443 protein-coding genes, 4 tRNA genes and 1 pseudogene (2 of these 448 running past the window's edge) are annotated in these 450,894 nt (G+C 68.4%); 227 read left to right on the plus strand and 221 right to left on the minus strand.

Annotated features, from left to right (window positions below):
• A protein-coding gene (gene cls, locus HDC34_RS00265) for a cardiolipin synthase (RefSeq protein ID WP_179557031.1) crosses the window boundary here: on the plus strand, positions 1–28 show its end. It extends 1,487 nt beyond the left edge of the window; only the last 28 of its 1,515 coding nucleotides appear in the window; its start codon lies beyond the left edge, outside the window; it ends in the stop codon at positions 26–28.
• A gap of 272 nt (positions 29–300) precedes the next feature.
• Here cls (HDC34_RS00265) and HDC34_RS00270 read toward each other — a convergent pair whose 3' ends face one another.
• From HDC34_RS00270 to HDC34_RS00280, 3 genes are all read right to left on the minus strand, one after another.
• Entirely contained in the window at positions 301–1,665 is a 1,365-nt protein-coding gene (locus tag HDC34_RS00270; protein ID WP_179555400.1) for an FAD-dependent oxidoreductase, read from the minus strand.
• Positions 1,666–1,752: 87 nt separating this feature from the next.
• Positions 1,753–2,850 (minus strand): polyprenyl synthetase family protein, encoded by a 1,098-nt coding sequence (locus HDC34_RS00275; RefSeq protein ID WP_179555401.1) that lies wholly within the window; start codon positions 2,848–2,850, stop codon positions 1,753–1,755.
• Between the two features lie 101 nt (positions 2,851–2,951).
• On the minus strand, positions 2,952–3,680 hold the full coding sequence (locus tag HDC34_RS00280; RefSeq protein WP_104310978.1) for a class I SAM-dependent methyltransferase: 729 nt from the start codon (positions 3,678–3,680) through the stop codon (positions 2,952–2,954).
• A 93-nt stretch (positions 3,681–3,773) separates the two neighbouring features.
• Between HDC34_RS00280 and HDC34_RS00285 the strand changes: the two genes are divergently transcribed.
• Both HDC34_RS00285 and HDC34_RS00290 read left to right on the plus strand, forming a co-directional pair.
• Positions 3,774–5,084: an isochorismate synthase MenF gene (locus HDC34_RS00285; RefSeq protein ID WP_179555402.1), complete on the plus strand. Its 1,311-nt coding sequence runs from the start codon at positions 3,774–3,776 to the stop codon at positions 5,082–5,084.
• Between the two features lie 86 nt (positions 5,085–5,170).
• Positions 5,171–5,626 carry an ASCH domain-containing protein gene (locus HDC34_RS00290; RefSeq protein ID WP_179557032.1) on the plus strand — a complete coding sequence of 152 codons (456 nt, stop codon included), beginning with the start codon at positions 5,171–5,173 and terminating at the stop codon, positions 5,624–5,626.
• Positions 5,627–5,651: 25 nt separating this feature from the next.
• Here HDC34_RS00290 and HDC34_RS00295 read toward each other — a convergent pair whose 3' ends face one another.
• A complete protein-coding gene (locus tag HDC34_RS00295; protein WP_179555403.1) occupies positions 5,652–6,503 on the minus strand; it encodes a PPK2 family polyphosphate kinase in 852 nt (283 codons plus the stop codon).
• A gap of 95 nt (positions 6,504–6,598) precedes the next feature.
• Here HDC34_RS00295 and HDC34_RS00300 point away from each other — a divergent pair, with 95 nt between their 5' ends.
• Positions 6,599–6,808 (plus strand): Rv0909 family putative TA system antitoxin, encoded by a 210-nt coding sequence (locus HDC34_RS00300; protein WP_179555404.1) that lies wholly within the window; start codon positions 6,599–6,601, stop codon positions 6,806–6,808.
• Between the two features lie 60 nt (positions 6,809–6,868).
• Here the strand turns inward: HDC34_RS00300 and HDC34_RS00305 are convergent, their stop codons facing one another.
• Positions 6,869–7,363 carry an acyl-CoA thioesterase gene (locus tag HDC34_RS00305; protein WP_374100757.1) on the minus strand — a complete coding sequence of 165 codons (495 nt, stop codon included), beginning with the start codon at positions 7,361–7,363 and terminating at the stop codon, positions 6,869–6,871.
• A gap of 122 nt (positions 7,364–7,485) precedes the next feature.
• Between HDC34_RS00305 and HDC34_RS00310 the strand changes: the two genes are divergently transcribed.
• On the plus strand, positions 7,486–8,091 hold the full coding sequence (locus HDC34_RS00310; RefSeq protein ID WP_179555405.1) for an LppP/LprE family lipoprotein: 606 nt from the start codon (positions 7,486–7,488) through the stop codon (positions 8,089–8,091).
• Between the two features lie 39 nt (positions 8,092–8,130).
• Here HDC34_RS00310 and menD read toward each other — a convergent pair whose 3' ends face one another.
• Together menD and HDC34_RS00320 are read right to left on the minus strand one after the other, a co-directional pair.
• On the minus strand, positions 8,131–9,924 hold the full coding sequence (gene menD / locus HDC34_RS00315; protein WP_308807200.1) for a 2-succinyl-5-enolpyruvyl-6-hydroxy-3-cyclohexene-1-carboxylic-acid synthase: 1,794 nt from the start codon (positions 9,922–9,924) through the stop codon (positions 8,131–8,133).
• A gap of 73 nt (positions 9,925–9,997) precedes the next feature.
• Complete coding sequence (locus HDC34_RS00320) at positions 9,998–10,567, minus strand: PLDc N-terminal domain-containing protein (protein WP_179555406.1); 570 nt, start codon at positions 10,565–10,567, stop codon at positions 9,998–10,000.
• 96 nt (positions 10,568–10,663) lie between these two features.
• On the opposite strand from HDC34_RS00320, the gene HDC34_RS00325 reads away from it, so the two are divergent.
• Complete coding sequence (locus HDC34_RS00325; RefSeq protein WP_179555407.1) at positions 10,664–11,050, plus strand: DUF4229 domain-containing protein; 387 nt, start codon at positions 10,664–10,666, stop codon at positions 11,048–11,050.
• On the opposite strand, the gene HDC34_RS00330 is transcribed toward HDC34_RS00325, so the two are convergent.
• Positions 11,047–12,024, minus strand: coding sequence for a 1,4-dihydroxy-2-naphthoate polyprenyltransferase (locus HDC34_RS00330; RefSeq protein WP_179555408.1), 978 nt, complete (start codon positions 12,022–12,024; stop codon positions 11,047–11,049). The two genes, HDC34_RS00325 and HDC34_RS00330, sit on opposite strands and share 4 nt — an antisense overlap.
• A 159-nt stretch (positions 12,025–12,183) precedes the next feature.
• Here HDC34_RS00330 and HDC34_RS00335 point away from each other — a divergent pair, with 159 nt between their 5' ends.
• Entirely contained in the window at positions 12,184–13,422 is a 1,239-nt protein-coding gene (locus tag HDC34_RS00335; RefSeq protein ID WP_179555409.1) for an SGNH/GDSL hydrolase family protein, read from the plus strand.
• Between the two features lie 149 nt (positions 13,423–13,571).
• On the opposite strand, the gene HDC34_RS00340 is transcribed toward HDC34_RS00335, so the two are convergent.
• From HDC34_RS00340 to HDC34_RS00350, 3 genes are all read right to left on the minus strand, one after another.
• Entirely contained in the window at positions 13,572–14,930 is a 1,359-nt protein-coding gene (locus HDC34_RS00340; RefSeq protein WP_179555410.1) for an AMP-binding protein, read from the minus strand.
• Between the two features lie 40 nt (positions 14,931–14,970).
• Positions 14,971–15,882 carry a 1,4-dihydroxy-2-naphthoyl-CoA synthase gene (locus tag HDC34_RS00345; protein ID WP_151423960.1) on the minus strand — a complete coding sequence of 304 codons (912 nt, stop codon included), beginning with the start codon at positions 15,880–15,882 and terminating at the stop codon, positions 14,971–14,973.
• A 72-nt stretch (positions 15,883–15,954) separates the two neighbouring features.
• Entirely contained in the window at positions 15,955–16,491 is a 537-nt protein-coding gene (locus tag HDC34_RS00350) for a hypothetical protein (protein WP_179555411.1), read from the minus strand.
• Positions 16,492–16,665: 174 nt separating this feature from the next.
• Here HDC34_RS00350 and HDC34_RS00355 point away from each other — a divergent pair, with 174 nt between their 5' ends.
• A complete protein-coding gene (locus tag HDC34_RS00355) occupies positions 16,666–17,664 on the plus strand; it encodes an o-succinylbenzoate synthase (RefSeq protein WP_179555412.1) in 999 nt (332 codons plus the stop codon).
• Between the two features lie 23 nt (positions 17,665–17,687).
• Here the strand turns inward: HDC34_RS00355 and ccsB are convergent, their stop codons facing one another.
• Genes ccsB through HDC34_RS00380 form a run of 5 tightly spaced genes read right to left on the minus strand, consistent with a single transcriptional unit; the run spans position 17,688 to position 22,791 of the window.
• Positions 17,688–18,782 carry a c-type cytochrome biogenesis protein CcsB gene (gene ccsB, locus HDC34_RS00360; protein ID WP_104310885.1) on the minus strand — a complete coding sequence of 365 codons (1,095 nt, stop codon included), beginning with the start codon at positions 18,780–18,782 and terminating at the stop codon, positions 17,688–17,690.
• Positions 18,779–20,590: a cytochrome c biogenesis protein ResB gene (locus HDC34_RS00365; RefSeq protein ID WP_179555413.1), complete on the minus strand. Its 1,812-nt coding sequence runs from the start codon at positions 20,588–20,590 to the stop codon at positions 18,779–18,781. Before HDC34_RS00365 ends, ccsB begins: the two co-directional genes overlap by 4 nt.
• On the minus strand, positions 20,574–21,458 hold the full coding sequence (locus HDC34_RS00370) for a cytochrome c biogenesis CcdA family protein (protein WP_374757232.1): 885 nt from the start codon (positions 21,456–21,458) through the stop codon (positions 20,574–20,576). Before HDC34_RS00370 ends, HDC34_RS00365 begins: the two co-directional genes overlap by 17 nt.
• A gap of 53 nt (positions 21,459–21,511) precedes the next feature.
• The gene (locus HDC34_RS00375) at positions 21,512–22,147 is read right to left on the minus strand and encodes a TlpA disulfide reductase family protein (protein ID WP_258067938.1); all 636 of its coding nucleotides are present in this window, start codon (positions 22,145–22,147) and stop codon (positions 21,512–21,514) included.
• Positions 22,144–22,791: a histidine phosphatase family protein gene (locus HDC34_RS00380; RefSeq protein ID WP_179555414.1), complete on the minus strand. Its 648-nt coding sequence runs from the start codon at positions 22,789–22,791 to the stop codon at positions 22,144–22,146. The genes HDC34_RS00375 and HDC34_RS00380 overlap by 4 nt, the downstream gene beginning before the upstream one ends.
• 117 nt (positions 22,792–22,908) lie before the next feature.
• Between HDC34_RS00380 and aspS the strand changes: the two genes are divergently transcribed.
• The gene (aspS, locus tag HDC34_RS00385) at positions 22,909–24,219 is read left to right on the plus strand and encodes an aspartate--tRNA(Asn) ligase (RefSeq protein ID WP_104310882.1); all 1,311 of its coding nucleotides are present in this window, start codon (positions 22,909–22,911) and stop codon (positions 24,217–24,219) included.
• A gap of 81 nt (positions 24,220–24,300) precedes the next feature.
• Here the strand turns inward: aspS and HDC34_RS00390 are convergent, their stop codons facing one another.
• From HDC34_RS00390 to HDC34_RS00420, 8 genes are all read right to left on the minus strand, one after another.
• The gene (locus tag HDC34_RS00390; RefSeq protein ID WP_179555415.1) at positions 24,301–24,690 is read right to left on the minus strand and encodes a DUF4913 domain-containing protein; all 390 of its coding nucleotides are present in this window, start codon (positions 24,688–24,690) and stop codon (positions 24,301–24,303) included.
• A complete protein-coding gene (locus tag HDC34_RS00395; RefSeq protein WP_257023038.1) occupies positions 24,687–25,973 on the minus strand; it encodes a type IV secretory system conjugative DNA transfer family protein in 1,287 nt (428 codons plus the stop codon). The genes HDC34_RS00390 and HDC34_RS00395 overlap by 4 nt, the downstream gene beginning before the upstream one ends.
• Positions 25,974–26,085: 112 nt before the next feature.
• Complete coding sequence (locus HDC34_RS17565; protein ID WP_257023039.1) at positions 26,086–26,445, minus strand: hypothetical protein; 360 nt, start codon at positions 26,443–26,445, stop codon at positions 26,086–26,088.
• Positions 26,442–28,004 carry an ATP/GTP-binding protein gene (locus tag HDC34_RS00400; RefSeq protein WP_179555416.1) on the minus strand — a complete coding sequence of 521 codons (1,563 nt, stop codon included), beginning with the start codon at positions 28,002–28,004 and terminating at the stop codon, positions 26,442–26,444. The genes HDC34_RS17565 and HDC34_RS00400 overlap by 4 nt, the downstream gene beginning before the upstream one ends.
• On the minus strand, positions 28,001–29,494 hold the full coding sequence (locus HDC34_RS00405; protein WP_179557035.1) for an SCO6880 family protein: 1,494 nt from the start codon (positions 29,492–29,494) through the stop codon (positions 28,001–28,003). The genes HDC34_RS00400 and HDC34_RS00405 overlap by 4 nt, the downstream gene beginning before the upstream one ends.
• 4 nt (positions 29,495–29,498) lie before the next feature.
• The gene (locus HDC34_RS00410; RefSeq protein ID WP_179555417.1) at positions 29,499–31,076 is read right to left on the minus strand and encodes a hypothetical protein; all 1,578 of its coding nucleotides are present in this window, start codon (positions 31,074–31,076) and stop codon (positions 29,499–29,501) included.
• Positions 31,076–31,903, minus strand: coding sequence for a hypothetical protein (locus HDC34_RS00415; RefSeq protein WP_179555418.1), 828 nt, complete (start codon positions 31,901–31,903; stop codon positions 31,076–31,078). Before HDC34_RS00415 ends, HDC34_RS00410 begins: the two co-directional genes overlap by 1 nt.
• Positions 31,904–31,922: 19 nt before the next feature.
• A complete protein-coding gene (locus HDC34_RS00420; RefSeq protein ID WP_368845302.1) occupies positions 31,923–32,306 on the minus strand; it encodes a TrbC/VirB2 family protein in 384 nt (127 codons plus the stop codon).
• Positions 32,307–32,527: 221 nt separating this feature from the next.
• Between HDC34_RS00420 and HDC34_RS00425 the strand changes: the two genes are divergently transcribed.
• Genes HDC34_RS00425 through HDC34_RS00435 form a run of 3 tightly spaced genes read left to right on the plus strand, consistent with a single transcriptional unit; the run spans position 32,528 to position 35,306 of the window.
• Positions 32,528–33,043 (plus strand): hypothetical protein, encoded by a 516-nt coding sequence (locus HDC34_RS00425; protein ID WP_179555419.1) that lies wholly within the window; start codon positions 32,528–32,530, stop codon positions 33,041–33,043.
• Positions 33,040–34,239: a M23 family metallopeptidase gene (locus HDC34_RS00430; protein WP_179555420.1), complete on the plus strand. Its 1,200-nt coding sequence runs from the start codon at positions 33,040–33,042 to the stop codon at positions 34,237–34,239. Before HDC34_RS00425 ends, HDC34_RS00430 begins: the two co-directional genes overlap by 4 nt.
• Positions 34,239–35,306, plus strand: coding sequence for an FHA domain-containing protein (locus HDC34_RS00435; RefSeq protein WP_179555421.1), 1,068 nt, complete (start codon positions 34,239–34,241; stop codon positions 35,304–35,306). Before HDC34_RS00430 ends, HDC34_RS00435 begins: the two co-directional genes overlap by 1 nt.
• 36 nt (positions 35,307–35,342) lie before the next feature.
• On the opposite strand, the gene HDC34_RS00440 is transcribed toward HDC34_RS00435, so the two are convergent.
• The 3 genes from HDC34_RS00440 to HDC34_RS00450 form a co-directional block, all read right to left on the minus strand.
• On the minus strand, positions 35,343–35,693 hold the full coding sequence (locus tag HDC34_RS00440) for a glutaredoxin family protein (RefSeq protein WP_308807202.1): 351 nt from the start codon (positions 35,691–35,693) through the stop codon (positions 35,343–35,345).
• Positions 35,694–35,764: 71 nt separating this feature from the next.
• Positions 35,765–35,863, minus strand: coding sequence for a 30S ribosomal protein bS22 (locus tag HDC34_RS00445; protein WP_082775156.1), 99 nt, complete (start codon positions 35,861–35,863; stop codon positions 35,765–35,767).
• A gap of 125 nt (positions 35,864–35,988) precedes the next feature.
• Complete coding sequence (locus HDC34_RS00450) at positions 35,989–36,201, minus strand: helix-turn-helix domain-containing protein (protein WP_104254521.1); 213 nt, start codon at positions 36,199–36,201, stop codon at positions 35,989–35,991.
• 211 nt (positions 36,202–36,412) lie between these two features.
• Between HDC34_RS00450 and HDC34_RS00455 the strand changes: the two genes are divergently transcribed.
• Both HDC34_RS00455 and HDC34_RS00460 read left to right on the plus strand, forming a co-directional pair.
• Positions 36,413–37,870 carry a TrkH family potassium uptake protein gene (locus HDC34_RS00455; protein ID WP_104310872.1) on the plus strand — a complete coding sequence of 486 codons (1,458 nt, stop codon included), beginning with the start codon at positions 36,413–36,415 and terminating at the stop codon, positions 37,868–37,870.
• On the plus strand, positions 37,863–38,531 hold the full coding sequence (locus HDC34_RS00460) for a TrkA family potassium uptake protein (protein WP_068478414.1): 669 nt from the start codon (positions 37,863–37,865) through the stop codon (positions 38,529–38,531). The genes HDC34_RS00455 and HDC34_RS00460 overlap by 8 nt, the downstream gene beginning before the upstream one ends.
• Here the strand turns inward: HDC34_RS00460 and HDC34_RS00465 are convergent.
• Positions 38,524–39,543, minus strand: a complete 1,020-nt coding sequence (locus HDC34_RS00465) for an Lrp/AsnC family transcriptional regulator (protein WP_179555422.1) — start codon at positions 39,541–39,543, stop codon at positions 38,524–38,526. The two genes, HDC34_RS00460 and HDC34_RS00465, sit on opposite strands and share 8 nt — an antisense overlap.
• Positions 39,544–39,652: 109 nt before the next feature.
• On the opposite strand from HDC34_RS00465, the gene HDC34_RS00470 reads away from it, so the two are divergent.
• Together HDC34_RS00470 and HDC34_RS00475 are read left to right on the plus strand one after the other, a co-directional pair.
• Complete coding sequence (locus tag HDC34_RS00470; protein WP_179555423.1) at positions 39,653–41,227, plus strand: AbgT family transporter; 1,575 nt, start codon at positions 39,653–39,655, stop codon at positions 41,225–41,227.
• 55 nt (positions 41,228–41,282) lie between these two features.
• Positions 41,283–42,482, plus strand: a complete 1,200-nt coding sequence (locus HDC34_RS00475) for a M20 family metallopeptidase (protein WP_179555424.1) — start codon at positions 41,283–41,285, stop codon at positions 42,480–42,482.
• Between the two features lie 81 nt (positions 42,483–42,563).
• Here HDC34_RS00475 and HDC34_RS00480 read toward each other — a convergent pair whose 3' ends face one another.
• The 3 genes from HDC34_RS00480 to proC form a co-directional block, all read right to left on the minus strand.
• Positions 42,564–43,793, minus strand: a complete 1,230-nt coding sequence (locus HDC34_RS00480) for a CPBP family intramembrane glutamic endopeptidase (protein ID WP_179555425.1) — start codon at positions 43,791–43,793, stop codon at positions 42,564–42,566.
• A gap of 90 nt (positions 43,794–43,883) precedes the next feature.
• A complete protein-coding gene (locus HDC34_RS00485; protein WP_179555426.1) occupies positions 43,884–45,437 on the minus strand; it encodes a DnaJ domain-containing protein in 1,554 nt (517 codons plus the stop codon).
• A 90-nt stretch (positions 45,438–45,527) separates the two neighbouring features.
• The gene (gene proC / locus HDC34_RS00490) at positions 45,528–46,367 is read right to left on the minus strand and encodes a pyrroline-5-carboxylate reductase (RefSeq protein ID WP_179555427.1); all 840 of its coding nucleotides are present in this window, start codon (positions 46,365–46,367) and stop codon (positions 45,528–45,530) included.
• A 114-nt stretch (positions 46,368–46,481) separates the two neighbouring features.
• Between proC and HDC34_RS00495 the strand changes: the two genes are divergently transcribed.
• On the plus strand, positions 46,482–46,781 hold the full coding sequence (locus HDC34_RS00495) for a hypothetical protein (protein WP_146079215.1): 300 nt from the start codon (positions 46,482–46,484) through the stop codon (positions 46,779–46,781).
• 18 nt (positions 46,782–46,799) lie between these two features.
• On the opposite strand, the gene HDC34_RS00500 is transcribed toward HDC34_RS00495, so the two are convergent.
• Positions 46,800–47,270 carry a nucleoside deaminase gene (locus HDC34_RS00500; RefSeq protein ID WP_371029797.1) on the minus strand — a complete coding sequence of 157 codons (471 nt, stop codon included), beginning with the start codon at positions 47,268–47,270 and terminating at the stop codon, positions 46,800–46,802.
• A gap of 73 nt (positions 47,271–47,343) precedes the next feature.
• Between HDC34_RS00500 and upp the strand changes: the two genes are divergently transcribed.
• The 4 genes from upp to HDC34_RS00520 all read left to right on the plus strand — a co-directional run bounded on the left by upp (position 47,344) and on the right by HDC34_RS00520 (position 49,978).
• On the plus strand, positions 47,344–47,979 hold the full coding sequence (gene upp / locus HDC34_RS00505) for a uracil phosphoribosyltransferase (protein ID WP_179555428.1): 636 nt from the start codon (positions 47,344–47,346) through the stop codon (positions 47,977–47,979).
• A 379-nt stretch (positions 47,980–48,358) separates the two neighbouring features.
• Positions 48,359–49,054, plus strand: coding sequence for a winged helix-turn-helix domain-containing protein (locus tag HDC34_RS00510; protein WP_104310863.1), 696 nt, complete (start codon positions 48,359–48,361; stop codon positions 49,052–49,054).
• 143 nt (positions 49,055–49,197) lie between these two features.
• Positions 49,198–49,662: a MarR family winged helix-turn-helix transcriptional regulator gene (locus tag HDC34_RS00515; protein WP_179555429.1), complete on the plus strand. Its 465-nt coding sequence runs from the start codon at positions 49,198–49,200 to the stop codon at positions 49,660–49,662.
• Entirely contained in the window at positions 49,646–49,978 is a 333-nt protein-coding gene (locus HDC34_RS00520; RefSeq protein WP_179555430.1) for a helix-turn-helix transcriptional regulator, read from the plus strand. The genes HDC34_RS00515 and HDC34_RS00520 overlap by 17 nt, the downstream gene beginning before the upstream one ends.
• Positions 49,979–50,131: 153 nt before the next feature.
• Here the strand turns inward: HDC34_RS00520 and HDC34_RS00525 are convergent, their stop codons facing one another.
• From HDC34_RS00525 to HDC34_RS00540, 4 genes are read right to left on the minus strand one after another with little or no spacing between them, the layout of a single operon-like run.
• Positions 50,132–51,247 (minus strand): bifunctional 2-methylcitrate synthase/citrate synthase, encoded by a 1,116-nt coding sequence (locus tag HDC34_RS00525; RefSeq protein WP_179555431.1) that lies wholly within the window; start codon positions 51,245–51,247, stop codon positions 50,132–50,134.
• Positions 51,244–52,158 carry a methylisocitrate lyase gene (prpB, locus tag HDC34_RS00530; protein ID WP_179555432.1) on the minus strand — a complete coding sequence of 305 codons (915 nt, stop codon included), beginning with the start codon at positions 52,156–52,158 and terminating at the stop codon, positions 51,244–51,246. Before prpB ends, HDC34_RS00525 begins: the two co-directional genes overlap by 4 nt.
• Positions 52,158–53,693, minus strand: a complete 1,536-nt coding sequence (locus tag HDC34_RS00535; protein WP_179555433.1) for an MmgE/PrpD family protein — start codon at positions 53,691–53,693, stop codon at positions 52,158–52,160. Before HDC34_RS00535 ends, prpB begins: the two co-directional genes overlap by 1 nt.
• Positions 53,690–54,400, minus strand: a complete 711-nt coding sequence (locus HDC34_RS00540; protein WP_179555434.1) for a GntR family transcriptional regulator — start codon at positions 54,398–54,400, stop codon at positions 53,690–53,692. The genes HDC34_RS00535 and HDC34_RS00540 overlap by 4 nt, the downstream gene beginning before the upstream one ends.
• A 174-nt stretch (positions 54,401–54,574) precedes the next feature.
• On the opposite strand from HDC34_RS00540, the gene HDC34_RS00545 reads away from it, so the two are divergent.
• Positions 54,575–55,660, plus strand: coding sequence for an AI-2E family transporter (locus tag HDC34_RS00545; RefSeq protein WP_104310856.1), 1,086 nt, complete (start codon positions 54,575–54,577; stop codon positions 55,658–55,660).
• A gap of 108 nt (positions 55,661–55,768) precedes the next feature.
• Entirely contained in the window at positions 55,769–56,983 is a 1,215-nt protein-coding gene (locus HDC34_RS00550) for an MFS transporter (RefSeq protein WP_179555435.1), read from the plus strand.
• Between the two features lie 95 nt (positions 56,984–57,078).
• On the opposite strand, the gene HDC34_RS00555 is transcribed toward HDC34_RS00550, so the two are convergent.
• Positions 57,079–58,008: an AraC family transcriptional regulator gene (locus tag HDC34_RS00555; RefSeq protein ID WP_179555436.1), complete on the minus strand. Its 930-nt coding sequence runs from the start codon at positions 58,006–58,008 to the stop codon at positions 57,079–57,081.
• A gap of 91 nt (positions 58,009–58,099) precedes the next feature.
• Positions 58,100–58,477 (minus strand): ankyrin repeat domain-containing protein, encoded by a 378-nt coding sequence (locus HDC34_RS00560; RefSeq protein WP_179555437.1) that lies wholly within the window; start codon positions 58,475–58,477, stop codon positions 58,100–58,102.
• Between the two features lie 178 nt (positions 58,478–58,655).
• Between HDC34_RS00560 and HDC34_RS17570 the strand changes: the two genes are divergently transcribed.
• Positions 58,656–59,021, plus strand: coding sequence for an META domain-containing protein (locus HDC34_RS17570; RefSeq protein WP_308807205.1), 366 nt, complete (start codon positions 58,656–58,658; stop codon positions 59,019–59,021).
• 144 nt (positions 59,022–59,165) lie between these two features.
• Positions 59,166–60,146 (plus strand): beta-ketoacyl-ACP synthase III, encoded by a 981-nt coding sequence (locus HDC34_RS00570; protein ID WP_104310969.1) that lies wholly within the window; start codon positions 59,166–59,168, stop codon positions 60,144–60,146.
• Between the two features lie 409 nt (positions 60,147–60,555).
• Here HDC34_RS00570 and HDC34_RS00575 read toward each other — a convergent pair whose 3' ends face one another.
• From HDC34_RS00575 to chvE, 4 genes are all read right to left on the minus strand, one after another.
• Entirely contained in the window at positions 60,556–61,707 is a 1,152-nt protein-coding gene (locus HDC34_RS00575) for an ROK family protein (RefSeq protein ID WP_179555439.1), read from the minus strand.
• 128 nt (positions 61,708–61,835) lie between these two features.
• Complete coding sequence (mmsB, locus tag HDC34_RS00580; RefSeq protein ID WP_104310968.1) at positions 61,836–62,990, minus strand: multiple monosaccharide ABC transporter permease; 1,155 nt, start codon at positions 62,988–62,990, stop codon at positions 61,836–61,838.
• A gap of 50 nt (positions 62,991–63,040) precedes the next feature.
• Positions 63,041–64,582, minus strand: a complete 1,542-nt coding sequence (mmsA, locus tag HDC34_RS00585) for a multiple monosaccharide ABC transporter ATP-binding protein (RefSeq protein WP_104310851.1) — start codon at positions 64,580–64,582, stop codon at positions 63,041–63,043.
• A gap of 137 nt (positions 64,583–64,719) precedes the next feature.
• Positions 64,720–65,841, minus strand: coding sequence for a multiple monosaccharide ABC transporter substrate-binding protein (chvE, locus tag HDC34_RS00590; RefSeq protein ID WP_104310850.1), 1,122 nt, complete (start codon positions 65,839–65,841; stop codon positions 64,720–64,722).
• A 221-nt stretch (positions 65,842–66,062) separates the two neighbouring features.
• Here chvE and xylA point away from each other — a divergent pair, with 221 nt between their 5' ends.
• Entirely contained in the window at positions 66,063–67,256 is a 1,194-nt protein-coding gene (xylA, locus tag HDC34_RS00595; protein WP_151423927.1) for a xylose isomerase, read from the plus strand.
• A 135-nt stretch (positions 67,257–67,391) separates the two neighbouring features.
• Positions 67,392–68,831: a xylulokinase gene (locus HDC34_RS00600; protein ID WP_179555440.1), complete on the plus strand. Its 1,440-nt coding sequence runs from the start codon at positions 67,392–67,394 to the stop codon at positions 68,829–68,831.
• A gap of 61 nt (positions 68,832–68,892) precedes the next feature.
• Here HDC34_RS00600 and HDC34_RS00605 read toward each other — a convergent pair whose 3' ends face one another.
• Both HDC34_RS00605 and HDC34_RS00610 read right to left on the minus strand, forming a co-directional pair.
• On the minus strand, positions 68,893–69,306 hold the full coding sequence (locus HDC34_RS00605) for an Hsp20/alpha crystallin family protein (RefSeq protein ID WP_104254489.1): 414 nt from the start codon (positions 69,304–69,306) through the stop codon (positions 68,893–68,895).
• A gap of 161 nt (positions 69,307–69,467) precedes the next feature.
• On the minus strand, positions 69,468–70,400 hold the full coding sequence (locus HDC34_RS00610; protein ID WP_104310842.1) for a DNA-3-methyladenine glycosylase: 933 nt from the start codon (positions 70,398–70,400) through the stop codon (positions 69,468–69,470).
• Between the two features lie 79 nt (positions 70,401–70,479).
• On the opposite strand from HDC34_RS00610, the gene HDC34_RS00615 reads away from it, so the two are divergent.
• The 5 genes from HDC34_RS00615 (at position 70,480) to HDC34_RS00635 (ending at position 75,928) form a co-directional block, all read left to right on the plus strand.
• Positions 70,480–71,400: a rhodanese-related sulfurtransferase gene (locus HDC34_RS00615; RefSeq protein WP_179555441.1), complete on the plus strand. Its 921-nt coding sequence runs from the start codon at positions 70,480–70,482 to the stop codon at positions 71,398–71,400.
• A 454-nt stretch (positions 71,401–71,854) separates the two neighbouring features.
• A complete protein-coding gene (locus HDC34_RS00620; protein ID WP_104310840.1) occupies positions 71,855–73,129 on the plus strand; it encodes a branched-chain amino acid ABC transporter permease in 1,275 nt (424 codons plus the stop codon).
• Positions 73,130–73,138: 9 nt separating this feature from the next.
• Positions 73,139–74,119 (plus strand): branched-chain amino acid ABC transporter permease, encoded by a 981-nt coding sequence (locus tag HDC34_RS00625; protein WP_179555442.1) that lies wholly within the window; start codon positions 73,139–73,141, stop codon positions 74,117–74,119.
• 22 nt (positions 74,120–74,141) lie between these two features.
• Positions 74,142–75,125, plus strand: a complete 984-nt coding sequence (locus HDC34_RS00630; protein WP_307852828.1) for an ABC transporter ATP-binding protein — start codon at positions 74,142–74,144, stop codon at positions 75,123–75,125.
• Entirely contained in the window at positions 75,122–75,928 is an 807-nt protein-coding gene (locus HDC34_RS00635) for an ABC transporter ATP-binding protein (protein ID WP_104310839.1), read from the plus strand. Before HDC34_RS00630 ends, HDC34_RS00635 begins: the two co-directional genes overlap by 4 nt.
• Before the next feature lie 498 nt (positions 75,929–76,426).
• Here HDC34_RS00635 and HDC34_RS00640 read toward each other — a convergent pair whose 3' ends face one another.
• Together HDC34_RS00640 and HDC34_RS00645 are read right to left on the minus strand one after the other, a co-directional pair.
• On the minus strand, positions 76,427–77,779 hold the full coding sequence (locus HDC34_RS00640) for an ABC transporter substrate-binding protein (protein ID WP_104310838.1): 1,353 nt from the start codon (positions 77,777–77,779) through the stop codon (positions 76,427–76,429).
• A gap of 110 nt (positions 77,780–77,889) precedes the next feature.
• A complete protein-coding gene (locus HDC34_RS00645) occupies positions 77,890–78,363 on the minus strand; it encodes a GNAT family N-acetyltransferase (RefSeq protein ID WP_179555444.1) in 474 nt (157 codons plus the stop codon).
• Positions 78,364–78,417: 54 nt separating this feature from the next.
• Here HDC34_RS00645 and HDC34_RS00650 point away from each other — a divergent pair, with 54 nt between their 5' ends.
• Positions 78,418–79,437 carry an MDR family oxidoreductase gene (locus HDC34_RS00650; RefSeq protein WP_104310836.1) on the plus strand — a complete coding sequence of 340 codons (1,020 nt, stop codon included), beginning with the start codon at positions 78,418–78,420 and terminating at the stop codon, positions 79,435–79,437.
• Positions 79,438–79,478: 41 nt separating this feature from the next.
• On the opposite strand, the gene HDC34_RS00655 is transcribed toward HDC34_RS00650, so the two are convergent.
• A complete protein-coding gene (locus HDC34_RS00655; protein ID WP_104310835.1) occupies positions 79,479–79,826 on the minus strand; it encodes a helix-turn-helix domain-containing protein in 348 nt (115 codons plus the stop codon).
• A gap of 78 nt (positions 79,827–79,904) precedes the next feature.
• Here HDC34_RS00655 and HDC34_RS00660 point away from each other — a divergent pair, with 78 nt between their 5' ends.
• Positions 79,905–80,564, plus strand: coding sequence for an FMN-dependent NADH-azoreductase (locus tag HDC34_RS00660; RefSeq protein WP_104310834.1), 660 nt, complete (start codon positions 79,905–79,907; stop codon positions 80,562–80,564).
• 152 nt (positions 80,565–80,716) lie between these two features.
• Here the strand turns inward: HDC34_RS00660 and HDC34_RS00665 are convergent, their stop codons facing one another.
• From HDC34_RS00665 to hemE, 12 genes are all read right to left on the minus strand, one after another.
• A complete protein-coding gene (locus HDC34_RS00665; RefSeq protein WP_104254478.1) occupies positions 80,717–81,355 on the minus strand; it encodes a DedA family protein in 639 nt (212 codons plus the stop codon).
• A 6-nt stretch (positions 81,356–81,361) separates the two neighbouring features.
• Positions 81,362–82,714: a glutamate-1-semialdehyde 2,1-aminomutase gene (gene hemL / locus HDC34_RS00670; RefSeq protein ID WP_179555445.1), complete on the minus strand. Its 1,353-nt coding sequence runs from the start codon at positions 82,712–82,714 to the stop codon at positions 81,362–81,364.
• The gene (hemB, locus tag HDC34_RS00675; protein ID WP_104310832.1) at positions 82,711–83,736 is read right to left on the minus strand and encodes a porphobilinogen synthase; all 1,026 of its coding nucleotides are present in this window, start codon (positions 83,734–83,736) and stop codon (positions 82,711–82,713) included. The genes hemL and hemB overlap by 4 nt, the downstream gene beginning before the upstream one ends.
• Before the next feature lie 97 nt (positions 83,737–83,833).
• Positions 83,834–84,745: a uroporphyrinogen-III synthase gene (locus HDC34_RS00680; protein ID WP_104310831.1), complete on the minus strand. Its 912-nt coding sequence runs from the start codon at positions 84,743–84,745 to the stop codon at positions 83,834–83,836.
• Positions 84,746–84,759: 14 nt separating this feature from the next.
• On the minus strand, positions 84,760–85,683 hold the full coding sequence (hemC, locus tag HDC34_RS00685; protein WP_308807208.1) for a hydroxymethylbilane synthase: 924 nt from the start codon (positions 85,681–85,683) through the stop codon (positions 84,760–84,762).
• Positions 85,680–86,966: a ferrochelatase gene (locus HDC34_RS00690; RefSeq protein WP_179555446.1), complete on the minus strand. Its 1,287-nt coding sequence runs from the start codon at positions 86,964–86,966 to the stop codon at positions 85,680–85,682. Before HDC34_RS00690 ends, hemC begins: the two co-directional genes overlap by 4 nt.
• Complete coding sequence (hemQ, locus tag HDC34_RS00695) at positions 86,963–87,766, minus strand: hydrogen peroxide-dependent heme synthase (RefSeq protein ID WP_104310829.1); 804 nt, start codon at positions 87,764–87,766, stop codon at positions 86,963–86,965. The genes HDC34_RS00690 and hemQ overlap by 4 nt, the downstream gene beginning before the upstream one ends.
• A gap of 61 nt (positions 87,767–87,827) precedes the next feature.
• On the minus strand, positions 87,828–88,124 hold the full coding sequence (locus HDC34_RS00700; protein ID WP_104254473.1) for a DUF3618 domain-containing protein: 297 nt from the start codon (positions 88,122–88,124) through the stop codon (positions 87,828–87,830).
• Positions 88,117–88,578 carry a phage holin family protein gene (locus tag HDC34_RS00705; RefSeq protein WP_104310828.1) on the minus strand — a complete coding sequence of 154 codons (462 nt, stop codon included), beginning with the start codon at positions 88,576–88,578 and terminating at the stop codon, positions 88,117–88,119. The genes HDC34_RS00700 and HDC34_RS00705 overlap by 8 nt, the downstream gene beginning before the upstream one ends.
• Positions 88,579–88,608: 30 nt before the next feature.
• Positions 88,609–88,932 (minus strand): hypothetical protein, encoded by a 324-nt coding sequence (locus tag HDC34_RS00710; RefSeq protein WP_104310827.1) that lies wholly within the window; start codon positions 88,930–88,932, stop codon positions 88,609–88,611.
• A gap of 97 nt (positions 88,933–89,029) precedes the next feature.
• On the minus strand, positions 89,030–90,460 hold the full coding sequence (locus HDC34_RS00715) for an NAD(P)/FAD-dependent oxidoreductase (protein ID WP_179555447.1): 1,431 nt from the start codon (positions 90,458–90,460) through the stop codon (positions 89,030–89,032).
• Complete coding sequence (gene hemE, locus HDC34_RS00720) at positions 90,457–91,590, minus strand: uroporphyrinogen decarboxylase (RefSeq protein WP_179555448.1); 1,134 nt, start codon at positions 91,588–91,590, stop codon at positions 90,457–90,459. Before hemE ends, HDC34_RS00715 begins: the two co-directional genes overlap by 4 nt.
• A 141-nt stretch (positions 91,591–91,731) precedes the next feature.
• Here hemE and HDC34_RS00725 point away from each other — a divergent pair, with 141 nt between their 5' ends.
• A complete protein-coding gene (locus tag HDC34_RS00725) occupies positions 91,732–93,069 on the plus strand; it encodes a glutamyl-tRNA reductase (protein WP_179555449.1) in 1,338 nt (445 codons plus the stop codon).
• Between the two features lie 402 nt (positions 93,070–93,471).
• A complete protein-coding gene (locus HDC34_RS00730) occupies positions 93,472–93,972 on the plus strand; it encodes a hypothetical protein (RefSeq protein WP_179555450.1) in 501 nt (166 codons plus the stop codon).
• A gap of 103 nt (positions 93,973–94,075) precedes the next feature.
• Here the strand turns inward: HDC34_RS00730 and HDC34_RS00735 are convergent, their stop codons facing one another.
• On the minus strand, positions 94,076–96,088 hold the full coding sequence (locus tag HDC34_RS00735; protein WP_179555451.1) for a M13 family metallopeptidase: 2,013 nt from the start codon (positions 96,086–96,088) through the stop codon (positions 94,076–94,078).
• Between the two features lie 100 nt (positions 96,089–96,188).
• Here HDC34_RS00735 and HDC34_RS00740 point away from each other — a divergent pair, with 100 nt between their 5' ends.
• Together HDC34_RS00740 and HDC34_RS00745 are read left to right on the plus strand one after the other, a co-directional pair.
• Complete coding sequence (locus tag HDC34_RS00740; protein WP_307852813.1) at positions 96,189–97,550, plus strand: MATE family efflux transporter; 1,362 nt, start codon at positions 96,189–96,191, stop codon at positions 97,548–97,550.
• A gap of 63 nt (positions 97,551–97,613) precedes the next feature.
• Positions 97,614–98,246, plus strand: coding sequence for a LysE family translocator (locus tag HDC34_RS00745; protein WP_104310821.1), 633 nt, complete (start codon positions 97,614–97,616; stop codon positions 98,244–98,246).
• Here the strand turns inward: HDC34_RS00745 and HDC34_RS00750 are convergent.
• Positions 98,243–99,385 (minus strand): hypothetical protein, encoded by a 1,143-nt coding sequence (locus HDC34_RS00750; protein ID WP_179555453.1) that lies wholly within the window; start codon positions 99,383–99,385, stop codon positions 98,243–98,245. The genes HDC34_RS00745 and HDC34_RS00750 overlap by 4 nt on opposite strands.
• A gap of 106 nt (positions 99,386–99,491) precedes the next feature.
• On the opposite strand from HDC34_RS00750, the gene nucS reads away from it, so the two are divergent.
• The 4 genes from nucS (at position 99,492) to HDC34_RS00770 (ending at position 102,770) form a co-directional block, all read left to right on the plus strand.
• Positions 99,492–100,187 (plus strand): endonuclease NucS, encoded by a 696-nt coding sequence (nucS, locus tag HDC34_RS00755; RefSeq protein ID WP_179555454.1) that lies wholly within the window; start codon positions 99,492–99,494, stop codon positions 100,185–100,187.
• 69 nt (positions 100,188–100,256) lie between these two features.
• On the plus strand, positions 100,257–101,024 hold the full coding sequence (locus HDC34_RS00760) for an HAD hydrolase-like protein (RefSeq protein ID WP_257023041.1): 768 nt from the start codon (positions 100,257–100,259) through the stop codon (positions 101,022–101,024).
• 49 nt (positions 101,025–101,073) lie between these two features.
• Complete coding sequence (locus tag HDC34_RS00765; protein ID WP_179555455.1) at positions 101,074–101,556, plus strand: DUF3224 domain-containing protein; 483 nt, start codon at positions 101,074–101,076, stop codon at positions 101,554–101,556.
• A gap of 17 nt (positions 101,557–101,573) precedes the next feature.
• Positions 101,574–102,770 (plus strand): ATP-binding protein, encoded by a 1,197-nt coding sequence (locus tag HDC34_RS00770; RefSeq protein WP_211891225.1) that lies wholly within the window; start codon positions 101,574–101,576, stop codon positions 102,768–102,770.
• Between the two features lie 29 nt (positions 102,771–102,799).
• On the opposite strand, the gene HDC34_RS00775 is transcribed toward HDC34_RS00770, so the two are convergent.
• From HDC34_RS00775 to HDC34_RS00790, 4 genes are all read right to left on the minus strand, one after another.
• Positions 102,800–103,498 (minus strand): GNAT family N-acetyltransferase, encoded by a 699-nt coding sequence (locus HDC34_RS00775; protein ID WP_179555456.1) that lies wholly within the window; start codon positions 103,496–103,498, stop codon positions 102,800–102,802.
• Between the two features lie 111 nt (positions 103,499–103,609).
• Positions 103,610–104,074, minus strand: a complete 465-nt coding sequence (locus tag HDC34_RS00780; RefSeq protein ID WP_179555457.1) for a peroxiredoxin — start codon at positions 104,072–104,074, stop codon at positions 103,610–103,612.
• Between the two features lie 148 nt (positions 104,075–104,222).
• Positions 104,223–105,161, minus strand: a complete 939-nt coding sequence (locus tag HDC34_RS00785; RefSeq protein ID WP_249312284.1) for a CoA ester lyase — start codon at positions 105,159–105,161, stop codon at positions 104,223–104,225.
• Between the two features lie 70 nt (positions 105,162–105,231).
• Complete coding sequence (locus HDC34_RS00790; RefSeq protein ID WP_179555458.1) at positions 105,232–105,876, minus strand: hypothetical protein; 645 nt, start codon at positions 105,874–105,876, stop codon at positions 105,232–105,234.
• 94 nt (positions 105,877–105,970) lie between these two features.
• Here HDC34_RS00790 and HDC34_RS00795 point away from each other — a divergent pair, with 94 nt between their 5' ends.
• Positions 105,971–106,900, plus strand: a complete 930-nt coding sequence (locus HDC34_RS00795; RefSeq protein WP_104310813.1) for an N-acetylglucosamine kinase — start codon at positions 105,971–105,973, stop codon at positions 106,898–106,900.
• Between the two features lie 30 nt (positions 106,901–106,930).
• On the opposite strand, the gene HDC34_RS00800 is transcribed toward HDC34_RS00795, so the two are convergent.
• Entirely contained in the window at positions 106,931–107,851 is a 921-nt protein-coding gene (locus HDC34_RS00800) for an aldose 1-epimerase family protein (protein ID WP_179555459.1), read from the minus strand.
• Between the two features lie 99 nt (positions 107,852–107,950).
• Here HDC34_RS00800 and HDC34_RS00805 point away from each other — a divergent pair, with 99 nt between their 5' ends.
• The gene (locus HDC34_RS00805) at positions 107,951–109,228 is read left to right on the plus strand and encodes an alpha-amylase family glycosyl hydrolase (RefSeq protein ID WP_179555460.1); all 1,278 of its coding nucleotides are present in this window, start codon (positions 107,951–107,953) and stop codon (positions 109,226–109,228) included.
• Positions 109,229–109,402: 174 nt separating this feature from the next.
• Here the strand turns inward: HDC34_RS00805 and HDC34_RS00810 are convergent, their stop codons facing one another.
• Both HDC34_RS00810 and HDC34_RS00815 read right to left on the minus strand, forming a co-directional pair.
• Entirely contained in the window at positions 109,403–110,884 is a 1,482-nt protein-coding gene (locus HDC34_RS00810) for an MFS transporter (RefSeq protein WP_257023042.1), read from the minus strand.
• Positions 110,885–111,117: 233 nt separating this feature from the next.
• Positions 111,118–111,202: transfer RNA gene (locus tag HDC34_RS00815), tRNA-Leu, on the minus strand.
• Between the two features lie 234 nt (positions 111,203–111,436).
• Between HDC34_RS00815 and HDC34_RS00820 the strand changes: the two genes are divergently transcribed.
• The 7 genes from HDC34_RS00820 to pknB all read left to right on the plus strand — a co-directional run bounded on the left by HDC34_RS00820 (position 111,437) and on the right by pknB (position 120,578).
• A complete protein-coding gene (locus HDC34_RS00820; RefSeq protein WP_179555461.1) occupies positions 111,437–112,147 on the plus strand; it encodes a DUF3662 and FHA domain-containing protein in 711 nt (236 codons plus the stop codon).
• A complete protein-coding gene (locus tag HDC34_RS00825; RefSeq protein ID WP_179555462.1) occupies positions 112,144–112,722 on the plus strand; it encodes an FHA domain-containing protein in 579 nt (192 codons plus the stop codon). The genes HDC34_RS00820 and HDC34_RS00825 overlap by 4 nt, the downstream gene beginning before the upstream one ends.
• Before the next feature lie 2 nt (positions 112,723–112,724).
• Positions 112,725–113,975 (plus strand): Stp1/IreP family PP2C-type Ser/Thr phosphatase, encoded by a 1,251-nt coding sequence (locus tag HDC34_RS00830; RefSeq protein WP_179555463.1) that lies wholly within the window; start codon positions 112,725–112,727, stop codon positions 113,973–113,975.
• On the plus strand, positions 113,959–115,368 hold the full coding sequence (locus HDC34_RS00835; protein WP_179555464.1) for an FtsW/RodA/SpoVE family cell cycle protein: 1,410 nt from the start codon (positions 113,959–113,961) through the stop codon (positions 115,366–115,368). The genes HDC34_RS00830 and HDC34_RS00835 overlap by 17 nt, the downstream gene beginning before the upstream one ends.
• Entirely contained in the window at positions 115,365–116,825 is a 1,461-nt protein-coding gene (locus tag HDC34_RS00840; protein WP_179555465.1) for a penicillin-binding protein 2, read from the plus strand. The genes HDC34_RS00835 and HDC34_RS00840 overlap by 4 nt, the downstream gene beginning before the upstream one ends.
• Positions 116,822–118,618, plus strand: a complete 1,797-nt coding sequence (locus HDC34_RS00845) for a serine/threonine protein kinase (RefSeq protein ID WP_179555466.1) — start codon at positions 116,822–116,824, stop codon at positions 118,616–118,618. The genes HDC34_RS00840 and HDC34_RS00845 overlap by 4 nt, the downstream gene beginning before the upstream one ends.
• Positions 118,619–118,805: 187 nt before the next feature.
• Positions 118,806–120,578, plus strand: coding sequence for a Stk1 family PASTA domain-containing Ser/Thr kinase (gene pknB, locus HDC34_RS00850; RefSeq protein WP_179557042.1), 1,773 nt, complete (start codon positions 118,806–118,808; stop codon positions 120,576–120,578).
• A gap of 66 nt (positions 120,579–120,644) precedes the next feature.
• On the opposite strand, the gene HDC34_RS00855 is transcribed toward pknB, so the two are convergent.
• Positions 120,645–120,836, minus strand: a complete 192-nt coding sequence (locus HDC34_RS00855; RefSeq protein WP_179555467.1) for a hypothetical protein — start codon at positions 120,834–120,836, stop codon at positions 120,645–120,647.
• Positions 120,836–121,732 (minus strand): class E sortase, encoded by an 897-nt coding sequence (locus HDC34_RS00860; protein WP_179555468.1) that lies wholly within the window; start codon positions 121,730–121,732, stop codon positions 120,836–120,838. The genes HDC34_RS00855 and HDC34_RS00860 overlap by 1 nt, the downstream gene beginning before the upstream one ends.
• Before the next feature lie 151 nt (positions 121,733–121,883).
• Here HDC34_RS00860 and HDC34_RS00865 point away from each other — a divergent pair.
• A pseudogene (locus HDC34_RS00865) lies at positions 121,884–122,117 on the plus strand (cell division protein CrgA); the annotation flags it as partial.
• A 163-nt stretch (positions 122,118–122,280) separates the two neighbouring features.
• On the opposite strand, the gene HDC34_RS00870 reads toward HDC34_RS00865, so the two are convergent.
• Positions 122,281–123,024, minus strand: coding sequence for a rhomboid family intramembrane serine protease (locus HDC34_RS00870; protein WP_258067918.1), 744 nt, complete (start codon positions 123,022–123,024; stop codon positions 122,281–122,283).
• A gap of 153 nt (positions 123,025–123,177) precedes the next feature.
• A complete protein-coding gene (locus HDC34_RS00875; RefSeq protein WP_179555470.1) occupies positions 123,178–123,717 on the minus strand; it encodes a peptidylprolyl isomerase in 540 nt (179 codons plus the stop codon).
• Positions 123,718–123,848: 131 nt separating this feature from the next.
• Between HDC34_RS00875 and HDC34_RS00880 the strand changes: the two genes are divergently transcribed.
• Positions 123,849–124,454 (plus strand): hypothetical protein, encoded by a 606-nt coding sequence (locus tag HDC34_RS00880; protein ID WP_104254443.1) that lies wholly within the window; start codon positions 123,849–123,851, stop codon positions 124,452–124,454.
• A 33-nt stretch (positions 124,455–124,487) separates the two neighbouring features.
• Here HDC34_RS00880 and HDC34_RS00885 read toward each other — a convergent pair whose 3' ends face one another.
• Entirely contained in the window at positions 124,488–125,357 is an 870-nt protein-coding gene (locus HDC34_RS00885; protein ID WP_104310801.1) for a LysR family transcriptional regulator, read from the minus strand.
• A 68-nt stretch (positions 125,358–125,425) separates the two neighbouring features.
• Between HDC34_RS00885 and HDC34_RS00890 the strand changes: the two genes are divergently transcribed.
• Positions 125,426–126,349, plus strand: a complete 924-nt coding sequence (locus HDC34_RS00890) for a DMT family transporter (protein WP_179555471.1) — start codon at positions 125,426–125,428, stop codon at positions 126,347–126,349.
• On the opposite strand, the gene HDC34_RS00895 is transcribed toward HDC34_RS00890, so the two are convergent.
• The 5 genes from HDC34_RS00895 to HDC34_RS00915 all read right to left on the minus strand — a co-directional run bounded on the left by HDC34_RS00895 (position 126,343) and on the right by HDC34_RS00915 (position 130,758).
• Complete coding sequence (locus HDC34_RS00895) at positions 126,343–126,801, minus strand: NUDIX hydrolase (protein ID WP_179555472.1); 459 nt, start codon at positions 126,799–126,801, stop codon at positions 126,343–126,345. The genes HDC34_RS00890 and HDC34_RS00895 overlap by 7 nt on opposite strands.
• A gap of 153 nt (positions 126,802–126,954) precedes the next feature.
• Positions 126,955–127,614, minus strand: coding sequence for a methionine ABC transporter permease (locus HDC34_RS00900; protein ID WP_179555473.1), 660 nt, complete (start codon positions 127,612–127,614; stop codon positions 126,955–126,957).
• Positions 127,611–128,663 (minus strand): methionine ABC transporter ATP-binding protein, encoded by a 1,053-nt coding sequence (locus HDC34_RS00905; protein ID WP_179555474.1) that lies wholly within the window; start codon positions 128,661–128,663, stop codon positions 127,611–127,613. The genes HDC34_RS00900 and HDC34_RS00905 overlap by 4 nt, the downstream gene beginning before the upstream one ends.
• Before the next feature lie 149 nt (positions 128,664–128,812).
• The gene (locus HDC34_RS00910) at positions 128,813–129,688 is read right to left on the minus strand and encodes a MetQ/NlpA family ABC transporter substrate-binding protein (RefSeq protein WP_179555475.1); all 876 of its coding nucleotides are present in this window, start codon (positions 129,686–129,688) and stop codon (positions 128,813–128,815) included.
• Between the two features lie 176 nt (positions 129,689–129,864).
• Positions 129,865–130,758 carry a LuxR C-terminal-related transcriptional regulator gene (locus HDC34_RS00915; RefSeq protein ID WP_179555476.1) on the minus strand — a complete coding sequence of 298 codons (894 nt, stop codon included), beginning with the start codon at positions 130,756–130,758 and terminating at the stop codon, positions 129,865–129,867.
• Between the two features lie 182 nt (positions 130,759–130,940).
• Between HDC34_RS00915 and HDC34_RS00920 the strand changes: the two genes are divergently transcribed.
• The 4 genes from HDC34_RS00920 to HDC34_RS00935 all read left to right on the plus strand — a co-directional run bounded on the left by HDC34_RS00920 (position 130,941) and on the right by HDC34_RS00935 (position 134,404).
• Positions 130,941–131,285 (plus strand): DUF485 domain-containing protein, encoded by a 345-nt coding sequence (locus HDC34_RS00920; RefSeq protein ID WP_179555477.1) that lies wholly within the window; start codon positions 130,941–130,943, stop codon positions 131,283–131,285.
• Complete coding sequence (locus HDC34_RS00925; RefSeq protein ID WP_179555478.1) at positions 131,282–132,913, plus strand: cation acetate symporter; 1,632 nt, start codon at positions 131,282–131,284, stop codon at positions 132,911–132,913. The genes HDC34_RS00920 and HDC34_RS00925 overlap by 4 nt, the downstream gene beginning before the upstream one ends.
• A 174-nt stretch (positions 132,914–133,087) precedes the next feature.
• On the plus strand, positions 133,088–133,933 hold the full coding sequence (locus HDC34_RS00930) for an NAD(P)-dependent oxidoreductase (protein WP_257023043.1): 846 nt from the start codon (positions 133,088–133,090) through the stop codon (positions 133,931–133,933).
• Positions 133,934–134,050: 117 nt separating this feature from the next.
• Positions 134,051–134,404 carry a UBP-type zinc finger domain-containing protein gene (locus HDC34_RS00935; protein WP_179555479.1) on the plus strand — a complete coding sequence of 118 codons (354 nt, stop codon included), beginning with the start codon at positions 134,051–134,053 and terminating at the stop codon, positions 134,402–134,404.
• A 191-nt stretch (positions 134,405–134,595) separates the two neighbouring features.
• Here HDC34_RS00935 and HDC34_RS00940 read toward each other — a convergent pair.
• The 9 genes from HDC34_RS00940 to dnaA all read right to left on the minus strand — a co-directional run bounded on the left by HDC34_RS00940 (position 134,596) and on the right by dnaA (position 145,102).
• Positions 134,596–134,668 (minus strand) — tRNA-Ala (locus HDC34_RS00940).
• 40 nt (positions 134,669–134,708) lie between these two features.
• Positions 134,709–134,782 (minus strand) — tRNA-Ile (locus tag HDC34_RS00945).
• A 54-nt stretch (positions 134,783–134,836) separates the two neighbouring features.
• Positions 134,837–135,244, minus strand: coding sequence for a DUF3566 domain-containing protein (locus HDC34_RS00950; RefSeq protein WP_104254434.1), 408 nt, complete (start codon positions 135,242–135,244; stop codon positions 134,837–134,839).
• Between the two features lie 11 nt (positions 135,245–135,255).
• Positions 135,256–137,922, minus strand: coding sequence for a DNA gyrase subunit A (gene gyrA / locus HDC34_RS00955; RefSeq protein WP_179555480.1), 2,667 nt, complete (start codon positions 137,920–137,922; stop codon positions 135,256–135,258).
• A 17-nt stretch (positions 137,923–137,939) separates the two neighbouring features.
• Positions 137,940–140,144, minus strand: a complete 2,205-nt coding sequence (gyrB, locus tag HDC34_RS00960) for a DNA topoisomerase (ATP-hydrolyzing) subunit B (RefSeq protein ID WP_179555481.1) — start codon at positions 140,142–140,144, stop codon at positions 137,940–137,942.
• Positions 140,145–140,309: 165 nt separating this feature from the next.
• Entirely contained in the window at positions 140,310–140,798 is a 489-nt protein-coding gene (locus tag HDC34_RS00965) for a DUF721 domain-containing protein (protein ID WP_179555482.1), read from the minus strand.
• Positions 140,791–141,972, minus strand: a complete 1,182-nt coding sequence (recF, locus tag HDC34_RS00970) for a DNA replication/repair protein RecF (protein ID WP_104310791.1) — start codon at positions 141,970–141,972, stop codon at positions 140,791–140,793. The genes HDC34_RS00965 and recF overlap by 8 nt, the downstream gene beginning before the upstream one ends.
• 3 nt (positions 141,973–141,975) lie before the next feature.
• A complete protein-coding gene (dnaN, locus tag HDC34_RS00975) occupies positions 141,976–143,115 on the minus strand; it encodes a DNA polymerase III subunit beta (protein ID WP_179555483.1) in 1,140 nt (379 codons plus the stop codon).
• A 478-nt stretch (positions 143,116–143,593) separates the two neighbouring features.
• Positions 143,594–145,102, minus strand: a complete 1,509-nt coding sequence (dnaA, locus tag HDC34_RS00980) for a chromosomal replication initiator protein DnaA (protein WP_104310789.1) — start codon at positions 145,100–145,102, stop codon at positions 143,594–143,596.
• A 378-nt stretch (positions 145,103–145,480) separates the two neighbouring features.
• Here dnaA and rpmH point away from each other — a divergent pair, with 378 nt between their 5' ends.
• From rpmH to HDC34_RS01020, 8 genes are all read left to right on the plus strand, one after another.
• Positions 145,481–145,618 carry a 50S ribosomal protein L34 gene (gene rpmH / locus HDC34_RS00985; RefSeq protein WP_068484134.1) on the plus strand — a complete coding sequence of 46 codons (138 nt, stop codon included), beginning with the start codon at positions 145,481–145,483 and terminating at the stop codon, positions 145,616–145,618.
• Complete coding sequence (rnpA, locus tag HDC34_RS00990) at positions 145,557–146,012, plus strand: ribonuclease P protein component (RefSeq protein WP_258067908.1); 456 nt, start codon at positions 145,557–145,559, stop codon at positions 146,010–146,012. The genes rpmH and rnpA overlap by 62 nt, the downstream gene beginning before the upstream one ends.
• 41 nt (positions 146,013–146,053) lie before the next feature.
• Positions 146,054–146,320, plus strand: a complete 267-nt coding sequence (gene yidD / locus HDC34_RS00995; protein WP_374757233.1) for a membrane protein insertion efficiency factor YidD — start codon at positions 146,054–146,056, stop codon at positions 146,318–146,320.
• A gap of 21 nt (positions 146,321–146,341) precedes the next feature.
• Entirely contained in the window at positions 146,342–147,352 is a 1,011-nt protein-coding gene (yidC, locus tag HDC34_RS01000) for a membrane protein insertase YidC (protein WP_179555485.1), read from the plus strand.
• A 39-nt stretch (positions 147,353–147,391) separates the two neighbouring features.
• The gene (locus HDC34_RS01005; RefSeq protein ID WP_104310785.1) at positions 147,392–147,901 is read left to right on the plus strand and encodes a R3H domain-containing nucleic acid-binding protein; all 510 of its coding nucleotides are present in this window, start codon (positions 147,392–147,394) and stop codon (positions 147,899–147,901) included.
• Positions 147,902–148,179: 278 nt separating this feature from the next.
• The gene (gene rsmG / locus HDC34_RS01010) at positions 148,180–148,818 is read left to right on the plus strand and encodes a 16S rRNA (guanine(527)-N(7))-methyltransferase RsmG (RefSeq protein ID WP_179555486.1); all 639 of its coding nucleotides are present in this window, start codon (positions 148,180–148,182) and stop codon (positions 148,816–148,818) included.
• 6,286 nt (positions 148,819–155,104) lie between these two features.
• Positions 155,105–156,028, plus strand: a complete 924-nt coding sequence (locus tag HDC34_RS01015) for a ParA family protein (RefSeq protein WP_179555487.1) — start codon at positions 155,105–155,107, stop codon at positions 156,026–156,028.
• A gap of 488 nt (positions 156,029–156,516) precedes the next feature.
• On the plus strand, positions 156,517–157,482 hold the full coding sequence (locus HDC34_RS01020; protein WP_179557044.1) for a ParB/RepB/Spo0J family partition protein: 966 nt from the start codon (positions 156,517–156,519) through the stop codon (positions 157,480–157,482).
• 103 nt (positions 157,483–157,585) lie between these two features.
• On the opposite strand, the gene HDC34_RS01025 is transcribed toward HDC34_RS01020, so the two are convergent.
• The 7 genes from HDC34_RS01025 to HDC34_RS01055 form a co-directional block, all read right to left on the minus strand.
• Positions 157,586–158,548: a D-alanine--D-alanine ligase gene (locus HDC34_RS01025; protein WP_179555488.1), complete on the minus strand. Its 963-nt coding sequence runs from the start codon at positions 158,546–158,548 to the stop codon at positions 157,586–157,588.
• A 35-nt stretch (positions 158,549–158,583) separates the two neighbouring features.
• Entirely contained in the window at positions 158,584–159,906 is a 1,323-nt protein-coding gene (locus tag HDC34_RS01030) for a PLP-dependent aminotransferase family protein (protein WP_179555489.1), read from the minus strand.
• A 104-nt stretch (positions 159,907–160,010) separates the two neighbouring features.
• Entirely contained in the window at positions 160,011–160,496 is a 486-nt protein-coding gene (gene ybaK, locus HDC34_RS01035; RefSeq protein WP_179555490.1) for a Cys-tRNA(Pro) deacylase, read from the minus strand.
• Positions 160,497–160,520: 24 nt separating this feature from the next.
• Positions 160,521–160,844 carry a thioredoxin gene (gene trxA, locus HDC34_RS01040; protein ID WP_104244011.1) on the minus strand — a complete coding sequence of 108 codons (324 nt, stop codon included), beginning with the start codon at positions 160,842–160,844 and terminating at the stop codon, positions 160,521–160,523.
• Positions 160,845–160,935: 91 nt separating this feature from the next.
• Positions 160,936–161,928, minus strand: a complete 993-nt coding sequence (gene trxB / locus HDC34_RS01045) for a thioredoxin-disulfide reductase (RefSeq protein ID WP_179555491.1) — start codon at positions 161,926–161,928, stop codon at positions 160,936–160,938.
• A gap of 71 nt (positions 161,929–161,999) precedes the next feature.
• Positions 162,000–164,087, minus strand: a complete 2,088-nt coding sequence (gene murJ / locus HDC34_RS01050) for a murein biosynthesis integral membrane protein MurJ (protein WP_218854850.1) — start codon at positions 164,085–164,087, stop codon at positions 162,000–162,002.
• Positions 164,088–164,089: 2 nt separating this feature from the next.
• Entirely contained in the window at positions 164,090–166,513 is a 2,424-nt protein-coding gene (locus HDC34_RS01055) for a DUF6049 family protein (RefSeq protein WP_179555492.1), read from the minus strand.
• Between the two features lie 92 nt (positions 166,514–166,605).
• On the opposite strand from HDC34_RS01055, the gene HDC34_RS01060 reads away from it, so the two are divergent.
• Positions 166,606–168,036, plus strand: a complete 1,431-nt coding sequence (locus HDC34_RS01060) for a CCA tRNA nucleotidyltransferase (protein WP_179555493.1) — start codon at positions 166,606–166,608, stop codon at positions 168,034–168,036.
• 102 nt (positions 168,037–168,138) lie between these two features.
• Here HDC34_RS01060 and HDC34_RS01065 read toward each other — a convergent pair whose 3' ends face one another.
• Positions 168,139–169,554 carry a hypothetical protein gene (locus tag HDC34_RS01065; RefSeq protein WP_179555494.1) on the minus strand — a complete coding sequence of 472 codons (1,416 nt, stop codon included), beginning with the start codon at positions 169,552–169,554 and terminating at the stop codon, positions 168,139–168,141.
• Positions 169,555–169,781: 227 nt separating this feature from the next.
• Here HDC34_RS01065 and rpsF point away from each other — a divergent pair, with 227 nt between their 5' ends.
• From rpsF to nhaA, 10 genes are all read left to right on the plus strand, one after another.
• Positions 169,782–170,171 (plus strand): 30S ribosomal protein S6, encoded by a 390-nt coding sequence (gene rpsF / locus HDC34_RS01070; RefSeq protein WP_104244003.1) that lies wholly within the window; start codon positions 169,782–169,784, stop codon positions 170,169–170,171.
• Positions 170,172–170,173: 2 nt separating this feature from the next.
• Positions 170,174–170,767 (plus strand): single-stranded DNA-binding protein, encoded by a 594-nt coding sequence (locus HDC34_RS01075; protein ID WP_104254414.1) that lies wholly within the window; start codon positions 170,174–170,176, stop codon positions 170,765–170,767.
• A gap of 38 nt (positions 170,768–170,805) precedes the next feature.
• Positions 170,806–171,066: a 30S ribosomal protein S18 gene (rpsR, locus tag HDC34_RS01080; RefSeq protein ID WP_068482210.1), complete on the plus strand. Its 261-nt coding sequence runs from the start codon at positions 170,806–170,808 to the stop codon at positions 171,064–171,066.
• A gap of 12 nt (positions 171,067–171,078) precedes the next feature.
• Positions 171,079–171,531 (plus strand): 50S ribosomal protein L9, encoded by a 453-nt coding sequence (gene rplI, locus HDC34_RS01085; RefSeq protein ID WP_104254413.1) that lies wholly within the window; start codon positions 171,079–171,081, stop codon positions 171,529–171,531.
• 179 nt (positions 171,532–171,710) lie between these two features.
• On the plus strand, positions 171,711–173,279 hold the full coding sequence (mptB, locus tag HDC34_RS01090; protein ID WP_104310775.1) for a polyprenol phosphomannose-dependent alpha 1,6 mannosyltransferase MptB: 1,569 nt from the start codon (positions 171,711–171,713) through the stop codon (positions 173,277–173,279).
• A 358-nt stretch (positions 173,280–173,637) separates the two neighbouring features.
• On the plus strand, positions 173,638–175,023 hold the full coding sequence (gene dnaB / locus HDC34_RS01095; protein ID WP_104254411.1) for a replicative DNA helicase: 1,386 nt from the start codon (positions 173,638–173,640) through the stop codon (positions 175,021–175,023).
• A 126-nt stretch (positions 175,024–175,149) separates the two neighbouring features.
• Positions 175,150–175,374: a hypothetical protein gene (locus HDC34_RS01100; RefSeq protein WP_179555495.1), complete on the plus strand. Its 225-nt coding sequence runs from the start codon at positions 175,150–175,152 to the stop codon at positions 175,372–175,374.
• 71 nt (positions 175,375–175,445) lie between these two features.
• Positions 175,446–175,925 carry a cupin domain-containing protein gene (locus tag HDC34_RS01105; protein WP_104310773.1) on the plus strand — a complete coding sequence of 160 codons (480 nt, stop codon included), beginning with the start codon at positions 175,446–175,448 and terminating at the stop codon, positions 175,923–175,925.
• A gap of 34 nt (positions 175,926–175,959) precedes the next feature.
• Entirely contained in the window at positions 175,960–176,688 is a 729-nt protein-coding gene (locus HDC34_RS01110; protein ID WP_179555496.1) for a S9 family peptidase, read from the plus strand.
• Positions 176,689–176,823: 135 nt separating this feature from the next.
• Entirely contained in the window at positions 176,824–178,665 is a 1,842-nt protein-coding gene (gene nhaA, locus HDC34_RS01115) for a Na+/H+ antiporter NhaA (RefSeq protein WP_218854853.1), read from the plus strand.
• An 80-nt stretch (positions 178,666–178,745) separates the two neighbouring features.
• Here nhaA and HDC34_RS01120 read toward each other — a convergent pair whose 3' ends face one another.
• Positions 178,746–180,452, minus strand: coding sequence for an FAD-dependent oxidoreductase (locus HDC34_RS01120; RefSeq protein ID WP_179555497.1), 1,707 nt, complete (start codon positions 180,450–180,452; stop codon positions 178,746–178,748).
• Between the two features lie 85 nt (positions 180,453–180,537).
• On the opposite strand from HDC34_RS01120, the gene HDC34_RS01125 reads away from it, so the two are divergent.
• Positions 180,538–181,164 carry a YdeI/OmpD-associated family protein gene (locus HDC34_RS01125; RefSeq protein ID WP_104310769.1) on the plus strand — a complete coding sequence of 209 codons (627 nt, stop codon included), beginning with the start codon at positions 180,538–180,540 and terminating at the stop codon, positions 181,162–181,164.
• 20 nt (positions 181,165–181,184) lie between these two features.
• On the opposite strand, the gene HDC34_RS01130 is transcribed toward HDC34_RS01125, so the two are convergent.
• Together HDC34_RS01130 and HDC34_RS01135 are read right to left on the minus strand one after the other, a co-directional pair.
• Entirely contained in the window at positions 181,185–182,855 is a 1,671-nt protein-coding gene (locus HDC34_RS01130; RefSeq protein WP_179557045.1) for an AarF/ABC1/UbiB kinase family protein, read from the minus strand.
• Positions 182,856–183,034: 179 nt separating this feature from the next.
• The gene (locus tag HDC34_RS01135; protein ID WP_249312289.1) at positions 183,035–183,571 is read right to left on the minus strand and encodes a PadR family transcriptional regulator; all 537 of its coding nucleotides are present in this window, start codon (positions 183,569–183,571) and stop codon (positions 183,035–183,037) included.
• A 187-nt stretch (positions 183,572–183,758) separates the two neighbouring features.
• On the opposite strand from HDC34_RS01135, the gene HDC34_RS01140 reads away from it, so the two are divergent.
• Genes HDC34_RS01140 through HDC34_RS01165 form a run of 6 tightly spaced genes read left to right on the plus strand, consistent with a single transcriptional unit; the run spans position 183,759 to position 186,720 of the window.
• Entirely contained in the window at positions 183,759–184,127 is a 369-nt protein-coding gene (locus tag HDC34_RS01140) for a PadR family transcriptional regulator (RefSeq protein WP_104254615.1), read from the plus strand.
• 1 nt (position 184,128) lies between these two features.
• Positions 184,129–184,491, plus strand: coding sequence for a DUF1048 domain-containing protein (locus tag HDC34_RS01145; protein WP_179555498.1), 363 nt, complete (start codon positions 184,129–184,131; stop codon positions 184,489–184,491).
• A 2-nt stretch (positions 184,492–184,493) separates the two neighbouring features.
• Positions 184,494–185,273: an ABC transporter ATP-binding protein gene (locus HDC34_RS01150; RefSeq protein ID WP_179555499.1), complete on the plus strand. Its 780-nt coding sequence runs from the start codon at positions 184,494–184,496 to the stop codon at positions 185,271–185,273.
• Positions 185,270–186,031, plus strand: coding sequence for an ABC transporter permease (locus HDC34_RS01155; RefSeq protein ID WP_179555500.1), 762 nt, complete (start codon positions 185,270–185,272; stop codon positions 186,029–186,031). The genes HDC34_RS01150 and HDC34_RS01155 overlap by 4 nt, the downstream gene beginning before the upstream one ends.
• Positions 186,032–186,085: 54 nt before the next feature.
• Positions 186,086–186,313: an Arc family DNA-binding protein gene (locus HDC34_RS01160; RefSeq protein ID WP_104310765.1), complete on the plus strand. Its 228-nt coding sequence runs from the start codon at positions 186,086–186,088 to the stop codon at positions 186,311–186,313.
• Positions 186,310–186,720 carry a type II toxin-antitoxin system VapC family toxin gene (locus HDC34_RS01165; protein ID WP_179555501.1) on the plus strand — a complete coding sequence of 137 codons (411 nt, stop codon included), beginning with the start codon at positions 186,310–186,312 and terminating at the stop codon, positions 186,718–186,720. Before HDC34_RS01160 ends, HDC34_RS01165 begins: the two co-directional genes overlap by 4 nt.
• A 196-nt stretch (positions 186,721–186,916) precedes the next feature.
• Here HDC34_RS01165 and HDC34_RS01170 read toward each other — a convergent pair whose 3' ends face one another.
• Genes HDC34_RS01170 through HDC34_RS01190 form a run of 5 tightly spaced genes read right to left on the minus strand, consistent with a single transcriptional unit; the run spans position 186,917 to position 189,123 of the window.
• Positions 186,917–187,522 (minus strand): hypothetical protein, encoded by a 606-nt coding sequence (locus HDC34_RS01170; protein ID WP_179555502.1) that lies wholly within the window; start codon positions 187,520–187,522, stop codon positions 186,917–186,919.
• Positions 187,519–188,100: a DUF6286 domain-containing protein gene (locus tag HDC34_RS01175; RefSeq protein ID WP_179555503.1), complete on the minus strand. Its 582-nt coding sequence runs from the start codon at positions 188,098–188,100 to the stop codon at positions 187,519–187,521. The genes HDC34_RS01170 and HDC34_RS01175 overlap by 4 nt, the downstream gene beginning before the upstream one ends.
• Positions 188,097–188,477 carry a hypothetical protein gene (locus HDC34_RS01180; protein WP_179555504.1) on the minus strand — a complete coding sequence of 127 codons (381 nt, stop codon included), beginning with the start codon at positions 188,475–188,477 and terminating at the stop codon, positions 188,097–188,099. The genes HDC34_RS01175 and HDC34_RS01180 overlap by 4 nt, the downstream gene beginning before the upstream one ends.
• A complete protein-coding gene (locus tag HDC34_RS01185) occupies positions 188,474–188,674 on the minus strand; it encodes a DUF2273 domain-containing protein (protein ID WP_104310760.1) in 201 nt (66 codons plus the stop codon). The genes HDC34_RS01180 and HDC34_RS01185 overlap by 4 nt, the downstream gene beginning before the upstream one ends.
• Positions 188,671–189,123 carry an Asp23/Gls24 family envelope stress response protein gene (locus HDC34_RS01190; protein ID WP_179555505.1) on the minus strand — a complete coding sequence of 151 codons (453 nt, stop codon included), beginning with the start codon at positions 189,121–189,123 and terminating at the stop codon, positions 188,671–188,673. Before HDC34_RS01190 ends, HDC34_RS01185 begins: the two co-directional genes overlap by 4 nt.
• On the opposite strand from HDC34_RS01190, the gene HDC34_RS01195 reads away from it, so the two are divergent.
• The 4 genes from HDC34_RS01195 to HDC34_RS01210 all read left to right on the plus strand — a co-directional run bounded on the left by HDC34_RS01195 (position 189,113) and on the right by HDC34_RS01210 (position 191,961).
• Entirely contained in the window at positions 189,113–189,421 is a 309-nt protein-coding gene (locus HDC34_RS01195; RefSeq protein WP_179555506.1) for a hypothetical protein, read from the plus strand. The genes HDC34_RS01190 and HDC34_RS01195 overlap by 11 nt on opposite strands.
• A gap of 211 nt (positions 189,422–189,632) precedes the next feature.
• The gene (locus HDC34_RS18115; protein ID WP_179555507.1) at positions 189,633–190,610 is read left to right on the plus strand and encodes an AraC family transcriptional regulator; all 978 of its coding nucleotides are present in this window, start codon (positions 189,633–189,635) and stop codon (positions 190,608–190,610) included.
• A 91-nt stretch (positions 190,611–190,701) separates the two neighbouring features.
• The gene (locus HDC34_RS01205) at positions 190,702–190,896 is read left to right on the plus strand and encodes a hypothetical protein (RefSeq protein ID WP_179555508.1); all 195 of its coding nucleotides are present in this window, start codon (positions 190,702–190,704) and stop codon (positions 190,894–190,896) included.
• Positions 190,897–191,148: 252 nt separating this feature from the next.
• Positions 191,149–191,961 (plus strand): tyrosine-protein phosphatase, encoded by an 813-nt coding sequence (locus HDC34_RS01210; protein ID WP_179555509.1) that lies wholly within the window; start codon positions 191,149–191,151, stop codon positions 191,959–191,961.
• Here the strand turns inward: HDC34_RS01210 and HDC34_RS01215 are convergent.
• On the minus strand, positions 191,902–192,897 hold the full coding sequence (locus HDC34_RS01215; RefSeq protein ID WP_218854855.1) for a DMT family transporter: 996 nt from the start codon (positions 192,895–192,897) through the stop codon (positions 191,902–191,904). The genes HDC34_RS01210 and HDC34_RS01215 overlap by 60 nt on opposite strands.
• 125 nt (positions 192,898–193,022) lie before the next feature.
• On the opposite strand from HDC34_RS01215, the gene HDC34_RS01220 reads away from it, so the two are divergent.
• The gene (locus tag HDC34_RS01220) at positions 193,023–193,919 is read left to right on the plus strand and encodes a LysR substrate-binding domain-containing protein (protein WP_179555510.1); all 897 of its coding nucleotides are present in this window, start codon (positions 193,023–193,025) and stop codon (positions 193,917–193,919) included.
• Positions 193,920–194,079: 160 nt separating this feature from the next.
• Here the strand turns inward: HDC34_RS01220 and HDC34_RS01225 are convergent, their stop codons facing one another.
• Positions 194,080–194,724 (minus strand): response regulator transcription factor, encoded by a 645-nt coding sequence (locus HDC34_RS01225; protein WP_179555511.1) that lies wholly within the window; start codon positions 194,722–194,724, stop codon positions 194,080–194,082.
• Entirely contained in the window at positions 194,721–195,923 is a 1,203-nt protein-coding gene (locus HDC34_RS01230) for a histidine kinase (protein ID WP_179555512.1), read from the minus strand. The genes HDC34_RS01225 and HDC34_RS01230 overlap by 4 nt, the downstream gene beginning before the upstream one ends.
• Positions 195,924–196,056: 133 nt before the next feature.
• Here HDC34_RS01230 and HDC34_RS01235 point away from each other — a divergent pair, with 133 nt between their 5' ends.
• Positions 196,057–196,848 carry an ABC transporter ATP-binding protein gene (locus HDC34_RS01235; RefSeq protein ID WP_179555513.1) on the plus strand — a complete coding sequence of 264 codons (792 nt, stop codon included), beginning with the start codon at positions 196,057–196,059 and terminating at the stop codon, positions 196,846–196,848.
• Complete coding sequence (locus HDC34_RS01240; RefSeq protein ID WP_179555514.1) at positions 196,845–198,968, plus strand: FtsX-like permease family protein; 2,124 nt, start codon at positions 196,845–196,847, stop codon at positions 198,966–198,968. Before HDC34_RS01235 ends, HDC34_RS01240 begins: the two co-directional genes overlap by 4 nt.
• Before the next feature lie 292 nt (positions 198,969–199,260).
• Here HDC34_RS01240 and HDC34_RS01245 read toward each other — a convergent pair whose 3' ends face one another.
• Both HDC34_RS01245 and HDC34_RS01250 read right to left on the minus strand, forming a co-directional pair.
• Positions 199,261–199,863, minus strand: a complete 603-nt coding sequence (locus HDC34_RS01245) for a response regulator transcription factor (RefSeq protein WP_104310750.1) — start codon at positions 199,861–199,863, stop codon at positions 199,261–199,263.
• Positions 199,860–201,134: a sensor histidine kinase gene (locus HDC34_RS01250; RefSeq protein ID WP_179555515.1), complete on the minus strand. Its 1,275-nt coding sequence runs from the start codon at positions 201,132–201,134 to the stop codon at positions 199,860–199,862. The genes HDC34_RS01245 and HDC34_RS01250 overlap by 4 nt, the downstream gene beginning before the upstream one ends.
• 181 nt (positions 201,135–201,315) lie before the next feature.
• On the opposite strand from HDC34_RS01250, the gene HDC34_RS01255 reads away from it, so the two are divergent.
• Entirely contained in the window at positions 201,316–201,810 is a 495-nt protein-coding gene (locus HDC34_RS01255; protein WP_104254364.1) for a small multidrug efflux protein, read from the plus strand.
• A gap of 46 nt (positions 201,811–201,856) precedes the next feature.
• Here HDC34_RS01255 and HDC34_RS01260 read toward each other — a convergent pair whose 3' ends face one another.
• Positions 201,857–202,609, minus strand: coding sequence for an SUMF1/EgtB/PvdO family nonheme iron enzyme (locus HDC34_RS01260; protein ID WP_179555516.1), 753 nt, complete (start codon positions 202,607–202,609; stop codon positions 201,857–201,859).
• Between the two features lie 73 nt (positions 202,610–202,682).
• On the opposite strand from HDC34_RS01260, the gene HDC34_RS01265 reads away from it, so the two are divergent.
• The 5 genes from HDC34_RS01265 to HDC34_RS01290 all read left to right on the plus strand — a co-directional run bounded on the left by HDC34_RS01265 (position 202,683) and on the right by HDC34_RS01290 (position 208,128).
• Complete coding sequence (locus tag HDC34_RS01265; protein ID WP_179555517.1) at positions 202,683–203,543, plus strand: alpha/beta fold hydrolase; 861 nt, start codon at positions 202,683–202,685, stop codon at positions 203,541–203,543.
• A 592-nt stretch (positions 203,544–204,135) separates the two neighbouring features.
• The gene (locus HDC34_RS01275) at positions 204,136–204,930 is read left to right on the plus strand and encodes a hypothetical protein (RefSeq protein WP_179555519.1); all 795 of its coding nucleotides are present in this window, start codon (positions 204,136–204,138) and stop codon (positions 204,928–204,930) included.
• 98 nt (positions 204,931–205,028) lie between these two features.
• Positions 205,029–206,135 (plus strand): serine hydrolase, encoded by a 1,107-nt coding sequence (locus tag HDC34_RS01280; protein WP_179555520.1) that lies wholly within the window; start codon positions 205,029–205,031, stop codon positions 206,133–206,135.
• A 68-nt stretch (positions 206,136–206,203) separates the two neighbouring features.
• Positions 206,204–207,472 carry a sensor histidine kinase gene (locus tag HDC34_RS01285; RefSeq protein WP_179555521.1) on the plus strand — a complete coding sequence of 423 codons (1,269 nt, stop codon included), beginning with the start codon at positions 206,204–206,206 and terminating at the stop codon, positions 207,470–207,472.
• Positions 207,469–208,128: a response regulator transcription factor gene (locus HDC34_RS01290; protein ID WP_179555522.1), complete on the plus strand. Its 660-nt coding sequence runs from the start codon at positions 207,469–207,471 to the stop codon at positions 208,126–208,128. The genes HDC34_RS01285 and HDC34_RS01290 overlap by 4 nt, the downstream gene beginning before the upstream one ends.
• Positions 208,129–208,182: 54 nt before the next feature.
• Here HDC34_RS01290 and HDC34_RS01295 read toward each other — a convergent pair whose 3' ends face one another.
• Entirely contained in the window at positions 208,183–209,430 is a 1,248-nt protein-coding gene (locus HDC34_RS01295; RefSeq protein WP_179555523.1) for an alpha-hydroxy acid oxidase, read from the minus strand.
• A 69-nt stretch (positions 209,431–209,499) separates the two neighbouring features.
• Positions 209,500–210,867 (minus strand): GntP family permease, encoded by a 1,368-nt coding sequence (locus HDC34_RS01300; RefSeq protein WP_179555524.1) that lies wholly within the window; start codon positions 210,865–210,867, stop codon positions 209,500–209,502.
• Positions 210,868–211,023: 156 nt separating this feature from the next.
• Between HDC34_RS01300 and HDC34_RS01305 the strand changes: the two genes are divergently transcribed.
• The 6 genes from HDC34_RS01305 to HDC34_RS01330 all read left to right on the plus strand — a co-directional run bounded on the left by HDC34_RS01305 (position 211,024) and on the right by HDC34_RS01330 (position 215,691).
• Complete coding sequence (locus tag HDC34_RS01305) at positions 211,024–211,884, plus strand: enoyl-CoA hydratase/isomerase family protein (RefSeq protein ID WP_179555525.1); 861 nt, start codon at positions 211,024–211,026, stop codon at positions 211,882–211,884.
• Positions 211,884–213,068, plus strand: coding sequence for a CaiB/BaiF CoA-transferase family protein (locus HDC34_RS01310; protein ID WP_179555526.1), 1,185 nt, complete (start codon positions 211,884–211,886; stop codon positions 213,066–213,068). Before HDC34_RS01305 ends, HDC34_RS01310 begins: the two co-directional genes overlap by 1 nt.
• Positions 213,065–213,589, plus strand: coding sequence for a gamma carbonic anhydrase family protein (locus tag HDC34_RS01315; RefSeq protein ID WP_179555527.1), 525 nt, complete (start codon positions 213,065–213,067; stop codon positions 213,587–213,589). Before HDC34_RS01310 ends, HDC34_RS01315 begins: the two co-directional genes overlap by 4 nt.
• 117 nt (positions 213,590–213,706) lie before the next feature.
• Entirely contained in the window at positions 213,707–214,405 is a 699-nt protein-coding gene (locus HDC34_RS01320; protein WP_179555528.1) for a GntR family transcriptional regulator, read from the plus strand.
• 124 nt (positions 214,406–214,529) lie between these two features.
• The gene (locus tag HDC34_RS01325) at positions 214,530–215,183 is read left to right on the plus strand and encodes a hypothetical protein (protein WP_179555529.1); all 654 of its coding nucleotides are present in this window, start codon (positions 214,530–214,532) and stop codon (positions 215,181–215,183) included.
• Between the two features lie 7 nt (positions 215,184–215,190).
• Positions 215,191–215,691 (plus strand): hypothetical protein, encoded by a 501-nt coding sequence (locus HDC34_RS01330; RefSeq protein WP_179555530.1) that lies wholly within the window; start codon positions 215,191–215,193, stop codon positions 215,689–215,691.
• Between the two features lie 37 nt (positions 215,692–215,728).
• Here HDC34_RS01330 and purB read toward each other — a convergent pair whose 3' ends face one another.
• Both purB and HDC34_RS01340 read right to left on the minus strand, forming a co-directional pair.
• Positions 215,729–217,111, minus strand: a complete 1,383-nt coding sequence (gene purB / locus HDC34_RS01335) for an adenylosuccinate lyase (RefSeq protein WP_179555531.1) — start codon at positions 217,109–217,111, stop codon at positions 215,729–215,731.
• Positions 217,108–217,662 carry a low molecular weight protein-tyrosine-phosphatase gene (locus tag HDC34_RS01340; protein ID WP_306455441.1) on the minus strand — a complete coding sequence of 185 codons (555 nt, stop codon included), beginning with the start codon at positions 217,660–217,662 and terminating at the stop codon, positions 217,108–217,110. Before HDC34_RS01340 ends, purB begins: the two co-directional genes overlap by 4 nt.
• A gap of 198 nt (positions 217,663–217,860) precedes the next feature.
• Here HDC34_RS01340 and HDC34_RS01345 point away from each other — a divergent pair, with 198 nt between their 5' ends.
• Both HDC34_RS01345 and HDC34_RS01350 read left to right on the plus strand, forming a co-directional pair.
• Complete coding sequence (locus tag HDC34_RS01345; protein WP_179555533.1) at positions 217,861–218,214, plus strand: hypothetical protein; 354 nt, start codon at positions 217,861–217,863, stop codon at positions 218,212–218,214.
• The gene (locus HDC34_RS01350) at positions 218,211–219,656 is read left to right on the plus strand and encodes a hypothetical protein (RefSeq protein WP_179555534.1); all 1,446 of its coding nucleotides are present in this window, start codon (positions 218,211–218,213) and stop codon (positions 219,654–219,656) included. Before HDC34_RS01345 ends, HDC34_RS01350 begins: the two co-directional genes overlap by 4 nt.
• A gap of 9 nt (positions 219,657–219,665) precedes the next feature.
• Here HDC34_RS01350 and HDC34_RS01355 read toward each other — a convergent pair whose 3' ends face one another.
• Positions 219,666–220,085, minus strand: coding sequence for a phage holin family protein (locus HDC34_RS01355; protein WP_179555535.1), 420 nt, complete (start codon positions 220,083–220,085; stop codon positions 219,666–219,668).
• A 189-nt stretch (positions 220,086–220,274) separates the two neighbouring features.
• Between HDC34_RS01355 and HDC34_RS01360 the strand changes: the two genes are divergently transcribed.
• The 8 genes from HDC34_RS01360 (at position 220,275) to HDC34_RS01395 (ending at position 228,257) form a co-directional block, all read left to right on the plus strand.
• Entirely contained in the window at positions 220,275–221,405 is a 1,131-nt protein-coding gene (locus HDC34_RS01360; protein ID WP_104313376.1) for a thiamine pyrophosphate-dependent dehydrogenase E1 component subunit alpha, read from the plus strand.
• Positions 221,406–221,467: 62 nt separating this feature from the next.
• Entirely contained in the window at positions 221,468–222,433 is a 966-nt protein-coding gene (locus HDC34_RS01365; RefSeq protein ID WP_104313497.1) for an alpha-ketoacid dehydrogenase subunit beta, read from the plus strand.
• Between the two features lie 55 nt (positions 222,434–222,488).
• Positions 222,489–223,922: a dihydrolipoamide acetyltransferase family protein gene (locus HDC34_RS01370; protein ID WP_179555536.1), complete on the plus strand. Its 1,434-nt coding sequence runs from the start codon at positions 222,489–222,491 to the stop codon at positions 223,920–223,922.
• Between the two features lie 173 nt (positions 223,923–224,095).
• The gene (locus HDC34_RS01375; protein WP_218854856.1) at positions 224,096–225,214 is read left to right on the plus strand and encodes a metal ABC transporter substrate-binding protein; all 1,119 of its coding nucleotides are present in this window, start codon (positions 224,096–224,098) and stop codon (positions 225,212–225,214) included.
• Positions 225,211–226,020 carry a metal ABC transporter ATP-binding protein gene (locus HDC34_RS01380; RefSeq protein WP_104313370.1) on the plus strand — a complete coding sequence of 270 codons (810 nt, stop codon included), beginning with the start codon at positions 225,211–225,213 and terminating at the stop codon, positions 226,018–226,020. Before HDC34_RS01375 ends, HDC34_RS01380 begins: the two co-directional genes overlap by 4 nt.
• Positions 226,017–226,958: a metal ABC transporter permease gene (locus HDC34_RS01385; RefSeq protein ID WP_179555537.1), complete on the plus strand. Its 942-nt coding sequence runs from the start codon at positions 226,017–226,019 to the stop codon at positions 226,956–226,958. Before HDC34_RS01380 ends, HDC34_RS01385 begins: the two co-directional genes overlap by 4 nt.
• A 2-nt stretch (positions 226,959–226,960) precedes the next feature.
• Positions 226,961–227,797 (plus strand): metal ABC transporter permease, encoded by an 837-nt coding sequence (locus HDC34_RS01390; RefSeq protein WP_179555538.1) that lies wholly within the window; start codon positions 226,961–226,963, stop codon positions 227,795–227,797.
• Position 227,798: 1 nt separating this feature from the next.
• Complete coding sequence (locus HDC34_RS01395) at positions 227,799–228,257, plus strand: Fur family transcriptional regulator (protein ID WP_179555539.1); 459 nt, start codon at positions 227,799–227,801, stop codon at positions 228,255–228,257.
• A 54-nt stretch (positions 228,258–228,311) separates the two neighbouring features.
• Here the strand turns inward: HDC34_RS01395 and HDC34_RS01400 are convergent, their stop codons facing one another.
• The gene (locus HDC34_RS01400) at positions 228,312–229,292 is read right to left on the minus strand and encodes an aldo/keto reductase (protein ID WP_179555540.1); all 981 of its coding nucleotides are present in this window, start codon (positions 229,290–229,292) and stop codon (positions 228,312–228,314) included.
• A gap of 153 nt (positions 229,293–229,445) precedes the next feature.
• Between HDC34_RS01400 and HDC34_RS01405 the strand changes: the two genes are divergently transcribed.
• Positions 229,446–229,706 carry a hypothetical protein gene (locus HDC34_RS01405; protein WP_179555541.1) on the plus strand — a complete coding sequence of 87 codons (261 nt, stop codon included), beginning with the start codon at positions 229,446–229,448 and terminating at the stop codon, positions 229,704–229,706.
• Positions 229,707–229,819: 113 nt separating this feature from the next.
• Here the strand turns inward: HDC34_RS01405 and HDC34_RS01410 are convergent, their stop codons facing one another.
• A complete protein-coding gene (locus HDC34_RS01410) occupies positions 229,820–230,704 on the minus strand; it encodes a nitrilase-related carbon-nitrogen hydrolase (protein ID WP_179555542.1) in 885 nt (294 codons plus the stop codon).
• A gap of 104 nt (positions 230,705–230,808) precedes the next feature.
• On the opposite strand from HDC34_RS01410, the gene HDC34_RS01415 reads away from it, so the two are divergent.
• The 5 genes from HDC34_RS01415 to HDC34_RS01435 are packed head-to-tail and all read left to right on the plus strand — an operon-like array spanning position 230,809 to position 235,104.
• Positions 230,809–230,982 carry a hypothetical protein gene (locus tag HDC34_RS01415; RefSeq protein WP_179555543.1) on the plus strand — a complete coding sequence of 58 codons (174 nt, stop codon included), beginning with the start codon at positions 230,809–230,811 and terminating at the stop codon, positions 230,980–230,982.
• On the plus strand, positions 230,979–232,481 hold the full coding sequence (locus HDC34_RS01420; protein ID WP_179555544.1) for a cytosine permease: 1,503 nt from the start codon (positions 230,979–230,981) through the stop codon (positions 232,479–232,481). Before HDC34_RS01415 ends, HDC34_RS01420 begins: the two co-directional genes overlap by 4 nt.
• 2 nt (positions 232,482–232,483) lie before the next feature.
• The gene (locus HDC34_RS01425; RefSeq protein WP_179555545.1) at positions 232,484–233,575 is read left to right on the plus strand and encodes an alcohol dehydrogenase catalytic domain-containing protein; all 1,092 of its coding nucleotides are present in this window, start codon (positions 232,484–232,486) and stop codon (positions 233,573–233,575) included.
• Positions 233,576–233,624: 49 nt separating this feature from the next.
• Entirely contained in the window at positions 233,625–234,278 is a 654-nt protein-coding gene (locus HDC34_RS01430; RefSeq protein WP_104313353.1) for a TetR/AcrR family transcriptional regulator C-terminal domain-containing protein, read from the plus strand.
• Positions 234,271–235,104 (plus strand): SDR family NAD(P)-dependent oxidoreductase, encoded by an 834-nt coding sequence (locus HDC34_RS01435; protein ID WP_179555546.1) that lies wholly within the window; start codon positions 234,271–234,273, stop codon positions 235,102–235,104. The genes HDC34_RS01430 and HDC34_RS01435 overlap by 8 nt, the downstream gene beginning before the upstream one ends.
• A 12-nt stretch (positions 235,105–235,116) precedes the next feature.
• On the opposite strand, the gene murQ is transcribed toward HDC34_RS01435, so the two are convergent.
• The gene (gene murQ, locus HDC34_RS01440) at positions 235,117–236,037 is read right to left on the minus strand and encodes an N-acetylmuramic acid 6-phosphate etherase (RefSeq protein ID WP_179555547.1); all 921 of its coding nucleotides are present in this window, start codon (positions 236,035–236,037) and stop codon (positions 235,117–235,119) included.
• A gap of 136 nt (positions 236,038–236,173) precedes the next feature.
• On the opposite strand from murQ, the gene HDC34_RS01445 reads away from it, so the two are divergent.
• Both HDC34_RS01445 and HDC34_RS01450 read left to right on the plus strand, forming a co-directional pair.
• The gene (locus HDC34_RS01445; protein ID WP_104313348.1) at positions 236,174–237,055 is read left to right on the plus strand and encodes a MurR/RpiR family transcriptional regulator; all 882 of its coding nucleotides are present in this window, start codon (positions 236,174–236,176) and stop codon (positions 237,053–237,055) included.
• A gap of 174 nt (positions 237,056–237,229) precedes the next feature.
• Positions 237,230–239,212 carry a glucose PTS transporter subunit IIA gene (locus HDC34_RS01450; protein WP_179555548.1) on the plus strand — a complete coding sequence of 661 codons (1,983 nt, stop codon included), beginning with the start codon at positions 237,230–237,232 and terminating at the stop codon, positions 239,210–239,212.
• A 19-nt stretch (positions 239,213–239,231) separates the two neighbouring features.
• Here HDC34_RS01450 and HDC34_RS01455 read toward each other — a convergent pair whose 3' ends face one another.
• The 5 genes from HDC34_RS01455 to HDC34_RS01475 are packed head-to-tail and all read right to left on the minus strand — an operon-like array spanning position 239,232 to position 242,146.
• Entirely contained in the window at positions 239,232–239,555 is a 324-nt protein-coding gene (locus HDC34_RS01455; RefSeq protein WP_179555549.1) for a multidrug efflux SMR transporter, read from the minus strand.
• On the minus strand, positions 239,555–239,941 hold the full coding sequence (locus HDC34_RS01460) for a multidrug efflux SMR transporter (protein ID WP_179555550.1): 387 nt from the start codon (positions 239,939–239,941) through the stop codon (positions 239,555–239,557). The genes HDC34_RS01455 and HDC34_RS01460 overlap by 1 nt, the downstream gene beginning before the upstream one ends.
• A gap of 58 nt (positions 239,942–239,999) precedes the next feature.
• Complete coding sequence (locus tag HDC34_RS01465; RefSeq protein WP_179555551.1) at positions 240,000–240,695, minus strand: alpha/beta fold hydrolase; 696 nt, start codon at positions 240,693–240,695, stop codon at positions 240,000–240,002.
• Between the two features lie 53 nt (positions 240,696–240,748).
• On the minus strand, positions 240,749–241,210 hold the full coding sequence (locus HDC34_RS01470; protein ID WP_179555552.1) for a hypothetical protein: 462 nt from the start codon (positions 241,208–241,210) through the stop codon (positions 240,749–240,751).
• A 39-nt stretch (positions 241,211–241,249) separates the two neighbouring features.
• Entirely contained in the window at positions 241,250–242,146 is an 897-nt protein-coding gene (locus HDC34_RS01475) for a helix-turn-helix transcriptional regulator (RefSeq protein ID WP_179555553.1), read from the minus strand.
• Positions 242,147–242,248: 102 nt separating this feature from the next.
• On the opposite strand from HDC34_RS01475, the gene HDC34_RS01480 reads away from it, so the two are divergent.
• Together HDC34_RS01480 and HDC34_RS01485 are read left to right on the plus strand one after the other, a co-directional pair.
• Positions 242,249–243,226 carry an aldo/keto reductase gene (locus tag HDC34_RS01480; RefSeq protein WP_179555554.1) on the plus strand — a complete coding sequence of 326 codons (978 nt, stop codon included), beginning with the start codon at positions 242,249–242,251 and terminating at the stop codon, positions 243,224–243,226.
• Positions 243,227–243,325: 99 nt separating this feature from the next.
• Positions 243,326–244,366 carry a S41 family peptidase gene (locus HDC34_RS01485; protein WP_179555555.1) on the plus strand — a complete coding sequence of 347 codons (1,041 nt, stop codon included), beginning with the start codon at positions 243,326–243,328 and terminating at the stop codon, positions 244,364–244,366.
• 201 nt (positions 244,367–244,567) lie between these two features.
• Here the strand turns inward: HDC34_RS01485 and HDC34_RS01490 are convergent, their stop codons facing one another.
• The 4 genes from HDC34_RS01490 to HDC34_RS01505 all read right to left on the minus strand — a co-directional run bounded on the left by HDC34_RS01490 (position 244,568) and on the right by HDC34_RS01505 (position 247,705).
• Positions 244,568–244,915, minus strand: coding sequence for a DUF2834 domain-containing protein (locus HDC34_RS01490; protein WP_179555556.1), 348 nt, complete (start codon positions 244,913–244,915; stop codon positions 244,568–244,570).
• Positions 244,916–245,029: 114 nt separating this feature from the next.
• Positions 245,030–246,022: a transketolase family protein gene (locus HDC34_RS01495; protein ID WP_179555557.1), complete on the minus strand. Its 993-nt coding sequence runs from the start codon at positions 246,020–246,022 to the stop codon at positions 245,030–245,032.
• Complete coding sequence (locus HDC34_RS01500; RefSeq protein WP_374757234.1) at positions 246,019–246,843, minus strand: transketolase; 825 nt, start codon at positions 246,841–246,843, stop codon at positions 246,019–246,021. Before HDC34_RS01500 ends, HDC34_RS01495 begins: the two co-directional genes overlap by 4 nt.
• A 91-nt stretch (positions 246,844–246,934) precedes the next feature.
• Positions 246,935–247,705: an SDR family NAD(P)-dependent oxidoreductase gene (locus HDC34_RS01505; protein ID WP_257023051.1), complete on the minus strand. Its 771-nt coding sequence runs from the start codon at positions 247,703–247,705 to the stop codon at positions 246,935–246,937.
• A gap of 154 nt (positions 247,706–247,859) precedes the next feature.
• Here HDC34_RS01505 and HDC34_RS01510 point away from each other — a divergent pair, with 154 nt between their 5' ends.
• Positions 247,860–249,191 carry an MFS transporter gene (locus HDC34_RS01510; RefSeq protein ID WP_179555559.1) on the plus strand — a complete coding sequence of 444 codons (1,332 nt, stop codon included), beginning with the start codon at positions 247,860–247,862 and terminating at the stop codon, positions 249,189–249,191.
• A gap of 71 nt (positions 249,192–249,262) precedes the next feature.
• Entirely contained in the window at positions 249,263–249,919 is a 657-nt protein-coding gene (locus tag HDC34_RS01515; RefSeq protein ID WP_179555560.1) for a GntR family transcriptional regulator, read from the plus strand.
• Positions 249,920–250,050: 131 nt separating this feature from the next.
• Here the strand turns inward: HDC34_RS01515 and HDC34_RS01520 are convergent, their stop codons facing one another.
• Positions 250,051–251,547 (minus strand): dicarboxylate/amino acid:cation symporter, encoded by a 1,497-nt coding sequence (locus HDC34_RS01520; RefSeq protein WP_179555561.1) that lies wholly within the window; start codon positions 251,545–251,547, stop codon positions 250,051–250,053.
• A 280-nt stretch (positions 251,548–251,827) separates the two neighbouring features.
• Here HDC34_RS01520 and HDC34_RS01525 point away from each other — a divergent pair, with 280 nt between their 5' ends.
• A complete protein-coding gene (locus tag HDC34_RS01525; RefSeq protein ID WP_179555562.1) occupies positions 251,828–253,438 on the plus strand; it encodes a DHA2 family efflux MFS transporter permease subunit in 1,611 nt (536 codons plus the stop codon).
• On the opposite strand, the gene trmB is transcribed toward HDC34_RS01525, so the two are convergent.
• Positions 253,416–254,156, minus strand: a complete 741-nt coding sequence (gene trmB, locus HDC34_RS01530) for a tRNA (guanosine(46)-N7)-methyltransferase TrmB (RefSeq protein ID WP_104313312.1) — start codon at positions 254,154–254,156, stop codon at positions 253,416–253,418. The genes HDC34_RS01525 and trmB overlap by 23 nt on opposite strands.
• Before the next feature lie 128 nt (positions 254,157–254,284).
• Between trmB and HDC34_RS01535 the strand changes: the two genes are divergently transcribed.
• Complete coding sequence (locus HDC34_RS01535; protein ID WP_179555563.1) at positions 254,285–254,668, plus strand: hypothetical protein; 384 nt, start codon at positions 254,285–254,287, stop codon at positions 254,666–254,668.
• On the opposite strand, the gene HDC34_RS01540 is transcribed toward HDC34_RS01535, so the two are convergent.
• From HDC34_RS01540 to HDC34_RS01555, 4 genes are read right to left on the minus strand one after another with little or no spacing between them, the layout of a single operon-like run.
• Positions 254,665–255,150 carry a MarR family winged helix-turn-helix transcriptional regulator gene (locus tag HDC34_RS01540; RefSeq protein WP_258068343.1) on the minus strand — a complete coding sequence of 162 codons (486 nt, stop codon included), beginning with the start codon at positions 255,148–255,150 and terminating at the stop codon, positions 254,665–254,667. The genes HDC34_RS01535 and HDC34_RS01540 overlap by 4 nt on opposite strands.
• 59 nt (positions 255,151–255,209) lie before the next feature.
• Positions 255,210–255,932, minus strand: a complete 723-nt coding sequence (locus HDC34_RS01545; RefSeq protein WP_257023052.1) for a response regulator transcription factor — start codon at positions 255,930–255,932, stop codon at positions 255,210–255,212.
• On the minus strand, positions 255,926–257,242 hold the full coding sequence (locus tag HDC34_RS01550; protein WP_179555564.1) for a sensor histidine kinase: 1,317 nt from the start codon (positions 257,240–257,242) through the stop codon (positions 255,926–255,928). The genes HDC34_RS01545 and HDC34_RS01550 overlap by 7 nt, the downstream gene beginning before the upstream one ends.
• 56 nt (positions 257,243–257,298) lie before the next feature.
• Entirely contained in the window at positions 257,299–257,526 is a 228-nt protein-coding gene (locus HDC34_RS01555) for a hypothetical protein (protein ID WP_179555565.1), read from the minus strand.
• A gap of 274 nt (positions 257,527–257,800) precedes the next feature.
• On the opposite strand from HDC34_RS01555, the gene HDC34_RS01560 reads away from it, so the two are divergent.
• On the plus strand, positions 257,801–258,109 hold the full coding sequence (locus HDC34_RS01560) for a hypothetical protein (protein WP_179555566.1): 309 nt from the start codon (positions 257,801–257,803) through the stop codon (positions 258,107–258,109).
• A 49-nt stretch (positions 258,110–258,158) separates the two neighbouring features.
• Here the strand turns inward: HDC34_RS01560 and HDC34_RS01565 are convergent, their stop codons facing one another.
• Positions 258,159–259,625: a YdiU family protein gene (locus HDC34_RS01565; protein WP_179555567.1), complete on the minus strand. Its 1,467-nt coding sequence runs from the start codon at positions 259,623–259,625 to the stop codon at positions 258,159–258,161.
• Positions 259,626–259,867: 242 nt separating this feature from the next.
• On the opposite strand from HDC34_RS01565, the gene HDC34_RS01570 reads away from it, so the two are divergent.
• On the plus strand, positions 259,868–260,053 hold the full coding sequence (locus tag HDC34_RS01570; protein WP_179555568.1) for an MbtH family NRPS accessory protein: 186 nt from the start codon (positions 259,868–259,870) through the stop codon (positions 260,051–260,053).
• A 7-nt stretch (positions 260,054–260,060) separates the two neighbouring features.
• Here HDC34_RS01570 and HDC34_RS01575 read toward each other — a convergent pair whose 3' ends face one another.
• A complete protein-coding gene (locus HDC34_RS01575) occupies positions 260,061–260,804 on the minus strand; it encodes a hypothetical protein (protein WP_179555569.1) in 744 nt (247 codons plus the stop codon).
• 156 nt (positions 260,805–260,960) lie between these two features.
• Here HDC34_RS01575 and HDC34_RS01580 point away from each other — a divergent pair, with 156 nt between their 5' ends.
• Positions 260,961–261,293, plus strand: coding sequence for a hypothetical protein (locus tag HDC34_RS01580; RefSeq protein WP_104313302.1), 333 nt, complete (start codon positions 260,961–260,963; stop codon positions 261,291–261,293).
• 52 nt (positions 261,294–261,345) lie between these two features.
• On the opposite strand, the gene HDC34_RS01585 is transcribed toward HDC34_RS01580, so the two are convergent.
• Genes HDC34_RS01585 through HDC34_RS01605 form a run of 5 tightly spaced genes read right to left on the minus strand, consistent with a single transcriptional unit; the run spans position 261,346 to position 265,015 of the window.
• A complete protein-coding gene (locus HDC34_RS01585; RefSeq protein WP_179555570.1) occupies positions 261,346–262,419 on the minus strand; it encodes an SIS domain-containing protein in 1,074 nt (357 codons plus the stop codon).
• 44 nt (positions 262,420–262,463) lie between these two features.
• Entirely contained in the window at positions 262,464–263,348 is an 885-nt protein-coding gene (locus HDC34_RS01590) for a PTS system mannose/fructose/sorbose family transporter subunit IID (RefSeq protein ID WP_179555571.1), read from the minus strand.
• Complete coding sequence (locus HDC34_RS01595; protein WP_104313297.1) at positions 263,338–264,120, minus strand: PTS sugar transporter subunit IIC; 783 nt, start codon at positions 264,118–264,120, stop codon at positions 263,338–263,340. The genes HDC34_RS01590 and HDC34_RS01595 overlap by 11 nt, the downstream gene beginning before the upstream one ends.
• The gene (locus tag HDC34_RS01600) at positions 264,117–264,599 is read right to left on the minus strand and encodes a PTS sugar transporter subunit IIB (protein ID WP_104313295.1); all 483 of its coding nucleotides are present in this window, start codon (positions 264,597–264,599) and stop codon (positions 264,117–264,119) included. Before HDC34_RS01600 ends, HDC34_RS01595 begins: the two co-directional genes overlap by 4 nt.
• The gene (locus HDC34_RS01605; RefSeq protein ID WP_179555572.1) at positions 264,599–265,015 is read right to left on the minus strand and encodes a PTS sugar transporter subunit IIA; all 417 of its coding nucleotides are present in this window, start codon (positions 265,013–265,015) and stop codon (positions 264,599–264,601) included. Before HDC34_RS01605 ends, HDC34_RS01600 begins: the two co-directional genes overlap by 1 nt.
• A 140-nt stretch (positions 265,016–265,155) precedes the next feature.
• Here HDC34_RS01605 and HDC34_RS01610 point away from each other — a divergent pair, with 140 nt between their 5' ends.
• Positions 265,156–265,944: a GntR family transcriptional regulator gene (locus HDC34_RS01610; RefSeq protein WP_179555573.1), complete on the plus strand. Its 789-nt coding sequence runs from the start codon at positions 265,156–265,158 to the stop codon at positions 265,942–265,944.
• A 112-nt stretch (positions 265,945–266,056) separates the two neighbouring features.
• Positions 266,057–266,785: a DUF554 domain-containing protein gene (locus HDC34_RS01615; RefSeq protein WP_104313290.1), complete on the plus strand. Its 729-nt coding sequence runs from the start codon at positions 266,057–266,059 to the stop codon at positions 266,783–266,785.
• 175 nt (positions 266,786–266,960) lie between these two features.
• Here HDC34_RS01615 and HDC34_RS01620 read toward each other — a convergent pair whose 3' ends face one another.
• Entirely contained in the window at positions 266,961–268,304 is a 1,344-nt protein-coding gene (locus HDC34_RS01620; protein WP_179555574.1) for a carboxylesterase family protein, read from the minus strand.
• 195 nt (positions 268,305–268,499) lie between these two features.
• Here HDC34_RS01620 and rpmB point away from each other — a divergent pair, with 195 nt between their 5' ends.
• The 13 genes from rpmB to rbsK all read left to right on the plus strand — a co-directional run bounded on the left by rpmB (position 268,500) and on the right by rbsK (position 279,626).
• Complete coding sequence (gene rpmB / locus HDC34_RS01625) at positions 268,500–268,736, plus strand: 50S ribosomal protein L28 (protein WP_068483927.1); 237 nt, start codon at positions 268,500–268,502, stop codon at positions 268,734–268,736.
• On the plus strand, positions 268,736–268,906 hold the full coding sequence (gene rpmG / locus HDC34_RS01630) for a 50S ribosomal protein L33 (RefSeq protein WP_068483925.1): 171 nt from the start codon (positions 268,736–268,738) through the stop codon (positions 268,904–268,906). The genes rpmB and rpmG overlap by 1 nt, the downstream gene beginning before the upstream one ends.
• Positions 268,907–268,908: 2 nt before the next feature.
• Positions 268,909–269,214, plus strand: coding sequence for a 30S ribosomal protein S14 (rpsN, locus tag HDC34_RS01635; protein WP_104313288.1), 306 nt, complete (start codon positions 268,909–268,911; stop codon positions 269,212–269,214).
• 141 nt (positions 269,215–269,355) lie between these two features.
• On the plus strand, positions 269,356–269,979 hold the full coding sequence (locus HDC34_RS01640) for a DUF2975 domain-containing protein (RefSeq protein ID WP_104313286.1): 624 nt from the start codon (positions 269,356–269,358) through the stop codon (positions 269,977–269,979).
• Entirely contained in the window at positions 269,979–270,215 is a 237-nt protein-coding gene (locus HDC34_RS01645) for a helix-turn-helix transcriptional regulator (RefSeq protein WP_104254297.1), read from the plus strand. Before HDC34_RS01640 ends, HDC34_RS01645 begins: the two co-directional genes overlap by 1 nt.
• A 61-nt stretch (positions 270,216–270,276) precedes the next feature.
• Positions 270,277–271,995, plus strand: a complete 1,719-nt coding sequence (locus tag HDC34_RS01650) for an AMP-binding protein (protein WP_179555575.1) — start codon at positions 270,277–270,279, stop codon at positions 271,993–271,995.
• A 268-nt stretch (positions 271,996–272,263) separates the two neighbouring features.
• Complete coding sequence (locus HDC34_RS01655) at positions 272,264–272,551, plus strand: HU family DNA-binding protein (protein WP_068483913.1); 288 nt, start codon at positions 272,264–272,266, stop codon at positions 272,549–272,551.
• 129 nt (positions 272,552–272,680) lie between these two features.
• The gene (locus HDC34_RS01660) at positions 272,681–274,855 is read left to right on the plus strand and encodes a bifunctional copper resistance protein CopD/cytochrome c oxidase assembly protein (RefSeq protein ID WP_257023053.1); all 2,175 of its coding nucleotides are present in this window, start codon (positions 272,681–272,683) and stop codon (positions 274,853–274,855) included.
• Positions 274,852–276,141, plus strand: coding sequence for an ATP-dependent RecD-like DNA helicase (locus HDC34_RS01665; RefSeq protein WP_104313281.1), 1,290 nt, complete (start codon positions 274,852–274,854; stop codon positions 276,139–276,141). Before HDC34_RS01660 ends, HDC34_RS01665 begins: the two co-directional genes overlap by 4 nt.
• Before the next feature lie 163 nt (positions 276,142–276,304).
• Positions 276,305–276,862, plus strand: a complete 558-nt coding sequence (locus tag HDC34_RS01670; protein ID WP_068483909.1) for a YceI family protein — start codon at positions 276,305–276,307, stop codon at positions 276,860–276,862.
• A gap of 222 nt (positions 276,863–277,084) precedes the next feature.
• Positions 277,085–278,179, plus strand: a complete 1,095-nt coding sequence (locus HDC34_RS01675; RefSeq protein WP_179555576.1) for a VanZ family protein — start codon at positions 277,085–277,087, stop codon at positions 278,177–278,179.
• A gap of 110 nt (positions 278,180–278,289) precedes the next feature.
• Positions 278,290–278,700, plus strand: coding sequence for a DUF6157 family protein (locus HDC34_RS01680; protein ID WP_179555577.1), 411 nt, complete (start codon positions 278,290–278,292; stop codon positions 278,698–278,700).
• Positions 278,697–279,626 carry a ribokinase gene (gene rbsK / locus HDC34_RS01685; protein ID WP_179555578.1) on the plus strand — a complete coding sequence of 310 codons (930 nt, stop codon included), beginning with the start codon at positions 278,697–278,699 and terminating at the stop codon, positions 279,624–279,626. The genes HDC34_RS01680 and rbsK overlap by 4 nt, the downstream gene beginning before the upstream one ends.
• Before the next feature lie 290 nt (positions 279,627–279,916).
• Here the strand turns inward: rbsK and HDC34_RS01690 are convergent, their stop codons facing one another.
• The 3 genes from HDC34_RS01690 to HDC34_RS01700 all read right to left on the minus strand — a co-directional run bounded on the left by HDC34_RS01690 (position 279,917) and on the right by HDC34_RS01700 (position 283,503).
• Positions 279,917–281,155 carry a saccharopine dehydrogenase family protein gene (locus HDC34_RS01690; protein WP_179557051.1) on the minus strand — a complete coding sequence of 413 codons (1,239 nt, stop codon included), beginning with the start codon at positions 281,153–281,155 and terminating at the stop codon, positions 279,917–279,919.
• Positions 281,156–281,281: 126 nt separating this feature from the next.
• Positions 281,282–282,805 carry an APC family permease gene (locus HDC34_RS01695; RefSeq protein WP_179555579.1) on the minus strand — a complete coding sequence of 508 codons (1,524 nt, stop codon included), beginning with the start codon at positions 282,803–282,805 and terminating at the stop codon, positions 281,282–281,284.
• A 155-nt stretch (positions 282,806–282,960) separates the two neighbouring features.
• The gene (locus HDC34_RS01700) at positions 282,961–283,503 is read right to left on the minus strand and encodes a TetR/AcrR family transcriptional regulator (RefSeq protein ID WP_179555580.1); all 543 of its coding nucleotides are present in this window, start codon (positions 283,501–283,503) and stop codon (positions 282,961–282,963) included.
• Positions 283,504–283,555: 52 nt separating this feature from the next.
• On the opposite strand from HDC34_RS01700, the gene HDC34_RS01705 reads away from it, so the two are divergent.
• Positions 283,556–284,731: an FAD-dependent oxidoreductase gene (locus HDC34_RS01705; protein WP_179555581.1), complete on the plus strand. Its 1,176-nt coding sequence runs from the start codon at positions 283,556–283,558 to the stop codon at positions 284,729–284,731.
• Positions 284,732–285,122: 391 nt separating this feature from the next.
• Here the strand turns inward: HDC34_RS01705 and HDC34_RS01710 are convergent, their stop codons facing one another.
• The gene (locus HDC34_RS01710) at positions 285,123–285,980 is read right to left on the minus strand and encodes an SDR family oxidoreductase (protein ID WP_179555582.1); all 858 of its coding nucleotides are present in this window, start codon (positions 285,978–285,980) and stop codon (positions 285,123–285,125) included.
• A 257-nt stretch (positions 285,981–286,237) separates the two neighbouring features.
• Here HDC34_RS01710 and fdhA point away from each other — a divergent pair, with 257 nt between their 5' ends.
• From fdhA to HDC34_RS01725, 3 genes are all read left to right on the plus strand, one after another.
• Positions 286,238–287,452: a formaldehyde dehydrogenase, glutathione-independent gene (gene fdhA / locus HDC34_RS01715; protein ID WP_104313265.1), complete on the plus strand. Its 1,215-nt coding sequence runs from the start codon at positions 286,238–286,240 to the stop codon at positions 287,450–287,452.
• Positions 287,453–287,649: 197 nt separating this feature from the next.
• Entirely contained in the window at positions 287,650–288,471 is an 822-nt protein-coding gene (locus HDC34_RS01720) for an alpha/beta fold hydrolase (protein ID WP_179555583.1), read from the plus strand.
• On the plus strand, positions 288,468–288,746 hold the full coding sequence (locus HDC34_RS01725; protein WP_179555584.1) for a DUF3253 domain-containing protein: 279 nt from the start codon (positions 288,468–288,470) through the stop codon (positions 288,744–288,746). The genes HDC34_RS01720 and HDC34_RS01725 overlap by 4 nt, the downstream gene beginning before the upstream one ends.
• An 86-nt stretch (positions 288,747–288,832) precedes the next feature.
• Here the strand turns inward: HDC34_RS01725 and HDC34_RS01730 are convergent, their stop codons facing one another.
• A complete protein-coding gene (locus tag HDC34_RS01730; RefSeq protein ID WP_179555585.1) occupies positions 288,833–289,462 on the minus strand; it encodes a hypothetical protein in 630 nt (209 codons plus the stop codon).
• A gap of 249 nt (positions 289,463–289,711) precedes the next feature.
• Positions 289,712–291,985 carry an FdhF/YdeP family oxidoreductase gene (locus HDC34_RS01735; RefSeq protein WP_104313479.1) on the minus strand — a complete coding sequence of 758 codons (2,274 nt, stop codon included), beginning with the start codon at positions 291,983–291,985 and terminating at the stop codon, positions 289,712–289,714.
• A 187-nt stretch (positions 291,986–292,172) separates the two neighbouring features.
• Between HDC34_RS01735 and HDC34_RS01740 the strand changes: the two genes are divergently transcribed.
• Positions 292,173–292,619 carry a MarR family winged helix-turn-helix transcriptional regulator gene (locus tag HDC34_RS01740; RefSeq protein ID WP_179555586.1) on the plus strand — a complete coding sequence of 149 codons (447 nt, stop codon included), beginning with the start codon at positions 292,173–292,175 and terminating at the stop codon, positions 292,617–292,619.
• Positions 292,620–292,721: 102 nt separating this feature from the next.
• On the plus strand, positions 292,722–294,194 hold the full coding sequence (locus HDC34_RS01745) for an MATE family efflux transporter (protein ID WP_179555587.1): 1,473 nt from the start codon (positions 292,722–292,724) through the stop codon (positions 294,192–294,194).
• An 85-nt stretch (positions 294,195–294,279) separates the two neighbouring features.
• On the opposite strand, the gene HDC34_RS01750 is transcribed toward HDC34_RS01745, so the two are convergent.
• A complete protein-coding gene (locus HDC34_RS01750) occupies positions 294,280–296,418 on the minus strand; it encodes a heavy metal translocating P-type ATPase (RefSeq protein WP_179555588.1) in 2,139 nt (712 codons plus the stop codon).
• 132 nt (positions 296,419–296,550) lie between these two features.
• Between HDC34_RS01750 and HDC34_RS01755 the strand changes: the two genes are divergently transcribed.
• From HDC34_RS01755 to HDC34_RS01780, 6 genes are all read left to right on the plus strand, one after another.
• Positions 296,551–297,411, plus strand: a complete 861-nt coding sequence (locus tag HDC34_RS01755; RefSeq protein ID WP_179555589.1) for a MerR family DNA-binding transcriptional regulator — start codon at positions 296,551–296,553, stop codon at positions 297,409–297,411.
• A gap of 438 nt (positions 297,412–297,849) precedes the next feature.
• Entirely contained in the window at positions 297,850–298,557 is a 708-nt protein-coding gene (locus HDC34_RS01760) for a FadR/GntR family transcriptional regulator (protein ID WP_179555590.1), read from the plus strand.
• Positions 298,558–298,662: 105 nt separating this feature from the next.
• A complete protein-coding gene (locus HDC34_RS01765) occupies positions 298,663–300,153 on the plus strand; it encodes a four-carbon acid sugar kinase family protein (RefSeq protein ID WP_374757235.1) in 1,491 nt (496 codons plus the stop codon).
• Positions 300,154–300,216: 63 nt separating this feature from the next.
• The gene (locus tag HDC34_RS01770; protein WP_179555592.1) at positions 300,217–301,116 is read left to right on the plus strand and encodes an NAD(P)-dependent oxidoreductase; all 900 of its coding nucleotides are present in this window, start codon (positions 300,217–300,219) and stop codon (positions 301,114–301,116) included.
• Positions 301,117–301,206: 90 nt separating this feature from the next.
• Complete coding sequence (locus HDC34_RS01775) at positions 301,207–302,685, plus strand: GntP family transporter (protein WP_179555593.1); 1,479 nt, start codon at positions 301,207–301,209, stop codon at positions 302,683–302,685.
• Positions 302,686–302,913: 228 nt separating this feature from the next.
• Entirely contained in the window at positions 302,914–303,459 is a 546-nt protein-coding gene (locus HDC34_RS01780) for a CPBP family intramembrane glutamic endopeptidase (protein ID WP_179555594.1), read from the plus strand.
• Between the two features lie 16 nt (positions 303,460–303,475).
• On the opposite strand, the gene HDC34_RS01785 is transcribed toward HDC34_RS01780, so the two are convergent.
• The 3 genes from HDC34_RS01785 to HDC34_RS01795 all read right to left on the minus strand — a co-directional run bounded on the left by HDC34_RS01785 (position 303,476) and on the right by HDC34_RS01795 (position 306,077).
• Positions 303,476–303,676, minus strand: coding sequence for a hypothetical protein (locus HDC34_RS01785; RefSeq protein ID WP_179555595.1), 201 nt, complete (start codon positions 303,674–303,676; stop codon positions 303,476–303,478).
• A 310-nt stretch (positions 303,677–303,986) separates the two neighbouring features.
• Positions 303,987–305,183, minus strand: coding sequence for an MFS transporter (locus HDC34_RS01790; protein WP_179555596.1), 1,197 nt, complete (start codon positions 305,181–305,183; stop codon positions 303,987–303,989).
• A gap of 174 nt (positions 305,184–305,357) precedes the next feature.
• Positions 305,358–306,077 carry a VTT domain-containing protein gene (locus HDC34_RS01795; protein ID WP_308807226.1) on the minus strand — a complete coding sequence of 240 codons (720 nt, stop codon included), beginning with the start codon at positions 306,075–306,077 and terminating at the stop codon, positions 305,358–305,360.
• Between the two features lie 247 nt (positions 306,078–306,324).
• Between HDC34_RS01795 and HDC34_RS01800 the strand changes: the two genes are divergently transcribed.
• Positions 306,325–308,766, plus strand: coding sequence for a LuxR family transcriptional regulator (locus HDC34_RS01800; protein ID WP_179555598.1), 2,442 nt, complete (start codon positions 306,325–306,327; stop codon positions 308,764–308,766).
• Here the strand turns inward: HDC34_RS01800 and HDC34_RS01805 are convergent.
• The gene (locus HDC34_RS01805; protein ID WP_179555599.1) at positions 308,747–310,084 is read right to left on the minus strand and encodes a glycosyltransferase; all 1,338 of its coding nucleotides are present in this window, start codon (positions 310,082–310,084) and stop codon (positions 308,747–308,749) included. The genes HDC34_RS01800 and HDC34_RS01805 overlap by 20 nt on opposite strands.
• 301 nt (positions 310,085–310,385) lie before the next feature.
• Between HDC34_RS01805 and HDC34_RS01810 the strand changes: the two genes are divergently transcribed.
• From HDC34_RS01810 to HDC34_RS01840, 7 genes are all read left to right on the plus strand, one after another.
• Positions 310,386–311,798 carry a nucleotide sugar dehydrogenase gene (locus tag HDC34_RS01810; RefSeq protein ID WP_179555600.1) on the plus strand — a complete coding sequence of 471 codons (1,413 nt, stop codon included), beginning with the start codon at positions 310,386–310,388 and terminating at the stop codon, positions 311,796–311,798.
• Positions 311,799–311,842: 44 nt separating this feature from the next.
• Positions 311,843–312,862: an NAD(P)-dependent oxidoreductase gene (locus HDC34_RS01815; protein ID WP_179555601.1), complete on the plus strand. Its 1,020-nt coding sequence runs from the start codon at positions 311,843–311,845 to the stop codon at positions 312,860–312,862.
• On the plus strand, positions 312,862–314,688 hold the full coding sequence (gene glmS, locus HDC34_RS01820) for a glutamine--fructose-6-phosphate transaminase (isomerizing) (protein WP_179555602.1): 1,827 nt from the start codon (positions 312,862–312,864) through the stop codon (positions 314,686–314,688). Before HDC34_RS01815 ends, glmS begins: the two co-directional genes overlap by 1 nt.
• Before the next feature lie 5 nt (positions 314,689–314,693).
• Positions 314,694–316,163, plus strand: coding sequence for a polysaccharide deacetylase family protein (locus HDC34_RS01825; protein WP_179555603.1), 1,470 nt, complete (start codon positions 314,694–314,696; stop codon positions 316,161–316,163).
• A complete protein-coding gene (locus HDC34_RS01830) occupies positions 316,160–316,921 on the plus strand; it encodes a hypothetical protein (RefSeq protein WP_179555604.1) in 762 nt (253 codons plus the stop codon). Before HDC34_RS01825 ends, HDC34_RS01830 begins: the two co-directional genes overlap by 4 nt.
• Positions 316,922–317,174: 253 nt before the next feature.
• Complete coding sequence (locus tag HDC34_RS01835; protein ID WP_179555605.1) at positions 317,175–318,764, plus strand: HNH endonuclease signature motif containing protein; 1,590 nt, start codon at positions 317,175–317,177, stop codon at positions 318,762–318,764.
• 4 nt (positions 318,765–318,768) lie between these two features.
• On the plus strand, positions 318,769–319,446 hold the full coding sequence (locus tag HDC34_RS01840) for a hypothetical protein (RefSeq protein ID WP_179555606.1): 678 nt from the start codon (positions 318,769–318,771) through the stop codon (positions 319,444–319,446).
• Between the two features lie 44 nt (positions 319,447–319,490).
• On the opposite strand, the gene HDC34_RS01845 is transcribed toward HDC34_RS01840, so the two are convergent.
• A complete protein-coding gene (locus HDC34_RS01845; RefSeq protein ID WP_179555607.1) occupies positions 319,491–321,242 on the minus strand; it encodes an MDR family MFS transporter in 1,752 nt (583 codons plus the stop codon).
• A gap of 60 nt (positions 321,243–321,302) precedes the next feature.
• Positions 321,303–321,926 carry a helix-turn-helix domain-containing protein gene (locus tag HDC34_RS01850; protein ID WP_308807228.1) on the minus strand — a complete coding sequence of 208 codons (624 nt, stop codon included), beginning with the start codon at positions 321,924–321,926 and terminating at the stop codon, positions 321,303–321,305.
• Positions 321,927–322,040: 114 nt separating this feature from the next.
• Here HDC34_RS01850 and cls (HDC34_RS01855) point away from each other — a divergent pair, with 114 nt between their 5' ends.
• The 3 genes from cls (HDC34_RS01855) (at position 322,041) to HDC34_RS01865 (ending at position 324,896) form a co-directional block, all read left to right on the plus strand.
• Complete coding sequence (gene cls, locus HDC34_RS01855; protein ID WP_104313227.1) at positions 322,041–323,519, plus strand: cardiolipin synthase; 1,479 nt, start codon at positions 322,041–322,043, stop codon at positions 323,517–323,519.
• 125 nt (positions 323,520–323,644) lie between these two features.
• On the plus strand, positions 323,645–324,526 hold the full coding sequence (locus HDC34_RS01860) for a VOC family protein (RefSeq protein ID WP_306455444.1): 882 nt from the start codon (positions 323,645–323,647) through the stop codon (positions 324,524–324,526).
• A gap of 133 nt (positions 324,527–324,659) precedes the next feature.
• A complete protein-coding gene (locus HDC34_RS01865; RefSeq protein ID WP_104254270.1) occupies positions 324,660–324,896 on the plus strand; it encodes a DUF3072 domain-containing protein in 237 nt (78 codons plus the stop codon).
• Positions 324,897–324,972: 76 nt separating this feature from the next.
• Here HDC34_RS01865 and HDC34_RS01870 read toward each other — a convergent pair.
• Both HDC34_RS01870 and HDC34_RS01875 read right to left on the minus strand, forming a co-directional pair.
• Positions 324,973–325,046, minus strand: a tRNA-Gly gene (locus HDC34_RS01870).
• An 80-nt stretch (positions 325,047–325,126) separates the two neighbouring features.
• Entirely contained in the window at positions 325,127–325,300 is a 174-nt protein-coding gene (locus HDC34_RS01875) for a hypothetical protein (protein ID WP_167516542.1), read from the minus strand.
• A gap of 47 nt (positions 325,301–325,347) precedes the next feature.
• On the opposite strand from HDC34_RS01875, the gene dcd reads away from it, so the two are divergent.
• The 5 genes from dcd (at position 325,348) to HDC34_RS01900 (ending at position 329,385) form a co-directional block, all read left to right on the plus strand.
• The gene (dcd, locus tag HDC34_RS01880; protein WP_104254259.1) at positions 325,348–325,953 is read left to right on the plus strand and encodes a dCTP deaminase; all 606 of its coding nucleotides are present in this window, start codon (positions 325,348–325,350) and stop codon (positions 325,951–325,953) included.
• A 140-nt stretch (positions 325,954–326,093) separates the two neighbouring features.
• Entirely contained in the window at positions 326,094–327,212 is a 1,119-nt protein-coding gene (locus tag HDC34_RS01885) for a VIT1/CCC1 transporter family protein (protein WP_179555608.1), read from the plus strand.
• Between the two features lie 5 nt (positions 327,213–327,217).
• Entirely contained in the window at positions 327,218–327,799 is a 582-nt protein-coding gene (locus HDC34_RS01890) for an NUDIX domain-containing protein (protein ID WP_179555609.1), read from the plus strand.
• A 174-nt stretch (positions 327,800–327,973) separates the two neighbouring features.
• Complete coding sequence (locus HDC34_RS01895) at positions 327,974–329,008, plus strand: hypothetical protein (RefSeq protein WP_179555610.1); 1,035 nt, start codon at positions 327,974–327,976, stop codon at positions 329,006–329,008.
• Positions 329,009–329,034: 26 nt separating this feature from the next.
• Complete coding sequence (locus HDC34_RS01900; protein WP_179555611.1) at positions 329,035–329,385, plus strand: GntR family transcriptional regulator; 351 nt, start codon at positions 329,035–329,037, stop codon at positions 329,383–329,385.
• 10 nt (positions 329,386–329,395) lie between these two features.
• On the opposite strand, the gene HDC34_RS01905 is transcribed toward HDC34_RS01900, so the two are convergent.
• The 3 genes from HDC34_RS01905 to HDC34_RS01915 are packed head-to-tail and all read right to left on the minus strand — an operon-like array spanning position 329,396 to position 332,432.
• Positions 329,396–330,394, minus strand: coding sequence for a DUF4333 domain-containing protein (locus HDC34_RS01905; RefSeq protein WP_179555612.1), 999 nt, complete (start codon positions 330,392–330,394; stop codon positions 329,396–329,398).
• Between the two features lie 50 nt (positions 330,395–330,444).
• Positions 330,445–331,350, minus strand: coding sequence for a hypothetical protein (locus HDC34_RS01910; protein ID WP_179555613.1), 906 nt, complete (start codon positions 331,348–331,350; stop codon positions 330,445–330,447).
• Positions 331,350–332,432 (minus strand): serine protease, encoded by a 1,083-nt coding sequence (locus HDC34_RS01915; RefSeq protein WP_179555614.1) that lies wholly within the window; start codon positions 332,430–332,432, stop codon positions 331,350–331,352. Before HDC34_RS01915 ends, HDC34_RS01910 begins: the two co-directional genes overlap by 1 nt.
• A gap of 166 nt (positions 332,433–332,598) precedes the next feature.
• Here HDC34_RS01915 and HDC34_RS01920 point away from each other — a divergent pair, with 166 nt between their 5' ends.
• Both HDC34_RS01920 and HDC34_RS01925 read left to right on the plus strand, forming a co-directional pair.
• Positions 332,599–333,687, plus strand: coding sequence for an LLM class flavin-dependent oxidoreductase (locus tag HDC34_RS01920; protein ID WP_179555615.1), 1,089 nt, complete (start codon positions 332,599–332,601; stop codon positions 333,685–333,687).
• A gap of 3 nt (positions 333,688–333,690) precedes the next feature.
• Positions 333,691–335,358, plus strand: coding sequence for a methyltransferase (locus HDC34_RS01925; RefSeq protein ID WP_179555616.1), 1,668 nt, complete (start codon positions 333,691–333,693; stop codon positions 335,356–335,358).
• A gap of 38 nt (positions 335,359–335,396) precedes the next feature.
• Here the strand turns inward: HDC34_RS01925 and HDC34_RS01930 are convergent, their stop codons facing one another.
• Positions 335,397–336,341: a 2-hydroxyacid dehydrogenase gene (locus HDC34_RS01930; protein ID WP_308807230.1), complete on the minus strand. Its 945-nt coding sequence runs from the start codon at positions 336,339–336,341 to the stop codon at positions 335,397–335,399.
• Positions 336,342–336,475: 134 nt separating this feature from the next.
• Here HDC34_RS01930 and HDC34_RS01935 point away from each other — a divergent pair, with 134 nt between their 5' ends.
• The 3 genes from HDC34_RS01935 to HDC34_RS01945 are packed head-to-tail and all read left to right on the plus strand — an operon-like array spanning position 336,476 to position 340,172.
• Positions 336,476–337,924, plus strand: a complete 1,449-nt coding sequence (locus tag HDC34_RS01935; protein WP_179555617.1) for a GntP family permease — start codon at positions 336,476–336,478, stop codon at positions 337,922–337,924.
• 41 nt (positions 337,925–337,965) lie between these two features.
• Positions 337,966–339,237: a CaiB/BaiF CoA-transferase family protein gene (locus HDC34_RS01940; protein ID WP_179555618.1), complete on the plus strand. Its 1,272-nt coding sequence runs from the start codon at positions 337,966–337,968 to the stop codon at positions 339,235–339,237.
• The gene (locus HDC34_RS01945) at positions 339,234–340,172 is read left to right on the plus strand and encodes a hydroxymethylglutaryl-CoA lyase (RefSeq protein ID WP_179555619.1); all 939 of its coding nucleotides are present in this window, start codon (positions 339,234–339,236) and stop codon (positions 340,170–340,172) included. Before HDC34_RS01940 ends, HDC34_RS01945 begins: the two co-directional genes overlap by 4 nt.
• Positions 340,173–340,196: 24 nt before the next feature.
• Here HDC34_RS01945 and HDC34_RS01950 read toward each other — a convergent pair whose 3' ends face one another.
• The 12 genes from HDC34_RS01950 to HDC34_RS02005 form a co-directional block, all read right to left on the minus strand.
• The gene (locus HDC34_RS01950) at positions 340,197–341,003 is read right to left on the minus strand and encodes an IclR family transcriptional regulator (RefSeq protein ID WP_179555620.1); all 807 of its coding nucleotides are present in this window, start codon (positions 341,001–341,003) and stop codon (positions 340,197–340,199) included.
• A 9-nt stretch (positions 341,004–341,012) separates the two neighbouring features.
• A complete protein-coding gene (locus HDC34_RS01955) occupies positions 341,013–341,513 on the minus strand; it encodes a hypothetical protein (RefSeq protein WP_257023055.1) in 501 nt (166 codons plus the stop codon).
• A gap of 201 nt (positions 341,514–341,714) precedes the next feature.
• Positions 341,715–342,725 (minus strand): CPBP family intramembrane glutamic endopeptidase, encoded by a 1,011-nt coding sequence (locus HDC34_RS01960; RefSeq protein WP_308807231.1) that lies wholly within the window; start codon positions 342,723–342,725, stop codon positions 341,715–341,717.
• A gap of 147 nt (positions 342,726–342,872) precedes the next feature.
• Positions 342,873–343,916 carry a hemolysin family protein gene (locus HDC34_RS01965; protein ID WP_179555622.1) on the minus strand — a complete coding sequence of 348 codons (1,044 nt, stop codon included), beginning with the start codon at positions 343,914–343,916 and terminating at the stop codon, positions 342,873–342,875.
• A complete protein-coding gene (locus HDC34_RS01970) occupies positions 343,909–345,288 on the minus strand; it encodes a hemolysin family protein (protein WP_179555623.1) in 1,380 nt (459 codons plus the stop codon). The genes HDC34_RS01965 and HDC34_RS01970 overlap by 8 nt, the downstream gene beginning before the upstream one ends.
• Positions 345,289–345,433: 145 nt before the next feature.
• Positions 345,434–346,495, minus strand: a complete 1,062-nt coding sequence (locus HDC34_RS01975) for an aldo/keto reductase (protein WP_179555624.1) — start codon at positions 346,493–346,495, stop codon at positions 345,434–345,436.
• Positions 346,496–346,573: 78 nt separating this feature from the next.
• Entirely contained in the window at positions 346,574–347,134 is a 561-nt protein-coding gene (locus HDC34_RS01980) for a histidine phosphatase family protein (protein WP_179555625.1), read from the minus strand.
• Positions 347,131–348,270, minus strand: a complete 1,140-nt coding sequence (locus HDC34_RS01985) for an ABC transporter ATP-binding protein (protein WP_151423752.1) — start codon at positions 348,268–348,270, stop codon at positions 347,131–347,133. The genes HDC34_RS01980 and HDC34_RS01985 overlap by 4 nt, the downstream gene beginning before the upstream one ends.
• The gene (locus HDC34_RS01990) at positions 348,267–350,045 is read right to left on the minus strand and encodes an iron ABC transporter permease (RefSeq protein ID WP_208851840.1); all 1,779 of its coding nucleotides are present in this window, start codon (positions 350,043–350,045) and stop codon (positions 348,267–348,269) included. The genes HDC34_RS01985 and HDC34_RS01990 overlap by 4 nt, the downstream gene beginning before the upstream one ends.
• Complete coding sequence (locus HDC34_RS01995) at positions 350,042–351,208, minus strand: ABC transporter substrate-binding protein (protein ID WP_179555626.1); 1,167 nt, start codon at positions 351,206–351,208, stop codon at positions 350,042–350,044. Before HDC34_RS01995 ends, HDC34_RS01990 begins: the two co-directional genes overlap by 4 nt.
• A gap of 110 nt (positions 351,209–351,318) precedes the next feature.
• Positions 351,319–352,149: a MurR/RpiR family transcriptional regulator gene (locus HDC34_RS02000; RefSeq protein WP_179555627.1), complete on the minus strand. Its 831-nt coding sequence runs from the start codon at positions 352,147–352,149 to the stop codon at positions 351,319–351,321.
• A gap of 122 nt (positions 352,150–352,271) precedes the next feature.
• Positions 352,272–353,726 carry an MFS transporter gene (locus HDC34_RS02005; protein WP_179555628.1) on the minus strand — a complete coding sequence of 485 codons (1,455 nt, stop codon included), beginning with the start codon at positions 353,724–353,726 and terminating at the stop codon, positions 352,272–352,274.
• A 172-nt stretch (positions 353,727–353,898) separates the two neighbouring features.
• On the opposite strand from HDC34_RS02005, the gene HDC34_RS02010 reads away from it, so the two are divergent.
• Positions 353,899–354,762, plus strand: coding sequence for a hypothetical protein (locus HDC34_RS02010; protein ID WP_179555629.1), 864 nt, complete (start codon positions 353,899–353,901; stop codon positions 354,760–354,762).
• 130 nt (positions 354,763–354,892) lie between these two features.
• On the opposite strand, the gene HDC34_RS02015 is transcribed toward HDC34_RS02010, so the two are convergent.
• Positions 354,893–356,518, minus strand: coding sequence for an ABC transporter substrate-binding protein (locus tag HDC34_RS02015; protein ID WP_179555630.1), 1,626 nt, complete (start codon positions 356,516–356,518; stop codon positions 354,893–354,895).
• 363 nt (positions 356,519–356,881) lie between these two features.
• Between HDC34_RS02015 and dnaK the strand changes: the two genes are divergently transcribed.
• The 5 genes from dnaK (at position 356,882) to HDC34_RS02040 (ending at position 361,656) form a co-directional block, all read left to right on the plus strand.
• Positions 356,882–358,747, plus strand: a complete 1,866-nt coding sequence (gene dnaK, locus HDC34_RS02020; protein ID WP_104313183.1) for a molecular chaperone DnaK — start codon at positions 356,882–356,884, stop codon at positions 358,745–358,747.
• A 2-nt stretch (positions 358,748–358,749) separates the two neighbouring features.
• On the plus strand, positions 358,750–359,460 hold the full coding sequence (locus HDC34_RS02025; RefSeq protein ID WP_179555631.1) for a nucleotide exchange factor GrpE: 711 nt from the start codon (positions 358,750–358,752) through the stop codon (positions 359,458–359,460).
• A 114-nt stretch (positions 359,461–359,574) separates the two neighbouring features.
• Positions 359,575–360,585 (plus strand): DnaJ C-terminal domain-containing protein, encoded by a 1,011-nt coding sequence (locus HDC34_RS02030; protein WP_104254235.1) that lies wholly within the window; start codon positions 359,575–359,577, stop codon positions 360,583–360,585.
• Between the two features lie 8 nt (positions 360,586–360,593).
• Positions 360,594–361,106 carry a heat shock protein transcriptional repressor HspR gene (locus tag HDC34_RS02035; RefSeq protein WP_179555632.1) on the plus strand — a complete coding sequence of 171 codons (513 nt, stop codon included), beginning with the start codon at positions 360,594–360,596 and terminating at the stop codon, positions 361,104–361,106.
• Positions 361,107–361,125: 19 nt separating this feature from the next.
• Positions 361,126–361,656, plus strand: coding sequence for a hypothetical protein (locus HDC34_RS02040; protein WP_179555633.1), 531 nt, complete (start codon positions 361,126–361,128; stop codon positions 361,654–361,656).
• A gap of 279 nt (positions 361,657–361,935) precedes the next feature.
• On the opposite strand, the gene HDC34_RS02045 is transcribed toward HDC34_RS02040, so the two are convergent.
• The 3 genes from HDC34_RS02045 to HDC34_RS02055 form a co-directional block, all read right to left on the minus strand.
• Positions 361,936–362,706 carry an SDR family NAD(P)-dependent oxidoreductase gene (locus tag HDC34_RS02045; protein ID WP_179555634.1) on the minus strand — a complete coding sequence of 257 codons (771 nt, stop codon included), beginning with the start codon at positions 362,704–362,706 and terminating at the stop codon, positions 361,936–361,938.
• 380 nt (positions 362,707–363,086) lie between these two features.
• Positions 363,087–363,932, minus strand: coding sequence for a helix-turn-helix transcriptional regulator (locus tag HDC34_RS02050; RefSeq protein ID WP_179555635.1), 846 nt, complete (start codon positions 363,930–363,932; stop codon positions 363,087–363,089).
• Between the two features lie 9 nt (positions 363,933–363,941).
• A complete protein-coding gene (locus HDC34_RS02055; RefSeq protein WP_179555636.1) occupies positions 363,942–364,877 on the minus strand; it encodes an SDR family oxidoreductase in 936 nt (311 codons plus the stop codon).
• A gap of 213 nt (positions 364,878–365,090) precedes the next feature.
• Here HDC34_RS02055 and HDC34_RS02060 point away from each other — a divergent pair, with 213 nt between their 5' ends.
• Positions 365,091–365,483: a hypothetical protein gene (locus tag HDC34_RS02060; protein ID WP_179555637.1), complete on the plus strand. Its 393-nt coding sequence runs from the start codon at positions 365,091–365,093 to the stop codon at positions 365,481–365,483.
• A gap of 410 nt (positions 365,484–365,893) precedes the next feature.
• Positions 365,894–366,187 carry a hypothetical protein gene (locus HDC34_RS02065; protein ID WP_179555638.1) on the plus strand — a complete coding sequence of 98 codons (294 nt, stop codon included), beginning with the start codon at positions 365,894–365,896 and terminating at the stop codon, positions 366,185–366,187.
• 40 nt (positions 366,188–366,227) lie between these two features.
• Here the strand turns inward: HDC34_RS02065 and HDC34_RS02070 are convergent, their stop codons facing one another.
• On the minus strand, positions 366,228–366,686 hold the full coding sequence (locus tag HDC34_RS02070) for a helix-turn-helix domain-containing protein (RefSeq protein ID WP_179555639.1): 459 nt from the start codon (positions 366,684–366,686) through the stop codon (positions 366,228–366,230).
• Between the two features lie 207 nt (positions 366,687–366,893).
• Here HDC34_RS02070 and HDC34_RS02075 point away from each other — a divergent pair, with 207 nt between their 5' ends.
• From HDC34_RS02075 to HDC34_RS02085, 3 genes are all read left to right on the plus strand, one after another.
• Positions 366,894–368,120 carry an MFS transporter gene (locus HDC34_RS02075; RefSeq protein ID WP_218854861.1) on the plus strand — a complete coding sequence of 409 codons (1,227 nt, stop codon included), beginning with the start codon at positions 366,894–366,896 and terminating at the stop codon, positions 368,118–368,120.
• A 136-nt stretch (positions 368,121–368,256) separates the two neighbouring features.
• Positions 368,257–369,252: an NADP-dependent oxidoreductase gene (locus HDC34_RS02080; protein WP_179555640.1), complete on the plus strand. Its 996-nt coding sequence runs from the start codon at positions 368,257–368,259 to the stop codon at positions 369,250–369,252.
• 46 nt (positions 369,253–369,298) lie between these two features.
• The gene (locus HDC34_RS02085; RefSeq protein ID WP_179555641.1) at positions 369,299–370,162 is read left to right on the plus strand and encodes an alpha/beta fold hydrolase; all 864 of its coding nucleotides are present in this window, start codon (positions 369,299–369,301) and stop codon (positions 370,160–370,162) included.
• A 90-nt stretch (positions 370,163–370,252) separates the two neighbouring features.
• Here HDC34_RS02085 and HDC34_RS02090 read toward each other — a convergent pair whose 3' ends face one another.
• A complete protein-coding gene (locus tag HDC34_RS02090) occupies positions 370,253–370,966 on the minus strand; it encodes an SDR family oxidoreductase (protein WP_179555642.1) in 714 nt (237 codons plus the stop codon).
• Between the two features lie 152 nt (positions 370,967–371,118).
• Here HDC34_RS02090 and HDC34_RS02095 point away from each other — a divergent pair, with 152 nt between their 5' ends.
• Complete coding sequence (locus tag HDC34_RS02095) at positions 371,119–371,721, plus strand: TetR/AcrR family transcriptional regulator (RefSeq protein ID WP_179555643.1); 603 nt, start codon at positions 371,119–371,121, stop codon at positions 371,719–371,721.
• Between the two features lie 76 nt (positions 371,722–371,797).
• Here HDC34_RS02095 and HDC34_RS02100 read toward each other — a convergent pair whose 3' ends face one another.
• Both HDC34_RS02100 and HDC34_RS02105 read right to left on the minus strand, forming a co-directional pair.
• A complete protein-coding gene (locus HDC34_RS02100; RefSeq protein WP_179555644.1) occupies positions 371,798–374,035 on the minus strand; it encodes a beta-glucosidase in 2,238 nt (745 codons plus the stop codon).
• Positions 374,036–374,082: 47 nt separating this feature from the next.
• Positions 374,083–375,522, minus strand: a complete 1,440-nt coding sequence (locus HDC34_RS02105) for an XRE family transcriptional regulator (RefSeq protein WP_179555645.1) — start codon at positions 375,520–375,522, stop codon at positions 374,083–374,085.
• Positions 375,523–375,646: 124 nt separating this feature from the next.
• Between HDC34_RS02105 and ppsA the strand changes: the two genes are divergently transcribed.
• Entirely contained in the window at positions 375,647–378,082 is a 2,436-nt protein-coding gene (gene ppsA, locus HDC34_RS02110) for a phosphoenolpyruvate synthase (RefSeq protein WP_179555646.1), read from the plus strand.
• Between the two features lie 101 nt (positions 378,083–378,183).
• Here the strand turns inward: ppsA and HDC34_RS02115 are convergent, their stop codons facing one another.
• Positions 378,184–378,891 (minus strand): NADPH-dependent F420 reductase, encoded by a 708-nt coding sequence (locus HDC34_RS02115; protein WP_257023056.1) that lies wholly within the window; start codon positions 378,889–378,891, stop codon positions 378,184–378,186.
• Entirely contained in the window at positions 378,888–379,502 is a 615-nt protein-coding gene (locus HDC34_RS02120; RefSeq protein ID WP_179555648.1) for a TetR/AcrR family transcriptional regulator, read from the minus strand. Before HDC34_RS02120 ends, HDC34_RS02115 begins: the two co-directional genes overlap by 4 nt.
• 113 nt (positions 379,503–379,615) lie before the next feature.
• Here HDC34_RS02120 and HDC34_RS02125 point away from each other — a divergent pair, with 113 nt between their 5' ends.
• On the plus strand, positions 379,616–380,947 hold the full coding sequence (locus tag HDC34_RS02125; protein ID WP_179555649.1) for an NtaA/DmoA family FMN-dependent monooxygenase: 1,332 nt from the start codon (positions 379,616–379,618) through the stop codon (positions 380,945–380,947).
• 88 nt (positions 380,948–381,035) lie between these two features.
• The gene (locus HDC34_RS02130) at positions 381,036–381,509 is read left to right on the plus strand and encodes a CinA family protein (RefSeq protein WP_308807232.1); all 474 of its coding nucleotides are present in this window, start codon (positions 381,036–381,038) and stop codon (positions 381,507–381,509) included.
• Here HDC34_RS02130 and HDC34_RS02135 read toward each other — a convergent pair.
• Positions 381,506–382,672 carry a mandelate racemase/muconate lactonizing enzyme family protein gene (locus HDC34_RS02135; protein ID WP_179555650.1) on the minus strand — a complete coding sequence of 389 codons (1,167 nt, stop codon included), beginning with the start codon at positions 382,670–382,672 and terminating at the stop codon, positions 381,506–381,508. The genes HDC34_RS02130 and HDC34_RS02135 overlap by 4 nt on opposite strands.
• A 105-nt stretch (positions 382,673–382,777) precedes the next feature.
• On the opposite strand from HDC34_RS02135, the gene HDC34_RS02140 reads away from it, so the two are divergent.
• Positions 382,778–383,452 (plus strand): GntR family transcriptional regulator, encoded by a 675-nt coding sequence (locus tag HDC34_RS02140; protein ID WP_308807233.1) that lies wholly within the window; start codon positions 382,778–382,780, stop codon positions 383,450–383,452.
• Between the two features lie 92 nt (positions 383,453–383,544).
• Here the strand turns inward: HDC34_RS02140 and HDC34_RS02145 are convergent, their stop codons facing one another.
• The 7 genes from HDC34_RS02145 to HDC34_RS02175 all read right to left on the minus strand — a co-directional run bounded on the left by HDC34_RS02145 (position 383,545) and on the right by HDC34_RS02175 (position 386,731).
• Positions 383,545–383,718, minus strand: a complete 174-nt coding sequence (locus HDC34_RS02145) for a CsbD family protein (protein WP_104254193.1) — start codon at positions 383,716–383,718, stop codon at positions 383,545–383,547.
• A gap of 74 nt (positions 383,719–383,792) precedes the next feature.
• Complete coding sequence (locus HDC34_RS02150) at positions 383,793–384,398, minus strand: hypothetical protein (RefSeq protein ID WP_179555651.1); 606 nt, start codon at positions 384,396–384,398, stop codon at positions 383,793–383,795.
• Positions 384,395–384,976, minus strand: coding sequence for a DUF6286 domain-containing protein (locus tag HDC34_RS02155; RefSeq protein ID WP_179555652.1), 582 nt, complete (start codon positions 384,974–384,976; stop codon positions 384,395–384,397). The genes HDC34_RS02150 and HDC34_RS02155 overlap by 4 nt, the downstream gene beginning before the upstream one ends.
• The gene (locus tag HDC34_RS02160) at positions 384,973–385,353 is read right to left on the minus strand and encodes a hypothetical protein (RefSeq protein ID WP_179555653.1); all 381 of its coding nucleotides are present in this window, start codon (positions 385,351–385,353) and stop codon (positions 384,973–384,975) included. Before HDC34_RS02160 ends, HDC34_RS02155 begins: the two co-directional genes overlap by 4 nt.
• Positions 385,350–385,550 carry a DUF2273 domain-containing protein gene (locus tag HDC34_RS02165; RefSeq protein ID WP_104285408.1) on the minus strand — a complete coding sequence of 67 codons (201 nt, stop codon included), beginning with the start codon at positions 385,548–385,550 and terminating at the stop codon, positions 385,350–385,352. Before HDC34_RS02165 ends, HDC34_RS02160 begins: the two co-directional genes overlap by 4 nt.
• Positions 385,547–386,014, minus strand: a complete 468-nt coding sequence (locus HDC34_RS02170) for an Asp23/Gls24 family envelope stress response protein (RefSeq protein WP_104313127.1) — start codon at positions 386,012–386,014, stop codon at positions 385,547–385,549. Before HDC34_RS02170 ends, HDC34_RS02165 begins: the two co-directional genes overlap by 4 nt.
• 114 nt (positions 386,015–386,128) lie before the next feature.
• Positions 386,129–386,731, minus strand: a complete 603-nt coding sequence (locus HDC34_RS02175) for an alpha/beta hydrolase (protein WP_179555654.1) — start codon at positions 386,729–386,731, stop codon at positions 386,129–386,131.
• Between the two features lie 130 nt (positions 386,732–386,861).
• Here HDC34_RS02175 and HDC34_RS02180 point away from each other — a divergent pair, with 130 nt between their 5' ends.
• Positions 386,862–387,161 (plus strand): hypothetical protein, encoded by a 300-nt coding sequence (locus tag HDC34_RS02180; protein WP_179555655.1) that lies wholly within the window; start codon positions 386,862–386,864, stop codon positions 387,159–387,161.
• Between the two features lie 59 nt (positions 387,162–387,220).
• Here the strand turns inward: HDC34_RS02180 and glgX are convergent, their stop codons facing one another.
• Positions 387,221–389,266 (minus strand): glycogen debranching protein GlgX, encoded by a 2,046-nt coding sequence (glgX, locus tag HDC34_RS02185; RefSeq protein WP_257023057.1) that lies wholly within the window; start codon positions 389,264–389,266, stop codon positions 387,221–387,223.
• Between the two features lie 193 nt (positions 389,267–389,459).
• Between glgX and HDC34_RS02190 the strand changes: the two genes are divergently transcribed.
• Positions 389,460–389,762, plus strand: coding sequence for a DUF427 domain-containing protein (locus tag HDC34_RS02190; RefSeq protein WP_179555656.1), 303 nt, complete (start codon positions 389,460–389,462; stop codon positions 389,760–389,762).
• On the opposite strand, the gene HDC34_RS02195 is transcribed toward HDC34_RS02190, so the two are convergent.
• From HDC34_RS02195 to HDC34_RS02210, 4 genes are all read right to left on the minus strand, one after another.
• Positions 389,723–390,436 (minus strand): GNAT family N-acetyltransferase, encoded by a 714-nt coding sequence (locus tag HDC34_RS02195; protein WP_306455445.1) that lies wholly within the window; start codon positions 390,434–390,436, stop codon positions 389,723–389,725. The genes HDC34_RS02190 and HDC34_RS02195 overlap by 40 nt on opposite strands.
• Positions 390,426–391,667 carry an MFS transporter gene (locus tag HDC34_RS02200; RefSeq protein ID WP_179555658.1) on the minus strand — a complete coding sequence of 414 codons (1,242 nt, stop codon included), beginning with the start codon at positions 391,665–391,667 and terminating at the stop codon, positions 390,426–390,428. The genes HDC34_RS02195 and HDC34_RS02200 overlap by 11 nt, the downstream gene beginning before the upstream one ends.
• Complete coding sequence (locus HDC34_RS02205; protein WP_179555659.1) at positions 391,664–392,014, minus strand: cyclophilin-like fold protein; 351 nt, start codon at positions 392,012–392,014, stop codon at positions 391,664–391,666. Before HDC34_RS02205 ends, HDC34_RS02200 begins: the two co-directional genes overlap by 4 nt.
• Before the next feature lie 211 nt (positions 392,015–392,225).
• Positions 392,226–392,888: an SDR family oxidoreductase gene (locus HDC34_RS02210; protein WP_179555660.1), complete on the minus strand. Its 663-nt coding sequence runs from the start codon at positions 392,886–392,888 to the stop codon at positions 392,226–392,228.
• A gap of 140 nt (positions 392,889–393,028) precedes the next feature.
• On the opposite strand from HDC34_RS02210, the gene HDC34_RS02215 reads away from it, so the two are divergent.
• Entirely contained in the window at positions 393,029–393,931 is a 903-nt protein-coding gene (locus HDC34_RS02215; protein WP_179555661.1) for a helix-turn-helix transcriptional regulator, read from the plus strand.
• Positions 393,932–394,069: 138 nt separating this feature from the next.
• On the opposite strand, the gene HDC34_RS02220 is transcribed toward HDC34_RS02215, so the two are convergent.
• Positions 394,070–394,603 (minus strand): hypothetical protein, encoded by a 534-nt coding sequence (locus HDC34_RS02220; RefSeq protein ID WP_179555662.1) that lies wholly within the window; start codon positions 394,601–394,603, stop codon positions 394,070–394,072.
• A gap of 81 nt (positions 394,604–394,684) precedes the next feature.
• Positions 394,685–395,614 (minus strand): haloacid dehalogenase-like hydrolase, encoded by a 930-nt coding sequence (locus HDC34_RS02225; RefSeq protein ID WP_179555663.1) that lies wholly within the window; start codon positions 395,612–395,614, stop codon positions 394,685–394,687.
• Positions 395,615–395,766: 152 nt separating this feature from the next.
• Here HDC34_RS02225 and HDC34_RS02230 point away from each other — a divergent pair, with 152 nt between their 5' ends.
• From HDC34_RS02230 to nagB, 3 genes are all read left to right on the plus strand, one after another.
• Entirely contained in the window at positions 395,767–396,483 is a 717-nt protein-coding gene (locus tag HDC34_RS02230; RefSeq protein WP_179555664.1) for a GntR family transcriptional regulator, read from the plus strand.
• A gap of 94 nt (positions 396,484–396,577) precedes the next feature.
• On the plus strand, positions 396,578–398,503 hold the full coding sequence (nagE, locus tag HDC34_RS02235; RefSeq protein ID WP_179555665.1) for an N-acetylglucosamine-specific PTS transporter subunit IIBC: 1,926 nt from the start codon (positions 396,578–396,580) through the stop codon (positions 398,501–398,503).
• Positions 398,504–398,691: 188 nt separating this feature from the next.
• Positions 398,692–399,474 carry a glucosamine-6-phosphate deaminase gene (gene nagB, locus HDC34_RS02240; RefSeq protein WP_179555666.1) on the plus strand — a complete coding sequence of 261 codons (783 nt, stop codon included), beginning with the start codon at positions 398,692–398,694 and terminating at the stop codon, positions 399,472–399,474.
• Between the two features lie 278 nt (positions 399,475–399,752).
• Here nagB and nagA read toward each other — a convergent pair whose 3' ends face one another.
• From nagA to HDC34_RS02255, 3 genes are all read right to left on the minus strand, one after another.
• Positions 399,753–400,880, minus strand: coding sequence for an N-acetylglucosamine-6-phosphate deacetylase (gene nagA / locus HDC34_RS02245; RefSeq protein WP_179555667.1), 1,128 nt, complete (start codon positions 400,878–400,880; stop codon positions 399,753–399,755).
• A 243-nt stretch (positions 400,881–401,123) separates the two neighbouring features.
• Positions 401,124–401,828 carry a response regulator transcription factor gene (locus HDC34_RS02250; RefSeq protein ID WP_179557059.1) on the minus strand — a complete coding sequence of 235 codons (705 nt, stop codon included), beginning with the start codon at positions 401,826–401,828 and terminating at the stop codon, positions 401,124–401,126.
• Positions 401,829–401,857: 29 nt separating this feature from the next.
• Positions 401,858–403,339 carry a sensor histidine kinase gene (locus HDC34_RS02255; RefSeq protein ID WP_179555668.1) on the minus strand — a complete coding sequence of 494 codons (1,482 nt, stop codon included), beginning with the start codon at positions 403,337–403,339 and terminating at the stop codon, positions 401,858–401,860.
• 222 nt (positions 403,340–403,561) lie between these two features.
• Here HDC34_RS02255 and HDC34_RS02260 point away from each other — a divergent pair, with 222 nt between their 5' ends.
• Positions 403,562–403,933: a nuclear transport factor 2 family protein gene (locus HDC34_RS02260; protein ID WP_179555669.1), complete on the plus strand. Its 372-nt coding sequence runs from the start codon at positions 403,562–403,564 to the stop codon at positions 403,931–403,933.
• A 23-nt stretch (positions 403,934–403,956) separates the two neighbouring features.
• On the opposite strand, the gene HDC34_RS02265 is transcribed toward HDC34_RS02260, so the two are convergent.
• The gene (locus HDC34_RS02265) at positions 403,957–404,853 is read right to left on the minus strand and encodes a MurR/RpiR family transcriptional regulator (protein WP_179555670.1); all 897 of its coding nucleotides are present in this window, start codon (positions 404,851–404,853) and stop codon (positions 403,957–403,959) included.
• A gap of 171 nt (positions 404,854–405,024) precedes the next feature.
• On the opposite strand from HDC34_RS02265, the gene HDC34_RS02270 reads away from it, so the two are divergent.
• Genes HDC34_RS02270 through HDC34_RS02280 form a run of 3 tightly spaced genes read left to right on the plus strand, consistent with a single transcriptional unit; the run spans position 405,025 to position 408,145 of the window.
• Entirely contained in the window at positions 405,025–406,425 is a 1,401-nt protein-coding gene (locus tag HDC34_RS02270; RefSeq protein WP_179555671.1) for an MFS transporter, read from the plus strand.
• Positions 406,422–406,940 (plus strand): hypothetical protein, encoded by a 519-nt coding sequence (locus tag HDC34_RS02275; protein ID WP_179555672.1) that lies wholly within the window; start codon positions 406,422–406,424, stop codon positions 406,938–406,940. Before HDC34_RS02270 ends, HDC34_RS02275 begins: the two co-directional genes overlap by 4 nt.
• A complete protein-coding gene (locus HDC34_RS02280; protein ID WP_179555673.1) occupies positions 406,937–408,145 on the plus strand; it encodes an amidohydrolase family protein in 1,209 nt (402 codons plus the stop codon). Before HDC34_RS02275 ends, HDC34_RS02280 begins: the two co-directional genes overlap by 4 nt.
• A 145-nt stretch (positions 408,146–408,290) precedes the next feature.
• Here HDC34_RS02280 and pdxY read toward each other — a convergent pair whose 3' ends face one another.
• Complete coding sequence (gene pdxY / locus HDC34_RS02285; protein ID WP_104313092.1) at positions 408,291–409,142, minus strand: pyridoxal kinase PdxY; 852 nt, start codon at positions 409,140–409,142, stop codon at positions 408,291–408,293.
• Between the two features lie 198 nt (positions 409,143–409,340).
• Between pdxY and HDC34_RS02290 the strand changes: the two genes are divergently transcribed.
• On the plus strand, positions 409,341–410,948 hold the full coding sequence (locus HDC34_RS02290; protein WP_179555674.1) for a serine hydrolase: 1,608 nt from the start codon (positions 409,341–409,343) through the stop codon (positions 410,946–410,948).
• A gap of 83 nt (positions 410,949–411,031) precedes the next feature.
• On the opposite strand, the gene HDC34_RS18005 is transcribed toward HDC34_RS02290, so the two are convergent.
• Positions 411,032–411,817, minus strand: a complete 786-nt coding sequence (locus HDC34_RS18005) for an HNH endonuclease family protein (protein WP_179555675.1) — start codon at positions 411,815–411,817, stop codon at positions 411,032–411,034.
• A gap of 180 nt (positions 411,818–411,997) precedes the next feature.
• On the opposite strand from HDC34_RS18005, the gene HDC34_RS02300 reads away from it, so the two are divergent.
• The 3 genes from HDC34_RS02300 to HDC34_RS02310 all read left to right on the plus strand — a co-directional run bounded on the left by HDC34_RS02300 (position 411,998) and on the right by HDC34_RS02310 (position 414,052).
• Complete coding sequence (locus tag HDC34_RS02300; RefSeq protein WP_179555676.1) at positions 411,998–412,642, plus strand: stage II sporulation protein M; 645 nt, start codon at positions 411,998–412,000, stop codon at positions 412,640–412,642.
• 93 nt (positions 412,643–412,735) lie between these two features.
• On the plus strand, positions 412,736–413,476 hold the full coding sequence (locus HDC34_RS02305) for an SDR family oxidoreductase (protein WP_179555677.1): 741 nt from the start codon (positions 412,736–412,738) through the stop codon (positions 413,474–413,476).
• 12 nt (positions 413,477–413,488) lie between these two features.
• Positions 413,489–414,052 (plus strand): hypothetical protein, encoded by a 564-nt coding sequence (locus tag HDC34_RS02310; RefSeq protein ID WP_179555678.1) that lies wholly within the window; start codon positions 413,489–413,491, stop codon positions 414,050–414,052.
• Positions 414,053–414,208: 156 nt separating this feature from the next.
• Here the strand turns inward: HDC34_RS02310 and ectB are convergent, their stop codons facing one another.
• Positions 414,209–415,534: a diaminobutyrate--2-oxoglutarate transaminase gene (ectB, locus tag HDC34_RS02315; protein ID WP_179555679.1), complete on the minus strand. Its 1,326-nt coding sequence runs from the start codon at positions 415,532–415,534 to the stop codon at positions 414,209–414,211.
• Positions 415,535–415,737: 203 nt separating this feature from the next.
• Between ectB and HDC34_RS02320 the strand changes: the two genes are divergently transcribed.
• Positions 415,738–416,070 (plus strand): nuclear transport factor 2 family protein, encoded by a 333-nt coding sequence (locus tag HDC34_RS02320; protein WP_104313078.1) that lies wholly within the window; start codon positions 415,738–415,740, stop codon positions 416,068–416,070.
• A 77-nt stretch (positions 416,071–416,147) separates the two neighbouring features.
• Here HDC34_RS02320 and HDC34_RS02325 read toward each other — a convergent pair whose 3' ends face one another.
• Positions 416,148–417,137 carry a hypothetical protein gene (locus HDC34_RS02325; protein ID WP_179555680.1) on the minus strand — a complete coding sequence of 330 codons (990 nt, stop codon included), beginning with the start codon at positions 417,135–417,137 and terminating at the stop codon, positions 416,148–416,150.
• Between the two features lie 169 nt (positions 417,138–417,306).
• Positions 417,307–417,963, minus strand: coding sequence for a DUF937 domain-containing protein (locus HDC34_RS02330; RefSeq protein WP_179555681.1), 657 nt, complete (start codon positions 417,961–417,963; stop codon positions 417,307–417,309).
• A gap of 217 nt (positions 417,964–418,180) precedes the next feature.
• Here HDC34_RS02330 and HDC34_RS02335 point away from each other — a divergent pair, with 217 nt between their 5' ends.
• From HDC34_RS02335 to HDC34_RS02345, 3 genes are all read left to right on the plus strand, one after another.
• The gene (locus tag HDC34_RS02335) at positions 418,181–419,614 is read left to right on the plus strand and encodes an FAD-binding oxidoreductase (RefSeq protein WP_179555682.1); all 1,434 of its coding nucleotides are present in this window, start codon (positions 418,181–418,183) and stop codon (positions 419,612–419,614) included.
• Positions 419,611–420,033 (plus strand): cupin domain-containing protein, encoded by a 423-nt coding sequence (locus HDC34_RS02340; RefSeq protein ID WP_258068327.1) that lies wholly within the window; start codon positions 419,611–419,613, stop codon positions 420,031–420,033. Before HDC34_RS02335 ends, HDC34_RS02340 begins: the two co-directional genes overlap by 4 nt.
• 462 nt (positions 420,034–420,495) lie before the next feature.
• A complete protein-coding gene (locus HDC34_RS02345) occupies positions 420,496–421,329 on the plus strand; it encodes a hypothetical protein (RefSeq protein WP_179555683.1) in 834 nt (277 codons plus the stop codon).
• Positions 421,330–421,520: 191 nt separating this feature from the next.
• Here HDC34_RS02345 and HDC34_RS02350 read toward each other — a convergent pair whose 3' ends face one another.
• The 7 genes from HDC34_RS02350 to HDC34_RS02380 all read right to left on the minus strand — a co-directional run bounded on the left by HDC34_RS02350 (position 421,521) and on the right by HDC34_RS02380 (position 427,805).
• Positions 421,521–422,585: a hypothetical protein gene (locus HDC34_RS02350; protein WP_179555684.1), complete on the minus strand. Its 1,065-nt coding sequence runs from the start codon at positions 422,583–422,585 to the stop codon at positions 421,521–421,523.
• A 52-nt stretch (positions 422,586–422,637) separates the two neighbouring features.
• Positions 422,638–422,985, minus strand: a complete 348-nt coding sequence (locus tag HDC34_RS02355) for a hypothetical protein (protein WP_179555685.1) — start codon at positions 422,983–422,985, stop codon at positions 422,638–422,640.
• On the minus strand, positions 422,982–424,169 hold the full coding sequence (locus tag HDC34_RS02360) for an ATP/GTP-binding protein (RefSeq protein WP_179555686.1): 1,188 nt from the start codon (positions 424,167–424,169) through the stop codon (positions 422,982–422,984). The genes HDC34_RS02355 and HDC34_RS02360 overlap by 4 nt, the downstream gene beginning before the upstream one ends.
• Positions 424,170–424,236: 67 nt before the next feature.
• Positions 424,237–425,667 (minus strand): DUF2130 domain-containing protein, encoded by a 1,431-nt coding sequence (locus HDC34_RS02365; protein WP_179555687.1) that lies wholly within the window; start codon positions 425,665–425,667, stop codon positions 424,237–424,239.
• A gap of 208 nt (positions 425,668–425,875) precedes the next feature.
• Positions 425,876–426,148, minus strand: a complete 273-nt coding sequence (locus tag HDC34_RS02370) for a DUF1905 domain-containing protein (protein ID WP_179555688.1) — start codon at positions 426,146–426,148, stop codon at positions 425,876–425,878.
• 23 nt (positions 426,149–426,171) lie between these two features.
• Entirely contained in the window at positions 426,172–426,771 is a 600-nt protein-coding gene (locus HDC34_RS02375) for an NAD(P)H-dependent oxidoreductase (RefSeq protein WP_179555689.1), read from the minus strand.
• Positions 426,772–426,806: 35 nt separating this feature from the next.
• A complete protein-coding gene (locus HDC34_RS02380) occupies positions 426,807–427,805 on the minus strand; it encodes a YafY family protein (RefSeq protein ID WP_179555690.1) in 999 nt (332 codons plus the stop codon).
• A 108-nt stretch (positions 427,806–427,913) separates the two neighbouring features.
• Between HDC34_RS02380 and HDC34_RS02385 the strand changes: the two genes are divergently transcribed.
• The gene (locus HDC34_RS02385) at positions 427,914–428,375 is read left to right on the plus strand and encodes a VOC family protein (protein ID WP_179555691.1); all 462 of its coding nucleotides are present in this window, start codon (positions 427,914–427,916) and stop codon (positions 428,373–428,375) included.
• 18 nt (positions 428,376–428,393) lie between these two features.
• On the opposite strand, the gene HDC34_RS02390 is transcribed toward HDC34_RS02385, so the two are convergent.
• The 3 genes from HDC34_RS02390 to HDC34_RS02400 form a co-directional block, all read right to left on the minus strand.
• Entirely contained in the window at positions 428,394–429,059 is a 666-nt protein-coding gene (locus HDC34_RS02390) for a hypothetical protein (RefSeq protein WP_179555692.1), read from the minus strand.
• A 137-nt stretch (positions 429,060–429,196) separates the two neighbouring features.
• Positions 429,197–429,862, minus strand: a complete 666-nt coding sequence (locus tag HDC34_RS02395; protein WP_179555693.1) for a VOC family protein — start codon at positions 429,860–429,862, stop codon at positions 429,197–429,199.
• Positions 429,859–431,349 (minus strand): MFS transporter, encoded by a 1,491-nt coding sequence (locus HDC34_RS02400; protein ID WP_179555694.1) that lies wholly within the window; start codon positions 431,347–431,349, stop codon positions 429,859–429,861. The genes HDC34_RS02395 and HDC34_RS02400 overlap by 4 nt, the downstream gene beginning before the upstream one ends.
• Positions 431,350–431,491: 142 nt before the next feature.
• Between HDC34_RS02400 and HDC34_RS02405 the strand changes: the two genes are divergently transcribed.
• Positions 431,492–432,499 carry a YafY family protein gene (locus HDC34_RS02405; protein WP_179555695.1) on the plus strand — a complete coding sequence of 336 codons (1,008 nt, stop codon included), beginning with the start codon at positions 431,492–431,494 and terminating at the stop codon, positions 432,497–432,499.
• Here the strand turns inward: HDC34_RS02405 and HDC34_RS02410 are convergent.
• Entirely contained in the window at positions 432,483–432,878 is a 396-nt protein-coding gene (locus HDC34_RS02410; RefSeq protein ID WP_179555696.1) for a hypothetical protein, read from the minus strand. The genes HDC34_RS02405 and HDC34_RS02410 overlap by 17 nt on opposite strands.
• Before the next feature lie 614 nt (positions 432,879–433,492).
• Between HDC34_RS02410 and HDC34_RS02415 the strand changes: the two genes are divergently transcribed.
• On the plus strand, positions 433,493–433,885 hold the full coding sequence (locus HDC34_RS02415) for a GreA/GreB family elongation factor (protein ID WP_258068326.1): 393 nt from the start codon (positions 433,493–433,495) through the stop codon (positions 433,883–433,885).
• 21 nt (positions 433,886–433,906) lie between these two features.
• Here the strand turns inward: HDC34_RS02415 and HDC34_RS02420 are convergent, their stop codons facing one another.
• Positions 433,907–434,794: an NAD(P)-dependent oxidoreductase gene (locus HDC34_RS02420; protein WP_179555697.1), complete on the minus strand. Its 888-nt coding sequence runs from the start codon at positions 434,792–434,794 to the stop codon at positions 433,907–433,909.
• A 97-nt stretch (positions 434,795–434,891) separates the two neighbouring features.
• Here HDC34_RS02420 and HDC34_RS02425 point away from each other — a divergent pair, with 97 nt between their 5' ends.
• The 7 genes from HDC34_RS02425 (at position 434,892) to HDC34_RS02455 (ending at position 441,630) form a co-directional block, all read left to right on the plus strand.
• On the plus strand, positions 434,892–435,950 hold the full coding sequence (locus HDC34_RS02425; protein ID WP_179555698.1) for a D-2-hydroxyacid dehydrogenase: 1,059 nt from the start codon (positions 434,892–434,894) through the stop codon (positions 435,948–435,950).
• A 64-nt stretch (positions 435,951–436,014) separates the two neighbouring features.
• Positions 436,015–436,827, plus strand: coding sequence for an IclR family transcriptional regulator (locus HDC34_RS02430; RefSeq protein WP_258066237.1), 813 nt, complete (start codon positions 436,015–436,017; stop codon positions 436,825–436,827).
• A gap of 140 nt (positions 436,828–436,967) precedes the next feature.
• Positions 436,968–438,398, plus strand: coding sequence for an MFS transporter (locus HDC34_RS02435; protein ID WP_258068323.1), 1,431 nt, complete (start codon positions 436,968–436,970; stop codon positions 438,396–438,398).
• Positions 438,395–439,192, plus strand: a complete 798-nt coding sequence (locus tag HDC34_RS02440; protein ID WP_104313055.1) for an SDR family oxidoreductase — start codon at positions 438,395–438,397, stop codon at positions 439,190–439,192. The genes HDC34_RS02435 and HDC34_RS02440 overlap by 4 nt, the downstream gene beginning before the upstream one ends.
• Positions 439,192–439,929 carry a fumarylacetoacetate hydrolase family protein gene (locus tag HDC34_RS02445; protein ID WP_179555699.1) on the plus strand — a complete coding sequence of 246 codons (738 nt, stop codon included), beginning with the start codon at positions 439,192–439,194 and terminating at the stop codon, positions 439,927–439,929. The genes HDC34_RS02440 and HDC34_RS02445 overlap by 1 nt, the downstream gene beginning before the upstream one ends.
• Before the next feature lie 34 nt (positions 439,930–439,963).
• A complete protein-coding gene (locus HDC34_RS02450; RefSeq protein WP_308807238.1) occupies positions 439,964–441,040 on the plus strand; it encodes an L-idonate 5-dehydrogenase in 1,077 nt (358 codons plus the stop codon).
• Positions 441,037–441,630, plus strand: a complete 594-nt coding sequence (locus HDC34_RS02455) for a gluconokinase (protein ID WP_308807239.1) — start codon at positions 441,037–441,039, stop codon at positions 441,628–441,630. The genes HDC34_RS02450 and HDC34_RS02455 overlap by 4 nt, the downstream gene beginning before the upstream one ends.
• Here the strand turns inward: HDC34_RS02455 and HDC34_RS02460 are convergent.
• The gene (locus HDC34_RS02460; protein WP_179555701.1) at positions 441,627–442,514 is read right to left on the minus strand and encodes a LysR family transcriptional regulator; all 888 of its coding nucleotides are present in this window, start codon (positions 442,512–442,514) and stop codon (positions 441,627–441,629) included. The genes HDC34_RS02455 and HDC34_RS02460 overlap by 4 nt on opposite strands.
• Positions 442,515–442,584: 70 nt before the next feature.
• Between HDC34_RS02460 and HDC34_RS02465 the strand changes: the two genes are divergently transcribed.
• The 4 genes from HDC34_RS02465 to HDC34_RS02480 all read left to right on the plus strand — a co-directional run bounded on the left by HDC34_RS02465 (position 442,585) and on the right by HDC34_RS02480 (position 446,371).
• Positions 442,585–443,556 (plus strand): DMT family transporter, encoded by a 972-nt coding sequence (locus tag HDC34_RS02465; RefSeq protein ID WP_179555702.1) that lies wholly within the window; start codon positions 442,585–442,587, stop codon positions 443,554–443,556.
• A 103-nt stretch (positions 443,557–443,659) separates the two neighbouring features.
• Entirely contained in the window at positions 443,660–444,826 is a 1,167-nt protein-coding gene (locus HDC34_RS02470) for an LLM class flavin-dependent oxidoreductase (RefSeq protein WP_104244763.1), read from the plus strand.
• Positions 444,827–444,932: 106 nt separating this feature from the next.
• Positions 444,933–445,610 carry a CE1759 family FMN reductase gene (locus HDC34_RS02475; RefSeq protein WP_179555703.1) on the plus strand — a complete coding sequence of 226 codons (678 nt, stop codon included), beginning with the start codon at positions 444,933–444,935 and terminating at the stop codon, positions 445,608–445,610.
• A gap of 194 nt (positions 445,611–445,804) precedes the next feature.
• Positions 445,805–446,371: a hypothetical protein gene (locus HDC34_RS02480; protein WP_179555704.1), complete on the plus strand. Its 567-nt coding sequence runs from the start codon at positions 445,805–445,807 to the stop codon at positions 446,369–446,371.
• A 67-nt stretch (positions 446,372–446,438) separates the two neighbouring features.
• Here HDC34_RS02480 and HDC34_RS02485 read toward each other — a convergent pair whose 3' ends face one another.
• On the minus strand, positions 446,439–447,758 hold the full coding sequence (locus tag HDC34_RS02485) for an aspartate aminotransferase family protein (RefSeq protein WP_179555705.1): 1,320 nt from the start codon (positions 447,756–447,758) through the stop codon (positions 446,439–446,441).
• A gap of 108 nt (positions 447,759–447,866) precedes the next feature.
• On the opposite strand from HDC34_RS02485, the gene HDC34_RS02490 reads away from it, so the two are divergent.
• Positions 447,867–449,525, plus strand: coding sequence for a PucR family transcriptional regulator ligand-binding domain-containing protein (locus HDC34_RS02490; RefSeq protein WP_179555706.1), 1,659 nt, complete (start codon positions 447,867–447,869; stop codon positions 449,523–449,525).
• 85 nt (positions 449,526–449,610) lie between these two features.
• Here the strand turns inward: HDC34_RS02490 and HDC34_RS02495 are convergent, their stop codons facing one another.
• Together HDC34_RS02495 and HDC34_RS02500 are read right to left on the minus strand one after the other, a co-directional pair.
• Entirely contained in the window at positions 449,611–450,090 is a 480-nt protein-coding gene (locus HDC34_RS02495; RefSeq protein WP_179555707.1) for a hypothetical protein, read from the minus strand.
• Between the two features lie 289 nt (positions 450,091–450,379).
• Positions 450,380–450,894, minus strand: the 3' portion of a protein-coding gene (locus tag HDC34_RS02500; protein ID WP_179555708.1) for a CoA-acylating methylmalonate-semialdehyde dehydrogenase. It continues 1,006 nt past the right edge of the window; 515 of the gene's 1,521 nt are visible here — the last part of the coding sequence; its start codon lies beyond the right edge, outside the window — the gene reads right to left on this strand; the stop codon is at positions 450,380–450,382.

The following is a 450,894-nucleotide window of genomic DNA, read 5'->3' on the forward strand; positions in this document are numbered from 1 at the left end:
CGCCCGCCTCACCAGCGTCATCCAGTAGCGGCGCCCCATTGCGCCAACTGCGCTGATCTTGCCGAACGGTTCCCGGAACCGCCCCGGCAAAGAATCTCCAGCCGACGGCGAGCTCCCCCAGTGTCGCGCCGCGGTCAGAACGACCATTGCGACGCGGCTCAGCCGCCGGCTGAAGTGTTGACTCGGACCGGTTCAGGCCCGAAATCTCTTCCGCTCTCTGTGCGTACTCCGAGCGTACGAGGTGAACGAGCGTTCCGCGATGGGCAGAACTCCCCACTTCTTGAACGGCGACCAAAACCCCTATTCGCCCCGGGAAATCCTCGTCATCTCGTCTCGATCCACAACCTTGATCCGCTCACGGCCATTCGCCTCGCCGAGGGCAAGCTCGTGCGCATCGAGACGACGCCACCCAGCGAGGTCGGTGAAGCGCACCCCGCGCGATTCGAGCAGCTCGACGACGGAGGCCTCGCTCGCATCGGCGGGAGTCCACCAATTGACCTGATCCGCGACGAGGTGCGTCACCGTCTCAAGTGCGTCCGACTTCGTGTGCCCGATCAGGCCGATGGGGCCGCGCTTGATCCACCCCGTCGCGTACATGCCGTTGACCTGCTGGTTGTCGTCGTCCCACACCTGCCCCTCATGGTTCGGGATGACGCCGTGATGCTCGTCGAACGGCACGCCGGGGAGCGGCGAGCCGAAGTAGCCGATGGCCCGGTAGACGGCCTGCACCGGGTACTCGACGAACTCGCCGGTCCCGCGCACGCCGCCCTCGGCGTCCGGCTCCGTGCGCTCGATCCGCAGCGCCCGGACGCGCTCGCCGTCTGGCCCGTCCTCCGTGAGCACCGCATCCGGCTTCGAGTAGAAGTGCAGGTGCAGGCGGCGCGAGGCGGTGAGCTCCCGCTCCCCGCGCCACTTGCCCATGATGCGCCCGATGACCATGAGCTGCTTGTTCGTCTTCGCGAGCTCGGCGGCCGCCGGGTCGCGGTCGAAGTCGTCCTCGTACACGATGACGTCCACGTCGGGCACCTCGCCGAGCTCACGCAGCTCGAGGGGTGTGAACTTCACCTGCGCGGGCCCGCGTCGTCCGAAGACGTGCACGTCGGTGACGGGGCTCGTTTCAAGGCCCTCGACCACGTTCTGCGGCACCTCGGTGGACATGAGGTCCTTCGGGTGCTTCGCGAGCATGCGCGCGACATCGAGCGCCACGTTGCCGTTGCCGATGACGGCGACCTCGCGAGCGTCGAGCGGCCACGTCCGGGGCACGTCGGGGTGCCCGTCGTACCAGTTCACGAAGTCCGCGGCCCCGTAGCTTCCCTGTGCCTCGATGCCTGGGATGTCGAGGGAGGCGTCGCGGATGGCTCCCGTCGAGAAGATCACCGCGTGGTAGTGCTGCTTGAGGTCCTCGAGCGTGATGTCCTTGCCGAACTCCACTCCGCCGAACACCCGCATGACCCCGGATTCGAGCACTTCGCGCAGGGCGTTGATGATGCCCTTGATGCGCGGGTGGTCAGGGGCGACCCCGTACCGCACGAGCCCGTACGGCGCTGGCAGCTTGTCGAAGAGGTCGATGGACAGGTCGAACTGGCGCTCCATCTTCTGCAGGATGTCGGCCGCGTAGATGCCGGCTGGTCCTGCGCCGACGATGGCAAGGCGGAGCGTGGTCACATGTCCTCCAGGACGGGTCGAGGTGGAGGCTCGCGAGGTGTCGTCCTCCGGAAGGGGTCAGGGGTGAGCCGTCTCGGGACGTCTCGGTCAGCGATCGCGGCTGACGACCTCCGCGGCGAAGCGCTCGAGCGCGTTCTTCGCCGGGCCGGCTTTCAGCGGCCGCAGGGCTTCGACGGCGAGCGTCACCCAGTTCTGGGCTTCGTCGATCGTGAGCTGCGTCACGCGGTGCTCGCGGAGTTCGGTGATGATGCTCGAGATCTCCTCCTCGCTCGCGCGAGCCTCCTCCGGTTGCTCGTTGACGCCGGCGACGCGGGTGCGGATGCGCTCCAGCAGGTCGCGGCTCGCTTCGTCGGTCGCCGCCTGGCGTTCCAGCAGCAGCACAGGGAGGGTCTCGACACCCGCGCGCAGGTCGGTGCCCGCGAGCTTGCCCGTCGTGTCCGGGTTCTGCTGCAGGTCGATGACATCATCGGCGAGCTGGAAGGCGACGCCGACTCGCTCGCCGTATTCGGCAAGCGCCGCGACGACCGGCTCTGGTGCGTTCGACACGATCGCGCCGAACTGAGCGGCGGCGGAGATGAGGGAGCCCGTCTTGTCGGCGAGGACACCCACGTAGTGGTCGATGCGGTCGGTGCCGGCCGACGGCCCGGTCGTCTCACGCATCTGCCCGAGCACGAGCCGCTCGAAGATCGAAGCCTGCAGCCGGACGGCGCGAAGGCCCAGCTCGGAGAAGAGCAGGCTCGAACGGGCGAAGAGCAGGTCGCCGGCGAGGATCGCGATGGAGTTGCCCCACTGGAGGTGCGCGGCGGCGACGCCTCGACGCAGCTCGGCCTCATCCATGACGTCGTCGTGGTAGAGCGATGCGAGGTGCGTGAGCTCGACCGCGGCAGCTGCCGTGATGACATCGTCGGAGCCCGGCGTCTCGCCGAACTGCGACGAGAGCACCGTGAGCATGGGGCGCAGGCGCTTCCCGCCGGCGTTGAGGAGGTAGCGGGCGGTGACGTCGGCGATCTCGTCGGCGTACTGCACCTCGGCGCGGAGGCGGGCCTCGACCGCGGCCAATCCAGCGTCGAGCCGCTCTCGCAGCACGTCGGACTTCGGACCGTCGAAGAGGTCGTCGGTTCCGCCCGGCACCACGGTGCTTCGCGCCTTGCGGCGCTGTTCGGTCTTGGGGAGCTCCACGCTCATGTCTCCTGGTGGTTCAGGTGTTCCGTCCGAAGGAGATCTCCGCACGAACTGGGTTGGGGTGCAGGTGGCGCTGAGCCGGTGCCTGCTGGCTTCCGTCTCCCCTAGCTGGGGGCGCTGCCGGTCTCGGCGAGCGGGACGAATGCCTTGTGCAGCGCGACGACACCGGCCGAGAGGTTGCGATACTTGACCCGTTCGAAGCCCGCCTCCCGCAGCCAGGATGCCAGCTCACGCTGCGCGGGCCACGCGATGATCGACTCGTTCAGGTACGTGTATGCCTCGGGGTCGCTGCTCACGAGCTTCACGATGCTCGGCATCGCGAGCTGCATGTAGGCGCGGTAGCCCGTGCGGATGATGGCCTGCGGCGGCGTCGAGAACTCGGCGATGACGAGGCGTCCGCCCGGCTTCGTGACACGCAGCATCTCCCGCAGTGCGACCTTCGGCTCCTGCACGTTGCGCAGGCCGAAGCTCACCGTCGACGCGTCGAACGTGTTGTCGTCGAAGGGGAGCTTGGTCGCGTCACCCTGCACGAACTCGATGCGTGGGTTGGCACCGTGGATGCGCTTGCCCTCCTCGATCATGCCGGCGGAGAAGTCGAGGGCGGTGACCTTGGCACCAGCGTCGGCGAGGACCTTGCTGACCGTGCCGGTGCCTGCGGCGACATCGAGGATCTTCTCACCCGGCTGCGGGGCGATCGCGTGGCGGGTCTGCACACGCCAGCGCGGCGCGTTGCCCATGCTCAGGATGTCGTTCGTCTCGTCGTATTTCTTGGAAACACGGTCGAACATCGACGACACTTGCTCGGGTCGCTTGTTCAAGTCGGCTTTGGTCACCGGATCATCCTACGTTGCGGCGCAGGCTTCGCCCTGGCCGCGTTCAGGCGGACTCCCGGGGCCGCCCTTCGCGCCGGGTCTAGGCTTGCGGTCGTGCCAGCTGTCAACGCTCCCCGCTTGCGCGCGCGGACCATCGAGGTGCCGCATTCCGGCGATCTCCTCCGCTTCGCCTCTCCGACCTCCCCCCTCGTGTGGCTTCGGCAGGGCGACGGCATCGTCGCTTCGGGACGTGCCTGGCGGGGCGAATTCACCGGCGAGACGCGCATCCCAGACTCCGCCGAGGCCTGGCGGCAGGTTGTCGAGGCGGCCGACATCGACGACACCGCCAACACCACCGGCTCCGGCCTCGTCGCCTTCGGGGCGTTCGCGTTCGCGGCCGAGTCCGGGGCGCGCAGCGTGCTCGAGGTGCCAGAGCTCATCGTCGGTCGCCGCGGCGCGGTCTCCTTCGTGACCGCCATCACCGCGGACGGATCCGACCCGAAGCCACTCCTGCCCGAGGCTCAGCCGTTCGGCGAGACGGACGCAACGGCGCTCCTCGAGGACGGCCTCATGTCGTCCGACGAGCACCGCCGCGCGATCGACCGGGCACTGGACCTCATCCACACGGGCCACCTCTCGAAGGTCGTCCTGGCACGCGAACAGCACGGCAGGCTCCCAGCTGGCGCCGACCGCCGCCGCCTGCTCGCGCGCCTCGCGTCCGCGTATCCCGAGTGCTGGACCTACGCCGTCGACGGCCTCACCGGCACCAGCCCCGAGACGCTCGTCCGGGTCCTCGAGCGCCAGGTCTCGGCTCGTGTGCTCGCCGGCACTGCACCGCGCGGTGCCGACGAGGAAGCGGATGCACGCGCAGAGGCGCGGCTCCGCCACAGCGAGAAGAACCTCGCCGAGCACCGCTACGCCGTCGAGAGCGCGCTCGCGTCCCTCGAGACGCTCGACACGCACGACGACCCCGGCACGGGTCTCACGAGCAGCCGCGTCCCCTTCACGCTCAAGCTGCCGAACCTCTGGCACCTGGCGAGCGACATCCGCGGCACCCTCCCGACCGGTGTGACGGTGCTGGATCTTGTGGACGCCCTCCACCCGACGGCGGCGGTCGGCGGCACCCCCACCCCGGCTGCCCTCGACGCGATCCTGGCTCTGGAGCCGTTCGACCGGCAGCGCTACGCCGGCCCCGTCGGCTGGGTCGGCGCTGGCGGCGACGGCGAGTGGGCAGTCGCACTCCGCGGTGCGGAGATCGACGCGAGCGGATCGATCACGGCATACGCGGGCGGCGGCATCGTGGCCTCCTCGGACGCATCGGACGAGTACCGCGAGACGCAGCTGAAGTTCCGCCCCATCGTGGAGGCGCTGCGCGGCGAGGCGGAGGACGAGTCGCGGCCTCGCGGCGCGGAGATGATGCGGTGACGGACGCGACCAGCAGCGCCAGCACCAGCAACCGGGCGCTCGGACGCACCGAGCTCCCGAGCGTCGACCGTGCGGCCGCCGCCGTGATGTGGGACGAGTACCGCGCCGCCAACCAGAGCGCCGCCGCGTCGGCGTCCGACTACACGGTCGAGTACTTCGGGGACAGCGTCGAGCTCGCCGACGAGCTGCTCGCGCTCGTGACCCACGGCCCGAAGCGCGCGACCGCAGGACTCGTCGAGGAGTTCGCTGAGGAGAGCGAGCCGCTCCCCCGCATCGGTTCGCACTGGATCGCCTGCGATGGCCGCGGCGCGCCAGTCGCCGTGATCCGCAGCACAGAGCTGCGCATCGGCACGTTCGACAGCGTCGACGCCGCCTTCGCCTACGACGAGGGTGAAGACGACCGCAGCCTCGACAGCTGGCGCCGCGAGCACCTCCGCTATTGGGAGCGCACGCGCGCCGCCGCCGGCCGGGAGTTCACCCCGGAGCACGAGATCATCCTCGAACGATTCAGCGTCGTCTGGCCGCCCGAGCTCGCCGACTGAGCGAGCCCCGCCGGCTGAGCGGGTGTCAGGCGCTCTCCGCCAGGCGCCGCTTCTCGGTCTCGACGTCGAAGTCCGCGGCAGGCCACTGCAGGTCGAAACCGCGCAGCGCATCCAGCAGCAGCCCCTTCACGACAAGCCGCGAGAACCACTTCCTGTTCGCCGGAACGCAGTACCACGGGGACGTCTCCGTCGATGTGCGTCGCAGCGCGATCTCGTAGGCATCCTGGTACTGGTCCCAGAGGAGGCGCTCATCGACGTCACCGGGGTTGTACTTCCAGTGCTTGTCCGGACGCTCGAGCCGTTCCGCGAGCCGAGCGCCCTGCTCGTCCTTCGAGATGTGCAGCATCACCTTGATGAGCTTCGTCCCGGATGCGGCGAGCTCGTCCTCGAAGTCGACGATCGCCCCGTAGCGCCGCTCGATCTCCTCCGGCGGTGCGAATGAGCGCACGCGCTGGATGAGGACGTCCTCGTAGTGCGATCGGTCGAACACGCCGATCTTGCCTGCCGAGGGCAGCTGCTTGCGGATGCGGACGAGGAAGTCCTGCTCACGCTCTTCAGGCGTCGGCGCCTTGAACGACGCGATCTGCACGCCCTGCGGATCGACCCCGCCGATGACGTGACGCACGATTCCACCTTTGCCGGACGTGTCCATCCCCTGCAGGAGGAGGAGCACGGAAGGTGCCGCCCGGCCGGCCCGCGCGTTCGCGAACATGCGCTCCTGCAGCTCGGCGATCTCCTCGTCGTGCTCGGTGAAGAGGGCGGCCGCGTCTGCCTTCCTGCCAGTGAAACCAGGTGTCGAGTCGGGGTCGACCGAGCCCAGATCGAAGTCGGGGGCAACGCGCAGCACTGCGGCATCTTCGGTGGTGAAGTGAGGCATGAGACCAGGCTAACGCCACCGCCTGGCACTAGGCTTTGGCACCGCGACGGCTTCCACGACGGAGCGGGAGCGGCGCTCGAGCGAGGGAGAACCACATGGGCATCGAAGACATCACCGGCAAGGCGCAGGAGTTCCTGAAGGACCCGCGCGTCACCGAAGCGCTGAAGAGCGAGCGGGCGGAGGACGTGAGCGACAAGATACTCGACGGCGTCGCGGATGCGGCCCAGAAGGCCACCGGTGACAAGTTCACCGATCAGATCAAGGGCGCCCGAGACGCGGCCGACAAGCAGGTCGGCAACCAGTAGCGCCGCGGCTCAGCTGCACGAGGAGGGCGCTCGGGAGACCGGGTGCCCTCCTGCGCATGATCAGCGTCGCTCCTCGCCCGCCGTCGGGACCGCGATGGTGCCGGTCTTCGGGTGCGTCGTCGGCATCCGGTCGCGGGCGTAGGTAATGGTCGAGTAGCCGTGCGGCTCGGGGGTGCCCTCGTCGCCGAGGCTCACGAAGACGATCTTCTCGATGGAGAGGATCGTGCGGCGCGTGATCATGTTGCGCACGACCGCTCTCATCGTCATGGAGGTACGCCCGAAGTGGGTCGCGACGAGGCCCATCTCGATGAGGTCGCCCTGCTCGGCCGACGCCTCGAAGTTGATCTCCGAGATGTACTTCGTCACGCACCGGTAGTTGCCGAGCTGGATGATCGCGTAGATCGCGGCCTCTTCGTCGATCCAGCGCAGCAGGCTGCCGCCGAAGAGCGTGCCGTTGGCGTTGAGGTCTTCGGGGCGCACCCACTTCCTCGTGTGGAAGTTCATGGCACCGTCCGCAGCCGCGGGTGCCTCTGGGGTCGTGGATGAGGGGGCCATCGTTCCTCCGGGAATCGTCGCTGGACATGCCAGATCAGCATATGTCCTGACATAAGCACTCCCTGGATCCGTCAAGCCTCGCTCATTAGCCTTCGGGAATGTCGACTGAGGAGGGCTCCACCATGCGAATCCCACGATCAGCACGAATCCCCGCCGCCATCGCGTTCCTCGCCGCCGCATCCCTCGGCATCAGCGGGTGCGCGGCGACCGCCACGCCACAGACCGCTGAGACGACACCAGCCGCCACGGTCACCGTGACCGCGACGACGACACCCGCCCCCGAGAGCGAGCCGAGCGAAGCACCCGCGCCGGAGACCGCCTGCACGGACTCGACACAGGCCGCGGCCCTCGAGACCGCACTGCCTCAGGTGGAGGCATACCCGGACTTCCCCGACCTGCCGTGGGTCGCGGCCGAACCCGACCGCGAGACCTGGGATGCGTGCGCGCCCCTCTCGTACGTGGTCGTCACGCTCGAGGGCGGCACCGCGTCCACCCCGCACCACATCCTGCTCTTCCACAGCGGTGCGTACGTCGGCACGGCGACGGCCGATGCCTACGGCTTCTTGCCCGAGATCGGGCAGCTCTCCGACACCCTCATCACCGTCACCTACCGCTACCCGCTGCCCGGCGAGCCGAACGCTGCCCCGACGGGCGAGGCGGTCGCCACCTTCGCGTGGGATGCGGCGACGCAATCCGTCGTGATGGACGGCGATCTTCCGCCCGCCTAGACCGCGGTGGCGCGGCCTGCTGCGCGCCTGCCTCGGGCCTCAGCCTCTAGACAGGGGAACCTCGATCAGGATGCGCTCGTGCTCGCGCGAGACAAGCGCGCCCTGGAGGTCCGCGCGCGTCTCCGCTCGGCAGTAGCTCCAACCGTACGCGGTCGCCAGCGCCTCGAGGTCGACCCTGGTGGGCGTGTAGAGCACCCGCGTGTGCGCCTCCGCGGCTGCGGTCCGAGCCACCTCGAGGTCGTCGAAGATGGTGCCCCCGCCGTCGTTGCCGACGATGAGCTGCACGCGTGGGGCCCACTCGCCCCCCTGCCCGATCAGCAAGGAGGACGCGTCGTGCAGCAGCGTGAGGTCGCCGATCAGCGCCCGCGTCACGCCGCCCTGAGCTGACACCGGACCGCCGAGCTGGCTGCCGACGGCGACTCCGAGCGTCGTCGCGATCGTGCCGTCGATACCCGCGAGACCGCGGTTGGCGTGGACCCTGATGGGCTTGCCCGCCACCTGGGCGTCGAGCGAGCGGATGAGCGTCGACGCTCCGAGCACCAGGCGGTCGTGCGGCCACGTCGCGCTCCACACCGCCTCCGCGAGCATCCGCCGGTCGACCTTGGTGCGAGCGACCGCCAGTTCCTGCTTCGCGAAGCGGCCCCGCACCGCGGTGTCACTGGAACGAGACGCCTCGATGTCGGGTGCGGGAGTCTGCTCGGCATCCGCCTCCATCAGCTCTCGACTCGCGAGCACCCACTCGCGGAGCCACGCGCGAGATTCGGTTCTGGCATGCGCGTCGGCGGTCGACACCGGATGCGCGCGCACGGCGTCGACGTGCGCCGCGACCGCGTGCCCCGGGTTGTACGGCTCGCCGCCGGTCGGCCCGACAACCACCGCATGGACGTCGTCGCGTGCGATGAGCTGGGGAATCTCGCGACTGAGCGTCGGATGGCCGAAGACCAGGACCCGCTCGATGGCGTCGCGGAGGTCTGGGCGCGGGGAGGTCGCGCCGAGGAGCTGACGGTAGGCGAGTACGAGGTTACGGCCGTAGCGAGAACCGCTCGTGGCCTCGGCGATGAGGGGCCAGCCACCGTCGTGCGCCACCTTCTCCGCTTCAGGGCCGGCAGCGGCGCCTGCGATGACGAGCGTGCGGGGCCATTCCGCCGCCTCGATGTCGAGCGTCTCGGCTCCGGAGGCGGGTGGCTCGTCCTGCCCTGGTGCAGCCCGACCCTGGTCCGCCGCGACTCGGTCGGCGGGGGCGAGAGTTGCCACCCCTGCGGCCCACGCGTCCAGTTCAGGAACGGCGACGCTCAGCGGGTCGCGGAAGGCGAGGTTCAGGTGCAGCGGCCCACGCGTCGCGGCCGCCCGCATCGCGAGGCGCTCGGCGAGCGATGCCTCATCGGCGGCCCCGACCGGCGCTTGCACGGCATCGTGCGGGACGTTGGGGCCGAAGATGCCCGGCTGCGTCGTGGCCTGGTTCGCGCCGATTCCGAGGAGCTCCTCCGGGCGGTCCGCAGTGACGGCGACCAGCGGCACGGTGGCATGGAACGCCTCGAGCATTGCCGGGAGCAGGTTGGCGACCGCTGTCCCTGACGTCGTGATGACGGGGACCGCTCGCCCGGTCTCGGCGGCGAGGCCAAGCGCGAAGAAGCCGGCGGAGCGCTCATCGATGCGGACGTGCAGCCGAACCGCGCCGACGCGCTCCAGCTCGGCCGCGACCAGCGACAGCGCCTGCGAGCGAGACCCAGGGCAGACGACGAGATCGGTGACCCCGCGCTGGACGAGCTGGGCCAGGAAGTCGAGGCTGAAGTCCGTCGCCGGGTTTCCGGTGCGGGGCAGCGAAGCGGCCACCGGCGTTGAGGCGGCCGACGCATCGCCCCCTGCGGGGTGCTGCGAGTGGGGAGGTTCGGATTCGGCGTGCCGATCAGGCACGGGACGACCCGTCACCCTGAGTCCAGTCGTCCTTGTGCTCGATGGGTTCTCCATCATGGCCGGCGTCGCCGGCGTCACCCTTGCGCGGCTTCTTGCCGCCGAGCTCCGGCTTGGCGGGCTTCTCGGTCTTATCCGCCTTCGAGGCCCGCTCACCCTTCACGGGCTCGTCTGCCGCATCCTCCAGCGCCGTCGCAGCGCCACCTTCGGTCACGGGGCCCTTCGGCGCAACGGCCGGGAACTCCACGTCATCGAGGGCCTTGAGCTCTTCCTCCAGCTTCCGGATGCGTTCCTCGCTGTCGGACTCGATGCCGATGGACTTCAGGAACGTCTCGTCGTCGTCCGGCGTCGTCTGCACGGGCTTGACGGCGGTCGCGTTGCCGCGGACCTTGCCGAAGAACAGCCACAGGAGCGGGCCGACCACGGGGACCAGCAAGACGACGACGACCCAGACGGGTTTCGGCAGCGCACGAGTGCGCTTTGCGTCCGTCATCGCGCAATCGACCACGGCGAAGATGGTCACCGCGACGACGATGACTGCGGCAGTAATGAGGAGGCGAGACATGGTCCCCCGAGGATACGCGACTTGCCTCCACCCGACCTGGTGGTGCCTGTGCCCTGGGCGAACCTGGGATCACCCGGTCGCTCGTAGAATTGCGGGATGAACTCGAAGCGCGCCTGGCTCGTCTACTCCGTCATCAGACTGCTCGCGTTCGCGGTGCCATTCGCCGTCGTCATGCTGGCCCTGCCCGCCTGGCAGTGGAACTGGCTGGCCGGTGCCCTCATCGGTGCCGTCATCAGCGCGTGCATCTCCGTCATCTTCCTGCGCGGCACACGCCAGCAGATGGGCGACGATCTGCAGCGCCTCACCGAGCGCAAGGATGCGCGCACAGCCGACGACAAGGACGAGGACGCGGCCTTGGACTCCACCGCTGAGACCGAAGCGGCCGAACCAGGCAAGGCCACCTCCGAGACCGAGCCTGCCGAGGCCGACCCCGGTGAAGAGCCGACGCCCGACTCTTCGCCGCAGCGCTCACCGAGCAGCTAGCGCACGTACCCGCTGAAGACGATGCCGAAGCCGAGCAGCAGCGCGTAGGCGAGCGTCGCGAAGCTCGTCAGCATGAGCGCGAGGATCAGCTCTTTGGGCTTGCGGGCAGTCGATGCGATGAGGACTGCGGGAGCGGCGAGCAGCAGCGCGAAGAATGTGAAGATCGCGTTGCGGTACGCGATGGCGAAGAGGATGGCCAGCACGAACGGCGCCAGCGTGAAGACGCCGAAGAGCCAGCGCGAGACGACGGGGCCGACGAGCACGGCGAGCGTTCGCTTGCCGGCGAGGCGGTCCTGCTCGATGTCACGGATGTTGTTGACCATGAGCACGGCGCAGGCGAAGAGGCCGATCGCGGTGGCCATGATCCACACGTTCGTGGAGACGCTGCCGATCTGCACGAACGTCGTGCCGGCGGTCGCGACGAGGCCGAAGAACACGAAGACGAACACCTCGCCGAGCCCCGCGTATCCGTACGGACGCTTGCCACCCGTATAGAACCAGGCCGCCAGGATCGCGGCCGCGCCGACGGCCAGCAGCCACCACTGTCCGGAAGTGACGACCAGGAAGAGACCGGCGAGGGCGCCGAGGCCGAAGAAGATGAACGCGACGAGTCGCACGCGCTTCGGGTCGACGAGGCCCGAACCGGTCAGACGGGCGGGGCCGACGCGATAGGCGTCGGTACCGCGGATGCCGTCGGAGTAGTCGTTCGCGTAGTTCACGCCGATCTGCAGGCAGAGGGCGACCGCGAGACAGGCGAGCGCGCGCACCCAGTGGTACTCGCCGAGCGGCCCGTCGACGATCGCGCCAGCCGTGCCGAGCAGCACCGGTGCGATGGCGAGCGGGAGCGTGCGCAACCGGGCACCGGAGATCCAGGCGCGCGCATCCAGCTTGCGCACCTCGCCGGCTTTCGGCCGGGGCCGCTGCGTCGGGTTCGCTTGCTGCTTCCGCTGTCTCTGCTTCTGTTTCTGCGCCACGGAGCGATTCTAGAGGGCCGCGCGGGGCCCGCATCCCTGCGACGACGGTTCGCGGCCCCCAGAAGCGAGCTCGCCATCCCGTTCCCGGCCAGCGTCACGGTGGCACTATGAGACCATCACCTCCCATCCCCCGCACGACGTCCGCTCCACAGGAGATCCATGACTTCCCGATCACGCGTTCGCGCAGCGGCCGTCTGCCTCGCGGCCGCAGGTATCGCCCTCCTCGTGGCCCCCGGGGCCCTCGCGGCGCCCCTCGGCGATCCGACGGTGAACGGAGGCACGCAGGGACGTGAGTACATCGCCTTGGGCGACTCGTACTCGGCCGGCTTCGGGCTCGTGCCGTTCAGCGAGGAGCCCGCCGCCGGCTGCTTCCAGGCGCTCGCGAACTACCCGCACCGCATCGCCGACTCGCTCGGCCTGACCCTCGACGACCGCACGTGCAGCGGCGCCGTCACCGCCGACATCCGCGATGTCGAGCAGGTCACCGGGGCTGGGGCGAGCGCACCAGTGCAGTCGGCGAGCCTGTCCGCCACGACCGAGATCGTCACCCTGTCAATCGGCGGCAACGACCTGCAGTTCTCGGACATCGCCGCCTCGTGCATCGCAGCGAGCTCCCTCGGGCCCCTCGTCGCCGATCAGACCACGCCCAACTGCCGTTCGAAGTACGTCGTCAGCGGAGGAGGCGTCGAAGTCGACACCTTGAAGGACCGCATCGACTCGCTGGTCGCCCCTGCTCTGGCGTCGACGTTCGCCCTCATCACCGAGAAGGCACCCAACGCCGAGATCGTCGTCGTCGGGTACCCCGCCATCACCCCGGACCCCACGAACACGCCGGTCGGCGGCTGCTTCTCCCCAGCCTTCACCTCGGCGGGCTACCCGGAGAACTCCTTCCCGTTCACCGACGTCGACACCGCATACCTGCATGAGACGGAAGTGCGCCTCGACGCGGCCATACAGACGGCGGCCGAGGCCATCGGCGCCACCTTCATCTCCACCCTCGAGGCGACGGCCGCCCACTCCGCCTGCACGACCACGGACCCGTACATGAACGGCATCACGCTGGAACCCGGCGAGGGAACGCCGACCACACCCGGCGCATCCCTCAAGCTCGGCGCACTCCATCCCAACGAGGCCGGCGTCGCCTACCTCGCGGAGGCCGTCGGGGCGGAGCTGCGGGCGATCTTCGAGCCCGGCACGCCCGAGGCGACCGCGCCGACTCCCGCGGCCAGTGCGACCGCCACCGCCCAGCCGACGGCCCCGGCACCGGCCGCGCCGACCGCGCCACTGGTCATCGTCGGCGTGCTGGTCCTGCTCGGAGCCGGAATCGGCACGACGATCTTCGTCCGCCGACGCTCGGCTGCCGCCAACCGCACACACAAGCACGCCCCCGAGGCCTGACTCCGCAGAGCGCAGGGCCGTCGTTCGCCGCGACCTGGGCTGATCGGTCCCCCTCAGGTTCGACGTCCGGCCGCTGTGCAGCACCATCATGGTGCAGCCCATGGTGCAGCCCATGGTGCAGCCGCCCACGGCCGACATCGGCGACAGGCTCAGGCCTCGTCGGCACCTCCGTGGGCGAGCCGCGCGACCAGGTCCTCCAGCGATCGACGGTCCGGCTTCCCACTGGGCAGGAGCGGGATGCTGCGCGCGACCACAAGGAGCGCCGGACGAGCCGCACGGCCGGCGGCCGCCGTCGCCTCGCGGATGGAGCGCCAGCGCTCGTCGGCTGCGAGCTCACGCGCATCCAGCAACGTGGCCGCGACGCCGGGCTGGGACGTGTCGGGCGCCCACGCGGACGTCTCCACCACCAGCGCGGGCACCTGCCCCCACTGCTCGGACGGCGCGGCGACGACAACGGCCCCCTCCAGGCCGGGCAGGCGGCGCACGATGCCCTCGACCCGGTCGAGCAGCACCTTCTCGCCACCGGAGACGATGACGTTGTCGAGTCGACCCGTCACCACGAGTCGTTCGCGGCCCGTGGCCTCGTCGATCTCGAAGCGGCCGCCGTCGCTCGTGCGGTACCAGCGCACCCCGTCGTCCTCGACGAACGCCTCCGCGGTCCGGCGCGGGTCACCGAGGTAGCCGGCGCAGAGCACGGGGCCCGCCAGCTGCACCTCGCCGTCGCGGATGCGCACCTTGACTCCGTCGAGCGGCTCCCCGTTGTAGAGGCTGCCGCCGCTCGTCTCGCTCGAGCCGTAGCTCGTCGCGAGGTTCCAACCGAGCTCCTCCGCCCGCGACCGGAGGGCTGGTGGCAGCGCCTGCCCTCCGACGAGGATCGCGTCGAAGCGCGCGACGGCGCCCGCGATCGAACCAGCGCCCAGCTCGGCTTCGGCGGCGTCGAGCAGCCGCACGAGCTGTGCCGGGACGAGCGACACGTAGCGCCGCTCGGCGGTCAGCTCACCCGCCGCGCGCGCGAAGCCCTCGGCGGTGAAATGCTCATCGCCCAGCACAACAGGCTCGGTTCCAGCGATGATCGACCGCATGAGCACCTGGGCGCCCGCGACGTAGGAGGCCGGCAGCGTCAGCAGCCACTGTCGCGTGGGATCGGCTGGCTGACCGGGGGCACCGAAGAGTTCGTCGAACCTGGCGTACGTGGCCGCCGCGGACGCGCGCAGTGCGCTCTCCGCGAGCATGACCCGTTTCGGCTCGGCCGTCGAGCCGCTCGTCTCGATGACAAGCACCACGTCGCCCGGGACGCGCTGGAGGACATCGTGATCGGGACGGTCGGCGTCCAGCCTGGGCGTCGCTACCGAGGCGTGTGAGGACTGCGACGGGCCTGCCGTCGGCAGGACGGCCGGACCCCCGCCATCCAGGGCCCGCTCGAGCGCCGCGGTGACGGCGGCCGGGTCGCGCGCATCCACCCGAACAAGCCGCCGCAGGCCTGCGCCGCCCGATGGTGCGGCCGTCATCGCGAGGACCCCACCGCCGAACCGCGCCGGCCGGCGGGCGCTAGAACTGCCACGGGAACGGCGACCAGTCAGGCTCGCGCTTCTCGAGGAACGAGTCGCGACCCTCGACGGCCTCATCGGTTCCGTAGGCGAGGCGAGTCGCCTCGCCGGCGAACACCTGCTGGCCCACGAGGCCGTCATCGACCGCGTTGAACGCGAACTTCAGCATGCGGATCGCCGTGGGCGACTTCGTCAGGATCGTCTCCGCCATGCGCACAGCCTCGACCTCGAGCTCCGCGTGCGGCACCACCCGGTTCACGGTGCCCATCTCCATGGCCCGATCCGCCGAGTACTCCTCCGCGAGGAAGAACACCTCGCGCGCGAACTTCTGCCCGACCTGCTTCGCGAAGTACGCGGAGCCGTAGCCGGCGTCGAACGACCCGACGTCCGCATCCGTCTGCTTGAACTTCGCGTGCTCGCGCGACGCGATCGACAGGTCGCACACCACATGCAGGGAGTGCCCGCCGCCGGCCGCCCACCCCGGGACGACCGCGATGACAACCTTCGGCATGAAGCGGATGAGGCGCTGCACCTCGAGGATGTGCAGGCGCCCGTTGCGGGCCGCGTCGATCGTGTCGCGCGTCTCACCGTCGGCGTACTTGTACCCGTCGCGACCGCGGATGCGCTGGTCGCCACCCGAGCAGAACGCCCAGCCGCCGTCCTTCGGGCTCGGCCCGTTGCCGGTCAGCAGCACCACGCCGACGCGTGGGTTCATGCGCGCGTCATCGAGCGCCCGCGCCAGCTCGTCGACCGTCTGCGGCCTGAACGCGTTGCGGACCTCAGGCCGGTTGAAGGCGACACGGGCGATGCGCCCCGTGACATCCAGGTGATACGTGAGGTCGGTGAGCTCCTCGAAGCCCGGGACGGTGCGCCAGCGCTCGGCGTCGAAGAGTTCGGAGACGAAGGCAGTCATGCCCCAACGCTAACCGACTCGCGGCCGCGACCAGACGAGGTGCCCACGGGGAACGCCCCGTTCCGTCAGGAACTACCAGAGAGGCGGCGCAACAGGCAGCGTGCCGCCGTTCGCGATGAGCTGGACGAGCGTGTTGCCGACCAGCCAGGCGGGCGGCGCACCGAACGGCAAGCCGAGGATGAGCGCGAAGATCGCAGCCCCCCTCGCGCTGTTGAAGATGATGCCCCAGAGCGCCAGGGCGATCGTCAGGAATCCGGCGATTCCCGCCGTGAGCATCCACATCTCGATCTCGAACTTGCGGTCGATGCCGAACAGGTTCGACGCGTAGAAGAACACGAACACGTCCGCGAGCACCGTGATGAGCACACCGAGCAGCGCCCAGTGCCCTGCCGACCAACGGCGCGGGTTGAACGCGATCTCGTACCAGGTGCGCTGGACGAGCGTGCCATGCCGGTGCTGGGGCTTGTCGTATCCAGGCTTGCCGACGACCGACACAGAGCGCGCGGGCTGCCGTACCACCGGCGCCGGGCCGAGGAGGCCGTCGTCGAAGTCCTCGTCAGCCGGCGGAGGGCTGAAGCGAGGTGCGGGGCTGGAGAGATTCGTAGACATAAGGGTTTCGCGTCCGGTGTGACGGATCGATGCCTCAGCCTAGCGCGATCCGGACGGATCGCACCCAGCTCGGCAGCTTGTTCCCGTCCGGCGCGACAGCGGCACGAGCCAGCAGCTGCGGCTCGGACCAGTGACCGCCGCGCCAGCCGTCGAGAAGCGCGAGAGAATGAGCCCATGCAGCTGCCCGACCTGGACGAGCTCCTCGCTCGCACGCACATCGTGACGCTCCCCCTGGTGACGCGTTTCCGGGGCGTGGATGCGCGGGAGGCCGCCATCATCCGTGGCACCCAAGCCTGGAGCGAGTTCTCGCCGTTCCTCGAGTACGAAGACGCGGAGGCCGCGAACTGGCTGCGCGCGGCCCTCGAGTTCGGCTTCGACGCTTCCTTACCCCGGCGCTCTGACGGGGAGGTGTGGGTCAACGCGACCGTGCCCGCCGTCGAGACGTCGAAGCTCGACAGCGTGCTCGCGCGCTTCGACGGCTGCCGCACGGCGAAGATCAAAGTCGCGGAGCGCGGGCAGGTGCTCGCCGACGACGTCGCCAGGGTGCGAGGGGTACGCGAGCGACTGGGCGCCGACGCACGGCTGCGCATCGACGCGAACGGCGGCTGGTCGGTCGACGAGGCGGTCCGAGCGCTCCGCTCGCTCTCGCGCTTCGACCTCGAATACACGGAGCAGCCCTGCTCGACCGCCGTGGAGCTCGTGCAGCTTCGGGGGCGCCTCGCTGGCGAGGGAATCGCCGTGCCGATCGCCGCCGACGAGTCCATCCGCAAGGCCGAGGACCCGCTCGAGGTCGCGCGTCTCGGTGCGGCCGACGTCATCGTCGTGAAGATGCAGCCCCTGGGAGGCGTTCGCCGCGCCGCCGAGATCGTACGCGCGACGGGGCTCCCGGCCACGGTGTCGAGTGCCCTCGACTCGTCCGTCGGCATCGCGATGGGCGCACAGCTCGTCGCGGCCCTCCCCGAGCCGAGGCACGATGCCGGTCTCGGCACGGCGTCGCTCCTTGCGGACGACGTCGTGGCGGAACCACTCCGCCCACGCGCCGGGCGCATCCCGCTTGCCCCGGTGACGATCGACGAAGCAGCGCTCGACCGCCTCGCGTCCCCGGCCCCACGTCAGGACTGGTGGCGCGCCCGAATCCGGCGCTGCCACGCGCTGCTCGCCGCTTCGGCCTGACCTCGGCCTGAGGTCTCGCAGGCCTACAGGCCCGAGTAGGCGTGCAGCCCCTTGAAGAAGACGTTGACGACACCGAAGTTGAACATGACCGTGGCGAACCCGGCGATGGCCAGCCACGCCGAGGGTGAACCGCGCCAGCCGCGCGTCGCGCGGGCGTGGATGTAGCCGGCGTAGACCACCCAGATGATGAAGGTCCACACCTCTTTGGTGTCCCAGCCCCAGTAGCGACCCCAGGCGCGTTCCGCCCAGACCGCACCAGCCATGAGGGTGAAGGTCCAGAGGATGAAGCCGACGATGTTGATGCGGTAGGCGAGGTTCTCGAGGCGCACCGCATCCGGCAGCGCCGAGAGGAGCTTGAGCCGCGACGGGAGACCGGCGCGCACGCGGGCGACGCGACGCGTCTGCAGGAGCTGCGCGACGCTCAGGCCGGCACCGATGGCGAGGCACCCGGTCGCGAGGGAGGCGACGAACACGTGGATGACGAGCCACACCGACTGGAGTGCGGGTGCGAGCGGCACGACGTCGACGTAGAAGCCGAGCGTGGCGATGCCGAGCGTGATGACGGTGAAGCCAGTGATGAAGGTGCCGAGGAAGCGCACGTCCGCCCAGAAGCGGGCGAGCAGGAAGACGAGCACGATGAGCAGCGTCGAGGTCATCGAGTACTCGAACATGTTCGACCAGGGCACACGGTCGGCGGCGATGCCGCGGAGGACCGTGGCCGCGAGGTGCACGAGGAAGGCCGCGACCGTGAGCCACATGGCGATCCGAAGCGACGGGGTCGCCCTCGTGTCGCGCCAGGCATCACCCGATTCGGTGCGAGTGGATGCGAGCGAGACGGAGCTCGAGGGGTCCTCCGTCGTGTAGCTGGCCGGTTCCGCCATCTCTCGCTCGCGCGCTGCTGTGTCGTACGTGCTCGCGCCCGCCGAACCGGCGGCCGCGCCGACGAGTGCGTTGCGACGCGCGGCGGTCGCTCCGACGGCGGACTGCCGCTCGGTGCGTTCGGCGGCCCGCGCGCTGCGTCCCGCCAGATCGAGGGAGAACGCGATGAACGCGACCGCGTAGACCGCCATGGCGATGTAGAGGAGCAGGTTCGACCAGCTGGACAGCGTTTCGATCATGGAGCTTCCTGAGTGGGAGAAGAGGCGAGCGCCGCGCCTTGGTTGCCGGCGCCGGGTTCTGAGCTTTGGGTGGGCTCGGTTCGTTGAGAGCCCGAAGAGTCGCGGGCCGGCGACGCGGGTTCGGCTAAGCCTACGATTTTTCTCGTGTGCAGGTCGAGGAGATCGTTGACGGCCGCTGCCAGCTGCGGGTCGTCGCCGCGGGCGAGGCCCGCGTACTCGACGAGCACGGTGCCGTCGGCGCGCGTGGTGGCCTTCACCCACATGCGGCGCCGTGGCACGAGCAGTGACGTGAAGAGCCCGCCGATGATGAGCACCGCGAAGATGAGGACCGGGATCTGCGTCGGGTCGTCGTGCACGTCGAACGAGGCGTAGCGGGGAACCTCGCCGAGTTCGATGGTGCCGAGACCGTTCGGGAGCTCGGCCGTCTCCCCGGGGCGCAGCTCGATGGGCTTGACCTCGAGATCGCGTGCGGCGATCGGTGTGAGCGTGTCGGTGTCGAGCGTGTAGACGGACCTCGGCACCCCCTCGTCGAGGCCGAGGTCGCCCGAGTAGACGTTGAGCGTCAGCATCGGGTCGCGAAGGTCGGGGTGGTTGGAGGTGAGGGCACCCGACTCGAGCTCCACCGCCGACGGGTAGAAGAAGCCGAGCATGCCGATCTGCTCGTCGAGTCCATCCGGAACCTTCACGACGCCCATGGAGGTGAGGAAGGAGTCCTGCGGAAGGAACGGCACGAAGTCGGAGAACACGGCGTTGCCGTCTGGGTCTCGCACGGTGATCTCCGGGGCGTACCCGTTGCCGAGGAGGTAGCTGTCGGTGCCCGCGAAGCGAAGGGGGTCGTTGACGCGGACGGTCTCGCTTCTGGCTTCGCCGCCCGGTGTGTTGACGGTCACGTTCGCCGCGTAGTCGGTGGCCTGCCCGATGGCGTTCTGGTTCTCTTCCTCGTACGTGATGTCGAAGGAGTCGAGGCGCATGGAGAACGGCGCGAGCGCGTCCGGGGTGAAGAAGCGGCCAGGGTTGAACGACGAGTAGCTGACGAGCCCGTTCACGAAGGTCTGGCCTTCGACGAGCACCCGCTGCCCTGACCAGGTGTAGCCGCCGCCGATGCCGACCGCGACGATGATGCCGACCATGGCGGAGTGGAACACCAGGTTGCCGGTCTCGCGCATGTACCCGCGCTCCGCGGAGACCGAGACCCCGCGCCTGCCGTCGTCGAAGATGACCGTGCGGTACCTCTTGTCGCGCAGCACCTTGGCGGCTTCGTCGATGACGGCACCGCGCTTCGGGTCGAGGGAGGCGTCGAGCACCTGCGTCGAGTAGGCGTCGAGCCGCGAGAGGCGCGCCGGGGTCTTCGGGGGCTTCGAGCGCAGCGCGTCCCAGTGGTGCTTGATGCGCGGGATGATGCAGCCGATGAGCGAGACGAACAGCAGCAGGTAGATGGCGGTGAACCACGGCGAGCTGTAGACGTCGAACATGCCGATGTCGTCGAGGAACGGAGCGATCTCGGGGTACGTGTCCTGGTAGACGATGACGCCGTTCGGGTCGCTCGAGCGCTGCGGCACGAGCGAGCCAGGTACGGCCGCGATCGCGAGGAGCAGAAGCAGCAGGAGCGCGGTGCGCATGCTCGTGAGCTGACGCCAGGCGGTGCGCAGCCAAGCGACGAGGGCGGACGCACGGCCGGGCTTCTTGACGCCGCCCGGCCTGTTGGACGTCGTCGCGCCCGCGGCTCCGGATGCGGTCTTCTTCGGCTGCCGATCGCGGGCTTCGAAGCCGTCCTTGCCCGCGTCGAAATGATCAGAGGGGCGCGACATAACCGGGGAGCATCGCGGCGAACGCGAACATGATCTGCTGCCAGACGCCGATGAGCATCAGGAATCCAAGGACGATGAGGAGGCCTCCGCCAATCAGGTTGATGGTTCGGATGTGCTTGCGGAGCCAGTTGACTCCCGTGGTCACGCGGCCGAGCCCGAGTGCGATGAGGACGAACGGCAGGCCGAGCCCGACGCAGTAGAAGAACGCGAGCAGGGCGCCCCTGGACGGGGAGGCCGTCTGCGCCCCGAGGGCCATGATCGCGGCGAGCGTCGGGCCGAGGCACGGGGTCCACCCGATGCCGAAGACCACGCCGAGCAGCGGTGCACCCAGCAACCCGGATGGGGCGAACTTCAGGCGCGCGGTGCGCTGCATGAACGACACCTGGCCGATGAAGACGACACCCATGAGGATGACGATCGCGCCGAGCACCCGCATGACTGCGCCCTGGTACTGGATCAGCCAGATGCCGATCTGCCCGAACGCTGCGCCGGAGAGCACGTAGATGACGGAGAACCCGAGCACGAACAGGGTCGCGCCGAACGCGACCCGGCCTCGACCGGTGGTGAGGCGGGTGACGAGGGAGGGCTTCGCGGGCGCGGTCGACGCTGCGGTGGAGCCTGTGCTCGAGCCACCACCCACGGCTGCTGCAGCAGCTGCCGCGCCTCCTCCGCTGCCCCCTGTGGCCACTGCTCCGATCGGGGTGCGCGAGGTGGTCTTGGCTGGCGCATCCTGAGCGACAGCCCCGACGAGCCCGAGGTACCCGGGGACGACCGGGAGCACGCACGGAGACGCGAAGGAGATGAGGCCCGCGAGGAGGGCGAGGGGGATCGCGAGGAGCAGCTGCCCGCTCACGATGGTCTCGCCGATCGCGTTGCCGGGTGCGATGGCGGTCAGTGCGGATGCTGCGAAGAGGGCAGTGGTCACTTGCTGCTCTCGGCGAGGGTGTCGGTGATCATCGAGCCGAGGATCGACGGGTCGATGGGGCCTCGGATGACCGACGCCACGCGGCCCTCGGCGTCGAGCACGAGCGTCGACGGAATGGCCTGAGGTGGCACGTTGTCCGCGAAGGCGAGGCGGACGCTGGCGTCGTCGACGTCGAGGATCGACGGGTAGGTGATGCCCTGCGTCTCGGCGAACGCCTTGGCCGTCGCGGCCTGGTCGTAGATGTTCACGCCGACGAACTCGACGCCGTCGCCTTCGTGCTCTTCCCACAGCGCCTGCAGATCGGGCGCTTCGAGGCGGCACGGTGGGCACGCCGCGTACCAGAAGTTCACAACGGTGACCGACCCTGCGAGGTCCTCGCTCGACAGCTCGTCGCCGAACTCGGTGATGCCACCGAATTCGATCGGCGCCTGGCGCTCTTCCGCTGGGAAGATCTCGTAGCTGCCGTCGCTCGCCACGGTGCCTGCTCCAGCGTCGCGTGCCTGATCGGCGAGGTCTTCGCTCGGGGCGCACGCGGCCAGCAGGAGCATCGTCGCAACACCCAACGAGGCGAACGCGACGCGGAGGGGTCGGGCAGAGCGCGACATCTTCACGCTCTCTGAGCGGATGGTCACACGGCTCCCTCATCGGTGGCGGCGCTGAGTTCCTGCGCCGCCGGTTCGCGGTAGTCGGCTTCCACGAAGCCGGTTGCGGGGTGGTACTCCAGCGTCGTGATGCTCGAGAGCGAGCACCGCCGGTGCTTCGGGTTGTGCGGGAGCGGCTCTTTCGAGAGCGCTCGGTGCACCATCCAGATCGGCAGCTGGTGAGAGACCACGATAACATCGCCGCCGTCAGCGAGCTCTGCGCCGTCGAGCACCGCCTGGCGCATGCGGGCGACGATGGACTTGTACGCCTCACCCCAGCTGGGACGCAGCGGGTTGACGAGCTTCGGCCACGATCCTGGGCGACGCAGCGCGCCGTACTTGCCCGTCATTCGCCTGCCCTCGAACGCGTTCGTGGGTTCGATGACCCGCTCGTCGATGACCGGTTCGAGCCCGAACAGCTCGGCGATGGGCGCCGCAGACTCGCGGGTCCTCTGCAGCGGAGAGACGACGAGTCGGGTCGCCGGTACGGCACGGGCGTGCAGGTCTTCTGCGGTCACGCGCGCCATGCGGGCGCCGAGCTCCGAGAGCCCGAAGCCTGGGAGCCGCCCGTAGAGGAGCCCGTTGGGGTTTTCGACCTCGCCGTGGCGGACGAGGTGGATTCGCTGTGCCGCCATGCAATCCAGTCTACGAACCGCCACCGACACTCAGGCACAGGATGCGCATCCGCGACCCAAGCCGTGCCTTGTTCTCTTCCCGCTCGCACGCACGTGCGCCTCGGGTACCCTTGACCGGTGACTGATCGCGCCCTCATCTCCTCCCTTTCCACGCTCGAAGACGGCCCCGTGCTTGTGCAGGGGTGGGTCGATACGGTTCGAGACCAGAAGAAGGTGCAGTTCGTCGTCCTCCGTGACGAGAGCGGCGCCGTGCAGCTCGTGAACCCGCGTGCCGAGGGCCGTGAGGCGATCTCCGACACGATCTCCGCGCTCGCGCAGGGCAGCTTCATCTCCGTGCGCGGCCAGAAGAAGGCCGACGAGCGCGTGAAGCTCGGCGGGCTCGAGGTCAAGGTCGACGAGATCGTCGTCGAGACCGCCGCGCTCCCCGAGACGCCCATCGCCGAGGACACGTCGATCGACAAGCGCCTCGACTGGCGCTTCCTCGACCTGCGCATCCCGCGCAACGCCCTCATCTTCCGCATCCAGACGACGTTCGCGCACGCGTTCCGCACGTACTGGGTGGAGAACGGCTACGTCGAGCTCTTCACGCCGAAACTCATGGCGTCGGCGTCCGAGTCGAAGGCGGAGCTCTTCAAGGTCGACTACTTCGAGACGAGCGCGTACCTCGCGCAGAGCCCTCAGTTCTTCAAGCAGATGGCGATGAGCTCGGGCCTCGGGAAGATCTTCGAGATCGGGCCCGTGTTCCGGGCCGACCCGTCGTTCACGTCGCGCCACGCGACCGAGTTCACCGGCATCGACGCCGAGGTGAGCTGGATCGAGTCGCACGAGGACGTCATGCAGATGCAGGAGCAGCTCATGGTTGCTGGCCTGCAGGCGGTCAAGGATGCGCACGGCGAGGAGATCAAGGCGCTCTTCGACGTCGACATCGTCGTGCCGTCGCTGCCGTTCCCGCGTATCCCGCTGCTCGAGGCTCGCGAGATCGTCGAGGCGCGTGGCCACAAGCTGGAGCGCAACGACCTCGACCTCGACCCCGAGGGTGAGCGTCAGATCGCGGCGCACGTGCAGGAGACGTTCGGGCACGAGTTCGTGTTCCTCACGGACTACCCGGCATCGATCCGCCCGTTCTACCACATGCGCCACGAGGGCGACGAGTCGCTCACGAAGAGCTACGACCTCATCTGGAACGGCGTCGAGATCTCGACGGGCGCCCAGCGCGAGCACCGTGTGGACGTGCTCGAGGAGCAGGCGAAGCAGAAGGGCATGGAGGTCGACGAGCTCGGCTTCTACCTCGACTTCTTCCGCTACGGAGCACCGCCCCACGGCGGGTTCGGCATGGGCTTCGCGCGCATTCTGATGCTGATGCTGCACCAGACGACGCTGCGCGAGGTCACGTACCTGTTCCGCGGCCCGAACCGCCTGCAGCCGTAGGTCTCATCGCGCTGCGCGCAACCAGGCAGCGACCTCAGAGCCGTCCGCGATCTCTCGCGGGCGGCTCTGCTGCGTCCGACGTCAGCCGCACTGCGTCACCTCGTGGCCTGGCGGGGGTGGTGCGCAGGGCAGGTCGTCACCGCGACGGTTGGTGCTGTCGCGCACGTCGGGGCTCGACTCGAAGGGGCCATCGGGGCTGAAGAGCACGCCGAGGTGGTAGTCGGCATGGTCCCGGAACCAGAGGCAGGCGCCGCCTGGCGAGTCCTTCAGCTCTTCCCACGCCTCCCAGAGCCCCCCGAGACGGAGCACCGCCTCGGGTGAGTCCCACCAGCGGGCCGACCAGACTCGCGTGCGCCCGTCCACTCGGCGGGCGCACGCTCGGCTCACGAACTGGCGCACGAAGTCGTCGAGGCACGCGAACTGGCTGGCGGACGCGCTCCCACCGCCTGGGTGCGTCTCATCGTCGCTCATCGCCGCTCCCCCGCGCGCACTGGTGCGTCCAGAGCTGGGGCGGGATCCTCACCGGGGCCGTGTTGCGCGATCGAGGCGCGGATACGGGTCGCGTGCGGGCCCTGCATCCACGATCTGGTCTTGATGAGGGTCGGGCGCGCGCCGGATGCGAGGACGAGTGCACGCCCGCGCGGGAGCGCGGCGAGCTCGGAGACGTCGAGGATGCGTTCGCGGTGGAGCTGCCTCGAGACGGTGCGGTGGCCTCGGCCGTAGCTCAGCGAGGAGAGTTCTCTGTCGTGGTCTCCGACGAGTTTGGACAGCTCCTCGAGGAAGGCCGCCTCGCTGACGCCCCCGCCGTAGACCTTGACGTTCGCGGCGGACCAGAGCTTTCGCATGCCTCCCTCGCCCCAGACTTCGACGCCCTGCGACCAGGACTGGAGGATGGTGATGAGCACGATGCCGCGCGAGCCGTAGTGGCTGTACAGGTCGGGGAGGGTGCGCCACCGGCAGACGTTCGCGGCTTCGTCGAGCACGCCGAGCAGCGGCCTGGTGAGTCGACCGGCCGGTGAAACCGCGGCGAGTTCTTCCGCTGCCTCCGCCACGGCGACGGTGAGGGCCGTGACGAGCGGGCCCGTGCTCCCCTGCCCCTCGCGGGAGAGCGAGTAGAGGGTGTCGGTGCCACGCACGAACTGGTGAGGGTCGAACCGCGGTCGGCCGTCAGAACCGGTCCCCGGCGTGATCCAGGAGGCGACGGCCCTGCCGGTCAGGCACGAGGCCATCTGCTGGGCCGTGCCGTAGATGCCGCCGCGCTGCCGCTCGGGTGCGCTGATGACCCCTTCGAGCTGGTCGGCGATGAGCCGAAAGCCGTTGTCCTGCAGGATGCCGATGGCTTCGTCGTCGCCGGGTCGCGTCACCCACCGGTACACCTCGGTGATGGGCTTGCCCGCGAGCGCGCCAGCGAGCAGGAGCGCCGCGAGGAGGTCCTTCGCGGCGGGGTCGAAGAAGGCGTCGGCCCTGGAGCCGGGCTCCCTCGACCCGCTGGCGAAGTGGTCGGCGAGCTTGCCTGCCTGCACCTCGTCGGTGACGTAGCTCAGCGGGTCCCACCACCATCGGGCGACCTCACCCGCGACGGACTGCGGGTCGAAGACCCACACTCGGCCCGTGGCAGCGCGCACTCCGCGGGTCGCGTCGACGACGTCGCGTTTGTTGGAGGTGACGATGACCGCACCTGGTGCCTCGACGATGGCTGGGATGGCGAAGGCGGTCGATTTCCCGGTGCGCGGGCCACTGATGTTGATCTGCATGTCCTCCCATCCTGCGTACACCGGAGCCGGACCCGGGATGCTCGTGCCGAGGCGGACGCCGATCGGGCCGTCGACACCGAGGCGCCGGCTGCTGGCCGTGGCTCCGCGAGCGCTATATGGCAGCGATCTCCTTCCCCCGGCCGAGCAGGGCCGCGGCGCGGTCGAGTCGGCGAGCGCCGGATCGCCGGCGGCTGAGGAGCGTCGCCGCGGTGCCCGCGAGCAGGAGTCCGAGGCTCATCACGACGGCGAGCCCGGTCGCGGTCTCCGTCCAGTGGATGCGGCCTCGCAGCACCTCGAAGAACAGGGCGAAGAGGTTGTCCGGCAGGGCGGACCCCGTGACATCGACCGCGTTGGCGGCGCGCACGCAGACGTTGGTGCCGCCGACGGCGACGACGACCGTGCCGAGCGCGACCCACAGCACGACGGCCTCGGTCGCCAGTCCGCCCGGCCCGCGCTTCCGCGGCGCGCTCACGATCTCGCTCGATCCGGCTCGTGCCCGCGGTCGATCCCCGGAGCGTCGCCGGTCGCCCGGCTCGCCTCGTGCCAGAGCTTGTTCGTGTCGTTGATGCTCGCCTCCGCGGCGGTGAGCTGCACGTCGACCGGGATGCCTGGCCGGCCGCCGACCTTGACGAGGAACTTGCCTCGTCCCGGCGGTTCGGCCTCCCGGCCGCTGGTCGGGTCCCAGGCGGGTGGGTCCTGCCAGCCGATGAGCAGCTCCTGCTCGGCCTGCGACAGCGGTACCGCGGAGGTGAGGCGCGGCATCTCGGCCCCGGGCAGGCCGCCGCAGATGACCATGCCGGCGCGTTCCACGAACCCCTTCGCCTTCATCCGCTCTGATTCGGTGGGCAGGGCGAGGAGGTCGCTCATGGTGTGCGAGATCATGGCCATCCCGACCCCTCGCTGCCGGTTGAGGCGGGTGAGCGCGTCGACGCGGTCGACCATGCCCTTCCCTGCACGGAGCGCTCGCCAGAGCTCATCGAGGATGACGAAGTAGTGCCTGCGGGGTTCGAGCCCCGCATCCGCGAGCACGTTGGCGACGTTGACGGTGCCGAACCCCGCTGACCAGCAGGCGAGGAGCGCCGCCGCCTGCAGGTCGACGTCGGAGTCGTCGATCGAGGAGACGTCGTACACGACGGGCGCATCGCGTCGCATCGGGTTGGTGGTCTGCCGCGAGAAGGTCTCGCCGAGCCTGCCGCCACCGACGAGTCCGATGAGCGACGCCTCGAGGTCTTCCGTGATCGCCTTGTACCGGCTGTCGTCTCCTCGGTCGAGCGCGACCGCGCGCACCTCCGGTGGCCCTGCCTGGACGACTTCGAGGAGGTCGCCGAGCACGGGCACCCCGTCGTGGTGCTCGTCGAGCCATTTGAGGGCCCGGTCGATGATCGTCTCCTCGCGGTCGCTCGGCGGCTGGAGCCGCATGATCGTGAGGAGAGCGGCGACCATCGTGTGCCGGCGACCGTGGGCGTCGGCGAGCACCTGGCTGGCCTCGGCCTCGAAGCCGTTGGCCCTGAGCCGCTTCGCGGCCGCCGTCGCCTCGCCGGGGTCGAGCACGTTGAGGTAGCCACGTCCGCGTCCGAGCGAGATGACCTGGCCGCCGAGGGCCGTGATCATGTCGACGTGGTCGGGCTTCAGGTCGCCGAGCACGAGCGGCATCACGCCGTAGCCGGCGAGACCCGTTGCCATGCGCCGCACCAACGACGACTTGCCGAGGCCTGGTTTGCCGAGGATGAACGCGGACGGGTTGCTGATGAGCTTGGCTCGTTGGAACCACGAGATGGGGTCGCAGCAGAGGGTGGCCCCGGTCTGCGTGTGGCGGCCGAGGGGCACCCCGATCATCGGGGTGCCCGTCCCGACCGCGAACGGCCAGAGCCCGCAGACCTGGACGGTCGTGCCGCGCCATTCATCCGGGGCCTGGACGTAGGTGGATGCGCCGCTGCCGGCGCCGCTCCAGCCTCGCGCGCCCGGGCGCGCTTGGGTTCTCTGGCGCGCCTGCGCGGGTCGCTTCGCCGTCTTCTGGTGTGATCGCTTCATAGTTTCTCTCGCAGTTCGCTTGGCACTCGCAGGTGCTTGCTGAGGACGAGGCCGAGCGGCAGCGCCGCGGCGAAGGCCGAGTCCTGGGATCCGTAGACGGGTCGGAGGCGGAGGCGTGCGGTCGCGGCGAGGTTGTCGATGGCCGCTCGCGCGTCGAGCTCGTGCTCCGCGTCGAGCACCGTCGCCGTGACGAGTGCCCCGAAGTTCACGAGGCCTGCTCCGGAGGCCTCCTCGCTGGCGGTCGCCGCCGCCGCCCGCACGGCGAGCGTGTCGCGGGCGGCGGGCTTTGAACTCGACGTCTGCCTGAACTGGGCGGCGCTGAGGTCGGCCTCGACGAGGGCGGCAGCGCGGGCCGCGTCGATGGGCCGGTAGAGCAGCGTCACCCGTTTGCGGGCGATGTCGCGGTGCGGCGCGAGCAGCCGGGCGAGCACGCTCGACTGCACGCTGCCCCTCGGCGCCACGGTCATCGCCCAGGTCGTCGAGTAGGCGGAGTCGTGGCGGTAGCCACCCCAGCTTGCTCGGGCTGCCGCCGGGCCCACGTCGCTCCAGCTGAGCTGCGGGGTCTCGCCGGCGGCGTGCGCTTCGTCGATGAGCACGGCGACGGCGGGATCGTAGGCGACCCGAACGATCTCGCAGACCTCCTGCGCCGTGAGCGGTTGCACGGCGCCGGCGCCGGTCGCCTGCAGTCCCGCGCTGAGGCCGGGGAGGCGGGCCGCGAGCTCTCGCGCCATCTCCTCGGGGGCCCGCCGCCGCCCTCCGGCTCTCAGCGACCCTTGGAAGGTGAGCGCGACGAATGCCTTCACGGTGGATGAGCCCTCCGGGTAGTCTGCGACGGTCTCCTCGAGCACGGCGCGCGCGAAGGCTGGCGCGTTCGGGTCGATGTTCATGGCGACCTCGCGCCGCAGGCGCGTGCCGGAGTCCGGCGCGGTCTCGATGGTCACCGAGGCCGCCTCGATCCCTTGCTCGTCACCGAGGCTCGAGAGCCAGTGGCCCCACTCGGCAACCCACGAGTCGATCTGCTCCTGATCGACGAGCGCCGCGCCATCCGGTTCCGTGCCGAACACGACCGTGTAGCTGCCGGCTGCCGGCGTGAGGAGCAGGGCGAACCGGCGTCCGTGCGAGTCGCTGTGCTCGCTCAGCCTCGTCGGCGCCGCGATGCCGGGCAGCTGGAAGGTCGCCCACGGCACGCGGCCGATCGGGCCGGACCGGTAGCTCGCCTCGCCCCTCGCCCGTGCGAGTGCCCACCCGGAGCGGGCCCCGACGCGTGAGAGGGCGTTCTTGCCGTGCGCGTCTCGCACGACGAGCAGCAGCAGGCACACGCCGATCACCGTCGCCACGATCAGCGCCGCGACGATGCCGGAGATCATGACGGCGACGACCACGAGCACCAACCCGCCCAGGAGGAGCGCCGTGCCCACGGAGCCGAGCCCGAGGAGGCCTGCGGAGGTCGGCTTCCGCCAGTTCCCGTACGTGCGCACCTGTCGTGCCATCGAGCTATCGACCACCGCTCGGCTCCTCTCCTGTGGCGCGCTCCGCGACTGTGATCGCGGCGTCCGTGCCGTATTCGATCGCCTTCTTCACGGGCTGGACGGCCGTGAGCGCCGCCGCAGCGTATGGACCACCCGCGGCCTTGCCGACTGCCGCCACCGCACCGCCTCCTGGCCCTGCGCTCGGGGACGCGGGGGTCCTCGCGGGCCCCGGCGACGGCACCGGTGACTCCGGGGTCGACGGAGATCGGGGCGGCGTCGCCGATGCCCCTGGCGCCCACGCCCCGCTCCGCGGCACCCCCGTTGCCGCCCGCGAAGGGCTGCTGCCCTGCGGCGCAGTGCTCGGTCGGGGTCGCGCGCCTTCCGGTACGCGGTCCGCGACCGCGTTGGCGATGGATGCGCCCCCGCCGCTCGAGGCGAGCGCCCCGACCATGGGCGTCACGAAGCGCATGAGCGCGGGCAGCGCGACGATGGCGAGGGCGAGAATGACGAGCCCCGTGTAGGTGGTCAGAACGGCGCTGCCCTCCGAGGTCGGGGCGGCCCCGCTCATGTGGAAGCCTGCGGCGTAGACGATCGCCGCGGCCGGCTTGTAGAGGATGAACGCGGTCAGCCAGGCCACGCAGCGCTGGAACCACCCTCTGCCGAGCTCCGTGTTCGTCGCAGAGGCGGCGAGCGGCAGGATTCCGGCGAGGATGACGAGCATCCCGCCTCGCACGATCATGAGGAGCACCTGCACCACCGAGACGAGCCCGACGATCACGCCGATGAAGAGGCCGTTGCTGACCCCACTCGCGATCGCTCCGCCGGAGCTCCCGGCAGCACCGCCGGCGAGGCCCGCGACGGATCCCCCGAGCATGACGCCGACGTTGTCCTTGAAGCAGTTCGGGGCCCCGTCGAGGTCGCACTCGAGCGACTCGTCGATGATCCAGGTCGAGAACGAGTCCCCCGCACGCACGAGCAGCCACACGATCGTGAGGCCGACGCTTGCGACGACCACCAGCGTGAGCAGGCTCTTCAGGAGTTCCTGCCCCGGCCGCGCCCGCTGCTCCCACGCCATGCGCGCGCCGCCGATCATGACGGAGACGATGGCGCAGACACCCGCGATCCACCACGTCGAGGACTGCAGGAACGTCGCGGTGTTGGTCGACGTCGCCGGGGCCGTGGGGATGAGCGCAGACACCAATGAGGAGGCGCCCGCGATGAGGACACCGCCCGCGAGCACGGCGAACAGGCGGCCGTGGAACGGAACCCCGTCGCCGGAGCGGATGCGGAGCCCCACCATGACGGCCAGGAACACGAGCCCGATGATGGCGACCGTGCCAGAGATCCAGCTGACGTACCCGAGGACTGTGCCGAGGTGCGCTTCGACGTCGCCGGTCGGCGCGGCGACAGCTGAACCTGCCGCGGCCCCCGTCGTCCCGAGGTCGGGTGTCGGCACGTCGACCCACATGGTGCCGAGCGTCGAGATCTGCTCGGCCACCCACTCGTTGACGTCGTTCTGGAGGGCCTCACGTGTTCGGCTCCACACCGTCGAGGCGATCTCCTTCGAATAGCACGCGAAATCGCCGAGCCCGCAGTCAGCCATCAGGCGCCCCACCGCACGTAGCCGCCGACGTCGCTGAGTGCCTGCAGGCGCACCGGATGCGGCTCGTCGGTCGGGATCCGCCAGTCGCCACCGACCCACTGGAGGTCGACGACGGCGGCGATGAAGTTGCTCATGCCATCGACGGTGACGCGCTGCGCGACGTCGACGCGCGCGGCCTGGCCGTCGAAGGCGAGCATCCGGTAGCCCACGATCTGGAGCCGGATGAGCTCACCCTCGGAGCCCGACTCAGCCCCCGACTTCGACTCTGCGAGGATCGCCTCTCGGTGGGGTCCAGGCGCCAGGGCGTACTCGAGGAGCGGGGCCCGGAGCCCCGCGGTGTTCGACTGCACGAGGAAGTTCGCGGCCGCGAACAGCGCACCTTCCGGCGAACGCTGGAAACAGGACGCGAACCCATCCTCATGCGTCTCTCCCGGACCCGCGGCCGGTGCGCTCGGGGCGAGGTTCACGTCGACATCCCGCCAGTCGGTCTCCGGCGCGATGGCGAGCCGCCATCCCCCCGCCTCGGCGGGGCCCGGCGCCCCAGGCTCGGGCAGCCCGCAATGGCTGGGTGACAGCGTGTCGTCAGCCGCGACGGGCTGGGGACCGACGCTCGCGTCGAGCGTCGGCGTGGAAGTCGCGGACTCGGCCCGCGCATCCGCACCCCCACCGGGAGCCTCACCCCCGAACGCCGCGAGGGCTGAGACGACGACACCGGCACCCACAAGGAGCGCGACGCCGAGGGCGGCCACGACGAAGCCGGGACGTCCCCATGACGTGCCCGAGCTGAGGCGGCCAGATCGGCGCGGCCTCTGCCTGCTGTTCGGCATGATGCTCGCCCGCCGCATGTCAGACGAAGAAGCCGACGAGGCTCGTCGCCGCCGAGATGATGATGACCCCGCCGAGCGCCATGCCGATCTTGCCCGCGTGCTCGCCGCCCTCGCCTCTGCGCGACTGGATGGCCATCATCGTGCCGGCGGCGATGAGGCCAAGCACGCACACCGCGAGCCCGATCCACTTCACCCAGCCGAGCAGGGTCGTGAGGCCCTCGGTGCCCGGAGGCTGCACCGGGTCAGGGTCGGGCAGCGTCGCCAGGTGCGCGGTGGTGTCGAGCAAGATCGCGAGTGCGACGGTCGTCATGATCAGAGGTCTCCTGTCGAGATGAAGGCGCGAGAACGCGCGCCGAAGAGCGACCCAGGTAGGCGGGGTCGGGCGCCGCCGGGGTCGGACCACAAGCGATCGAGTCTGCGCGCCGTGCCTCGCCCCGGTGTCTGAGCCGAACCGTCGACGCCCTCAGATGGCTCGTCGGTGCTGGTGCCGGCTCGGTACAGGAATGGACTCTACGCACGGCCGAAGGGACCGCAGGGAGTTATCCACAGGCCGAATTCGGGGCGCTCCGAGCGACCTAGATTGGTGCTCGCCGCAGCCGAGCTGTGGCTGGGAAGGGGTGTTCGATGCGCCGGAAGATCGCAGTTGCTGCGCTGGCAGCGCTGGCCGTGGGAGTGAGCGGATGCTCGACAGCCGACGGTCCGCCGACGACATCGCCGAGCCGACAGGCGTTGTCGGACCGGTCGTCTGAGCTCACGGATGGGTCGCGGGGCGAGCACATCGAAGCGGAGGACCCAGAGCCCTCGCCGACACACGATGACGAGTCGGATGCCGACGCGGTCAGCGTCGCTGCCGCGACCATGGCGGCGTACCTGCGTCGCGATGTCTCCCAGCGGGACTGGCTCGAGGGGCTCGAACCCCACCTCACCACGGCGGCGGTCGTCGCGCTGAGCTCCGTCGACCCGGCATCCATCCCCGCGCTGACAGCTGCCGGGAACATCGCGGTCGAACGCGACGCAAGCGGCTACCTCGCCCGCGTCGCCGTCTCGACCGAGGGCGGTTCCTATCGGCTCCTGCTCGTGCGCGACGGCTCCGGGCCCTGGCTCGTCAGCCAGATCGCGCCACCGGACGGAGCCTCGTGAGCGCGCGAACCGGTGCATGGTGGGGAATCGCGATCGTGATCCTGCTCGCGCCGGCGCTGCTGCTCGGGGCCCTGGTCCTCACGACGATCGCGAGCACATCGCTCGCGAGTGCGGCGGCCTGCGCCACCTCCGGGTTCTCGGTGCCGGTCGTTCCGCTCGGCACCGAGACGGAGACCGGCACGGTCGGTTCAGGAGCCGCCGCCGGTGCCATCCAAGCCGACCCGATCTCAGCGTCGCGGCTCACCGTCAGCACCACGATCGACGGCGAGCCGGCCGAGTTCGCCGGCGCGCAGCTCTCGAATGCCGCACACATCCTGACCGCGGGTCGCGAGGCCGGCCTCGGGGTCCGCGACCAGGTCATCGGGGTCATGACCGCCATCGGCGAATCGACCCTGCAGGTGCTCGACCACGGCGACGCGGCCGGTCCCGACTCACGAGGGCTCTTCCAGCAACGCGACAACGGCGCGTGGGGAAGCTACGCCGACCGAATGGACCCGCACGCAAGCGCCGGCAGCTTCTTCAACGCCCTGCTCGCAGTTGCCGAGCGTGACGCGCTCGCACCGTCGGAGGCCGCCCATCGCGTCCAGGGAAACGCCGACCCGCAGCACTATGCCAAGTACTGGCAGGCCGCCATTGCCGTGAGCGAGACCATCAGCGGAACCAGCACTGGGCTGGGCACGGGGATGCCGCCCGCGAGCGGAGCGAGTCCGGACGCAGGCGGAGGGTGTGGGGCGGCAAGCGCGGCTGCCGCGGCCGCCGGTGGAAGCACCGCGAACCTGAGCCCCTCGGGCTGGGCGGCACCCGGTGACGGCGGGCTCACCGACACGTTCGGGAACCGGTTCCACCCCACCGACTTCGAATGGCGCATGCACAACGGCATCGATCTCGCGGCGGGCGGCTGCGGCGGGCAGATCTGGGCCGCGCAGTCCGGGACCGTCGTCGAAGCCGAACCCGACAGCTCCGGGAACGGCACCATCCGAGTCGACCACGGCGGAGGGCTCGTCACGAAGTACCTCCACATGGAATCGGACGGCTACCTCGTCGGAGTGGGGGCGGTCGTCACCGCCGGTCAGCAGATCGGCATCACGGGTACAAGCGGCCAGTCCACCGGCTGCCACCTTCACTTCGAAGTGCTCGTCGACGGCGAACGCGTCGATCCGCTTCCGTTCCTCGACGCGCGCGGGGTGAGCTTCTGATGGCGGGAAGACGCACGAGTCGCCGGCCAGAACCGGGCGAGGCCGTCCCCACGTGGCCGCGCGTCACCGCGCGCCTCGATGCGAGTGGCGGCGGCATGCTGTCGTGGAGCTCGACCCCGGCTGAGATCTCCGCGGACGACCGTGATGCCGCGCTTGCAGCCGTCGTCGCCCGATGCACACGCCTCGCGCAGACCCTCGCCCGCGCGATCCGACTCGAGCTGCACGAGGGGAACCGGATGCAGGAGTTCGCCGTGCATCCATCTGCGATCATGCAGGCGATCAGCGCCGACGGACTGCCGGAGACCGATGCTGGGAGCGAGCCCGAGCTCACCGTCATCACCGGCACGTGCGTCGCCTGCGCCGCAGCCGCGTCGGCAGCCGAGACCAGGTGCCGGAGGTGCGGCACGCCAGAACCGCTGCTTCGAGGCGGCATCTCCCTGCAGAGGCGCGCTGACCCCGAGCCGGACCAGCCAGCCGTCACCGAGCCGCGCTCCGGGCGCCGGGCGCTGCGTCGGGCATCGTCGCAGGCGTCGAGAGCAGGGACGGCCGCCGGGCTGGATGCCGGGACGGCAGGGGCACCGGAGCTCGCGCGAGCCAACGGAACCGAGACGAGGGCCGACCCGGAGACCGGGCCGAATGCCGGGCCCACCACCGAGTCGATCTCAAGGCCTGGACCCGAGCGACGGCCGCGGCGATGGTCGCGCCGAACGACGGCACGGCTGCCCGCAGCGCCCCGGACCCTCGTCATCGAGTTCGAGGACAGCTCCCGTGCGGTACTGGCCGGCAGCGCCGCGGTCGGCCGTAACCCGTCACCCGTCGACGGCCGCATCCCGGTGCGCGTCGACAGTCGAGACAACACCGTGTCGCGCACCCACGCGCTCGTGGACCTCGACCGGTCCGGACGCATCCTCGTCACCGACTACCACTCGACGCACGGAGTGCACCTCAGCGGTGCCAGCAACTCCACGTTCTCGCCGGGCGTCGTCTACCGCGTGCCGAGCGGCGCCCGACTTCGCCTCGGCGACGTCGTCTGCCGCGTCAGCACCGAACCCGCCCTGACGGCCTGAACCCGCTGGCCGGTCCCCCTCAGGCTCGGCCCGCGTTCACCCCCGGGCCGCGGCGGCAGCCACGGCCGCATCCAACCGCTCGGGCTCGACGAACCACTGCGAATGCTGCACGCCATCGATCAGCACGACCGGGATGAGCTCACCGAAGCGCTGCTGCAAGGCTGCGTCGTCCAGGATGCTCAGCACCGACAGCTCAGCGTCGTGGCGGGCGGCGACCTCCCGCACCACCGGCTCCGCGTCCTCGCAGAGGTGGCAGCCCGGCTTGCCCAGGAAGGTGATCGTCGGAACGCGCGCATCCGTCATGCCCTCGAGTCTCGCAGACACCACGCGGACGAGAGCGGTCTTGTGGTCGTCAAGACGCGCGGGAGCGACCACAAGCCCGCTCACGGCCAGAGCAAACCCGCGCCTTAACGCAGAAAACGCCTGACCCGAGGGCCCGGCGCTCTGCGTCGTCGCGACTACTTCTTGTTGCGACGCTGGTGGCGAGTCTTGCGAAGCAGCTTGCGGTGCTTCTTCTTCGCCATGCGCTTGCGGCGCTTCTTGACTACTGAACCCATAGGAACATCCTTTATCTACAAGTACGAGGTGCGCGCAGCGGTGGGCTGCGGCATCGCTGGCGCCAGCTTACACGTCACCTGGCGGTAACCCTGTGTTCGAAAGAAAACCCAGGGTCCAGCAGGACTCAAGCGGTGTGCTGACCGAACTCGTCACCGCGGCCGGACTGCTTGATGGCCTCGGAGACTGCCGACTCCGGCACCCGGAACGAGCGGCCGAACCGCACCGCGGGAAGTTCACCGGAGTGCACAAGTCGGTACACCGTCATCTTCGAGACCCGCATGAGCTCCGCCACCTCGGCAACGGTCAGGAACCGCACATCAGACAGGTCGTTTGCCATGTGTTGCAGCTCCAAGGTGACGGATGATCCGCGCGTTACGGAAGTGAAGTGAGTGTCAGTTGAATACCTTATGGCCCAGAGCACTGCAGAAACAAGGTGCAGAGTGAATCATCCCGTGCCACGTATTCGCGATTCCACGCGCGAGGAGTAGCATGACCGACGCCTCGCGCACGTGAGGCGTCGGTCGACTGTGCTGTGAAGTGGGGATGTGATGCGCACACCGCGGGCCTCGAGCATCCCCGCTCCCGTGGACACGGATGGGCTGCTGCGGCGCATCGTCTCCGCCGTCGGCCGGAAGATCGACGACTTCGCCCACCACACGCCGTCGCGGTTCGCGGTGATCATCTTCACGAGCATCATCCTGCTGTGGACGACGATCTACATGCTGCCGATCTCGTCCGCCGACGGAACGGTGACTCCGTTCCACGAGGCGCTCTTCACGGCGGTCTCGACGATCTGCGTCACGGGCCTCTCCGTGGTGGACATGGCGACGCACTGGTCCGGCTTCGGCCACTTCATGGTGTTCCTGGGCATGCAGGTCGGCGCGATCGGCGTGCTCACGCTGGCGAGCATCATGGGCGCGATCGTCACCCGGCGCCTCGGCCTGCGGCAGAAGCTCGTCGCCGCCAGCGACAGCAACGCCCTGCGCACGCACGCTGGCCCGGTCTCCGAGTCGCAGGCCGTGAAGCTCGGCGACATCGGCGGCATCCTCGCGACGGTCGCGATCTCGCTCGTCATCATCGAGACGTTCATCGCGCTGCTCATCATCCCCCGCCTGCTCATCGCCGGGGAGCCGCTGTGGGATGCGATCCTCGACGGCTTCTTCTGGGCGACGTCCGCCTTCACCAACACGGGATTCATGCCGACGAGCACCGGCATCGAGCCGTTCGCGACGGATGCGTGGATGCTCACCTGCCTCGCGACCGCAGTGTTCCTCGGCAGCCTCGGCTTCCCCGTCATCTTCGCGCTCACGCGCTGGGTGAAGACGAAGCAGCGCATCTCCGTGCACGTGAAGCTGACACTGTCCACGACGGTGCTGCTCTTCGTTCTCGGCGCGATCGCGATCTACGTCCTCGAAGGCGACAACCCCGCGACGATCGGGGCGCAGGAGCCCGTGTTCCGTCCGATGACGGCGGGCTTCATGTCTGCCATGACCCGCTCAGGCGGGTTCTCCACGATCGACCTCGCGAACGCCGACCCGGCGACGATGCTGGCGATGCAGATGCTCATGTTCGTGGGCGGTGGCAGTGCATCCACCGCTGGCGGCATCAAGGTCACCACGCTGGCCATCCTCTTCCTCGCCGCGTTCGCCGAGGCCAAGGGCGTCAACGACATCCAGGCGTTCGGTCGCCGCATCCCGAACGACGTTCTCCGCCTCGCCGTCAGCGTGACGCTGTGGGGCGCGACGATCGTGGCCGTCTCGTCCATCTCGCTCATGCACTTCGCCTCGGTGCCGTTCGACGAGGCGCTCTTCGAAGCGATCAGCGCGTTCGCGACCTGCGGCCTCTCCACGGGCCTCACCGGCGACCTGCCGGAGCAGGGCGCGTACATTCTCTCCATCACCATGTGGCTCGGCCGCGTCGGCACGGTCACCATGGCCGCAGCCCTCGCTTCCAGCGAGCACAAGCAGCTCTTCCGGCTGCCCGAAGAAAGGATCATCGTTGGGTGAGCCGATTCCACACAATGCGCCGGTGCTCGTCATCGGCCTCGGCCGATTCGGCGCCGCGACTGCGGGCCAGCTGCAGCGTCAGGGGCGAGAGGTGCTCGCGGTCGACACCGACGAGGGACTCGTCCAGAAGTGGGCGGAGCGGGTGACGCACGCCGTCCAGGCGGATGCGCGCAACATCGAGGCCCTGCGGCAGATCGGCGCGCACGAGTTCGCGGTCGCCGTCGTCGCCGTCGGCACGTCGCTCGAGTCGAGCGTGCTCGTGACGGCGAACCTGTCCGACCTCAAGGTGCCGCAGATCTGGGCGAAGGCGATGTCGGCGACGCACGGCAAGATCCTCGGCCGCATCGGCGCGCACCACGTCATCTACCCGGAGCGCGAGGCCGGCGAGCGCATCGCGCACCTGCTCTCGGGTCGGATGCTCGACTTCATCCAGTTCGACGACGACTTCGTGCTCGTGAAGCTGTACCCGCCGAAGGCGATCCGCGGGGTGCCGCTCATGGAGTCCGGGGTGCGCACGAAGTACCGCGTGACGGTCGTCGGCGTGAAGAGCCCCGGCAAGCCGTTCACCTACGCGATGGCCGACACCGTGGTCTCGAACCACGACCTCGTGATCGTCTCGGGTTCAGCTTCTGACGTGGAGCGCTTCGCCGCCCTCACGTAGCCGCACCGTCGACCCAGGGCACGTGGCCGGTGCGGCGCTGGCTGCCGTCGAACACGTGCCCCATGCGCTTGCTGTAGTGGAGCATGATGCTGCGTTCGACGACCCGAACGTCAGCGTCCTGCACGATCTGCATCTCCACCTCTGGCGCTTCCGCCAACGAGCTCAGCCAGACGACGACGTACAGGTTCGCGCTGCCTCCCGCGAGCGCGGCGCACGCGCGCACGGACTGCCGCTGGCTGATGCGCGCGGCGGCCGCGTACAGGCGGCCGGCCGGGACGACCATCCACAGCACCAGCGAGTACGGCCAGCGGGGCTGCTCGAGCTGCACGTCGATGCGCTGCACGATGTGCCCGGACCGCACGGCGCGGTGCACGAACCGCCTCGCGTGCGCCTCAGAGACGCCGAGCGCTGACGCCAGCTCGCTGCTGGGCGCTCGTCCGTTGCGCTCGAGGATGCTGATGGCCTTCGCGAGGGCGGGCGAGAGCGGCGCGGCGGGGGACGTGCTGCCATCTCGGGCCTCCACCTGCCGGGAGGAGGCGCCGAACCCGGACCGCCAGTGCGAGCCATCCAGGAACATCCGCGTCACGAGCATGGTGCGCATGCGGGCGACGTCGGCATGCGAGGTCAGGCCGAGACGGAGGAACCGGCGCAGCTCGTGCACGTCCGGGACGAGGACGGTGAGCATGAGGTCGTGGTCGCCGGTGATCTCGGCGATCGTCACGACCCGCGGATGCGTGACGAAGGCGTCGATGACGGTCTCGACGGCCCCTGGTCGGCACTGCACCGCGACGATGGCGGTGACGACCCCGGAGTTCCAGCCGACGTGCGTCGTGACCCAGGCGGAATCGTCGGCCTGGAGCCGCTCCCAGCGGCGGCGGGCGGTGGGAGCGCTGACCCCGATGGTCTGACCGATCTGCGCCCACGGTGCGCGCGGATCCTCCTGCATGACGTCGATGAGCGCGAGGTCCGATTCGGACAGCACCGGGGACACTTCTCGCGTCTGGAGATCCATATCGAACATATTGGACCAATATTTGGCCCGATGCGACCACCGTAACAAAGCCGTAAAGCAGAATCAGAACACTCAGGACAGCGAAGTCCCCTCGAACATCGGAGTGCACATGACTCGGACTGACACCACGGAGCTGACGCTCGCGGAGGCGCCAGGGCTCAGCGGAAGGATGCTGCGCGGCGTTGAGCGCATCGGCAACCGACTCCCGCATCCGTTCTTCCTCTTCCTCATCCTCGCCGGCCTCGTCGCCATCGCGTCGGCCATCGCGGCAGGACTGGGGGCGAGCACCATCGACCCGGCGACAGGCGAGGTCATCCCCATCCGCAGCATCCTCTCGGCGGAGGGCCTCGTGTACGCGGTCTCGACGGCGATCGAGAACTTCATCACCTTCCCGCCGTTCGGCCTCATCATCACGGTCATGCTCGGCATCGGCGTCGCGGAGCGCACGGGCCTGCTGAGCACCTTCATGCGCGCCACGGTCCTCTCCGCGCCGAAGTGGGCCGTGACGTACGTGGTCGTCTTCGTGAGCCTCATGGGCAACCTGGCGTCGGACACGGCCGTCATCATCCTGCCCCCGCTCGCAGCCGCGGCCTTCCTCGCCGCGGGTCGGCATCCGCTCGCCGGGTTCATCACCGCGTACGCCGCCGTCATCGCCGGCTTCAGCGCGAACGTCGTCCCCGCTGGCACCGACGTGCTCATGTCGGGCATCACGACGAGCGCCGCCCAGATCGTCGACCCGGGCGCCGAGGTGTCGGTGCTCGCGAACTACTACTTCTTCGCGTCGTCGACCGTGATCCTGTCCATCACGATCACGTTCGTCTGCCAGCGGTTCCTCGAACCGAAGCTCGGCACGTACGTGCCCCCGGAGACGAAGCTCCTCCCGGGCTCGCTCACGCCGGACTCCACCACGAAGCCGGTCACCAGCACGGAACGTCGCGCGCTCCTCATCGCGGCGGTCGCGATCGTCGCCTACCTGGCTGTCCTCGTGGTCCTCCTCCTGCTGCCGGGTTCAGCCCTGCAGGGCGAGGGCGGCGCCATCCTGCGCTCGCCGTTCATGTCGAGCATCCCCATCTTCATCCTCTTCATGTTCCTCATCGGCGGCATCACGTACGGCGTCATCGCAGGAACCCTCACGAGCTGGGCGCAGATCCCCAGCATGATGACGGATGCGGTGAAGGAGCTCGTGCCGTTCATCGTCGTCATCTTCACGGCGGCCCAGGCCATCGCCTGGTTCTCGTGGTCGCAGATCGGCCTGCTCCTCGCCACCGGCGGGGCGGACGCGATGGAGGCGACAGGCCTCGGCGGCATCGGCGGCCTCATGATCTTCAGCGTCTTCGTGTTCGTCCCCGCGCTGCTGCTCACGAGCGGTTCCGCACTGTGGACCCTGCTCGCGCCGATCTTCGTGCCCATGTTCATGCTCAACGGCGTCGACCCCGCCTACGTGCAGGCGGCGTTCCGCATCACCGACTCGGCTTCGAACCCGCTCGTGCCGATGAACCCGCTGCTCCCGGTCGTCCTCGGCCTCATGCAGAAGTGGGCGCCGAAGGGCGGCCTCGGCACCCTGTTCAGCCTGGTCATGCCGTTCACGATCGCGATCTGGGGCGTCTGGCTGCTGCAGCTGCTCGTGTGGGGCCTCTTTGAGCTGCCCGTCGGCCCCGGCCATTCCCTCATGATGGGCGGCTGATCTGCGCGCCCGTCGACCCGACTCCGACCCCGAACCAAGTGGAGGAACACCGAATATGAACATCCGCACCGACCACGTGCCCGCCATCGTCGACGAGCTCGGCGCACACCTGCCGGCCCGACTGCCCCTGCTCGTCGACGTCGCCGCCGACCTGCACGCCAACCCGGAGATCCGCTTCACCGAGGTGCACGCCGCGGCGCGGCTCACGTCCGAGCTCGAGTCGGCCGGGTTCGCGGTCGAACGCGGCTTCGCGGGCCTCGACACGGCATTCGTCGGCCGCTGGTCGACCCCGGATGCGGGCGACGAGACCCCCACGATCGCCGTGTTCTGCGAGTACGACGCCCTCGAGGGCATCGGCCACGCCTGCGGACACAACATCATCGCGGCCAGCGGGCTCGGCGCGGGGATCCTGCTGAAGGACGCGCTCACGGCCGCCCCCGGGACCCCTGCGCATCTGGTCGTGATCGGCAGCCCAGGCGAAGAGGGGGCCGCTGGCAAGGTCCCGATGATCGAGGGAGGGGTGCTGAACGGCATCGACCTCGCGATCATGGTGCATCCTGCGGCGACGAACACCGTCGGCGGCTCGACGCTGTCCCGGGTGGCGCTCGACGTCACGTTCACGGGGCGCGCCAGCCACGCCGCCGCGAGCCCGGAGCTGGGCATCAACGCGCTCGACGCCTCCACGCTGTCGCTGACGGCGATCGGCCTGCTGCGGCAGCAGCTGACCGACGATGCCCGCGTGCACGCCATCGTCACCGACGGTGGGCAGGCGCCCAACATCATCCCCGAGCGTGCGGCGCTTCGCATCTTCGTGCGCGCCAACGAGCGGGACCATCTGCTGGAGAACATCGTGCCCAGGGTGCGTGCCTGCTTCGAAGGTGCCGCGCTCGCGACGGGATCCTCGGTGCTGATCGAGGAGAACACCCCCGCCTACTACTCGCTCATCTCGAACCCGGTGCTCGCGGATCTCGCCCACTCGGCCTACGAGCGGATCGGGCGGCCGGTCACGGAGGAGCCCATCACCGGGTCCACCGACATGGGCAACGTCAGCCACGTCGTCCCGTCGATTCACCCGATGATCCAGCTCATCCCTGGCGGGGTCACCCACACGAGGGAGTTCGCCGAGGCCGCGGATGGTCCGAACGCCTCGGCGACCATCGCTGACGGGGCTCGGATGCTCGCGGCGACCGCCCTCGCCGTGTTCCGCGAACCGAGCCTCGCGGCCGAGGCGAAGCACGCGTTCGACGCCCGCTGACGTGGAGAAGCCCCTCGCGATGGACGCTGGTTCCATCTCGAGGGGCTTCGTCGTACCGGGGGTTCGGCCGGGCGACCGGCGCTACTCGGGACGCTGGTTCGTGCCAGCCGGCGTCGTCGAACCCGGCTGCGGCTGACCCTGGTTCGGGGCCTGGCCGTAGTGCTGGTTCGGCACCTGGCCGGGCTGCTGGCTCGCAGCCTGACCGTAGGCCTGATTCGGCGCGTCGCCGTAGGTCTGCATCGGCTGCTGCGCGGCCTGCTGTGCGAGTTGCGCCTGCTGCTGAGCGTGCAGTTCGTAGGCGGCCCGAGCCTCGGCCTCGCGACGCTGCTTCGCGGTGACGAGCGGGGCCGTCGTGGTCTCGATGCCGTCCTTCTTCGCACGCCAGATCACAAAGGCGGCGACGATGGCCAGGAACGCGGCCGGGAGGAGCATGATCGGTCCACCCGCACCCGCGGAGCGGTCGATGCCCTCGCTGAGCTGGCCGGTCAGCACGGCCGGGATGAACAGCATGACGTTGTTCGCGGAGTGGATGAGCACGGCGCTCTCGAGCCCGCCCGTGTATTTGACGGTGACCGACATGATCACGCCGAAGAAGAAGTAGTACCCGATGAGCCACCAGTCACCCGCGCCGTGCGCGAGGCAGAAGAGCGTCGCAGAGACGGCGGTTCCGACGATGAAGGAAAGCTGCGGGCCAGCGAACCACGAGCCGGCCGCGCGCTGGAAGCCGCCGCGGGCCACGTACTCCTCGGAGGCGGCCTGGAAGGGCGTCGTGAGCAGCACGAAGACGAGCATGAGCATCGCCGTGCCATCGATGTTGAGCTCGGCGGGCTCGAGCAGGAACAGCGCGGCCGAGTAGACAGCGAAGACCGGAACGATCACCAGGGCGAGCTTGCGGAACCAGGCCCAGCGGAAGCGGCCGGTGACCGACGAGATGGTGCCCGGTCGGACGCCGAACAGCATCCGCTGGCCGAGGTAGGCCAGCGGGAGGAGCGCCGCGAGCGCGAGGTTGTTGGTGACGAAGATCGCGGGCGTCATGGGGATGACGCCACTCTCAACCGCGTCTCCGAGCGCCTCCGGGCTGAGTTCACCGGTGAGGGTGGAGATGAGGATGCCCACGGCGCCGATCGTCATGGAGGTCACGAAGAAGCCGACGATGAGGAACGCGATGAAGAGGACGCCCCTCCACCACCCCTTCCCGCGGCCGATCGGGCTCAACGCGTGGTCGTACGTGAGTCTGCTGCTGCCGGAGGCGGACTGCTCGGTGAGCGGAGCACTGCCGGTCGGGGTCGGAGTCATGCTGTGGTTGCTCATGCTTCGACGCTACTCAGCGGTGGATGCCGTGGGATCGGTCGCACGAATGATTCCGTGGCGCTGTCTGTCGGCTGCGCGACGGAGGCCGGGTCAGCGCTTGTGCGCGATCAGGTCACGCAGCAGCAGCCGGTCGACCCGGTTGCCGTCGCCGGCGAGCCAGTCGCCGACTTCGCGCAGCAGCGACTCCGTCGTGGCGAGGCGAACTCGCTGCCAGGTGAGCGCGTTGTCGACCTCGAGGGGCCCCTCGCGTTCCGCGACGACCGTCATCCAGCCGCGAACCTCGGACATCTCCCCGAACAGCTCGTGGAAGCGCTCGACGGCGTGCGGGAACTCGGCCGCGGGTGAGGAGAAGGCGACGCCGTTGTGCGTGAGCTCACCGTCACGCGAGATGCCGTACGTGCCGGGCGCCCACAGCTCGTCGTTGACGAGTGCGACCCTGCGTCCGCTGACGATGGCGTGCGCGATCGAACCGGCACTCTGGCCGGGGACGCGCAGCCCGTGCACGACGCGAACGCCCGGGATGCGGAGAAGCTGAGCGAGCGGCTCGCCGACGGAGCGCTGGGCGAGGAAGGCGCGCATGGGGTTCGTTCCGCCGGCAGTGCCGCCCGCATCCATGGCCGTCTGGCCTGGTTCACCCCAGACCCGCCTGCCACCAGCGGCAGGCGGGGCTGACTCGTTCGCGAGCTGCACCAGCAGCCGTTCCCTGGTGACGGCGATGCGCCGCTGCGCGAGACTCGACCACGCGAAGTAGCCGGACACGGCCGCGGCGAGGTAGATGGCGGCCTGCACGAGCAGGCTCGCGAAGGCCGGGTTCTGCATGCCTGCCGTCGTGGCGAACAGGGACATGACGCCGAGGGTCGCAGACAGCACGCTCGCCGCGATGGCGATGACGAGGGTCGCGAGCCACATGGTCAGTGCCCAGCGATTCGCGCGGACCCTGAGCCGCAGGACGAGCCAGGCCGCGCTCAACCCCACGTAGAGGAGGACGGCGGGCCACATCGTCGGCTCCGCGCCAGGCCCGAACGTCGGAACGGTGAGCCGCGCGAACGACACGTCGAGCACCAGGAGGAGGGCGCCGATGACGACGATGGCCGCGTGCACCGAGACTGCCGTCAGCTCGCGCCGCGTGAACGGACGCGGAGCGGCCGCCGCCGGCGGCCAGTACACGGGGTGCTCCGGCCAGCGCGTGCGGAACCAGGCCATGCGTCGGACGTCGAAGTTCTGGGCTGGGATGCGGGCAGGGGGCGGGGCGTCGCGGGTCGCGGGTTCCGCGTGCGCGCTGCGGCGCGGGGCTGAGGTGGCGGATTCCTTTGTCGCTCCGGAGCGAGGCGGCGTGCGGAATCGGCCGCCGCCACCCGCCGAGCGTCTGCTCGTCGGAGCCCATTGAGCTCGCTGCTGTGAACGGACGCGGCGCGAGCCCCCGCCGGAGAGCCAGGCGTCATGCTCTCGGCGAGTGCTCTCCTCGGTGAGCACCTCGACCGCGAGGCGGACCCGCACGAAGTCGTCGGAGCTTCCACCGAGGTCGGGATGCGATTCCCGCTGCCTCGCGCGCCCGACTCGTCGGATCTCCTCCAATGACGCGCTGCGGGAGACGCCGAGCACGAGGTACAGGTCTTCCGTGAAGACATGCTTCCGACCGCTCATGGCCGCCCCTCCCGCTGTTCGTTCAAGTCATCAAGCCTACGCATCCCTGGCCCCACGGCCCGCCGCCGTGCGGGAGAAGCGTGGGGACGCTCAGGAGTTCTCTGCGGCGAGCTCGGCCGAGCGTCGCTGGTTGGCGGCGAACGCCCGCTCGAAGAGGCCCGCGAGGTCGCCGTCCTGCAGCTCGGCGACGGAGCGCTCGGTGGTGCCGTTGGGGCTGGTCACGCGCCGGCGCAGCTCGGCCGGTTCGGTGTCCGGGTCGCGGACGACCATGCCGACGGCCCCCTCGAACGTTCCGACCACCAGCTCCTTGGCGAGGTCTTCATCGAAGCCCAGGCGCTTCGTCGCTTCGAGGTACTGCTCGATCAGCAGGAAGACGTGCGCGGGCCCAGAGCCCGAGACAGCCGCGAGCGCGTCGATGCGGTCTTCGCCGACGGTGGCGACGCGTCCCACGCTCTCGAAGAGCGCGACCGCGACGGCGAGCGACTCCTCGCTGGTCGACGCGTTGGCGGCGAGACCCGTCACGCCGAGTCCGATGCTCGCGGGCGTGTTCGGCATCGATCGGACGATCTGGGCACCCTCCGGCAACCGGGCGGCCAGGCTCTCGAGGCGCACGCCGGCCGCCACGGAGATGACCACGGCATCCGGCTTGAGCGAGGACGCGATCTCGTCGAGGAGCTCCCCGATGAGGTAGGGCTTGACGCCCAGGACGACGACGTCCGCGCGCTCGACTGCGGCCAGGTTCGCCCGCGGGTCGTTCTCGAGCGCGGTCGTCGAGACCCGATCGTCGCGCTCAGCGGCGGCGGCCGAAGCCGCCGACCTCGTCGTGACGTGGACGCGCGCGCCCTCACCGAGGGGCGCATCCAGCAGCCCGCGCAGGATCGCGCCGTTCATGTTGCCGCCGCCGAGGAACGCGTATGTCAGTGCCGTCATACCCGGATTGTACGGATGCACCACCGACAACGCTCGAATGCAGCACCTGCTCTGACAGCCGTCAGGGTGGTCTCGGTATGCTGGCCGTTACTCGTCACCGTCGAAGGGGAACTCGTGCCGAATCCGGAACTCGCCGCACACATCCGCGAACTGCTGCTCGAAAACCCGCACGTGGGTGAAGTGCTCCAGGTGCGCAGCGTGGAAGTCGATGACCGAGTCACGCTCGTCGGCGTGCGCGTCTCCGTGCTGAACCTCCCCCAGGTGCTCGACCTTCCCCCCGTCCTCGCCCAGCTGCGCGCCCTCGTCCGTGAGGCGGCGCCTCACGCGGAGGCGATCTTCGTGGAGCCGGACGTGACGGAACGCCACAACGTGCACGTCAGCACCGAGTCGATCGTCATCCGCTCCGTCGACTAGCCGACAGCACTCGGGGAGTCAGTCACGGAAGAATCCCCGCACGAGGGCCGCGCATTCCACCTCGCGCACTCCCGCGATGACGACGGCCCGTTCTGGGAGCCGTCGATCGCGCACGAGGTCATAGCGCGACCCCACGGCACCCGCCTTGTCGTCCCAGGCACCGTAGACGAGGGTGCCGATGCGAGCGGAGAGGATCGCGCCCGCGCACATGGCGCACGGCTCGAGCGTGACGACGAGCGTGCATCCGTCGAGCCGCCACGTGCCGAGCCGTTCAGCTGCGCGGCGCAGGGCGAGCACCTCGGCGTGACCCGTCGGGTCGCCGGTCAGCTCGCGCTCGTTGTGGGCCGTCGCGATGACGGCGCCGGATGCGTCGGTGACGACGGCCCCGATGGGCACGTCCTCGCTCGCGAGCGCCAGTTCGGCCTCGCCAAGGGCGATTCCCATGAGCTCGTGCAGGCGCTCGTCGACGTGAAGTGACACGCCGCCCATCCTCCCACCGCCGGGGGCCGCCAGTCTGCGCGGATGTCACCGGGATGCCTCCGGCTTCGTTACTCTGTATTTCATGCGCCTGCACGTAGCCGACCACCCGCTCATCACCCACAAGCTCTCGGTGCTGCGGGACCAGAAGACCTCGTCGCAGCAGTTCCGCTCGCTTGTCGAGGAGTTGGTGACGCTGCTCAGCTACGAGGCGACCCGTGACGTGCGCACGGAGTCCTACGAACTGCAGACGCCCGTCGCGAAGACCACGGGGCTCCGCATGACCGATCCCGTCCCGCTGGTCGTGCCGATCATCCGCGCTGGCCTCGGCATGCTCGACGGCTTCCTCAAGCTCGTCCCGAACGTCGAGGTCGGCTTCCTCGGGATGCGTCGCAACGAGGAGACGCTGCAGCCGGAGACCTACGCGAAGCGACTTCCCGAGAATCTCGCGAACCGCCAGTGCTTCGCGCTCGATCCGATGCTCGCGACCGGCGGTTCACTTGTCGCCGCGATCGACTTCCTGTTCGACGCAGGCGCGGTCGACGTGACGGCGATCTGCATCGTCGCGTCGCCGGAGGGCATCGAGCGGATGCGCGAGGCGTTCGAGGGCCGGAACGTCACCGTCGTGGTCGGAGCGCTCGACGAGGGACTGAACGAGGACGGCTTCATCGTCCCAGGCCTCGGCGACGCTGGCGACCGCCTCTACGGTGTCGCGGAATAAACTTCACGTCACCTGTTGACATGCGCGGTCACGAAGAAACATACTAGCCGCATGACGAACCCATCGCGCACCCTGACCGCCTTTTCGGCGACGGGAACCGCTGGCATGATGATGCCCAGCACCGCGATGTCCTGTCGAATGTGTCGCTGACTCCGAATCCTGCTCGTCGAGTCGCCGCATACTTCGCCCCCTTCTCCGTGAAGCTCGCTCTCGAAGAAGGAACACTGCGCCCCTTGGGCCAGCGTGACCGCTCTGCTCTCTGCACCCGGTCGCATCCCGCCGAGGCTCCAGCCCCTCGGCATCGTTCGCGAACCGTCGCGAACCAGCCCCGCCGACACGCGGGCGCTTCGAGCATCATCACCTCCAAGGACTTCATCCAATGTCTCTCGCAACCGACTTCCGCCGCCCCCGCACCCTGAATGCCGTGACCCAGATCCCAGAAACCCCCCGCCCCGCCTACGTCCAGGCGGTCCCCGCCGCGCCTGAAGCGCGCGGTTTCGTTCTCTACGTCGGCCTCGACGAGGCCAAGGCCACCCTCGACGGAACGACGCTCACCGAGCTCGTCGAAGCGCTCAAGCGCGTCACGGCCGAGGTCGCGCCGCACGCTGAGACGCACGCCGCCGTGGCGCTCGCCCCCAAGGGCGCGGGCGGTCGCGACGTCGAAGTCGTCCGCCTCGCGCTCCAGGACCCGCAGGCGCTCGCCGCGCGCGGTGTCGAGGAGGACCACCAGCCGGACCCGGCCGAGGGTGTCACGATCGACACGACCCGCAAGCGCGTGAGCGTCTCAGGCGAGAACGCCGGCCTCACCTACAAGGAATTCGAGCTCCTCCAGGCGCTGGTGCTTCGCGAGGGCCGGACCGTCGACCGCACGGAGATCATCGACATCCTCTGGCGCGACAGCGACGAGGAACGACCGAACGAGCGCACCATCGACGTGCACGTCCGACGCCTCCGCTCGAAGCTCGGCGCGTATGGCGACATCGTGCGCACGGTGCGCGGAACCGGGTACCGCTTCGACCGCCACGCCGACGTCGATGTCCTGTACCCGAACGCGCAGTCACCCGACCGCCTCTGAGCGCACGCCGAACCGGTCGCTACTCCGCATCGGAGCACCCGGATACGGGCAGTCCTGCCCCATCGTCGCGCCGGATTCAGCCGAGCAATGTACTGGCCAGTACACTCGACGGAAGCTGCCGAGACGAAGAAGCAGGAGGCCCGATGCCGACGACAAGCAACCCGGTAGAGGCTTGGGAATCGCTGTTTCGTGCGCAGGTCTCCATCATGCGTGAGCTGCGTGGCGAGTTCGCAAGCAATTCGATGTCGATGAACGAGTACGACGTGCTCTTCAACGTCGTCCGCGAACCGCAGGGACGCATCCGCCTGCGAGACCTGAACCGCAACGTGCTCATCACACAGTCGTCCGTGTCGAGGCTCGTCGACCGGCTCGTGCAGCGCGGCCTCCTCGTCAAGATCGACGACCGCCTCGACCTGCGCTCCACGCTCATCGAGATCACCCCGGATGGCCGCGCCGAGTTCACACGCGCGGCGCGCACCCACATGCGCAACATCCAGGACCGGATGACGAGCGCGCTCGATCCCGACGAGCTGCGCACGCTTCAGTACCTGTGCACCAAGCTGCGCCTCGGGCAGGCAGGCGGGCGCGGTCGTGACTCCGACTCCTGACTTCGCGTGGCCCGGTGACGCATCCGCGGCTCCGCTCGACGCTGCGGGCGCCAACGCGCTGGCTCACGGACTCCAGGTCCTCGCCGACCCGACGAGGCTGCGCATCCTCTCGCTCGTCGCGGCGAACCCCGACCGGCCGACGACGGTGACCGAGCTGGTCGCCGCCCTCGGATGCGCGCAGTCGACCGCCTCGCACCACCTGCGGATCCTCGTCGACGGCGGATACCTCAGCTATGAGCGCAGCGGCACGTGGGGGCTGTACCGTCTCGAGGCGCCGAGGCTCCTCGAGACGTCGGCCAGCATTCGTCCGCGCTGAGCGGTGCCGCACGCGCGGCTCCCCCAGCCAAGGCCTCCTCGACGCTCGGGATGGAAAGATCACTTCGTTGTGGGAAGTTCCCCAGCACGAAGCGACATTCCCATCCCAAATCGTCGAGCGAGGCCCGGGCGAGCCCGCGGGTCAATCCGCGAGTCAGCCGTCGAGGTGGCGCTCGTCGACGCCGTTGTAGACCGCGAGTGGGCGGATGAGCGAGTTCGCCGCCGCCTGCTCCATGATGTGAGCCGTCCATCCGGTGATGCGCGCCGCCGCGAAGAGCGGCGTGAAGGTCTGGGTGTCGAACCCCATGAGGTGGTAGACGGGGCCAGCCGGGTAGTCGAGGTTGGGCTTGATGCCCTTCCGCTCGCCGAAGCTCTTCTCGAGGGCCTCGGCCAACTCGAGCAGGTCGCGGCGGTCGTAGTGCTCGACCAGCCGCTCGAGCGCCGCGTGCATGGTGGGCACGCGTGAGTCGCCGTTCTTGTAGACGCGGTGCCCGAAGCCCATGATCTTCTTCTTGCTCGCGAGCGCGTCGTCGAGCCACGCCTCGACGTTGGCGGCCTCGCCGATCTCGTCGAACGTGTGCATGACGGCCTCGTTCGCGCCGCCATGCAGCGCACCCTTGAGCGCGCCCACGGCGCCGACGACCGCCGAGTAGAGGTCGGCCGTCGTGGAGGTGATCACTCGGGCGGTGAAGGTGGAGGCGTTGAACGAGTGCTCGGCGTACAGCACCATCGAGACGCGGAAGGCGTCGACGACCTCGGGGGCGGCCTCCTCACCGAACGTCATCCAGAGGAAGTTCTGCGAGTAGTCGAGATCAACGCGCGGTTCGACGAGCTCCAGCCCGTGCCTGCGCCGCTGGTCGTACGCGACGATCGCGGGCAGCGCGGCGAACAGCGCCTTCGCCTTCGCGAGCTCCGCATCCGCCGACGGGTCCTCCGCATCCGGGTCGTTGGCGCCGATGATGCTGACGGCCGTTCGCACCACGTCCATGGGATGCGCCGACGTCGGCAGCGCGTCGATCACGGCACGCACGTTGTCCGCGAGCGCACGACCCGCCCGCTCCTGCGCCACGAACTCGGCGAGCTCGGCCTCGCTCGGCAGCTCGCCGCCCCACAGCAGCAGGGCGACCTCCTCGAAGCTCTTCTGCGCCGCGAGCTCCTGCACCGGGTAGCCGCGGTAGAGCAGGGAGTTCGTCTCCGGATTGACCTTCGAGATGGCGCTGTAGTCGACGGGCACCCCTGCGAGGCCCTTGTAGATCTCCTGCTCAGTCATCGTTGACCTGGCCTTTCCTGAACGCTGAAATTGAACACTCCGCTGTCGAAGTGGTTATACCCCTCGTAGTCGACAAGGTCATACAGCTCCGAGCGGTGCTGCATCTCGTCGAGCTTGCCGGTGAGGGTCCCGTTGCTGATGAGCTCGTCGAGCGCGCCCGCCGTCGCGCCCATGGAGATGCGCAGGGTCGAGACGGGCCAGATGACGAGGTTCATGCCGACGTCGGCGAGCTGCTGCACCGTGAAGAGCTCGCTCTTGCCGAACTCGGTCATGTTGGCGAGCAGCGGCACGTCCACCGCGGCGCGCATGGCTTCGAACTCCTCGAGCGAGGCCATGGCCTCGGGGAAGATGGCGTCGGCGCCCGCATCGACGAGCTTCTTGGCTCGGTCGATGGAGGCGTCGAGCCCCTCGACGGCCCGGATGTCGGTGCGTGCCATGACGAGGAAGTTTTCGTCGCGCCGCGCATCCACCGCCGCTCTGATGCGCTTGAGCGCGGTCTCCTCGTCGACCACCTGCTTGCCGTCGAGGTGTCCGCATCTCTTCGGGTTGACCTGGTCTTCGATGTGCATGCCGGCGAGCCCCGCATCCTCGAGCTCCTGCACGGTGCGCGCGACGTTCATGGGCTCGCCGAAGCCCGTGTCGGCATCGATGATGGCGGGCAGCTCCGTCATGCGGGCGATCTGCCTGCCGCGACCGGCCACCTCGGTGAGCGTCGTGAGGCCGATGTCGGGCAGCCCGAGGTCGGCGGAGAGCACGGCGCCCGAGATGTAGACGCCCTCGAAGCCCTTCTGCTCGATGAGGCGGGCCGAGAGCGGGTTGAAGGCGCCGGGGAAGCGAAGCAGCTCGCCGCTCGCGAGGCTCGCGCGGAACGCGGCACGCTTGTCGGCGGGGCTGGTCTTGGCGTACAGCATCAGAAGATCCCCCCACCCTCGGTGTACTCGATCGTGCCGGGCAGGGCGACGAAGCCGAGCTGGCCGAGCTCCCCGGGTGCCAGCTCCGGGAGGCGCTGCGCGGTGTCGAGGAACCGCTCGATCTCGCCCTCGTCGACGACTCCGGTCGCGAGGGTGCGGAACTTGTCGACGTACTCGGCCCGCGCGAACGGCCTCGCGCCGAGCGGGTGCGCGTCGGCGACCGCGATCTCGTCGCGGATGACGGTGCCGTCGGTGAGCGTGATCTCGACGCTGCCGCCGAACGCCTTCTCGGCGATGTCGAGCGAGTGGTAGCGGCGGGTCCACTCCGGGTCCTCCTCGGTCACGACGCGCTTCCACAGCTCGACCGTGTCCGACCTCCCCGCGCGCTCGGGCGCGTAGGAGCCGACGTGGTGCCAGGCGCCGTCCTGCAGCGCGACCGTGAAGATGTACGGGATGGAGTGGTCGAGCGTCTCCCGGCTGGCCGTCGGGTCGTACTTCTGCGGGTCGTTCGCGCCTGAGCCGATCACGAAGTGCGTGTGGTGGGAGGAGCGGATGAGGATGCGCTCGATCCGGTCGGGAGCCGTCGCGAGCTGAGGGTGCTCGTTGTGGAGCTTGCGGGCGAGGTCGATCCAGGCCTGCGCCTGGTACTCGGCCGAGTGCTCCTTCGTGTAGCTGTCGAGGATCGCGGTCTTCGACTCCCCCGCGGCGGGGAGCGGCACCTGGTAGCGCGCATCCACGCCGCCGAGGAGCCAGGCGATGACCCCGTCTTCGCCCTCGTAGATAGGGGTCGGGCTGGTCTGCCCGCGCATCGCGCGGTCGACGGCCTCGACGGCCATCTTCCCGGCGAAGGCCGGCGCGTGCGCCTTCCACGTCGAGATCTCACCCTTGCGCGACTGCCTCGTCGCCGTGGTCGTGTGGAGCGCCTGCCCGACGGCCTGGAAGATCGTCTCCGTGTCGAGGCCGAGGAGCGTGCCGATGCCGGCCGCGGCCGACGGGCCGAGGTGAGCGACATGGTCGATCTTGTGCTCGTGGAGGCAGATGCCCTTGGCGAGGTCGATCTGGATCTCGTAGCCCGTCGCGATGCCGCGCACGAGCTGCTCGCCGGAGATCGCCCGCTGGCCCGCGAGGTGCTGGGCGACGGCGAGGATCGGCGGGATGTTGTCACCCGGATGCGAGTACTCGGCGGCGAGGAACGTGTCGTGGTAGTCGAGCTCACGCACGGCGACGCCGTTCGCCCAGGCCGCCCACTCCGGGGACGTGCGCTGCGCATCCTCGAGCCCGAAGAGCGTCGAACCGGCGCCGTGCCGCGAGACGCCGTGCGCGAGCGCCTGGTCACGGGCCGCGACGATCGGGGCGCGCGTGAGGGAGGCTGCTGCGACGGCGGCGTTGTCGATGACCCGGTTGATGACCATGTCGGTCACGTCTGCCTGGACGGTGACGGGGTCGGCCGCGACTTCGGCGATCTTCCACGCCAGCTGGTCGTGGCGCTCGAGGTTCTCGTCGCTGCGGTGGACTCGGACGTCGTGGAGGTTCACGTGGAGAGGATCCCTTCGGAAGGAGATGGCTGAGACAGGGTCGGGTGCGGCGCGGTCGGCGGCGGCTCATGCGCCTGCAGTGAGGCGAGGGCGGTCGTGAGGCTGCGATGCAGGTGGAAGTGGGTCGCGTGCGACGCGAGGCGCGGATCCCTCGCGAGGATCGCGTCGACGACGCCGAGATGCTCGCTCGCCGCTTCCCGGAGTCGTTCCGGATTATGGCTTGAGAGCCTGCGTACTCGTGATGAGTGGAGGCGGCACGACTCGAGCGCCACGCTCAGGTACTCGCTGGCGGCGGCCTCGTCGATGGCGCGGTCGAGAGCATCCACGAGCTCGAAGTACTCGGCGATGCCCTCTTCCCCGAGCTCGAGGAGCCGCGGGGCGTCGAGCATGCGGATGCGGAGGGGCTCGAACCGGTCGGCGTCACGGCGCATGGCCGCGAGCGCCGCTGCCTGCGTCTCGAGCGCTTCTCGGAGCTCGTAGAGCTGCACGACCCGCTCGGTGCTGATCTCGGAGACGACGAGGACCCTGGGCGACTGACTGCGGACCAAGCCGTCGGCGAGAAGCCGAGTGAAGGCGCCGCGGACCGGCGTGCGGGAGACATCGAGGCGACGTCCCTGCTCCACCTCGGTCAGGACGGTGCCGGGTGGGAGCGCGCCCGCGAGGATCTCCTCGCGGAGCACCGCGTAGACCCGATCACTGGCGCGCATGGAACCTCCTCGGTCGAACACCCCTCAATGTATGCATTAGGTGACTTCCGGGCAAGCACCTTCGAGGCATTGCCAGCTTGTGCATACATAACCGCGCGCCCCGAACGTGCCCTAGCCTTGGCGAGCAGACGCCCTCCCTGGTGAGCGCATCCCCTTGTTGCCGAGGAGGCACCGATGTCCGACCCAACCCGACCGGCACTGTCCAAGACGTCCGCCGACCTGTTCCGCAGGAACCCCGTCATGTGGGGGTTCTGGGTCGCCATCGGACTGCTGCTCGCGGCGCTCCTCGCGACCACCGTCATGCAGCTGTCCTCCGTGCTCGTGTCGATCTTCGTGGCGTTCTTCATCACGCTCGGCCTCGACCCGCTGGTGCGCTGGCTGCAGCGAAAGGGACTGAAGCGCGGGATGGCGATCGTCGTCGTCATCCTGGCCTTCACCGCGATCGTCGTCGGCCTCGTCTGGGTCGTCGTGCCCATCCTCGTCTCGCAGATCACGCAGCTCGCGACGACCGTGCCGCAAGAGATCGACCGCCTCATCGCGGAGGGCTGGTTCGACGACGTCAACAAGGCGACCAACGGCGCCGCCCAGAACGCCCTCGACTGGGCTCAGGACACGCTCGTCGACCCCAATACCTGGGCCACCGTCGGCGGCGGCGCGCTGCAAGTCGGAACGACCATCGTCAACGGGGTCTCGAGCGGCATCTTCATCTTCATCCTCGTCATCAACTTCGTCGCGACGCTCGGGAAGATGAAGCAGGCCGGCTACTCGCTCATCGACGCGTCGGTGCGACCGCGCTTCGAGGACTACGCCGAGCGCATCATGGCGTCCGTCGGCTCCTACCTGAGCGGCATGGTCGTGCTCGCGTTCATCAACTCCGTCTTCAGCGGCCTGCTGCTGTGGGCGGTCGGCGCCCCGTACCCCTTCATCGTCGCCGTCGTCGTGTTCTTCATCACGCTCATCCCGCTCATCGGAACGATCATCACGACCGTCGTCATGACGATCATCGCGCTCTTCGCGTCGCCGATCTCGGCGCTGATCGTGCTCATCTCGATGCTCGTCTACATGCAGGTCGAGGCGTACATCCTCACGCCGCGCGTCATGTCGAAGGCCGTGCAGATCCCCGGCTCCGTGGTGCTGATCGCGGCCCTCGCGGGTGGCACGCTGCTCGGCCTCCTCGGTGCGCTCGTCGCGATCCCGATCTCGGCCGGCATCATCCTCCTCATCCGCGAGGTCGTCATCCCCCGCAAGGCACGCAACTGACCGGCGGGCGCTTTCCAGTTCCTGCGCCACTCGGGATGCGGGACGTTCGGTTACCTCCCGCGGACGCACGATCAACCACGAGGCGCCGTCTTCGGCGAGGGTGAGGGTATGACCACCGGAACCATCCCCACCGTCCCCGCGACGCAGCCCCCACGGACGCAGATTCCCGCGAAGACGGCGTGGGCCGCCATCGCGGCCATGATGGCGACGAGCTTCGTGCTCGTCCTCGCCGAGTTCCTGCCGCCCAGCCTGCTGCCCTCCATGGCCGCGTCGCTCGGCATCACCGAGGGGCAGGCGGGTCAGACGGTCACGGTGACCGCGTTCGTCGGGTTCCTCACCGCCCCGACCATCGGCATCCTCGTGCCGCGCCTCGACCGCCGCACGCTGCTCGTGATCCTCGCCGGGGCCGCGGCGCTCTCCAGTGCGATCGTGGCCGTCGCGCCCGGCTTCGTGCTCCTTCTCGTCGCGCGCCTCCTCCTCGGTGCCGCGCTCGGCGCCTTCTGGGCCATGTCGATCGCCATCGCGGCGAGCCTCTCGCAGCCAAAGCACCTGGGGCGCGCCATCATGCTCGTCAACACAGGGACGACGGTCGCGACCGTCGCCGGCGTGCCGCTCGGCAGCTACCTCGGCACGATCATGGACTGGCGCCTCATCTTCGCGAGCGTCGCCGTCGTGACCGTGGCGGTCGCCATCGCTCTGCGCGTCGCGCTGCCTCACGTGCCACCGACCGCGTCGAGCGGCGGTCTGCGCTCGCTGGTCGACACGCTGCGCGTACCGGGCATCCGGGTCGGCCTCACAGGGCACATCCTCACCGTCCTGGGGCACTTCGTCGCCTTCACGTACATCCGCCTCGCGATCGACCGGGTGCCCGGTCTCGACAGCGTCGGCGTGGCTGCGCTGCTCGTCGCGTTCGGCGTGGGAGGTGTCGCGGGCAACTTCCTCGTCGGCCTCCTCGTCGACCGACACCTCGCGGTGCTCCGCTTCGCCGTGCCGCTGCTCATCGGCATCTCCATCGGCGTCGTCGCGCTCGCGCCCGGCGAAGTGTGGCTCGTCGCGGTGGCCGTCACCACGTGGGGCATCGGGTTCGGCGGCTGGCTGACGACGCTCGGCACCTGGATGGGCCGGCTCGTGCCTGACCGCATGGAGTCGGGCGGTGGGCTCTCCGTCGCAGGGTTCCAGCTCGCCATCACCCTGGGCGCCGGAGTCGGTGGGCTCCTCATCGACCTGATCGGCGTCACGCCCGCGCTCGTCGTCGCCTCGGCGTCCGCGGTCGTCGGCGGCCTCATCTTCGGCAGCGCGCGGTTCCCGGGCCGCGCCGACTGAGGTCGCTCCGGATGCTGGCGTCGGCTGCGCGAGGGTGCCGCGGGCGCCAGCATCCACCCGCGCGGGGTCCAGGCCACGCACGGGAGCGGATGCCGCTACGGGCTCGCGCGACCCCGCTGGACTGCCCCCGACCGCGCCTCGACCCGCCAGCGACCCGGAGTCGACCCGGTGTGGCGCTGGAACGCGCGGCTGAAGCCAGCCTGCGACTCGTAGCCCAGCCCGCTCGCGACCGCGCCGATCGTCAGCTCGCTCCGCAGCAGCAGCCCCTTCGCCGTCTCCATGCGCACACGCGTGAGGTACCCGATCGGCGTCTCCCCGACCGCCTCCTGGAACCGCAGGGCGAACGCCGAACGCGACATTCTCGCGACCCTCGCGAGATCGTCGAGCGTCCACGGGCGGCCCGGCTCCTCGTGGAGTGCCTCGAGCGCGGCCGCGATACGCGGCTCGGTGGCGTCACGCAGCCAGCCCGCCGGCGCGCATCCCGCCTCGTTCCAGGCCCGAAGCGCCGTCGACACGATGGTCGTAGCGATGCGGCTGCAGATGACGGCGTCGCCCGCGCGAGGGTGCCCGGTCGCGCCCCCACACCGACCGGACTCGCTGTCACGGCCCCAGGCGCACGCCATGCCATCGATGAGGGCCACCATCGACGGCTCCTGCCGCGCGAAGTCCCGCACGACCAACGCGGCGGGCAGCGTCTCGGCCGCAGCGTGCGCGAGCGGGGCCGCCTCGAAACCCACGTCGATGAACTCGACGTCACCCGTCGCCAGCACCGACGTCGAATGCGCGCGCGGGAAGAACACAAGCTCCCCCGCCGCGAGATCCTCGCTCGGCGCGCCCTGCACCGTGAGACGCGCGACACCGTCGAAGACGTAGACGAATCCCGGCCCATCGTGGCGTCGCGCGAACGGCTCGCCAGACGCGAGCTGGTGCCGGTGCGAGGCGACGAGCGTCCATTCGAGCGACGCGAGGGCCCGATCGAGGGCATCGCTCGGGGGTGCGTGCGGCGTCAGAGTGGTCACGTTCATTCGAACGCCCGGGGGCAAGCGCTTGTTCCGGGCTCACCGAACGCGACGACACAGTCCGGCCGGTCAGGTTTCGCCCACCGCCCTGGGGTGATCAGGCCAGCAGGTGCGCCTGTCCGAACATGTCCGCGGTCGCGCGCGCGGACGGCGTCCCCGCGTCGAGGTCGGCACCCGCATCCCGAAGCAGCCGCACGATCTCATCCTCGCCCTTGAAGAGAGCACCAGCGATCGGCGACTGGTCGCGCGCATTGCGCCGATCGACGTCGGCCCCGCGACCGATGAGCGCCTCGACCGTGCCCGCTTGACCGCTGTACGCGGCGAGCATCAGCGCGGTGTTGCCGGCCGCATCCTGCAGATCGACGGGCATGCCCTGGTCGATGAGCTCCAGCAGCGTCTGGCTGTCCCCGCGGCGAGCACACCCCATCGCGAGCTCCTTGAGGGCCACCACTTGTTCTGGGGTCAGTTCGGGCATGCCGACAGGGTATCCGCTCGCTCGCGTGCCGCTGGGAGGGCGGTTCCTCCGCGGTGAGCCGCACGGCCTGCGCGCCCGAGGAGTGCGTCCGCTCCGCCACACGGTGCCCGCGAGCGGCCCTCCGATCGTCCGCGCCCAGTCGCTACGATGTGGCCATCCCCTGAGCATCGGAGCCCTCGTGAAGACCATCGGCGTCAGCATCGCAGTCGCGGCAGCGGCTCTCCTGCTCCTCACCGGATGCGCGGCTCCCGCCGCATCCGCAGCCGGCGCCTGGGGCACCCCGAACTCGAGCGGCCAGGGCGAGCCGGGCCTCAACCTCGCCGACGACGGCAAGGTCACGGGCAACGACGGCTGCAACCGACTCATGGGCGAGTGGACGGAGACCGACGGCACGGTCGAGTTCGGGGCGCTCGCCTCGACGATGATGTTCTGCGAGGGCGTAGACACCTGGCTGCTCGGTGCGAGCACCGCCGAGGTCGACGGCGACTCGCTCGTGGTCTTCAACGAGGCCGGTGACCAGATCGGGACACTGCCCCGCGGTTGACGCGCGGACGCGCTGCCGGGCTGCCAAGCTGCCGCGTTCTGGCCCGCCGCCTGCCGCTCCGGCGCGCAATCCGGTGAGCCCCCACGCTCCGAACACCACCCACAGAGACGAACACTGACCGGAGGGTAGGATTCTGCGTTGATCATGCTTTCCTTCTCCCAGCCTCAGCCAGTGCACTCGCGCATCGTCGGAGTCGGCTACGAGTCGCCAGAGCGCGTCGTCACCAACGACGAGCTGTCGCTGACTCTCGACACCAGCGACGAGTGGATCACCTCGCGTGTCGGCATCCGCGAGCGCCGCCTGGCCGCAGAGGGGCAGAGCGTCACCGACCTCGCGGCAGCCGCCGGCGTCAAGGCGCTGCTCTCGGCGGACGTGCATGGCACCGACATCGACATGGTCATCGTCGCCACGATGACGGCCATGGACCGCTCGCCGTCGACGGCCGCCCAGGTGGCGACGCGCATCGGCGCCACGCACCCCGTCGCGTTCGACCTCAACGCCGCGTGCGCCGGCTTCTCGCAGGCCCTCGCCGTCGCCGACCAGGCGATCCAAGCGGGCTCCGCGAGCCGTGCCCTCATCATCGGTGCAGAGCGCATGAGCGACTTCATGGACTGGACCGACCGCACCACCGCCATCCTCATGGCCGACGGCGCAGGCGCCGTCGTCCTCGAGCGCAGCGAGACGCCCGGCATCGCACCCGTCGCCTGGGGCTCGCAGCCCGAGCTGGGCAACCTGGTGCGCATCCAGCAGCCCTCCGGCCGCTTCGAGCAGGAAGGCCGCAGCGTCTTCCGCTGGGCCATCACGCAGGCGCAGCACGTCGCGATCGACGCCCTCGCGAAGGGCGGCGTGCGAGCGGACGAGCTCGTCGCGTTCGTCCCGCACCAGGCGAACCTGCGCATCATCGACGCGCTCGGCAAGCAGCTCGGCCTCGCCGACGAGGTCGTCGCGCGCGACGTCGTCTACTCGGGCAACACCTCAGCCGCATCCATCCCCATCGCCCTCGCCAAGCAGGTCGAAGCGGGCGTCGCCGAGCCAGGTGGGCCGGCCCTGCTCCTCGGATTCGGCGGCGGCTTCTGCTACTCCGGCCAGGTCATCGCGTTCCCCGAGGTCCGCAACCCCGCTTAGTCGGGAGTGTCGGCCCGGTTTTCGGCATCCAGTCCCGGCGGTCCGCCGCCCTCGGGATGGAAACCTCACTTCGTCGGGGGAAGTTCCCCGCAATAGAGCGAGAAACCCATCCCGAGAAGAGGCCGAGGCGCCGTGGTCAAGCGCGCGGACGCACCGGGGCGGACGCCGCCAATGCCGTCTGCGGATGGGTTTCGCGCTTCCGGATGGCTTACAAGCCATCCGCATGCGTGCATGCCATCCCGAAACGCAGGGCACGATGACGGATCCGCCTCGGAGCCGGATCACGCGATCTCGGGATGGGAACCTCACTTCGTCGCGGACAGTTTCCCGCAATAGAGCGAGAAACCCATCCCGAGAAGCGGGCGAGGCGCCGTGGCCGAGCGCGCGGTGCAGCGTCAGCCGCGCCGCGTCAGCGGTGCAGGTGGGCGCGTTCGATGAGCGCCTGGAACTGCAGCTCGGCGGCGCCGATGAAGAGCAGGTCGCTGCCGAGCCCGGCGCGCACCACTTCGACCTCGCCGTAGTTCGGGGCGAGGGTGTGCTCGGCGAGGATCTCGAGGAAGTAGTCGCGTTCGAGGTCGAGGAGCACGCCGAGGAACCCGCCGAGGACGACGCGTTCGGGGTTGAGGATGTTGATCATGTTGCGCACGCCGACGCTGAGGACGCCGAGCTGGCGGTGCGTCTCGAGCTTCACTGCGGGGTCGATGCTCTGCTGGAGCATGCGCTCGAGCTCGTCGTCGCTCGCGCTCTTCGTGCCGAGCGCGGCGAGGAGTCGGCGCCTGCTGACGACGCGTTCGAGTTCGTCATCGCCTGAGTTGCCGAGCGCCGCGGGGGTGGCGACGAGGTTGTGGCCGAACTCGCCCGCGTACCCGGCGACACCGTGCAGGAGTCGGTCGTCGGCGATGATGCCGCCGCCGATGCCGCTCGCGCCGCCGTTCATGTAGAGCATGTTGCTGATGCCGCGGCCCGCGCCGAAGATGTGCTCGGCGACGGCGCCGAGGTTGGCGTCGTTCGCGGCGAGGACGGGGAGGCCCGTGGCTTGCTGCAGCTGCTCGGCGAGTGGCACGTCGCGCCACTCGAAGTGCGGCACCCAGCGCACGAAGCCGTCGGATGCGCGGACGAGGCCGGGCACGGCGACGCCGATGCCGACGCATTCGTAGAGGGTGTCGAGGCTCTCGCTGAGGCCCTCGACAAGCGCCTTGACGATGGCGACGGCCTCTTTGGCGGTCGGCGGCTTCTCGGTCTCGAAGCGGATGCGCTTCAGCAGCTCGCCGCGGAAGCTCACGACGCCGACGTTGAGCGCATCCACTTCGGGGACGACGGCGACGGCGACGATCTTGTCGCACAGGTTGACGACGGGGCTGGGCCGTCCGACGAGGTTCGTGGCGACCGGTTCCTGCTCCTCGACGATGCGCCGATCTGCGAGCTCTGCGACGAGCGCCGCGATGGTGGAGCGGTTGAGGCCCGTCTCGCGGGTCAGCTCGGCTCGGGAGGCCTGGCCGCCGCGGTGGAGGCGCTCGAGGATGAGGGAGAGGTTCGACGACGCGACGCGATCGGTGGGCATGCGCGTCCTCTTCTCTCGCTCGTCGTCGTGGTGATGCTGGTCTTCTGCTGTCCTGGTTCGTGCACGTCGGCGCTCGGCCGAGCAGCTCCGCCGCCAGCGCCGGGTGGGCGCGGGCGGCGGAGCACTGATCAGCTGCGTCCGCCCCGGCGCTTGCCGAGGACGTCGATGGCGACTGCGAGCAGCAGCACGAGGCCCTTGATGACCGACTGCCACGCCGAGTCGACGGAGAGGATCGAGAGTCCCATGTTGAGGACACCCATGATCATCGCGCCGATGACTGCGCCGATAACCGTACCAACTCCACCGGTCACGGCCGCGCCGCCGATGAAGGCAGCGGCGATGGCGTCGAGCTCGTACGTGTTTCCGGCGGAGGCGACGGCGCCTCCTGCGCGGGCGGTCGTGACGATGCCAGCGAGGGCGGCGAGCACACCCATGTTGACGAAGATGAGGAAGTTGACGCGCTCGGTGCGCACACCGCTCATCTTGGCCGCGAAGAGGTTGCCACCCATGGCGTAGACGTTCCGGCCGAAGACGGTGCGCTGGAGGATGAACGTGTAGAGCATGATCAGCACGGCCAGGATGATCAGGATGATCGGCAGGCCCTTGTGTGCGGAGAGCAGCCACGCGAAGGCGAGGACGGCGACCGCGACGATCGCGAGCTTCGCGATGAGGGCGGCCCCCGGCTCGACGGGGAGGTCGAGCTTCTTGCGGCGGGCGCGGGTGCGCAGCTGGCTGCCGATGACGGCCGCGACGACGACGAGCGCGATGAGCATGGTGACGACGTCGTGTCCGCCGAGCATGGTGCCCATGGACTGGGGCAGCGAGCCCTTGCCGATGGCGACGAACTCGTCGGGGAGGGCGTTGATGGTGCCGCCGGTGAGGAGCACGAGCGTGAGGCCTCGGAAGAGGAGCATGCCGGCGAGCGTCACGATGAACGCGGGTATGCCCACGTAGGCGATCCAGAATCCCTGCCAGACGCCGATCACCGCCCCGGCCGCGAGGCCGATGAGCACGGCCGCGAACCACGGCAGGCCCCATTGGGTGATGGCGATGGCCGTGATGGCGCCGACGACGGCGACGACCGATCCCACTGACAGGTCGATGTGGCCGGCGATGATGACGATGATCATTCCGACCGCGAGGATCAGCACGTACGCGTTCTGCTGGATGAGGTTGTTGATGTTGGCGGGGAGCAGCAGCTTCCCGCCGGTGAGGATCTGGAACAGGATGATGATGACGGCGAGTGCGCCGAGGATCCCGTACTGGCGGACGTCGACGGACATCCTGACTTTGCGGGTGCCTGCTTCGCTCGCGGCCTCGGTGTTCGTGGTGGTCACGACTCGTCCTTTCCAGCGGTCATGTACTGCATGAGGAGTTCCTGGGTTGCGTTCTCCTTGGTGACTTCGCCGGTGAGGCGGCCTTCGGAGATCGTGTAGATGCGGTCGGCGAGACCGAGCAGCTCGGGGAGCTCGGAGGAGATGACGACGACGGCTCTGCCCTGTTCGACGAGCTTGTTGATGAGTCCGTAGATCTCGTACTTGGCGCCGACGTCGATGCCGCGCGTGGGTTCGTCGAGGAACAGCACGTCCGGGTCGGTCTGCAGCCATTTGCTGAGCACGACCTTCTGCTGGTTTCCTCCGGAGAGCTTGCCCGTGAGTGTCGCGACGCTTGCCGTCTTGATGTTCATGGACTTGCGGTAGCCCTCGGCGACGCCGTTCTCCTTGATGCCGTCGACGACGCCCCAGCGGGCGACCTTCTTGGCGGCGGCCGCGGAGATGTTCGCCTGGATGTCGCCGATGAGGTTGAGGCCGAGGTGCTTGCGGTCCTCCGTGGTGTAGGCGAGGCCGTTCTTGATGGACTCGTCGATCGTCTTCGTCGAGATCAGCTGGCCCGACTTGTACACCTCGCCGGAGATGTTGGTGCCGTAGCTGCGGCCGAAGATGCTCATCGCGAGCTCCGTCCGGCCCGCACCCATGAGGCCCGCGAAGCCGATGATCTCGCCGGCGCGCACGTGGAAGGAGATGTCGTCGACCACCTTGCGGCTCGGGTCGGCGGGGTGGTGCACGGTCCAGTTCTCGACGCGCAGCTTCTCCTCCCCGATGACCGCGTCGCGGGGCGGGAACATGGAACTGAGCTCTCGGCCGACCATGGCGCGGATGATCCGCCCCTCGGTCGCGTCCTCTTCGCTCATGTCGATGGAGTCGATGGTGGCTCCGTCGCGGATGATCGTGACGCGGTCTGCGATGCGTCGGATCTCCTTGAGCTTGTGGGAGATGATGATCGAGGTGATGCCCTGCTCGCGCAGCTGCTCGATGAGGCCGAGCAGGTGGGCGGAGTCTTCGTCGTTGAGGGCGGCGGTGGGCTCGTCGAGGATGAGGAGCTTCACGTCCTTGGAGAGCGCCTTGGCGATCTCCACGAGCTGCTGCTTGCCGACGCCGATCTCGCGGATCACCGTGGCGGGGTTCTCGTTGAGGCCGACCCGCTTCAGCAGCTCTGCCGCGCGGCGGTTGGTCTCGTCCCAGTCGATGATGCCGAAGCGCTGCACCTCGTTGCCGAGGAAGATGTTCTCCGCGATCGACAGGTAGGGGCTGAGGGCGAGCTCCTGGTGGATGATGACGATGCCGTCGTGCTCGCTGTCGTTGATGTTCTTGTACCGCACCTCGCGGCCATCGAACTCGATGGTCCCCTCGAAGGTGCCGTGGGGGTAGACGCCGCTCAGGACCTTCATGAGCGTCGACTTGCCAGCGCCGTTCTCGCCGCAGATGCCGTGCACCTCGCCGCGCTGGACTTCGATGTTGACGCCCGAGAGGGCCCGCACACCGCTGAATTCCTTCACGATGTTCGACATCTTCAGGATCTTGTCGTCTTGCACCATTGCTCCGTCTCGCTTTCCGAGCTGCAACGCTCGGTGTTGCTCTGCGCGTTCAGGCGCGAGCTGTCACGGAAGCGCGCTCGGGCTGGTGTGGGGGCACAGCCAGCCCGAGCGCGTTCCGTGTGTGTGTCGGTGACTCGTTAGAGTCCGACGTCCGATGCCTTGAGGAAGCCGCTGTCGATGAGCTTCTCCTGCACGCTGTCCTTCGTGACGACCTCGGGGTCGAGGAGGTACGAGGGGACGACCTTGACGCCGTTGTCGTAGCTCTCGGTGTCGTTGACGTCGACCTCGGTGCCGGCCTTGAGGGACTCGATCATGGCGAAGACCTGGTCGCCGAGGAGGCGGGTGTCCTTCCAGACCGTCATGGACTGCTTGTCGGCGAGGATGTTCACGACGGACGCCTTGTCGGCGTCCTGGCCCGTGAGGATCGGCCACTCGGAGCCCGGCGTGTAGCCGGCGGAGACGAGTGCCTCCGAGATGCCCTGGGCGAGGCTGTCGTTCGGCGAGAGGACGACGTCGACCTTCTTGTCGCTGTAGTTCGAGGCGAGACGGTTCTCCATCTCGTCCTGAGCGCCAGCGCTCTCCCAGCCCTGGATGCCGACGGAGGCCCAGTCGTCGTTCGATGCGGGTGCCTTGCCCGAAGCGACCTCGAGCTTGCCCTCGTCGATGTACGGCTTGAGGACGTCCCATGCGCCGGAGAAGAAGAACTTGGCGTTGTTGTCGTCGGGGCTGCCGGCGAAGGGCTCGAGGTAGAACGGGCCCGGCTGGTTCTCGAGGTCGAGCGTGTCGACGATGTACTCGCCCTGCAGCTTGCCGACCGCGTAGTTGTCGAACGTCGCGTAGTAGTCGACGTTCTCGGTGTCGTTGATGAGGCGGTCGTAGGCGATGATCGTGACGCCTTCGTCAGCCGCGTCCTGCAGCACCGGTGCGAGCACCGAGCCGTCGATGGCGGCGACGACGAGCACGTTGACTCCGGACGCGATCTGGTTCTGGATCTGCGAGATCTGCGTGTCCGGGTCGTTCTCGGCATACTGGAGGTCGGTGGTGAAGCCGGCCTCGTCGAGCTTGCTCTGGAGCTGCGCGCCGTCGTTGATCCAACGCTCGAGCTCGCGGGTCGGCATCGAGATGCCGACGCTCTCGACCTCGACTGCTGCTCCTGCTTCGCCGGTTGCTGCTGGGTCTGCTGGCGCGTCGCAGGCGGTGAGGCCGAGTGCGAGGCCTCCAACGACTGCGAGACCGAGCAACTTCTTCGTTGCTGACATGAAGGTCATTTCCTCTCTGAAATGTCTTGCCCTAAGTTGTCGCGCCAAACATATACCTACTTGGGTGCAGTTGTGCAACCCCGTTTCGGATTCGTGACAAAACTGGCGGCCGGAGGGGCCTGAGATGCATCCCAACGACAACTGAGGGTGGATCTACGACATCGGAATGCTATATGTTGCTCTCTAGAACTTATCAACGACGATATCTGGAACGGACCCTCATGCCTTTGACCCCCACCCCCGCAGACAAGTTCTCGTTCGGTCTGTGGACCGTCGGCTACAACGGCACCGACCCGTTCGGCGGCCCGACGCGCGCCGACCTCGACGTCGTGCACGTCGTCGAGAAGCTCGCCGAGGCCGGCGCCTACGGACTCACGTTCCACGACGACGACCTCTTCCCGTTCGGATCCACCGACGAGGTGCGCGACTCCCAGATCTCCCGCCTGCGCGGCGCCCTGGATGCGACGGGCCTCGTCGTTCCCATGGTCACCACGAACCTCTTCTCCGCCCCCGTCTTCAAGGACGGCGGCTTCACGTCGAACGACCGCGATGTGCGCCGCTTCGCGCTGCGCAAGGTGCTCCGCAACCTCGACCTCGCCGCCTCGCTCGGCGCCGAGACGTTCGTCATGTGGGGCGGCCGTGAGGGCGCCGAGTACGACTCCGCGAAGGACATCCGCCAGGCCCTCGAGCGCTACCGCGAGGCCGTCAACCTGCTCGGCGACTACGTCACCGACAAGGGCTACAACATCCGCTTCGCCATCGAGCCGAAGCCGAACGAGCCCCGCGGCGACATCCTCCTCCCCACGGTCGGCCACGCCCTCGCCTTCATCGAGACGCTCGAGCGTCCAGAGCTCGTCGGCGTGAACCCTGAAGTCGGACACGAGCAGATGGCTGGCCTCAACTTCGCCGCCGGCATCGCGCAGGCCCTCTACCAGGGCAAGCTCTTCCACATCGACCTCAACGGCCAGCGCGGCATCAAGTACGACCAGGACCTCGTGTTCGGTCACGGCGACCTGCAGAACGCGTTCGCGCTCGTCGACCTGCTCGAGAACGGCGGCCCCAACGGCGGCCAGACCTACACGGGCCCGCGCCACTTCGACTACAAGCCCTCGCGCACCGAGGACGAAACGGGTGTGTGGGAGTCGGCAGCGGCGAACATGCGCACCTACCTGCTCCTCAAGGAGCGCGCGGCGGCATTCCGCGCCGACCCCGAGGTGCAGGAGGCTCTCGCGGCGTCCCGCGTCGACGAGCTCTCCACCAATACGCTCGGCGAGGGCGAGACGTACGACGACTTCCTCGCCGACCGCTCCGCATACGAGGACTTCGACGCGAACGCGTACTTCAACGGCAAGGGCTTCGGCTTCGTGCGCCTGCAGCAGCTCGCGCTCGAGCACCTCATGGGCGCCCGCGGCTAGTCCCGCCCCTCGCCCGACGGACTCCCCCGTCCCCCTGACAGAGCTGTGGCGGATGCACGCACGTCCAACGACGCGCATGCATCCGCCCCAGCTCTGTCGTGCACCCCACCCCAGCACTACAGAAAGCAGACCACCATGCTCGTCGCCGGCTTCGACTCGAGTACGCAGAGCTGCAAGCTCGTCATCCGGGACGCCGTGACGGGCGAGCTCATCCGCCAGGGTCGCGCGTCGCACGCCCCCGGCACGGAGGTGGACCCGGAGAACTGGTGGGCCGCCGTCCAGGACGCGACCGCAGCGGCTGGCGGGCTCGAGGACGTCGCAGCGCTGTCCGTCGCCGGCCAGCAGCACGGCATGGTCGCGCTCGACGCCGATGGCCACGTCGTGCGCGACGCGCTGCTCTGGAACGACACGCGCAGCGCGGCTGCCGCCCGCGACCTCATCGCGGAGTTCGGGCAGGAGACGCTCGTCGAGCGCACAGGCCTCGTGCCGGTCGCCTCCTTCACCATCACGAAGCTCCGCTGGCTTCGGGATGCCGAGCCACAGAACGCCGCGCGTGTCGCCGCCGTCGCACTCCCCCACGACTGGCTCACGTGGCGGCTCCTCGGCTACGGCCCCGCCGACGAGAGCCCCCTCGGCCCCGACCTGACGAAGCTCACGACCGACCGCTCCGACGCTTCCGGAACCGGCTACTGGTCACCGTTCACCGGCGACTACGACCGCGAGCTGCTCGTCGCGGCGCTCGGCCACGACGTCATCCTCCCGCGCGTGCTCGGCCCGTCCGAGGTCGCCGGCAAGACCCCGGCTGGCGTGCTCGTCGCCGCGGGAGCCGGTGACAACGCGGGTGCCGCGCTCGGTCTCAACGCCCGCGCCGGCGACGTGGTCGTCTCCATCGGCACCTCCGGCACCGTGTTCTCGGTCGCCGAGCGGCCGGTTGTCGACCCGAACGGCGGTCTTGCGGGATTCGCCGACGCGACGGGCGAGTTCCTTCCCCTGTCCGCCACGCTCAACGCGGCGCGCGTCATCGACACGACCGCAACCGTGCTCGGCGTGGACCACGCGGAGTTCGGCCGGCTGGCCGCGTCCGCCCCCGTGGGCTCCGGCGGGCTCGCGTTCGTGCCGTACCTCGACGGCGAACGCACTCCCGACCTGCCGGACGCGACAGCATCCCTGCTCGGCATGACGCGTGGATCCTTCACACGCGAGAACCTCGCCCGCGCCGCGGTCGAGGGCATGCTCGGCAGCCTCGCACAGGCCCTCGATGCGCACCGCGCGCTCGGCGTCGACGCGAAGCGCGTCATGCTCATCGGCGGCGCCGCTCTGAGCGAGGGCGTGCGCGCCGTCGCCCCGACCCTCTTCGAGGTTCCCGTCGAGATCCCCGCGCCCGGCGAGTACGTCGCCGACGGCGCAGCCCGCCAGGCCGCCTGGATCGCGACCGGCAGCCGCCCCGACTGGCCCGTCGAGACCATCGCCCACCTGGAGCCTGCGCCTGATGCGGCGCTTCGAGCCCGGTTCGTGGCGGCCGCGGAGCTCGCGCGGGACTCCGAGGAGTCAGGCAAGGGCCTGCGTTCCGTCTGAGACATCGCGAAGGGGGCAGTGCGAGATCGCACTGCCCCCCCTCTCCTGCGTCGCCTGTCGGCTACGCCTGAATGGTCTCGACCTTCGTGCCGGTCTCGATCTCGATCTTGCGCGGCTTCGCGCGCTCGCTGACGGGAACCGTCACGGTCAGCACGCCGTGCTCGTAGCTCGCGGCGATGCGCTCGGTGTCGAGGCCCTGGCCGAGCGTGAACTGACGCAGGTAGCTGCCGCCGTTGCGCTCACGCACGAGCCACTTGGCACCCTCGGCGTTCACGGTGCTGCGCTCGGCGCGGATCGTGAGCTGCTGGCCGTCGAGGTCGACGTCGATCGAGCTGGGGTCGATGCCGGGCAGGTCGGCGGTGAGGATGTAGTGGTCGGCCTCACGGTAGAGGTCGATGGGCATCGAACGCGGACTGTTCGGTGCTCCCTGGAAAAGTCGTTCCATCTCCTGGAACGGATCGAAGACGCGTGCCATGTCGTTTTCCCTTCCTTGTACGCACCCTCACGATCGTGAGCGACTGCGGTGAACTTGAGTCGACTGGTGTCAACTTCCTTGCTCAGAAAATTAGCACTCGACCAGGCCGAGTGCCAGAAAGTTTGCTGAAAACCGCGTCAGCCGTGGGCGAACGACCCCCGTCAGTGGAAGCGGTGGTCCTGCACGGTCATGCGCGCGCCATGCTTCGGGCGCGGGTTGCCAGCCAGCTTGATGAGGCGCACGACCCGCTCGCGATGCCCCCGCCACGGCTCGAGCAGCTCCCGCATGCCGTCGTCGTCGACGTCGCAGCCCGCGAGCGCCCACCCCACCATGTTGGGGATGTGGTAGTCGCTGAAGCTCGGCGCGTCCGGGTCACCGTGTGAGCGCTGCACGGTCTCGTTTGCCGTCCACACGCCGACGCCGACAATCGAGCGGAGGCGGCGCAATGGCTCCTCAGACCCGGTTGGCAGGCTCGCCGTGCGCTCCAGCGCCGACGCGACCGTCGCGGAGCGGATGACCGTACCCGTCCGGGAGTGGTCGACGCCCGCCCGATGCCAGTCCCAGCTCGGGATGCGCCGCCACTGCTCCGGTGTGAGCGGAAGCCGCAGGTGGCGCGGCACGAGGCCGGCTGGGCCGGGCGCGGCACCCGCGTAGTCGCGGTGCAGGATGTCCCACGCTCGATGCGCCTCGAGGCCCGTGATCTTCTGCTCGATGATGGCGGCACTGAGCGCCTCGAACACCGCCCCCGACTTCGGGAGCCGGAGCCCCTCGTTGCGACGCCGCACATCCGCCAGCTCGGGAAGCGCCTCGAGGCGCAGCTCGCTCCAGTCGTCATCGCGACCAAGGAGGACCGGGGCTTCGTCGACCGCGATCTCGGCGGCCTCGCCCCACGACACGATGCGGACCCCGTCCCGCGCCTGCCGGAAGACAGTCGTCGCCCCACCCGCGAGCGCGTGCGACGTGCGCCACACGTCCCTCGAGACCGGGTGCATCCAGCAGGTCGGGTCGCGCCTGCCCCGCATGAGCGGCGACAGGGTCTGCACGACATCGACCGGCAGCGCCGGCCGATAGAGCGTCATGACCCGATCTGGCATGCGGCAAGGGTACGCAGACCCACCGACATCCGCGCCCCCTCGACGCTCGGAGCCCCGCCGCTCACCTAAAATCGACCGCATGGCTGTCCCCAAGATCGTGCTCTACTACGCCTTCGCGCCCCTCGCCGATCCGGAGGCGATCCGCCTCTGGCAGCGAGACCTCGCGGCGTCGCTGGGGCTGCGCGGGCGCATCCTGATCTCGAAGGACGGCATCAACGGCACCCTCGGCGGGGAGCTCGACGCGCTCAAGCGGTACGTGCGCACCACCCGCGAGTACGCGGCGTTCAAGGACGCCGACTACAAGTGGTCGGAGGGCACCGGCCTCGATGAGAACGGACAGAGCCTCGACTTCCCGCGCCTCAGCGTCAAGGTGCGGGACGAGATCGTGAGCTTCGGGGCGCCCGGGGAACTGGAGGTCGACGAGCACGGCGTGGTCGGCGGCGGCACCCACCTTGCCCCCGACGAGCTCCACGCACTGGTCGAGTCGCGCGACGACGTCGTCTTCTTCGACGGACGCAACGCCATCGAGGCCCAGATCGGCCGCTTCGAGGGCGCCGTCGTGCCAGAGACGGGCACAACCCGTGACTTCATCGCCGAGCTCGAGTCCGGCAAGTACGACGAGCTGAAGTCGAAGCCCGTCGTCACCTACTGCACGGGAGGCGTGCGCTGCGAGGTCCTCTCCGCGCTCATGGTGAAGCGCGGCTTCAGCGAGGTGTACCAGCTCGACGGCGGCATCGTCCGCTACGCCGAGCAGTTCGGCAACGAAGGCCTCTGGAAGGGATCGCTCGCCGTCTTCGACGCCCGCGAGCACCTCGAGTTCGGGCCGAACACCGAGATGCTCGGGCGCTGCCGAGAGTGCGCGGCGCCCACGCACCGCACGCAGAACTGCAGCGACGCCTCGTGCCGCGAGCGCTTCGTCGCCTGCGAAGACTGCGGCGCGAACGAGCTGCTCTGCGCCGAGCACCAGCTCGCGGCGGTCCCAGACAGGGCGGTTTCCTGACCGGAGGATCGGGCCAGGGCCGGGTCGGCCGCATCCGTCGCTCCTCTCGAGGCCCTGACGGACCACCTTCCGGTCGGTGACACGCCGAGCACGTGGGTGATCTTCAGACATCCCCGATCTTGGCGGCGGCGGCACACTGGAACGCGCCGGACCGCCACATTTGTGGTGACGTAGAACAAAATTGCGCGTTCGGGCGGCTCACGGCGCACAGCGGCACGCCCGCACCGCTATCGTGTGTAGCGGCAAAGAAACATTGCCGATACAAATCATCCGTAGATTCGCAGAGTGGCGAATCCTCGCTTGCAGCAATAGCAGTTCCAGAATCTCGTTCAGTCGTCGTGCCCAGCCCGACTCGCACTGGAGGTACTCCGTGCCCCTTCTCCTCAGTCCGCTTCCGCCAGCCGGATCGCGCTCAGCGACCGCCGGGCGTTCCCGGCTCACCCAAACGCACCGAATGCTCGCGGCCCTCGCGATGTCGCTCTTCGCGTTCCTCGGCGTCTTCTCGATGGCCGGACCCGCAAACGCGGAGTCCGAGCCCCCGGAGGAGTCGGCGTACTCGATCAGCGGCATCCTCAACTTCGAGAGCGAACCCGTCGAGGGCGTCTCGCTCACCGTCGAAGGCGACGGCTACACCGAGACGGTGGAGTCGGGTGAGGACGGACGCTGGCGCGTCCCCGTCCCCGGCCCCGGCAACTACACGGTGACGCTCGACACGGAGACGCTGCCGGACGGCGTGGACCTCCGCAACGAAGACGGGGCGACGGCCGAGGTCACGGAGGACGAGTGGTCGACGACCAACGTCGGTCGCCTCTTCGCGCTCGGCGAGGACACGAGGCAGAGCAGCAACTTCGGCTCGCAGCTCATCGAGCGCCTCGTCGCGGGGCTCAACTTCGGCCTGCTCATCGCGCTCGGCGCGATCGGCATCACGCTGATCTTCGGCACGACCGGGCTGAACAACTTCTCGCACGGCGAGCTGGTCACGTTCGGTGGCCTCATGGCCTGGCTCTTCTCCGTCTCCATGGGGCTCAACATCTTCGTGGCGATGATCATCGTCGTCCTCCTCGGCGCGGCCTTCGGCTGGGTTCAGGATGCGACGCTCTGGAAGCCACTGCGCAAGCGCGGCGTGCGCCTCGTGCCCGCCATGATCGTGAGCATCGGCCTCGGCCTCGCGCTGCGCTACATCTACCAGCTGTTCTTCGGCGGAGCGATCCTCCCGATGAGCTCCGTGGGTCTCAGCGGGGCCGTCGAGTTCGGCCCCGTGCGCATCACGACAGGCTCGCTGCTGAGCATGGGCATCTCGATCGTCACCCTCCTGCTCGTCGCCCTGTTCCTGACCCGCACCAGGGTCGGCAAGGCAACCAGAGCCGTCTCCGACAACCCGTCGCTCGCGAGCGCATCCGGTATCAACGTCGACCGCATCATCCGCATCGTCTGGACCACGGCAGGTGGCCTCGCCGCCCTCGCCGGCGTCATGCTCGCCCTGTACCGCCAGTCGTCGTGGGACATGGGCTTCCAGGTGCTGCTGCTGATGTTCGCCGCCGTCACCCTCGGTGGCCTCGGCTCCGCGTACGGCGCGCTCGTCGGATCGCTCGTCGTCGGCATCTTCGTCGAGCTCTCGACCCTCTTCATCCCCGCCGACCTCAAGTACGCGGCGGCGCTCCTCATCCTCATCCTGGTCCTGCTCGTCAGGCCCCAGGGCATTCTCGGCCGCCGCGAGCGAGTCGGCTAGGAGACGAACATGGACTGGTCAAACATCCTGAGCAACGCCGTCGGCGAGCTCCTCAGCCCCACCACCGCTGCCTACGCGCTCGCCGCGATCGGCCTCGGAATCCACTTCGGCTACACCGGCCTCCTCAACTTCGGTCAGGCCGCGTACATGCTGATCGGCGCGTACGCGTTCGCGATCCCGACGATCAGCCTCGGCTGGCCGCTCTGGGCCGCCGTGCTGTGCGTCATCGTGGTCTCGGTGATCTTCTCGTTCATCCTGGGTGTCCCGACACTGCGGCTGCGAGCTGACTACCTGGCCATCGTGACGATCGCCTCCGCCGAGATCCTCCGGTACATCGTGACGACGACGGGCCTCACCCCGGTCACGGGTGCCGCCAACGGCCTCAACGGCTTCAAGGGCACCTTCGCGGCGATCAACCCGATCCCGGACGGCACCTACGGCTTCGGTCCCTTCACGTACAACGCGTACGACTGGTGGACTCGCATCGTCGGCTGGGGCATCGTCCTCCTCGCGACGCTCCTCGTCTGGGCCCTCATGCGCAGCCCGTGGGGTCGCGTGGTCCGCGGCATCCGCGAGGACGAGGACGCCGTGCGCAGCCTCGGCAAGAACGTCTTCGCCTACAAGATGCAGGCCCTCATCACGGGAGGTCTCCTCGGCTCGCTGGCCGGCATCATCTTCATCCTGCCGAGAGCCGTGCAGCCCGCCAACTACACGACGGGCCTCACGTTCTTCATCTGGACGATCATGCTCCTCGGTGGAGCCGCGACGATCTTCGGCCCCATCGTGGGCGCCATGATCTTCTGGGTGGTCCTCTCCCTCACGCAGGGCGTGATCAACGGACTCATCGAATCCGGGGCGATCACCTTCCTCTCCATGACGCAGGGCGCCCAGCTCCGCTTCATCATCGTCGGAATCGCGCTCATGCTGCTGGTGGTCTTCAGACCCCAGGGCATCTTCGGAAACAAGAAGGAGCTGAGCTTCAGTGCCTGAGCAGACGAGCCCCCCAGCGGGCATCCTCCCCACCCACGAGTTCGTCGACGGCAAGGTCGGACCCGGCTGCAAGAAGGTCGACCCGATCGTCATCGCCGACGGCGTCACCCGCCAGTTCGGCGGCAACACGGCAGTGGATGTGCAGCACCTAGAGATCCCGCGCGGCAAGATCACCGCGCTCATCGGTCCGAACGGCGCCGGCAAGACGACCATGTTCAACCTGCTGACGGGCTTCGACAAGCCGAACACAGGCACCTGGTCGTTCGACGGCACCTCGCTCGCAAACGTGCCAGCCTTCAAGGTCGCGCGCTCCGGCATGGTCCGCACCTTCCAGCTCACGAAGTCGCTCGGGCGCATGACGGTGCTCGACAACATGCTGCTCGGCGCCGACCAGCAGGGCGGCGAGGGCATGCTGCGCGCGCTCTTCAAGCCGCTGTGGCGCGAGCGCGAGACCGAGATCACGGCGAAGGCAGACGAGCTCCTTGCTCGCTTCAAGCTCGACGCGAAGCGCGAAGACTACGCGGCGTCCCTCTCGGGCGGACAGCGCAAGCTGCTCGAGATGGCCCGCGCGCTCATGAGCAGCCCCAAGCTCATCATGCTCGACGAGCCAATGGCCGGCGTCAACCCGGCGCTCGTGCAGTCGCTGCTCGGCCACGTCAAGGAGCTCAAGAACGACGGCACCACGGTGCTGTTCGTCGAGCACGACATGCACATGGTCACCAACATCTCCGACTGGGTCGTCGTCATGGCCGAGGGCCAGATCGTCGCAGAGGGCCCACCCGAGACGGTCATGAAGGACCAGGCCGTCATCGACGCGTACCTCGGCGCGCACCACGACCAGGACCTCGGCGACCTCGACATCAAGGAACTGGAAGTCGAGCGCATCGCCGAGGAACAAGGCGTCGAGGCGGCCGCCGAGTACGAGGCCGAGGTGCTCGGGACGACCTCGATCGCCGAGGAGATCGCCGAGACCAAGGCCGAGACGAAGGAGAGTGACGGCAAATGAGCGAGACGCAGCCCACCGCATCCGCTGCACCGGCATCGACCGCGCCGCGAGGCGACGCAGTGCTGTCCACCATCGACCTCGTCGGCGGCTACCTGCCCGGCGTGAACATCCTCAACGGATGCTCGATCGACGCCTACCCCGGTGAGCTCATCGGCATCATCGGCCCCAACGGAGCCGGCAAGTCGACGGTGCTCAAGGCCATCTTCGGGCAGATCAAGATCCGCGGCGGCAGCGTCATGCTGAAGGGCGAGGACATCACCGGCCTGCGCGCCGACAAGCTCGTCGCCAAGGGCGTCGGCCTCGTGCCGCAGAACAACAACGTCTTCCCGTCGCTCACCATCGAGGAGAACCTCGAGATGGGGCTCTTCCTGCGACCCAAGGTCTTCAACGAGCGCTTCGAGTTCGTCGCCGACCTCTTCCCCGAGCTGGGGAAGCGTCGCAAGCAGCGCGCCAGCTCGCTCTCCGGCGGTGAGCGCCAGATGGTGGCCATGGCCCGCGCCCTCATGATGGACCCGTCGGTGCTGCTGCTCGACGAGCCCTCCGCGGGCCTCTCACCAGTGCGCCAGGACGAGACGTTCCTGCGCGTGCGCCAGATCAACCGCGCTGGCGTCTCGGTCATCATGGTCGAGCAGAACGCACGCCGCTGCCTGCAGATCTGCGACCGCGCCTACGTGCTCGACCAGGGCAAGGACGCGTACACGGGAACCGGCCGCGAGCTGCTCAACGACCCGAAGGTCATCGCCCTCTACCTCGGCACCCTCGCCGCGGACGAACAGGCGAAGGACGGCGACGCGGCCCACTAGCCGCCAGCATCCACGGCAGACGGGCGGGGAGGCCTCCAGCAGACGCGCTGGGACCTCCCCGCCCTTCTGCGTGCGCGCCGCGAGCCCCTGCGCACCCCACCGAACCCCACCGCTGCCAGTCGAAGTGCCCCTCCCCGCGCTGCTTTTTGATCGCTGCCAGCCAAAGCGCCCAATCCAGCACCCCAGAGGGGTCACTTGACTGGCAGCGACCGCAAGAATCGCGCTGCACCACCGGGCCCCCGAGGCCATGCGGGCCGGACGGGCGAGCGGAACCCGAAACCGCACCTGCCGCGCATCCACACCCCATCGCTGCCAGCCAAAGCGCCCATTCCAGCACCCCAGAAGGGCCACTTGACCGGCAGCGACCGCAAGAATCGCGCTGCACCAGCGGGCCCCCGAGGCCATGCGGGCCGGACGGTCGGGTGAGCGGATGCACCTCCTGGGCACACGGAAGGGCCCGGGATGCGTGCATCCCGGGCCCTCGTTCAGCGAGTCAGCTTAGAGCTGGCCAGCCTCTTCTCCGATGTTGGAGTAGGTGTTGCCGCTGCCGTACTGGTAGATGCCGATCGTGGCCTCTGACGGGTCGCCGTTCTCGTCGAACGAGATCGGGCCGGAGACGCCGTCGTAGTCGATGTCGGTGCCAGCTTCGAGGAGCGTGACGCAGTCGGCGTAGGTGGTGCACTTCTCACCATCGACGGAGACCTTCTGCATGTTGTCCTTGATGGTGGTCGGGTCAGCTGCCCCACCGGCCTGCGCCGCGAGGGCAGCGAGGATGACGGCGTCGTACGACTCAGCGCCGTACGTGTAGTCCTTCAGGTCGGGGTCGATGCCGAGGAGCTTCGCGCGGAAGTCGTCGGAGGCGACGACGCCGGGGATGGTGCCCTTGGCGCAGTTCAGCGTGCCCTCTTCGAAGTCAGCGGAGTAGTCGGCCATGTTGCCGTCGACCATGTACAGCTTGTCGGCGGGGAAGCCCTTGGTGCCGATGAGCTGCGGGACGATGGTCGCCGTCTGGTCGAACGCGACGAGCGCGATCGCGTCGGGGTCGGCTGCCGTGACGGCGTCGATCTGTGCCGAGAACTGGCTGTCGCCCTCGTTGAAGGCCTCAGAGGCGACGACCTCGCCGCCAGCGGCCTCGACGGCCGTGGTGATGCTCTCGGACAGGCCCGAGCCGTACGCGTCGTTCAGGTAGATGATGCCGACGGATGCGTTGCCGTCGTTGACGATCGTGTTTCCGTTGACGCGGCCCTGGAGGATGTCCGAGGGGGCGGTGCGGAAGTAGAAGCCGTTGTCTGCGTACGTGGAGAACTCGGCCGACGTGTTGGCCGGGGAGATCTGCACGACGCCCGCGCCGGTGATCTGGTCGATGACCGTCATCGAGACGCCGGACGATGCGGCGCCGACGATGGCGGACACATTCTGGCTGAGGAGGTCGGTGACCGACTGCGTGGCGATGTCGGTCGACGTGTCACCAGAGTCGCGGTGGACGACGCTGATGTTGCCGCCGAGCACGCCGGACGGCGATGCGTTGATCTCGGCGACGGCGAGGTCGACGCCCGCGATCTCGGGCGGGCCGAGGAAGGCGAGGGTTCCGGTCTGCGGAAGCAGCGAGCCGATCTTGAGCGCTTCGGAGCGCTCCTGAGCGGTCGGGGCTTCGACGGGCGAGACCTCGGTTACGGTCTCAGCCGTGTCCGGGCCACAGACTGCGGCAGCGGCGTCGCCGTCCGCGGCTGGTTCGCCACCATCTGTCGTCGAAGAGCACGCGGCCAGCATGAACACGCCGACGCTCATGGCGGCGATTCCTGTGGTGATGCGCAGCTTCCTGGAGGGAGACGACTTGGCAAGGTTACTCATGGTGCTCCTTTATACGTAAGCAGAGAGCGAGCGCCGCGCAGCGGCGCCCGGATCTCAAGTTAGCCGCGGCACTGCGACGAACTGATTCATGCTTGTTACGAGCGAGTAAATCATGAGTGGGGGCTCGATGTGTATTTCACCATCGGGACATGGGGAATGTCGTCCTCGATGAAGGTGTCGCCGCACCGTTCGAAGCCGAATCGCGCGTACCAGGCTTCGAGGTGCGCCTGCCCGTTGAGGGCCGCCCCGACCCCCTCGCTGTCGGCGATCTCGATGAGGTGACGGATGATCTGGGCCGAGTATCCGAGGCCCCTTGAGTTCTCGGCGGTGACGACTCTGCCGATCGCGCGCGCGTCGGTCGGGAGGTGCTCGTCCGGCCAGCCGAGCGGCAGCAGGCGCGCGTAGCTGTAGGGGTAGAGGGGGTCGTCGCCGACGAACGCGTGCTGGGTGCCCTCTGCGAAGTCGGCGGTGTCAGGGTCGAGATAGACGCAGTCCTGCTCGACGACGAAGATGCTCGAGCGCAGGTGCAGGATGCCCCACAGCTCGGCCGCGCTGAGTTCGGGGAAGGTGCGAACCGTGATCATGTCAGCCAGTGTCGCAGAGGTGGAGTTCGGAGACTGGCCACCTACGATGGCGCCATGGTTCGCGGATACCTGACGACGAAGTCCACTGACGCGGCGGGCAAGCCTCGCATCGATGTCGCGTTCGACGAGCTCGACGATGAGCTCTTCGGCGGCGGTCACCTGCGGCGAGACCAGGTGCTGGTCGACGTCGCCTATACGAGCCTCAACTACAAGGACGCGTTGCTGCTCGCGGGGAAGCCCGGCGTGAGCCGGGCGGATGTGCTTGTCCCCGGCATCGACGTCGTCGGGGTCGTGCGCGAGTCCCGCACCCAGAACTTCGTGCCCGGCGATCGAGTGGTGCTGAACGGCGCTGGCCTCGGCGAGACCCGGCACGGTGGCCTCGCCGAAGTGTGCCTCGTGGACGACGAGTCCCTCATCCACCTGCCGGAGGCGATGTCGCTGATCGACGGTGCTGCGATCGGCACGGCCGGTTACACAGCGATGCTCTCGGTGCTCGCACTGGAGAAGCAGGTCGAGCCTGGTGATGGCGACGTGCTCGTGACCGGCGCGGCCGGCGGGGTGGGCAGCGTCGCGATCGCGTTGCTGGCGGGCCTCGGCTACCGGGTGGTGGCCTCCACGGGCCGCGGGGACGAGGAGGGTGACTACCTGCGGAGGCTCGGCGCGGCCGAGATCATCGACCGGCGCGAGCTGTCGGATGCGGTGGGCAAGCCGTTGCAGACCGAACGCTGGGCGGGCGCCGTCGACGCGGTCGGCTCCACGACACTCGCCAACGTGCTCGCCCAGACGAGACGCGAGGGGATCGTCACCTCATGCGGCCTCGCACAGGGCACCGACCTGCCGACGACGGTGATGCCGTTCATCCTCAGGGGCGTGACGTTGCGAGGAATCAACTCGGTGGTGCAGAGCGTCGAGGTGCGGGCGGAGGCGTGGAACCGGCTCCTCGAGCTCGACAGTGAGCTGCTGGAGTCGATGACGGAGGTCATCGCCCTGGAAGAGGCGCTCGACCACGCGCAGCCCATCCTGGACGGCAAGGTGCGTGGCAGGACGGTTGTGCGCGTCCGCGGCGACCTGTGACCCGTTCGGCCCACTTCGGGGCCATAGACCCTGGGCGAGGATCAGCTCGAGCGTGCCGGTTCGAGGTTCTCTGACGCCCACGTGCCGAGCTGCTTGAGCACCGGGATGAGGCGCTGGCCTGCCGTCGTGAGCTCGTAGCTGACCGAGACAGGCGGCCCGTTGCTGACGGTTCGTTCCACGAGGCCCGCGGCCGCGAGCTCGCTGAGACGATCGGAGAGAACGGCGTCGCTGATGCCGGTCACAGCGCGGCGCAGGGCGACGAAGGTTAGCGGCTGCGAGCCGAGCACGTCGATGATCATGCCGTTCCAGCGCTTGCCGAGCAGGGTGAAGGCAAGCGAGATGGCGCCGTCGCACGCTGCCGCGCTGTGCACCTGCACGTTCTCTGCCATGCCGTCAGTGTACCCGTGCTAACCTCCACAGAGTCGCTCTGGTTTTCAGAGTGACTCTGTGAATCAGATTGGAGCACCATGTCCCTGCTGCGTATCGACGCGAGCCTCATGCCCGCCACCTCCGCGAGCCGTGCGCTCGGCGACCTCGTCGAGGCCGAATGGGTTGCAGCCCACCCCGATTCCGTCGTGACCCGCCGCAACCTCGTCGACTCCCCCATCCCCGCCGACGCCTGGCAGAACGCCGTCTACGCAGGCTTCACCCCGGAAGAGGACCGCACCGAGGAGCAGCGCGCCGCTGTCGCCCTCGCCACGCAGCTGGCCGACGAGCTCATCGACGCCGACGCCCTGCTCTTCACCGTCCCCCTCTACAACTACGGCGTCTCCCAGCACTTCAAGCTCTGGTTCGACCTCGCCTACACAGACCCGCGCATCAACCCGGGCAGCACGACCCTCAACGGCAAGCCGGCGACGCTCGCGACCGTCCTCGGTGGCAACTACGACGAAGGCACCCCGAAGGCCGGCTGGGACCACTCCACGCCGTACCTCACGCGTCTGCTCGAGGACGTCTGGGGTCTTGACCTCCGCGTCGTCCAGCGCCCCTTCACGCTCGTCGGCGTGAACCCGGCACTCGACCAGTTCGCTGACCTCGCCGCCGACCTCAAGTCGGACGCCGAGACGAAGGCAACCCAGTCCGGGCGTGAGCTCGCCGAGCTTCGTGGCAAGGCCGACGCGGCCTAAGCAGCGCATCCGCCCTGCCAGGCCCCCGGCCAGGCAGACCCCGGGCCTCGCTCACCGAGTGGCCTCTTTCGGGATGGGTTTCGCGTTTCGGGATGGGGTGCACCCCATCCCGAAGCGAGCAACCCATCCCGAAACGCGCTTCAGGGACGGGCTCAGCTGGCGACGTGGTGCGCTTTCCGGCGCTCCGCGAGCTTCTCGAACCAGCCGTTGACGAGCTGCGCGAGCACGCCGAGAGCGATGGCGGTGACCACGGCGAGCGCCATCATGAGGAGCGGGTTGCTCTGACTCCACGAGCCGAACGCCGCGCCGATGAGCACCGCGTAGCCGACCCACACGGCGCTGGCCAGCACGGAGAGCGGCAGGAACCGCGGCATGGGCATGCGGGCGTCGGATGCGGCGAGCACGGTCGCGATGCGGCCCATCGGCAGGAGCCTGACCGTCACCATGACCCACTTCGGCCGGGTCTTGAGCTGGTCGCCGACCCGTGTGCGCACGGCGGTGAGCCGTCGCCCGTTCATCCAACTCCATTTGCCGAAGCCGATGCCTCGCGCGAGCCAGTACGTGCCGATGTCGCCCAGCACCATGCCGGCGACGCAGAAGACGAAGAGGCCGAACAGGTTGATGAGCGCCGTCCAGCCCTGATCCCCGGCCGTCAGCGCGGAGAGCGCGACGACCAGCGACTGGCTGGGCAGGAACGTGACGACGCCGCCGATGAGCAGCACGAGCGCGGCCACCGCGAAGCTCCACCCGGAGCCGCGGAGGCCGAGCACCCACTCCGAGAGCTCTTCCACGCGCCCCTACTCTGGCGCCACGGCGTCTGCCGCGGCCTTCGCTGCGGCGGGCAGCGCCGCGAGGACTCGCTCGATGGCCGCGTCATCGTGGGCAGCCGACACGAACCACGCCTCGAACACGCTCGGCGGCAGGTTGACCCCCGCGTCGAGCATGGCGGCGAAGAACGGCGGGTAGCGCCAGGCTTCCTGGCGCTTGACCTCGTCTTCGTTGCGCGGGCCTCCTCCGGTGCCGGTCCAGCCGAGCGCCGCGCCGTCGCCGAAGGTGAAGCTGAAGAGGTTGCCGACGTTCTGCACCGAATGGGCGACGCCAGCGGCGCTGAGCGCCTCGGAGGTGGCGGCGCGGATGCGTTCAGCGGCCGCGTCGACCCGTGCGTACACGTCGGCGTCGGCAAGCGCGAGCGTCGCGATGCCGGCCGCAACCGCAACCGGGTTCCCCGAGAGGGTGCCCGCCTGGTAAACGGGGCCCTGAGGGGCGAGGTGGCTCATGATCTCGCGTGAGCCGCCGAGCGCCGCGACGGGCATGCCGCCGCCGATGACCTTGCCGTACGTGTAGAGGTCGGCCTGCCACCCCCCTGAGGCCTCGCTCTTCTGCTCCTCGCCCCACCAGCCGGCAGGGCCCGTGCGGAAGCCCGTGAGCACCTCGTCGCAGACGAGCAGTGCACCCTCGGCCGAGCAGAGCTCTGCGAGCGCGCGGTTGAAGCCGGGCTCAGGCGGCACGACGCCCATGTTGGCGGGCGACGCCTCCGTGATGACGGCGGCGATCTCGCCCGGATGCTCGGTGAACGCGGCACGCACGGCGTCGAGGTCGTTGAACGGCACGACGATGGTCTGCGACGTGATGGCCTCTGGCACCCCGGCAGAACCGGGGAGCGCGAGCGTCGCGAGCCCAGAACCGGCCGCCGCGAGGAGACCGTCGGAGTGCCCGTGATAGCAGCCGGCGAACTTCACGATGAGGTCGCGGCCCGTGTACCCGCGAGCGAGGCGAAGCGCCGTCATGGTCGCTTCCGTGCCCGTCGAGACGAGACGCACCTGCTCGATGGGGGCGATGCGCTCGACGACCAGCTCTGCGAGCTGGGTCTCAGCCGGAGTCGGCGCGCCGAACGAGAGCCCGCGGGCCGCGGCGTCCTGCACGGCGGCGACGACCGCCGGGTGCGCGTGCCCGAGCAGCATGGGGCCCCATCCGCTGACGAGGTCGACGTACTCGTTGCCGTCGACGTCGGTCAGGTACGGGCCCGTGGCCGAAGCTGCGAAGGGAGGGGTGCCGCCGACCGAGCCGTAGGCGCGGACCGGGGAGTTCACACCGCCCGGAGTGACGTCGAGGGAGCGGGCGAACAGGGCTGCTGAGGCTGCGTGGTTCATCGTGCGTCCACTCTGCCATGGGCCGCCGACACTCCAGTGCCCGCCTGCAGGTTCAGGGTGCGGGCGAGCTCGCTCGCGTAGTAGGTGAGCACGGCGTCGGCCCCAGCGCGGCGGATGGAGGTGATGGATTCGGCGATCGCGCGGTCGCGGTCGATCCAGCCGTTCGCGGCGGCCGCCTCGATCATGGCGTACTCGCCGCTGACCTGATACGCCCAGACGGGAACGATCGACTCCGCGGCGACGTCGGCGAGCACGTCGAGGTACGAGCCCGCAGGCTTCACCATGACCACATCCGCGCCCTCGTCGATGTCGATGAGCGCCTCGCGCATGCCCTCGCGACGGTTCGCCGGGTCGAGCTGGTAGGTGCGGCGGTCGCCCTGGAGCTGCGAGTCGACGGCTTCGCGGAATGGGCCGTAGAAGGCGGACGCGTACTTCGCCGAGTAGGCGACGATCGCGACGTCGGTGTGCCCGGCCGCGTCGAGGGCCGCGCGCGCGCTGGCGACCTGGCCGTCCATCATCCCGGACATGCCGAGCATCGCGGCGCCCGCGTCTGCCTGAGCGATCGCCATCGCGTCGTAGCGTTCGAGCGTCGCGTCGTTGTCGACTCGGCCGGCGGCATCCAGCACCCCGCAATGCCCGTGGTCGGTGAACTCGTCGAGGCAGAGGTCCGTCTGCACGACGATGGCATCCCCGAACTCCTCCGCGAGCACATGCGCCGCGACGTTGAGGATGCCGTTCGGGTCGGTGGCGCCCGAACCGACCGCGTCACGTGTCTCCGGCACGCCGAAGAGCATGACCCCGCCCACACCGAGCCCCGCCGCCTCATCGACGACGCGACGGAGCGAGTCGAGCGAATGCTGCTGCACGCCGGGCATCGACGAGATGTCGATGGGCTCGCTGACCCCCTCGCGCACGAACAGGGGCAGGATGAGGTCGTTCGGGTGCACTCGCACCTCGCGCACCTGGCGGCGCACGGCGTCGCTCTGGCGCAGACGGCGGGGCCTGCGGCTTGGGGAGATCATGCGATCGTGTCCTTCCTCAACGTTCAGCGTCGGATTCGCGACCGCGATCCGACCCTGCATTCATTCCGATTCCGGCGCCGCGCTGCGATCGGGCAGCTCAGCGGTCACCGGGAGTCTGACCGCGGCCCTCGTCGAGCGCGGGGATGTCTTCCTTCGGCACGGGCTGGTTGTCGTGCTCGGCCTGCAGCTCGGCCTCGAACGCTCGGACCGCCTTGAGATCGATGGCCTCGGTCACTGGCATGTCGCTGCCGCTGGCGAGCCACTCGAGGCCGTCGAGGAGCGACGCGACCGATCGCTGCTTCGCGACGACGTCGACGCGGAGGCCGAGCTGCCTGGCGTCCTTCGCGGTGCGCGGGCCGATCGCTGCGATGTAGATCTCGTCGGGGATGGGCGAGAACTGCTTGTCGACCTGCTCGGCCACGGATCCGCTCGTCACGAGGATCGCCCGGATCCGGCTGTTCCGGATGTCGTACTGGATGCTCTCCGCGGCGGGCACGCCCACCGTGCGGTACGCGACGACGGAGTCGACGAGGTGCCCGCGCCTCGCGAGCCCTTCTGCCAGCGTGGGACGTGCGACCTCCGAACGCAGCCAGAGCACGGAGATGGGAGGCTGGTGGCGCGCCGCCTCGGCCCACTCGAGCAGCAGGCCCTTGGCGGAGTTGTCGTGCGTGGGGACGAAGTCGACTCGGTAGCCGGCCGTCGTGAGCGAGGCGGCCGTCGTCTCCCCCACTGCCGCGATGAGCGTGTGGTCCGGCACCTTCACGCCGAGCGAGTGCATGACGTCCGCCGCGGTGGCGCTCGTAACGGCCACCCAGTTGTAGTGACCGCTCTCGAGCAGTCGGATCTTCTCGGCCAGCACCCTCGAATCGCTCTCGTTGGGGCTCGCGAAGTTGATGAGGGGGGCGGTGATCGGGAAGGCGGAGCGGGCTCGAACAGCTTCGGCCACGTCGCCACCCCAGACGCCTCCACGAGGAACGAGGATCTTCCAGCCCTTCAGCGGTGCATCCATCGTGGCTCCTCCGTTCAGGCCATCAGCGCGAGCGCACCCTGATCGAAGAGGTCCGTCGAGATGAGCGTGACCAGTTCTGCCTGGGCGGCATCGAGTGCGCGGGGGTCGGAGACCTCCACGGCACGTCTGCTGGACACCCGCGAAGATCCGTCTACTGCATACACGGTAGCCCACGCCTCGAGCTTTCCGTCGGCGTATCGCGCGGAGGCGCCGACGGGGGCGGCGCAACCGGCCTCGAGTGTCGCGAGAATGCCGCGTTCGACGAGGACCGCAGCGCGCGCCGTCGGGTCGTCGAGCTGGGAGACGCCGGCAGGAGTTTCGCCGTCGCGAACTTCGATGCCGAGGCATCCCTGGCCTGGGGCGTTCGGGAAGGTCTCGAGGTCGAAGCGCTCGGTGATCGCCGCCGCGAACCCGAGGCGCTCCAGGCCCGCGGCTGCGAGCACCACGGCGTCGAGCTCACCGTCGGTCACGAAGCGGAGTCGCCGCTCGACGTTGCCTCTGATGTCGCGGATCTCGAGGTCTGGCCGCAGTGTCAGCAGCTGCGCCACGCGACGTGGCGAGCCGGTGCCGACCTTCGCGCCGTGCGGCAGCTGCTCGAGGGTCAGACCGGATGCGCCGCCGAGCGAGCAGAGCGCGTCGCGCTGGTCTTCCCGCACCGGGTAGGCAGCGACGGTGAGACCGGGGGCCTTGGCCGTCGGGAGGTCTTTCAGGGAGTGGACGACGAGGTCGCATTCACCTGCGAGGAGCGCGTCGCGGAGTTCACTCGCGAACACTCCCGTGCCGCCGAGCGACGAGAGCGCCGCGCGGGTCACGTCGCCGTGTGTCGTCACGCGCACGAGCTCGGTCGGCTCGCCCGTGATGCGTTCGAGCTCCCGCGCCATGGTCGAGGTCTGCGCGACCGCCAGGGCGCTGCCCCTCGTGCCGATCCGGAGCGTCACGGCAGGAGTCCGGACACCGCCGGCTTGAAGCCGAGGCGCTTGTTCGCGCAGCAGCCGGGGCGGCACACGTCGAACCAGGGGCCGATGGTGGTCATCGCCGGTCGCTCTCCGACGGGGATCGCGTCGCGACGTTCGAGGACGAGGTCGACGAGGCCCTCGACGTACTTGGCGTGGATGCCGGGCGTGGGGGTCCTGCGGAACGCGAGTCCCGCATCCGCCGCGGAGTCCTTCGCCTCGTTGTCGAGGTCCCAGAGCACCTCCATGTGGTCGGAGACGAAGCCGATCGGCACGACGACAACCGCCTTGACGCCCTTCGAGGGGAGCTCCTCGATGACGTCGTTGATGTCGGGTTCGAGCCAGGGCTGCGAGGGCGGTCCGGAGCGCGACTGGTAGACGAGCTGCCAGGAGAGCTGCTCCGGCACCCGGCCGGCGAGCGTGGTGTCCTCGATGAGCTCACGCTGCGCCGCAAGGGCGACGACCTCGGCGACAGCGAGGTGCTGAGCTGCGTACGCGCCGCTCTCGCCGAAGCCGGCGCCGGGAGGGCCCGAGTTCTCGGCGTCTGCCATGGGCACCGAGTGCGTCGTGAAGAGCACCTCGACCTCGGTGGCGAGGTCGAGTTCGCTGTGCTCCTGCGCGAGGCTGAGCACCGCGTCGCGGACACCCTCGATGAAGGGCGCCACGAATCCGGGGTGGTCGAAGAAGGCGCGCACCTTGTCGATGGTCAGCTGACCGCCGAGGCCCGAGTCCTCGAGCGCATCCGCGAAGTCCTCGCGGTACTGACGGCAGCTCGAGAATGACGAGTAGGCGCTCGTGGCGATCGCGATGAGCGTCGAGCAGCCCGCCTCGCGGGCATCGAGGAGCACGTCGTTGAAGTACGGTTCGGAGTTGCGATTGCCCCAGAAGACGGGCAGGTCGATGCCGCGGCGCTCGAGCTCGCGCTCGATGGACGCCTTCAGCTGGCGGTTCTGCTCGTTGATGGGGCTCACGCCGCCGTAGTGGCGGTAGTGGTGGGCGACCTCCTCGAGGCGCTCGTCCGGGATGCCGCGACCGGCCGTGACGTTGCGCAGGAACGGGATGACCTCGTCCTGCCCCTCAGGTCCGCCGAAGGAGGCGAGCAGGATGCCGTCGTACGCGACGGGCTCGGTCGTGTGCTCCGGCCCGAACCTGGCGGCGTCGGATGCTGCGCTGACGGCCGCGTTGACCTCGACGCGCGTGAACGTCGCGGGGTTGGGCTTGCGTCCGGGAGTGCGCTCGCCGGTCTGCCGCGGGGCGACGTCGGTCACTGCAGCACCTCGACGATCTCGGAGGTCTGCACGAAGCGACCCGTGTAGAACGGCACCTCTTCGCGCACGTGCCTCCGAGCGTCCGTCTGGCGCAGATCGCGCATCATGTCGACGAGGTTGAGCAGGTTGTCGTCCTCGAGGGCGAGCAGCCACTCGTAGTCGCTGATGCCGAAGGCCGCGACCGTGTTGGTGAGCGTCGACGTGTAGGACGAGCCTGCGCGCCCGTGCTCGGCGAGCATCTGGCGACGCTCATCCTCTGGAAGCAGGTACCACTCGTAGGAGCGCACGAACGGGTACACGGTGACCCACTGGCGCGGCTCCTTGCCGAGCATGTACGCGGGCATGTGGCGTGCGCTGAACTCCGCCGCGCGGTGCACGCCCACGATCTGCCACGACGGGGTGAGCGGTGCGATGAGCTCGCTGCGGCGGATCTGTCGAAGACCCCACTGCAGGCTCTCCGGCGCCTCGCCGTGCAGCCACACCATGAGCTCGCCGTCGTGTCGGAACCCGGAGACGTCGTAGAAGCCGCGAACCTTGACGCCGTTCTCTGCGAGCTCGGCCACGATGCCATCGAGCTCGTCGACGGCCTTGATGGCGTCTCGCCCTGAGAGCACGAGCTCGTTGAGGGTCTCGCGACGGAACACGGAGATCATCGTGTACTCCGTGAGCGTCGTGCCCCCACCCTGCTCTTCATTGCCCGCTTGCGCTTCTGGAGCGGCCTGGTCTGCCTGCTCTGCGGGGACTGCTGACGTTGCATTGGGCTCGGCCGCGTAAGCCGGGACCTCGTTCGAGTGGGTCATGGTCCTATTCTACGAAATGTCGAGGAATGATTCGGGGTGCGCGTGACGAGCGCCGGACAGCTCAGCGCGAGCGGCGGTACAGCGTGACGGCGGCCGTGATGCCGCCGGCCACGACAACCGCTGCACCGGTCGCGAGACCCGCGAGCAGCAGCGGATTGTCTTCCTTCAGGCGCTGGATGCTGTGCCGCGTGGAGTTGAGGAGCTCGCGACCGCGGATGCGCGGGTCGACCTTCACCTCGATCGCGTCGAGCGTCGCCGCCAGCTCGCGCCGGGTCTTCTCGATATCGGCCTTCAGCTGGCCGTCGTTGCGCTTGTCTTCCTTCTTCGCGAGGGTCGCCTCGCCGTTCTGCTCACTCATACTGTCCGAGCCCCTTCACTGCGTTGACATCCTGCTTGACGCTGGCGATCGTTCGCTCCGGCGCGAGCTTGCCCGCGCGCTTGAGCGCGACGTAGCCGGCGAGGCCGAGCACGATGACGAGCAGCAGGAACGCGCCTGCCACGATGAGCGCGGAGAGCCACGGCGCGAAGACCGTGTTGAGCCCGAGGACGGCAGCGGTCACGAGCACTGCCCACAGGGTGAGCGCGAAGAACGCCGCGGCGGCGAACAGGCCGACCGCGATGCCGTACTTCGTGCCCGTCGAGATGAGCTCCCGCTTGCCCTGCTCGACCTCGTCGCGCACGAGCTTCGTGAGGAGCTTCGGGACGTCGGTCACGAGCGTGCCGAGGCTCGCCCTCGACTTCGGGTTGGCCCTCGTGCGGCCGATGCCGGGGAAGGGCCCGCGGATCGGCGTCTTTTCTGACGACTCAGACATGAGTGTGTCGCTCTCTGCTGGGAGTGCTGGTTAGGATGCGTCGCTGCTCGGGTTGCCGACCGTGCCGGTGGGGGCCGGTGGCTTCGACTTCGAGGAGGAGCCCTTCTTGCCGTTGTCCTTGACCGCCTTCGTGACCTGCGCGGTCACGAGCTTCGCGCCGCTGACGGCCGCGTCTGCGACCTTCGGAGCGAGCTTGCGGGAGATCTCGTCGACCTCGGCGCGCTTGGCGCGGACGAGCTTGGTGTCCCAGACCGTGTGCGCGACCGAGGAGATCTGCTCATAGCGCTTGCGTCCCGCGCGAGCCCCGAGGACGTACCCGGCACCGAGGCCAAGCACAAACACGAACTTCTTCATGAAAACTCCTATCGTTCGCCGGTGCGCCCGCGACCGGTCGATCGGGCGCTGTGAAGCCACGAATCAAGCCTAGCCCCGCTCGGCATCTCAACTCGCGCTAAGCCTGTGCGTCCGCGGGGAACAGCCCGTCGACCGCACGGAGCACACCGGGCACGACGCTCGCGAGCCCCGTGCCGTCGATCCAGGTGCCCGCGAGCGCGAGACCGACCGACGCCTCCGCCGCCGAGCGTGCGCCGCGCAGCGTCTCAGCGCGGCCGAGCCGTGCCGCAGGAGCTGGAAGATGCCACACCTGCCTCGCCATGGCCACGACATCGTCGGCGGCGATGGCGGTTCCGAGCAGGCGACCGGCGTCGGCGCAGGCGAGGGCGAGAAGCTGATCGTCGTCGAGTCCACCGGTGAGCGGCTCGGCTCCCCCGCTCACCTCGGGGCCGTACGAGAGGCGGAGCACGTGCATCCCCGCGCCTGCCGCCGCCTCCTGCCAGGCCCACTTCGCGGTGACGTGGGTGAGCGCCTTCGCGCGGATGCTCGTGCTCGGGTCGCCGACGAGCACTCCGGTTCCACGCGGTCGGGCATCGAGCTGCGGGGCGCGGACGAGCAGGGCGACGACCTCGGCCGGCACGGGGCGTTCGCCCGGTGACGCCGGCTGCGATGTCGGGACGGCGATCGTCGACAGAATGCGCTGCACCAGCACGCTCGCCCCGTCTTCGAGCTCCACGCTCCAGGACTCGTCGCCGGAAGACAGCCCCGCGTGCTCCTGCACGGCCACGACGCGCGTGCCGAGGCGCACCTCGACGCCGAGCTCGGCGAGCTCGCGCTCGAGCAGCGCCACGACCCGGTGCATCCCGCCTGTGACGGTGCGCACGGCAGCACCCGGGGGCGCGCTCTTGCGCAGCGCGGCGACGGCGCCTGCGAGAGAGCCGTGCTCGAGGAGGCGATCGGCGAGGCCGGGGACGAGCACTCGGTGGTCGAGGTCCGAAGGGTCGAGCGAGTAGACGCCGCGAGTGACCGGCGCCACGAGCCTTCCGAGCACGATCGGCCCCATACGGGCGAGGACCAGCGCCTCGAGGTTGCGCGCGTCGGCACCGATCTCCGGATCGAGCCGCCGATCGCGCTCGAGCTCGGCGATGCCTGCGTCTCCGACCGCCGCGTGCACGGCCGCCCGAGCCTCGGCGTCGAGCAGCGACGCCTCGCCGGGAATCCCGAGAAGTCCCCCCGCCGGCATGGGCGCGGCCGTGCCGTCTGTCACCACCCAGGATCCGAGCGCGCGCGGCTCGGCGACGTCGTCGAGCATCCCGAGCTCCTGGAGGAGCGCCGCGAAGGCGCCACCCTTCGTCGCGAACGCCTCAGCGCCGATATCGATCGGCAGGTCGCCGAGGTGGGCACGGCGGATCATTCCGCCGAGCTGGTCTCCGGCCTCGACCAGAAGCACCCGGACGCCGCGGCTCGCGGCTCGCCTCGCGGCGAGCATCCCGGCGATGCCCCCGCCGACGACGAGGAGTTCGGGCTGCTCCGAGTGTCGCTGGTTCACTCGACCCGACCGCCATTCGGCAGCGAGTGCGCGAACTCCACGAGTCCGGTCAGGACGGCAGGGTCGGCCGAAGGCGGGACCCCGTGGCCGAGGTTGAGGATGTGGGCTGGCGCGGAGTTGCCGCGTCGGACCACGTCGCGCACATGCGCCTGCAGCACCGCGTCACCCGCGCCGAGCACGGCTGGGTCGACATTGCCCTGCAGCGGCACGTTGCCGCCCAGGCGACGCGACGCCTCATCCAGAGTGATGCGGTCGTCGACACCCATGACGTCGGCGCCGATCGCGTGCATGTCCGGCAGGAGCTCGGCCGTGCCGACGCCGAAGTGGATGGTGCGAACACGCTCACCGGCGGGGGTGCGCAAGGCTCTCACGCGCTCGAGCGCGAGCCCGCTCGAGGCGGCGATCGACCTCTGGTACCGGTCGCGGCTCAGCGATCCCGCCCAGGAGTCGAACAGCTGCACGATGCTCGCGCCAGCCCGTACCTGCGCCTCCAGGAAGGCGGCGGAGAGCTCGGCGATCGCGCCGGAGAGGTCAGCCCACGCCTCGGGGTCCGCCTGCATGAGGGTGCGCGTGCGGAGATGGTCCTTCGACGGGCCGCCCTCGACCACGTACGCGGCGACCGTGAACGGGGCGCCCGCGAAGCCGATGAGCGGGGTCGCGCCGAGTTCCGCGACCGTCAGGGACACCGCCTCCGAGATGGGAGCGAACAGCTCGGGACTGATGCGCTCCCGAACGCGGGCCGCGAACTCGTGCGCCTCCTTCGAGGTCCGCACCGGGTTCTCGAAGACCGGGCCCGTGCCCGGCACGATGTCGACGGCCTCGCCGATGAGCTTGAGCGGCACCACGATGTCGCTGAAGAAGACCGCCGCGTCGACACCGTGCCTGCGCACGGGCTGCAGCGTGATCTCCGCGGCGAGCTCCGGGCGGAGGCAGGAATCGAGCATCTCGATCCCCGTGCGCAGCTCGCGGTACTCCGGCAGCGAACGCCCCGCCTGCCGCATGAACCACACCGGCAGCGTCTCGGGGCGCTCGCCGCGTGCAGCCCGGATGAGCGGCGCGTCGGCCGTGAGGCCGGAAGAGAGGGGGTGCGAATCGCTGAGTGGGAGGGGTGCGGGAGCTGTCTCGGTCACCACACCATTCTCTACCCGGCACTCGAGTGGGGAACACAGCCTGCCACCGCGCGCATCTCGACCTATTCCCGGACCGCAAGCAGATTAAGGGAAGGTATGGCTCAGAAGCGGATGCGCCAAGAACTTCTACAATAAGTAATCGTGTTGCTGTGTCTGAGTGCCAATCACCGCACCGCGAGCTTCCCAGTTCTCGAAAAGCTCGCGGCCCGCGAGGACGGCGAACTAGAGTCCGCGCTCCGCGGCGCCCCCGGTGTCGACGGAGCCATCGTGCTGGCCACCTGCAACCGCTTCGAGATCTACCTCGACATCGACACGGCACAGCCCGTCGCCCCGGAGCTCATGCCGACCATCGCATCGGCACTCGACGTCTCGGTCGAGACGCTCCGCGCCAACATGGCCGTCATCCACGACACCCAGGTGCCCGAGTACCTCTTCGCAGTCTCGAGCGGCCTCGAATCCGTCGTCGTCGGCGAGGGCGAGATCTCCGGCCAGGTTCGCCGAGCGCTCGAGGAGTCGCGCGCCGCCGGAATGTCGACCTCCCAGCTCGAGCGCCTCTTCCAGTCGGCGTCCACCACGTCACGCGGCATCAAGTCCGGCACGAAGCTGCAGAGCGCCGGCCGCTCGCTGGTTCGCCTCTCCCTCGAGCTCGCGGCGTCTCAGATCGCTGACTGGAGCACAGCGCAGGTTGTGCTCGTCGGCACCGGCTCGTACGCCGCCGCCTCCTTGAAGGCACTCCAGGACCGCGGCGTCACGCGCGTCGGTGTCTACTCCCCCTCGAACCGCGCCCACAAGTTCGCGGAGCGAGACGGGGTCTTCGTCATCGACCGCGAGAACCTCCCCGAGTACCTGTCGAACGCCGACCTCGTCGTCACCTGCTCAACTGCCGACACGGTGGTCATCGACTACGACCTCATGCTCGGAGCCCGCCTCGCGCCCGGCTGCGCCGAGTCGACGCTCATCATCGACCTCGGCATGCCCCGAAACGTCGACCCGGCCGTCGGGCGCCTCGACGGCGTCTCGGTGCTCGACCTCGAGACCATCCGCATCCACGCTCCCCTCGAGGAGCTCGGCGCAGCAGATGAAGCCCGCTGCATCGTCTCGCGCGCCGCCAGCGAGTTCGTCGAGCAGCAGGCCGAGACGAGCGTTGCCGAGGGCATCGCCGCGCTCCGCTCGCACATCACCGACATCGCACGCGCAGAGACCGAGCGCGTCGCCAGCAAGGATGATGCCGGGGTCGCCGAAGCCGCCCTGCGTCGCCTCGCGAACACGCTCCTGCACAGCCCGTCAGTGCGCGCCAAGGAGCTCGCCCGCGCCGGCCGCGGCGACGAGTACCTCGACGCCATCGAGCTGCTGTTCGGCATCACCGTCGAGCGCGCAGCCCCGAAGACGCCCGCAGCACCCGCTCTCCCGACGCCGCTTCCCCGCGTCGCCGACGCGGAAGACGATGGGGCCCTCGAGTGCCCCGTCCACACGTCCTAGCACTGAAGCCTCTGCCCGCGCCCTGGCTCGGGTGACCCGTTCCGCGGCCCTTCGGCCTGCCCCGGACTCGAGGCCCCAGTCCTCGCGTCGGTCTTCGTTCCGGTGCCATGCCCATACCGGCCTCGGCCGCGACTCGGGATAGAGAACTCTCTGTCTTGTGGGAAGTTTCCCGCAACGAGGTGACTCTGCCAGCCCGAAAGCGCAGCCGGCGACCGAGATGACGGGTGCAGCGGCTCGACCGCCGAATGCACGGCCACGCGGACCGGCTGACGCTCATCCTCGAACTCGCGAGGGACAATCGTCGGGCGCTGGCAAGCTCGGGCGCCGCGCCTCGTCGGAACCCGCGGCGAGCGTTCCGAGCCGACCGCCAGGTGCACGCTCCGTCGATGGGAACCCTTGCGAATGCTCCGCGATCACCGTTCGAAACTGCTCACTGCCGCCGCTGCCCTGACTGCGCTGCTGGCGCTCAGCGGATGCGCGGGCGGCGGGCAGGATGGCGACGTCGCGCCTGATGAGGGGATGCAGGCGCCGGGCACGGCGATTGCGGACGCGCTGACGGAGAACGAGATGGGTGGGACGCTCGATTTCGGGGCGCTCCTGCCAAGCGGTGCGACTGGCGCCGTCATCGCCTGCCCTGCTGACACGGTCGACACGCTCGCCGAGAGCACCGGCATCGACGCGGGCAATTTCGAGCTGGCCGATGGCACGCTTCCCGTCGCCGACGGCTCGTTCGCGCTGCTCTTCGGTGATGCAGAAGACCGCATCACCTCGTCGGCGGTGTACGCGGCGGACTCGGTGGACCTGTGCGCGGGTGATGCTGTCGCATCCACCTACCTGGGCTCCGGGGCGCTGGTCATGCTGTCGAAGGTCGGTGACATCTGGACGCCGAACGGCGTCGAGTAACTCCTCGTCGGCGCGGCACGCGCTGGGACGAGGACACCCCTCGCGATGGAGTCGGCTCCGTCACGAGGGGTGTCCTTGTCGAGGCGTGGGCCGCCTGGGCCTGCTACCAGATGGTGACGCGTGCCTCCGGGGCGAGCCAGAGGGCGTCGTTCTCGGTGACGTCGAACGCGTCGTAGAAGGCATCCACGTTGCGCACGATCTGGTTGCAGCGGAATTCGGCCGGCGAGTGCGGGTCGACGGCGAGCAGCAGCTTGGCGTATTCGGGCCGAGCCTTCTGCTGCCAGGCCTGCGCCCAGCTGAGGAAGAACCGCTGCGCGGCGGTGAGGCCATCGATGGTGTCTTCGTCGTCTGGGCTGAAGCCAGCGTGGGCGCGGTAGGCGCGGTACGCCTTCCAGGCGATGCCGAGTCCGCCGAGGTCGCCGATGTTCTCACCGATCGTGAGCTCGCCGTTGACCTTCTGGCCGTCGGTGCCCTCCGGGGAGAGCTCGTTGTACTGGTCGATGAGGGCGCGAGTGCGCTGCTCGAACGCGACGCGGTCGTCGGCGGTCCACCAGTCCTCGAGGCGGCCGTCTCCGTCGTACTTCGAGCCCTGGTCGTCGAAGCCGTGCCCGATCTCGTGGCCGATGACGGCACCGATCGCGCCGAAGTTCGCGGCGGGGTCACGGTGCTCGTCGAAGAACGGCAGCTGCAGGATGGCGGCTGGGAAGACGATCTCGTTCTCGCCCGGCGAGTAGTAGGCGTTGACGGTCTGCGGTGGCATCATCCACTCATCGCGGCGAACAGGGGTGCCGAGCTTCGCGAACTCGTAGGCGGCCTCGTAGACGGATGCGCGGCGCGAGTTGCCGACGACGTCGTCGTCCTTGATCTCGAGGTCGGAGTAGTCGCGCCACCGGTCGGGGTAGCCGATCTTCGTGACGAACTTCTCGAGCTTGTCGAGGGCGCGCTGACGGGTCTCCGGGCTCATCCACTCGAGTTCGGTGATGGATGCGCGGTACGCGCCGGTGAGGTACCCGACGAGTTCGAGCATCTTGGCCTTCGCGGTCGGCGAGAAGTGCCGCTCGACATATGCCTTGCCGATCGCCTCCGGCAGCTTGCCTTCGGCGTGGCCCGTGCCGCGCTTCCAGCGCTCCCGCTGCTCCGGCGTGCCCTGGAGGGTCTTGCCGTAGAACTCGAAGTTGGCTGCGGAGGTCGAGGGGGCGAGGATGCCCGAGTACTGGGATGCGATGCCCCAGACGAGCCAGTCGCGCCAGGCCTCGAGGCGATCTTCGGTGAGGAGGCCGGCAACGCCCTCGAAGAAGTCGGGCTGACGCACGATGACGCGGTCGAGGGCCCCGGCGGGTGCACCCCAGCGGCCCGTCCAGTCGGCGAAGTCGACGTTGGAGTAGGCGGCGCTGAGCTCGTCGAAGGTGCGCGGATTGTAGGCGAGTTCCGCTTCGCGCGACTTCACGACGTCCCAGTGGAGCCCCGCGATCTCGGTCTCGAGAGCGAAGACCCGCGCGGCGCGCTCCTCCGCGTCGGGGAGACCGGCGAGGCCGAGCATGCGGGCGATGTGCGCCCGGTACTGCTCGCGGATCTCCGCGTACTGCTCCTCGCGGTAGTAGCTCTCATCCGGCAGGCCGAGGCCGGACTGCTCGAAGTAGAGGGCGTACTCGGCGGGCGACTTGAGGTCGGGGTAGACGTACGCCGACACGAAGGAGCCGAGGCCCGTGCGCTCGAGGTCGCCGAGCACGGCGAGGAACTCGTTGATCGAGGAGGCGGCGAGGGCGCGGTCGATGTCGGGGCGGACCGGGTCGAAGCCGAGGGCCTCGAGCTTCTCCTCATCCATGAACGCCGCGTAGGCGTCGGCGGCCTTGCGGAGCTCTGAACCCGGCTCGGCGTCCTTGCCGCTCTCGAGGATGTCGAGGACCGCCTTCTCGGCGTCTTCGCGCAGCTGGATGAAGCTGCCGTAGGCCGGCAGGTACGCGGGCACTTCCGTGGCGGCGATCCACTTGCCGTTGGTGTGCCGGAACAGGTCGTCGGCGGGGCGGACCGAGGCGTCGAGCGCCTCCAGGTCGATGCCCGAGGGGAGCTGCTCGGATGCGGGAGCGGTGGAGGCGAGGTCGTCCGTCTGTGACATGCCTCTCAGGCTAGGACACACCACCGACACTGACGCTGGGATCATCTCAGGGCGAACAGGTAGCGCGGTCGGCTTGCCGACGCTCTGCGACAATGACCTGGTGCGCGCATCCGACGGCCCCTCCCCGCGTGACCGCACCGGCGCTCGCACCCTCGACCGCAGCATCCTGACGCTCGCAGTGCCCGCGTTCGGAGCACTCGTCGCGGAGCCGCTCTTCCTCCTCACCGATACGGCCCTCGTCGGCCACCTGGGTGACACCGCCCTCGCCGGCCTCGGCGTCGCCGCGACGATCCTGCACACGGTCGTCGGCATCATGGTCTTCCTCGCCTATACGACGACTCCCGTCGTGGCTCGTCTGCTCGGCTCAGGCGACCGGCCGGGGGCGATCCGCGCCGGCATCGAGGGGATGTGGCTCGCAGCCTTCTGCGGCCTCGTGCTCCTGGTGGTCGGCCTGCCGCTGAGCGCGCCCCTCGTGGGCGTCTTCACGAGCGACCCCGGCGTCATCGAGGCGGCGAACACCTACCTGTCGCTCAGCCTGTGGGGCCTCCCGGCGATGCTGCTCGTGATCGCCGCGATGGGCCTTCTGCGCGGGCTGCAGAACACGAAGGTGCCGCTCGTCGTCGCCATCGCGGGCTTCGCCGTCAACGCGGCGCTCAACGCGGTCTTCATCTACGGCTTCGGCTGGGGCATCGCAGGCTCGGCGATCGGCACGGTCATCGCGCAGTGGGGCATGGCCATCGTCTACATCGTCATCGCGATCCGGGCGGGCCGGGAGCTCGGCGTCTCTCTGCGGCCCGGCATCGGCGACCCGCGCATCGTGTTCTCGGCCAACGCGTTCATGGTGCTCCGCACCCTCACGCTGCGCGCGTCGCTCGTGGTGCTGGTCTGGGCAGCCGGCCAGCAGGGGGTGGCGGAGCTCGCGTCACTGCAGATCCTGCTCTCGATCAACAGCCTCATCGCGTTCACCCTCGACGCGCTGGCGATCGCCGGCCAGGCCATGGTCGGCCACGCGCTGGGCGCGGGCGAGACCAGGAAGGTGACGGCGATCTCTCGCCGCCTCAAGCAGTGGGGCTTCTGGTTCGGCGTGATCCTCGCGGTCGTCTTCGCGGCCCTCGCGTGGGTGCTCGGGTACGTGTTCACGAGCGACCCGGCGGTCTTGGCGCTCCTGCCCATCGGGCTCCTCATCCTCGCCGCCGGCACGCCGATCGCCGGGTTCGTCTACGTGCTCGACGGCATCCTCATCGGGGCTGGCGACGTGCGCTATCTCGCCCTCGCCGGCATCCCTCCGCTGCTCGTGCTCGTCGCAGGGGTCGCGATCGTGCTGCCGCTCGGGATGCAGGGAGCCGCGGGACTCGGGCTGCTCTGGGCGTCCTACGCCGTCGGCACGATGGGCGCACGCGCCCTTGTGCTGGGCGCCCGCGAGCGCGGAACGAAGTGGCTGGTGCCAGGGGCGGCCAGGTAACTTCTCCTGCCCACAGCGCGGGAAGTGCTCGCGCGCCGCTGCGACGGGCGCTAGGTTCGCGTCATGGTCCCGTTCGAAAGCCTGCTCGCCTTCGCTGTCGCGTCGGTGCTGCTCATCCTGATCCCGGGACCGAGCGTGCTCTTCGTCATCGGGAGGTCGATCGCGCTCGGTCGCCGTGCGGGTGTGCTGAGCGTGGTCGGCAACGCGATCGGCATGATCCCGGCGGTCCTTGCCGTGGCCCTCGGCGTGGGGGCGCTTGTCGCGTCGTCGGTGCTCGCGTTCACGATCATCAAGATCGTCGGCGCCGTCTACCTCGTGTGGCTCGGTGTGCAGGCGATACGGAACCGCAACGCGCATCTGACCGCGGAGGCTCCCCGACCCGCGAGCGCCGTCAGGCTCCTCCGGCAGGGCTTCATCGTCGGCAGCACGAACCCCAAGACGATCGCGTTCTTCGTGGCGGTGCTGCCGCAGTTCGTGTCGCCGGGCGCCGGTCCGGCCTGGACGCAGCTCCTCGAGCTCGGCCTCTGCTTCCTGCTGCTCGCCCTCATCTTCGACGGCACGTGGGCGCTCACCGCCGGAACGGCCCGCGCGTGGTTCGCGAAGTCGCCGAAGCGCATCTCGGGCATGTCCGCAACGGGCGGGGCCATGATGATCGGGCTCGGCGGGGTGCTCGCCCTGTCGGGAGCGAAGAGCTAGGCCGCGCCCTCCGGCGCGTCTGCGAGCGGTCGGCGCAATCGGTCGCCGATCCCGGGGATCACCCACCGTGCAGCGATCGACGAGACGGCGACGAGTGCGACGAATCCCGTGATGAGCTTGTCGGCCAGCGAGTTGACGAGGTTCGACCCCAGCACGGCGAGGCCCTGGGGCTGCCCCAGCATCTGCAGCGTCCAGACGATGCTCTCCCCGGCATGGCCCACTCCGCCGTGGAAGAGGCTGAGCAGGAGCGGAACCGCGACCGCAGAGCACGACAGTGCGACGAGGATCGTCAGGATGAAGTAGCGAGGGAGCGTCGACGCCATGCCGAAGCGGCGCGCCCCGTAACCCCAGACGAGAGCGCCGACGAGGTTCACGAGCGAGAACCAGATCGAGTGGGGTCCGCTGAGCCACACACCGCCGGTGTTGGTGACGATCGCGACGACCACGCCAGCCCACGGGCCGACGACGATGGCCGTGACCGCTGTCCCGATCATGTCGAAGAACAGGGGCAGGCGCAGGAAGTTGACGATGAGATGGCCGGCGAGGTTCAGCAGGATGCTCGCCGAGATGATGAGGATGATCTGCCGCGGCCCGAGCTGTCGGCGCGTGCGCGCGTCGCTGGAGGTCTGCGTGACAGGCGCGGTGCCCACGGCCAGGGGCCGTCCGCTCAGCTGCTCGCCTGCCGGCTGGGACTCCTCGGCCTCGGCCGGGACGGCATCCGGCCCCTCCGCTCTCGTCCCCTGCACCGCCAGTTCGGCGTGTGCCGACGGGATGGCGCTGCCAGCCCTGGCGACCCACTCGGGGATCGTCGCTGGCGGGGCACCCAGCACTTCCACGATCTCGCCGATGAGTCGCGCGTCGAGCCGAGATCTGCCGGGTCGGAAGGCCTCGAACACCGTGGTCCGGGCTGGACCCGACGCATCGGAGCCAGCGCTGCGACGGTTGGCCTGGATGCGCGAGGCGATCTCCGCGAAGGGCATGCTGCCCGACTCGGCTCGCAGTCGGCGGAGGTCCGCGACGACCGCATCGCAGGTCTCACGATCTGCATCCGCCACGATGAACCTCCCCGCCCAGGCTGAGGGCTGCCTGCCGATCATCACCGTATCAGCGCCGGAAAGCCGGATATCGCGGCTCGGCATCGGCCGGCTTCTTGGTCCGTCGGCGCCTGGATGCCGTCACTCCGGTCCCTGCCGGACACCGGCGCGCGCGGCCGTCCGTCGCGTCTCGAACGATTACCCTCGACGGGTGCGTCTTGTCATTGCGAACTGCAGCGTCGATTACATCGGCCGCCTCACCGCCCACCTGCCCATGGCCCCTCGCGTGCTCATGCGCAAAGCTGACGGCAGCCTCCTCGTGCACTCCGACGGGGGCAGCTACAAGCCGTTGAACTGGATGAGCGCGCCCTGTTCGATCGTCGAAGAGGCACCGGATGCGACCCAGGCCGACGCCGGCGTCACGGCGCTCTGGCGGGTCACGCAGACGAAGACCGGCGACCAGCTGCTCGTCACGATCGGCGAGGTCTTCAGCGACCATTCGCACGATCTCGGCAAGGACCCGGGGCTCGAGAAGGACGGCGTCGAGGCGCACCTGCAGAAGCTGCTCGCCGACCAGATCGAACTGCTCGGTGAGGGGCACGCGCTTGTGCGCCGCGAGTACATGACGGCCATCGGTCCCGTCGACATCCTCGCGCGTGACGAGACCGGCGCATCCGTGGCCGTGGAGATCAAGCGACGCGGTGGCATCGACGGCGTCGAGCAGCTCACGCGCTACCTCGAGCTCATGAATCGCGACCCGCTGCTCGCCCCCGTCTCCGGTGTGTTCGCGGCGCAGGAGATCGCCCCGCAGGCCCGCACGCTGGCTGAGGACCGCGGCATCCGCTGCGTCATCCTCGACTACGACGAGATGCGCGGCGTCGACCCACGCCACATGCGCCTGTTCTGACGGGCCACCCCGACCGTTCAGCTGTCTGTCGCCTTGCGCTCGGGCGCTCCTCACTACACTGGCTCGGACATGACGCACACAAGCTCCACTGAAATGACCGGTCCGGTCCCCACCGCACCCCAGTCGACCGAGGTCGTCCAGCCGGCAGCGACGCCGGGAACGCGACGGGTCGACCTCGAGCGCGGAACCGGCATCGCCCCGTACACGGCTGTCCTCTGGGACCTCGACGGCACCATCAGCGACTCGGCACCCGGCATCCTCAACAGCCTGCGCGCCGTGCTCTCCAGCTACGGCCTCCCGATTCCCGGAGACGCCGAGCTGCTGAAGCACGTCGGCCCGCCCATCCACGAGACGTTCGCCGCCTACGGGCTCGACCCGATCGAGGCCACAGAGCGCTACCGCACCATCTACCGCGAGTCGGATTCGTTCATCGGCGACCCGTACCCGGGTGTCCTGCAGGTCATCCGCGACGTGCACGCGGCGGGTATCCCGCAGTCGACGGCGACGAGCAAGCCGGAGAGCTCCGCGGCGGTCATCCTGGAGAGCTACGGCGTCGCCGACCAGTTCCTCACGATCACGGGAGCCTCGGACGACGAGGTGCGCTCGGCGAAGGCCGACGTCATCGAAGAGGCGCTCAGGCGGCTCGACGTCGCGGGCGTCGACCTCAGCAACGTGCTCATGATCGGCGACCGCTTCTACGACGTCCAGGGGTCAGCGGAGCACGGCGTGCCCGCCGTCTACGTGTCCTGGGGGTACGGACGCCTGGGTGAGGAAGCGGGCTCGGTGGCGGTCGCCGATTCTGCCGAGCGGCTTCGCACCTTCCTCGCTCTCGACTGATCCCCGCGGCTCCCGCCGCTTTGTCGGTGCTGCGTCGTATCCTCATGGCATGCGCGTAGAGAGCTCTTTCACGATCGAAGCCTGGGATGCGAACGGCCGTGCCGTCGGCATCGAGACCGCAGCCCCGCTCGGGGGTGCGTTCATCGTCCGTGCCATCTCGGGGGGTGACATCGAGGGGCGCAGCGAAGTGCTCTTCGCGGGTGCCTTCAACGAGAAGCACGGGTCCGGCACCTACGTCGCGATCGACGCCTTCGAGGGCACGATCGCCGGCAAGTCGGGCACGCTCGCCTTCTGGCACGCGAACACGGTCGCGAGGGGCCGTCCGGCCGCGGGCGGCGGGCTGCTCCACATCGTGCCCGACTCGGGCACCGGAGAGCTGGCGGGTGTGAGCGGCACCGGCGAGATCATCGCCCGCGGTGACGACCACACGCTCGTGCTCGAGATCCGGTTCGACGACACCGACGAGGTCGAGATCGACGGCGAGGTGTTCGCGGGCGAAGTCGAGTCGGGCACGTCCGAGCCCTCGGCCTGACCGGAAGTCGCGGTCCGGTGCCGAAGCAAGCGGGAGGAGCATCCGCGCCCCCGAACCCGTTCACGCCGTCCTTCGGGGTCACGCCACCGCTGCTCGTCGGGCGGTCTGCGATGCTGGCCTCCTTCGAGGCGGCGATCGACGGCACTCCCGGGGAGGTGGGGCGGGCGACCCTCGTCACCGGTCTGCGCGGGGTCGGCAAGACCGTCATGCTCAACGCGCTCGAGGACATCGCAGTGTCGCGCGGCTGGCTCGTCATCTCCGAGACGGCCACCAAGGGACTCGCGGAACGCATCACCACCGAGGCCCTCCCGAAGCTGCTCGCCGAGCACGACCCGAGAGCCAGCAAGCGGCGCATCACGGGAGTCACCCTGCCGATGAGCTCCGGCGGGTTCATCTCGACCGTCGAAGACCGGCACAGGCCAGTCGCCAACCTGCGATCACAGCTGACGGCGCTCACGGGCCTCCTCGCGCCGAACGGCACCGGCGTGCTCATCACGGTCGACGAGATCCACCGAGGTGCCATCGACGACCTCCGCGAGATCACGACAGTGGTGCAGCATGCCTTCCGCGAAGGCCTTGACGTGGCCTTCGTCGGGGCTGGCCTCAAGCCGAACATCAACGAGCTGCGCAGCGACCGGATGCTCACGTTCCTCCGCCGCGCGCACGTTCAGGAGCTCGGACAGCTCAGCTACGAGGCCTCAGCACGAGCGCTCTCGGAACCCATCGTCGGCGGGGGTCGCAGCATCGACGACGAGGCGCTCGACTACGCCGTGCGGGGCACGCAGGGGTACCCGTTCCTCGTGCAGTTCATCGGCTCGAAGTCGTGGCAGGAGGCCGGCGGCGCCGAGCGCATCGACCTTCAGCACACGCGTCGCGCTGTCCGCCTCGCGCGGCAGGCGATGGGCCAGTACATCTACGAGCCGACGCTCGCGGCCCTGTCCGTCGGCGACCGCACCTACCTCGCCGCGATGGCGAGCGACGACGGTCCCTCGCTCTCGAGCGAGATCCGCCAGCGGATGCGCGCGAAGGCAGGCTACGTCGGCGTGTATCGGCAGCGTCTCATCAACGCCGGCATCATCGAACCGGCGGGTTACGGCCGTGTGCAGTTCACGACGCCGTACCTGCGCGAATACCTGCGCGAGCATGTGGTGAGCGAGGCGATCGCGCTCCCCCAGGGCCGCGCGTTCCCACCCCCGCCTGCCGACGACGAGTAGCGAGGCCGAAGGGCTCAGCCCAGGGCCGCTCAGGGAACGCGCACGCCCGTGAACGGGGTGGCGCGGCGCAGCTCGAAGCCGAGCTTCTCGTAGGCGGTGATGGCGCCCGTGTTGCTGGCCGCGGCGTGCATGAGGGCCTGGTCGCCGCGTTCCTGGATGTGGAAGGCCACGTCGAGCACGAGGCGGGAGGCGAGGCCCTGGCGTCGGTAGTCGGCGTCCGTGGCGACGGCGCTGATCTCAGTCCATCCAGCCGGGTGGAGCCGCTCACCCGCCATGGCGACGAGCTTCCCGTCGCGGCGGATGCCGATGTAGCGCCCCATCACGTACGTGCGCGGGAGGAACGGACCTGGCTGGTTCCGCTCGACGAGCGCCAGCATGTCATCGGCGTCGTCGGCACCGAGTTCGACGACCTCCTCGTCCGGCCTGGTCTGCAGGCGCGGCGTCTGCACGAGCTGCACACCTTCTCCGCGCCAGGTCTGCGCCCATCCGACCGGAACCTCCGGGTCTGCGTGCGAGATCGCGAGCTCGGCCCCCGATCCCAGGAGCTCGGCGATGGCGTCCCACACGTGCGGCTCATCCCAGGAGCGCACACCGAGGAACGGCGATACGTCCGCGGGGTATCGCTTCACGAGGTCCCCGCCGATCGCGAGGTGCGCGTGAGCACCGGTCAGCGAGTGCCAGGCGGGGTTGTCGAGCACAGAGGTGGAGGCGATGGCGGTGTCGGTCATGTGGTCCTCGAGACAGTGGATGTGTCTCCGATTGTCACGCACGGGAGCGCCACCCCGGCGCGGCGTGACCGACCGTTACGGCTGGTTGCCCCGCTGTGTCGTCCTCCGTCGTCAGACGCCGAGCTGCGAGCGAAGCGCCTGCACGTGCCCATCGGGGTCGACGTCGTAGGCCACGTACGACAGCTTGCCCGCTGCGTCGACGATGAAGCTCGAGCGGATCACGCCGGTGCCCGCGATGCCGGCGACGGGACGCTCGCCCCACGCGCCCCACTCCATCGCGGTCGCCCCGGAATCGCTGAGCAGCGAGTACGGAACCTGCTGCTCCTCGCCGAAGATCGCGAGTTCTCGCGGCTGGTCCAGTGAGATGCCGAGCACGGTGACGCCAGCGCCGCTCAAGGCGTCGAAGTTGTCACGGAAGTCGCACGCCTGCTGCGTGCACTTGGTCGTGCCCGCCTTCGGGTAGAAGTAGACGACGACGGGCGACCCGGTGAGGTCACTGAGCCGGATGATCTCGCCGTGCTGGTCGGTGAGCGCAAAGTCGGGGACGCTGTCGCCGACGCTGAGAGTGGTGACCAAGATTGCTCCTCGCTCGGGAATCTGACGTGCCGACTCTAGCGAGCGCGCATCCACACTCTCCTGGGAACAGCGAACGGGCCGCCACCCCACCGGCAAACCAGGGGCAGGCGGCCCGCAGGCCTTCGGTCGAGCTGTCGGTCGGGTGCGACTAGACCTCGACGGTGATGCCGAAGGCCTCGGCGAGGCGCAGGATCTTGCGCGCGCGGCCGAGGCGGGGCAGGTCGCTGCCGTCACGGACGACGCCGCCAGCAGCGTCGAAGTCCGCGAGGAACTCGCGGGCCCAGAGGATGTCGCTCGTCTGCGGGCAGATGACCTCGTTGACGACGGCGGTCTGCTCGAGGCGGAGGCAGAGCTTGCCGGTCATGCCGTGCTCGAGCGTCCACTCGGACTCGTTGCGCAGGACGCGGAGGCTCTCATCGGTGGTCGGTCCGTCGACGGGGCCGGGCAGGCCTGCCGCCTTGGACGAGACGGTGAGGCGCGAGCGGGCGTAGGCCATGGCCTCGCGGGTCGCCCACATGCCGGTGTCGCGACGGAAGTCACCGCTGCCGAAGGCAAGGCGGAAGGAACCGTCGGCGCGGGCGATGTTCGTGGCTTCCTCGAGTCCGAGTGCCGATTCGATGAGCGGCACGACGGGAATGCGCGCGCCGAGTCGCTGGTACGTGTTGACGACCTGCTCGGCCTGCTCGGTCTTGGCGAGCACGACCCCGAGGAGTCCGGGGACGCCCGCGAGCTCGTCGACGTCGTCGGCCCAGAAGTCGGAGAGGGTGTCGTTGATGCGAACCCAGGCGGAGTTGCCGGCCTTGAGCCAGGAGATGACATCGGCGCGTGCGGCGGCCTTGTGCTTCGGGTCGACGGCATCTTCGATGTCGAGGATGACGACGTCGGCGCGGGACTCCGCTGCGGCATCGAACGCTTCCGGCCTGGATGCCGGGACGAGCAGCCAGGACCTGGCATCCGCCGGCGGCACGACGTGACCGGCTGTTGACTTGGGGTGGGGGCTCGCTGGAACGTTCAGAACTCTCGCCTCATTCATCGACTGGATGCACGGGCCGGCTCGACCACGCACGGCCGCGTTTTCCGCAGCCAAGGTGTGAGCTTAGTACGACGAAACGTGCTGTCCTTCTGCGGACCCCTACAAGAACTTGCCCGGATGCTGATCAGTAGGAGTACGGAATCAGCCCGAAGAGGAAGTAGAAGATCGCTGGGACGATCATGACGACACCCAGGACGGAGCCCACCGAGGCTGGCATGTTGCGCCATCCGCTGGCACGCAACGCGAGCACTCCGAAGACGATGGCTGCGGCCGCGCTCAGGATCTGCAGGATGGTCAGCACCGGGTTCAGGACTGCGTAGATCTCAAAGCTCCCGGTCCGCGCGACGGCGCTCATGATGAAGGAGAGCAGAGTCGTGAGGAGCCACCCGCCGAGCGCACTCGCGAGGGAGATCATGCCGAAGCGATTGGTCGCGAATGAGAGCTCTTCGCGGATCGTCGAGAAGGTCAGCACCCGACGCGGTGGGGTGTTCCCGGGCTGCTGGTAGGCGCCTGGCTGCTGGTAGGCGCCCGGCTGCTGGTACTCCCCGCCTGCCGGCTGCTGGTAGCCGGCGGGCTGTTGGGCTTGCTGCCCGTACGCCTGCTGCTGCCCCTGAGCCGCCTGGCCGAACCCGTTGTAGGCGGAAGGTGGGCCGCTTGGCGGCGTTCCATAGTCGGGGGTGCCCTGCCCGGCATTCGCCGCGAAGTTCTGCGGCGAGTTCGGCTGGCCGTCCGGTCGCTGCTGCCCGTTCCACTGGCTCGGTGTCGTCATGCCATCACCCTAAGACTCTTGGCGTGTTTCCGGCTCGGGCACCTCTCCCCGGAGTGGGAGGGCGTTGTCGCCTGACTGCAATACGATTCGGTACATGACGACGACGTTCTCCCCAGCGCCCGTTCTTGCCATCGATGCCGGTCAGAGCGGCATCCGCTCGCAGATCGACGCGGGCGAGGTGCGCTCCTTCGCCGCGATCCGCACCGACCTGCCGCTGGCGCCGCAGCTCGCGAGCGTCGTCGAGCAGTCGCTGCGGGAGTCCGGCCTGACGGGCGTCACGGTGTCTGGCGGCGTGTCCGGTGTGACGCACGCGCAGACCGTCGCGGATGAGCTCGCCCTGCTGGTGGAGCCGTTCGGGGTCGCGAGGGTGTTCATCGCGCACGACTCGATCTCGGCGTTCCTTGGGGCGCTCGGTTCTGAGCTGGGCGCGGTCGTGGCGGCTGGCACCGGCGTGGTCACGCTGGCCGTCGGGGAAGAGCGGCTCGCGCAGGTGGATGGCTGGGGCTACCTCGTCGGTGATGCCGGCTCCGGCTACTGGATCGGCCGTGCGGCACTGGATGCGGTCATGCGCGCGTTCGACGGTCGCGGTCCGGAGACGGCGTTGACCGAGGTCGTGCTGGCTCACCACCCTGATCTCCCCAGCATGTACGTGTCGCTGCAGACCAACGAGGGGAAGGTGCGGCACATCGCCTCGTTCGCGAGGTCGGTGGGCGACCTCGCGGAGACGGATGCGGTCGCCGCCGAGATCCTCGCGGCTGCTGGCTCGCAGCTCGCGGCCTCGGTCGCTGCCGGGCTCGCGCGCGTCGGCCTGCCGGGGTCGCGTGACGAGGTGCAGGTCCGCGCGATCGGCAACGTGTTCTCGTCGCCGCACGTGGCGGCGGCGTTCCGCAGCTCGCTGCTCGAGCGCGTCCCTCAGGCTCGCGTGGCGGTGGGCGAGAGCCACCCGCTCGACGGCGCGGCGATGCTCCCCCACCTCGAGCAGGACCACGCTCTCATCGCCTCGATCGGGGTCGTGACGCTCTAGCGTCCTGACGCTCGCGTTCCTCGGGGCTCTCTAGATCGCGAAGATCCGCTGCGACGTCTCGAGCTTCTCGCCTGGTTCGAGCCAGGCGAGGTCGAGGCCCGAGTTGAAGGCGTCTGGCGCACAGGTCATGGGCTCGACCGCGACGGCCTGGCGGTCCCAGTCGATGCCGGGCTGGTCGCTCGTGAAAACCTGCACCCACGGCGCATCCGTGCCCCAGGTCATGCCGACCCCCGTGCCGTCAGCGGTGGTGAGGGTCACCGTGGCGGTGGTGCTGTCGCCGAAGACGTCGGTGAAGGCGTGGTCGATCTCCATCTCGCCGATGCGCCGCGCCTCGCGGTAGTCGAACGCCCCGGCGACTTCCTCGACGGAGACGACGGAGCCGGGGAGCAGGCGCGCGCCGTGCGCGTGCATGAGCTTCTGCGCCGGCGACTGCAGAGTCCAGTCGTCGATCTGCCCTTCGCCTGCGACGAGGTAGGAGTGGGTGGATGCGCCAGCCGGGGCGGTTCCGGCGCCCACGTTGCGCAGCTCGATGGTGGTCGTGAGGCCGTCCTCGCCGAGCTGGTACCTCGTGCGGACCTCGACGCGGAACGGGTAGCCGGTCTGCGGCTCGATCGTGGCGGCGAGGAGCACGAAGTCGGTGCCGACGTCTTCCGGCTGGAAGTCGAGCCAGAGGGCGAGCCCGTGGAGCGCGTGCCCGCGCTTCGGCTCGGAGAGCGGGAGCTGCAGCTCCTGGCCGTCGATGCGGTAGCGGCCGTCGACGATGCGGTTCGGCCACGGTGCGAGCGTCGCCCCCTTGTACGCCGGCCGCACTTCGTCCATGTCGAAGCCGTGCACGAGGTGCCTGCCGTGGTGCGTGAGCTCGCGCAGTGTCGCCCCGATGCTGGAGATCGACGCCTCGTATCCGCCGTGGGAGAGGAAGTAGGAGGAGCCTGAGCGCGGGGTGATCGACATCGGTGGGGACTCCTCGGTGCTGTCAGGGGAAGGACGAATGGCAGTCTTTCACGCCGAGTCGGATCCGGCTCTCTCAGCCCGCGTCACTAGCCTGGGGAGATGACCTCAGCTCCTCAGCCCTGGCCGCAGACCGCTCTCTGGTGGCATGTGTACCCACTCGGGTTCGTGGGCGCGGACACGACCGGCGGTGATCTGCCCGGATCCGTTGAGCATCGCCTCGACCGCATCACCGCCTGGCTCGACGAGCTTGTCGGCCTCGGGCTCAACGGCCTGCTCCTCGGTCCCGTCTTCGCATCGCAGACCCACGGCTACGACACGGTCGACCACCTGCGCATCGACCCTCGGCTCGGCGACGACGCCGACTTCGACGCGCTCATCGCCGCCTGCCGCGAGCGCGGCATCCGCGTGCTCCTCGACGGCGTCTTCAATCACGTGGGCCGCGACCACCCCTGGTGGCGCGAGGCGGTCGAGGCCGGGCCGGATTCCGCCGCGGCTGCCAGATTCGCGAGAGGGTCGGATGCGCGCGAGGTCGACGGCCTCGCCGTGGACGTGTTCGAGGGTCACGACGCGCTTGTCGTGCTGAACCATCAGCATCCCGAGGTCATCGAGTACGTCTCGCGTGCCATGGCGCACTGGCTGGAGCGAGGCGCCGACGGGTGGCGCCTCGACGCCGCCTACGCCGTGAGTCCGCTCTTCTGGCGCGCGACCATCGACCCGCTGCGTGAGCGGTTCCCCGACGCATGGTTCGTGGGCGAGGTCATCCACGACGACTACGACGGGTACGTCGCCGACTCGGGGCTCGACTCGGTCACGCAGTACGAGCTGTGGAAGGCGCTGCGCTCTTCCGTGCAGGAGCAGAACCTCTTCGAGCTCGACTGGTCGCTGCAGCGCCATAACGACTTCACGGCGCATTTCCTGCCGATGACCTTCCTCGGCAACCACGATGTGACGCGCATCGCGAGTGCCATCGACGACGAGCGCAACCATGCCGCCGCCATCGCCATGCTGTTCTTCTTCCCCGGCGCCCCCAGCGTGTACGCGGGTGACGAGCGCGGGCTCGAAGCGGTCAAGGAGGAGCGCGCGGGTGGGGACGATGCCATCCGTCCGGAGTTCCCGGCCGACCCCAACCAGTGGCCCGAGAACCCCTACTCCCAGGCTCACCGCGACGCGATCGCGTTCCGGCGCCAGCACCCGTGGCTCGCGACGGCGAGGATCCGCACGGAGGACCTCTCGAACACGGCGGCGCTCTTCGTCGCCGAGGGCGACGACGGTGAACTCGCGAGGCTCGCGGTGAACCTCGGCGACGACGCTGTTCAGCTGGGAGGCCGGGAGGTCGGCGGCCACGGCTTCGAGCGGTGGAGCGACGCCGGCGAGTGACCGCGGCCGGCTACGCAGCTCAGGCCTGCGTTCAGCCGAATGGCTGACCAACTTCAGTGCAATTTCCTACCTCGGGCGCGTGTTCTGCGCCAGAACGCCGGATATTGCACTGATGTTGGTCAGCCGCGAGAGCAGCAGCCCTGGGCCTCGACCCGTGCAGCTGCCTCGGCTGTCTCAGTGCATCGAGACGAGCGTGTCCTGCTCCTCCGCCTCCTGCTGCACGAGCGGGCGGTCCTTCGTGCCCCTGATCATGAAGCCGGCGATGAGCGCTGCGAGGAGCATGGCGCCCGCCGCCGCGAGGAACACGGCCGAGTAGCCGTTCGTGAAGGCCTGCAGCTGGGGTTCGCTTGCTTCGAGACCCGCGGCGACCGCGTTCGCGTAGAAGACGGTGAAGACCGAGAGGCCGATCGACCCGCCGATCTGCATGGTGGAGTTGACGGTCGCCGCCGCTGCGCCGGCGTCGTGCGGCTCGACGCCCGTGAGTGCGAGGTTCTGCAGGGGCACGAAGATCATGGCGAGGCCGATGCCGAGCAGTACGAGTCCGGGCAGGATGTGCGTGACGTAGCCGCCGTCGACGGTCACGCCGGAGAGCAGCAGGAGTCCGCCGGCGACGATGATCGGGCCGACGATCATGAACGGACGCGGGCCGAACTTCGGGAGCAGGCGTGCGCAGACGGGAACGCACGCGAGGATGACCACCGTCATGGCGACGTTGGCGAGACCGGCGACGAGCGGCTCCATGCCCATGACGATCTGCAGGTGCAGTGCGAGGTACATGGTCGCCCCGATGAGCACGCTGCCGATGACAGCCTGGATCAGGAACGCTCCGCCGCGCACCCGGTCGAGCACGACCCGGAGCGGGAGCAGCGGCTGGGCGACCCGAGTCTCGATCCAGACGAAGGCGGCGAGCAGCACGACCCCGAGCGCGAGGAAGCCGATGGTGCCGAGCGAACCCCAGCCCTCTTCCGCGAGGCTGAACCCGTAGACGAGCGAGCCGAGGCCGAGTGACACGGTGAGCGTGCCCCACAGGTCGTAGGTGTTGTCGCCCTCTGCCTTGCTCTCCTTGAGCACGATGAGCGCGCCGATGACACCGGCGATGACGAAGAAGACGTTGACCAGCAGGCACCAGCGCCAGCTGGCGAACTCGGTGAGCGCCCCACCGAGGACGAGTCCGACCGCTGCGCCGCTTCCGCCGATGGCGCCGAAGACCGCAAATGCGGTGGTTCGGTCCTTGCCTGACGGGAAGCTGACCGTGAGCAGGGCGAGCGCGGCTGGAGCGAGGAGTGCGGCGAACAGCCCCTGCAGGCCGCGAGCCAGGATGAGGTCGAAGGCGTTCTGCGCGAAGCCGCCGTAGACGGAGGCGGCGCCGAAGCCGATCATGCCGACGAGGAAGGCGCGCTTGCGCCCCCAGTAGTCGGCGATGCGGCCACCGAGGAGGAGGAGCGCCCCGAAGACGAGCGCGTAGGCCGTGACGACCCACTGGCGCTGCACGTCGGTGAGACCGAGATCGAGCTGCGCCTGCGGCAGCGCGATCGTGACGATCGTGCCGTCGAGGACGACGACGAGCTGGGTGAGGGCGAGCACCGCGAGCGCCCACCACTTGGAGATGGTGCGTGGCGCGGATGCGCGGGTGACGGAAGACGCGTCAAGAGACAAGAAAACCCTCCAGGTTCTCAGAAAGCGAGTGCTGGAGGTTTCAAGCCTCGGACCGAGGACGTCGCCGCCTCGACCTACCCGAGCGGCGACGCTCGACAGATCGGCAACTGTAGCAAGTCCTGCGAGCGCACATAAGCGCAGACGCGTCGCGTCGCCATGAGAACGACAGAACCCCCGGAACCGAAGTTCCGGGGGTTCTGTATTCCAGATGCAGGTGACCTGCTCTGGGACTCTGGTGCGCGAGGGGGGACTTGAACCCCCACACCCGAAGGCACACGGACCTGAACCGTGCGCGTCTGCCAATTCCGCCACTCGCGCCAACCTCCGAGAGATTACCAGACACTTCCCCCGACTGCGAAACCGACGCGTGGATGCACGCCCGAAGACCCCGAGAAAATCGCGGCCCGGGCCGAACGGCTCGGCCACCGAACGCCCATTGGCAACCCACAGGAAGGCACCTGAAGTCGGACATCCAGCCCAGTGCCGTTAGCATGAAACAGATTCGCGCCACCCGGTGCGGGCTGCGGCGTGCCCTTGAGAACCAGGAGTCAAGTGGGAATCCTCGACAGATTTGAGCGTGGGCTCGAGCGTGTCTTCAACGGTGCGTTCGCGAAGACCTTCCGCTCTGGGCTCCAGCCCGTCGAGATCAGCGCTGCGCTGAAACGCGAGATGGACACCAGGGCGTCGGTCGTCACGCGCGACCGCGTGCTCGTCCCCAATCGCTTCAACGTGCAGATGTCGCAGGTCGACTACACGCGCATCTCGCAGATCGCCGGCATCCAGGATGAGCTCATGCGCGTCGTCGAACAGCATGCGGCGAAGCAGGGCTACCAGTTCTCCGGCGGGCTCAGCATCAAGTTCCTCGAGAACGACTCGCTCTCCGAGGGGCGTATCGAAGTCGATTCGCGGAGCGTCCAGGGGCAGGTCGCCTGGGCGCCGATCCTCGACGTCGACGGGGAGCGCATCCACGTGAGCATCGGCTCGACCGTCATCGGTCGAGGCTCGGAGGCTGACATCACGATCGCCGACACGGGTGCCTCCCGCAAGCATGCGGAAGTCGTATGGGACGGCAAGCGCGCGGGCATCCGCGATCTCGGCTCGACGAACGGCACGAAGGTCAACGGCCGATCGATCTCGCAGGCGGGTCTCGAGCCCGATTCGACGATCCAGATCGGTCGTCACCGTATTGTGTTCCGGGTGATCCCCCAGGCCGACCCGAGCGACGACACCGGGTACCTCCCTCGACAGGGAGGCAGAACATGACCAGTGAACTGACCCTTCTGGTCCTCCGCCTCGCCTTCCTCGCGGCGCTCTGGATCTTCGTCTTCTCCGTCATCTACTCGCTCCGCAGCGACCTCTTCGGTACGCGCTCCTCCGCGTACAAGCAGGCCATGGAGAAGTCGCGCCAACAGGTCTTCGCCTCGGCAGACAGCGACAGCGCGCCTGCCCCGGCGGCACCGGCTCCCGTCCGACCACAGGCGCCCAGCGACCCGACCGAGGCAGTCCAGCGCCCGTCGACTCCGGTGCCGAGCGCATCCGCACGCTCCGAGCGGCCGAGCAAGCTCGTCATCACCTCTGGCCCGAAGCGAGGCACCGAGCTCACCCTCCGCAGCGAGCCGCTCTCGATCGGCCGCTCAGGCGACTCCGACCTCGTCATCCAGGACGACTACAGCTCGACGCACCACGCGCGCCTCCTGCTCTGGAACGACGCGTGGATGGTGCAGGACCTCGACTCCACGAACGGCACGTACGTGAACGGCAAGCGAGTCTCGCAGCCGACCCACGTTCCCATCGGCACCCCTGTCCGCATCGGGACGACGACGTTCGAGCTGCGATAGGCATGCTGGTCATCGCGCGCGCCGGCGCCGTGTCACACGTCGGCAAGGTCAGGAGCAACAACCAGGACTCCGGGTTCGTCGGAACCCACCTGTTCGTCGTTGCCGATGGCATGGGCGGACACGCGGGCGGCGACGTCGCGAGCGCGATCGCCGTCAAGCACTTCGCCGAGAACGACGAGCAGTACGCGGGCACCGACGACGCCCAGCACGCCATGACGGAGATGCTGCTCGATGCGAACTCGCTCATCGCGGGGGCGGTCGAGGAGCACAGCGAGCTTCGCGGCATGGGCACGACGGTGAGCGCCCTGAGCCTCGTCGGCGAGTCCCTGGTGCTCGCCCACATCGGCGACTCGCGGGTGTACCGCTTCCGCGACGGTTCCCTCGTGCAGATGACGGTCGACCACACGTTCGTGCAGCGACTCGTGGATGCTGGCCGCATCACGCCGGAAGAGGCGCTCACGCATCCGAGACGCTCGGTGCTCATGCGTGTGCTCGGTGACGTCGAGACGCGACCCGATGTCGACACCGAGGTGTTCGACATCCAGGAGGGCGACCGCTGGCTGCTCTGCTCCGACGGCCTCTCCAGCTACGTCGATGAGTCGCAGATCGAGCGGACGCTGGCTCGCATGGACGAGTCGAGCCGCGAGATCAGCGATGACCTCGTGCAGCTGGCGCTCGACAACGGGGCGCCGGACAACGTGACGGTCGTGCTGCTGGAGATCGGCACGGCGCCGCTCGAGCCGATGAAGACGCGTGTCGTCGGCTCGGCCGCGAACCCGCTGCGCTACTCCGCGAACCTGCAGAAGCGCAGCAACCAGATCATCCCGTCGATCCTGCACCCGCTGCGGCGTCCCGCGCCTCGCCCGCAGGACGAGGAGTTCGTGCCCTTCAGCGACGAGGCACTCCAGGAGCTGATCGCCGAGGACAAGCGGCGCAAGCGCGTCCGGCAGTTCTCGTGGCTTGCCGCGTCCATCGTCTTCATCGCAGCAGTCGCCGGCGCGGGCCTCTTCGCCTACAACTGGACGCAGCAGCAGTACTACGTCGGCGAGAACGTCGGCTATGTGGCCATCTACCAGGGCGTGCAGCAGGGCATCGGGCCGATCACGCTGCACGAGCTGACCGAGACGACCGACATCAAGATCTCCTCACTGCCCGAGTACCAGCAGTCGCAGGTCGACAGAACGATCAGCGCCGGTGACCGCGAGGCGGCCAACGAGATCGTGGAACGGCTTCGAGATGCCGTCCCTGAGTAGCCCGTTCCGGAGCGGGGCCCGCGAGCAGGCGCCCGTCGTGCCTGGCGCGCCCCGCAAGACCGGCCAGGGGCTCCGCAACATGGAGCTCGGCCTGCTGGTGTTCGCCTTCATCATCAACTTCTCCGCGCTGCTGCTCGTGCAGCTGGGCGTCCGCGGCACCTTCGACTTCAACGTCGTGACGCTCTCGGCCATCATCGGAGCGCTCACCCTCGGCGTGAACATCGTGCTGCGATTCCGTGCGCCTGGCGCCGACCCCTTCATCCTGCCCATCGCGGCGGTGCTCAACGGCCTCGGCATCGCGATGATCTACCGGATCGATCTCAGCAACCCTGACCTCGAGGGCGTCTTCTGGACTCCGTCGACGCAGCAGATCGTGCTGACGATGCTCGCCGTCGGCGTCGCCATCGCCGTGCTCATCGCCCTGAAGAACCACCGGGTCCTGCAGCGCTACACGTACGTGTTCATGGCCGTGGCCATCGTGCTGCTCCTGCTGCCGCTCATCCCCGGCCTCGGGCGCACCGACGTGGCGGCGCGCGTGTGGATCAGCATCGCCGGCTTCTCGTTCCAGCCCGGTGAGATCGCGAAGATCGCCCTGGCGATCTTCTTCGCCGGCTACCTCGTGACGGCCCGCGACTCGCTCTCCGTCGTCGGCAAGAAGTTCCTGTGGATGCGCTTCCCCCGCATCCGGGACCTCGGCCCGATCCTCGTCGTCTGGGCCGTCTGCATGGGCGTGCTCGTCTTCCAGCGTGACCTCGGCACCTCGCTGCTCTACTTCGGCCTGTTCCTCGTCATGGTCTTCGTCTCGACCGGGCGTCTGTCTTGGGTGCTCATCGGCCTCGGCCTGTTCATCGGCGGTGCACTCATCGCGGCCAACACGCTCGGCTACGTCGAGTTCCGAGTGCACGCCTGGCTCGACCCGTTCGACCAGGAGATGTACGACGCCGACGGCGGCAGCTTCCAGCTCGTGACGGGCCTCTTCGGCCTCGGAGCCGGCGGCCTCATCGGCAAGGGACTCGGCTCCGGCAGCCCGGGCACGACCCCCCTCGCCTCCAGCGACTTCATCATCGCGGCCATCGGCGAGGAGCTCGGCATGGCCGGCATCTTCGTCGTGCTGCTGCTCTTCGTGATCTTCGTCGCTCGCGGGTTCCGCATCGGCCAGCAGGGCGTCGACGACTTCGGTCGCCTGCTCGCGACGGGACTCGCGTTCACGATCGCCCTGCAGGTGTTCGTCGTCGCGGGCGGCGTGATGCGGGTCATCCCGCTGACGGGCCTCACGATGCCGTTCATGGCTGCCGGCGGCTCGAGCCTGCTCGCCAACTGGATCATCGTCGCCATCCTGCTGAGACTGAGCGACACCGTGCGTAACGTGCCGACGGAGGCGATCGACGAATGAGCAAGAACATCCGCCTGGTCGGCGTCCTCGTCATGATCATGTTCATGTCGCTGTTCGTGGCGTCGACCAGCATCCAGGTCTTCCAGGCCGAGACGCTGCGGGACGACCCGCGCAACAGCCGCACCCGCGAGGAGAGCTTCGAGATCCAGCGTGGCCCGATCCTCGTCAACGGCACCCCGATCGCGTCCTCGACCCCCGTCGACTCGGAGTACAAGTACCAGCGTCTCTACGAGAACGGACCGCTGTACGCGGCCGTGACCGGGTACTACTCGGTCGACGGGGCGTCGACGGGACTCGAAGGCGCCCTCAACCCCGAGCTCTCCGGCAACAGCGACACGCAGTTCTTCCAGGGGCTCGAGCGCCTCTTCACCGGCCAGGACCCGGCAGGAGCAGCCGTCGAGACGACGATCGACCCAGTCGCGCAGCAGACGGCCGCGGATGCACTCGGCGAGCTCAAGGGCGCGGTCGTGGCGACCAACCCTGCGACGGGCGCGATCCTCGCGATGTACTCCACACCGACCTACGACCCGGCGTCGATGGCCAGCCACGACCAGACAAGCGTGCTCGAGGCGTACAACGCGCTGCTGGCCGACCCCAACGATCCGCTCAGCAACCGGGCCATCGGCGGCAACATGAACCCGCCAGGCTCCGTCTTCAAGCTCGTGGTCGCCGCTGCCGCGCTCGAGGACGGCCTCGCGACCGCCGAGTCGCCGCTGCCCAACCCGGCGACCCTCACGCTCCCCGGCACCAACGTCGCCGTGAACAACCCCTCAGCCGGCGCGAAGTGCGGCAGCGGCGACACGACGAATCTCCGCATCGCCCTCGAGCAGTCCTGCAATGTGCCGTTCGCGCAGCTCGCCATGGACCTCGGGGCGGAGCGCGTGCGCGAGATGGCTGAGGCCTTCGGCTTCAACCACGAGTTCGAGGTGCCGATGACGGCAAGCGCCAGCACGTATCCCACCGCACTCGAAGACGACGCGCAGCTCGCGCTCACCGGTTTCGGCCAGTTCGACGTGCGGGCGACTCCACTCCAGTTCGCAATGATCTCTGCGGCAATCGCCAACGGCGGCGAGGTCATGAACCCATCGCTTGTAGAGAGCATCCAGACGCCGACGTTCCAGGAGATACAGGGGCCCGAGATCTCGAGCTTCGGGCGAGCCATCAGCGAGGAGACTGCGGCATCACTCCAGTCGATGATGGAGGGAAGCGTGAACTCGGGCGTCGCCAGTAATGCAAGAATTGACGGGATCAACGTGGCTGGGAAGACAGGGACCGCGGAGAACGGCGAAGGCGAGCCGTACTCGCTGTGGTTCACAGGATTCGCCGAATCAGGCGATACGCAGATCGCGGTCGCGGTAGTGCTCGAAGACGGTGGCGGAATGGGACAGTCTGGGACGGGCAACGGCCTGGCGGCGACGATTGGGCAGCAAGTGATGAAGGCGGTGCTGAGCAGATGAGACCAGCTGCAGGTGTTTCGTTCGGAGACCGGTACAAGCTGAGCTCGCGCATCGCCATCGGCGGTATGGGCGAGGTCTGGGAGGCGACCGATCAGGTGATCGGTCGTACCGTGGCGATCAAGATCCTCAAAGACGAGTACATGGGCGACCCCGGCTTCCTCGAGCGCTTCCGTGCCGAGGCGAGGCACGCCGCTCTGGTGAACCACGAGGGCATCGCCAACGTGTACGACTACGGCGAGGAGAACGGCTCCGCCTACCTCGTCATGGAGCTCGTGCCCGGGGAGGCGCTGTCGACCGTGCTGGAGCGCGAGCGCGTGCTCCCTCCGGACCAGGTCATGGACATCGTGTCGCAGACGGCGCTCGCCCTGCACGCCGCCCACAAGGCCGGCCTCGTGCACCGTGACATCAAGCCCGGAAACCTGCTCATCACCCCCGACCGCCGGGTGAAGATCACCGACTTCGGCATCGCCCGCATCGCCGACCAGGTGCCCCTGACGGCGACCGGTCAGGTCATGGGCACCGTGCAGTACCTCTCGCCCGAGCAGGCTTCGGGTCACGCGGCGAACCCCGCAACCGACATCTACTCGCTCGGCATCGTCGCCTATGAGGCACTCGCCGGGCGGCGTCCGTTCACCGGCGAGTCGCAGGTCGCGATCGCCATGGCCCACATCAACGACGAGCCGCCTGCGCTGCCCGTCACGGTGCCAGAGCCCGTCCGCAACCTGGTCCTCGCCGCGATCGCCAAGAAGCCAGACGACCGGCCGGCGTCCGCCGAGGTGTTCGCCAGGGCTGCTCGTGCGCTCCGCGACGGCAACGTGACCCGCGCGGCGCAGGCCGTGCCAGCGGTCCTCGGGCTCACCGCTGCTGACGAGGTCGGCGACGCCACCGCCCCGCTCGACCGCACGGCGGTCATGGATGAGGGTGCGCGCACCACGGTGCTCGGTACCGCCGCGGGCACCACCGAGGTCATGAAGGACGACTTCGACACGCTCATCGGCGGCACTCCCGTCGAGGGCGAGGAACAGCCGGATGCACTCGTCTCTCCTGCCACCGACGAGCGGAAGAAGCCCGCGGCGTGGGTCTGGGTGCTCATCGGCGCCATCGTGCTCTTCGCCGCTGCGCTCGCCTGGTTCGCCGTCGCACTGCTGAACAGCAACGCGCCCGCCGCGACGACGCCGCCGCCGACCACTGCAGAGACGACGGCCGTGGAGACCCCACCGGAAGAGCCGACCCCGACGGTCAGCACCCCGACCACGGTCTCCATCGCGCAGGGCGACTTCATCGGCCTCGACTACGACACCGCCGCTACTCGCATCTCCGAGCTGGGACTGACCCCGGCTCGTGCCGTCGGACCTGTGGCGACGAACCCGGATGACGTCAACACGGTGACCGCGGTCAGCCCGACCGGCACCGTCGACCTCGGTTCGACCGTGACCCTCACGGTCTACGACAGCATGGCGACGCCGAACACGCCGACGACCGCCCCCACGGTCACCGTCAACGCGGCCGGAACGCAGGCCAGCATCAGCTGGCCCTCGTTCCAGTGCCCTCCTGGTCAGAGCCTCTCGAGCTACAACGTCAACGTGTCGGGTGCCGAGTTGCAGTCCGACCCTGGAACCGCGACCACGGCCACGGCCACGGTGAGCGAGGGATCCTCGATCGTCGAGGCCTCTTACAGCGCCACATGCGGCTCGGGGAACACCAGTGCCGATTCACCCACCGGTTCCGCGACGGTCCCGGAAGTGAACACGCCCGACCCGACGCCGTCTTCGTCCACTCCTCCCGGAGCGTAGGGGACGAGGGTCGCTCCCGCACGGTGGCGCGAGGCAACGAATTCGCCCAACTCCATGCATGCACATGAAACGTGCGGTTCACAGCACCGATGGCACCGTTCACCCATTCCGGGCGAGATAAGATCGGCAGACTAACGAGGCTTGAGCTTGGTGGACACCGCCAAGGGGAGAGGAGCTTGCTTCCGTGATGCAGGGCGAACGCACGCTCGCGGGCCGATACGACATCGGCCGGCGAATTGGTCGTGGAGGTATGGCTGAGGTCTACCTCGGGACCGATGAGCGCCTCGGCCGACGCGTCGCCGTCAAGCTCCTCAACACGCAGCTCTCGGGTGAGCCCGACTTCCGCTCGCGCTTCCGCCAGGAGGCGCAGGCGGCCGCGCGAATGACGCATCCGACGATCGTGCGCGTCTTCGACGCAGGCGAGGACACGTTCGTGCGCGCCGACGGGCACGAGCTCGTCGTCCCCTACATCGTCATGGAGTACATCGAGGGGCAGCAGCTCCGCGATGTCATGGCCGGCGCTCCCCTCGCGGACACGCAGATCCACGAGTACATGACGGGCATCCTCACGGCGCTCGAGTACTCGCACCGTGCAGGTGTCGTGCACCGCGACATCAAGCCGGGAAACATCATGATCACGCCGGAGGACACGGTCAAGGTCATGGACTTCGGCATCGCCCGTGCCATCTCCGACACCGCTGGCACGATCGCACAGACCACCGCCATCCTCGGCACCGCCTCGTACTTCTCGCCAGAGCAGGCGAAGGGCGAGAACGTCGACGGACGAAGCGATCTCTACTCGGCTGGCATCGTGCTCTACGAGATGCTCACGGGCAAGGTCCCCTTCCAGGGCGACTCAGCGGTCGCCGTGGCGTACCAGCACGTCACCGAGCGCCCGATCGACGCGAACGAGATCAACCCGAAGGTCTCGAAGGCCATGAACGCGGTCGTGAAGCGGTCGCTCGCGAAGAGCCGAGAGGACCGCTACCAGTCGGCCTCTGAGTTCCGCCGTGACCTCGACCTCGCAGCCCAGGGCATCATGCCGGCCTTCGCGACGAAGGTGGAGGACGACGACCGCACGCAGCTGTTCGGCCCAGCGCCTTCCGGTGTGAGTGCAACAGAGTCGGCGTTCAACTCGCTCTCCGAGACCGATGACCGCGCACCGCAGGTGCAGCGTCGCCCTCCGGCGATGTGGATCTGGGGCGCCGCGGCGCTCCTCGTCGTCGTCATCGTCGCCGTCAGCATCTGGGTCTCCCAGCTGCCGCAGGCAGGTCAGCTCCCCGATACGAGTGTCGATGTGCCGGATGTCGTCGGCGAGCAGTGGGACGCAGCGCGCACGACGCTCGAGGAGGTCGGTCTGACTCCGGTACGCGAAGCGCAGACGAGCGAAGATGTTCCCGAGAACCAGGTCATCAGCACGACTCCAGGGTCCGGACTCAGCGTCTCACTCGGTCAGGAGATCACGGTCGTGGTCTCGACGGGACCGTCGGCGGTGACCATGCCAGACATCAACGGCATGACCGTCGAGCAGGCGACGGTTGCCCTGCAGGGTGCCGGACTGAGCGTCGGCCAGATCACGTCAGAGGACTCCCCGACCGTCGCAGCGGGCACGATCGTGCGCAGTGACCCCGCGGGCGGTTCGAGCGTCGCGGCGGCCTCCAGCGTCAACCTCGTGACCTCCACGGGCAACGTGGCGCTGCCGGACCTCCTCGGACAGCCGCTCGAGTCGGCGACGGCGACCTTGCGCGAACTGGGACTCCTCGCGGTCGTGAAGCAGGACCCGGGCTGCCTCGCGGTCGAGGGCAACCCGATCGTGAACATGTCGGTGCCTCCGGGACCCGTCGCCCAGCACTCGCAGGTCGAGGTCACCTACTGCACGTCGGAGCCCGCGCCGACACCGACGACGACGACTCCCGACGCCACGCCGAGCGGTGCGCCCTCGACGCCTCCGGAGGATTGATCCACCTCCCCGCACGCAGTTGATCAGAGTCGAGGGCCCCTTCCGCTTCGCGAGAGGGGCCCTCGATCAGTTCTGAGCCGGAGCCTGGGACAGCACGCCGAGACCGACGGTGACGTCGTTCTGGGGTGTGAGAAAGGCATCCACCCAAGGGAACGCGAAGAAGATCAGGCCGTAGAGTGCCGCGGCGATGAGGACCAGGGCGATGAGCAGCTTCACGGGCCAGGGGCCGGGGAGCACTCGCCAGAGGGCGCCGTACATCAGAGACCTCCCTGGCTCTCGACCGAGGCCGCTATCGATGCTGGCGGACCGTCGGCTCTCGGAGTGAAGGTGTCGAAGACCGCGTAGCCGATGATGCGCTCGGCGGTCGACCAGAACGGGTTGCAGCTCATGATCATCATGAGCCGGTCGGTGCCCGTCTGCTCGGGGTACCGCGGCACCGAACCCAGCACGTCCACCTGGGTCGGTGCGACGTATTCACCTGATCTGTAGGAGTAGGTGTACCAGCCGTCGGCCGTCTCGACGACGAGCTCATCACCGAGCTGCAGTTCGTGGATCTTCTGCATGGACGCCCCGTAGGCGAGGCGATGGCCCGCGATCGCGAAATTGCCGACCTCGCCGGGCATCTGCGAATCCGGGTAGTGGCCGATGTTGTGGTCGAGCACCTCATGCTGCTCGATGCCCTGCGCGATGGGACGGGCGTAGTCGGCGCCCCAGGTGGGCACGTAGAGGATCGCGAACCGCTCGTTGGTGACGGTCGGTGCCGAGGAGATGGGGATGCCGATCGCGGGGTCGGTCGTGGTCACGGTCGTGGCTTCCTCGCCACCCTCGGCGAGCACCTGGCTGAGCTCCTGCCCGGCTTGGTTCTGCTCCTCGCCGACGATGAGGTCGTTGAGCCAGTACTTCCAACCGACGAAGAGGAGCATGACGACTCCGAGCGTCATGAGGACTTCTCCAGAGACACCCACGACGCTGAGCTTGCGGCGCGGCCTGGAGCCGGATGAGGGACGCTGACCTCTGCTCGAGCTCTGACGCTGGCGGGTCTCATTTTCGAGGGCACGCCGCTGGGCCCGAGTCTGGTAGCCGTCGTCGTCGGCGAGGAGCGACTCGATCGAGGTGGTCCCGTCGTCTCGTCCAGGCCGTTCAGCAGATGGCATAGGAGCAATCATAGATAGGATGGCCCGCATGTCTCGTGAGAAGTCCACCGGCTCCAAGTCCGACGAGCCGGAGAAGAAGACTCCGGCCGGTACGAAGAAGCACCGTTCGTCCGAAGCGTCCGCCGCAGCGGCCGCTCTCGCGGCGACCGAGAAGCAGCGCAGGCAGAAGCGCGCAGCTGGTGTCGCCGACAGCGATGAGCGCAACCCGAACCCGGTCTGGTTCAAGCCGCTCATGTTCGGCTTCCTGATCGTCGGGTTCCTCTGGATCATCGTCTTCTACCTGACGAGCGGCGCGCTTCCCATCGCCGAGCTCGGGTCGTGGAACATCCTCGTCGGGTTCGGCATCGCGTTCATCGGCTTCATCATGACGACGAACTGGCGCTAGCCGCTCCCTTCTCCACAGGAGCTCGAACTACAGCTGTGTAATTCATCCCCAGGTGTGCATAACCCTGTGGATAACTTCTGTGCACAGCTCTCTGTGGCGGAGAAGCCACACAGCAAGAAGCCGCGCATCCCGATGGATGCGCGGCTTCTTGCGTTCCGAGTGACTACCCGGCGATACCCAGCGGCAGCTGCGAGACGCTCGCGGTGGCGCCGACCACGATGAGCACACCGAGCGCCGCCACTATCCAGAGCCCCTTCCGCGACGGCTTCGCCGACTTCGACTCCCACAGGAACAGCCACGAGCAGAGCGCGCCGGTGACAAGGCCACCGAGGTGGGCCTGCCAGGCGATGCCCGGGATGACGAACCCCATGACGACGTTGATGCCCACAAGCACGATGAGCGACATCGTGTTCATACGCGCTTGCCGCATGACGACGAAGTAGGCGCCGAAGAGGCCGAAGACGGCACCGGATGCGCCCAGGACGGTCGTGTTCGGTGCGACGAGTGCGATCGCGAGCGAGCCCCCGAGCGCGCTGACGATATAGAGCGCCGCGAACCTCAGATGCCCGTACACCTGCTCGAGGACGCGCCCGAAGATCCACAGCGTCAGCATGTTGAACGCGAGGTGGAAGACGGTCGAGTGCGCGAAGGCCGACGTCAGCATGCGCCACGGTTCGAACGCACCACTCCCGACGTGGGAGTAGATGCCGTGATAGACGAGGAGGCCAGTGACCAGATCGCCGGTCACCTGCTGGAGGAGCCAGAGGACGGTCGAGATGCCGATGATCGCGTACGTGACGAGCGGTCGCTGGTCTTGCCCGAGCCGTCGCAGCCGCGTTCGCGCGGAAGGGCGCTGAGCGGCCTTGGCTTTCGCATTCGACTCCCGGATGCACTCAGGACAGATCACGCCGACAGGCGCGAGCGTCTGGCACTCGGGGCAGACGGTGCGGCCGCACCGCTGACAGAGCACGAAGCTCTGTCGGTCTGGGTGTCGATAGCAGAAGTTCTCACGCTGCTGCGACAGCTCGGGTGATGTCATTCGTGAAGAGGAACCTGGAGCCTAGAGCTGCTCGACGGTGACGCTCTCGATGACGACGTCCTTGAGCGGCTTGTCACGGCCATCGGTGGGGACCTTGGCGATCGCGTCCACGACCGTGCGCGACTCGTCATCGGCGACACGGCCGAAGATGGTGTGCTTGCCCTGCAGCCACGGCGTCGGGTCCGTCGTGATGAAGAACTGCGATCCGTTCGTTCCGCGGCCGAGCTGCTTCCCGGCATTCGCCATGGCGAAGATGTAGGGCTCGTTGAAGTTGAGCTCGGGGTGGATCTCGTCGTCGAACGCGAAGCCGGGGCCGCCGGTTCCGGTGCCCGTGGGGTCGCCGCCCTGGATCATGAAGTTGGGGATGATGCGGTGGAAGATCACGCCGTCGTAGAGGGGCGTGCCCTTGGTCTGGCCGTCACGAGGGTCGGTCCATTCCAGCTCGCCCGTGGCGAGACCCACGATGGTCTTGACCGTGTTCGGCGCGTGGTTGCCGAACAGCTCCACCTTGATGGGGCCGTGGTTCGTGTTGATCGTTGCAAGTGCAGTGGCGATTGACATGCTCGTCATCTTTCCATAGCCGTCCGACTTCTCTCCTGCCTGTCCGCCGACAGCGTGCGGTGATTCAGGTTGCGTGTGGCAGAAGCGTGCCAAGATATGCACTACCTACTTGTCAACGTCCGGAGGTACCAATGGCCCTTTCACGGAAGCAGTCGCGTGAACTCAAGCGTCTCCGCAAGGACGCAACAAACCTGTGGAGCGAGCAGCAGTCTGTCATCGAGCACGCTCGTGGCATCCTGCAGTCCGCTGGAGTGAGCGCGAAGGGCTTGGCTGAGTCCGAGCTCGTCCCCGCTCTGCAGAAGAGCTACGACAACAACGTTCGCCCGAGCTTCGACCGCGGCTACAGCGTGGCCCGCGAGAAGTACGAAGACGCGAGCGTCCGCTTCAACGGCAAGGTCCTCCCCGTCGTCGCCGGCCTCTCGGGCTCGGTGGCTGGCACGGTCAGCAACCTCGCTTCGAAGAACCACGACCTCAAGGATGTCGCCGGCTCCGCGAAGAAGGTCTCGAAAGAGCTGAACTCGCGCGCCAAGAAGGCGTCGAAGGCGTACGACAAGAAGTACAACAGCTCCGGCGTCGGCGTCGGCGGCTGGCTGCTCATCGGTGCTGGCGTCGCGGCTGTCGCAGCTGTCGGCTACGCCCTCTGGCAGACCTTCCGCGCAGATGACGACCTGTGGATCGCTGACGAGGAGCTCGACGCTCCCGTCACCACGGTCTCGCCCGCATCGGCCGCGAAGTAGTTCGCGCGCTCCTGCATCTGACTGGCCCCGCGCTCACCTCGTGAGTTGCGGGGCTTCGTCGTAGGTGCCGGTGATGAGCTGTGCCAGCGCGTCCGCCATCACGGGCTTCGCGCCCCGCCACCAGGCGAGCCGCACTTCGATGGCCGGAGCGTCGCGCAGGGGCCGGTAGACGACCCCCGGCCGGGGGTGCTGGGCGGCCGTGGCCTCGCTGGTCACGCCGAAGACATCGCCATCCGCGATCAGGGTCAGCCATTCGTCGAGGGAGGTGGTCGGGATGAAGATGGGCGATCGGTCAGCCTGCCAGAGTGAGCCGACTGTGGTGCCGGTCCGTGCATCCACCGCGAGGGTCTTGCCGGCGAAGTCGCCGAGGACCAGGGTTCGCCTGCGCGCGAGAGGGTCTTCCTTCGACAGGACTGCGACTCGTCGCTCTTCGCCGACGAGAACGGTCTCGATGCGGGGATCGCGGGGTGCCGTGCGGAGGACGGCGAGCTCGGCTTCACCATCCAGGAGTCCGGCCGTCGCGGTGTTGCTCTGACGGAAGACAAGATGTGATTCAGGATGCTCGGCTCGCCAGCGTCGTTGCACGGTGCTCGTGTGCGCGCCGAGCGTCGACCAGGCGTAGCCGACCCGGAGTTCCCGGGTCGCCGCATTCGCTTCGTCGCCGATGAGGGTCACTTCGAGCAGGACGCGGCGTGCGCGGGCGAGGATCCGCTCACCGAGGGGTGTGAGTGCCACGTGGCGTGTGGAGCGGGAGAGGAGCTGCGCACCGAGCTGGGTCTCGAGCGCGAGGATGGCTCGCGACACGGCCGCCTGCGAGCAATGCAGCTCGATGGCCGCATCGGTGAAGGTGCCCGCGTCGACGACCGCGGCGAGGGCGCGGAGGTGGCGGAGCTCAAGACTCATGCGCCCAGCGTATAACTCCCGCGTGTCATGCATTTCTGCGCGCGACCCACCAGGGACACGATTGGCGCATGACTGGGACCGCGGACACGACGATGCCGAACGCTGCCGCGCCGCGCGGCGTCCTCGCCGGGTCTGCGATGCTCACCGGCAGCGGGCTCTCCAATCAGCTCGGTGCCGCAATCGGAGCACTTGCCTTCGATTCCCTTGGCACCGCGGGAGTCGTCGCCGTCCGCCAGCTCGTGTCGGCCGCCATCCTGCTCCCGGTTGCCCGGCCACGGCTGCGGAGCTTCACCTGGGCGCAGTGGTGGCCGGCATTGCTGCTCGGACTCGTCCTGGCGACCATGAATCTATCCCTCTACGCGGCCGTCGATCGCATCGGGCTGGGACTGGCCGTCACCCTCGAGTTCCTCGGCCCACTTGCCGTCGCGCTGTCCTCGTCGCGCACGCGGGCTGATCTGCTGCTCGCCGTGGGTGCCGCCGTCGGCGTGTACGTGCTGCTGCTGCCCGACGGATCCAGCGATCTCCTCGGCTACGCGTTCGGCCTGCTCGCTGCCTGCTGCTGGGCCAGCTACATCCTGCTCAACCGGATGCTCGGAGGCCGCCTGACCGGCCTCCAGGCGCCTGCCACGGCCACGCTGGTCTCGAGCCTGCTGACGCTGCCCATCACCGTGCAGCTGATCGCCGACGGGAAGTTCCTGGGCTGGCCCCTGCTGCTCGCGGCGCTCTCCGGCCTGCTGTGCTCCGTCATCCCCTACTCGATCGACATCATCGCGCTCCGCTGGGTGACCACGAGGTTCTTCGGGGTGTTCATGAGCATCAACCCGATGTTCGCGGCGCTCGCCGGAGTTGTCGTGCTCGGACAGGTGCCCGTCACGCACGAGTGGGTCGGCATGGCCATGATCGTCGGCGTCAACGCTGTCGCCGTGTCACGCGGCCTCCGCGGGGGCCGTAGCACCGAGGAGACGCGGAGAGACGCCGGAGGAGCTCAGTGAGCGGCGCGGAGAGAACGCAGGTGCCCGTTGGCGGGGCGTTCCGCGTGGAGCCTGAGCCCCACATCCACGAGCGACACGGTGCGAAGCGCGACCACCTCTGAGAGATCGAACCAGCGAGCCTCATCCGTTGAGCCGCCGCGTTCGTTGCGCAGCTCGCCGCTCACGATGCTCGCCTCGTAGACGATCCGGACCGACTGCATCGGCGTCTTGCCCGGCTCGAGCCGGTCACGGCCCGCGATGATGTGCGAGTCGATGCCGAGGAGGTGGTCGATGGAGGCGTGGTAGCCGGTCTCTTCCCAGATCTCGCGGACGACGCCGTCGATGGGGTCCTCGCCTGGGTCCGTTCCGCCGCCGGGCAGGGTCCAGCCTGAGCGACCACGGTCATGCCAGTGCGCGAGGAGGATCTGCCCGTCGCGCACGATGACACCGTAGGAAGCGAGTCGTCGATGCACGGAACCCCCAAAGATCTCTGCCGGGGTCTCGAGGTCAGCGGCCCGGTGCCTGGCCGACCCGAACCACGGGCGCACGCTATCGTACGCCGACGCGCGCCGCGCTCCCGCACAGGGAGGCCCCGACGCGCGCCGGATGGTGCGTAGCGAGCGGGATCAGCGACGCAGCGTCTTGCGCGCGGCCCAGTTGCCGAGGAACTGGAGCCCCTGCACGAGGATCACGATCACGATGACAGCTGCCCACGTGACCTCGGGCTGGAACTGACGATAGCCATACTGGATCGCGAAGTCACCAAGTCCGCCACCGCCGATGAATCCGGCCACCGCCGACATGTCGACGAGCGAGACCACGGCGAACGTGTATCCGAGGATGAGCGGCCCAAGTGCCTCAGGCACGATTACGGTCCACACGATCTGGAAACGTCCCGCACCCGACGCGCGCGCCGCCTCGATGACACCTGGTGACACAGTCAGCAGGTTCTGCTCGACAAGGCGAGATATGCCGAAAGTGGCCGCAAGCGAGAGCGCAACGATCGCCGCATTTGTACCGATACCAGAACCCACGATGAGTCTTGAGAGTGGCTGGACGGCCGCGATGAAGATGATGAATGGGATTGGTCGGAAGAAGTTCACGATTACGTTCATGACCGCGTTCGCGAAACGTTGCTCGTAGAGGTTGCCGCGGCGCGTCAGATAGAGCACGAGCCCAACCAGGAGCCCGCCAAGCCCACCGAAGAGCAGGCTAAGCGAGACGAGGAAGAGAGTCTCGCCGGTCGCCTCGAACAGCTTCGGCAGGAGTTCGATGACCTCGTTCATGCCGCACCTCCCGCAGTGATGTCGTCGAATTCCGTGACGACCGCGAGGCCGCCGATTTCATCGAGGGCCCGGCGTCGTGCATCCGCGTCACCCTGCAGCGCGAAGGTCAGGTCGCCGAACGACTTCCCGCGGATCTCGTTCATTCCGCCGTACACGAGCTCGACAGTGATGCCTGCTTCGTGCAGGATACGCAGCGCCTGACCCTGGTTGGTCCGCCCGTCGCGGAAGCTCAGCGTCACGAGCGTGCCAGGGTGGCGGGCACCCAAGTCTGCGCGCAGCTCGGCATCCGGGATGCCCTGCACGACCGTCGAGACGAAGCGCTGCGTTGCCGGGGCCTCCGGGTTCGCGAAGATGTCGAACACCTCGCCCTGCTCGACGATTTTGCCGTGCTCCATGACGGCGACGTGGCTCGCGATCTCCTTCACGACGTCCATCTCGTGCGTGATGACGATGATCGTGACCCCGAGCTCCTCGTTTGCCTTCTTCAGCAGCTGCAGCACGTCCGCCGTCGTCTGCGGGTCGAGCGCGCTCGTCGACTCGTCGGCGAGGAGGATGCTGGGGTTCGTCGCGAGGGCGCGCGCGATGCCCACGCGCTGCTTCTGCCCGCCGGAGAGCTGGTCGGGGAAGGCGCGCGCTTTCTCGGAGAGTCCGACGAACTCGAGCAGCTCGGCGACGCGCTTCTCGCGCTCTGCCTTCGGCGTCTTGGCGACGCGCAGCGGATACGCCACGTTTCCGGCGACGTTGCGTGAGTTGAAGAGGTTGAACTGCTGGAAGATCATCCCGATTCCCGCGCGCACAGAGCGCAGCTTCGTCTCGGGCAGCTTCGTGATGTCGACCCCATCCACGTGGATGCTGCCGGACGTGGTCGGCTCGAGCGCGTTGATGAGACGCACCATCGTTGACTTCCCTGCACCCGAGTATCCGATGACCCCGTAGATGTCGCCGGCCTCGATGTTGAGCGAGACTCCGTCGACGGCTCTGATGACCGGGGCTCCGCGCTTGGGTGCCGGATACTCCTTGACGACGTCGGTGAGTGTGATGAGGGCCATGTGTTCGCTCTCGCCTTCTTCACGGTGGACCCGTGTGGTGGTGCTGGTGAGCGGCGCCGGGACGCCATTCGTTGGTGCAAGCGAGATCGCCGCCCGAGGCCTGATGATCATCATCGGGTCTCGGGCGGCGAGCGCGCTAGGGGTGAGTCCTAGCCCTGGGCTTCGATCTCTGCGACGAGCTCGTCGAGCGTCGTCTGCAGCTCGTCGACGGGCGTCTTGGTGAGCACGGCGGTCTCGCCGAACGTCTCCTTGACCGCTGCCGCGACGCCCTCGGAGTTCTGGTAGATCTCGACGAGCTTGAGGTAGTTCTCGTTGTCAGCGTTCTCGGCCGTCGTCACGAAGATGTTGATGTACGGGAACGCGGACTCGTTCTGCGGGTCATCCCGCGTGAGTGCGTCTTCCGTGGTGAGGCCAGCGTTCTCGACGAAGTCGTTGTTGATGATCGCGCCGGCGAGGTCAGGCAGCGAGGTTGCCGTGACGGAAGCCTCGAGCTCGGTCACCGTGACACGCGACTCGGGGAGCACATCGTCGAGGGTGGAGAACGGCGAGCCGCCGTCCTTGAGCTCGATGAGGCCAGCTTCCTGGAGCACGAGGAGGCCGCGGGCGCGGTTGGAAGCGTCGTTCGGGACTGCGACCTCTGCGCCGTCCGGAATCGCGTCGACCGAGTCGTACTGCGACGAGTAGAAGCCGAGGGGGTAGATGGCCGTCGAGCCGATCGGCACGAGGTCGTCGCCACTCGCGGCGTTGTGCTGCGCGAGGTAGATGATGTGCTGGAACGCGTTGACGTCGAGCTCACCCTCGCTCGTGGCGGGGTTGGGCTGGTTGTAGTCCGAGAAGTCGACGAGCTCGACCGTGAGGTCCTCAGCTGCCGCTTCCTCGACGAGGACGTCCCAGTACGGGTCGGATGCGCCGACGACACCGAGCCTGATGGTGTTCTCATCGGAGGCGCCGGTGGAGCACGCGGAGAGACCTCCAACGAGGGCGATCGCGCCGACTGCTGCGGCGATCTTGGTGAAACGTGACATGGAGGAGGGTCCTTTCAATGCGGCGCGCGAACGCCGGCAATCCTCTAAGGGTCTAGAGGGCCTCGCAAGAATAAGAGAACAGCGCGTCGCCGCGCCGGTACATCCTGACACGTTGCGTAACAGTCCACTGACGGCGTCACCTACGCAACAATGTTGCGCTGGAATCGCCAAGCAACTCAGGGCAGAAGACCCAAGTGCCTGGCCTTCGCAAGAGCCTGGTAGCGAGAGCCCGCATCCAGCTTCGTCATTGCGGTCCCGAGGTAGCTCTTGACCGTGCTCTCGGTCAGAATCAGCTTCCTGGCGATGTCCTTGTTCGTCAGCCCGAGCGCGATCTGACCGAGCACATCCAGCTCCCGCGGCGAGAGCCTGACCGGAGCCTCCGGGAGATCTGCGGTGGCGGCAGCCTCTCTGCTGCGCGGATCTCCGTGGTCGCCGGCGAACCTCACGAGGCGTTCCTCGATGCCCCGTAGCCTGGCCCGCACCTCAGCATCCCCGAGGAGGGATGCCACCTCGCGCAGCTCGGAGAACGTTCCCCTCAGCTCCTCGAGCTGCGTCGCGGTGAGGCCACCGCCTCCCAGCTCCGAGACGCTCGCGGACCCCACCCGCATCCGACGGCTGAGCTCATCCCGCAGCCGCAGCTCGTCTTCAACGTTCTTGCCGAGCGCGACCGCCTGGCCGAGCGACATCGACTGCGAGTCAGGGGCCGCCCGGAACCCGCCATAGAGGACACCCCGCACGTGCTTGTCGACGATGACCGGCACAGCCATCAGGCTCTGGACGTGCTCGGACAGCACCTGCACGTCGTAGTCGTGCGTGATGCGACTGCTGCCGCGGTAGTTCGTGGTGACCTTGGCGCGACGCTCGAGCATTGCCCGCCCCCCGAGACCGCGCCCCAGCTGCACCCTGAGCCCCACGAGGCCGCGACCCTGGTTGCCGCAGATCGTGTGGACGTCCGTCGTGTCGCGGTACGTCGGACCGCCGAACGAGAGAGGGCACCCCGTGGAGTCCCGCAGGCGCGCTACAGCCTGAGCGAAGACGTCAGCTTCGGTTGCTGCCTCTGGAAACATCATGTGCGTCACTACCAACTTCCGGGGGTAGTTCGATACTTCGTCGTATGCGTAGCGTGGATGCTATCACGCAGGCGATGAGGCTTTCGTGTTCGCAATGATGCGAAGAAATGCCGCCGTCAGCCGCTCCGGAATATACGTCCATCCCTGACGAACGCAGCAATGCACTGAGGCAAGGAGGCCCCATGCAGAATGAAACGTCACCACCGCCGACCAGCGGAATCGACTATGTCGAATTCGAGGAATCGGCCGATTTCAAGGAACTGAAGAAACGCCAGCGTTCCTTCGTCTTCCCACTCTCCATCTTCTTCCTCGTCTGGTACGGCGCCTACATCATCGTCGCCGCATACGCGCACGACTTCATGGCCACGCCCGTCTTCGGGAACATCAACGTGGGTCTGCTGCTGGGCATCGGCCAGTTCGTCACGACCTTCGCGATCACCATGTGGTACGTCTCCTACGCCAACCGGAGACTCGATCCGCTCGCGAATGACCTGCGCGTCCAGCTGACCAAGGAGGACCAGGCATGAGCGTCCAGCTCATCGCCCCGCGGGCGAGCGCGGTGGCAGACAACGACCCCGTCCTGAATATCGCGATCTTCGCGGCGTTCGTCGCCGTGACGCTCTTCATCGTCATCAGGGCGAGCCGAAACAGCAAGACCGCCGCCGATTACTATGCGGGCGGTCGCTCTTTCTCGGGGACGCAGAATGGATTCGCCATCTCCGGCGACTATCTCTCCGCTGCATCCTTCCTGGGCATCGTCGGTGCTATCGCCGTCAATGGCTATGACGGGTTCCTCTATTCGATCGGGTTCCTCGTCGCCTGGCTGGTGGCACTGTTGCTGGTCGCCGAGCTCATGCGCAACACGGGCAAGTTCACGATGGCCGACGTGCTCTCGTTCCGCCTCAAGCAGCGGCCTGTGCGCGTCGCGGCGGCCCTCACGACCCTCGCGGTCTGCTTCTTCTACCTTCTCGCCCAGATGGCCGGCGCCGGTGGTCTCGTCGCGCTCCTGCTCGGCATCACGGACGACATCGGCGTCGCGATCGTCGTCGCCGTCGTCGGTGTGCTCATGATCATCTACGTCCTCATCGGCGGGATGAAGGGCACGACCTGGGTGCAGATCATCAAGGCGTTCCTGCTCATCGGCGGCGCTGGCGCGATGACGATCTGGGTGCTGGTCATCAACGGCTTCGACCTGTCCGCGCTCCTGCAGGCGGCCGTCGACAAGGCGGCGCTCGACGGTGCTGAAGACCCGGCGGCGATCCTCGCTCCCGGTCTCCAATACGGCAAGAACCCCATCGACTTCGTATCGCTCGGGCTCGCTCTTGTCCTCGGCACGGCCGGCCTGCCGCACGTGCTCATGCGCTTCTACACGGTGCCCACCGCCAAGGAGGCCCGAAAGTCCGTGGTCTGGGCCATCTGGCTCATCGGCGGCTTCTACGTGTTCACGCTGGTCCTCGGCTACGGGGCGGCTGCGCTGGTGGGAGCTCCCGCCATCCAGGATGCGCCGGGAGGCGTGAACTCGGCGGCCCCGCTGCTGGCCCTCGAGCTCGGCGGACCCATCCTGATGGGCTTCATCTCCGCCGTGGCGTTCGCGACCATCCTCGCCGTGGTCGCCGGCCTCGCCATCACGGCTGCCGCATCCTTCGCCCACGACATCTACAACAGCGTCGTGAAGCGAGGCACGGCAAGCCCCGAGCAGGAGGTGAAGGTCGGCAAGTACACGGTCGTCGTGCTCGGCGTCGTCGCCATCGTCGGTGGCATCGGCGTGCAGGGCCAGAACATCGCGTTCCTGGTGGCGCTCGCCTTCGCGGTTGCCGCCAGCGCGAACCTGCCGACCATCCTCTACTCGCTGTACTGGCGCAAGTTCACCACTCGTGGCGCGCTATGGAGCATGTACGGGGGTCTCGCGACGGCCATCGTCCTGATTCTCTTCTCGAAGGTCGTCTCCGGTGCCGAGACGGCGATGCTCGGCGCGGAGATCGACTTCGCCTGGTTCCCGCTCAACAACCCCGGCATCGTCTCGATCCCTGTCGGCTTCCTGCTCGGCTGGCTTGGATCCGTCCTGCCGCAGAAGAAGGAGGACCCGCGCGTCGCCGCCGAGATGGATGTGCGCTCGCTCACGGGGTACGGGGCCGAGGAGGCCGTCGAGCACTAGGCACTCCCTCGTCCGAGGGCGCCACGGCCTGCTCGAGTTCGTCGAAATGGTCGCTCCGACCGGGTCGGAGCGACCATTTCGGCGTTCTCGTTGTCTCGGTGCCACAACGCACATGAGGTTCGGGATGCGCGTGGGTAGCGTGAGCGTGTCCACGATGCACACGGAGGTGCGGATTTGACCCAATCAGCGCAGACAGGTTCCCTCGCTGGGAAGACCATCATCATGTCCGGCGGGAGCCGCGGCATCGGACTCGCGATCGCGAAGCGCGCGGCACGCGATGGAGCGAACGTCGTGCTCCTGGCGAAGACCGGTGAGCCCCACCCGAAGCTGCCCGGCACGGTCTACACGGCCGCCGAGGAGGTACGAGAGGCCGGTGGCCGTGCGCTGCCGGTCGTGGGCGACGTCCGCGACGACTCCGACCTGCGGCGGGCGGTCGATACGGCGGTCGTCGAGTTCGGCGGCATCGACATCGTCGTCAACAACGCGAGCGCCATCGACCTGCGGTCGACGCTCGACATCGACGAGAAGCGCTACGACCTGATGCATCAGATCAACCAGCGGGGAACGTTCATGCTGTCGCGGGCCGCGCTGCCGCACCTGCTCGAGTCGCCGGATGCCCGCATCCTGTCCCTCTCACCTCCCCTCAACCTCTCGGCGAAATGGCTCGGCACCTATCCCGCGTATATGACCGCGAAGTACGGCATGACGCTCGCAACGCTGGGCATCGGTGCTGAGTTCGCGGAGAAGGGTGTCGAGGCGAACACCCTCTGGCCGCGCACGACCATCCAGACCGCTGCGGTCGCCAACATCATCGGCGGCGAGGAGCTCATGCGGCGCAGCCGGACTCCCGAGCTGTACGCGGATGCCGCGCACGTCGTCCTCACGTCGCCGCGTGGCCGATACCAGGGCGAGACGCTGCTGTGCGAAGACGTGCTCGCGGATGCGGGCGTGAGCGATCTGGGTGCTTACTCACCCGGTGTGGATGCGGCCGAGCTGTTTCCCGATGCCTTCGTCGACTGACCGCGTGGACATCGGAGGGGGTTTCGAGACCAACGGCCTAGTGTGAGTCCCAGATGGGCGGTTCGGGCACATCCCCGGCAGACCCTACGTGCAGCAGTCCAACGAGGGAGCGCGACGATGACGGGTGTCGATCAGCACATCAAACCGGACGTCCCACCGTCCGGTCCGGGGTGTGTGGAATGCGAGGAGTCGGGTAGCTGGTGGCTGCACCTGCGTCGCTGCACGTTCTGCGGACACATCGGCTGCTGCGACGACTCCCTGAACACGCACGCGACGAAGCACGCTCACGCAACCGGTCACCAGGTCATCTGCAGCTACGAGCCCGACGAGGTGTGGTTCTGGGACTACGCGACGGACACGATGTTCGACGGGCCGACGCTGCACGCGCCGCTCAGCCACCCACGGTCGCAGACGGTTCCGGGCCCGAGGGAACGCGTGCCGGCAGACTGGCAACGCCTCCTGGGCGCATGACGACGCCGCTCGGCGATCTCCCGGACGAACCGCTCGCACTGCACGAGGCCCCATACGCGTAGGCCGGACGCCGAGGGCGGGGTTGTGGTCGTCCAGACTCGCCTGAAGCGGCCGCAAGTCCGCCCCCGGATGGGCCGACTCACGCAGAAGAACCCCGGTCAGATTTCTCTGACCGGGGTTCTGTGTCACCGTGGAGCCTAGGAGATTCGAACTCCTGACATCCTGCTTGCAAAGCAGGCGCTCTACCAACTGAGCTAAGGCCCCGTTCGGGGTGGAAACGACACCAGCCTTCAGTGTCGAACCGTGGGGCTACCAGGACTTGAACCTGGGACCTCTTCGTTATCAGCGAAGCGCTCTAACCGCCTGAGCTATAGCCCCCGAAGCGACTGCCCCAACATACACGAAAAGTGCACCGCAGGGGAAATCGAGCCGCTAGCTGTTCGTGAAACCGAACACGAGGCCTCCCGTGACCTTCACCGCGAGGTTGTACAGGAACGCCGCGACCGCGCCGAGGGCAGTGCCCGCGACGAGGTTGAGGAGCGCCACGACAAGCGAGAAGAGCATGAGCTGCGGCAGTGTGACGAAGTCATCGACTCCGACACCTGCCGAACCGGAGACGTCGTTGAGGAGGTTGTTGACGCTCCCCAGCACACCCGTGTTCTCGATGACCGTCCACATGAGGAACGTGGCAACGATGGTGATGATGCCGAAGCAGATCGACAGCAGGAAGGAGAACTTCACGACAGACCAGAAGTCGATGTGCACCAAACGGAGGCGCACCTGCTTGCTCGCAGTCTTCTTGCTGGACTTCTGGGCCAGCTTGTCAGCAACGCTCGTCATAGATCAGTACCTCAGTCTTCGGTCTCGTCCTGCTCGAACGACGTGACCGAGTCTGCCACAGTCTCACTCTCGTCACTCTCGGCAGTCGTGCTGTCCCCATCGCTGGAGGCATCAGGGGTCGCCTCGGTCGTCGCCTCGGTGTCGTCCGAGGCGGGGGCGCCGGCGGATTCGCCGTCCTCGCCCGCCTCGTCTTCCTTCTCGAGCTCACGGTCGGCGTTCTGCGCGATCGCGATCACGTAGTCGCTGTTGTCGAGCCTCGCGAATGTCACGCCCATGGAGTCGCGTCCGGTCACGGAGACCTCGGCGACGTTGGAGCGCACGACCTTGCCGGAGGCGAGGATGACCAGCACCTCTTCGGCGTCGTGGACGAGCAGCGCACCGGCGAGCCCGCCGCGTTCCTCGTTCAGCTTCGCGACCTTGATGCCGAGGCCACCGCGCTTCTGGATGCGGTACTGCGACACGGACGTGCGCTTCGCGTATCCGCCCTCCGTGACGATGAACACGTAGGCGTCATCACTCGAGGTGACCGCTGCGGTGAGCAGGTAGTCGCCGTCGCGGAACGACATGCCCTTCACGCCGGACGTGGAGCGGCCCATGGGCCGGAGCGCTTCGTCGTTCGCCTCGAAGCGAAGCGACATTCCGAGGTGGGAGACGCAGAACACGTGGTCGGACTCGTCGGCGAGCATCGCCGAGACGAGTTCGTCGCCCTCGCGCAGGTTGACGGCGATGATGCCGGCCTGGCGGTTCGTGTCGTACTCGGTGAGCGCCGTCTTCTTGACGAGTCCCTCGCGGGTGGCGAGCACGAGGTACTGCGCCTGGCGGTAGTCGCTGATGTCGAGGATCTGCGCGACCTTCTCGTCGGGCTGCAGCGGCAGCAGGTTCGCGATGTGCTGCCCCTTCGCATCCCGGCCGGCCTCGATGAGCTCGTATGCCTTGGCCCGGTACACCCGGCCCAGGTTCGTGAAGAAGAGCAGCCAGTGGTGCGTCGTCGTCACGAAGAACTGCTCGACCACATCGTCCGCGCGGAGCTGAGCGCCCTTGATGCCCTTGCCGCCCCTGTGCTGTGAACGGTAGTTGTCGCTGCGCGTGCGCTTGATGTAGCCACCGCGCGTGACGGTGACGACCATCTCCTCTTCCGGGATGAGGTCCTCGTCGGTCATGTCGCCGCCGGAGCCTCGCAGGATCTCGGTGCGTCGATCGTCGCCGAACTTGTCGACGACTTCCTGCAGCTCATCCGCGATGATGGTGCGCTGACGCACCGGGTCGGCGAGGATCTCCTTGTACTCGGCGATCATCGCTTCGAGGCGCGCTGCGTCTTCCATGATCTTCTGGCGCTCGAGCGCGGCGAGGCGGCGCAGCTGGAGGTTCAGGATGGCGCTGGCCTGCAGCTCGTCGACGTCGAGCAGCTCCATGAGTCCCGTGCGGGCCTCTTCGACGGTCGGCGACCGGCGGATGAGCGCGATGACCTCGTCGAGCATGTCGAGCGCCTTGAGGTAGCCACGGAGGATGTGAACCTCGTCTTCCGCCTTCTTAAGGCGGAACTTCGTGCGGCGCACGATGACCTCGACCTGGTGCTGCACCCACGCCGTGATGAAGCCGTCGATCGCGAGCGTGCGGGGCACGCCGTCGACGATCGCGAGCATGTTCGCGCCGAAGTTCTCCTGCAGCTGCGTGTGCTTGTAGAGGTTGTTGAGCACGACCTTGGCGACGGCGTCGCGCTTGAGCACGATGACGAGGCGCTGACCGGTTCGACCGGAGGACTCGTCGCGGATGTCGGCGATGCCGGTGAGGCGCTGGTCCTTGACGAGTTCTGCGACCTTCAGCGCGAGATTGTCGGGGTTGACCTGGTACGGCAGCTCCGTGATGACCAGGCACGTGCGCCCGTGGATCTCCTCGATCGCGACGACGGCGCGCATCGTGATGGAGCCGCGACCGGTGCGGTACGCCTCCTGGATGCCCTTGGTGCCGAGGATCTGGGCACCGGTCGGGAAGTCAGGGCCGTGGATGCGCTCCATGAGCGCGTCCATCAGCTCCTCGCGGGTCGCATCCGGGTGCTCGAGATGCCACAGCGCACCAGCCGCGACCTCGCGGAGGTTGTGCGGCGGGATGTTCGTGGCCATACCGACGGCGATGCCGACGGAGCCGTTGACCAGGAGGTTCGGGAAGCGGGCGGGCAGCACGGCGGGCTCGCGCGTGCGGCCGTCGTAGTTGTCCTGGAAGTCGACGGTGTCCTCGTCGATGTCCCTGACCATCTCGAGCGCGAGCGGCGCCATCTTGGTCTCGGTGTATCGGGGCGCGGCGGCACCGTCGTTGCCGGCGGAGCCGAAGTTCCCCTGGCCGAGGGCAAGCGGGTAGCGCAGCGACCATGGCTGCACGAGGCGGACGAGCGCGTCGTAGATCGCCGAGTCGCCGTGCGGGTGGAACTGCCCCATGACGTCTCCGACGACGCGGGCGCACTTCGAGAACGCCTTGTCTGGGCGGTAGCCGCCGTCGTACATCGCGTAGATGACACGGCGGTGCACGGGCTTGAGCCCGTCCCGAACCTCGGGGAGCGCTCGACCGACGATGACGCTCATCGCGTAGTCGAGGTACGAGCGCTGCATCTCGAGCTGCAGGTCGACCTGCCCGATGCGGTCTTCGCCGTCGGCGTTGGTGGTTGTGACGCGTTCTTCAGCCATAGATGTGCCTGTGTGCCTTAGATGTCGAGGAAGCGCACGTCGTGCGCGTTCTGCTGAATGAAGGTCCGGCGCGATTCGACGTCCTCGCCCATGAGCGTGCTGAACACGGCGTCAGCTGCCTCCGCGTCGCTCACCTTGACCTGCAGGAGCGTGCGCACGGCGGGGTCCATCGTCGTCTCCCAGAGCTCCTGGTAGCTCATCTCGCCGAGTCCCTTGTAGCGCTGGATGGCGTTGTCCTTGGGAATGCGGCGACCGGCCGCCTTGCCGTCTGCGAGCATCGCGTCGCGCTCACGGTCGGAGTAAGCGAAGTCGTGCGCCGCGTTGGACCACTTGATGCGGTAGAGCGGGGGCTGCGCGAGGAACACGTAGCCGAGCTCCACGAGCGGACGCATGTAGCGGAAGAGCAGCGTGAGCAGCAGCGTCGTGATGTGCTGGCCGTCGACATCGGCGTCTGCCATGAGGATGATCTTGTGGTACCTGACCTTGTCAGGGTCGAAGTCGTCGCCGAGCCCGGCGCCGAACGCTGTGATCATCGACTGCACTTCGTTGTTCTGCAGGGCGCGGTCGAGGCGTGCCTTCTCGACGTTCAGGATCTTCCCGCGCAGCGGGAGGATCGCCTGCGTCTCAGGGTCGCGCCCCTGAACTGCCGAGCCACCGGCCGAGTCACCCTCGACGATGAAGACCTCGGAGCGTGTCGGGTCCTTCGACTGGCAGTCCTTGAGCTTGCCCGGCATGCCGCCGGTCTCGAGGAGGCCCTTGCGTCGGGTCTGCTCGCGTGCACGACGGGCGGCGAGGCGGGCAGCGGATGCCTGGCCGGCCTTCCGGATGATGTCCCTGGCCTGCGAGGGGTTGCGGTCGAACCAGTCCTGGAGCGCCTGGCCGACGATGCGCTGCACATACGACTTCGCCTCGGTGTTGCCGAGCTTCGTCTTCGTCTGACCTTCGAACTGAGGTTCGCCGAGCTTGATGGAGATGACGGCGGCGAGCCCTTCGCGGACGTCCTCACCCGAGAAGTTCTCGTCCTTCTCCTTGATGAGGTTCTTCTCGCGCGCGTACCGGTTGACGACCGTCGTGAGGGCGGCGCGGAACCCCTCGAGGTGCGTGCCGCCTTCCTTCGTGTTGATCGTGTTCGCGAACGAGTGGATGGACTCCGAGTAGGAGTCGATCCACTGCATCGCCAGCTCGAGCGAGATCTTGCGCTCGGTGTCCTCGGCGTTGACCTCGATGATCTCCTCGTGCACCGGCTGCTTCTTGCGACGGCTGACGAGGTGCTGCACGTAGTCGACGAGTCCGCGCTCGAACAGGTACGTCTGCGCGCGCTTCTGCGGGATCTCGATGGATTCGGTGACGGCCTTCGGCTCGCCGGTCTCCGTGCGCTCGGCGTCGTCGATGTCAGCGGCGGTCTCGTCCTGCAGCTCAGTGATCTGCGCGGCGAGTCCATCGCCCGAGAGGGTCGACTGGTCGCGGTCGTCTGCGAGCGAGATGCGCAGGCCCTTGTTGAGGAACGCCATCTGCTGGAAGCGGGCGCGGAGCACCTCGAAGTCGTACTCGACGGTCTCGAAGATCTCGGAGTTCGCGTAGAACGTGATGGTCGTTCCCGTGTCTTCGGTCGGCTCGCCCTTCCGGATGTTCCCGGTCGGCACGCCGTTCTCGAAGTCCATCTCCCACTCGAAGCCATCGCGCTTGACCTGCGCGATGAGGCGGTACGACAGGGCGTTCACGACGGAGGAGCCAACGCCGTGGAGACCACCCGAGACCGCGTATCCACCGCCGCCGAACTTTCCGCCGGCGTGCAGCTTGGTGAGGACAACCTCGAGGGTGGAGATGCCCTCGACGGGGTGCAGCTCGACCGGGATGCCTCGACCGTTGTCCCGAACGCGCACGGCTCCATCGTCCTGCAGCGTCACCTGGATGTCGTCGCAGTACCCCGCGAGCGATTCATCCACAGAGTTATCCACAATTTCGTACACGAGGTGGTGGAGCCCCTCGGGACCGGTGGATCCGATGTACATGCCGGGGCGCTTGCGAACGGCTTCGAGCCCCTCGAGCACCTGGATCTGGCCTGCGCCGTAGTCGTTCTCAACCCGATCGTTCTGCGAGCGGGCTTCGACCACCTCGGTGGGAGCCCCTTCCTGGCCTTCCGACGTTCCTGGACCGTCCGACTGCAGAGCGTCGTCTGGCGTCTCAGTCGTGTTCTCGGGGTCGGAAGTTTCTGATGCCATAACTCGGGCGTCTCCTTGCTGTGTGGCGACATGCAAGATCCGCGTTGCGAGCAAACTCGCGTGACGCGGATCTAGCGACTGTTCAGTCTACCAAGGAACACGACTCGAGGCCCGAAAATGGAGCGTGAAGCGACGAAAACAAGGGGACGTACCGTATTTGCCTTGTCAACCGTAGGTATCGCGTGGACCACGCCCTGGAACCGATCTGGGACCGCGTTTCCACGAGGGGGCACCCGGGTTCAGAAAGCGGATGCGCTCGACCTTCGCTTCCGCGTACCTCTCTGCGAGGTTCGTGAGCAGCATCGTCTGCATCCCTCGGAGCTGCGTCGCCCACGCAGTCGAATCGCACTGCACCAGCAGCACGCCGTCCTCGATGTGCAGCGGAGTGGAATGCGCCGCCGTCTCCTTGCCCACGATCTCGGGCCACGCGTCCATCAGCTCCGCCTGCTTGAGTGGTCCGTTCCAACCGAATTGCCTGGTCAGCGCCGCAAGGGCCGATCCAGCCGCAACAGGATCACGTCCGAAGCCGAACGGCTCGGACAGCTCGGTGCCCTCCGCATCCTTGGCCTTCGCCGCAAGGCGTCGGCGAAGCGACGTCGTCTTCCCGCCGAAGACCTCCTTGAACCGCGCGTAGACCTCTGCACCCTCACTCATCGGCGGCCCCCGTCTGGATCGTGCCGGCACTGATCCGGATGATCTGCGAGCGCAGCCCCTCAGGAACGTCCTCGAGGACCGCCGCCGTGATGAGGACCTGCTCGAAGTCCCCGATCGCCTCCGCGAGGCGGGACCGGCGCGAGGCGTCCAGCTCCGCGAACACGTCGTCGAGGATGAGCACCGGATCGCCCGCGCGTGACTCGCTGCGCACCAACTCGGCGGCCGCGAGCTTGAGGGCAAGCGCAAACGACCAGGATTCACCGTGACTCGCCGTGACTCGCGCCGGCAGACCGTTGAGCCAGAACACGGCGTCATCGCGGTGGGGGCCGACGAGGCTCACGCCTCGTTCGAGCTCGCGGGGACGCATCTCGGCGAGCTGCGCGGTGAAGCGGTCACGAATCTCCGCGGTCGTGACCTCGCCGCCTTCGACTTCCGCGCCCTCGCCATCGGCGTCACCCATGACAGACGCAGCGTGGCCGAAGGCGGAGACGCGCATCGACAGCGTCGGCCGATGGTCCGCGCCGACCAGACGCTGGTACGAACCGGCGAGGTGTGGAAGCAGCCGATCGCAGAGCAGCAGCCGCTCGGCGATGATCTGGGAGCCGAGCTCCAGCATCCGCTCGTCCCACACATCCAGTGTCGCGATCATCGCTTCCGACGATCGCGGGCCCCGCATCGATCGGAGCAACGAGTTCCGCTGTCGCAAGACCCGCTCGTAGTCGGCGATCACGCCGCCGAGCTTCGGCGAATGGGTCACGAGCAGGGAATCGAGGAACCGTCGCCGAGCGCCAGGCTCACCGCGCACGAGCGTGAGATCCTCCGGAGCGAACAGCACGCTTGCGAAGTACCGAGCCAGGTCGCGGGACCTGACATTCTGGCCGCCGACCCTCGCCTTGTTCGCACCGGAACTCGCGATCTGCACATCCAGGTGCAGCGAGCGAGTCTCGTGAGCCAGTTCCATCTTGACCACGGCGAACTCCTGGCCGAAGCGCACAAGCGCCTGGTCACTGGAGACTCGGTGCGAGCCGAGCGTGGCCAGGTAGCCGATCGCCTCGACGAGGTTGGTCTTGCCCTGGCCGTTGGAGCCGACGAACAGGTGGGCGCCGGGCCCCAGCGACAGGTCGGCGGACTCGTAGTTCCTGAAGTCGTGCAGCTGCAGACGGGTGACGTGCACTGGTTACCGCATGAGCAGATTCGGCTGCAGCAGGTAGCGGTAGTTCGTCGACTCGCCCTCGTCGCGCGAGGTCTGGCTCGTGAGCAGCACGGGGCCCGGCTTGTTGGGGTTCTCGGAGTTCGTGAACGCGATGCGCACGAACGGCGAGTGGATGGCGCCGACTCCATCCAGCAGGAACTGCGGCTTGAGCGAGACGACCATGTCGTTGCCGTGCAGGACTGCGTCGAGGTTCTCGCTGGCCTGCGCCTGCTCGCTGCCGAGCGCTTCGAGGTGGAGGCCCTCGGTCGTGAACGTGAAGCGCAGGGCTGCCTCGCGCTCGAGCACGAGCTGCACGCGACGAACCGCGTCGACGATGTCGCTGACCGTCAGCACTGCGTAGTGCGGCGTCTCAGCGGGGAAGAGCCGCTCCACTGCGGGGAAGTTGCCCTTGATGAGGAGCGAGGTGACGGTCTTGTTGCCAGCGGAGAAGGCGATGAGCTCACGGATGTCGTCCTTGACGAGTGTGATCGTGATCTCACCGGAGTTGCCGAGCGACTTGCCGACCTCGGCGAGCGTCTTGGCCGGCACGAGAGCTGTCTCGGTCTCGGTGAGGGAGCTCTGCCACTCGATGGTCCGCACTGCGACGCGGTAGCGGTCGGTGGCGACGAGGCTCATCGAATCGGCCTGCAGCGAGAGGTTCACACCCGTGATCACGGGGGCGACGTCTTCGCGAGAGGCTGCGACCGCGACCTGGGAGATGGCCTCCGAGAACACGTCGCCGGCGATGGAACCGCTCGCGCCTTCGACGACGGGCAGGCTCGGGAACTCCTCGATCGGCATCGTCGGCAGGTGGAACGACGCGCTGCCGCAGCGGATGACAACTCCGGAGTCGTCGCGGCTCAGCTCGACGGGAGCCTGAGGAAGTCGATTCGCGATGTCAGCGAGGAGGCGTCCCTGCACGAGGACGGCTCCGGGTTCCTGCACATCAGCGTCGATGCTGGTGCGGCTAGAGACCTCGTAGTCGAATGACGAGAGCGTGACCCCTGCTTCGCCGACCTCGACGACGACACCGCTGAGGATGGGGAGGGTCGGGCGCTGAGGCAGAAGCTTGACGACAAACGACACCGCATCGCTGAAGACGTCACGGTTGACCACAAACTTCACTAGGCGTTCCTCTCGTTGGAATGCCCCAATGGTAGCCGCCCAGATTCGGTGTGTTGTGCCCGAGCGTCAGAGCATCCTGTGCTGCCTGCCACGGCACGAGCCCGTCGTCGCGCACGCGAAAATACCAGTCCCGCGAGGGCCGGCCGACCACCGTTCACCAATGTCATCGACTCGCCCAATATCAATAGATTTCTTGTCATCATCGTATTAACAGCTGTGCACACTGTGGATAACTCCGTACTCCCCAGCGGCTGCCTGGGAACTACAAAAATGTAAGTTGTGGCCGAGCGGTGGACGCCCTGTGCACGCTGACGAGCACTGGGGTGCACAACTTCTCGGACTCCACAGCGCCGAGCGCGTTTTCCACAGTCCGTACTCGCGTGTCGATTCCACAGTCCACAAGTTATCCACAGGCCCTGAGGGCAAGAAAAACTCCGCATCCGTGCCCGAGGGCCCGTGATGCGGAGCTGGAGGGTGCTCAGGAGCGTCCGTTTCCGTTCTGGCGGATGCGCGCGGTGAGCTCCGTGACCTGGTTGTAGACGTCGCGGCGCTCGGTCATGAGCTTCGTGATCTTGCGGTGCGCGTACATCACCGTCGTGTGGTCGCGCCCCCCGAACAGCTGCCCGATCTTGGGGAGAGACAGGTTCGTCATCTCCCTGCAGATGTACATGGCGATCTGCCGGCTCGTGGCGATCGCCTGCGATCGGGAGGATCCGTAGAGGTCGTCCACCGTCAGCTGGAAGTACGCAGCCGTCCGATTGATGATGTCCACGGGAGAGACGATGCCCGTGTCCTGATCGGACACCAGGTCCTTCAGCACTGTGGAGACCAGCGCCAGGTCGACCTTCTCGCCATTGAGGTTGGCGTAGGCGGTGACTCTGATGAGCGTGCCCTCCAACTCACGGATGCTCGAGGAGACCCGTGCCGCGATGAACTCGAGCGCATCGTCCGGGATCAGCAGGTTGTCGACCTGCGACTTCTTCCGGAGAATCGCGATGCGCGTCTCGAGGTCGGGCGACTGCACATCGGTGATGAGGCCCCACTCGAATCGGGAGCGCATCCGGTCTTCGAACCCTGTCAGCTGCTTCGGTGGGAGGTCGCTCGTGATGACGACCTGCTTGTTGTGCTCGTGCAGGGTGTTGAACGTGTGGAAGAACGCTTCCTGCGTCGAATCCTTGCCCTGGAGGAACTGGATGTCGTCGATCAGCAGGATGTCGTTGTCGCGGTAGCGCGCCTGGAACGACTGCGTCCGGTTGTTCGCGATCGAGTTGATGAAGTCGTTGGTGAACTCTTCGCTCGAGACGTACCTGACCTGGATGCCCGGGTAGATCGATTCGGCGTAGTTGCCGATGGCGTGGAGCATGTGCGTCTTGCCGAGCCCAGAGCCGCCGTACACGAACAACGGATTGTACGAACGTGCCGGCGCTTCAGCGACGGCGACGGCAGCCGCGTGCGCGAATCGGTTCGACCCACCGATGATGTAGTTGTCGAACGTGTACCGCGGGTTGAGCCGCGACTCAGGGTCCGGCTGCGTACGCGCGCCTTGATCTGAGGACGAATGATGACCGACGGATTCTGCTTCGACGACGTTCACCGAGCTGGTCGGGGTGGGCGCGGCCCGCGGCGGGGCGACCTCGATGTAATCGTGCGAGGCGAGTGGGTCACTGACCGAAGCTCGCGGAGCCGCATCCGGGTTGACGAGAACCGCGAAGGTCTTGATCTCCGGCTCGCCGAGTTCCGCGATCGCAGCCAGCATGGGCACGCGCGCACGAGTCTCGATCATCGTGCGGGTCATGTCGTTGGGGACCTCGAGCAGCAGCGCGCCGCTCATGACGCCCTTGGCTTCGACCAGTCCGAGGAACCCGAGCAGGGAAGCAGGGACGCGATCATCTTCGCGAAGTGTGGAGAGCAGCGTGTGCCACGTCTCTGAAACCGGGTCGGTCACCGAAGCACTCCCCCCGTCCCTCTGTACTTCACGAGACCGCATCTCTGCGGACCGCGTCTTCTTGGCTGCGCGCTCGCAGCATGGTCAACGCACCGGCCGTGTGGCACTGGTGCGCAAGTCATTGTGATCTACCCGGCGAGATATCCACAACTTCTGTGGACAAACAGGCGGGAGCCTGTGCATAACTCGCGGAGGTAGGGGGCCAGCCTACGCTGGATCGCCACGCGCGCCAATCGCTTTGCGAGGATTCGGCATGTCGCGCACTTGCCGGGCACCGGTGTGAGCATAATGCTGGCCCTCTGGCGTCAGTTGACTGCCGGGCGCGGGTCACGTAGGTTAAGGCAGTTGTGCCCTTCGGTAGGGCACTTGTGAAAAATCCGTACGGCGTCCGCCGATCGGGTCGTATCTTCCGGAGTTCTCATGTCGAAGCGTACTTTCCAGCCAAACAACCGCCGTCGCGCGAAGACCCACGGCTTCCGCCTGCGTATGCGCACCCGTGCGGGTCGCGCCATCCTCTCGGCTCGTCGCCGCAAGGGTCGCACCGAGCTTTCCGCGTAGCTTCTTGCTTCCCTACGCGAACCGCGTCACGAAGGGCGATGACTATCAAGCCATCGTTCGACGCGGCGTTCGCGTGGGTGCTCGAGGAATCACGGTCAGCGTGCGCGAGCGCGAACACGATGACACACCTACCCGCTTCGGCTTCATTGTCTCGAAGCGGGTAGGTGTGGCTGTCGTGCGCAATCGCATTCGTCGGCGCCTCAAGGCGGTCTCCAGAGAGCTGCTCCCTGAGGTCGGTTCTGGCTTCGACATCGTGTATCGGGTTCATCCGGAAGCGGCAGAACTCGGGTTCGATGATCTGCGCGAGCGCGCGAGATTCGGGTCGTTGCGAGGCGTGCGTCGTATCGCTGCACCCAGCGACGCGGATGCTCGTGCGTCCAAGTCCGGGAGGTGACCGTGCGCGCCCTTCGACGAGCCGCGCTCGTTCCCAGGAACGTGGTCATCGCACTGTTGAACGCGTACCGCTTGGTGATCTCACCGCTCTACGGTGACGTCTGCCGGTATCACCCCAGCTGCTCCGCGTACTCTTTAAGGGCTGTGCAGGTTCATGGCGTCCTCCGGGGCGGCTTCCTCACCGGGCGACGACTCGTTCGCTGCCACCCCTGGGCTGCTGGAGGCATTGACGACGTGCCCGAGCCGCAACACCGAACCACCACCACTACTGCTCGCGGATTTGTCGTCCAGGGCACTAGCGGGACTTAAGAGAAAGACGTCACCGCACTCATGGATATCCTCGGAACCATCTTGTGGCCGATCAAATGGGTCATCGAGCTCATCTTGGTCGGTTTCCACACGCTGTGGACGACGCTCGGTCTCAACGGCACTGATGGTTGGACGTGGATCCTCGCCATCCTGGGCCTGGTGCTCGTCGTCCGCTCCGCCATGATCCCGCTCATGGTGAAGCAGGTGAAGTCCCAGCGCGCGATGATGGATGTCGCTCCTGAGATCAAGAAGATCCAGGACAAGTACAAGGGCAAGCGTGACCAGTTCTCCATGGAGGCCATGCGTCGCGAGACCATGGCTGTCTACCAGCGAACCGGCTCGAACCCGATGGCGGGATGCTGGCCACTGCTCGTGCAGATGCCGATCTTCTTCGGTCTCTTCTCGGTGCTCAACGGCGCGCAGCACAACACGGTGGGTGTCGGTGCGCTGAACCAGGAGCTCGCGACGTCCTTCTCGCAGGCGGACATCTGGGGCGCTCCACTGAGCGCGACGTTCCTCAACAACGACGGCAACGTCGGCGTCCAGATCCTCGCCGGTGTCATGGTCGTCGTCATGACGGTCTCGCAGTTCATCACGCAGAAGCAGATCACTTCGAAGAACGTGTCGCAGGCGACCAAGGAGTCGCCGATGTACCGCCAGCAGCAGATGCTGCTCTACATCCTGCCCCTCACGTTCCTCGTGTCCGGAGTCATGTTCCCGCTGGGTGTCATGACCTACTGGCTCATCTCGAACTTCTGGACCATGGGCCAGCAGTACATCATCATCCGCAACATGCCTACTCCCGGATCCGAGGCCGCGAAGGCTCGTGAGGAGCGCCTGAAGGCTCGCGGCAAGTGGGTTGAGCCCGAGCGCAAGGACTCCAAGGGCAACGTCATCGTGGAAACCCCCGTGCAGCAGCCGGCACAGCGCGCTCAGCCCGTGTCAAAGAACCGTGCCAAGAAGAAGGCAACGGGCGGGAAGCCCGGCGCGGGTGGAGCCTCCGGCAAGAGCAGCCCACCCGCGAAGAAGTAGTTTCCCCTCGCCTCGCCCCCTCTGTGTTAAGGAACCCGAATGACTGAAGCAACCTCCGAGGCCATCCCCGCTGACGCAGAGACGTCGGATGCCCGTGACGACGGTGACATCGCCGCCGACTACCTCGAAGAGCTGCTCGACATCAGTGATGTAGATGGTGACCTCGACATCGAGGTTCGTGAGTCGCGCACCTACATCTCGGTGAACTCCGACGGGGAGTCGAACCTGTCGAAGCTGGCTGATGGGGAGACGGTGGATGCGCTGCAGCACCTGACTCGCCTCGCCGTGCAGGCGGAGACGGGTGAATTCTCGAGACTCATCCTCGACATCGGCGGTTCCCGCGATGCGCGACGGGGCGAGCTGGCCGGGCTCGTCGACCGCGCGATCACCCGCATCGAGGAGGGCGCCTCGTCCGCGGCCCTGCCCCCGATGTCCTCGTACGAACGAAAGATCGTTCACGACATCGTCTCCGAGCGCGGCTATGTGTCTGAGTCTGAAGGCGAAGCGCGCGAGCGTCACACGGTCATCCGCCCGGCACCTTCGGTCTGACGCGCGGAGTTATCCACAGTAGTTTCCACAGGCCATTATCTGGGGAATTGGACTGGAATTGCCTCTCCGGGTAAAAGGCCAGGTCACCTTGTCTTTCCTACGGATTTTCGGTTCGAGCGCTGTGGATGCGATGTTATGCACAGAGTTATCCACAGGCAAGCCGCGGGTTGCGTTTTGGTTGGTCTGTGAAGAATCGGATCGTGTCAAACTGGCACGAGCTGAGCGCGCCGCGATCTACGGTGCTTTGAGACATCCACGTTGCGAGAGGGGCACGCGCCATGACTGACCACCCGAATGAACTCGAGGTCGAGCCGGCTATCGCGAAGGTGCTGTTTGAGGACCGGATCGAACTCGCTCGCGCGTTCACGTCTGACCTCGCGAAATACGGGGAGCAGCTCGGCCTCGTCGGTCCGCTCGAGTACCCCCGCCTCTGGACTCGCCACATCGTCAACTCGGTTCTCATGGCTCCCTTGCTGCGTCCCGGGCTCGTCGGCGACATCGGTTCAGGTGCCGGCCTCCCTGGTCTCGTGCTGGCCATCGCGCGTCCTGACGTCAATTTCGTGTTGATCGAACCCATGGAGCGGCGCACGGAGTGGTTGCAGCGTGAGGTGGATGCCCTCGCTCTCACGAACGTCCAGGTGCGTCGAGCGCGAGCTGAGGAAGTGCACGATGAGTTCACCTTCGATCAGCTGACCGCGCGGGCCGTATCAGCGCTGAGCAAACTCATCCCGATCACGGTGCCACTTGTTCGATCCGGCGGGGAGCTCGTGTTCCTCAAGGGGCGATCGGCTGAAGCTGAGATCGAGAAGGCCAGCAAAGCCATCCGAAAGTTCGGTCTGACAGATGTTCGCGTTGAAGAGCTCGGCGAGAACCTCGACACTGAGGCCACACGGGTCATCCGCGCAACGGTCGACTAGGACTATCACTACGCGTTCGTCTGAAATCAGAGCCTGTATCGATTATTCTCGATTCAAGGATGCTGCCTCGCTGGTTCGCACCATTCCTTCGATGCAGCTCGGAAGTTTGAATGCACCCAGATCGACTGATATGTGGATGATCGGCGGGGTGTTCTGGAAAGAGTCGTGCTCGAACGCAGACAACGACCGGGGTTTCGGCAGCAAGACATGCTTTCTTCGTTTCCTGACGCCGGTTTGAGACGAACTCGGTGGCTTCTGCACTCGTTTCACGTGAAACAGGCTGGTTAGATTCGTTTCCGAAGTGCGTACCGCCAGAGTGATCCTTGCGCCTCGACTTCTCTGCACCTTGCCTCAGAAAAGGGGCAGAAGAGAACTTCCCTCTCCCGTGTCTGTGGCCTTCGGCTGTGTCGATCGATGGTCTCGACGTTTTGGTCCAGAAAACCCGAGGTCGGGTGGAGAACGCAAGTGGTGGGGCTTGCCGATACTCGCACTAGGTTCTCGCTGCGCAACAGCGTCGGACTCTGGGCGTTGCCCTGTCGCGCAGAGGGAGGGGCCCATCTCATCTCCCAACTCACAAGGCGTGACTTCAATAGGGATCTGAAACGGGCCCGCTCTTGGTTTTGACTCCAGCCAACCTCTCGCGGGCTTGCACGTGAACGTCCGTCTGCCCAGGCGCAGGATGGCCGTCTGCACGCGACTTTCGGGAGGTCTCAACCTTCGAGAGGTATTGACCCACGACGCCTCTCGTGAGGGTCAGGGACGTGCTCGTTGGCGACGGGATGGATAGCCGACAGAGGCGGCACGTGATCGGTGCACAAGCAGACACCCTAGCGAGCCGGCGACCCGGGCCATCATGACCGCGGGTGTCAAGCTGCGTGCAAAACCCCGAGGCCCGAGGGTCTCTTGGCCGTCTCGTTCGCGCTAAGCCCGGTTCTCCGCACGAGGTTGTTTCACGTGGAACCGTGCCTATTTATTGGTCGCAAGGTCGTGTAGCTAACAAGGCCCGGTCATGCTCGAGCCGGGTCATGCACCAGCCGGGTAGGAAATGGCGTATGCAAGCCTCTTGTCGTGGCCGGGATATGCAACAGCTCGCGTATATATGAGTCGAACGCGTTGAAGACTGCCTGGACTCGGAGGGTTTCACGTGGAACGGGGCATGTGGACAGGCAATCCCGGCGACTAGCGGAGTACGGGGCTGAATTTCGTACATGTGCGGTGCCATGTGTGCTGTTCCACGTGGAACATGTTCCCCTTGGGGAGTGTTCGCACTCAGAATTGAGAGAGTGGATTGGGCGCACCCCACCAGGGTCTACTACTCTCCCGTGCGAAGTGCGAGATCGACCGTACGGATCGGTCGTGGATGAGGCAGCCGCACTCGTCCCACCGATGGTCCGGCGGCTTGGTCGTTGCTAGCTTCCCGCCCCGCACTACAGGCTCTCCAGGGGTTGATCGGACGGACTCCCGCGCGGCGCATCTGGGCCGCTGTGCGATTTACAACGCAAACCACCAACGGCGTGCGCTGCCGAGCCAAACTGTTTCACGTGAAACGAGGTGCCCACCTCTGGATCTCGCAACGGGCTCCCAGGCCGATCCAGTTCAGTGACCTGGTTCACATTGGGAAACCTGTCTGGTCCCGGAAGACAACACCGTCGTTAGGGGCTAGTGCTCGTGCAGCCCGCCCGTCCGACTACTCAGTTCAGGCGGTGAGACCGTTTACAAGGACGTCGAAACCGTCTCTACCGGTTGAATCCCGCCGTCGATGTAGTCCGCTGACGAAACGGAGCCCGCGAGTGGGGACTCAAATTACGCGAGCTGTTCGTGGATTCCCGAACTGACCTAACGGCCGGAGGATGGGAACGGAGTACGGAGTCGACGAACTTTCGATCGAGGGGGCAGTGACTGGGTGAGTGCAACTCTCGCCTGGAACCTACAGGTCATCGAGCGCTAGGGGTTAGGTCTCATCCCAGCGGCCCCCCTTGGGTCTCAAAGGCTAGACGGATCTGGCGCTGGGCCTGCCCTGGCCAGGGCTGGACTACGCACCGGCCGGATTAGACAGATCGAGACACGGCATGACTACGAAGGCATGGTCGCCTTATGAGGCTACTGAATCTCGGTCTGGCCTGCTTCCTGTGTTCGAGTGGTGGAACCACGTGAGCCTCGGTGCTCGGTGCCGCTGGGATGAGCGCAGGCGTCCGTCCTTGGTGCTGGCCAGGCAGTGGATTGTCAAATCGCGTGTCTCGAGCAGAGTGATCTGGGCGATCTGCAATGCTGCGACGGCTTGACGGAAGGCACAACGTGCAGTCCCAGGGTCAAACAACGGACTGAGCGCTGCAAGATCCTCCAGGCGCCCACTCCGGCTCCCTCCGTGTTCTAACCGTCCTGGCCGGCGTAGTGTGTGCGACGAGCAACACTGCGGTCACTGCCCCACCGCCATCCCTGACCTCATCTCCACAGCCCGTGCCCGTGCCCCTATGCCGAGTATCTCGAGGCGCCAGGCCTGCAGCTGCGAGACGTAACTGGTCGCCGGTGAGCGGCAAGACTGTGGCGTTGTAGCGCTGCTGTGCGCTGTGAGGCATTTGGTGCGAGCTGCGCGCCGTGCGGTCCGAATTGTGTGGCGTTGGGCCCGAGCCGACCGCTCGTTGGACAGGTCTCCATCACCACCCCATTCCCAGGGGAGCGATCTCCACGGGCGATATACGTCCTGCGCGTCGCGGCCCGTAAACAGATGAGCACGGTTCCCTCATCCAACCGAATCTGCTCGCGAAGGCTCGTGAGCGATGACGAGCATCTTAGCTACGGCGCTGTAGCGCGGCGCAGTCGGGCTGATCGAAGACAGACACCGAGCCAGTCTCCGCGGCCCAATTCCTCGCCAGCCAGCAACTTTCGTTTCACGTGGAACGACTCGCTTCGTGCGGGATGACGAGGTCAACGCCGAGGATCGCTTCAGTTCTGTTCACGCGGAACGACCAGCTCGAGTGAATACCGAGAGAACAGGCATGCCTAGTTTCACGTGGAACGACTCGCTTCGAGCGAAAGGCATGTCACGTCCGAGGCCTGTGCCGCGCTTCCGTTTCAGGTAGGGCGACTAGCTCCGGCCCCTGCCAATCAGTAGGCCAGTTCCGGTTTCACGTGGAACGACGAGCTCCTACGCTCACTACAGAGACAATGCATGGTTCCGTTTCACGTGGAACGAGTAGATTGGGAACCTGCCAAACAGTAAAACACTATTCGTTTCACGTGGAACGACGAGGTTGCGTGCGGAGGAGACGAGGTGGTCTCGCCTCTCCAGGAACAAAGATCTCGCACGCTCATCGCGGAAACGATGTGCGATTCTGTTTCACGTGGAACGACCAGTTTTAGCCACGGCGAGGATGGACATTCTGGTCGCGTTTAGTCTGAAGCAGCGAGGCCCACACGCATGGCCATGTCCGGGGCCCGCGTCCCATGTGCTCGTTTCACGCGAAACGGCAGCCCAGACCAGCCTCGTGTCGGTCGGTCGGATCACGTATTTCGTAGAACAAGACTCGGGTTCAGCATGCTGCACCCGAGGCTCTACTTATGAACGGGGCACTGCCCTGGCGTGCAGTCCCGAAGTGTGGGAACAAGCACCGGGTTCCACGTGAAACGGATCCAGTGTCGACGCGGGCCAAGATCGAACACCGACAGGCCTGTCGGTGTCTAGCCACCTTGTCGGGCCTCCTGTGCTTGGTCTGCCTACCCTGCTGGCCTGCGGGGCCTGCATATCCCGGGACACTGGTGACACTGGTGACAGTGGTGACAGTGGCGAGATGGGTGATTGGTACGGGACTTCCTCCCGAGCCGAGGCAGCGCCGCAGCGGTGGGCAGTTCGTGGGAAGAGGGCTCACCCCTCACCCTGTGGCTCTGAAAGGCCGGTCCGCCCCCACATCGCCTCGTTCTTCCTGCCTCACGGCACCCTCCACTCGCCGCGACGCCTCACCCGTCAGGTATCACGCAGCAACAGACAGACAGCCCCCACGTGGCTCCCTGTGGCGACCTTGGCGCGTCAGCAGGCTGGCGTCGCGCGCCGCCCCGCGCTTGGTTCAGGCCTCGGAACTGGCGGCATGGCTCGGCTCGCGGCAACCGGGCAGCACCGCAAGCTCGCGCCGTGTCTCCTGGTTCCCGGCTCATTCAAGGGCCCGACGAGGCCGAGATCGTGTCCACGGGCTACGCTGCGGGCCTACATCTAGGAGGGGGTGGGAAGGGGGAATGCCGACTTGATCGACTGTTGCCCTCGAGGCTCCAATCGCCGAATGACCATACCCGCCGCCGGTCAGATCTTGCGGACGGATATCGTGCGCATGCGGCTCGCTCACTGAGAAGACGACGACGTTACGTATGCGTCAGTGAGAGAGTGAGACTGGAACACGAAAGGGACCCGCAAAAGCACCGCAGTCCTACAAGAGCACTGATGGGGTGAGCCCGGAAGGCTGCGCGTGATTGCGGTCGACAGCTTTGTTCGTGCCACAGCGCGGGGGTTCGGCTTTGCGGTACGCAGATACGGGAGCCAGCGGCCGGGCACGCGAGATATCTACGCGCACTATTCGGAGACATGGACCGGGCCTCGTCGGCGACTGACCACGAGCATCACTCAACGCAGGACTCCATAGGGGGAAGCTCGACATGTTTCACGTGGAACTGAGTCGCGCTGGTCCGTTTGTTGGCGAAGCGAGACAGTGCTCTTTGAGTAGTCACACTCACACCTAGGCTTCGTCGTTCTCATCTGGGTACGAGGTTGGGGCCGGGCCAGCTTAGAACCTGCGACCCATTCCACGCCAGTCCTGAATGAGCTCTAGGTGGCTCACTAGGTGGCTCACGCCAACGTCCGGCAGCGGAACAGCAGAGAGACCCGGGACGTATTCTGTGCTCAGAGTGCTGCGGCCAGTAGGGTCGTCGATTCTCCTCAACAAGCACAGAGCTTGAGTTGGCGCGGCCGTGGTGCAACAACCGGCCGCACGACTCGTCGTCTGACGGGCGCCACATGTGAGAGGACCAAACGTGAATCTAGCTCAGGAAGCGTTTTGGTTGATCAGGGCATGCCCTGGGTCGGGCAGGCCGGGGCCCGGGGCCTCGGTCAGCTCACCGGGTCCGTCAAGGTGCCGGGGCACAGTCACAGCCTGTCGTCGGGTCGGCTGTTGGCGTCTCTCGCCGTGTCATCGATTTGGCCGGGATCATGTTTGAGCCGGCCTGTATTGCACGTGTGGCCATTCGTAGAGAGTCGGCGAACCGCGAACCGCGGGGACCTACAACCAGAGGTCTCACGTGGAACGCTGGACTGCACGGATCATTCAGCACAGGCGGGACAACGGTGGAGCCGTGGCGTACCGAGGTTTCTGCCTCCGACTTGAATAGACGCGAAGCGCGGATAGGGCAGAGGGTTTGCGTATGGAGAGCGCAGGGCTCTGCCCCCGATCACGCAACGCCGGCGGATTGAGTCGTAGGGATTAGACCCCCAGTCAGCACGCAGTTGCACGCGTGTTTCACGTGAAACTCCGGAGCGTGCGCCAGGGGGCCGAGGTACACCGTGATCCGAGGCGCCGCCCCACCTGCCCAGGCTGGGGATGGCGGTCCGGAGAGCCGCAACCCCGCCCCGGCTCCACAGTCCGAGCCCTCATTGGCCTGCGTCGAGTGAGGCGTCCCTCTCGCGGAAAGAGAGAGTACCCGACCTGTTCAGTTCAGCTCGGAGGTTGTCTTTCGTGACAGTCGTGAGACCTCGTTGGATCGATCAATTGATGCAGACGCGCTCGTACCCGCAAAACAATCTCCCCATAGGACTTCGCGTCGCAGTAAGCGGACAAGTGTGCTTCAGCCACTCGCACGGGATAGCTCACGTTTCACGTGAAACGAGCATGAGATCACCGAACCAGCGCTTCAATTCTTGCTGCCGTCGGCTGCAGTCCTTGGTCCAATGAGAGTCGTGCGCCTTGCGTGGAATCCTGCAAGACCGGCGATGCATGTGCACGCGGCAGGGATCAAGTGCATCGAAGGCCCACGGGAACCCTGCAGATCAACGACCTCCAGTGAGTAGTCAGCTCGGTTCGGCGGGTCCGGCCCCAATCTCTATGTCTCTGCGCGGGAACGCCACCCTGCTGCCCAGGACGGACAGCCCAACACGTCAACCCTGTGGCTGAAGTTGAAGTATGGGCCGTGTTGCACGTGAAACTTGCGCCGCGCCACCAGCCTCGGCGATTCCACAACTCTGAGCGTCGCCGCGTTTCCATTGCGGATGTGAGGCACAATTGAGACGTCTACTTGAGGGAGAGCATTCTTGAAAGCTTCATCTGCCGGCGACGCTGTGACGCCATCAGCGTCGGGGCTCGACGATTCGCCGCTCGCGACAGCATTGTCTGAGCTGAACCAGCGGAGGAAAAGCCTGGTCAAGAAGGAAGTTCCCCTCCCCAACCACACGCGGATCTTCACGATCTCCAACCAGAAAGGCGGCGTGGGCAAGACGACGACCGCCGTCAATCTGGCCGCAGCTCTCGCTACCCTCGGTGCCCGGGTCTTGGTGATCGACCTGGACCCCCAGGGCAACGCTTCTACGGCCCTTGGCATCGAACATCGTGGAGAGACCGCTGGCACGTACGAAGCGCTCCTCGACGGTGAGCCACTGCGAGAGCTGATGCAGCAGTGCCCTGACATCGACACGCTGTGGTGCGTCCCGGCCACACTCGATCTCGCGGGCGCAGAGATCGAGCTCGTCAACCTCGACAAGCGCGACTACCGCCTCCGACAGGCCATCGCCGCCCTCCTCGACGAGACCACCGGTACCGAGGAAGAGTTCCACTACATCTTCATCGACTGCCCTCCCTCCCTTGGGTTGCTGACGATCAACGCATTCGTCGCCGCTCGGGAGGTACTCATCCCCATCCAGTGCGAGTACTACGCCCTCGAGGGGCTCGGGCAGCTGATCTCGAACCTCAACCTCCTCTCGCAGGACCTCAACCCGCAGCTGCGGCTCACGACGATCCTGCTGACGATGTACGACGGGCGAACCAACCTCTCCCAGGAGGTCGCCGCCGACGTTCGCGAGCACTTCCCACAAGAAACGCTCAAGGTCGCGATCCCGCGCACTGTGCGAATCTCCGAGGCCCCGAGCTTCGGCAAGACCATCATTTCCCACGAACCAACCTCGACCGGCGCGATCGCGTATCTCGAAGCGGCCGTCGAAATCGCCCAGCGAGGAGCATAACCACCATGGCAACCAAGAAACGCACCGGACTGGGACGAGGCATCGGCGCTCTCATCCCGACCTCCGATAGAGGCGCCTCGCGCCCTTCAGACGTGTTCTTCGACAGCGAGACACCGGCGTACCCGACAACTGCATCGTCACGCACCAATCCAGCAGAGTCTTCACCGAAGGCAGACGGCGCCTCGGACGACACCTCAAAGGCGGCACCCGCGTCGGAGAAGTCCACGGCCAACGCACCCAAGCGGGCCGCGCCTGCGCGCGCTCCCCGAGCAAAGGTGCCCGCAGTGGACGCCGCGGCGGCGAAGAGCGGTGCCGCGAAGAAGGCAACGGCAGAGAAGGCAACGGCAGAGAAGGCGCCGGCAAGAAAGACGACAGCAGCAGCTGCGTCGAAAGCACGCACCGCCGCGAAGCCCGATGCCAACGAGGCGGCCGTAGCTGCAGAAACGAACGAGACAACCACACGAGCGGAGACCACTGAATCGACGAGCATCGATTCAGCCGGGCTTGAGGCCGGAACAACCGACACCGCGCCCACAGCGGCCACAGCTGCGAGTGGCGAGAGCCAGGGCTCGGAAGACCCAACCGGAGACGAGGACTCCGACGGCCTGGTTGAGATCCCGGGCGCCACCCTGCGCGCTCTGGATCCGAACCGCATCGTTCCGAACGCGCACCAGCCCCGCACGGAGTTCGACGAAGATGCCCTCCAGGAGCTCATCACGTCGGTTCGGGAATTCGGTGTGCTTCAGCCGATCGTCGTGCGTCCCATCCCTGCCGACCATCCGCTGCGCGATGAGGCCGACTTCGAGCTCATCATGGGCGAGCGTCGCCTGCGCGCGACGAAGGCGGCAGGCCTGGAGAGCATCCCCGCCGTCATCCGGAACACTGAAGACGACGTCATGCTGCGTGACGCGCTTCTCGAGAACCTGCACCGCAGTCAGCTCAACCCGCTCGAAGAAGCATCCGCGTACCAGCAGCTCCTCAACGACTTCGGGATCACCCAAGAGGTGCTCGCCGAACGCATCGGCCGTTCGCGTCCACAGATCAGCAACACGCTGCGCCTCCTGCGCCTCCCGCTGGAAGTGCAGCGTCGTGTCGCGGCCGGAGTCCTCTCTGCCGGTCACGCACGCGCGATCCTCAGCGCCGGGGAACCCGCGGCGATGCAGCAGCTCGCCGACAAGATCGTCAACGAAGACCTCAGCGTTCGATCCGCCGAGGCAGCCGCAGCGAAGTCCAGCAGCGCCAAGGCCGACACGCAGGCACCCATCCACAAGGAGCCACGCAGCGGTCTCACGGGGTACCTCGACGAGATCGGCGAGCAGCTCGGCGATCGGCTCAACACCCGCGTCAAGGTCACGCTCCGCCGCACCAAGGGTCAGATCGTCGTCGACTTCGCCTCGATCGCCGATCTCAACCGCATCCTCGAAGAACTCGGCGAGTCGGCCCCCGGAAAGTAGCCGAGCCGCATGAAACGCTGAGAACTTCGCACCGCGCGACGAAGCGGGTGGATGGGCCGGAAGGCCCATCCACCCGCTTCGTCATCCGAGGCTTGGTACGGAGCTACTCGAGCGGCCCGCGCCCGGCAGCTGCGGCAGCCAGCTGGGCGTAGATGGTGCTCAACTCCGAGTCGTCCGCTTCGATGCCGAGCGGCACGATCGAGGTCTCAGTGAGGCCAGGAATGGGGTCGGCCTCGAGGAACCACACAACACCGGCTTCGTCGACGATGAAGTCTGCACGGGCGATGTCCGACAGCCCGATGCTCGCGATCGCGAGGAGCGCGGCGTCACTGACGCGCGCGGCCTCGTCGTCGGAGAGCCTGGCCGGCGCGTAGTAGGTCGTCTCGCCGGCGTTGTAGCGCGCCTCGTAGTCGTACACGCCGTTGTTGGCGACGACCTCGACCGCGGGGAGTGCGAGCGGCTCGCCATCCAGATCGAGCACGCCGACCATCACCTCACGGCCCTCGATGCGCTTCTCGATGATGACGGTGTCGTCGTAGGTGAACGCGGTGACGAGCGCCTGCGGGAGCTCCTCGAACGAGGCCACCGAGGTGACCCCCTGTGCGGAGCCGCCCTCGACGGGCTTCACGACGGCCGGCAGCTCGATACCGCGGGCGATGAGGCGCATCACGGCCTCGGCACCGAGTTCCCGGAACGTGCTGTTCTCGAGCACGATCGAAGGCGGCGTGGCCAGGCCAGCGCGCTTCGCGATCGCCTTCGCTGTCGCCTTGTTCCAGGCGAGACGCGCGGACGTCGGACGTGACCCGACGTACGGGAAGCGCCCAGCGCGCAGCAGCGAGTACAGGGCTCCGTTCTCACCGCTCGAGCCGTGCAGCAGCGGCCACACGACATCAGGCTTCGTCTCCTCGAGAAAACCCAGCAGCGACGCGTCGGGCTCGCGGATGGTGACGTCCGCACCCGCTCGACTGAGCGCATCCGCGACTCGCCTGCCGGAGCGCAGCGACACGTCTCGCTCGTGCGAGATGCCGCCGGAGAGGATGACGACGTGCAGGCCCTCGATGCTCAATGGGGTTCCCTTCGTAGGAGAGTCAGGTGCCGCGGTCAGGAGATGTTCGGCGGGGGCATGTTGACGCGGTCCTCGTCCGGCCCGCGTCGCGCCGACGTGCCGAACGTCTCGACGAGGTCGAGCTCGCCGTTGATCACGTTGGCGAGACGCCGCACGCCTACCTTGATGCGTTCGGGCGTGGGGTAGCAGAACGAGAGGCGCATCTCGTGGCGGCCGCGGCCGTCGGCGTAGAACGCGGTTCCGGGCGTGTAGGCGACGAGCTCTTTGACGGCGCGGGGCAGCATCTGCTTCGAGTCGAGCTGCTCGGGAAGGCGCACCCAGACGAAGAAGCCACCGTCCGGCTTCGTCCAGCTGAGCTGGGGCAGGTGCTCGTGCAGAGCCCGGTCCATCACGTCGCGGCGTTCGCGGTAGACAGCGCGGTAGCCCTCGATCTGCTGTTGCCAGTCGCTCTGTCGCAGGTACTCCGTGACGACCCACTGGTTGAAGGTCGACGGGGAGAGGATCGAAGCCTCGACCGCCAGGATCAGCTTCTCGCGGATGGCGTGTGGCGCGAGGGCCCAGCCGACGCGCAGGCCGGGCGAGAGGATCTTCGAGAACGAGCCGAGGTAGATGACGTTCTCGGCGTCCATCGAGCGCAGCGCGGGAAGGCCGGGCTTGTCGAAGTACAGGAGCCCGTACGGGTTGTCCTCGAGGATCAGGATGTGCTCGCGCTTGCAGATCTCGAGCACGCGGATACGCCGCTCGAGGCTCATGGTCACGCCGGCCGGGTTGTTGTAGTTCGCGACGGTGTAGAGGAACTTGATGGTTCTGCCGTCGGCTCGAAGACGCGCGATGTTCTCCTCGAGGGCCTCGGGGATGAGCCCGTCTTCGTCGATCGTGACCTGCGCCACGTCAGCCTGATACGACTTGAACGTTCCGAGCGCGCCGACGTAGCTGGGCGCCTCCGTGAGGACGACGTCGCCCGGGTTGAGGAAGAGCTTCGACACGAGGTCGAGTGCGTGCTGCGAGCCGGTCGTCGTGACGACGTCATCCGCTGAAGCGTCGTTGATGCCCTCGAGGCTCATGACCTGCAGGATCTGCTCTCGCACCTCGGGGATGCCCTGTCCGCCGCCGTACTGCAGCGCCTCGGAGCCGTGCTCCCGCATCATCGTGGTGAAGGCGGAGTGGATGAGCTCCTCGGGGAGCGCCTGCACGAACGGCATGCCGCCTGCGAGGGAGACGACCTCGGGGCGGGAGGCGACGGCGAAGAGGGCTCGGACCTCGCTGGCGGCCAGACCGGCGGTGCGGTCGGCGTAGCTGGTGTACCACGGGTCAAGGTTGCGGCCTGTCTGCGGGCCGACGTCTCCTGGATGCGTCACGGGGTTCCTTCGCGAGAGTCGAAATCCCAGGATACGCCCGAGTGGAGAGTTCCTTCGCGAACCGCATGCAGGAAGTGGACTGCACGGCCCTCCCGTGTCCGGGGTCAGTCGCGAGCGATCGGCGCGCGCTGCCCGTCCAACACGTGCAGGAGGGCGCTGGGGGCGACCTCGATGTCGAGGCCGCGTCGACCGCCGGACACGAAGATCGTCGGGTACGCCAAGGCGGAGTCGTCGAGGTAGGTGGCCAGGCGCATCCGTTGCCCGAACGGGCTGATACCGCCCCGCACGTACCCGGTGCGCTTCTCGGCGAGCGCCGTGTCGGCGAGGGCCGCGCGCTTGCATCCGGCCGCCTGCGCCAGAGCGCGCACGTCGAGGGAGCCGCTGACGGGAACCACGGCAACCGCGAGCTGCTTGTCATCCAGCTGCACGACGAGTGTCTTGAAGACGCGTGACTCGTCGACGCCGAGCTTCTCGGCGGCCTCCGCCCCGAACGCAGAGACGCCGGGGTCGTGCACGTAGCTGTGAACCACGTGCTCGACCCCGACTGCGTCGAGCGCCTTCGTCGCGGGGGTGATGGGCGCTCGCGCCATGTCTGCGTGACCTAGCTCTGAGGCTCAGCCCAGGTAGTCGGCGAACTGCTTCTCGAGGGCCGCGCGCGGGTACGCGCCGACGACCTCCTTGACGACCTCGCCGTTCGAGAACAGCTTGAGGGCGGGGATGCTCGTGATACGGAACTTCATGGCCAGGTCGGGCTCGTCATCGACGTTCACCTTGACGATGGAGAGGTTCTCGTGGGCTTCGCTCATCTGGTCGAGCACCGGCGCGACCTGACGGCACGGGCCGCACCAGGGCGCCCAGAAGTCGACGATGACGGGACCTGGGGCGTCTGCCACGATCTGGTCGAAGTTCGCCGTGGTGGCGACGATCGGTTCTGACATTGGTACCTCCGTGGGAGTTGTCGTGCTTCGTGGTGGATGGTGTTCGGCGCGGAGTGCCTGCTCGGATTGAGCGGATGCGGCACCAGGCGGGTCAGACGATGACGGTCTCGTTCTCGGTGACCGCTGCTGCAGCCTGCTCCTCGGACTCTTCCGCGAAGGGCTCAGGCTGCGCCGCGAGGTACGCCTCGGCGTCCAACGCTGCGACCGTGCCGGACCCCGCGGCAGTGATGGCCTGGCGGTAGTGCGGGTCGATGACGTCGCCGGCCGCGAAGACGCCGGGGATGCTGGTGCGCGAGGAGCGGCCGTCGACCCAGATGGTGCCCTCGTCGGTGATGTCGAGGATGTTCCTGAACAGGTCGATGCGCGGGTCGTTGCCGATGGCGACGAACACGCCGGTCACCGGCAGCTCGGTGCGCTCGTTGGTCGCGGTGTTGAGCACGCTCGCACCCTCGACGCTGGCCTCACCGGCGATGTCTTCGATGCGCGAGTTGAGCATCCAGTCGATCTTCGGGTTGTGCTCCGCGCGCTCGCGCATGATGACCGACGCGCGCAGGTTCTCGGAGCGGTGGATGATCGTGACCTTGCTCGCGAAGCGCGTCAGGAACGTCGCCTCCTCCATGGCCGAGTCGCCGCCGCCGACGACGGCGATGTGCTGGTCCTTGAAGAACGCGCCATCGCAGGTCGCGCACCAGGAGACGCCGCGGCCGGAGAGGCGAGCTTCGGCATCGAGGCCGAGCTTCCGGTACGCGGATCCAGTGGAGATGATGATGGTGCGGGCTTCGAAGTCCCCGCTGTACGACGTGGAGACACGCTTGACGTCGCCGTCGAGTTCGACGGACGTGACGTCGTCGTAGACGAGCTCGGTGCCGAAGCGCTCGGCCTGCGCCTGCATGCGCTCCATGAGCTCGGGCCCCATGATGCCCTCGGGGAAGCCGGGGAAGTTCTCGACGTCGGTCGTGTTCATGAGCTCGCCGCCGACCTCGACGCTCGAGGTGATGACAACCGGCTTCAGGCCTGCGCGCGCCGCGTAGATGGCGGCGGTGTAGCCCGCGGGGCCGGAGCCGATGATGATGACGTTCCGCATGAGTCCTCCACGCTTCCTCGAACCGCGGGAATCGCGGCTCGACATACAGGCAAACGCGTTGAGACTAGCGACTATTCCTTCGGACGAGGTGGTGAACCGCGCCCATCGTCGTCATCGGCGCTGTTCCGCGCTTCGCGGGCGAGCCGGGCTTCCTCTTCACGGCGGGCTGCCAGCTCGATCACCGCGCGGCGCTCCTCCTCGCGGCGTTCGCGACGCGTGCGCGGCGGCTCCGTGCGACCGACCTTCGGGATCTCGGTCGTGCGCGAGTGCATGGGCAGGATGATGCCCGCGGTCGAGAGGTCCTCGGTCGCGCCGCCGAACGCCCACGAGGCGGCGTTGACGCGCTCTTCGCGCTCTTCCTGCTCCTCGGCCTGACGGCGCTCCTCGGCGATGTCCGGTTCCACGTCTTCAGACGCGAGGTTCCACGGCGTCGGTGCAGCGTCGTTGCCTGAGACGGCCACCGTGTCGGGGAACGTTGCGAGGATGTCCGCGTCGAGCTCGCCGTCCTCGTCGTCGCGGCGTGCGGCACTCGAGGGGCCACCGGTCTTGACGCCGAAGCGGGCCAGCAGTGGTCCGGCGAAGCCGCGGAACTCCGGCGACTTGAGGACCCAGAGCAGCGGGAAGTAGAAGAGGGCCATGGTGCCGGCGCCGATGGCGCAGGAGATCAGGGCCTGGAAGATTCCGGAGCGGGGGAAGCCGTCCTCCTGGAACGTGCCGAGCAGGACCATGACGATCAGCGCCGGGATGGAGGCGGCGATGGCCGCGACCGTGAAGCGCACGTAGGAGCGGGTGATGTTCGCGAAGTCGAGCTGCCCCATCCGCTTCCTGAGGATGACGAGGAGGATCGCGAGTCGCAGCGTCGACATGATCGACTGCATGAGGGCGAGCCCGACGACGATGAACTCGACAGGGCCGATGGCGGCGAGCGCCATGCCGAAGATGTGCAGCGGAACCGTGAACAGGAACACGAAGAACACCGTCTTGGTGTCTTCGAGCGCGTAGAACGCACGCTGCACGATGAACAGCCCGCTGAACGGGATGAGGCCGACCAGGAAGGCGATGAGGATCGCCGCGATCGAGTTGATGCCGGCATCCGTCGTCGCGAAGATCCGCGCGAAGGGCACGGCGACGAGGGCGAGGCCGAACCCGGAGAACAGCAGAAACATGCCGATGAGGCGCGAACCTTCAGAGAGGTCGCGGATGAAGTCCTTCGGTCGTCCGTCGCTGATCGCAGCGCTCATGCGGGTGAAGAAGGCCGTGGCGATCGAGACGGCGACGACGGCGTGCGGGAGCGCGAAGATGAGGAACGCGTTCTGCATGGCTGCGATCGACGCGTTCTCACCGGATGCGAGGTACGCGACGATCGTCTCGACGAGCCCCGCGAGCTGCATGACCAGCAGCATCCCGAGGGTCCACCCGGCGAGCTTGCCGACCTGGCCGAGCCCCGTGCCGCGGAACTGGAAGTCGAGGCCGAAGCGGAGCCCTGCGCGACGCCAGAAGAACAGCAGCACGATGGTCTGCATGGCGACGCCGAGCGTCGCGGTGCCGCCGAGCATGGCGATCATCGTCGGATCCCACGAATCGATGTTGCGCCCGGTACCCGTCGGGTCGGCGCCGAAGACGGAGCTGAAGAGCAGCAGGCCCGCGATGCCGACCACGTTGTTGATGACGGGTGCCCACGCGAACGGCCCGAAGAGGCCGCGGGCGTTGAGGATCTCGCCGAGCACCGCGTACATGCCGTAGAAGAAGATCTGCGGCATGCACCAGTAGGCGAAGGCCACGAGGAGGCCGAGCTGCTCCGAGCTGAGGCTCGCGCCGTAGAGCGCGCCGATGATGGGGGCGCCCACGGTCGCGAGGATGGTCAGCCCGCCGAGCAGCACCATGGCCAGCGTGACGAGTCGATTGACGTACAGCTGGCCGCCATCCTCGTGCCTGGCCGCCTTCACGACCTGCGGCACGATGACGGCGTTGAGAAGGCCGACCGAGATGATCGAGTAGATGTTGCTCGGCAGCTGGTTCGCACCGGCGAACGCGTCGGCGGAGACGCCGATGACGCCGATGGTCTGCGCGATGACGATGGCCTTCACGAAGCCCAGCACGCGCGACACCATGGTGCCGGATGCCAGGAGCGCGCTCGCCCGAGCGATGCCCTGAGCCATGCTTACTCCTTGGTGCTCTCGGTCGCGTCGACGGTATCCGTTTCGACGCCAGCGTCCGGTCCTGCCCCGGTGTCGTCGTCCGAGGAGTCCCCGGCAACCGCCGCGCGCCGCCGTCGGATGGTGCGCACGAGGCCGGCGATGAAGAGGACGGCGAGGCCGATGCTCGCGATGAGGATGGCGATGCTCTCCCACTCGGCCCGCACATCCAGTCGGATCTGCTTCGTCGAGGCGAGTGGCTCGCCCTCGGGCGTCATGACGTTGACGGTGACGTAGGTGGTGCCGTTTGCGATGGCTGTGATCGGGATGCCGACGCGGGACATGGAGTTCGGCTCGATGGACAGGGCCACGGCGTCACCGGTCTCGACAGCCCCGGTGGTGGGCCTGAGCTCGACGAGCACGGTGACCTTCCGGTCCTTGACCGCATTGGAGACGAAGAGCGGCAGCTCGGTGTCGCGGCCCACGATGAGCGCCTCGGTCGTGTCGCCGAGCTGCACGTTCGACTCCGTGTAGGTCACGTGGTCACGAAGGCCACTCACTGCCGTCTGCGCCCCAGGCGGGTCATTCGCCCACCCTGTGGACAGGGCACCGACACCCGCCGTCCGGACCGGGTCGCTGTAGTCGAGGGGATCGTCGAAGATCGTCGAGATGACCTGGGCGCGCTCGATGGTCTGCATGACGCCGGTCATGCGGTTGAACGCGGTCTCGCCCACGCTTCCGTCGATGAGGGAGGCCTCGCGGCGATCGGTGTCGTCTTCTCCGGGGAACGTGAGGGGTGTCGTGGCGGCCCAGCTGAGTCCATCCACGAACTGCAGCGTCTGCGCGAGGCGCTCGCCGTCGAACTCGTCGCGCGTGACGGTGCCGACCAGCGTTCGCGGCTCGTAGGGCAGCTCGCGCGTGACGACGGCGAGCAGCGTCGCGATGCGGGTCGCCGCCTCGTTCCACTCCTCGTCGGTCGTCGCGTGCACTGCGTCGTCGAACGCGTCGTCGAGGATCTTCTCGGCGACGACCGCGTTCCACCCCGCGACGGTGGCCTGGGCGCTCTCCGTGAAGTCCGCGTCGGCGCTCATCCCCGCGTTGGTGTCGTCCAGGATGATCGACTCGCCACCCCAGCCGCGGAACTTGTCGAGGTCGGTCGACTGGACCGTGCCCGCCTGCGGCCAGACGACTCCGCTCATGGAGTAGGGGAAGCTCACGAGGCTCTCGGCGGTGGGGAGCGGAGGCGCGAGGGGCTCGGGTTCCTCAGTGGGGGATGCGGTGGGCGACTCCGCGTCCGTGGCCTCCGGGGTGGCGGATGCATCGACGCCGTTCGACGTGTCGGCGTCGCCGTCCTCCGAGGGGGTGGTGGTGCCCGTGTCGGTCGTCTCCGTCGCCGTGGGGGTCGGCGTCGGCGTCGCGGTGTCTGCCGGGTCGGCGAAGTTCGCGGGGTCGATGGCGAAGTCGAAGTTCGTGACCTCGAGCGGCTGCTGTGCACCCCACTGCGACTGGAGCGTGAGGCTCGCGTCAGCGAACGGCAGCTCGAACGTCTGATTCTTCAGCGCGGTCAGGCGGTCCAGCCAGCTGATCGCCGACTCTGGCGCGGCCGAGCCGAGGACGCGGATGGATGCGAGGAGACGCGGATCGATGGCAACGGTCGCGTTCGGGCTGGCCTCGACGGCGCTCAGGATCTCGTCGAGGCGCCCCCCTGGCGCCGTCTGCTCGAGGAGGGTGTCGACGCCGAGCAGCGGTTCGTCGGCGTCGGCGAGCAGCCCGGAGGTGATGGGGACAACGGTTGAGACGAGGGTCGGTTCCACGGCCGCAGTCCCGTTGAGCACGATCGTCGAACGAGCCTGCGCGAGCTTCGAGTCGCCGCTCACGAGCGTCGCCGCCATGGGTCGCGGACCGAAGTCGTCAGCTGCCTCGAAGGGGAGGCCATCAGCGGGAACCGAGACGCTCACGGTGGTGGTCTCACCTGCGGCGATCGGACCGGAGCCGAGGCTTGCGACGAGGGCAAGACGGTCGAGCTCAGCCTCACTGCTCGACTCGCTCCACGCATCCAGGGCGAACCTCGTGTCGATCGTGGAGGAGCCGACGGACAGCTCGAGCTGGGCCGGTGCGAGCTCCGCGTCGGTCTTGTTGACGACGACCAGCTCGACGACCAGCGGTCCGCCCGGCTGCACGAGCCCGCCGTCAGCGGGCGCGGCATAGATCGATACCTGGTCGTCCGGGGCATCGGCGATCGCCCGCGGCTCGACCGCGGCCGTCCCGACCACCGCATTCCCGACGGTGGCGACGCTCGTCGTGGCCGCTGCGGGCTGGCTCGTGGGTGCTGCTGACGCGCCCCCGGCGACCCCGAGCGCCAGCAGCGACGCCAGGAGCGTCGCAGGGACAACCCGGCGTGCACAGGCACGCAGGAACCGTGGCACAGCTGCGCGCGGTGCGTGGTCCATGACCTCCATAGTAAGGACGGACGGGGAAGTGGCGAGCTGAACGCGCCCTCAAGCGCACGGCGAGCATCCGCCTCGGCTCGTAGAATGAGCGGATGCAAAACGTGCAGTCCGCCATGGAACGCCTTCGCGGACTCGCGACCGCGTCGCCCGTCGCCGAGCTCGCCGCCGCCTTCGAGGCGGCCGGATTCGAGCTGGCCCTCGTGGGTGGGCCCGTCCGCGACGCCTTCCTCGGGAGGGAGGTCACCGACCTCGACTTCACGACCGACGCGCGCCCCGACGACATCCTGCGCATCGTCGCGCCCATCGCGGATGCGCACTGGGACATCGGCCGCGAGTTCGGCACGATCGGCGCCCGGTTCTCCGGCGAGACGGTCGAGATCACGACCTACCGGGCCGACAGCTACGACGGCACGTCCCGCAAGCCGGTGGTCGCGTTCGGGGACACGATCGAGGGCGACCTGCACCGCCGCGACTTCACCGTCAACGCGCTCGCGCTGCAGCTGCCCGCCCTCACGCTCGTGGACCCCTCCGACGGCACGAAGGACCTCATGGAGGCGACGTTGCGCACGCCCATCGAGGCAGCAGTCTCCTTCGGCGACGACCCGCTGCGCATGCTCAGAGCCGTGCGGTTCACCTCGCAGCTGGGCTTCCAGCTCGACATCGCCTCATTCGACGCGATCGTCGAACTGCGGCGACGCATCCTCGACATCTCCGCCGAGCGGGTCAGAGACGAACTCGTGAAGCTGCTCAAGACCGACACGCCTCGCGCGGGTCTCGAGCTCTTCGTCGAGACGGGACTTGCCGAACTCGTGCTGCCAGAGCTCCCCGCCCTGCAGCTCGAGCGAGACGACGCGCACCGCCACAAGGATGTCTACGAGCACTCGATCACGGTGCTCGAGCAGGCCATCGCACTCGAGCGCGAGCGCAACCCCGGTGCCGACGCCGACATCGTCCTCCGCCTCGCGGCACTGCTGCACGACATCGGGAAGCCCAAGACGCGCCGTTTCGGGGAGAACCGCAAGGTCACCTTCTACAACCACGACGTCGTCGGCGCGAAGCTCGCGCGCAAGCGCCTCACCTCGCTGCGCTTCGACAACGACACGATGAAGTCGGTCTCGCGCCTCGTGGAACTCCACATGCGGGTCTTCAACTACGAGGGCGCCGGATGGACGGACTCGGCCGTGCGTCGCTTCGCACGGGATGCCGGCCCGGAGCTGCAGCGCCTCCTCATCCTCATCCGCGCCGACATCACGACTCGCAACCAGCGGAAGTCGGACCGCCTGCTCTTCGCGATCGACGACCTCGAGCGGCGCATCCTGGAGCTGCAGGAGAAGGAAGAGCTCGACTCGGTGCGGCCCAGCCTGGATGGCGAGCAGATCATGGCGATCCTCGAGATCGCGCCCGGCCCGCTCGTGGGGAAGGCCTACAAGCACATGCTCGAGGTTCGACTCGATGAGGGCCCGCTCGAGCACGACGATGCGAAGCAGCGCCTCCTCGACTGGTGGGAAGCGAACCGCCCGTAAGTGCATCCCGGCCGCTGGGGAAGACGGCGCGTCCGGTCAGCCGAGTGAACGCAGAACGGCCCCCTCCGAAGAGGGGGCCGTTCGCGTGCGGGTGACCGGAACCTACTCGGCGGTCAGGTACTCCGCGAGGCTGTACCCGGAGCAGGAGACGTAGCTTGAGCTCGTGGCCTCCTGGACCACGTTGCCGTTGACCGTGATCGTGCAGGTCAGCTGGTCGTCCGTGTAGTCGACGGTCGACGCCGAGAGGTAGGCGGACGAGCTGTCGTACCCGTAGTCGGCCTTGTACTTCATGGTGACGGTCTCGGACCACGGCACCGCGGTGGCGAGCGCCTCGGTGTCGACCTGGACTCGGTCGGCGCCCGACAGATCGTTGTCGTAGCTGTAGCTGACATCGATGGGGGAGGTCGACGTGCTCGTCACCGTCATCTCCACGGTGATCTCGCCCTCAGAAGGAACGCCGTTCTCGAGGGTCGAGTACTCGTCGTCCATGAGCGTCTCGTAGTCGTCCACGCTGTCGCCGACCGTGTTCGTGACAGTTGCCACGCTCGTCCAGGTCGTGATGATCGGGCCGACGATGAGGCCGAGCCCACCGAGCACGAGACCGATGATGGCGAGCAGCTTCTTCGCGTTGAAGCGCTTGACGACCAGCCCCGCGATGCCCAGGCCGATGGCCGCGAGGGCCAGCGCGATCCCGAAGTATCCGAAGAACGGGATGAACGCGATCGCGATGCTGAGGACACCCGCGATGAGCGCGATCAGGCCGAGGGTGTTCATGCCGCCGCCCTGACCCTGCGGGGCGTAGTTGCCGTACTGCTGCTGTCCGCCACCAGCGCCGCCGGCCGCACCGTACGCGGGAGCGGCACCGTAGGCGCCCGCTGCGTTCTGGTCCTGGGGAGTGGACCCGTACGCGTTCGGTGCGGATGCGCCGTAGGCGTTCTGGTCCTGGGGTGCCGAGCCGTACGCGTTCTGCGCGGGGGCGCCATACGCGTCAGGTGCCGGAGCGGATCCGTAGGAGCTCGGCTCGTTGCCGTAGCTGTTGCCGGAGGTGTAGTCGGGGGTGCTGCCGTACCCGGGAGCCGAGTAGTCGCTGCCAGAAGCGGATGGCGCCGTGTACGAGGTGTCGCCCGTGTACGAGCCTGCGCTCGGCGACGAGTACGAGGAGTCACCCGACGATCCGTAGCTCGGGGTCGAGTAGCCGGAGTTCGACGAGGCGCTCGGCACACTCGATCCGGTGGAGCCCGAGTACGAGGACTGCCCGCCCTGGTAGTCGGAGGCCGAACCGGGGGCCTCATACGAACCACCAGGAGCTGAGTAGTTGCTCGGGGCCTGGTAGTTGTCGCCGCTGGAGCCGTAACTGCTGCCGACGCCGTAGCCGCCCTGCTCGCCGTTGGCGGGCTGGTCGCCGAAGGACGCCTGCGGCGCCTGCGGTGCGGCCGAGTCGCCGTTCTGCGGCGCTGGGTTCTGTGGCACTGGGGCGTTCGGGTCGCGTTCGCCCGCGCCGCCTGTTGGATCGCTCATGATTCCCCTAGGTAGTGGTGCGTTTCAGCGGACCACGGGGGCCGCCGGTTGTGCTGGAACGAGCATATTCGTTCGCGAGAAGGGGAGTTCTTCCAATTGGCTGGCATTTAGGAGGAAGAAACGACTATGCTGGCGAGGTTGTCTGTGCGATCAACTGCCCAGACACGCGCAATAACCCTCCTGCTGCAGATCGTCTGCAGCCGTTCTAGACCGAAGGAGGTGGGTTTATCGTGCATCAGTATGAGTTGATGGTGATCCTCGATCCAGAGATCGACGAGCGCACCGTAGCTCCGAGCCTCGATAAGTTCCTCAACGTCATTCGCAACGACGGTGGAACCATCGAGAAGACCGACATCTGGGGCCGTCGTCGCCTCGCCTACGAGATCAACAAGAAGAGCGAAGGCATCTACGCCGTCGTTGACTTCACGTCGACCTCGGCAACGGCGAACGAGCTCGACCGCCAGCTGAACCTGTCCGAAGCTGTCATGCGCACCAAGGTGCTCCGCGCAGAAGAGGCCATCGCACGCGTCGCCTCCGAGGCGAAGCGCGACGAGGCTCGCAAGGCTGCCAAGGCCGCTGCTATCGCAGCGAAGCCCGCGGCGACCACCGAGGCGTAGTCATGGCCGGCGACACGATCATCACCGTGGTGGGCAACCTCACGGCTGACCCCGAACTGCGTTACACGCAGAACGGGCTCGCAGTCGCGAACTTCACCATCGCATCCACCCCCCGCGTGTTCGACCGTCAGGCGAACGAGTGGAAGGACGGCGAGGCACTCTTCCTTCGGGCGAGCGTCTGGCGTGAATTCGCTGAGCATGTCGCCTCGAGCCTCTCCAAGGGCTCGCGAGTCATCGCGCAGGGTCGCCTGAAGCAGCGCTCCTACGAGACGAAGGAAGGCGAGAAGCGCACTTCCATCGAGCTCGAGATCGAAGAGATCGGACCAAGCCTGCGCTACGCCACAGCTCAGCTCACCCGCACGTCCTCCGGCGGCGCCGGCGGACAGCAGGGTGGCGGCGGCCAGGGCGGCTTCGGTGGAGGCCAGCAGCGCTCCTTCGGCGGCAACAGCGGCGGCGGCAACGCCGGTGGCGGTGGACGTCAGTCCGCCCCTGCGGACGAGCCGTGGGGACAGCCCGCGGGCCAGCCTCGCGACAACGGCGCATCCGGCTGGGCGACGCCCGGCGCATCGAACGATTTTGACGAGCCCCCCTTCTAAAGGGCGCTCGCAAGCACACTCAACGAAAGAAGATCCCAATGGCTGGAAAGTCAAGCGGCGACCGCCGCAAGGGTGTACGCGGGAAGGGCGGCAAGCCCGCTGCTCCCGCGAAGCAGATCCGGGTCGGAGTCATCGACTACAAGGATGTCAACACCCTCCGCAAGTTCATCTCGGAGCGCGGAAAGATTCGCGCACGTCGCATCACCGGCGTCTCCGTCCAGGAGCAGCGCCTCATCGCACGTGCAGTCAAGAACGCACGTGAAATGGCGCTCCTGCCCTACGCCGGCTCTGGCCGCTAAGGAGTAGTCGACATGGCAAAGGTAATTCTTACGCACGAGGTCTCCGGCCTCGGTGCAGCCGGTGACGTCATCGAGGTCAAGAGCGGCTACGCCCGCAACTACCTCGTCCCCAAGGGCTACGCAGTCAGCTGGTCCCGTGGCAGCGAGAAGCAGGTCGAGCAGATCCGTTCCGCTCGCGCCGCACGCGAACTCGCAACCCTCGAAGAGGCGAAGGCGCTCAAGGACAAGCTCGAGTCCGCCCTCGTCAAGCTCCACGTGAAGTCGGGTGCCGAAGGCCGCCTCTTCGGTTCCGTTCGCGGCGCCGACGTCGCGACCGCTGTGGAAGCAGCCGGCCTCGGCAAGATCGACAAGCGCAAGGTCGAGTTCCCCAACCCGATCAAGTACACGGGCAACCACGAGGCGACTGTTCGCCTCCGTGACGACCTCGTTGCGACGGTCAAGCTCCAGGTCATCGCCCAGCGATAACCACGGCAGCAGAAGAACGGCCCCGGACATCTCGATGTCCGGGGCCGTTCTCGTTGCAACCGCGCCCGGTTACACCGTCTGGCGCGTCGACGCCACCGTGGGGCAGACGCAGGGACGAACGCTATAAGGTCAGCGGAGTCCAGCATCCCGCCAGAACCTCTCCTGATTGATTCACGACCATGCCGCAGCAAGTCCACCGATGGGCGACCGAGCGCGAGCCGCGCCGGTTCCCGTTGACGGTGAGCCCGACGATCCTCGGCCTCATCGGGTCGCTGTGCATCCTCGTCGGCTCGTTCGGTGCTGGCTGGATCGGCGACGGGCTCGGCCTGCGTGAGTGGTTCCCCATCGCGTTCCTCCGCAGCTCACCCGACCTGACACGGCTGTGCACGATGCTCCTGATCGTCGGCGGCTTCCTGCTGCTCATCGCCTGGCTGCGCTTCCGATCGAGCGTCTCCGACACCGACGCGTCCCTGCGACGCGTGATCAGGACTTCCATCATCTGGGCACTGCCTCTGCTGATCTGCGTCCCCGTGTTCAGCCGCGACATGTTCTCGTATGTCGCCGTGGGGCGACTCATGGCAGCCGGCATCGACCCGTACCAGCACGGCGTCAACGAGATCGCCGGATGGTACTCGCTGGGGGTCGACCCCTTCTGGTCGAGCACCGAGTCGCCATACGGTCCGCTCTTCATCGCCGTCGCCGCCGTGTTCTCCTGGCTCGGAGCTCAGACGCCCGAGTACGCGCTGTTCCTGAATCGTCTGGCCGCGACCGCTGGCGCCGTGCTCATGGTGGTCGCGTTCCTCAAGATCGCGGCCCTTCGGGGACGCAGCCGCGCGTTCGTTGCGTGGATGATCGCCGCGAACCCGCTCACGCTGCTCTTGTTCATCGCCTCCGGGCACAACGACGGCCTCATGCTCGCCGGTATGGGGTTCGGTCTGCTGTCCGCTCTCAAGGGGCGGCGCGTCCTCGCGGTCATCTTGATCGCACTCGCCGTCGCTATCAAGCCCATCGCGCTCATCGCCCTGCCCATCGTGGCGCTCGTCGGCAGACCGAGCACTCTCCCCCTCTGGGACCGGGTGAAGAGCTGGGCGCTTCACGGTGCCATCGCGATCGGGCTCGTCGGTGCGCTCGGGCTCGTGCTCGGCCTCGGCTTCGGCTGGGTGACCGCGCTCACGGTGCCAGGCGCGATCCAGCACTGGTACTCGCCGCTGACCCTCATGGTGGGCACCGTGCGCGGCCTCGCCGAACTCGTCGGCCTGGATCCTTTCGTCTTCGAAGTGGTCCTGAAGGTCATCGCCTTCTCAATCGCCGGCCTCGTCGCCTCCTGGCTGGTCATCACGAAGCGGCCCATCGATCCCGTTCTCCGCCTCGTTCTGTGCACCGCGGTCATCGTCGCCGCCTCGACGGCCATTCACCCCTGGTACGTCTTGTGGATACTGCCCTTCGCCGCAGTTGCTGGTCCGTGGCGCAGAGGTCAGGAGCACCTCGCCGTGCTCGCGACGATCTTCTTCACGACCGTGACGCTCGCCGAACCGACCGACTCGTTCTTCGAGGGGCCGTACACGCGCATCGTCGTCGCGTCCATCACGGTGCTGTTCGCGCTCTCCGTGCTCGTCTGGTGGTGGCGTTCGAACAATGTCTCTGGTCGGGCCGTGCTCATCGCCGTGCCATACGGGCAGGTGCTCGTCGACCGGATCGTCGCGCGCCGGGAACGCAGGCTGCAGCAGCGCACAGAGAGCCCCCTCTGACGACACCGTCGGGCCGACAGTCTGTGGAAAACGCCCGGATATCGTCGGTTTGCGTGGGTGCTCCGCCGGGTGTTATGCACAGCGACGCGCTCGGGGCTCAACCTTCAAGGGCTGCTTCACGTCACTTGTGCACAACTGGAGCATCCGTATAAACCGCTGGTCAGTAGCTGTTTCTTGGACATTACCTTCCAAACGGTAGCGGCGTTCTCCACACAGTTTCCACAAGCCGCACGGCGCGTCTCCACAGTTACACACAGAGTTATCCACAGGCGTCCAGTTTTGGGTTCGCTCGTTGGGGGAGGTGAGGACTACTGTGGGGAAATCTCTCTCAGACCTACGAGCGCAGTCAGGAGCATCCGTGTCGATCGCGCACCTCGGTTCCCCTCCACAGGGTGAGCGCGAAACGCACGACGGTGTTCGCACTCCTCCCCACGATCTGCTTGCAGAGCAGTCGGCCCTCGGCGGCATGCTGCTCTCGAAAGACGCCGTCGCCGACGTCGTCGAAGCCGTCCGCGGCATCGACTTCTACGTGCCCAAGCACGAGATCATCTTCGACGCCGTGCACGCGCTCTACGCGGCTGGTGAGCCGACCGACGTCATCACGGTCACCGACCACCTGACGAAGTCGGGCGAGCTCTCGCGTGCCGGGGGTGCCGAGTACCTCCACACCCTGGCCGGCATCGTCCCCACCGCAGCCAACGCCGGCTACTACGCGGCGATCGTCTCCGAGCGAGCCGTGCTCCGTCGCCTCGTCGAGGCCGGCACGCGCATCGTGCAGATGGGCTACCTCGCGGAAGGTGAGGTCGTCGACCTCGTCAACCAGGCGCAGGCGGAGATCTACGGTGTCACGGGCGCCGTGGAAAAGGAGGACTACGTCGTCCTCGCCGAGGCCATCCTCGAGGCGCAGAACGACATCGACGCCGCGCAGAACAAGTCCGGCGGCATGACGGGTGTGCCGACCGGGTTCAGCGACCTCGATCGCATCACGAACGGCTTCCACGGCGGTCAGCTCATCATCGTCGCGGCCCGCCCCGGCCTCGGAAAGTCGACAGTCGCCCTCGACTTCGCGCGCTCAGCATCCATCACCCACGGCAAGCCGTCGATCTTCTTCAGCCTGGAGATGGGCAAGAGCGAGATCGCCATGCGCCTCATCTCCGCTGAGGCGAGCGTGCGCCTGCAGCACATGCGCGCGGGAGGCCTCACGCAGGAAGACCTCACGCAGATCGCGCGCACGCAGGGCGACATCTCCGACGCACCGCTCTACATCGACGACAGCCCCAACATGACGCTCGTCGAAATTCGCGCCAAGTGCCGCAGGCTCAAGCAGAAGGTCGGCCTCAACCTCGTCGTCATCGACTACCTGCAGCTCATGACGAGCGGCAAGCGCGTCGAGAGCCGCCAGCAGGAGGTCTCCGAGTTCTCGCGTGCGCTCAAGCTGCTCGCGAAGGAGCTCGACGTTCCCGTCATCGCGCTGTCCCAGCTGAACCGTGGTCCCGAGCAGCGTGCCGACAAGCGGCCAGCTGCGAGCGACCTCCGCGAGTCCGGATCGCTCGAGCAGGACGCCGACATGATCATCCTGCTGCACCGCGAGGGCGCCTACGACCGGGAGAGCCCGCGAGGCGGCGAGGCCGACTTCATCCTCGCGAAGCACCGCAACGGTCCGACCGACACCATCACCGTCACCTTCCAGGGGCACTTCTCGCGCTTCATGGACATGGCGCCGGGGTACGCGACGGGTCAGTAAGGGGACGCGCCGCGGGTTCATCCCTCCGGCTATCGAGTTCAGCCCCACGACCGAAGCGCCGGAACCCCTGTGCTTCGTACCTTGAATGCAGCACCTACTCGCGGTGACACAGACAAGGGGTACATCATGAACGCAGACGCGACGCAGCCGGCCACCACGAAGCAGCGCCGGGCGATCCGCATCCTCACCATCGCCATGGGCGTGCTGCTGCTCGCGGTCCTCGTCATGCTGGTTGCCGGGGTCATGGCCAGCTCTGCACCCATGATCATCGCCGGCAGCAGCGGTTGCGCCGCGATCGCCACGGCCTGGACGACCGGCGTCCTCGCGATCCGCCAACGGGCCAGCAAGTAGCCCGAACGCGGTCGCAGAGGCTGCGCGGCATCTGCCAGACTGAGCGCACCGACCCCAACTGGAGGAACCCAATGGTGAGTTCTGAAGAGATCGTCCTGGGCGACCTGCCCGCAGGTATCGTCCGAGCTGACGAGGCCGTGGCCGGCCGTGTGTGGAATGTGCTCGGCCACACCTACATCACGAAGGCCGAGAGCGCCTCGACCTACTCATGGCTCTCGCTCGACCCAGCCGGAACCGGGGTGCCGCCGCACGTGCACCCCACCCAGGACGAGTTCATCTACGTGTTCGAGGGGGTCTACACCCTCTACCTCGACGGCCAATGGACCACGGCCGGCCCGGGCGACCTCGTGCAGATGCCGAAGGGCATCCCGCACGCCTACTACAACAAGCAGGACGAGGCAGCGAAGTCGCTGTTCTGGGTGAGCCCAGGCGGCAAGCTCGCGAACCTCTTCAGCTTGCTTCACAACGTGACCGACCCGGCCGAAGTCGTGCGTCTCTCAGCCCTGAACGGCGTCGACTTCCTGCCAGAGGGTGCCGTGGAAGGCGCGTGAGACGGCGCACGTGACGGATGCGAGGGTCCGGGGCATGTCGGGCGATCCCAGAGCGAGGCGCGAGACATACGGCCCGGACGGAGACCAGCATCTGACGTTCTGGACACCTTCCGGGTCCGCTCGCGGGCTCACGGTGCTCATCCACGGTGGGTACTGGCGATCGCAGTTCACCGCCGAACTCATGCTGCCGCTGGTGCCGGAGTTCACCCGACGCGGCTGGGCCGTGGCGAATCTCGAGTACCGGCGAGGCGACGATGGGTGGTCGGCGACGCGTGCGGACCTCTTGCGTGGCCTCTCTGTGGCGCGCAGCGAGGCATTCCGGTTGACGCGGGATGCGCGGCTCGTGATCGTCGGGCACTCGGTTGGCGGGCAGCTCGCGCTGCTCGGCGGAGAACCAGGCGACGCGGTTGTAGCGCTCGCGCCGGTCACTGACCTCGCGCGCGGCTACGAAGAAGGCAACGGCGACGGAGCCGTCTCGGACTTCTTCCGCATGGCGCCTGCCCAAGCCCCGGAGGTCTACGCGTCTGCGTCACCGATCGAGCATCTGCCCCTGCAGGCGCGAGCGCTGCTTGTGCACGGCGCCGACGACGCGCGTGTGCCGGTCGAGCACACCCGGGCCTACGTCGCCGCCGCCAGGCAGGCGGGCGCCGACATCGAGCTCATCGAGCCCGCGAGCCTGGAGCACCGCGCCGCGATCGCGCCAGACGCGCCGCACTGGCCAGACGTGCATGCCTGGCTCGACGCACCCGCTCGCCACAGCTGACGCGGTCGACCTCGACGCCAGGGAGGGATTGGCAGGGCCCGCCTGAGGCCCCCGCGTGTCTCCGCTGGGACGTATGCTTTCCATCCGGTGCGAGGGGTCTGAACGCAGACCCGCGCCGACGTGGAGGGGGATCCATTGGGGAAGCAGAAACAGGACTGGGTGCGTCTGGTCGCGGACCGACTTCGCACAGAGTCTGGAAGCGCGCTTCTGCTGGTGGGAGTCGCGGTCTTCGCGCTCCTCTGGGCGAACTCGCCCTGGTCGGAGTCATACGTGCATCTCTGGGAGACGCATGCGGCCGTCGGAATCGGCGACTTCCGCATCGACATGAGCCTCCACCACTGGGTGAACGACGGCTTCATGGTCATCTTCTTCTTCCTCATCGGACTCGAGGTGCGGCAGGAGTTCGCCGTCGGCTCCCTGCGCGACCGGCGGCAGGCCCTCGTTCCGATCGTCGCCGGAGTGGCAGGCGTCGTCCTGCCGGCCCTGATCTACCTGGCCATCGCCGGCCGTGAGGCGCCGGAGGCATGGGGCGCCGTCATCGGCACCGACACCGCCTTCCTCCTCGGCGCGCTCGCACTGGTCGGCCCCAAGATGTCGAGCCAGCTGCGCGTCTTCCTGCTGACGCTCACCGTCGTCGACGACTTCCTCGCAGTCTCCATCATCGGCATCGTCTACACCGAGTCGGTGCAGTGGATGCCGCTTGCGATCGCCGTCGTCTGCCTCGTCCTCCTCTTCCTCCTCGCTCGAGCGAACGAGTGGCGCAGCACGCCGTACATCGTCATCATCGTCGTGCTGTGGGCGGCGACGCTGCTGTCCGGCGTTCATCCATCGCTCGCGGGAATGGCCGCCGGCCTGCTCATCCCCGCCTCAGACCCAGACCGCGAAGACGTGGTCCGTGCCAAGCGCCTCTTCCGAGACTTCTGGCAGTCGCCCCGCGCCGACGCCGCACGCAACGTGCGGCTCGGTCTCGCCAAGTCGATCTCCGTCAACGAACGCCTCCACGAGGTGCTGCTGAGCCCTGTGGCGCTGTTCATCGTTCCGGTCTTCGCGCTCGCCAATGCGGGTGTCGACCTGCGGGGCGGGATGCTCGGCAACGCGCTCACGTCACCCGTCACCTGGGGTGTCGTCGCAGGTCTTGTGCTCGGCAAGTTCGGCGGCATCGCGCTCGGCAGCTGGATCGCGGTCCGAGCCGGTCTCGGCTCACTCCCGCAGGGCGTCGGCATGGGCAGCGTCTTCGGTGGTGCCGCGCTCAGCGGCATCGGCTTCACCATGTCGCTGCTCATCATCTCTCTGGCCCTGGAGGGTGAGGTCGCCGGGCAGGCGATCGTCGGCGTCTTCATCGCCATGGTGCTGTCCTGGGTCATCGGCTGGCTCACGTTCACGTTCGCGCGCGTCAAGATGAACGAGACCACGGCTGACCTGCCGACGACACTCTCCCGCCCGGTCGACCCGGAGCGCGACCACATGCTGGGCGACCCGGACGCGCAGGTCACGATCGTCGAGTACCTGGACTTCGAATGCCCGTTCTGCGCTCGGGCGACCGGCATGTGGCAGGACCTGGGCGAGCACTTCAGCGACGGCGGGGCGCGCTACGTCGTGCGCCACCTGCCGCTCGAGGACTACCATCCGCACGCCTTCCAGGCCGCGATCGCCTCCGAGGCGGCCGCCAACCAGGGCAAGTTCTGGGAGATGCACAACCTGCTCTTCGCGAACCAGGAGCGACTCGACGCGCAGTACCTGCGCGGCTACGCGGAAGAGATCGGGCTCGACCTCCACCGCTTCGACGCGGACATGCTCGACGAGGCGCTGCCGCAGCGCATCCGCGCCGACATGCAGAGCGCCATCGACAGCGGAGCCCGCGGAACCCCGACGTTCTTCCTCGGCGAGACGCGGCACAGCGGCGCCCACGACGCACGAACCCTCATCGCGACGATCGAGGCGCAACGCAAGGAAGCCGCCATCCGTCGCCGGTCCTGAGCGCGCGTACTCCTGACCCCGCGCGCCGCATCCATCTCTCGTGTGGATGCGCCGCCGGCCGCGTGGGAGGGCCGGCGAGCCTACTCCCCGCCGAACTCGCGGGCGCGGAGGGCGGCGAGGTGGGCGTGGATGAGGGGCAGTGAGGATGCGCCCTCCCCACTGGCCGAGGCGACGCGCTTCATCGACCCGGAGCGCACGTCGCCGGCGACGAAGACGCCAGGCAGGGTGGTCTCGAGGTCAGCGGGCGGCATGCCATCGGTCCACGCATCCTTGGGGACATCTCGTCCCGTGAGGACGAAGCCCGCCTTGTCGAGCGCGATTCCCTCGGGCAGCCACGTGCAGTCCGGCTGGGCGCCGAGCATGCAGAAGACCCCGCCGACGTCGAAGCGATGCTCCTCGCCCGAGGTCCGGTCGCGCACGGTCACCCACTCGAGGGCGGCTTCACCCCCGCCATCCGCGATCTCGCTGTTGCTGGCGACGGAGACGTTCGGGGTCGAGTCGAGCTCGCGGATCAGGTACTCGGACATCGACTCGTTCAGCGATGCGCGCCGGATGAGGATGGTGACGTGCTTCGCGAACTTCGCGAGATGCACGGCCGCCTGACCGGCGGAGTTGCCACCGCCGACGACAATGACGTCTTTGCCCTGCATCTCCCTGGCCATCGAGGTGGCCGCCCCGTAGTAGACGCCGGCGCCCGTGTGCACATCGACCGCTTCGATGCCGAGGCGCCGATACGCGACCCCGGTCGCGATGAGGACGGTCCGTGCACGCAGCTCGGTGTCGCCGAGATGCACCCGGTAGCTGGGGACGCCGTCGAGCGTGCAGGGCTCCAGTCCGGTGACGGACCGTCCCGTGTAGAACTTCGCGCCGAAGCGTCCGGCCTGAATGCGGGAGCGCTGCGCCAGGCGCATGCCCGAGATGCCCCGTGGGAAGCCGAGGTAGTTGCGGATCATCGAGCTCGAACCTGCCTGCCCGCCGATCGCATCCCGCTCGAGTACCGCCGTGGTGAGCCCTTCGGAGGCCGCGTAGACGGCGGCGGCGAGGCCTGCGGGGCCAGCTCCGATGACCAGGACATCCGAGACCTCGCCTTCGGGCACCAAGTCGAAGCGGGTCGAGAGCAGCTCGTTGAGACCCCTCGCTGTTGCTGCGGGAAAGAGCCTGCCGTCGTATGCCCGGGCCATCGGGAGCACGACTGGCGCCGAGGACTCAGCAGTCGCCGCGGCGATGAGTGCGGCGCCCTCGATGCTGTCCGGGGTGAGGATGCGGTTCGGGAAGCCGAGTCGCTCGAGGAGGTCCCGAATGGCGCCCGCCTCGCGGTCATGCGGTTCGGCGACGACATCGATCATGCTGACCGCCGGCCGAGCGACCGACCAGCCCCACTCGGAGAGCAGTTCCGTGACGACCGTGTGGAACTCCTCGTCGCGCGGTCCCATCGGGATGCCGGTGAAGGTGTCGATGTCTCGACGGACGGTTGCTTCCCGCAGAGCGTCGAGGTTCGCGGCATATCCAGCTCCGGGTGTCGCGAGGACGAGTCTGCGCGCTGTCGGGGAGATCGATTGCGTGCGGCGCAGGAACGTCGGGCCCGGGGTCTCGCCGACGGAGACGTCGGCGACGACCATGGCGACAGCGGCACCGGAATCGACGAGTTCTCTCAGGAGCTGCAGGGCGCCCTCAGCGTCTTCTGCCGTGATGATCCTGTAGTCACGGTCGTACCTTGCCCTGAATTCGGCTTCGATCCTCGCGAGTCGCTCATCGGCGGCGATGAGGATGATGGGCTGGTCAGTCATGCAATCAGGGTACTGAGCGATGAGCGTCTCGTGGACGACTGTGGGAATCTGCGTTCACGCGTCGGTGGGGCGTACGCTTTCTGCCATGGCTGACAAGCAGGGCGCGCTCGCCGAGGACACCGCGGTTCCGGACACGAGCGCCGTCCGGTTCACGGCCCGGGTCATCGCCGTCCCCGTTGTGGGCGACGAGGGCGAACGGCTCATCGTCCGGCTTCCGGAGGACGCGAGCCGGATGCTGCCGTCGCGTGGGCAGGTCGCCGTCGCGGGCGTGATCCGCGCCGAGCCCGCCTCAGGCTCCACCGCGGACTCCGGTGCTGCTCCGCGAGCTTTCGAGACGGTCATCGAGCCTGATGGCCTGCGCGGGCACTGGCTCGACGTCGCCGCCGCACTCGGAGCCGGTGCCGCCGACGGCGACACCGTCAGCGTCGAGCTGCGGCCGGGCGGCGAGTGGCCTGAGCCCGAGATCCCGGCGGACTTCGCCGAGGCGCTCGCGGACGCCCCCGATTCTGCGGAGACCTGGCGTGACATCACGCCGATGGCGAGGTGGGAGTGGGTGCGGTGGATCAACTCCACGCGCGTCGTGAAGACCCGAGAGCGTCGCATCGAGGTCGGCCTGTCGAAGCTCGAGGCCGGAAAGCGGCGCCCGTGCTGCTTCGATCTCTCATCGTGCACCGACCCCGAGCTCTCGAAGAGCGGCAAGCTCGCCGTCTGACTGATGCGTTCGGCGAGCGGTCAGTGGCGCCGTCGGCCGAGGGCGACGGCCGCGGCGTGAAGCAGCGGAACGACGGAGACGCTCATGAGCACGATTCCGAGCGGAGCGAGCTGAGGCAGCAGCAGGACGCCCGCGATGAGCAGCGCGGCGAACACGACTGCTGACACCACGCCGCGCAGCATCCGCTCGAGGGAGCGCATGTGTCGGTCGACGCTCGGCGTCTGCACCTTCAGCTGGCCGGCTTCGAGCCGAGTGGTCAGCGCATCCAGTCGCCCTGGCAGCGTCACGGCGGTCGCGAGCGCCGAAACGGCCTGCTTCGCCACGGCCTGAATGGTGTTTCCGCCCTCGTCGCGCGTGAGGGTGCGGGCGAACGGGTCGACCGCCTCCCACATGTTGAAGTCCTTGTCGAGCGCGGAGGTCACGCCCGACACCAGGGAGATCGCGCGGATGATGAGCAGGAAGTTCTCGGGCAGCTGGAACGGCATCTCGCGGATGGTGTCCCTGAAGCGGTCGGCGAAGTCGCCGAGCTCTGCGGGGTCGACGCGCTGCAGCTCGGCGACGCCCATACCGCCGAAGCGACCGAACAGTTCCGTCATGGCCCGTTCGAGTTCCATCGTGTCGCCGGCCGGCAGCAGCACGCCGACGCTGCGCATGGACCTGACGAGGCCAGGCCCGTCGCGGGACACGATCGCGAAGATGAGCTCCCGCAGGCTGGCTCGCAGGGTGTCGGAGATGACGCCCATCATGCCGAAGTCGATGTAGGTCAGCTCCCATGTGACGGGTGCGGGACGCTCATCGGTGGCCTCGCCCTCCACGTCCGATGGAGCTGGGATGCGCGGCGTCGCCAGCGGCGTCACGAAGATGTTGCCCGGGTGCGGGTCGGCGTGGAAGAAGCCGGCGACGAAGAGCTGCTGGAACGTGGCCCTCGCGAGCTCGTTGGCGACCTCGACGGGGTCGATGCCCGCGGCGCGGAGGGCATCCACATCAGTGATCTTGATCGCGGTGACATCCGACAGGGTGAGGATGCGGGACGCCGTGCGCTCCCACACGACCTGCGCGGCGCCCACGCGGGGGTCGGTCTCGAAGTCGGCGGCGAAGCGCTCAGCGCTGGAGCCCTCGTGGATGTAGTCGATCTCCTCAAGGCTGGTCGCCGCGAATTCCTCCACGAGGGCGGGTGCGTCGGCGCGCTTCGACACCAGCTCGACTCGCTTGAGGAGCTGGCCGACGCGCCGCAGCGCGCGCAGGTCGGTCTCGACGAGGTCCTCGATGCCCGGCCGCTGCACCTTCACGACGACGCTGGTGTAGCCCGTCTCCTCCGCGAGGGCGGGCGTGAGCGTCGCGCGGTGGGCCTGCCCGAACGAGGCTGCCGCGATGGGGGCTTCGTCGAAGCTCGCGTACGCCTGGCTGAGCGACATGCCCAGTTCAGCTTCGGCCTGCGCCCGGATGGCGGGGAAGGCGACGGCCGGAACCTCATCCTGCAGGCCCTCGAGTTCGGCTGTGATCTCGGGAGGCAGCACGTCGAGGCGCGACGACATGAACTGCCCCACCTTGATCATGAGCCCGCCGAGGTCGACCGCGAGTGCATGGAAGCGGCGGGCGAGCCGTTGCATACGCGCGGTACGTCCTCGCTCCGAGAGCTTGCCGAGGCGGATGCGCGGCAGGAAGATCTCGAACCACCAGATCTGCAGCATCGCGCGCTGCGCGAAGCGGACGATCCTGCGGTACCTCGCGCGGCCCTCGGCCGAGAGCTTCGTGTCGCCGTCCCGGGCGGCCCGGCCTCGAGTGACTGCTTGCGCCTGTGCGGCGGCGGCGGTCAGCCTGCTCGCCGCCGCCGCTCGCTCTTCGGTCAGGCCGGGGCCATCTGTCACGTTCAGTCCTCGGCGAGGATCGAGTACAGCTTGCGCCGTGTCTCGTCGAGGAGGGCCGCGGCGCGCTCGGCCTGGTCCGGGGTTGCGCTGCTCTGCACCTGAACGACGGCTTGCGCGAGTCGGGCGCCGGCCTTCGGGAGGGTCGCGGCGCGCTCGGCGCGGCGTGCGGCGGGGGACTCCCACGGCAGGTCGCCAGTCGAAGCGTCGACGGCGACGGCGCGGCCTTCTTCGGTGAGCGCGTAGACCTTGCGCTCGCCCGTGACCTCCGGCACGACGAGGCCCTCGTCGGAGAGGAGCTGCAGCGTCGGATAGACGGAGCCGGGGCTCGGCTTCCACGCGCCGCTGGTGCGCTCCTCGATGGCCTGGATGAGCTGGTAGCCGTGCTGGGGGCCTTCGAGCAGCGCGACGAGCAGTGCGGTGCGGACGTCCCCGCGGCCGGCGCGGGACGTGGTGGGACGGGATGCGAAGCTCTCGCGGATCTCGTCGACGGCTTCGCGGAGGCCGAAGCCAAGTCCGCCTGGGGTGTGCTGAGCGACCATGAGCATTCCTTTCGAAGGGGTGCCGATACCTGACGACACCCGACGATACATCGGTGAATGTCGGTGAAGCTGTGCATTCCGGGGTTCCTGAACGCGGATTGAACTGGGGGAACCAAGTGTTGCTAGGTACTGGTACTCAGTGTTACTTTGTACTGGTAGTCATCATTACTGAGTAGAGAGGGTGATCGTGGGCAAGCAAGCAACCGAAATGCTCAAGGGCACGCTCGAGGGCATCGTGCTCGCGATTCTCGCCACGCGTTCCGCCTACGGGTACGAGATCACGACCTGGCTTCGCGAACAGGGCTTCGCGGACATCGCCGAGGGCACGGTGTACGCGCTCCTTGTGCGCATCGAGCAGAAGGGGCTGGTCGACGTCGAGAAGGTCCCCTCGGAGAAGGGTCCGCCGCGGAAGGTCTACACGATCAACGCAGAAGGCACCGAGTACCTCGCGGAGTTCTGGCGCACCTGGGGGTTCCTCGCGGAGCGCCTCGAGCAGCTCCGCACCACCACCGCAGAACCAACTGCAACCAGCACAGATGAAGGAAGAGGCAACTGACATGGCCGCCAAGTGGATCGAAGCGCTCACGGGCTCACTCGAGGAGAAGAAGCTGTACAAGGAGGCACAGGCGCGATTGGATGCGCTGCCGGCTCCCTATGCGAAGGTGGCGCAGGCCATCCAGCGCTACCTCATGTACTACGGCGGCGTCACCGATGGGGAGTCGATGGTGCGCATGAATGCGGACCTCGCCGACCTGTGGGAGCGCGCGGCCGCCGACGGCACTCCCGTCCACGACATCGTGGGCTCCGACCCGGTCGACTTCGCCGAGACCTTCGGCCAGTCGTACTCCGGCAAGCAGTGGATCGACAAGGAGCGCGCGCGACTGGTGAAGGCCGTCGAGGAAGCGGAGCGAGGGCAGTAGCCATGAGCGCTCCTCCGGCCATCGTCGTCGATGGCATCACGAAGTCGTACGGCGACCTCGCCGTACTGACCGGCGTCGACTTCGCCGTCGAGCGCGGTAGCATCTTCGCGCTCCTCGGCTCGAACGGGGCCGGCAAGACCACACTGGTGCGCATCCTCTCGACGCTCCTCCGCGCCGATGGTGGTGCAGCATCCGTCAATGGCTTCGACGTCTCCGCGCAGGGCGCCGAAGTGCGGGGTGCGATCAGCCTCACGGGCCAGTTCGCGGCGGTGGATGAGGTGCTCACGGGCCGCGAGAACCTCGCGCTCGTCGCGCGGTTGCGGCACGTCGCGCGGCCGAACAAGGTCGCCGACGCCTTGCTCGAGCGCTTCTCGCTGACCGACGCGGGCGGGCGTCGTGCCGCGACGTATTCCGGCGGCATGCGGCGCCGCCTCGACATCGCGATGAGTCTCATCGGCGACCCATCCGTCGTGTTCCTCGATGAACCGACGACGGGCCTCGACCCGCAGGCTCGCCTCGAGGTGTGGGCTGCCGTGCGCGAGCTTGCCGCTGCGGGCATCACCGTGCTGCTGACCACGCAGCACCTCGACGAGGCGGAGCAGCTCGCCGACCGCATCGCGATCCTCCACGAGGGGCGCATCATCGCGGATGGAACGCTCGCCGAGCTCAAGCGGCTGCTGCCGCCCGCGAAGGTCGAGTACGTGGAGAAGCAGCCGACGCTCGAGGAGATCTTCCTGGCCGTCGTCGGGCAGCCGGGCAATGAAAGGAAGCTGGCGTCATGACCACGCACTTCGTCGGCGACACCGCCGTCCTGACGGGCCGCTCGCTGCGCCACGTGCTCCGCAGCCCGGACACGATCGTGACGACGGCCGTCATGCCGATCGCGTTCATGCTCATGTTCGTCTACGTGTTCGGCGGGGCGATCGACATCGGCGCCGGCGCCTACGTCGACTACCTGCTGCCGGGGATCCTGCTCATCACGGTCGCCTCGGGGGTCGCCTACACGGCGTACCGCCTGTTCCTCGACCTGAAGGGCGGCATCTTCGAGCGGTTCCAGTCGATGCCGATCGCGCGGTCGTCCGCGCTGTGGGCGCACGTCCTCACGTCGCTCGTCGCGAACCTCGTCTCCGTCGCGGTCGTCGTGGGGGTCGCGCTCATCATGGGCTTCCGGTCGGGGGCCGGACTGCTCGAGTGGCTCGCCGTCGCAGGCATCCTCGTGCTCTTCACCCTCGCCTTGACCTGGATCGCGGTGCTCGCTGGCCTCTCCGCGAAGACCGTCGAGGGTGCGAGCGCCTTCTCCTATCCGCTCATCTTCCTGCCGTTCGTCAGCTCGGCGTTCGTGCCGACCGAGACGATGCCGGGCCCCGTGCGTTGGTTCGCGGAGAACCAGCCCGTGACGTCGATCGTCAACAGCATCCGCCAGCTCCTCGAGGGGCAGCAGGTGAGCGGGGATATCTGGGTCGCGCTGGGGTGGTGCCTCGGGATCCTCGTCGCGGCCTACGTAGTCGCGAACGTGATCTACAAGCGCAGGATCAGCTGACTGAATCTGTCGAGCCCCATAAGTGCTAGCATTGCTAGCACTCAAGGAGCTCTCATGGCCACACTCACCATTCGCAACCTGCCCGAAGAGACGAGGCGTGCCCTCAAAGCACGCGCCGCCGAGCACAACAGGTCCATGGAGGCCGAGGTGCGCGCGATTCTGGAAGAGTCCCTGGTGCCTGCGCCGGACTTCGTGACGAACTGGGTGAACGTCGTCGTCGATCTCGAGGGAGATTTCCATCTGCCGCCGCGGTCGAAGCCACGCGAGGTAGATCTCTCGTGATCGTCGTCGATACGAACGTCCTCTCCGAACCCCTGCGCCGTGAACCCGATCGGCGAGTTCTGGAGTGGCTCGCGCTCAACGCCGGGCAGCTCGTCCTGACGACGATCACCATCGCCGAACTGCGATACGGGGCCGTGCGGCTGCCGGAGGGGAGCAGGCGCACGGCCCTGCTGCTGGCTGTGGACCGACTCGTTGCTGAAGCAGGCGACCGAGTCTGCTCCTTCGATGTGGAGGCCGCGCGCGCCTGCGCGGCGATTCGATCTGAACGCGAAGCGCGGGGCAGGTCGATCTCAGTCGAGGACACCATGATCGCGTCGATCTGCTTGGCCCGGGGGTACGCGCTCGCGACGAGGAATGTCGGAGACTTCGACGACGTGGGGCTGTCACTCGTCGATCCCTGGGCCTAGCTTGGCCACCGGCGCTGCGCCCGTGGCCGCCGGTGAGGTGCGGCTACCGCTGCGCGCCGGGATCTTGCTGCTGCTGCTGCTTTTTCTTGGCGCTGCGGCGCTTGACGACGAGGCCGAGGACGAACGTGACGATGCGGAGGAACATGGGGTCCTTCTTCTTGGGTGGGGTTGGTCAGGTGGGGTGACTGACTTGGCGTTACTGGAGGCGCGTCGACTTCTGCACCCGAGCTCGGAAGCCGCCCGTCAGCTGCAGCAGCACCGGGAGCTCCTTGCCGAGCAGCGCGTCGAGGGCACGGAGGTCGCGTTCCACGAGGTCGACGGCGTCCCTTGGCGAGACCCCGCGGCGGCAGGTCGCGGAGACCTTCAGCACAGGGGCGCGCTTCACGTCGTAGGCGGAGACGCTCGTCGAGACGAACTCGTCACGGCCGGCCAGCGCGTCGTCGAGTGCAGCCCGGGCGACGGTCACGTCGATGACGGTCGGTCCGACGTCGGAGGTGCGCTCGTGCACGATCGTGCCGGTTCGTCCCTGTCCTTGGCGGAGTGCGAATGCGAGGAGCAGGATGATGCTGATGACGAGGACCGCGACGAGGGCGATGAGGAGCCAGCTGAAGTCGGCACCGGGGAACGGGGTCTGCTGGAGCCATCCGGTGACGTTGGTGTTGACGCCTTCGGAGATGGGGGTCCAGGTGTCTTTCGCTCCGGGGAGCCACGCGCCTACTGCTGCGGCGGCGCCGATGGCGAGGAGGAGGAGGCCTGTGGCGGTGATGAGGAGTCGGTTGAGGCCTCGGTTGGTGCTGTTCATGCGCCGACCTTCCCGTTCTCTGCGACGCGCACCTTGGCGGTGACGCGGGGGGTGAGTTCGTACTGTTCGAGCTGCTGGTTGACGGCGGCCGTGATGGCGGCCGCGTCGACCGGGAGCCCGGATGCGGGCACGAGGTGCACGTCGGCGCGTCGGTGGGACACCGACACGGTGACGTTGTCGGGGCTCACGTTGCCGGCGTGCGCGGCGTGCCGGGCGAGGGCGGAGGCGATGACCGCGTTGTCCGCGACCGTCGCGGTGCGGGTCGAGGTGAGCGTGTGCCGTGCCCGGCGCCCGGGGGCGAGGCCTGCGATGAGCAGGATGAGCCCGATGATCGCGACGACCACGCCGGCGATCCCGACGTACTGGGTGGGCTGCTCGAGCACGCCCAGCGCGGAGGTGAACATGTCTGCCGGTGCGACGAGCAGCGCGGGGAGGGCGAGCAGCGACAGCACGATCTCGGTGCCGATCCAGGCCGCGACCAGGATGAGCATCACCGCGAGGATGATCGCGAGCGCCGAGCGGGGCGAGTGCGTCTCTCGCCGGGAGAGGCGCGAGTACAGGGAACCATGGGTGCTCATCTGACTCGCTCCTCCGCTCGGATGTTGAGGCTGGTGACCCGCAGCATGACGCGTTCCACGCGCGAGTCGGTCAGTGACTGGAAGCGATCCTTGATCTCTCCCTTTGCCGTTTCGACACGTTGGAGGATCGGCCCGCCGCTCCGCTCGAGGGTCGCATCCTGCGAGCGGATGCGTTCGAGGGACGGAACGCGGATCGGGGTGCTGATGCGCAGCGCGAGGCTGCCCTTATGGTCTTCGAGGTCGACGCTGACGCTGCCAGCGTCGACCCCGAGCGCGTCACCGGTGACAGCTGACGCAAGACGAGTCAGAGCCTTCGCGGTGAGTCGTGTCGTGCCTCGCTGCGCCGCGCCGCCCGGAGCCGTCGCGGCCGCGCTCATGAGGACGTGTTCCGTCCACGAATGACGTCGACGAGGGCGCTCGCGTCGAGCTTGCCTTCGAGGATGCGCCCGATGATGCCACCGACGATCATCGCGATCGCGACGAAGAAGAACGCCCAGAAGCCCAGGATGGTCCAGCTCAGCGCGAGGACCGCGCCGATGAGGATCCCGGTTCGTGTGAGGGACGAGTTGCTCACTGGACTCGTGCCTCTTCCTGGTCATCGTCGTTGTCGTCCTCGGAGGGGAGGTGCACGTCGTTGACGGTGACGTTGACCTCGGTGACCTCGAGGCCGACGATCGTCTCGACGGCGTCGATCACGTCGGCGCGGACGCCGTCAGCGACATCCTGCAGTGAGACGGGGTACTCGGCGACGATGGTGATGTCGATGGCGACCTGCTTCTCGCCGACCTCGACGCTCACGCCCTGGCCCTGGTCGGTTGCGTTGAGGGCGTCGCGGATGGCGCCGATGGCACGAGCTGCTCCGCCACCGAGTGCGTGCACACCGCGTGCGTCGCGAGCGGCGATGCCGGCGACGCGAGCCACGACACTGTCGTTGATCGTCGTCTTGCCGTGGGTGCCGTGCGCCGGCTGCAGGTCCTTGCGGTCGGAGGACGTGGTGCTGATGGTCGGGGTGGTGTTCGACATTGCTTTCTCCTTGTTGTGTGCCGATGCGGGCGCATCGGCGGTGCTTGGTGGTGAGACGTGTGAAGTCCATGATTTGTCACAGAAAAGTTTTCAGACGACGATTTCGCTTGGATGCTCACCGGTCGTGCCGCTGGCATCCAAGGAGAAGGGGGCGCCCTGGGAAGTGAATTCTGATCTGCCCGGTGAGCATATGCACGGCTACTGCATCCGCAACCGAGAACTGCGCGGTGCTGCGCGAGTCAGCACTGCACATAAAGTGCTTCTGAGCAGGGATTATCTTGAAATTGGCTTGCTGTGAGCGAGGAAGTACCACTTTGTCTCACGCTCACGACGGAAATGATTCCGGTCACCTCCGGCGAGAGCTCTTGTCATCGACCACAATGGGAAATGTGACGAACTGCCCCCGAGCGTCGTCTCATCTGTGAGCGCCGCACCTGCCCAGGTGCTGGTCGCCGGACGCGTGAACGGATCGCGTTCGTGCAGCGATACGGAATGGACGGAGTCGGAAGGTGCAGGAGCACGTCAGTCAGGGTGGCAGCGACTTCGATCTCGGAGTGGTCGAGGTCGAATCCAGGGCTTCGGGAGAGCTCCCCAAGGTGGTGTCGCTCACCGTCGACGAGGCCGGTCAGCCTGCCGTGGAGACCGTCCGCAGCTGGGGCTGGCACGTGCAGTCCTCCGCGGAGGAGTTCACCGTCGCGGGCGATGTGCTGAAGAGCGACACCTTCGCGCTGAGTCGCTACCGTCACTCAGCTGCCAGCTTCCGGTACGTGGTCCCTCGCGCCTTCGCCGGGGGTGCTGCGCGCCTCCTCCTCGCGTGCCTGGAAGGCGAGGTCGTCGTCGATATCGCGGGCACAACCGAGACGCTCACGCCAGGCAGCGTGCTGTTCGTCAACCCCGAGGACCTCATCAGCAAGAGGTCCGAGGTGCCCGTCAGCAGCCTACTGGTCTTCTTCCCGCGGCCCCAGTCGTTCACCGAGAACTACGTGGGCACGACGTCGGAATCGGACGCGTACCTGCAGGTCCTCATCGACGCGTCCGCGTCCATCCTCGGCGGCGGGCTGCGCGCCGAAGACGCCGCATTCACCCGGGTCGGGCTCGGTGTCGAGGCGCTCATCTGGGCGTTGGCGACGCAGACCGAGCTGCGCACGCTCGCGAAGAGCGGCAACGACCTGGCCCACGTCTACAGCGAGGCGGTGAAATACGTCTCCCGGTTCGCGTCCGACGAATCGACGACGGTGAACTCCATGGCGACCGCGCTCGGCGCGTCGAGAGCGCACCTGTACCGCGCGTTCGCGGCGACCGGCGACACCGCATCCGCGTACCTGCGGCGGGCCCGGGTGCGCCTCGCTCAGCGGCTGCTGGCGGAGGGTGCGAGTGCCGAAGCGGCCGCACGGGGCTCGGGATTCGGCACAGCCAGACGGATGAGGAGCGCCCTGTCGGCGGCGCAGGTGGTCGATGTCGAGGTGACGATCGAGACCTCCGGGTAGCGCCGCTTCCGCAGCGACTCTCGGTTTCGGCGCATCCCGGTGCTGTTGGGTGGAGTGACCCCCGAACGCCGCGACGAAAGCGAGATCCCGAATGCAGACCCTCGGCACCGTCCTGCTCGCCGTCGGATTCCTCGCGCTCGCGGGAGCGCACCTCATCACCGACCCGACCGCCCTCGACGCCAACATCGGCGCGGGCTTCCTCATCATCGTCGGCCTCGTCACCGGGGCGGCAGGACTTCTCGTTTCCGTCATCGCGGCCCTGTTCGGTATGCGCCGCCGCCGCTGACTCCTCTCAGCTCGCGCCCGCTGCATCCACACGTGAGATGCAGCTTCCCGGCGCGATGAAGGTGCGTGGCTGGCCGCCGGCCGCCGCGGCTGCGCTCGGGGCGGGCTCATCCGCGACACCCTCGGCACGTACACCTCCGCGTGGTGGGGAGGTGCCGCGCTGTGCATCGTGGCGGGGGGGCTGTCGATCGTCGTGCGGCGCAGATCCACCCCGCCTCGCTCGAATGTCGGTGCCCGCGTCTAAGGTGATCGCATGACGACGGCGACATCACTCGAGGGCACCTTCAACTTCCGCGACACCGGCGGCCTGCCGGTCACATCCGGCGGTGTGACCGCGCCTGGCGTCTTCTACAGGTCCGACGCGCTGAGCTCGCTCACGCCGAAGGGGCTCGAGGAGCTCGCGGCGAGCGACATCGGCACGATCGTCGACTTCCGCACACCCGCCGAGCGGCAGATGGCGCCCGATCGCCTGCCCGTGAGCCGGCAGTTCCACGTCGTCGAGCTGCCGCTGCTTGAAGGGGCCGTGACCGGACTGGTGCAGCAGGGCCTGCAGTCGGCTGCGCGCGGCGGCGACCCCGCCGAGCAGGCGAAGGCGATGGATGCGGTGCTCGCGCAGATCCCGACCTTGGGCGCCCTCTACGTGGAGATGCTCGAGCACAGCGCGACCACGTTCGCCGAGCTCGCGCGACTCGTCGCATCCGCGACCGTCAGCCCGCCGAACGCCGTGGTCGTCCACTGCACGGCCGGCAAGGACCGCACGGGCATCGGCTCGGCCCTGGTGCTCGACGCGGTCGGGGTCGAGCGGTCGGCGATCATCGCTGACTACGCGTCCTCCGGGGCGAACCTCTCAGGGGAGTGGGCCGAGCGCATGTACGGCATGGTCGCGCAGTACGGGCTGCCGCTCACCGACCAGATCAAGGACCTGGTCGCTGCGACGCCCCCATCCGCTATCGAGCACGCGCTCGAGTGGGTGGATGCGCAGGGCGGCTCAGCCGCATACCTGCAGTCAGGCGGGCTCACCGGTGCGGAGCTCGCCGCGCTCAAGGGGCGCCTCACCGGAGCCTGAGGGTGCCGCCGCCGCATCAGTACTCGGTGTCGCGGCGGCAGCTGGAGCTGCATCTGGAGGCGCAGCGGCCGTGGGTGCGCGTCCGGCCGAGCGCTCGACGCCGATGCCAGCCACGATGACCAGCACGAGTCCCACGACCGGCAGCAACCCGGGCACCTGATGCAGCAGCAGCAAGCCAATGACGAGCGCGACCGCGGGCTCGAGGCTCGTGAGAGTTCCGTAGGCAGCCGCCGTAATGCGGCGCAGCGCCTGGATCTCGAGCATGAACGGCACAGTTGGCAGGAGCACGGCCAAGCCGAGGCCGGCGAGGGCCGCCTCCCACGTGAGCAGCGGAATGGTGCTCGGCGCCGCGATGATGCTCGCGATGACGGCCGCCACAGGAATCGAGACGGCCAGGCCGCGCACCCCACTCAGCTCGTCGCCCACACGCTGCGTGCACAGGATGTAGACGGCCCAGCAGGCCGCCGCGGCGAGCGCGTACAGCACGCCGATCGGGTCGATGTTCCCGGTCCACGGCTCCGTCAGCAGCACGACACCGACGGCGGCGATGAGCGGCCACAGGAGCGCCCGGCCCCGACTGCGCAGCACGGCGACCGCGAGGGGGCCCAGGAACTCGAGAGCAGCGGCCGTGCCGAGCGGGATGCGGTCGATCGCGAGCGTGAAGAGCAGTGTCATGCCCGAGGTAGCCGCGCCCAGCACGATGCAGGCGACGAAGCTGCTGCGCGTGAACCACGCGCGTCGCGGGCGCACGATCACCAGCACGAGCGCCGCCGCGAACACGAGGCGGATCCAGCCGGTGCCGAGCGGGCCCAGCTGCTCGAACAGGCCCGTGCTGAGCGCCAGGCCGAGCTGCACGAACAGCATGGCGCTGATCGTCATGAGGGTGCCAGAGCGGGCGCTGCCCCGTGGAGCTGGCGGAAGCGTGGACGCGGTCATGGCTTCAGGATCGCGCGCCCGTGCATCCGTGTCCACGCGAGAAATGCGAACGCATCGTTCGCGATTCGCGCACAATGGTTCCGTGGGCGCCTGGCCCGCGGTCCGGATCATCATCGGGAGACCACATGGAGACGCGACGGCTCGAGTACCTCGTCGACCTCGACCGCCTCGGCTCGATGCGGGCCGTCGCGGACCAGCACCTCACGACGACCTCCGTCGTCTCGCAGCAGCTCGCGCTCCTGCAGCAGGAGCTCGGCGCGCACCTCCTCGAGCGGGTAGGGCGCGGGGTGCGGCTGACCGCCGCCGGCTCGCGGCTCGCCGCACGCGCATCCGGGATCCTCGCGAGCCTCGACGAGGCAAGACGCGACTTCGATCCGGACGCGGAACCGCAGGGCACATTGCGCGTCGCCGGCTTCGCGACCGCCGCGCGGGCGCTGTTCCCGATCATGCGCGAGCTCGCCGCATCACACCCCGGCGTGCGGCTCGTGCTCGAGGAGCAGGAACCCGACGAGGCGCTTGCGCTGGTCGACGCCGGCCGCATCGACCTCGCACTCGTCTACGACTACACGCTCGCGCCCCTGCGCATCCCGCCCGGGTACGAGAGCGTGCGACTGTGGCAGGGGGAGTGGGGTGTCGGCGTTCCGGACAGCGTCGCGGCGGCCCTCCCCGGCGGCGGCCTCGAGCCTCTGCCGAACCGCGACCTCATGCTCGCGTTGCGCGAGCGCGAGTGGATCGGCAACTCCAGGAACGACGCCGACGAGATCGCCATCGGCGTGCTCGCGTCGCTCGCCGACTACGAGCCGAACGTCACCCATCAGTCCGACGACCTCGCGCTGGTCGAAGACCTCATCGCGGCCGAGTTCGGGGTCGGGATGCTCCCCCTCACGCGAGCGCCGCGCGACAACGTGCAGATCGTGCGGATGCAGGACCCGCCCATGCTGCGCGCATCCGCCGCCTACCTCCGCGGCACCGCGGAGTGGCCGCTGCTGCGCCACGTGCTCGCCCGCCTCACCGGCGGCTGACTCGCGGGGTCATGACTCGCACCGTTGGCCGGTTCCCCTGACTCGCCATGTTTGCCGCCGACCGCGTTCTCGGGATGGCAAGTTCGCTACGTTCGCGGAAACTTCCCGCAACGACGTGAGTTTTCCATCCGGAGAGCCGACAGACTCCGTCATCGCTCGGTCACCTGACGAGGCCCGTCCGCCACGCCCACGCCGCGATCTCGACGCGGTTGCGGGCACCGAGCTTCACGCTGATGTTGCGCGCGTGGGTCTTCACGGTCGAGACGGAGACGAAGAGGTCGGCCGCGATCTCCTCGTTGGTGCCGCCGCGCGCGATGGCGGCCGCGATCTCCACTTCGCGGTCGGACAGCTCGTGCTCAACATCGGATGCAAGCCGTCTGGTGGCACTCCCGGCGAGTTCGTCGAGCAGCCGCACCGTGATCGAGGGCGAGACGAGCGCGTCGCCGTCTGCCGCGGCGCGAACCGCTTCGACGAGCAGCCGGGGCCCCGCATCCTTGAGCATGAACCCGGATGCGCCGGCCTGCAGCGCCGAGCGCAGGTACTCGTCGGTGTCGAAGGTCGTGACGATGACCACTCGCGGCGCGTCCTGCCGGGCGGTGATGATCCGTGTGGCGTCGAGCCCGTTCATCCCGGGCATGCGGATGTCCATGAGCACGACGTCCGGCAGCAGCCGCGTGGCTGCGGCGACCGCCTCGTCACCCGAACCGGCGATGCCGACCACGCGGATGTCGCCCTCCGCCTCGAGGATCATGCGGAAGCCCGCGCGCACCATCTCCTGGTCGTCGGCGAGGACGACGGTGATCATCGCTGCGGCTCCAGGGGCAGGGTGACCGAGACCGTCCACGTGTCGGGGGTGTCGGCGCCCGCGCGCATGGCCCCGCCGAGCGCCGTGACCCGCTCGGACAGGCCCGTGAGTCCGAACCCGGCGGCGCCTTCCTCGCGGCTGCCCGCGCGCACCCCGTCGTTCTCGATCTCGAGCAGCAGCTCGGCGTCGACCACGCGCACCGACACGGCGGTCGTCCCGTCGGGCGCGTGCTTGCGCGCGTTCGTGAGCGCCTCCCTGACCACGCGGTACGCGGACTCGCCGACGCCGGGCGGCAGGGGAGCGTCCGCGTCCTCGAGGTGCAGGGTCGTGCGCTCGTGGCCTGGGTCGAACCGGTCGACGAGCGTCGGGATGTCGTCGAGGCCGTATGGCACGGTCAGGGGAGCAGACTCCCCATCGCCGTGCTCGTCGCGGATCGCGCCGACCATGCGACGCATGCCGGCGAGCGCCTCGGTGCCAGCCGCCTCGATGGCGGTCAGGGCCTCGGTGGTGTGTTCGGGGTCGGCGCGGGCGACCGCGAGCGCCGCCTGCGCCTGCACGACGATTCCGGTGACCTGGTGCGCGACCACGTCGTGGAGCTCCCGCGCCAGCTCCAGCCGCTCCGCTTGCCGGGCGGCCTCGAGCGCGGATTCGCGGCGCAGGCGCACGAACCGCCCGGCGGCGCCGCCGATGACGGCGCACCCCCAGACGAGGACGGCGAGGAGGATCGCGGTTCCGTCGACGCCGATGCGCAGCAGGGTAACGGCGAGCGCGCCGACCAGAGCGCCGGCGCCGACGGCGATCGCGCCCCGGAGGGAAGCCGCGCGCACGCCGAACACCGTGAGCACGACGAGGGCTGCCGACTCGGTCAGCGAGAGCCAGGGGAAGCCGGCGGATGCGGCGACCCCGGACCCGAGGAGCGAGACCGCGAAGCCGGAGGCCACGCTCACGACGACGGGCAGCCGGCCGCGGGCGAGGGCCAGTGCAGCCACCACGACGGCGACGAACGCGGTCGCCAGGGCCCCGGCGATGAGACCGTCGGCGGGACCGGTCTCCGGGACGACCGCAAGCCGGGCGGCGAGCTCGAAGTCCACCACGAGCAGCAGCGCGAGCACCGCGAACTCGGCGATCTTCGGCGCGGCCTTGAGGCGGGCCGCAAGCGACCCGAGCCGCCCCCGTCCGCCGTCGCTGCTTGTCGTCACGCCTCCATCCTCGCGGACGCGCCTCAAGCAACACTCCGTTTCGCGGGCGAATCGTTCGAAGGAACGAGCGCGCCGGCCATGACCGTCCCCTCGGTCGACGCGGGCAGCCGTGCCCACCTCAGAGGGTGGATGCATGACTTCAGACCTCGGCGACCTCCGTTCCCCGCCCTCCGCTCCGCCGGTTCCGCTGGCCGCCCGGGCCATCGACGTCGTGCGCGAGTACGGCGACACCGGCAACCGCGTCCGCGCCCTCGACGGGCTGAGCCTCGATCTGCCCGCGAGGCGGTTCACGGCCATCATGGGCGCATCCGGTTCTGGCAAGTCGACCCTGCTGCACTGCCTCGCGGGGCTCGACCAGCCGACGTCAGGCCGCATCCTGCTCGGCGATACCGACCTCGGGCGGCTCGACGACGCGGCCCTGACGGCTGCGCGGCGCGACCGGGTCGGGTTCGTGTTCCAGGACGGCAACCTGCTCCCGCATCTCACCGCGGGCGAGAACATCGACCTGGGCGCGTCGCTCGCGAGGCGTCGCCCCGAGCGCGGCTGGCGGGCTGAGCTCGTCGAACGCCTCGGCATCTCCGACCGGCTCCGGCACCTGCCGGCGCAGCTCTCCGGCGGCCAGCGCCAGCGGGTCGCCGTCGCGAGGGCCCTGCTCGGGCGCCCCGACCTGATCGTCGCCGACGAGCCGACGGGCGCCCTCGACAGCGAGTCGGGGAGCTCGCTGCTCGCACTTCTGCGCGCGTGCGTCGACGAATACGGGCAGACCGTCGTGATGGTCACCCACGACCCGGTGGCCGCGGCCGTCACCGACGAGGTCGTGCTGCTCAGGGACGGCAGGGCGGCCGGCAGCCTGAGCTCGCCCACCCGCGGTCGGGTGCTCGAGCACGTCGCGGCGCTCGCGGCCGGTGCCGGGGTGCCCGCATGATCGTCATCCGCGCGGCCGCGAGAAGCGTGCTCCGGCGGCCCGGCCAGGCGGTGCTTATCGGCATGGCGATCGTCGCGGCGACGGCCTTCGCGGCGGCGTCGCTGCTCATCGCCCTCAACGCGCGGACCGCGCTCGTCGCGTTCGGCATGAGCACGCCCACGGCGGCGGGTGCCGTGGTCATCCCGCCGAGCGATCTGACGTCGGAGGCGGCCACGGAGATCGCCGAGCGGGTGCGCACGCTCCCCGGAGTGGACGAGGTCGCCGTCGAGTACCTCGGCGACGTCGAGGTGCAGCTCGGCGGCACCACCGCCGTCTGGAAGCTGACGAGCGACCCCGGCTCCGGCCCCCTGAGCGGCATCGGCGAGCTGTCGGCCGGCTCCGCACCGGAGGCCGGCGAGGTGGTCATCGGCACGAGCACGGCCGAGCGCTCCGGCGCGACCGTCGGCGACGTCTTCGTCGCGGGCGGACGTGAGCTCACGGTCGCGGGGATCGGGCAGGTGCACGAGTTCGGGCAGGACGTCGCCCTCATCCGGGAAGAGGATGCGGTGGCGCTCGGCGGGTCGATGGCCCCGGTGCAGATCTTCGTCACGGGCGACCCCGACCTCGACGTGCTGAACGCGGTCGCGGGGGAGAGCACCGTCGTGGGCGGCGAGGAGCGCCGCGCGGAGGAGGCCCGCTCGGTGACCGACACACTCGTAGGCGTCTTCGGTGCCCTCAGCGTGTTCGTCGGCCTCGCCGTGCTGTCGGCCGTCGTGATCGTCAGCTCGACCTTCCGCATCCTGCTCGCCCGCCGGGCCGCCGAGCTCGCGCTGCTGCGCTGCGTCGGAGCATCCCGCGCTCAGGTGCGCCGCTCGGTGCTCGTCGAGGCGGCGTTCATCGGCCTCGTCGGCGGTGCCGCGGGCGTCGCGGTCGGGCTCGCGACCGCGGCGGTGCTCGTCACGGCGGCCAGAGGCGCCGGGCTGCTCGATGCGCCCTTCGATGCCGCGCCGGCGGGACTCATCGCGTGCCTCGTCCTCGCCGTGTGCTGCTCCATCGTCGCCGCACTGCCAGCTGCGCGGGCGGCGGGCAGGACCTCACCGGTCGCCGCGCTCGGCGAGGCTCGCTCCTCGGATGCCCGCCCGCTGCGAGGTGCGCCCCGCCTGCTCGTCGCTGTCGCAGCGCTCGTCGTCGCGGCCCTCGCCGCGTTCGCGGGGGTGGCCGTCGCATCCACCGACGAGTTCCTCGGCCTCGCGCTCGCCGCGCTGAGCGGCACGCTCGTCTTCGCGGCGCTCGTCGCCGTCGGGCCCTTCCTCATCCGCTGGTCGGCGCTCCTGCTGCGACCGCTCGCATCCGGGTCGGTCGCGCTGCGACTGACGATGTCCAACGCGAGTCGCGCATCGCGTCGCACCGCCGCCATGACCACCGTGCTGACGCTGGGCGTCGGCCTCACGGCGGCGCTCACCGTCGGCGTCGCAGGGGCGTCCGCCGACGCCGAGGAGAGCGTCGCCCGCAACTTCCCGACCGCGGCCATCATCCCCGTCGACCTCGTCGACGACCCCGACGCGGTCGTCGAACGCCTGTCGGCGGACCCGTCCGTGGAGGCACGCCTCGGCGAGGCCGACATCCTCATCGACCCGGCACCCGGGGTGACGCCCGAGGCGCTGCGCTCAGCCGTGCTCGACCGCGTGGACCCGGGCGTCCCCGTCTACTGGGCCGCCGACGTCCAGGCCGGGATCGGGCAGACCATCCTCATCGGGCAGCTCATCGGGGTGGCCACGATCGGCGTGACGCTGCTCGTCGCGATGATCGGGGTGACCGTGACGCTGGCGCTCTCGGTCGCCGAGCGGCGCCAGGAGATCGCGCTGCTGCGCGCCCTGGGCGTCAGCCGGTCGGGGACTCGCCGCTCCGTCGCAGCCGAGGCCGCGCTCGCCGCCACGGTCGGCTCGGCGATCGGCGTCACCGTGGGCTGCGGATACGGGGTGCTCGCCCTGCACATCCTCGGAATGGCAGGCGGCATGCCACCGTTCGGCACGCTCGCGGTGCTCGGGGTGGGCGTGATCGCCACTTCCGTGCTGGCCGCGGTCGCGCCCATGCGAGCCGCGAGCCGCGTGCAGCCGGCCATCGGCGTGGCCGCCCGCTGACGCGCTGACGCGCTGACGCGCGGGGGTTTCGGGATGGGTTCCACGCTTCGGGATGGGTTGCAAGCCATCTGCGTGCGTGGAAGCCATCTCGAAATGTGGTCCGGGTGGCGGTCACCGCCCGGGATCGCGCGGCGGGGCGGCTGCGCGGCTGTCTCGGGATGGGAACCTCGCTTCGTTCAGGGAAGTTTCTCCCAACGAGGTGACGTTGCCATCCCGAGACGAATCCCATCCCGAGCCGAGCGTCAGCCCGAGACGTTCGCCAGGCGACGGCGTGGGCGGATGCGCCGCCGCGCTAGATCCAGCCGCGCTCGCGGGCGACGACGGTCGCCTGCTGCCTCGTCGAGACGGCGAGCTTTCCCAGCACCGACGACACGTAGTTGCGCACGGTGCCGGGGGAGAGGTGCAGGCTGCGGGCGATCTCGGCGATCGTCTCGCCGCGCTGTCCGGCGCGCAGCACGTCGAGCTCGCGGTCGGTGAGGGGGCTGCGTTCGTCGGCCAGTGCGTCCGCGGCGATCTCGGGGTCGACGTAGCGTCGACCGGCGGCGACTCGGCGGATGATGTCGGCGACCTCTTCGGCGCGGCGGGACTTCGGGATGAACCCCTGGACTCCCGCGGCGAGCGCGCGGCGCAGCACCCCGGGCCGGGCGTGCCGGGTGACGACGATGCATCGCACCTCGGGCAGGCCTTGCAGGCGCTCGGCGACTTCGACGCCGTCGAGGCCCGGCATCTCGAGGTCGAGGAGGCAGATGTCGGGCTTGAGGCGCAGCGCCTCTTCGACGGCGGAGGTGCCGGTGCTGCACTCGGCGATCACCTCGAGGTCGACTTCGAGGCGGAGCAGTGAGGCGAGGGCCGTGCGGATCATGTCCTCGTCGTCGGCGAGCAGCACCCGGATCATGCGTGTTCTCCAGTCGTCGCGGGGAGGCCGGAGGTGCCGGCGACCGGGGCGTGTACGACGGGCAGGCGCACCTGCACGGTGAAGCTCGTGCCGTCGTTCCACGCCTCGACCTTGCCGCCGCTGACCTCGAGTCGCTCGCCCATGCCGGTCAGGCCACTGCCCCACGCGACGTCGGCCCCGCCCTCAGCTCCGCCCACGCCTCCGGCGCCGCCGTCGTGGCCCGCCGCGTCGTTCACCATGCGGTAGACCCACGTGTCGCCGTCGCGGCTGAGGTCGATGCGGGCGCGGGCACCGTCGCCGTGCTTGAGCACGTTGGTGACGCTCTCGCGCACGATCGGGCCGAGCACGTCGGCGGGGGCGGATGCGGCGCCGGCTCCCACGTGCATCCGCACATCGTGGCCGGCAGCGCGGAGCAGGTCGGCCGCGTTCTCGAGCTCATCAGGCAGGGGTACGCCGCGGAAGCTCGTGGCGAGGGCGCGCGTGCCGGCGCGCGCCTCGTTGACGGCTCCCTGGGCGGCGCGGATCTGCTCGGCCGCAGCGGCCGGGTCCTTCGTGAGGAGGCGCTCCGCGAGCTCGAGCTGCAGCGCGATGACCTGCAGGTGGTGCCCTTGCAGGTCGTGCACGTCGTTGGCGAGGCGCAGGCGCTCGCGGGTCGCGGCGAGCTGGCTCTCGGCGGTGCGGGCCCAGTCGAGTTCGAGCACGATCTCCCACCACCAGAGGGAGAACGCGGTCATCGAGGGCACCATCAGGACGAAGAAGGCGGGCGCCGAGAACGCGCTCACCGGGATGCCCTGCGTCGCGAAGGCCGACGCCTCCACGAACACGAGCACGAGCACGAGCAGTGTCGCGCCGACGACGACCCGCCACCGCACCCCGGGTGTCCAGGGGCGGACGGAGAGGACAAACGCGACGACCGCGGCGGCGGCCAGCAGCGACGATGTGCCGAGCCCGAGGAGGATCGCGCCGAGCGCTGCGAGCACGAACCCCGCCATGGTGAGGGTCGAGGGTGGGTGCCGTTCGCCGTCGCGCGCCGCGAGCACGCTCGGCCGGTAGTCGAGGAGCAGCAGGATGCTGGCTGCGATCCAGGCCACACTGCCGGCGATCGAGAGGGGGAACCGCCAGGGCGCGTCGAGAGCCGGCGCCGCCCAGGCCCAGAGGATCCAGAACAGGGCCGTGATCGCGACGAAGAAGGCGACCCCCACCGCCGTGTACCACCAGGTGGCGGTGACGCCGCGGGCCAGCGCCGTCTCGCCGATGCGTGGAGTGCTCATCCCTCCACGGTAGGCCAGGCGTGGGCGAGCGGCCCGTGACATTTGTCATGAACCCGCACGCGCATCCTCACGAGGAGTGGTGACGCGGCGGCACTGCCGCACGCCGCGCATCCCGGGTGGAATGGAGACATCACCGCGGCACCCGACGCGGCAGCCCACCTCAGCTCCGAAAGGCCACACCATGAACCCCATCGCAGAGCTCATCCTCGGTTTCCAGGACCTGATGGCGCAGCTGCCCGACTGGCTGCAGCCGCTCGTCGTCGCGCTTGCCGGTGCCGTCCCCTTCATCGAGGGTGAGGGTGCCGCGACGATCGGCATCATCGGCGGCATCAACCCGGTCATCGCCGCCATCGCGGGTGCCCTCGGCAACTTCATCGCCGTGGCGCTTGTCGTCTACCTCGGCGCTGCCATCCGGGCCCGCTTCGCGAAGTCGCCCGAGGACGCGACGCCGAAGACGGCCCGACGCGAGAAGTTCCAGCGCGCGTTCAACCGCTACGGCGTCGCCGGCGTGAGCCTGCTCGGCCCGCTGCTGCTCCCGACGCACTTCACGGCCGCCGCGCTCGCGGGCAGCGGCATCTCGAAGGGGCGCGTGCTCGTCTGGCAGGCGGTCGCCATCGTGCTGTGGACGACGCTGCTGACCCTCTTCATCACCGGGGTCATCGCCTTCGCCGTCTGATCCGGGGCTCGCAGCCAGTCAGTCGCGTGTCAGGCCAGCGGATGCGTCAGCGCAGCGGGGTCCACCCGAACGGGGTGGGCCCCTCGGTTGTCGCGCGCTCGCGGTCGGCGCGCGCAGACCACCCCTGGGCCGCATCCTCGGCGTCGAATCCACCGCGCGCGACACGGAACCCGACGTCCTCGTGGTGCATGCGAGGTGCACCACCACGGCGGACGGAAGCGCGCACGCTCCACGTGTCGTCGGCGTAGCCGCCACCGCGGAATACGCGGTAGTCGTCGTAGCGGGCCGGGTCGAGGAGGTCCCAGCACCATTCCCACGTGTTGCCGAGGGTGTCGAAGAGGCCGTTGAGGTTGGGGTGCTTGCCGCCGACCGGCTGCGGGCTGGTGACGCCGTCGAGGCTGGTCCAGGCGACGTCGGCGAGCGGCCCGTACTGTGCTGCGGTCGACCCGGCCCGGCACGCGAACTCCCACTCGGATTCGGTGGGGAGGCGGATGCCGTCGGAGTCGACGTGCCAGGTGACCTGCTCGCCGTCGTACGAGTAGGCGTGGTCGAGGCCCTCCCATTCGGAGGCGGCGTTGCAGAAGCGGATGGCGCGCAGCCAGCTGACGTCGGTCGCGGGCCGGTCGGGGTGGCTCATCCCGTCGTCGGTCGCCTCGCCGAGGAGCTCGCCGAGCTGCGACTGGGTGACCGCGTAGACGCCGATCTCGAACGGCTCGAGCTCCACGCGGCGGCGGATCTTGCGGCGCGCGTCGTGCAGTTCGACGGTGCCGCCGTCGATGGCCGAGAATTCGATATCCATTGGGGCCATCCTCGCACCGGAGGCCGCGTCTGGTGCCTGGCGGGTGTCTGTCGCCGCGTGAGAGCATGCCGGAATGATGGACTCCGCCGCCTTTGTGTCCACCCCAGACGGGCGTCGCCTGCGCACGTTCGCGAGCGGGCCGCGCGACTCGGGCGCCGTGGTCGTGCTCGAGGCTGGCCTGGGAGCGAGCGGCCTGTACTGGGGGCTCGTGCACCGGATGCTCGCGGAGCGCGTGCGGGTCGTCGCCTACGAGCGAGCGGGGTACGGGGAGAGCACGCCGGATCCTGAACCGCGCACGCTCGAGCGCCTCGCCGACGACCTCGACGTGGTCGTGGACGCGCAGGAGCCGGCGCGGCTGGTGCTCGTCGGCCACAGCTGGGGCGGGCCGATCGTTCGGCGCCTGGCAGCTCGTCGCATGGCGGCGGGTGCGCCGATGGATGGGCTTGTGCTCGTCGACCAGAGCGATGAGCACGCGGCGCTGTACTTCCGGCCGTCGACTCGGCGCCTCTTCGGATTCTCGGCGGCGGTGCTGGAGCCGGCCGCCAGGCTTGGTCTGCTGCGCGTGCAGCTGCGGAGCCTCGTCGAGGGGATGGACCCGATCGCGGCGGCGCAAACCCTGGATGCATCCACGAACCCGGGTGCGGCGCGGGCGGCGGCCGCCGAGCAGCGTCTCGTGGGGAGCGAGCTCGCGGGTTTGCGATCGCGCCCACCGAGGCTTGGCGACCTGCCGATCCGGGTGATCTCGGGCATGAAGGCGACCCCCGGCGATCGGACGCGGGGCCCGCTCATCGAGGCGCACCTCGAGACCGTCGCCGCGCATCCCGGGGCGGTGCACGTGCGGGCCGAGGAGTCGGGGCACGTCGTCACCGCCAGCGAGCCGGGACTGGTGGCGCGGCAGGCGCTGGAGGTCCTCGGGTTCAACGGCGACCGCTGACCGCTGACCGCTGACCGCTGACCGCTGACCGCGAGCAGTCTCAGGAAACTCAGGGCCATCACCCTCTCGACTTAGGTAGGTTACCTAACTAAATAGTTGTAGTGCTCGAGGAAGAGCCGCCGGCTTCGGAGCGTTCACGGGGAGAGAGTCACGATGTCGATCTCAGATCGGTGCACATGGAGCTGTGGGCCTCCTCGAGGTGGCGCACGATGAGCACTGTCGTGGCAGATCGGCCACGTGCCGATGGAGGATCCGACTCAGGCGATGACGCGTTGAACGCCGACCTCACTCTCGTGGGCTGCGGAGACCGTGCAGCGCTGTCTCGTCTCTACGATGCCCTGAGCCCGATGATGTTCGCGCTCGCCCTGAGACTCCTGAATCGAGAGGATCGAGCGCAGGAGGCCACGACCGATGCCTGGTTGACAATCTGGCAGTGCGCGCCGCGTCTCCCGCAGGGAAGCGCGCGGCGGACGATCCTGGCCGCGGCGGTTCGGTCGGCCTCGAAGCTAGCGGATACCGGGTGAAACTGAACCCGTCGTCAGAGTAGTGCGCTCACCGCAGCGCTCAGAAGCCTGCCCACTAGCCTGTTCGCATGTTCGGACCCGCTCCAGACGCCACTCAGCTCAAAGCGTTGCATCATGCCTGGGCGGCGGCGACGTCACCAGCGGCCAAGCTGGCAGCAGGTCTCGGCCTCGCGCAACTCGGCGATTTCACGGGCCGCGCTGAACTGCTCGACACCTACAGCGGAGACATCTCTTCGCTTGACCGTGAGCACCGGCTCCGGCTCCTCGATCTGCTCCTGGCCACCGCCACCGAACGCGAAGCAATGGACGCTCGCCTGTTCGTCTTGCCCGACAACGACGACGGATCCGTGTACCTCAGACTCGCCGGTTCTGGCCGGATGCTCCTGGCCCGCGCAGCCACAGTCCGGTACGTCGAGCTTGCGCACGTCTTCGACGAGATCCACGACATCACTTTCGAGCTCGCCACGGACAGTGGGTTCGACCTGTCCGGCGTCGAGATCGATCTCTACGACGAGGACTCGACCGTCGACGCGTGGGCGGGTGAAATGACAAGAGCGTTGGCCGACGTCTCCGCAACCTACGTCTTCCGCGGGGCCGCGTTCACCCCGCGGATCGTCATCGACGAGCTCCTAGGAGGTGTCGACCGAGCCGCGGCCGGGGGCCCGGTGCTCATCCGCCCGAACGCGGAACTTCTGGCGACCTGGTCGGGCCTCGCGCATCCCACCATCGGCAGCACGGTCGGGCCAGATGACGTCGCCGCGTTCGCCGAGTACGCCGAGCGGCTCCTCGCCCTTCCCTGGCGGGCCGGAGTCAAGTACTTCTACGGTCACGACGTCGACGGCGGTCCGGGCCTGCATCGCTGACGTTGGAGCCGCGACCCGCGAGCGGACTGGCCACGCAGGCAGGCGCGACTGTTCGCAGGGATGGGGTGCTGAGCGCCGCGTTTCGCCACGCTGGATGCATGGAAACGCAACGAACCGCAGACGCCGACACTGACGCCAGCCCGGACCCGCACGAGGCGGCCATGCAGGCGCTCGTCGACGCGGGCTACCCCGCCGTGCTCGCATCCGTCACCGACGCCGAGGGCAAGACCTCGAACCTCGCGCTCGGACAGGGAGACCTCGCCACGGGGGAGGCGCCGCCCGTGGACGGGGAGGTGCGCATCGGCAGCAACACGAAGATGTTCGTCTCGACGATCGTCCTCCAGCTCGTCGATGAGGGACAGCTCGCCCTCGATGCGCCGATCGACACGTACCTGCCCGGCCTCATCACCGGGGACGGGGTCGACGGCACCAAGATCTCCGTGCGCCAGCTGCTCCAGCACACCGCCGGCCTGCCCGAGTACGCGGACAAGGTCGCCGCGGACGCGTTCGGCGCGCAGCAGACGTACATCTCGCCCAGGGACATGCTCGACGTCGCGCTCGAACGGCCCGCGGCGTTCGCCCCCGGGGAGCGGTGGGCGTACAGCAACACGAACTACCTCGTGCTCGGGCTCATGATCGAGGCCGTCACGAACCGCGCCCTCGCCACCCAGATCGAAGACCGCATCGCTGCACCGCTCGGCCTCGAGCACACCTACCTGCCCGCCCCCGGGGAGCGGCAGCTGCGCGGCGAGCACCCCCGCGGCTACCACGCCGAGACGGCCGGCGAGCTTCGGGACATCTCCGACCTCGACCCCGCGTTCGGCTGGGCCGCCGGCGCCCTCGTCTCGACGCCGTCCGAGCTCAACACGTTCATGCGCGCCCTCCTCGACGGCCAGCTTCTGAGCGCGGAAGCGCTCGCGGAGATGCAGACGACCGTCCCCGCCGGCAGCGAACTGACCCCCGGTGCCGCCTACGGGCTGGGCCTGCAGAGCTACCCGATGTCCTGCGGCGGAGTCGCGTGGGGGCACGGGGGAGACATCCCGGGCACCCAGACCCGCAACGCCATCGGCCCGGACGGCACCGCCGTGACGATCGCCGTCACCGCGTTGCCCTGGGCGATCGTGTCGCCCGACGACAACGAGCGGCTCCTCGCCCAGTACCGGATGGTCACCGACGCCCTCGACGAGACGCTGTGCGTGCAGTAGGGCCCAACGTGATCGCGCCGGGTGGGGGCCTTGTCCGGGGCCACCACCCGGCGTGGTTGAATCGGGTCATGCGCTCATCGCCGCGGAACTCGGCCGTGATCGGCGCCCTCTGGCACGCCACGCCCAGCCTCCTCGTCCTGCTCGGTGCCCTCGGATTCCTCGCGATCGGCACCTGGGATAGCGCGCTCTTCGCATCGGTCCCAGGAATCGAATCGCCGGTTCCCCTGGCCGCGCTCATCGCCGTCCAGGCGCTGCTGCTCTGGCCGCGCCGGTTCCGCCCACTGCCGGTGTTCGGTGCCGTCGTCGGCATCGATCTCGCCATCCTCGGCACGACGGCCGGGGAGCTCGGCATCGGCGTGCTCGCCGTCGGCATCGCCTCCTATCGGGTCGTCCGGCGGCTGCCCCGGCGGACGGCGCTCATCGCGCTCGGCCTCGGCGCCGCGGCGACCACCATAGTCGGCGGTGTCGCGATGCTCCTCGGGTCGCGCGAGGCGCCGCTCATCCTGACCGCAACACTCCTCCTGCGCATCCTGCTCCTCTACATCCTTCCCGCGGGCATCGCCGACTACGTGCTCGGGCGGGAGCGGCTGACGGATGCGCTCCGCGAGCAGGCGCGCATGGCCGAGCAACGACAGGTCGAGCGGGCGCGCGGCGAGCTCAGGGCGGAGCGCACCGCGCTCGCACGCGAACTGCACGACATCGCCGGCCACCACCTGTCTGGCATCATCGTGAGCGCGCAGGCGGCGGCCACCCTGACGCGCTCCGATCCCGAGCGTGCGCGGGCCATGATGCGGGGCATCCAGGACGACGCGCGGACGACGCTCGTCGACCTCCGGCGCACCGTCGGGTTGCTGCGAAGCGACGACGACGACCCCAGCGGCGGCCCAGATCGCCCGAGCCCCACCCCGGATCTGGCCGGCATCTCGATGCTCGTCGACGCCGCGCGGGAGCGGGGACAGGTCGTCGACTTCCGCGTCACCGGTACGCCTCGGACGCTCGGCCCGCTGACGGAAGCAACCGCGTACCGCATGGTGCAGGAGTCCTTGGCGAACGCGGCTCGGCACGCACGGGGCGCGCGCAGCGACGTCAGTGTGCGGTTCGACGACGACGACGAGGTGAAGATCGTCGTCGCGAACGCGCCGAACGCGCCCGCACCGGATGCTTTCGCTCCGGCCGCGCCCGTGCAGCCGGGGTACGGGCTCTCCGGCATGGCCGAACGGGCCGAGCTCGTGGGGGCGACTCTGAAGACTGGACAAACGAGCGACGGCGGCTGGCGCAACGAGCTCACGATCGGCGGCGCAGGCCGAGGCGTGGACCGAGACGGGGAGGCATCATGATCCGGATCCTCATCGCCGACGACCAGGCGGTCGTGCGCGCCGGGCTGTCCGTCATCCTCGGCTCGGAGGTCGACTTCGAGGTCGTCGCCGAAGCCGCCGACGGTGCAGAAGCGGCCCGGCTCGCTCGCGAGCTCAACCCAGACGTGGTCTGCATGGACATCCGCATGCCGGGCACCGACGGCATCGAAGCGACGCGGATGATCGCTGCAGACCCATCGCTCGGCGCCGCGGTGCTCATCCTCACGACCTTCGACGTCGACGCCGACGTGTTCGCGGCGCTCGAAGCCGGGGCTGCCGGGTTCCTGCTGAAGGGTGCGGATGAGGCGACGCTGCTCGCCGCTGTCCGCTCGGTGGCCGCAGGGCAGGGGACGCTCGACCAGCGGCTCACCCGACGCATCCTCCACGAGTTCGCCGACCGGCGGCGACCTGCTGCCCACGCCGCCCCGCCGACGGGGATCGTGCTGACCGAGCGGGAGCTCGACGTGCTCGGGCTGCTCGCGCGCGGTCTCTCCAACGCGGAGATCGCCGGCGAGCTGTTCGTCGAACCCACCACGGTGAAGTACCACCTCGCGGGGCTCCTCCAGAAGACCGCGTCGAGGGACCGCCTGCAGGTCGTGCTCTGGGGCATCCGCGCCGGGCTCGTCGACGTCCGCTGAGCGAGGCCGCAGCTGGGTTGACCTGCATGCAAACCAGCAGGAGTCTCACGCTGTTCAGAGGGGGTGGCTCGTCGTGAGCGGTTGCAGGCGATGGAGCTGTGTCACATGACGCGGTTCGAGCTCGGCGAGCGAGGAGACGCCCAGGAGGGCCATCGTCCGTTCGATCTCTGATCTCAAGATGGCGATCATCCGGTCCACTCCAGCCCGCCCTCCAGCCATCAACCCGTAGAGGTAGGCACGGCCGACAAGCGTGAAGTCGGCGCCAAGCGCAATCGAGGCGACGATGTCAGCGCCGCTCATGATGCCGGTATCGACCATGACGGTCGTGTCCGAGCCCACCTCCCGTGACACCTGAGGGAGAAGGTGGAAGGGTACCGGAGCTCGATCGAGTTGGCGTCCACCATGGTTGGAGAGGATGATGCCGTCCACGCCAGCCTCTACGAGTCGTGTCGCATCTGCCAGGCTCTGCACGCCTTTGACTACCAGCTTGCCTGGCCACATCGATCTGATCACGTCCAAGTCGTCGAAGCTGATGGTCGGGTCCATCGCGGAGTTCAGCAACTCACCGACGGTGCCATTCGTCGTGGAGAGGGACGCGAACTCGAGCTTCGGGGTGGTCAGGAAGTCGTACCACCACCAGGGACGAGGGATGGCATTCGCGATCGTCGCCATGGTGAGTTGCGGCGGTATGGAGAAGCCGTTGCGCTTATCCCGCAGACGGGCGCCCGCGATCGGAGTATCGACGGTGAACTGGAGCACATCGAATTGCGCGGCGGCGGCGCGCTCCACCAGGCCGTAGGAGATCTCTCGCTCTCGCATGACGTAGAGCTGGAACCAGTTTCTGCCCGTCGGATTGGCTTTCCGGACGTCCTCGATCGAGGTCGTCCCCAGCGTGGAGAGGGTGAAGGGGATGCCGGCCGCGCCAGCCGCTCCTGCCCCCGCGACTTCACCCTGGGTCTGCATGAGGCGCGTGAAACCGGTAGGCGCTATGCCGAAGGGCAGGGAAGACAGGCCACCGAGGATGTCTATCGACGTATCGACGTGCTCGGCGGGCCTCAGGATGTCAGGGTGCAGCTCGACATCGTTGAAGGCCTGCCTGGCTCGTCTCAGTGAAATCTCCCCTTCAGCCGCGCCATCCGTGTAGTCGAACACCGCCCGTGGGGTGCGCCGCTTGGCGATAGTGCGCAGATCTTCGACTGTCAGAGCCCGCGATAGACGCCGGCGTCGGAGATCGAGGTCGGGGCGCCTCGGTTGGACGAGTTCGAGCAATTCGCTGGGTCTGGGAAGCTGTCGCTTCATCATCATTCTCCTGTTGATCGTGCCGTACTAGGGGTCTTCGTCGGGTTGTCAGATCGTGGGCCAGGCGCTCTATCAAAGGAAGAGGCTGAGGAGCAGGACGAGCCCCAGTCCGACAACGGAAGCGATCGAGGTGCTGAACCCGACCACCTTGAGAGCTCCGCGCGTGCTCTGTCCGAGCAGGTTCTTCGTCATCCAGAAGAAGTTGCTGTGCACGGTCATGAGGAACAGGGATCCAGCGCCGGCTGCAAGCGCGATCAGGAGCGGATCCACTCCTGAAGCGGCGGCGACGGGCCCCAGGATGCCGGCTGACGTGATGGCGGCGACGCTGACGGAACCGATCGCGATGTGAAGCACGACGGCGATGAGCCATGCGACCAGCAGGGGAGGTCCGAAACTGCTCGAGAAGAACGCAGCGAGGATGTCACCGAGCCCGATCGCCTGCACCATCCCCGCGAGCGAGCCACCGAGGCCAGTCAGGATGAGCACCTCGCCCAGGTTGGTGAACGACCGGTTCAGAGAGTTCTTCACGCCAGACCCGCCGGAATACGCGGCCACGAGCACGAGGGAGAGCCCGGAGCCTAGGAAGAGCGCGAAGGTCGGGTTGGCGAGGAAGAGCAGGAGCTCGTTCTCGATCTCGAGCAGATCACCGATCGACCCGGCGGCGATGAGCAGCAGCGTCAAGACGAGCGGCGAGAGCGCCAACCAGAGGGGCGCGCGCCGAGTTCCGACGGCAACTGTCTGCAGGGGCGATTCTGCGGCCTCGGACTGGGCGTCGAGGGCGTCCATCGCTTCGTGATCTTCGTCCAGCGCTGGGTTCCAGAGTCGGGTGCGCGTCAGGAGAAGACGCATCACGAAGATCGTGATGCCGATGGTCAGGGCGCCGATGAGCGTGCCGAAGATGAGGTATTTCCACAGGGGAACGTTGATGACTCCAGCGAGTGCAAGGGAGCCGACACTTGGGATCATCATGACGAGGCCGACGAGGATCCCCGTCACGAGAGCGGATGCGACGATCGGCACTCCCCGATCACCCGATCGGCGCGCGAGACCGCGCGCAATAGGTGCGGTGACGACGAGCATGACGTCGGCGAAGATCGGCTGCAGCACTGTGCCAGCGGTGATTCCCAGGGCGAACGGTGACCGTCGCGTGCCGAACCAGCGTATGAGTGCTCGAACGATCCGATCGATAGCGCCGAGCTCGGCTAGCGCGGTACCCATCGTTATGCCGAACGCGATGAGAAGGCCGATCTTGGCGAGAATGTCACCGAACCCGTCCGTGAGCGTCGTGAGTGTCCCCTCTGGCCCGAGCCCGCCGGTCAGCCCGAGATAGAGGATCGCGAGCAGCAGCGCGTAGACGGGATGCACCTTCAGCTTCGTTATGAGCACGATCGTTCCGAGGATCGCGATGCCGCTATGCACGAGCACGGGCCAGTTATCCATGTGGGCTCCTTCGTCGTTGAAGTACCTTGTCACGCGTGTTGCTAGGACTTTAGTTGGTATCCCAGTTGGGATCCACTGTAGGGTACTCTGCAGACAAGCGCATCACAGCCTCGAGCGCACCTGTTTGAGCAGACGAACTAGCAGAAGGAGACGTCAATGACGATGTTGCCAACCCGCCTCGATGAGGCCTTCGCCGAACTCGACCATGCAGAGGCAGGAGCTCCACGGGTCGAGTGCCTCGAGCTCGATGATGTTGCGATCGTCGTCCTGCGCAATGCCGACCGCAGGAACGCGCTCACGTTGAACATGTGGGTGCAGCTCAGCTTTGTCTTCCGGGAGTTGCGCCAACGAAGCGACATCAGTGTCGTGCTCGTGCGCGGAGAGGGCACAACGGCGTTTGCTGCCGGCGCCGACATCTCCGAGTTCGCGGAGCTGCGTCACGACGTGCAATCGGCCTCCGTGTACAACACCGCCATCTCAGCGGCACTCGATGCCATAGCCGCACTCGAGGTCCCCACGATCGCAGCTATCCGAGGCTTCGCGGTGGGTGGGGGATGCGAGCTTGCGCACGCCTGCGATCTGAGGATCGCGGCGGACGATGCACAGGTGGGCATACCCATCGGAAGGCTCGGCGTGATCCTGGGGCCGACCGAGGCGAAGTATCTGGTGCGCCAGATCGGGGCCGCGGGCCTCAAGCGCGTGCTGCTTTCCGCTCGATTGTTCGACGCGCAGGAGAGCCGCGAACTGCGCCTCGTCGATGAAGTGCTCCCGACCGCAGAGCATTGGGCTGGCGTTCGCGACCTCATCACCACGATCACCCGATCACGTCCGGTCACGGTGCGCTCATCGGTACTCGTCGCAGACGCCGCGGCTGGTTTCATCCCGGCGGCTGCCTTCGCCGAGCGCATGCATGACCACTTCGCATCGGCGTACGGGGGGCGCGGGCTGGCCGAGGGCTACCGGGCGTTCCTCGAGAAGCGAACACCGGATTTCGACACGGAGAAGGGTGCGATCTGATGGGAACACTCGACGGAATCAGGGTGCTCGACCTTTCCCGCTACATCGCGGGACCCACTGCGAGCATGATGCTGGCTGACCAGGGAGCGGACGTCGTCAAGGTGGAATCGGCACCCGTCGGTGATCCGTCCCGGCAGTCCGGCCCGTACCAGGACGACCACAGCGTGTACTTCATGTCGGCGAACCGAAACAAGCGCTCGATCGCCCTCAACCTGCGCAATCCTGCATCGCTGGAGGTCATCGCGCGCCTCGCTGCCGACGCGGACGTCCTCATCGAGAACTTCAAGCCAGGAACCACCGCGGCAATGGGCATCGGCCCGGCGCAGCTTGCCCAGACGAATCCTGGTCTCGTCTACTGCTCGATCACGGGATTCGGTGACGGCCCCATCGGGTCCAAGATGGCTGGCTTCGACCAGAACGCGCAGGGCATGAGCGGACTCATGAGCGTCACCGGGACTGCTGAATCCGGGCCTCTGCGCACCGGTGTCCCCATCTCCGACAGCGTCACGGGTCTTGTTGCCTCGTTCGGCATCGTGGCGAAGCTGATGGAGCGCGAACGCACCGGGGTCGGCGGTCTGGTCACGACGTCGCTCATGGAGGCATCGAGCTTCATGCTCACCTACCAGGCGCAGAAGTACCTGTCGCTCGGAATCGTGCCGCAGCGCGACGGCAACGACCATCCGCTCCTGTTCCCTCAGGGCACCTTCAAAGCAGCAGACGGCTACCTCACGATCGCCTCGGGGAACGAGACCATGTGGCGCAAGCTCTGCGCGGCGCTGGGGCTCGACGAACTCGCCGACGATCCTCGATATGCCGACAACGAGCGGCGCATGGCCAATCGCGTGGCCCTGCGGGAACGCATGGAAGAGCGTCTCGCTGCACACTCTGCCGCTCACTGGATCGAGTACATCGGGAATGCGGGGGTCCCCTGCGGCGAGGTGCTCGACGTTCAGGGGGCGTTCGAGCATCCGGTAGCCAAGGAGCTGCAGCTCTCCGAGACCGTTCGACACAGTGTTCTCGGAGACCTGAGGGTGCTCGGACGCCCCGCGAACACTGGGGACGGCGCCTGGCTGCGCCTGCCACCGCCCTTGCTCGGGGAGCACACGGAGACGATCCTGGCCGAGCTCGGCTACGACGAGGAAGCACGTGGCCGTCTCGCGGACGAAGGGGCTATCACGCCATGACGTCGCAGCGTCTCACGCTCGGTGGTCGGGCGCCTGCAGTCGCTGATGGTGCGTGGATAGCCTCGTCGGCTGTTCTTGCGGGCGACGTTCGCATTCGAGAACGCGCGAGCGTCTTCTACAACGCGGTGCTTCGAGCCGACCTGGATGAGATCCGTATCGGGGAGGCCACGAACGTGCAGGACGGCGCCATCGTGCACAGCGACCCCGGTCATCCAGCGCACGTCGGAAGTCGTGTTTCCATCGGCCACGGTGCGGTCCTGCACGGGTGCATCATCGAGGACGAATGCCTGATAGGGATGAACTCGACGGTGCTGAACGGCGCTGTCATCGGGCGCGGATCGCTGGTAGCCGCTGGCGCGCTTGTCCCGGAAGGTATGCGCATACCACCTGGCTCGCTGGTCGCTGGCGTCCCTGGCAAGGTGCGACGGCAGCTGACAGACGCTGAGCAGGCCGACATCCGGGACAACGCCGTCAGGTACGAGGTGCTCGCGACTGAGCACTCGCATGCGACCGCAAGCTGAGCACGCAGTTCTCGACGTCGGCTGCACTGAACTCGAAGCGAGGCCCGCGGCGCTGCTGGTCGGGTCCGATCCATGATGACAAGGATCGGACCCGAGGGATCGTGCGATGATCGGACCGTGAGCGTCGACGAATCAGCTGGAGTGTCGCGTGCCGCTGGTTCATCCGCCGACCGGGCGCTGCTGGAACTGAAGCAGGCGATAGTGCGCGGCGCGCTCCTGCCTGGCAGCGTGGTGAGCGAGAACGAACTCGCAGGAAAACTCGGGATGAGTCGTACTCCGGTCCGTCAAGCGCTTGATCGACTCCGCGCGGATGGCTGGGTCACCATCGCCCCCCGATCCGGAGTGACGATAGCCACGATCGATCCGGACAGTATCCAGGACATCTACGAAGCGCTTTCCGCCCTCGAAGGCGCGGCTTGTCTGCGCTTCGATGCGACCAACGCCCCAGCGATGAGGCAACTCGAGGCGGCGACCGCGGCGTGCGAGATCGCCCTCGAGAACAACGATCTCGTGGGGTGGGCCGACGCAGACGACAGGCTGCACGGGATACTGCTCGCGGAATGCGGGAACAGTCAACTGCTCAGGCTAGCCCGCCCCCTCATGGACCACGCGCACCGTGTACGCCTGCACACCGTCAAGCTGCGCCCGTTCCCGACATCATCCAACGAGGATCATCGCCGGATACTCGAGCGAATCTCCGCTGGAGACCGCGAGGGTGCGAGGGACGAACTCCTGCAGCACCGGAGACGGGGAATGGACGTGGTCCTGCCGATCCTCCGCCGACTCACACCAACGGCAACGCCGTTCCTGAGCTGATCACGTCCCGTCGTCCGTGTGGCACTGAACCGAGCCCAGGTTGCAACACGGTGACGGCCTGACCCGCCGGGGAGCCACACACGACCCACTGGGTAGACTGGCCGCAGATCGTGAGGAGCGAACGATGACGATGCAAGTGGGGCCCACCGCGGTACCGGAACGCCTGTGGATGTCGATGATCGCCCGCGCCGTGCCCGCGCTGATCATCGCCGCCGTCATCACCTTCTCGCAGGACCACTCGGCCTCGTTCGGGTTCATCACCTTCGGGGCGTTCGCGCTCGCATCCGGCGTGCTCATCGGCTTCGAGGCCGTCGGCTTCAAGGACCACCCGGCCCGCGCCCTCACCTTCGTGCGCGCCGTCGTCTCAGCCCTCGCCGGTGGCTTCGCCCTCTTCATGGGCACGGCCGAGATCGAGCACGCAACCCCGGCCGCGTTCATCGCGACCGTCGCGACCTGGGCGCTCGTCACGGGCGCGCTCGAGCTCATCAGCGCCCGAGTCGGCCGCGCCACCAAGTTCTTCTCCCGAGAGGTCCTCATCACCGGCGCCATCACGGTGCTGCTCGGACTCCTCGTCGCGATCATCCCACCAGACCTGCGCGTCGACTACGGCGGACTCGAGCAGGTCGAGGGCAGCCTCACCGCATCCGTGCAGACCGTCGGCTACGTCGGCGCGTACCTCGCCGTGCTCGGCGTGCTGCTGGTCATCGAAGGCATCACCCTTCGCGGCATCCTCGCGGATGCGCCGGCCGCCGAGCCAGAACTCACCAAGAAAGCCTGATTCCCCAGTGACACAACCCAAGCGCCGCGCGGTCTTGAAGCCATTCGAACTGCTCGGCATCTCCGCCGTCATGGCCGGATTCGTGCTCCTCATCCTGCTGCTCACCACGCAGGACTTCGTGCTCGCCCTCGTCTTCGCCGGGGTCGCCTTCATCGCAGCGATCCTCGTGATCGCGATGCTCGTGCTCTCCTACTCGCCGAACCCCGACGCCGAGATCTACCTCGACCGCTTCGAGAACGCCGAGCAGGGTGTCTCGCGCAGCGACGAGGGTGAGGAGAGCCGTGCGGCGAAGCGGGCGGCCGACGAAGCCGAGCGCAGCGAGCCGGTCGTCGCAGACTCCGAGGCTCCCGAGCCCGCAGCAACCGCCGAGCCCACAGCAACCGCCGAGCCTGTTGCGGAGCAGAATCCGACGCCGACAACGGGCGCCCCCGCATCCGCCCCGGCTGCAGACGCAGAAGAGGCCCCGCTCGACGAGACGACGTCGGGCGAGGCCCCCTCCAGCAAGTAGTTGCCGGACCGGGCTGAGCGTCTAGCTCAGGCCCGATCTAGCTCAGGTGGTCGACGAGGCGCGACGAGGCGCCCGTGTAACTGCCGGGCGTGAGCGCGAGGAGCGAGTCCTTCGCGTCCTGCCCGATGTCGAGGCCCGTCACGAACTCGACGAGCTCGGCCTTGCCGATGCGGCGGCCACGCGTGAGGTCCTTCAGCACGGCGTAGGGGTCGGCGATGGATGAACGACCCGCGACGATCTCGGCACGGATGACGGTCTGGATCGCCTCGCCGAGCACCTCCCAGTTGCCGTCGAGCTCGTTCGCGAGCAGCTCCTCGTCGACCGCGATCTCGCGCAGGCCGCGCGTCACGTTGTCGAGGGCGAGCAGCGAGTGGCCGAACGCGACACCGATGTTGCGCTGCGCGCTCGAGTCGGTGAGGTCGCGCTGCAGGCGAGACGTGACGAGGGTCGAGCCGAGCGAGTCGAGGAGGGCGCTCGAGATCTCGAGGTTCGCCTCCGCGTTCTCGAAGCGGATCGGGTTGATCTTGTGCGGCATCGTCGACGAACCCGTCGACCCCGCCTGCGGGATCTGGCGGAAGACGCCGCGCGAGATGTAGGTCCACACGTCGGTGCAGAAGTTGTGCAGGATGCGGTTGAAGCGCGACACGTCGGCGTACAGCTCGGCCTGCCAGTCGTGCGACTCGATCTGCGTCGTCAGCGGGTTCCAGCTGAGGCCGAGACCCGTGACGAACTCGTCGGCGAGCTGCTCCCAGTTCGTGTCGGCGCTCGCCGCCTGGTGCGCCGCGAAGTTGCCGGTCGCGCCGGCGAATTTGCCGAGGTACTCGGTTCCCTCGACGCGCTTCAGCTGGCGGCGCAGGCGGTGCGCGAACACGGCGAGCTCCTTGCCCAGCGTGGTCGGCGTCGCGGGCTGGCCGTGCGTGAGCGAGAGTAGGGGAACATCCCGGAGCTCGACGGCGAGCTCGGCGATGCGGTCCGCGAGCCCAGAAGCGGAAGGCAGCCAGACGTCGGTGACGGCGTCGCGGATGGTGACGGCGTACGAGAGGTTGTTGATGTCCTCGCTCGTGCAGGCGAAGTGGGTGAGCTCGGCGAGCTCGCTCAGCCCGAGCTCCTCGAGGCGGGCGCGCACGTAGTACTCGACGGCCTTCACATCGTGGCGCGTGCGAGCTTCGACCTCGGCGAGCTCGTCAATGTCCTTCTGCCCGAAGTCGGCGACGACGGCGCGCAACGCGGCGGCCTTGTCCTCATCGATCTTGTGCGACCCGAACATCTCGCGGTCGGTGAGGAACAGCAGCCACTCGACTTCGACGTGCACACGGGCCCGGTTGAGGGCGGCCTCGGAGAGGTGCTCGCCGAGACCTTCGACGCTCTTGCGGTACCGCGAGTCGAGGGGACTCAGCATCTGGGGAGGGAGGGGGCTCATTGTGCTCCTTGGGATGAGGACGATCCGGCGCGCGACGTGAGCGCCGACCGGACGACGGGCTCGATCTGGCGAAGAAGCTCCTCGCATGCGCTCGTGATCATGTCGCGCACGTGGTCGAAGAGCTGGTCGTTGCCATAGTACGGGTCCGGGACTTCCGTGATCCCGCCTGGAGGCGCCGGGTGGAACGTGAGCAGCGGCTGCACGAGCGAGCGCTGCTCGTCGTCGGAGGCCCACGCCTTGAGGATGCGCCGCTGGCCGCGGTCGAAGGTGACGATGAGGTCGAACGTGTCGAACCAGTCGACCTCGAACTGCTTCGCGCGGTGGTTCTCGGCCGTGAATCCGGCCCGCTCGAGCGCCGACTGCGTGCGGGGGTCCGCCTTCTCGCCGACGTGCCACTCCCCGGTGCCGGCAGAGGCGATGCTGACGGCGCTGCCCAGCCCGAGCTTCTCGACCATGTCGCGGAAGATGACCTCGGCCATCGGGGAGCGGCAGATGTTGCCCGTGCAGACGAAGATGATGCGAAAGACCGCGTCCCTGCTGTTTTTCGCCATGACGCCCATTGTCACGCATTCCGCGCACATCCGCGTGCCCGTTCATCCGCTCTTCTCCGACGACGCTGAACCCGGCCCCACTCTGCAGACCATTCGCCTGTGGACGTGACGCTGTGCACACCGCAGCCGGTGCATCCGTTCTGGTGCGCGTTCGCGTTCGAGGATCGAAGCCTTCGAAGAACGAGAGGACGGCAGCCAATGCCAGAGACCATGCCAACCGTTCACATCGCGCTGCCGGTGATCGGCCCCACCCTGCCGGCCGTCGACGCCGTCCGAGCGCAGATCCTCCGAGAACTGCAGCAGGTGGCTCTCGACAATGCTCGAGCACTGCAGGCGTTCGACTCCGGGGCTCGCGACATCTGTACTGGGCTCAGGCTGCTCGCCAACTCGGACACGTGGAGTTCGCCTGCGCAGCGGTGCCTCGCGCTCGAGGCGGGACTGCTCGCCGATGCGATCTCGCTCGCCGCCACCGCGGCCGTGCTCGCAGAAAAGGACTACCGATCGGTGCACGACGCCCTCGCCCTCGAATCCGCGGGGCTGAGCGCGCGGTGAGTGGCGAGCTTGTTGTCATCGGCGCGAGAGACGTCCGAGCCGTCGCCGCCCGCGCCGGTCTCTTCGCGGTGGACTTCACGGCGCTGCGCTCCATCCTCGCCGCGCAGGAGTGGATGCCCCCGAACGCCTGGTTGAGCTCATCCGGCTTGTCGTTCGCGGCCTCGTCCGCACAAGCCGAGGTGGCGTTCTATGGAGGAGCGCCGCTCGAACTGCAGCTCTCCTCGCTGAGCGACCGCATCCTCCTCGCCGCTGAGCTCTACGAACGTGCCGAGGTCCTCTCCCGGGCCGTGGTCGACGCAGTCGGTTCCAGCATCGCCAACGCGCTCGGCCGCTCGGTGCCGCTCACGGTCGCGCTCCTCGGGCCAGCGGCCGGCATCGCTGCCGTCGTAGCCCTGTCCGGCGACGCGCCCACGTTGAGCGACCCGCGCATCCAGGACCTCATTCGCGTGACCGTCGAGAACGCCGACGACTTCGCTCTTGGCCTTCTCGGTCTTCCGCCCGTGCACGGAGCTGACGGCAGCACTCTCGTGTCGTGGGCGCTCGCGGGTGCGGGTGCCGTCGGTCTCGTCCCGAGCGATCGTTTCCGTGTGACGAGCACCGCGGTCCCGCTTGACGGGCGGACCTCACCGCCCGCCGGCCTTCACGAGCTCGTCGCCGCCATCCCGCCATCCGTCGACGGCGGGCCCCAGGTGCGCATCACAAGCTACGTGGACGCGGACGGCGCGCAGCTCTACGAGGTTGCGATCACGGGGACCTCGAACCAGGCCTACGGGACGACGGGGAACCCGTTCGACCTCGCCGGCAACCTCGCCGCCTATGCGGGTATCGACGCGCAGTCGGTCTCAGCCGTGCTCGCCGCCATGGACGTCGCTGGCATCGACCCGGGTGACGCGGTCGTGTTCGCCGGCTACTCGCAGGGCGCGCTCGTCGCGGCGGCCATCGCCGGCACCGGCAAGTTCGACACGAAGGGCCTCGTCTCCATCGGAGGCCCTATCGATGCGGAAAGGCTCCGAGCAGAGCTGCAGAAGCAGGAGGGGAGAAGCGGGCGGGAAGCTCCGATCATCGAGATCCAGCACCGGGAGGACCCGATCGTCGGCCTGCAGGGAATCGCGCCGGACGGCTCGGATTCGACGGTGGTGGTCGCGGACGCCGACGCCCTGGCGCCGATGGGCGACGACCCGCTGGCGGCGCACTCGCAGACGAGGTACCTCGACACCGCCGGGTTGGCAGACGCCAGCGGCGACCAGGCCCTCGAGAGGGCGCGGGCCGAACTTCTCGACGCCTACGAGGGGTTCGAACTCGAAGAGACGACGCTCTCGACAGTGAGCAGGCTCAACCCGCTCCCAGACCGGGACGCCGCGCTCGACGAGGCGAACCGCTTCCTCGAGGAGAAGTTCGCGCCGATCACCAGCAACCTCGAGCCCGACGACATCAAGCTCTGAGCGACGGGGTCAGTCTTCGCGGCGGCGCTTGTCGCTCTTCAACTTCGAGTCCGCACCCCGCACCCAGGCGCCGAGGATCGACGTGATGACCGACATGATGAGCGCCGCGAGCACCGCCCACCAGAAGCCGGAGACCTCGATGCCGAAGCCGATGCTCTCGCTGATGACACCGACCAGCCAGAAGAGGAAGCCGTTCACGATGAAGGAGATGAGGCCGAGCGTGAGGATGTACAGGGGGAACGCCACGACGCGCACGAAACCGCCGACCACGGCATTCACGACACCCCAGATGAGGCCGAAGAGCGCGAGCGTTCCGATGACGCCCCACGTCGAGTCCTCGAACGGGATCACCTGCACGTGCGACTGCAGGATGAGGGTCACGACCCAGAGGGCGACGGCGTTGATGATGATGCTCAAGAGGGCTCGCATACCCGTATTCTCCCTGATGCCGGAGAGAACGGCCTGGGTCGGCTGACGGTATGCCCTCGTCCATCTCGTGCAGGGTCCGCCCGAACTGTTGGAGGATTTCTCCTGAATCGCGGTGGGGCGGAGAACTAGACTGGCGAAATCTCGGGCAACCGCATTCGGGATCGGAACAGCAGGAAGGCGCCACACGACGTGACTCCAGGCGACGAGACCGTGCAGATCCTCACTCCAGAGGGAGAGGTGAAGCCGACGAAGGCCGCCGAGCCCTTCCTGGAGCAGCTTGAGCTGCTCGGCACCGAGGACTACCTGCGCGCGTACCGCGACATGAGCTACGTGCGAGCATTCGACCGCGAGTCGACCATGCTGCAGCGCCAGGGCCAGCTGTCGCTCTACGTCCCGGCGGAAGGTCAGGAGGCCGCGCAGATCGGCTCCGCCTACGCCATGCGCCCGCAGGACGCGGTGTTCCCCTCCTACCGCGAGCACGGCGTCGCGTTCGTGCGCGGCGTCGACCTCGTTGACGTGCTCCGCCTGCTGCGCGGCGTGACGCACAGCGGATGGTCGCCGGAAGGTCACGGCGTGCGTCCCTACACGCTCGTTATCGGCTCGCAGACCCTGCACGCCACCGGCTACGCGCTCGGCCAGAAGTTCGACGGTGCCACAGGCACCGGCGACCTCGACAAGGACGAGGCGACCGTCGTCTACTTCGGTGACGGCGCGACCAGCCAGGGCGACACCAACGAGGCCTACGTCTTCGCGACGAGCTACCAGGTGCCGCTCGTCTTCTTCCTGCAGAACAACCAGTGGGCCATCTCCGTGCCGGTCTCCGTGCAGGCGAACAACCCGCTCTACAAGCGCGCGGGCGGCTTCGGCATGCCCTCGACGCACATCGACGGCAACGACGTCATGGCGAGCTTCGCCGTGACACGCTCGCACCTCGAGCGGGCCCGCGCGGGTGGCGGCCCCGGCTTCATCGAGGCCGAGACCTACCGGATGGGCGCGCACACCACGACCGACGACCCCACGAAGTACCGCACGAAGGACGAGGAGGAGTCGTGGCGCCGCCGCGACCCCATCGCCCGCCTCGCCGCCTACCTGCGCGGCCAGGGCGTCGGCGAGGACTTCTTCGCCGGTGTCGACGAGGCCGCGAAGGACTACGCGGCCGACGTGCGCCGCGGCGTCTTCGAGATCGAAGAGCCAGACAACGACTCCATGTTCGACAACGTGTACAGCGACGCGCACCCGCAGCTCGAGGAAGAGAAGCAGTGGCTGCGCCGATACGAGGCGTCCTTCGACGAGGCCGCGAACCAGGAGGCAAGCCGATGACCGACGTCGCCACGAGCACCACGCAGAGCGGGCCTGAGGCGGATGCGCCAGAGACGGTCACCATGCCCCTCGCGAAGGCCATCAACGCCGGCCTGCGCCGCGCCATGGAGGACGACGACAAGGTCGTCCAGCTGGGCGAGGACATCGGCACGCTCGGCGGCGTCTTCCGCGTCACCGAGCACTTGAAGCGCGACTTCGGGGCGAACCGCGTGCTCGACACCCCGCTCGCGGAGTCTGGCATCATCGGCACGGCCATCGGCCTCGCCATGCGCGGCTACCGGCCCGTGTGCGAGATCCAGTTCGACGGGTTCATCTTCCCCGGCTTCGACCAGATCACGACGCAGCTCGCGAAGCTCACGAATCGCAACGAGGGCCGCCTGCAGATGCCGGTTGTCATCCGCGTGCCGTACGGCGGGCACATCGGCGCCGTCGAGCACCACCAGGAGAGCCCTGAGGCGTACTTCGCGCACACCGCCGGCCTGCGCCTCATCTCCCCGTCGACGCCCAACGACGCGTACTGGATGATCCAGCAGGCGATCAAGAGCAACGACCCCGTCATGTTCTTCGAACCGAAGAGCAAGTACTGGCAGAAGGGCGAGGTCAGCCTCGGCGGGCCCGCAGCCGGGATGCACGCGAGCCGCGTCGCCCGCATCGGCACCGACGCCACGGTCGTCGCGCACGGCGCCATGACCGCCGTCGCGCTGCAGGCCGCCGCTGTGGCTGAGAACGAGGGCATCAGCATCGAGGTCATCGACCTGCGCTCGCTGAGCCCCATCGACTACGCGCCCATCGTCGAATCCGTTCGCAAGACGGGTCACCTCGTCGTCGCGCAGGAGGCGCCCTCGAACGCGAGCATCGGCTCGGAGATCGCCGCGACCGTGCAGGAACGGGTGTTCTTCTCGCTCGAAGCTCCGGTGCTTCGCGTGTCGGGCTTCAACGTGCCCTTCCCGCCAGCCAAGCTCGAGGCGAGCTACCTGCCTGACGCGGACCGCATCCTCGAGGCCGTCGACCGCTCGCTCGAGTACTGACCTCGGCACCCGACGCCCGCACGCACCCTCACGCACAGATAGAGACAGCACGCATATGAGCACCGAGAACTTCGAACTCCCCGACGTCGGCGAGGGACTCACCGAGGCCGAGATCGTCTCCTGGCACGTCAAGGCCGGCGACACCGTCGAACTGAACCAGACGCTGTGCGAGATCGAGACCGCCAAGTCGATCGTCGAGCTGCCCAGCCCCTTCGAAGGTCGCGTCGTCGAGCTCTTCGCGAGCGAAGGCCAGACCGTCGACGTGGGCAAGCACATCCTCTCCATCGAGACTGCAGTTGCCAGCAGCGGCGCCGAGGAGCCCGCCGCGGCACCAGAGGCTCCTGTGGCCGACCAGGAGTTCGACGCGGCTCAGGCGGATGCGGCTTCGACCGTCTCCACCGAGGGTGCCGAGTCTGGCGCCAACTCGGTGCTCGTCGGCTACGGCCTCGGTGACGCGCCCACCACCCGTCGCCGCAAGAAGTCCGCGGCGCCGGCCCAGCCGACGCGCCCCGCGCAGATCCCGGCTCCTGCCCAGCCGTCGCACCGCCCGCCCGCGCAGGCTCCCGCACCGGTCGCCGGGGGAGCGCAGCCGCAGGCCCGGCCCGGGTCGGTGCCCGCCGCATCCGCATCGCCGATCATCGCGAAGCCTCCCATCCGCAAGCTCGCGAAGGACCTCGGCGTCGACCTGTCGCAGGTCGAGCCGACCGGCCTCGCCGGTGAGACCACGCGCGACGACGTCATCCGCCACGCGCAGCAGGCGAGCGTCTTCAAGAACCTCGAGACCCCCATCTGGGGCGAGGTGCGCGAGGAGAAGCACCCCGTCAAGGGCGTGCGCAAGGCGACGGCCAACGCCATGGTGTCGTCGATGTTCACGGCCCCCCACGTCACGCTCTTCACCGACGTGGATGCGACCCGCACGATGGAGTTCGTGAAGCGCCTCAAGGCGTCGCCCGACTTCGCCGGCGTGAAGGTCTCGCCACTGCTCATCGTGGCGCGCGCCGTGATGTGGGCGATCCGTCGCAACCCGACCGTCAACGCGGCGTGGACCGACGAGGAGTACACCATCAAGCACTACGTGAACCTCGGCCTCGCCGCCGCGACACCGCGTGGGCTCATCGTGCCGAACATCAAGGACGCGCACGCCATGACCCTGCACCAGCTGGCGCAGGCCATCGAGCAGCTCACCTACCGCGCCCGCGACGGCAAGACGCCGCCCACCGAGATGCGCGACGGCACGTTCACGATCACCAACATCGGCGTCTTCGGCATGGACACGGGCACGCCCGTCATCAACCCTGGCGAGGTCGGAATCCTCGCACTCGGCACGATCAAGCTCAAGCCGTGGGTGTTCGAAGACGAGGTGCGCCCCCGCATGGTGACGACCCTCGGCGCCTCGTTCGACCACCGCCTGGTCGACGGCGACGTCGCGAGCCGCTTCCTCGCCGACGTGGCGACGATCGTCGAAGAGCCCGCGCTGCTGCTCGACTGAGCAGGTGAAGGCCCTGCTCTTGCGGGCCGCCGGCCGCTGACGCGTCCCCCGGGTCGCACAGAGTTGTGGCGCGACGTCTCTGGTGCCCGCTGGAGGCGCATCCACCCACAACTCTGGCCGAAGCGGCCCGAGTGTAATTGACATTGATTCTCAGTACGTTTTACACTCCACTGGTGAACCTCCGCACTTCTTCCCTCATCGCCCTCGCCGGACTTTCGACGCTCGCCCTGGCCGCGTGCTCCGGTCCGGCCGCCGGCACCGATGCATCCGCTGCCCCCACGGCGGAGGGCGAGGCATTCACGGTCGTCGCGACGACCACGCAGGTCGCCGACTTCACGCGTGAGCTCACCGACGGCCTGAACGTCGAGGTCACGCAGCTGCTGCAGCCAGGCATGAGCGCGCACAGCTTCGAGCCAACTCCCGCCGACCTCGTCGCGCTCGGCTCGGCCGACCTCGTCGTCTCGAGCGGCGCCGGCCTCGAGGAGTGGCTCGACGCGGCCGTCTCGTCGAGCGGATACGCGGGTGAGGTCGTGGACGCATCCGCCGGCGTCACCCTCTCGGGCAGCCACGAGCACGACCACGGCGAGGAAGCGCACGCCGAAGAAGGCCACGACCACGCTGAGGGCGAAGAGCACAGCCACGCGGAGGGCGAGGAGCATTCGCACGCCGAGGAGACCACCGCCGAGGCCGACGGTCACGAGCACGCCGAGGGTGAAGGCAACCCGCACACCTGGACCTCGCCCGCCAACGCGAAGCTCATGGCGACCGAGATCGCGACGCACCTCGAGGAGCTGCCCGGCATCGACGCCGCCGCGGTGCAGGCGAACGCCGACGCGTACGACGCCGAGCTGACCGAGCTCGACACGTGGATCGCCGCGAACGTCGACGCGGTGCCAGAGGCCGATCGGGTCGTCGTCACGAACCACGACGCGCTCCACTACTACCTCGAGCAGTACGGCATCACGTTCGTCGGCTCGATCATGCCGAGCTTCGACGACAGCGCAGAGCCGAGCGCGGCCGAGATCGACGCCCTCATCGCCGAGATCAAGGAGCACAACGTGAAGGCGATCTTCACGGAGACGCAGCTCTCGCCGCAGAACGCGGAGACCATCGCGGCGCAGACCGGCGCGAAGGTCTTCTCGGGTGACAAGGCGCTGGCGACGGATGCGCTCGGCGAGCCGGGCACCCCCACTGGCACGTATGTCGGCGCGACGGTGCACAATACTCAGATGATCATCGAATCCTGGGGCGCGACAGCGACCGACGTGCCTGAGGTGCTCGCTCAGCAGTGACGTCTCCCAGCCCCCTCGTCTCGTACCGCGACGCCTCCATTGCCTACGGCAGGGAGGCGCCTGCGTTGACCGGTGTGTCGTTCGAGGTGGGGGAGGGCGACGCGGTCGCGCTGCTCGGCCCGAACGGCGCCGGCAAGTCGACGCTGCTGCAGTCGCTCCTGGGGTTGCTGCCGACGTCCGGCACCGCCGAGGTGCTCGGCACGACTCCCGGGGCTCGCGCTTCCGAGGTGGGCTACCTGCCGCAGTCGACGCACATCGACCCCGACTTCCCCGTCTCGCTCAGCCAGGTGGTCATGATGGGCCGCTACCGTCGCCTCGGTCTGTTCCGCTGGCCGGGCGCCGCTGACCGCGAGGTGGTTCGGCGCGCGATCGAGACGGTTGGGCTGACGGAGCTCGCGAAGACCACGTTCGGCGAGCTCTCCGGCGGGCAGCGCCAGCGAGCCCTCCTCGCACGCGCCCTCGCGACCGAGCCCAAGCTCATCCTGCTCGACGAGCCCTTCAACGGCCTCGACCGCACGAACCGGGACGCGCTCATCGCGACCCTGCTTCGCCTCCGCGAGACGGGCGTCGGCATCGTCGTCTCGACGCACGACCTCGAGCTCGCCCACGAGGTGTGCTCGCACGTGCTGCTGCTGAACGGGCGGCAGATCGCTGGCGGTCCGATCTCCGAGGCGCTGACGGATGCGGCGCTCGCGGCCGCCTTCTCCGGCACGTCCGCCGACACGGAAGCGCACGGCGGCGCCCATGGCACGCTGTGCGCGCCGGGTGGCGACGACGCGGACGAGCACGAGCGGGCCCGGGTGTGACCGACCTCTCCGTCCTGCTGCAGCTGCCGTTCGTGCAGAGCGCGGCCATCGCCATCATCGTGCTCGCCGTCGCGAGCGCCATCGTCGGCACGGCCCTCGCCCTGCGCGGCCTCGAGTTCCTCAGTGATGGGCTCGTGCATTCGGTGTTCCCCGGCGTGGTGATCGGCTTCATCGCCGCTGGCACCGACGGCGTCTATGTCGGCGCCGGCATCGCGGCCCTCCTCGCGACGGTCGCGCTGACGATCGCCACGTCCAAGGGCATCGGCTCGGATGCGACCATCGCGGTGGTGCTCGCCGGCGCCTTCTCGCTCGGCATCGTCATCGTCTCGCGCAGCGTCGACTACGCCTCGGGCCTCGAGCACCTGCTGTTCGGGCAGCTCCTCACCGTGTCGAGCGGCGACATCGTCGCGATCTGCGTGCTGGGCGGCGCCGCGATCGTCCTGGTGCTCGCGACCTGGAAGGAGCAGCTGCTCGTCTCCTTCGACCGCAAGCAGGCGCAGGCCTCCGGGCTGCGGGTGCTCGCCTACGAGCTGGCGCTGAACGTCGCCATCGCACTGGTGGTCGTCGCCGCCGCGCGCGCGGTCGGCAATCTCCTTGTCCTCGCGCTGCTGATCGTGCCCGTGGCCGTCGCGCGCCTCGTCGTCCGGCGCGTGTGGGCGATCGTCGCCGTCTCGCTGCTCGTCTCGGTCGGCTGTGGACTCGTGGGTCTCTGGGCGGGACTCTGGCTGTCACTGGATGCGGGCATCCAGGCTTCCCCGAGCGCTGTGCTCGTGCTGGTGCTCGTCGCGCTGTATCTCGTGGTCGTCGCCGTGACGAGGCTGGCCGCGCTCGGCTCCTCCGATCGGGGACGGCGGCGCGCAGCCGCAACCCGCGCCGGCACGCCCCGCGCCGGCACGCCCCGCGCCGCCGAGCCCACGCGCGCCGAGGTGGTCTCGTAGCCGTGGACTACTTCTCCCTCGCGCTCCTCACGGGCACGCTCGTCGGTCTCCTCAGCGGCCTCGTCGGCGTGCTCGTGCTGCTGCGGCAGCGTGCCTTCTACACGGTCGCCCTCACCCACGCGACGTTCCCGGGCGGCGTCTTCGCGGCCGTCGCCGGCATCAATATCGTGGTGGGCGCATCCATCTTCAGTCTGCTGCTCGTGGCGCTCATGGCGGCGCTGTCGCGCGTGCCGAGGCAGGGCAAGCAGGTCGCCGCCGGCATCATCCTGAGCTTCGGCTACGCGCTCGGCATGCTGTTCGCGTCCCTCAACCGGGGCCAGTCGGTGCGTGTCGACTCGTACCTGACAGGGTCGATCCTCGCCATGAACCCCACCAACGTGTGGCTGCTCGGCGGGGCCCTCGTCGTGGTCGCGCTCGTCTACGCGCTGTTCGGCAAGCAGCTGCTGTTCTCGAGCTTCGACGCGCGCGGCTTCCGCGCCGCCGGCTTCCGCGAGGGCACGTGGGATCTCGTCGCGCTTGCCCTCATCACGCTCACCGTGGTCGTCGCGATGCCGGCGATCGGCTCGATCCTGGCGATCGCCATGATCGCCGCCCCGGCCGCCGCGGCTCGGCTGCTCACCAAGCGCATCGGGTGGATGCTCGCCCTCTCCTGCGTGTTCGGCGTCACGGCCGCGGTGGTCGGGCTGCAGGTCTCGCGGTCGCTGTCGTTCGCGGCCGGCGGTTCGATGGCGCTGGCGGCCGTCGCGATCTTCGTGGTCGCGCTGTGTGCGAAGGGGATCACGCAGCGGTTCGCGCAGGGCGTCTCGCATCGCGCATCCGCCCCGGGTATCGTCGGCTGACATGAGCGACGAGACGAACGAGGAGAGCGGCACCACCGCCGAGGCTCCCGCGGCCCCCGTCAAGCGGAACACCCGACAGCGGGAGGCCGTGCGCCGAGCCCTGGCCGAATCGCCGGAGTTCGTGAGTGCGCAGGTGCTGCACCAGCGGCTGTCGGCCGCGGGGGAGCGCATCGGACTCGCCACCGTGTACCGCACGCTCGGTGCGCTCAGCGAGAGCGAAGAGGCCGACTCGCTGCAGAACGCCGAGGGTGAGGTCGTCTACCGCGCCTGCGAGATGGGCGAGCACCACCACCACCTCATCTGCCGCAACTGCGGTGCGGCCGTCGAGATCACGGCCGACCCCGTCGAGCAGTGGGCCGCGAGCGTCGCCGCGGAGCACGGCTACACGCAGGCGAGGCACGTCGTCGACATCTTCGGCCTCTGCCCGAAGTGCACGGCGCTCGCGGAGGCATCCGCGTAACTCGCCGATGTGACGTCGAGACGTCCGCGGAGCATGCGCTCCGCGGACGCAAGCTCACCAGCGGTTGTGGACCGTCGCGCGGAAGTAGCGATCGTAGATCTCGTACACCTTGGCGTCGAGGCCGGCCGGAAGCTCCAGCGACGCGGCGGAGGTGTTCGACTCCACCTGTGCAGGGTTGCGCGCGCCGGGGATGACGCTCGTCACGCCGTCCTGAGCCGCGACCCAGGCGATGGCGGCCGCAGCCGGCGTGACACCCTCGGGGAGGGCTGCCGCGAACGCGCGGGCGGCTTCCACGCCGGTGGCGAAGTCGACGCCCGAGAAGGTCTCCCCGACATCGAACGCGCTGCCGTCGCGGTTGTAGGTGCGGTGGTCGTCGGCCGCGAAGGTCGTGTCCTTCGTGTACTTGCCGCTCAGGAGGCCGGAGGCCAGCGGCACGCGCGCGATGATGCCGACGCCGGCTTCCCGCGCCGCGGGCAGCACGCGATCGAGCGGCTTCAGGCGGAACGCGTTGAGGATGATCTGCACCGAGGCCGTTCCCGGCCGGGCGATCGCAGCGAGCGCCTCGTCGGCCGTCTCGACGCTGACGCCGTACGCGGCGATGGAGCCCTCGTCGACGAGGATGTCGAGCGCGTCGTACGCGGCGTCGTTGGAGAACACGGGCGTCGGCGGGCAGTGCAGCTGCACCAGGTCGAGCGTGTCGACGCCCAGGTTCGTGCGCGAGCGGTCCGTCCAGGCCCTGAAGTTGTCGAGCGTGAACTCGGCAGGATCCTGCGGGCCTCGCCGCCCCATCTTCGTGGCGACGAACACGTCCACGTCGGGGTTCTCGCGCCGGAACGTGCCGATCAGCGATTCGCTGCGGCCGTCACCGTAGACGTCGGCGGTGTCGAAGAACGTGACCCCGCGCTCGACGGCGGTGCCGAGCACCTCCAGGGCGGCTCGCTCGTCGACGTCACCCCAGTCGGCGCCGAGCTGCCAGGTGCCGAGACCGACGATGGACACAGGGCGGCCAGTACGACCGAGGGTTCGCTGAAGCATGCCAGATGCTAACGCGCCGCGCCTGACTCGGTGCCGAGTGGCGGGTGTCGAGCGCGCTGTCGAGCATTGAGCCATGGCGACCAGGGCCGGTGCTGGTGTCCGGCGTTCGCAGCGTCGACGCCGCATCCAGTTACCGCCCGTAGGGTCGATGGCATGAAGCCCGAACAGGAAGCCGCTCCCCAGCAGGTCGCCGTCTGGTACTTCGTCGCGGCGACCTTCATCTTCGCGGCCCCGGCCTTCGCCACGGACGTTCCGGTCTGGGTCCGCATCGCGTCGCTGGCCGTCGGGCTCGTGTTCGTCGCCATCGGTGGGCGACAGCTCGGCCGAGAGATGGGCGCCCGAAAGACGGCCCGCGAGGGAGCACAGCCTGACGAGCCCTCGTCCGGGGCGATGGAACCCCCGCGCGGCTTCTGAGCGGAGGGCAGCGACTGCTCATCGCCGCCAGCCATAGTGCCGTTCTGGGCGCTCCAGAGGGGTCATCTGGCTGGCAGCGATCACGCGGAGGCGGGCGTCGCCTGGCGCCAGCCTTACGGGCGCAGGTCCTTCAGGTACGTGTTGACCTCGCGAGCCTTCGCAACCTCAGATGACAGGAACTGGGCGCTCAGCAGCTCCGTCCCGTCGCGGCCGGCCATGGCGAGCGTGTTGCCGTAGGGGCTCGCGATGGTGCTGAGTCCCGTGAATCCGGGGCCCGAGTGGTTCGCGTAGGCGATGTAGAGCCCGTTCTCGAGGGCGCGGACCGGCACCATGTGGGTCGAGATGACCTCGGCGTTGTAGGAGTGGTCCGGCTGCCCGCCCTCGACGTCGCCCGTCGAGGGGACGGCTGTCGGGATGAGCAGCGCCTCGGCGCCCGCGACGGCCGCGCGGCGCGCGATCTCGGGGAACTCGATGTCGTAGCAGATGGCGAGTGCGACCCTCAGGCCGGCGAGTTCGACGACCTCGGCGGGCGCATCTCCGAGGTCGAAGACCTCCTGCTCCTCGCCGCCGAAGAGGTTCGACTTGCGGTAGCGGGTGAGCTCGTTCCCGTCGCTGCCGAACAGCGACGCCGAGATGAAGCGGCGATCGGTGGTCGCGCTCGCGGCGAACCCGGCAGAGCGCTCGACCGTGTGCTCGACGGTGGATGCGACGATCGCGATCCGCAGGTCGGCGGCGATCTGCGCGATGCGCTCGCGGATGGCCGAGCCGTCTTCGGCGGCGACCTTCGCGGGCGCGTACCCGGTCGCGAAGAGCTCCGGGGTGACGAGGATGTCGGTGCCGTCTCCGGCGGCCCGCTCCGCGAAGGAGCGCAGCACCTTGAGGTTGTCGTCGATCGCGCCGACGGCGCCCTGTGCCTGCAGTACGGAAATCAGCGCCATCGCCAGCCTCACATCGTCTCGGTGCCCGTCGAGTCTCACCCTGGCGGGTGTCGACGTCATGTCCCCGAGAATAGCTCTTGACACGGTGGGGGACACCGCTCAAGATAGCCGAAACCGAAAGTAATTCGGTTGATCTGGTTTCGACGACGAGAGCAGGACCCCCAATGGACATGCGCGACCCGGAGATCACGGCCGATCTCAAGAGACGACTCGACACTATCGCGAGCGCTGAAGCAGGTGACGTCGCACACGACCCGCTGAGCGGTCGCGACATCGGACTCTTCGCCCTGACCTGCGTCGCCCTCGTGGCCGTCGGTGCGCTCGTGGTGATCCTGTGAGCGGGGCCGCCAAGCGCGAAGGCGTCGAGGGGAAGCTCGAGGGAGCATCCGCCGAACTCGACCAGGCCGCGACCTTCGGCTCGCTGCCGCTCCTCAAGAAGGAACGCATCTGGTCGGGCTGGGACTACAGCTGGGTCAATCTGAGCCTCGCGATCGCGACGTGGGCGTTCCTCGTCGGCGGCTCGACGGCGCTGCTCGTCGGATTCCAGGACGGCATCGCCGCGATGGTCATCGGCAACGCCATCGGCCTCGGCATCATGGTGCCGGCCGCGACGGCAGCGAGCGCCCGCTTCGGGGTCGAGCAGTACACGATCCTCCGACCCGTCTTCGGGCTCATCGGAGTCGGGGTGCTGGTCTTCACCGTCATCCTCGTCACCGAGATGGGCTGGTCGTCGCTGCTCGCGATCATGGTCGGCCGCGCCGTCACGCAGGTCGCCAACGGGGCGGCAGGCACCGACTTCGGCTCAGGCAGCTTCCTCGTCACCGCGGTGGGCCTCGTCGCGATCCTCATCGCCTGGCTCATCCTCTCGCGCGGCCCCGTCACGATCGGCAAGCTCAACCGCTTCGTCGCACCCGGCCTCGTGCTCGTCACCGTCTTCATGCTCTTCTTCCTCGTCGCGAACACCTCGTGGGAGGCGCTGTTCGCCGCCGAACCGCTCGCGCCGTTCGAGGAGTCGCAGCTCAACTTCATGCTCGCCGTCGAGTTCAACGTCGCGGTCGGCTTCTCCTGGTACCCCGTCATGGGGTCTATGGCGCGCATGACCCGCTCCCCGAAGGCCGCCCTCTGGCCCGCGTTCACCGGCCTCATCGTCGGCACGCTCGTCGCGCAGATCGTCGGCATGGCGGCGGCCCTCACGCTCGGCGACTCCGACCCAACGGTCTGGATGCTGCCCCTCGGCGGCCCGATCCTCGGCGCGTTCATGCTGCTGTTCATCTCCTTCGCCAACATCACGAGCATGTCGTCGATCGTCTACTCGACGGTGCTCGCCATCCGGCAGGCGAGCGGCAACCTCCTCGGGCGCGTGCCCTGGCCGCTCCTGTGCGGGGCCTTCTTCGTACTGCCCGCGATCCTCACGTTCTTCCCCGACTTCATGTACCAGCAGTTCATGGTCTTCGTCACGATCTCCGGCGCCTTCCTCGCCGCCATGTGCGGCGCGATCCTCGCCGACTACTTCGTGCTCCGACGCCAGTGGGTGCGCCTGCCAGACCTCTACAAGCTCCGCGGCGAGAGCGTCTACCACTTCACGGGAGGCGTGAACTGGGCCGGCATCGCCTCCGTCGTCGGCGGTGCCGCCTTCTACCTGTGGATCTACAACCCGGTGACCCTCGAGACGCACCCGCTCTTCCTGCTACTCACCGCATCCGCGCCCGCCACCGTGCTCTCGGGCGGCGTCTACCTGCTGCTCGCCCAGCTCCTCTACCGACGCCGCGGCGTCGGGGCCTTCACGGACACGGCGACCACGACCACACACCACACGACCACCCGGAAAGGGGTCTGACCATGCGCGCACAAGCGGCAGTTCACTTCGAGGGAAGCAGCGAACTCCAGATTCGCGAGATCGAGGTCGCTGAACCAGGACCAGGGACCGTGCTCGTGAAGCTCGGCGCCTCCGGCGTGTGCGGCTCCGACCGGCACGTGCTCGACGGCGACTGGCAGCTGCCGTCGCCCACCGTCATGGGCCACGAAGGTGCCGGCGAGGTCGTCGCCATCGGTGAGGGCGTCATCGACGTCGAACCCGGAGACCACGTCATCCTCAGCTGGTTCTACCCGTGCCGTCGCTGCACGGCCTGCCTCAGCGGACGTGCCTACGTGTGCACGGGCAGCCGCAGCGAGGAATGCGTGCTGCCGGATGGCACGACCCCGCTCGCCCTCGACGGAGAGCCGGTGTACCCGTACCTCACCGCGGGCACCATGAGCGAGTACGCGGTGGTCCCCGAGTCGGCCGCCATCAAGGTGCCGAAAGAGGTGCCGTACGACGTGGCCAGCCTCATCGGCTGCTCGATCGCGACGGGCGTCGGCACCGTCGTCAACGACGCCGAGGTCGACGCGGGGGAGTCGGCGGTGGTCGTCGGCGCCGGTGGCGTCGGACTCAGCATCATCATGGGGCTGCAGCTCGTCGGCGCGAACCCGATCATCGCGGTCGACCTCAACGAGGACAAGCTCTCCGCCGCGCGCGAGCTCGGCGCCACCCACACGATCGTTCCCGGCCCCGACCTCGCGGCCCAGGTGGCGGAGATCACCGGCGGTGGTGCCGAGTACGCGTTCGAGGCCATCGGCCGCGTGCAGACCATCGAGTCGCTGCCTGGCCTCATCGCGCCGGGCGGCACCGCCGTCATCGTCGGACTCCCGCCCGCGGATGCCCCGGTGTCGTTCGACGCGCTCGCCCTCGCAGAGACCGGCAAGCGCCTCATCGGCACCAACTACGGCTCGACCGTGCCGGGACGCGACTTCCCGAAGCTCGCCGCGCTCTTCCTCGCAGGGCGCCTTCCCGTCGACAAGCTCATCAGCGAACGCATCCAGCTGAGCGAGGTCAACGAGGCGTTCGACGCCATGCGGAGAGGCGAGCGAGCGCGAAGCGTCATAGTCTTCTGAGATGAACGCTCGCGCAGATGTCGTGCGCTGAGAACGAGGGAGTCTGATCATGGCACGTCCGAGAATTCCGATCCTGTCTCCCGAGAAAATCTGTCTGGCCGCGCTGGAGCAGATCGACCGCAAGGGTGACTTCTCCATTCCGGTGCTTGCGAAGGAGCTCGGGGTGAGCGCGTCGTCGATGTACCACCACGTGCACGGGCGAGCCGGCATCGTGAACGGCATCCGGGCGCTCATCAGCACGGAGCTGTCGCTGGCGATCGGGCTCGAGGACGCCACCGACGAGGACCTCGCGGCCTTGGCGGCCATGAGCTGGCAGGACCAGGTGCGCCGGTGGTCGAAGGACTACACGCGAGCCCTCGCGAAGCATCCGCTCGCCCTGCCGATCATGGTGCAGGAGCCCGTCAGCGACGAGCAGACGCTCGAGGTCTACGAAGCGATCGCGATCACGTTCCGCTCGGTGGGATTCACCGACGAGCAGGCGCTCGTCGCGATCGCCGTGCTCGAGGGGCTCACGTTCGGGAGAGTGGTGGATGCGGCCTCGCCACCCATCCCGTGGTCGGCCGACGCCGACATGCATCCGGTGCTCCACGGTGTGACGCGGTCGCTCGAGCCGTCGCGCCGCCTCGAGCTCGCGTTCGACTTCGGCCTCGAGGCGATCATCGCTCGCCTCGAGGACGTCCTGGCGGCGAACGCTCGTGGCTGAGGCGAAGACGGTCGTCATCACGGGCGGCTCGGACGGTATCGGGGCCGCGGCCGCGCGGTCGCTTGCGGCCAAGGGGTGGCGGGTTGTCGTCGTCGGACGCAACGCCGCCAAGACGGCTGCGGTTGCGAGCGAGATCGGCGCCGAGTCGTTTGTCGCCGACTTCTCACGCCTGAGCGAGGTGCGCGAACTCGCGGCGTCGCTCGTCGCCGAGGTCGGCCCGATCGACGTGCTCGCGAACAACGCGGGCGGGATCTTCGGCGACACGACACGAACCGTCGACGGCAACGAGCTGACGCTGCAGGTCAACCACCTCGCACCGTTCCTGCTCACGAACCTCCTGCTGGAGGAGGTCCAGGTCGGGGCGGTCATCAACACGGCGAGCATCGCGGCACGCCTCATGGGTCGTATCGATCTCGACGACCTGAACAACGACGCCCGCTTCAGCGCCAACAAGGCCTACGGCGACGCAAAGCTCGCCAACATCCTCTTCACGAAAGGGCTGCACCGTGGACTCGCGGGGCGGCCCGTCGCGAGCGTCGCGTTCCACCCCGGGGTCGTCGGCACGAACTTCTCCTCCGATTCGACGAGCCTCATGCGGCTTCTCTACCGCACGCCGCTCGCGAAGCTCTTCACCATCAGTGCCGCGAAGGGTGGCGAGACGCTGGAGTGGTTCATCGCCGGCAAGCCGGGCGTCACCTGGCAGGCGGGCGAGTACTACGACGAACGCCACCACGCGACGAACGTGAACCCGCAGATATTCGACGAGGACCTCATCGAGGGCCTGTGGAAGCGCAGCGCCGAGCTCGTCGGGCTCACAGCCGACTGAGGCGGCACCGGATCAGACCGCGGCGAGATCGACGGCGCGGCGCACGTTGCCGTCGGCCTCACGCAAGAGGGCGGCGGCCTGTTCTGCGTCGCAGTCCGCGAGCAGCATGACCACGGCGGTCTTCGCGTGATCGCCCGCCGAGGCGAGCGCCGCGTCGGCGTCAGGGCGTGCGGCCCCGGTGGCCTCGGCGACGATGCGCTGCGCACGGTCGACGAGCTTCGCGTTCGAGGGGCGCACGTCGACCATGAGGTTGCTGTAGGCCTTGCCGCCGCGAACCATGCTCGCCGTCGTGAGCATGTTGCAGACGAGCTTCTGGGCAGTGCCAGCCTTGAGGCGTGTGGATCCGGTCAGAACCTCCGGGCCGGTCACGACCTCGATGGCGATGTCGGCTTCCGCGCTGATCGGCGCGTTCGCGTTGCAGGCGATCGAGATGGTCGCGGCGCCGCGCTGTCGAGCGGCCCTGAGGCCACCGATGACGTACGGCGTGCGTCCGCTCGCCGCCAGCCCGACGACGACGTCGCTCGCCTGCAGGCCAACAGCGTCCAGCTCGCGGGCCGCGAGCTCCGGATCATCCTCGGCGCCCTCGACGGCGCGGACGAACGCTCGCTCGCCACCAGCCATCACCCCGAGGACGTCTTCCGGCGCGGTACCGAAGGTCGGCGGGCATTCGACGGCATCCAGGAGCCCGAGGCGGCCGCTCGTCCCAGCGCCGAGGTAGATCAGTCGGCCACCCGCGCGCCTGGCTTCCGCGATGCGGTCCGCAGCCCGGGTGATGGTCGGGAGCGCCGAGCGCACAGCCCCGGCAACCGTCGCATCCTCGTCATTCATGAGGCGCAGGATCTGCTCGGTGCCGAGGGTGTCGAGGTCCAGCGTTCGTGGGTTTCGCGCCTCCGTGGAGAGGGTTGCTAGCGTCGAGATCTCGTCGTTTGGCATGCTCGTCTCCGGTTTCTGACTCGCCACGGCGCAAGTCTTGTCGCAAAAGTACACGATTGACGCTGGGTAAGTAAATAATCTTCGAGAGTCCTCGCGGTCGCCGCTCGATACGCTGTCTGTGGAAAGCAGGTGGATCGTGGGCACAAAGGGCGCTGGTGCGAACTCTCGCACGGTACTTGTCGAGGTGCGGGCGCTGCTGCCGTCGCTCCGGCAGTCGGAGCGACGCATCGCGGAGGCGCTGCTCGCCGACCCTGAAGGGTTCGCGACGAGATCGATGGCGGAGATCGCGGAGCTCGCCGATACCTCGACGACCACGGTCGTGCGGTTCACGCGACGTGCCGGATACGCGCGGTTCCGCGATCTGCGCCACGACCTCACCGAGCAGAACCTCCGGGAGCGCCTCGCCTCGAGTGCGGGGGTCGCCCCGGCAGCAGATATCTCCCCGGGAGACTCGCTGTCCGACGTGGTGGCCAAGATCGCGATGAACGAGACGCTCTCGATCGCCGACACCGCGGAGGTTCTGGACATCGATGCCCTGGCGGCCGCCGTCGAGGCCATTGCCGGCGCTGCTCGTGTCGACATCCACGGGATCGGTGCGAGTTCCGTCGTCGGCGTCGACCTGCAGCGCAAACTGTCGCGGATCGGGCGCATCGCCCTCGAATGGCCGGAAGCGCATGCTGCGTGGACCGCCGCCGCAGTCCTCGACGAGCGGGCTGTCGCCATCGCCATCTCGCACTCCGGCTCAACCGCCGGGGTCGTCGAGTTCCTCCGCATCGCGAAGGCGACCGGGGCGACGACGATCGCGATCACGAACCACGAGCGGTCGCCGCTTGCCGCGCTGGCTGACATCGTGCTCCGCACCGCGGCGCGGGAGACGCCGTTGCGTTCTGCTGCTCTTGGCAGCCGGATCGCGCAGCTCATGGTCGTGGACTGCGTCTTCACCGGTGTCGCGCAGGTCGACTACGAGGGATCTGTCGCCGCCATCGAGAAGACGCACCAGGCGGTCCTGCGGGGCTGAGGGCGCCGGTTGTTCGGGCCTGAGTTCACGAACGGTCCTATCGCGCCTGGTCCCGTCACGCCCGGGGGCCTTCGGTGCTGACGTGTGCCACCTTGGGGAACTTTTTTACCTTTTCGTGTCACATCCTGGTACTGTTCTTCAAAATTCGAGCAATGTCGCGAGAAGAGGATGCCCATGAGCGCAAACGACGAACTCGCCAGCGAGCTGCTGCGGTTGCTCGGTGGCGCCGGCAACGTCGCCGGTGTCGAGAACTGCATGACGCGGATGCGTGTCAGTCCCGTCGACCGCGACCTGATCGACGAGACCGCGATCAAGTCCCTCCCGGGTGTGCTCGGCGTCGTCGACGACGACACGTACCAGGTCGTGCTCGGCCCCGGCAAGGTCACCAAGGTGACTGACGCCTTCCGCCAGCACCTCGGGGCGGCCGGTGCCGACGCTGACGCGCTCGCGGCCCGCGGGGCGGCGATCAAGGCCGGCCAGAAGCAGCGCAACAACACCCCGTTCAAGAACTTCATCCGCAAGATCGCCAACATCTTCGTGCCCCTCATCCCGGCCCTCATCGGAGCCGGCATCGTCGCGGCTGTTCGCGGCCTCCTGGTGAACTGGGTGACGGTCGGGACGGCTCCGGAGTTCGTCGAGGCGGTGGTTCCGGCTCTGACCGTCATCGGCTCGGCGTTCTTCGCGTTCCTGCCGATCTTCGCCGGCATCAACGCCGCGAAGGAGTTTGGCGGCACACCCGCACTGGGTGGCGCCGTCGCCGCGATCATCGTCTTCGCCGGCATCAGTGACGTGCAGTACAGCCTCCCCGTTCTGGGCGACATCGTGCTCGCGCCGGGTCAGGGAGGCGTGATCGGGGCCATCTTCGCGGCCGGTCTCTGCGCCTGGATCGAGCGCAGCCTGCGCGGGAAGATCCCTGATGCCATCGACATCCTCGTCACGCCGACGCTTGCGCTCCTCATCTCCGGTCTGGCCACGATCTTCGTGTTCATGTTCGTCGCGGGCAACATCGCGAGTGCGATCGGCACGGGCGCGATCTGGCTGCTCAGCAACTCCGGACTCCTCGCAGGGTTCGTGCTCGGCGGGCTGTTCCTGCCGCTCGTCATGCTCGGCCTCCACCAGGCGCTCATCCCCATCCACGCGACCCTCATCGAGCAGGTGGGCTTCACGCCGCTGCTCACGATCCTCGCCATGGCGGGTGCCGGACAGGTCGGCGCCGCGCTGGCCATCTACTTCAAGCTCAACCGGAACAAGTCCCTCCGGACGACGATCAAGGGCGCACTCCCCGTCGGCATCCTGGGTGTCGGAGAGCCGCTGATCTACGCGGTGACCCTGCCACTCGGACGTCCCTTCCTCACCGCCTGCCTCGGCGGCGCGGTCGGCGGTGCAGTTGCGGGAGCCTTCAATCAGTTCGCGGGCGCCTTCGGAGCGACCGCCATCGGGCCCTCCGGATGGGCGCTGTTGCCCCTGCTGCAGAGCAACAACGGCCAGGGCTATGCGATTCTCGCGTACGTCGTCGGGCTGCTCGCCGGGTACATCTCCGGGTTCCTGATCACGTACTTCTGGGGCTTCACTCCCGCGCTGCTTGCTGAGCACAACGCAGCGCAGGCCGACGATCAGAACGCGGTGCTCGAGAACGAAGCCGCTCCAGTCGCAGCTGCCGCCGCGGCGGGGAAGCGCCCGAGCATCGGCCAGCGCATCGACATCCTCGCCCCGGTCGAGGGGAGGGTGATTCGCCTCTCAGAGGTGGAGGACGAGGCGTTCTCCGCCGGCACCATGGGGGACGGCTTCGCAGTCGAACCAACCTCAGGCGAATTCCGCAGTCCCGTGGCCGGGACCATCACCGCGCTGTTCCCAACCGGGCACGCGTTCGGAGTCACAACCCTGGAAGGGCTGGAGGTCCTCGTCCACATCGGACTCGGCACCGTCGACCTGCGCGGTGAAGGGTTCGACCTCAGGCGAGCTGAGGGTGACGTCGTCGAGGTGGGAGACGTGATCGTCGTCGTGGATCTGGACGCCGTTCGTGGCCGGGTTCGCTCGCTCGCCACCCCGGTGGTGGTGCTCAACGGGTCCGCGTTCCCGATCGTCGAGCGTCGCACGCACGACGGCCCTCCGCTCACCGTGGAAGCGGCCGAGGTGACCAGTTCCGCGCGGAGTTGATGCGATGGGCGGTCGGCGATCAGTGCTGGCCGCCCACCTCCACGAGCAGCACGCCGGCGCCGATGAGGGCGATGCCGGCTGCCATCATCCACGTGAACGGCTCCTTGAACAGGTAGTGGCTGAGCACGGCGGTGAGGGCGACGCCGATCGCAGCCCAGATGCCGTAGGCGACGCCGAGCGGCACCCCCTGTGCGAGAGTCAGCGAGAGCAGCGTGAACGCGGTCACGTAGCCCACAACGACCGGGACATACCAGAGCCGGCTGCTGTCGACGGTCTTCCGCAATGACAGGGTTCCGCCGACCTCGGACAGGATGGCGCCCGCGAGGAAGAGCCACCCGAGCATCAGGCCGACACCTCCCCGGCGCCAGGAGCTTGAGCCCGTTCGTGCGCACGCGCGGCGCGGTCGTGAGCTCGTTGCGAGCCGAGCTCGACGAGCAGCACGCCGCCGATGATGAGCACCATGCCTGCGCCCATGAGCGCCGTCAGCGGTTCGGCGAAGAGCAGTGCCGAGAGGAGCGCGGTCAGCGCGACGCCGAGGGCACCCCAGATGCCGTAGGCGACACCGAGTGGCAGCCCGGCTCGCAGCACGAGTGCGAGGAACACGAACGACGCCAGGTACCCGGCGACCACGACCACGTACAGGGCGGGAGCATCCAGGGCCCCCTTCAGGGAGAGCGACGCGGTGACCTCGCATGAGATCGCCGCGGCCAAGAGCAGCCATTTGCGCATGCGCGGATTCTCGCAGGTTCGGGTGGCGCCTTGCGTGCTCGCGCCGCCGGAACTTCCCTCAGCGGGTCACCGCGTCGACCACGGCGGCCGCGAGTTCGTCGGGCTTCGTGAGTTGCGGCCAGTGGCCCGTCGGGAGTTCGACGATCTGCACGTCCCTGGCACGGGCGAGCTCTGCGACGTAGGGGTGGCCGCCTTCCATGAACTGCCTGAGCAGTGGTTCGGGCATGGTGCTCGTGATGACAACTGCCGGCACGTCGTAGCGGCGTTCGTCACTGAGTCGCTGCTGCTCCGTGGCGACGCCCAGTGGCTCGGGCACCGCGATGTCGGCGAGGAGCTGCCAGCGGTCTCCATCGAGGCCGTCGAGTTCTGCGGCTTCGAACACGCTGGGGTCTGGCAGCGGAATCGAATCTCCCTTGACGGGCAGCGCGTCGTTGATGACGCCTCCGTCGGCGAGCGGACCCGAGTCGACGTACACGACCTTCGCGACGCGGTCGGGGCGCGCATCCACAGCCCCGTACGCGATCGCGCCGCCGCCGCTGTGGCCGATGACAACAACCTCGCCGTCGAGCGAGTCGATGAGCGCCGTGACGGCGTCGATGTGCGTGCGCAGGCCTATGCCCGCAGGACTCTCGCCTGCCCCCTTGCCGGGGAGGGTGAGCGGATGAGCGGTGTGTCCGGCCGCTTCGAGCGCGCGAGTGACCGGTGCCCACGAGTCGCCCGTGAGCCAGAAGCCTGGGATGAGGATGATGTCCATGGGCTGACGGTAGCGACGGCCGCCGACATTTTCGCGAGAGCCGTGGCGCGGTGTCACTCAGCCCTCACGTACACGTTCTCGGAGAGCGGGATGCTCCCTTCCGGAGGCTCCTGCCCGTCTGCGACGATGGCGTACCAACGCTGGTCGGGTCCTGAGACGCCGCCGCCGCATCCGCTTGTCCAGTTCTGCGCGTCGGGGAAGGTGAGGATGCAGGCGTCGTAGTCGCTGCCCTCGACGGGTGCGGCCAACCACACGTCGGTTCCCTCGTGCTCGCCGACCCAACGGACAGACTCGAGGTCGGCCCCTTCGAGGGCGTAGTCAGGCAGCTCCACGGGGAGCGCCTTCTCATTGGCGGCGGTCGCCTCAAGATCGGCGAAGGTCGGCTCGGCGGGGAGAGCGGACACGGCATCCGGGGTCGACGGCTTCGACGCGGCTGGGTTCGACGCGCACGCCGCGAGCGATGCCGACAGGAGAATCATTGCGGCGACGGCCGACAGCTTCGTCAGGTGCTTCATGCCCGAATCCTGGCACATGCGCACTCGTCGGCGAGCAAGTCAGCGCTCAGCCGCGTGTTCCGAGCGATCCGCATTTTCGGTGTCCGGATGCGTCGCCGCCCAGTTCGACAGCAGCTGCAGGCGCTCGTGGGATGCGCTGCCCGGTTCCGCCGAGAACACGAGCATGAGCAGCCCCCGGTCTGAGGTGACGTCCATGCTCTGGTAGCTGAGGTCGAGGTCTCCGACGACGGGGTGATGCACGCTCTTGAGTCCGTCGCGGTGCTCGCGCACGTCGTGCGAGCCCCAGAGCTTCCGGAACACGTCGCTGCGGGTAGACAGCTCACCGACGAGGTCGCTGAGCGCCCGGTCGTAGGGCGAGCGTCCCGCCTCTGCGCGGAGGATCGCGACGATCTGTCTCGTGTTGCTCTCCCAGTCCTGGTAGAAAGTCTGCGAGCGCTTGTCGAGGAACACGAAGCGGGCCGCGTTGACGGGCGGGCGCGCATCCTCGAACATCGGCGCGAACAGGGCCCGGCCGAGCGTGTTGGTCGCGATCGCGTCGAGGCGAGCGTTCTGGATGAACACGGGCACCGTCGACATGGCGTCGATGGTCTGCCGCATGGCGGGGCTGAGCTGCTGCTTCCTGGCTCGGGTGCGCCGCTGGGGGTGGGCGCCAGCGCTCGCGGTCTTGATGAGTGCGAGGAGGTGCTCGTGCTCGGCATCGTCGAGCTGAAGCGCGCGGCTGACCCCGTCGATCACCGCCTCCGAGACGCCCGCGGCGTTGCCCCGCTCGAGGCGCTTGTAGTACTCGGCGCTCATGCCGGCGAGCAGCGCCACTTCCTCACGACGAAGCCCAGGAACGCGTCGGCGACCGCCGAAGTCGGGCAACCCCGCCTGCTGCGGCGTGAGCCTCGCCCGGCGGGAGGTCAGAAACTCGCCGATGTCGTCCTGGATGTCCATGCGAGCGACGATACGCCGCACCACCGACGCTAGAGGGGCCCTGTCAGTGCACCTCACACCAGGGCCGCGCTGTCTCGAGCGGATGCGGATTGACTCGTCCTCATGAAGCACATCACTCTCGGAGGCCTCGAGGTCTCCCGCATCGGACTCGGCGCCATGACCATGGCCGGCACCTACACAAGCGAGGGCGCGCTCGACCACTCGGAGTCGATCGCGACGATCCACCGAGCCCTCGATCTCGGCGTGACGCACATCGACACGGCCGAGATCTACGGTCCGTTCCTCAGTGAGGAGATCGTCGGCGAGGCGCTCAAGGGGCGCCGCGACCAGGTCAAGATCGCGACGAAGTTCGGCCTCTACTCGCACGTCGAGCAGGAACGGAACGCGAACAGCAGCCCGGAGAACATTCGCGCTGCCGTCGAAGGCTCACTGCGCAGGCTTGGCACCGACCACATCGACCTTTACTACCAGCACCGCGTCGACCGGAACACCCCCATCGAGGACACCGCTGGCGCCATCGCCGAGCTTTTCGCCGAGGGCAAGGTGCTGCACTTCGGGCTGTCGGAGGCATCTGCGGAGACGATCCGCCGGGCCCACGCCGTGCATCCGGTCTCTGCCCTGCAGACCGAATACTCGCTGTGGACACGCGACGTCGAGTCCGAGATTCTGCCGCTCCTGCGCGAGCTCGGCATCGGCTTCGTGCCCTACTCCCCGCTTGGGCACGGGCTCCTGACCGGCCAGATCCGTTCGGTTGCCGATTTTGCCGCCGACGACTGGCGCAAGACCAACCCGCGATTCACGGGCGAGAACTTCCAGCGCAACCTGCGCATCGTCGACGAGGTCCGCGCCATCGGCGAGGAGATCGGCGCGACTCCCGCGCAGACGGCGCTCGCCTGGATCCTCACGCGTGGCGACGACATCGCCCCCATCCCGGGCACGCGCCGCGTGAGCCGCGTCGAGGAGAACACCGCCGCCGACGCGGTTGTGCTCACCGAGTCGCAGATCGCCCGCCTCGACGCGCTCGAGCCCGCGGCCGGCGCTCGGCACGACGACGCGAACATGGCCTCCATCGACCGGTGAGTCCCGGGCCGAAGGCGCTGAGGCTCGCTCGTACGACGAGCTGTATGGCCTCAGCTCGTCGTAGCCCCTCGGGGATTCGCGAAATCGTAGAGTGGCGATATGAGCAGCGTGGCCCGTGACCCGCAGGGTGGACTGAGCTGGCGCTTGAAAGTCCCGCTGGCCGCTGTGGCCGCTCTCGTCGTAGGCCTCACCGGGTGCACGCGGTCGCCGAGCCCCGAACCAACTCCCGAGCCAACTCCGACGCCGACCGTCAGCCCAGCCGTGCTTGTCGAAGAGGCGGCGCAGATCCTGGAGCTGCACGGGCTCTACTCGGCCGGCGACTGGTCGGCTGAGCGGGATGCGCTTATCGCGGCTGGCGCGAACGCGGGGACGCTCGACGAGGCGCACGATCTCATCGCAGCTGCCGCCCGCGATGCCGGGGGCAGGCATGCGCGGTTCCTCCCTGCCGATGAACGCGAAGCGAGCTACGCGGAAGCCCCGAGCGCCCTGCCCGTGGTCGAAGCGACACAGGGCGCGACCGTCACGATAACGGTGTCGGCGATCGGGCACGACGGTCGGCTCGCCGAGGAGTATGCGACGGCCGGTGTCGAGGGGCTGGCCGCGCTCGCGGACGCCGACACGTGCGGCTTCGTCGTCGACCTCCGCGGCAATTGGGGTGGCAGCGCGTTCCCGATGCTCGGGGCCGTGTCGCCGCTCTTCGATACAGAGGTCGTCGCGGGATTCGTGGACCGGGACGGCAATCAGGGATGGAACACCGTGACGACAGCGAGCGCAACGTCAGACGATGGTTACGAGCTGCGCTACGCCTCCGATGCTGATATTGACACGAGCGTCTTCGCCGGCAAGCCGATCGCCGTCCTGCAGGACTTCTACACCGCGTCGGCCGCCGAGATGGTGCTCGCCGCGTTCGCCGGGCAGAGCAACGTGACGACCTTCGGCGAGAAGAGCAACGGCCTCGCGACCGGCGTCGAGGGCTTCATGCTCGCCGACGGATCGGAGATCCTGCTCACGACCGCGCGCTTCACGGATCGCGCCGGCGCAGTCATGCCAGAGCCCATCCAGCCCGATGTGTCTGCGATCACGAGCGATGCTCCGGCGCTGGCTCACGACTGGCTTGCGGAGCAGTGCGCGGTGGCCTGATGCCAGCGCGGGCGCGGCGGGTGAACAGTAAGGGGACCGTCGCGATCCGCAACAGATGTACGGCTGAGGCTGTGCCGCCCTTCGTGCGGGGTTTTCGCGACCGTGATGGGTTTGGCGCAAGCGCGTGCTGGGTTTCGGTGACTGGTGATGGGTAAAAACCCATCACGCGTGCGAGAAACCCCGCACGGTCGAGTCGACGGGCTACTCAGTGGTCGTCTTGCGACTTGCTGCTGTCAGGTGCCGCTCGCGCATCGCGAGGAACAACGGCAGAGCGAACGCGAACGCGACGCCGAAGCAGAGGATGTACACCCACAGCCGCCGCATGCCCTGACGGCGACCCTCGACGATGATGAAGACCGCGCCGACGGTCGCCGCGACGAGCACATCGATGACGATCGACGTGACAGCGGGCCCGCTGCCGAAGTAGTCGCCGACGAACGCGCTCCCCTCCATCCCGGCGATGACGTTGAACGTCCAGGTGAGCGCCCCGCCGATGACAGCGAGGACGAGGTAGAAGACCGAGAGGGGAGTCCAGGTGGATGCGCGCATGCGGCAAGCGTCGCACGCCCGGCCCCGTACATCCCGATGTCACCGTGGGAAGCGGGCGCCTGCTCAGGAACCCGCTTCGCCGCCCCGAGCAGGCACTCGCCAGGGTGTCGGGCGCTAGGCCCTCTGCGCAAGCACGCGTTGCACGATCGATTCGGTCGCGAGGCCATACCGCTCATGAAGTGTTGGCAGCGCACCCGCGTCGAGGAACCGGTCGGGAAGTGCGATCGGGTGCACCTGCGCCCCGATCCCGCGCCGAACAAGTGCCGATGAGACGGTCTCGAAGAGGCCACCTACGACGGTGTGGTTCTCCAACGTGAACGCCAGGCGCGGAGTATCAAGCTCCGCCACGACCGTTTCCTCGTCGAAGGGCTTGATGGTCGGTGCGTGCACGACCGAGACGTCCAACCCGTGGTCCGCGAGACGATCCGCAGCCTGCAGCGCCCGCATCGTCATGAGGCCGCTGGAGACGAAGACCACGTCGTTGCCCGGGCGGATGACCTTCGCCTTGCCGAGCTCGAAGGTGTATCCGTACTCATCAAGAACGGTGGGCACCTTGCCTCGGAGGAGACGCAGATACGTGGGGCCATCGGTCGCGGCGAGCTGCGGAACAGACTGTTCGAGGTCCACGGAGTCGCACGGGTCGACGATGGTGAGATCGGGCACGCCGCGGAAGATGGCGATGTCCTCGGTGGCCTGGTGGCTCGGGCCGTAGCCGGTCGTGAGGCCGGGGAGCCCGCCGACGATGTTGACGTTCAGCTTGGGCTCGGCGATGTCGAGGCAGATGAAGTCGTACGCGCGTCGTGCCGCGAACACTGAGTACGTCGACGCGAACGGAACCAGGCCGACCTCGGCCATTCCGGCTGCGGCTCCGAAGAGCAGCTGCTCGGCCATGCCCATCTGGAAGAAGCGGTCAGGGTGCGCATCCCGGAAGATGTGCATGTCCGTATACTTCGCGAGATCGGCACTGAGCCCTACGATGCGGGAGTCCTGCTCCGCGAGACGAGCGAGCGCGTGCCCGAAGGGGGCCGGCGCCGTGCGCTGCCCTGGGTCGGCGAACGATGCGATCATCGCGGACGTCTTGAGCTTCTTCGTACCTGCAGTGCTCATCGCGAGCCTCCCTTGAAACCTGTGATGAGCTCTTCGCGACAGATCGCCCACTCGTGTTCCTCAATGCGCATGAAGTGGTTCTTCTCGCGCTGCTCCAGCATCGGCACGCCGCGGCCGACGGTCGTGTCGCAGATCAGGACCTGCGGAGCCCCCACCGGGTCGCGGTCGGAGTTCGCGTCGAAGGCCCTGAGGAGCGCCTCGGCGTCGTTGCCGTCCACCCGCTGCGCGTTCCACCCGAAAGACAACCACTTCTCCTCGACGGGCTCGATGCTGAGCACGGATGCGGTTGGGCCGTCGGCTTGGAGCGCGTTCATGTCGACGATCGCCGTGAGGTTGCCGAGCTGGTGCGATGCGGCACCCATCGCCGCCTCCCACGTCGATCCCTCGTTCAGCTCTCCGTCGGAGAGGAAGTTGAAGACGCGGGCGTCGCTGCCCGTGTGCCGCAGCCCAAGCGCCATCCCGACGGCGACCGTGAGGCCGTGACCGAGGGAGCCGCCGGAGATCTCCATGCCCGGCGTGTAGCTCGCCATGCCCGACATGGGCAGGCGTGAGTCGTCGGAGCCGTAGGTCTCGAGCTCCTCGAGCGGAATGATGCCGGCCTCGGCGAGTGCCGCGTAGAGCCCGATGGCGTAGTGCCCTGTTGACAGGAGGAAGCGGTCGCGTCCCTCCCATTCCGGCTCCGCTGGACGATGCCGTAGCTGATCCATGTAGACGGCGGCGAGGATGTCGGCGGCGCCGAGCGCTTGCCCCACGTATCCCTGCCCTTGCACCTCCCCCATCAGCAGGGCGTTGAGGCGGATGCGCTGCGCGCTTTCGCGCACGAGCTCGGCCCGCCTTGCCCGGGTTGGCGCTTGTGTGGATGTTCCGGTCACGATCGCACTCCTTTGTTCGTTCGTCTTCGGGTCGCTTGCTCTAGTGGAGGTGCGATCCGCCGTTGATGTCGATGGTGGTTCCCTGCAGGTAGCCGGCTTCGGCGCTCGAGAGGAAGACGATGACGTCGGCGATCTCCTTGGGAGATGCGGTGCGGCCGAGTGGGATGTCGCGGACTATCGCCGCTTCCTGCTCGTCGGTGCTGCCGACGCGGATGTTCGTGTCGACTGCGCCGGGGGCGACGGCATTGATCGTGACCCCGCTCGACCCGAGCTCGCGCGCGAGCGCCTTCGTGAAGCCCAGGATGGCGGCCTTCGCAGCTGAGTAGGGCACCTTCCCGAAGACGCCACCGCCACGCTGGGCGGAGACCGAGGACATGTTCACGATGCGCCCGAATCCACGATCGAGCATGTCTGGGAGGAATGCCCGGGTGACGAGATAGGTTCCGGTCGCGTTGACGGCCAGGACCTTGTTCCAGAGAGCCAGCGAAGTCTCGAGGAACGGCACCGGCGAGGTGATCCCGGCGATGTTGGCGAGGGCGCCGACGGGCGGCAGCTGACCATTCTCGACCTGCTCGGCGATCGCCGACTGCGCGGCTGAGACCGAAGCCTCATCGGCGACGTCGACGACCCCGGCGAAGCTGCTGACGCCATAGGCCTCGGAGAGCGTCGCGGCGACCGCAGCCGCCGCATCCCCGTCGAGATCGAGGAGCGCGAGGCTCCATCCTGCGGCCGCATAGGCCTCGGCGACGGCGCGCCCGATGCCCTTCTCGGCGCCCGCCCCGGTGATGACTGCTGTCCGTGTGGTGCTCAAGGTGTTCCCATCTGTCTCCGCCTCGTTGCGGTGTGAACATCGTGCCACGAGATTACCGACAGTACAACTGTCGAACTGTTGACATTGAATCTCGACGCGTCGATACTGAGGTCGCAAGCCCGACCTGGGCCACAATGATGTGAGAGAGGTAGAGATGAGCAACGACGCCATCACCATGAGAGGGCCGGTACTCGGAACTCCGGAAGCAAAGCGAGTCGCAGTGGGATCCGGAGTAGGTGCCGTGATCGAGACCTACGACTTCATCGGCTTCGGCACCGCTGCGGCCTTGTACTTCGGCACCGTCTTCTTCCCAGGCACCGACCCGCTGACAGGAACGCTGTTCTCATTCGCGACGCTTGGCGTCGGGTTCGCGGCACGGCCGATCGGCGGCATCATCGGCGGTCATCTCGGCGACAAGGTGGGGCGAAAGCCAGTGCTGGTCGCATCCCTGATCATCATGGGGCTGGCGACCTTCGTCATCGGTCTGCTGCCCACCTACGCCGCTGTCGGAATCATCGCGCCGATCCTGCTCGTCACGGTCCGCATCGTCCAAGGGCTCGCGTTCGGTGCTGAGTGGGGAGGCGCGATCCTCATGACCTACGAGCATGCTCCGTGGAAATCCAAGGGTTCCTTCACCGGCATCGTGCAGTCCGGGTTCCCCGTCGGCCTCCTCCTGGCGAACCTCGTCTTTCTCGTGAGCGTGCACCTGCCGGGCGATTGGGCGTGGCGGGTGCCCTTCCTGGCCAGCATCGTGCTCGTGGCCGTAGGGCTCATCATCCGCTCGAAGGTTCCCGAGTCGCCGGTCTTCGAGGATGTGAAGACGCAGGGCATCGTCCTGAAGTCCCCTATCCTCACCGTCATCAAGGACGACTGGGGAAACATCCTGCGCGGCATCGGACTCCGAATCGCCGAGACCGCCGGCTACGCGATCTCCATCACGTACCTGATCTCCTACCTCAACACCAACGAGATCACCGAGAGCTGGCAGACCCTCACGGCGCTGTGCATCGCCTCGGGGGTCGGGATCTTCGCAACCTGGGGCTGGGCCAAGCTGAGCGACCGAATCGGACGCCGCCCGCTCTACATCCTCATCTGCGCGCTCGGCATCCTCTGGGGCTTCCTCATGTTCATGGGCGTCAACACCGCCGTGTACCCGATGGTGGTCACTGTCATCGTGCTCTCCTACGCCGTCTTCCAGAACTCGCTGGCAGGGCTCCAGGGTGCGTGGTTCCCGGAGTTGTTCAACGCGAACACGCGAACCTCGGGCGCCTCGCTCGCCTACCAGATCTCTGCGATGGTCTCCGGCTTCACCCCCTTCATCACGACGCTGCTCTACGGCGCGTACGGGTGGGTCGGGCCTGCGGGGCTCTTCTCCCTGTACTCGCTCATCGGTCTCCTTGCGGCGCTCTCGACTCGAGAGACCTGGACGCGGGCCCAGCGCGAGTACGCGGAACGTGAGACCAACTCGATTCAGATTCCTAGCTGAGGCGCTGCGGTGGGCACTCCTCCTCCCGGCTGGGTGCCCGCCTAGACTGAAGGCCACGGGAAGGAGTACCGATGGCCACCACCCCAACGATTCTGGGTCTTCAGCGGACAACTCTGCGGATGCAGGCAATCGATGCACTCCGCCGTGCGATCACGACCGGTGAGCTGGCCCCTGGAACTCATGTCTCAGAGGTCGAGATGGCCGAACGACTGGGCATCAGCAGAGGCACACTCCGTGAGGCAATGCGAACGCTGCAGATCGAAGGGCTTCTCACGGACGGCCCACGTGGTCGGCTCCTGGTGAGGCACATGAGCCCGCCGGAGCTTGAGCACCTGTTCGAAGTCAGGGCCGCGCTCGAGGCGCTCGCGGGAAGAACGCTCTCCGCTCGTTCGGACAGGGGTGGCTTCATCGAACCCTTGCGCGTCCTCGCCCAGAGGATAGCGGCCTCCGACGGTACCAGCATCGAGCAGCGGATGGCCGCCGACCTCGACTTCCACCGCGAGCTCTGTCGGCTCACGGGAAATGACACGCTGCTGCGTGCATGGACAGCTTTGGAGGGCTCGATCCAGTTGTCGATCATGCATTCTGGGACGGATCGGGCTGTTCGCAACATGAACGCAGACCGCCATCTCGAGCTCGTCGCTGCGATCGAGGCGGGTGACCCTGAGGAGACGGCGCGAAAGATTCACGAGCATATGGCTGCTGCCGTTCAAGTCCTCATCTCCTGAACCGGACGTGAGCTCCGGGAAGTCTCCCGGTCCAGTGCAGCCGTTGAGGGCTGAGCTGTGGTCGTCAAAAGCGGCCGGGAGCGACCATAGGTCAGCTCCCGGCCGCTTCCGGGTGTGTCAGTCCTGCGGGGCTAGCTGCGGCGTTCCGCGTCCTGCAGCGTCGCGCCTTCGAACTCGTCCTGCTCGCGGTCGGACGTCGAGGTGGTGGAGCGCTTGATGGTCTCCTCCACTTCCTCGTCGGTCTCGTCCGAGAAGGCGACGTCGCCGCGGGGCGCGTTGTAGAGCTTCTCGTTGAGGATGCCCTCGCGCTTCGCGACGATCATCGGCACGAGTGCCTGCCCTGCGACGTTGGTCGCGGTGCGGCCCATGTCGAGGATCGGGTCGATGGCGAGCAGCAGGCCGACACCCTCGAGCGGGAGGCCGAGTGTCGACAGGGTGAGCGTGAGCATGACCGTGGCACCCGTCGTGCCGGCCGTCGCGGCGGAGCCGACCACGGACACGATGACGATGAGGATGTACTGCATGATCGACAGTTCGATGCCGAAGAACTGGGCGACGAAGATCGCCGAGATGGCCGGGTAGATCGCGGCGCATCCATCCATCTTCGTAGTCGCACCGAACGGCACGGCGAAGGACGCGTACTCGCGGGGCACGCCGAGGTTGCGTTCGGTCACGCGCTGCGTGAGGGGGAGCGTGCCGATGGAGGAGCGGCTCACGAACGCGAGCTGCACTGCCGGCCACACGCCGGAGAAGAAGCGGCCGACGGACAGGCCGTGCGCCTTCACGAGGATCGGGTAGACGACGAACAGCACGAGCGCCAGGCCGATGTAGATGGCGATCGCGAACCAGGCGAGGCTCGTGAGCTTCTCCCAGCCGTAGTTGACGACGGCGCTCGCGATGAGGCCCAGCGTGCCCAGTGGGGCGATGCGGATGATCCACCACAGCACCTTCTGGATGACTGCGAGGGCGGACGCCGTGAACTCGAGGAACGGCTCGGCGCGCTTGCCGAGACGGAGTGCCGCGATGCCGATGACGACGGCGATGACGATGACCTGCAGCACGTTGAACGCGATCGTCGAGTTCACGTCGCCGGTGTCTGCGTCCACGCGCGAGCGCACGCCCATGCCGAGGAAGTTCTGCGGGACGAGTCCCGTGAGGAAGTTCCACCAGGTGCCCACCGAGGAGGGTTCGCCGGTCTCGAGCTGCGACTGGTCGACGCGGCTTCCCGGCTGGATGGTCACGCCGAGCACGATGCCGATCGTCACCGCGATGAGCGCGGTGATGCCGAACCACAGGAGCGTCTGGCCCGCGAGCCTGGCCGCGTTCGTCACGAGGCGCAGCTGCGCGATGCTCGAGATGACGGCGGTGAGGATGAGCGGAACGACGGCGGCGGTCAGGATGGTGACGTACGAGCTGCCGATGGTGGCGAGCGTCGCGGCGAGCCCGTTGGGGTTGCCTTCCGCGTCGTCGCCCAGGTTGCGGGCGACCAGTCCGAGCACGACGCCCAGGACGAGGGCCGCAAGGATCTGGAATCCGAACGACGTGAGGAGCTTGCGCGCGCGGCTCTTGGGGCGCGGCGTCACCTCAGCTTCGGATGCTCCGGCTGTTGTGGGGGTGTTGGCCGACATGGAAGATCTCCCGATGCGATTTCTCATTTCGCGGGATATTCCGCGAACTGAGTGAGGCTACGCCTGACGTGGGGGAGTGTCACGGGTGTGACGGTTCATGACACGCAACAAATGGTGTGCTCCGGGACGTCACGAACCGTCAGGGCGGGAATGGAACGGCGAGACCAGAGCTGAGGCTCGTCTCACCAAAAGTAATTAAACGATTGAGCGAAATCGCAAGCAAGGAGGCGTACCCTCACCTCGTCGTCACCATCCCCCTTGCACGAGAAGTTGGAGCATCATGGCTGAGTCAGCACGTCGACGGTGGGTTGGACTGGTCTTCATCAGCGTCGCGGTGGCGCTCATCATCGTCGACTCGACGATCGTGAACGTCGCTGTCCCGTCGATCGTCACCGAGCTCGGCATCACGTCGACCGAGGTGCAGTGGGTGCAGGAGGCGTACACGCTCGTCTTCGCGTCGCTCCTGCTCCTCTTCGGGAGTCTCGCCGACCGCGTCGGCCGCCGCCGGCTGATGCTCATCGGCGTCGTGATCTTCGCCGTCGCCTCAGTGGCAGCCGCACTCGCTCCGACGGGTGGGCTGCTCATCCTCGCCCGCCTCGTCCAGGGTGTCGGCGGGGCGATGATCCTCCCGACGACCCTCTCGCTCATCAACGCGACCTTCCGGGGTCGAGAGCGAGGCATCGCGTTCGCCGTCTGGGGCTCGACGATCGGCGGCATGGCCGCGGTCGGTCCGCTGCTCGGCGGCTGGCTCACGACGGAGTTCTCGTGGCGCTGGGCGTTCGGCATCAACGTGCCGCTCGGCATCATCATCGTCATCGGCGTGCTCCTCTTCGTCAACGAGTCGAGAGAGCCCGCGCAGCAGCGACTCGACCTCGTCGGTGCGGTGCTCTCCGTGGTCACCTTCGGGGCCCTCGTCTTCGGCCTCATCGAAGGCCGCACCTATGGGTGGTGGGCCGTCAACGAGACGTTCGCGATCGGCTCGTTCGAGTGGCCCCTCCCCATCTCGCCCGTGCCCGTCGCGTTCGGCGTCGCGGCGCTGGCCCTCGTCACGTTCATCGTCCGCGGCGTTCGGCGGTCTCGACGGGGCGAGTCGTCGCTGCTCGAGTTCTCGCTGTTCCGCATCTCGTCGTTCCGCAACGGCAACATCGCGGCGATGGTGGTTGCGCTCGGCGAGTTCGGCATCATCCTGTCGCTGCCGCTGTGGTTGCAGTTCGTGCTCGGCTTCGACGCCCTGCAGACCGGGTTCGTGCTGCTGGCGCTCGCCGCGGGTTCGTTCGTCGCGAGCGGATTCGCGGGTGCGAGCAGCGGGAAGGTCAACGCGGTCACGATCGTGCGCGTCGGCATCCTCGCGGAGATCGTCGGCATCGCGTGGGCGGGGTTCATCATCGCTCCGGATGCGCAGTGGGGGTGGCTCATCCCCGCTTTGTTCGTCTACGGCTTCGGGGTCGGCCTGGCCACCGCGCAGCTCACGGGAGTCGTGCTGCAGGATGTTCCGGTCGAGCTCTCGGGTCAGGGGTCCGGGACGCAGTCGACGTCCAGGCAGGTGGGGTCGGCGCTTGGCGTCGCCATCCTCGGAACGATCCTCTTCACGATCACCGGCGCATCCCTCGGTGCCTCGCTCGACGACGCCCAAGTGCCCGCCGAACAGCGAGACCAGGTGGTCTCGGCGGTGGTCGACTCGGCAGGCGGCGCCATCGCCGGCCTCGGCGAAAACCCCGCGACGGCCGATTTCGCGGACGACGCGAAGGCGGCGCTCTCCGATGGCACCCGGGCGTCGGCGTTCACGGCCGCCGCGTTCCTCGCGCTCGGCCTCGCCGCGACGCTTCGCCTCGGCTCCGGGAAGCGCGAGGAGGAGGCGGCCGCAGAGGCTACTCCGACGTCACGTAACTGAGGTCGTGGATGCGCCTCCCGGCCTTCGCTGCCTTCCGTTCGAAGACGGTGAGCGTTCGACCGTCGAACCGAGGCGCCCAGTCGCCCGGATGCTCGCTCGTGAACTCGGGAGCCGCATCCAGCACCTCGCGCATCTGGAACGCGTAGTCCTCCCAGTCTGTGGCGAGCCGCATGCGGCCGCCTGGGCGCAGGGCGTTCGCGGCGACAGCGCCGAAGCCCTCGCGCACGAGCCGCCGCTTCGTGTGCTTCGCCTTGTGCCAGGGGTCGGGGAAGAAGATCCACAGTTCCTCGATGCTGCCGGCGGGGAGCATGTGCTCGAGCACCTCGACGGCGTTCGCCTCGACGAGGCGCACGTTCGACAGGCCGGCGTCCTCGATGCGGCGCAGCGTGCGGGCGAGGCCGGCGACGAAGACCTCGACGGCGAGGAAGTTCCATTCCGGATGCTCGGCGGCCGCCGCGACCACGGCCTCACCCGTGCCGGATCCGACCTCGACGACGAGCGGCGCGTCCCTGCCGAACAGCTCGGCCGGGTCGACCCGGAACGAGGGGCTCACGGAGAAGTCGAGCTCGGCGCGTTCGACGTCGACGAGGTACTTCGGGCCGAGCGTGTTCCACGAGTTCAGCTGCCCCTCGGTGAGGCGGCCGCTGCGCCGCGAGAACGAGAAGATCGGACGATGCGAGGGGTGCTGCTCCGGCTGGGCGGTTTCTGCGTCTGACACCCGACAAACCTAGGCGATGCTTGGCGCGGTCGGGCAAACCAGCAGCTGGCAGGCAAGAGTGTTCGAGAAAGTGCCCCGGATGAGGGATGCTGGACGTCGTAAGCCGTCACCCCCGGTCGGAGGCCAGAATGCCGTATCGAAGCAAAGAAGTACTCGAGTCATGGGCTCGGGAGTTCGAGAGCCTCGGCTATGCCGAGCCGGGGGTCGTCAAGGTCATCGTGCAGGACGGCGACGAAGGCCATGACACGGGGCTCGTGCGAGTGCAGCTGACGGACGTTCCCACCGAGCTCTACCTACAACCTGGTACCCGCGAGAGCCCGAAGTGGTCGGTGACGATGGAGCCCCGCGAGCATACGCTGAACCTCTCAGCGGCGAGCGTGCATTCCCTTGCGCAGGAGCTGGCCGTCATCTCAGCGCTGTGCACCTTCCTGCAGGCGAAGTCGATCGTGCTGCTCGCCGAGCTCCACTCGCCCGCAGAGGCGCAACCGGCGAACGGCGACGCCCGCCCCTAACCTGCCTGAGTGGACCCGGGCCCTTCGAGCTCCTGTGTCGTGACGCTCACCGCGTGCGTCAACAGCTCGGCGAGTCTCTGCAGCGTTGCAGGGTCCGCCTCGGCGGAGAGTGCCGCTTCGAGGCTCCGGTCGAATTCGTTGAGGCGGTTCCACGGACTCGACGAGAGGTCGACAGTGACCGTGAGGAGACTCGCGCGCCGATCGCTGGGGTCGGTATCGCGATGGATGGTGCCGCGTTCGATGAGCCGGTCGCAGAGGGTCGAGACACCGGCGGAGGTGAGACCCAGGTATGCGCGGAGGGCGCTGGGCCTGGAGCCGGGGTTCTGGGCCAAGAACGCGAGGGCTCGCGCATCCATCTCGCCGATGCCGAGCGAACGCCTCGCTTCATGCTGCGACGCCTGCCTCGCTTCCGCAAAGGCGGTGAGGGCAGCGCTCAATGCGGGTGCGCGGGGCGGGCCGTCGGCGGAGGGAGCATTCGTCACTGCGGCGCTCCCCTCGATCTCGGTTGTGCCGCCCAGAGTACACGCCGGGCTTCGGCGCCTCAGGCGTGTTCAGTCGCATCCCATTCGAGGGCGAGCAACGCGAGCTGCACGCGGTTGGTGACGTGCAGCTTCGAGAAGAGGCTCGCCAGGTGGGTCTTCACCGTCGCCTGACTGACGAACAGGGCCGAGGCGATCTCGGCGTTGGTCATGCCCTGCGCGACGTATCGCGCGATCTCCCGCTCGCGACTCGTGACCCCGGCCAGCGCACCGTCATCGCGAGTCGCGCCCGGCTCGCGCTGTCGCTTGCCGCTGCCCTCGAGGGGGCGAGCTTCGCCGTTGCTTCCGGTGGCGGCGGCGCGAACGAGCCGGTCGAGGGCGCTCGGCGAGAAGACGGATCTGCCCTGTGCCGCGTCGAGCACCGCCCCGACGATGTCCTCCGGTGGGGCGTCCTTGAGGAGGAAGGAGACGGCGCCGGCCCGGAGCGCGTCCAGCAGGAACTCCTCCGTGTCGAACGCGGTGAGCATCACGACCTTCGCGCGGGACCCGGTGTCGGTGAGCTGCTGCACTGCATCGATGCCGGTGAGGCCGGGCATGCGAACGTCCATGAGGATGACGTCGGGGTCGTGGCGGGCGGCGAGGGTGAGCGCCTCGTCGCCGTTGACGCCTTCTCCGACGACGCGAATGCGTTCCGCGCCGTCGATGAGGAGCCTGAGGCCCATTCGAATCCCCACCTCGTCGTCGATGATGAGCACGCTGATGCTGTCCTGCCCGCGAGTTACCAAGGGAGCGTCACCTCCACCACGAAGTCGCCGCTCTCGGCAGCACCTGCCTCGAAGGTGCCTCCGACCAGGTGGATGCGCTCCCGGGCGCCCAGGAGGCCGTAGCCGGTGCCGAGGGCCGGCGCTGCCGGTGGCTGGAAGGAGTTCGAGACGGTGACGCTGAGGTGAGTGTCACCGCCCTTGAGCACGACGTTCACCTCCGCTTCGGGAGCGTGCTTTCCAGCGTTGACGAGGAGCTCCGAGAGGGTGCGGTGCAGGGCGCGGATGCGCTCTGCGGAGAGCCGCGAGAGGTCACCCGGTCCGATGTCGAGCCAGGTCACCGACGGGGGATTCTGGTGGGGCGCCCCTTCGGAGAGGAGCGACTCGAGTGCTCGCAGGTCGGGGAGGGGCGCATCGCCTCGACCGGCCCCGTCAGACTCGCGCATGCCCGTGAGCACTTCGCGGAGACGGGTGTTGGCCCGGGCCGCCGACTCCCGCACCGTGGCGGCCGTCTCCCGCACGATCTCCGGTGACAGGTCGCTGCGGTACGCGAGCGCTCCCGCTTGCGTGGCGACGACGGCCAGGTCGTGCGAGATCGAATCGTGCATGTCGCGCGCGATGGCAGCCCGCTCCTCGGCCCGTGCGCGCTCGAGGTCGGAGACCCGGCTCTGTGCGAGCGCGGCTCGCTCGCGTTCGGCCGACGCGGCCTGCGCGCGCAACGACGTGATGAGTGCGGCGCGAGTGCCGCGGGATCGCCCGAAGAGCAGCGCGATGATCGTCGACAGTGCGATGAGGATGATGTAGAAGAGGGGCGCCTCTATGGGGGCGCGGCCGGTGACACTGGACTGGAACCAGTCCCACAGGACCCCGCCACCGACGACGAGGGCCACGACCAGTGCATCCAACGGCAGTGAACGGCGCGCGCCGAGCCGCATCACGGCGATCAGCCATGCCCCGACGGCCAGGGAGCTGGTCATGCCGATGACGACGATCCACAGGTTTCCTGCGCGGGACCCCCGGACCGGGCCGACGGCGATGCACGCCACGAGACCGCCGACCAGGTTCACGATGAGGAACGCGATGAACCCACCGGACTCCGTGTCTGTCGCGGGGTCCTCCACCTGCACGGCCAGCGTCAGGATGAAGAGCAGGGCTCCGGCGAGCAGCGCCCCGAGCGAGATCGCGACGGCCCGCATCCACGGACGCCAGCGAGGGTTGTCGACCGGCAGCCCCGCCGACCGGAGGTCGCGCTCGGTCAGCCTGCCGCCGTGCTGCGCTCCGTCGAGGGCCAGCTCGTCCACAAGGTGCGGGGCCTTCGGGAGAGGAGCGGTCATGCGCTGAGTCTAGGAACACGCACCGACATTCGGATCGGCCGTTCGGTTGAACTCGGCTAGAAGCAGAAGTCCATGTTGGAGAGCGAGATCCACTGCTGGCTGCCGGAACCGGAAACCGGATTCGTGGCCGCGTTCGAGTACTCGAGCGTGAACGAAGTGACATCCGCGCTTGCGCTGCTCAGCGTGACTTCAACGGTGCTGGTCTGTTCCGCCGTCCAGTTCGCATTGCGAGTCCAGGGGGATGCGGGGGTGCCGATGCCCGCAATGCCGGTTGACGTGGACAAGACTCTGATGCTGCGGTTTGGGAACCCCGACGCGCCGAGAGCGTCGGAGTAACTTGAAGTCGCGCTGGCGCGTCCGAAGTCGTAGACGAGGAACTTCACCTCTCTGAGAGGTCTCACCGATGTGATCGTGAGGCGCTGCCTGGCCTGAATGTTCGCGGCACTGGACTGCTGCCAGAAGCGCAGGGCCCCAACTGGGCCGGCACCGGTGTTGCCCACAGTGAGCGGGCTGAAGTTCCCGTTCGCCGCAGTCGCGTTCTGAGGTGCGCCGGCAACAGTGAGCCTCGTCACCGTGATCGTCGACGAGCTGTTGCTCGAGGTCGACGCAGTGCCGGTTCGCACGTCGCCGGCCCTAGTCGTGCCGGTCCACGTCATCTGTCCACACCTGCCTGGCGATGCTGAGACCATCGGCGTCGCCACCGCTGTGGCGAGGACGGGGGCCGTCCACGCGGCGGTCGTGAGCAGGTTCCGTCGTGTTGGGCGGGGGGAATCGTTCGTCATGCAGACCTCACCGGCATTGCGCCTGATCGGGGGGAGGAGGAGCGGTTCTCGCCGACCAGCCTACAGAAACCGAATTTTCGGCTAGCCCCGACTGCTGCCTCGACCGCTTCTTGACCGCGTAGCGGTCGCGCCGCTCAGGTTCCGCAGAAGGTGACGTAGTCGCCGAAGTCCTGCGGTGCTCCGGTCGCGGCGCGGTCGAGGCCGGGCCGTTCGTCGAACGGGGCGGTCACGGCTGCGAGCAGACGCCTCGTCGGCTCGAGCTCGTCGTCAAGAGCCGCCTCGAGTGCTTCCTCGACGAGGTGGTTGCGCGGGATGTAGACGGGGTTGGCGGCATCCATTGCGCTCGCGTTCGGGGAGAGCGCGAGCCAGGCCTGCGCCCAGGTGCGGAACGCGGGACCCGCCTCCCCGAAGATGTCGAGCGCTGGGGTGCGGTTGCCGCGAGCGTAGGCACCCAGCGCCCGGAAGGTGGAGGCGTAGTCGGCGCCGCTGCGCTGCATGAGGGTCAGAAGCTCGCCGAGCAGGCGCTCGAACGTGTCGGGGGCGACGTCACGGGGAAGCCCGAGCTTGCTTCGCATGCCAGAGACCCACGCTTCCTGGTAGACCGGCCCGAACCCGGAGACCGCCTGCTCGGCCAGGGCGACGGCCGCGTCTTCGTCGTCCGCGAAGAGTGGGAGGAGCGTCTCCGCGAACCGCGCGAGGTTCCACCCCGCTGCATGTGGCTGGTTGCGGAACGAGTAGCGGCCCTGGATGTCGATGGAGCTGAAGACGGCGTCCGGGTCGAACGCATCAAGGAACGCGCACGGTCCGTAGTCGATGGTCTCGCCCGAGATCGTCATGTTGTCGGTGTTCATGACCCCGTGCACGAAGCCGACGAGCATCCACTGCGCAATGAGCTTCGCCTGGGCGGACACGACCCGCTCGAAGAAGGCGAGGTACGGATTCGCCGCCTCCGCGGCAGACGGGAAGTGGCGGGCGATGGCGTGGTCCGCGAGACGCCGCAGCAGTTCGAGGTCGCCGGTGGCTCGGGCGAACTGGAACGAGCCGACGCGCAGGTGGCTGCTCGCGACTCTGGTGAGGACCGCGCCCGGGAGCACGTCGTCGCGCTGCACCTGGCGACCCGTCAGGGTCACGCTCAACGATCGTGTGGTGGGAATGCCGAGGGCGTGCATGGCCTCGCTGACGATGAACTCCCGCAGCATGGGGCCGAGGACCGCGCGCCCGTCACCACCGCGGGCGAATGCGGTGCGGCCCGAACCTTTGAGGTGGATGTCCCGCAGTCGTCCGCGCGTATCGGTCACCTCTCCCAGCAAGAGGGCGCGACCGTCGCCCAGGCGCGGCGAGTACTGCCCGAACTGATGCCCCGCGTATGCCTGCGCGACGGGGGTCGCGCCTTCAGGGACGGATGCGCCCAGCAGGACAGAGACGCCGTCGCTCGACCGCAGGAACTCGGCGTCGAAGCTGAGCTCGGCGGCGAGCGCCTCGTTCAGCAGCACGAGGTGCGGGGCGGGTGCGGGCTCGGCCTCCCACGGCGCTGACAGCTCGGGCAGCTCCCGAGCGAAGCGGTTTCCGAACGTGACACCTGCATGCGTGGTCGCAGTCATGCGGGTCAGGCTAAGCGCGCTGGCGGGAAGTCCAGTGAGAACTTCGAAGCACGCCCAGTCTCTCGGGCGTTTCCCGTTTCACATCTTGTTCACTCCTGACGCTCGTAGTCTGACGGCATCTGCCTGGACCCCGCAGAACGCAGCATCGCAATCCGCTCAGGAATGCGCCTGCACGCTGAAGCGAGGATCGAGATGCACCCTGCTAGCGCACGCCGACACGACCGCGCCGAGAGTCACGGCAGATGAATGCCTGGGACGACACTGGCACCGAGATGCTCGTGGTCATGAACCAGCACCGACAGCATTCGCTCTGGCCTGATTTCGCCGACATCCCTGCGGGCTGGGTGTCCGTCTTCGGCCCCGCGACGGCTCAGGAATGCCGCGTCTACCTCGCCGCAGAGCGGCCTGAGCGCGACCTCGAAGCTTGACGGGCGACTACTGAACGTCCTCGAACTCGAAGATTCCGGCAGGCGCCGTCGCGAGGAGCTCCTGCCGGTAGGAGTCGGAGAGAGCCGCAGCATCGATGCCCAGGATGAGGCGATTCAGCTCCACATCCATGCGCACGGACACCAGGCCGTCGTCGTTGCCCTTCCAGAGGGACGTCACCGCCAGAGCGGCCTTGCAGAGCGTGGCGTACGAGAAGTCCACCAGCTTCGGAGCGAACGACGCTCCTTCCGCTTCGATGCCGGCCGCCGCGGCGTCGACTTCCGGTGACGCGTCTCGCAGCGCCTGCCAGATCGCAGCTGGGTCTGCCGCAGCTGAGCCGACCACGGACACGCTGACCGCGCCCCTCGGGCCGGGACCGGCCGCGACGTCGACGTTGTCGAACCCGCCGACCTCGTTGGGGAGCAGGAACAGCAGCTCCTGCTCGTGCGCGGCGATGCGGGTGTACAGGTCTGACGACGTCTTCCCCGCGGGCAGATCGATCCACTTCGCCTGCTGCGTGAGGCACTGCGTCATCTGCACGGGCACGGGCTGATGCGTCATCTCCTCGATGGGGATGCCATCGAGCGCGTCCTGCGAGGGAAGTTCGTCGGCCACCGACCCGCCCGCGCTCGCGGCGGGTGCCACGCTGGCAGCGGGCTGCGCGACGACCGCCGATTCGGATGGGGCGCATCCGACCAGCAGCAGGAGGGCGCCGCAGAGCATCGACGCAGGGGCGAGGCGACGGGAGAGCATGCACCGACCCTATGGATGGGACGGCCCGCATCCGGTCACGGAACGATCTCGACGCTCGTCTCGTGCATCACGATTCGGAGTCGGCACGTGGCGTCGGAGGTGCGTCGGCGGTTAGATTCGGAGCACCGCGCCCGCCCGCCGACTGGGGAGACCACCGTGATCCTGACGTTCCAGTTCCAGCCCGTCGAAGACCTGGGGGCGGCCGTCCAGCACTACCTCGACCTGGGTTGGGAAGAGGCGTGGCGCGAAGGCGAGCACACCGTGTCGATGCAGATGCCGGAGCTCGAGATCGAGCTGATGCTCGACGACGAGCCCGGCTGGGGGCCCGCCGGCCCCATGTACTTCGTCGACGACGTGGATGCGTGGCGAGCGGAGCATGCGAACGTCACGACGGGCGAGCCCCGCGACATCCCGGGCGGCAGAGTCGTCGAGGTGACGGCCCCCGGCCACACCTACTACGTGTTCTCCGTGGAGGAGATCGAAGGGTAGCGGCGCAACGAGGGGTGACCAGGACATCTGGCCACCCCTCGTGCAAGGAGGGTTAACCCGCGACCTTGGTCCGCATGGCCGAGCGGAAGTCGGGGAACGCTGGCTCGACGAGGTCGATGCCTCGGGACGCCGACATCCGGTACGCGAGCACCTGGTAGGGGAGAATCAGCAGAAGCGGCGAGAGCTCTTCCGCGGTCTGCTCGTCGAGAGCCAGTTCCCGCTCCCTGCCCGTGCTGGTCCCCGATGTCACGATGTGGACGTGGTCGCAGTGACCTGATGCGAAGTCCGCGAACTGTCGCAGCCGCTCAGCTGAGGCGGTGCCGGGCACCTCGGTGAGGAAGAGGGTGTACTCGGGGCGCAGCTCGAACAGCGGCCCGTGCATGTACGCCTCGAGCTCCATCCCCTGGACGGGGACGCGAACTGTCTCGATGATCTTCGTCTCGGCTTCCACGGCGGTGCCGACATTGGGTCCGAAGCCGAGCACGGAGATTCGGGTCGCCGCTTCGAGTTCCTTCCGGTGCTCTTCGTAGTACCGCTCCGCGTGCTGGATGACGCCACCCATGGAGGCCACCGCCGCGGCGATTCCGGGCCGCGCGAGCTCGGCGGGGATCTCACGCCGTCCGTGCTCCGCGAGTCGAACCGACAGGAGCAGCAGGCTCAGGACGGTGGCCGTGACGCCCTTCGTCGAGTAGCGGACGGCCTCGTCACCGCAGCCGATGTCCAGACGGCAGTCGCCGAGGGCAGCGAGTGGACTCCGTGTGTCGGCGGTCACGATGAGGATGGGAGCCGCGACGCGGTCCCGCGCGGCCTTCACCGCGTCGATCGTCGATGAGCTGGTCCCGCGCTGGGAGACCGCGATGACCAGGTCGAAGTCGTTGTCCAGGCTCTCGTACTCCGAGTACGTGAACGGTTCGACGACCTTGGTCACGATGCCGCCGACCACCTCGAGGTGGCGCTCGGCGGCGTGCACGGCGTTGAGGGATGACCCCGTCGCGAGGACGAGGACGCGGTTCACCTGGCGGTCTTCGATGAGGCGGTCGAACTCCGAGAAGCTGGTGGCCTCGTCGGCGAGGATCTGCTCGCAGACGCGGGGTTGTTCGTTGATGCAGTCCAGCATCGTCGTCATGATGTGATTCCTTCGAGTTCGTGGGTCGATCAGTCAGTGGGTGGTCACGGTGCGGTGCCGAGCACGCCGGTCAGCGCGCCGAGGAGCCCGACGGCGAAGATGGCGAGCAGGACCCAGGTCGTCTTCCATCCCTTGCCGAGAAGCCAGTACACGAGCCAGAAGGCGCCGAGACCGAGGATGCCCGGCATGATGCCGTCGAGCACGTCCGTCTGGATGGAGCTGACTCCCTCGCCGACCTCGAACTGCAGCGGTACGTACACGGAGACCATGGAGGCCGTGAGCCCGCCGATGACCATGAGACCCACGATGCCGGCCCCGTAGGTGAGGCTCGACATGGCGTCGCTGCCGGAGATGCGCTGCAGCAGCTTGGTGCCGAACTTGTATCCGGATCGCAGGTACAGGTAGGACAGCAGTTGCACGGGCAGGTTGAAGCCGAGGAGGAAGATGATCGGCCCGAGGATGTTCCCCGCCATCGCCAGCGACACCCCTATGCCGGTGACGAGGAGCCGGATGGTGCCCCAGTAGAGCGAGTCGCCGATGCCCGCGAGAGGACCCATGAGGGCGGCCTTGACGCTGTTCGCGGTGGATGGTGCGAGGCTCGGGTCCTGACTGAGCTGCTCCTCGACGGCGGTGGAGACGCCGACGATCGCACCGGCGACGTATGGGGTGGTGTTGAAGAACTCAAGGTGCTTCTTGAGCGCCGCGGCCTGGTCTGACTCCTTCTCGTAGAGCGCCCGGACGGCGGGGATCATGGAGTAGGCGAACCCGAGGCCCTGCTGGCGCTCGTAGTTGAATGACGCCTCGATGCTCAGAGCCCTCAGGTACATGCGGTTCAGGACCGCGGTGGTGATTCTGCCGGTCTGCGTCGTCGGTGCTTCAGGGCTGACCTCGTCGAGGTGCGTGCCTGGTGCTGTTGTGTCAGAAGTCATCGTCTGCTGCTCCGTTCATGGCGAGTGCTGGCTGCTGCGCGCTGGTGCGGCGGCGTTCTGCGTCCACGAGGACCCAGGCGATCATGGCCGCGCCGGCGGCGAGGCCGACGATCGGGATACCTCCGTACGTGACGAGCAGGAAGCCGATGAAGAAGAAGGGCATGACCCTCTTGTTGATGAGCATCCGGCCGAGGAGCGCGAAGCCGAGGGCGGGGAGGATGCCCGTCGCCACCTGCAGTCCGACCGTCACTGGTTCTGGGATGGCGGCGACGAGCGCACCGATGGCGTCGCTGCCCACTGCGTAGGAGACGCCGACCACGCACGCGAGCCAGAAGATCCAGAGGAACCCGGAGAGGATGTGCATGGCGCTGACGCCGCGGATCGAGCCTCGCTCGACGTAGGTGTCCGCTCGGTGGAGCAGCGCGGGGGCCACGAAGACGAAGTGGAGGTTCTTCACGATGAGACCGAGAGCGGCGATAGGGAAGGCGAGCACGAGCGCCGTCTCCGGTCCGGCTCCGGCGTTGATCGCGAGAGCTGTCGCCAGCATGCCGCCGGTGAGGATCTCAGGCGGCATAGCGCCGCCGACGGTGAAGAGGCCGATGAACGCGAGTTCGAGGGTCGCTCCGATGGCCATCCCGGTGACGGGGTCGCCGAGGATGAACCCCACGACGGTTCCGGTGACGATGGGGCGGATGGCGAGGTTGCGGCCGAGGAAGAGGTCGATGAGCCCGAGCGCCAGCGCGGCGATGAAGAGCGTGAGCGCGGTCATCATGCGGGTGCGCTCCCACTGCCGCTGAGCGGAACCTTCCGGTCTGTGGCGACGGCGCGCGCTTCGACCTCGACGCCGCGGGAGGCCAGCCTGATCAGGCTGGCGGTCTCGTCTTCGGTCAGATTGACGGTGTTGGTGAGGGGAGTGGTCCCCTCGAGTCGCTTCGTGCCGCCGAGGTTGATGTGCTGCACGGTCGGGCAGCCGTCGGCGAGGCGGATGGCGTCTGCGACGTTGTCGGTCAGGATCAGCAGGCGGTAGCTGTCCGTCTTGCCTGAGTTGATCGCCTCGATCGAGTCGGCGACCGTCTTGATGACGAGCTTCACGTCGGCGGGCTTCGCGAGCTTCAGCGTGCTCTTGCGCAGCTCGTCGGAGGGGACGTCGTCGTTGGCGATGAGGATGGCGGTCGGGTCCAGGGTGCGCACCCACGACATGACCACTTGGCCGTGGATGAGCCGGTGGTCGACTCGGAGCAGTTGGATCATCAGAAGTCGTCTTCCTGGTCGGTGTGGGGGTGGGGCAGCACGCTCACGGTGGCGCGGATGCGGTCGATCAGCGCCGGGTCTATGGAGGCGCTTGTGGTGATGGGCTGCGTCGTGAGCAACTCGAGCACGAGTGAGAGCGTCATGCCGGTGATCTGGTGCACCCGGGGGTCCTGCTGGTACTCGAGGAGCGTGTTGCTGACACTGCCGCCGACGAGGTCGCTGACGAGGATGAGCGTGCCGGTGCTGCCCACCTCGCTGAGGAGGGCCTCGACGTGGCGTCGGACGGCGTCCACGTCACCGCTGTATGGCGGGAACGCGCGGAGGTCGTCTCGCTCCCCGAGGATGAGCGATGCGGCGCTTCGCATGCCTGCGGCGATGTCGCCGTGGCCGGCGAGGGCTACGAGCTGTTTCGTCATGCATTGGTCCTTTCCGTATGCATGATTGGTCTTTCTTGGTCGGTCAAACTGCCTCGGAGTTTAGGCAGGAGCGGACTCGTCACGGAATGGCTTGACACACTTCGTGCCAATTGGATTGCTTTGGTCTGTAGTGTGCTCGTATGGAGCACATCGAGCGTGCAGAACAGCTAGGGCCCCCGGCGGGGTCGTCCACGTCCCTGCTCACGCAGACCGTCGCGGGGCGTCTCCTGGAGTACATCCGGTCGCAGGAGGTAGGACCCTCTGGGCGGTTGCCTCCGGAGCGGGTGCTCAGCGAGCACTTCGAGGTGAGCCGGTCGACGCTTCGCAAAGCCCTGAATCTGCTCGCAGTGCAGGGCGATGTCGCACCCGCCCCGCAGTCGGGCTGGTTCATCACGAACGTGCCGTACGGTCCGCCCCCGCGTCAGCTGCTCAGCTTCACGGAGATGGCCAGGCGCCGCGGCCTCGCGGTGCAGACCCAGGTCACGCATCAGCTGACGCGCTTCGCGAGCCACGAAGAGCGTCAGCGCCTGCAGCCGCGCGATTCCGACCGTGTCTTGGAGCTCGAGCGGATTCGTCTCCTCGAGGGGGAGCCGATCTGCGTGGAACGATCGGTCATAGCGCTGTGGCTGACACCCGGGCTCGATGGCGAGTCCTTCGTCGATCGCTCTCTCTACGAGCTGATGAGCAGCCATGGTGCGACACCGTCACGCAGCGACTTCATCGTCTCGGCCGCGCTCGCGGGGAGCATCTCTTCTGCGCTCGGCATCGACGCCAGCGATCCGGTTCTCGTCGGCGAGGAGCTGAGCTACAACCAGCATGGAGCGCCCTTGCATCTGAGCACTTCGAACTACCGAGCCAGCGCATACCGGTTCCAGGCGACGCTGACGGCTGCGAGGGGCGGCTCCCGGGGGATGCATCTGCCAGTCTGATCTGCACGTAGTGGGGCGCGCCGACCTGACCTTGTGCAGTCGGCTCCTGCGGTTCAGGCCGCTCAAGACTTCTCGCGTTCGCGCCGTTCGTGGCCTGCACCATAATCGGACGGTGATCATCGGGTCAGGGACGCTAGTGAACGTCGCGCTCATCCTCGTCGGCGGCGTGCTCGGCATCCTCCTCGGCGACCGCCTGAAGGAGCGCACGAAGACGACGGTGACCGCGGTGCTCGGCCTGTTCGTCATCGTCCTCGGGGGCATGAGCGTCGCCGATATGGGCTCTGCAGCGCTCGCGGATGCGGCCGGCCCGTTCGCGATGATCATCATCCTGCTGTCGCTTGTGTTCGGCGCTCTGCTCGGGTCGTGGTTGCGCATCGAGGATCGCCTCGAGGGGCTGGCGGTCTGGGTGCGCGGTCGACTGAAGTCCGAATCCGATGGCGACGGCCGCTTCGTCGACGGCATGGTGACCGCCACGCTCCTCTTCTGTGTCGGCCCGCTTGCCATCCTCGGCCCCATCTCCGACGGCCTTGGGCTCGGCGCCGACCAGCTCTACGTCAAGGCGGTGCTCGACGGCTTCGCGGCGATGGCCTTCGCCTCGACCTTCGGCAAGGGGGTGCTGTTCGCCGCGGTCCCGGTCGGGATCATCCAGGGCGCCTTCACACTCGTCGGATTCCTGGCGGGCGATGTCTTCAGCGATGCCCAGATCGACGGGCTCTCGGCCGTCGGCGGGCTCATCCTGATCGCCCTCGGGGTGCGACTCGTCCCGCTCAGGGCCATCCCGGTCGGCGACCTGCTGCCGGCGCTCATCATCGCGCCGGTGGCGCTCGCGTTCCTGTCCTAGCGGCAGGTCAGCGTTCGCGAGTCGCCTCACACGGTCGAGTGCGGTCCGCGAGTTGCCTCAAGCGGTCGTTCTGGCCGGCTCTTCGCGACCGTTTCCGCCGACTCGCGAATGGGAAGCGCGCGGAGCGGGGCGAGAAGGCGTGGGGCAGTGGAGCGGCGGCGCTCAGCAGCGGCGCTCAGCCACGGCGACGGAAGCTCGCGGCGCCCGGGACGCTGTCGGCCTCGGCGGGCAGGGTGCCGCGCGCGAAGTCGCCCCAGACGGCACGCATCCGCCTGCCAACACGGTTGATCTCAGTCCAGCTGGCGCCTCGCACGAGCGGAGCACGACTCCATGTCCGCTCGCCGCCGAAGAGCAGCGGCAGGTCGATCATGTGGCACGCGCCCCACACGTTGTGCGGCGCCTTCCAGCTCACGACGTAGGTGGATGCGCGCCCTCCGGCCCGCACGTGCCGCCTCGCGAACCGGGCCGCATCGCGCCGGTAGACGAGCCACGTGAGCGCGCTCACGACCACCCTCGTCAACGGCTTGCCGACGACCGGCAGCTCGCTGAGCCGCTTGGTCGCGGGGATGCGCGGCACGAACAGCAGCGCTTCCTCCGACGTGTACCCGATGAGCAGATCGATCGCGGGGGCGTTCGCATCGCGACCCGCGAGCACGCCTGCAGTGTCCGGCAGCGGATCCGAGCCGTGCTGCGGACTGAACGACATCGCACCCTGCAGGCCGTACTCGGCGGATGCGCGCAGCGCTGCGGCCTGCGCGCGCACCACCGCCGCCACGGGGCTCTCGGCAGTGAGTTCGGTGGTCGCCTCGAGCATCCTGCCCTGCATCTCCTCGCGGCCACCCTCGACGTTGAGCGGTGCGCTCTGGATGATCGCCCGCCGGAACAGACTCGGAGCCTCCGGCAGTGCCATCAGCTGCGCGATCGCGTGCGCGCCAGCGGACTGCCCATACGCCGTGACCTGACCGGGGTCGCCGCCGAACGCCGCGATATTGCGCTGCACCCAGCGGAACGCCTCGACGATGTCGAGCAACCCCAGGTTGGCGGGGCGCGCATCCGAGCCACCCAGGAACCCGAACAGGCCGAGCCGGAACGTCACGTTCACAGCGACCACGCGCTGCTCCGCGACCAGAGGAGCGGGGTCCATGACCGCGGCGTCTCCGGCGGCCGAGACGTACGAGCCGCCGTGGATCCACACCATCACCGGCAGCTGCTCTCCGGGCTCGAGGTCGCCGGGCAGCGTGATCGAGAGCCGCTGGCAGTCCTCGTCCACGCCGAGCTCGCCGATGCCGCCGCCGAGCACCTCCTCGAGCACGGGCATGGGGGCCTGCGGGCAGGCCGGCGACCAGCTCGTCGCCATGAAGACCTCGGTGCGGCCGGCTGCTGGTCGTGGGGCCTCGAACCTGCGTGCCGCGGCGTACCGGATGCCCGTGGCTCGCACCAGCGGCACCTCGCCGGTCCACTCCTCGGTCCATCCCGTGACAGGACCGCAGGGAGGGGAGAAGCTGGGGGAAGAGGCCATGCTCGAGTCTTGCATCCGATCCCGCGCCTTCTTGCGGCCCAAGCTTGCGCTTCACCGGGCGTGTCGCCTAAGCTCGACGCTTGGTGCGTCTGGGTTCCCCTCGGGCGCGACCGTGTTGGTGTGCAACCGCCACTGACGCAGACAAGAGATCTTGGGCGGGGCCTTCTGGTTCCCGCGGTATCTACGGAGGAAACAATGGCAGCAGTGTGCCAGGTGACCGGGGCGGTTCCCGGATTCGGTCACAACATCTCGCACTCGCACCGACGGACCAACCGTCGGTTCGACCCGAACATCCAGAAGAAGAAGTACTTCGTGCCTTCCATGAAGCGCACGATCACGCTGACGCTTTCGGCTAAGGGCATCAAGGTCATCGACGCACGCGGCATCGAGTCCGTCGTCGCTGAGCTTCGTGCGAAGGGAGTCAAGTTCTAATGGCGAAGAAGAGCCAGGACGTACGTCCGATCATCAAGCTCCGCTCCACCGCTGGAACGGGCTACACCTACGTGACGAAGAAGAACCGTCGCAACACGCCTGACCGCCTCGTGCTGAAGAAGTACGACCCGGTCATCCGCAAGCACGTCGAATTCCGAGAGGAGCGCTAAACATGGCCAAGAAGAGCAAGATCGCCAAGAACGAGCAGCGCAAGGTCATCGTCGAGCGCTACGCGGAACGCCGCGCAGAGCTGAAGAAGGCTCTTGTCGACCCGAACGGCACCGACGAGTCGCGCGAGGCAGCACGCCTCGGCCTGCAGAAGCTTCCCCGCAACGCTTCGCCGGTCCGCGTTCGCAACCGCGACAGCATCGACGGACGCCCCCGCGGCCACGTCTCGAAGTTCGGCATCTCGCGTGTCCGCTTCCGCGACATGGCTCACCGCGGTGAGCTTCCAGGAATCACGAAGTCGAGCTGGTAACCACCAGCCCGCCAGCAATGGCGTAGTGCTTCCCCGAAACCCCCGAGCGTCTCCGCTCGGGGGTTTCGTGCGTTCAGGGGTTGCGCATCCAGGCATATCGTTTATCGTTATGCATATCGAGAAACGATATGGAGGAAGATCATGAACGCACGACAGAACCCGGCAGGCACCGACCGCGAAGCGAAGGAGCTCGGCTACCTCTGGCCGCTCGGCATCGCTGCCGCCGGCCTCGTCATCCTGAAGCCCCTCGAGAACGTCATCGGCTACTTCGTCGACGGCAGCGTGCGCGTCAACGCGTCGTTCGAAGGGGCATCCGTCTCGCTGCCCACCCCCGTCGGGGCTGATGTGCCCCTCGACGGTGCCTCGACGATCCTCGTCGCCGGGGATCTCCTCCCGACAGGTGCGCTTGTTCTGCTCCTCATCGGACAGATCATCGGCGCCGTCCTGAGCCTCGCCGCAGTGTGGATGCTCCTGCTCTTCGCCAGGAACCTCGCGAAGGGCGACTTCTTCGGACGCAAGAGCATCCGACTCCTCGACTGGTCGTCTGGGCTGGTCGTCGCTGCACTCGCGGCGCCAGGGTTCTTCGAGCTGCTCGGCACGAACTGGGCGATCGCGAAGCTCGGGTGGAGCGGGTCCGACGCGCCTGAGCCGACCATCCTCGACCAGACGTGGACGTTCCTCCTCATCCTGGTGATCTTGCTCGTCGTGAACCTCATCATGCGTCGCGGCGCGCGCCTCGAGCAGGACCAGGAAGGCCTCGTCTGATGGTGCCGGAGCCCCTCGAGGAGCCCCACTACATCGTGTGCCATCTGGGCGAGATCATGGCGAGGCGGGGCATCACGCTCGTCGACCTGTCGGAGCGGGTGGGCATCAGCGTCGTCAACCTGTCGGTTCTCAAGAACAACCGCGCCAAGGCGGTCCGCTTCGAGACGCTCGCGAGGCTCTGCGCCGTGCTCGAATGCAAGCCGGGCGAGCTCCTCGACTACCTGCCGCCGCGCTGATCTGCGCGCGCGCATCCGGATCGGCGGCGCAATGTCGGTGGCGTGCGTGAGAATGGCACGCATGTCAGATGTTCGAGGTGCCTCCGCCTTCCGCAGCGCACGTGACCAGCTGCTCGCCCTCCGCACGGATGCGGAGCGAGCGAGCCGTGAGTTCGAGTGGCCGGACGTGGGCGACACCTTCAACTGGGCGCTCGACTGGTTCGACGAGATCGCCGAGGGCAATGACCGCGCAGCGCTGTGGATCGTGGAAGCCGACGGCAGCGAGGCGAAGTACAGCTTCGACGACCTCCGTCGCCGCTCCAACCGAGTCGCGAACTGGCTCGAAGCCCAGGGCATCGGCCGCGGCGACGTCGTCATGCTCATGCTCGGCAACCGTCGGGAGCTGTGGGAGGCGATGCTCGGCGCGTTGAAGCTCGGCGCCGTGATCCTGCCCACCTCGGTTGTGCTCGGCTCGCACGACCTCGACGACCGAGTCGAGCGAGCCAGGGTGCGGCTCGTCATCGCCGAGGAGGCCGACGCGGCCAAGTTCGACAACGTGCTCGGCAGCTACCGCATCGTGCAGGTGGGTGCCGGTCTCGACGGCGCAGCTCGCGACTCGTGGCTCGACTTCAACGACGTCTACGACGCCTCGGATGCGCCGGTCGTGAAGCAGACGGCGAGCGACGACGCCGCGCTCATCTACTTCACCTCCGGCACCACGAGCCACCCGAAGATCGTCGTTCACTCGCACCGCTCGTACCCGGTCGGGCACCTCTCGACGATGTACTGGATCGGCGTCGAGCCGGGCGGCGTGCATCTCGCCATCAGCGCGGCCGGCTGGGGCAAGCATGCCTGGAGCAGCTTCTTCGCGCCTTGGAACGCGGAGGCCACCGTGTTCGTCGTCAACTACGAGCGGTTCGATGCGGGGCTGCTGCTTGAGCAGCTCGACAGGGCGGGTGCGACCTCGTTCTGCGCGCCGCCGACGGTGTGGCGCATCCTGGTGCAGCACGGCAGGACCGAGAAGCCCCGGGCGATGAGGGAACTGCTCTCCGCCGGCGAACCCCTCAACCCCGAGGTCATCGCGCGCATCCACGACTGGTGGGGCCTCGAGATCCGCGACGGCTACGGGCAGACCGAGACCACCGCCCTCATCGCGAACGCGCCCGGGTCCGTCATCAAGCCCGGCGCGATGGGGCATCCGCTGCCCGGCATGAACGTGGTGCTGCTCGACCCCCTCACCGGGCTGGCTGGCGACGAGGGCGAGATCTGCCTCGACATGCGCGGCGAGCGCCCCGTGAACCTCATGACCGAGTACCTCGGCTCGCCCGCGGCGACCGACAACGCGGTGCGCGACGGCTACTTCCACACGGGCGACGTCGCGACTCGCGACGAGAACGGATGCATCACCTTCGTCGGGCGCACCGACGACGTCTTCAAGTCCTCCGACTTCAAGGTCTCGCCGTTCGAGGTCGAGAGCCTCCTGCTCGAGCACGACGCTGTCGCCGAGGCTGGGGTCGTCGGGGCGCCGGACGCGACGAAGCTCAACATCACCAAGGCCTACGTGACCCTCGCAGCGGGGTGGGAGGCGAACCGGCAGACGGCCCTCGAGGTGCTCAGGCACGCACGGTCGGTCATGCCGCCGTACATGAGGGTCCGACGACTCGAGTTCTTCGAGCTGCCGAAGACCGCATCCGGCAAGATCCGCCGTGTCGAGCTTCGCAACCGGGAGATCGAGGCGGAAGGCAACCGGCTCGAGCATGAGTGGCGCGATGATGACTTCCCGGAGATCAAGCGACGCTGATCCGGATCCCGATCCGGGTCGCACGTCGTGCGGCCCTGCCTGCGGTTCTGGGGATTTTGGCGTCGATCCGGGCATCGATCCGGTCCAGAGGGGTCGTGAACCGGTGAATTCGGTGGCAAGACACGGCGTGTCAGGCGAATCTGCATGCCACGGGCCTTCGCTTTGGTAGGTTGACGAAGGTCCTGCCGCGGAATCCCGCGGAACTGCAGGACTTCTGAACCCAACATGCTGCACTCGCAAGGGCGGGGCCGCGTCCTAAGGAGGACATATGGCAGACAAGACTGTGAACAAGACCGAACTCGTTGCCGCGATCGCGACTGAGACCGGCCAGAGCCAGGCTGTTGTTGGAAGCGTCCTCGACGCACTCTTCAGCGAGCTCGCCTCGAACGTTGCCAAGGGCACCAAGGTCACGATCCCGGGCTGGCTCTCCGTTGAGCAGACCGCTCGTGCCGCGCGCACCGGCCGCAACCCTCAGACGGGTGAAGCCATCCAGATCGCCGCGTCCAAGGGCGTCAAGATCTCGGCTGGCTCGAAGCTCAAGGCTGCAGCCAAGTAGCGTTCGCGCCTGAATGCACGCGGGGTCGCTTCCACTCGGAAGCGGCCCCGCGTTCGTGTGTGCGGCTCACACCGCATCCGCCTGTGGATGAAGAGCCCGTCCGGCGGCGACGATCTACACTTGATGATCATGCCTACGCCCCTCGTCCCCGGTTCCAGAGACGAGAAGACGGCGGCAGCCGCGGACAAGACCGCCAGCAAGGCTGAGCGCAACCGCGCGAATGCGGACTCCTGGTCGCTCCACACGAAGCGGATGGTTGTCCTCGGCCCCGCGCTCTTCCTCCTCGCCGCCCTCGTCGCGGTCGTCTGGGGCCTCGCGTACGGCGGCGGAGCGAAGGCCCTCATTGTCTCCGACCCGGGCCCCGTCGTCATGTGGGGCGTGCCGATCGCGCGCCTTGCCCTGAACCTGTCCGCGTCGGTCACGATCGGCGCGCTGGTGCTCGCCGCGTGGGCGGCGAGCCGAAAGCAGCCCGAGTTCGAGCGGGCGATGACCATCGCGTCGTCTGGTGCCGCCGCCTGGGTGGTCTCCACGTTCGCCGCGGCGTTCCTCACGTACCTCCAGATCTCCAACGCGGCGTTCTCGTTCGACGCGGCCTTCGGCCAGGGCCTCCTGTTCTTCTTCACCTCGCTGGAACTCGGCCAGGCCTGGGTGCTTGCGGTCGGCATGGTTCTCGTGCTGTCGATCGTCGTGTTCGCGAGTCGCAGCGCCTGGATGGTCGGCCTCTCCGCGGCGTTCTCGTTCTTCTGCCTGTGGCCGCTCGGAGCGCAGGGCCACGCCGCGGGCGCAGCAAACCACGAGACCGTCGTCGGCGGCATCACCCTGCACTACATGGGTGCGGCGCTCTGGCTCGGCGGGCTGCTCGTCGTGGCGATCCTCGCTCCGCGCCTGCCCGACGTGCGTCGCCTGGCGGTGCTCGAGCGCTACTCGACACTCGCGCTCATCGCCTTCATCGTGGTCGCCGCGTCCGGGGTCGTCGCGAGCGTCGCGAACATCGGCTCATTCGCCGAGCTCGTCACGCCCTACGGCGTCATCGTCATCGTGAAGGCGGTTGTGCTGATCGCGCTCGGCTTCATCGGCTGGGCGCAACGACGGGGACTCATCAACCGGATGCGCGCCGCGGTCGAACAGGGCGCCTCCACTCGCAAGCCGCTCGTGTGGCTCGTCTCGCTCGAGCTCGCGTTCATGGGTATCGCATCCGGTGCGGCGGCAGCTCTGGGCCGCACGCCGTCGCCCGTCACCGAGGTCACGGCCGACCAGCTCGCGTCGCCGACGCCCGCGCAGTTGCTGACGGGGGACCCTCTTCCGCCTGAGTTCGAGCCCTTCCGCCTGCTCACCGAGTGGCGCCTCGACCCCATGTGGACAACCCTGTGCCTCTTCGCGCTGTTCTTCTACATCGCTGGCGTGCTGCGCCTCCGCCGCCGCGGCGACGAGTGGCCGCTGGGGCGCACGATCTCGTTTGTCCTCGGCATCCTGATCCTGCTCTACCTCGTCAACGGCTCGCTCATCGTCTACGGTAAGTTCGTCTTCAGCTTCCACATGACGCAGCACATGTTCCTCACCATGCTGGTGCCGATCATGTTCGTGCTGTCAGCGCCCATGACGCTGCTGCTTCGCGCCGTGCACGCGCGACACGACGGCAGCATGGGAACCCGGGAATGGGCGCTGAAGTTCGTGCATTCGAAGTGGGCGAAGTTCTTCTCGCACCCCATCGTCTCCGCCGTCGTCTTCGCCGGCTCGCTCCTGGTCTTCTACTACACGCCGCTGTTCCGCTGGGCGGTGACCGACCACGTCGGGCACATGTGGATGATCGCCGACTTCCTCATCGTCGGCTACCTGTTCGCGAACGCCCTCATCGGCATCGACCCGATCGGCACCCGAGCTCCCTATCCGATGCGCCTCATCGCGCTGGTGCTCGTCATGACGTTCCACGCGTTCTTCGGCCTCAGCATCATGAGCGGAACGGGGCTGCTGCTCGCCGACTGGTACGGGGCGATGGGCAGGCCGTGGGGTGCGGATGCGATCACCGACCAGCAGATCGGCGGCGCCATCGCCTGGGGCGTCGGCGAGGTGCCGACGGTCATCCTCGCCATGCTGGTCGCGTTCTCGTGGTCTCGCTCCGACGATCGGGAAGCCAAGCGGCGCGACCGGAAGGCGGACCGGGACGGCGACGCCGAGCTCGAGGCGTACAACGCGCAGCTGAAGGCGATGGCCGACCGCACGGCGGCACTCGAGAAGCGCAAGCAGGACCGGCGCGAGCAGGAGGCGCAGCTCGAGCGTGACGCAGAGCAGGGGGCGAAGCAGTGACGATCGTCCTCACCCCGGAGCAGCAGGGTGTGTTCGACGCCATCGAGCACACGCGCGACCACCTCTTCGTGACGGGTCGCGCCGGAACCGGCAAGTCGACGCTGCTCAACCACCTGGCGTGGCACACCTCGAAGCAGCTGGTCATCGCGGCGCCGACCGGAGTCGCGGCCCTCAACGTGGGCGGGCAGACCATCCACTCCCTCTTCAAGCTGCCGATCGGTGTCATCGGGGATGCGCCGATCGAGCAGAACGGCGACGTCCGCAAGCTGCTCAACAAGATCGACACGCTGGTCATCGACGAGGTGTCGATGGTGAGCGCCGACCTCATGGACGCCATCGACCGGTCGCTGCGGCAGGCGAGGCAGCGCAAGAACGAGGCGTTCGGCGGCGTGCAGCTCGTCATGTTCGGGGACCCGTTCCAGCTGGCACCCGTCCCGCCGTCCGACCCGGACGAGCGTGCGTACTTCCGCGACCACTACCGTTCGCTCTGGTTCTTCGACGCGAAGGTGTGGCAGGAGGCGGAGCTGCGCATCCACGCGCTGCGCGAGATCCACCGGCAGCACGAGGACGAGTTCAAGAACATCCTCACGGCCGTCAGGTACGGGCAGGTCACGGCCGACATGGCGAACCGTCTCAACACGGTCGGCGCCAGGCCCGCCCCGGCCGACGGCACCATCACGCTCGCGTCCCGCAACGCGCAGGTGTCGCGCATCAACGCGCAGAACCTCGAGCGCCTGCCGGGCGCGTCGATGACCGCCAACGCCGACATCTCCGGCGAGTTCGGCGGGCGCAACTTCCCCGCCGACGAGCGCCTCGACCTGAAGGTCGGCGCGCAGGTCATGTTCCTGCGCAACGACTCCGACGGGCGCTGGGTGAATGGCTCCATCGGCGAGGTCACGCGCATCGACAAGACCGTCTACGTCGAGATCGACGGTGACGAGCACGAGGTCGAACCGCTCGTGTGGGAGAAGCTGAAGTACTCGTACTCGCCGGATACGCGCGAGCTGTCGCGGGACGTCGTGGGGGAGTTCACACAGTTTCCGCTGCGTCTCGCGTGGGCGGTCACGATCCACAAGTCGCAGGGGAAGACCTACGACCGCGCGGTGGTCGACCTGGGCGCGAGGGCCTTCTCGCCCGGGCAGACCTACGTGGCGCTGTCGCGCATCCGCGCCCTCGATGGGCTGCACCTGTCGCGACCCCTGCAGCCGAACGACATCTTCGTCGACGACAACGTGCTGCGCTTCATGAAGTCGGTGAGCGCTGCCGCGAAGCAGCAGCAGGCCTAGCTGCTCGCCGCGTTCGGTGGGGTCGTCGACGAGTTCACCGAAGTTTCTCCTGCCGGTCGGAATACCGTCACATCTCTATGCGTTTGAATAACTTGTATCCGCAACAATGTGTTACGTTGTCCAGGACTTGACCGAGACAACACCCTAGCCTTCAGGAGAAGACATGAGCATCAGCGCAGCAGACATCAACGGCTGGACCGCCGGCACCTGGAACATCGACCCCACCCACACGGAGGTCGGCTTCGTCGTCCGCCACCTCGCCATCAGCAAGGTCCGTGGCGGCTTCGAGACCTTCTCGGGCGTCATCACGACCGGCGAGACCATCGAGGAGTCCACGGTCAACGCCGAGGTCGAGGTCGCATCCGTCAACACGAAGCAGCCCGCACGCGACCAGCACCTCGCGACCTCCGACTTCTTCCTCGCCGAGGAGTTCCCGACCTTCACGTTCGCCTCCTCCGCCACGCGCGTCGAGGGCGACTCGGTCAAGGTCGACGGCGAGCTCACGCTGCGCGGCGTCACCAAGCCGGTCACGTTCGACGTCGAGTTCGGTGGCATCACGACCGACGGCTACGGCCAGAAGAAGCTCGGCTTCGAGGCGGTCACGAAGATCAACCGCAAGGACTTCGGCGTCAACTGGAACGCACCGACCGAGGCCGGCGGCCTCACGCTCGGTGACACGGTCACGATCAACCTCGACGTGCAGGCGACGCTCGCCCAGTAGTCGCAGAACCTGGTCGCTTCGGCGGCTGAGGCACGATCTCCCCCGATCGTGTCGCGCGTTCCCCCCCCCCGAACGCGCACGAGAAGGCCGGATGCCCCGCATCCGGCCTTCTTCGCGTCCCCACCACAGCCGGGCCGAGGGCCGTGTGCACCCAGCGGATGACCTGCGGTGCGCCTGTCGGGTGACGCGGTGGTCTCGCATCCCGAGCAGAATGAGCGAGCTATGAACATCGCCGTCTCCACCGTGCTGGCTCTCAGCGCGGGCCTCCTGCTGAACTTTCTCGTCCTCGTGCCGCTCATCGTGGCCAGCTACCGCCGCAGCGGCGGATTCTCGCGGACCCGCTTCCTGGGGTGGGTGGCCGCCGGCTTCTTCTTCGTGGCGATCTGGGCGTACACGCTGTTCCCGCTGCCCGACGGGGCGTACACGTGCCGCTCTCCCATCTGGAACCCGCTCGATTCCGTGGCCGACGTCATCCGCCTGCAGGGCGAGAGCTCGTCACTGCTGACGAATCGCGCGTTCCTGCAGCTCGCGCTCAACGTCGTGCTGTTCGTGCCGCTCGGCTTCCTGGCCCGCGCGCTTCTCGGGCTCGGGATCCTCGCATCCACCGCGGTCGGCTTCGCCTTGTCGCTGCTCATCGAGGTGACGCAGCTCACCGGGGTGTTCGGTGCGTTCCCGTGCGCGTATCGCTTCTTCGACACCGGCGACCTGGTCACGAACACGACGGGAGCACTGCTCGGCGCGATCGTCGGGCTGCTGGTCATGAGCCGTGCGCACCGTGGCGCCGCCGACCGCCTGCCCGGCGAGCTGATCGAGGTGCCCGTCGAGATGACGCTCGGCCGTCGTCTGTTCGCGATGGTCGCTGACCTCACGATGCTCGGACTCGTGCAGATCCTTGCAAGCCTGACCGCGCTGGTGCTGCAGGGCGTCTTCGGTGTCGACGTGAGCGCATCCTGGACACGGTCCCTGTCGCTGGTCGTCGCCTTCCTGCTGCAGGCGGTCTCGGTGTATGCGGGTGGGGTGACGCTCGGTGAGCGTGCCGTGTTGATCCGTGCGCGCGAGGCGGAGGCCGTCGGATTCATGGGCATCATTGCGCGACGAACGGCGCGTCTGCTGTTCGGCATCGGCGGATTCACGCTGCTCGCCCTCTGGGAGTTCGGCGGACTCCTGCAGTTCGTCCTCGGCGTCACCGCTCTGGTCTTCGCGTTCCGCAGTTCAGAGCACCGAGGGCTCGGGCAGTGGCTGGCAGGATCGCGGCCACGCGCGGTGGAGCGGGAGGAGCGCGAGGCGCGTGACGTCGTGCGATCGCGCCATCGGTGAGCGTGGCGCGGCCCCGCGCGGTACGACCGGTCACGCTCGTGTCACGCCTGCGTTGCCGCGCGCGATCCGCCTCCCTGGTCCCCGGCACCGCGGACCCGTAGGCTCTGCCCATGGGGACGACGAACTACACCAGCACGTTCATCCAGATCGCCGACGACTGCCCCGTCGACGAGGCTGAGGCGCCGCCGGAGTCGGCGAAGGGGCCGACGATCGCGAGCCTGCAGCACAAGCTCGTCAGCGAGCATCCGTACGAGTACACGTCGGATGATGTGCTGTTCGAGACCTACGCCGTCCGCAACGCGATCCCGGACGAGGAGCGCGAGGCGGCCCGCGCTGCGTTCTTCGCGAAGGACCAGGCGTGCCTGCGCGCTTCGCCGCTCGGGAAGCGCTGGGGCTGGGGAATTCACTCCGACGGGGAGGCGCGCATCGCGCTTGTTCCGCTCGGCACCGACGAGTACGAAGAGAAGGCGGGCGACGAGTCGCTCAAGCAGCTCAAGGCGATGCGCTCGAAGCGCGCATGAGCAGCTTGGAACGAGTCGGGGTGCTTGTCGTCGGGAGTGTCTCCGCCGACCTCACTGCCTTCTCGACGCGCGCGCCCGAGCCCGGCGAGACGCTGCGCGGCGAGAGCTTCAGCCTCGCCCTCGGCGGCAAGGGAGCGAACCAGGCTGTCGCGGCCGCCAGAGCGGGGGCACCCACTGCATTCATTGCGTGCGTCGGTGACGACACCTTCGGCGAGATGGTCCTGCGAGAGCTCCGGTCCGCCGGGGTTGCAGTCGACGGCGTGCGAACCGTGGGTGGCGAGACCGGGATCGCGCACATCCGCGTGGATGCGACCGGCGAGAACTCGATCGTCATCGTGCCGGGGGCCAACGATGCCCTCGACGAGTCCATGGTGCTGCAGGGCATCGGCGGCGCCGCGGCGACGAGCTCGGTGCTGCTCACCCAGCTGGAGACGCCCGAGCGGCTGACCGAGAGCATCCTGCGCACGGCACGGGATGCAGGGCTCACGACCATCCTGGACCCGGCGCCCGCCATCGCCCTCGACGAGAAGGTGTGGGCGTCGGTCGACATCGTCACACCGAACGAGACCGAGGCGCGCATGCTCACGGGCATCGTCGTCGACAGCGAGGCGAGCGCCGCGGAAGCCGGGCGCTGGTTCCTCGACCGCGGCGTCGGCGCTGTGCTCATCACGCGGGGTGGAGCCGGGACGACGCTCGTGACCAGGGACAACGTCGAGACGTTCGCGGTGATCGAGGTCGAGGCAGTCGACACGACGGCGGCCGGTGACGCCTTCGCGGGCGCGCTCGGGGCGGCCCTCGCCAACGGGCAGCCGCTCGAAGCCGCGATCCGGTACGGAGCTGCGGCCGGCGCCCTTGCCGTCTCGAAGCGCGGCGCCTCGCCGAGCATCCCGACCGCCGCCGAGATCGAGCAGCTCCTCGCGCGCTGACGCGGCCAACTCGCGTGATGAACTGGCGCTCGCAGCGTCGGCAGTCGCGCCAGGGCCTCGTACAGCACGGAAGTTGGCCACCGGTCGGCACACGCGGCCAGGCTCGGAGTGGGGCGTGCCGGCCGCCGAACATCCCGACCGCGCCGAGCATCCCGGCCGCGCCGACATCGTGCGGCTGCTGCGGAGTCGCTGTCCAACATCAGTGCGATATCGGGCCAATCGGCGCCAAAACGGCGCTGCCGACCCGATATCGCACTGATGTTGGACAGGCGAGCAGACGAGCTGGCGGTCTACGCGGTGAGCTCGGCGCTGCGGTCCTGCACGTGCCACGGCGAACCGTAGCCTGACGGCTCGGCGCCGCCGAGGAGCTCGAGGAACGGCTTCGCGTCGAATGCCTCCGGTGCGAGCACTCCCGCGCCAGACCAGACGCCCGTCGCGAGCAGCTCGAGCGCGATGACGGGGTTGATGGCGGTCTGCCAGACGACGGCTTGCGAGTTGTCCTTCGCCATCGTCTCCTCGTTGTCGGCCACGTGGTATAGGTACACCTGCTTGGGCTCGCCGTCCTTGCCCTTGCCGGTCACGAGGAGTCCGGCGCACGTCTTGCCGCGCATGCGGTCTCCGAGCTTGGCCGGGTCGGGGAGGACCGCGGCGACGACGTCGCGGGGCGAGACCTGCTGGCCCTTGACGCTGACGGGCTCGGTGCTGTCGAGGCCGAGCATGTGCAGTGTCTTGAGCACGTCGATGAACTCCTGGCCGAGGCCGTACTTGAAGGTCACGCGCTTCGCGTTGGTCCAGCGCGGCATGAGCAGCACTTCTTCGTGCTCGACGTTCACGCACTCGACGGGGCCGATGCCTTCTGGGAAGTCGAACACTTCGGCCTCGCTGAAGGGCGGTGTCGTGTACCAGCCTCGCTCGCGCTCGTAGATGACGGGCGGGTTGAGGCACTCCTCGATCGTCGTCCAGATCGAGAACGACGGGGCGAAGTCGTAGCCCTCGACGGTCAGGTTGGCGCCGTCGCGCACGCCGAGCTCGTCGATCTCGGAGAACAGCTCGTCCTCGGCGTAGCGGGCGAAGACGTCGGAGAGGCCGGGCTCGACCCCGATGCCGCAGAGGGCGAGCACGCCACGCTCCTTGAGCGCGGCGTCGTGCTCGAACTGCTCGTCGCCGAGCTTCACACCCGTCTGCTCGTGCGGATGCTCGGGGTGCGGCTTCGAGAGGCTCATCGCCATGTCGAGGTAGGTCGCGCCGGCTGCGGTGACGCCCGTGAAGATGGGCATCACGAAGCGTGGGTCCACGGCGTTGAGGACGTGCGTGATGCCGTTGTCGCGGACGAGGGTCTCGACGGCTGCGGGGTCGGATGCGTCGACCTGCGCCGCTTGGAAGCGGGTGTCGTCGAGTTCGGCGACGAGGTCTTCTGGCCGGGTGGGGTCGTAGTCGGCGATGAGGCAGGAGTCGAAGAAGCTGCGGCGCTTCGCGATGCGGGCGGCGGCTGCGCCGACGCCTCCTGCACCGATGATGAGGATGTGCACGATTGGCCTTTCGTTGATCACGTGCGATGGATGGCGCCCGGTTCGCGGGGGTAAACCGTGCGGTTGGTAGGTGGTGGTGAGCAAGCAAGGCGCCCTGCGGGACTGCAGGGCGCCTTGCCTCGGGGATCAGTCCTCGGGGGCGAGGATCGCCGAGTGGCGGTTGATGGTTCGCTTCTCGAAGTAGTCCTTCGATCCGGGCATCGCGGCCCAGACGAACATGAGGATGAAGCCGATGACAAACGAGCCGATGCCGATGACGAACGCGCTGCCGAGGCCGAAGAAGGTCGTGTAGCCGTACTCGGGGTTCGCCATGTCGATTGCCGACTGGACGAACGCCCACACCATGAACACCCCGCCGAGCAGCGGGAACAGGAAGCGATACACGAAGTTGCGCGCCGACGAGAAGAGGCTCGTGCGGAAGTACCAGATGCAGGCGAAGCTCGCGATCCCGTAGAAGAACGCGATGGCGAGGCCGATGGAGAGGATGGAGTCCTGGAGGACGCTGTTCGAGACGAAGCTCATGCCGACGTAGTAGACGATCGCGACGATGCCCATCAGGAGCGTCGAGAAGGTCGGCGTCTTCGACTTCTCGCTGACGACGGCGAAGCGTGCGGGCAGGGCCTTGTAGACGCCCATCGCGAAGGTGCCGCGCGCGGTGGGGAGGATCGTCGTCTGCGAGGACGACAGCGAGGAGACGGCGACGGCGAGCACGAGGAACCAGCCCCACGGGCCCATCGCCAGGTCGGTGAGCACGGAGAAGACGTCGTCGGCGTTCTCCTCGTTCGCGAGGCCGGTGCCGGTGTCGCCGAGGCCGGCGTACATCATGACGACGATCGTGATGCCGACGTAGGTGATGAGCAGCAGCACCGTCGAGAGCACGGCTGCGCGGCCCGGCGTCTTCTTGGGGTCCTTGGTCTCCTCGGTCAGGGCGAGGCAGGTGTCCCATCCCCAGTAGATGAAGAGGGCGAGGATGATGGCCTGCACCATGCCGTGCCCGTCGGCGAGGAGCGGGTTGAACCAGTCGATGCTCACGGGGGTCGGGTCGGGGGCGGAGCCGTTGGCGTAGCCGATGAGGCAGCCGACGACGAACGCGGCCATGGCGGCGTACTGGATGATCAGCAGCACCACCTGCATCTTCTCGCCGAGCTCGATGCCGCGCATCGAGATCCAGGTCATGACCGCGATGATGAGCGCCCCGAAGAGGGTGACGACCACGCGATTCTCGGCCAGGGAGCCGTCGCCGATGAGCAGCAGGATGTAGACGGAGGCGATCTCGGCGAGGTTCGCCATGACCAGGATGCCTGCGACCGCGAGGGCCCAGCCGGACATCCATCCGGTGCGGGGGCCGAAGGCCTTCGCGGCCCAGGTGAAGACGGTGCCGCAGTCGTTGAGCTCGTTGTTGAGCTCGCGGTACGCGAATGCGGTGAACATCATCGGGATGAACGCCAGGATGAACGCGATGGGCGCCTGCTCGCCGACGGCGATGACGACGAAGCCGAGGGTCGCGGCGAGGGAGAAGAGCGGGGCGGTCGAGGCGAGGCCGATGACGGTCGACCCCCAGATGCCGAGTCGTGCTGGGGCGAGGCCCTTACCGATTGGCGTCTGCGTCGCCAGTGCTTCGGTGATCGGGCCGGGTTGTGCGTTGGTCATCATTGTCTCCCGCATCAAAGGGCCTGCCGCGTTCGCGGAGTGATGCTGAACTTACCATTCGGTCGGTGACGCGCCGAGGGATTTCTCGCATCCCGTCGTAACAGTTGTGTTTCCAGACGTGAGCGGATGCCAGGGGAGGATGCCTGGGCGGCTCGCTACGCGCGAAGCTTCTCGATCGCGCCCATGATCTCGGCCGTCGACTCCGCGTTGATGAACTTCTCGCTGCCCGCTCCGACGCTGAGCAGCGCGTTGTGGTTCATGCCGTCTCCGACGAACAGCACGAGGCGCGCGACCGCTGGGTCGCCGATGGCCCGGACGAGCGCGTCGAACCAGCCCTCGCGGCACTGGCGAAGCACATCCAGCGCATCCTTGTCACCGGTCTGCGCGAGGCGGTAGACGGCCTCGACGAGACGCTCGAGGAGGCTGTCGCGATCCTGCGAGGAGACGATGTAGTACGACACGGCGTTGTCGAGGTCGCCGAGCATGTTGTCGGCGTCGACCCGGGCCTGCGCCTGCAGCTCGGCGAGGAGCGCCGCGCCGAGGGCCTGCTTCGACGCGAAGTGATGGAGGACGCCGGCCTTCGAGAGCTTGCAGGTCGTGCCCACGGCTTCGAGGGTCGTCCCGCGCACGCCGGAGTCGACGAGCAGGTTCATGTACGCGGTGAGAATCTTCTCCCGCTGACCGGAGACGGTGAGCATTCGGCAATCGTACCCAGGAAGTGACCCGGGTGAGTGCGAGTAGCGTTGCGTCATGACTGACGTTGACGTGCTCATCATCGGCGGCGGAGCGATGGGGCTGTCGACCGCGTGGCAGCTGTCGAGGCGCGGCAGGAGTGTCCGGCTGCTCGAGCAGTTCCAGCCCGGCCACCACCAGGGCGCGTCCCACGGTGCGACCCGGAACTTCAACACCTCGTACACGCAGCCTGACCTCGTCGCGATGCTGCACGAGTCGCGCGCGCTGTGGACCGAGCTGCAGCTCGACTCCGGCCGGCAGATCCTCGACCTCGTCGGCCTCGTCAACCACGGGCCGGGGGCCGCGAGCCCGGACGTCCACGCCGCCATCTCCGCGGGAGGGGAGGCGGCCGAGCTGCTCTCGACGAAGGACGCGGGCGAGCGGTGGCCGGGCATCCGCTTCGACACCGAGGTGCTGCACCTGCCGAGAGCGGGCCGGGTCCGGGCCGCCGATGCGCTCACCAGCATGGCTGAGCTGGCCGCGGCGAGTGGGGCCGAGCTGAGCTGGGGCAAGCGCGCCGTGAGCGTCGTGGAGGAGACCGATCGGGTCGTCGTCGAGGCACACTCGTGGGGTGAGGCGCCGGAGCACCGCGGCCACGCGCGCGAGACGATCACGGCGAAGATCGTCGTCTCGGCCGTCAACGCGTGGACTCGTACGCTGCTCGCCGGCATCGTCGAGCTGCCGCGGATGCGGGTCACGCAGGAGGCACCCGTGCACTTCCGCGAGTTCAACGGCTACATCGACTGGCCGAGCTTCAACCACCTCCCGGCGTTCGGCCGCCCCGGGTACGAGGGGTGGCTTTCCCCCGTGTACGGGATGCTCACGCCGGGCGAGGGCATCAAAGCGGGTTGGCACGGAGTTGGGCCCATCGTGGACCCCGATTCGCGCGACTTCCTGCCGGTGCCGGCGCAGCTCGACGCGATCAGGCAGTACGCCCGCGACTGGCTGCCCGGCGTCGACGCTGAGAGCGCCGAACCGATCAGCTGCACCTACACGACCACCGACGACGCCAGGTTCGTGGTCGACAGAGTCGGCCGCATCGTCGTGCTCGCCGGATTCGCGGGGGAGGGCTTCAAGTTCGTGCCATCGATCGGGCGACTCGGTGCCGACCTCGCCGAGAACGGCCCGGGCGCGGCGCCCGAGCTGTTCTCCCTGAACCGGCCGCGCTCGCTCGCCGCGCAGCCCCTGCGGTAGCCACTCCGCGCATCCGATCGGCCGTGCGGCCGAACGCGCGCCCCGTCCCGTTTCCGTGTTCGTCTCGTCCCCGGGGCGTCTCGGGATGGGAAAGTCGCTTCGTGCGGGGAAAGTTTCCGCAACGAGGTGAGTTCTCCATGCCGAGTGGGGCGTTGCGTGCGTGCTCGCCATACCGGCTCGCCTGGCCCTGCGGGACCGGCGGCGGGCTGCACCGTGTCGCCTCGGCGGCTGCCGCCGCCGTTTCTAGCTGCCGCTTCCGTTTCGGGATGGCGTTCGCGCACGCGGATGCTCTGCAACCCATCTGCGTGCGTGTAACCCATCCCGAAAGCGGGCAAGTCGAGAGTCGAGAGCCTCAGGTCGCGGCGGCACGCTGCGCGCCGAGCTCGCGGCGCTACGCGGTGAGGGTGCGCAGCGTTTCGGCGAGGGTGGTCGTCGGTCGCCCGGAGACACGGGAGAGGTCGCCGGTCGTGAGGCCGAGGGCGCCGTCGCGGATGTTCGTGTCGAGCCCGGTGATGAAGCCGATCGTGCCTTCGTCGACGGCGTTCGAGGTGAGGGCCGCTGCGTGCTCCTCCGTGGTGAGGGCGCGGTACTCGACGTCGCGGCCGATGGCGTCGGCGAGGGTCCTCGCGAACTCGTCGAAGTCCCAGGCCTGGTCGCCGGAGAACTCGTAGACCTTGCCGTCGTGGCCGTCTTCGAGGGCGATCGCGGCGATGCCCGACGCGTAGTCGGCGCGTGACGCGCTCGCGACGCGGCCTCTGCCGGCGCTGTTCGCGATGACGCCAGTGGTCTCGCCCTGGGCGATCTCGGCGACGTAGTTCTCGGTGTACCAGCCGTTGCGGGCGACGGTGTACGGCAGGCCTGATTCGCGGATGAGGGACTCGGTGGCGACGTGCTCCGGGGCGAGGATGAGGGCGTCTGGGTCGCCGCCGAGGACGCTCGTGTAGATGATCCGGGCTGCGCCTGCGTCGTTCGCCGCGTCGATGATCGTCTCGTGCTGGGCGACTCGGGTCCCGACCTCGTTGCCGGAGATGAGCACCACGGTGTCGCCGGCGCTGATCGCCTCTGCGGCTGTCTTGGGGCGCGCGTAGTCGATGACGGCAGTGCGGACGCCCTTCGAGGCGAGCTGCTCGAGGCGCTCCACGTTGCGCCCGCCCGCGACGATGTCTGCGGGAGCAGCGCCTCGTTCGAGCAGGCTGTCGATGACGAGGGTGCCGAGCTGTCCGGTGGCGCCGGTGATGACAATTGCCATGCTGTGGTGTTCCTTCCGAGAGGGTGCTTGCAGCTACAACAACCACGGGATCGTCGCGGCTATTCCGGACGGACCGGTGGAAACGTCGCGGCCGGTCACCCGGACATGCGCCTGTGCATCCACTCCTCATCCGTCCCGGATCCTGGCGCGGCGTTGGGGTGGACCATAGCCTCGAAACACTGCGTAACAGAGACGTTCGCAGGGCTGCGCGTTCGCGCGCACCGCACGCAGCATCCGCTCAACTCAAAGGAGAGATCATGGCGAGCAACAGAGCTGTCGCGTACAAGGGGCCGAACGAGGTCGAGGTCATCGACATCCCATACCCCGAGTTCGAGTTGAAGGACGGGCCGGGCGTGAACCCGGCGAACGTGGGTCGGCAGGTGCGGCACGGCGCCATCCTGCGCACCGTGACCACGAACATCTGCGGCTCCGACCAGCACATGGTGCGCGGTCGCACTACGGCCCCCGTCGACCTCGTGCTCGGGCACGAGATCACGGGCGAGGTCATCGAGGTCGGGCCGGACGTCGAGTTCATCAAGGTCGGCGACATCGTCTCGGTGCCGTTCAACATCGCCTGCGGGCGCTGTCGCAACTGCAAGGCGGGCAAGACGGGCATCTGCCTCAACGTCAATCCCGACCGTCCCGGCAGCGCGTACGGCTACGTCGACATGGGCGGCTGGGTCGGCGGGCAGGCTGAGTACGTGCTCGTGCCGTACGCCGACTGGAACCTCCTCAAGTTCCCCGACCGCGACCAGGCGCTCGAGAAGATCCTCGACCTGACGATGCTCTCCGACATCTTCCCGACCGGGTTCCACGGTGCGTACACCGCGGGTGTCGGCCCGGGGTCGACCGTCTACATCGCCGGCGCCGGGCCCGTCGGCCTCGCGGCCGCGGTGAGCGCCCAGCTGCTGGGCGCTGCGTGCGTCATCGTCGGCGACCTCAACGAGGACCGTCTCGCGCAGGCGAGGTCCTTCGGCTGCGAGACGGTCGACGTCTCGAAGGGCGACCCTGGTGAACAGATCGAGCAGATCCTCGGTGTGCCGGAGGTCGAGTGCGGTGTGGATGCGGTGGGCTTCGAGGCCCGCGGTCACGGCTCGGACGCGGGGCACGAGGCGCCCGCGACGGTGCTCAACTCGCTCATGACGGTGACGGAGGCTGGCGGAGCGCTGGGCATCCCCGGCCTGTATGTGACGGGCGACCCGGGCGGCGTCGATGATGCCGCGAAGGTCGGCTCGCTGTCGATTCGTCTCGGCCTCGGCTGGGCGAAGTCGCTGTCGTTCACGACCGGCCAGTGCCCGGTCATGAAGTACAACCGCCAGCTCATGCAGGCGATCCTCTTCGACAAGGTGAAGATCGCGGATGCAGTGCAGGCGACCCCCATCACGCTCGACGAGGCTCCGAAGGGGTACGCCGACTTCGACGCGGGAGCGCCGAAGAAGTACGTGCTCAACCCGAATGGCTACGTGAAGTAGCTCTGCGCGGGGGACAATAGACCGCGACAGAGCGTGGATGGCGCCGAGCCTCGCGCTGCAGGGATGGACTGCAGTGCGGGGCTCGACGTATGCGTCGGGGGCTTTCGCCTGGTTTTGTCGGTGGCCGGGTGCAGACTGTCGTCGTAGTCGAGTGCGGGCACCGAGGCCGGTACTTGCGGGCGCAGGGGAGCAGGAACATGGTTGCAGCAGAACAGAACGACTTGGGTGGGGTGCGCGTCGACCGCGAGGTCGCCACCTCCGCCGACGGGACCCGCATCGCGTACGAGATCCGCGGGGAGGGGCCTGTGGTGGTCATCGTCAATGGTGCCTTCTCGACGGCGCGCGATGTGACGGAGTTCGCGATGGCGCTCGTCCGGGCGGGATTTGCGGCTGTCTCCTACGACCGTCGCGCTCGCGGGGACAGCGGCGACACGAAACCCTCGGCACCGGAGCGCGAAGCTGAAGACCTGGCGGCCGTCATCGACGCGGTCGGCGGCCGGGTGAGTGTCATCGGGCATTCCTCTGGCGCCGTGCTCGCGCTCTTCGCCGCGTCGCTGGGCGTGCCCGTGCAGCATCTGTTCCTCTCCGAGCCTCCGTTCCGCTTCGGACAGCACGAGCCTGCCGCCGATCTCGCCGAGCGTCTGCAGCGCCTCGTCGACGACGGCGACGAGGCGACGGCCGTCTCCACCTTCCAGCTCGAAGGCGTGGGCCTTGACCCTGCCCTCGTGGAGCAGATCAAGCAGAGCCCGATCTTCCCTGGGCTCGTGCCGCTCGCGCAGTCGACCGTCTACGACGCGCAGCTCGTGCGCCAGGTGTCGACGCCCACGGAGGCGATGGTCGCCGTGCAGGTGCCCGTGACGATCGTCGTGGGCGGCGACACGTTCCCGTTCCTCGCGAGCGCCGCGAAGCGGCTTGCCGAGACCCTGCCGGGCGCGGAGCTCGTCGAGGTTGCCGAGTCGGTTGGTCACCGCGTGCATCCCGAAGCGACGGCGAAGGTGCTGGCGGAGCGGCTGCTGTGAGCGCGGCTGGCGACCCCGAGAGTGGCCCCGATCGCGCTGGCGGGCAGCTCGAGCGGGTGATTCTCGATCTCCTGGACAAGCGCGCCGAAGGGGCCACGATCTGCCCATCGGAGGCGGCTCGAGTCGTCGGCGGCGACGAGTGGCGAGATGAGATGGAGGCGGCGAGGGCCGCCGCGCGGCGACTCGTCGAGTCGGGCGAGGTCGACATCACCCAGGGCGGCGAGGTGGTCGACGGCGCGACGGCCAAGGGGCCGATCCGCATCCGCCGCCGCTGAACCATCCGCACCGCCCGAACCATCCGCACCGCCCGAACCTTCCGCACTGGCCGAAGCAGCCGCGCCGACCGAACCTTCCCTGCTGCTCAGTCCCAGTAGGTGATCGTGCGGTACACGATCATCATCTCCCCGGCGGAATCGACGGAGACGAAGAGCGTCGGGAAGGCCCAGAACTCCGCGTCGAGCGGTTCGACGTCGACGCGCGTGCACGCGTAGGTGTCGTCGATCACGGTGAAGGCGTCGCTCAGGGTCTGCTGGATGCGGTCGTCATCACGATGCACGCAGGTGACCGGCGAACCCGCGTACTGGGTCAAGGCGTCGCGGATGTCGCTGTTGTTCTGGATCCGCGACACGATCTCGGGGTCGCCTGACTTGTCGGCCACCGTCACCCAGTCGCCCTCATCCACTGCGGTGAAGAACATCTCCGCGACGCTCTCTGCACCCTCGATGCTTCCGTCCGGATCGAAGACGTCTGAGCCGGTCTCCGACGAGCCGTCCGTTCCTGTGTCGCTGCTGTCTGTGTCGCCGTCGGCCGTCTCGGCCGGGGCGGCCGTCTCGGTCACCGTGACCGTCTCGGTCACGGCCGGCGGAGCCGAGGTGGCAGGTGATGCTGGAACTTGGCAGCCCGCGAGCACCAACGCCCCCGCCGTGGCGGCAAGCACAGAGAAGACCCTGCGCGGGGTCAGACCTGGATTGGATTCCTGTCGAGTGGACATGATCGTCCTCCTCTCATGGCGCGGACCCGAATCTCGGGTCCCGCGTTCAGAGGACGGAGGAGGGCCAGAAGTGTCCGGGCGCCCCTCCGCCCGATCTTTCGTACACTAAGGAATCGGCTTGACTCCGCCCCGAAAATGGAGTCACGGACCGGTCCCGCTCGCCTGTCAGCTCTCTGAGCATGTGAAGCGGGAGTCGAGATTCAGGCCGGCCCGGAGAGCGCTCGGAGCGAGTTCGGAGCTTGCCCGCGCCTACGAGGCGAGCTTCTCCAGCCGGACGACGATCGACTTCGACGTCGGCGTGTTGCTGACGTCGGCGGTCGAGTCGAGCGGCACGAGCACGTTCGTCTCCGGGTAGTACGCGGCGACGCAGCCGCGCGGCGTCGAGTAGACCACGATGCGGTGGCGGTCGCTCCGGCGTTCCTCGACGGTGCCGTCGCGGCCCGGCCACTCAGAGACGATGTCGACGTGGTCTCCGTCCGCGAGGCCCTGGTCGCGCGCATCCGCCTCGTTGACGAACACGACGCGCCGCGCGCTCTTCACGCCCCGGTACCGGTCGTCCTTGCCGTAGATGGTGGTGTTGAACTGGTCGTGCGAGCGCAGCGTCTGCAGCAGGAGGCGACCCTCCGGCACCTTCGGGTACTCGAGCTCGTTCACGGTGAACTTCGCCGTGCCGCCGATGCTCGAGAAGTCGCGGCCGTCGCGCGGGCCGTTCGGCAGGATGAACCCACCCGGCTCGTCGATCTTCGCCTCGAAGTCCTCGAAACCGGGGATGACACGGGAGATGGACGATCGCACGTTCGCGTAGTCGGCGCGCAGCTCGGCCCAGTTCACCTGCGGCACGTTCGGCCGCGATCTGGTGAGGACCCGCTCGGCGAGCATCGTCACGATCGCGACCTCGCTCAGCAGCTCATCGCTGGCCGGCTCGAGGCGTCCGCGCGAGGCGTGGACCGCGCTCATGGAGTCCTCGACGGTGACGCGCTGCGTGCCGCCCGCCTGTCGGTCGCGTTCGGTGCGGCCGAGGGTGGGGAGGATGAGGGCCCGGCGTCCCGTCGCGACGTGCGAGCGGTTGAGCTTCGTCGACACCTGCACGGTGAGGGCGAGCGACTCCATGGCGGCCTCGGTCACGGCCGTGTCCGGCGTCGCGCGGGAGAAGTTGCCGCCCATCGCCATGAAGACGCGGGCCTTGCCGTCGCGCATGGCGCGAATCGCCTCGACCGTGTCGTAGCCGTGCTTGCGGGGGGAGGCGAACGAGAACTCAGCGTCGAGCTTGTCGTGGAACGACTCGGGCATCTTCTCGAAGATGCCCATCGTGCGGTCGCCCTGCACGTTGGAGTGCCCGCGCACGGGGCAGACGCCCGCACCCGGCTTGCCGATGTTGCCCTGCAGGAGCAGCAGGTTGACGCAGTCGCGGAGGGTCGGCACGGAGTGCTTGTGCTGCGTGAGGCCCATGGCCCAGCAGACGATCGTCGACTTCGAGGCGAGCAGCATCTCGCCGGCCTCGCGGATCTCAGCCTCGGTGAGGCCCGTGGCCGTCTCGACCTCCGGCCAGTCGAGCCGCCGGAGCGACTCGAGGTACGCATCCACCCCCTCCGTCTTGGCGGCGATGAACTCGGCGTCGAACACGGTACCGGGGTTGGCCTCCTCGGCGTCGAGCAGGATGCGCCCCAGCGCCTGGAAGAGCGCCTGGTCGCCGCCGAGCTTGATCTGCAGGAACAGGTCGTTCAGTGCGGTGCCGCCGAGCACCATGCCGCGCACGGTCTGCGGGTTCTCGTACCGCATGAGCGCAGCCTCCGGCAGCGGGTTCACGGCGATGATCTTGCCGCCGTTGATCTTCGCCTTCTCGAGCGCGGTCAGCATGCGGGGGTGGTTGGTGCCGGGGTTCTGGCCGGCGATGATGATGAGGTCGGCCTCGTGGATGTCCTCGAGGCTCACCGAGCCCTTGCCGATTCCGAGGGTCTCGCCGAGGGCTGAGCCGCTCGACTCGTGGCACATGTTCGAGCAGTCGGGGAGGTTGTTGGTGCCGAGTCCGCGCACGAACAGCTGGTAGACGAACGCCGCCTCGTTGGAGGTGCGGCCCGAGGTGTAGAAGATGGCCTCGTCCGGGCTCGACATCTGGGCGAACTCGTCGGCGATGATGTCGAACGCCTCGTCCCAGCTGACGGCGCGGTAGTGCGTGCCGCCCTCGTCGAGGAGCATGGGATGCGTCAGGCGACCTTGCTGGCCAAGCGAGTAGTCGTCCCACGTGCGCAGCTCCTCGACGGAGTGCTCGGCGAAGAAGGTCGGCGGGATGCGCCGCTTCGTGGCCTCCTCGGCGACGGCCTTGGCGCCGTTCTCGCAGAACTCGGCGGGGCTGCGGTGCTTGCCCTCCGGCCACGCGCATCCGGGGCAGTCGAAGCCGTCCTTCTGGTTGATGCGCAGCAGGGTGCGGGCCGTGCGTGTCGCGCCCATCTGTGCCGTCGTGACCTTGAGCGAGTTGAGCACGGCGGGGATGCCGACGGCCGTGATCTTCGGCTCGGAGAACATGGCGGCGGTCTCGTCGATGTTCTCGACGATGCGCGCTACGCCGTCGACGGGCTTCGCGTGCTTCTCTGGATGCTTCGGTTCGGGCATCGTTGCTCCTCCCGGGGAATCCGCCCAGTCTACGCGCGGGGTGCGGACGCGTCGCGGGTCCATCTTGACGGTTAGATATCTAACTGTCATAGTTCTAACTATGTCGGAGACAGCACCAGCCCCTCGCGCGCCCCTCGAGTTCGTTCGGTGGATCAGCTGGGCCCAGATGAAGGCCGGGGAAGACTGGACTCGCGAGCGCGAGCTCACCCGGCCGCAGAGCTTCGTGCTCGGCTACCTCGTGCAGAGCCCAGGGGCCAGCCAGTCGGAACTCGCGCGCATGAGTCGCACGACGCCCGCCAGCGTCTCGAGCCTGCTCCGCGGTCTCGAAGGGCGAGGGCTCATCGAACGCCGCACTGAGGGCGGCGACGAGCGCACCAAGCGCGTCTACGCCACGCCAGCCGGAGCCGAGCTCATCGCCGGGTTCGAGGACGCCATGATCGCCGCAGACGAGACGATCCTCGCGCCGCTCGACGCCGACGAGCGGGCCGCGCTCCAGGCGCTGCTCGCCAAGATCACGGCGCAGCTCCCGCAGCCAGTGCGCGACTAGCCCCGGAACCGGCCCCGAAACCCACGGCCGGGCCGCGCATCCACCCCTTCACGTGCCGACGTTGGTCGGCGCGCTCTTCGTCCTGCCCAGAAAGAAGCAGCCATGACCACTCCACCTCCAACCGAAACAAGGGGCGACCTGTCCTCAGCCACTGAAGTCTCCGCGGATGCCCCGCGCACGAACCGCTGGTATCTCTCGTCGGCGCCCATCATCAGCGCGCTCCTGCACCTGTGTGTGCCGATGGCCGCCGCGATGATCGTCGGGGCGATCTACAACCTCATCAATGCAGGGTTCATCGGCTCGCTCGACAACACGGCCCTGCTTGCAGCCGTCACCCTCGGGTCGCCGATCCTCGGCCTCGTCATGGGGGTCGGGAACGTCTTCGGGGTTGGGGGAGGGGCGCTCGTCTCGCGCCTCCTCGGCGGCGCCGAACGCGACCCGTCGAAGGCGGCGACGATCAAGCGGGTCGCTTCCTACTCGCTCTGGGGCTCGGTGGTCGCGGGCGCTGTCGTCGGCGGCATCGGGCTCGTGTTCCTGTCGCCGCTCGTCTCGCTGCTGGGCGCGGATGCGTCGGTTGCGGCGCCCACGAGCGCCTTCGTTGGCGTGCTGCTCGGCTTCGTGCCCGTCCTCGCGGCGGCCGTCTGCCTCGAGCAGCTCGTCCGAGCGGAAGGCGCGGCGAAGCAGGTCATGGTGGCGCTCATCCTCTCCGCCGTCGCGAACCTGGCCCTCGACGCCCTGTTCATCCTGGTGCTCGGCTGGGGAGTGGCGGGGGCTGCAGTGGCGACCGGGCTCGCGAACCTCGTCGTCGTCACGTACTTCGTGGTCTGGCTGACCCGCAACAGCGAGCACGTCAGTCTCTCCCCGCGCTGGTTCACGCTCGCGGGCTCCGTGCAGAAGCCGGTGCTCGGTGTCGGCGTGGGCACGCTGCTCCAGTCGGCCTTCCTCATCGTCACGGCGCTTGTGCTCAACAACCTCGCGGCCGCCTACGGCGAGGGCCCGCTCGCCGCCATGGGGGTTGCCGTCCGCATCGCGCAGGTGCCCGAGTTCCTCATCATGGGCGTCACGCTCGGCGTGCTGCCGCTCCTCGCCTATTCGTACGGGAAGGGCGACGGCGCCCGTTTCGCATCCGCACTGCGAGCATCCGCGATCACGGTCGGTGCGGTCGCCGCGCTCGCGGCCACGCTGGTGCTGTGCTTCCGCGACCAGGTGTTCACGCTCTTCGTGGCCGACGAATCCGTGCTCGCGATCGGCGTTGTCGTGCTCGCTGCGCAGCTCATCGCGATGATCGCGAACGGCTTCACGGGCCTCATCACGTCGCTGTTCCAGGCGACTGGCCGGGCCCTTCCCGCGACCATCATGTCGGCCGCTCAGGGGGTGCTGTTCATCCCGGTGGTGATCGCGGGAAGCATCTGGTTCGGCCTGGCCGGCATCATCTGGGCGCTCACCGTCACCGAGGTCGCGGTGCTGGCCGTCGGGGTGATCCTGTGCGTCGCACTGGACCCCGCACTCAAGCGCGGCCTCGCGGAGGGCAGCGCCGAGCGAGCGGAGGAAGCACTCGAGATGGCGGCGGCCTGAGCGAATACTGCACGTGCCCTCGCCGGTCCGGCGACACGAACGCCCTGCCGCAGACCCGTGCGGCAGGGCGTTCGTGTCCCCTTTGCTACTTCACGCAGGCGCTGGCGCCCGGTGAGAGGTCGACGCGGCGCAGCAGCTGCGCGTTGAGGGCGACGACGATCGTCGAGAGCGACATGAGCACGGCGCCGATCGACATGGGCAGGATGAACCCGACGGGTGCGAGGATGCCCGCCGCGAGTGGCACCGACAGCAGGTTGTAGCCGGCCGCCCACCAGAGGTTCTGCTTCATCTTGCGGTAGCTCGCTCGCGACAGCTTGATGACGGAGAGCACGGAGCGGGGGTCATCGCTCGCGAGGATCACCCCGGCGGACGCGATGGCCACGTCCGTGCCCGCGCCGATGGCGATCCCGACGTCGGCCCGGGCGAGGGCCGGGGCGTCGTTGACGCCGTCGCCCACCATCGCGACCTTCTTGCCCTCGGCCTGCAGCTCGGCGACCTTCGCCGACTTGTCCTCGGGCCGCACGCCGGCGTAGACGCGGTCGACGCCGAGCTCCTCGCCCACCGCGCGGGCCACGGCCTCGGCGTCACCCGTGATCAGGACGACCTCGATGCCCAGGCGGTGGAGTGCATCCACGGCCTCGCGCGACTCGGGGCGGATCTCGTCGGCGAGCTTGAGGCCGCCCACAACCTCGCCATCCCGCACGACGTGCAGGATGATCGCGCCGTCGCCGCGCCACGCATCCGCTTCATGGATTTCGGATGCACCAAGCTCCTCGAGGAGGCGCGGGCCGCCGACGCGGACCTCCCGCCCGTCGATCGTCGCCGTGACGCCGACCGCCGGTGAGGAGGTGAACTCGGACGACGCGGGTACGGAGAGACCGCGCTCGGCCGCCGCGCGGACGATGGCCCTGGCAAGCGGATGCTCGCTGTCGGTTTCCGCCGCGGCCGCGACGGCGAGTACCTCATCGGCCGTGAGGGCACCTGCGACGGCGATCTCGGTGAGCATCGGCTCGCCCTTGGTGAGGGTGCCCGTCTTGTCGAAGAGGACGGCGTCGATGATGCGGGTGCTCTCGAGTGCGAGGCGGTCCTTGATGAGGACGCCGCTGCGTGCCGCCTTCTCGGTGGCGATCGACACGACGAGCGGGATCGCGAGGCCCAGTGCGTGCGGGCAGGCGATGACGAGGACGGTGATGGTGCGCATGACGGCGGCGTCAGGGTTGCCGACGAGCGTCCAGACGATCGCCGTGATGGCGGCGGCACCGAGGGCGAACCAGAACAGCCAGGCGGCCGCTCGGTCGGCGATCCGCTGCGTTCGTGATGTCGAGTTCTGTGCTTCGGTGACGAGCCGCTGGATGCCGGCGAGGGTGGTGCTGTCGCCCGTGGCGGTCACCTGGACGCGCACACCGGAGTCGGTCGCGACGGTCCCGGCCGTGACCGTGTCGCCGACGCCGCGGGACACCGGGCGCGACTCGCCGGTGACCATCGCTTCGTCGATCTCGGCCCTGCCCTCCGTGATCCTGCCGTCAGCCGGCATGCTCGCGCCCGGCCGAACCACGACGAAGTCGCCGACGGCCAGCTCGGCGGGGGAGACCCGCACGATGCGATCGCCTTCCACGCGTTCGGCGCTATCCGGCAGCAGGGCCGCCAGGGAGTCGAGCGCCGAGGTGGTCTGCGCGAGCGAACGCATCTCGATCCAGTGGCCGAGCAGCATGATGACGATCAGCAGCGCGAGCTCCCACCAGAACTCCAGGTCGTGGTGCAGGAGGCCGAGGCTCGCGCCCCAGGAAGCTGCGAACGCGACCGTGATCGCGAGTGCGATGAGCAGCATCATGCCGGGCTTGCGCGCCCTGAGCTCGCCGATCGCGCCGGTCAGGAACGGGCGCCCGCCCCAGACGTACATGACGGTGCCGAGGATGGGTGCGATGAAGACCGCGCCGGGAAAGTCGGGGACCTCATAGCCGAGGAGCATCGCGAACATGCTCGAGAAGCCGATGACGGGCGCGGCGATAACGAGGTTGATCCAGAAGAGGCGCCGGAACTGCGCGACGTGATCCGCGCCGTGGCCGGCGTGGCCGGCGTGCCCTGCCGAGTCCCCGTGCCCCGCGTGGGTGTGCGCTTCGTCCTCGTACCCCGCGTGCTCGTGCTCATGCTCGTGCTCGGAAGGCTGGCCGTGCGTGGTCGCCTGGCCCGGCTTGTGGGTGTGCGCTTCGTGCTGTGTGCTCATGGGCTTCTCCTCGGCTTGGCGACGTGGTGCGGTGTCGCGTATACCCCTTGGGGGTATAGGGGTTAACCGGCCAGCGTTCCCGTGTATTCCCGCCCTTGACCTTCCTGTTACGGGAGGCGGCAGGCTTGAGTCATGCTCACCATCGGAGAATTCGCGAACACGACCGGCATCAGCGTGAAGGCGCTGCGTCACTACGACGAGACGAAGGCGCTTGTCCCCTTCGAAGTGGATGCGGCGACCGGGTATCGCAGGTACGCAGAGTCGCAGGTGCGCGACGGCGCCCTGCTGCAGGCGCTGCGGGCAGCCGGCGTTCCGTTGCCTACCGCGGCGAGGGCTCTTCGAGACGGCGACGTGGCCGACGTGCTGCGTCGCCACCGGGTGAATGTGCTGCAGCAGCGTGATGCCGAGGATGCGGCCATGACGGCTGCGGATGCAGTGCTCGCGGCATTCGCGCGCCCGGTCGTCGTCGAGGAGCGGCGACTCGGGGCCACGCCGTTCGTCGCGCGCGTCATCCCGCTGCCCGCCGCCCTCGACGCGGGCGCCGACGGTGCGGGCAGGGACGGCGCGGTACTGACGGATGAGGACGCGAATGGAGAATTCGGCGAACTGTACCGGCGCAGTGTCGAGGCTGGGCTCGAGCCGGGTCCCGCGTTCTGGACATCGCTTCGGGAGGCCCCGGGCAGCGCGGCGCGAGCCCCTGAACTGCAGATGCTGCTCTGCTGGCCGGTCGCGCGCAATCCGGAAACCGGAGACGCGTCGTGGGACGACGAGCGCATCCTCGCCGACGAACTGCCGCCGCGGACCGAGCTTGTTGCCGTGTGGCGGGCGGACGGCGCTGACCTGCCGGACGGCTCCGTGCATCCGGCCGTCGTGGCCCTCTTCGACGCGCTCGCGCAGCGCGGGGTGGCGCTCCAGTCGCAGGAGGTGCGCCAGCGCGTCGTCGGCGAAGACGAAAGCGACTTCGCCGTGGAAGTCGCCGTCACGCTGCCGTGACGCGGCCCCACCTCCGCCGCCCTCCCCGCCCTGCCACCTCCACCTCCGCCGCCCCGCCCCGTCCCCGTCGCCGTGCGCCTGCCCGATCGCTGCCAGTCAATTGGCCCGTATGGCCGCGGCTGTAGGGCCACTTGACTGGCAGCGACCGAGTCGGGCGGCGGCTGAAGGGCCACTTGACTGGCAGCGACCGAGTCGGGCGGCGGCTGAAGGGCCACTTGGCTGGCAGTGATCCCCCTCGAAGCGCGGTGCAGCTCGGAACGGCGGAAGCGGTGGCAGCGATCGGGTGGCGGATGCGCGGGAGCGAGGCCACGGGCGCGGGGCACGGGTGCGGGGTGAGCGCGCGGGGTGCACGCGGGGTGCACGCGCGCGGGCGTAGGGGTGCGGGCGCTGCCCCGCCGACTACCATTGCGAGTTCGGAGGTCACCACCGGAGGTCATCATGGCGAGAGCGTCGCTTGTTCAGTCGGTCAGCGACCGGCTCCTCGATGACATCATCTCGGGGGAGCTGCCGCAGGGGGCTCCGCTGCCGCGCGAGATCGACCTCGCCGAGCGGCTCGGCGTGAACCGCCTGACGCTCCGTGAGGCGCTCAAGACCCTGCAGGCGCAGGGCGTCGTCCAGCCGGTCCCCGGCACGCGCGGCCGCGTGCTGCCGATGGAGGACTGGACCGGCATCGAGCCGCTCCTCCGCGCTGCGACCTCGACCGGCGGCAAGGCGCAGGCCTCCGTGCAGCTCGTCCAGCTGCGGCGGATGATCGAGACCGGCGCGTGCGAGCTCGCGGCCCCGCTGCGCACCTCCGACGACCTCGAGCGACTCGAGGCGTACCTCGAGGAGATGCGCGCCGCATCCGCCGCCGACGACGTGCACACGTTCGTGACGGCCGACATCGCGTTCCACGACGTGGTGCTTCGGGCCAGCGGCAACCCGTTCCTGCGTGTGCTGCTCGAGCCGCTCGGCCGCTTCCTCTACGAGCGCCGCTACGAGACTTCGGCCGTGCCGCAGGTGCAGGTGAATGCGATCCGCGAGCACGCGGGGATCCTCGAAGCGCTCCGATCCGGCGAGCCCGCCGCCGCCCGCGTCGCGATGGAATCGCACATGCAGCAGACCGCGGATGATCTGCAGCAGTACGTGCTCGGGCCTCAGGCCTGACCGCGCCGCTATATCCACGCATCCTGAGCAGCGATATCAGATATCTCCTTGACAACACTCTCCGTCGGGCGCAAGCTATCTGATATCCGATTACAAGGGAGTTCTCTGATGGATGAAACCCGACTGCTCGCGCAGTACCCCGCCCCAGTGCACGTCGATGCCGCGGAGGTCGCCGACCCGGTCCGCGAGTCGGGAGTGACCCTCATCGTCCTCGACGACGACCCGACGGGGACGCAGTCGGTCGCCGACCTCCCCGTCCTCACCCGCTGGGAGCAGGACGACCTCGTCTGGGCGCTCGAGCAGGGCCGCGACGCCGTCTACGTGCTGACGAACACGCGCAGTCTCGACGCGGAGTCCGCCGCCGCGCGCAACCGCGAGATCGTCACGGCGGCACTCGCCGCCGCCGAGCGCCTCGAGCGCCGCGTCGCCTTCGTGAGCCGCGGCGACAGCACGCTGCGCGGCCACTACCCGCTCGAGACCGACGTCATCGCGGCGACGCTTGAAGAGCTCGGCGGCCCGGTTCCCGACGGCGTCCTCATCGTCCCCGCCTTCCCGGACGCTGGCAGGGTCACCATCGGGGGCATCCACTACTACCGCCAGAACGGCGAGCTCGTGCCCGTCGCCGAGACGGAGTTCGCGAGGGACGCGACGTTCGGATTCCGCAGCTCGGCCCTGCCCGAGTGGGTCGAGGAGAAGACGAAGGGCCGCTGGGCGGCCGCCGATGTCACCGTGCTCTCGCTCGACATCATCCGCAGCGGGCCGGAGGCGGTCGCCGCCGTGCTGCAGGATGCGCGCGACGGCCAGCCGATCGTCGTCGATGTGGTCATCGAGGACGACATCCGCATCGTCGCCCTCGGGCTCGAGCTCGCAGAGGCCGACGGCAAGCAGTTCCTGTACCGCGTCGGGCCGCCGTTCGTGCGGGCCCGCATCGGGCAGGAGATCGCGTCGCCCCTGGAACCGGCCCAGCTCGCCCGCGACGACGCAGCCGGATCCGCCGCCGGCGGCCTCATCGTCGTCGGCTCGCACGTCGACCTCACGACCCGCCAGCTCGCGGCCCTCCACCAGGAGCACCCCGACCTCCCGACCGTCGAGCTCTCCGTCTCGGCGATCATCGACGCCGACCATCGCGAGGCGCACCTCGACGACGCCAAGGCGCGCGTCATCGAGGCGCTCGCGGTCGGGGACGTCATCCTCCACACGAGCCGCGAGCTCGTGAAGACCGACGATGCGGATGCGTCGCTCGCCATCTCGAGGAACGTCTCGGCCGCCGTCTGCGAGGTCGTCGCCCACGCGCTCCGCGAGACGCCGCCCAGCTTCGTCATCGCCAAGGGCGGCATCACCTCGAGCGACGTCGCCACCAACGGCCTCGAGATCCGCCACGCGGTTGTCCGCGGCCCCATGCTCCCGGGCATCGTCTCCCTCTGGCAGGCGGTCGGAGGACCGGCCGACGGCATCCCCTACGTCGTGTTCGCCGGCAACGTCGGCGACGAGGACTCGCTCGCGCGGGTCGTCGAGAAGTTCCACGCGAGCGCCGCGACCGGCGTCGTCCCCGCAGCCGGCGCGGCAGCACCCGCATCCATTCCCGCATCCAACTGATCAGCAACAGCGCTGAGACCCGTACGCGCATTCATTCGTACACGCACTGAGAAACGAGCAACCATGACCTCCTCTTCCTACTCCGTCGCCGTCCTCGGGCTCGGCGCCATGGGCCTGCCGATGGCGACGCGCCTCAGCAGCCAGCTCACGGTCAACGGCTTCGACATCGCGCAGCCGCGCCTCGACCTCGCGGCCGCCGCGGGCATCGTGCCGCACGACTCCGCGGCCAGCGCCGTCACGGGCGTCGACGCCGTCCTCCTCGCGGTCCGCAACGGCGAGCAGCTGCACGACGTGCTGTTCGGCGCGAACGGCATCGCCGACAAGCTCGACGAAGGCGCAGTCGTCATCCTCACGAGCACCGTCGGCACCGACGGCATCGCCGAGGTCGTCACCCGCCTCGAGCAGCACTCGGTCGAACTCGTGGATGCGCCCCTGTCGGGCGGTCCCGTCCGCGCGGGCCAGGGCGACCTCCTCATCGTCGTCGGCGCGACCCCTGCCGCCCGCGAGAAGGCGCAGCCCGTGCTCGAGCTGCTCGCATCCACGCTCACCGTCGTGGGCGACCGCCCCGGCGACGGCCAGGCGCTCAAGACCGTCAACCAGCTGCTGTGCGGCGTGCACATCGCCGCCGCCGCCGAGGCGCTCGCCCTCGCCGAGCGACTCGGCCTCGACCCCGAGAAGACGCTCGAGACGCTCGGGGCGGGTGCCGCCGGCTCGTTCATGCTCGCGAACCGCGGGCCGCGCATCCTGGAGGCCTACGACGAGGACGGCGCCGAGGTGCTCAGCCGACTCGACATCTTCGTGAAGGACATGGGCATCGTCGGCAAGGCGAGCCGCGCCGTCGGACTCCCCACGCCGGTCGCAGCAGCCGCCGAGCAGCTGTACCTCCTCGGGCAGGCGCAAGGTCTCGGCGCGGCCGACGACTCGGCCGTCATCCTCGCCCTCGCCCCGAAGACCACCGACTAGGACTCACGTAGTCCCAGACACCCCTCGGCGAGGGCCCCCGCTCTCGCGCCAACGCTCGTCACAACCTCGCTCTCGTCAAAGGAGACGGACTTGTCCACATTCCTGCTGCTCGCGATCGCGGCCGGAGGCATCGGCCTCCTCCTGCTGCTGATCATCAAACTCAAGGTGCACGCCTTCCTGGCGCTGCTCATCGTGAGCGTCCTCGTCGGCCTCGCCACGGGGCTGCCGCTCGTGACGGTTCCCGAGACCGAGCTCGAGCCGGCGAAGATCGGCATCATCGAGTCGATCATCGCCGGAATGGGCGGCGTGCTCGGCTCGGTCGCGATCCTCGTGGCGCTCGGGGCGATGCTCGGCAAGATCATCGAGATCTCCGGCGGCGCATCCAGCCTCGCGGGTCGCTTCACGAAGCTGCTCGGGCCGCGGCGCGTCGCCGGTGCCCTCACGGCTGCCGCGCTTGTGCTCGCGATCCCCGTCTTCTTCGACGTCGGCTTCATCATCCTCGTGCCGATCATCTACGGCTTCTGCAAGGCCGCCGGCGTCAACCCGGTGAAGTTCGGTCTCCCCGTCGGCGGCATCATGCTCGCCGTGCACGTCGCGATGCCCCCTCATCCCGGCATCGTGGGCGGCGCCGGCATCCTCGGTGCCGACCTCGGCTGGGTGACCATGATCGGCCTCCCCGTCTGCCTGGTGCTCGCCGTCGTCTCGCACTTCTTCTCGAAGTGGCTCAACCGCAACGACTTCACGATGCTGCCGACCACGGCGAAGTCGTTCGCCGAGTTCGGCACCGAGAAGGCGGATGCGGTCGTCGCCGACGCCGAGGGCACGTCCGGCTCGGCGGACGGCGCGTCCGGCTCATCCGGCACCGCAACCAAGGCGCGCACCGTCGCCCCGCCGAGCGCCGGCATGGTCATGACGCTCATCGTCACGCCGCTCATCATGATCGCGCTCGGCACGGTCGGCGCCACGCTGCTCCCCGCCGGCGACCCCGTCCGCAACGTACTCGCGTTCATCGGCGCCCCGCTGTTCGCGCTGCTCGTGACGGTGCTCCTCGCGAGCTTCTTCCTCGGCATCCGCCGCGGCTGGAGCGCCTCGCAGCTCGGCGACGTCGTCGAGGCAGCCCTCCCGCCCGTCGCAGTGGTCATCCTCGTCACCGGCGGCGGCGGCGCGTTCGCCCGCGTGCTCACCGAGAGCGGCATCGGCGCGGCGCTCAGCGAGACGCTCCTCGCCACCGGCATGCCCCTCATGCTCATGGCCTACCTGATCTCGCTCGCCCTGCGCGCGGCTCAGGGCTCCGCGACCGTCGCGATCCTCACGACCGCCGGTCTCCTCAGCGCGTCGATCCTCGGCGGCGGATACTCGACGATCCAGATCGCGCTGCTCGCCCTCGCGATCGCGTTCGGCGCGCTCGGCCTCTCCCACGTCAACGACTCCGGGTTCTGGGTCGTCACCCGCTACCTGGGCCTCGGCGTCGCGGACGGCCTGCGCACCTGGACCGTCCTCACCACCGTGCTCGGCCTCGTCGGCTTCCTGCTCTGCTCCGTCGTCTGGCTGATCGTGGGCCTCGCGTAGCCCCACCCCACCCGCGCACGCATCCGCCGCCGCACTTGATCGCTGCCAGTCAAGTAGCCCCTATGGCAGAGGCTGAAGGGCCACTTGGCTGGCAGCGATGGAGTCGTGCGGCGGTGATTGGGCCACGTGGCTGGCAGCGACTGCCGAACGGATGCTGCGGGCGCGGGCGTGGGGACGGATACCGGGTGGATACCGCGGGCGCCACCACCCCGCAGCTAGGCTCGGGCCGTGGTCGAGTTCGTCGTGTTCTGCCTCCCCGCGCTGGTCTACGTGCTGGTGCAGTCGCGCGGGGAGCACCGCACGCTGCGCTCAGCGCTCGACAGGCTCGGCGCATCCTGGGGCTCGGCCTCCGCCTATCGCTTGGCGGCGCTGCTCCTCTTGCCGCTGCTCCTCACCGGTTGGCTCGCGATAGTGCTCATCCCGGAGGAGGCGCTCGCCGCGCCCGGAGTCACGGTGACCAGGGTCACGTCGGTCGGTGTCGCGGTGTCGATGGTGCTGCGCGCGGTCGGTGAGGAAGTCTTCTTCCGTGGTCTGCTCGGGGGAGTCTTCGTTCGGCGGCTCGGTTTCGCCGTCGGGAACCTCGTTCAATCGACGCTGTTCGTGCTCCCGCACTCTGCACTGCTGCTCATCGACGTCCGCCTGTGGCCGATCATCCCGGTGCAGTTCGCGGCGGGGTGGATGCTCGGCTGGCTGCGCGAGAAGACGGACACGTTCGTTCCGGGCGCCGTCGTGCATGTCGTAGCCAACCTCGCGGCTGGCCTCATCGCAGGATGATCCCGTCGGCACGGCCTCAGTACCCCGAGTTGTTCCCATGGTCAAAGCTGGTCGGCGGCGGGGGCGGGTTCTCGGCCCGGCGGCGACGCTCGTCGGGGGAGAGCTCGGAGTCGCGGGGCGGGCGCGGTGCGGCGCGCACCATCCACACGACAAGGAACGTGACCGCCGCGAAGCCGAGAACGATCACGGCGACCACGAGCACGGGGTTATAGGCCACGGGATGCTCCGCTCGCTCGGGCACTGGACGCGCGTCTCCCGGCGAGTCTCGCATGCCAGCTCGACGGGGCCCGTGCACCCGCGCCATCTCGCGCCCGATCACTGCCAGTCAAATGGCCTGAATCGGCGGTGCCATAAGGGCCAATCGGCTGGCAGCGATCGAGGTCTGGCGCGCGAGAAGGGGCATTTGGCTGGCAGCGATTCGAGAGAAGGCCGTGTCCAGCGGCTGGCCGCGCCCAGCCGCGAGCCGCATCCGAGAACTTGGAACGAGCCCGAGCCCAACGAGCCCGAGCCCGCGCCGCGCCGCGCCCCTACGGTGCCCGCGGGCCCTTCTGCACGGGGATGACGCCGGTGCGGGCCGGCGGGTTCGGGAAGAACCAGAGGATGGCGCCGGAGAGGATCCAGATGATGGCCATGCCGGCGACGAGCCAACCGGCGTCGAACCCGGCGATGAGGCCTGCGACGGCTGCGCCGATCGCGGCGGCGGTGACGCGCAGTCCTGCGCCGATGGTGAAGACCTGGGAGCGCACGTTCGGCTTGCTCTCCTTGTCGCGCAGCAGCATCATGGCGGCGTTCGCGGGGGCCGCGAAGAGGCCGGCGATGAAGACGGCGGCGAACGTGAAGCCGACAGGGAGCGCTGGGACGGCGATGAGGAGGAACGCGCCCGTCGCGACGAAGCCCATGCCCATGACCCAGACGGGGCCGCGCGTGGTCCAGGTCCTGATGGCCATGAACAGTGCGCCGGCGAGGCCGCCGATGGCGTAGGCCGTGACGATCCAGGCGGCGGATGCCTCCGAGCCGGTGCGCTCTAGGGAGATGGCGATCGCTGCTATGCCGAGCGCCCCGCCGGCGATCTGGCTGACGGTGCCCGCCGTGGTGACGATGGCGATCGGCTTGTGCCGCACGAGGTAGGTCATGCCGCGGGCGATGGTGCGGCCGAGCCCTTCGACGGTGCCCGCCTTTGGGTGCATCCGGATGCCGAACCCGGCCATCGCCCCGATGAACGCGAGGGCTGCGAGGAGCACCATCGCGAGCCGAGCGGACCCGGCGAGCGGGATCGCGAGCGCGGCCAGCGCGGGCCCGCCGACCGACGCGATCGTGTAGGACAGGGCGTCCTGCGCATACGCCTTCCGAACGGGTTCGATGTTGTCTGGCGCGAAGCTCGAGAGGCCGCCCATGTATGCGGGGGTCACGAAGCCGGCAACCGCCAGGATGAGCGCGATGACGCCGATCGGCAGGGTGCCGAGCTGCGACGCGAACAGGTACGCGGCGGCTGTGATGGCACCGCCGATGATGAGGAGCAGGCGGGGCCGGCGCATCCGGTCGAGGAGCGCGCCGACGAGCGGCGCGGCGATGACGCTCGGGAAGAGAGCGACGGCGACGAGGAACCCGCCGACCGCGACATCTCCGAGCTGTTCGACGGCGAGAAGAGGAAGAGCGACAACCGCTCCGGCGTTCGCCAGTCTGAGGGGGATCGAAGTCGACTGGTACCGCCAGATGCCGCTCATCCGAGAACAGAACTCCTCACTGCAACGCCGTCAGAGACGCGGCAGACGATGCCGCGGAAGGCCAGCCTACGTCTCACTGGAGGCGTCGGTCGGCGGTGCGAAACGTGCCGCAACGCGTCGAGGCTGGGCTTGTGACGGGCGGTTCGCGCCGTCCGGTTTCCTCTCGTGCGGCGCTCAGTCGCCCAGCTTCTGGTCGAAGTCCTTCGGCGAGAGGGCGAGGGCTTCCGCCTCTTCACCGCTCAGCTGCTGAGCTTCGCGCCGCGACTTCCGTGCGTTGAGGAGGTAGTGGATGGTCGTGGGCACGACGGTCGCGAGGACGGCGAGGATCAGGATCACGTCGATGTACTCGCGGATGAAGTCGCCGAGCACGGGCACGTAGCCGAGGAGGTAACCGGCGAAGGTGAGGCCGGCCCCCCAGATGAGGGCGCCGATGAGGTTGTAGATCGTGTACTTGCGGTAGTCCATCTTGCCGACGCCGGCCGCGACGGGAGCGAATGTGCGGACAATGGGCACGAAGCGGGCGACGATGACGGCGAGGCCGCCGAAACGCTCGAAGAACGCGTTGGTGCGTTCGACGTTCTTCATGCTGAAGAGGCCGCTCTCCTTGCGTTCGAAGATCCTCGGGCCGGCCTTTCGGCCTATCAGGTAGCCGACCTCACCTCCGAGGAACGCGGCGAGGCCGATGGCGAGGCACACCCACCAGATGTCGAAGCCGATGCCTGGGTAGAAGGCGAGGAGCCCGGTGATGAGCAGCAGCGTGTCGCCGGGCAGCAGGAAGCCGACGAGGAGTCCGGTCTCCGAGAACACGATGAGGCAGACGACGAGCAGCGCCCAGGGGCCCGCGCCGTGAATGATCGTTTCGGGGTCGAGCCAGGGGAAGAGTGTGGGAACCACGGAAGATGCATCCAGTCGCAGAATTCTTGAGGTGAACGAAGGGTATCCCCTGCGGATGGATGAAGAGGGAACGATTCTGTCCACCGCGGGCGCCTCCCCGTCGGACGCGAAAGCTCCCGGCCAATTGGTGGGTGAATCACTGCGAACCTGGGTTACTCTCCGCGTACAGGCGCTTCCGCATCGGGGGGTGCGCCGTTCTCTGCAGATGGCTGCCGGGGCGGTGTTCGGCGGCGCGGAATCGGGAACGATGAACCTCATTGGACGCACAACCGAACGGGCTCGAGCCCGTGCGGTGCTGTCGAGCGGTCGCGAGGACCTGTTGCTGTTCGTCGGAGCGCGGGGTGTTGGCAAGTCCAGTCTGCTCGAGTCCATCGCGGCTGAGGCCGGAGCCAATGTCGTGCGGTTCAGCGCGCAGGAGGCGACCTGGTCGTACTCGGGTCTGTCCGCGATCGCGGCCGGACTCGGCGGGTGGAGGGCCGACGCGATCGACGGTGCACTTCAGCACGCGCGTGGTGCATCCGCCACGGAGTTCGATGTGGGAGTCGAGCTCAGCCGTTCGCTCCGGATGGCACCCGAGCCCGAGCCCGAGCCTGAACCGCTCTTGCTCGACAGCATCGACAATCTCGATCCGGCGAGTGCGTCGGTGCTGGCGTTCCTCTGCGCTCGACGGCAGGCCACGGGTCTGCGCGTCGTCGCGACCGCGACCGAGCTGCCGGCAGACGGTCCCTTTGGGTGGCTCGAGCAGACGCGCCTGGAACCGCTCGATCGGACGGTCTCGATGCGTCTCGCAGCATCCCGCAGGCTGGGGCCGGCCGATCGGGGGGTACTGAGCATCGTGGCGATCATGTCGGGGGGAAACCCGGGCGCCATCATGGGCGCGAAGCTCACAGCGCGTGAGTGGCGAGGGCTCGACGCTGTGCGCATTCCGCTGCGTGTCGGCGAGGACACGACGGGCGCATGGGGAGACGCGGACTCTCGCAGTTCTGTCCGCGCGGATCTGCTGAGGATGTGCGCGCTTGCGCCTGCCTCGATGGGCGCGGCGCTCGAAGGGGGCTCCGTAGACCGGCAGGACGCGCTCGAGGATCTGCTCGAGGAGGGCCTCGTGGAATCAATCGAGGACGTGCTCCGCATCGCGGACCGCCAGCTGCGATCCGGGATCTACTCGAGCATGAACGCTCATGAGCGCCGGGCGATGCACGCCGCGGCGGCCGAGCTGCACGATGGAGTCGATCCCCGCATCTCCCTCTGGCACCGCAGCTTCCTGCATCCGCCCGACGATGCCGAGCTGAGTCTCCTCCTCGTTGCAGCATCGTTTGTGCGTGCCGACGCCATCGAGGTCGCCGTCGAGTTCGCCGAGCGTGCGCTGTCGATGTCCGCGGGGCTTCCGGAGCGCGGCGAGCTGCTGCTCGACCTCGCTGAGGAGCTGATTCGGAAGGGCGAGTTCACGCTGGCGCAGCACTACCTGAGCAGGATCAGCGGAGCGGATGGACGCGTCGCCCTGGCCGTGCGTCGCGCGCACGCGACCCTGATGGTCGAGTTCGCGCTCGAGCCGCACGTGTCGGAACGGGCGGTGGACTCCTTCCTGTCCGCGCGTGTCAGCGGCGAGCCCGGCGCGTGTGCCTCGCTGCTGCTCGCGCTGGCGCGTCTCCACCTCCTGCGATGGGACGTTCCGCGCGCGAAGGTGGCTCTTCGAAGGGCGCGCATGCTGACAGGCACCGCGCGCGGGCTCCCGTTCCGACTGATGGCCGAGACGCTGCTGCCGGAGGAGCGGGTGGAGGCGAGTCCGCTGTCGCCCATCGACGAGGCGGTCCGCGACGTCCACCAGCTGCAGTCGGCCGATGCGATCGTCCTCGTCCAGACGCTCGTCATGGCTGGGAGGTGCGCCGAAGCGCGCAGCGTGTCCGCGGCGCTGCTCGACCGGGGCCCTCCGCTCTCGTCACCGCAGCTTGCCTCCGTTCTCGGCCTGCTGGTCTTGCTGGAAGTGCGGGAGGCGCGCAAGGAGCCCGTTCGGGATGCAGTGGCGGCGTGGCGCGGTGTCCTGCTGCCGGAGTCGACGGTCGACGCGGTTCGCTGCCTCATCGAAGCTGGTGCGGAATCGCTGCTCAACCCGGAGCCGTCTGCGCGGGTGGATGAGCTCATCGAGACGACCAGGTCGCGGTGCGGGCTCGAGCACAACGCGGTGGTCTCTCGCCATCTGGCGGTGCTCGAGGGCGGCCGAGCGCTGGCGCGCGGGCAGTATGAGGAGGCGACTCGGCTTCTGGCCGGAGCCGTCGTGCCGGGTGAGGCCCAGGATCCGGCTGTGCTGCGGGCCGACGCGGACCTCATCGAGGCGCTCTGCCTCGACGGGCGCTTCGAGGATGCTCGAGCCAGGCTCGCCGAGTTCTCCGGGCGGGTCGAGCGCTGGCCAGGCGCGTGGTCGAGCGCGGCCCTGACCCGTGCGCGCGCGGTCTGCGAGGACGGAGCCCCGTCGGCAACGCCCACGGTGTCCTCATCGCCGGTGCTCGACCTCCTCGACTCCCATGAGCTGGAGGTCGCGAGTCTGGTGCAGAGCGGGCTTCGGAACCGGGAGATCGCGACCGCGCTGTTCGTCTCGCAGCGTACGGTCGAGCTGCGGCTCACGCGCATCTACCGGAAGCTCGCGATCGACTCACGGGCGCACTTGGTCGCGCTCATGAGTGCGCTTCACTGAACGCCCGCCGGGTTGGGCTCCGCCACCGGCCGTCGGAGGGGCGCAGGTAGGCGTCGACGAGCGCGCGCAGGCAGATCAGGGCGTCGAGGATCCGCACGAACGGGAAGAGGAGCGCCGTCGCGTGCGGTCGCTGCCCGGTGATGAACGCGACGATGAGGGTCATGATGGCGTCGGGAACCAACAGGCCGGCGGCGATGATGATCGGTGGAAGCGTCCCGGCGATGGCTGCCGCCAGCTGGGCGGTTTCGCCTCCCATCGCCCAGACCTCGACGCTCAGCCAGGCGAGCAGCGAGATGAGGAACGCCGGCAGGATGAGGGCCAGCACGACGCTGCCGAAGAGCACTTCCACCACGCCGACGAACAGGGACGTCCAGAACACGCCCTGGTGCATCCCGTGCCTCCGGATCGTCTGCCAGAAGCCGAGACTCCACCGTCGCATCTGGCTCGTGTACTCGCGCAGCGTCACGGGATCCTGGGTCTCTGCGATCGCGCAGCCGGGGTCGAAGGCGATGCGGCCGAGCCGTTTGGCGTGCACCTCGAACGTCATGTTGTAGTCCTCGATCGTGAGGCCCTTGGCTGCGATGTCGACGTGCTCGAGCACCGACGTGCGGTACATGCTCGCGAATCCGGGAACGATCGTCACCGCATTCGCCCCGCGCGCGGCCTGTCCGTACTTCTGCAGGTACTGGACGAAGACGTAGACGCGCTCGCGGTGGTCGGTGAGCAGGCGCCCCATCCGGGTCGTGGGCCGTGGGTACGGGACGGTCGTCGCCCGGCCTGCGACGGCGACGACGTCGGGCTCGTCGAACAGGGGCAGGCCGGTGGTGAGGTAGTTGCCACGCAGCTGCGTGTCGGCGTCGAGGAGGAGGACCACCTCGAAGCGGTCGCGCAACGCGAAATGCTCGATGGCCGCGGTCAGCGCACCGGCCTTGCCGCGGTTCGGGAAGAGGTCGAGCACGGAGGCTCCCGCTCGCTCACCGATGGCGACGGTGTCGTCGCTCGACCCGTCCGAGGCGATGAAGACGTTGGACAGTGGCACCTGGGATGCGGCGGAGCGGATGGTATCGGAGATGACCAGGGACTCGTTGTGGGCGGCGATCAGGATGGCCACGTCGGCGGGCACGAGGCGCCTCGCCGGAGTGGGGGCCGCCGGGTGCGCGGACGCTCCGGACGGATGCTCGGCCGGCTGGACCGCGCCGCGCCGCGCCTTCGAGGCGACTCGTGCCAGGCCCGCGATCGACCAGACGACCGTTGAGAGGCTGAACGTCGTCAACAGCAGCGTCACGAGCACCGCGACGAGCGGCCAGGTGTCCCGCATCGGATCTCCTTCGCCTCGGTCGTGCCGTGCTTCTTCTCGGCAGGCACGCGTGCATCTCCGAGGCTACGGTCGCAGCAGCGGAAGTGAACCGCCGAATGCTTGCGGTTTTCCGCATTCTCGGGCCAGCTGCGGCGGTTAACCGCCGTTCGGCGTGAACGACCTTGACCGACGATTCCACGGCGTGCATGCTGGCGGAACCTCGTCACCCGGACCCTGTGACCTGTCTCACGACAACCCACAACGCAGGCCGGCACGAGCTTCTCTCGCCGGTGCTGTGCCGTGAACTCGTCATTGGAGCATGATGACCACGCTGCATCCGACACCGGAGACGACGGCCGTCCCCGCGAGTCCAGAGCCCATCAGGATCACCGCAGACGCCAAGCCGCTCGACCTCCCGCCGGTCGCCGAGCGGGCCGAGCCTGCCGCGATCGCGCCCTCCTCTGAGAGCGCTCCCGCGTTCGACTACGACGTGGCCATCGTCGGCCTCGGGTACGTCGGACTGCCGACCGCACTCGCCTACTTCGCCGGCGGAAGCCGCGTGCTCGCGCTCGACGTCTCCCCTCGACGGCTCGAGATCATCCGCTCGGAGCACGCCGATCTGCTGGACTCCGACCGCGTGAGGCTCAGCGCCGCGCTCGACGACGAGCGCTTCCACCTCACCGACGACGAACGCGAGGTGTCGAGGGCGGCAGCGGTCATCGTCTGCGTACCGACCCCCGTTGACGGGCACCTGGTGCCCGACCTGCACCTGCTGACCGCGGCATCGGCGATGGTGGTCGCCCTCGCAAGACCGGGTCAGCTCATCATGCTCACGTCGACGACCTACGTCGGCTGCACCGAGGACCTCCTCGTGGCACCTCTCGCCCTCCGGGGGCTCGTCGTGGGAGACGACGTGAGTGTTGCGTTCAGCGCCGAACGCATCAACCCGGGGGTCGACCTCTTTTCCCAGGAGGTCGTCCCTCGGGTCGTCGGCGGCGCAACACCGAAATGCCTCGAAGCGGCTGTCACGTTGCTCAGTCGCTACGCGGGGGAGGTGCACCGCGTCTCCAGCCTCGAGGTCGCCGAGATGACCAAGCTGCTCGAGAACACGTTCCGCGCCGTGAACATCGCGCTCGCCAACGAATTCGCCGACATCTGCGCATCCCTCAGGATCCCGGTGACGGAGGTCATCGATGCCGCCGCGACGAAGCCGTACGGCTTCATGCCCTTCTACCCCGGCCCCGGCGTCGGCGGCCACTGCATCCCGTGCGACCCGCACTACCTGCTCTGGCAGCTGCGCAAGGACCGAGTCGAGGCGCCGATGATCACGGCCGCCATGGCCAGCATCTCCGCCAGGCCGGGGCACGTGGTGCAGCGGATCCGCGACCTGCTCTCCGAGGCGGGGTCCGGCATCCTCGGGGCCCGCATCCTCGTCATCGGAGTCGCCTACAAACCCGACGTCGCCGACCTGCGTGAATCGCCCGCGCTCGAGATCCTCGCCGCCCTCGACGGGCTCGGGGCGTCCCTCGCGTACGTCGACCCCCACGTGCCGGAAGTGTCGCTCCCGTCCGGGCGCACGCTCCGTTCGCTCGACGATCCGGATGCGTTCGAGGCCGGCCTCGTGCTGGTGCACACGCTGCACTCCGGCCTCGACCTCGCCTGGCTCACCTCCCACACGCTGGTGCTCGACGGCACCTACCGCAGCGCGGACCTGCCCGGCCGAGTGCTGCTGTAACGACGCGCACGATCAACTCCGCACCTAGGGAAGAAGAACTCCTCATGAAGACTCTCGTGACGGGCGGCGCCGGATTCGTCGGCAGCCACCTCGTCGAGCACCTCCTCGCCGCCGGTGACGAGGTGACCGTGCTCGACGACCTCTCCACCGGCTCGATCCGCAACCTGCTCGGGCTGCAGTCGCATCCGCGCTTGAACATCGTGTTCGGCTCGATCCTCCGCCCGCGATCCGTCCGCGAGGCGATCGCCGGCTGCGATCGCGTGTTCCACCTCGCCGCGGTCGTTGGGGTGAAGCTCATCGTCGAGCAGCCGCTGCGGGGCCTGCGCGTCAACCTCCACGGCACCGAGAACGTGCTGGATGCCGCGGTGGGCGTCGGCGCATCCGTCCTGCTGGTCTCCACGAGCGAGATCTACGGCAAGAACACCGCGGACAGCCTGCACGAGGAGAGCGACCGCATCCTCGGCTCACCCCTCGCATCGCGGTGGACCTACGCCGCGGCGAAGGGGCTCGACGAGAGCTTCGCGCGCGCCTACGTCGACGAGTTCGGACTCGACGTCTCCATCGTTCGGCTCTTCAACACCGTCGGGCCACGGCAGACGGGCCGCTACGGGATGGTGGTGCCGAACCTCGTGGGGCAGGCCGTGCGGGGCGTCCCCCTCACCGTCTTCGGCGACGGCACACAGAGCCGCTGCTTCTCGTACGTCGGCGACGTGGTGCCCGCGATGGTGCAGCTCGCCGAGCACGAGCACGAGAGCGGTCAGGCCTTCAACCTGGGCGGCGCCCACGAGGTGTCGATCGTCGACCTCGCCGAACGCATCGTGGCGCGGCTCGACAGCCAGAGTGCGATCGAGTTCATCCCGTACGACGTCGCATACTCGCCGGGCTTCGAGGACATGCGGCGCCGAGTGCCGGACAACACCAAGGCCAGGCTCGCGGTCGGGTACCACCCCGCCACGTCGCTCAACGAGATCATCGACCTCGTCGCGGCCGGCATCCAGAAGTCGGGAACCAGGCCAGACGACCTCATGTCGATCGTCGGCGCCACGACCACCGCTGATCTCTGATGTGCGGCATCATCGCGTGCGTCGGCACCAACCCGGCGCTGCCGACGCTCCTCGAGGCACTTCGTCGGCTCGAATATCGCGGGTACGACTCCGCCGGGGTCGCGGTCCCAACACCGAGCGGCCGCCACACGATCGTCCGCTCGGTCGCGCGCATGGCGGGACTCTCGGAAGCCGTCGTCGACGCCGTCGAGCGCTCGCCCGAGCTCGCCAAGCAGGGATCGGGGATCGGGCACACCAGGTGGGCGACGCACGGCCTCGTCGAGGAGAGCAACGCGCATCCGCTCGGCGACTGCACGGGGCGCATCAGCATCGCGCACAACGGCATCATCGAGAACGCCGACGAGCTTCGCACGGAGTTGATCGCCGCGGGGCACGCGTTCGCGAGCTCGGTCGACTCCGAGGTCGTCGCGCACCTCGTGGAAGACGGCATGCGCAACCAGGCGTCGCTGCACACGGCGGTCGACCAGGCCGTCGCGCGCCTGCGCGGATCGTGGGCCATCGTGGTCCTCGACTCGGTCAGGGGGCACGTCGTCGCGGCCGTGCACCGCTCGCCCCTCGTCATCGCTCGCACGATGGGTGGCGCCGTCCTCGCGAGCGACGTCAACGCCATTGCCGCCTGGGCGCCAGAGTTCCGGGTCATCGAGGACGGCGACAGCGTCGAGGTGCGTCACCTCAGCGACAGGTGGAGGCGGGGAGGGAAGGAGATCGTGGCACCGGCGCTCCACGCCATGCGCTGGTCGCAGGACGCGTCGGCCCAGCAGCGCATCGGCGACAGCATGGGCGTGGAGATCGGCGAGCAGCCGGCCGTCGCGGCGAGAGTCCTCGACAGGTTCGCCGACAGGATCGCGGATGGACGCATGTGGGCGGAGCTGCAGCTGCCGCCCTTCGAGCGGGTCGTGATGCTGGGCTGCGGCACCTCGCTCAACGCGGGGCGGGCCATCGCCTCCGTCTTCACGCGCCTCGGACAGCTCCCCACGCGGTCGGTCGTCGCCAGCGAGGCCGCCTCCACCGTGATCGAGCCCCGAACCCTCGTGATCGCGATCAGCCAGTCCGGGGAGACCGCCGACATCCTCCATGCGCTCGACTGCTTCGGGGAGCGCCCGCAGGCGGTGCTCGCGCTCACCAACACCACGCATTCGAGTCTCGCGCGTCGTGCGGATGCCCTGCTCGACTGCCACGCGGGTCCCGAGATCGGCGTCGCCGCGACGAAGACCTTCACGGCGCAGGTCATGACCGGGGCGGCGCTCGCGCTCTCGGCCCTCGCCGCCATGCGACGCATCGAGCCGAGGACAGCGCGGGCGGTCATCGACGAACTCGAACGCACCCCGCTCCTCCTGACCACGGCCATCGAACTCGCCTCCACCGCAGTTCCGGCCCTCGCGCTCGAGCTGCGGGACGCGTCGGGGTACCTGTTCCTCGGCCGGGGCACCGGGCTCCTCTACGCTGCGGAGGGGGCGCTCAAGCTCAAGGAGCTGAGCTACCGCTGGGCCGAGACGTACGCGGCGGGCGAGCTGAAGCACGGGCCGCTCGCGCTCGTGGACACCGGCACCCCGGTCTTCGTCATCGAGTCCAGCGAGCCCCGCCTCGCCATCAACGTCGCCGAAGTAGCGGCTCGAGGCGGCCGAGTCCTCACCGTCGGAGGGGCGGACTCGACGCTCCCCGTCACTCGACGCGGCCTGGGTGAAGGGCACACCGACCAGCGCTCGCCCTGGGGCCCGCTGCCCGCGGTGGTCGCGCTGCAGCTCTTCGCGCGGAGCATGGCCCTGGAACTCGGGCTGGATGTCGACAAGCCCAGGAACCTCGCCAAGTCGGTCACGGTGGACTGATCACCGTGACCGCGGTCGGCCGCGCCGTCAGAGCAGGGCTCTTCATCAGCATCGCCGCACTGTTGGCCATGGCGATCGCACCTGGGGCCGCGGCCGAACCAGTCGCACCGGATGAACCCGTCGAATCGGCCGGGCAGACGGTCGTGAGCCTCACCTTCGACGATGGGAACGCCAACCAGATGCTCGCCGCCCCCATCCTCGCCGAGCATGCGATGGAGGCCACCTTCTTCATCCCCTCCGGGTTCGTCGACACCAATGCCTACGTGTCCCGCGCAGACCTGGAGGCGTTGAGCGCGGCGGGCCATGAGATCGGTGGGCACACGGTCAACCACTTCGATCTCGCCTTCGTGCCCCTCGATGAGGCGAAGCGGCAGATCTGCACCGACCGCGCCACCCTCCTCTCGTGGGGGTACGAGGTCCGCAACTTCGCGTATCCGCACGGGTCATCGCTGCCGGGCGTCGAGCAGACCGTTCAGGAGTGCGGCTACAACTCCGCGAGGGAGCTCGGCGACCTGCGGACGCGGTTCGGGTGCGACGAGTGCGAGTCGGCGGAGGCGTTGCCTCCCGCCAACCCGTACTCGACGGACGCGCCGCAGCAGGTCGAGTCGGAGTGGACGCTCGACGACCTCAAAGCCGTCGTCCTGGACGCCGAGCGGACCGGCGGATGGACGCAGCTCACCTTCCACGACGTCTGCGTCGAGCGCTGCAGCGACATCCGAGTCACCCCGACGATGCTGGCCGACTTCCTCGCCTGGCTCGAACCCCGTGCATCCACCCACGACACCGTCGTCAGAACCGTGGGGGACGTCATCGGCGGGCCCCTGGCTCCCGCGGTCGAGGTTCCGCCACCGCCAGCTGTCGAGCCGGGTGTGAACGGAATCGTGAACCCGGGCATGGAAGAACTCAACGAGGAGGACAGGGCGCGATGCTGGACGCGCACCGGCTGGGGCGAGAGCAGGGTGCACGCGTCGACGGTCGGCGAAGCCCACACGGGCGCCTGGGCCAGCAGGATGACGCTCGTCGACCACGAGTCGGGTGAGACGAAGCTGATGCCGCGCTTCGACCTCGGCTGGTGCTCGCCGGGCGTCACCGCCGGAACCAGCTACTCACTGCGCACCTGGTACACCTCGTCGACGCCGACGCAGTTCGTCGTGTTCCTGCGCGCGCCCTCCGGCGCGTGGACGTACTGGTCGTCGAGCCCGTGGTTCGAGGCGAGCACCACCTACGCGCATGCAGTGTGGGAGCCGCCGCCGATCCCGGGCGGCTACACGGGCATCAGCTTCGGGCTGAGCCTCTTCTCGAATGGGACGCTCACCGTCGACGATGCCGCCCTCTACGAGGCCGACGGTGCGCCGCCGGCGCAACTGCCCCCGGTGACGCCTCCGCAGGGCCGTCCTGAAGGCCCGCATGTGCTGGCGCCCGGGCCCGACCGGATCAGCGCGCCGCAGAACCCCGACCGCGGTGCCCCGGCATGATTCGTCACCGCACCATCGCCGTGGCGCTCGCCTTCCTGCTGCTCTCCTCCGTCTCGTTGACCGGGTGCGTGCAGACGAGGGCCCTCGCCGAAGGCAAGTACCCGTGGCACACCGAGATCGTGGCAACGACATTCTGGGTCGGGGAGCTCTTCGACCCGACCGCGTCCGATGGCACCCAGGTGTACTCGACCTACGATTCCCGCTGGTACGACTCCTACGGCGGCTGCGATGGGCGTCTCACCGACGACGGCGCGGGAGGGGTTCACTGCGGCACCGAGCCCCGCTATGAAGCGCAGGACTACTTCCCGAGCAGCATGACCCCGCTCCAGAACCCCTTCTACATTGACCTGCCCTTCGACGACATCAACAACGAGGCTGCGCGGGGCATGCGAGCCGAGGTCGTGCCCTGGGCTGACGAGCCCGAGTACGCGTCCATCGCCCTGGACCCCCTCCGAAGTCTTATGAAGAACCGCTGGGTGATGCTGCACCGCGACGGTCGGGTCTGCTACGCGCAGATCCAGGATGCGGGACCCGGCGTGTACGACGACGACGAGTACGTCTTCGGCCACGACGATGCCAGGCCCGCGAACACCCGCTTCGGAGGTGCGGGTCTCGACGTCTCACCCGCTGTCAACGGCTGCCTCGCGTTCGAGCACCTCGACGGCAGCACCGACCTCGTCGACTGGGCGTTCGTCGACTTCGAGGACGTGCCGCCCGGTCCGTGGCTCCGGCTGGTCACCACATCCGAGGTGCAGTGAGGAGGGCCGCGAGCGGGGCTGCGAGTCGTGGTTCGCGGGGAGGCTCAGGATGTCGGTGGTCGGTCGTAGCGTGAGGAGTGCTTCGGCGTCGCTGCGTGTGGGGCTGCGCGTGGGGATGCGTGAAGAGAACTTACTGTGAAAACTCGTACATATGTACGAGTGAGTGGTAGGGTGGGAGTGGATCTTGGGGGAGGTCGAAATGCAGAGTGAAGCGCAGAGTCTGCGAAGCGACGAGGCTTCTTGTCCGGTCGCGGTGTCGCTTCCGACAGGTGTTGCAGCCGCCGTTCGCGAGGCCGCGGTCGGCGCGACTCCGGCGGTCGAGGCGCTCATCGACGGGCGCCGTTCCATCGCATCCCTGCTCGATACGGAGTTCTTCGCCGCGTTCGAAGAGCTGGCCGCACGCAAGCGCATGCTCGACGCGACCCTCCTCGAGATGACCGCCGAACTGCTCGGGCGCGACGAGGTGACCCCCGTGGCATTCTCAGGGTCGCTGGTGCGGCGCGGTGGGTTCAGATCGGTGCACGAGGCCGTGCAGCAGACCCTCGGGCTCCGACGAGGTGAGGCAGGCGCCATGCGAGAGCTCGCGGAGGCGACTCGCGAGACGATCAGCATGACGGGTGAGCCGCTGCAGCCGACGCGGGGCCACGTCGCGCTCGCCGTCGCAGAAGGGCGAGTGACCCTCTCGCAGGCATCAGCGATCGCCAGAGGGCTGCGTGAGGCCGATGGTCGCGCTGATGTCTCCGCCCTCGATCGTGCGGAGTACGAGCTCGTGCGGGCAGCCTGCGGACTCACGCCAGAAGACGACGAGCCCGCCTCGCCGGAGCGCCTCGCCAAGCAGGCGGCCGTGTGGGTTGCCTTCCTCGACCCCGACGGTGCGGAGCCCAACGCGGAGCGCCAAGCCGAGAAGCGCGGTCTCTCCTTCACGCGCCGCTCCGACGGAATGGTGCAGGGGCGGCTCCTCGCGACGCCTGAGCAGGGCGAGATCCTGCAGCGAGTCCTCGACGCGTACCTCTCGCCGAGGCGCGATCACGCCTGCGACGAGGAAGACGCCGGCCATGACGCCACGCTTCGTGCGTCCGGTGCAGTCGGTGTGTCCGATGCGTCAGGTGTACTCGGTGTGCCCGGCACGTCCGGTGTGCACGAGCCTGAGGTGCCGATCCGAGACGAGCGCAGCCCGTCCCAACGGCGCATCGACGCTCTCGTGTCGGTGTTCGCGCAGCATGCTGAGTCCCCGGCCGCGCCGCGCACGGGCGGCGAGGCTCCGACCCTGGTCGTCTCGGTCACTCGCACAGGGCTCCTCGGAGCCATCGACAGCCTGGCCGATGTACCGCGCTTCGAACACTCCGGCGAACCGGCCTCGATCGACGTCGCCAGGCGCATCCTGTGCGACGGCATCATCCGGGCCGCCCTCGTCGACGACGACGGAGAAGTGCTCAAGCTGGGTCGCAAGCGACGACTCTTCAGCCCCGCTCAGCGAAGAGCGATCTTCGCCAGAGACGGCGGGTGCCGGGCACCCGGCTGCGTGTTCCCCTTCGACATGGTCGAGTTCCACCACGTCAGACCCTGGTGGCAGGGCGGTCTCACCGACACCTGCAACGGCATCGCGTTGTGCAGCTTCCACCACCACGAAGTCCACCTGGAAAGGCTCGTCATCGTGCCCTCGGCCGACCGCGTCTGGAAGGTCGAGCCCGCAACAGGGCCAAGGGGCAGTCGCAGCCAGATTCGCTCAAGTGACAGCTCGGCGCGCCCCGTGGAGTTCAGGGCTTCGGCCCCCGACCTCGTCGCAAGTCGTGTCGCCGACCCCGTCGCCCAGGAGCTGTCGACCGGCAGCTCGCGAGAATAGACGCATGCCACGAATCCGCGCTCAGCAGTTCCCACCCCTCGAGGTCATGAGGGGCCGTTGGGCGCTGGCGGCCGCCATAGAGACGGCGATCCTCGGAGAGAACAACCAAAACGCGCGCGCCGACCGCCACGGCTGGTTCTACTCCGACGGCGGCGGCAGCTGGGCGCGCCTCACTCCGCTCGCCACCGGCCGCGCCGTCCTCAGCGGCATCGACCGCGACCACTCCGAGACGCACCGGGCGGGCGTCGACCCCACCGCCGGCCTCCCCGACTGGGCGATCGAACACGTCGAGGCTGCGGTTCGCGACGAATCGGGCAGCGAGTGGTCCAGTGGTGACGAGCAGCCCTGGCTCGGGTTCGTCTCCTGGCTCGACCGCGGTGAAGCCGATTGGCGCACCGTCGACCACGGCGTCGCCGACGGCCTCGACCGGCACCTGCTGCCCGCGCTCAGCGAACAGCGGATGCTCGACGCCGCCGACGACTGGTTCCAAGGCGCCGCCATGGAACTCGACGACCCAGAATCGGCGCCCGAACGCGTGGACACCGAAGCCGTTCTCCGCGCCACGCAGCTGGGTCCCGACCTCACTCGCGACGCGCTTGTTGCCGTCCTTCCCTTCGAGGGGATGCACGTCGAGGCCGCGCTCCGAATCGCCCGGGCGTTCGCCAACGGGCCAGCTGCCTGAGTAGCGACGAAGCTCTCAGTGAGCCGGCCCGTGACGACAGGGCGCTAGTCGCGCTGCGGCCCGATGTCAGACGCCTGATCAGGCCCCTCTGCGGCCGATGCAACCGTCGTCGCCGCGCCCGCGCCCGCGCCCGTGGCCGCCGCCGCGCCGACCCGTGCCGTCTCTGCGACACCCGCGTGCGCTGCCCGAGCGCCGCCCCGGGCCGCCGCATCGAGCTCCTCAGCCTCGTCGCCGCCAACCGCTTCACCGCGGGCCACCAGCCCCGCGACATCCGACAGCGGGATCTGCTTCAGGAACAGCGACAGCAGGAACGCGAGGGCGATGAACGGCACGAGGTACCAGAACACGGGCGCCAGCGCATCCGCATACGCCGTGACGATGCCATCTCGCACCTCGTCAGGCAGCTGCGACAACGTCTGCGGGTCGATCGATGACGTCGCCGCCGCCGCATCCGCCGGGCTGGCCCCGCTCGCCGTGAACACCGACGTCAGGTTCTCGGTGAGGCGCGTCGTGAAGATCGCGCCGAACACCGCCGTGCCGAGCGCCGCACCCACCTCGCGGAAGTAGTTGTTCGTGCTCGTCGCCGTGCCGATCTCCGCAGCCGGAACCGCGTTCTGCACCACCAGCACCACCACCTGCATGATGAGGCCGAGCCCCGCCCCGAAGAAGAACAGGAACACGCAGATCAACCAGACCGGCGTATCCGCCGTGAGGGTCGTCATCGCGACCATCGCGAGCCCCGTGAGCACCGTCCCGATGATCGGGTAGATGCGGTAGCGGCCGGTCTTCGAGATCAGGATGCCGGACGCGATCGACGTGCCCATGAGGCCCGCCATCATGGGCAGCATGAGCAGGCCGGACGCCGCCGCCGAGGTGCCGGACGACATCTGCAGGAACGTCGGCACGAAGCCGATCGCCGCGAACATGCCGATGCCCAGCGTCAGCCCGATGGCCGTCGCGTTCACGAAGATCGGGTTCTTGAAGAGGCCGAGCGGGATGATCGGGTCCTCGGCGCGCGACTCGACGAAGACGAACAGTGCTGCCGCAACCAGCAGTCCGAGACCCCACGCCCACGTGACCATCGAACCCCAGCCGTGCTCGGCATCCGCACCGGAGTCGGTGAAGAAGATGAGGCACGTCGTTGCGGCCGAGAGGAAGATGACGCCGAGGTAGTCGATGCGCTTCGTCGCCTTCTTGCTCGGCAGCTTCAGTGCGACGACGGCAATGATGAAGGCCGCGATGCCGACGGGGATGTTGATGTAGAACGCCCACTGCCACGTCAGGTGGTCGACGAAGTAACCGCCGAGAAGGGGGCCGCCGACCGCGGAGAGGCCGAAGACCGCACCGAGCGGGCCGAGGTACTTGCCGCGCTCGCTCGCCGGCACGATGTCGGCGATGATCGCCTGCGACAGGATGATGAGGCCGCCGCCGCCGAGTCCTTGCAGGGCGCGGAACACGACGAACGCCCAGAAGCTGTCCGCGAAGGCGCACCCCACGGAGGCGAGCGTGAAGATCGCGATCGCGACGAGGAACAGGTTCCGCCGCCCGAGGACATCGCCGAACTTGCCGTAGATCGGCATGACGATGGTCGTCGCGAGCAGGTAGGCCGTCGTGATCCACACCTGGTGGTCGACGCCGCCGAGCTCCCCGACGATCGTGGGCATCGCGGTCGACACGATCGTCTGGTCGAGGCTCGAGAGCAGCATTCCTGCGATGAGGGCGCCGAAGATCGTCCAGATCCTGCGCTTCGTCAGCAGGAACTGCGGCTCGGCAGGCGCGTGTGCGGTGGAGGTCATGCGTTGGTCCGTTCGAAGAGTGCGGTGGGGGATGCGGCGAACCGCGGGGAGGGGGGAGGGTCAGCGCTGCAGCACGGCGCGCATCGCGTCGACGCGCCTGCCGACGATCGCCTCCATGTCGTCGGTGTTGTCGGTCGTGAAGAACTCGAACGCACTCGCCCGCATGATCGACATGAGGATCTGCACGGCGGCGGAGGCGCGGAGGTCGCCGGCGGGGAGCCCCTCGCGTCGCTCGACGAGTGCCACGTCGCGCTTCTCGTCGCTCGACATGTGCTCGAGCACACGCTTGAAGAGGCGCGGCTCCTGGTCGATGACGGCCATGACCTCGCGCACGCGCTCGGGGTCGGGTTCGGGATCGTCTATCCGCCACCGCTCGAGTGCGAGACGGGTGAGCGCCTCGAGGAGGTCGGGGCTCAGGTGCTTGCTCTGCGGGTCACCGCCAGCCACGAAGTCCTCGTCGAGGTGCGCCGTGTCGCGCCGAGCGGAGATGCCGAGAACTGCGTCTTCCTTCGATGCGAAGTAGTTGAAGAACGTCCGCCGGGAGATCCCGACCTGCTCGCAGAGCTCCTCGATCGTGAAGCCGGCGAGTCCTGCATCGAGGGCTCGCCTGCGGGCGGCCGCCGCGAGGTCGCGGCTCATCTGCGCCATCTTGCGGGCGCGCAGGCTCGTTGCACTATCGGTCACAAGTGCAGTATTGCACTTCTAGCCGAAAGTGCAACAAGCTTCTCGAGTGGATGCGAGGCCTCGCCACGCGCATCCGTTGCCCTACGCTGTCCCCTAGTACCCCGAGGAGACCAGATGGCCGAGATTCCGCACATCACGATCAGCGCCGGCTTCATCTTCGCGATCATCGACCTGATCATCCGCGTCATCGCGATCATCGTCGTGCCCCGCAACCGCAAGCCGAGCGTCGGCATCGCCTGGCTCATGGCCATCTTCCTCATCCCGTACGTCGGTGTCGTCGCCTTCCTCCTGCTCGGCAGCTTCCGCCTCCCCGCCAAGCGCATGGAGCGCCAGCAGGAGGTCACCACCTTCATCAACATGGCCGTCTCGAGCGTGGAGGTCGAACCAACCGAGCACACCGACCCGCCGTGGTTCGACTCCGTCGTCGCCCTCAACCGCACGTACACGGCGATGCCGCTCATCAGCGACAACGAGGTGGTGCTGCAGGGAGGCTACGAGGAGACGATCCTGGCGATGGCCGCCGAGATCGACACGGCCGAGAAGTGGGTGCACATCGAGTTCTACATCCTCGCCTGCGACCACACCACCCTCCCCATCTTCGATGCCCTCGACCGGGCAGCCGCCCGCGGCGTGAGCGTGCGCATCCTGCTCGACCACATCGCGTCCATCCGAGTGCCCGGGTACCGCAAGCACACGCTGTCCCGCCTCAAGGCCCTCGAGCGGGCAGGCGCCGAGTGGCACTACATGCTGCCGGTGCGTCCGTGGCGCGGCGAGTACCAGCGGCCCGACCTGCGCAACCACAGGAAGCTGCTCATCGTCGACGGCAACTCCGCGTACCTCGGCTCGCAGAACGTCGTCGACTCCACATACAACAAGCGCGGCAACATCCGCCGCGGGCTCCACTGGCACGACCTCATGGTGCGCCTCGAGGGTCCGGCCGTGCACGCCGTCAGCGCCGTCTTCATCACCGACTGGTACTCGGAATCGGGCACGATCATCCCCGAGGACCTCACCGACGTCGAAACCATGCCGCAGGAAGCGCGGATGGACTGCCAGATCGTGCCGAGCGGTCCCGGCTACCCCAGCGAGAACAACCTCCGTCTCTTCCTCAATCTGCTCTACGTCGCCCAGAAGTCGATCATCATCACGAGCCCCTACTTCGTTCCAGACGAGTCGATGCTGTACGCGATCACCACTGCAACCGCGCGCGGTGTGGTCGTCGAGCTGTTCGTCTCCGAGATCGGCGACCAGGCGATGGTCTACCACGCGCAGCGCTCCTACTACGAGGCGCTGCTGCTCGCGGGGGTGCGCATCTGGATGTACAAGTCGCCGACGATCCTGCACGCCAAGCACTTCACGATCGACGACGAGGTCGCGGTCATCGGGTCGTCGAACATGGACATGCGCTCGTTCTCCCTCAACTTCGAGGTGTCGCTCATGGTGCGCAGCGCCGACTTCGTCGAGGATCTCCGCGAGGTGCAGCAGGACTACCGCGAGCATTCGCGCGAGCTCACCATGTTCGAGTGGCGCAAGCAGCCGATGCGCTCGACCGTGCTCGACAACCTCGCGCGGCTCACGGCGGGATTGCAGTAGGCGCAGTCTGGATGTTCGCTCCGACCCGGAGTCCGGGCGCGCGGCCAATGTCGGTAGTCGGGAGTAACTTTGCCAGTGGGTTCGACTGGGCCCGGAACCACCGACGCGTGCAGGAGTAGCGAGTCATGCAGAAGATCATCCCGAACCTCTGGTTCAACAAGAACGCCGAGGAAGCGGGCGAGTTCTACGCTTCCATCTTCCCGAAGACGACGACGTCAGTGGAAGCCAGGTATCCCGAGACCGACCTCCTCGACTTCCAGAAGGAGTTCGCCGGCCTCCCCCTCGTCGTGGGCGTGGAGATCGACGAGTACCGGTTCACGCTCATCAACGCGGGCGACCAGTTCAGGCCCAATCCGTCGATCTCGTTCATGCTCAACTTCGACCCCCGCGTGCTCGGTGGAGACGCGGCGTCGGCACGCGAGGAGATCGACCGGGTCTGGGCAGGGCTCAGCGAGGGTGGCAAGGCCCTCATGCCGTTGCAGGAGTACCCGTTCAGTCCGCACTATGGCTGGATCGAAGACCGGTACGGCGTGAGCTGGCAGCTCATGCTCGTCGACCCCGACGGGCTGAGCACGGCTGACGAGCCTCGTCCATTCATCGTCCCGAGCCTCATGTTCGGTCGCGAAGCGCAGAACAGGGCGCGCGAGGCCATCGACCTCTACGTATCCCTGTTCCCGGAGTCCCGTATCGGCACCGTCGCCGAGTATCCGGCTCCGTCAGGCCCGGCCGTGGCCGGGGCGATCATGTACGCCGACTTCCAGCTTGCGGGGCAGTGGTTCGCCGCCATGGACAACGGTGCCGGACAGGAGTTCGGCTTCGACTGCGGTGTCTCGCTCGAGGTCGACTGCTCCGACCAGGCCGAGATCGACCGCTACTGGGATGCACTCACCGCCGTACCCGAAGCGGAGCAGTGCGGATGGCTGGTGGACAAGTTCGGTGTCAGCTGGCAGATCGTGCCCGCGAACATGGGCGAGCTGATGGCGAGGCCAGGGGGTACGAGCGCATGATGCAGATGAAGAAGATCGTGATCGCCGACTTCTGATTCCTAGCACCCCGAGGTGCGCTGGTCGCCCGGATTCGAACACATATTCCCAGCATCCGTCGGGCCGCCAGCCAGGAGCGCCGCCTACTGTCGCGGACATGGCAGAGACACATGAAGGTGAAATGCTCGGCGCGACCGAGCCTGGAGAGAACGGTACCGAGAAGGACCCGTCGACGTGGGTCACCGGCGATGAGCCGATGACCGGTGCGCAGCGCAGCTACCTCGACACGCTCGCTCGCGAGGCGGGCGAGGAGATCCCTGCGGACATCACGAAGGCGGAGGCGTCGGAGCACATCGACCGGCTGCAGCACGAGACCGGTCGCGGCGAGAGCTGACCTCACGAGCGGCTGTCTCCCGGAAACCAACGAGGCCAGGTCGGAATGCGAACTGCATCCGGCCTGGCCTTCTTCGTGGAGCGGATGACGGGAATCGAACCCGCGCTATCAGCTTGGGAAGCTGAAGTTCTACCATTGAACTACATCCGCGCACCCGCCGGCACTCGGCCTGCGGACTCGACCATCGTACATGCACGCCGCTTCGAGGCCGCAAGGGCGCCCGGTCGGCGTCAGTCGCGTTTTGTGACGAGGGCCCGGATCACGAAGAACACGATGACAGCGACCACCGCGACGATGCTCAGGCGGGCCACCATCCACGCCAGGTGGAAGAGCACATCGACAAGCCACCACGCGATGACGACGGCCACGACAACCCCGATGACGGTCCACACGTTTCTGCTCACGGGCTGAGCCTAGCCGTCGGCTTCCGACGAGCAACTAGGCTGGCGACGTGCTTCTCAGCGATCGGGACATCAAACAGGGCGTCGAGACTGGCCGCATCGGCCTTGAGCCGTACGAGCCGGGGCTCATCCAGCCTTCGAGCATCGACGTGCGCCTCGACCGGTACTTCCGGCTGTTCGACAACCACCGGTACCCGTTCATCGACCCGTCGGAGGAACAGCCAGAGCTGACCCGGCTCGTGGAGTCGAAACCCGACGAGCCGTTCGTCCTGCATCCGGGGGAGTTCGTCCTCGCCTCCACGTTCGAACGCGTCACCCTCGGCGACGACGTCGCCGCGCGCCTCGAAGGCAAGAGCTCGCTTGGCCGCCTCGGACTCCTCACGCACTCCACGGCCGGCTTCATCGACCCCGGCTTCACCGGACACGTCACCCTGGAGCTCTCCAACGTCGCGACCCTGCCGATCAAGCTCTGGCCAGGGATGAAGATCGGGCAGCTGTGCTTCTTCCAGCTTTCCAGCGCCGCGGAGCACCCCTACGGGTCAGCGATCTACAGCTCCAGGTACCTCGGGCAGCGCGGACCGACCGCATCCCGCTCCTTCATGAACTTCACGCGCGCGGACGTCTCCGTGACCGAGGCCGGCGCCCCCGGGCAGTGACCCTGAGCCCCGCTCAGGTGCGCCGAACATCTCCGCGAGGTTGCGGAAACCAGGAGGCGCGCGCGTAGCGTTGGCTGAACGTTGCCAACGATGCCCGTGCTCCACAGGGCTCGAGGCATCCGCACGAAGGATGCACGGCCATGCCACAGACACCACCGCCAGTCCCGGGGACCGGGGATCTCACGCGGGAACCCACCTCGGCGGACATCCGCCGCTGGCGCCGCTACCTCGCCGACGAACGCGCCGAGGGTTCCGTCTACCGGGACCTCGCCGCGAAACGCGAAGGTGAGGAGAGGGAGATCCTCCTCGGCCTCGCGAACGCCGAAGTGCGCCACGAGGAGCACTGGCTGCGGCTGCTCGGCCCTGCCGGCGACGGCGGCGTCCGCGCCCACCTCGGCACGCGCCTCTTCGGGTGGTTCGCTCGCCGCTTCGGCTCCCTGTTCGTGCTTGCCCTCATCCAGCGGGCCGAGTCGAGGTCCCCGTACGAGCGGGAAGCGGATGCGACGCCGGAGATGGCCGCCGACGAGCGCATCCACGAGGAGGTCGTGCGCGGGCTCGCGATGCGCAGCCGGTCCCGCATGTCTGGCATGTTCAGGGCTGCCGTGTTCGGAGCGAACGACGGCCTGGTCTCGAACCTGGCCCTGGTGCTCGGCATCGGCGCGACCGGCGCCCCGACCGTCATCATCCTCGCGACCGGCCTCTCCGGGCTGCTCGCCGGCGCCCTCTCCATGGCCGCCGGAGAGTACGTGTCGGTGCGGTCGCAGCGCGAACTGCTGCAGGCATCCACGCCCAGCCCTGACACGCCGCAGACCATTCAGCGTCTCGACGTCAACGCGAACGAGCTGGAGCTCGTGTACCGGGCGCGGGGCATGGACGAGGCCGAGGCGCGCAGGTACGCGCATCGCGTGTTCGCGCTGCAGGGAGCCGACCCCGCCTCGGGCCCCATCGCCCTGCAGGCAGCCGATGAGGAGCACGAAGAGCTCGGCACCGCGTGGACAGCGGCGCTCTCGAGCTTCGGCTTCTTCGCCGCCGGCGCACTCCTGCCGGTGCTGCCCTACATCTTCGGCATGAGCGGGCTGACGGCCGTCATCGTCTCCGCGATCGTCGTCGGCGTCGCGCTGCTCACGACCGGCGCCATCGTCGGCGTGCTCTCGGGCGGCCCGCCGTGGCGCCGCGCGGGTCGCCAGCTGCTCATCGGCTACGGAGCGGCCGCCGTCACCTACGTGCTGGGCCTCATCTTCGGTGTTGCGGTTGGATAGGCCCCATGCCGATTCCTGAATTCGTCGCCGACCTGCGTGCCAAGATCGGGCCGGAGCATCCGCTCTGGCTTGCCGGTTCGACCGCCGTCATCATCCGCCCGCGTGCACGCGCGGGTGACCTGTCGCCGGTCGAAGGATCTCGGCCGGCTGGCGAGGCTGTGCCCGCCGACGAGGAGGTGCTGCTGGTTCGCCGCTCCGACAACGGGGTGTGGAGTCCCGTGACGGGCATCGTCGACCCCGGTGAGCATCCCGCGACAGCCGCCGTGCGGGAGAGCCTCGAGGAGGCGATGGTCGAGGTGCGCGTCGACCGGCTCGTGCGGTTGAGCGTCTCGCCGAAGATCGTCCACGCGACGGGCGACCGGGCGCAGTACTGCGACCTCGTCTTCCGGTGCACGTGGGTCTCCGGCGAGGCTGCCGTCGGTGACGACGAGTCGGTGGACGTCGCCTGGTTCCCGGTGGATGCGCTCCCCGCCATGCCGGAGCACCTCGCGTCGCGCGTCGCGGTCGCGGTGGCCGACCGCCCCGAGTGCGAGCTGCTCGTCGATGGCGTCGCGCTGCCGATCGTCGGGCCGAACGGGAACGCGTAGCGCTGCGCAAGTCCTGTCCAGCTTCAGTGCAATATCTCGTCTTGGAGGCTCTAGCGGGACTATCAGGGCCAATTTCGCACTGATGTTGGACATGCGTTGCGCACAGTCGGGTTTTGTTCTACATTAACGACACGTAATTCGTTACGTTTGAGTGGAACAAACGAGGGGGGCAATATGCCAGCATGGCTACACGTCGCGATTTCGGATCCTTGGTCCGTCCTCTACGCGCACGGTTGGGTTGCATCCGTCGTCGCCGCACTGGCCATCTTGGCGATGCGAGTGCGAGCGGTGGGGCGCGACAGCAACGTCGATGCGGTGTCGATGAGGGACCGGATCGTGTTTCTCATGCTGGCGATCGGCGCGGTCCTCGTGTTCCTGGCTCAGGAACTGGTTCGCGACCTGGCAGCGACGTTGTTCGTGAATCCTGATTGGACGACGAACTTCATCTGGTGGCGATACGTCGGACCACCCGCTGCTCTGCTCGTGCCTCTCATCAGTGCTGCAGTGGTGCTGAGGCGAGCCCGGCGCGATGTCGAGGTGCGAGTTCCTCCGAGCGCGGCCCGAGACTGGTCGACCTTCAGCAGCCGGAGCGCGCTGTGGTGCGCGTCGGTGGCACTTGGCTCGCTCGCGAGCGTCTCCATCCTTGCGGGGATGCAATCTTCGCAGGCCGCTGACGGGGCCTTCCGTCTCTTGCGGACCAGAGGTTACGAGATCTACGGCGACAGTCGAGCGCTGCAGGAAGAGGGGATGGATTACTTCGGCTGGTCGTACAGTGCGCCCGTGCTCGTGATCTCGGGACTGCTTGTCATCGCAGTCTGGGTCGTGCTGCGCGAAAACGCGTTGCGTCCGTATCGCCGCCCTGAGACCGCTGCGAGTGAGTCCCGAGTGCGTTCCTCTCTTGCATCCTCGATCACCATGCTGCTCACCGGATCTGTACTCCTGACGACTGCGATCGCTCTTCGCGATATCGGCAATGCCGGGCTGCCTTGGGGCTTCATGAGCACAGAGAGCATCGACTCACTCCCTATCGGCGGGGAATTCGAAGCGCTGAGCCGCGTCTTGCTTGCTCTGGCGGCGCTGATGCGCCCGATTGGGCTGACGTTCGTTCTGATCGGAGGCACGATCGGGTGGCTTCCGTCGCTGATCGCCCGTCGAGGGCTGCCTGCCTCCCGCGGTACGGCTCAGCCAGTCACCGAGGTTGGTCAGTGACTGGGCGCGCGGATGCGCATGACTCAATGAGGTCTCCGTCGACCGACGGCATCCGTTCAGCTGAGCAGATCTACCAGTACTTCAAAGGGCTCATCGTCTCGGGCCTCTTGGGTGCTGGAGACAAGCTGCCGACGGTGCGGCAGACAGTGATCGATCTCGACGTCGCCCTTGGGACAGCCGCGAAAGCGTACAAAATGCTCGAACAGGAAGGGCTCGTCGTCTCGCGCGGGCGGGCCGGAACGCGGGTCGCCGAGTCAGGCGCCCTGCTCCCGGGGGACGTCGCCGCGCAGGTTCGGGCGACTGTGGCGAGCGCGAAGCGGCACGGCGTTCCGCGCGAGGACGTCGCCAGCGCGTTTCGCGCGTACTGGGACGCCTGACCGGCGGCGGTTACTCGGGCGCGCCAACGACGACCTGGCCGTCGGCGGAGGAAACGGTGACGGTCACCGACTGGTCCTGCTCCGCGTAGGTGAACGTGCACTGGAACTCGGAACCCTGGTCGGCCTTCACCTGCTCCGGGCAGTTGACATCGCTGACTTCCACGAGCCCGAAGTCGTCCTGCAGCACGCGAGTCACCTCCGCCTGCAACGGCTCCGCCGCAAGAACACTGCCGTTGCTCTCCCCGATGAAATAGCCGCCGAGACCCGCGATGAGCGCCGCCGCCGGGATCGCGAGGATGAGCAGCAGTCGTGAGTTGCGGCGCGGCTTGCCGTTCGGAGTGGGGCCGGCCGCAGCGAAGCCGGAACCGGGGGCCCCTGGCGTCGGGTAACCCGTCGGCTGCTGATAGCCAAAGCCCTGAGCCGGAGGAATCCCGGCTGACGGAGCTCCGTTCGAGGAGCCGTATCCACCGCCAGGAACGCCGTACCCCGTGTTCGGTGTGGCGTAGCCGGAGCTCGTCGCCGACGGTGCGCCGTAGCCGGAGTTAGTCGCCGAGGGTACGCCGTAGCCCGAGTTCTCGCCGTAGCCGGTCCCGGAGCCCGCGCCGGTCGCAGTTCCCGTGCCCGCGCCGCCGGGAGGCATGGCCGAAGCGGCCGAGTACCCGGGCTGCGGATACTGCTGACCTGGCTGTGAGTACTGCTGGTCGGGCCGGCCCTGCTCGTTGCCCCGGCCCGGCCCCGCAGTGCTGGTCGCGCCGTGCTGGCCGTGCTGTCCGGAACCGTACGAGCCGTGCTGATTCTGTTGCGGCTGCTGCCCGTACTGGCCCTGCTGTGGGGTCTGGGGGTTGGGCGCCCCGTGCCCGGTTGCAGCGTCCTGCCCGTTCGGCCGACCCTGCCCAGGGTCTTGGGTGCGAGGGCCCTCTTGGGTGCGAGGGTCCTGCTGGTTCCGCGGGTCGCCTGGGTTGCGCGGATCGTACGGCCGCTGCGGGCCGCCCTGCGGTGGGAAGGTCATCGTGCTGCCTCCAGCTTGCTTGCTGCTGCGTTCATGAGCCCGGCCAACCCCTAGCCGGTCCTTGCGTTTCCGATGGCATCCCAGAAGGCACTGGCCTGGTCTGCGGTGACGTTCGTCACGTACTGCGGCGCGAGCGACGCCGGGTCGTCCGGCAGATCGTCGGCAGTCGGCGTTCCCGTGATCTCGAAGCCGAACTGCACCTCCACGTCGAGGGAGGCCGCGTCCATCGTGCCGTTGACCTCGATCTTCTGGATGATGCCGTCGGTGCCCACCCACACGTGCAGGGGGAGGAGCGTGCCGAGCTCGTCGTCGCTCAACTGCGAGCGCAGGTCGTCGCCCAGCGTGTACAGCCCCGCCGCTTCCAGGGAGTCGAAGGTGACCGCGGACGTGAAGTGCTTGCTGCCGTCAGCGGAGACCTCGAGCTTCTCGGGCAGCTCCTCGCCGTTGCTCTCCTTCGAGAGCTGCCACGCCTCGACGAGATTGCACATGAAGATGACGGTGCCGAGGATGCACGTGCGCTGAGGGTCGTTCGCCCGGTCGAGGTCGCCCATCGGCAGCCGAGCCCACGGCGTCGCCACGACCGTCGTGTAGGCGCTGCCGAAGAGGTAGTACGTGAACCCGCTGCCGGCCATGTGGACCTCGTCGATCGAGGTTCCCGGCTCGGCCGTCGATTCCTTCGTGACGTAGGACGCGCCGACCACGGTCGTCTCGTGCTGCGTGCTGAGCGTCGCCCCCGTCGAGGCCTTGCCGTGCGTGTAGGCGGTCGCCGAGAAGTTCTCGACCCCGGCGAGACCCTCGACGAGCGAGTCGCCGAGCAGCTCAGCGCCCGTGTCGGCGTGGTACTCGAGTTTCGCCTCGTGGTTCGCGACCGCCGTGGGCGTCGTCGTCGCGCATCCCGTCAGCACCAGCCCGACGAGCAGCGCCGTCGCGCCCGCCACCAGCCGCTGCGTGCGCATCAGGACCCCCCGAGCTCGTCGTACAGCGAGAGTGCGGTCTGGCCGAGCACCGAACCCTCCCAGCGGAACGGGGGATTCGCGGACGAGAGGACGGTCGACGACGTCGCGGCGACGTAACCGGCGCCGACGACCTTGTCGTAGTAGACGAGCCAGGCCCCGCCGGATCCTCCCGGCGTCATGCTGCACATGTGCGTGTAGCCACCTGCCGAGCCTTCCTTCCACTGGCTGGAGGCGCACATGTACTCCTCCGACCCGTCGTAGGGGCTCGCGCTCGGGTAGCCGACCTGCGTGATCGCCTTGGCGGGCACGCCGAACGCGATGCCCTGGCCGCCCGTCACGTCCTGGATGCGTTGCCCGTCCTTCTCCTCCATGACCAGGAACGCGAAGTCGTTGTTCCATCCGTCGCCGTACACGCCCTGGTCGCCGTAGTTGGCGTTGTCGAGGAAGTGCTGCGGGATGCTGTAGTCGGTGGCCGCCCAGCGCCCGTACGGCTGCTCGGCGCCGTCGCCGCGGTCGCCGGGGATGAAGACGACGTTGGTCGCGACGGCCTTGTTGCTCTCGAAGTCGACGAGGCAGTGCGCCGCGGTGACGACGATGTTGCGCTCACCCGAGTTCACGACCGTCGCCGAGCAGACGGCGAGGCCGCTCGCGAACGACATGTAGAGGCGACCGAAGGTGGATGCGCCGAGCCCGGCCCGGTCGAACGGCACAGCCTCGGTGACGTCGCCGTAGCCGTTCGGCGACTCCGCTGCGGGCACCGCCGCCGTCGGAGCCACGAACGCGCCCGTCGCGGGGTCGCCGACGCCCACCGTGATGCCGTTGTCTGGAGAGGTGTAGTCGAAGCCCTCGGCGTTCTTGAACATGTCGGGGTCCGACCAGAAGTCGTGGGACTCCTGGGGCGACGACTCGAACGAGTCGCGCAGGCTGACCGTTCCCCCCTCAATGGGGGCGTCCACCGCGTCGTAGCCGTTGGCAGACGGGACGGCAGTTGCGCTCACGGAGCACCCCGCGAGCAACACGACCGCGGCAAGCGCGCCGATGCTCGCGAGCAGCGCCCGCGGTCGGCGACGATGTCGAATCATGGGGTCTCCTTCGGCACGCTGGGTATGCCGTCCTTGGTCATGCTACGCAGGGCCACCGACAGTCAGGCCGCGAACTGGCCGAAAACCCAGGTGACGGGGAGTTCTCCCCTGGAGGCTGCCGAAGCCATCCAGGAATAGCGGCGGGATGGCGCACGTTGCCCTTGCCATGCCAGGAACGACCAAGCTCTCCGTGCTCGACCTCATCCCGGTCTCCGAGGGGCAGACGAGCGCCGACGCGATCGCCGCATCACGTCGCCTCGTGCAGCGTGCCGACGAGCTGGGGTATCACCGGTACTGGGTCGCCGAGCACCACAACACGGAGCTCGTCGCCTCGACTACCCCTCCGGTGCTGCTGGCGGCCCTCGGAGCGGGGACCAGCCGAATCCGCCTCGGGTCGGGTGGCGTGATGCTGCCCAACCACGCCCCCTTCGTGGTCGCCGAGCAGTTCGCGGCCCTCGAGTCCGTCTACCCCGGGCGCATCGACCTCGGATTGGGGCGTGCCCCCGGCACCGACCCGTTCACGGCCGCCGCCCTGCGCCGCGATCTGTCGCGTGACCGCGTCGACGAGTTCCCGAACGACGTGCTCGAGCTGATGGGATTCCTCGGCGATGTGCGCGACGAGCACGATCGCGAGGTGCTCAACCGTCTCCGCGTGACGCCGGGCGCCGCCACCCACCCTGAGATCTGGCTGCTCGGCTCGAGCCTCTACGGGGCCGAGCTCGCCGCCGCCTTCGGTCTGCCGTACACCTTCGCCCACCACTTCGCGATGCACGCCGACCCTAAGGCCGCGGCAGACCACTACCGCGAGCATTTCGTGCCGTCTCCGGTGCTGGCAGAGCCGCACTTCATGGTGTCGGTCTCCGCGATCTCCGCCGACACCGTCGAGGAGGCCACTCGCCTCGCGCTCCCGAGCCGCGCCGCGATGCACCAGATCCGCTTCGGGAGGCCCACGCGGGTCCTCACCCCGGAAGGGGCCGCCGCGTACGCCGCGCGCATGCAGGACCGCTCGCTCTTCGACGCGACGACCGGCACGCAACTGGTCGGGACGCCCGAGATGGTGGCGGACGGCATCGATCGGCTCGTCGAGCGGACGGGTGCGGACGAAGTGCTCCTGGCCGCCACGACGCACGACGTCGAGGTGCGCATCCGCACCATCGAGGCGCTCGCCGAGCTCAGGGACCCCGCTGCCTGGGAGTCGCGCGACTCGGCTGGTCGGGCGTCGCGCGCGTGGGTCGGCGCGCATCCGCATAATTGACGGGTGACTTCCCACGCGCGCCATGCCAGCTCAGCCTCTTCTCGAGACGCCTTCACCTTCGACGACCCGAGCGACGCTCCCGACAGCACCGACGAGGCGCTCCTCCGCGCGCTCGCGGTGACGTTCGCCGAGGTCGGCTTCACGGTCGACGGCGTCGAGTCGCGCCTCGGCGCGGAGGCGGCGGATGCGCTGCACCGGGACCTGCTCGAGCCCGCCTCGTTCGCGCTGTCGCGTGAGCCAGACGACGCGCTCGCAGCGCTCATCCGCCTGTTCGTGCTCGCCGAGCCAGTGGAGGTGGGCGACGTGCCGGCCCTCGAAGAGCTGCTGGCGGCCCGGCTCGTCGAACGCCTGCCGCGTGTGGCGCCGGGGGATGCGAGCGGCGAGGAGCTCGCCGACGAGCTCGTGACCGCGCTTGTCGATGTGCGCCCGTACGCGAGCGAGGGTGTGAACGGCGACGTCGAGATGTGGGTCGCCTCCGACCTCGGTGGGGTGCAGCTCGGCCGCGACCAGCCGCTTCGCCGCGACCACGTCGTTGGCATCGGGCCGGCGACGACCCTGCTCGCGCAGCTCACCCCGCGCGAGCCGGTGGCCCGCGCGCTCGACCTCGGTGTCGGCATGGGGGTGCAGACGATGCACCTGCTCGCGCACACGCGCCACGTCGTGGCGACCGACATCTCCGAGCGCGCCCTCGCATTCGCGAAGTTCAACCTGCTGCTCAACGCCGCGGCCCTCGGCATCGCGCCAGGCGGCCTCGACGACCGCGTGAGCCTGCGCCTCGGCAACATGCTCGAGCCCGTCGCCGGCGAGCAGTTCGACCTGTTCGTCTCGAACCCGCCGTTTGTCATCACTCCCCGCCGCGAGGGTGAGGAGGGCAGCGACCAGTACACGTACCGCGATGGCGGCAAGCCTGGCGACAGCATCGTCGAGGGGCTCGTCCGCGAGCTCGGCACGGTGCTCGCGCCCGGTGGAGTCGCGTGCATGCTCGGCAACTGGGAGGTGCGCGAGGGCGACGCGAACTGGCACGCGCGCCTCGAGACGTGGCCGGCGAGCGACGTCGACCTGTGGGTCGTGCAGCGCGAGGACGCGACGCCCGTCGAGTACGCCGACATGTGGCTGAAGGACGCGGCCGAGAACGCCGAGCTGTCGAGCTGGCAGCACGCGTTCCGCCGCTACCTGCAGGACTTCGCGAGCCGCGACGTCGAGCGCATCGGCATGGGCATGTTCTTCCTCCGCCGCACGCACGAGGGGGCCGTCGGCGGTCCGCTTCGCCGCTTCGAGCACCTCACGCACGCCCTCGGGCACCCGCTCGCCGAGCACATCCGCGACGGCTTCGAGGCCATCACCTGGCTGCGCGGGCTCGACGACGCCGAGCTGTTCGACGAGCCGCTGGTGGTCGCGGGCGACGTCACCGAGGAGCGTCACTCGCGGCCGGGCGACGAGGACCCGAGCATCATCATGCTCCGCCAGGGCGCCGGGTTCCGCCGCACGATGTCGATGTCGACCGAGCTCACGGGTTTCGTGTCGGTGTGCGACGGCGAGCTGGTCGGCTCGCAGATCGTGACCGCCATCGCCTCGCTCGTCGACGTCGACGAAGAGGCGCTGCGGGAGAGCCTCGTCCCCGACGTGCGCGAGCTCGTCGCGCTCGGCTTCCTCGCGCCGCGCTGGCGGTAGGGGCGGAGCCGTCGCGGCGCTGGGCGGTCAGCTGCGCGTCATCTCGACGCCACGATGTTCTCGGGCGTCTCCCCGTTCAGGAGCGCACGGAGCTGCCGTTCGATGAGCGCGACCATTCGAGGGTGCATGGCCGAGGAGGCGCCCCCGACGTGCGGCGTGATGAGCACTCCCTCGAGCCCCCACAGCGGGTGCTCTGGGGGCAGCGGCTCCGGGTCGGTGACGTCGAGGGCGGCGCGGATGTGGCCGGTCTCGAGCGCGCGGACGAGCGCGTCCGTGTCGACGACCGGGCCCCGCGCGACGTTCACGAGCAGCGCGCCGGGTCGCATGGCCGCGAGGAAGGCGTCGTCGACGAGGTGCCTGGTCTCTTCCGTGAGGGGAACCGTGAGGATCACGACGTCGATCTCCGGCAGCAGGCCACGCAGGCTCGAGATGGGATGCACGAGGCGCGCTCCGCCCGGGCCGCCGGCGCGTGCGGTGCGCGCGAAGCGGAGCACTCGCGCCTCGAAGCCGTCGAGGCGCTTCTCGATGGCCTGACCGACGCCGCCGTAGCCCACGATGGCGACGGTGCGGTCGGCGAGGCTCTGACCGGGGAGCTGCTGCCACCGCCCGCCCTGGGCCGCGATCGAGTACTCCGGGAAGCGTCGCAGCGAGGCGAGCGCGAGGCCGAGCGCGAGCTCCGCCGTCGAGGCCTCGTGCACTGAGCGCGCGTTGGCGACCGTGTGCCCGGGCGGCAGGTGCGCGACGATGTCCTCGTAGCCGATGGTCTGCGCCTGGACGAGCTGGGTTGTCGTTGCCCCGAGGTTCGCAACGAGGCGGGGGTCCTGCTGGTAGGGGAGGACCACGAGCTCGATGTGCGCAGAGGGTGACGGCGTCGTCAGGTCCCAGGTGATGCACTCCACGCGGTCGGCGAGGTCGAGCTGCGCGATGTCCGCTGCGAGTGCCGGTGTCGGCACCGAGATGCTGACCCTCGGTTCCTGGATCACGATGTGGACTCTTGCTTACATAATGAGTTCATGCACATAATGTAAGCCAGACGCGGACCCAGGCCAAGCCCTCATCCGCTCCGCCTCGACCCGGCCGGGGCACCGCGCGAGACCAGAACCTCGATTGGACGACAATGACGTCAGAGATCATCACCATCATCCACACCGCGATCGCCATCCTCGGCGTCGTCGTGCTCATCACCCGCTTCCGCATGAATCCGGCGGTCGCGCTGGTCATCGGCTCCCTCTACCTCGGGCTCGCGACGGGGAACTCGCCGACCGACACGATCGGGACCATCACCGGCGGCTTCGGCGAGATCATGGCAGAGGTCGGCCTCCTCATCACCTTCGGCGTGCTGCTCGGCTCGATGCTCAGCGAGATGAACGCCATCCAGCGGCTCGTCTCGCACCTGCTGCGCATCTTCGGCCCCAAGGGGCTGCCGTATGCGATGGGGCTCACGATCGGCACCGTGCTCCAGTCGATCTTCCTCGACGTGCTCCTCGTCATCTCCGCGCCGCTGGCCCGCAAGATGGCGCCGCTCATCGGCAAGCACGGCACACCGCGCATCGCGACCGCCCTCGCCATCGGCCTCGAGTGCGGCATCGTCTTCATGGTGCCTGGCGTCGCCGCCCTCGCGCTCGCCGGCGTGCTCGGCGTGCCGCTCGGGCAGATGCTGCTCTTCGGGCTCATCGTGATCGTGCCGACCATCGTCATCTCGATCTTCATCATGACGCTGCTGTTCCGCATCGGCTTCTGGAAGGAGAAGCTCGACGAGACGCAGCCCGTCGAAGGGGAAGACGCGGCGGACGACAGCATCGACGGTTCCCCCGAGCCCGTCGGACCGCTCAAGACCGAGAACATCCCCGTCGGCGACCGACTCAGCAAGGTCGGCGGTGTGCCCCGCGGCGTCGCGGTCGCCGAGCGCACCACCACCTCCGAGCCCAAGCTGATCCTGCTCTTCTCCCCGCTGCTGCTCTGCCTGGCGCTCATCGCCACCGGCGCGATCCTGCAGATCGCCGGCATCGAGATCGACGCGCTGGTCCTCATCACCGACCCGGTCTTCGCCCTGCTCATCGCCGTGCTCGGCACGAGCGTCATCGGCAGGCTCACGGTCGGCGGCAAGGCGGTCGAGAAGTCGGTCGTCGCGGGCTTCCGAGAGAGCGGCCAGATCCTCATCCTCACGGGCGTCGGCGGCTCGCTCGCCGCGACGGTCGCAGCGACCGGGCTCGGCGACATCCTCGGGCAGGCGTTCGGCGCGCACAGCTTCGCGCCACTGCTCATCGTCTGGGCCATCGCCGCCGTGCTGCACGTCGCCGTCGGCTCGGTCACGATCTCCGCGATCACCGCGGCGGGCATCCTCGCTCCCATCGCCTCGGTGATCGGGCTCGACCCGATCCTCATCGCCCTCGCTGCCGGTGCCGGTTCCCTGTTCGCCGTGCACGTCACGAGCAACACGTTCTGGCTCCTCCAGTCGCTGCTCGGCCAGACGACACGAGGCACACTGAAGACGTGCACCGTCGGTGTCTCCGTCGCCTCGATCGTCGCGCTGCTGGTGACGCTTGTCCTCAGCATCTTCATCTGACCCGCACGCTCCGACCGATCACCAGTCCGGAAAGGACCGACATGCACACCAACGCCAAGATCGCCCCGCTCAAGGGAGTCCGCGTGCTCGAGCTCGGGAACTTCATCGCGGCCCCCACGGCAGGGCGGATGCTCGCCGACTTCGGCGCCGAGGTCATCAAGGTCGAACGCCCCGGAACGGGGGACGAGCTGCGCTCGTGGCGCCTGCACCCCGGTTCGACGACGTCGATGCTGTTCCACACCATCAACCGCAACAAGAAGTCGATCACGCTCGACCTCCGCACGGAGGAGGGGAGGGATGCGGTGCGCGCGCTCGCCGCCGACTGCGACGTCATCCTCGAGAACTTCCGGCCCGGCACGATCGAGCGGTGGGGCATCGGTCCCGACGTGCTCGACGAGATCAACCCCGGCATCGTCATCGGCCGTATCTCCGCGTTCGGGCAGACGGGCCCGCTCTCGAGCAGACCCGGGTTCGCGGCGGTCGCCGAGGCGATGGGCGGGTTCAGGAACCTCGTCGGCGACCCGGACCGCGCCCCGGTGCGTGTCGGCGTCTCCATCGGCGACTCCATCGCGGGCGTGTACGCCGCCTACGGCGTGATGATGGCGATGTTCCAGCGCGAGCAGCGCCGTGGTGCCGGCCTCGGGCCAGCTCCGCTCGAGGAGCGGGTCATCGACGTGGCCCTCAACGAGGCCATGTTCTCGATGATGGAGTCCCTCATCCCCGACTACCAGGCCCACGGCGTGGTCCGCGAGCGGGTCGGCGGGCGCATGGAGGGCATCGCCCCCACGAACGCCTACGTGTGCGCGGACGGGAAGAGCGTCGTGATCGCCGGCAACGCGGATGCGATCTTCGTGCGTTTCATGGGCATCATCGGCCGCGACGACCTCGCCGGCGACCCTGGGCTCGCGACGAACAACCTCCGCTGGGTGCGCCGCGACGAGCTCGATGCGGCGATCGGCGCGTGGACGGCGACGCTACCCGCCGACGAGGTCCTCGACATCCTCGACGACGCGGGCGTCCCATCCGGCCCCATCTACACTGCGGAGGACATCAGCGAGAGCCCGCAGTACGCGGCCCGCGACATGATCCAGAAGTTCGACGTGGCCGACGGCGAGCAGACGGTCGAGGGGGTCGGGTTCCCCGGCATCGTCCCGGTCCTCGGCGGCGCGTCCCTCCCCATCCGCACCCTCGCGCCCCAGCTGGGCCAGGACACCGAGGCGGTGCTCGCCGCCTACGCCAGCCTCGCGCCGCGGGAGCAGCTCGACGACAACAGGACCCAGCTCGACGACAACAGCAAGGTGGAGACACGATGAGCCAGAACCCGATCACCGCCGCGCGTCTGCGCGACGTCACGCTGCGGGACGGCCTGCAGCTCACCGGCAAGCTGCTGTCGACGGACCGCAAGGTCGCCCTCGCTCGCGAGCTCCTCGCCGCCGGCGTGCCAGAGCTCGAGATCGGCTCGATGGCGCGCGGCGACCTCGTCCCGCCCATGGCCAACACGCTCGACGTGATCGAGGCGCTCACGCCGGAGGAGCTCGAGCGCAGCTGGGTGTGGGTCGCGACCCCGCGGCACATCGAGAAGGCCGCGGCAGCCGGCGCGAAGAACTTCCAGTACTGCCTCTCCGTCTCCGACGCCCACAACCAGGCGAACATCGGCCGCACCACGGACACGAGCCTCGCCGCCATGCCGGACGCCGTCGCCCTCACCCGTGAGGCCGGCGGGCGCATCCAGCTGTGCCTCGCCACCTCCTTCACATGCCCGTTCGATGGGCAGGTCGACCCAGACCGGGTCATACAGATCGCCAACGATCCCCGCGCCGAGGGTGCTGCGGACATCGTGATCTGCGACACCCTCGGGCAGGCGCATCCCGGGCAGGTGTCGTCGCTCATCTCGCGGGTCGCGACCGAGACCCCGCAGCGCGAGATCGTCTTCCACGGGCACGACACGTGGGGTGCCGGCGTCACGAACTCGATCGCCGCGGTGCTCGCGGGGGCCAGCATCGTCGACGGGGCGCTGGGCGGCCTCGGCGGCTGCCCCTTCGCTCCGGGTGCCAGCGGCAACACGGCCACGGAGGACCTGCTCTTCGCGATGCGCCCCGAGTGGCTCACCCCGGCGGCGTTCGCCCAGATCGTCCGCGAGTCGGAGGCGCTGCTCGACGACCTCGGCGAGCCCAACCGTTCCAAGGCGAGGCAGGGCGCCCGTTCGAAGGCTCCCGCGTTCGAATGGGTCGTGCCGGCCTCGCTCTGACGGCTGCCAGCCGAGCGCCCGCTGTCAGCCGGTGGCGGGGGCGCGCCCGCCGATCAGGCGAGTCGCGCGTTCGGCCGTCTCGACGAGCATCGGGGCCCACTCCTCGAGCATGTGCGGCTTGATGCGCGCGGCGGGCCCGCTCACGCCCATGGCCATGCGCACCCGCCCGCTCGGCTCGAACACCGGGGCCGCAAGGCCGACGAGCCCGTCGATGCGCTCGTTGCGCGTGATCGCGAACCCGTCCCGTCGCGTCTGATCGAGCACCCCTCGCAGCTCGGCCGGGTCGGTGATGGTGCTCGCCGCGAGGTCCGGGATGGGGCGGGCGAGGACGCTCTCGCGCAGGTCATCGTTCCAGGCGAGAAGGACCCGTCCCGCGGAACCGACCGTGAGCGGCGCGACCTTGCCGACGTGCACATCCTGCTTCAGCTCGTGGCGGGTCTCGTCGACGGCGATGCAGACGCGGTAGTCGTCGTCCGCCCTGAACAGCGTCGCGCTTTCCCCGGTCGCCTGTCGCAGCTCGCGGAGCAATGGCGCGAGCAGGTCGATGGCCTTGATGCCTCGCACGGCAGGCGCCGACCAGTACGCCATCTTCAGCCCGATCCGGAAGCGATCGTCGTCGCGGTCGAGGAAGCCCTGCGCGACGAGGTTCGTGACGAGACGCTGCGTGGTCGAGGTCGGGAGCCCGGTCCTCGACCTGATCTCCGCGAGTGACAGCGACGGCGACTCGAGCGTGAAGCTATCGAGGATGTCCGTGATCTTGCCGAGCACGAGCAGCGGGGCGACCCCGGAGTTTCCGGTGGCGGGCGAGGCTGCGCTGCCGGGATCTGTCATAGGAGAAATCTAGAGCATCCGTCCCCGGCGGAACGGCTCGAGCAGTTCGCGACGGTCGCGCCACGCGCCGGTCGACCAGATCGCCAGCCCGATGAGCAGCACCTGGAACGGGAGGCGGATGAGCCGGGCCGCGTCGGTGTCGAGCCCGAACGCATCCGTCCCCGTAACGTACTGAGAGATGTTGCCGGGGAAGACGGCAACGAAGAACGCCGCGACGGTGAAGCCGACCGCGACCCGCCATCGCCAGGCCGCGATGAGCGCCAGCCCGAGCAGCACCTCGACGACACCGGATGCGAGCACCACGAAGTCCGCATCGAGCGGCAGCCAGGTCGGCACCTGCGCCCGGAACTCCTCGCGGGCGAAGCTCAGATGCGCGATGCCGGCAAACAGCAGGAACCCACCGAGGACGACGCGCGCGATCGTCCTCGGGAGCGAGGTGCGGGGTGTGCGGGGAGTGCGGGAACTGCTGGCGGCCGCCGGTGTGCGGTCAGCTGGCGTGGGGGTCTGCATCCGCCAAGTCTGCGCCCTCGCCCTGACCGAAGCGCCTTGGCCCCGGCCCCAGCGCCTGGCCCGGTGCGGCAACGGGGGCCCGGCGGCGGCGCCCTGCCCCCAGGCGCAAGAGTGAGCCAGAAGCAGGTTGATGAGCCAACGAGCATGCATCTTCCTCACTCTTGCCGCGGGTGAGGGGCGGGGGAGCGCCTGGACTGCAGGTCAGGCGTGAGGGATGCGCGGCGCGGGCGGCGCGGGAGTGGCCGGCGGCTGCGCGGCCTGCGCGGCGGGCCTCGGCGGCGAGAACTGTTTCGTCGCGAGCAGCACGCCGACGAAGATGGCCGGCACGATCCAGCCCGTCCAGCCGAGGATCGTCGCCTGCGTCGTGTCGATCCGCTCGCCGGCCGCCGCGAAGAGGAGGTACGAGCCGGCCGCGGCATTGAAGGCGCCGTGCGCGAGCGCCGCTGGCCACACCGACTCCGACCGGATGCGCAGCCAGGCGAAGACGGCCCCAACGAGCACGCACATGCCCGTCATCATGATGAGCGCGAGCCAGCCCGGCGCATCCACGTAGTTGTAGCCGAGCAGGATCAGCGGCGCGTGCCAGACGCCCCAGATGACCCCCGAGATGAGGAGCGCGGGAACGGTACCCAACCGGAGGAGCTTCGGAAGCAGCCAGCCGCGCCAGCCCAGCTCCTCGCCGAGGGCGGGGATCAGGTTGAGGAACGCCCCGAGCGGGATGCTCGCGAGCTGCAGCAGCACGAGCACGGCGACCGGGATGGGGAGCTCCAGATTGCCGACCCCCTCGGCTGCGAGCTGCTCGTCGAGCATCGCCTGGAAGCCGGAGAAGTTCACGAGGTCCATCGCGTAGACGCCGAACAGGGCGCCGATGGGCAGCGCGACGAACACGAGCGCCACCGGGACGACGACGGCGAGCGCAAGGTAGGCGATGAGCCGTCCGACGGGCTTCAGCGGCACGATCCCGAGCGCGCGCCATGGCCTCGCCGGACGCTCGATGGCGAAGACCGCGACGAGCGCCGCGATGGCTGGCGTCATCATCATGGCGATCGAGATGACCGGGAACCACGGGTTCGCGAGACCGTCGCCCAACCACAGGGGCAGGGTCACGAGCCACGGCAGGCCGAAGGCCAGAGCGAGGAAGACGCCGACCGAGAGCTTCTCCCGCCCGCTCGCAGTGGTGGTGGTCTGGGCGGTCTGTGGGGTGGGCTGCACCTCACCACCCTCTCGTTTCGCCATGTGCACTGTCAACGAGCGACGACAGGCAGGTGCCGGATGCGCCTACAGCTGCACCCGGAAACCAAGGATGCCCCCGCCCGTTTCCGGGCGGGGGCATCCTCGAGCTGGTCTCGACCGTGTCGGCTAGTTCGCAGCGGCGGTCGCGTTGACCTCGCCGACCAGCACCTCGAGGACGTCCTCGAGGAACAGGAGGCCGGTCACGTTGCCCTCGGAGTCGAGGGCCTTCGCGACGTGAGCCCCGCGGTCACGGAGCACCGCCATTGCGTCCTCGAGTTCCGCATCCCGCGACACGGAGACGAGGCTCCGCAGTCGCTTCTGCGGGATCGGGGCCGTGAACACGTCCGGGGCCATGAGGTCCATGACGTCCTTCATGTGGATGTAGCTCGTCGGCTCACCGCGCTCGTCGGTGACGACGTAGCGCGAGAAGCCGTGCTCGGCGACGGCCTTCTGCACGTCGATGGGGCGCGCGCCCGCAGGCAGGAGCACCATCTCGGCGATCGGCACATCCACGTCGCTGACCCGCTTCTCGGTGAACTCGAACGCGCCCGCGAGCGTGCCGGACGTGTCGTTCAGTGTTCCCTCGCGGGTCGACTGCTCGACGATTCCGGCCACTTCCTCGAGCGTGTACGTGCTCGTCGCCTCGTCTTTCGGCTCGACCTTGAAGAGGCGCAGCACGCCGTTCGCGATCGTGTTGAGGCTCCAGATGATCGGGTTGAAGATCTTGGAGACGACGACGAGGGGCGGGGCGAGCAGGAGGGAGGCGCGGTCCGGCACCGAGAACGCGAGGTTCTTGGGGATCATCTCGCCGAACACGACGTGCAGGAACGTGACGAGCACGAGCGCCACCGCGAACGCGATCACGCTGATGAGCTCGGCCGACAGTGCGGTGAGCCCGAGCGGGATCTCGAGGAGGTGGTGGATGGCCGGCTCGGAGACGTTCAGGATGAGCAGCGAGCAGACGGTGATGCCGAGCTGGCTGGTCGCCAGCATGAGCGTTGCGTGCTCCATCGCCCAGAGGGTCGTCTTGGCGGCGCGGCTGCCCCGCTCAGCAAGGGGCTCGATCTGCGACCGCTTCGCGGAGATGACCGCGAACTCGGCGCCGACGAAGAAGGCGTTGCCGATGAGGAGGACGAACAGCCACAGGATTCCTGGCAGGTACTCACTCATTGGTCATCGCCTCCTTGACTCGCTCGTGCGCTCTGTCGTGAGCGAGCTCCTGATTGCTCATGAGGCTCTGGTCTCCGTCTGGCTCGTTCGGCAGGTAGCGGACCCGCACGATGCGGGTGCCGTCGATGCGCTCGACGCGCAGGGTGCCGGCCTCGATCTCGACCTCATCGCCCAGTTCGGGAAGGCGCTCGAGGGTGTCGGTGATGAAGCCGCCGACGGTGTCGTAGTCGCCGTCCTCCGGAACTTCGATCGCGAGGCGGTCGAGCACCTCGTCGGGACGCCAGGAGGCGTCGAACGTGACCGAGCGGCCGCGCCGGATGAACCCGGTCTGGTGCCGGTCGTGTTCGTCTTCGAGTTCGCCGACGATCTCCTCGACGAGGTCCTCGAGGGTGACGATGCCTGCGGTGCCGCCGTGTTCATCCACGACGACGGCGACTTGGTGTCGCTCGGCGCGCAGCAGGGTCAGCAGGGCGGAGGCGCCCATCGACTCCGGCACGCGCAGCGCCTCGGTCTGCAGCTGGCCGGCCGTGACCTCATCGTGTGTCTCGACGGGCACCGCGAACGCCTGCTTCGCGTGCACGAAGCCCGTGATGTTGTCGGGCGTCCCGTCTACGACGGGGAACCGAGAGAACCCGGTCTCGATGGCGAGGGCGATGATCGCCTGCGCCGTGTCGTCGACTTCGACGCTCGCCATGCGCACGCGAGGTGTCATGACGTCGGACGCGTCGTGCTCGGAGAACTTGAGGGTGCGTCGCAGCAGTGCTGCGTCGTCTTCCTCGAGGAGCCCGGAGAGCGCGGAGTGCCGGATGAGGTAGGAGAGCTCGTCGGCGCTTCTGGCACCGGAGAGCTCCTCCTTGGGCTCGATGCCCATGGAGCGGATGATGGCGTTCGCCGTGTTGTTCAGGAGCAGGATCACGGGCTTGAACACCGTCGTGAAGAGCGCCTGGAACGGGATGACGACCTTCGCTGTCGCCCGTGGGAGGGCGAGCGCGAAGTTCTTGGGGACGAGCTCGCCGATGATCATCGAGAACAGCGTTGCGAGGACGATGCCGACGATGGCTCCGACGACGGGCACGAGGCCCTCGGCCACCCCGAGGCCCTCGAGGGGCTCTGCGAGGAGGGAGCTGACGGCCGGCTCGAACGTGTATCCCGTGAGCAGGGTCGTGAGCGTGATTCCGAGCTGCGCGCTGGAGAGGTGTGTCGACGTGATCTTCAGGGCCTTGATGGTTGGCCCGAGTCGTTTCTCTCCGCGGCTCTGCCGGTTTTCGAGATCGTTTCGGTCGAGGTTGACGAGCGCGAATTCACTCGCGACGAACAACCCGGTTCCTACTGTGAGAACGAGGCCGATGCCGAGCATCACCCATTCGTTCATGCGTGGTGCCTCCAGACTGTGGCGGCCGAAGATGCGGCCGGAACGTCAAGAGGCTTGGGACTATGACTGGGAGGGTCTTCCATGAGGGGAGATTCTAGTTGCACTTCGTTTGCCTGCAACTCGGAAAGCTGGGGATAAGCCCGGATCAGGATGCCGCGAGCGCCGCCTCTTCGCGGCCCTGGGACGTCCAGGCGGGATCTGCCGAGCGGTTCCCGACGACGCGCTCGGCGATCGAGTCGAGTCGGAGCAGCTGCTCGCCGGCCAGGTCGAGGCCGATGGCCCGCAGGTTCTCGTCGATGCGCTCGGGGCTGCGGGTTCCCGGGATCGGGGAGACCCGTACCCCGAACTCCGCCGACTTCGCGGAGACCCAGGCGAGGGCGACCTCAGCGACGGAGACATGGCGGTCGTGCTGCTCGGTGAGCTGCTGCGCGACGGCCGCGACCTCGCCGGCGAGGGCGCGGTTCACCGGCAGGTTCTCTGCGAAGAAGCGGGGGAAGTTGGCGCGCACGTTGGGGGCGACGGCGTCGAGCTCGGCCCACGAGTCGGTGAGCAGGCCGCGGCTGACGGGGGAGTAGGGCACGAAGCCGGCGCCGACCTCGCGGATGGCGGGGATGACGTGGTGCTCGAGATCGCGGCTGAAGATGCTGTACTCGCTCTGGACGGCGGCGATGGGGTGCACGGCGGCGGCGCGGATGATCTCGGCCCCCGTCGGCTCGCTCAGGCCGATGTGCCGCACCTTGCCCTCGGCGACGAGCTCGGCGACGAAGCCGACCGTGTCCTCGATGGGCACGTTGGGGTCGACTCGGTGCTGGTAGTAGAGGTCGATGTAGTCGGTGCCGAGGCGCTTGAGGGAGAGCTCGACCTGCTCGCGGACGTGCTCGCGGTCGCCGCGCACGCCGCGCTTTCCGACGCCGTCGCCCTTCGTGATGCCGAACTTCGTGGCGAGCTGGATGCGCTCGCGCTGCCCCGGGAAGATCTTGGCGATGGTGCGCTCGCTGCGGCCGTCGCCGTAGATGTTGGCCGTGTCGATGAACGTGATGCCCGCATCTACCGCGTGCTGCAGCGTGCGCAGGGCCTGCTCGTCGTCGATGGGACCGTACGCGTCGCTGAGGCTCATGGCGCCGTACCCCTGCACGGTCGTCACGAGGCCATCGCCGAGGAGGGTCGTGGGGAGCTGCGCTGCGGTGCCGTTCGTCTCGTGCGTCATGGCATCAAGTGTCGTCCGCACCACCGACATTCCGCCAGCGGGCCTGGCCTTGGGAGTAACAGTTGCCGGGCAACGTGGCTAGCGGGCCACGTTGAACGTGACGAGCCGCGCCGCGCCCTCCGGTTGGACATCGATCGCCGTGAGACTCGGCGCGGCGACCGGCTCGATGACATCGGCCGTGAGCCCCACGTAGCGCGCCAGCACGGCCCGGATCGTGCCCCCATGGGTGACGACGAGCACGGGGCCGGGGCGTCGGGCCGCATCGTTGACGGCACCCTCGACGCGAGCACGCAGGACGGGCGACGGCTCCCCGCCTGGCGGCACGAGCCGCCCAGCACGCCACTCGGCGTAGTCGGGGCCGATCTCCGCAGGAAGGCGGCCCTCCCACTCGCCGAGCGTCGCCTCCGCCCAGCGCTCGTCGACGACCTGCTCGAGGTCGCTGAGCGCCGCGGCCGTCGAACGCGCCCGCAGCAGCGGGGAGGTGACGACGGTGGCAGGCGCCCACGCGTCGATGGCGGCGCGCAGCGCGAGCGCGTCGGCTCGCCCCTTCTCGTTGAGGTCGATGTCGGTGCGGCCCTGCAGGCGGCGCTCCGCAGTCCACGGCGTCGAGCCGTGGCGCACGAGCAGCAGCGCGGTCATCGGGTCGCCTCCACGAGGGGTGCGGCGGATGCGGGTCCGACCGTGGTTGCCGACGCTTGCCCGACCGCGGCCCCGCCCGAGTCGAGGCGCGCCCCGTCGGCCGCGAAGATGGCGTCGGGGCGCTCCGGCGGCTGCAGCCGCGTGGCCTCGCCCGGCAGGTGCGCGCGGTCGGTGACGATCGACAGGCGGTGCGTCCCGGCGAGGCCCGTCGTGATCCAGCGGCCGGCGACCGGGGTCGACTCGAGCACCTCGAATTCGAGGAGCCCCTCCGGCCCGACCGAGAGCGAGTCCGGCGCGTACATCGCATCGAGCTGCGTCCCGTCCGGGACGCCTGGCACGTTGGCGAGGGGAACCACGCCGCAGAAGAGGCGCCCGCGGCCGACCTCGCCCCGCAGCAGCACCTTCGCCGGGCTGCCCAGGAATGAGGCGACGAACGCGGTCGCCGGCCGGTCGAGCAGTTCGGCTGGCGTCCCGAACTGCTCCACGGCGCCGTCGCGCATGACGGCGATGTGGGTCGCCATGGCGAGCGCCTCCACCTGGTCGTGCGTGACGTAGACGCTCGTCGCGCCGCTGAGGCGGTGCACCTTCACGAGCTCGGCGCGCGTGTCGAGCCGCAGGCGGGCATCCAGGTTCGAGAGGGGCTCGTCGAAGAGCAGCACGCCCGGCTTCGGGGCGACGGTGCGGGCGATGGCGACCCGCTGCTGCTGGCCGCCCGAGAGCTCGGCCGGGAAGCGATCCGCGAGCCCGTCGAGCTCGAGCATGGCGAGCACCTCGGCGACCCGCGCATCCCGGTCTGCCGCACCCCAGCCGGCGACCTTGAGTGGCCAGCCGATGTTGTCGCGCACCCGCATGTGCGGCCAGAGGGCGTAGCTCTGGAACACCATGCCGAGGCCGCGCTTGCTCGCCGGAACCGAGGCGCCCGTGTCGCCGTCGGCGACGATCCGATCGCCGAAGCGGATGCGCCCGGCCGTCGGCTCCTCGAGCCCCGCCAGCATGCGCAAGGTCGTGGTCTTCCCGCACCCGGAGGGGCCGAGGAGCACGACGAAGGCGCCGTCGGGGATCTGGAGGTCGACGTCGTGGACGGCGCTCTGGCGGCCGAACGACTTTGAGAGGCGGTCGAGGGTGATGGCGGTCACGTGGTGCTCCCGGAGCTTCGAGCGCCCTGCAGTCTGCGGGCGAGGAGGGTGGCGGCCACCGAGATGGCGGCGATGATGAGGGTGATGGCGTTGGCGTGCTGGGTGAACCCCTCGGACGCGTATCGGAAGGTCATGGTCGACAGCAGCGGAGTGGCCGGCGTGACGAGCAGCACGACAAGCGACAGGTCGCGCACCATGGTCACGAAGACGAGCACGCCGCCGCCCACGACTCCTCTGGCAGAGAGGGGCAGCAGGATGCGCGCCAGGCGGCGCGGCCCGCGGGCCCCGGCGACCGTCGCGGCCTCCTCGAGCTCGCTCGAGACCTGGCCGAGCGCCGCTCGCGAGGTCTGGAACGCGAACGGGACGCTCGCCGCGATGCCGGCGAGGATCAGGATCCAGAAGGTGCCGTAGAGCGAGGGGAGCGGGCCGATCGGCGTGCCGAACTGCGCGATGAACGCGGCCCCGAAGGCGACGCCCGGGATGAGGAACGGCACGTAGGAGAGGAACGAGATGGTGCCGGAGGTGGCGCGCGCTCGCGGGAGGCGACGCAGCACGTAGGCGCCGAGCACGCCGAGCACGATGGCCCCGGCGGCGACGGAAGCCCCGAGCGCGAGGGTGCCGCCGAGCGCGTTGATGACCGTCGGGTCGGTGAGGATGCCCCGCACGCCCTGGGCGATGCCGGGGTCGGACTCACCCGTCCAGAAGTGCAGCGTGAACCCCCCGTCGACGCGTCCGGTTCGCCGCAGGACGGTGCTGACGGCGAGCACGATGCCGGGGATGATCGCCGTGACGAGCACGAGTGCGGAGGCGACGACGAGCAGTGGGATGCGCCAGACCCCGGTGCGCACCGAGCGCGCGCGTGTGGCTTTGCCGGTGAGCGTCGCGAATGAGCCGCGCCCCGTGGCCCTGGTGCCGAGGTAGAGCACGGCGGCCGCGACCACGACGAGCAGGATCGAGAGCACGTAGCCGCGCTCGACGTCGCCCGTGGAGATGGAGCCGTAGAGCCGGGTGCTCAGGGTCTGGAAGCGGACGGGCAGACCGAGCAGGGCCGGGACGGCGAAGTTGCTGACGCCCTCTGCGAAGGCGAGGAGGAACCCGGAGAGCAGGGCGGGGGCGACGGCCGGCAGCGTCACGCGAAGCGCGATGCGCAGCCGAGAGGCCCCCGTCAGCTCGGCGGCCGCGAGCAGGTCCCCACCGACGTTCGCGAGGGCCGCGGCGACGACGAGGAAGGAGAGGGAGAAGTAGTGCGCGACGAGGGTGAGCGTGATGGGCACGGCGCCCCAGGCCAGCACATCCGGAACCGCGATGCCGAACGACTGGAGCAGCCCGGGGGAGCCGCCGATGCGGTCGTTGCGGAAGACGGTCTCCCAGGCGAGTGCGATGGCGAAGCTCGGCAGTGCGAACGGCACGGCGGCGAGCGCGCCGATGACCTTGCGGCCCGGCACGTCGCTCATGACCACGACCCAGGCGAGGAAGGCGCCGATGATGGTCGAGAGGACTCCGGTGCCGAGCCCGACGAGCAGTGAGTTCCCGAGGGGCTGCCAGAAGAGGTTCGAGGCGATGCGACCGACGAATACGTCGCCCCAGGCGCCCGCACCGCGTTCGCCGACGGTGGCGGCGACGAGGCCGCCGAGGGGCAGCGCGACGAGGATGACGAGGATGGTGATGACGACCGCCGCGAGCACGCCGATGCGGCCTCGCGATGCGACCGTCCGCGAGCCGCGACCCCGCACCGGGGCGGAGTCGCGGCTGACGGACCGGGTGAGGAGCGTCACTGGATGCTGAGGAGGAAGTCGGCGATCTCGTCGCGACGCTCTGCGGAGGACTCCGGGTCGATGCGCCAGGCGCCGAGCTCGTCGAGCGAGACGGCGTCGGCGGGAGCGACGACGTCGCCGCGCGTCGGGTAGTCACCGGCGACGTAGAACGGTTCGAAGCCTGCTCCGCCCGTCTCGCTGTCGTCGCCCATCATGTAGTCGATGAGAAGTCGCGCGGCCGCCGGGTTCTCGGCGCCCGCGGTGACACCGAGCATCGCGGGGAAGGCGATGCCGGGCGACGGGGCGACGGCGGCCGCGACCTGCAGCGCCCATCCCTCGTCCTCGTTGTCGCGGCGGTCGGAGTACGACGTGAAGCCGACGGGCGGGCTCGCCTGGCCGGTAGCGCCGACTGCCGCGTTGACCGTGTCGGTGTCGTCGACGAGCACGACGTCGTTCGCGTAGAGGTCGGAGATGAACTGGAGACCTGCATCCTCGACGCCTTCATCGAGCGCGATGGGGGTGCCGAAGTGCTCCTCGTAGGCGCTTGACATCTCGTCGGACCGCAGCGACATCTCGGTGACGAGGTCGAGGTAGTCGCCGCGCACGTTGGGGTCGACCATGACGACCTTGCCGGCCCAGGCTGGCTCGGTCAGCTCCCACAGGTTGTCGACCGGGGCGCCGTCCGGATGCGCCTCCTCGTTGTACATGAGCACCTTCGTCGAGAGGCGGTTCGCGACGAGGGGCGTCTGGAATTCCTCGGGGAGCGATTCGGCGACGCGCGGCGGCACGTATGGCGTGAGCACGCCGTCGGCGAGCAGCTGGGTGACGACGACCGGGGCGTCGCTCACGTAGGCGACATCGGCGGTCGTGCTGCCAGCCGTGTGCTCGCTCGCGAGGCGCTGGATGAGCTCGGTCGACGAGAGGTCGCTCGCGACGACGTCGATGCCGGGGTAGGCGGCCTCGAAGCTCTCCTGGATGCTCGCGATGCGGCTCGTGAAGGCGTACACGGAGACGGTGCCCTCCTCCTCGGCCATGGCGACGAGCTCGTCGTGGCTCAGTGACTCCCAGTCGACGGCGGCCGCCGTGTCGTCGCCGGTGGCGGGGGAGGTGGAGCACCCGGCGAGGAGCGCGAGGGCGGCGAGCGCCGCGGCGGACGTCACGAGTGGGCGGGTGGGAATGCGCATGGGGGATCCTTCTAGGTCTGTTGGGGTGCAGATCGGAGAAGCCGGCAGGGCGGCGGTGGAGCAGGTCTGGGGCGGGTGGGCTGCGGACGCAGGCGGACTTGGGTGAGCGGTCAGGAGTCGAAGCGGTCGAGGAGGGTGCCGAGCCGGTCGAGGGAACGGAGGGATGGCTCGGCGCGGCGCGCGATGGTGAGGATGAGCGCGTTGCTGATCGCCATCGGCACGGTCAGGGAGAGGTAGTCGTCACTGCCGCCGCGGGGCGCGGCGATGATGGTCGACGGGTGCGGGGCCGGCCAGACGACGGTGTCCGTGATGAGCGCGCTGTGTGCACCGACCTCAGCGGCGACGTCGAGCAGCGGGCCGAGCAGGGCGGGAGCCCGCCGGAATGCGAAGGCGAGGAGGAGATCGCCCTCTGAGAGGCGAGCGATGCGCTCCCCGATGTCGCGACGCGAACCGATGAGGTGCACGGTGCGCATCCCGAACCGCTGGAGACGGCGGCTCACGAGGTCGACGAGCACGGTCGCGTTGCCCTGCGCGAACAGGTGCACCTCGCCGGCGCGCAGCACCCGCTCGGCGAGCGCGTCGAGCTCGCTCTGGTGCACGTGGCGTGGCAGCTCCGACAGAGCGGAGAGCTCGTCGGCGACGAAGCCGCCGAGCACGTCGCTCTCCTGGTGCCGCTCGAGGCGCCCCCTGATGCGCTGCGACGGGCCGTCGCCCCCGTGGTAGTCGGAGCGGAGCGCATCCCGGAGCTGCGGGTAGCCCTCGAAGCCGAGGCGCTGCGCGAGGCGCGTGGCGGCCGACTGGTGCAGCTCGAGGGGGCCGGTCAGCTCGGCGGCGCTCCAGAAGGTGGCCTCGAGGGGCTGCGACTGCAGCGCCCCGACCAGCCGACGGTCGGTCGGCGTGAGCAGGTGACCCTGCTGCTTGGCGAGGCTGATGATGAGCACGCCAGGAACGCTAAGTGCAAAAGAACTTGCAATGGGTGCAAGTGCTGCACGTTCACGTGCCGTTCATCGAGTGTCCGATTCGGTGTTCCCTCGCGGGCTCCGCCGGGTCCGCTGGCGTGCCGCTACGCGCTCGCCTGCTTCACCTTGCTCGGCACGGGAAGCATCATGAGGAACCCGACGGCGAGCACGATGCCGATGCCGATGATGCCCATCTTCGGGTTGCCGGAGAGGAACACGAAGAGGCTGAACAGGGCGGGCGTGATGAAGCTCGCGACGCGGTTCGTGGTGGCGTAGAGGCCGAACAGCTCGCCCTCGCGCCCGGGAGGCGTCGCGCGCGACAGGTAGGAGCGACTCGCCGCCTGCGCGGGCCCCACGAAGAGGCAGAGCGCGAGGCCGAAGATCCAGAACACGGTCTTCTCGGAGGGGAGGAAGATGAGCACCACGGAGAACGCCGTGAGCGAGACGAGCGAGGCCATGATCACGAGCTTCGGGCCGAAGCGGTCGTCGAACCAGCCAGCGGCGAGCGTGCCGAGGCCGGCGACGAGGTTCGCGGCGACCGCGAAGTAGATGACCTCGCTGGGCCCGAAGCCGTACACCTGTGCCGCGAGGATCGCGCCGAACGCGAAGATCGCCTGCAGCCCGTCGCGGAACACGGCGCTCGCGGCGAGGAAGAGGAGGAGCTTCGGGTCGCTCTTCGCGAGCTTCCCGATGACGCGGAACAGCACGCCATACGACGCGAAGAAGCTCACCTTTCGGCGGGTCTCGTCCTTCGGGATCTCGGGCACCTTGAACATGACGGGCAACGCGAAGACCACGTACCAGACCGCGGCGAGCACGATCGCGAAGCGGATGTCGAGCGCACCCCCATCCGCCCCGCTCGGCACCCCGAGGACGCCGTTCCGGCCTTCCGCGCCGAACGACTGGATGAACAGCACGAGCAGCAGCACCAGCAGCACGATGCTGCCCAGGTAGCCGAGGCCCCAGCCGATGCCCGAGATGCGGCCCACGTTCTTGGGCGTCGACACCTGCGACAGCATCGCGTTGTAGTTGACGCCGCTCAGCTCGGCGAAGATGGTGCCGACTGCGAGCAGCAACGCGCCCCAGAACAGGTACTCCTCGCCGGGCTGGATGAAGAACATGGACAGCATGATGAGCACGGTGATGCCGGTGAAGATGCCCAGCCACAGCTTTCGCCTCCCCGACCCGTCGGAGCGCTGCCCGAGCACGGGTGCGATGAGGGCGACGAGCAGGCCCGCAATCGTGCTCAGGTTGGCGATGACGTTGGTGGATGCGGCCTGAGCGGCCAGATACTGCGGGTCGAGCGGGTTCACCTCGCCCAGCGCCGCGACCTGCGGGTCGATGAAGAGATCGCTCGCGAGGTACGTGGCGAAGACGAAGGTGACGACGACGGCCTGGAAGGCGGAGTTGCCGACGTCCCACAGCGCCCAGGCGGTCGCGCGCTTCTTCAGCTCCTTCGGCGTGACGGCGGTGCCGCCGTCGACGGTCTCGACCCGCCCGCTCGGAGTCGGGTCGCTGGGGGAGGGTGCGCCTTCGTCGGCGCGGCCGGGGTGTGCCATGCGCGGATTCTATGCGCGTGAGGCGGCGCGGAGGGGAACAGCCTGCGCGAGGTCCTGGCCGGTTGAGTTCGCTCGCCGTTCGTCTGCCGTGAACCGCACTGTGACCTGCGCGTGGCACCCTGGCCCGGAAAGCGGTCGGAGCGTGCGCGCGGCTGCGGACGGGAGGCAGCACATGCGACTCAGGACTCGGGTGTGGCTCGCCGCCCTCGTGATCGCGCTCTTCGGCGTCCTGCTCGGCGCCGCGACGCTCTTCAGCTGGACGGTCAACGAGACCCGCTTCGACCGTCCGAGTGCGGAGTTCGATGCCCTCGTCGAACAGGTCGAGGCGATCCCGGGCGTGACCGAGGTATCGGGACAACGGTGGGTTGAAGCGCCGATCTTCGTCGACCCCATCTCGCGGATCGAGCTCGACGTCGAGCAGGAGCACCTACCCGCCCTGCTCGACGAGCTCTGCGCGTCGGCGCATCCCGAGGGTGTCAGCTGGTCGCTCGAGGTGCCCGCCGCCGCGGGCGGCGTGATGTCGCTGCACAGCCAGACCGACTCCTCTGGGCGAGCGCTGTCAGGAGGCACCTGCCCTGACTTCGGCTTCGACGCCGTGTCGCTCGTCGACGAGCTCGACGAGATCGCGCCCGGCATGGCCGTGCAGCCGGCGATCTGGGAGAACGGGCGCTTCGCCCTCGTCTCCATCGAGGAGACCAGGGACGGCTACCTCCACCTGCTGCCGCTCGTCCAGAACGTCGGGGCGCTGCTTGCCGCCGCGGGCTTGGACCCCGACAGGGAGGTCGAGATCAACTCCACGACGCTCGGTGCCACGGTCCTGCCCGGGCAGCAGGAGCCCTACCTCGCGCTGCTCACCGACCTCGCCGAAGATCACGAGGTCGAGGCCTTCTGGGCAGACGGCGGGAGCGCGCCGATGGGTGGCCGAGACCACGTGAACGTCACCGCGCCCGCCGCCCAGCACGCCGCGATCGAGAGCAGGATCGGCGCATCCGGCCTGCACATCGCGGACTTCCCGGTGACGTTCCACGAGCCGTGAGGCGGACAGCCGCCAAACTTCGGTGACAACTGCGGCCGAACGCGCCCGAGACGGACGGAAGAGGCCGAATAGTCACCGAAGTTTGACGCGGACGGATGTGCTTTCCCGCTTCGGGCCGCCGACGCGCGGCCTACTGCCCGAGCCAGGTGTCGTAGAAGTACGGGCGGCCGACGGCGTTGGTCTCGATGCCGGACACGTTCGGGCTCGTGACGAACACCTGGTAGTTGTCGACGATCGGCACCGTGTAGGCCTCATCGATGACCGTCTCCTGCAGCTCGGCGAGGTTGGCGGCGCGCTCCTCGCTGCCGTTCGCAGTCTCCGAGACGCCGAGCAGCTGCTCCTCGAGCTCGCCGTTCTCCAGCTGGAACTGGTTCGTGTAGTCCTGACCCCAGTACTGGCGCAGCGTCGTCGCGTCGAGGAACGAGTTGGCGACCGGGAAGATGGGCGTGCCGCCCGCGGCGAAGATGTCGGTGTACGTGCTCGCATCCGACTGGCGAATCTCGAGCTCGATGCCGATGGCCTTGAGCTGCTGCTTGGCGAGTTCGAGGATCTGGCCAGACCCGTTGACGAACGGGGAGGTGTACGCGGGGATCGTGAGTCGCGTGCCGCCCTTGACCCGGTAGCCGTCACCGTCCGTCTCGGTCCACCCCGATTCGTCGAGCAGCGTGTTCGAGAGGTCCTGGTCGAAGGCGAGGTTCTCGCTCAGGTCGACCCAGCCCGGCGTCGCGGCCTGCACCGACGAGGTGGCGGGCTTCCAGTTGGAGTTGTAGACGGTGTCGACGATCTCCTCGCGATTCACGCCGTGCTGGATGGCCTGGCGCACCTTCGCGTCGTCCGTGATCTCTGCGTTGGGGCGCAGCACGAAGTTGATGGGCGTGCCGAGGTACTCGCCGTAGATGACGTTGAAGCCCTCGTCCGTGAGGCGCTGCTCCTCGCTCGGCTGCACGAAGTGCACCGAGTCGACCTGGCCGGCCTCGAGGGCGCCCTGGCGGGCGGAGTCCTCCTCGAGCACGTTGAAGGTGATGGAGTCGAGGTAGGCGGGGCCCTCGTGGGCGAACGCCTCGCTCGCCCAGTTGTAGTCGTCGCGCTTCGTGACGACGATCTCGCGCTCCGGCACCTGCGACTCGAAGACGAAGGGGCCCGTGCCGACGACGTTCTCGAGCTTCGCCTGCTCCTCGAGGGGCAGGTCGATCGTGCTCTCGCCGAGGATGCCTGCGGCGAAGAAGCCGAGGCTCGGGATGAACCCGCGGTTGGGGGAGCTGAGGGTCACGAGCACGGTCGTGTCGTCGACGGCCTCGGCGCTCGCGAACTCGCCGGGCACGATGGGCGAGCGGGTGATGCCCTTGCTCTCGTCGCCGAGGCCCAGCACCTCGAGGTTCTTCGCGACGACGTCTGCGTTGAGCGGCGTGCCGTCCGAGAAGGTCACGTCGTCGCGCAGCTTCAGCGTGTACTGGAGTCCGTCCTCGCTTTCCTCCCATGACTCGGCGAGCCACGGGTGCACCTCGCCGGTGCTGTCGACGTAGACGAGCGTCTCGACGAGCTGCGTCCACACCTGGCTCTTGTGCCAGTTGTTCGACTGCTGCTGCTGCCAGCCGTCGGCGATGGCGGTGACGGCGTGCACGAGGTCGCCGCCCTGCGCGGGGGTGTCTGAACCCGCGCTCGCGGTGCTCTGCCCGGTCGCGCATCCGCTGAGCAGAAGGGAGGTGAGGGCGGCGCCGATGACGGCGGCGGAGAAGATGGAGCGGCGTCTGGTCATGACGGTCCTGTCGTGGATGCATGCACGGGTGGGATGCACTGGGAGCCCGGAGGCGGCGCGCTCGGAGTGGCGGGCTGGCGAGAGCGTCGCAGGAAGCCCGGGCGGCGTCCAGGAACCGCGTAATAGTGGGCTCGGGGCGGTCGCTCGGTGACGCTCCGCGCAGAAAAGTTGCCCCACGTGACGGCCACCAGACTTGAGTCGCTCACACTCAACTCTCAGCCACTGAGCTTGACGGTCGGAGCTCGATGAGTAAACTTGAGCGCATACGGCTCAGGTCTGCATCCAACTCGACGTACACGATCGAGGCAGCGACCCGGGCCGACTCAGACTCACACAATCAGCTCTACAAAAGGAGAACCACACATGTCACGTGCTGTTGGAATCGACCTCGGAACCACGAACTCCTGCGTCGCAGTCCTCGAGGGTGGCGAGCCGAAGGTCATCGCAAACGCCGAGGGCTTCCGCACCACCCCGTCGATCGTCGCCTTCACGAAGGACGGCGACGTCCTCGTCGGCGAAACCGCCAAGCGCCAGGCAGTCACAAACGTCGACCGCACCATCGGCTCCGTCAAGCGCCACATGGGAACCACCTGGACCCAGGGCATCGACGACAAGAAGTACACCGCGCAGGAGATCTCCGCGCGCATCCTCGGCAAGCTCAAGCGCGACGCCGAGCAGTACCTGGGCGACAAGGTGACCGACGCGGTCATCACCGTTCCCGCGTACTTCAACGACGCAGAGCGTCAGGCCACGAAGGAAGCCGGCGAGATCGCCGGCCTCAACGTGCTCCGCATCATCAACGAGCCCACCGCCGCCGCACTCGCGTACGGCCTCGACAAGGGCAAGGAAGACGAGCTCATCCTCGTCTTCGACCTCGGTGGCGGAACGTTCGACGTCTCGCTCCTCGAAGTGGGCAAGGACGACGACTTCTCCACGATCCAGGTGCGCTCCACCGCCGGCGACAACCGCCTCGGTGGCGACGACTGGGACGACCGTCTCGTCAAGTACCTCATCACGGAGTTCAAGTCGCAGACCGGCGTCGACGTCGCGAACGACAAGATCGCACTCCAGCGTCTGAAGGAAGCCGCTGAGCAGGCGAAGAAGGAGCTCTCCAGCTCCACGAGCGCCAGCATTCAGCTGCCCTACCTCTCCCTCACGGAGAACGGCCCCGCGAACCTCGACACGAGCATCACCCGCGCCAAGTTCGAGGACCTCACCAAGGACCTCCTGGAGCGCACCCGCAAGCCGTTCGAAGACGTCATCCGCGAAGCCGGCATCAACGTCGACCAGATCGACCACGTCGTCCTCGTCGGTGGCTCCACCCGCATGCCCGCAGTCGCAGAGCTCGTCAAGAAGCTCAGCGGCAAGGACGCCAACAAGGGTGTCAACCCCGACGAGGTCGTCGCCGTCGGCGCAGCACTCCAGGCTGGCGTGCTGAAGGGCGAGCGCAAGGACGTCCTCCTCATCGACGTCACCCCGCTCTCCCTCGGCATCGAGACCAAGGGTGGCATCATGACCAAGCTCATCGAGCGCAACACGGCCATCCCCACCAAGCGCAGCGAGACCTTCACGACGGCCGACGACAACCAGCCGTCCGTGCAGATCCAGGTCTTCCAGGGCGAGCGTGAGTTCACCCGCGACAACAAGAACCTCGGCACCTTCGAGCTCACCGGCATCGCACCGGCCCCCCGTGGCATGCCGCAGATCGAGGTCACGTTCGACATCGACGCCAACGGCATCGTGCACGTCTCCGCAAAGGACAAGGGCACGGGCAAGGAGCAGTCGATGACGATCACCGGCGGCTCCAGCCTCGGCAAGGAAGACATCGAGCGCATGGTCCGCGAGGCGGAAGAGCACGCGGAAGAGGACAAGAAGCGTCGCGAAGGCGCTGAGCAGCGCAACATCGCCGAGACCACGGTCTACCAGGTCGAGAAGGTGCTCACCGAGAACGACGACAAGCTCCCCGCCGACGTCAAGAACGAGGTCCAGGGCGACGTCGACGCCCTCAAGACGGCTCTCGCAGGCGACGACGACGCAGCAGTGAAGTCGGCGCTCGACAAGCTCAACACCAGCCAGACGAAGCTCGGCGAGGCAATCTACGCCGCAGCCCAGGCTGAGCAGGCAGCGGAAGCCCCCACGGCTGACGCACCCGCCGGAGACCAGGCGGCCGACGATGACATCGTCGACGCCGAGGTCGTGGATGACGAGGACGACAAGGACAACAAGTAGTCATGGCTGAAGAGCGAAACGAGTCAGAAGCACGCGGTCCCGAGAACTCGGGAGAAGCAAACGAGCCGATCATCAACGACAAGCGTCGGATCGACCCGGAGACTGGCGAAGTTCGCGACCTCGGCAAGGCTGCTGGTGCCGAGTCGGCGGAGTCCACCCCGGACGACGCCGACCCGGCATCCGGCGAGGCTGCTGAAGCCGCGGCTGAAGGTCTGAGCGTTGAGGACCTCGAGAAGCTCCTCAGCGGGGAAGGCGCGGAAGACGCACCAACCGAGGGCACGCCTGGCGAGAGCGATCTCGCCCAGGAGCGCCTCCAGGACCTGCAGCGCGTCCAGGCGGAGTACGCCAACTACCGCCGCCGCACCGACCGTGAGAAGAGCGAAGCATACGACGCCACCAAGGCTGAAGTGCTCCGCTCCCTCCTCCCGGTGCTCGACGACTTCGACCGTGCCCAGAAGCACGGCGACCTCGTCGAGGACACGCCCATGGCCGTCATCGCCAACAAGCTGCGCACGGCGGTCGAGCGCCTCGGCCTCACCGCCTACGGCGAGGCCGGCGAGGCCTTCGACCCGCAGCGGTACGAGGCGATCGCGCAGCTCCCGAACCCGAGCGTCACCACCGACACCATCGCCGATGTTGTCGAGCGCGGCTACACGGTCGGCGACCGCGTGGTCCGCGTCGCGAAGGCAGCGGTGTTCGTACCCGCTTCGTAAGCACCGCGATCGGCGCACCCGCACCGATCGAACACGGCAGGGGGCACCGCAGACGCGGGCCCCCTCTCGTGTTCATCCAGAAGACATGCTCATTCCTAGGAACAGAAGGACCATATGGCCAGTCAGGATTGGTTTGACAAGGACTTCTACGCGGTGCTCGGCGTATCGAAGGACGTAGACGAAAAAGACCTCAAGAAGCAGTACCGGAAGCTCGCGCGTCAGTACCACCCTGACTCGCACCCGGGAGACACCGCTGCTGAGGCGAAGTTCAAGGAGATCTCCGAGGCCTACTCGGTGATCTCCGACCCAGAGCACCGCGCAGAGTACGACCAGATGCGCGCGATGGGCTCCGGCGCCCGCTTCCAGCAGGGCCCAGGCGGCCCCGGAGGCGCGGGCTTCGAAGACGTGTTCGGCGGGATGTTCAACGGCGGCGGTGCGCGCCGAGGCGCGTCGAATGCGGACTTCGAGGACCTCCTCGGCTCCATGTTCGGCGGAGGCGGCGGCGGATTCGGCGCCGGCAGCTTCGGCGGCGGCGCAGGTCGCCCCGCCGGTTTCCAGACCGGACCGCAGAAGGGCCGCGACCAGAGCGCATCCACGACCCTCGGTTTCATGACCGCCATCAAGGGCGACACCGTGGAGCTGCAGGGGCAGGACGGACGCGTCGTGAAGGTGCGCGTTCCGGCCGGCGTCGAGGACGGGCAGAAGATCCGACTCCGCGGCAAGGGCGGCCAGAGCCCCAACGGCGGCGAAGCGGGAGACCTGATCCTCACGGTGACGGTGCGCCCGGACCCCGTCTTCACCCGCTCGGGCCTCAACCTCGAGGTCACCGTGCCCGTCTCCTTCGCGGAGGCAGTGCTCGGCGCGACCATCGAGGTACCCACGGTCGACGGCGGCACCGTGCGCGTGAAGGTCGCGCCCGGCACCCCGAACGGCAAGACGCTGCGCGTCAAAGGCCGCGGCATCGAGACGAAGAAGGGCAAGGGCGATCTGCTCGTGCACCTGGAGGTCGCGGTCCCGAACCATCTCTCAAGTGCGCAAGAGAAGGCCCTCGCTGACTTCGTCGCCGCATCCGGTGACGAGAGCCCGCGCGAGGATCTCCTCCGCCTCGCCCGCCAAGGCAGGTAGGGGCGCTCATGGCACTCCCCTCCGACCTCGACGAGGACGCCCCGATCTTCGCGATCGCCATGGCCGCCGAGCTCGCGAACATGCACCCGCAGACCCTGCGGCAATACGACCGGATGGGTCTGGTCACGCCGCAGCGTACGGCGGGCCGCGTGCGGCGCTACTCGCTGCGCGACGTGGCGCAGCTGCGGGAGATCGCAGTGCTCTCGAACGAGGGCGTGAGCCTCGAAGGCATCGCGCGCGTGCTCGAGCTGCAGCGTGAGGTGCTCGGGCTGCGGCGGCGCGTGCGGGCGCTCGAGGTGGAGCTCGCCGACGAGCGTCTCACACGACTGGGCGGCCGGGTCTTCGCGGCTGGCGAGCGCGGCGACGTCGTGCCACTCGCGCACGGGCGCCGCACTGCACGCCGCACCGAGGTCGTCGTCTGGCGGCCGGCTCGCGTGCACGAGGCGGAACGCGAAGCCGAGGAGCGCCCACGCCCCGTGCGCAGGCGTCGCCCCACCGCGAAGAAGCCCGCGGACGGCTAGGCACGCCGAGGAACGCGCCGTGAGCATCCGTGCATTCCGGTCCCAGCGGTTCCCGATCACCCACCGGTCACCGGAAGAGGTGTGGCGGGCTGCGACCCCCTTCGGCACGGCCACGCTCGTGTACGCGGCCGACCCCTGGCGCGCGACGGCCTCCGGCGACGGGCTCCCGACCGCCGAGCTCATCGCCGACGAGACGCACCACCGCGGGGCGGCCTGGGTCGCACCCGAGGGCGCATTCCGGTTCCCGATGCAGCTCGTCGTCGGCGGTATCGCCGGCGAGGTGACGCAGCCGCATGCTCGGCGATTCGACCTTCAGCTCACTCGCCGCTCGCGCACGGTGCGGGCTCGCGTCGACGGCACCGAGTGGACGATGCGCGGCGTCGGCCTCTCGAGCGTTCAGGTCTCCCGCAATGGGGCGCCGGTCGTGACAAGCGGGGCGTCGTTCACGTCGCATCGGCTCAAGGGCGGGTGCACACCCCAGGACCTCGCCGTCGCGATCGCGCTCTCGCCGCTGCGCGCGACGCTGTTCGTGCTGACGAGTCTCGCCTGAGGGGCGGCGGGAGTTCGGCCAGGGGCCAGCTGGTGAGTCCTTGCGGCGCGAAGAGTTGTGGCCCGTTGTCGTGCCCGCCTGCGGGAGTGACAACGGGCCACAACTTTGCCTGCGTGGTGGCGGGTCGCGGGTCGCGGATGCTGCGGGCGGGCGGGCGGGAGCCGCGAGCACCAGAGAGTTGTGGCCCGGTGCTGTTCCCGTTCTCGGGAGCAGCACCGGGCCACAACTCTGACTGCGTGAGTCTGCCTTCGCCCGCGCGCGGCGCGGAGGATGCTCCGGTCAGCGGGCGCCGTTGCCGCCGTCGACGCGCCACTGCGCGCCGGTCACGAACGACGCCTCGTCCGAGCCGAGGAACACGACGACGCGCGCGATATCGAGCGGCTCCGCGTAGCGGCCCATCGGGATCGCCGCCTGGAAGCCTGCCTTCGCGGCCTCGGTGTCGCCGCCGCCGAATCCTTCCTCGAGGCGCCGCACCATCTGCGTGTTCACGCCGGACGGGTGGATGCTGTTGACCCGCACCCCGGTCGCCGCGACCTCGAGCGCGGCCGACTTCGTGAAGCCGACGACGGCGTGCTTCGACGCGACGTAGGCGGAGACGCCCGGCGACCCGTCGAGGCCTGCCTCCGAGGAGGTGTTGATGATGCTGCCGCTGCCGCGCTCGGTCATGACCTTGAGCACGTGCTTCATGCCGAGGAAGACTCCGCGGACGTTGACGGCGAACACCTTCTCGTAGTTGTCGACGCTCGCCTCCGTGAGCGGGCCGACGGCGCCCTCGATGCCGGCGTTGTTGAAGAACACGTCGATGGTGCCGAACGCCCCGACGGTCTCGGCGACGTAGCGCTCGACGTCTGCCTCATTGGTGACGTCCGCAGTGATCGTGATGACGTCCCCGTGTGCCGCGAGGCGCTCGCGCGTGGCCTCGAGCGGCTTGGCGAACAGATCGACCAGAGCCACGCGGGCCCCCAGCTTGAGGAACTCCTCTGCGGTCGCAGCGCCGATGCCGCCCGCTCCACCGGTGATGAGGACTGAACGTCCGCTGAAATCTGTCATATCGCAACTCCTTTGTCGTCTTGGTCCGCGTGGCGTCGCTCGCCCGCGACAGTCGTCGGCCGCCGGGTCTGGGCTGCCAGCGGCGCGACCAGGCTAGGGGCCGCTCATGCGCATCCACTGTGTACCGACACAACGGAACGCTCGGAGGCGGGCGCAGTCGAAGAACGCTCGGAAACGGGAGCGCCGTGGGAGGGTCCGTCTCGGCGCAGAGTTGTGGCGGCATGCCATCGCGGCGTGGCGCAGAAGCGCAAAGCCACAACTTCTCGGGGCGGTCGCGGTGGTGGATGCGCTGCGCTCGCGCCGCGTTCGCTGTCCTGCCGCGCTCGTGCTGGCTGTCGTGCCGGGTGCCCCGGCGCTCGCGCGGCCGGGTGCTCGCGGCGTCAGGCGTCCGCGGTCAGGCGCTGGGTGCCGAGCACGGAGAGCAGCTGCAGCCTGTCGTAGCTCTTGGTGCCGGGCGTCGCCGTGAGCACCAGCAGGGTCTGGCCCTGCGTGGGGTCGACGAGGAACTGGCACTGCACGGTGATCACCCCGGTCTCGGGATGCTGCACGCGCTTCTCGAGCTCGTGCATCGCATTGATCTCGTGGTCGGCCCAGATCTCGGCGAACTCCGGGCTTACCGCGAGGAGGGCGTCGATGACCCGCTGGGCGCGAGAGTCAGGACCCTGCTGGGCCGCGAAGCCACGGGCATCCGCGGCGAAGGCGCGCGACAGCTTGTCATGGTCGCTTTCCGGGTAGACGTGGCGGGCGCCGGGGTCGGTGAACCAGCGGTAGACGACGCTGCGTGCATTGCCGGTGAAGCGGGTCTCGTCGCCGAACAGCGCCCGCGCCGCTGGCGTCTGCACGAGCGTCTCGCCCATGGCCGTCATGACCTGGGCTGGGGTGTCGGCGAGCCGGTCGAGGATGCGCATGAGCCCCGGCGCGACGTGCTCGCCGCTGATCGTGCGCTTCGGCGGCTGGTGACCGGCGAGGTAGAAGAGGTGGTCGCGCTCTGCCAGAGTGAGGCGCAGCCCGCGGGCGATCGCGGCGAGCATCTGCTCGGACGGCTGCGGGCCGCGGCTCTGCTCGAGTCGGCTGTAGTAGTCGACCGACATGTCGCTGAGCGCCGCGACCTCCTCGCGCCGCAGACCCGCCGTCCGGCGGCGCGGCCCCTTCGTCATGCCGACGTCCTCCGGTTGCAGCGCTTCTCGGCGGCTGCGAAGGAAGTCGGCAAGCTGGGCTCTGTCCATGAGGCGAGGCTAGCGGGCCGCGTGCTCGGCGACGAGCTGCTCGGACAGCTCCCACAAGCGGCGCGCATCCGCTTCACTCGTGACCCGCGAGTAGAGCTTCTGCTCGGCGGGGCGGCCGCCGATGTGGCCGGGCCCCTTCGGGCCGTACAGACGCCCTCCCTTCGCGTCCGGGCTGGTGGCCGCGAGGATCGCGGGGAGCGCGGCGCTCTGCGGGGTGCCGGCGATGCCGATGCGGGAGAGCACGCGGATGACCTTGACCTCGGTGGTGTCGCTCGTGCGGCCCATGCCCGGCTGCGCGGAGAGCAGGTTCGTGGGGGAGACGCCGGGGTGCGAGAGGTTGCTTGTGATGCCCCAGCCGTTCGCCTCGCTGAGGCGGTGCAGGTGCATCCCGAGCAGGCCGGTGGCGATCTTCGACGAGCTGTACGAGCCCATGTTGCTGTAGCTGCGCTCCCAGTTGAGGTCGTCCCAGTTCACGGCGCCCTGGTTGGCGGCGACGCTGATCTGCGTGGTGACGTGCGCTTTGCCCTCCTTGAGCAGGGGGAGGAGGCCGGTGGTGAGCGCGAAGTGGCCGAGGTGGTTGGTGCCGAACTGCAGCTCGAAGCCGTCGCTCGTGGCGCGACGCTCTGGCGGCGTCATGACGCCGGCGTTGTTGATGAGGATGTTGATGGGGCGTCGCGCGGCGACGAGCTCCCCCGTGAGGGCGGCGACCGATGTCAGCGATGAGAGGTCGAGGTCGCGCAGCTCGAGCTTCGCGCTCGGGTTCGAGGCCCGGATGCGCGCGGCGGCCTTCTCGCCCTTCTCGCGGTTGCGCACGGGCATGATCACTTCGGCGCCAGCGCGGGCGAGGCGGCTGGCGATGTGAAAGCCGATACCGTCGCTCGCGCCCGTGACGAGGGCGAGCTTGCCGTTGAGGGACGGGACCTGGATGTCGATGTTCTTCGGCACTGGATTCTCCTGAATTGTGCGGGCGCCAAGCTCGCGAGTGGTGATGAAGCGAATCTGCAGTCTGGCTGCTGGAACCAGTGTGATGCTTCGATCCTCTTCGATTCAGGACTCGCTCATCCAGGGATTCCCGATCCCTGGGTGAGCGCACAGCGCGGGACTCAGAATGTCGGAGGTTGGGAACATACTGGCGGCAACGAATCGAAAGGAGTGACCATGCTCGGGTTTCACACCTACCTGCACTGGACGGATACAGGCCGCACTCAGCGCAGCCTGCCTGGTTGGAGCAGTCAGGACATGGTTTCGGTCCAGGACAACTCGGCGTGTGAGGGGCGTGACCTGGGTGGCACATGCAGGTGCGATGCACCGCATCCGTGGCGAGGACTTGCTGAGCGGGAGGCGGTCGTCTCCCACGGCGGTGACGGCTATCCGACGCGGTACGAGCTCGCCGTCGAGGGGCTCATCGATCTCTACCTGCGTGTTGAACGTCAGGCGATCCGCGAGCTCACGCTGGAAGGTGGCCCGGTCGACACGGCGACCCGGGTTGCGGAGTTGCGGGCGCTGGCGCCGGGGACGATCGTCGTCGTCAAGGAGTGGGATCAAAGCTGACATGAACAGGGCGGTGGAGTGCGATGGGTCTTTTTGACGGGGACGCGGGCAACTTGAGTGAAACGGTGCGGCAGATGGGCCAGGAGGTCCAGGTCGCGCTGCTCGCGCGGGGTTGGGCGGTCACGGACCCCTGGGTCGAGGAGGACCAGCCGATGGAGTTCTTCTGGCCGCCGACGGCACCACATGGGTACGGTCGGCGACCCCCAGTGCCTGCCGCGGTGGCCCGAGACCGGTCGAAGTTGGCCGAGCCAGAGGCGACTCCGTGGCTGGCGCCAACACGGATCGCGCGGGTGGATGGTGGTTGGCGAGTCCAGCACGGCGAGTCAGCAGCGGCGGGGCCGGCCGAACCGGCTTTGCATGGCGACGACGCCTCGCTGCTCGCGGATATCGAAGGCATCGAGTGCTGGCCAATGAGCGTTGAGGAGTCCCTCCAGATCCGAATGGAACGGGTCTTCCAAGCGACATACGCCGCCGCGCACAACGAGCACTATCCCGGATTCACCTCCACCGAGCCCTACGTGACCAGGTACAACGTCGTGTTGCGGCAGCTCCGTCTCGGGAAGGCTCAGGGAGGAGCCCCTGGTGCCGTCGCGGGGTCCTCTCCTTCGCATCCGCGGGGTGACCTCAACGCGCAGCTGCTGCTCATCGATGCAGAAGCCTGGGCCTCCGCGGTGCGAACGGCGCGCGTGGCAGGTGAGGCTTGAGACCGGGTGGCTCAGCGGGAGGGCCGCGGCTGAGTGGGGCCTAGCTCCGCACGAACGTGACTTCGTCTGCCGGGACGGCGACATCGTGTTCGTCTACGAGCTGGAAGGTGACGGAGCTCTCGCCGTCGCGGCCCCGCGCATCCACCTTCGCTGGGGCTTCCCGGGGCACATGCGTCTCGCCCCACTGCTTCATGGCGATCAGGACGGCGCTCAGCTCACGGCCTGCCGGGGTGAGGTCGTACGCCTCGCGCGTGCGCTGGCCGGGTTCCTGGTAAGAAGTTCTTGTCATCACGTCGGCCTCGACGAGCTTTGCGAGCCTGGCGCTGAGCACATCGCTGGCGATGCCGAGGCTGTCGCGGAACTCGGCGAACGTCCGACGACCGAGCAACGCTTCCCTGACGAGGAGGAAGCTCCACGGGTCGTCGAGAACGCCGAGGCAGCGGGCGATCGCGCAAGAGCCGTTGAGGGCCTTGGTGAGGGCTGGCGACTGGCGGGGCATGACGCGACTCTAACCTGACTTCCTTTTTCGGAGCCAGGTGAGCCCGGAGCCAGATAAGCCCGGAGTCAGGCTCGCCTGCCGTGCGTGGTCTTCAGTGTGACCGCGAGCGACCATCTGGGTTGCTAAAACAGAGCCAGCTTCCTATGGTCGTGCCAGGCGGTGCCTCCCCGGTGCCACCCGCCGACGACGAGCCCGAGGAGACTTCGGATGCGCCGAGCACGCCAACTGCCCGAGGCTGACCTGCACCCGGCGCCATCGCGCCCAGGCACGCGCCGCGCCTTCTGGGCCGCCGCGTTCGTGCTCGCCCTGGCGCTCTGGTCGTCCGGGGCGCCGAGCGTGCTGTATCCGCTCTACGCCGATCAGTGGAACCTCTCACCTGTCGTCGTGACGAGCGTCTTCGCCACGTACCAGGTGGCCCTTGTAGTCGCGCTGCCCCTCTTCGGGAACCTCTCCGACGTGTTCGGCCGGCGTCTCGTGATGGTCGGGGGCGTCGCGCTGATCGGCGTCTCGGCCCTCGTGTTCGCGGTCGCGCCGAACGTTGGATTCCTGTTTGCGGGACGGGTGCTGCAGGGCCTCGGGGCAGGGCTTGCGATGGGCGCAGCCACCGCCGCGCTGGTGGAGAACAACACCAACGCGAGCCCACGCTTCGCGAGCTCGACGGCGACCGTCTCCACCGCCGTCGGGCTGACGGCCGCGCTTGCGCTCAGCGGCCTCTTCGCGGAGTTCGTCGCGATGCCGCTCGTCTGGAGCTACGTCGTGCTCCTGGGCCTGGCGGCGGTCAACATCTGGCTGCTTGTGCTCTCGCCGGACGACCGGCCTAAGGAGCGTCGCCGCTGGCGCCCGCAGCGGCCCAGGGTGCCGGCGGGCATTCGCTTGGGCTTCACGGTCTCGACCCTGTCGGTCGCGCTTGCGTACTGCGTCGGCGCGATCTTCCTGTCCCTCGGCGCGCACATGATCCGGGAGTTCGCGGATACGGAGAACAGCGCACTGATCGGCGTCATCCTGGCCTGCTCCTCGGCGACGATCGGCGTCACGGGCCTGCTCCTCTCCCGGATCTCGGCGCAGGCCTCCGTGCTGGCTGGCGCCATCGTGACTCTGCTCAGTCTCGTGCTCATGGCCGCGGCGAGCGTGTTCGGCTCCTTGCCGCTCTTCTTCGGTTGGTGCCTCGTCGGCGGCGTCGCTTACGCACTCGCATTCACTGGCGGGCTCGGCCTCATCAACAGGCTCGCGCCCGCGCATCACCGAGGCGCGAGCCTGTCACTGCTCTACGTCATCGCGTACGCCCTGCAGGCGGGCACCGCGATCGGGGTTGGGGCCATCGCCACGGGAGGGACGCTCGCCATGGCTGTCCTGGTCGCCGCGACGGTGGTCGGAGCGATGTGTGCCGCGGTCGTCGTGCTGATCGTCGTAGCGCGGAGGGGCGGGCGTCTCTAGGGGTTCGTGCGCAGGTGTCTGTCGATCGCCGCCTCGGACGAAGCTCTTGACAAAATAACTGAGTAAACTCAGAATTGAGTACGCTCGGCAGATGCGGGCGATTCACCGACGCGATCTCGAATCCGGAGCCTCACCCATGCGAGCGTTCACCTTCTCCACGTACAAGACGCCTCTGCGCGAGGCCGACGTCGCCGAACCGGTCGTCGGCGACCACGACGTCGTTGTCCAGGTGCAGGCCGCCGGCGTGAACCAGCTCGACGAGAAGATCCGCATCGGCGAGTTCAAGCAGATCCTGCCGTACAAGCTGCCCCTGACCCTCGGGCACGATGTCGCCGGCACGGTGCTCCGGGTCGGCGCCGCCGTTCGCGCGTTCCGGCCTGGCGACGAGGTCTACGCGAGGCCCCGCGACCACCGCATCGGCACGTTCGCCGAGCGCATCGCGATCGACGAGGCGGATGCGGCGCCGAAGCCGTCCTCCATCTCCATGGAAGAGGCGGGCTCGCTCCCGCTCGTCGCCCTCACCGCCTGGCAGGCGCTCGTCGAGATCGGTCGTGTGCAGCCCGGACAGAAGGTTCTGATCCACGCCGGAGCGGGCGGCGTCGGGTCTATCGCGATCCAGCTCGCCAAGCACCTGGGTGCCGAGGTCGCCACCACGGCGAGCGCGGCCAACGCCGAGTTCGTCCGTGGGCTCGGCGCCGACCACACGATCGACTACCGCAACGAGGACTTCGAGCAGCTCCTCAGCGGTTACGACTTCGTGCTCGACAGCCTCGGTGGCGAGAACCTCGAGAAGTCGCTCCGCATCCTGAAGCCAGGCGGGATCGCCGTCGGGATCTCAGGTCCGCCCACCCCGGACTTTGCCCGCAGCGCGGGCCTGAACCCCGTGCTGCGCCTCGCGATTGCCGGGCTCAGCGGCAAGGTGCGCAAGCAGGCGAAACGCCTCGGCGTCGAGTACCGCTTCCTCTTCATGAGAGCGAGTGGTAAGCAACTGCGGGAGATTTCGGCGCTCGTCGAGAGCGGAGCGTTCAAGCCCGTCGTGGGACGGGTCTTCCCCTTTGACGAGACCGTGCAGGCGCTCGAGTCGCTGAGGGACGGCGGTATTCGCGGCAAGACGGTCGTCAGCATCCCGTAGCGAGTGCCGTCCGCACCGCCTTCGTCGAGATTCGAGAGAGAACATCATGAGCACCACCGCATCCAATGAGCCCGTCGTCACCTCGTACGCGCTCGCCCCGGTGAAGAGCGTCACCGTGGGCGGCATCAGCTACGCCTACCGTGAGCTGGGCCCGAGGGAAGACATTCCCGTCATCTTCTTCGTGCACCTCGCGGCCACGCTCGACAACTGGGACCCCCGCATCGTCGACCCCATCGCCGAGAAGCGCCACGTCATCACCTTCGACCAGCGGGGCGTCGGCGCCTCAACGGGAACCGTCCCGAGAACCATCGAGGAAGCCGCCGACCACGCGTACGAGTTCATCACCGCCCTCGGCTACGACAGAATCGACATCTTCTCCTTCTCCATGGGAGGGATGATCGCGCAGGACCTCGTCGTCAAGCACCCCGACCTCGTGCGCCGGCTCGTGCTCACGGGCACCGGTCCGCGCGGCGGCAAGGACATGGACAAGGTCGTCGGTGTCACATACCTCGACCTCGTCCGCTCGATCCTCACCCGCTCCGACATCAAGGAGTTCCTCTTCTTCAACCGCGACGATCGCGGCAAGCGGGCCGCGAAAGCGTTCGTCGCCCGGCTGTCCGAGCGCACGGTCGACCGCGACACGTCGATCAGCCTGAAGGCGTTCCAGACGCAGCTGGGGGCCATCCAGCGCTACGGCCGTTCCGCGCCCTCCGACCTCTCGAAGGTCAGGCAGCCGACCCTCATCGCCAACGGTGACAACGACCGCATGGTGCCATCGGTGCTCTCCAACGACCTGCACAGGCGCATCTCCGGCTCCGAGCTCGTCATCTACTCCGACTCGGGCCACGGCGGCATCTTCCAGTACCATCACCAGTTCGCGCGGTTCGCCGTCGAGTTCCTCACCCGGTAGCGCTGGTGGGCCCGGTCAGACGCACGCAGGAGTGGCGCGGCTTCCAGAGAGCTCTGGGAGGCGCGCCACTCTGTATCCGGGGGTCTGCTGCTAGCTGCTTGACCCACCGAGCTGCGGGTAGACCGCCTCGAGCGGGGCGCTGAGCCCGGCCTTCAACTGCACGGACGTCTCGTCGGCGAGCACCTCGTACTCGCCGGCCTCGGTCGCGTCGAAGACCTTGGAGACCAGCGCGGCCGGGTCGGTCTTCGGGTCGTCCGTGTGCGCGGCCATGGCCGTGTCGACCCAGCCCACGTGGACGCCGACCACGTGGACGCCGGCGTGGAGCAACTCGAGGCGCAACGAGTTCGTCGCGGACCAGAGCGCAGCCTTCGTGGCGCTGTAGATGCCATTGACCGCATACCAGCTGAGGGCTGAATGCACGTCGATGATGGCGGCACCCTCACGGTTCGCGAGAAGTGGCGCGTAGGCGCGCGCGAGGAAGACGGGTCCGAGGAAGTTGGTCGCGACGTTCGCCCGAATCTCTTCATCGCTGTGGGACAGGATGCTCGGGGACGAGACCGAGGCGCCCGCGTTGTTGATGAGCACGGTCACGTCCGGCGCCGCGTCGACGACTGCGGCGATGGATGCCGAGTCGGTGACGTCGAGGGTGAGCGGCACGATCCGCTCGTCGTCCCAGCTGCGGGGCGTGCGGGCGGTGGCGTAGACCTTGGATGCGCCGCGGGCGAGAGCCTCGCGCACGAAGTTCGTGCCGATGCCCCCGTTCGCGCCGGTGACGAGGACAACTGCTCCGTTGAGTGAGGGCATGGGTGGTCTTTCTGTTGCTCGGGTCGTCTGGTCAGTGATGATGACGGGCCCCTGGGGCGGCGTGGAAGAATCGGCGTGAGCACCGGTCCTCAGTCGATAGCGACTAAACTCATAACTGAGCCTGCTCAATATCTATTCCCGGAGGAGATCCGATGACCACCGACGGCCGGCCACTGGGACGCCGCGAGCGGAACAAGCTCGACAAGCTCGAGCGCATCACGGCGGCGGCTGGCGAGCTCTTCGCCGAGCGCGGGGTCGACGACGTCACAACGCAGGAGATCGCTGACCGGGCCGACATCGGCACCGGCACGCTCTTCCTCTACGCCAAGACCAAAGGCGAGCTGCTGCTGCTCGTGCAGAACTCCATGTACGAGACCGCACTCGAAGAGGGCCGCGCGGCCTCAGCTGAGGCGACTGGTGCCCTCGACGGCGTGCTTGCCGTGCTTCGCCCCGTCGTGGCGTGCAACCGCAAGCAGGTCGAGAACGGCCGCACCTACCTGCGCGAGATGGTCTTCGGTGATCCCCAGGAGCCGCGGCACGCCGAGGCGCTGAAACTGACGAGCCAGACGCAGGACCTCGTCGCTGACGTCATCGACCGCGAGACCGCGGCGACGGCCGACACCGCGCGCGCACTCGCGCAGGTCGTCTCCGCGATCATGTTCACCACCATGGCGGCGTCGGTCAACGCCTCGCTGTCGGACGACGAGATCGTCGAGCAGGTGCGGGCGCAGGTCAGCGTGGTGCTGCCCGCCTGACCCGACTGACCTGACTGGCCCGTCCCGACCCGGCGTGCCGGTCCGGGAGCTCCCGAACCGGCACAGTGTGCTGCGTCTAGCGCTTCGCGCTCGCCACGAGCTCGCCGAGCGCCGACTCGTCGAGGGGGCTTCCCGGGAACGCAGCGACGCGCCCGAGCGGCATGGAACCGAGCATCTTGAGCATCTCCGGGTCGGCCAGCATCCCGGACAGGCCGCTCTCGCCGTCGAGCAGGGCGGAGCGGAGCAGCGGCCCACCTCGCTCGTCGTCCAGCCATTCCGCGATGGTCGAGGTGTCGTCCAAGGTCAGTGCGAGGTCGTCACCCGCGACGCCCACGTGCGTGGAGACGCGGATGTCTCGGCTCGAGGCGCCGACCTCGATGCGGTATTCGCCGCCCTCGACCGTCCACTGCCCGGCGATCGGGTGGAAGTAGGCGAGCTCGGAGCGCGGGACCTCGATGGTGACGGTTGCCGTCGATCCGGCCGCGACCTCCACAACCGAGAACGCGGTCAGCGAGCGAATCGCGCGCGGTACAGCGGAGCCCGGGAGGCCCGTGTAGACCTGCACGACCTCACGCCCGTCCCGGCTGCCCGTGTTCGTGACCTCCACCTGGATGCGCAGGCCGCCGTCCTGGACGTCGACGGCGAGGTTGTCGTAGGCGAAGCTCGTGTACGACAGGCCGTGGCCGAACGGGAACGAGACCTCGGTGCTGCGCGCGTCGTAGCCGCGGTAGCCGACGAAGATGTCCTCGCCGTAGCGGACGTGTCCGAAGGCGCCGGGGAACCCGAGGTGGGCCGGGGAGTCCTCGAGGTGTACCGGAATGGTCTCGGCGAGGCGCCCAGAGGGGTTGACGACGCCGAAGAGCACGTCGGCGGTCGCGCCGCCACCGGCCTGACCGAGGAGCCAGCCCTCGACGATGGCAGGCGCGAGGTGCTGCCAGGTCGAGGTGCGCACGATGCCGCCGTTGGAGAGCACGACGACGACGTTCTCGTTCGCGGCCTGCACCGCGGCGAGGAGCTCGAGTTGGTCGGCGGGGAGGTCGATGTGCTCACGGTCGAAGCCCTCGGACTCCTCGTGCGCGGGGAGGCCGAGGAAGAGCACGGCGACGGATGCGCTCGCGGCGGTCTTGACCGCATCCGCTCGCAGCGCTTCGGTGTCTCCGGAGTCGTCGAGCGTGAAACCGGGCGCGAACCGCACCCGGTCGCCGGCGACCCGGCTCAGCTCGGTGAGGGCGTCGTCGAGGCGGGTCGGGTTGATGAGCGAGCTGCCGGCGCCCTGGTAGCGGGGCGTGCGCGCGAACTCGCCGATGACCGCGAGGGTGTCGTCGGAGCCGAGGTCGAGGGGCAGGAGGTCGCCGTCGTTCTTGAGCAGCACGATGCTGCGTCCAGCCGCCTCGCGGGCGAGCGCGTGGTGCTCGTCGGCGTCGTAGCTCGCAGACTCGTCTGCGCCCGCGACGATCTTGTCGACGAGCTCAAGCGCACGGCGGGCGGCCGTGGTCACGTGCTGCTCGTCGAGGTCGCCGGAGCGCACCGCATCCACGAGCTGAGCATCCGTGCGTCCGCCGCTGGACGGCATCTCGAGGTCGAGCCCGGCGGCGACGCCGGTGACCCGGTTGTCGACGGCGCCCCAGTCGGAGACGACGAGGCCCTCGTAGCCCCACTCCTCCCGCAGCACGGTCGTGAGGAGCCAGTGGTTCTCGGAGGCGTAGACGCCGTTGATCTTGTTGTACGAGCACATGACCGTCCACGGCTGCTGCTCGGTGACGACGCGCTGGAAGGCGCGCAGGTAGATCTCGCGCAGCGGGCGCTCGTCGACGTCAGCGCTGATCCGCAGCCGGTCGGTCTCCTGGTTGTTCGCGGCGAAGTGCTTGAGCGAGGAGCCGACGCCCTGGCTCTGCAGCCCGCCCACGAGTGCTGAGCCCATGACGCCGCTCACGAGCGGGTCCTCCGAGAAGTACTCGAAGTTGCGGCCGCAGAGCGGGGAGCGCTTGATGTTGATGCCGGGGCCGAGCAGCACGCCGACGCCCTCCGCCTTTGCCTCCTCGCCGAGCGCGACTCCGACCCGGCGTGCGAGGTCCGCATCCCAGCTCGCGCCGAGCGCCACGGCGGGCGGGAAGCAGGTGGCGGGCAGGCTGTCAGCGAGCCCGAGGTGGTCGCCACCCTCACGTTGCAAGCGCACGCCGTGCGGGCCATCCGTCAGCGTCACCGCCGGGACGCCAACTCGATCGACCGCCTTCGTCGACCAGAAGCTGCGACCACTCGTCAGGGACGCCTTCTCCTCGATGGTCAGATCGTCGAGGTGCTCGGCGTGGGTCATCGTGATGCTCCGATCGGTCGTGCGGGGGAGTGCTCGCGGCCCGGAGATCAGGGCGCGTGCCGTTCCAGATAAGCGTAGATCTCGCTGTCGTCGACGCCTGGGAAGCGGCCTGCTGGGAGGGATGCGAGGATCTGCGCGTGCAGTCGCGCGCTCGGCCACGCGCGTCCCGCCCAGCGGGCCGCGAGCGCCGGGTCGGGTCGCCGGCAGCAGGTCTCGTCGGGACAGCGCGAGACCTGGCGGTTGTCGGTGTCGCGCCCGCGGAAGTACTTGGCGTCGTCGAACGGCACCCCGAAGGTGATCGAGAAGACCCCCTCGGCCGACTTGCCGGTCTGGATGGTGCTCCAGAACGTGCCGGCCTGGGTGTCCGTGTACTGCCAGAACTCGGTGGTGCGGTGCTCGATCTCCGTCGCTCGGCGGGCGCCCCACCTGCGGCAGACGATCTGCCCTTCGACGGCGCCGGTCACGTCGAGCGGCAAGGGCAGATCGTCGTTCTCATAGGCCTTGTAGACCTCGCCGACGGAGCCGACGCGGAGGAAGTGCACACGCATCCCGAGGTGCTCGGTCATGAGGTTCGTCATGCGCAGGGCGGCCGCTTCGTGCGTGACGCCGAACGCGTCGCGGAAGTCCTCGACGGCGAGGTCGCGGTCCTTCTTGCGGGCGCTCAGGAAATCGACGGCCTGGGTGCGCGGAATGAGGCAGGCGGCGGCGAAGTAGTTGATCTCCAGCCGCTGCCGCAGGAAATCGGCGTACGAGTCGGGAGGCGTGTGGCCCAGGATGCGGTGGGCGACGGCCTGCAGGGCGATGGAGCGCAGCCCGTGGCCGCCCGGGATCGACTCCGGTGGGAGGTAGATGCGCCCGTTCTCGAGGTCGGTGATGCTGCGCGTGGAGCGGGGCAGGTCGTCGGCGTAGACGATCTCGAGGCCGAGCTGCTCGACCATGAGGTGCACCTCGCGGTGCGTGAGCGCCCCGGCGACGTGGCCCACCTGGCGGAGGCGCTCTTCGGCGACCGCTTCGATCTCGGGGAGGTAGTTGTTTCGCTCCCGCATCCACGCCCGCTGCTGGGTATTGCGGATGCGCGCCTCCTCCGGCGTCGCCGAGGCGGTCGCTGCCCGCCGCTCGAGCTCCCGGTGGAGCCCAACGAGCGTCTCGAGGGTGTCGTCGGGCATGCCCTTGCCGCCGCGCAGCTTCGGCAGGCCGAGACCCGCGAACAGTGGCGACGACTGGGCGCGCTTTAGCTCAAGCTCAAGTGCGGCCCGGCTGTTCGGCGCCTCGGCGCGCACGAGGTCTTCGACCGTCACGCCGAGGGCCTTCGCGAAGGAGGGCAACTCTGACGGCTTCGGCTCGCGGCGCCCGTTCTCGATGAGCGAGATGCGGCTCGGGCTCGTCTCGAGCAGCGCCGCGAGGTCGTCGAGCGTGAGCTTCGCGAGCGAGCGGTAGTGGCGGATGCGGGCTCCGAGTACGGAGGCGGTGTACACGTCGGCGGGCATGGCATGACGCTAGCGCAAGAACTGAGCTTCTTTACGCGCATTTCTTCGAAAGACCACCCGAAATGCGCCGAATACTGGGGTCACCCGTCAATACCCGTCAACGACGACACCAGAAGGACCCACCATGACTCTGCTCCACGAACCCCCGCTCTCCGCAGACGCAGTCACCGGCGCAGACGCATCCGCCCGCGACGACGTCTACGTGCTTCCCTTCAGCGCCGTGCGCCTCGGCGACATCCCCGAGGTCGGCGGCAAGAACGCCTCGCTCGGCGAGCTCATCGCCAACCTGCAGGATGCCGGGGTGCGTGTCCCGAACGGCTTTGCGACGACGGCGAGCGCCTTCAACCGACACCTGCGCGAGACGGGCATCGACACGTGGATCCGCGGCGAGATCGTGGGCCTCGACGTCGACGACGTGGCTCGCCTCGCGATCGTCGGCGCTCGCATCCGCGCTCGCATCGAAGCCGCCCCGCTCGCACCCGAGCTCGAGGCTGCCATTCGGAAGGCCTTCGCCGCTCTCGAGGCCGAGACCGACGGCCAGCTGCTCGTCGCGGTGCGCTCGAGCGCCACGGCCGAGGACCTCCCCGACGCGTCGTTCGCGGGGCAGCAGGAGACGTTCCTCAACATCGCCGGCATCGAGAACGTACTCGCCGCCACCCGCAAGGTGTTCGCGTCGCTCTTCACCGATCGGGCCATCGCCTACCGGGTGCACCAGGGCTACGCGCACACCGGGGTCGCGATCTCGGTCGGCGTGCAGCGCATGGTGCGCGCCGACGAGGGTGCGGCCGGGGTCATGTTCAGCGTCGACACCGAGTCGGGCTACGACGGCGCCGTGTTCGTGACGAGCGCCTACGGGCTCGGCGAGGGGGTCGTGCAGGGCGCGGTCAACCCGGACGAGTTCACGGTGCACAAGCGCACCCTCCGCGAGGGGCGGCCCGCCGTCCTGTCGCGCCGAGTCGGCAGCAAGGCCACCCGGATGGTCTTCACGGAGGACACCCGCGTCGGTCGCACCACCGAGTTCGTCGAGACGCCGGTGGATGCGCAGCGCCGGTTCTCGATCACCGACGCCGAGGTCACCGAGCTGGCCGAGGCGGCCCTCGCGATCGAGGAGCACTACGCGCGGCCCATGGACATCGAGTGGGGCAAGGACGGCATCGACGGGCGCATCTACATCCTGCAGGCTCGACCCGAGACCGTCATCTCCCAGCGGGCCGCCGGCACCCTCGAGCGGCACAGCCTGCTGGAGCGCGGCGCGACGCTTGTCGAGGGTCGGGCAATCGGGCAGCGCATCGGCGCCGGTGTCGTGCGCCTGCTCACCTCGCCGTCGCAGATGAGCGAGTTCCAGCAGGGCGACGTGCTGGTCGCCGACATGACCGACCCCGACTGGGAGCCGATCATGAAGCGCGCATCCGCCATCGTCACGAACCGCGGCGGCCGCACCTGTCACGCCGCGATCATCGCCCGCGAGCTCGGCGTCCCCGCCGTGGTCGGAGCGGGGGATGCGACCGAGCGCCTCTCGGACGGCGACGAGGTCACCGTGACCTGCGCGGACGGGGAGACCGGGGCGGTGCTCGAGGGCATCCTGCCCATCGAGGTGGAGCGCATCGAGCTCGACTCGTTCCCCGAGCTGCCGGGCAAGATCATGCTCAACGTCGGCAACCCCGACGCCGCGTTCACGCTCGCCGCGCTGCCGAACGACGGGGTGGGGCTCGCGCGCATGGAGTTCGTCATCTCGCGCCAGATCGGCGTGCACCCCCGTGCGCTGCTCGAGCTCGACGACCAGGAGGAGGGCATCCGCGCCGCCATCGACGAGCGCATCGCCGCCTACGACTCCCCGGCCGACTTTTTCGTGCGGCGTCTTGCCGAGGGGGTCGCGACGCTCGCCGCGGCGTTCGACGGCAAGCCCGTCATCGTGCGCCTCTCGGACTTCAAGTCGAACGAGTACGCCGGCCTGCTTGGCGGTGCCCGCTACGAGCCGGTCGAGGAGAACCCGATGCTCGGCTTCCGCGGCGCGTCCAGGTACATCTCCGCCGAGTTCGCGGAGGCGTTCGCGCTCGAGTGCGAGGCGATCCGGCTCGTTCGGGACGACATGGGGCTCACGAACGTTAAGGTCATGATCCCGTTTGTGCGTACGGTCGAGGAGGCTCGGGCCGTCGTCGCGCGTCTCGCCGAGAACGGGCTGCGCCGCGGCCAGAACGGCCTCGAGGTGATCATGATGTGCGAGGTGCCCTCGAACGCGCTCCTCGCCGAGCAGTTCCTCGAAGTCGTCGACGGTTTCTCGATCGGGTCGAACGACCTCACGCAGCTCACGCTCGGGATCGACCGAGACTCGGCGCTCGTCGCGGACAGCTTCGACGAGCGCAACCCCGCCGTGCTGAGGCTCATCGACCTAGCAATTGAGGCCTGCACGAAGCACGGCCGGTACGTGGGCATCTGCGGGCAGGCGCCCAGCGACCATCCGGGACTCGCCCAGTACCTCTTCGACCGCGGCATCTCCTCGCTGTCGCTCAACCCCGACACGGTCGTCGAGACGTGGACGAGGCTCGCGGCGAACCGCTGATGGAGAGCAGTCGGCGCCCCACCTGAGTGGGGTGCCGGCTCGTGCGCAGGTGCTTGCTCAGACCCGGCTGAACGACGCCGTGGCGTTCAGGTGGTGATTTATCAGAACTGTCGCGCGCCCACGTCCGCGCGGTGCGCGGTCGAAAGGATCTCGGTGAGCCGGTCTGCCGGCAGCGGCGCGCCCGGGTCGCTGAGGTAGTCGGCGCGGAACGCGGCCAGGTCAGCGACATAGATCTGCGTGTACGCGCCGGACTCCGGCTCGAAGCGCCACGACTCGGCAAGCGTCCCGGCATCGACGGTGTCGAAACCGAGAGCGCTTACGAGTTCCGAGACACGTGCCTTGGCGGCGGCATCATCGCCCGCGATCGGAAGCGCGGTGCGCGGTGTCGAGTTGGCGAGATTCGGGATGTGGGTGAAGAGGATGTTGTTGAACGCCTTCACGATGCGCGTGTCCGGCAGCAGTGCCTGCTCGTACTCGGCGGTTGTGGTGGCGAGGCTGTCGAGCTGCTCGATCCGGCCGTCGCGGTGCGGGTAGTAGTTGCCGGTCGAGAGGATGGTCTTGCCTGCGAAGGCGTCTTGCGGCAGGTTCGGGTATGCCGCGAGCGGAACCGCGAGGAGTGGGATCTCGCCGAATCCGACGGCTTCGCGGACGTCACCCGCCCGTGCCAGCGGGCCGAGCTCCTCGACGAGTTCCGAGAGGGAGGCGGGCCCACGCGAGTTCGCGATGAGCACCTCCCAGCCCGCGGCGACCGCCAGGCGGGCGACTGCTGCTCCGATGGATCCGCTGCCGATGATTCCGATGCGCTTCATGCTGTTCTCCTTGTGTTCGAGTGGTCGGGGGCCTGTTCCCATCCGCTTCTCGTGAGCGCCGCCAGCGCGGCACCGGAGGCTGCATCTGCCATGGCGGCCCCTCGCACCCAGCTGGTGGCGAGGGCTGCGAGGAAGAGGTCGAGCGCGCGGATGTCGGCGCGCGCTTCTCCCTCGTCCTGGGCGGCCCGGAGGAACTCATCGGTGGTCGTGATGAAGCCCTGGCAGGTCACAGCCAGTGGGGACAGGTTGGTGGTCGTGGCAGCGCGCAGCGGTTCGGGGAGCCCGTCGAACGCGCACGCCCAGTCGGTCACCGCGTTCAGCCAGCCGTCGAGTGCCTCGGCGGCGTTTGTCGCTGAGGAGAGGAGCTCATCCCGGCGGGCCACGAGCTGTTCGTCGCGTGCGGCGAGGAGCGACGCGAGGAGCGCCTCACGGTTGGGGAAGTGGCGGTAGAGCGTGCCGGCACCGATGCCGGCTCGCTTCGCGATCGCATCCAGTGACCCGGTGACGCCGTGCTCCGAGAAGTACTGCTCTGCGGTGTCGAGGATGTGGTCTCGGTTGCGTCGTGCGTCTGCGCGCGGCGCGCGGCGCTTGCTCGCGGTGGATTCGGTCATGGTGCCCCTCGGTTGACAAAGTGGAGAGCATCTCCGTATCGTCTCTCGAAGAGGAGAGTATCTCCATTTCGTCGCGAGTGCCAGTGCTCCCGACAGCAACAGGAAGCGGAACGATGACCGGCAACGGCAAGATGATCCTCGGGTTGCACATCGGCAGCGGATACGGCTCGCAGAGCTCCGCTTGGCGGGCGCCAGGTGTAGACCCCGCCAACTACACGAACGTCGACGCGCAGGTCCGGTACGCCCAGTCCGCCGAGCGGGGGAAGTTCGCGTTCCTGTTCTTCCCCGACTTCCCGGGCGAGCAGGTCGACCTCGCCCGCGAGTCGTTCATGATCTCCATCGAGCCCGTGCTGACGTTGGCCGCGATCGCGCGGGAGACCGACAGGATCGGCCTCGTCGCGACCGCATCCACGACCTTCAGCGAGCCCTTCACCATCGCCCGTCAGTTCAAGGCGCTCGACATCATGAGCCACGGCCGTGCCGGCTGGAACGCCGTCACGACCAGCGACCCGGGAGCGGCGGCCAACTTCGGCCGCACGGTCGCGCCGAGACCCGAGCGCTACCAGCGCGCCCACGAGGCGATCCAGATCGTCGAGGCGCTCTGGGGGAGCTGGCAGCAGGACGCGTGGGTGATGGACACGGCGACGGGTCGCTTCGCTGATCGAGACAAGATCAGACCCATCAACCTGCAGGGCGAGTATGTCGCCTCCCGCGGCCCCCTCAACATCCCGCCCTCGGAGCAGGGGCAGCCCGTGATCTTCTCGGCCGGTGGCGGCGCGAACGGGGCCGAGATCGCCGGACGTCACGCGAGCGGAGTCATCGGGGCGGTGTTCACGATCGAGGATGCGCGGCAGCAGCGCGAGGCGTTGCGGGAGGCTGCGCGTGCGGCCGGGCGCGACCCAGACGACGTGAAGTTCTTCGCCGGTGTCATGCCAGCCCTCGGTGCGACCAAGCGCGAGGCGCTCGACCGTCGGGTCGCGCTCGGCGAGCTGTCCGCGCCCGCTCGAGTCGGGTACCTGGGCCAGATGCTGAACCTGCCCTCGGCGCTGGACCCCTCCCAGCTCGACAAGCCGCTCACCGCGAGCCAGCTGGCCAGCGCCAGCCCGAATCCGTACGATCCGCGCTCCGCGCGCGCCCTCGAGATCGCGCGTGAGGGATGGACGATCCGCGACATCCTCGCGCACGGGGTCATCGACTACCACCCCACCCCGGTTGGCCCAGCGAGCGTGATCGCCGACCACATGCAGGAGTGGTTCGAGGCCGGCGCGTGCGATGGTTTCTGGGTGTCGGTCGACGTCAATGAGGATGGCATCGACGCGTTCGTCGACGAGGTGATCCCGCTCCTGCAGGAGCGCGGCATCTACCACGACGACTACGAGGGGGCGACCCTTCGCGATCACCTCGGGGCGCCCGCTCAGTACGGTCGGGACCCGCGCGTGGTCTGAGTCGACGCGCCGTGACTCCGGCGTCGCTCTGCGGACACGCTCACCAGGTACTCCGCCGCCGTTCAGCACGCGTTCCTACGATGCTGCAGTGGCACAGCTCAGTGACGAGAACCTCATCGAGACCATCGCCGAACGACTCGCGGAGACGGGCCGCACCCTGAGTGTGGCCGAGTCTCTGACCTGCGGGAGGGTCGCCTCCACGCTCGGCAGCGGACCTGACACGAAGACGTGGCTGCGCGGCGGGGTCGTCGCCTACCAGACGGAGGTGAAGCAGCGCGTCCTCGGTGTGACACCCGGCCCGGTCGTCTCGGCCCGGTGCGCCGAGGAACTCGCGGTCGGCGTGGCACGGCTGCTTGAGTCCGACATCTCCATCGCGACGACCGGTGCGGGCGGCCCCGGACCGGAAGAGGGCGAACCGGAAGGCACCGTGTTCCTGGGATGGAGTGTCGACGGTGTCGTGGGCAGCGAACGTCACGACTTCGACGGGGAGCCCGCCGAGATCCTCGACCAGACCGTCCGTCAGGTGCTGGAACGACTGGAGCGTCTCCTACGCGCAACCTAGGCGTGCAGGTTCTTGAGCACCTTGAAGAACTCGGCCTTGCCTTCGAGGCCGATGCCGGGAAGATCGCCGGGCCATACTCGGCTGTTCGTGACGACCGCGTCGTCGGTGAAGCCGCCGGTTGGCTGGAACTCGCCCGGATATGACTCGTTGCCCCCGAGGTGCAGGGCTGCCGCGATGTGAAGCGAGAACTGGTGCCCGCCGTGCGGGATGCAGCGGCGGGGTGACCAGCCGTGCTGCGCCAACGCATCCTGCACCCGGAGGTACTCGACGAGGCCGTAGGTGAGGGCTGGGTCGACCTGGATGTAATCGCGGTCCGGGCGCATCCCGCCGTAGCGGAGCAGGTTGCGCGCGTCCTGCACGGAGAACAGGTTCTCACCGGTCGCGATGGGATTCGGATAGTGCTCGGAGACCGTCGCGTTCAGTGCGTAGTCGAGTGGGTCGCCGATCTCTTCGTACCAGAACAGGTTGTAGGGCTCGATGGCACGCCCGTATTCGAGTGCGGTGTGCAGGTCGAACTTGCCGTTGACGTCGACTGCGAGCCGCGAGCCGTCGCCATCCAGCACGTCGATGACGGCCTCGATGCGGCGGAGGTCGTCGGCGAGGTCGGTGCCGCCGATCTTCATCTTGACGACCTCGTAACCCGAATCGAGGAAGCGCCGCATCTCGTCCTGCAGGTCGGCGTCGGACTTCCCGGGCGCGTAGTAGCCGCCGGCGGCGTACACGAAGACGTCCTCGTCGGGCTGGCCATCGCCGTAGTGGTCGGAGATCCAGCGGTAGAGGGGAACTCCGGCGGCCTTCGCGACGAGGTCGTGCAGTGCCATGTCCACCACGCCGAGCGCTACGGAGCGCTCCCCGTGCCCGCCCGGCTTCTCGTTGGTCATCATGATGTCCCAGGCCTTAGACGGCGAGAACCCGCCAGCCTCGTCGTGCAGCTCGTCGTGCGTCGCCGCTAAGAGGCGGGGGAGCAGGCGCTCCTCGATGATGGGCGTCGCGTTGTAGCGGCCGTTCGAGCTGAAGCCGTACCCGACGAGCGGGCGGCCGTCGACGATGACGTCGCTCACTAGGGCGATGATCGAGCTGTCCATCTTCGAGAAGTCGATGTAGGCGTTCCGCATCGACGAGCTGATGGGGATGGTGCCGACGTGGGCTGACGTGATCTTCATGGAGCCTCCTTCGAGTAGTGATGCATCTTATAAGATACGAGACCGACGCTACGATACGGAGCAGGGATTCCGCAAGCGGGTCCGGATGCAGAGGAAGCGAGGCAAGTGGTGTCGACAACACACGTCTTCTCGAGCAAAGGCGATGTCGCGTACTTCGAGGTGCGTCACCGCATCCTCAGCGGCGAGCTCCCCGCGGGGTCCCGCGTCGCGCAGTACGAGCTGGCGAGCGAGCTCAGCATGAGCATCACCCCCATCCGCGAGGCCCTCCGCCGGCTGAGCAGCGAGGGGCTTGTCACGGTCGACGCCCATCGCGACGTCCGTGTCGCGGGCATCAGCGCGGATGAGGGGCGTCAGCTCTTTGAGATCCGCCTGGCATTGGAGCCCGAGGCGACCGCCCTGGCCGCGGCGCGGCACACCTCCGACGAGCTCGAGGCGATGCGGCTCGCCGCCAGTCGACTGCTGCCCGTCACGAGGCAGTGGGGCGAGGCGGCCATCCAGGCGCACAGTGCGTTCCACCGATCCGTGTACGCGGCCTCGGGAAACGAGGCGATGATCCGGATGCTCGACGACCTGTGGGCCAAGTCTGATCGGTATCGTCGCGCGGGACTGCAGCTGCCGGACGGCGCCGAGCCTCGCGATGTCGATCACCGGCAGCACCTGGAGCTGCTGGAGCTCATAGAGCGCCGCGATGCCGAGGCGGCGTCTGCTCTCGCGCGGCGCCACATCGCCGAGAGCCTGACCTCCTCGGTGCTGCACAAGCTGGCGACGCCCACCGACTGACGGGCCCGCCGACTGGCGGGCGCAGAAAAGCGGCAGCCGACTGAGTCGACTGCCGCTTCGCGGTGCTGATGAGAGCTGTCAGCTGGTGTGAGCTACTTCTTGAAGGCGTCCTTGACGTCTTCGCCCGCCTGCTTCACGTTGGCCTTGGCCTGGTCGGCCTTGCCTTCGGCGACGAGCTGCTCGTTGTCGGTGACCTTGCCAACTGCTTCCTTGGCCTTGCCGCCGAACTCTTCAGCTGCGTTCTTGATCTTGTCTCCTGCGCTCATGGCAGTTCCTTTCTGTTGGGGGTTGCGGTGCCGTCGAATTGCGGTGCCGCGGTGGGGAGTTGTGGTGGTGAGTCCTACTGGAGGCGCGTCGACTGCTGCACTCGGGCGCGGAAGCCGCCGCTGAGCTGAAGCAGCACGGGCACCTGCCGGCCGAGGAGTACATCCAGGGCCTCGAGGTTCTGCTCGACGATCTCCGTCGCGTCTCGAGGCGAGACGCCGCGTCGGCACGTGGCCGACACCTTCAGCACAGGGGTGCGTTTCACGTTGTACGCGGAGACGCTTGTCGTGAGGAACTCGTCGCGGGCGTCGAGCGCATCCGAGAGGGCGTCGCGGGCAACCGACACGTCGACGATGGTGCGCCCGGTGTCCGGCGTGCGGTCGCTGACGATCGTGCCGGTCCGTCCCTGTCCCTGGCGGAGGGCGAAGACGAGGAGCAGGATGATGGCGATCGCGAGGACCGCGACGACGGCGATGAGGAGCCAGCTGAAGTCGGCACCGGGGAACGGGGTCTGCTGGAGCCAGCCCGTGACATTCGTGTTCACGCCTTCGGAGATGGGAGTCCACGTGTCTTTCGCCCCGGGCAGCCATGCGCCGATGGCTGCGGCGGCGCCGATGATGAGGAGGAGGAGGCCGGTGGCGGTGATGAGGAGCCGGTTCAGGCCTCGGTTGGTGCTGTTCATGCGCCGACCTTCCCGTTCTCTGCGACGCGCACCTTGGCGGTGACGCGGGGTTTCAGTTCGTACCGTTCGAGCTGCTGGTTGACGGCGGCCGTGATGGCGGACGCGTCGACCGGGAGCCCGGATGCGGGGGTGAGGTGCACGTCGGCGCGTCGGTGGGACACCGACACGGTGACGTTGTCCGGGCTCACGTTGCCGGCGTGCGCTGCATGGCGGGCGAGGGCGGAGGCGATGACCGCGTTGTCCGCGACCGTCGCGGTGCGGGTCGAGGTGAGCGTGTGCCGTGCCCGGCGCCCGGGGGCGAGGCCTGCGATGAGCAGCACGAGCCCGATGATCGCGACGACCACGCCGGCGATCCCGACGTACTGGGTGGGCTGCTCGAGCACGCCCAGCGCGGAGGTGAACATGTCTGCCGGTGCGACGAGCAGCGCCGGGAGGGCGAGCAGTGACAGCACGATCTCGGTGCCGATCCAGGCCGCGACCAGGATGAGGAGCACCGCGAGGGTGATCGCGAGCGCCGAGCGGGGCGAGTGCGTCTCTCGCCGGGAGAGGCGCGAGTACAGCGAGGTGTTGGTGCTCATCTGACTCGCTCCTCTGCCTTGATGTTGAGCCCGGTCACGCGGATGGTGACGAGGCCGACCTGGGACCCGCTGAGGGTCTGCACGCGGTCGCGGATGGTGGTCTTCGCGGTTTCGACTCGCTCGAGGAGCGGGCCCCCACTGCGCTCGAGCGCGCTTGGCTGCTCGCGGATTCGGGCGAGCGAGGGGACCCGGATGGGGGTCTTCACGCGGAGAGCGAGTTTGCCGTTGTGGTCGTCGAGGTCGACGCTGACGCTGCCAGCGTCGACCCCGAGCGCGTCACCGGCGACAGCTGACGCAAGACGAGTCAGAGCCTTCGCGGTGAGTCGTGTTGTGCCTCGCTGCGCCGCGCCGCTGAGTGTGGTCGCGGCTGCGCTCATGAGGAGGTGTTCCGTCCTCGGATGACGTCAACGAGTGCGGTGGCGTCGAGCTTTCCTTCGAGGATGCGTCCGATGATGCCGCCGACGATCATCGCGATCGCGACGAAGAAGAACGCCCAGAAGCCGAGGATGATCCAGGTGAGCGCGAGGACCGCGCCGATGAGGATGCCGGTTCGTGTGAGGGATGCGGTGTTCACTGGACTCGCGCTTCTTCCGTCTTGTCGTTGCTGTCGTCTTCGGAGGGGAGGTGCACGTCGTTGACCGTGACGTTGACCTCGGTGACCTCGAGGCCCACGATGGTCTCGATGGCGCGGATCACGTCGGCGCGGACGCCGTCGGCCACGTCCTGCAGCGAGACGGGGTACTCGGCGACGATGGTCACGTCGACCGCGACCTGCTTCTCGCCGACCTCGACGTTGATGCCCTGGCTCTGGTCCGTCGCGTTGATCGCGTTGCGGATGGCGCCGATGGCGCGGGCCGCGCCGCCGCCGAGGTCGTAGACGCCGCGGGCGTCACGAGCGGCGATCCCTGCGACGCGAGCGACGACGCTGTCGACGATCGTCGTCGTGCCGCGTCCGCCCGAGGTGTTCGTGGGGACGACGCTGCTGGACGTCTGAGCCGTCTTGGGGGCGGTAGCGGTGGTGGGTGTCGTGTTCGCCATGATGCTCTTCTTTCTGGTCTCTGCCTGGTGCCGATGCACCGTGTGGGCTTGTACAGGTGAGACGCAGGCGACCCCCGATGTGTCACAAACTCGTCTTGCGTTTTCAGGAAGCGCTCAGGTTCGGGGCGCGGGGCGGGTCTGGAGGAGCGCGTCGAGGACGACCGGCAGGGAGGTCATCCCGGTCGCTTCGAGGAAGTGCCCGGCCCCCGGTTGCACGCGGATCTCGGCGGAGAGTCGGCGCGCGAGAGCATCGGATGCGGCAGGCGGCACGAGGGTGTCGTCGTCCGAGCGGATGACGACGCGAGTGTCGATGCGATCGGCGACGCGTTCCACATCCACCTCCTCCGCGAGGTACTCGTCGAGGTCGGGGAGCGTGTCGAGCGTCCCGGTGAAGCCGGACACGAAGACGACGCCGCCGAGCCGCCAGTCGCCGAGCTGCGCCGCCAGCGCGCGGAGCGATGTCACGGCGCCGAGCGAATGGCCCACGATCCAGGTCCGCTCGTCGGGGGTTCCCAACGCGAGCGCGACCTCGCGCTCCCAGTCGGCGGCGTTCGGCGCCTCCGGCAGCGGAAGTTCGACGCTCGTCGCCTCGACGCCCCGGTCGGCGAGCGCATCCCGAAGCCACGGGAACCAGTGCGCGTCGACGTTCGCGCGGAAGCCGTGGACGATGATCACGCGGGCCGGGAGGTGGACGGGGTCAGTGGATGCGGGTGCCATGGCACGCAGGCTAGGGGCAGGAGTTGCGAGCCTGCGCGATCGAGTCGAGCGGCGTCCGAATCGTTGTCGATGTCGCAGGCGGGCGCTCGCGCCGAGGGGGCACCCATCGCGGGGTCGTATTCTGCCCGACATGAGAGTGATGCACCTCGACGGCTCGTCGGATCCCGCTCGAGTCGAGGATCTGCCGGCCCTCCTCGCCGAACTCGACGGGGCGAGTGACGATGAGCCGGACGTCGGTGCCGGTGACCCGTACGGCTGGTTCGTCACCGCCTACTCGTCCGGGACCGTGGTGCTCGCGCACGCCGCACGACCACACGACCCCGAGCTTGTGCTCTCCCACGTGCCCCGAGACCAGGTGCTCACGATCTTCACGGAGGTTCTCCGCGGGGACATGGACGCCGTCCGTGCCCGCCCCTGGGTCGAGGAGTAACGTCTCGGCGCTCCCTGGTCAGCGTGTAGACGTGGGGAGCGCCGAGGGAGAACTCGCGGTCAGCGCTGCAGCGGCGAGCGCAGCAGCGTGAACGACCCCTCCTTGACCATGAGGGTCGTCACGGGGTCGCTGACCAGCTGCTCGCCATCGCTCGAGAGCGCCAGCTCCCAGGTGCCGTGCGGCGCATCCGGGACCGTGAACTCGACCGCGTTCTCGGCCGCGTTCAGCAGCAGCGCGAACGAGTCGGCGCCCGTGTGCGAGAACACGAACGCGATGGAGCGCGCCTCCGGGTTGTCCCAGTCGGCGTCGTCGAAGCCAAGCGCATCCGACCGCAGCACGTCCACCGTGGCGTCCGCACCCGTATCCGGTGCCTGCCGGAACCAGACGGGCCGCAGCGCCGGATGCTCGGCGCGCAGCGAGATGAGCGTGCGCGTGAACTCGAGCAGGTCGGCGTCCACGGCCTCCCAGTCGAACCAGGAGATCTCGTTGTCCTGGCAGTAGGCGTTGTTGTTGCCGCCCTGCGTGCGGCCCAGCTCGTCGCCGCCGAGGATCATGGGCACGCCCGCCGAGAGCAGCAGCGTCGCGAGCAGGTTGCGGCGCTTGCGTCCGCGCCGCTCGTTGACGGCCTCGTCCTCGGTGGGGCCTTCCGCGCCGCCGTTGGCCGAGCGGTTGTCGCTCTCGCCGTCCTGGTTGTCCTCACCGTTAGCGGTGTTGTGCTTGTCGTTGTATGCCGTGAGGTCGGCGAGCGTGAACCCGTCGTGCGCGGTGATGAAGTTCACACTCGACAGAGGCGAGCGGCGGCTCGCCTCGTACACGTCGGGGGAGCCGAGGATGCGCTGCGCCGTCGTGCCGAGGGTCGCGTCGCTGCCGTTCCAGAAGTCGCGGGCGTCGTCGCGGAACTTGCCGTTCCACTCCGACCAGTCCGCAGGGAACCCGCCCACCTGGTAGCCGGCCGTATCCCACGGCTCGGCGATCATCTTCACGGGCGCGAGCACCGGGTCCTGCTGGATGAGCGTGAGGAACGCGCTGTGCAGCTCCGCGTCGCCGCCCTGGCGCGTGAGGGTCGTGGCGAGGTCGAAGCGGAACCCGTCGACGCGCATCTCGCTCACCCAGTAGCGCAGCGAGTCCATGATGAGGCCGAGCGCCGCCGGGTGGCTGACGTTGACGCTGTTGCCGGTGCCCGTCGTGTCGAAGTAGTGGCTCTCGTCGCCCTCCACCAGCCGGTAGTAGGCGGCGTTGTCGAGGCCTTTGAACGACAGCGTTGGCCCCATGTGGTTGCCCTCGGCGGTGTGGTTGTAGACGACGTCGAGGATCACCTCGAGGCCGGCGGCGTGCAGGGCCTTCACGAGCTCCTTGAACTCGGCGACCTGCCCACCGCCGTCACCTGCGGCTGCGTAGTCGCCGTGCGGCGCGAAGAACCCGATGGAGTTGTAGCCCCAGTAGTTGCGCAGCCCCTTCTCCTGGAGGTGGCTGTCCTGCACGAACTGCTGCACGGGGAGCAGCTCGACGGAGGTGACGCCCAGGTCGACGAGGTGCTGGATGGCGGCTGGATGCGCGAGGCCGGCGTACGTTCCGCGGATCTCCTCCGGCACCTCCGGGTGGAGCTGCGTGAACCCCTTCACGTGCACCTCGTAGACCACCGTCTGGTCGAGTGGGACGCGCGGCGAGGTGTCGTCACCCCAGTCGAAGCTCGGGTCCGTGACGACGCTCAGCGGCACGGAACCCGCAGAGTCGGTGTCGTCGCGCTGCTCCGGCTCGTTCATGTCGTGGCCGAACACGGCCTGCGACCACGTGTACTGGCCCTCGATCGCGGTGGCGTGCGGGTCGAGGAGCAGCTTGTTCACGTTGTGACGGAGGCCCTGCTCCGGCGCCCACGGGCCGTCGACGCGGATTCCGTAGCGGGTGCCGACCTGCAGCGCGTCGACGAAGCCGTGGAAGACGTGGCCCGTGCGCTCCTCGAGCTGGGTGCGGGTCTCAGCGCCCGACTCGTCGAACGTGCACACGTGCACCGCGTCGGCGGTCTCCGAGTAGACGGCGAAATTCGAGCGTCCGGCGACGTTGCTGAAGCCGAGCGGATACGGGCGGGAGCGATCGGAGTGCGGCAACGGAGGGCCTTCCAGTGGCGGGGGAGCGGAGCCCTGGCGCGGAACCCCGCCGTTGAGAGTAAGGCAGGCGCGGGGCGGCTCTGCCGACGTTCTCCCAGGTACGCGCGGCGCGCATCCACAGGCATCACCGTTCTCCCAGCCTGTGGGGCGACGCTTCCCGTCTCCCCACTCGCTACCCATCGGAGGAAGCATCATGAAGGCAACTGTCAACGGAACCGTCATCGCCGAAGCGCCCGAGTCCGAGCTCGTCGGCATCGAAGGCAACCACTACTTCCCTCCGTCGTCGCTGACGTCAGGGGCATTCACCGAGAGCGCGACGCAGTACACCTGCCCGTGGAAGGGGCACGCACAGTACTGGGACGTGGTGACGGATGGCGAGACGCACCGCGACGCCGCCTGGAGCTACCCGGAGCCGTTCGCGGGCGCGGCCGAGAAGGTCGGGCACGACTTCGCCGGCTACGTCGCCTTTGACAAGTCGCAGGTCGATATCGGCTGAGGTTCGGCGTGCGCGCGGCCGGGCGCCAGGACGAGGGCGTCCTCCGTCAGCAGGAGGAGACCTCCCCGGCCGCGGCGACTCATCTCGACGAAACCGAGCCTACGTGCGAGCCTGAAGGACTCACGGTTGCGCGGGTCGACGACGGCGAACACCATCCGCGCTCGAACCGCCTCGAACGCGAACCGCGCGACGGCCGCAGCCGCTTCCGTCGCGTATCCCTTGCCTTGAAAGTCAGGGTGGAGGACCCAACCCACTTCGACGCCTCGAACCTCCGAGGCCACGGCTCTCAGATGAAGTGAGATGTCTCCGATCACCCGGCCGTCGAGTTCGAGAGCGAGCGCCATGAAGTCATCTGCCCTGTGGAGGATCTTGGAACGCATCCTGACTCTGAGGTGGGCTCTGGCCTGCTGACGGTTCCTATCTGGCCAGGCCAGGAACTCGCGCACGCCGTGCCCCTGATGGAGACGAAACCAGTCGTCCTCATCAGAGGCACGGTAGCTGCGCAGGGTCAGGCGTTCGGTTTCAAGGACGGGCGCGCCGACGGGCCTCCCGATGCTCCGCCCACGAAGGGCACCTGGCCTGCGGGGGCGCCAAGTAAGACCACGAGCCCAGCTCCGCACGAATCCGACCGCTGGCTCCGGCATCGCCGAGCCGTTCGCCCGATCACCTCGCATCTTGGATCCCGCCTGATCGGTGCGTCGACGGCAAGAAGGCCGAGCGTCGGCCGGCGAGGGTCAGGATCAGGGCAACCGCGCCGAGAACGATCATCGCGCCGGGAAGCGACATGCCGCCGTACGCCCCCAGCAGGCCGGCTCCCAAAATCCCCGCTGCGAAGATCGCGAGGTTGAAGGCCACCGGGAGGAAGGAGTTCGCGACGTCGGAATTCTCTCCACCGGCACGAGTGAGTGCGCTCTGGAGCTGGGGCGAGGCGCCTCCGAAGCTGACGCCCCAGAGGGCGGCGGCCGCAAGCAGCGCCGGTGCCGAGGCCTGCCCCGCGAGCAGTGCCGCGCCCGCCGCGACAAAGGCCAGCACGCTCAGGTGCAGCAGCGCCCGCGGGTGTCGGTCGAGGAGCACGCCCGTCACCGCCACTCCGATGAGCGAGGCGACTCCGTAGACGAGCAGCATCAGGTCCGGCGTGATGGCCGTCGCTGTCTCGCGCAGATACGGAGCTATGTAGGTGTAGATGGTGCTGTGGGCGAGCATCCAGACGAAGATGACCGACAGCACGATCGCCACACCGCGCAGCCCGAACACCTTCACCATCGGCAGGCCAGCGACCGCTCGTTGCCCGGGGGCGTCGGGCACCCAGAGGACGACGGCGACGGCGACGATGAAGGCGAGCACGGACAGGCCAGCGAACGACCAGCGCCAGTCCGCGACGGTGCCGATCCACGCGCCGAGCGGCGTGCCGAACGCGAACCCCAGGGGTGCGCCGATCGATACGATCGCGAGAGCGGCACCGAATTTGGCGGGTGGGCTGATGCGGATCGCATACGGGGCGAGCATGCCCCAGATGACGCCAGAGAACGCCCCCGCCACGAACCGCGTCCCCAGCGAGAGTGCAATGTCGGAGGAGATCGCGGTGACCGCATTCGAGAGGAGAAGCCCCGCGATGCCGACCAGGAGGAGAGGCTTGCGGCGGAATCGACGTGTCAGCGAGATGGCTGGGACGGTGACGAGGACGGTGCCCAGCGCGTAGGCGCTCACGAACAGCCCGATGACTCCTTCGGAGGCGCCCAGTTCCCCAGCGATCTCGGGCAGGAGACCGGCGGGCATGGTCTCCATGGCGACGAGGATGAATCCCATGAGGGCAAGAACGACGAGCGCCGTCAGCCGGAGCCTGGCGGGCTCCGCGCTGTTCCGGACCGTCGGAATGTCGGAGGTCGGCGACTGCGGCGAGGTCATTCCGCCGACACCGTTCCAGTGGACGGCTGTGCGTCACGGACTGCCTCGACGCCCTCGAACGTGCCGAGGGGGATGATGCCCGGGTAGTAGCCGACCGATTCGTAGTACAGCACGAGGCCCTGGTCCGGCGCGTAATACCCGAGAGTTCCAACTGGCGCATCGCTTCCGGACGGCAACCCGTCAAGGGAGAGCGCCGTCGGGAGCGTCGCGATCTTCTCCTGTCCGCCGAAGTCCTCGAAGGCGAGCTCAAGGGGCAGCTGCGCGATGAGGTCGGCGGTGGCGGCGTTCGCGTCGAGCGTTCCGCGCACCGTGGTGTCACCCATGGTGATGGTGATGTTCGTCGTCATTGTCGGCGGTTCCTCCGGTTCGCGGGTAGGGCTGGCCGCGGGCGAAGCCTCTTGGGCCGTCGCCTGGCTTGTGTTGGCGGGCAGCGTCGAGGGGAGGTCGTTGCTTGGTGCTGCAGCGCTCGCGCACCCGGTCAACAGGGTGCCCACCGCGAGCAGGACGGCCGAGAACCTAGGCTTTCGCGCTCGTGCGTTCCTGGTTTCCATTTGCTCGTCAGCTCATCGGGGCGACGAAGGTTCTGAACTCGGCGCGTTCCGTGTGGATGCGCCAGATCTTCTCAGCGAGCGCAGCCGGATCGTGGTCTGGGTCTCCTCCGCCGATGCCCTTGGGGATGATCAACTGCCCGACATGGATGCGTTCGGTCTTGAGCGCATCGTGCAGCAGCTCAGCAAACGCGGACTCGCCGGCGAAGGCGATCGAGGTCCCTGCGACCGTCGGGTTGGGGCGCACAGCACTGCCGCCATTGATGAACAGGATCGTTCCGTAGCCGAGCTCGCGCATGCCCGGCAGCACCTGCTGCACGGCGATGACGGGTCCGTAGATGGAGAACTCCACAGGTCCCGCCAGGTCTGCCGCCGAGGTCTCCAGCACCGGTTTCATGAACTCCTTTGCGGGCACGGGACTGTACTGCAGTACCTCTACGGTTCCCAGCGTGCGCGCCGCATCCGTGAGTGCTGCCTCAAGCTCCTGCGGCACCCGCACATCCGCAACGAAACCCTGAGCCGTGATGCCGTCAGTCCGAAGCTGCGACGCGATTTTGTCGACGTTCTCTTGGGCCCTGGAGATGAGCGCTACGGAAAATCCCGCCGCTCCGAACCGCTGCGCGACGGCGAGGCCAAGTCCGCTTCCGGCTCCGATGATCGCGATGGTGCTCATATGTTCCTCTCCGAGGGACCGAAGCTCGGTTCTCTCATGCCAACAGTCAACGCTTCGTGCGAAAAGGGAGGGAGGGCCGGGCTAAAGGGGTTCCAGCAGAGGTACCCCAGGGCTCGGCTCCGCGTCGTAGCGTGAGCTTCATGGACAACCGGAGCGAAGTACGAGAATTCATCGGCTCCCGCCGCGGCAGGCTGACGCCGGAACAGGCGGGCATCGACCCTGGAACGACGCGACGCCGCGTCACCGGGCTTCGCCGAGACGAAGTTGCGCGCCTCGCTGGAGTGAGTGTTGAGTACTACACCCGTGTCGATCGCGGGAACCTGACCGGCGTCTCCGACAACGTGCTCGATGCCGTCGCTCGAGCGCTGCAGCTCAGCCGCGCCGAACACGATCACCTCCGCGACCTCGCGCGAACGGCGAACCTCGGGGCGCAGGTGCGCCCTGCGAAGTCGCGTGCCACCGGGTTGCGCCCCACCGCGCAGCATCTGCTGGACTCGATAACGGGAGCCGCCGCCATCGTCGGCAACAATCGGATGGACATCGTGGCCGCCAACGACCTCGGTTTCGCCCTCTACTCCGAGATGTACCGGAGCAGCGCGCGTCCGGCAAACCACTCGAGGTTCATCTTCCTCGACCCGCGGGCGCACGACTTCTACCCCGACTGGGACCGAGCGGCGAACGTCAACGTCGAGATCCTTCGGCGGGAGGCTGGCCGATCGCCGTTCGACAAGCAGCTCACCGACCTCGTCGGCGAGCTCTCCGTGCGTAGCGACGATTTCCGCACCCGTTGGGCCGCGCATGACGTCCGCCGCCACTACTCGGGGGCGAAACAGTTCCAGCATCCAGTGGTCGGACTTCTCGAGTTGAACTACCACGCCATGGATCTCGAAGACGATCCCGGCCACACCATGACCGTCTACACGCCGCTGCCCGCCAGTCCGTCAGAGGAAGGCCTGCGACTGCTCGCCACCTGGGCGGCGACCGAGAACATCACGGCCGTAGCTCGAGACCCGGGAGCGATTACCCGGGACGTGCCGGCCTGAGTACGCAGTTGACCTGATTCGCTCCCGTCGCGAGCACCCTAGTGAGACACTCCTCTCCCAGGGGGAAGCAACCTCACAACTTCGCTGACCTGCGTCGCGCTCGACGAATCGTAGGTCGCAGTCGCTGACGCAGCCGCCTCAGCTGAGCGTCAGCTCGTAGCCGGTGTTCGTGTCGGGGAAGCTCAGGTCGAGGAGCACCGGCGCGCCTGGCGCTTCACCCGCGGGGACGTCGATTGTTTCGGAGTGGAGCGGGTCGTCGAGCGGACAATCGGAGCCACCGGCTTCCCCCGTGCTTCGCATGACGACAGTGAAGTTCCGGTCGTCGACCTGTTCGATCGTGCTCGAGCGCTCGACCGAACACGGCGCGAGCTGGTGACTGGCGAACCTCACCACGACCCCCGTCTGGTCTGCCGTCCACAACACTTCTGGGCCTACTTCTGGCGGGTAGGGGTCTTCCCCGAACGTGAACGACGGAGGCAGATCGACGGGCGTCGATGATGGCTCTGCGGTCCCACCGCCACTGAGCGTGAGCTCGAAGTGCTGCCCTGGATCGGGGAACCCCAAGTTGACGAAGACCGGCGTCTCAGGGGCTTCCCCGTCCGGGAAGTTCGCCGTCACGTATAGGGGTTCAGGCGTCGCCGCGCAGAAGCCGGTCCGCGATGCGGTGCTCACGATCTCGACCGTGAGATGGTGAGAAGCTACCCGACCCTCGCGGCACGAGACCACGGATATGACAGTGCGCGCGCGAGCGGCTCAGCGCAAGAGCGACGTCGCCATGCGCCGGTACGCGTGGCGGCGTCCGCGGATAGCGATGCTGTAGGCGAGGAGGTTCTCGGGCAGTGCGATGCCGAAGAACCCGCAATCGCCGAGGTGGTGGATGTCGGTCCCAGTCATCTTCGTCATGAGGGCGATGCGACGGATCGTGTCCTGGTCTGCGCCCTCCTGCGAAGTTCCCACGGTGGTCATGGTCAGTGCGCCGGCGGCGTGGACGGTCTCGACCCAGCTCCGGACGAGGGCCTCGTGGCAGCCCGGCACGGTGCCGGGGGCTGGCATGAGGACAACGTCAGCTCCCGCGGCGACGAAGCTCTCCAACGCCCGGTCGTCGACGATGCTGCTGCCCGCTTGAGAGGCACTGCCTGCAGCGTGCATACGGCCGGCGAAGATCAGCGTGTTCTCACCGGCTGCTTCGCGGGCAGCACCGACCGCGCGTGCAAGCGACTCGTTGGTGACGCCCATGCCCGGGTTTCCGGTCAGCACGATGGCGTCCGCGCCCAGGGCGACGGCGGCGGCGATGTTGTCCTGGGTGGCAAGCCGCCCGGCGCTCCCGCCGGTGCCGAAGCGATCATCGGTGACCCGGTCCGCCTGCGGGTCGACCGGCTCGAGGTTGACACCGATGAGTCGCCCGGTCAGTCGCTTCACGGTCGTGATGGCATCGCCGGGCGCTTCGGACGGGACGGCGTCGACGGCAGGTCGGCCGACGTCGAGCATGTTCAGCACGATCAGGTCGGCGCCCATCGCGGCGGCGACTTCGGGGTTGCTGATGTCCTGAACCGCTGCCATGGCTGGCGCGATGACTTCGGCCGCGAGAACACGTCCCTCGCTCGCGCCGATCGAGTTGATGATCTGTGCGCGGCTGTAGGAAGCCAGTTCGCGTGCCGTCGTGTCGAGCAGACGCTTGGTCATCGGGGCCCTCTCCGTTGGGGGTGTGAAGGGTGTCGCAAATGCCGCGACCGACCTGGTGGACTAGACCAATCATTTCAAGGTCGCCCGCCTGTCGTCAACCCTGGCGTCGTTCCTCTCCCGGTCGCCGACGAAAGCGATGGGATACTCGAGGGATGGCACGGCTCAGCGGATCAACAGCTCTCGAGGGCGTTCGTGCCCTCGCCTCGTCTCTCTCGCCCGGGGAGTTGCTGCCGTCAGAACGCACGCTTGCCGCCGATCTCGGAGTGGCGCGCATGACGGTGCGTGCGGCGATCGACATCCTCGAGCGCGAGGGTCTCGTCCGCACGAAGCGAGGCATCGGCACGGAGAAGCTGGCGCCACCCGTCTCCCTGCAGGTTCGGCTTCGGTCGTTCGCCAGTGCCGTCCGCGAGCACGGGATGCGCGCCGAGACGCAGGTGCTGTCGTTCGTCCGGAGCACGGAGCGTCCGCCCGAGGTTGAGGAGCACCTGCAGCTCCCTCCGGACGCTGAGACCATCCACCTGCGCAGGCTGCGCCTCGGGGACAACCGTCCGCTTGCTCTCGAAGACGAATGGCTGCCCGCGGCGCTCGTTCCGCAGCTCAACGAGGAGACCGCGAAGGGGAGCATCTACGAGATGCTCGAGGGCCTCGACCTCCTGCCGACGGAAGGCGTCGAGGTCGTCACGGCCACGTTGCCGAGTTCCGAGGAGATCGAGCTGCTCGGTATCGCAGCGAGCTACCCGGTTCTTCGACTCACGCGCGCGGCAATCGCCCGCGGGCTGCCGATGACCTACTCGCGGGCGACGTTCCCCGCGGATCGCTTCGAGCTCACCTTCCCGCTCCAGGAGCGCCTCACGCTGCCCTTCTCGTGAAGTAAACCGCACCACCGACGAACTCTGGTCTATACCAGGGGGAATTTTCCAAGTAGAGTCCCCCTAACTTTTCCTTTGACCACGGAGTCTCGTCATGAAATATCTCCAGAAACTCGGCAAGTCGCTCATGCTGCCGGTGGCTGTCCTGCCGGTAGCGGCCATCCTGTCCGGTATCGGGTACTGGATCCTCAACACGGCCGGCGAGAACTTCGTCCAGGCCTTCTTCACCGCAGCGGGAGGCGCGCTCCTCGACAACCTGCCCCTGCTCTTCGCGCTCGGCGTGGCAATCGGCATGGCATCGAAGCCAGACGGTACCGCCGCGCTCGCCGGACTCGTGTCCTGGCTCGTCGTCACGCGGCTCCTGAGCCCCGAGACGGTCGCAACCCTGCAGGGCATCGCCGTCGAGGACGTGAACATCGGCTTCGGTCGCATCGAGAACGCGTTCGTCGGCATCATCTGCGGCCTCATCGGCGCCTACTGCTACGACAAGTTCAAGGACGTCCAGCTGCCGGCCGCCCTGTCGTTCTTCTCGGGCAAGCGCTCCGTCGCGATCGTCACGACCGGCGCATCCCTCGTCGTCGCGCTCGTCCTCTACTTCGTGTGGCCGGTCCTCTTCGGCGGCCTCGTCTCATTCGGCGAGTGGATGGTCGGGCTCGGCCCGGTCGGCGCCGGCCTCTACGGCTTCTTCAACCGCCTCCTCATCCCGCTCGGCCTCCACCACGCGCTCAACGCGGTGTTCTGGTTCGACGTCGCCGGCATCAACGACCTCGGCAACTTCCTCAACGGCACAGGCACGGCGGGTGTCACCGGCCAGTACATGACCGGCTACTTCCCGATCATGATGTTCGGCCTCCCCGGTGCCGCACTCGCCATGTACCTCACGGCCAAGACCAACCGCCGCAAGGTCACCGCGGGCATCCTGCTGTCCGGCGCCTTCGCGTCGTTCTTCGTCGGCGTCACGGAGCCGCTCGAGTTCGCGTTCATGTTCCTCGCGCCGGCGCTGTACGTCGTCCACGCGATCTTCACCGGAATCTCGATGTTCATCATGGCGCTGCTGCCGGTGCGCATGGGCTTCGGCTTCTCCGGAGGCTTCATCGACCTCATGCTCGGCTGGGTCAACCCGCTGGCGCAGAACCCGTGGGCCATCTTCCTGGCGGGCGCCATCTGGTTCGTCATCTACTTCGTGTCGTTCTACTTCATCATCAAGCGCTTCGACCTGAAGACGCCGGGTCGTGAAGACGAGGAAGTCGAAGTGGATGAGACGTCGACGGGCTCGTCGAAGTTCCTAAGCCAGGCCTCCGCGATCCTCAAGGGGCTCGGCGGCAAGGACAATGTGCTCGAGCTCGACAACTGCGCCACGCGGCTCCGCATGGAGATCGCCGACGTGTCGAAGGTCGACGACGCGGCGATCCGCCGCGCGGGGGCTGCGGGCATCATGAAGCCGGGCGGGAAGTCCGTGCAGGTCATCTACGGCCTCGAGGTGCAGTTCGTGAAGGACGCGATGGAGGACCTCATCGCCGGCCGAGTCGAAGCGCCGGCTCCGGCAGTCGCCGCGCCGGTCGTCGCGGCTGATGCAGGCGCGGGTGAGGTTTCGCAGGGCGGCGTCGCCACGAAGACGGTGCTCACGCTGCGTCAGCCGGTCGCCGGTCGGGTCGTGCCGCTCTCCGAGGTTCCGGATGCGACCTTCTCCGAGGGCATCATGGGGCCAGGTGTCGCAGTCGAGCCGACGGGCGACACCGTGTGGGCTCCCGCTGACGGCACGGTCGCTCACCTCTTCCCGACGAGCCACGCGGTCGCGATGACGCTCGGCGATGGCACCGAGGTGCTTGTCCACGTCGGCGTGGACACCGTGGAGATGAAGGGTCAGGGGTTCGAGACCCTCGTCTCGGTCGGGGATGTGGTCACCGAGGGCACCCCGCTGCTGCGGTTCGACCTCGAGGCCATCCGTGCGGCCGGGCATCCCGCCGTCACGCCGGTCATCGTGCTCGGCGGCGGTGACATCGAGCTGAAGCTGCGCTGAAGCTGACCCGTCGCCGGGGGCGAGGGGTGGGGTGCCGGGTTCGGCAGCTCACCCCTTCCGTTCTTCTGGACTAGACCACTCGGGGGATTGTCGGTAAGGTGATGCGGAGCACGCCTCGCTGATCAGGCTCGCCATCCGAGAGACTGGGCTGAGGAACACCGATCTTCGTCGATCCCTAGGAGCAGCGCATGGAAGTTGTCATCATGGCCGGGCCGGCAGGAGTCGGTGCTTTCGCAGGCGGACGCATCGCGGATGTCGTCGCGGGAAACCCGGAAGCAGTGCTGGGAGTCGCCACGGGCTCGAGCCCCCTGGAGACGTATCGGACGCTCGCCGCCCGCAGGGACGCGGGACTCGACTTCAGCCGGGTGACCGCCTTCGCGCTCGACGAGTACGTCGGCATCCCCCGATCGCATCCGGAGTCGTACCATGCGGTGGTCGGGCGCGAGGTCGTCGAACCGCTCGGCCTGAACCCTGCACGCGTGCACGTCCCAGACGGGCTCGCCTCCGACCTCGACGCGGCCTGCGCCGACTACGAGGCGAAGATCCTCGCCGCGGGAGGTGTCGACGTGCAGCTCCTCGGCATCGGCGCCAACGGGCACATCGGCTTCAACGAGCCCACGTCCTCGCTCTCCTCGCGCACCCGAGTCAAGACGCTCGCCCCGAAGACGCGTGACGACAACGCGCGCTTCTTCGACAAGCCGGAAGACGTGCCGGTGCACTGCCTCACCCAGGGGCTCGGCACCATCCTCGACGCGAGAAGCGTCGTGCTCGTCGCCCAAGGCGCGTCGAAGGCGCGCGCCGTCGCAGCCATGGTCGAAGGCCCCGTCTCCTCGATGTGGCCCGGCTCCGTGCTCCAGCTGCACCGCCGCGCGACGATCGTCATCGACGAAGCCGCAGCATCCGAGCTCACCATGGCCGACTACTACCGGTACACGGTCGAGCACCGCGCCGGGGTGCAGCCGCAGGCGTAGGCGGGCCCACCTGGCCGGTGGCGCAGATCGGCTGTCGCAGGCCGATCCGCGCCACGGGCGTTCGTGGTGGGTTCTCGCGTCGCTGGTGGTTTCCGCGCCCGAGTTTGATGGGTTCCGGCGACGCTGATGGGTTTTCCGGATGCGCGTGATGGGTTTCGGTGACTGGTGATGGGTAAAAACCCATCAGAGTTAGCAAAAGCCATCACGGTGCAACGGCTGAGGCGGTTCGACGCCGGGGGTGGAAGCGGCCTCAGCGGGCCGCGGCCGAGCGGTGGCGTTCAGCGCACCCACTCGCCGCGCCGCATGACGCGCTGCACGCCAAGCGACGCATCCAGGACGACGAGGTCGGCAGAGTTCCCGGCGACCAGCGCACCGACTCTCTCGAGCCCGAGGGTCGCGGCGGGTGTTGCAGTCGCGGCGCGCACGACGTCGACGAGCGGCAGGCCGGCGACGCCGACGGCGTACTGCACGGCCTGGGCCATCGTGAGCGTCGACCCGGCAATGGCGCCGCCCTCCGTGAGGCGGGCGACGCCGCCCCGCACCTCGACAGCGAGCGAGCCGAGCACGTAGTCGCCATCGTGCATGCACGCCGCCGACATGGCATCGGTGACGAGCATGAACTGGTGCGGCTTCGCCACCGCGGCGAGGCGGAGGGCCGCGGGATGCAGGTGCGTGCCATCCGCGATGAGCTCGATCACCGCGTCAGGGTGCTCGAGGAGCGCCGCGACCGGGCCGGGTTCGCGGTGGTGCAGCGTCCGCATCGCGTTGAACAGGTGCGTGCCGACCGTAGCGCCCTGGTCGAGCGCGTCACGGGCGACGTCGTACGTCGCATCCGTGTGCCCGATCGCCGCGACCACCCCGGCCTCGGTGAGCGTCCGGATGGCGTCGAGGCCACCTGGCAGCTCAGGCGCGAGCGTGACCATCCGCACGTGACCACGCCCGGCCTTCAGGAGAGTGGCGATGTCCTCGCCGTTCGGTGCGATGAGATGCTGCTGCGCGTGGGCGCCCGGGTGCAGGGGGCTGAGCCACGGCCCCTCGAGGTGGATGCCCGCGAGCGTCCCCTCCTCGACGAGCGTCGCCAGGCCCGAGATCGAATCGCACATCGCCGGGACCGCGTCCGTGACGAGGCTCGCCACGATCGAGGTCGTGCCGTGCTCGAGGTGCGTGCGTGCCGCCGTCGCGGCGGAATCCCGATCGCCGCCATCGAACGAAGCGCCGCCGCCGCCGTGCACATGCACGTCCACGAAGCCTGGCGCGATCGTCGCGTCCCCGAGGTCGACGACGTCGCCCCGGTCGGCCGGGGGCCGCCCCGCGGCAACGCTGAGCAGGGAGTCGCCGTCGATCTCCACCCAGCCGGGCGAGAGATGACGTTCCTGAGTGATGACGTTCGCGGCGCTGATGATCATTCTGAGGGCTCCGCTTCTCGAGATGACTCACTGGTCTGTACCAGTTGTACTTTTGTCCGTGAGGACAGTGGTGTCAAGTCGAGGTGCGTCGAAGCAGCGCCGCCGGTTCAGCCTCGCGCGACGCCCGACCGAGCCCAAGCCTGCAGAGTTGTGGCGAAGTGCTGCCAGCGAGATAGCCGCCAGCGCTTCGCCACAACTCTGCGCTCGGGGGAAGGCCGCCGCGGGCGTGCGTCAGGAAGCCGGCTACCCCGTGACGAGGCGGTGCTCGTAGGCGAACACGACGATCTGCGCGCGGCTCGACAGCTCCAGCTTCGCGAGCACGTTGCGCACGTGCGTCTTCACGGTCGCCTCGCTCACGAACGCGGCTGCCGCGATCTCGCTGTTGCGCAGCCCCTTCGCCGCGAGGAGGAAGATCTCGCGCTCGCGGGGTGAGAGGGCAGCGATCGCCAGGTCCGGGCGCGGGGCGATCTCGGCGGGCTCTGCGGCCGGGGCGGCGCCGCGGGCGATACGCCCGACCGGCATGGTCGGGGCGTCGCCAGCGTGCACGGCGCGGATCGTGTCGAGCAGCATCTCGGGCGTCGCATCCTTCGTCACGTAGGCGCTCGCGCCGTTGTGCATGGCCTGCAGCACCGCTTCATCCTGCCGGAACGTGGTCAGCATCACGATGCGCGGGCGCGGCCCGGTCTCATCGGCGTACGGCGCGGCCTCCAGGATGCGCCTTGTCGCGGCGATGCCGTTCAGGCCGGGCATGCGGATGTCCATGAGCACCACGTCTGGGCGCCCGGCGACGACCAGCCCGACGGCTTCCTCGCCATCCGCCGCGGTGCCGATCAGCTCGAGGTCCGGCTGCGACTCCACGAGCATCCGCATGCCGTAGACGAACAGCTCCTGATCGTCGACGAGGGCGATGCGGATGCGCGGGGCCGGGTCCGGCTGCGCCGTCGCGATTGCAATGGGCTGGGTGTCGGTGTCGTCGATCACGGCTTGTCCTCATCGGATGCGGTCTCAACCGTGACTGGGCTCGCGCTCTGAGCGTTCTCGGTGCCGGTTACCTTCGGCACGATGTCCTGCGTCGGGATGAACGCCGTCACGACGAACGTCTGATGGCCGCTGGTCTGGTTCACGGAAGGCTCTGCCCCGGCGGTCAGCCAACCGCCCGCGAGGCGAGCGCGCTCGCGCATCCCGGCCACGCCGAGGCCAGAACGTTCCGCGGGTTCGGCCTTGGAGTCGTCGTCGCCCACTCCCATGCTGACGATGTTCAGCGAGAGCCCGGCCCCGCGCCAGTCGAGCGAGACGGTCGCCGACGCCTCGGAACCGGCGTGCTTCATCGCGTTCGTGAGGCTCTCCTGCACGATGCGGAACACGCTCAGCTCCTGCACCTGCGAGAGGCGCTTGCGTTCTCCGAGGTTGCGCAGCTCGACGATCAACCCGGTCTCTGCTGCCTGCTCGACAAGCGCGTCCAGCTCGTCCAGCTTCGGCTGCGGCGCGGACCCCTCGCCGCCGATGCCTTCCAGCAGTCCCTGCAACTCGAGCAGGGTGCTGCGGGCGTTGTCGGCGATCTTCTGCAGGTCGTCGGCGGGCTCCCCTCGTGACTCTCGCAGCAGCCGCGAGCCCTCCGCCATCGAGATCGTCACGGTCAGCGAGTGGGCGAGCACATCGTGGACCTCGCGGGCGATGCGGGACCGCTCCTGGAGGACGAGCACCTCGGCGGAGGACGCCGAGAGCTCGCCGGCGAGGGCGGCGCGCATGGCCTGGTCGCGGCTGCGCTTGATGGCGTACTGGATGGCGAGGCCGAGAACCCAGGCCGCCGCGGCCACGAGCGCGAAGATGAACGCCAGCTGCGCGGCCGTCTGAAGCATGAGCTCGGACATGGGCTCACCGACGCTCATGAACTGCATGTTGCCCTGATCGTCGGACATGACCTGGACGACGTTGTTCCCCTCCGTCGGTCCGTCCCAACCCTCTTGGTAGACGAGCTCGCCGCTCGGGGTGTAGTTGTTGACACCGGAGAGCTGACCCATCGTGCCCCCGCCGAGCGGCCCCGACCAGAGGAGCCACTGCCCGACGTAGACGAACAGGAACGCGATCCCGATGCCGTGCACGACGCCGGCTCCCAGCGCGATCCAGCGGGTCAGACCCACGGTGCTCAGCGCGACGAAGAACACCACGATGGGCATGCCCAAGTGGATGGGCCAGCCCGTGGAGTCCGCCATCGGGATCGCCCAGGTCAGCTGCAGGAGCGGGACGAGGAGCCCGATGCCGATCGCTACCCGTGGGAACCGCCGCGAGATGCCGATGGCGACGCCGTAGATCAGTGGCGCGGCGTAGAGGGGCAGGTAGCTGCCCCACCGGCCGACTTCGGCAAAGCACCACATCGTAATGAAGAGTGCTCCAGCCGCGGGTTCGAGGAGCCACCGCAGCCCGGTGGCGGCGGTGAGGTGATCACGCAGTCGGAGCATGCTCACCAAGCTAGGGGTGATTCCGAACCCGGATGGTCGCGAGCGCGCATCCGGTCCTCGCTTTCATCCGAAGGGGTGAGCGGGCGGGCGAGCCACTCCCGACTCTTTGGCTGATGCACCGCATCCGCGCCCGTGATGTGCATTTCGGGACGTTCGCGGCCAGGCTGGTGAGGCCAGCGTCGGCACCGGCGCTCCCTCCAAGCCGAAGGTCGAGACCTACCGATGACCGACAACCGCGCAGCGTTCGAGCACTTCGTCGAGCTGTTCTACACGTACAAGCGCGTCGCCGAGGCGTTCGACTATCTGGTCGCCGCTGACTATCGGCAGCACAACCCGAACATCGCCGACGGGCCGGCCGCCGCCGTCGCGGCGCTCACCCCGAAGTTCGACGGGTCCCCGGATGCGACGTTCAGCGTCGAGCGCATCCTCGTCGACGGCGACCTCGCGATGGTGCACGTGCGCGCATCCCGGCCCGGTGCGGCCGACGCGGCGGTCGCCGACATCTACCGCTTCGAGGGCGGCCGGATCGTCGAGCACTGGGACGTGCTCCAGCCCGTGCCCGCAACGAGCGTGCACGACCACCCCATGTTCTGAGCGGCCAGAAAGCTCGGCCTGGGCTACTGCGCCGAGCGCGGGTCGATGAGGATGTCGAGCTCGTTCCACAGTCGCTCGGCCGCGTCTATCCGCACCTTGGTGGCCTCCGGGTCGAGCTGGGCGAGCGTCGCGACGAGCCCCTGCTGCACGGCCATCGGCACGGTGAGCGACGGGAAGAACGACGTGCCCTCCGCCGGGATCATGATGAGGTCATCCACGGCCCCCTCGAGCTGCGGCGGCAGGTAGTCGGTGAGAGCCACGACCGTCGCACCCTGGCGATGCGCGGCGTTGGCGGCTGCGACGATCGTGCGGTAGTGCCGCCAGTAGCTGCAGACGATGAGCAGATCGCCGTCGCCCATCTGGGCGACGCTGTTCGAGAGGGCGCTGTCGCGGTCGAGGAGCGCGTGCACGTGGTAGCCGGCGATCTGCAGGTTGTGGACGAGCGCCTGCCCGACCGCGGCGAAGCTGCCCATCGCGGTCACGTGCACCCGCTTCGCTGACTGCACGGCCGCCGCGACGCGGGCGATGGCCACGTCGTCGACGTCGCGCATCGTCGCGGCGAGCAGCTCGGAGTCGTTGCGGAGCGCGTTCTGGAACGGGGTGTCGGTGAGACCGTGGATCTCGGCGATATCGACCATCGAGAGCTGCGCGAGGTAGCGGGTGCGGAGCGCCTGCTGCAGGTCGGGCCACCCCTTGAAGCCGAGCTGCTGCGCGAGGCGTGTGGTCGTGGATGCGCTCACCTGGGCGGACGCGGAGATCTCCGACGCCTGCGCGTAGCTGGCCGCGTTGATGTTCGTGACGAGGTAGTTCGCGAGCTTCTGGCTGGTGGGGCCGAGATTCCGGGCCGCGAGCATCCCGCGCAGCCAGGCGTCGGGAGAGAGTCGCGTCTCGTCTGCGGTGGGCGGCTCGGCGGCGGACATGCTCTCATTTCAGCACGGATCCGGCCCGGGATGCGTGGGGCGGGGCTGAGGCGACGGTTCTTTTGCAAGAGATTTCGCGTGGGTTACATTTCTGCAATCTGTATTGCATGATGGTGATTGCTGGATCAAGCTTTCTCGAACACCGACGTTCCCGATCCCCAGGAGACTCCGTTGTCACTCACCGCACGGCTCGATCGCCTGCCGATCAGCAGACCCCACTACGCGCTCCTGCTCATCGGCGGGCTCGGCTACACCTTCGACGGCATGGACGGCGCGATCGTCGCCTTCCTCATGCCGAGCGTCCGCGACGTGTTCGGCTTGGAGGCCGCACAGCTTGGCCTCGTCGGCTCGGCCGCACCGTTCGGATTCCTCTTCGGCGCGCTCCTCGCGGGCTACCTCGGCGACAAGATCGGCCGCAAGAAGGTGATGATGTGGTCGCTGGTGCTCTACGCGGTCGCCTCCCTCGTCGCGGCACTCTCGTGGAACTTCGAGGTCTTCCTCTTCATGCGCATCCTCGCTGGCATGGGCGCCGGTGCCGAGAGCGCCATCATCGCGCCCTTCCTGTCGGAGTTCGTACCCAAGCATCGCCGCGGCTGGTTTGTCGGCACCCTCGCCGGGTTCTTCTCGTTCGGGTTCGTCGCCGCAGCCCTCATCGGCCGCTTCGTCGTCCCCGCGTCCGACGACGGCTGGCGCTGGGCGCAGGTGCTCACCTTCCTCCCCATCGTCATGCTGCTGTGGTGGCGGCGCTCGCTCCCCGAGTCGCCGCGCTACCTCGCGAGCGTCGGCAGGCACGCGGAAGCCGAGGCCGTCGTGGCGGGCTTCGAGGACCGGGTGCGAGCATCCACCGGCAACGACCTCCCGGCCGTCGACCCGAACGCGCCCGAAGAGGAAGCGCCCGTCAAGTTCGGCTTCATCAAGGCCGTGAAGTTCCTCTGGGGCCGCACGATGTGGCGCATCACGGCGACCACCTGGCTCATCTGGTTCGTCATCACGTTCTCGTACTACGGCTTCTTCACCTGGATCCCGACGCTGCTCGTCGACCGCGGCATCGACGTCACCACGAGCTTCACGTACTCGCTCTACATCTACCTCGCGCAGATCCCCGGCTACTTCAGCGCCGCCTACCTCAACGAGAAGCTCGACCGGAAGTTCACGATCGCGCTCTACCTGATCGGCTCCGCCGGGGCCGCGCTGTGGATGAGCCAGGCCAACGACCCGATCATGGTCACCGTCGCCGGCATCGTGCTCTCGTTCTTCCTCAACGGCACCTACGCCGGCGTCTACGCCTACACACCCGAGGTCTTCCCGACCTGGCTGCGCGCCACGGGCGTCGGCATGAGCTCCTCGTTCGGCCGCATCGGCTCGATCACCGCGCCGATCATCATCGGCACCTTCGCCGCCCAGTGGGGCTTCGTGGGCGTCTTCGGCATGACGACGACCGTGCTGGTCATCGGCGTCGCGTGCACGCTGCTCTTCGCGGTGCGCACGGCCGGGCGCTCGCTCGAGGACATCACCAACAGCGGCAAGGGTGCCATCACCAAGACCGACGACAAGGAAGGCACCAACGCATGACCCCCAACGGCGAACGAGTGCGAAGCGGACAGCAGGGCCAGAGCGGGCAGGGCGGTGAGACGGCACTGGATGCGGTCGACTGGGCGAGCATCCACCACACCATCGAAGAGGAGGTCGGGGTCGTGCTCTTCACGGTGCTGCGCTTCACCCAGGGCGGTGAGGTGATGGAGCGCATCTACAGCTCGCACGCCGACGAGTACCCGGTGGGCGGCACGAAGCAGGTCGCGACGCAGGTCTCGCCCGACTGGGTGGCCGCCTGCCGCGACTCCGGTGAGCCGTTCCTCGGCGCAACCCCGGCAGACCTCGACCGCATCTTCGACGACGCCAGCACCATCAAGGCGCTCGGCTGCGGGTCGATCCTCAACGTGCCCATCCCCGGGCCCGACGGGGCGCCGCTCGCGACCGTCAACATGTGCGCACCAGAGGGCACATACACCCCGACGGCGCAGGAGCGCGCCGTTCAGATCATCGACACCGGCGTGGAGAGCGCCAAGCAGCAGGGAGCATCCGCATGACCGCAGACCTCAACATCCGCAACGCCACCTGGCTCGACGTCGACGCGGGGGAGTACCGCACTGGCGACCTCTCGATCCGAGACGGACGCTTCGAGCAGGTCGGCGGCGAGGTCGCCGCGGCCGACGGGGTCGAGGAACTGGATGCATCCGGTCGCTACCTCCTGCCCGGCCTCATCGACTGCCACGTGCACGTCACGGCGCACACGGCCGACCTGGCCTCCATCGGCGAGGAGTCGCCGAACTACGTGGCGCTGCAGGCCGCGAAGCTCATGGGCGACATGCTCAGCCGGGGCTTCACGACCGTGCGCGACGTCGCCGGCGCCGACTTCGGCCTGCACGACGCGCAGGTCGACGGACTCGTGCGCGGTCCGCGCCTCTTCTTCGGCGGGAAGGCGCTCTCCCAGACCGGCGGGCACGGCGACCCCCGCTCACGCGGGCGCGACAGCCACGACGGCGAGTACACGTGCTCGCACATCGGCCGGGTCGTCGACGGCATCTCCGCCGTCCGCCACGCGGCCCGCGACGAGATCCGCCGAGGTGCCCACCACATCAAGATCATGGCGGGTGGCGGGGTCGCCTCGCCCACCGACCGCGTCGACTCCACGCAGTTCTCCGTCGAAGAGATCGAGGCCGTCGTCGAGGAGGCGACCGCCGCGAACCGCTACGTCACGGCGCACGCGTACACGGCCCGGGCCATCAACCGCGCCCTGCGGGCAGGCGTGCGCGGCATCGAGCACGGCAACCTGCTCGACGACGAGTCGATCGAGCTGTTCCTCGAGCACGACGCGTTCCTCACCATGAACCTCGTCACCTACTGGGCGCTCATGGAAGAGGGACGCGAGCACGGGCTGCCGCAGGACAACTGGGAGAAGGTCTCCGACGTGCTCGAGGGCGGCAAGGTCGCACTCGAGAAGGCCCACAAGGGCGGCGTCAACCTCTGCTACGGCAGCGACCTGCTCGGCGGCATGCAGCGCCACCAGGCCCGCGAGTTCGAGGTGCGCGCCGAGTTCATGCCGGTGCTCGACATCGTCCGCAGCGCCACGACGACCGCCGCTCGCCTGCTGCAGCGCGAAGGGGAGCTCGGCGTGATCGCACCCGGCGCGCACGCCGACCTGATCGCCGCATCCGCCGACCCGCTGGACGACGTGAGCGTGCTCGCCGAGTCGCGCCTCGACTGGGTCATGCAGGGCGGGCAGCTCGTGTAACGGCACTGTCGCGGGTCGCCGCACGTGTCGACATCCTCTCGCGAGATGCCGCAAGGGTTGCCAGTCGGCAGGAATGGCAACCCTTTGCGGCGATTCGTGACTGATCGCGGGATGCGAGCGGTGGAGGGATGCGCGGAGCTCGCCGCTAGCGGATCTGGCGTACCTGGAACTGCATGCGCGGGTTCGCGAACGCATCCTGAGCCGCGACGATCTGCAGCTCACGCTCACCCGAGTCGAGCGTGATCTGCAGCAGGTCGAAGACGCTCGAGACCGTCGCGGCGAGCGCCTCGGACGCCGAGCCGGACGTGCGGTAGTGCGCCGTGAAGAGCGCCGAGGTGACGTCGCCCGATCCGTTCGCCTTGAACGGGAGGTACGGGGTCTGCACGATCCAGGCGCCCGTGTCATCGACCGCCATCATCTCGATGGTGCCTTCCGGGCGGTCTGGGCGCTCGACGCTCGTGACGAGCACCGTGCGCGGGCCGAGCTCGCGTGCCAGGTCGACCGATTCGAGGGTCTCGTCGATCGTCGAGGGTGTCGTGCGCGTGAGGAAGCCGAGCTCAAACTGGTTCGGCGTGAGGATGTCGGCGACCGGCACGACCCGCTCGCGGATGAGCTCGGGGATGGCGGGGGCGACGAAGCAGCCAGACTTCGCGTTGCCCATGACGGGGTCGCACGTGTACGTCGCGGCGGGGTTGAGCTCCTTGGTGCGCTTCACCGCGTCGACGACGACGTCGACGATCTCCTCGCCGCCCAGGTAGCCGGAAAGCACCGCATCCACCTGCGCGAGCGCGCCGCGCTCCTCGACGCCGAGGATCACGTCCCGGACGTCCGACGCGGGGAGGAGCGGGCCGCGCCAAGCGCCATAACCCGTGTGGTTCGAGAACACGACGGTCGAGACCGGCCACACCTCGTGTCCGAGACGCTGCAGCGGGAACACCGCAGCCGAATTGCCCACGTGCCCGTAGGCGACCGACGACTGGATCGACAGGATCTTCATCCTTCGATCTTCCCACGCCGAACCCGGGCTTGCCGCCGGACGACGCCGTGCGACGGAGGCCCGCTCCGTGCGGCATCTCCGGCGGGCGGCGGAGGCATCTCCCGCCCACGGTGGAGGCCGGTGTCGGTGGTCGCTCGTAGCGTTGGAGGGAACAGCGAAAGACCGCAGCGAGCGCAGATCGAGAGCAAGGGGAAGCGCATGACACACGAACGCCAGCAGCAGAACCCGGCGGGGGCGCAGTATCCGCAGTCGCCGCCTCCGCCGCCTTCTCCCGCGACGGGCGCGGCGACTGGCGCACCCGACCCGGGCGGTGACGAGACTCCCCGGGGCCCGGCCAAGCGCATCCTTCTCATCGCCGCCCTTGTCGCGGGGGTCGTCGCGGTCGTGCTCGGAATGCTCGTGGGGCCGCAGCGCCAGGCGCTCGGCACGCAGACCTCGGGTGATGAGGCCCTCGCGGCGCGGGTCGTGGATGCGGTGGGCGGCCATGGTGGCTTCCGGTCGGTGGTCGTCGCCGAGGTCACGCCGGAGGGCACCACGTGGGCGGGCGTCGGCAAGACAGGCGAGGGTCGCGACGGCCCGGCTCCCACGGACGAGACGCTCTACGAGCTCGGCTCGGTCACGAAGACCTTCACGGCCGCGCTGTTCGCGGACGCCATCGACCGCGGCGAAGTGACCGCGGAGGACCCGCTCTCGGCGCACATCCCGGAGCTCGAGGGGACCCCGGCCGGCGAGGTGACGCTCGCGAGCCTCGCGCAGCACAGCTCGGGTCTCCCGCGCCTGGGGCCGACCTTCGCCGTCGAGTCGCTCGCGGCGTCGCTCTCCGGCGGCAACCCGTACGGGCCGCAGACCACCGAGGTCATGATCCAGGATGCGGCGGCCGCGCCTGTCGACCCAGCGCAGGGTCCCGTCTACTCGAACCTCGGCGTCGCGCTGCTCGGCACGGCGCTCACGAACGCGGCGGGCGCCGACAGCTACCCGGCGCTCCTCGAGCAGCGGGTGCTCGGGCCCGTCGGCATGGAGTCGACGAGCATCGCGACGACCGAGGCCGAAGTTCCTGCGGACACGACGCCCGGATTCCTGACGAACGGCATCCCGACCGACGACTGGTGGGGCGAGGGGTACGCACCCACCGGCAGCTCGACGACCACCACCGTCACCGACCTCGCCACCTGGGCGTCCGCGAACCTCGACGGCACGGCACCCGGCGTCGCATCACTCGAACCGACGGCGCAGTTCGCCGAAGGCAGCGAGATCGGCTGGATCTGGCAGACGACGCAGGTCACCAACCCGACGGCGACGTCGAACCCGAGTCTCACCTGGCACAGCGGTGGAACCGGTGGATTCGCGTCCGTCGTCATGCTCGACCGCGAGGCCGACAGGGCGGTCGTGGTGCTCGGCAACACGCAGCAGATCGTCGACCCCATCGCCGTCTCGCTCCTGACCGAGGCGGACGTTCCCGACCTCGGCGCCCAGGGGTCGCTGCTCCTGTGGGTGACGTTCGGGTTCGCGCTCATCGCGTCCGGTCTCGCGCTGCTCTTCGCGTTCCGCTCGAAGGCCGCCCTGCCCATCGTGAACTGGCTGCTGCTCGCGGCATCCGGCCTCGTGAGCCTCTGGTTCGCCGGACCCTGGGCAGCCGTCGGCGGCTGGGCTTTCGGGCTGGCCCTCGCTCCCGCGCTCGCGGCGGTTGCGGTCGGGGTGCTGCGCTCCCCGGCGCTCCGGTTCCAGCCCACGAGGTGGGCGTGGCTCAGCTGGGTCGGCCTCGCCATCGTGCTCGTGATCCTCGTGGCCACCCTGCTGGTCGTGTGACGTCGGGCCGGGCGGTCGCCATCCGTTGGGACGGTGACCGTCTGGCGCCGCGACGGCTACCGCCCGCGCCCCGAAAGGCCCGGTTACGCGCAGCCCTCGAGCACGTCGCGCATCGCGTCGTGCTCTGCCTGCGTGACCCACAGGTTGTAGGTGGCCTTCACCACGATCTGACGGGCCACGTAGGTGCAGTGGTACGACTCCTGCGGGGGCAGCCAGTTCGCCGCATCCTGGCTCTTCTTGTCGTCATTCACCCAGCCGGCCGTCGCCTGCAGGTTCATGGGGTCGTTCGACAGCTCGACCCGCTCCACGAACGACAGCTCCTTCGCGCCCGTCCGCCACGCGTTCGCGAGCGCCACCACATGGTCGATCTGCACGAGCGGACTCGTGTCGGGGCCGCGCTCGAAGTCGATCTCGTCACCCGAGTACGGGTCGACGAAGACGCCCGTGTCGACGCGGCAGCCGTCGCGGTTCAGGTCGACGTCGGTCATGGATACGGCCAGGGCGTCGTTGCGTGCATCGCACCCGTTGCCGTCCGGGTCCTGCCAGCCCTCGCCGAACGATCCCTCGCGGTCGAACTCCTCCCACTCATCGCGCGGTGCGACGTCGAGCTTGCCGAGCACGTCGAGCGCATCGGCGGCGAACGACGTCGACCCGTCGCCGTCAGCGGAAGCCGCCTCCACCTCGTCGGTCAGCGCCACCAGCTGGCTGGCCTCGGGAGACGAGGCGCCGTCGGGTGTCGTGGACTGCGTGCCCACGGGCGTGCATCCGACCAGCAGGGTCGCGGCACCGGCGAGGGCGAGCGCTGCGAGCGTGCGGCGTCTTGATCGTCTGGTGGCGGTGGCGTGAGCGGATGCAGGAAAGGGAAGCACTGGGAACTTTCTCGAGCGGGGTGGCCGCACCAGACTGCCACAGAGAATGCCCGGCGAGGCGAGCAGGCAGCGGAGACGGTCGGCCGACGCATGACACATGTCACGGGTTCTCGTGACGCCGCGTCACTGGCGTCACCTCGCGAGGTCCGGTGAGCTTGGAGTATGTCCTCAGCACCAGCAATGAAGGGTCCCGATACTCCCGTACCTCTCTGGCGGCGACCATTTCACCTCATCCGCACGAACCTGCGGGCCTACCTGCTCGTGAACGTCTTCGCCTACGGGCTCTTCACCGTCGGGTTCATCGTCGGTCTGATGTTCCCGGCGCTCAACGCGGCGCGATCCGTCGCGCTCGAAGACGACGGCACTGCGGGACTCGTGCAGGGGTTGGTCGCAACGCCACCGCTGTTTGCGCTCGTGATCCTGGCGGTGAACGTCGGCAAGCTCAGCTTGGCGACGATCGTGCTGCCGTCGCTGGTCGTGCCCTTCGCCGGGTTCGCCTTCTTCGGGTACTGGGCGGTCGAAACCGGCATCACGCTGGCGCCCACGACGCCGACCGCCTGGGTGCAGTTCATCCCTCACTCGCTCACCGTCGTCATCGAACTGCAGGCGTATGTTCTGCTCCTGCTCGGCACATGGCTCCTCGGCCGACATTGGGTGTCGCCGACAACGGTCGGCGCCACGACCCGAGGTCGCGCCTACCTCCGCGGCCTCGGACGCGTCGGCATCCTGGCACTGGCCGCATTCGTTCTTCTCGTCGTGGGAGCGCTCTGGGAGGCCTACTCCCTGCGGTACTTCCTGTACCCACTCACCGAGTTGCTCCTCTGACCCGCTTCGGAGGGGCTCGTCGGATGCGCGGTGGCAGAATGTGGGTGCCGCCGCGTTCCGCGGTCGCAGAGTGCAGAACCCGGGGGACCATCCATGACTCAAGCAGGCCACGTCGCGTCACCTCTCGACGGTGAGCGCGACGGCGAACGCCGACGGCCGGTCGCGCTCGTCACGGGAGCGACTCGCGGCATCGGCGAAGCCATCGCCCACGAGCTGAGCCGCACCCACCACGTCCTGGTCGGCGGGCGCGAGCCACGCGCCGTCGCCGAGGCCGCCGCCCGCATCCCGGGCGCGACGCCGTTCGTCGCGGACCTCACCGACGAGCGCCAGCTCGCCGAGGCGGCCCGCAGCATCCGCCGCCTCGACGTGCTCGTGCACTCGGCGGCCGTGCTCGGCGGGCACGACGCCATCGCGGAGAGCTCGCGCGAGCGATTCCGCCGCGCCTTCGAGCTCAACGTGTTCGCCGTCGCCGACCTCACCCGCCTCCTGCTGCCGCTGCTTCGAACGAGCGAGGGCACGATCGTCATGATCAACTCGGGTTCCGGCTACGCGAGCGGCGCGGGCACCAGCGTGTACAGTGGCACGAAGTTCGCCCTGCGCGCGCTGACCGACGCGCTCCGCGAGGAAGAACGCCAGCACGGCGTGCGCGTGTCCAGCATCCACCCGGGCCGCGTCGACACCGACATGCAGCGTGAGCTGCGGCAGCTCGAGCAGGGCAGCTACGAGCGCGAGCGCTACCTGACGCCGCAGGCGGTCGCGCAGGCGGTGCGGCTCGCCGTCGACACCCCGGCTGGTGGGGCGGTCGACGAGCTCAAGATCCGGCCGATGCGCTGAGCTGACGCAGTCATGGCCGGCACCAATCAGATCTTCACCATCGTCGCGTTCGCGCTGCTCGTCGTGCTCGTGCTCGGCCTCGGTCTGCTCGTGGCGATCCTCGTGCAGCGTCGCCGAACGAAGAAAGCCAAGGCCGCGTCGGAGCTCCGCAAGGCCGAACGGCGCAGGGCGGTAGAGGCGGGAGTCGCGGGCCTGCACGAAGACACCGACACGAGCGGCGGAATCTCGCTCCTCGGGCTATCTGTGCAGCAGCCGATCCCGGATGCGGCTCCCAGCTCGCCCAGCGCTCCCTCGCCCTGGGCCGCCGCGCCTCGACGGACCGAGCGGCCAGCGTCGTGGCTTCCCGCGTCGGTGCAGCAAGCCTCGGGATCGCAGGGTTCAGCGCCCCATGCCCCTGCGCCGCACGCGCCTGCTTGGCCAGCGCCTGCCTCGCCTGCGCCTGTCTCGCACGCGCCTGGCTCGCAAACATCGCCCAGCGGACCCGAACCGACGCCGCTACCCCGTGATCTCGGACACGCGCCGACGCCGCACTCCTACGGCTCGACGTTCTCCGGAGGCGGCACCCGCAAGCACTGACCCGCCCGTGGTCGCGCCTGCACCAGCTCGCTTCCGCATCCGCATCCACACGAGAAATGCCTGTTCCCTTGCTCAGGAACAGGCATTTCTCGTGTGAATGTCCCCCACCGGGGTGGGGCGGATGCGTCTGGCAGTCGAGCTGCGCGGCCGGGAGGACTAGGCGTGCGAGGCGACGTGGTCTTCGACGGCGTGCTCCGCCTCGGAGTCGTCGCCCGCGATGACGGCGTCGAGGCTTTCGCGCACGATGCGGAGGCCCGTCTGCAGCTCCTCGCTCGTGAGCGTGAGCGCGGGGAGGAACTTCAGGACTTCCTCGAAGGCGCCAGCGGTCTCGATGACGAGCCCGCGCTGGAACGCCTCAGCGGAGACGCGCGACGGCAGGTCGCGGTCACGGAGGCTGACGATGCCGTACATGAGGCCGCGGCCGCGGACCTTGAAGTCGAGCTGCGGGTAGTCGGCGGCGATCGACTCGAGGCCCGCGCGGAGCTCGGCGGAGCGCTCGGCGACCGCCGTCATGAAGGCGTCGTCGGCCCAGTACTCTTCGAGGGCGACACGCGCCGTGACGAACGCGAGGTTGTTGCCGCGGAAGGTGCCCGTGTGGGCGCCCGGCTTCCACACATCCACCGCCGGGCGGAGCAGCACCAGCGACATGGGCAGTCCGGATGCGGAGATCGACTTCGACACGGTGACGAGGTCGGGCACGATGCCGGACTCCTCGAACGCGAAGAAGGAGCCGCTGCGCCCGATGCCAGCCTGGATCTCGTCGAGGATGAGGAGGATGCCGCGCTCTTCGGTGATCTTGCGGAGACGTCGCAGCCACTCCGGGCTCGCGACGTTGATGCCGCCCTCGCCCTGGATGGCTTCGACGATGACAGCGGCGGGCAGGTCGAGGCCGCTGCCGGTGTCGTCGAGCATCTTCTCGAACAGGTCGAGCGTGTCGAGCTTGTCGCCCAGGTAGCCCTCGAAGGGGAGGCGGGTGACATCGCCGAGGGTCGTGCCCGCGGCGTCGCGGTACTTCTTGTTGCCGGTGACGGCGACGGCGCCGAGGCTGAGGCCGTGGAAGCCGTTCGTGAACGCGACCACGTTGGTGCGGCCGGTGGCCTGGCGGGCGACCTTCAGGGCGGCTTCGACGGCATTCGCGCCGGTCGGGCCCGTGAACTGGATCTTGTAGTCGTAGCCGCGGGGCTCGAGCACGTACTGCTCGAACGCCTCGATGAAGGCCCGCTTCGCAGATGTCGCCATGTCGAGCCCGTGCAGGATGCCACCGTGTTCGATGTACTCGACGAGGGCCTTCGTGAAGAGCGGGTTGTTGTGCCCGTAGTTGAGCACGCCGGCGCCGGCGAAGAAGTCCAGGTACTCGTCGCCGTCCGCGGTCACCAGGGTGGAGCCGGACGCGCGGTCGAAGACCACGGGGAACGAGCGGATGTATCCGCGGACTTCTGACTCGCGACGGTCGAATACTTCAAGGGGCGAGAAGTCGCTCATGCTCAATTCACCTTCTGCTTGTTGACGTGGCCTGTTTTTGACGAGCCGGGCTTGCCTTGGAAAGAGGCGGAGGGCGGAAGCGCAGGGCGGGTTGCCGCGCATCCTGAGATTCCGAGCTTACGGCCATGCCCGGGAATCCGGAGGCTGGCTTGCTACATTGTGGCCGTTCGGGCGGCCTTCGCCCGCGGAGAGATGGGGGTTCCATGACTGATTTCACAGTGCCTGCACCGGTGCAGGCTCTTGTCGACGCGATCAACAGCGGAGACGAGCAGGCGTTTGTCGAAGCGTTCGCCGAGGATGGCTCGGTCGACGACTGGGGTCGCGTGCTCGAGGGTCGTGAGGGTGTCAGCAGCTGGTCGCAGAGCGACGCCATCGGGCAGAGCGCCCAGATGGTGATCAAGGACGCCAGCACCGAGGACGACACGACCGAGCTGTTCTTCGACTGGCGCAGCAACCGCTTCAATGGCACGTCGCGTGCGTTCGTCACGGTCGAGGGCGACAAGGTGAAGACGTTCCGTATCCCGTCACACCGCTAGGGTGTGGATGCGCGGGCCCGCCCCGACGGCGCGGGCCGGAGGGTCCGCGCACGTCGAGCATCCGGCCACCGGCGGCGTCAGCGCACGGTGAAGAGGAACCCGTCGATGAGGTCGGTGAGCTGCTTCTCGGTCAGCCGTTCGCGGGCTGTCGACAGCCACTCGGGACGGATGTCGTCGAGCAATCCCTCGCGCACCAACGCGTCGGCCTGCTGCGCGTAGCCGCGCGCCATGTCCTCTGACGACCCGTATCCGACGATGTCTGCGAAGCCGAGGTTCTCGGCGAACGCGTCGAGGTAGACGATTCGAGTGGCCCCGGTGCCGCGCTCGTCGAGGGGGAGCTCGTGCAGGTGCTGGCTCTCGGTCCGGTACCGCTCCCAGAGCTTCGTCCAGCGTCGCTGCAACGGTGGGCGGATGAACGTGAGCACGATGACCGTGGCAAGTGCGACGAGGAAGATCGGAACCGCCCATGCGGGGAGCCACGGGGTGAGCAGGAGCAGCCCGATCGGCACGATGATCAGTCCCGCGAACGCCCGGCTGTACGGGCTGGCGAGCAGCCGCGAGACCCAGCCGTCGCGGTCAGTGCGGTCGACCCCGGCGCGGTCGAGCTCGGCGACCACCGCGGACTTCATGGCGGCGCGGCGGGTGGAGTCGTCTCCGCCAGTGCGGTCCACTCGCGCGCGGTTGCCGCGGGCGCGCCTGCCGCCAGGGAAGTAGGCGTCGATGATGGCGCCGGACCATCCAGGGAGAAGCGGGTCCGCGCCGAGCCACTCGATCTCCCATCCGGTCGATCGTGGGGCGCGGTAGCCGGCGTCTCCGATCCGCTGCGCGGCCCCCGCATCCGCTACCTCGTGGATGCGAAGCGCGCCGCGGTGGGCGAGCCACACGAGTTCGCCCGCGAACGCCGTCTCCCAGCCACGACTGTCGTCGTCAAGGCGGGTCAGGCGGTGCTGCGCTGCGAGCGGCGTGAGCAGCAGTCGCGAGCTGGGCCAGATCGGCAATCTTGTGAGGAGCAGCGCGATCGCGCCGGCGGTGACGATTGCGAACACCACGAGAGCGAGGACGCGCACGAAGGTCTCGGAGGCGGGGTCGAAGATGCTGGGCTCATTTCACGAGGCGGTAGGGGCGGTCAGATCCGCTGGGTGCTCGGCCGTCTGATGCGCTTCGGGATGCGGGGGAGGGGCAGGCCGGTGCTGCTCGACCCGCGCTCCCTCCCGCGCGCATCCGCTGCCCGACGAGTCAGCGCTTGCCGCCGCCGAGCAGCCCGCCGAGAATGTCTCCCAGGCCTCCGCCGAGTCCTCCACCTGCTGGCTTGCTGGAACCGCTCGCGCCGCCGAGCACCTGCCCGAGGATGTCACCGAGTCCGCCGCCCGCCCCGCCGCCCGCGTTCGCGGAACCTGCGGAGGAACCGGACCCACCGCCCAGGATCCCGCCGAGAAGGTCCTCGAGCCCGCCGCCCGAACCCGAGCCCGCGGTCGTGGATGCGCCCTGCTGGCCGCCGAGGAACTTCTTCGCGAGCCACGCGAGCACGATCGGCGCGAGGATCGGGAGCAGCTTCTGCACGAGCCCCGAAGTCTGGCCGCCCGGTGCTGAGCCGAGGGCTGCCGCGACCTGGTCGGTGTTGCTGCCGAAGACGTTCTTGACGATCTTCTCGCCGTCGTTGGTGTCGATGTCGGCGAGCGAGACGCGGCCCTCGACGAGGGATGTGTCCTTCTTCTCGAGCGCGTGCTCGAGCGACTTGGCACCCGCGGGATCGGCCGCGTTCGCCTGGAGACCGCCGATGAGGGTCGGCAACGCTGTCTGGATCCCCTGCTGGGCGGTCTGCTTGTCGACACCGAGCTGGTTGGCGATGTCGTCGACTGGAATGAGCTTGAGCAGTTCGTTGATGTCGGTCATGGGTTCCCCTTGTTCGATGACGCGACACCGATCATGGGGTCGCGTGACCACGAGGGTAGCGCTGGGGGTGGTGCATTCGCCGCAGATCGTGCTGAGCTTGTCGGACAGATCGTCGACGCGTCGTGCGTCGAACCGACACGGCGTCCACCCAAACGGTAGGTAAGCAGGGTAGACACGAAGCAGCAGATGGCCGTCAACCCCCACCCGGAGGACATCAATGACCACGTTCGATCGAGCGGAAGCCGAGATCAGCGAGGAGCGCATTGCCGCGTCTCTCGCCGGAGCGAAGCCGACGACCTACTGGCTCGACGACCCGGCTCGTCCCGCCGCGTCGCCGCCGCTTCGAAGCAACCACACTGCCGACCTCGTGATCGTCGGTGGCGGATACACGGGGCTGTGGACAGCGCTGCTCGCGAAGGAACGCGACCCAAAGCGGAAGATCATGCTGCTCGAAGGGCAGCGCGTCGGCTGGGCCGCATCCGGCCGCAACGGCGGGTTCTGCGAGGCGAGCCTCACCCACGGGGAGTCGAACGGCAAGGACCGGCTGCCGCACGAGTACTCGAAGCTCGAAGCGCTCGGCCTCGAGAACCTGCGCGAGATCGGGGAGAGCGTCAAACGCTACTCGATGGACTGCGACTACGAGGAGACGGGCGTGCTCAACGTCGCGACCGAGCCCCACCAGGTCGCCGAGCTCGAGCAGGCGGCGGTCGGCGACTCCGGCCTCGAGTTCCTCGACAGGAAGACGCTCCAGCAGGAAGTCGCCTCCCCGCTGTTCCTCGCCGCGAACTACGAACGCGAGGGCACCGCCCTCGTGAACCCCGCGAAGCTCGTGTGGGAGCTGCGGCGCGTGGTGCTCGGCATGGGCGTCGCGATCTTCGAGAACACTCCCGTCAGGTCGCTCGAGGCAGACGGCGGCGGCATCACGGTGACCACCGACGAGGGGAGCATCTATGCGCAGCGGGTGGCACTCGGCACGAACGCCTTCCCGGCGCTCATCAAGCGCGACCGCTTCTACACGGTGCCCGTCTACGACTACGTGCTCATGACGAACCCGTTGAGCGACGAGCAGCTCGAATCGATCGGCTGGAAGCGGAGGCAGGGCATCACTGACCTCAACAATCGCTTCCACTACTCGCGGCTCGTCACGGACGCCGACGGCCGCACCCGCATCCTCTACGGCGGGTACGACGCCGTCTACAACTACGGCGGCCGCATCAAGCAGGAGTACGACCAGCGCCCCGAGACGTTCGAGAAGCTCGCGGCGCACTTCATCGCCACCTACCCGCAGCTCGAGGGTCTCGGCTTTTCGCACAAGTGGGGCGGCGTCATCGACACCTGCACGCGGTTCTTCTCCTTCTTCGACACGGAGTTCGACGGCAGGGTCGCGCACGCGGCGGGCTTCACGGGGCTCGGCGTCGGCGCGACGAGGTACGCGGCGAACGTGCTGCTCGACCTGCTCAGCGGCGAGGAGACGGAGCGCACGCGCATGGACTTCGTGAAGAAGAAGCCGCTGCCGTTCCCGCCGGAGCCGTTCGCGTCGATCGGTGCGAAGGTGTCGCTCGCCGAGATGGCGCGCGCCGACCGCAACGAAGGCAAACGCGGGCTGTGGCTGAAGACGATGGACGCGGTCGGCCTGGGGTTCGACTCGTGAGCGCGGGCGGTGAGAGCGCAGCCGATGAGGCCGCTGCCGTGACCGGTGCCGGTGGTGTGACCGGGATGCAGCCCGGATCGGTCGTGCACGCGCGGGGCGCATCCCTGTCACACGAACCCGTCGAGGGATGGCAGAAGGTGAGCGGCGAGCCGACGACCGCGGCGCACGAGCTCGGCGCCTTCGCGGGCACGGAGTTCGGGCTGTGGGAGATGTCGGCCGGGTCGATGCTCGACGTCGAAGCCGACGAGGTGTTCCTCGTGATCGGCGGAACGGCGACCGTCGAGTTCCTCGAGCCCGAGCTGCCGTCGATCGACCTCGAACCGGGTTCCATCGTGCGGCTCGGCGAAGGGATGCGCACCCGGTGGACCGTCACCGGAGCGCCCCTACGCAAGCTGTACGTCGTGGAGGGCGGGGAGTAGGTCGGCTGCAGCCCGGGCTCGGTACGAGTGGATGGGCTCGTTGCCTGCGCCCACTTTGATGGGTTCCTCCGACTCGTGATGGGGCGCTACCCACCACCGGTCGGCAAAACCCACCGAAGTCTGGCGCAGGGCTCGTCGGCCCTTCACATTGATGGGTTTATCTGACTCGCGATGGGGGGATTCCCATCACGACTCGGCGAAACCCATCAGGATGATCCACCGGGACGGGCTGCCACGACCTTGGGTGTCACTTTCAACGCACCTTCGGGCTGTGGATATCTCGGAAGACAAGCTCTGCATCCCTCTACCCTTGGCCCATGTCTGAGCCTGAGGAGATGCTCTCCGGAGTGGGCGAACGAACCCCTCGCGTTCAGGGATGGGCTGCGCGCGGGCCTGACACGGCAGGAACTGAACGGCCCCGAATTCTCCAAACCTCACCGCGGCGTGCGGGTGCGAGGGGCAGTGCGGTCTCCTCTTGAGATCGCACGCGCCTTCGTGCCGAGGATCAAGGACCGCTGTGTGCTCGGCGGGCTGACAGCGGCGAGAATCTGGGGTCTGCCCGTGCCCCGCCGACTTGACCGCGACTCGACCGTGTACCTCCTCGTGCCGGCTGGGAGGAACCGGCCCGCCGGTCTGGGGGTCAAGTCGCGAAGCATCAGGGCGTCGCTGTGGGATGCTCGCGAGCTGCGCGGCGCACCTGTCGCGTCGCCCGCGCTGACCTGGGCAACCTGCGCCCGCCACCTCGACGTCAACGAGTTGGTCGTGCTGGGGGATGCCCTCGTCGCCACATCCACGAACTATGAGGGCATCGTGCGGCCCGAGGAGCCACCGGAGGGAGCGCGGACGGCGCCGCCCCTCGCGACGCTGGAGGAGCTCGAGGAGATCGCGCGAACCTGGGGCAACGGTGTCGGTGGGGCCTCCTTGCGTGCGGCCGTTGCACGGGTTCGTTCAGGCGTCGAATCACCCATGGAGACCTGGACGCGGCTGGTGGTCGTCGCTGGCGGGCTTCCGGAACCGGAGGTCGGCGTCGAGGTCTGGAACGGGTCGGAGTTCGTGGGGCGTGTCGACCTCGCGTATCGGGCTCAGAAGATCGCCATCGAGTATGAGGGGGACCACCACCGCACTGACAAGCGCCAATGGCGCAAGGACATCGGGCGCGTGAACCGTCTGCAGGAGATCGACTGGTTCGCGATCCGGGCGACCACATCGCAACTCTTGCCCACGCCAACGCGTTTTGTCGAGCAGGTGCGCGCGGCGTTGCGGAGGTCGGGGATGGGTGGGGGTCTTGCCTCATAAGAGCTGGATGTTCAAACGTCAGCTGCCGTCGGATCGGACGCGGAGTTTGCGCTCTTGTGGTCAACTCGGCCTTCCACAGCTCAGATCCTTGCTGGGACGCGCGTAGCACGCGGTGCTGCATTCCGTTCATGGGAGCTTCTGAGGCGGGCAATTCCCTTGCGCGTCGTCGAGTCCGACGAAGGTGAAGGCCCTCAGCCCTTGCGGCCGACCATCACCGTCCGCGGCGAGTAGTCCTGCCCTTTCCAGTACAGCATCATGCGCTGTCGTCCGATGCGATACTCGTCGCGGCTTCGCTCTCCGTCGTCCGGGGGCAGGACCTCCTTGGGCTCCCCGAGGTGCTCCAGGACTCCGTCGCGGGTGAACGGGTCGATGCCCTCGATGAGGTGCGCCGTGCGCGGGTAGTTGGCTTCCGGGGCGTTGCGGTGCGGGTGGAAGGTAAATTCGACGCATTTCACGGCGCCTCCCTTCATCCCCACGATCAGGGAGCGGTCGGCGTTCCGGTAGGCGCACTGGTAAGCGCCAGAGCGGTTGATCTCGATGGGGCCGTCGATGAGTCCGAGGAGAGCGAGGGCCGCCGGATCCTCGATCTTCTTTCCGAGCGCGGCCGCGGCCAGGGTGAGGTCTCCCGCCACCGTGCGCTTCGCGTCGCCGTTGACGCGCATTTTCGGCGGTGTGGATGCGGTTGCGTCGAGCGCGTCGACGAGTGCGGTGAGACGAGCGACTTCCAGGGCATCCTCGTCAGCCTCGGCCTCCTGGCCGGCGCGCTCGCGAAGCCGGGCGGCGGCTCGTGCCGCGTCGCGGTGATGCGCGAACCGCGATGCTTCGGGGGTCTCTTCGGCGGGCACGAGCTGCGCTTCGACCAGGCGGTGTTCGTTGAGGAGCGCGAGGGCGCGTTCGCTGACCAGCAGCATCCCGTCCCGCTGGGCGAAGTCGTCGTTCCCATCTGCGCGGCCGGTCGGCTCGAGCCGCTCCCAACGCTCCGGGAGACCGCCGGCGTAGGAGACGAACTCCGGCGACGTCGTGACGACCGCCTCGCGCAACTCGAACCCCGAGAAGTCGGAAGCGCGCAGTGCATCGGCGAGTGAACCGGCCACGATGAAGTCCGGATGGACGCCGACGAGCTCGTCCCCGAGCCAGCCCGCGAACTCGCACCGGAGCGGATCCGTCTGGGTCCTCGACCCGGATGCGTCCTGCGTCCATACGGCGCCGTCGCCGACGGTTCCCGTGGCTTCTGGCTCCAGAGTGTGGTGGTTCATGGGGGTCCTCGCGTCTCTTCGGAGTTCAGGGTCGGGGCGGTCTGCTCGCGGCTCAGGAACGCGCCGGAGGTTTCGGCAGATCCCAGACGTCGGCGAATCGGGCCGAGACGATCGGCTGGGCCCAGATCAGGGAGAGTCCGGTGGCAACGGACGAGATCTCGTGCAGCTCGGGTGCGAACACCACGAACTCGTGAGTGATGGGCCTGCCGGCGCGGTCTGTGCGCCCTTCCGGGTCAGGGAAGCGCAGCGCCGCCCTGTCATCGCCGAGGTGCCAGAGCTCCGAGTCATCGCCGAGATGCGCGAAGGCTCTGTCGTATTCGGGGAGCGGGTCCGCGAAACCGCCGTCGAGGAGGAACCGGTGCCCCCACGTGCGCCCTCGAGTCGCCCAGATGAGCTTCACTTCTTGCTCCTGACGAGGATCCCCTTGCGTTCTGCCTCTTCGAGGTCGAGTTTGAAGCGGGTGAGCATCGCGGTCAGGTAGTCGTGCTTGGCGAGCGCTTCCGCGTTGACGGTCTTGAGCTTCTCGCCGGCGAGTGCCGCTCCCCGCTCGATGGAGTCCTTCGAGACGAGTGACGCCGCGAACCCCGCAATGAGTCCGAGGGGGCCAGGCAGCTTGATCTTCTTGACGACGAACAGGGCCCCCATCGCGGCGAGGCCGGCCATCCCGCCCGCCTTGCTGAAGATCTTCTCCGCGACCTTCCCGCCATCGTGGAGCTTCTTCGCCCAGCTGACATGGCGTTCGAAGGGCAGGATCGCGGCGAGTGGGAGGACGGCGTCGACGCCGACGCGCTCCGTCACCTCGATCTTGCCCGGCTCGAACTTCGCGGAGGACAGCAGGATGAAGTCCTCGGCGAACGACATCGCCTCCGGCGCCTGAACGAAACCGCGAAGCTCCTGACGCAGCTGATCGAGCTCGTCGCTGACCTTCTCGACGAGCAGCGCTTTGAAAGCGTGCGCATCCATCTGGGGAAGAAGGTCGGACTTCGAAAGAGCGAGCACCCAGATGCGAGGGAACTGCGCGAGGGGCTTGCCGTTCTTCAGGAGCTCGGGCTTCAGACGGAGCAGTTCGGAGCGGATGTTCGTCAGCAGCGACTTCAGGTACAGCTCTTCTGAGCCCTCATTGTCGCGGAGCAGCTGACCGTCGACGAGCAGGAGCGCGACATCAGAGCTCAGGAGCGCCGTGAACGTCTCGACGCGCCTGCGGCTCTCCTCCTCGCCCTCCGCGGACTCCTCGAACCATTCGCCGGGGTAGTCGTGCCACACGAGGCGGAGTGCGTCGAACGGCTTCGAGTTCTTCGCGCGTTCCTCCGACCAGGCCTTTGGCCTCACCAGGAACGAGTACGCGGTGTGCGTGAAGCGGGTGGATGCGGGCACCTTCGCGGCGTTCTTCATGCCGAGGTAGCTCTGGTACAGCTTGTCGCTCTGCCCGGTGTCGTCGGCGACGACCTCGTAGAGGTTCTCCTTCGCGAACTGCGGCTCCTGCGTGGGGCCGTAGAAAGACGAGACGAGCACGGTCTTGCCGCTGCCGCTGCCGCCGAACACTGCGATGTGCTGCTCACGGGTTCTGCTCTTCGCCGTTGCCATGGGCACGTCTCCTGCCGGTGGGGTGTTCGACCATCCGCCGGTGCTGGCGGATGTGCTGCGCGGGAGCCTATGCGCTCGCGGAGTCGTCGTCCTGTGAGCGCTCGGCGTCGCCGCTCGCGAGCTCGGCGAACTTGCGCGCCATGGTGGGGTTGCCGCGGGTGAGCTTCTTGATGGTCACGTCCTGCGCCTTGTCGTTGGCGAGGCGCAGGTTGCGTTCGGATCCGAGCAGCGCATCCTTCACCTTCTGGAGTCGCACGATGGCCTTGTCGATCTCGTCGATGGCCTCCCCGAACCGGCGAGAGGCGAGCTCGTAGTTGCGTCCGAACGCGTTCTGGAACTCATCGAGGCGCTCCTCGAAGTCGGTGATGTCGACGTTCTGCGCCTTCACGGACGCCAGCTCGGTCTTGTACTTGAGTGCGTTCATGGACCCGTTGCGGAGCAGCGTGATCATGGGGATGAAGAATTGCGGCCGGATGACGTACATCTTCGGGAAGCGGTGCGAGACGTCGACGATGCCGGAGTTGTAGAGCTCGCTGTCGGGCTCGAGGAGCGTGACGAGGACGGCGTACTCGCAGCCCTTCTCCTGCCGGTCCTTGTCGAGCTCCTTGAGGAAGTCCTCGTTCTTCTTCTTCGTGGCCGTCGTATCGGCCTCGTTCTTCATCTCGAACATGATCGAGGTGATCTCGGTGCCGCCCGCGTCCGAGTCGCGGAAGATGTAGTCGCCCTTGCTTCCGGTGCGAGCGTCGTTGTCCTTCTCGAAGTAGGCCGTCGGGAACGCGGTGGCGCGGATCTGGTTGAAGACGGTCTCGCAGTGCTGCTCGAGGGTCTCGCCGAGCATCTTCGTGGAGAGGCGAGCCTTCATGTCCTTGAGGCGCTCGATGGCGTCGTCGCGGTCGCGGAGCTGCGTCTCGTACTTGTCCTTCAGCGACGTCTCGACGAGCTGCCGTTCCAGGGCGGCCCGCTCGAGGGTGCCCTTCAGCTCGTCGCGTTCCTTCTCGACCTTCCCGACGGCTTCGTTGACGGCGAGCTTCTGCGTGATCTCGAGGCTGTCGAGCTTCGACTTGAGCGCCTGAACCTCGGCTTCCCGCTCGGCTGCAGCCTTCTGCAGGTCGCTCACGCGCTTGGCCGCCGCGAGTTCCTCTGCGGCGATCTTGTCGTGGCGGGCCTGCTCGAGCTCGTTCGCGAGCGTGTCGCGCTCCTTCTCCACCGACTGCAGCGCCTCGCTGACGGCGAGCCGCCGCGTGACCTCGCCGGCCTCGAGCTTCGCCTTCAGCTCCTGCAGCTCGATGTTCCGCTTCGCCGCGGCCGCCTCGAACTCCTGCGCGACCTTCGCCTGCGCCAGCTCGATCTCGGCGCGCTTCGCCGCCTCGGCCAGCTCGAGCCGCTCGTGGAGGTCCTTCTCGAACTCGCCGTCCCGCACCTGCTTCAGGATGTCCGCGTAGCCGGCCTCATCGATCGTGAAGGCCTTGTGGCAGTGGGGGCAGGTGATCTCGTGCATGGGATTCCCTAGGTCGACGTGAATCGGTTCTCTGCTGCACTCCTCGCCAGCCGACGGCCGGACCTGTCGACGACGGCGGGCCGACGGTCAGCGGCAGGATGTGTCCAGCGCAAGCGTATTCGTGTGGGCCGACACTGGACGAGCTCGTGAGCGAAAATGTGCAGCAGGGTGCCCCGAGCAGATCGACCCGAGCATCCCCCTCTCGCCATCAGGCGTTCAAGCGCCCGATCACCACATCGACGCTGTCGCCGACGTTCTTCTTCAGCTTCTTCCGCAGCGCAGCGCTGACCGAGATGAAGTGGTCGCCCTGACCCGTCGGCATGAGCGCCGACGTCACGACGACGCCGTCGACGGTCGTGTCGGCCTTCACCGACTTGCCCGTCCCGAAGAAGTCCTTCGAGCCGGACACCTCGATGACGGACCACGAGGGCATCCACTCGGGGTTGATGATTTCACCGGTGAAGACGAGCTTGTCAGTCATGAGGCGAGCGTAGCGGCGTTGCCTCAGTCGCCGCGAGGGGTCGTGACCGCGGCTGCGACCTGCGCGACCGCAGCCTCGAGACCGGCCTTTGCCGCATCCGGGTCTTCCGACTCGCGGATGAACGCCTTCGCCCCTCGGGGCATGCCGCAGTAGTCGAAGACCCCGTGCTCGATCTGCGTGCTGAAGGACTCCTCATATCCGTGCCGCGCGAACGAAGCCTCCGAGAAGCCGGACACGGGCAGCAGGTGCGCGGTCAGATGACCCAGCTTCGGCACGACCCGGTCGTTTTCGCCGAGCTCGAACGCCCAGCCGGCGATGAAGACGCGGTCGATCCACCCCTTCAGCAGCGCGGGCATCGACCACCAGAAGACGGGGAACACGAGCACGACATCCGTGGCGCGGTCGAGGCGAGCCTGCTCCGCGAGCACGTCGGGCCCAGTGATCGAACCGCCCTTGTAGTCGGCCCGGTCGTTTGCCGAGAAGCGCGGGTCGAAGCCCTCCTGCGCGAGGTGGGCCACGTCGACCTCGACGCCCTCCGCTTCGAGGCGTTCGCGCAGCTGCTGCGCCGCCGTGTGAGTCAGGGAATCTTGATCCGGATGCGCGGTGACGATGAGAGTAGGCACCAGGAGAGTCTGCGCGGGCGACCTTGGAGCCGCGCTCAGGGAGCACCGTCGGCGGCCGCGGCGAATCGCGCGGCAAGAGCGGCGGCGGCCTCGGCCAGCTCCGGAGGCCCGACCACGTCGAAGTCGGCGTCGAACCTCGCGATCAAGGCCAGCAGGCCGGTCCACGACCACGAGCCCAGCCGGACCAGGCAGTAAGCCTCGTCCACTTCGGCGACCGTCGCATCCGGCAACCAGCTCGCCGCTTCGAATGCGGGCACACGCAGCAGCACGTCGCCCGTGCACGGCCACTCGTTGGCGTCGCTCGCCCCCTTGAATCGGGCTTCGAGGAACGTGCGCGCGTCACCGGTCGGGATGCTGCGTTCCTCGAACTGCGCCCCGAGGGGTTCCTTGGGGGTGATGCGGTCGAGGCGGTACACGCGCCACTCGGCGCTGTCGAGCTTCCAGGCCACCAGGTACCAGCGCCCGCCGCGCGCGATGACCGCGTGAGGTTCGACCCGGCGAGGGGCGGGCGGTGTCGAGACGGCGGTTGGGGCGGATGATTCGGTCGGCGCCGCGGTGTAGTCGAACCGGAGAACGAGGCGATCGTGGGTCGCCGTGCTCACGATCTCGAGGACGTCAGGGTCCACGCGCATCTCGACCATCGCAGCCGCTGACCCGGTGAACCGGATGCCGTCGACCCGATGCCGCAGCCGCGACGGCATGACCTGCCGCACCGTCTGGAGGGCCCGCGCTGCCGCCTCGTCGATGTCGACGCCCAGAGCTGGCGCGCCCCGCAGGGCCACGGCGATCGCGACGGCCTGCTCGTCATCGAACCGCAGTGGTGGCAGCTCAGAACCCGCGGCAAGGCGATACCCGCCTGCCGGCCCCTTCCACGCCTCGATCCGGTACTCGAGCTCGCGCAACCGGTCGATGTCGCGGCGGACCGTGCGCGGCGTCACGTCGAGGCGGTCGGCGAGCTCCTGCCCCGACCAGTCGCGCCGAGTCTGCAACAGCGACAGCAGCGTCAGGATGCGCGAGGAGGTAGCCGAGGTCATGCGCCCAGTCTCCCAGCAGTAGCGGACCGAACGCGTCCTCTACTGCTGGGAGGCTCACCGCAGCGGCAGGTGCCGCGGCCAGCACATCACCAAGGAAGCGGGAACACCATGAGCATCACCACGACAACCCACCTCAACTTCACCGGGACGGCCAGGGCCGCGCTCGAGTTCTACGCCGAGGTCTTCGGCGGCGAGGTCTCCATCGCCACCTACGCGCAGTTGGGGATGCCGGCCGAGCTGCCGGGTGCATCCAACGTCGTGTTCGGGCGAGTGGATGCGCCGAACGGCTTCCGTGTGCTTGCCTACGACACCCTGGGCCAGCCAGGTGAGGGGCTCGCCGGCGCTGCGGGGGAGACGCGGCGCGAGCAGGGCACCACCGTCACGAGCGCGCCGTTCTTCCTCGCGGCGAGCGGCGAGACCCTCGACGAGGTCACGGGCTACTGGGAAGCGCTGTCGGCCGGGGCCACCGTCATCGAACCACTGGCCGCATCCGCCTGGTCGGCAGGGTTCGGGATGCTGCGCGACCGGTTCGGGGTCACCTGGGTGCTCGACGTGGCCGTGGCCGCCTGAGTCAGCACCGGGGCAGGCTCACGGTGACATGTCGCCGTGCGTGACGACGCGGCAGAGCTCAATGCGGCCGTCGCGGAGGTGCCAGGCGTGCAAGCGCCTGGCGCCGGCTGCCTTGAAGCCGATGGAGTAGCGGAAGCATCTCGCGTCGTCCGCCGCCCTGACGACTTCGGAGGCGCGCGCCCCGGTGCCGCTGCGGAGCGGATGCGCCTCCCGAGAGTGGAGGTGACGCCCGCGCCGGGTGACGACGTCGACGGCGGCCCGCCACACCTTCGCCTGCAGCTGCGGAGCCAGGGCCTTGACCGACTCGGCGAACGTCGCGCCGACGAGGTAGTCACCCAGCGGATGTGCGGCCCGGTCGCTGGCGGAGTAGTTCTCGAGCCAGCCGAGGTGGACGTGGTGACGCACCCACTCTTCGGCATCGGCGAAGTCGATGGTCGGTGTTGCCTCGTCGCGCATCTTCTGGATGCTGCGGAGCTTCTTCTGCGTCCCGCGGAGCCGGTTTTCTGAGTCCTGCAGTCTGTCGGCGAGGTCAGCGTTCTCGCGGCGAAGCGCCCGGAGTTCCGCGAGGAGCTGCGCGTCAGCCCCGCCCTTCAGCGGCCGCCGCGCGTCAGCTTGCTCGCCCGTCTCGACCAGTCGAAGGGGGCCCGTCGACATCAGTGCGGTGGGTTTGGGTAGCGCGGACATCTGGACTCCTCACATCGCTGGCTCTGGTCGGGTTCGGGCCAACGTAGGTGAGCGGCGGTGCGAGCGAAACGGTCGGTGTCTCGGGGCGTCTTGCAGCTGAACTCGCGGTTGCACTGCGTTCGGCTGCGACGCGTCGGCTACTCGGGTTTCCAGGCGCTGTCGTCGCGCCACGGGGCGAGGTCGACCTCGTTGCCTTCGGGATCGGCGAGCGTCCAGTACTCGGGGGCGGAGGCGTCGTTGACGACCCGCCCTCCGGCGGCGAGGGCCGCTTCGAGGCGCGCATCGACCTGGTCGCGCGGCACGTAGACGTCGACGTGCATCGTGTTCCGCTCGGTGCGGGGCGCGTCGATCTGCTGGAGCCAGACGTTGGGGCCGACGGCGATAGGGTCGGCCAGGTCTTCACCACCTCGCCGCTCGTAGGCGAGGACCGCCTCCCAGAAGGGGAGCACAGCGTCGAGATCCACCACATCGATCGCGATCTGGATGCTCTGCACCGTGTCCGGGGACGCCTCGATGCCCAGCCCACGAGCGATCTCGGAGATGCGTGCCGCGAGGGTGATGTCGCGTTCGCTGAGGTCGCCGACGTCGTGGCTGATGAGGCGCACCATGACGGAGCCGTAGCGGAGGTCGACGTCCGGGTGATGGTTCGCGTCGTCGGCAGCCCGGGCGATCTCGGCGACGAACGCGGCCCCCTTCGAGAAGTCCCCGGTCCGGAAGTTCGCGCGGGCGCCGTCGCCGACGACCCGCCAATCTCCGGTGCCGTCGGCTTGGCGGAACTCGCTAGGTGAGACTCGATCGCTCATGGCCGCGATTCTCGTCGACCGACCCGAGAAGCGCCCCCTGAAGTCTCGGACGGCTCAGGAGAGGTGGGCACCGCAGCCGCATTGCCAACTTCTGCCGTCGCCTTCGACTCGGCGGCCTCCGAGTTCGGCGGCTGGGTCTCCGCGTACGACTTCGACAGGAGCCGGTACTGCGGTGACGCGAACGCGACGATCACCAGTCCAAGCAGCAGGATGCTCGCGATCAGGAAGACCAGGGCGATGCCGCGAGCGTCCCCTTCGCCGAGCAGCCAGCCGAGCGACTCCTGACCCTCGCGGGTCTCCATGAAGGGGATGAGCCAGAACTCGGCGATCGGGCCGATCATGAACGCGCTGATCGGCGTCGACGCCGACTCCACGGTCGCCGCGAAGCCGAACACCCGACCTTGCTTCTCGAACGGAACCACCCGCTGGATGACGGTCTGCTCGGCGGCCTCCGCGATGGGCATGATCGCCATGAACAGGAACATGCCGACGATGAACAGCCAGCCGTACTCGCGGATCGTGAAGGCCGCCCCGAGGAGCGCGACGCCGATGTTCACGAGCAGCAGCGTGCGGACCGGGTTCTTGCCGAGCCCGAACTTCGCGACGAGACCACCGCCCACGATGAAGCCGACGCTCGTGACGCCGAGCCAGACGCCCCACATCTCAACGGAGAAGAGAGTCAGACCGTACGGGTCCATGAGCGCCATGAAGACGCCGCCGACGAGGTTGTTGAGCGTTGTGAAGAGGATGAGCGCAAGCAGGCCGGGCACGAGCATGACCGCGGGGATGGCGCCGCGGAAGTTGACCTTCGCGGCTCCGGCAGCAGGGTCGTGCGCGATGCCGCGCTCGGGGATCGACACGAACAGGAGATGCGCGAACGCAACGGCAGTCGCGACGATGGCGATGAACACGGTCGGCCCCATGCCCAGGAGTCCGACCGAGAGCCCCGAGAACACGCTCGTGACCATGAAGGCGATTCCCTGCACTGTGCCGACGAGGCCGTTGGCCTTGTCTCGGCGATCGGCGGGCACGAGCAGCGTGACCGTCGTCGAGAGGGCGATATTGCGCAGGTTCTCGACCACGCCGCCGACGAGGATGACGCCCGCGAAGAGCCAGAACCAGATGCCGTTCCAGTCGACCAGCGTCTCTTCGGGGAAGCTCAGATAGAGGACTCCAGCGAGGAGGTAGGTGATGAGGGTGACCGCGCTCGAGATGAGCATGACGGCCTTCTTCTTCAGATGGTCGACGATCGCGCCGAAGATCATGCCGAAGACGGCGACGAGCAGCATGTAGCTGCCGCCGATGATGGAGGTCGCGAGCACAGAGCCGGTCTCGAGGTAGGCCCAGAACGTGAGCGCGAACCACAGGTAGCTCGTCGTGACGTTGGCGATGAGCGTGTTGACGAGCACCTGGTAGAAGCTGCGGAGCGTCGCGAGCGTCGGCACGTCCTGGTGCGGGAGAGCGGGCGGGGTCGGCTGGTCGGTCATGAGTGTTCCTGGTCTCGTGAATCGGTGATCTCATCATTCACCTGGCCGCCGACATTCGGAAGCGGTTCGGGTGATGGTTGCAGGACTGAGGTTTACAGCCATTGCGGTCAATGCTTGACCGCAATGTTCGTACGATTGATTCATGTCCACCGGCTCCCGCATGCTGCAGCTCCTCACCCTCCTCCAGAACCACCGGTTCTGGGCCGGAGAGGAACTCGCGACGAAGCTCGAGGTGAGCCCGCGCACCCTGCGCCGCGACGTCGAGCAGCTGCGTGAGCTGGGCTACCCGGTGGAGACCACGCGCGGTCTCGGCGGCGGCTATCGGCTCAGCGCGGGAGGTTCGCTGCCGCCGCTCATGGTCAGCGATGAGGAGGCGCTCGCGATCGTGCTCGGGCTGCGGGCGGTGACGGCGAGCGGGGTCCAGGGGGTCCAGGATGCGGCGGTCGGTGCGCTCGCGAAGATCGTCCCGGTGCTGCCGATGCATGTGCGCAAGCTGGCGGCGGGCATCGGCTCGACGGTCTCGGCGGCGCAGGCGCGCGACGGTGCGCCGCAGGTGGAGGTCGCCGTGCTCGCGAGCGTCGCCACGGCCTGCCGCGACCGCACGCTGCTCGCTTTCGCCTACGAGAAACGCGACGGTGCGCTCTCGGAACGCCTCGTGGAGCCGCACGCGTTGGTCCCGGTCGCCAGGCGCTGGTACCTCGTCGCGTTCGACGGTGACGCCGGCGACTGGCGCACATTCCGCCTTGACCGGATGCGCCGTGTCGAGTCTCGGCCGAAGCGCTTCGGGTCCCGCCCCATCCCCGGAGGTGATGCGGATGCGTTCGTGCAGGCCAGCATCCGGAACCTCCCTGCGCGATACGAGGCGGTTGTGCGCGTGAAGGTGCCGGCCGAGCTGGCGAGGGCGGAGGTCGGCCAGTGGGGAGGCGTCAGCGAGCTCGAGGGTGGCTGGAGCGAAGTCCGCATGCGCACTGACGAACTCGACTACGTGGTCTACCTGCTCGCCCGGCTCGAGGCTCCCTGTGAAGTGGTGGGGCCACCGGAGCTCGTCGACCGGCTCGAAGATTGGTGCCGACGGCTCTCTCGGGTCGCAGGGGTCGGCGGGGTCACGGAGCGGGCCGCGCAGGAAGACGAGCTCACAGGTAGTCGTTGATCGCGGCCTGCGCGATCGAGCCGTGCTCGACCTCATCCCAGCTCAGCGCTGTTGCGACGTCAGAAGCAGGTGCCTGCATGATCCGATCGTGGATGCGCTCGGCAAGCGTCCCGGGATCGACTGCGTCGGTGACGACGAGGAAGGTGACGACGACGTAGTCACCGTGCTCGCGCGCGACCTGCTCGTGGATGCGATTGGCTGCCTGGTCTGCGCATCTGAGGACGAGTCGGGACGGGAGCGTCGGGTTGTCCAGGACGACGACCACGTGGTGAAGCGCCGGGAGTCGCGACGACAGCTCGATCGCCGTCCTGATCGTGGAGTCCAGCGTCCACGCGAGCTGGCGTCGCGTTGTCGCGGAGGAGGCGTCGGCGCCGATCACCGCGGCGGCTGGATTCTTATCGAAAAGCACCGAATTCGGTGCCGGGCAACCGGTGGGGGAATATGTCGCCGAGAATGCGGAAAGGCACGGCAGGGGGTCGCCGAGCAGAAATAGACGCATTTCGCGACGACGAGGTCCGCGAGAGATCGCCGCGAAATCTGCGGCCGCCTCGGGCGAGGTCATGGCGTGACTCCTTGTCCACAGCAGTGACGCTTCACAATGTATTGATCGACGATTCCGGCGAGCTCTGGCCGTCAGCTCGAATCGCACTGGCGCGGCCGGCGGCGGAGTGGTGCGGGCGCAGTCGCACCGTGGCTGCGCCCGCCCGGCGGGCTAGCTCTTCCGCTTGAACGGATCGGCTGCCTGCGTCTTCTCGCGCTTCTGCGCCCGACGTTCCTTCAGGGTGAGCTGCGGTGCCTTCTTCGCGCTTTCCCTGGATTTTCTCTCTGCCATCGAAATACTCGCTTCCCTTTTCTTCAGCTGGCGGTATCCGGATGACCATAGCCCATTTCAAGGAATATATCTCGGCCGTCACCGATCGCTCGCTCCGGTGCCTTCTGGGCTAGGCTGGGGGTTTTACCCGCGCCGCGTTGCGGCATCACATGGAGGACGTCGTGGAAAAGATCTGGATGACGCCGACGGCATTGCAGCGACTTCAGGAAGAGCTCGCCGAATTGACGCGCGGAGGTGCCCAGTCGTCGGCGCGAGCCCGCGAGCTGCGTGGGCTCATCGAGCACGCCGAGGTGGCGGCGAAGCCCGACGACGGCCGTGTCGAGCCGGGCATGCAGGTGAGCGTCCGCTTCGAGAGCACCGGTCGGGAGGCGACGTTCCTGCTCGGCAGTCGAGCGCTCGCCGGGCTGGATCCCACGGTCGAGGTCGATGTCTATTCAGCCGACTCGCCTCTGGGCCGGGCGCTCGTCGGCAGCACGGTCGGCAGCACCGTGACCTTCACGCCACCGGCGGGACAGCAGCGCGTCAGCGTCCTCGCAGCGGTGCCGTTCGCCTGAGCTCGACGGGCGTGAGAGCCCTCACCGGTCGGCGATGAACCGCCTCGTGACGGCGATGTCCCGCTCGCCGAGGCCAGCATCCACGAGCTCGTCGAAGGCCGCCCGGAGGGTTGGGAGCAGCACGGTGTTCGTGCCTGTGGCCGACGCCACGTCGGCGGCGAAGGTGAGGTCCTTGACCATGTACTTCGCGACGCCGGAGGGGGAGTCGTCGCCGGAGACGAGCTTCTCCCGCCTGCTCTCGAGCAGGTTCGAACCGGCGTAGCCGCCGCCCAGCAGGTCCCAGAGCACGCCGAGGTCGATGCCGCTTCGTTCGGCGAGGACGCTCGCCTCCCCGAGGGCCAGGATCGTGGACGAGACGATCATTTGGTTGCAGGCCTTCGCGACCTCGCCCGCGCCGAGCGGACCGAGGTGCACCGGGCGGCCGCAGGCGTTCAGGATGCTCGCGGCGGTGGCGACGTCGTCGTCCGGGCCGCCGAGCATGATGGAGAGCGTGCCGGCCTTCGCGCCGTCCTCCCCGCCGGAGACGGGGGAGTCGACGACGCGCACTCGGCCGTCGGTTTCGGCGGCGAGGCGGTCGGCCAGCTCGCGGAGCCCGGTCGGCGACACGGTCGATCCGACCATGATGAGCAGTTCGCCGGCGCCGGCGAGGAGTCCGTCTTCGCCGCCGAGCACGGCCTCGAGCTCGGGCAGGTCGGGCAGCATCACGAGGACCGCGTCGCTGGCGGCGGCCAGCTCGCGCGGTGTCTTATGCCAGGTGGCCCCGGCGGAGACGAGCTCGGCCGCTCGCTCGGGGCGGCGGCCGGTGAGGTGCAGCGTGCCGTGTGCAGAGAGCAGGTGGCCCGCCATCGGCAGGCCCATGGCGCCGAGGCCGAGGACGCCGACGCGAGGGGAGTGAGCAGCAGTGGTCATGAGCACACCCTAGCCCCGAGAACATTGTGTAGGACAGTGTTCACAGTGTTGAATCAGCGTAAGCTCTCCCTGTCGCCACCGAATCGAAGAGGATCCTATGACTGACAGCCCCCAGACACTGCGCGCGGTCGTCGCCGTCGACCTGAGCGAAGAGCTGTGCCAGCTCATCGAGCGTCTCGAGCCCCGCCTCGAGGTCGTGCGCGACCACTCCTTCTACCGTCCGATGCGCGGACCCGCCGACTGGTCCGGCGACCCGAGCGTCACACGCACTCCTGAGCAGCAGGCGGCATTCGACGAGCTCGTCGACTCGGCGGACATCCTGTTCGGGCTTCCCGATGTCGACCCCGCCTCCCTTGCGCGCACCGTCGCCGCGAACCCGCGACTCCGCTGGGTGCACGCGACCGCCGCTGGCGGCGGCGGGCAGGTGAAGGCTGCCGGTCTCGACCAGGATGCGCTCGAGCGCATCGTCTTCACGACGAGCGCCGGCGTCCACGGAGGAACCCTCGCGGAGTTCGCGCTCTTCGGTGTCCTCGCCGGGGCGAAGGACCTCCCGCGTCTCCAGCAGCAGCAGGTGGCCAAGCGGTGGACGGACCGCTGGGAGATGCGCCAGCTCGATGAGATGACCGTGCTCATCGTCGGGCTCGGCGGCATCGGCAAGGCGGCCGCAGCGAAGTTCTCGGCGCTCGGCGCAACCGTGCTCGGCACGACGCGCAGCGGCGAGGCCGTCGAGGGTGTCGACCGCCTCGTGCCCATCGATGAGCTCGCGTCCGCGGTGTCCGAAGCCGACGCGATCGTCGTCACCCTCCCCGGAACCGACGTCACGACCGGTCTGCTCAGCGCCGAGGTCTTCGCGAACGTGAAGCCAGGCGTCATCGTCTCGAACGTGGGGCGTGGAACGGTCATCGACGAGTCCGCGCTGCTTGAGGCGCTCGATGACGGCCGCGTCGGCTTCGCCGCGCTCGACGTCTTCGAGGTCGAGCCGCTGCCGACCGGGAGTCCGCTCTGGTCGCATCCGAACGTGCTCGTCAGCCCGCACACTGCCGCACTCTCGAGCGCCGAGGAGCCGCGCATCGCGAAGCTCTTCGCCGAGAACGCGCGCAGGCTCCTCGACGGCGAGCCGCTCAAGAACGTTGTCGATATCGTCGAGTTCTACTGATTCCACGGCCGGTGCTCGTCGCAGCGTGACGAGCACCGGACGTTTCACCACGAGGGGCGGCGCCGTGCCAGACGCAACGGATGCATCACCGAAGACCGGCGAGCAGGACGCACCGGAGCGCGACCTCGCGCCCGCCGTCACGCGCTCGCTGCGCATCCTGACGCTGCTCGCCGAGGCGGACGGCGCGCCCATGACGCTCAGCGATATCGCGAGAGCCCTCGGCATCGCGAAGTCCTCGACGGCGAACCTCGTGACGGTGCTCGAGGAAGGGCGGATGCTGCAGCGCGTGCCGCAGGGGTACCAGCTCGGCAGGCGCACGGCCGAGCTCGGCGGAGCCTACGCGCAGCAGTTCAACCAGATCCGCGAGTTCTTCGGGGTGTGCGACGCATCGCTGGTGCTGCGCAGTGAACTGGTGCAGGTGGTCATGCTCGACGGGCCTGACACGGTCTACCTCGCCCGGCACGAGGGGCGGCGACGCTATCAGCTGGGCACGCCGCTCGGGTCGCGCCTGCCAGCGGCTCTCACCGCGTCTGGCCGGGCATTGCTCATGCGCCTGGACGACGAGGAGGTTGTCGACCTCGTGGGCGCATCCGCACCCTTCCCCAAGCTGACGCCGCAGAGCATCGGCACGACACGGGAGCTGCTCGACTGCCTCGCGGTCGCGCGTGAGCGCGGCTACTCGATCGACGCGAACGGCTCGGTCGGCGGGGTGACGGGGGTCGCGGTGCCGCTCGCTTCCTGGTCGCCGAGCGATCCTCCGTTCGCGCTCGGGGCCGCGCTGCCGACGGAGCTCGCGAGTGAAGAGCACGTCGCGAGGGTCGGCGAGGCGCTCATCGAGGCTGCCAAGGAGCTCACGAACCCGCTCGCCGGGAGGTAGTTCCCCAGGTCTCACGAAACCGTAGCGTTCAAAGTGTTGAACGTCGTCCAGTGGAGTGTTAGCTTGGGGTGAGAAGCATGCACCACCGGACGCCTCGGTCACCCACGCCGCGGCAATCCGCACATCAAAGGAGATGTTCCGTGACTGAGACCCCCCGGCCCCCCGTGCCGTCCGACGACCCGGAGTACGCCGACAACCTGCGCCGAGCCACGCTGGCCTCCAGCATCGGCTCCGCCCTCGAGTACTTCGACTTCGCGCTCTACGGGCTCATGACGGCGCTCGTCTTCAACAAGCTCTTCTTCGACCAGAGCGACCCGGCCGTCGCCGTCATCGGCGCCTTCGCGATCTACGGCGTCGGCTTCGTCGCCCGCCCCTTCGGCGGCCTCTTCTTCGGCACCATGGGCGACCGCCTCGGCCGCAAGGGCGTGCTCGTCATCACCATCCTCCTCATGGGCGGCGCCTCGACGGCCATCGGGCTTCTCCCCACCTACGAGACCATCGGCCTCTGGGCTCCAGCGCTGCTCGTGCTGCTGCGCCTGGCTCAGGGCTTCGGCGCCGGAGCCGAGCAGGCCGGGGCCACCGTGCTCATGGCCGAGTACGCCCCCGTCAAGCGTCGCGGCTTCTTCTCGGCGCTGCCCTTCGTGGGCATCCAGGCCGGCACCCTCCTCGCCGCCGTCGTCTTCAGCCTCCTGACCCTCATGCCGGACGAGGCGTTCCTCTCGTGGGGCTGGCGTGTCCCGTTCCTCGCATCGTTCCTGCTCATCCTCGTCGCGCTCTTCATCCGTATGCGCCTCCGCGAGACGCCGACGTTCGTCGAGCTCGAGAAGAGCGACCAGGTCTCCGACCGCCCCATCCGCGAGATCTTCACGCGCGGCATGCCCGGCGTCATCACCGGCATCGGCCTTCGCATGGCCGAGAACGGCGGCTCGTACATCTTCCAGAACGTGTCGCTCGCGTTCGTGGCAGGCACCTTCATCGCGAACCCCGTCGACCGTGGCGTCGCAACGTGGGGTGTCACGATCGGCTCGCTCATCGGCATCTTCTCGGTGCCCCTCACCGGCCACCTCTCCGACAAGTTCGGCCGCCGCGCCGTCTACCGCTTCGGAGCGGTGTTCATGCTGCTCTTCGCCTTCCCTGCCTGGTGGATGCTCTCGCTCGGCAACGGGCCGCTCACGATCGCGGTCATCGCGGTGGGCATCGGCGTGGCCGTCAACTCGATGCTCGGACCCCAGTGCGCCATGCTCCCCGAACTGTTCGGCAACAAGCACCGCTACCTCGGCGTCGCGATGGCTCGAGAGATCTCCGCGGTGCTCGCCGGCGGCCTCGCCGGTGTGCTCGGCACCTGGCTGCTCACCCTCACCGGCGGAAACTGGGTGGTCATGGGGCTCTACCTCGCGACACTCGCCGCCATCACCACCGCAGCCACGTTCCTCGTCCCCGAGACGAAGGGGCGCGACCTGCTCCGCAAGGAGGACGCGATCCGCGTCTCCACCGACGAAGAGGACACCGGTTTGATCGACCTGCAGGACGTCTACGAGGCCGCGCCGGTTGCGGCCGGGAGCGGGCGATGAGCCTGCCGGTCGGACTCAAGTCGTTCGATCTGACCGGGCGGACGGCCCTCGTCACGGGGTCGAGCCAGGGCATCGGCCGCGCACTCGCGGGCGGTCTCGCAGCAGCGGGCGCGCGGGTGGTGGTGCACGGGCGCGACCGAGCGAAGGCAGAGCGCACCGCCGCATCCATCGCCGAGACGCTCGGCCTCGCGGGCACAGCGTCCGAGCCGATCGTCTCGACCTTCGACGTGACCGACGCGGCGGCGGTGGATGCGGGTATCAGCGAACTCGAGGCGAGCATCGGCACCGTCGACATCCTCGTCAACAACGCGGGCATCCAGCGGCGCGCCCCGATCGCCGAGTTCTCCGATGCCGACTGGCACGAGCTGCTCGCCACGAACCTCACGAGCGCGTTCCTCCTCTCGCGACGGGTGGCCAGAGGCATGCAATCGCGGGGCAGCGGGAAGATCGTCAACATCGGCAGCGTGCAGTCGCAGATCGCCCGGCCCTCGATCGCGCCGTACAGCGCGACGAAGGGCGCCATCGTGATGCTCACGAAGGGGCTCTGCGCCGACCTCGCCCCGTCGGGGATCACGGTGAACGCGCTCGCGCCCGGCTACTTCGCCACCGAGCTCACCAAGGCGCTCGTCGACGACGCAGAGTTCTCAGCCTGGGTCGCGCAGCGCACCCCGGCCGGGCGTTGGGGCCACGTGGATGAGCTTGTCGGTACGCTCGTGTTCCTCTCCAGTGACGCTTCGGCGTTCGTGAACGGCCAGACGATCTATGTCGATGGCGGAATGACGGCGGTTGTGTGATGCGAATCTCCAGGATCCAGACCAGTGACGGAACGGTCACGCACGCGTTCGCCGAGGGCGACTCGTGGGTGCCGTGCAGTGACCCCTACGAGGCCTTCGCGCGCGGGGAGGAACCCGCGCGGCAGGGCGATCCGGTCGCCGACGCGACGCTGCTCGCGCCGGCCGAGCCGCGCATCGTCGTCGGCATCGCGCAGAACGGGCCAGAGCACCCCTCACCCGTGCAGGCCTGGCTGAAGAGCCCCCGGACGGTCGTGCCGAGCGGCACCCCCGTCGAGCTGCGCCGCAACGTCGGCAAGGTCGTCATCGAGGGGGAGGTGTGCATCGTCATCGGTCGTGACGCGGCCGACGTATCCGCCGAGGACGCCCACACCGTCATCCTCGGCCTCACCGCCGTCAACGACATCTCCAACCCCGAGCGCGGCAGCGTCGACCCGCGCAACTTCGAGGGCAAGGGCGGCGTCGGCTACACGCCGCTCGGACCGTGGATCGAGACGAGCGCCGACCTTGCGAGCGCCGAGCTCGAGGTCCGCATCAACGGCGAGCGCACGGTGCTCACCGGCAGCCACGAGCTGCCCGCCGGCGTTGCCGAGTGCGTCGCCTACGTCACGAGCTGGGTGCCACTCGGCCCCGGCGACATCATCATGACGGGCGCCCCCAAGTCGGCGTTCCCCGCCGAGCCGGGCGACCTCGTCGAGATCACCGTCGCGGGCGTGCCCCTCGTCACCCCGTGCGTGTGAACCAGGCCCGCCCCGAGGCCCAGGGAGGGTGCTTGTGACCCAGGAGAACCTCGCAGTCGTCGCGCACGGCAAGGACGATCTCCGGCTCGACGTGCTGCCAGAGCCCACGCCCGCCACAGACGAGGCCGTTGTCGCGATCGCCTACGGTGGCGTCTGCGGGTCCGACCTGCACTACTGGATGCACGGGGCAGCCGGCGAGTCCATCCTCCGCGACCCGCTGGTCCTCGGCCACGAGATCGTCGGCACCGTCCTCCACGCCGCCGCCGACGGCAGCGGCCCCTCCGTCGGACAGCGCGTGGCGGTCCACCCGGCCACGCCCGGCGACGACGGAGAGACGCCCTTCCCGGACGATCGACCGAACCTCTCGCCGGCCGGCACCTACCTCGGCTCTGCCGCTCGCATCCCGCACACGCAGGGGGCCTTTGCGCGCCGAGTCGCCCTCCCGGCACGCATGCTCCGCGTGCTGCCGGACCGGCTCGACCTCAAGCTGGCGTCGCTCGCAGAGCCGGCCGCTGTCGCGTGGCATGGCGTCGGGCAGGCCGGCGAGGTCCGGGGCAAGCGGGTGCTCGTCATCGGCGCCGGCCCGATCGGGGCGCTCGTGGTCGCCGTGCTGAAGCACCACGGCGCGGGCGAGATCATCGCGAGCGACCTCCACGAGCTGCCGCTCGCCGTCGCGACCGAGCTCGGCGCCAGCCGCGTCGTCGACGCGCGCGATGCCGACGCGATCGCCGCAGTGCACGCCGACGTCGTCATCGAATCGTCCGGCACCGTGCCCGGGCTCGCGAGCGCCATCCGCGGCGCGGGGCGGGGTGGGCGTGTCGTCCTGCTCGGCCTGCAGCGCAGCGGCGAGGTGCCAGCACTCCTCTCTCTCGCGATCACCCGCGAGCTGACCCTCGTCGGCTCGTTCCGCTTCGCCGACGAGATCGACGCCGTCATCGACGCCCTCGCCGACGGATCGCTCGTCGTGGATGCAGTGCTCACCCACGAGTTCCCCGTCGAGCAGGCGCTCGACGCGTTCGCCGTCGCCGGCGATGCATCCCGCTCGTCGAAGGTGCTGCTCTCCTTCGGCCCCGAGGACGATGGATCACCAGTAGAAAGGGGTGCCTCGTGAGCTCTGACCAGGCCGAACGGCGGGCGCGCGCAACCGCAGCCGGGCATCCCGCCCTCACCCACCCGCCCATGATCGTCATGGGTGTGCAGGGCACGGGCAAGACGACGATCGGCTCGGCGCTGGCGGAGCGGCTCGGCGTGACCTTCATCGACAGCGACGACCTGCACCCGGTCGCCAACAAGACGAAGATGGCGGCCGGGACGCCGCTCGAGGACGAGGACCGGGTGCCGTGGCTCAAGGTCGTCGGTGCGTCCATCGCCGCCAACGCGGCGGAGGGTCGGACGACGATCGTCGCGTGCTCGGCACTCAAGCGCTGGTACCGGGAGCTGCTGCGCTCGAGCGTGCCCGAGCTGCAGTTCGTCCACCTCGCCGGCCAGCGTGACCTCGTGGCCTCCCGCCTCGCGACTCGTCAGCACGAGTACATGCCGACGACCCTCCTCGACAGCCAGTTCGAGGTGCTCGAACCGCTCGCCGCCTGGGAGGCGGGGGTCGTGGTCGACGTCGCGGAGACACCGGCCGAGATCGTGGAGGCGGTCGTCGACTACCTCGCGGGCACCGAACCCGATGCGTCGGTGGCGGCCGGCGGTTAGAGCTCGACCTTCACCGTGCTCGCGAAGTCGGCGCCCGTCGCGTCGACGAGGGCGTCCACCAGTGGATGCCACGGGCGGGTGCTCGGCCCGGACAGCACAAGCCGCCGCGGTCGGCGGGCCGTGAGCGGGCGCATCACGAGATCGTCCGGGAGCATGCCGCGACCGAGCGACGGGATGACGGCCACACCCATGCCCTGCTGCACCATGCGGAACATCGTGCTCATCTCGCGCACGCGGTGCGAGAAGACGTAGGGCAGCCCCAGCTCGTCGTGCATCCGCCTGACGTGGGTCTCGCATCCACCCGTCGAGACGATGAGCCCGTCGTCGTCGAGTTCGTGGAGCGGGATGGAGTCCTGCTGCGCCAGCGGATGGTCGGCCGGGACAAGTGCCGCGAACTCGTCCGTCGCGACGAGCAGCGCACCGGGTGAAGTGGCGGCCGGTTCGACGAGCACCGCGGCGTCGACGAGGCCCGCCTCGAGCCACTCGGGCATCTCGTCGTCGTCGCCCTCGTAGATGGACACGGTGATGTTAGGGAGTCGAGCCGACCACAGAGCCAGCAGGTCGGGCACCAGCCCCTGGCAGACGGTCGCCACGGCGCCGAGGCGGATGGTGCCGGTCAGCGTGTCATCTCTGCGCACGGCGCTCTCCAACGCCGCGACGGACGCAAGCGCCGCGCGTGCGTGCTCGATGACGCCGCTGCCGAGCGCCGTCAGGGCGATCCCACCGTCGCGGCGGAGGACGCGTCCACCCAAGGCCTTCTCGAGTCCGGTCACCGAATGCGAGACCGCAGACTGCCCGACGCCGAGTTCGATCGCCGCCTCGGTGAACGACGCACGATCGACGACCGTGACAAGAGCCCGAAGTTGGGCGATGGTGACGCTCATGAGTTCTCCTCATGCGGGGATGAGGCGAATGCATTTGCCTCATATGGGGGTGCGGCCAACAATAAGCCCCATGAGTCCTTCCGACAACACCCGCGGCACCGTCGCCGTCTTCGTCGCCCTGTCGCTCGTCTGGGGTGCGAGCTTCCTCTTCATGAAGGTGGGACTCGAGGGGCTCAGCCCCGCCCAGCTCGTGCTCGGGCGTCTGACGCTGGGGGCTGTCGCGCTCGTCGCGATCATGCTCGTCACTCGCCGAAGCTGGCCGAGGGGCCGCGCGGTCTGGTTGCACATGCTGGTCGTATCGCTCGCGCTCGCGGTCATTCCGTATTCGCTGTTCGCGTGGGCGGGACAGTACCTGCCGAGCAGTCTCTCGAGCATCTACAACGCGACGACGCCGATCATGACGCTGCTGCTCATGCCGCTCGTGCTCGCCGGCCAGCGTCTCACGCGCACCCAGATCGTCGGCCTGATGGTCGGCTTGGGTGGAGTCGTCGTGCTTGCTGCTCCCTGGCGGCTCGTCGGCGTCGATCAGGCTCCCGAGCTGCTGCCCGCCCAGCTCGCGTGCCTCGGTGCCACAGTCTCCTACGGCTTCGCGGGCCTCTATGTGCGCCGCTTCCTAAGCAGCTCGGGCTACGACACGATCACGCTCTCGACCGTGCAGATCGGCCTGGCCGCGGTCATCGCGTGGGTGCTCGCGCCGTTCACCGCACGGGGTGAGGTGTCGCTCGACGTGCCGGTGCTCCTGGCCGTTGCCGGGCTCGGGGTGCTCGGGACTGGCGTCGCCTACATCTGGTACAACCGCATCCTGCGTGACTGGGGGCCGGCGCGTGCATCGACCGTGACCTATCTCTCCCCGGTTGTCGGCGTCGTGCTCGGCGTCGTGGTGCTCGGCGAGTCGGTGCACTGGAACCAGCCGCTCGGCGGCCTCATCGTCGTGCTCGGCGTGCTCGCGAGCCAGGGGCGTGTGCCCTGGATGCGCGCGCGAAGTGTGGTCGAGATGCCTGCTGACGGCGCGCTGCCGGCAAGTTCGAAGACGCGGGAATAGTTCCGCCCGCATCGCGTTGTATGCATATGCATGGAGTTGGGACTCAGGATCCTTCCCCTTCCGGACCTACCAGCCCCGTGCATCAACAACGAAAGGGCTGATCATGCAGTTCGGAATCTTCTCCGTCAGCGACATCACACGCAACCCGGTCACCGGCGAGACGCCGAGCGAGGCCGAGCGCATCGACGCGATCGTCAAGATCGCCCAGAAGACCGAAGAGGTCGGCCTCGACGTCTTCGCGATCGGCGAGCACCACAACCCGCCCTTCTTCTCGTCATCGCCCGCCGTGCTCCTCTCGCACATCGCCGCCCTCACGAAGACCCTCCGCGTCTCCACCTCCACAACGCTCATCACGACCAACGACCCCGTGCGCATCGCCGAGGAATACGCGATGCTGCAGCACCTCTCCAAGGGGCGCATGGACCTCATGCTCGGCCGCGGCAACACCGCCCCCGTCTACCCGTGGTTCGGCAAGGACATCCGCTCCGGCCTGCCCCTCGCCCTCGAGAACTACAACCTCCTCCACCGCCTCTGGCGCGAGGACGTCGTCGACTGGGAAGGCAAGTTCCGCACACCCCTGCAGGGCTTCACCTCCACGCCCCGCCCCCTCGACGACGTGGCACCCTTCGTCTGGCACGGCTCCATCCGCACCCCGGAGATCGCCGAGCAGGCCGCGTTCTACGGCGACGGGTTCTTCGCGAACAACATCTTCTGGCCGAAGGAGCACTACATGCGCCTCATCGACTTCTACCGCCAGCGCTACGAGCACTACGGCCACGGCAAGGCGTCGCAGGCGATCGTCGGCCTCGGCGGGCAGGCGTTCATCGCCAAGAACTCGCAGGACGCGAAGGACCAGTTCCGCCCCTACTTCAACGAGGCGCCCGTCTACGGCCACGGCCCGCGCATGGAGGACTTCATGCAGCAGACGCCGCTCTCCGTCGGCAGCCCGCAGGAAGTCATCGACAAGACCCTGACCTTCCGCGAGCACTTCGGCGACTACCAGCGCCAGCTGTTCCTCATGGACCACGCCGGCCTGCCCCTCGGCATGGTGCTCGACCAGCTCGAGCTGCTCGGCTCCGAAGTCGTGCCCGTGCTGCGTCGCGAACTCGAGGCGCTCCGCCCCGCCGAGGTGCCGGACGCCCCCACCCACGAGTCGCTCGTCCTCGCCAAGTACGGCGACGCCGCCCCGCGTCAGCCGCGCCCCAACGAGAACCGCGGTGACAACGTCACCGGCTCCTCGCCCTACCAGGACACCGCGCTCGTCGCGTAGCTCCCGCCGTTGAGCGGATGCGCGGGGCCGGCCCCGTCGGCCGGCCGCGCGCATCCGCCCACCACCGATTCCGCATCCCCGCTCGAACATGCTCAGAAGGACTCTCATGACCAACGCACAAGGCGCCTACCGGCTCGTCGTCGTCAACGCCGGCATCAGCGATCCGTCATCGACGAAGCTGCTCGCCGACCGCATCGAGCGCGGCGTCGCGAAGCTCGCATCCACTCGCGGACGCGACGTTGTATCGACGCACATCGATCTGCGGATGCTCCTCCCCGAACTCCCAGCCGCCCTCGGCTCGCAGAGCTTCGGCCCGCAGTTCGAGCGTGCCATCGGCGCGCTTCGCGACGCCGACGGCATCATCGCCGCCGCGCCCGTCTACAAGGCCGGGCCCAGCGGACTCTTCACCTCGTTCTTCCAGACGCTCGACAACGACCTCCTCATCGCGAAGCCGGTCGTCCTCGCCGCGACGGCGGGCACCGCGCGCCACGCGCTGGTCGTCGACGAGCAGATGCGGTCCATGTTCGCCTACCTGCGCACCATGACCGTGCCGACGTCGCTGTTCGCCTCCACCGAGGACTGGCAGGACACGGGCCTCGGATCCCGCATCGAACGCGCATCCGTCGAACTGCTCGCCCTCATGGAAGCCGGCGTCGAGCAGACGATCCGCGGCGACAACTGGGGCGGCTACCAGCACGAGCTCGGCAGCGCGGGCGGAACCGAGCTGGGCATCGAGCTGGGCTCCGACCTCATGCGCATGGCCGCAGGCGGCGGCGCGAGCTAGCCGCACCCGACTCGGGATGGCGAAGTCACTTCGTTGAGGAAAGTTCTCCGAGGCGAAGTGACTTCGCCATCCCGAGTCGGTGGCTGTGCGGCCGGTGGCTGCGCCGTCACTGGATGCGCAGCGGCTGCGGCGGATGAAGCGCCGACGGGCCGACGCGGAGGGTCTGGTCAGGTGCACTCGGGAGACTGCTCCTCATGACTTCCCAGAGCAAGGCCTTCGTCAATCGCGCGATCCTCTCGACCGGGCAGGGGCTGCTGACCGCCGCCTATTACGCCACCCCCGACTTCATCCCCTCGAAGGCGGCTCGCGGTGTCCTGAAGACCGCGATCACGCTCGGCATCACCGGGCTGGCGGTTCTCGAGTATCGCGACGCGAAGCAGGGAGCCCTCGAAGACTCGGATCTGCTGGTGCAGCCGGCGGCGCAGGCACCCGGCGAGCTCATCGGCGGCCCGCGCGACGAGAACGACGCGCCGCATCCAGCCGAGGGATCCCGTGACGAGGGCGGCACTGGCTCGACGGAGAACAGCTTCTCCGCGTTCTGGCTCTCGCTCACCCCGGCGAGGCGGGCAGCCCTCAGCGGAGTCGGCGTCGCAGGTGCGCTCGCGACCGTCGTCGGAATCGCGGCCGCCGAGCGTGGGATCTATCGGTTCGGCGAGCGCCGCGCCGAACGAGGAGTGACAGCCGCGCACACCAAGACCGGGCTTGCCATCGGCGGCATCACGACGCTGATCGCGCTCATCCCGACGCCCAAGGGCAAGTAGCGCGCCTCCCGCGGCCGACGCACGCCTGGCCTGCAGCGCATCCGCCGAGCCGCGTGCTGGCGAGCGCCTAGAAGCCGGCCAGCACCTCGTCGATGATCGCGATGCCACGGCGTGCATCCGCGTCGGCGATGACGGCGGGTGGCACGACGTGGATGCGGTTGTCGGCGACGAAAGGCAGCAGGCCGCGCGCGACGAGCCGCGACTTGATGGTGGCCATGTCGGCGGCGGCGAGCGGCGACCGGGTCACGGGGTCGCTCACGAGCTCGATCGCCCAGAAGACGCCCTTGCCGCGCACTTCCCCCACCACCTCGTGGCGGGCCGCGAGCTCGTGCAGGGCTGGCCTGATGACGTCACGGCCGAGGCGGGTCGCGTTCTCGACAATGCCCTCCTCTGCCATGGTCTCGAGCGTCGCGACGATCGAGGCGGCGGCGAGCGGATGCCCCGAGTAGGTGAGACCGCCCGGGAAGACCTGCTCGTCGAACTGGGCCGCGATCTCCTCGGAGATGACAACCCCGCCGACGGGCACGTACCCGGAGTTGACGCCCTTCGCGAAGGTGATGAGGTCGGGGCGCACGTCGAAGGCGTCGAACGCGAACCACTCCCCGGTGCGCCCGAATCCGGCCATGACCTCGTCGAGGATGAGGCGCACGCCGTAGCGGTCGCAGATCTCGCGCACACCCGCCAGGTAGCCGGGCGGCGGCATGAGCACGCCGGCCGTGCCCGGGATGCTCTCGATCAGGATGGCGGCGACCGAGGCGGGCCCTTCGGCCTGGACGACGCGCTCGAGGTGGTGCAGCGCGCGTTCGCTCTCCTGCTCAGGCGTCTCAGCCCAGAACTCCGAGCGGTACAGGTACGGCCCGAAGGCGTGCACGTGCCCGGTTGCATACTCGTTGGGGATGCGCCGCCAGTCGCCGGTAGCGACGATCGCCGCGCCCGTGTTGCCGTGGTAGCTGCGGTATAGGGAGACGACCTTGTCACGCCCGGTCGAGAGGCGGGCCAAGCGGATCGCGTTCTCGATCGCATCCGCTCCGCCGTTCGTGAAGAACACCTTCGAGAAGCCTTCCGGGGCGTGCGACAGGATGAGCTCCGCGGCCCTCGCCCTGGTCTCGTTGGCGTGCGCGGGGGCGATCGTGATGAGCTGCGCGGCCTGCTCCTGGATGGCGGCGATGACCTTCGGGTGCTGGTAGCCGATGGTGACGTTCACGAGCTGGCTCGAGAAGTCGAGGTACTCGTTGCCGTCGTGGTCCCAGAGCTTGGCGCCCTCGCCCCGGGCAACGGGGAGCGGGGAGATCTTGCCCTGGGCAGACCATGAATGGAACACGGACGCGAGGTCGCGGTCACGAACGTCGGTGTTGCTGGCGGCACGGCTCACGGTTGGGGCGGTCATGCGTCAACTCTGCGGCCGCGGATGCGCGCAGCAGGTGAACAAATCGGCGAGAATGGGTGCCATGACTCGACAAAAGCGTCAGGCGCCCCCGACAGGGTGGGGCCTGTCATGAGCGTCTCGCTGCGCGAACTCGTCGAAGAGACGGAGTTCAAGCTGCGCGTGCTGCACGCCGCAGACGACAGTGCCCTCGAACGCGCGGTCATCTGGGCGCACAGCTCCGACCTGGTCGACCCCACGCCGTGGCTCGAGGCGGGCCAGCTCCTCCTGACCGACGGAATGCAGTTCGCCGTAGCCGAAGCCCCGGAAGACCCGGAAGCGTCCGGCCTTGATGCGGCGGTGGACACGTCCGCCGCGATCTCCCGCGCACCGGTCTCGCGCTCACCGATCCTGCGCTCACCCGTGTCGGCGACGGCCACCGTGCGGTTCCAGGCGCTCGCGAGTGAAGGCTTCTTCGACGCCTACGTGGCGAGGCTTCGCGCAGCGGACGTCGCTGCGCTCGGCTTCGCGACGGAGGTCATCCACGCGGAGGTGCCCGCCGACCTCGTCACCGCGTGCACGCGTCACGGCCTGACGCTGGTCGAGGTGACCGAGCGGACCCCGTTCATCGGCATCATCCGCTACCTCGCCGACCAGCGAGCCTTGGAGCAGCGGGCTCGTCTCGAATGGTCCCTGCAGGCGCAGCGAAAGCTTGCACGCGCGGCGCTCAGGCCCGGCGGGCTCGGTGCGATCCTGGTCGAGCTCGAACGGCAGCTGGAGAGCTGGGTCGCGCTCTACGACTCGACGGGGCTGCGTGTGGATGCGCCGACGCGCATCCGCGTGCCCGAGAGCGAGGCGCCCGAGGTGGAGCGGATGGTGCAGAGCCTCCTCGCTCGCGGGGGTCGATCGGGCGCGCGTCTGCACGGTGACAGCGGCGACGTGACGCTGCAGACGGTCGGCCAGCACGGGCAGCTGCGCGGGGTGCTCGCCGTCGGCGGCCGGGCGCCGCTCGACCTCGCCGGCAATGATCTGGTGGCGAGCGCCATCGGCCACGCGTCGATCGCACTCGAGCAGAATCGGGAACTCGACGCAGCGCGCGGGCATCTCCGCGTCGGCCTGCTCGAGCTGCTGCTCGCTGGCGAGATGGAGGTGGCGAGGCGCACCGCGGAGACGGTCTGGGGCGAGCTGCCTGCGGCTCCCGTCCGCGTCGTGCAGGCGAGGGGCGGGGAACCCGGCCAGGCGCTGCTGGACCGACTCGAGCGACTTGCCGGGTCTGGCGGCGAGCCCCTGTTCTTCGCGGCGAGGGAGCAGGAGCTCATCGCGATCGTCCCCGCTGGCGGCGGGGCCACTCTCGTCGAGGCCCTCGCCGACGCTGGCTTCTCGGCGGGAGCATCCGCACCGGGTGACTGGGCCGAGCTGCCTCGTCTGCTCGCGGAGGCGCGCAAGGCGGCGGAACGCAGCGCACCGAGCCGGCCCTCGGTGCGGTTCGAGGACCTCGCGACAACCGGCATGCTCGGTGCACTCGAGGCCGCCGACGGCCGCGTCACCGCGCGCCGTGTGCTGCAGCCCCTGCTCGAGCACGGAGATCAAGGTCGACTCCTCCTGGACACGCTCGCCGCGTGGACCGAGGGGAACTGCGCGTGGGACCCGGTCGCGAAGTCGCTCGGCATCCACCGGCACACACTGCGCAGCCGCGTCACGACCGCCGAGCAGCTGCTCGGCATCGACCTGCAGACCTTCGCCGGGCGTGCCGAGGTGTGGTCGGCGATGCGGCTCCTCGACGACGCCTGAGCTGCGGCTGCTTGGCCGCGGCGCGACGCGGCCTGAGACGCGGCTCGGCCGTGACGTGATTCGGCTGGCGGCCCGCGCCGGGCCGTCAGCGCTCGTCGCGGAGCTTCGCCGCGAGCTGCCGCATGCTGAGGGCGCGCTTCTGCCAGAAGGCCCACATGCCGAACCACACGAACGGGGTCAGGAGGCCGGCGCCCATCTTCAGCTGATCGCGGTAGAGCGTGCGGCCGCCGGGCAGCGGCGAGACGACCATCCGGTGCTCGAACGTGGTCATGACGGCCATGAGCCCGGATTCCGGGTACCCGCGGTCGCGCAGCTCGTGCATCCCGTCTCCCAGGTCGCGGTACTGGCCGTCGATGACCTGCGTGCCCAGCGGGACCACGCCGAGCAGGCGGATCTCGACGCGGTGCGGGCTGTCGGGTGACCAACGCTCGGGGAAGCCGCCAGGTTCGAGCGAGCGCACTTCCGCGAGGGGGCCCGCCACTGCGCGGAAGGCTTCCGGCCGCTGGAGAGCGTCGGCGAGCAGTTCGGTTGGGCAGTCGAGCTCGAGCTTCAGGAGGATGCGCACTGGCACATCCTCACCTGTTCGCCTCGGAAGACGCCCAGGCTCCGGCGGGCCCGGGGTTGCGCATGCACGCAGTCACAGACCCCGGGCTTGCACACGCGCGCAGTCGCAGACCTCGGGCTTGCGCATCCGGATTGCTTGCGAGGGACGCACAATCCCGAGGTCTGTCCCGGCGTACACACGCACGCAGTCACAGACCCCGGGTTTGCGCATCCGGACCGCTGGAAACGGATGCACAAGCCAGGGGTCTGTCCCGGCCTGTCGTGAACGGGGCTCAGCCGTGGTGGGCTGCTCAGTCGTTCTCGGGGAAGCCGAGGTTGATGCCGCCGTGCTTGGCGGGGTCGAGCCAGCGGCTGGTGACGGCTTTCTCGCGGGTGTAGAAGTGGAATCCCTGCAGGCCGTAGGCCTTGCTGTCGCCGAACGCGGAGTCCTTCCACCCGCCGAAGGAGTAGTAGGCGACGGGGACGGGGATGGGCACGTTGATGCCGATCATGCCGACCTGGATCTCGTTCTGGAAGCGTCGTGCGGCGCCGCCGTCGTTGGTGAAGATCGCGGTGCCGTTGCCGAACTGGCCGGTGTTGATGAGCTCCACGCCCTCCTCGAACGACTTGACGCGGACGATGCCGAGGACGGGGCCGAAGATCTCTTCCGTGTAGGCGCGGCTGGTGGTGGGGAGGTTGTCGATGAGGGTCGGGCCGAGCCAGAACCCGCCGTCGGCGCCTTCCGCCTTGATCTCGCGGCCGTCGACGAGCACGTCCGCGCCGTCGTCTTTCGCGATCTGGATGTAGGAGGCGATCTTGTCGCGGT

This window comes from Pseudoclavibacter sp. JAI123, assembly GCF_013409665.1.
Lineage (GTDB): Bacteria > Actinomycetota > Actinomycetes > Actinomycetales > Microbacteriaceae > Pseudoclavibacter.

Coding starts and splice junctions, on each gene's coding strand:
- HDC34_RS02215 (WP_179555661.1), top strand. CDS start 393,029: ATGGACAACCGGAGCGAAGTACGAGAATTCATCGGCTCCCGCCGCGGC.
- HDC34_RS00965 (WP_179555482.1), bottom strand. CDS start 140,798: ATGAGTGAGGGTGCAGAGGTCTACGCGCGGTTCAAGGAGGTCTTCGGC.
- HDC34_RS02490 (WP_179555706.1), top strand. CDS start 447,867: ATGAGCGTCTCGCTGCGCGAACTCGTCGAAGAGACGGAGTTCAAGCTG.
- HDC34_RS01065 (WP_179555494.1), bottom strand. CDS start 169,554: ATGAGCGATCCAACAGGCGGCGCGGGCGAACGCGACCCGAACGCCCCA.
- HDC34_RS02485 (WP_179555705.1), bottom strand. CDS start 447,758: ATGACCGCCCCAACCGTGAGCCGTGCCGCCAGCAACACCGACGTTCGT.
- rpsN (WP_104313288.1), top strand. CDS start 268,909: ATGGCCAAGAAGAGCAAGATCGCCAAGAACGAGCAGCGCAAGGTCATC.
- HDC34_RS01915 (WP_179555614.1), bottom strand. CDS start 332,432: ATGATTCGACATCGTCGCCGACCGCGGGCGCTGCTCGCGAGCATCGGC.
- HDC34_RS02095 (WP_179555643.1), top strand. CDS start 371,119: ATGACCACCGACGGCCGGCCACTGGGACGCCGCGAGCGGAACAAGCTC.
- HDC34_RS00735 (WP_179555451.1), bottom strand. CDS start 96,088: ATGTCACAGACGGACGACCTCGCCTCCACCGCTCCCGCATCCGAGCAG.
- HDC34_RS00805 (WP_179555460.1), top strand. CDS start 107,951: ATGACCTCAGCTCCTCAGCCCTGGCCGCAGACCGCTCTCTGGTGGCAT.
- HDC34_RS01585 (WP_179555570.1), bottom strand. CDS start 262,419: ATGACGACGATGCTGGACTGCATCAACGAACAACCCCGCGTCTGCGAG.
- HDC34_RS01300 (WP_179555524.1), bottom strand. CDS start 210,867: ATGGATAACTGGCCCGTGCTCGTGCATAGCGGCATCGCGATCCTCGGA.
- HDC34_RS01860 (WP_306455444.1), top strand. CDS start 323,645: ATGCAGAAGATCATCCCGAACCTCTGGTTCAACAAGAACGCCGAGGAA.
- HDC34_RS00655 (WP_104310835.1), bottom strand. CDS start 79,826: ATGGCAGAGAACGTGCAGGTGCACAGCGCGGCAGCGTGCGACGGCGCC.
- HDC34_RS01520 (WP_179555561.1), bottom strand. CDS start 251,547: ATGTCGGCCAACACCCCCACAACAGCCGGAGCATCCGAAGCTGAGGTG.
- HDC34_RS00860 (WP_179555468.1), bottom strand. CDS start 121,732: ATGCCATCTGCTGAACGGCCTGGACGAGACGACGGGACCACCTCGATC.
- HDC34_RS01620 (WP_179555574.1), bottom strand. CDS start 268,304: ATGGCCTCTTCCCCCAGCTTCTCCCCTCCCTGCGGTCCTGTCACGGGA.
- HDC34_RS02065 (WP_179555638.1), top strand. CDS start 365,894: ATGAGCGTTGAGGAGTCCCTCCAGATCCGAATGGAACGGGTCTTCCAA.
- HDC34_RS00890 (WP_179555471.1), top strand. CDS start 125,426: ATGACTGGGACCGCGGACACGACGATGCCGAACGCTGCCGCGCCGCGC.
- HDC34_RS00465 (WP_179555422.1), bottom strand. CDS start 39,543: ATGGATCTCCAGACGCGAGAAGTGTCCCCGGTGCTGTCCGAATCGGAC.
- HDC34_RS01965 (WP_179555622.1), bottom strand. CDS start 343,916: ATGAGTGAGTACCTGCCAGGAATCCTGTGGCTGTTCGTCCTCCTCATC.
- HDC34_RS00405 (WP_179557035.1), bottom strand. CDS start 29,494: ATGGCACGACAGGTGCGCACGTACGGGAACTGGCGGAAGCCGACCTCC.
- HDC34_RS00475 (WP_179555424.1), top strand. CDS start 41,283: ATGAACATCCGCACCGACCACGTGCCCGCCATCGTCGACGAGCTCGGC.
- HDC34_RS01755 (WP_179555589.1), top strand. CDS start 296,551: ATGCTCACCATCGGAGAATTCGCGAACACGACCGGCATCAGCGTGAAG.
- rpsR (WP_068482210.1), top strand. CDS start 170,806: ATGGCTGGAAAGTCAAGCGGCGACCGCCGCAAGGGTGTACGCGGGAAG.
- HDC34_RS01945 (WP_179555619.1), top strand. CDS start 339,234: ATGAGCCAGAACCCGATCACCGCCGCGCGTCTGCGCGACGTCACGCTG.
- HDC34_RS02045 (WP_179555634.1), bottom strand. CDS start 362,706: ATGACAGATTTCAGCGGACGTTCAGTCCTCATCACCGGTGGAGCGGGC.
- proC (WP_179555427.1), bottom strand. CDS start 46,367: ATGACGGCACTGACATACGCGTTCCTCGGCGGCGGCAACATGAACGGC.
- HDC34_RS01100 (WP_179555495.1), top strand. CDS start 175,150: ATGAACGCAGACGCGACGCAGCCGGCCACCACGAAGCAGCGCCGGGCG.
- HDC34_RS00710 (WP_104310827.1), bottom strand. CDS start 88,932: ATGAAGAAGTTCGTGTTTGTGCTTGGCCTCGGTGCCGGGTACGTCCTC.
- HDC34_RS01120 (WP_179555497.1), bottom strand. CDS start 180,452: ATGACTGACCAGCCCATCATCCTCATCGCCGCCGATGAGCGACTCGCG.
- pdxY (WP_104313092.1), bottom strand. CDS start 409,142: ATGAAGATCCTGTCGATCCAGTCGTCGGTCGCCTACGGGCACGTGGGC.
- HDC34_RS01705 (WP_179555581.1), top strand. CDS start 283,556: ATGACTGACGTTGACGTGCTCATCATCGGCGGCGGAGCGATGGGGCTG.
- HDC34_RS00325 (WP_179555407.1), top strand. CDS start 10,664: ATGAACTCGAAGCGCGCCTGGCTCGTCTACTCCGTCATCAGACTGCTC.
- HDC34_RS00500 (WP_371029797.1), bottom strand. CDS start 47,270: ATGGGCGGCGTGTCACTTCACGTCGACGAGCGCCTGCACGAGCTCATG.
- HDC34_RS00410 (WP_179555417.1), bottom strand. CDS start 31,076: ATGGCTGACTGCGGGCTCGGCGATTTCGCGTGCTATTCGAAGGAGATC.
- HDC34_RS01640 (WP_104313286.1), top strand. CDS start 269,356: ATGAACGCACGACAGAACCCGGCAGGCACCGACCGCGAAGCGAAGGAG.
- HDC34_RS00620 (WP_104310840.1), top strand. CDS start 71,855: ATGCTCGCGGCCCTCGCGATGTCGCTCTTCGCGTTCCTCGGCGTCTTC.
- nagB (WP_179555666.1), top strand. CDS start 398,692: ATGGAAGTTGTCATCATGGCCGGGCCGGCAGGAGTCGGTGCTTTCGCA.
- HDC34_RS00605 (WP_104254489.1), bottom strand. CDS start 69,306: ATGGCACGCGTCTTCGATCCGTTCCAGGAGATGGAACGACTTTTCCAG.
- HDC34_RS01590 (WP_179555571.1), bottom strand. CDS start 263,348: ATGACTTCTGACACAACAGCACCAGGCACGCACCTCGACGAGGTCAGC.
- HDC34_RS00765 (WP_179555455.1), top strand. CDS start 101,074: ATGCGCGTAGAGAGCTCTTTCACGATCGAAGCCTGGGATGCGAACGGC.
- HDC34_RS00750 (WP_179555453.1), bottom strand. CDS start 99,385: ATGCCGAGCCGCGATATCCGGCTTTCCGGCGCTGATACGGTGATGATC.
- HDC34_RS00545 (WP_104310856.1), top strand. CDS start 54,575: ATGTCCGACCCAACCCGACCGGCACTGTCCAAGACGTCCGCCGACCTG.
- HDC34_RS01955 (WP_257023055.1), bottom strand. CDS start 341,513: ATGCAGACCCCCACGCCAGCTGACCGCACACCGGCGGCCGCCAGCAGT.
- HDC34_RS00880 (WP_104254443.1), top strand. CDS start 123,849: ATGGCCCTTTCACGGAAGCAGTCGCGTGAACTCAAGCGTCTCCGCAAG.
- HDC34_RS02135 (WP_179555650.1), bottom strand. CDS start 382,672: ATGAAGATCACGTCAGCCCACGTCGGCACCATCCCCATCAGCTCGTCG.
- HDC34_RS02425 (WP_179555698.1), top strand. CDS start 434,892: ATGACTGACAGCCCCCAGACACTGCGCGCGGTCGTCGCCGTCGACCTG.
- HDC34_RS00510 (WP_104310863.1), top strand. CDS start 48,359: ATGTCTCTCGCAACCGACTTCCGCCGCCCCCGCACCCTGAATGCCGTG.
- HDC34_RS02205 (WP_179555659.1), bottom strand. CDS start 392,014: ATGACGACGAACATCACCATCACCATGGGTGACACCACGGTGCGCGGA.
- HDC34_RS01160 (WP_104310765.1), top strand. CDS start 186,086: ATGGCCACACTCACCATTCGCAACCTGCCCGAAGAGACGAGGCGTGCC.
- HDC34_RS01670 (WP_068483909.1), top strand. CDS start 276,305: ATGAGCATCAGCGCAGCAGACATCAACGGCTGGACCGCCGGCACCTGG.
- HDC34_RS02160 (WP_179555653.1), bottom strand. CDS start 385,353: ATGAGCGCAGCCGCGACCACACTCAGCGGCGCGGCGCAGCGAGGCACA.
- HDC34_RS02195 (WP_306455445.1), bottom strand. CDS start 390,436: ATGCGAGGTGATCGGGCGAACGGCTCGGCGATGCCGGAGCCAGCGGTC.
- pknB (WP_179557042.1), top strand. CDS start 118,806: ATGCAGGGCGAACGCACGCTCGCGGGCCGATACGACATCGGCCGGCGA.
- HDC34_RS01275 (WP_179555519.1), top strand. CDS start 204,136: ATGTTCGGACCCGCTCCAGACGCCACTCAGCTCAAAGCGTTGCATCAT.
- HDC34_RS01340 (WP_306455441.1), bottom strand. CDS start 217,662: ATGGCGAAAAACAGCAGGGACGCGGTCTTTCGCATCATCTTCGTCTGC.
- HDC34_RS01285 (WP_179555521.1), top strand. CDS start 206,204: ATGCGCTCATCGCCGCGGAACTCGGCCGTGATCGGCGCCCTCTGGCAC.
- HDC34_RS02480 (WP_179555704.1), top strand. CDS start 445,805: ATGACTTCCCAGAGCAAGGCCTTCGTCAATCGCGCGATCCTCTCGACC.
- HDC34_RS01125 (WP_104310769.1), top strand. CDS start 180,538: ATGGCTGACAAGCAGGGCGCGCTCGCCGAGGACACCGCGGTTCCGGAC.
- HDC34_RS02115 (WP_257023056.1), bottom strand. CDS start 378,891: ATGAAGCGCATCGGAATCATCGGCAGCGGATCCATCGGAGCAGCAGTC.
- HDC34_RS01730 (WP_179555585.1), bottom strand. CDS start 289,462: ATGTCCACTCGACAGGAATCCAATCCAGGTCTGACCCCGCGCAGGGTC.
- HDC34_RS01490 (WP_179555556.1), bottom strand. CDS start 244,915: ATGCGCGCATCCACCTGGACTCCCCTCTCGGTCTTCTACCTCGTCCTC.
- HDC34_RS00395 (WP_257023038.1), bottom strand. CDS start 25,973: ATGCAGATCAACATCAGTGGCCCGCGCACCGGGAAATCGACCGCCTTC.
- HDC34_RS00425 (WP_179555419.1), top strand. CDS start 32,528: ATGCGCCGGAAGATCGCAGTTGCTGCGCTGGCAGCGCTGGCCGTGGGA.
- HDC34_RS01480 (WP_179555554.1), top strand. CDS start 242,249: ATGAAGCACATCACTCTCGGAGGCCTCGAGGTCTCCCGCATCGGACTC.
- HDC34_RS00845 (WP_179555466.1), top strand. CDS start 116,822: ATGAGACCAGCTGCAGGTGTTTCGTTCGGAGACCGGTACAAGCTGAGC.
- HDC34_RS01920 (WP_179555615.1), top strand. CDS start 332,599: ATGCCAGGAACGACCAAGCTCTCCGTGCTCGACCTCATCCCGGTCTCC.
- chvE (WP_104310850.1), bottom strand. CDS start 65,841: ATGTCAGCAACGAAGAAGTTGCTCGGTCTCGCAGTCGTTGGAGGCCTC.
- HDC34_RS01735 (WP_104313479.1), bottom strand. CDS start 291,985: ATGTTCTCCGAGCCGAAGATCACGGCCGTCGGCATCCCCGCCGTGCTC.
- HDC34_RS02365 (WP_179555687.1), bottom strand. CDS start 425,667: ATGCACGAGATCACCTGCCCCCACTGCCACAAGGCCTTCACGATCGAT.
- HDC34_RS02470 (WP_104244763.1), top strand. CDS start 443,660: ATGCAGTTCGGAATCTTCTCCGTCAGCGACATCACACGCAACCCGGTC.
- HDC34_RS02010 (WP_179555629.1), top strand. CDS start 353,899: ATGCGACTCAGGACTCGGGTGTGGCTCGCCGCCCTCGTGATCGCGCTC.
- HDC34_RS00660 (WP_104310834.1), top strand. CDS start 79,905: ATGTCCCTGCTGCGTATCGACGCGAGCCTCATGCCCGCCACCTCCGCG.
- HDC34_RS01450 (WP_179555548.1), top strand. CDS start 237,230: ATGAGCGCAAACGACGAACTCGCCAGCGAGCTGCTGCGGTTGCTCGGT.
- HDC34_RS01940 (WP_179555618.1), top strand. CDS start 337,966: ATGCACACCAACGCCAAGATCGCCCCGCTCAAGGGAGTCCGCGTGCTC.
- HDC34_RS01710 (WP_179555582.1), bottom strand. CDS start 285,980: ATGGCAATTGTCATCACCGGCGCCACCGGACAGCTCGGCACCCTCGTC.
- HDC34_RS01255 (WP_104254364.1), top strand. CDS start 201,316: ATGAACCCCATCGCAGAGCTCATCCTCGGTTTCCAGGACCTGATGGCG.
- HDC34_RS01695 (WP_179555579.1), bottom strand. CDS start 282,805: ATGACCAACGCACAACCCGGCCCGATCACCGAAGCACTGGCGACGCAG.
- HDC34_RS00825 (WP_179555462.1), top strand. CDS start 112,144: ATGACCAGTGAACTGACCCTTCTGGTCCTCCGCCTCGCCTTCCTCGCG.
- HDC34_RS01295 (WP_179555523.1), bottom strand. CDS start 209,430: ATGATGAAGCGACAGCTTCCCAGACCCAGCGAATTGCTCGAACTCGTC.
- HDC34_RS00540 (WP_179555434.1), bottom strand. CDS start 54,400: ATGCGCGCCAGTGATCGGGTCTACGCGGTGCTCCGCGAGGAGATCCTC.
- HDC34_RS00470 (WP_179555423.1), top strand. CDS start 39,653: ATGACTCGGACTGACACCACGGAGCTGACGCTCGCGGAGGCGCCAGGG.
- HDC34_RS02025 (WP_179555631.1), top strand. CDS start 358,750: ATGGCTGAAGAGCGAAACGAGTCAGAAGCACGCGGTCCCGAGAACTCG.
- HDC34_RS00345 (WP_151423960.1), bottom strand. CDS start 15,882: ATGACTGCCTTCGTCTCCGAACTCTTCGACGCCGAGCGCTGGCGCACC.
- HDC34_RS01510 (WP_179555559.1), top strand. CDS start 247,860: ATGAGCAACGACGCCATCACCATGAGAGGGCCGGTACTCGGAACTCCG.
- fdhA (WP_104313265.1), top strand. CDS start 286,238: ATGGCGAGCAACAGAGCTGTCGCGTACAAGGGGCCGAACGAGGTCGAG.
- HDC34_RS02390 (WP_179555692.1), bottom strand. CDS start 429,059: ATGTCCGCGCTACCCAAACCCACCGCACTGATGTCGACGGGCCCCCTT.
- HDC34_RS00300 (WP_179555404.1), top strand. CDS start 6,599: ATGGGCATCGAAGACATCACCGGCAAGGCGCAGGAGTTCCTGAAGGAC.
- HDC34_RS00700 (WP_104254473.1), bottom strand. CDS start 88,124: ATGAGTGAGCAGAACGGCGAGGCGACCCTCGCGAAGAAGGAAGACAAG.
- HDC34_RS00480 (WP_179555425.1), bottom strand. CDS start 43,793: ATGAGCAACCACAGCATGACTCCGACCCCGACCGGCAGTGCTCCGCTC.
- purB (WP_179555531.1), bottom strand. CDS start 217,111: ATGAGCCCCCTCCCTCCCCAGATGCTGAGTCCCCTCGACTCGCGGTAC.
- HDC34_RS01405 (WP_179555541.1), top strand. CDS start 229,446: ATGAAGCCCGAACAGGAAGCCGCTCCCCAGCAGGTCGCCGTCTGGTAC.
- HDC34_RS00950 (WP_104254434.1), bottom strand. CDS start 135,244: ATGACGAGCGTTGCTGACAAGCTGGCCCAGAAGTCCAGCAAGAAGACT.
- HDC34_RS01470 (WP_179555552.1), bottom strand. CDS start 241,210: ATGAAGCACCTGACGAAGCTGTCGGCCGTCGCCGCAATGATTCTCCTG.
- HDC34_RS01190 (WP_179555505.1), bottom strand. CDS start 189,123: ATGTCGAACACCACCCCGACCATCAGCACCACGTCCTCCGACCGCAAG.
- hemQ (WP_104310829.1), bottom strand. CDS start 87,766: ATGACCCACTCGAACGAGGTCCCGGCTTACGCGGCCGAGCCCAATGCA.
- HDC34_RS00840 (WP_179555465.1), top strand. CDS start 115,365: ATGAGCAAGAACATCCGCCTGGTCGGCGTCCTCGTCATGATCATGTTC.
- HDC34_RS00645 (WP_179555444.1), bottom strand. CDS start 78,363: ATGATCACGGTTCGCACCTTCCCCGAACTCAGCGCGGCCGAGCTGTGG.
- HDC34_RS00310 (WP_179555405.1), top strand. CDS start 7,486: ATGCGAATCCCACGATCAGCACGAATCCCCGCCGCCATCGCGTTCCTC.
- HDC34_RS02230 (WP_179555664.1), top strand. CDS start 395,767: ATGGCACGGCTCAGCGGATCAACAGCTCTCGAGGGCGTTCGTGCCCTC.
- HDC34_RS00900 (WP_179555473.1), bottom strand. CDS start 127,614: ATGAACGAGGTCATCGAACTCCTGCCGAAGCTGTTCGAGGCGACCGGC.
- HDC34_RS01305 (WP_179555525.1), top strand. CDS start 211,024: ATGACGATGTTGCCAACCCGCCTCGATGAGGCCTTCGCCGAACTCGAC.
- rplI (WP_104254413.1), top strand. CDS start 171,079: ATGGCAAAGGTAATTCTTACGCACGAGGTCTCCGGCCTCGGTGCAGCC.
- HDC34_RS01565 (WP_179555567.1), bottom strand. CDS start 259,625: ATGACTGCGACCACGCATGCAGGTGTCACGTTCGGAAACCGCTTCGCT.
- HDC34_RS01770 (WP_179555592.1), top strand. CDS start 300,217: ATGACCTCCTCTTCCTACTCCGTCGCCGTCCTCGGGCTCGGCGCCATG.
- HDC34_RS01995 (WP_179555626.1), bottom strand. CDS start 351,208: ATGCGCATTCCCACCCGCCCACTCGTGACGTCCGCCGCGGCGCTCGCC.
- HDC34_RS01175 (WP_179555503.1), bottom strand. CDS start 188,100: ATGAGCACCCATGGTTCCCTGTACTCGCGCCTCTCCCGGCGAGAGACG.
- HDC34_RS01600 (WP_104313295.1), bottom strand. CDS start 264,599: ATGATCCAACTGCTCCGAGTCGACCACCGGCTCATCCACGGCCAAGTG.
- HDC34_RS00650 (WP_104310836.1), top strand. CDS start 78,418: ATGGTTCGCGGATACCTGACGACGAAGTCCACTGACGCGGCGGGCAAG.
- HDC34_RS02125 (WP_179555649.1), top strand. CDS start 379,616: ATGACCGGCAACGGCAAGATGATCCTCGGGTTGCACATCGGCAGCGGA.
- HDC34_RS01595 (WP_104313297.1), bottom strand. CDS start 264,120: ATGATGACCGCGCTCACGCTCTTCATCGCCGCGCTGGCGCTCGGGCTC.
- HDC34_RS00320 (WP_179555406.1), bottom strand. CDS start 10,567: ATGTCTCGCCTCCTCATTACTGCCGCAGTCATCGTCGTCGCGGTGACC.
- HDC34_RS01245 (WP_104310750.1), bottom strand. CDS start 199,863: ATGATCCGGGTGCTGCTCGCCGACGACGAGGACATGATCCGCACGGCC.
- HDC34_RS02175 (WP_179555654.1), bottom strand. CDS start 386,731: ATGGCACCCGCATCCACTGACCCCGTCCACCTCCCGGCCCGCGTGATC.
- HDC34_RS01345 (WP_179555533.1), top strand. CDS start 217,861: ATGCCAGAGACCATGCCAACCGTTCACATCGCGCTGCCGGTGATCGGC.
- HDC34_RS01055 (WP_179555492.1), bottom strand. CDS start 166,513: ATGGACCACGCACCGCGCGCAGCTGTGCCACGGTTCCTGCGTGCCTGT.
- HDC34_RS01645 (WP_104254297.1), top strand. CDS start 269,979: ATGGTGCCGGAGCCCCTCGAGGAGCCCCACTACATCGTGTGCCATCTG.
- HDC34_RS00600 (WP_179555440.1), top strand. CDS start 67,392: ATGCTCGTCGCCGGCTTCGACTCGAGTACGCAGAGCTGCAAGCTCGTC.
- HDC34_RS00455 (WP_104310872.1), top strand. CDS start 36,413: ATGCGCACACCGCGGGCCTCGAGCATCCCCGCTCCCGTGGACACGGAT.
- HDC34_RS02465 (WP_179555702.1), top strand. CDS start 442,585: ATGAGTCCTTCCGACAACACCCGCGGCACCGTCGCCGTCTTCGTCGCC.
- HDC34_RS00680 (WP_104310831.1), bottom strand. CDS start 84,745: ATGGATGCACCGCTGAAGGGCTGGAAGATCCTCGTTCCTCGTGGAGGC.
- HDC34_RS01240 (WP_179555514.1), top strand. CDS start 196,845: ATGATCGTCATCCGCGCGGCCGCGAGAAGCGTGCTCCGGCGGCCCGGC.
- ccsB (WP_104310885.1), bottom strand. CDS start 18,782: ATGATCGAAACGCTGTCCAGCTGGTCGAACCTGCTCCTCTACATCGCC.
- HDC34_RS00640 (WP_104310838.1), bottom strand. CDS start 77,779: ATGAGTAACCTTGCCAAGTCGTCTCCCTCCAGGAAGCTGCGCATCACC.
- nagA (WP_179555667.1), bottom strand. CDS start 400,880: ATGATCATCAGCGCCGCGAACGTCATCACTCAGGAACGTCATCTCTCG.
- HDC34_RS01475 (WP_179555553.1), bottom strand. CDS start 242,146: ATGGACATCCAGGACGACATCGGCGAGTTTCTGACCTCCCGCCGGGCG.
- HDC34_RS01680 (WP_179555577.1), top strand. CDS start 278,290: ATGGGGACGACGAACTACACCAGCACGTTCATCCAGATCGCCGACGAC.
- HDC34_RS00875 (WP_179555470.1), bottom strand. CDS start 123,717: ATGTCAATCGCCACTGCACTTGCAACGATCAACACGAACCACGGCCCC.
- HDC34_RS02035 (WP_179555632.1), top strand. CDS start 360,594: ATGGCACTCCCCTCCGACCTCGACGAGGACGCCCCGATCTTCGCGATC.
- ppsA (WP_179555646.1), top strand. CDS start 375,647: ATGACTCTGCTCCACGAACCCCCGCTCTCCGCAGACGCAGTCACCGGC.
- HDC34_RS02475 (WP_179555703.1), top strand. CDS start 444,933: ATGACCAACGCACAAGGCGCCTACCGGCTCGTCGTCGTCAACGCCGGC.
- HDC34_RS01370 (WP_179555536.1), top strand. CDS start 222,489: ATGAGCACCGAGAACTTCGAACTCCCCGACGTCGGCGAGGGACTCACC.
- HDC34_RS01150 (WP_179555499.1), top strand. CDS start 184,494: ATGAGCGCTCCTCCGGCCATCGTCGTCGATGGCATCACGAAGTCGTAC.
- HDC34_RS00745 (WP_104310821.1), top strand. CDS start 97,614: ATGGTCCCGTTCGAAAGCCTGCTCGCCTTCGCTGTCGCGTCGGTGCTG.
- HDC34_RS02420 (WP_179555697.1), bottom strand. CDS start 434,794: ATGACCACTGCTGCTCACTCCCCTCGCGTCGGCGTCCTCGGCCTCGGC.
- HDC34_RS01570 (WP_179555568.1), top strand. CDS start 259,868: ATGAATGCCTGGGACGACACTGGCACCGAGATGCTCGTGGTCATGAAC.
- HDC34_RS02460 (WP_179555701.1), bottom strand. CDS start 442,514: ATGAGCGTCACCATCGCCCAACTTCGGGCTCTTGTCACGGTCGTCGAT.
- HDC34_RS01760 (WP_179555590.1), top strand. CDS start 297,850: ATGGCGAGAGCGTCGCTTGTTCAGTCGGTCAGCGACCGGCTCCTCGAT.
- mptB (WP_104310775.1), top strand. CDS start 171,711: ATGCCGCAGCAAGTCCACCGATGGGCGACCGAGCGCGAGCCGCGCCGG.
- HDC34_RS01180 (WP_179555504.1), bottom strand. CDS start 188,477: ATGAGCGCGGCCGCGACGGCTCCGGGCGGCGCGGCGCAGCGAGGCACG.
- HDC34_RS01525 (WP_179555562.1), top strand. CDS start 251,828: ATGGCTGAGTCAGCACGTCGACGGTGGGTTGGACTGGTCTTCATCAGC.
- HDC34_RS02050 (WP_179555635.1), bottom strand. CDS start 363,932: ATGGACAGAGCCCAGCTTGCCGACTTCCTTCGCAGCCGCCGAGAAGCG.
- HDC34_RS02075 (WP_218854861.1), top strand. CDS start 366,894: ATGCGCCGAGCACGCCAACTGCCCGAGGCTGACCTGCACCCGGCGCCA.
- mmsB (WP_104310968.1), bottom strand. CDS start 62,990: ATGTCCGTCGACGTCCGCCAGTACGGGATCCTCGGCGCACTCGCCGTC.
- HDC34_RS01745 (WP_179555587.1), top strand. CDS start 292,722: ATGACCACTCCACCTCCAACCGAAACAAGGGGCGACCTGTCCTCAGCC.
- HDC34_RS01815 (WP_179555601.1), top strand. CDS start 311,843: ATGAAGACTCTCGTGACGGGCGGCGCCGGATTCGTCGGCAGCCACCTC.
- HDC34_RS02070 (WP_179555639.1), bottom strand. CDS start 366,686: ATGCCCCGCCAGTCGCCAGCCCTCACCAAGGCCCTCAACGGCTCTTGC.
- HDC34_RS02330 (WP_179555681.1), bottom strand. CDS start 417,963: ATGACCGACATCAACGAACTGCTCAAGCTCATTCCAGTCGACGACATC.
- HDC34_RS02280 (WP_179555673.1), top strand. CDS start 406,937: ATGACCGCAGACCTCAACATCCGCAACGCCACCTGGCTCGACGTCGAC.
- HDC34_RS01790 (WP_179555596.1), bottom strand. CDS start 305,183: ATGAGCGGCATCTGGCGGTACCAGTCGACTTCGATCCCCCTCAGACTG.
- HDC34_RS02145 (WP_104254193.1), bottom strand. CDS start 383,718: ATGAGCGCAGGAGACAAGATCAAGAACGCAGCTGAAGAGTTCGGCGGC.
- HDC34_RS01430 (WP_104313353.1), top strand. CDS start 233,625: ATGGCACGTCCGAGAATTCCGATCCTGTCTCCCGAGAAAATCTGTCTG.
- HDC34_RS01890 (WP_179555609.1), top strand. CDS start 327,218: ATGCCGATTCCTGAATTCGTCGCCGACCTGCGTGCCAAGATCGGGCCG.
- HDC34_RS01135 (WP_249312289.1), bottom strand. CDS start 183,571: ATGGTCGCTCAGCACACCCCAGGCGGACTTGGCTTCGGCCTCCGCGAA.
- HDC34_RS02370 (WP_179555688.1), bottom strand. CDS start 426,148: ATGACTGACAAGCTCGTCTTCACCGGTGAAATCATCAACCCCGAGTGG.
- HDC34_RS01155 (WP_179555500.1), top strand. CDS start 185,270: ATGACCACGCACTTCGTCGGCGACACCGCCGTCCTGACGGGCCGCTCG.
- HDC34_RS00635 (WP_104310839.1), top strand. CDS start 75,122: ATGAGCGAGACGCAGCCCACCGCATCCGCTGCACCGGCATCGACCGCG.
- HDC34_RS01215 (WP_218854855.1), bottom strand. CDS start 192,897: ATGACCGCGTCCACGCTTCCGCCAGCTCCACGGGGCAGCGCCCGCTCT.
- HDC34_RS01005 (WP_104310785.1), top strand. CDS start 147,392: ATGACTGAAGCAACCTCCGAGGCCATCCCCGCTGACGCAGAGACGTCG.
- HDC34_RS02080 (WP_179555640.1), top strand. CDS start 368,257: ATGCGAGCGTTCACCTTCTCCACGTACAAGACGCCTCTGCGCGAGGCC.
- HDC34_RS01145 (WP_179555498.1), top strand. CDS start 184,129: ATGGCCGCCAAGTGGATCGAAGCGCTCACGGGCTCACTCGAGGAGAAG.
- yidC (WP_179555485.1), top strand. CDS start 146,342: ATGGATATCCTCGGAACCATCTTGTGGCCGATCAAATGGGTCATCGAG.
- rsmG (WP_179555486.1), top strand. CDS start 148,180: ATGACTGACCACCCGAATGAACTCGAGGTCGAGCCGGCTATCGCGAAG.
- HDC34_RS02395 (WP_179555693.1), bottom strand. CDS start 429,862: ATGAGCGATCGAGTCTCACCTAGCGAGTTCCGCCAAGCCGACGGCACC.
- HDC34_RS00550 (WP_179555435.1), top strand. CDS start 55,769: ATGACCACCGGAACCATCCCCACCGTCCCCGCGACGCAGCCCCCACGG.
- HDC34_RS00305 (WP_374100757.1), bottom strand. CDS start 7,363: ATGGCCCCCTCATCCACGACCCCAGAGGCACCCGCGGCTGCGGACGGT.
- HDC34_RS02200 (WP_179555658.1), bottom strand. CDS start 391,667: ATGACCTCGCCGCAGTCGCCGACCTCCGACATTCCGACGGTCCGGAAC.
- HDC34_RS01550 (WP_179555564.1), bottom strand. CDS start 257,242: ATGACCGCTCCTCTCCCGAAGGCCCCGCACCTTGTGGACGAGCTGGCC.
- HDC34_RS02405 (WP_179555695.1), top strand. CDS start 431,492: ATGTCCACCGGCTCCCGCATGCTGCAGCTCCTCACCCTCCTCCAGAAC.
- HDC34_RS01740 (WP_179555586.1), top strand. CDS start 292,173: ATGTCGGAGACAGCACCAGCCCCTCGCGCGCCCCTCGAGTTCGTTCGG.
- HDC34_RS00925 (WP_179555478.1), top strand. CDS start 131,282: ATGAGCGTCCAGCTCATCGCCCCGCGGGCGAGCGCGGTGGCAGACAAC.
- HDC34_RS02155 (WP_179555652.1), bottom strand. CDS start 384,976: ATGAGCACCAACACCTCGCTGTACTCGCGCCTCTCCCGGCGAGAGACG.
- HDC34_RS00760 (WP_257023041.1), top strand. CDS start 100,257: ATGACGCACACAAGCTCCACTGAAATGACCGGTCCGGTCCCCACCGCA.
- glmS (WP_179555602.1), top strand. CDS start 312,862: ATGTGCGGCATCATCGCGTGCGTCGGCACCAACCCGGCGCTGCCGACG.
- gyrB (WP_179555481.1), bottom strand. CDS start 140,144: ATGGCATCAGAAACTTCCGACCCCGAGAACACGACTGAGACGCCAGAC.
- HDC34_RS01865 (WP_104254270.1), top strand. CDS start 324,660: ATGGCAGAGACACATGAAGGTGAAATGCTCGGCGCGACCGAGCCTGGA.
- HDC34_RS00340 (WP_179555410.1), bottom strand. CDS start 14,930: ATGACGGCCGCACCATCGGGCGGCGCAGGCCTGCGGCGGCTTGTTCGG.
- HDC34_RS02305 (WP_179555677.1), top strand. CDS start 412,736: ATGACTCAAGCAGGCCACGTCGCGTCACCTCTCGACGGTGAGCGCGAC.
- HDC34_RS00415 (WP_179555418.1), bottom strand. CDS start 31,903: ATGCCGAACAGCAGGCAGAGGCCGCGCCGATCTGGCCGCCTCAGCTCG.
- rpmH (WP_068484134.1), top strand. CDS start 145,481: ATGTCGAAGCGTACTTTCCAGCCAAACAACCGCCGTCGCGCGAAGACC.
- HDC34_RS00435 (WP_179555421.1), top strand. CDS start 34,239: ATGGCGGGAAGACGCACGAGTCGCCGGCCAGAACCGGGCGAGGCCGTC.
- HDC34_RS00830 (WP_179555463.1), top strand. CDS start 112,725: ATGCTGGTCATCGCGCGCGCCGGCGCCGTGTCACACGTCGGCAAGGTC.
- HDC34_RS00400 (WP_179555416.1), bottom strand. CDS start 28,004: ATGAAGCGATCACACCAGAAGACGGCGAAGCGACCCGCGCAGGCGCGC.
- HDC34_RS01265 (WP_179555517.1), top strand. CDS start 202,683: ATGATGGACTCCGCCGCCTTTGTGTCCACCCCAGACGGGCGTCGCCTG.
- HDC34_RS01105 (WP_104310773.1), top strand. CDS start 175,446: ATGGTGAGTTCTGAAGAGATCGTCCTGGGCGACCTGCCCGCAGGTATC.
- HDC34_RS00885 (WP_104310801.1), bottom strand. CDS start 125,357: ATGAGTCTTGAGCTCCGCCACCTCCGCGCCCTCGCCGCGGTCGTCGAC.
- HDC34_RS02275 (WP_179555672.1), top strand. CDS start 406,422: ATGACCCCCAACGGCGAACGAGTGCGAAGCGGACAGCAGGGCCAGAGC.
- HDC34_RS00365 (WP_179555413.1), bottom strand. CDS start 20,590: ATGTCGCGCCCCTCTGATCATTTCGACGCGGGCAAGGACGGCTTCGAA.
- HDC34_RS00290 (WP_179557032.1), top strand. CDS start 5,171: ATGTGGGACGAGTACCGCGCCGCCAACCAGAGCGCCGCCGCGTCGGCG.
- HDC34_RS02400 (WP_179555694.1), bottom strand. CDS start 431,349: ATGACCGACCAGCCGACCCCGCCCGCTCTCCCGCACCAGGACGTGCCG.
- HDC34_RS01395 (WP_179555539.1), top strand. CDS start 227,799: ATGAGCGACGAGACGAACGAGGAGAGCGGCACCACCGCCGAGGCTCCC.
- HDC34_RS02180 (WP_179555655.1), top strand. CDS start 386,862: ATGAGAGTGATGCACCTCGACGGCTCGTCGGATCCCGCTCGAGTCGAG.
- HDC34_RS02290 (WP_179555674.1), top strand. CDS start 409,341: ATGACACACGAACGCCAGCAGCAGAACCCGGCGGGGGCGCAGTATCCG.
- HDC34_RS00350 (WP_179555411.1), bottom strand. CDS start 16,491: ATGTCTACGAATCTCTCCAGCCCCGCACCTCGCTTCAGCCCTCCGCCG.
- HDC34_RS00800 (WP_179555459.1), bottom strand. CDS start 107,851: ATGTCGATCACCCCGCGCTCAGGCTCCTCCTACTTCCTCTCCCACGGC.
- HDC34_RS01810 (WP_179555600.1), top strand. CDS start 310,386: ATGACCACGCTGCATCCGACACCGGAGACGACGGCCGTCCCCGCGAGT.
- HDC34_RS01830 (WP_179555604.1), top strand. CDS start 316,160: ATGATTCGTCACCGCACCATCGCCGTGGCGCTCGCCTTCCTGCTGCTC.
- HDC34_RS00560 (WP_179555437.1), bottom strand. CDS start 58,477: ATGCCCGAACTGACCCCAGAACAAGTGGTGGCCCTCAAGGAGCTCGCG.
- prpB (WP_179555432.1), bottom strand. CDS start 52,158: ATGCTGTACGCCAAGACCAGCCCCGCCGACAAGCGTGCCGCGTTCCGC.
- HDC34_RS01885 (WP_179555608.1), top strand. CDS start 326,094: ATGCCACAGACACCACCGCCAGTCCCGGGGACCGGGGATCTCACGCGG.
- ybaK (WP_179555490.1), bottom strand. CDS start 160,496: ATGGCGCGAGCGCCCATCACCCCCGCGACGAAGGCGCTCGACGCAGTC.
- HDC34_RS00790 (WP_179555458.1), bottom strand. CDS start 105,876: ATGACGACACCGAGCCAGTGGAACGGGCAGCAGCGACCGGACGGCCAG.
- HDC34_RS01310 (WP_179555526.1), top strand. CDS start 211,884: ATGGGAACACTCGACGGAATCAGGGTGCTCGACCTTTCCCGCTACATC.
- HDC34_RS01110 (WP_179555496.1), top strand. CDS start 175,960: ATGTCGGGCGATCCCAGAGCGAGGCGCGAGACATACGGCCCGGACGGA.
- HDC34_RS01365 (WP_104313497.1), top strand. CDS start 221,468: ATGCCCCTCGCGAAGGCCATCAACGCCGGCCTGCGCCGCGCCATGGAG.
- dnaA (WP_104310789.1), bottom strand. CDS start 145,102: ATGCGGTCTCGTGAAGTACAGAGGGACGGGGGGAGTGCTTCGGTGACC.
- HDC34_RS01650 (WP_179555575.1), top strand. CDS start 270,277: ATGTCAGATGTTCGAGGTGCCTCCGCCTTCCGCAGCGCACGTGACCAG.
- HDC34_RS00390 (WP_179555415.1), bottom strand. CDS start 24,690: ATGAGCGACGATGAGACGCACCCAGGCGGTGGGAGCGCGTCCGCCAGC.
- HDC34_RS01840 (WP_179555606.1), top strand. CDS start 318,769: ATGCCACGAATCCGCGCTCAGCAGTTCCCACCCCTCGAGGTCATGAGG.
- HDC34_RS00515 (WP_179555429.1), top strand. CDS start 49,198: ATGCCGACGACAAGCAACCCGGTAGAGGCTTGGGAATCGCTGTTTCGT.
- HDC34_RS01130 (WP_179557045.1), bottom strand. CDS start 182,855: ATGCTGCAGATCTGGTGGTTCGAGATCTTCCTGCCGCGCATCCGCCTC.
- rpmB (WP_068483927.1), top strand. CDS start 268,500: ATGGCAGCAGTGTGCCAGGTGACCGGGGCGGTTCCCGGATTCGGTCAC.
- HDC34_RS00575 (WP_179555439.1), bottom strand. CDS start 61,707: ATGCCCACCGATCGCGTCGCGTCGTCGAACCTCTCCCTCATCCTCGAG.
- HDC34_RS01290 (WP_179555522.1), top strand. CDS start 207,469: ATGATCCGGATCCTCATCGCCGACGACCAGGCGGTCGTGCGCGCCGGG.
- HDC34_RS01280 (WP_179555520.1), top strand. CDS start 205,029: ATGGAAACGCAACGAACCGCAGACGCCGACACTGACGCCAGCCCGGAC.
- HDC34_RS01980 (WP_179555625.1), bottom strand. CDS start 347,134: ATGACCGCGCTGCTGCTCGTGCGCCACGGCTCGACGCCGTGGACTGCG.
- HDC34_RS02210 (WP_179555660.1), bottom strand. CDS start 392,888: ATGAGCACCATCGCGATCATCGGAGCCGGAAGCGGACTTGGCCTCGCC.
- HDC34_RS01845 (WP_179555607.1), bottom strand. CDS start 321,242: ATGACCTCCACCGCACACGCGCCTGCCGAGCCGCAGTTCCTGCTGACG.
- HDC34_RS01515 (WP_179555560.1), top strand. CDS start 249,263: ATGGCCACCACCCCAACGATTCTGGGTCTTCAGCGGACAACTCTGCGG.
- HDC34_RS02085 (WP_179555641.1), top strand. CDS start 369,299: ATGAGCACCACCGCATCCAATGAGCCCGTCGTCACCTCGTACGCGCTC.
- HDC34_RS01325 (WP_179555529.1), top strand. CDS start 214,530: ATGACGATGCAAGTGGGGCCCACCGCGGTACCGGAACGCCTGTGGATG.
- HDC34_RS02015 (WP_179555630.1), bottom strand. CDS start 356,518: ATGACCAGACGCCGCTCCATCTTCTCCGCCGCCGTCATCGGCGCCGCC.
- HDC34_RS00905 (WP_179555474.1), bottom strand. CDS start 128,663: ATGGCCCTCATCACACTCACCGACGTCGTCAAGGAGTATCCGGCACCC.
- HDC34_RS01220 (WP_179555510.1), top strand. CDS start 193,023: ATGGAGACGCGACGGCTCGAGTACCTCGTCGACCTCGACCGCCTCGGC.
- trxB (WP_179555491.1), bottom strand. CDS start 161,928: ATGCGGAACGTCATCATCATCGGCTCCGGCCCCGCGGGCTACACCGCC.
- HDC34_RS00855 (WP_179555467.1), bottom strand. CDS start 120,836: ATGTACGGCGCCCTCTGGCGAGTGCTCCCCGGCCCCTGGCCCGTGAAG.
- HDC34_RS01485 (WP_179555555.1), top strand. CDS start 243,326: ATGAGCAGCGTGGCCCGTGACCCGCAGGGTGGACTGAGCTGGCGCTTG.
- HDC34_RS01415 (WP_179555543.1), top strand. CDS start 230,809: ATGGACATGCGCGACCCGGAGATCACGGCCGATCTCAAGAGACGACTC.
- HDC34_RS02310 (WP_179555678.1), top strand. CDS start 413,489: ATGGCCGGCACCAATCAGATCTTCACCATCGTCGCGTTCGCGCTGCTC.
- HDC34_RS01970 (WP_179555623.1), bottom strand. CDS start 345,288: ATGAACGAATGGGTGATGCTCGGCATCGGCCTCGTTCTCACAGTAGGA.
- HDC34_RS02440 (WP_104313055.1), top strand. CDS start 438,395: ATGAGCCTGCCGGTCGGACTCAAGTCGTTCGATCTGACCGGGCGGACG.
- HDC34_RS02120 (WP_179555648.1), bottom strand. CDS start 379,502: ATGACCGAATCCACCGCGAGCAAGCGCCGCGCGCCGCGCGCAGACGCA.
- HDC34_RS02260 (WP_179555669.1), top strand. CDS start 403,562: ATGACCGACAACCGCGCAGCGTTCGAGCACTTCGTCGAGCTGTTCTAC.
- HDC34_RS01075 (WP_104254414.1), top strand. CDS start 170,174: ATGGCCGGCGACACGATCATCACCGTGGTGGGCAACCTCACGGCTGAC.
- hemL (WP_179555445.1), bottom strand. CDS start 82,714: ATGAACCACGCAGCCTCAGCAGCCCTGTTCGCCCGCTCCCTCGACGTC.
- HDC34_RS00555 (WP_179555436.1), bottom strand. CDS start 58,008: ATGAACGTGACCACTCTGACGCCGCACGCACCCCCGAGCGATGCCCTC.
- upp (WP_179555428.1), top strand. CDS start 47,344: ATGCGCCTGCACGTAGCCGACCACCCGCTCATCACCCACAAGCTCTCG.
- HDC34_RS00775 (WP_179555456.1), bottom strand. CDS start 103,498: ATGACCGACACCGCCATCGCCTCCACCTCTGTGCTCGACAACCCCGCC.
- HDC34_RS02170 (WP_104313127.1), bottom strand. CDS start 386,014: ATGGCGAACACGACACCCACCACCGCTACCGCCCCCAAGACGGCTCAG.
- ectB (WP_179555679.1), bottom strand. CDS start 415,534: ATGAGCGACTTCTCGCCCCTTGAAGTATTCGACCGTCGCGAGTCAGAA.
- gyrA (WP_179555480.1), bottom strand. CDS start 137,922: ATGGCTGAAGAACGCGTCACAACCACCAACGCCGACGGCGAAGACCGC.
- HDC34_RS01975 (WP_179555624.1), bottom strand. CDS start 346,495: ATGACGCACGAGACGAACGGCACCGCAGCGCAGCTCCCCACGACCCTC.
- HDC34_RS01750 (WP_179555588.1), bottom strand. CDS start 296,418: ATGAGCACACAGCACGAAGCGCACACCCACAAGCCGGGCCAGGCGACC.
- HDC34_RS02265 (WP_179555670.1), bottom strand. CDS start 404,853: ATGTCCGCCGCCGAGCCGCCCACCGCAGACGAGACGCGACTCTCTCCC.
- HDC34_RS01935 (WP_179555617.1), top strand. CDS start 336,476: ATGACGTCAGAGATCATCACCATCATCCACACCGCGATCGCCATCCTC.
- HDC34_RS01905 (WP_179555612.1), bottom strand. CDS start 330,394: ATGACCTTCCCACCGCAGGGCGGCCCGCAGCGGCCGTACGATCCGCGC.
- HDC34_RS00610 (WP_104310842.1), bottom strand. CDS start 70,400: ATGCCAGATCGGGTCATGACGCTCTATCGGCCGGCGCTGCCGGTCGAT.
- HDC34_RS01060 (WP_179555493.1), top strand. CDS start 166,606: ATGCAAAACGTGCAGTCCGCCATGGAACGCCTTCGCGGACTCGCGACC.
- HDC34_RS01410 (WP_179555542.1), bottom strand. CDS start 230,704: ATGACGTCGACACCCGCCAGGGTGAGACTCGACGGGCACCGAGACGAT.
- HDC34_RS00380 (WP_179555414.1), bottom strand. CDS start 22,791: ATGGCGGCACAGCGAATCCACCTCGTCCGCCACGGCGAGGTCGAAAAC.
- HDC34_RS01805 (WP_179555599.1), bottom strand. CDS start 310,084: ATGCGGGACACCTGGCCGCTCGTCGCGGTGCTCGTGACGCTGCTGTTG.
- HDC34_RS02150 (WP_179555651.1), bottom strand. CDS start 384,398: ATGAACAGCACCAACCGAGGCCTGAACCGGCTCCTCATCACCGCCACC.
- HDC34_RS01605 (WP_179555572.1), bottom strand. CDS start 265,015: ATGACGAAACAGCTCGTAGCCCTCGCCGGCCACGGCGACATCGCCGCA.
- HDC34_RS00915 (WP_179555476.1), bottom strand. CDS start 130,758: ATGATGTTTCCAGAGGCAGCAACCGAAGCTGACGTCTTCGCTCAGGCT.
- HDC34_RS01660 (WP_257023053.1), top strand. CDS start 272,681: ATGCCTACGCCCCTCGTCCCCGGTTCCAGAGACGAGAAGACGGCGGCA.
- HDC34_RS02090 (WP_179555642.1), bottom strand. CDS start 370,966: ATGCCCTCACTCAACGGAGCAGTTGTCCTCGTCACCGGCGCGAACGGG.
- HDC34_RS01575 (WP_179555569.1), bottom strand. CDS start 260,804: ATGCTCTCCCGTCGCCTCGCCCCTGCGTCGATGCTCTGCGGCGCCCTC.
- HDC34_RS01315 (WP_179555527.1), top strand. CDS start 213,065: ATGACGTCGCAGCGTCTCACGCTCGGTGGTCGGGCGCCTGCAGTCGCT.
- HDC34_RS02350 (WP_179555684.1), bottom strand. CDS start 422,585: ATGAACCACCACACTCTGGAGCCAGAAGCCACGGGAACCGTCGGCGAC.
- nagE (WP_179555665.1), top strand. CDS start 396,578: ATGAAATATCTCCAGAAACTCGGCAAGTCGCTCATGCTGCCGGTGGCT.
- HDC34_RS02255 (WP_179555668.1), bottom strand. CDS start 403,339: ATGCTCCGACTGCGTGATCACCTCACCGCCGCCACCGGGCTGCGGTGG.
- HDC34_RS02385 (WP_179555691.1), top strand. CDS start 427,914: ATGAGCATCACCACGACAACCCACCTCAACTTCACCGGGACGGCCAGG.
- HDC34_RS00445 (WP_082775156.1), bottom strand. CDS start 35,863: ATGGGTTCAGTAGTCAAGAAGCGCCGCAAGCGCATGGCGAAGAAGAAG.
- HDC34_RS00335 (WP_179555409.1), top strand. CDS start 12,184: ATGACTTCCCGATCACGCGTTCGCGCAGCGGCCGTCTGCCTCGCGGCC.
- HDC34_RS01460 (WP_179555550.1), bottom strand. CDS start 239,941: ATGCGCAAATGGCTGCTCTTGGCCGCGGCGATCTCATGCGAGGTCACC.
- HDC34_RS01610 (WP_179555573.1), top strand. CDS start 265,156: ATGGAGCACATCGAGCGTGCAGAACAGCTAGGGCCCCCGGCGGGGTCG.
- HDC34_RS00935 (WP_179555479.1), top strand. CDS start 134,051: ATGACGGGTGTCGATCAGCACATCAAACCGGACGTCCCACCGTCCGGT.
- HDC34_RS02100 (WP_179555644.1), bottom strand. CDS start 374,035: ATGACCCACGCCGAGCACCTCGACGATCTGACCATCGAGGAGAAGGCG.
- HDC34_RS02105 (WP_179555645.1), bottom strand. CDS start 375,522: ATGCCCGCCGACGTGTACACCGCCTCCGTACTCGGAGCCCGCATCCGC.
- HDC34_RS00920 (WP_179555477.1), top strand. CDS start 130,941: ATGCAGAATGAAACGTCACCACCGCCGACCAGCGGAATCGACTATGTC.
- HDC34_RS00730 (WP_179555450.1), top strand. CDS start 93,472: ATGCTCCGCGATCACCGTTCGAAACTGCTCACTGCCGCCGCTGCCCTG.
- HDC34_RS02060 (WP_179555637.1), top strand. CDS start 365,091: ATGCTCGGGTTTCACACCTACCTGCACTGGACGGATACAGGCCGCACT.
- HDC34_RS00625 (WP_179555442.1), top strand. CDS start 73,139: ATGGACTGGTCAAACATCCTGAGCAACGCCGTCGGCGAGCTCCTCAGC.
- HDC34_RS01210 (WP_179555509.1), top strand. CDS start 191,149: ATGACGACGGCGACATCACTCGAGGGCACCTTCAACTTCCGCGACACC.
- murJ (WP_218854850.1), bottom strand. CDS start 164,087: ATGGCTCAGGGCATCGCTCGGGCGAGCGCGCTCCTGGCATCCGGCACC.
- HDC34_RS02225 (WP_179555663.1), bottom strand. CDS start 395,614: ATGACCAAGCGTCTGCTCGACACGACGGCACGCGAACTGGCTTCCTAC.
- HDC34_RS01495 (WP_179555557.1), bottom strand. CDS start 246,022: ATGAGCACTGCAGGTACGAAGAAGCTCAAGACGTCCGCGATGATCGCA.
- HDC34_RS01465 (WP_179555551.1), bottom strand. CDS start 240,695: ATGGACATCATCCTCATCCCAGGCTTCTGGCTCACGGGCGACTCGTGG.
- HDC34_RS01900 (WP_179555611.1), top strand. CDS start 329,035: ATGAGGTCTCCGTCGACCGACGGCATCCGTTCAGCTGAGCAGATCTAC.
- HDC34_RS01800 (WP_179555598.1), top strand. CDS start 306,325: ATGAACCTCATTGGACGCACAACCGAACGGGCTCGAGCCCGTGCGGTG.
- HDC34_RS00835 (WP_179555464.1), top strand. CDS start 113,959: ATGCCGTCCCTGAGTAGCCCGTTCCGGAGCGGGGCCCGCGAGCAGGCG.
- hemB (WP_104310832.1), bottom strand. CDS start 83,736: ATGATCTCCCCAAGCCGCAGGCCCCGCCGTCTGCGCCAGAGCGACGCC.
- mmsA (WP_104310851.1), bottom strand. CDS start 64,582: ATGGTGCAAGACGACAAGATCCTGAAGATGTCGAACATCGTGAAGGAA.
- rpmG (WP_068483925.1), top strand. CDS start 268,736: ATGGCGAAGAAGAGCCAGGACGTACGTCCGATCATCAAGCTCCGCTCC.
- HDC34_RS01910 (WP_179555613.1), bottom strand. CDS start 331,350: ATGCGCACGCAGCGGCTGGTGGCGGGCGCGACGGCGCTGCTCGTCGGG.
- HDC34_RS01235 (WP_179555513.1), top strand. CDS start 196,057: ATGACTTCAGACCTCGGCGACCTCCGTTCCCCGCCCTCCGCTCCGCCG.
- HDC34_RS00570 (WP_104310969.1), top strand. CDS start 59,166: ATGCTTTCCTTCTCCCAGCCTCAGCCAGTGCACTCGCGCATCGTCGGA.
- HDC34_RS01250 (WP_179555515.1), bottom strand. CDS start 201,134: ATGAGCACTCCACGCATCGGCGAGACGGCGCTGGCCCGCGGCGTCACC.
- HDC34_RS01535 (WP_179555563.1), top strand. CDS start 254,285: ATGCCGTATCGAAGCAAAGAAGTACTCGAGTCATGGGCTCGGGAGTTC.
- HDC34_RS00525 (WP_179555431.1), bottom strand. CDS start 51,247: ATGACTGAGCAGGAGATCTACAAGGGCCTCGCAGGGGTGCCCGTCGAC.
- HDC34_RS00450 (WP_104254521.1), bottom strand. CDS start 36,201: ATGGCAAACGACCTGTCTGATGTGCGGTTCCTGACCGTTGCCGAGGTG.
- murQ (WP_179555547.1), bottom strand. CDS start 236,037: ATGCCAAACGACGAGATCTCGACGCTAGCAACCCTCTCCACGGAGGCG.
- rbsK (WP_179555578.1), top strand. CDS start 278,697: ATGAGCAGCTTGGAACGAGTCGGGGTGCTTGTCGTCGGGAGTGTCTCC.
- HDC34_RS02005 (WP_179555628.1), bottom strand. CDS start 353,726: ATGGCACACCCCGGCCGCGCCGACGAAGGCGCACCCTCCCCCAGCGAC.
- HDC34_RS00705 (WP_104310828.1), bottom strand. CDS start 88,578: ATGTCTGAGTCGTCAGAAAAGACGCCGATCCGCGGGCCCTTCCCCGGC.
- HDC34_RS01655 (WP_068483913.1), top strand. CDS start 272,264: ATGGCAGACAAGACTGTGAACAAGACCGAACTCGTTGCCGCGATCGCG.
- trxA (WP_104244011.1), bottom strand. CDS start 160,844: ATGTCAGAACCGATCGTCGCCACCACGGCGAACTTCGACCAGATCGTG.
- HDC34_RS00295 (WP_179555403.1), bottom strand. CDS start 6,503: ATGCCTCACTTCACCACCGAAGATGCCGCAGTGCTGCGCGTTGCCCCC.
- HDC34_RS01355 (WP_179555535.1), bottom strand. CDS start 220,085: ATGCGAGCCCTCTTGAGCATCATCATCAACGCCGTCGCCCTCTGGGTC.
- HDC34_RS01225 (WP_179555511.1), bottom strand. CDS start 194,724: ATGATCACCGTCGTCCTCGCCGACGACCAGGAGATGGTGCGCGCGGGC.
- dnaK (WP_104313183.1), top strand. CDS start 356,882: ATGTCACGTGCTGTTGGAATCGACCTCGGAACCACGAACTCCTGCGTC.
- xylA (WP_151423927.1), top strand. CDS start 66,063: ATGCCTTTGACCCCCACCCCCGCAGACAAGTTCTCGTTCGGTCTGTGG.
- HDC34_RS01170 (WP_179555502.1), bottom strand. CDS start 187,522: ATGAACAGCACCAACCGAGGCCTCAACCGACTCCTCATCACCGCCACA.
- HDC34_RS01950 (WP_179555620.1), bottom strand. CDS start 341,003: ATGACAGATCCCGGCAGCGCAGCCTCGCCCGCCACCGGAAACTCCGGG.
- HDC34_RS01425 (WP_179555545.1), top strand. CDS start 232,484: ATGCGCGCACAAGCGGCAGTTCACTTCGAGGGAAGCAGCGAACTCCAG.
- cls (WP_104313227.1), top strand. CDS start 322,041: ATGGCCGAGATTCCGCACATCACGATCAGCGCCGGCTTCATCTTCGCG.
- HDC34_RS01675 (WP_179555576.1), top strand. CDS start 277,085: ATGAACATCGCCGTCTCCACCGTGCTGGCTCTCAGCGCGGGCCTCCTG.
- HDC34_RS01455 (WP_179555549.1), bottom strand. CDS start 239,555: ATGCTCGGGTGGCTCTTCCTCGCGGGCGCCATCCTGTCCGAGGTCGGC.
- HDC34_RS02335 (WP_179555682.1), top strand. CDS start 418,181: ATGACCACGTTCGATCGAGCGGAAGCCGAGATCAGCGAGGAGCGCATT.
- HDC34_RS01895 (WP_179555610.1), top strand. CDS start 327,974: ATGCCAGCATGGCTACACGTCGCGATTTCGGATCCTTGGTCCGTCCTC.
- HDC34_RS00355 (WP_179555412.1), top strand. CDS start 16,666: ATGCAGCTGCCCGACCTGGACGAGCTCCTCGCTCGCACGCACATCGTG.
- HDC34_RS00795 (WP_104310813.1), top strand. CDS start 105,971: ATGACGACGACGTTCTCCCCAGCGCCCGTTCTTGCCATCGATGCCGGT.
- HDC34_RS02190 (WP_179555656.1), top strand. CDS start 389,460: ATGAAGGCAACTGTCAACGGAACCGTCATCGCCGAAGCGCCCGAGTCC.
- HDC34_RS00910 (WP_179555475.1), bottom strand. CDS start 129,688: ATGTCACGTTTCACCAAGATCGCCGCAGCAGTCGGCGCGATCGCCCTC.
- HDC34_RS00485 (WP_179555426.1), bottom strand. CDS start 45,437: ATGAGCGGTCGGAAGCATGTCTTCACGGAAGACCTGTACCTCGTGCTC.
- HDC34_RS02030 (WP_104254235.1), top strand. CDS start 359,575: ATGGCCAGTCAGGATTGGTTTGACAAGGACTTCTACGCGGTGCTCGGC.
- HDC34_RS01400 (WP_179555540.1), bottom strand. CDS start 229,292: ATGCTTCAGCGAACCCTCGGTCGTACTGGCCGCCCTGTGTCCATCGTC.
- HDC34_RS01720 (WP_179555583.1), top strand. CDS start 287,650: ATGGTTGCAGCAGAACAGAACGACTTGGGTGGGGTGCGCGTCGACCGC.
- HDC34_RS02300 (WP_179555676.1), top strand. CDS start 411,998: ATGAAGGGTCCCGATACTCCCGTACCTCTCTGGCGGCGACCATTTCAC.
- HDC34_RS02360 (WP_179555686.1), bottom strand. CDS start 424,169: ATGGCAACGGCGAAGAGCAGAACCCGTGAGCAGCACATCGCAGTGTTC.
- HDC34_RS00275 (WP_179555401.1), bottom strand. CDS start 2,850: ATGAGCGTGGAGCTCCCCAAGACCGAACAGCGCCGCAAGGCGCGAAGC.
- HDC34_RS02380 (WP_179555690.1), bottom strand. CDS start 427,805: ATGACCTCGGCTACCTCCTCGCGCATCCTGACGCTGCTGTCGCTGTTG.
- HDC34_RS01260 (WP_179555516.1), bottom strand. CDS start 202,609: ATGGATATCGAATTCTCGGCCATCGACGGCGGCACCGTCGAACTGCAC.
- HDC34_RS01700 (WP_179555580.1), bottom strand. CDS start 283,503: ATGCTCACCGTCTCCGGTCAGCGGGAGAAGATTCTCACCGCGTACATG.
- HDC34_RS00615 (WP_179555441.1), top strand. CDS start 70,480: ATGGCTGTCCCCAAGATCGTGCTCTACTACGCCTTCGCGCCCCTCGCC.
- HDC34_RS01205 (WP_179555508.1), top strand. CDS start 190,702: ATGCAGACCCTCGGCACCGTCCTGCTCGCCGTCGGATTCCTCGCGCTC.
- HDC34_RS02445 (WP_179555699.1), top strand. CDS start 439,192: ATGCGAATCTCCAGGATCCAGACCAGTGACGGAACGGTCACGCACGCG.
- HDC34_RS02320 (WP_104313078.1), top strand. CDS start 415,738: ATGACTGATTTCACAGTGCCTGCACCGGTGCAGGCTCTTGTCGACGCG.